General features: G+C 47.8%; 434 protein-coding genes, 5 tRNA genes, 1 other RNA gene and 3 pseudogenes (1 of these 443 only partly in view). 202 read left to right on the top strand and 241 right to left on the bottom strand.

Annotated features, from left to right (window positions below; genetic code table 11):
• Positions 1-540, bottom strand: partial view of a phosphoethanolamine transferase gene (locus tag INP79_RS06520; RefSeq protein ID WP_194753415.1) — the 5' end (the start) only. The gene continues 1149 nt to the left of window position 1, outside the view; only the first 540 of its 1689 coding nucleotides appear in the window; its start codon is at positions 538-540; its stop codon lies beyond the left edge, outside the window.
• 263 nt (positions 541-803) lie between these two features.
• Between INP79_RS06520 and INP79_RS06525 the strand changes: the two genes are divergently transcribed.
• From INP79_RS06525 to INP79_RS06590, 14 genes are all read left to right on the top strand, one after another.
• On the top strand, positions 804-1169 hold the full coding sequence (locus INP79_RS06525; protein ID WP_194753416.1) for a hypothetical protein: 366 nt from the start codon (positions 804-806) through the stop codon (positions 1167-1169).
• A 66-nt stretch (positions 1170-1235) separates the two neighbouring features.
• Positions 1236-2513, top strand: coding sequence for a TolC family protein (locus INP79_RS06530; RefSeq protein WP_368667977.1), 1278 nt, complete (start codon positions 1236-1238; stop codon positions 2511-2513).
• 9 nt (positions 2514-2522) lie between these two features.
• Positions 2523-3704 (top strand): efflux RND transporter periplasmic adaptor subunit, encoded by a 1182-nt coding sequence (locus INP79_RS06535; RefSeq protein WP_194741767.1) that lies wholly within the window; start codon positions 2523-2525, stop codon positions 3702-3704.
• 9 nt (positions 3705-3713) lie between these two features.
• Positions 3714-6803, top strand: a complete 3090-nt coding sequence (locus INP79_RS06540) for an efflux RND transporter permease subunit (protein ID WP_194753417.1) — start codon at positions 3714-3716, stop codon at positions 6801-6803.
• Positions 6804-6901: 98 nt separating this feature from the next.
• Complete coding sequence (locus INP79_RS06545) at positions 6902-9151, top strand: heavy metal translocating P-type ATPase (RefSeq protein WP_368667978.1); 2250 nt, start codon at positions 6902-6904, stop codon at positions 9149-9151.
• Between the two features lie 67 nt (positions 9152-9218).
• Positions 9219-9647: a flagellar basal body rod protein FlgB gene (flgB, locus tag INP79_RS06550; RefSeq protein WP_194741769.1), complete on the top strand. Its 429-nt coding sequence runs from the start codon at positions 9219-9221 to the stop codon at positions 9645-9647.
• Between the two features lie 36 nt (positions 9648-9683).
• On the top strand, positions 9684-10757 hold the full coding sequence (locus INP79_RS06555; protein ID WP_194741770.1) for a DMT family transporter: 1074 nt from the start codon (positions 9684-9686) through the stop codon (positions 10755-10757).
• Positions 10758-11191: 434 nt separating this feature from the next.
• Positions 11192-13684, top strand: a complete 2493-nt coding sequence (locus tag INP79_RS06560) for a heavy metal translocating P-type ATPase (protein WP_194753418.1) — start codon at positions 11192-11194, stop codon at positions 13682-13684.
• A gap of 86 nt (positions 13685-13770) precedes the next feature.
• Positions 13771-13965: a heavy-metal-associated domain-containing protein gene (locus INP79_RS06565; RefSeq protein WP_194753904.1), complete on the top strand. Its 195-nt coding sequence runs from the start codon at positions 13771-13773 to the stop codon at positions 13963-13965.
• Between the two features lie 61 nt (positions 13966-14026).
• Entirely contained in the window at positions 14027-14431 is a 405-nt protein-coding gene (gene cueR / locus INP79_RS06570; protein WP_194753419.1) for a Cu(I)-responsive transcriptional regulator, read from the top strand.
• Between the two features lie 71 nt (positions 14432-14502).
• Positions 14503-14916, top strand: coding sequence for a hypothetical protein (locus tag INP79_RS06575; protein ID WP_194753420.1), 414 nt, complete (start codon positions 14503-14505; stop codon positions 14914-14916).
• Between the two features lie 86 nt (positions 14917-15002).
• Positions 15003-16268 carry a DUF2231 domain-containing protein gene (locus INP79_RS06580; protein ID WP_194753421.1) on the top strand — a complete coding sequence of 422 codons (1266 nt, stop codon included), beginning with the start codon at positions 15003-15005 and terminating at the stop codon, positions 16266-16268.
• Positions 16258-17637 (top strand): TolC family protein, encoded by a 1380-nt coding sequence (locus tag INP79_RS06585; RefSeq protein ID WP_194753906.1) that lies wholly within the window; start codon positions 16258-16260, stop codon positions 17635-17637. Before INP79_RS06580 ends, INP79_RS06585 begins: the two co-directional genes overlap by 11 nt.
• A gap of 1 nt (position 17638) precedes the next feature.
• Positions 17639-19033, top strand: coding sequence for a multicopper oxidase family protein (locus tag INP79_RS06590; protein ID WP_194753422.1), 1395 nt, complete (start codon positions 17639-17641; stop codon positions 19031-19033).
• A gap of 65 nt (positions 19034-19098) precedes the next feature.
• On the opposite strand, the gene INP79_RS15455 is transcribed toward INP79_RS06590, so the two are convergent.
• From INP79_RS15455 to INP79_RS06605, 4 genes are all read right to left on the bottom strand, one after another.
• Complete coding sequence (locus INP79_RS15455; RefSeq protein WP_194741778.1) at positions 19099-19275, bottom strand: hypothetical protein; 177 nt, start codon at positions 19273-19275, stop codon at positions 19099-19101.
• 12 nt (positions 19276-19287) lie between these two features.
• Positions 19288-19410, bottom strand: a complete 123-nt coding sequence (locus INP79_RS15630) for a YHYH domain-containing protein (RefSeq protein WP_194741779.1) — start codon at positions 19408-19410, stop codon at positions 19288-19290.
• A gap of 208 nt (positions 19411-19618) precedes the next feature.
• A complete protein-coding gene (locus INP79_RS06600; protein WP_194741780.1) occupies positions 19619-20707 on the bottom strand; it encodes a DUF4238 domain-containing protein in 1089 nt (362 codons plus the stop codon).
• Between the two features lie 450 nt (positions 20708-21157).
• Positions 21158-22666 (bottom strand): LA2681 family HEPN domain-containing protein, encoded by a 1509-nt coding sequence (locus INP79_RS06605; RefSeq protein ID WP_194741781.1) that lies wholly within the window; start codon positions 22664-22666, stop codon positions 21158-21160.
• Positions 22667-23178: 512 nt separating this feature from the next.
• Here INP79_RS06605 and INP79_RS06610 point away from each other — a divergent pair.
• Both INP79_RS06610 and INP79_RS06615 read left to right on the top strand, forming a co-directional pair.
• Positions 23179-25140 (top strand): ATP-dependent endonuclease, encoded by a 1962-nt coding sequence (locus tag INP79_RS06610; RefSeq protein WP_194741782.1) that lies wholly within the window; start codon positions 23179-23181, stop codon positions 25138-25140.
• Positions 25141-25143: 3 nt separating this feature from the next.
• Entirely contained in the window at positions 25144-27057 is a 1914-nt protein-coding gene (locus INP79_RS06615; RefSeq protein ID WP_194741783.1) for a UvrD-helicase domain-containing protein, read from the top strand.
• 380 nt (positions 27058-27437) lie between these two features.
• On the opposite strand, the gene INP79_RS06620 is transcribed toward INP79_RS06615, so the two are convergent.
• Entirely contained in the window at positions 27438-28289 is an 852-nt protein-coding gene (locus INP79_RS06620) for a thymidylate synthase (protein WP_194741784.1), read from the bottom strand.
• 240 nt (positions 28290-28529) lie between these two features.
• Between INP79_RS06620 and thyA the strand changes: the two are divergent.
• Positions 28530-28814 (top strand): annotated as a pseudogene (thyA, locus tag INP79_RS06625) (thymidylate synthase); the annotation flags it as partial.
• Between the two features lie 177 nt (positions 28815-28991).
• Entirely contained in the window at positions 28992-29519 is a 528-nt protein-coding gene (locus INP79_RS06630; RefSeq protein ID WP_194753423.1) for a PepSY domain-containing protein, read from the top strand.
• Between the two features lie 323 nt (positions 29520-29842).
• On the opposite strand, the gene INP79_RS06635 is transcribed toward INP79_RS06630, so the two are convergent.
• The gene (locus INP79_RS06635) at positions 29843-30952 is read right to left on the bottom strand and encodes a GntR family transcriptional regulator (protein ID WP_370583234.1); all 1110 of its coding nucleotides are present in this window, start codon (positions 30950-30952) and stop codon (positions 29843-29845) included.
• A 363-nt stretch (positions 30953-31315) separates the two neighbouring features.
• Here INP79_RS06635 and INP79_RS06640 point away from each other — a divergent pair, with 363 nt between their 5' ends.
• The gene (locus INP79_RS06640; protein WP_194753424.1) at positions 31316-33187 is read left to right on the top strand and encodes a PQQ-binding-like beta-propeller repeat protein; all 1872 of its coding nucleotides are present in this window, start codon (positions 31316-31318) and stop codon (positions 33185-33187) included.
• A gap of 95 nt (positions 33188-33282) precedes the next feature.
• Here the strand turns inward: INP79_RS06640 and rsgA are convergent, their stop codons facing one another.
• From rsgA to INP79_RS06655, 3 genes are read right to left on the bottom strand one after another with little or no spacing between them, the layout of a single operon-like run.
• Complete coding sequence (gene rsgA / locus INP79_RS06645) at positions 33283-34158, bottom strand: ribosome small subunit-dependent GTPase A (protein ID WP_194753425.1); 876 nt, start codon at positions 34156-34158, stop codon at positions 33283-33285.
• Between the two features lies 1 nt (position 34159).
• Positions 34160-34459: a cytochrome c gene (locus tag INP79_RS06650; RefSeq protein WP_194753426.1), complete on the bottom strand. Its 300-nt coding sequence runs from the start codon at positions 34457-34459 to the stop codon at positions 34160-34162.
• Positions 34456-35703 (bottom strand): M48 family metallopeptidase, encoded by a 1248-nt coding sequence (locus INP79_RS06655; protein WP_194753427.1) that lies wholly within the window; start codon positions 35701-35703, stop codon positions 34456-34458. The genes INP79_RS06650 and INP79_RS06655 overlap by 4 nt, the downstream gene beginning before the upstream one ends.
• A 101-nt stretch (positions 35704-35804) precedes the next feature.
• Here INP79_RS06655 and orn point away from each other — a divergent pair, with 101 nt between their 5' ends.
• Entirely contained in the window at positions 35805-36389 is a 585-nt protein-coding gene (orn, locus tag INP79_RS06660) for an oligoribonuclease (protein WP_019882075.1), read from the top strand.
• A 147-nt stretch (positions 36390-36536) separates the two neighbouring features.
• On the opposite strand, the gene glgA is transcribed toward orn, so the two are convergent.
• Positions 36537-37988, bottom strand: coding sequence for a glycogen synthase GlgA (glgA, locus tag INP79_RS06665; protein WP_194753428.1), 1452 nt, complete (start codon positions 37986-37988; stop codon positions 36537-36539).
• Between the two features lie 89 nt (positions 37989-38077).
• On the opposite strand from glgA, the gene crcB reads away from it, so the two are divergent.
• On the top strand, positions 38078-38455 hold the full coding sequence (crcB, locus tag INP79_RS06670; protein WP_194741791.1) for a fluoride efflux transporter CrcB: 378 nt from the start codon (positions 38078-38080) through the stop codon (positions 38453-38455).
• 87 nt (positions 38456-38542) lie between these two features.
• On the opposite strand, the gene INP79_RS06675 is transcribed toward crcB, so the two are convergent.
• Positions 38543-41260 carry an Rne/Rng family ribonuclease gene (locus INP79_RS06675; protein WP_194753429.1) on the bottom strand — a complete coding sequence of 906 codons (2718 nt, stop codon included), beginning with the start codon at positions 41258-41260 and terminating at the stop codon, positions 38543-38545.
• 616 nt (positions 41261-41876) lie between these two features.
• Between INP79_RS06675 and INP79_RS06680 the strand changes: the two genes are divergently transcribed.
• From INP79_RS06680 to INP79_RS06700, 5 genes are all read left to right on the top strand, one after another.
• Positions 41877-42995: a pseudouridine synthase gene (locus INP79_RS06680; protein WP_194753430.1), complete on the top strand. Its 1119-nt coding sequence runs from the start codon at positions 41877-41879 to the stop codon at positions 42993-42995.
• A gap of 63 nt (positions 42996-43058) precedes the next feature.
• A complete protein-coding gene (locus INP79_RS06685; RefSeq protein WP_194753431.1) occupies positions 43059-43712 on the top strand; it encodes an HAD-IA family hydrolase in 654 nt (217 codons plus the stop codon).
• Positions 43709-44059, top strand: coding sequence for a Rieske 2Fe-2S domain-containing protein (locus tag INP79_RS06690; protein WP_194753432.1), 351 nt, complete (start codon positions 43709-43711; stop codon positions 44057-44059). The genes INP79_RS06685 and INP79_RS06690 overlap by 4 nt, the downstream gene beginning before the upstream one ends.
• Before the next feature lie 84 nt (positions 44060-44143).
• Positions 44144-45124, top strand: a complete 981-nt coding sequence (locus INP79_RS06695; RefSeq protein WP_194753433.1) for a S49 family peptidase — start codon at positions 44144-44146, stop codon at positions 45122-45124.
• Between the two features lie 79 nt (positions 45125-45203).
• A complete protein-coding gene (locus INP79_RS06700) occupies positions 45204-45674 on the top strand; it encodes a GNAT family N-acetyltransferase (RefSeq protein WP_194753434.1) in 471 nt (156 codons plus the stop codon).
• A gap of 42 nt (positions 45675-45716) precedes the next feature.
• On the opposite strand, the gene der is transcribed toward INP79_RS06700, so the two are convergent.
• From der to ndk, 12 genes are read right to left on the bottom strand one after another with little or no spacing between them, the layout of a single operon-like run.
• Positions 45717-47153, bottom strand: a complete 1437-nt coding sequence (gene der / locus INP79_RS06705; RefSeq protein WP_194753435.1) for a ribosome biogenesis GTPase Der — start codon at positions 47151-47153, stop codon at positions 45717-45719.
• A complete protein-coding gene (bamB, locus tag INP79_RS06710; protein ID WP_194753436.1) occupies positions 47153-48367 on the bottom strand; it encodes an outer membrane protein assembly factor BamB in 1215 nt (404 codons plus the stop codon). The genes der and bamB overlap by 1 nt, the downstream gene beginning before the upstream one ends.
• 6 nt (positions 48368-48373) lie before the next feature.
• On the bottom strand, positions 48374-49012 hold the full coding sequence (locus tag INP79_RS06715) for a tetratricopeptide repeat protein (protein WP_194753437.1): 639 nt from the start codon (positions 49010-49012) through the stop codon (positions 48374-48376).
• A 39-nt stretch (positions 49013-49051) separates the two neighbouring features.
• A complete protein-coding gene (locus tag INP79_RS06720; RefSeq protein ID WP_194753438.1) occupies positions 49052-49861 on the bottom strand; it encodes an ATP-binding cassette domain-containing protein in 810 nt (269 codons plus the stop codon).
• A gap of 10 nt (positions 49862-49871) precedes the next feature.
• Positions 49872-50696, bottom strand: coding sequence for an ABC transporter ATP-binding protein (locus tag INP79_RS06725; RefSeq protein ID WP_194753439.1), 825 nt, complete (start codon positions 50694-50696; stop codon positions 49872-49874).
• On the bottom strand, positions 50693-51448 hold the full coding sequence (locus tag INP79_RS06730; RefSeq protein ID WP_194753440.1) for an SIMPL domain-containing protein: 756 nt from the start codon (positions 51446-51448) through the stop codon (positions 50693-50695). Before INP79_RS06730 ends, INP79_RS06725 begins: the two co-directional genes overlap by 4 nt.
• A 24-nt stretch (positions 51449-51472) precedes the next feature.
• Entirely contained in the window at positions 51473-52732 is a 1260-nt protein-coding gene (gene hisS / locus INP79_RS06735; protein WP_194753441.1) for a histidine--tRNA ligase, read from the bottom strand.
• 3 nt (positions 52733-52735) lie between these two features.
• Positions 52736-54016 (bottom strand): flavodoxin-dependent (E)-4-hydroxy-3-methylbut-2-enyl-diphosphate synthase, encoded by a 1281-nt coding sequence (gene ispG, locus INP79_RS06740; protein ID WP_194753442.1) that lies wholly within the window; start codon positions 54014-54016, stop codon positions 52736-52738.
• A 2-nt stretch (positions 54017-54018) separates the two neighbouring features.
• Positions 54019-55287 (bottom strand): RodZ domain-containing protein, encoded by a 1269-nt coding sequence (locus tag INP79_RS06745; protein ID WP_194753443.1) that lies wholly within the window; start codon positions 55285-55287, stop codon positions 54019-54021.
• Positions 55288-56088: a type IV pilus biogenesis/stability protein PilW gene (pilW, locus tag INP79_RS06750; RefSeq protein WP_194753444.1), complete on the bottom strand. Its 801-nt coding sequence runs from the start codon at positions 56086-56088 to the stop codon at positions 55288-55290. It lies immediately after the preceding gene.
• 3 nt (positions 56089-56091) lie between these two features.
• On the bottom strand, positions 56092-57210 hold the full coding sequence (gene rlmN, locus INP79_RS06755) for a 23S rRNA (adenine(2503)-C(2))-methyltransferase RlmN (protein ID WP_194753445.1): 1119 nt from the start codon (positions 57208-57210) through the stop codon (positions 56092-56094).
• Between the two features lie 55 nt (positions 57211-57265).
• On the bottom strand, positions 57266-57670 hold the full coding sequence (gene ndk / locus INP79_RS06760) for a nucleoside-diphosphate kinase (protein WP_055825381.1): 405 nt from the start codon (positions 57668-57670) through the stop codon (positions 57266-57268).
• 248 nt (positions 57671-57918) lie between these two features.
• On the opposite strand from ndk, the gene INP79_RS06765 reads away from it, so the two are divergent.
• From INP79_RS06765 to INP79_RS06795, 7 genes are all read left to right on the top strand, one after another.
• Positions 57919-59127 (top strand): formylmethanofuran dehydrogenase, encoded by a 1209-nt coding sequence (locus INP79_RS06765; protein ID WP_194753446.1) that lies wholly within the window; start codon positions 57919-57921, stop codon positions 59125-59127.
• Complete coding sequence (locus INP79_RS06770) at positions 59124-60788, top strand: formylmethanofuran dehydrogenase subunit A (protein ID WP_194741810.1); 1665 nt, start codon at positions 59124-59126, stop codon at positions 60786-60788. Before INP79_RS06765 ends, INP79_RS06770 begins: the two co-directional genes overlap by 4 nt.
• Before the next feature lie 2 nt (positions 60789-60790).
• Complete coding sequence (gene fhcD / locus INP79_RS06775) at positions 60791-61717, top strand: formylmethanofuran--tetrahydromethanopterin N-formyltransferase (RefSeq protein ID WP_194753447.1); 927 nt, start codon at positions 60791-60793, stop codon at positions 61715-61717.
• Entirely contained in the window at positions 61714-62385 is a 672-nt protein-coding gene (locus tag INP79_RS06780) for a formylmethanofuran dehydrogenase subunit C (RefSeq protein ID WP_194753448.1), read from the top strand. Before fhcD ends, INP79_RS06780 begins: the two co-directional genes overlap by 4 nt.
• A gap of 108 nt (positions 62386-62493) precedes the next feature.
• A complete protein-coding gene (locus tag INP79_RS06785) occupies positions 62494-63420 on the top strand; it encodes a rhodanese-related sulfurtransferase (RefSeq protein ID WP_194753449.1) in 927 nt (308 codons plus the stop codon).
• 131 nt (positions 63421-63551) lie between these two features.
• The gene (locus tag INP79_RS06790) at positions 63552-65735 is read left to right on the top strand and encodes a bifunctional diguanylate cyclase/phosphodiesterase (protein WP_194753450.1); all 2184 of its coding nucleotides are present in this window, start codon (positions 63552-63554) and stop codon (positions 65733-65735) included.
• A gap of 77 nt (positions 65736-65812) precedes the next feature.
• Positions 65813-66334: an HPP family protein gene (locus INP79_RS06795; protein WP_194753451.1), complete on the top strand. Its 522-nt coding sequence runs from the start codon at positions 65813-65815 to the stop codon at positions 66332-66334.
• Here INP79_RS06795 and INP79_RS06800 read toward each other — a convergent pair.
• Positions 66331-67311: an integron integrase gene (locus tag INP79_RS06800; RefSeq protein ID WP_194753452.1), complete on the bottom strand. Its 981-nt coding sequence runs from the start codon at positions 67309-67311 to the stop codon at positions 66331-66333. The genes INP79_RS06795 and INP79_RS06800 overlap by 4 nt on opposite strands.
• Before the next feature lie 150 nt (positions 67312-67461).
• Between INP79_RS06800 and INP79_RS06805 the strand changes: the two genes are divergently transcribed.
• The 16 genes from INP79_RS06805 (at position 67462) to INP79_RS06880 (ending at position 76237) form a co-directional block, all read left to right on the top strand.
• A complete protein-coding gene (locus tag INP79_RS06805) occupies positions 67462-68082 on the top strand; it encodes a hypothetical protein (protein ID WP_194753453.1) in 621 nt (206 codons plus the stop codon).
• Positions 68083-68133: 51 nt separating this feature from the next.
• A complete protein-coding gene (locus INP79_RS06810) occupies positions 68134-68550 on the top strand; it encodes an SRPBCC family protein (protein ID WP_228519745.1) in 417 nt (138 codons plus the stop codon).
• 105 nt (positions 68551-68655) lie between these two features.
• Positions 68656-68976, top strand: a complete 321-nt coding sequence (gene sugE / locus INP79_RS06815) for a quaternary ammonium compound efflux SMR transporter SugE (RefSeq protein WP_194753455.1) — start codon at positions 68656-68658, stop codon at positions 68974-68976.
• An 85-nt stretch (positions 68977-69061) separates the two neighbouring features.
• A complete protein-coding gene (locus INP79_RS06820) occupies positions 69062-69583 on the top strand; it encodes a GNAT family N-acetyltransferase (RefSeq protein WP_194753456.1) in 522 nt (173 codons plus the stop codon).
• On the top strand, positions 69576-69932 hold the full coding sequence (locus INP79_RS06825; RefSeq protein ID WP_194753457.1) for a hypothetical protein: 357 nt from the start codon (positions 69576-69578) through the stop codon (positions 69930-69932). The genes INP79_RS06820 and INP79_RS06825 overlap by 8 nt, the downstream gene beginning before the upstream one ends.
• A gap of 9 nt (positions 69933-69941) precedes the next feature.
• On the top strand, positions 69942-70367 hold the full coding sequence (locus tag INP79_RS06830; RefSeq protein ID WP_194753458.1) for a VOC family protein: 426 nt from the start codon (positions 69942-69944) through the stop codon (positions 70365-70367).
• 63 nt (positions 70368-70430) lie between these two features.
• Positions 70431-70802, top strand: a complete 372-nt coding sequence (locus tag INP79_RS06835) for a VOC family protein (RefSeq protein ID WP_228519746.1) — start codon at positions 70431-70433, stop codon at positions 70800-70802.
• A gap of 225 nt (positions 70803-71027) precedes the next feature.
• On the top strand, positions 71028-71717 hold the full coding sequence (gene aqpZ / locus INP79_RS06840; RefSeq protein WP_194753459.1) for an aquaporin Z: 690 nt from the start codon (positions 71028-71030) through the stop codon (positions 71715-71717).
• 123 nt (positions 71718-71840) lie between these two features.
• Complete coding sequence (locus tag INP79_RS06845) at positions 71841-72269, top strand: EamA family transporter (protein ID WP_194753460.1); 429 nt, start codon at positions 71841-71843, stop codon at positions 72267-72269.
• Between the two features lie 168 nt (positions 72270-72437).
• A complete protein-coding gene (locus tag INP79_RS06850; protein ID WP_194753461.1) occupies positions 72438-73070 on the top strand; it encodes a hypothetical protein in 633 nt (210 codons plus the stop codon).
• 71 nt (positions 73071-73141) lie between these two features.
• Positions 73142-73360 (top strand): hypothetical protein, encoded by a 219-nt coding sequence (locus tag INP79_RS06855; RefSeq protein ID WP_228519747.1) that lies wholly within the window; start codon positions 73142-73144, stop codon positions 73358-73360.
• 193 nt (positions 73361-73553) lie between these two features.
• Positions 73554-74753 carry a PQQ-dependent sugar dehydrogenase gene (locus tag INP79_RS06860; protein WP_194753463.1) on the top strand — a complete coding sequence of 400 codons (1200 nt, stop codon included), beginning with the start codon at positions 73554-73556 and terminating at the stop codon, positions 74751-74753.
• 107 nt (positions 74754-74860) lie between these two features.
• Positions 74861-75166 (top strand): hypothetical protein, encoded by a 306-nt coding sequence (locus INP79_RS06865; protein WP_194753464.1) that lies wholly within the window; start codon positions 74861-74863, stop codon positions 75164-75166.
• A gap of 6 nt (positions 75167-75172) precedes the next feature.
• Positions 75173-75559 carry a hypothetical protein gene (locus INP79_RS06870; protein ID WP_194753465.1) on the top strand — a complete coding sequence of 129 codons (387 nt, stop codon included), beginning with the start codon at positions 75173-75175 and terminating at the stop codon, positions 75557-75559.
• Positions 75560-75593: 34 nt separating this feature from the next.
• On the top strand, positions 75594-75926 hold the full coding sequence (locus INP79_RS06875; RefSeq protein ID WP_370583244.1) for a YnfA family protein: 333 nt from the start codon (positions 75594-75596) through the stop codon (positions 75924-75926).
• Positions 75923-76237 (top strand): MliC family protein, encoded by a 315-nt coding sequence (locus INP79_RS06880; protein WP_228519748.1) that lies wholly within the window; start codon positions 75923-75925, stop codon positions 76235-76237. The genes INP79_RS06875 and INP79_RS06880 overlap by 4 nt, the downstream gene beginning before the upstream one ends.
• Positions 76238-76271: 34 nt before the next feature.
• Here the strand turns inward: INP79_RS06880 and INP79_RS06885 are convergent, their stop codons facing one another.
• The 3 genes from INP79_RS06885 to INP79_RS06895 all read right to left on the bottom strand — a co-directional run bounded on the left by INP79_RS06885 (position 76272) and on the right by INP79_RS06895 (position 80329).
• Positions 76272-78692, bottom strand: a complete 2421-nt coding sequence (locus INP79_RS06885) for a TonB-dependent receptor (protein ID WP_194753467.1) — start codon at positions 78690-78692, stop codon at positions 76272-76274.
• Between the two features lie 77 nt (positions 78693-78769).
• Positions 78770-79798 carry a FecR domain-containing protein gene (locus INP79_RS06890; protein WP_228519749.1) on the bottom strand — a complete coding sequence of 343 codons (1029 nt, stop codon included), beginning with the start codon at positions 79796-79798 and terminating at the stop codon, positions 78770-78772.
• 18 nt (positions 79799-79816) lie between these two features.
• Positions 79817-80329, bottom strand: a complete 513-nt coding sequence (locus INP79_RS06895) for a sigma-70 family RNA polymerase sigma factor (protein WP_194753468.1) — start codon at positions 80327-80329, stop codon at positions 79817-79819.
• Between the two features lie 115 nt (positions 80330-80444).
• Between INP79_RS06895 and INP79_RS06900 the strand changes: the two genes are divergently transcribed.
• Entirely contained in the window at positions 80445-80855 is a 411-nt protein-coding gene (locus INP79_RS06900) for a hypothetical protein (protein WP_228519750.1), read from the top strand.
• A gap of 41 nt (positions 80856-80896) precedes the next feature.
• Here INP79_RS06900 and INP79_RS06905 read toward each other — a convergent pair whose 3' ends face one another.
• The gene (locus INP79_RS06905; RefSeq protein ID WP_194741836.1) at positions 80897-81730 is read right to left on the bottom strand and encodes an outer membrane protein assembly factor BamD; all 834 of its coding nucleotides are present in this window, start codon (positions 81728-81730) and stop codon (positions 80897-80899) included.
• A gap of 47 nt (positions 81731-81777) precedes the next feature.
• Between INP79_RS06905 and rluD the strand changes: the two genes are divergently transcribed.
• From rluD to rimO, 6 genes are all read left to right on the top strand, one after another.
• Positions 81778-82887, top strand: coding sequence for a 23S rRNA pseudouridine(1911/1915/1917) synthase RluD (rluD, locus tag INP79_RS06910; protein ID WP_194753469.1), 1110 nt, complete (start codon positions 81778-81780; stop codon positions 82885-82887).
• Positions 82887-83615 (top strand): peptidoglycan editing factor PgeF, encoded by a 729-nt coding sequence (gene pgeF / locus INP79_RS06915; protein WP_194753470.1) that lies wholly within the window; start codon positions 82887-82889, stop codon positions 83613-83615. Before rluD ends, pgeF begins: the two co-directional genes overlap by 1 nt.
• Positions 83616-83667: 52 nt before the next feature.
• On the top strand, positions 83668-84315 hold the full coding sequence (locus tag INP79_RS06920) for an HAD family hydrolase (RefSeq protein ID WP_194753471.1): 648 nt from the start codon (positions 83668-83670) through the stop codon (positions 84313-84315).
• Between the two features lie 11 nt (positions 84316-84326).
• A complete protein-coding gene (locus INP79_RS06925; protein ID WP_194753472.1) occupies positions 84327-84752 on the top strand; it encodes a hypothetical protein in 426 nt (141 codons plus the stop codon).
• A 110-nt stretch (positions 84753-84862) separates the two neighbouring features.
• The gene (locus INP79_RS06930; RefSeq protein WP_194753473.1) at positions 84863-85780 is read left to right on the top strand and encodes a ZIP family metal transporter; all 918 of its coding nucleotides are present in this window, start codon (positions 84863-84865) and stop codon (positions 85778-85780) included.
• 12 nt (positions 85781-85792) lie between these two features.
• Positions 85793-87127, top strand: a complete 1335-nt coding sequence (rimO, locus tag INP79_RS06935) for a 30S ribosomal protein S12 methylthiotransferase RimO (RefSeq protein ID WP_194753474.1) — start codon at positions 85793-85795, stop codon at positions 87125-87127.
• A 77-nt stretch (positions 87128-87204) separates the two neighbouring features.
• On the opposite strand, the gene INP79_RS06940 is transcribed toward rimO, so the two are convergent.
• A complete protein-coding gene (locus tag INP79_RS06940; RefSeq protein ID WP_194753475.1) occupies positions 87205-87540 on the bottom strand; it encodes a hypothetical protein in 336 nt (111 codons plus the stop codon).
• 127 nt (positions 87541-87667) lie between these two features.
• Here INP79_RS06940 and gltX point away from each other — a divergent pair, with 127 nt between their 5' ends.
• The 16 genes from gltX (at position 87668) to INP79_RS07020 (ending at position 102954) form a co-directional block, all read left to right on the top strand.
• Positions 87668-89074 (top strand): glutamate--tRNA ligase, encoded by a 1407-nt coding sequence (gene gltX, locus INP79_RS06945; protein ID WP_194753476.1) that lies wholly within the window; start codon positions 87668-87670, stop codon positions 89072-89074.
• A gap of 111 nt (positions 89075-89185) precedes the next feature.
• Entirely contained in the window at positions 89186-89428 is a 243-nt protein-coding gene (gene hfq, locus INP79_RS06950) for an RNA chaperone Hfq (protein WP_019882148.1), read from the top strand.
• 3 nt (positions 89429-89431) lie between these two features.
• Positions 89432-90559, top strand: coding sequence for a GTPase HflX (hflX, locus tag INP79_RS06955; RefSeq protein WP_194753477.1), 1128 nt, complete (start codon positions 89432-89434; stop codon positions 90557-90559).
• Between the two features lie 26 nt (positions 90560-90585).
• Complete coding sequence (hflK, locus tag INP79_RS06960) at positions 90586-91776, top strand: FtsH protease activity modulator HflK (RefSeq protein WP_194753478.1); 1191 nt, start codon at positions 90586-90588, stop codon at positions 91774-91776.
• Positions 91777-91799: 23 nt separating this feature from the next.
• Positions 91800-92669, top strand: coding sequence for a protease modulator HflC (gene hflC, locus INP79_RS06965; RefSeq protein ID WP_194741846.1), 870 nt, complete (start codon positions 91800-91802; stop codon positions 92667-92669).
• A 16-nt stretch (positions 92670-92685) separates the two neighbouring features.
• Positions 92686-92865 carry a DUF2065 domain-containing protein gene (locus INP79_RS06970; protein ID WP_194753479.1) on the top strand — a complete coding sequence of 60 codons (180 nt, stop codon included), beginning with the start codon at positions 92686-92688 and terminating at the stop codon, positions 92863-92865.
• Positions 92866-92988: 123 nt separating this feature from the next.
• Positions 92989-94143, top strand: a complete 1155-nt coding sequence (locus INP79_RS06975) for an ATP phosphoribosyltransferase regulatory subunit (protein ID WP_194753480.1) — start codon at positions 92989-92991, stop codon at positions 94141-94143.
• A gap of 41 nt (positions 94144-94184) precedes the next feature.
• A complete protein-coding gene (locus tag INP79_RS06980; RefSeq protein ID WP_194741849.1) occupies positions 94185-95519 on the top strand; it encodes an adenylosuccinate synthase in 1335 nt (444 codons plus the stop codon).
• An 18-nt stretch (positions 95520-95537) separates the two neighbouring features.
• Entirely contained in the window at positions 95538-96125 is a 588-nt protein-coding gene (locus tag INP79_RS06985; RefSeq protein ID WP_194753481.1) for a flavoprotein, read from the top strand.
• A gap of 4 nt (positions 96126-96129) precedes the next feature.
• Positions 96130-97587, top strand: a complete 1458-nt coding sequence (locus tag INP79_RS06990; protein ID WP_194753482.1) for a DUF6513 domain-containing protein — start codon at positions 96130-96132, stop codon at positions 97585-97587.
• 5 nt (positions 97588-97592) lie between these two features.
• Positions 97593-98168, top strand: coding sequence for a DUF447 domain-containing protein (locus tag INP79_RS06995; protein ID WP_194753483.1), 576 nt, complete (start codon positions 97593-97595; stop codon positions 98166-98168).
• Between the two features lie 8 nt (positions 98169-98176).
• Positions 98177-98884: a (5-formylfuran-3-yl)methyl phosphate synthase gene (locus tag INP79_RS07000; protein ID WP_194753484.1), complete on the top strand. Its 708-nt coding sequence runs from the start codon at positions 98177-98179 to the stop codon at positions 98882-98884.
• 138 nt (positions 98885-99022) lie between these two features.
• Positions 99023-100120 carry an OmpA family protein gene (locus INP79_RS07005; RefSeq protein ID WP_194753485.1) on the top strand — a complete coding sequence of 366 codons (1098 nt, stop codon included), beginning with the start codon at positions 99023-99025 and terminating at the stop codon, positions 100118-100120.
• A 104-nt stretch (positions 100121-100224) separates the two neighbouring features.
• Positions 100225-101562 carry a TRZ/ATZ family hydrolase gene (locus INP79_RS07010; RefSeq protein WP_194753486.1) on the top strand — a complete coding sequence of 446 codons (1338 nt, stop codon included), beginning with the start codon at positions 100225-100227 and terminating at the stop codon, positions 101560-101562.
• A 37-nt stretch (positions 101563-101599) separates the two neighbouring features.
• Positions 101600-102298, top strand: coding sequence for a bifunctional 2-polyprenyl-6-hydroxyphenol methylase/3-demethylubiquinol 3-O-methyltransferase UbiG (gene ubiG / locus INP79_RS07015; protein ID WP_194753487.1), 699 nt, complete (start codon positions 101600-101602; stop codon positions 102296-102298).
• Between the two features lie 11 nt (positions 102299-102309).
• Positions 102310-102954, top strand: coding sequence for an HAD family hydrolase (locus INP79_RS07020; protein ID WP_194753488.1), 645 nt, complete (start codon positions 102310-102312; stop codon positions 102952-102954).
• A 14-nt stretch (positions 102955-102968) separates the two neighbouring features.
• On the opposite strand, the gene INP79_RS07025 is transcribed toward INP79_RS07020, so the two are convergent.
• The 5 genes from INP79_RS07025 to ffs form a co-directional block, all read right to left on the bottom strand.
• On the bottom strand, positions 102969-105350 hold the full coding sequence (locus INP79_RS07025) for an EAL domain-containing protein (RefSeq protein WP_194753489.1): 2382 nt from the start codon (positions 105348-105350) through the stop codon (positions 102969-102971).
• Between the two features lie 264 nt (positions 105351-105614).
• Positions 105615-106214 (bottom strand): recombination mediator RecR, encoded by a 600-nt coding sequence (gene recR / locus INP79_RS07030; protein WP_194753490.1) that lies wholly within the window; start codon positions 106212-106214, stop codon positions 105615-105617.
• Between the two features lie 14 nt (positions 106215-106228).
• Positions 106229-106537, bottom strand: a complete 309-nt coding sequence (locus INP79_RS07035) for a YbaB/EbfC family nucleoid-associated protein (RefSeq protein WP_194741860.1) — start codon at positions 106535-106537, stop codon at positions 106229-106231.
• A 23-nt stretch (positions 106538-106560) separates the two neighbouring features.
• Entirely contained in the window at positions 106561-108390 is a 1830-nt protein-coding gene (dnaX, locus tag INP79_RS07040) for a DNA polymerase III subunit gamma/tau (RefSeq protein ID WP_194753491.1), read from the bottom strand.
• A gap of 132 nt (positions 108391-108522) precedes the next feature.
• Positions 108523-108619, bottom strand: an RNA gene (gene ffs, locus INP79_RS07045) — signal recognition particle sRNA small type.
• 184 nt (positions 108620-108803) lie between these two features.
• Here ffs and INP79_RS07050 point away from each other — a divergent pair.
• From INP79_RS07050 to INP79_RS07060, 3 genes are all read left to right on the top strand, one after another.
• Entirely contained in the window at positions 108804-110612 is a 1809-nt protein-coding gene (locus INP79_RS07050) for a GGDEF domain-containing protein (protein WP_228519751.1), read from the top strand.
• 92 nt (positions 110613-110704) lie between these two features.
• The gene (locus INP79_RS15635; RefSeq protein ID WP_194753492.1) at positions 110705-111841 is read left to right on the top strand and encodes a sensor histidine kinase; all 1137 of its coding nucleotides are present in this window, start codon (positions 110705-110707) and stop codon (positions 111839-111841) included.
• Positions 111842-111915: 74 nt separating this feature from the next.
• A complete protein-coding gene (locus INP79_RS07060) occupies positions 111916-112554 on the top strand; it encodes a response regulator transcription factor (RefSeq protein ID WP_194753493.1) in 639 nt (212 codons plus the stop codon).
• A gap of 62 nt (positions 112555-112616) precedes the next feature.
• Here INP79_RS07060 and pgi read toward each other — a convergent pair whose 3' ends face one another.
• Both pgi and glgB read right to left on the bottom strand, forming a co-directional pair.
• The gene (gene pgi, locus INP79_RS07065) at positions 112617-114269 is read right to left on the bottom strand and encodes a glucose-6-phosphate isomerase (RefSeq protein ID WP_194753494.1); all 1653 of its coding nucleotides are present in this window, start codon (positions 114267-114269) and stop codon (positions 112617-112619) included.
• A 118-nt stretch (positions 114270-114387) separates the two neighbouring features.
• Complete coding sequence (glgB, locus tag INP79_RS07070) at positions 114388-116604, bottom strand: 1,4-alpha-glucan branching protein GlgB (RefSeq protein WP_194753495.1); 2217 nt, start codon at positions 116602-116604, stop codon at positions 114388-114390.
• 217 nt (positions 116605-116821) lie between these two features.
• Between glgB and glgC the strand changes: the two genes are divergently transcribed.
• The 4 genes from glgC to INP79_RS07090 are packed head-to-tail and all read left to right on the top strand — an operon-like array spanning position 116822 to position 122329.
• Positions 116822-118144: a glucose-1-phosphate adenylyltransferase gene (gene glgC / locus INP79_RS07075; RefSeq protein WP_194753496.1), complete on the top strand. Its 1323-nt coding sequence runs from the start codon at positions 116822-116824 to the stop codon at positions 118142-118144.
• Positions 118145-118185: 41 nt separating this feature from the next.
• The gene (locus INP79_RS07080; RefSeq protein WP_194753497.1) at positions 118186-119892 is read left to right on the top strand and encodes a glycoside hydrolase family 57 protein; all 1707 of its coding nucleotides are present in this window, start codon (positions 118186-118188) and stop codon (positions 119890-119892) included.
• Between the two features lie 30 nt (positions 119893-119922).
• A complete protein-coding gene (gene malQ / locus INP79_RS07085; RefSeq protein ID WP_194753498.1) occupies positions 119923-121392 on the top strand; it encodes a 4-alpha-glucanotransferase in 1470 nt (489 codons plus the stop codon).
• Positions 121385-122329: an ROK family protein gene (locus INP79_RS07090; RefSeq protein WP_194753499.1), complete on the top strand. Its 945-nt coding sequence runs from the start codon at positions 121385-121387 to the stop codon at positions 122327-122329. The genes malQ and INP79_RS07090 overlap by 8 nt, the downstream gene beginning before the upstream one ends.
• Here the strand turns inward: INP79_RS07090 and queG are convergent.
• Complete coding sequence (gene queG / locus INP79_RS07095) at positions 122326-123426, bottom strand: tRNA epoxyqueuosine(34) reductase QueG (protein WP_194753500.1); 1101 nt, start codon at positions 123424-123426, stop codon at positions 122326-122328. The two genes, INP79_RS07090 and queG, sit on opposite strands and share 4 nt — an antisense overlap.
• Here queG and tsaE point away from each other — a divergent pair.
• Both tsaE and INP79_RS07105 read left to right on the top strand, forming a co-directional pair.
• Positions 123425-123883 (top strand): tRNA (adenosine(37)-N6)-threonylcarbamoyltransferase complex ATPase subunit type 1 TsaE, encoded by a 459-nt coding sequence (tsaE, locus tag INP79_RS07100; RefSeq protein WP_194753501.1) that lies wholly within the window; start codon positions 123425-123427, stop codon positions 123881-123883. The genes queG and tsaE overlap by 2 nt on opposite strands.
• Positions 123883-125205, top strand: coding sequence for an N-acetylmuramoyl-L-alanine amidase (locus tag INP79_RS07105; RefSeq protein ID WP_194753502.1), 1323 nt, complete (start codon positions 123883-123885; stop codon positions 125203-125205). The genes tsaE and INP79_RS07105 overlap by 1 nt, the downstream gene beginning before the upstream one ends.
• 597 nt (positions 125206-125802) lie before the next feature.
• On the opposite strand, the gene INP79_RS07110 is transcribed toward INP79_RS07105, so the two are convergent.
• Positions 125803-127326, bottom strand: a complete 1524-nt coding sequence (locus tag INP79_RS07110) for a helicase-related protein (protein ID WP_194753503.1) — start codon at positions 127324-127326, stop codon at positions 125803-125805.
• 34 nt (positions 127327-127360) lie between these two features.
• Here INP79_RS07110 and mutL point away from each other — a divergent pair, with 34 nt between their 5' ends.
• Positions 127361-129241: a DNA mismatch repair endonuclease MutL gene (gene mutL, locus INP79_RS07115; RefSeq protein WP_194753504.1), complete on the top strand. Its 1881-nt coding sequence runs from the start codon at positions 127361-127363 to the stop codon at positions 129239-129241.
• Between the two features lie 60 nt (positions 129242-129301).
• Here the strand turns inward: mutL and INP79_RS07120 are convergent, their stop codons facing one another.
• A complete protein-coding gene (locus INP79_RS07120; RefSeq protein ID WP_228519752.1) occupies positions 129302-129958 on the bottom strand; it encodes a PEP-CTERM sorting domain-containing protein in 657 nt (218 codons plus the stop codon).
• A gap of 254 nt (positions 129959-130212) precedes the next feature.
• Here INP79_RS07120 and INP79_RS07125 point away from each other — a divergent pair, with 254 nt between their 5' ends.
• Positions 130213-130791 carry a PEP-CTERM sorting domain-containing protein gene (locus tag INP79_RS07125; RefSeq protein WP_194753505.1) on the top strand — a complete coding sequence of 193 codons (579 nt, stop codon included), beginning with the start codon at positions 130213-130215 and terminating at the stop codon, positions 130789-130791.
• Positions 130792-130840: 49 nt separating this feature from the next.
• On the opposite strand, the gene INP79_RS07130 is transcribed toward INP79_RS07125, so the two are convergent.
• The 5 genes from INP79_RS07130 to INP79_RS07150 all read right to left on the bottom strand — a co-directional run bounded on the left by INP79_RS07130 (position 130841) and on the right by INP79_RS07150 (position 137160).
• On the bottom strand, positions 130841-131557 hold the full coding sequence (locus tag INP79_RS07130) for an SAM-dependent methyltransferase (protein ID WP_194753506.1): 717 nt from the start codon (positions 131555-131557) through the stop codon (positions 130841-130843).
• Between the two features lie 104 nt (positions 131558-131661).
• Positions 131662-133101 (bottom strand): DUF4139 domain-containing protein, encoded by a 1440-nt coding sequence (locus INP79_RS07135; RefSeq protein WP_194753507.1) that lies wholly within the window; start codon positions 133099-133101, stop codon positions 131662-131664.
• A 91-nt stretch (positions 133102-133192) separates the two neighbouring features.
• Positions 133193-133789, bottom strand: coding sequence for a Maf family nucleotide pyrophosphatase (locus INP79_RS07140; protein ID WP_194753508.1), 597 nt, complete (start codon positions 133787-133789; stop codon positions 133193-133195).
• Between the two features lie 61 nt (positions 133790-133850).
• Positions 133851-135698 (bottom strand): sodium-extruding oxaloacetate decarboxylase subunit alpha, encoded by a 1848-nt coding sequence (gene oadA, locus INP79_RS07145; protein WP_194753509.1) that lies wholly within the window; start codon positions 135696-135698, stop codon positions 133851-133853.
• A 43-nt stretch (positions 135699-135741) separates the two neighbouring features.
• Positions 135742-137160, bottom strand: coding sequence for an acetyl-CoA carboxylase biotin carboxylase subunit (locus INP79_RS07150; RefSeq protein WP_194753510.1), 1419 nt, complete (start codon positions 137158-137160; stop codon positions 135742-135744).
• A 334-nt stretch (positions 137161-137494) separates the two neighbouring features.
• Between INP79_RS07150 and INP79_RS07155 the strand changes: the two genes are divergently transcribed.
• The 8 genes from INP79_RS07155 to fabF all read left to right on the top strand — a co-directional run bounded on the left by INP79_RS07155 (position 137495) and on the right by fabF (position 143915).
• Positions 137495-138001 (top strand): DUF177 domain-containing protein, encoded by a 507-nt coding sequence (locus INP79_RS07155; protein WP_194753511.1) that lies wholly within the window; start codon positions 137495-137497, stop codon positions 137999-138001.
• Between the two features lie 189 nt (positions 138002-138190).
• Positions 138191-138370 (top strand): 50S ribosomal protein L32, encoded by a 180-nt coding sequence (rpmF, locus tag INP79_RS07160; RefSeq protein WP_018985326.1) that lies wholly within the window; start codon positions 138191-138193, stop codon positions 138368-138370.
• Positions 138371-138516: 146 nt separating this feature from the next.
• Positions 138517-139569 (top strand): phosphate acyltransferase PlsX, encoded by a 1053-nt coding sequence (gene plsX / locus INP79_RS07165; protein ID WP_194741883.1) that lies wholly within the window; start codon positions 138517-138519, stop codon positions 139567-139569.
• Positions 139570-139617: 48 nt separating this feature from the next.
• Positions 139618-140559 carry a beta-ketoacyl-ACP synthase III gene (locus INP79_RS07170; RefSeq protein WP_228519753.1) on the top strand — a complete coding sequence of 314 codons (942 nt, stop codon included), beginning with the start codon at positions 139618-139620 and terminating at the stop codon, positions 140557-140559.
• A gap of 74 nt (positions 140560-140633) precedes the next feature.
• A complete protein-coding gene (gene fabD, locus INP79_RS07175) occupies positions 140634-141557 on the top strand; it encodes an ACP S-malonyltransferase (protein ID WP_194753512.1) in 924 nt (307 codons plus the stop codon).
• A 9-nt stretch (positions 141558-141566) separates the two neighbouring features.
• The gene (gene fabG / locus INP79_RS07180) at positions 141567-142307 is read left to right on the top strand and encodes a 3-oxoacyl-ACP reductase FabG (protein ID WP_194753513.1); all 741 of its coding nucleotides are present in this window, start codon (positions 141567-141569) and stop codon (positions 142305-142307) included.
• A gap of 86 nt (positions 142308-142393) precedes the next feature.
• Positions 142394-142630 carry an acyl carrier protein gene (gene acpP, locus INP79_RS07185; protein ID WP_019882196.1) on the top strand — a complete coding sequence of 79 codons (237 nt, stop codon included), beginning with the start codon at positions 142394-142396 and terminating at the stop codon, positions 142628-142630.
• Positions 142631-142682: 52 nt separating this feature from the next.
• On the top strand, positions 142683-143915 hold the full coding sequence (gene fabF / locus INP79_RS07190) for a beta-ketoacyl-ACP synthase II (RefSeq protein WP_194741886.1): 1233 nt from the start codon (positions 142683-142685) through the stop codon (positions 143913-143915).
• 62 nt (positions 143916-143977) lie between these two features.
• On the opposite strand, the gene tpx (INP79_RS07195) is transcribed toward fabF, so the two are convergent.
• Together tpx (INP79_RS07195) and tpx (INP79_RS07200) are read right to left on the bottom strand one after the other, a co-directional pair.
• Complete coding sequence (gene tpx, locus INP79_RS07195; RefSeq protein WP_194753514.1) at positions 143978-144481, bottom strand: thiol peroxidase; 504 nt, start codon at positions 144479-144481, stop codon at positions 143978-143980.
• 89 nt (positions 144482-144570) lie between these two features.
• Complete coding sequence (gene tpx, locus INP79_RS07200) at positions 144571-145077, bottom strand: thiol peroxidase (RefSeq protein WP_194753515.1); 507 nt, start codon at positions 145075-145077, stop codon at positions 144571-144573.
• A 181-nt stretch (positions 145078-145258) separates the two neighbouring features.
• Here tpx (INP79_RS07200) and dnaE point away from each other — a divergent pair, with 181 nt between their 5' ends.
• From dnaE to INP79_RS07240, 8 genes are all read left to right on the top strand, one after another.
• Entirely contained in the window at positions 145259-148738 is a 3480-nt protein-coding gene (gene dnaE, locus INP79_RS07205; protein WP_194753516.1) for a DNA polymerase III subunit alpha, read from the top strand.
• Between the two features lie 34 nt (positions 148739-148772).
• Complete coding sequence (locus INP79_RS07210; RefSeq protein WP_194753517.1) at positions 148773-149768, top strand: acetyl-CoA carboxylase carboxyltransferase subunit alpha; 996 nt, start codon at positions 148773-148775, stop codon at positions 149766-149768.
• Position 149769: 1 nt separating this feature from the next.
• A complete protein-coding gene (tilS, locus tag INP79_RS07215; RefSeq protein ID WP_194753518.1) occupies positions 149770-151218 on the top strand; it encodes a tRNA lysidine(34) synthetase TilS in 1449 nt (482 codons plus the stop codon).
• A 210-nt stretch (positions 151219-151428) separates the two neighbouring features.
• Entirely contained in the window at positions 151429-153831 is a 2403-nt protein-coding gene (locus INP79_RS07220; RefSeq protein WP_194753519.1) for a TonB-dependent receptor, read from the top strand.
• A gap of 23 nt (positions 153832-153854) precedes the next feature.
• Complete coding sequence (locus INP79_RS07225) at positions 153855-155273, top strand: sigma-54 dependent transcriptional regulator (protein ID WP_194753520.1); 1419 nt, start codon at positions 153855-153857, stop codon at positions 155271-155273.
• Between the two features lie 143 nt (positions 155274-155416).
• A complete protein-coding gene (locus tag INP79_RS07230; protein ID WP_228519755.1) occupies positions 155417-155986 on the top strand; it encodes a PEP-CTERM sorting domain-containing protein in 570 nt (189 codons plus the stop codon).
• A 152-nt stretch (positions 155987-156138) separates the two neighbouring features.
• A complete protein-coding gene (gene purT, locus INP79_RS07235) occupies positions 156139-157335 on the top strand; it encodes a formate-dependent phosphoribosylglycinamide formyltransferase (RefSeq protein ID WP_194753521.1) in 1197 nt (398 codons plus the stop codon).
• A gap of 5 nt (positions 157336-157340) precedes the next feature.
• Entirely contained in the window at positions 157341-157766 is a 426-nt protein-coding gene (locus INP79_RS07240; RefSeq protein ID WP_194753522.1) for a group II truncated hemoglobin, read from the top strand.
• A gap of 63 nt (positions 157767-157829) precedes the next feature.
• Here INP79_RS07240 and INP79_RS07245 read toward each other — a convergent pair whose 3' ends face one another.
• Positions 157830-159266 carry a DEAD/DEAH box helicase gene (locus INP79_RS07245; protein WP_194753523.1) on the bottom strand — a complete coding sequence of 479 codons (1437 nt, stop codon included), beginning with the start codon at positions 159264-159266 and terminating at the stop codon, positions 157830-157832.
• Positions 159267-159275: 9 nt separating this feature from the next.
• On the bottom strand, positions 159276-160844 hold the full coding sequence (locus INP79_RS07250) for a DEAD/DEAH box helicase (RefSeq protein WP_194753524.1): 1569 nt from the start codon (positions 160842-160844) through the stop codon (positions 159276-159278).
• A 387-nt stretch (positions 160845-161231) separates the two neighbouring features.
• On the opposite strand from INP79_RS07250, the gene typA reads away from it, so the two are divergent.
• The 5 genes from typA to INP79_RS07275 all read left to right on the top strand — a co-directional run bounded on the left by typA (position 161232) and on the right by INP79_RS07275 (position 166570).
• Positions 161232-163037, top strand: a complete 1806-nt coding sequence (gene typA, locus INP79_RS07255) for a translational GTPase TypA (protein WP_194753525.1) — start codon at positions 161232-161234, stop codon at positions 163035-163037.
• 236 nt (positions 163038-163273) lie between these two features.
• The gene (locus tag INP79_RS07260) at positions 163274-163531 is read left to right on the top strand and encodes a hypothetical protein (RefSeq protein WP_194753526.1); all 258 of its coding nucleotides are present in this window, start codon (positions 163274-163276) and stop codon (positions 163529-163531) included.
• A 153-nt stretch (positions 163532-163684) separates the two neighbouring features.
• The gene (locus INP79_RS07265) at positions 163685-164500 is read left to right on the top strand and encodes a polyphosphate kinase 2 family protein (protein ID WP_194753527.1); all 816 of its coding nucleotides are present in this window, start codon (positions 163685-163687) and stop codon (positions 164498-164500) included.
• Positions 164501-164617: 117 nt separating this feature from the next.
• Positions 164618-165919 carry an ATP-binding protein gene (locus INP79_RS07270; protein ID WP_194753919.1) on the top strand — a complete coding sequence of 434 codons (1302 nt, stop codon included), beginning with the start codon at positions 164618-164620 and terminating at the stop codon, positions 165917-165919.
• A 30-nt stretch (positions 165920-165949) separates the two neighbouring features.
• Positions 165950-166570: a response regulator transcription factor gene (locus INP79_RS07275; RefSeq protein WP_024930047.1), complete on the top strand. Its 621-nt coding sequence runs from the start codon at positions 165950-165952 to the stop codon at positions 166568-166570.
• A gap of 64 nt (positions 166571-166634) precedes the next feature.
• On the opposite strand, the gene INP79_RS07280 is transcribed toward INP79_RS07275, so the two are convergent.
• Positions 166635-167534 (bottom strand): DMT family transporter, encoded by a 900-nt coding sequence (locus INP79_RS07280; protein WP_228519757.1) that lies wholly within the window; start codon positions 167532-167534, stop codon positions 166635-166637.
• A gap of 11 nt (positions 167535-167545) precedes the next feature.
• Positions 167546-168697, bottom strand: a complete 1152-nt coding sequence (locus INP79_RS07285) for an aromatic ring-hydroxylating dioxygenase subunit alpha (RefSeq protein WP_194753528.1) — start codon at positions 168695-168697, stop codon at positions 167546-167548.
• Between the two features lie 274 nt (positions 168698-168971).
• Here INP79_RS07285 and tal point away from each other — a divergent pair, with 274 nt between their 5' ends.
• From tal to hxlB, 3 genes are all read left to right on the top strand, one after another.
• Positions 168972-169925 (top strand): transaldolase, encoded by a 954-nt coding sequence (tal, locus tag INP79_RS07290; protein ID WP_194753529.1) that lies wholly within the window; start codon positions 168972-168974, stop codon positions 169923-169925.
• A 175-nt stretch (positions 169926-170100) separates the two neighbouring features.
• Positions 170101-170733: a 3-hexulose-6-phosphate synthase gene (gene hxlA / locus INP79_RS07295; RefSeq protein WP_019882222.1), complete on the top strand. Its 633-nt coding sequence runs from the start codon at positions 170101-170103 to the stop codon at positions 170731-170733.
• Positions 170734-170835: 102 nt separating this feature from the next.
• Positions 170836-171372, top strand: a complete 537-nt coding sequence (gene hxlB / locus INP79_RS07300) for a 6-phospho-3-hexuloisomerase (RefSeq protein WP_019882223.1) — start codon at positions 170836-170838, stop codon at positions 171370-171372.
• Positions 171373-171436: 64 nt separating this feature from the next.
• On the opposite strand, the gene INP79_RS07305 is transcribed toward hxlB, so the two are convergent.
• Entirely contained in the window at positions 171437-172144 is a 708-nt protein-coding gene (locus tag INP79_RS07305) for a HisA/HisF-related TIM barrel protein (protein WP_194753530.1), read from the bottom strand.
• On the opposite strand from INP79_RS07305, the gene INP79_RS07310 reads away from it, so the two are divergent.
• The 4 genes from INP79_RS07310 to INP79_RS07325 are packed head-to-tail and all read left to right on the top strand — an operon-like array spanning position 172139 to position 176401.
• Positions 172139-173215, top strand: a complete 1077-nt coding sequence (locus tag INP79_RS07310; protein WP_194753531.1) for an ATP-grasp domain-containing protein — start codon at positions 172139-172141, stop codon at positions 173213-173215. The genes INP79_RS07305 and INP79_RS07310 overlap by 6 nt on opposite strands.
• Positions 173212-174282, top strand: coding sequence for a hydantoinase/oxoprolinase family protein (locus INP79_RS07315; protein ID WP_194753532.1), 1071 nt, complete (start codon positions 173212-173214; stop codon positions 174280-174282). Before INP79_RS07310 ends, INP79_RS07315 begins: the two co-directional genes overlap by 4 nt.
• Positions 174273-175709 carry an aminodeoxychorismate synthase component I gene (gene pabB / locus INP79_RS07320; protein WP_194753533.1) on the top strand — a complete coding sequence of 479 codons (1437 nt, stop codon included), beginning with the start codon at positions 174273-174275 and terminating at the stop codon, positions 175707-175709. Before INP79_RS07315 ends, pabB begins: the two co-directional genes overlap by 10 nt.
• A 17-nt stretch (positions 175710-175726) precedes the next feature.
• On the top strand, positions 175727-176401 hold the full coding sequence (locus INP79_RS07325) for a hypothetical protein (protein WP_194753534.1): 675 nt from the start codon (positions 175727-175729) through the stop codon (positions 176399-176401).
• A 31-nt stretch (positions 176402-176432) separates the two neighbouring features.
• Here the strand turns inward: INP79_RS07325 and INP79_RS07330 are convergent, their stop codons facing one another.
• The 4 genes from INP79_RS07330 to INP79_RS07345 all read right to left on the bottom strand — a co-directional run bounded on the left by INP79_RS07330 (position 176433) and on the right by INP79_RS07345 (position 182385).
• Positions 176433-179570, bottom strand: coding sequence for an efflux RND transporter permease subunit (locus INP79_RS07330; RefSeq protein ID WP_194753535.1), 3138 nt, complete (start codon positions 179568-179570; stop codon positions 176433-176435).
• A gap of 36 nt (positions 179571-179606) precedes the next feature.
• A complete protein-coding gene (locus INP79_RS07335) occupies positions 179607-180671 on the bottom strand; it encodes an efflux RND transporter periplasmic adaptor subunit (protein ID WP_194753536.1) in 1065 nt (354 codons plus the stop codon).
• Positions 180668-182086: a TolC family protein gene (locus INP79_RS07340; protein ID WP_194753537.1), complete on the bottom strand. Its 1419-nt coding sequence runs from the start codon at positions 182084-182086 to the stop codon at positions 180668-180670. The genes INP79_RS07335 and INP79_RS07340 overlap by 4 nt, the downstream gene beginning before the upstream one ends.
• Positions 182087-182148: 62 nt before the next feature.
• Positions 182149-182385, bottom strand: a complete 237-nt coding sequence (locus INP79_RS07345) for a hypothetical protein (protein WP_194741911.1) — start codon at positions 182383-182385, stop codon at positions 182149-182151.
• 147 nt (positions 182386-182532) lie between these two features.
• On the opposite strand from INP79_RS07345, the gene INP79_RS07350 reads away from it, so the two are divergent.
• Positions 182533-182617 (top strand) — tRNA-Leu (locus INP79_RS07350).
• Positions 182618-182717: 100 nt separating this feature from the next.
• Positions 182718-183092, top strand: coding sequence for a RidA family protein (locus INP79_RS07355; RefSeq protein ID WP_194753538.1), 375 nt, complete (start codon positions 182718-182720; stop codon positions 183090-183092).
• 6 nt (positions 183093-183098) lie between these two features.
• Here the strand turns inward: INP79_RS07355 and INP79_RS07360 are convergent, their stop codons facing one another.
• A complete protein-coding gene (locus INP79_RS07360) occupies positions 183099-183269 on the bottom strand; it encodes a hypothetical protein (RefSeq protein ID WP_194753539.1) in 171 nt (56 codons plus the stop codon).
• Positions 183270-183396: 127 nt separating this feature from the next.
• On the opposite strand from INP79_RS07360, the gene tig reads away from it, so the two are divergent.
• From tig to INP79_RS07400, 8 genes are all read left to right on the top strand, one after another.
• A complete protein-coding gene (gene tig, locus INP79_RS07365; RefSeq protein ID WP_194753540.1) occupies positions 183397-184707 on the top strand; it encodes a trigger factor in 1311 nt (436 codons plus the stop codon).
• A gap of 3 nt (positions 184708-184710) precedes the next feature.
• The gene (gene clpP, locus INP79_RS07370) at positions 184711-185358 is read left to right on the top strand and encodes an ATP-dependent Clp endopeptidase proteolytic subunit ClpP (protein WP_305076196.1); all 648 of its coding nucleotides are present in this window, start codon (positions 184711-184713) and stop codon (positions 185356-185358) included.
• Positions 185359-185385: 27 nt separating this feature from the next.
• Complete coding sequence (gene clpX / locus INP79_RS07375) at positions 185386-186675, top strand: ATP-dependent Clp protease ATP-binding subunit ClpX (RefSeq protein ID WP_194753541.1); 1290 nt, start codon at positions 185386-185388, stop codon at positions 186673-186675.
• A gap of 135 nt (positions 186676-186810) precedes the next feature.
• Positions 186811-189246: an endopeptidase La gene (lon, locus tag INP79_RS07380; RefSeq protein WP_194753542.1), complete on the top strand. Its 2436-nt coding sequence runs from the start codon at positions 186811-186813 to the stop codon at positions 189244-189246.
• A gap of 120 nt (positions 189247-189366) precedes the next feature.
• Positions 189367-189639, top strand: coding sequence for an HU family DNA-binding protein (locus tag INP79_RS07385; protein ID WP_019882242.1), 273 nt, complete (start codon positions 189367-189369; stop codon positions 189637-189639).
• Positions 189640-189701: 62 nt separating this feature from the next.
• Positions 189702-189777: transfer RNA gene (locus INP79_RS07390), tRNA-Val, on the top strand.
• Positions 189778-189940: 163 nt separating this feature from the next.
• Positions 189941-190017 (top strand) — tRNA-Asp (locus INP79_RS07395).
• A gap of 318 nt (positions 190018-190335) precedes the next feature.
• Entirely contained in the window at positions 190336-192234 is a 1899-nt protein-coding gene (locus INP79_RS07400; protein WP_194753543.1) for a SurA N-terminal domain-containing protein, read from the top strand.
• A gap of 63 nt (positions 192235-192297) precedes the next feature.
• Here the strand turns inward: INP79_RS07400 and INP79_RS07405 are convergent, their stop codons facing one another.
• The 9 genes from INP79_RS07405 to gloB form a co-directional block, all read right to left on the bottom strand.
• Positions 192298-192900: a cold shock and DUF1294 domain-containing protein gene (locus INP79_RS07405; protein ID WP_228519758.1), complete on the bottom strand. Its 603-nt coding sequence runs from the start codon at positions 192898-192900 to the stop codon at positions 192298-192300.
• Positions 192901-193071: 171 nt separating this feature from the next.
• The gene (locus tag INP79_RS07410) at positions 193072-193362 is read right to left on the bottom strand and encodes a hypothetical protein (protein WP_228519759.1); all 291 of its coding nucleotides are present in this window, start codon (positions 193360-193362) and stop codon (positions 193072-193074) included.
• Between the two features lie 244 nt (positions 193363-193606).
• Positions 193607-194641 carry a hypothetical protein gene (locus INP79_RS07415; RefSeq protein WP_194753546.1) on the bottom strand — a complete coding sequence of 345 codons (1035 nt, stop codon included), beginning with the start codon at positions 194639-194641 and terminating at the stop codon, positions 193607-193609.
• Positions 194642-194948: 307 nt separating this feature from the next.
• Positions 194949-195734, bottom strand: a complete 786-nt coding sequence (locus INP79_RS07420) for an enoyl-ACP reductase (protein WP_194753547.1) — start codon at positions 195732-195734, stop codon at positions 194949-194951.
• 38 nt (positions 195735-195772) lie between these two features.
• On the bottom strand, positions 195773-196594 hold the full coding sequence (locus INP79_RS07425; RefSeq protein ID WP_194753548.1) for an ABC transporter permease: 822 nt from the start codon (positions 196592-196594) through the stop codon (positions 195773-195775).
• A 29-nt stretch (positions 196595-196623) separates the two neighbouring features.
• Entirely contained in the window at positions 196624-197649 is a 1026-nt protein-coding gene (locus tag INP79_RS07430) for an ABC transporter permease (protein ID WP_194753549.1), read from the bottom strand.
• Between the two features lie 2 nt (positions 197650-197651).
• On the bottom strand, positions 197652-199271 hold the full coding sequence (locus INP79_RS07435; protein ID WP_370583245.1) for a peptide-binding protein: 1620 nt from the start codon (positions 199269-199271) through the stop codon (positions 197652-197654).
• A gap of 110 nt (positions 199272-199381) precedes the next feature.
• A complete protein-coding gene (locus tag INP79_RS07440; RefSeq protein ID WP_194753550.1) occupies positions 199382-200926 on the bottom strand; it encodes a transglycosylase SLT domain-containing protein in 1545 nt (514 codons plus the stop codon).
• A gap of 214 nt (positions 200927-201140) precedes the next feature.
• Entirely contained in the window at positions 201141-201920 is a 780-nt protein-coding gene (gene gloB / locus INP79_RS07445) for a hydroxyacylglutathione hydrolase (protein ID WP_194753551.1), read from the bottom strand.
• 101 nt (positions 201921-202021) lie between these two features.
• Here gloB and INP79_RS07450 point away from each other — a divergent pair, with 101 nt between their 5' ends.
• The 7 genes from INP79_RS07450 (at position 202022) to rfbD (ending at position 207501) form a co-directional block, all read left to right on the top strand.
• The gene (locus tag INP79_RS07450; RefSeq protein WP_194753552.1) at positions 202022-202816 is read left to right on the top strand and encodes a class I SAM-dependent methyltransferase; all 795 of its coding nucleotides are present in this window, start codon (positions 202022-202024) and stop codon (positions 202814-202816) included.
• Positions 202806-203231 carry a ribonuclease HI gene (rnhA, locus tag INP79_RS07455; RefSeq protein ID WP_370583246.1) on the top strand — a complete coding sequence of 142 codons (426 nt, stop codon included), beginning with the start codon at positions 202806-202808 and terminating at the stop codon, positions 203229-203231. Before INP79_RS07450 ends, rnhA begins: the two co-directional genes overlap by 11 nt.
• Before the next feature lie 12 nt (positions 203232-203243).
• Complete coding sequence (gene dnaQ / locus INP79_RS07460; RefSeq protein ID WP_194753554.1) at positions 203244-203924, top strand: DNA polymerase III subunit epsilon; 681 nt, start codon at positions 203244-203246, stop codon at positions 203922-203924.
• A 121-nt stretch (positions 203925-204045) separates the two neighbouring features.
• On the top strand, positions 204046-205131 hold the full coding sequence (gene rfbB / locus INP79_RS07465; RefSeq protein ID WP_194753555.1) for a dTDP-glucose 4,6-dehydratase: 1086 nt from the start codon (positions 204046-204048) through the stop codon (positions 205129-205131).
• A complete protein-coding gene (gene rfbA / locus INP79_RS07470) occupies positions 205131-206012 on the top strand; it encodes a glucose-1-phosphate thymidylyltransferase RfbA (RefSeq protein WP_194753556.1) in 882 nt (293 codons plus the stop codon). Before rfbB ends, rfbA begins: the two co-directional genes overlap by 1 nt.
• The gene (rfbC, locus tag INP79_RS07475) at positions 206012-206563 is read left to right on the top strand and encodes a dTDP-4-dehydrorhamnose 3,5-epimerase (protein WP_194753557.1); all 552 of its coding nucleotides are present in this window, start codon (positions 206012-206014) and stop codon (positions 206561-206563) included. Before rfbA ends, rfbC begins: the two co-directional genes overlap by 1 nt.
• Positions 206564-206580: 17 nt before the next feature.
• A complete protein-coding gene (rfbD, locus tag INP79_RS07480) occupies positions 206581-207501 on the top strand; it encodes a dTDP-4-dehydrorhamnose reductase (protein ID WP_194753558.1) in 921 nt (306 codons plus the stop codon).
• Between the two features lie 29 nt (positions 207502-207530).
• On the opposite strand, the gene queD is transcribed toward rfbD, so the two are convergent.
• Positions 207531-207977, bottom strand: coding sequence for a 6-carboxytetrahydropterin synthase QueD (gene queD, locus INP79_RS07485; RefSeq protein WP_194753559.1), 447 nt, complete (start codon positions 207975-207977; stop codon positions 207531-207533).
• Positions 207978-208093: 116 nt separating this feature from the next.
• A complete protein-coding gene (locus INP79_RS07490) occupies positions 208094-208267 on the bottom strand; it encodes a hypothetical protein (RefSeq protein ID WP_228519760.1) in 174 nt (57 codons plus the stop codon).
• 221 nt (positions 208268-208488) lie between these two features.
• Between INP79_RS07490 and INP79_RS07495 the strand changes: the two genes are divergently transcribed.
• The 4 genes from INP79_RS07495 (at position 208489) to INP79_RS07510 (ending at position 210854) form a co-directional block, all read left to right on the top strand.
• Complete coding sequence (locus tag INP79_RS07495; RefSeq protein WP_370583236.1) at positions 208489-209019, top strand: glutathione peroxidase; 531 nt, start codon at positions 208489-208491, stop codon at positions 209017-209019.
• A gap of 179 nt (positions 209020-209198) precedes the next feature.
• A tRNA-Ala gene (locus INP79_RS07500) sits at positions 209199-209274 on the top strand.
• Positions 209275-209361: 87 nt separating this feature from the next.
• Positions 209362-209437 (top strand) — tRNA-Glu (locus INP79_RS07505).
• A 238-nt stretch (positions 209438-209675) separates the two neighbouring features.
• Positions 209676-210854 carry a site-specific integrase gene (locus INP79_RS07510; protein ID WP_194753560.1) on the top strand — a complete coding sequence of 393 codons (1179 nt, stop codon included), beginning with the start codon at positions 209676-209678 and terminating at the stop codon, positions 210852-210854.
• A 65-nt stretch (positions 210855-210919) separates the two neighbouring features.
• Here INP79_RS07510 and INP79_RS07515 read toward each other — a convergent pair whose 3' ends face one another.
• From INP79_RS07515 to INP79_RS07530, 4 genes are all read right to left on the bottom strand, one after another.
• Entirely contained in the window at positions 210920-211456 is a 537-nt protein-coding gene (locus tag INP79_RS07515; RefSeq protein ID WP_194753561.1) for a hypothetical protein, read from the bottom strand.
• Positions 211457-211471: 15 nt separating this feature from the next.
• On the bottom strand, positions 211472-212545 hold the full coding sequence (locus tag INP79_RS07520) for a relaxase/mobilization nuclease domain-containing protein (protein WP_194753562.1): 1074 nt from the start codon (positions 212543-212545) through the stop codon (positions 211472-211474).
• Positions 212526-212885, bottom strand: a complete 360-nt coding sequence (gene mobC, locus INP79_RS07525; RefSeq protein WP_194753563.1) for a plasmid mobilization relaxosome protein MobC — start codon at positions 212883-212885, stop codon at positions 212526-212528. The genes INP79_RS07520 and mobC overlap by 20 nt, the downstream gene beginning before the upstream one ends.
• A gap of 362 nt (positions 212886-213247) precedes the next feature.
• On the bottom strand, positions 213248-213772 hold the full coding sequence (locus INP79_RS07530) for a ProQ/FinO family protein (RefSeq protein WP_228519761.1): 525 nt from the start codon (positions 213770-213772) through the stop codon (positions 213248-213250).
• A gap of 98 nt (positions 213773-213870) precedes the next feature.
• On the opposite strand from INP79_RS07530, the gene INP79_RS07535 reads away from it, so the two are divergent.
• Genes INP79_RS07535 through INP79_RS07550 form a run of 4 tightly spaced genes read left to right on the top strand, consistent with a single transcriptional unit; the run spans position 213871 to position 216499 of the window.
• A complete protein-coding gene (locus INP79_RS07535; protein ID WP_194753564.1) occupies positions 213871-214107 on the top strand; it encodes a hypothetical protein in 237 nt (78 codons plus the stop codon).
• Positions 214088-214534: a PleD family two-component system response regulator gene (locus tag INP79_RS07540; protein ID WP_194753565.1), complete on the top strand. Its 447-nt coding sequence runs from the start codon at positions 214088-214090 to the stop codon at positions 214532-214534. The genes INP79_RS07535 and INP79_RS07540 overlap by 20 nt, the downstream gene beginning before the upstream one ends.
• Entirely contained in the window at positions 214524-215318 is a 795-nt protein-coding gene (locus tag INP79_RS07545; RefSeq protein ID WP_194753566.1) for an HD-GYP domain-containing protein, read from the top strand. Before INP79_RS07540 ends, INP79_RS07545 begins: the two co-directional genes overlap by 11 nt.
• 35 nt (positions 215319-215353) lie before the next feature.
• The gene (locus INP79_RS07550; protein ID WP_194753567.1) at positions 215354-216499 is read left to right on the top strand and encodes a PAS domain-containing sensor histidine kinase; all 1146 of its coding nucleotides are present in this window, start codon (positions 215354-215356) and stop codon (positions 216497-216499) included.
• Here the strand turns inward: INP79_RS07550 and INP79_RS07555 are convergent.
• From INP79_RS07555 to INP79_RS07570, 4 genes are all read right to left on the bottom strand, one after another.
• The gene (locus INP79_RS07555) at positions 216492-217076 is read right to left on the bottom strand and encodes a response regulator (RefSeq protein ID WP_194753568.1); all 585 of its coding nucleotides are present in this window, start codon (positions 217074-217076) and stop codon (positions 216492-216494) included. The genes INP79_RS07550 and INP79_RS07555 overlap by 8 nt on opposite strands.
• Positions 217077-217244: 168 nt before the next feature.
• On the bottom strand, positions 217245-217991 hold the full coding sequence (gene istB, locus INP79_RS07560; protein WP_194753569.1) for an IS21-like element helper ATPase IstB: 747 nt from the start codon (positions 217989-217991) through the stop codon (positions 217245-217247).
• A 2-nt stretch (positions 217992-217993) separates the two neighbouring features.
• A complete protein-coding gene (gene istA / locus INP79_RS07565; protein WP_194753570.1) occupies positions 217994-219541 on the bottom strand; it encodes an IS21 family transposase in 1548 nt (515 codons plus the stop codon).
• Between the two features lie 214 nt (positions 219542-219755).
• Complete coding sequence (locus INP79_RS07570) at positions 219756-219995, bottom strand: hypothetical protein (RefSeq protein ID WP_194753571.1); 240 nt, start codon at positions 219993-219995, stop codon at positions 219756-219758.
• A 90-nt stretch (positions 219996-220085) separates the two neighbouring features.
• On the opposite strand from INP79_RS07570, the gene INP79_RS07575 reads away from it, so the two are divergent.
• Complete coding sequence (locus tag INP79_RS07575) at positions 220086-221066, top strand: hypothetical protein (protein ID WP_194753572.1); 981 nt, start codon at positions 220086-220088, stop codon at positions 221064-221066.
• Here the strand turns inward: INP79_RS07575 and INP79_RS15640 are convergent.
• The 7 genes and pseudogenes from INP79_RS15640 to merT (INP79_RS07610) form a co-directional block, all read right to left on the bottom strand.
• Complete coding sequence (locus tag INP79_RS15640; protein WP_370583238.1) at positions 221051-221233, bottom strand: XRE family transcriptional regulator; 183 nt, start codon at positions 221231-221233, stop codon at positions 221051-221053. The two genes, INP79_RS07575 and INP79_RS15640, sit on opposite strands and share 16 nt — an antisense overlap.
• 23 nt (positions 221234-221256) lie before the next feature.
• Positions 221257-221523 (bottom strand): annotated as a pseudogene (gene merD, locus INP79_RS07585) (mercuric resistance transcriptional repressor MerD); the annotation flags it as partial.
• A 109-nt stretch (positions 221524-221632) separates the two neighbouring features.
• On the bottom strand, positions 221633-222271 hold the full coding sequence (gene merB, locus INP79_RS07590) for an organomercurial lyase MerB (RefSeq protein ID WP_194753573.1): 639 nt from the start codon (positions 222269-222271) through the stop codon (positions 221633-221635).
• Between the two features lie 12 nt (positions 222272-222283).
• Entirely contained in the window at positions 222284-223969 is a 1686-nt protein-coding gene (gene merA, locus INP79_RS07595; protein WP_194753574.1) for a mercury(II) reductase, read from the bottom strand.
• 39 nt (positions 223970-224008) lie between these two features.
• A complete protein-coding gene (gene merC / locus INP79_RS07600; RefSeq protein WP_194753575.1) occupies positions 224009-224416 on the bottom strand; it encodes an organomercurial transporter MerC in 408 nt (135 codons plus the stop codon).
• A gap of 29 nt (positions 224417-224445) precedes the next feature.
• Positions 224446-224721, bottom strand: coding sequence for a mercury resistance system periplasmic binding protein MerP (merP, locus tag INP79_RS07605; RefSeq protein WP_194753576.1), 276 nt, complete (start codon positions 224719-224721; stop codon positions 224446-224448).
• Between the two features lie 13 nt (positions 224722-224734).
• Positions 224735-225085, bottom strand: coding sequence for a mercuric ion transporter MerT (gene merT / locus INP79_RS07610; RefSeq protein WP_194753577.1), 351 nt, complete (start codon positions 225083-225085; stop codon positions 224735-224737).
• A gap of 71 nt (positions 225086-225156) precedes the next feature.
• Here merT (INP79_RS07610) and merR (INP79_RS07615) point away from each other — a divergent pair, with 71 nt between their 5' ends.
• The 3 genes from merR (INP79_RS07615) to INP79_RS07625 all read left to right on the top strand — a co-directional run bounded on the left by merR (INP79_RS07615) (position 225157) and on the right by INP79_RS07625 (position 227065).
• The gene (merR, locus tag INP79_RS07615) at positions 225157-225582 is read left to right on the top strand and encodes an Hg(II)-responsive transcriptional regulator (protein ID WP_194753578.1); all 426 of its coding nucleotides are present in this window, start codon (positions 225157-225159) and stop codon (positions 225580-225582) included.
• Between the two features lie 166 nt (positions 225583-225748).
• On the top strand, positions 225749-226009 hold the full coding sequence (locus INP79_RS07620; RefSeq protein ID WP_194753579.1) for a hypothetical protein: 261 nt from the start codon (positions 225749-225751) through the stop codon (positions 226007-226009).
• Positions 226010-226714: 705 nt separating this feature from the next.
• On the top strand, positions 226715-227065 hold the full coding sequence (locus INP79_RS07625) for a hypothetical protein (RefSeq protein ID WP_194753580.1): 351 nt from the start codon (positions 226715-226717) through the stop codon (positions 227063-227065).
• Positions 227066-227105: 40 nt separating this feature from the next.
• Here the strand turns inward: INP79_RS07625 and INP79_RS15645 are convergent, their stop codons facing one another.
• The 21 genes from INP79_RS15645 to INP79_RS07725 all read right to left on the bottom strand — a co-directional run bounded on the left by INP79_RS15645 (position 227106) and on the right by INP79_RS07725 (position 247286).
• Complete coding sequence (locus INP79_RS15645) at positions 227106-227561, bottom strand: glycine-rich domain-containing protein (protein ID WP_370583239.1); 456 nt, start codon at positions 227559-227561, stop codon at positions 227106-227108.
• A gap of 104 nt (positions 227562-227665) precedes the next feature.
• Positions 227666-228109 (bottom strand): hypothetical protein, encoded by a 444-nt coding sequence (locus INP79_RS07630; RefSeq protein WP_194753581.1) that lies wholly within the window; start codon positions 228107-228109, stop codon positions 227666-227668.
• A 1582-nt stretch (positions 228110-229691) separates the two neighbouring features.
• Complete coding sequence (locus INP79_RS07635) at positions 229692-229829, bottom strand: hypothetical protein (RefSeq protein WP_194753582.1); 138 nt, start codon at positions 229827-229829, stop codon at positions 229692-229694.
• A gap of 154 nt (positions 229830-229983) precedes the next feature.
• A complete protein-coding gene (gene pilV, locus INP79_RS07640; protein WP_194753583.1) occupies positions 229984-231366 on the bottom strand; it encodes a shufflon system plasmid conjugative transfer pilus tip adhesin PilV in 1383 nt (460 codons plus the stop codon).
• Between the two features lie 10 nt (positions 231367-231376).
• A complete protein-coding gene (locus INP79_RS07645; RefSeq protein WP_194753584.1) occupies positions 231377-232486 on the bottom strand; it encodes a type IV pilus twitching motility protein PilT in 1110 nt (369 codons plus the stop codon).
• A gap of 3 nt (positions 232487-232489) precedes the next feature.
• Positions 232490-232948, bottom strand: a complete 459-nt coding sequence (gene pilM, locus INP79_RS07650; protein WP_194753585.1) for a type IV pilus biogenesis protein PilM — start codon at positions 232946-232948, stop codon at positions 232490-232492.
• Positions 232948-233889 (bottom strand): ATPase, T2SS/T4P/T4SS family, encoded by a 942-nt coding sequence (locus tag INP79_RS07655; RefSeq protein WP_194753586.1) that lies wholly within the window; start codon positions 233887-233889, stop codon positions 232948-232950. The genes pilM and INP79_RS07655 overlap by 1 nt, the downstream gene beginning before the upstream one ends.
• A gap of 85 nt (positions 233890-233974) precedes the next feature.
• A complete protein-coding gene (locus INP79_RS07660) occupies positions 233975-234502 on the bottom strand; it encodes a type 4 pilus major pilin (protein ID WP_194753587.1) in 528 nt (175 codons plus the stop codon).
• A 58-nt stretch (positions 234503-234560) separates the two neighbouring features.
• Positions 234561-235085 carry a type 4 pilus major pilin gene (locus INP79_RS07665; protein ID WP_194753588.1) on the bottom strand — a complete coding sequence of 175 codons (525 nt, stop codon included), beginning with the start codon at positions 235083-235085 and terminating at the stop codon, positions 234561-234563.
• A gap of 24 nt (positions 235086-235109) precedes the next feature.
• Entirely contained in the window at positions 235110-236189 is a 1080-nt protein-coding gene (locus INP79_RS07670) for a type II secretion system F family protein (protein ID WP_194753589.1), read from the bottom strand.
• Positions 236189-237715, bottom strand: a complete 1527-nt coding sequence (locus INP79_RS07675; RefSeq protein WP_194753590.1) for a GspE/PulE family protein — start codon at positions 237713-237715, stop codon at positions 236189-236191. The genes INP79_RS07670 and INP79_RS07675 overlap by 1 nt, the downstream gene beginning before the upstream one ends.
• A 26-nt stretch (positions 237716-237741) precedes the next feature.
• Positions 237742-238209, bottom strand: a complete 468-nt coding sequence (gene pilP, locus INP79_RS07680; protein ID WP_194753591.1) for a type IV pilus biogenesis protein PilP — start codon at positions 238207-238209, stop codon at positions 237742-237744.
• Complete coding sequence (pilO2, locus tag INP79_RS07685; protein WP_194753592.1) at positions 238196-239482, bottom strand: type 4b pilus protein PilO2; 1287 nt, start codon at positions 239480-239482, stop codon at positions 238196-238198. Before pilO2 ends, pilP begins: the two co-directional genes overlap by 14 nt.
• A complete protein-coding gene (locus tag INP79_RS07690; protein WP_194753593.1) occupies positions 239482-241179 on the bottom strand; it encodes a PilN family type IVB pilus formation outer membrane protein in 1698 nt (565 codons plus the stop codon). Before INP79_RS07690 ends, pilO2 begins: the two co-directional genes overlap by 1 nt.
• 1 nt (position 241180) lies before the next feature.
• Complete coding sequence (locus tag INP79_RS07695; RefSeq protein ID WP_194753594.1) at positions 241181-242365, bottom strand: TrbG/VirB9 family P-type conjugative transfer protein; 1185 nt, start codon at positions 242363-242365, stop codon at positions 241181-241183.
• Complete coding sequence (locus tag INP79_RS07700; RefSeq protein WP_194753595.1) at positions 242362-243123, bottom strand: hypothetical protein; 762 nt, start codon at positions 243121-243123, stop codon at positions 242362-242364. Before INP79_RS07700 ends, INP79_RS07695 begins: the two co-directional genes overlap by 4 nt.
• A 5-nt stretch (positions 243124-243128) precedes the next feature.
• On the bottom strand, positions 243129-243758 hold the full coding sequence (locus INP79_RS07705; RefSeq protein WP_194753596.1) for a hypothetical protein: 630 nt from the start codon (positions 243756-243758) through the stop codon (positions 243129-243131).
• A 96-nt stretch (positions 243759-243854) separates the two neighbouring features.
• Complete coding sequence (locus INP79_RS07710) at positions 243855-244490, bottom strand: lytic transglycosylase domain-containing protein (RefSeq protein ID WP_194753597.1); 636 nt, start codon at positions 244488-244490, stop codon at positions 243855-243857.
• On the bottom strand, positions 244487-245773 hold the full coding sequence (locus tag INP79_RS07715; protein WP_194753598.1) for a TrbI/VirB10 family protein: 1287 nt from the start codon (positions 245771-245773) through the stop codon (positions 244487-244489). The genes INP79_RS07710 and INP79_RS07715 overlap by 4 nt, the downstream gene beginning before the upstream one ends.
• Positions 245773-246615: a TrbG/VirB9 family P-type conjugative transfer protein gene (locus INP79_RS07720; protein WP_194753599.1), complete on the bottom strand. Its 843-nt coding sequence runs from the start codon at positions 246613-246615 to the stop codon at positions 245773-245775. Before INP79_RS07720 ends, INP79_RS07715 begins: the two co-directional genes overlap by 1 nt.
• Entirely contained in the window at positions 246615-247286 is a 672-nt protein-coding gene (locus INP79_RS07725) for a type IV secretion system protein (protein WP_194753600.1), read from the bottom strand. Before INP79_RS07725 ends, INP79_RS07720 begins: the two co-directional genes overlap by 1 nt.
• A 189-nt stretch (positions 247287-247475) precedes the next feature.
• Between INP79_RS07725 and INP79_RS07730 the strand changes: the two genes are divergently transcribed.
• Together INP79_RS07730 and INP79_RS07735 are read left to right on the top strand one after the other, a co-directional pair.
• Entirely contained in the window at positions 247476-247874 is a 399-nt protein-coding gene (locus INP79_RS07730; RefSeq protein ID WP_194753601.1) for a hypothetical protein, read from the top strand.
• A gap of 12 nt (positions 247875-247886) precedes the next feature.
• Complete coding sequence (locus INP79_RS07735) at positions 247887-249983, top strand: AAA family ATPase (RefSeq protein WP_194753602.1); 2097 nt, start codon at positions 247887-247889, stop codon at positions 249981-249983.
• A 37-nt stretch (positions 249984-250020) separates the two neighbouring features.
• On the opposite strand, the gene INP79_RS07740 is transcribed toward INP79_RS07735, so the two are convergent.
• The 23 genes from INP79_RS07740 to INP79_RS07855 all read right to left on the bottom strand — a co-directional run bounded on the left by INP79_RS07740 (position 250021) and on the right by INP79_RS07855 (position 271586).
• Positions 250021-250266, bottom strand: coding sequence for a hypothetical protein (locus tag INP79_RS07740; protein WP_194753603.1), 246 nt, complete (start codon positions 250264-250266; stop codon positions 250021-250023).
• A gap of 2 nt (positions 250267-250268) precedes the next feature.
• Positions 250269-251480 (bottom strand): type IV secretion system protein, encoded by a 1212-nt coding sequence (locus INP79_RS07745; protein WP_194753604.1) that lies wholly within the window; start codon positions 251478-251480, stop codon positions 250269-250271.
• A gap of 16 nt (positions 251481-251496) precedes the next feature.
• Positions 251497-252279 (bottom strand): hypothetical protein, encoded by a 783-nt coding sequence (locus INP79_RS07750; protein WP_194753605.1) that lies wholly within the window; start codon positions 252277-252279, stop codon positions 251497-251499.
• Positions 252272-254758: a VirB4 family type IV secretion system protein gene (locus tag INP79_RS07755; protein WP_194753606.1), complete on the bottom strand. Its 2487-nt coding sequence runs from the start codon at positions 254756-254758 to the stop codon at positions 252272-252274. Before INP79_RS07755 ends, INP79_RS07750 begins: the two co-directional genes overlap by 8 nt.
• Before the next feature lie 322 nt (positions 254759-255080).
• Positions 255081-255440, bottom strand: a complete 360-nt coding sequence (locus INP79_RS07765; protein WP_194753608.1) for a TrbC/VirB2 family protein — start codon at positions 255438-255440, stop codon at positions 255081-255083.
• Positions 255397-256380, bottom strand: a complete 984-nt coding sequence (locus INP79_RS07770) for a CpaF family protein (RefSeq protein ID WP_194753609.1) — start codon at positions 256378-256380, stop codon at positions 255397-255399. The genes INP79_RS07765 and INP79_RS07770 overlap by 44 nt, the downstream gene beginning before the upstream one ends.
• Before the next feature lie 77 nt (positions 256381-256457).
• The gene (locus INP79_RS07775) at positions 256458-257081 is read right to left on the bottom strand and encodes a DUF4400 domain-containing protein (RefSeq protein WP_194753610.1); all 624 of its coding nucleotides are present in this window, start codon (positions 257079-257081) and stop codon (positions 256458-256460) included.
• Positions 257059-257583: a hypothetical protein gene (locus INP79_RS07780; protein WP_194753611.1), complete on the bottom strand. Its 525-nt coding sequence runs from the start codon at positions 257581-257583 to the stop codon at positions 257059-257061. Before INP79_RS07780 ends, INP79_RS07775 begins: the two co-directional genes overlap by 23 nt.
• A gap of 92 nt (positions 257584-257675) precedes the next feature.
• Positions 257676-258218 carry a FlhC family transcriptional regulator gene (locus INP79_RS07785; RefSeq protein ID WP_194753612.1) on the bottom strand — a complete coding sequence of 181 codons (543 nt, stop codon included), beginning with the start codon at positions 258216-258218 and terminating at the stop codon, positions 257676-257678.
• Position 258219: 1 nt separating this feature from the next.
• Positions 258220-258516, bottom strand: coding sequence for a flagellar transcriptional regulator FlhD (locus INP79_RS07790; RefSeq protein ID WP_194753613.1), 297 nt, complete (start codon positions 258514-258516; stop codon positions 258220-258222).
• Positions 258517-258708: 192 nt separating this feature from the next.
• On the bottom strand, positions 258709-260517 hold the full coding sequence (locus tag INP79_RS07795; RefSeq protein WP_194753614.1) for a hypothetical protein: 1809 nt from the start codon (positions 260515-260517) through the stop codon (positions 258709-258711).
• Positions 260518-260570: 53 nt separating this feature from the next.
• The gene (locus tag INP79_RS07800) at positions 260571-261863 is read right to left on the bottom strand and encodes a DUF3150 domain-containing protein (protein ID WP_194753615.1); all 1293 of its coding nucleotides are present in this window, start codon (positions 261861-261863) and stop codon (positions 260571-260573) included.
• Positions 261864-262066: 203 nt separating this feature from the next.
• Entirely contained in the window at positions 262067-262234 is a 168-nt protein-coding gene (locus INP79_RS07805) for a hypothetical protein (RefSeq protein WP_194753616.1), read from the bottom strand.
• A gap of 9 nt (positions 262235-262243) precedes the next feature.
• The gene (locus tag INP79_RS07810) at positions 262244-265117 is read right to left on the bottom strand and encodes an adenosylcobalamin-dependent ribonucleoside-diphosphate reductase (RefSeq protein WP_194753617.1); all 2874 of its coding nucleotides are present in this window, start codon (positions 265115-265117) and stop codon (positions 262244-262246) included.
• A gap of 363 nt (positions 265118-265480) precedes the next feature.
• Complete coding sequence (locus tag INP79_RS07815; protein ID WP_194753618.1) at positions 265481-265966, bottom strand: glycine zipper 2TM domain-containing protein; 486 nt, start codon at positions 265964-265966, stop codon at positions 265481-265483.
• Positions 265967-266181: 215 nt separating this feature from the next.
• Positions 266182-266505, bottom strand: coding sequence for a KTSC domain-containing protein (locus INP79_RS07820; RefSeq protein WP_194753619.1), 324 nt, complete (start codon positions 266503-266505; stop codon positions 266182-266184).
• 30 nt (positions 266506-266535) lie between these two features.
• A complete protein-coding gene (ssb, locus tag INP79_RS07825) occupies positions 266536-267135 on the bottom strand; it encodes a single-stranded DNA-binding protein (RefSeq protein ID WP_194753620.1) in 600 nt (199 codons plus the stop codon).
• Positions 267136-267175: 40 nt separating this feature from the next.
• Positions 267176-268186, bottom strand: coding sequence for a hypothetical protein (locus INP79_RS07830; protein ID WP_194753621.1), 1011 nt, complete (start codon positions 268184-268186; stop codon positions 267176-267178).
• Between the two features lie 176 nt (positions 268187-268362).
• Positions 268363-268809 carry a hypothetical protein gene (locus INP79_RS07835; protein ID WP_194753622.1) on the bottom strand — a complete coding sequence of 149 codons (447 nt, stop codon included), beginning with the start codon at positions 268807-268809 and terminating at the stop codon, positions 268363-268365.
• Between the two features lie 15 nt (positions 268810-268824).
• Positions 268825-269910, bottom strand: a complete 1086-nt coding sequence (locus INP79_RS07840) for an AAA family ATPase (RefSeq protein ID WP_194753623.1) — start codon at positions 269908-269910, stop codon at positions 268825-268827.
• Positions 269911-269977: 67 nt separating this feature from the next.
• Entirely contained in the window at positions 269978-270391 is a 414-nt protein-coding gene (locus tag INP79_RS07845) for a hypothetical protein (RefSeq protein WP_194753624.1), read from the bottom strand.
• Between the two features lie 9 nt (positions 270392-270400).
• The gene (locus INP79_RS07850) at positions 270401-270772 is read right to left on the bottom strand and encodes a hypothetical protein (protein ID WP_194753625.1); all 372 of its coding nucleotides are present in this window, start codon (positions 270770-270772) and stop codon (positions 270401-270403) included.
• A gap of 457 nt (positions 270773-271229) precedes the next feature.
• Positions 271230-271586: a hypothetical protein gene (locus INP79_RS07855; RefSeq protein WP_194753626.1), complete on the bottom strand. Its 357-nt coding sequence runs from the start codon at positions 271584-271586 to the stop codon at positions 271230-271232.
• Between the two features lie 455 nt (positions 271587-272041).
• Here INP79_RS07855 and INP79_RS07860 point away from each other — a divergent pair, with 455 nt between their 5' ends.
• Both INP79_RS07860 and INP79_RS07865 read left to right on the top strand, forming a co-directional pair.
• Positions 272042-272827, top strand: coding sequence for a hypothetical protein (locus INP79_RS07860; protein ID WP_194753627.1), 786 nt, complete (start codon positions 272042-272044; stop codon positions 272825-272827).
• Entirely contained in the window at positions 272824-274602 is a 1779-nt protein-coding gene (locus INP79_RS07865) for an ATP-dependent helicase (RefSeq protein WP_194753628.1), read from the top strand. The genes INP79_RS07860 and INP79_RS07865 overlap by 4 nt, the downstream gene beginning before the upstream one ends.
• Here INP79_RS07865 and INP79_RS07870 read toward each other — a convergent pair.
• Both INP79_RS07870 and INP79_RS07875 read right to left on the bottom strand, forming a co-directional pair.
• Positions 274599-276524 (bottom strand): helicase-related protein, encoded by a 1926-nt coding sequence (locus INP79_RS07870; RefSeq protein WP_194753629.1) that lies wholly within the window; start codon positions 276522-276524, stop codon positions 274599-274601. The two genes, INP79_RS07865 and INP79_RS07870, sit on opposite strands and share 4 nt — an antisense overlap.
• Positions 276521-277501 carry a hypothetical protein gene (locus INP79_RS07875; protein WP_194753630.1) on the bottom strand — a complete coding sequence of 327 codons (981 nt, stop codon included), beginning with the start codon at positions 277499-277501 and terminating at the stop codon, positions 276521-276523. The genes INP79_RS07870 and INP79_RS07875 overlap by 4 nt, the downstream gene beginning before the upstream one ends.
• Positions 277502-277857: 356 nt before the next feature.
• Between INP79_RS07875 and INP79_RS07880 the strand changes: the two genes are divergently transcribed.
• From INP79_RS07880 to INP79_RS07895, 4 genes are all read left to right on the top strand, one after another.
• The gene (locus INP79_RS07880; RefSeq protein ID WP_194753631.1) at positions 277858-278559 is read left to right on the top strand and encodes a division plane positioning ATPase MipZ; all 702 of its coding nucleotides are present in this window, start codon (positions 277858-277860) and stop codon (positions 278557-278559) included.
• Positions 278556-279005 carry a hypothetical protein gene (locus tag INP79_RS07885; RefSeq protein ID WP_194753632.1) on the top strand — a complete coding sequence of 150 codons (450 nt, stop codon included), beginning with the start codon at positions 278556-278558 and terminating at the stop codon, positions 279003-279005. The genes INP79_RS07880 and INP79_RS07885 overlap by 4 nt, the downstream gene beginning before the upstream one ends.
• Before the next feature lie 1081 nt (positions 279006-280086).
• Positions 280087-281364, top strand: coding sequence for a replication initiation protein (locus INP79_RS07890; protein ID WP_194753633.1), 1278 nt, complete (start codon positions 280087-280089; stop codon positions 281362-281364).
• A gap of 143 nt (positions 281365-281507) precedes the next feature.
• Positions 281508-282020, top strand: coding sequence for a hypothetical protein (locus INP79_RS07895; RefSeq protein WP_194753634.1), 513 nt, complete (start codon positions 281508-281510; stop codon positions 282018-282020).
• Positions 282021-282036: 16 nt separating this feature from the next.
• On the opposite strand, the gene INP79_RS07900 is transcribed toward INP79_RS07895, so the two are convergent.
• The 6 genes from INP79_RS07900 to INP79_RS07925 all read right to left on the bottom strand — a co-directional run bounded on the left by INP79_RS07900 (position 282037) and on the right by INP79_RS07925 (position 285753).
• Positions 282037-283251 carry a site-specific integrase gene (locus INP79_RS07900; RefSeq protein ID WP_194753635.1) on the bottom strand — a complete coding sequence of 405 codons (1215 nt, stop codon included), beginning with the start codon at positions 283249-283251 and terminating at the stop codon, positions 282037-282039.
• A gap of 20 nt (positions 283252-283271) precedes the next feature.
• Positions 283272-283787: a DUF1643 domain-containing protein gene (locus INP79_RS07905; protein ID WP_228519762.1), complete on the bottom strand. Its 516-nt coding sequence runs from the start codon at positions 283785-283787 to the stop codon at positions 283272-283274.
• A gap of 489 nt (positions 283788-284276) precedes the next feature.
• Complete coding sequence (locus INP79_RS07910) at positions 284277-284564, bottom strand: DUF1294 domain-containing protein (RefSeq protein ID WP_194753636.1); 288 nt, start codon at positions 284562-284564, stop codon at positions 284277-284279.
• Positions 284565-284575: 11 nt separating this feature from the next.
• On the bottom strand, positions 284576-285169 hold the full coding sequence (locus INP79_RS07915; protein ID WP_194753637.1) for a serine protease: 594 nt from the start codon (positions 285167-285169) through the stop codon (positions 284576-284578).
• A gap of 5 nt (positions 285170-285174) precedes the next feature.
• Entirely contained in the window at positions 285175-285474 is a 300-nt protein-coding gene (locus INP79_RS07920) for a hypothetical protein (RefSeq protein WP_194753638.1), read from the bottom strand.
• Between the two features lie 3 nt (positions 285475-285477).
• On the bottom strand, positions 285478-285753 hold the full coding sequence (locus tag INP79_RS07925) for a hypothetical protein (RefSeq protein ID WP_194753639.1): 276 nt from the start codon (positions 285751-285753) through the stop codon (positions 285478-285480).
• Between the two features lie 46 nt (positions 285754-285799).
• Between INP79_RS07925 and INP79_RS07930 the strand changes: the two genes are divergently transcribed.
• Positions 285800-286225: an endonuclease domain-containing protein gene (locus tag INP79_RS07930; protein WP_194753640.1), complete on the top strand. Its 426-nt coding sequence runs from the start codon at positions 285800-285802 to the stop codon at positions 286223-286225.
• A gap of 15 nt (positions 286226-286240) precedes the next feature.
• On the opposite strand, the gene INP79_RS07935 is transcribed toward INP79_RS07930, so the two are convergent.
• The 24 genes from INP79_RS07935 to INP79_RS08050 all read right to left on the bottom strand — a co-directional run bounded on the left by INP79_RS07935 (position 286241) and on the right by INP79_RS08050 (position 303986).
• Complete coding sequence (locus INP79_RS07935) at positions 286241-287782, bottom strand: hypothetical protein (protein WP_194753641.1); 1542 nt, start codon at positions 287780-287782, stop codon at positions 286241-286243.
• A 24-nt stretch (positions 287783-287806) separates the two neighbouring features.
• Positions 287807-288589, bottom strand: coding sequence for a M23 family metallopeptidase (locus INP79_RS07940; RefSeq protein WP_194753642.1), 783 nt, complete (start codon positions 288587-288589; stop codon positions 287807-287809).
• A gap of 92 nt (positions 288590-288681) precedes the next feature.
• Positions 288682-289026, bottom strand: a complete 345-nt coding sequence (locus INP79_RS07945; RefSeq protein ID WP_194753643.1) for a hypothetical protein — start codon at positions 289024-289026, stop codon at positions 288682-288684.
• A gap of 8 nt (positions 289027-289034) precedes the next feature.
• Positions 289035-289721 carry a hypothetical protein gene (locus INP79_RS07950; RefSeq protein WP_194753644.1) on the bottom strand — a complete coding sequence of 229 codons (687 nt, stop codon included), beginning with the start codon at positions 289719-289721 and terminating at the stop codon, positions 289035-289037.
• A gap of 67 nt (positions 289722-289788) precedes the next feature.
• Positions 289789-290466, bottom strand: coding sequence for an EAL domain-containing protein (locus INP79_RS07955; RefSeq protein WP_194753645.1), 678 nt, complete (start codon positions 290464-290466; stop codon positions 289789-289791).
• Between the two features lie 12 nt (positions 290467-290478).
• A complete protein-coding gene (locus INP79_RS15650) occupies positions 290479-291438 on the bottom strand; it encodes a M23 family metallopeptidase (protein ID WP_370583240.1) in 960 nt (319 codons plus the stop codon).
• 269 nt (positions 291439-291707) lie between these two features.
• Positions 291708-292313, bottom strand: coding sequence for a hypothetical protein (locus INP79_RS07965; RefSeq protein WP_194753647.1), 606 nt, complete (start codon positions 292311-292313; stop codon positions 291708-291710).
• Positions 292314-292390: 77 nt separating this feature from the next.
• Positions 292391-293083, bottom strand: coding sequence for a hypothetical protein (locus INP79_RS07970; protein WP_194753648.1), 693 nt, complete (start codon positions 293081-293083; stop codon positions 292391-292393).
• A 60-nt stretch (positions 293084-293143) separates the two neighbouring features.
• A complete protein-coding gene (locus INP79_RS07975) occupies positions 293144-293614 on the bottom strand; it encodes a hypothetical protein (protein ID WP_194753649.1) in 471 nt (156 codons plus the stop codon).
• Positions 293615-293722: 108 nt separating this feature from the next.
• The gene (locus INP79_RS07980) at positions 293723-294052 is read right to left on the bottom strand and encodes a hypothetical protein (RefSeq protein ID WP_194753650.1); all 330 of its coding nucleotides are present in this window, start codon (positions 294050-294052) and stop codon (positions 293723-293725) included.
• Positions 294053-294270: 218 nt separating this feature from the next.
• On the bottom strand, positions 294271-295065 hold the full coding sequence (locus INP79_RS07985; RefSeq protein WP_194753651.1) for a PRTRC system ThiF family protein: 795 nt from the start codon (positions 295063-295065) through the stop codon (positions 294271-294273).
• Entirely contained in the window at positions 295062-295697 is a 636-nt protein-coding gene (locus INP79_RS07990) for a PRTRC system protein A (RefSeq protein ID WP_194753652.1), read from the bottom strand. Before INP79_RS07990 ends, INP79_RS07985 begins: the two co-directional genes overlap by 4 nt.
• The gene (locus tag INP79_RS07995; RefSeq protein WP_194753653.1) at positions 295697-296431 is read right to left on the bottom strand and encodes a PRTRC system protein B; all 735 of its coding nucleotides are present in this window, start codon (positions 296429-296431) and stop codon (positions 295697-295699) included. The genes INP79_RS07990 and INP79_RS07995 overlap by 1 nt, the downstream gene beginning before the upstream one ends.
• Before the next feature lie 13 nt (positions 296432-296444).
• The gene (locus INP79_RS08000) at positions 296445-297554 is read right to left on the bottom strand and encodes a PRTRC system protein F (RefSeq protein ID WP_194753654.1); all 1110 of its coding nucleotides are present in this window, start codon (positions 297552-297554) and stop codon (positions 296445-296447) included.
• A gap of 107 nt (positions 297555-297661) precedes the next feature.
• Positions 297662-297871, bottom strand: coding sequence for a PRTRC system protein C (locus tag INP79_RS08005; protein WP_194753655.1), 210 nt, complete (start codon positions 297869-297871; stop codon positions 297662-297664).
• A gap of 6 nt (positions 297872-297877) precedes the next feature.
• A complete protein-coding gene (locus INP79_RS08010) occupies positions 297878-298351 on the bottom strand; it encodes a PRTRC system protein E (RefSeq protein WP_194753656.1) in 474 nt (157 codons plus the stop codon).
• Positions 298352-298560: 209 nt separating this feature from the next.
• On the bottom strand, positions 298561-298776 hold the full coding sequence (locus INP79_RS08015; protein ID WP_194753657.1) for a hypothetical protein: 216 nt from the start codon (positions 298774-298776) through the stop codon (positions 298561-298563).
• A 72-nt stretch (positions 298777-298848) separates the two neighbouring features.
• On the bottom strand, positions 298849-300525 hold the full coding sequence (locus tag INP79_RS08020; RefSeq protein WP_194753658.1) for a PRTRC system ParB family protein: 1677 nt from the start codon (positions 300523-300525) through the stop codon (positions 298849-298851).
• Between the two features lie 216 nt (positions 300526-300741).
• On the bottom strand, positions 300742-300942 hold the full coding sequence (locus tag INP79_RS08025) for a hypothetical protein (protein ID WP_194753659.1): 201 nt from the start codon (positions 300940-300942) through the stop codon (positions 300742-300744).
• An 8-nt stretch (positions 300943-300950) separates the two neighbouring features.
• Positions 300951-301160, bottom strand: coding sequence for a hypothetical protein (locus INP79_RS08030; protein WP_194753660.1), 210 nt, complete (start codon positions 301158-301160; stop codon positions 300951-300953).
• A gap of 85 nt (positions 301161-301245) precedes the next feature.
• Positions 301246-302307: a toprim domain-containing protein gene (locus INP79_RS08035; RefSeq protein ID WP_194753661.1), complete on the bottom strand. Its 1062-nt coding sequence runs from the start codon at positions 302305-302307 to the stop codon at positions 301246-301248.
• Between the two features lie 274 nt (positions 302308-302581).
• Positions 302582-303040 (bottom strand): hypothetical protein, encoded by a 459-nt coding sequence (locus INP79_RS08040; protein ID WP_194753662.1) that lies wholly within the window; start codon positions 303038-303040, stop codon positions 302582-302584.
• Between the two features lie 6 nt (positions 303041-303046).
• The gene (locus INP79_RS08045) at positions 303047-303454 is read right to left on the bottom strand and encodes a hypothetical protein (protein WP_194753663.1); all 408 of its coding nucleotides are present in this window, start codon (positions 303452-303454) and stop codon (positions 303047-303049) included.
• Positions 303435-303986 carry a thermonuclease family protein gene (locus tag INP79_RS08050; protein WP_194753664.1) on the bottom strand — a complete coding sequence of 184 codons (552 nt, stop codon included), beginning with the start codon at positions 303984-303986 and terminating at the stop codon, positions 303435-303437. Before INP79_RS08050 ends, INP79_RS08045 begins: the two co-directional genes overlap by 20 nt.
• Before the next feature lie 121 nt (positions 303987-304107).
• On the opposite strand from INP79_RS08050, the gene INP79_RS08055 reads away from it, so the two are divergent.
• From INP79_RS08055 to INP79_RS08095, 9 genes are all read left to right on the top strand, one after another.
• On the top strand, positions 304108-305025 hold the full coding sequence (locus INP79_RS08055) for a PD-(D/E)XK nuclease-like domain-containing protein (protein ID WP_194753665.1): 918 nt from the start codon (positions 304108-304110) through the stop codon (positions 305023-305025).
• Positions 305025-307109, top strand: a complete 2085-nt coding sequence (locus INP79_RS08060) for an ATP-dependent helicase (RefSeq protein WP_194753666.1) — start codon at positions 305025-305027, stop codon at positions 307107-307109. Before INP79_RS08055 ends, INP79_RS08060 begins: the two co-directional genes overlap by 1 nt.
• Positions 307110-307311: 202 nt before the next feature.
• On the top strand, positions 307312-308418 hold the full coding sequence (locus INP79_RS08065) for a hypothetical protein (RefSeq protein ID WP_194753667.1): 1107 nt from the start codon (positions 307312-307314) through the stop codon (positions 308416-308418).
• 14 nt (positions 308419-308432) lie between these two features.
• Entirely contained in the window at positions 308433-309218 is a 786-nt protein-coding gene (locus INP79_RS08070; RefSeq protein ID WP_194753668.1) for a hypothetical protein, read from the top strand.
• Positions 309218-311317, top strand: a complete 2100-nt coding sequence (dinG, locus tag INP79_RS08075; RefSeq protein ID WP_194753669.1) for an ATP-dependent DNA helicase DinG — start codon at positions 309218-309220, stop codon at positions 311315-311317. Before INP79_RS08070 ends, dinG begins: the two co-directional genes overlap by 1 nt.
• Before the next feature lie 90 nt (positions 311318-311407).
• On the top strand, positions 311408-312361 hold the full coding sequence (locus tag INP79_RS08080) for a DUF1173 family protein (protein WP_194753670.1): 954 nt from the start codon (positions 311408-311410) through the stop codon (positions 312359-312361).
• Positions 312362-312475: 114 nt separating this feature from the next.
• The gene (locus tag INP79_RS08085; protein WP_194753671.1) at positions 312476-312748 is read left to right on the top strand and encodes an HU family DNA-binding protein; all 273 of its coding nucleotides are present in this window, start codon (positions 312476-312478) and stop codon (positions 312746-312748) included.
• A gap of 47 nt (positions 312749-312795) precedes the next feature.
• A complete protein-coding gene (locus tag INP79_RS08090) occupies positions 312796-313020 on the top strand; it encodes a hypothetical protein (protein ID WP_194753672.1) in 225 nt (74 codons plus the stop codon).
• Positions 313021-313341: 321 nt separating this feature from the next.
• Positions 313342-313596: a hypothetical protein gene (locus INP79_RS08095; protein WP_194753673.1), complete on the top strand. Its 255-nt coding sequence runs from the start codon at positions 313342-313344 to the stop codon at positions 313594-313596.
• Positions 313597-313815: 219 nt separating this feature from the next.
• Here the strand turns inward: INP79_RS08095 and INP79_RS08100 are convergent, their stop codons facing one another.
• From INP79_RS08100 to INP79_RS08135, 8 genes are all read right to left on the bottom strand, one after another.
• The gene (locus INP79_RS08100; RefSeq protein WP_194753674.1) at positions 313816-314055 is read right to left on the bottom strand and encodes a hypothetical protein; all 240 of its coding nucleotides are present in this window, start codon (positions 314053-314055) and stop codon (positions 313816-313818) included.
• An 87-nt stretch (positions 314056-314142) separates the two neighbouring features.
• A complete protein-coding gene (locus INP79_RS08105) occupies positions 314143-315861 on the bottom strand; it encodes an ATP-binding protein (RefSeq protein ID WP_194753675.1) in 1719 nt (572 codons plus the stop codon).
• Positions 315862-315941: 80 nt separating this feature from the next.
• Positions 315942-316322, bottom strand: coding sequence for a hypothetical protein (locus INP79_RS08110; protein WP_194753676.1), 381 nt, complete (start codon positions 316320-316322; stop codon positions 315942-315944).
• Positions 316323-316512: 190 nt separating this feature from the next.
• Positions 316513-316821: a hypothetical protein gene (locus INP79_RS08115; protein ID WP_194753677.1), complete on the bottom strand. Its 309-nt coding sequence runs from the start codon at positions 316819-316821 to the stop codon at positions 316513-316515.
• Between the two features lie 76 nt (positions 316822-316897).
• The gene (locus INP79_RS08120; protein ID WP_194753678.1) at positions 316898-317230 is read right to left on the bottom strand and encodes a hypothetical protein; all 333 of its coding nucleotides are present in this window, start codon (positions 317228-317230) and stop codon (positions 316898-316900) included.
• 128 nt (positions 317231-317358) lie between these two features.
• Entirely contained in the window at positions 317359-317709 is a 351-nt protein-coding gene (locus INP79_RS08125) for a hypothetical protein (RefSeq protein ID WP_194753679.1), read from the bottom strand.
• Positions 317702-317962 carry an NfeD family protein gene (locus INP79_RS08130; protein WP_194753680.1) on the bottom strand — a complete coding sequence of 87 codons (261 nt, stop codon included), beginning with the start codon at positions 317960-317962 and terminating at the stop codon, positions 317702-317704. Before INP79_RS08130 ends, INP79_RS08125 begins: the two co-directional genes overlap by 8 nt.
• Before the next feature lie 65 nt (positions 317963-318027).
• Positions 318028-318324, bottom strand: coding sequence for a hypothetical protein (locus INP79_RS08135; RefSeq protein ID WP_194753681.1), 297 nt, complete (start codon positions 318322-318324; stop codon positions 318028-318030).
• Between the two features lie 247 nt (positions 318325-318571).
• On the opposite strand from INP79_RS08135, the gene INP79_RS08140 reads away from it, so the two are divergent.
• Together INP79_RS08140 and INP79_RS08145 are read left to right on the top strand one after the other, a co-directional pair.
• Positions 318572-319123: a hypothetical protein gene (locus INP79_RS08140; protein ID WP_194753682.1), complete on the top strand. Its 552-nt coding sequence runs from the start codon at positions 318572-318574 to the stop codon at positions 319121-319123.
• Between the two features lie 69 nt (positions 319124-319192).
• A complete protein-coding gene (locus INP79_RS08145; RefSeq protein WP_194753683.1) occupies positions 319193-320284 on the top strand; it encodes a hypothetical protein in 1092 nt (363 codons plus the stop codon).
• 118 nt (positions 320285-320402) lie between these two features.
• On the opposite strand, the gene INP79_RS08150 is transcribed toward INP79_RS08145, so the two are convergent.
• From INP79_RS08150 to INP79_RS08180, 7 genes are all read right to left on the bottom strand, one after another.
• Positions 320403-321455 (bottom strand): exodeoxyribonuclease VII large subunit, encoded by a 1053-nt coding sequence (locus INP79_RS08150; protein ID WP_194753684.1) that lies wholly within the window; start codon positions 321453-321455, stop codon positions 320403-320405.
• Positions 321456-321495: 40 nt separating this feature from the next.
• Positions 321496-321981: a hypothetical protein gene (locus tag INP79_RS08155; RefSeq protein WP_194753685.1), complete on the bottom strand. Its 486-nt coding sequence runs from the start codon at positions 321979-321981 to the stop codon at positions 321496-321498.
• A 98-nt stretch (positions 321982-322079) separates the two neighbouring features.
• Positions 322080-322265, bottom strand: coding sequence for a hypothetical protein (locus INP79_RS08160; protein WP_194753686.1), 186 nt, complete (start codon positions 322263-322265; stop codon positions 322080-322082).
• 23 nt (positions 322266-322288) lie between these two features.
• Complete coding sequence (locus INP79_RS08165; RefSeq protein WP_194753687.1) at positions 322289-322438, bottom strand: hypothetical protein; 150 nt, start codon at positions 322436-322438, stop codon at positions 322289-322291.
• A gap of 1 nt (position 322439) precedes the next feature.
• On the bottom strand, positions 322440-322796 hold the full coding sequence (locus INP79_RS08170) for an ASCH domain-containing protein (protein WP_194753688.1): 357 nt from the start codon (positions 322794-322796) through the stop codon (positions 322440-322442).
• Positions 322796-324526: a DUF4942 domain-containing protein gene (locus tag INP79_RS08175; RefSeq protein WP_194753689.1), complete on the bottom strand. Its 1731-nt coding sequence runs from the start codon at positions 324524-324526 to the stop codon at positions 322796-322798. Before INP79_RS08175 ends, INP79_RS08170 begins: the two co-directional genes overlap by 1 nt.
• Positions 324527-325062: 536 nt before the next feature.
• Positions 325063-325338, bottom strand: coding sequence for a hypothetical protein (locus tag INP79_RS08180; RefSeq protein ID WP_194753690.1), 276 nt, complete (start codon positions 325336-325338; stop codon positions 325063-325065).
• A 174-nt stretch (positions 325339-325512) separates the two neighbouring features.
• Between INP79_RS08180 and INP79_RS08185 the strand changes: the two genes are divergently transcribed.
• Together INP79_RS08185 and INP79_RS08190 are read left to right on the top strand one after the other, a co-directional pair.
• A complete protein-coding gene (locus INP79_RS08185) occupies positions 325513-326643 on the top strand; it encodes a phosphoadenosine phosphosulfate reductase family protein (RefSeq protein WP_228519763.1) in 1131 nt (376 codons plus the stop codon).
• A 92-nt stretch (positions 326644-326735) separates the two neighbouring features.
• Positions 326736-327173, top strand: coding sequence for a hypothetical protein (locus INP79_RS08190; RefSeq protein ID WP_194753691.1), 438 nt, complete (start codon positions 326736-326738; stop codon positions 327171-327173).
• A 47-nt stretch (positions 327174-327220) separates the two neighbouring features.
• Here the strand turns inward: INP79_RS08190 and INP79_RS08195 are convergent, their stop codons facing one another.
• From INP79_RS08195 to INP79_RS08240, 10 genes are all read right to left on the bottom strand, one after another.
• Complete coding sequence (locus INP79_RS08195) at positions 327221-327463, bottom strand: hypothetical protein (RefSeq protein ID WP_194753692.1); 243 nt, start codon at positions 327461-327463, stop codon at positions 327221-327223.
• The gene (locus INP79_RS08200) at positions 327456-328496 is read right to left on the bottom strand and encodes a hypothetical protein (protein WP_194753693.1); all 1041 of its coding nucleotides are present in this window, start codon (positions 328494-328496) and stop codon (positions 327456-327458) included. The genes INP79_RS08195 and INP79_RS08200 overlap by 8 nt, the downstream gene beginning before the upstream one ends.
• Positions 328497-328996: 500 nt before the next feature.
• Positions 328997-329227, bottom strand: a complete 231-nt coding sequence (locus INP79_RS08205) for a hypothetical protein (protein ID WP_194753694.1) — start codon at positions 329225-329227, stop codon at positions 328997-328999.
• Positions 329228-329644: a hypothetical protein gene (locus tag INP79_RS08210; RefSeq protein ID WP_194753695.1), complete on the bottom strand. Its 417-nt coding sequence runs from the start codon at positions 329642-329644 to the stop codon at positions 329228-329230.
• Between the two features lie 6 nt (positions 329645-329650).
• Positions 329651-330874 (bottom strand): site-specific DNA-methyltransferase, encoded by a 1224-nt coding sequence (locus tag INP79_RS08215; RefSeq protein ID WP_194753696.1) that lies wholly within the window; start codon positions 330872-330874, stop codon positions 329651-329653.
• A 1-nt stretch (position 330875) separates the two neighbouring features.
• Positions 330876-331868 carry a thymidylate synthase gene (locus INP79_RS08220; RefSeq protein ID WP_194753697.1) on the bottom strand — a complete coding sequence of 331 codons (993 nt, stop codon included), beginning with the start codon at positions 331866-331868 and terminating at the stop codon, positions 330876-330878.
• A gap of 96 nt (positions 331869-331964) precedes the next feature.
• Positions 331965-332279 (bottom strand): hypothetical protein, encoded by a 315-nt coding sequence (locus INP79_RS08225; protein WP_194753698.1) that lies wholly within the window; start codon positions 332277-332279, stop codon positions 331965-331967.
• Between the two features lie 79 nt (positions 332280-332358).
• The gene (locus INP79_RS08230) at positions 332359-333411 is read right to left on the bottom strand and encodes a hypothetical protein (protein ID WP_228519764.1); all 1053 of its coding nucleotides are present in this window, start codon (positions 333409-333411) and stop codon (positions 332359-332361) included.
• Positions 333404-333766 (bottom strand): hypothetical protein, encoded by a 363-nt coding sequence (locus INP79_RS08235; RefSeq protein WP_194753699.1) that lies wholly within the window; start codon positions 333764-333766, stop codon positions 333404-333406. The genes INP79_RS08230 and INP79_RS08235 overlap by 8 nt, the downstream gene beginning before the upstream one ends.
• A gap of 342 nt (positions 333767-334108) precedes the next feature.
• Positions 334109-334462 (bottom strand): hypothetical protein, encoded by a 354-nt coding sequence (locus tag INP79_RS08240; RefSeq protein ID WP_194753700.1) that lies wholly within the window; start codon positions 334460-334462, stop codon positions 334109-334111.
• Between the two features lie 306 nt (positions 334463-334768).
• Here INP79_RS08240 and INP79_RS08245 point away from each other — a divergent pair, with 306 nt between their 5' ends.
• Positions 334769-336175 carry a hypothetical protein gene (locus INP79_RS08245; protein ID WP_194753701.1) on the top strand — a complete coding sequence of 469 codons (1407 nt, stop codon included), beginning with the start codon at positions 334769-334771 and terminating at the stop codon, positions 336173-336175.
• 56 nt (positions 336176-336231) lie between these two features.
• On the opposite strand, the gene INP79_RS08250 is transcribed toward INP79_RS08245, so the two are convergent.
• The gene (locus tag INP79_RS08250) at positions 336232-336681 is read right to left on the bottom strand and encodes a hypothetical protein (RefSeq protein ID WP_194753702.1); all 450 of its coding nucleotides are present in this window, start codon (positions 336679-336681) and stop codon (positions 336232-336234) included.
• 170 nt (positions 336682-336851) lie between these two features.
• Here INP79_RS08250 and INP79_RS08255 point away from each other — a divergent pair, with 170 nt between their 5' ends.
• Both INP79_RS08255 and INP79_RS08260 read left to right on the top strand, forming a co-directional pair.
• Positions 336852-337367: an antitoxin Xre/MbcA/ParS toxin-binding domain-containing protein gene (locus tag INP79_RS08255; protein WP_228519765.1), complete on the top strand. Its 516-nt coding sequence runs from the start codon at positions 336852-336854 to the stop codon at positions 337365-337367.
• Positions 337367-337825 carry an RES family NAD+ phosphorylase gene (locus tag INP79_RS08260; RefSeq protein WP_194753703.1) on the top strand — a complete coding sequence of 153 codons (459 nt, stop codon included), beginning with the start codon at positions 337367-337369 and terminating at the stop codon, positions 337823-337825. The genes INP79_RS08255 and INP79_RS08260 overlap by 1 nt, the downstream gene beginning before the upstream one ends.
• 86 nt (positions 337826-337911) lie before the next feature.
• On the opposite strand, the gene INP79_RS08265 is transcribed toward INP79_RS08260, so the two are convergent.
• The 3 genes from INP79_RS08265 to INP79_RS08275 form a co-directional block, all read right to left on the bottom strand.
• On the bottom strand, positions 337912-338220 hold the full coding sequence (locus INP79_RS08265; RefSeq protein WP_194753704.1) for a helix-turn-helix transcriptional regulator: 309 nt from the start codon (positions 338218-338220) through the stop codon (positions 337912-337914).
• A 108-nt stretch (positions 338221-338328) separates the two neighbouring features.
• On the bottom strand, positions 338329-339078 hold the full coding sequence (locus INP79_RS08270) for a hypothetical protein (RefSeq protein WP_194753705.1): 750 nt from the start codon (positions 339076-339078) through the stop codon (positions 338329-338331).
• A 52-nt stretch (positions 339079-339130) separates the two neighbouring features.
• Complete coding sequence (locus INP79_RS08275; protein WP_194753706.1) at positions 339131-339649, bottom strand: hypothetical protein; 519 nt, start codon at positions 339647-339649, stop codon at positions 339131-339133.
• Between the two features lie 158 nt (positions 339650-339807).
• Here INP79_RS08275 and INP79_RS08280 point away from each other — a divergent pair, with 158 nt between their 5' ends.
• On the top strand, positions 339808-340143 hold the full coding sequence (locus INP79_RS08280) for a hypothetical protein (protein ID WP_194753707.1): 336 nt from the start codon (positions 339808-339810) through the stop codon (positions 340141-340143).
• Here INP79_RS08280 and INP79_RS08285 read toward each other — a convergent pair.
• From INP79_RS08285 to INP79_RS08350, 14 genes are all read right to left on the bottom strand, one after another.
• Positions 340140-340394 carry a hypothetical protein gene (locus tag INP79_RS08285; RefSeq protein ID WP_194753708.1) on the bottom strand — a complete coding sequence of 85 codons (255 nt, stop codon included), beginning with the start codon at positions 340392-340394 and terminating at the stop codon, positions 340140-340142. The genes INP79_RS08280 and INP79_RS08285 overlap by 4 nt on opposite strands.
• A 190-nt stretch (positions 340395-340584) precedes the next feature.
• On the bottom strand, positions 340585-341103 hold the full coding sequence (locus tag INP79_RS08290) for an HD domain-containing protein (protein ID WP_194753709.1): 519 nt from the start codon (positions 341101-341103) through the stop codon (positions 340585-340587).
• The gene (locus INP79_RS08295) at positions 341096-341671 is read right to left on the bottom strand and encodes a hypothetical protein (RefSeq protein WP_194753710.1); all 576 of its coding nucleotides are present in this window, start codon (positions 341669-341671) and stop codon (positions 341096-341098) included. The genes INP79_RS08290 and INP79_RS08295 overlap by 8 nt, the downstream gene beginning before the upstream one ends.
• Positions 341672-341681: 10 nt before the next feature.
• Positions 341682-341972, bottom strand: a complete 291-nt coding sequence (locus tag INP79_RS08300) for a hypothetical protein (protein WP_194753711.1) — start codon at positions 341970-341972, stop codon at positions 341682-341684.
• Between the two features lie 14 nt (positions 341973-341986).
• Positions 341987-342658, bottom strand: a complete 672-nt coding sequence (locus INP79_RS08305) for a hypothetical protein (protein ID WP_194753712.1) — start codon at positions 342656-342658, stop codon at positions 341987-341989.
• Positions 342659-342675: 17 nt separating this feature from the next.
• Positions 342676-342900, bottom strand: a complete 225-nt coding sequence (locus INP79_RS08310) for a hypothetical protein (RefSeq protein WP_194753713.1) — start codon at positions 342898-342900, stop codon at positions 342676-342678.
• A gap of 538 nt (positions 342901-343438) precedes the next feature.
• Positions 343439-343726: a hypothetical protein gene (locus INP79_RS08315; RefSeq protein WP_194753714.1), complete on the bottom strand. Its 288-nt coding sequence runs from the start codon at positions 343724-343726 to the stop codon at positions 343439-343441.
• Positions 343727-343948: 222 nt separating this feature from the next.
• Positions 343949-345058 carry a phage Gp37/Gp68 family protein gene (locus INP79_RS08320; RefSeq protein ID WP_194753715.1) on the bottom strand — a complete coding sequence of 370 codons (1110 nt, stop codon included), beginning with the start codon at positions 345056-345058 and terminating at the stop codon, positions 343949-343951.
• Between the two features lie 167 nt (positions 345059-345225).
• The gene (locus tag INP79_RS08325; RefSeq protein ID WP_194753716.1) at positions 345226-345996 is read right to left on the bottom strand and encodes a hypothetical protein; all 771 of its coding nucleotides are present in this window, start codon (positions 345994-345996) and stop codon (positions 345226-345228) included.
• Positions 345997-346138: 142 nt separating this feature from the next.
• Positions 346139-347053, bottom strand: coding sequence for a DNA cytosine methyltransferase (locus INP79_RS08330; protein WP_194753717.1), 915 nt, complete (start codon positions 347051-347053; stop codon positions 346139-346141).
• Positions 347054-347067: 14 nt separating this feature from the next.
• Positions 347068-347556 (bottom strand): macro domain-containing protein, encoded by a 489-nt coding sequence (locus tag INP79_RS08335; RefSeq protein ID WP_194753718.1) that lies wholly within the window; start codon positions 347554-347556, stop codon positions 347068-347070.
• A gap of 123 nt (positions 347557-347679) precedes the next feature.
• Complete coding sequence (locus INP79_RS08340; RefSeq protein ID WP_194753719.1) at positions 347680-348015, bottom strand: hypothetical protein; 336 nt, start codon at positions 348013-348015, stop codon at positions 347680-347682.
• A 64-nt stretch (positions 348016-348079) separates the two neighbouring features.
• A complete protein-coding gene (locus INP79_RS08345; RefSeq protein WP_194753720.1) occupies positions 348080-348298 on the bottom strand; it encodes a hypothetical protein in 219 nt (72 codons plus the stop codon).
• Between the two features lie 18 nt (positions 348299-348316).
• A complete protein-coding gene (locus INP79_RS08350; protein ID WP_194753721.1) occupies positions 348317-348781 on the bottom strand; it encodes a hypothetical protein in 465 nt (154 codons plus the stop codon).
• A 57-nt stretch (positions 348782-348838) separates the two neighbouring features.
• On the opposite strand from INP79_RS08350, the gene INP79_RS08355 reads away from it, so the two are divergent.
• Both INP79_RS08355 and INP79_RS08360 read left to right on the top strand, forming a co-directional pair.
• Positions 348839-349336, top strand: coding sequence for a LexA family transcriptional regulator (locus INP79_RS08355; protein ID WP_194753722.1), 498 nt, complete (start codon positions 348839-348841; stop codon positions 349334-349336).
• Positions 349333-350601, top strand: coding sequence for a Y-family DNA polymerase (locus INP79_RS08360; protein ID WP_194753723.1), 1269 nt, complete (start codon positions 349333-349335; stop codon positions 350599-350601). The genes INP79_RS08355 and INP79_RS08360 overlap by 4 nt, the downstream gene beginning before the upstream one ends.
• A 48-nt stretch (positions 350602-350649) precedes the next feature.
• Here the strand turns inward: INP79_RS08360 and INP79_RS08365 are convergent, their stop codons facing one another.
• The 15 genes from INP79_RS08365 to INP79_RS08435 form a co-directional block, all read right to left on the bottom strand.
• A complete protein-coding gene (locus tag INP79_RS08365) occupies positions 350650-350901 on the bottom strand; it encodes a hypothetical protein (RefSeq protein ID WP_194753724.1) in 252 nt (83 codons plus the stop codon).
• Entirely contained in the window at positions 350894-351130 is a 237-nt protein-coding gene (locus INP79_RS08370) for a hypothetical protein (RefSeq protein WP_194753725.1), read from the bottom strand. The genes INP79_RS08365 and INP79_RS08370 overlap by 8 nt, the downstream gene beginning before the upstream one ends.
• 57 nt (positions 351131-351187) lie before the next feature.
• The gene (locus INP79_RS08375) at positions 351188-351535 is read right to left on the bottom strand and encodes a hypothetical protein (RefSeq protein WP_194753726.1); all 348 of its coding nucleotides are present in this window, start codon (positions 351533-351535) and stop codon (positions 351188-351190) included.
• 84 nt (positions 351536-351619) lie between these two features.
• Positions 351620-351967: a hypothetical protein gene (locus INP79_RS08380; RefSeq protein ID WP_194753727.1), complete on the bottom strand. Its 348-nt coding sequence runs from the start codon at positions 351965-351967 to the stop codon at positions 351620-351622.
• Positions 351968-351977: 10 nt separating this feature from the next.
• Positions 351978-352310: a hypothetical protein gene (locus INP79_RS08385; protein ID WP_194753728.1), complete on the bottom strand. Its 333-nt coding sequence runs from the start codon at positions 352308-352310 to the stop codon at positions 351978-351980.
• Between the two features lie 580 nt (positions 352311-352890).
• A complete protein-coding gene (locus tag INP79_RS08390; protein ID WP_194753729.1) occupies positions 352891-353160 on the bottom strand; it encodes a hypothetical protein in 270 nt (89 codons plus the stop codon).
• A 39-nt stretch (positions 353161-353199) separates the two neighbouring features.
• Positions 353200-353631: a hypothetical protein gene (locus INP79_RS08395; RefSeq protein WP_194753730.1), complete on the bottom strand. Its 432-nt coding sequence runs from the start codon at positions 353629-353631 to the stop codon at positions 353200-353202.
• Between the two features lie 163 nt (positions 353632-353794).
• Positions 353795-354700, bottom strand: coding sequence for a hypothetical protein (locus INP79_RS08400; RefSeq protein WP_194753731.1), 906 nt, complete (start codon positions 354698-354700; stop codon positions 353795-353797).
• A 209-nt stretch (positions 354701-354909) separates the two neighbouring features.
• On the bottom strand, positions 354910-355887 hold the full coding sequence (locus INP79_RS08405) for a DnaJ C-terminal domain-containing protein (protein ID WP_194753732.1): 978 nt from the start codon (positions 355885-355887) through the stop codon (positions 354910-354912).
• 188 nt (positions 355888-356075) lie between these two features.
• The gene (locus INP79_RS08410) at positions 356076-356822 is read right to left on the bottom strand and encodes a hypothetical protein (protein ID WP_194753733.1); all 747 of its coding nucleotides are present in this window, start codon (positions 356820-356822) and stop codon (positions 356076-356078) included.
• 55 nt (positions 356823-356877) lie between these two features.
• On the bottom strand, positions 356878-357180 hold the full coding sequence (locus INP79_RS08415; RefSeq protein ID WP_194753734.1) for a hypothetical protein: 303 nt from the start codon (positions 357178-357180) through the stop codon (positions 356878-356880).
• Between the two features lie 137 nt (positions 357181-357317).
• Positions 357318-357626, bottom strand: a complete 309-nt coding sequence (locus INP79_RS08420; RefSeq protein ID WP_194753735.1) for a hypothetical protein — start codon at positions 357624-357626, stop codon at positions 357318-357320.
• Positions 357627-357810: 184 nt separating this feature from the next.
• Positions 357811-358485, bottom strand: coding sequence for an adenylosuccinate synthase (locus tag INP79_RS08425; RefSeq protein WP_194753736.1), 675 nt, complete (start codon positions 358483-358485; stop codon positions 357811-357813).
• 15 nt (positions 358486-358500) lie between these two features.
• Positions 358501-359610, bottom strand: coding sequence for a SprT-like domain-containing protein (locus INP79_RS08430; RefSeq protein ID WP_194753737.1), 1110 nt, complete (start codon positions 359608-359610; stop codon positions 358501-358503).
• Positions 359611-359654: 44 nt separating this feature from the next.
• The gene (locus INP79_RS08435; RefSeq protein ID WP_194753738.1) at positions 359655-360707 is read right to left on the bottom strand and encodes an integrase domain-containing protein; all 1053 of its coding nucleotides are present in this window, start codon (positions 360705-360707) and stop codon (positions 359655-359657) included.
• Positions 360708-361358: 651 nt separating this feature from the next.
• On the opposite strand from INP79_RS08435, the gene INP79_RS08440 reads away from it, so the two are divergent.
• The 6 genes from INP79_RS08440 (at position 361359) to INP79_RS08465 (ending at position 365362) form a co-directional block, all read left to right on the top strand.
• Positions 361359-361652: a hypothetical protein gene (locus INP79_RS08440; protein WP_194753739.1), complete on the top strand. Its 294-nt coding sequence runs from the start codon at positions 361359-361361 to the stop codon at positions 361650-361652.
• Between the two features lie 236 nt (positions 361653-361888).
• Positions 361889-362962, top strand: coding sequence for a PRTRC system protein D (locus INP79_RS08445; protein WP_194753740.1), 1074 nt, complete (start codon positions 361889-361891; stop codon positions 362960-362962).
• Positions 362963-362965: 3 nt separating this feature from the next.
• Positions 362966-363286 (top strand): hypothetical protein, encoded by a 321-nt coding sequence (locus INP79_RS08450; RefSeq protein ID WP_194753741.1) that lies wholly within the window; start codon positions 362966-362968, stop codon positions 363284-363286.
• 67 nt (positions 363287-363353) lie between these two features.
• Positions 363354-363647 (top strand): hypothetical protein, encoded by a 294-nt coding sequence (locus INP79_RS08455; protein ID WP_194753742.1) that lies wholly within the window; start codon positions 363354-363356, stop codon positions 363645-363647.
• A gap of 106 nt (positions 363648-363753) precedes the next feature.
• Positions 363754-364698, top strand: coding sequence for a J domain-containing protein (locus INP79_RS08460; RefSeq protein ID WP_194753743.1), 945 nt, complete (start codon positions 363754-363756; stop codon positions 364696-364698).
• Positions 364699-364750: 52 nt separating this feature from the next.
• On the top strand, positions 364751-365362 hold the full coding sequence (locus INP79_RS08465) for a hypothetical protein (RefSeq protein ID WP_194753744.1): 612 nt from the start codon (positions 364751-364753) through the stop codon (positions 365360-365362).
• A gap of 71 nt (positions 365363-365433) precedes the next feature.
• Here the strand turns inward: INP79_RS08465 and INP79_RS08470 are convergent, their stop codons facing one another.
• From INP79_RS08470 to mobH, 3 genes are read right to left on the bottom strand one after another with little or no spacing between them, the layout of a single operon-like run.
• Positions 365434-366120 (bottom strand): hypothetical protein, encoded by a 687-nt coding sequence (locus INP79_RS08470; RefSeq protein ID WP_194753745.1) that lies wholly within the window; start codon positions 366118-366120, stop codon positions 365434-365436.
• Positions 366121-366133: 13 nt separating this feature from the next.
• The gene (gene traD / locus INP79_RS08475) at positions 366134-367999 is read right to left on the bottom strand and encodes a conjugative transfer system coupling protein TraD (RefSeq protein ID WP_194753746.1); all 1866 of its coding nucleotides are present in this window, start codon (positions 367997-367999) and stop codon (positions 366134-366136) included.
• Entirely contained in the window at positions 367996-369795 is a 1800-nt protein-coding gene (gene mobH, locus INP79_RS08480) for a MobH family relaxase (protein ID WP_194753747.1), read from the bottom strand. Before mobH ends, traD begins: the two co-directional genes overlap by 4 nt.
• 194 nt (positions 369796-369989) lie before the next feature.
• On the opposite strand from mobH, the gene INP79_RS08485 reads away from it, so the two are divergent.
• Positions 369990-370244 carry a helix-turn-helix domain-containing protein gene (locus INP79_RS08485; protein ID WP_194753748.1) on the top strand — a complete coding sequence of 85 codons (255 nt, stop codon included), beginning with the start codon at positions 369990-369992 and terminating at the stop codon, positions 370242-370244.
• The gene (locus INP79_RS08490) at positions 370225-371118 is read left to right on the top strand and encodes a site-specific integrase (protein ID WP_194753749.1); all 894 of its coding nucleotides are present in this window, start codon (positions 370225-370227) and stop codon (positions 371116-371118) included. The genes INP79_RS08485 and INP79_RS08490 overlap by 20 nt, the downstream gene beginning before the upstream one ends.
• Before the next feature lie 172 nt (positions 371119-371290).
• On the opposite strand, the gene istB (INP79_RS08495) is transcribed toward INP79_RS08490, so the two are convergent.
• From istB (INP79_RS08495) to INP79_RS08505, 3 genes are all read right to left on the bottom strand, one after another.
• Positions 371291-372037 carry an IS21-like element helper ATPase IstB gene (gene istB, locus INP79_RS08495; RefSeq protein ID WP_194753569.1) on the bottom strand — a complete coding sequence of 249 codons (747 nt, stop codon included), beginning with the start codon at positions 372035-372037 and terminating at the stop codon, positions 371291-371293.
• 2 nt (positions 372038-372039) lie between these two features.
• The gene (istA, locus tag INP79_RS08500; protein WP_194753570.1) at positions 372040-373587 is read right to left on the bottom strand and encodes an IS21 family transposase; all 1548 of its coding nucleotides are present in this window, start codon (positions 373585-373587) and stop codon (positions 372040-372042) included.
• A gap of 214 nt (positions 373588-373801) precedes the next feature.
• Positions 373802-374041, bottom strand: coding sequence for a hypothetical protein (locus INP79_RS08505; protein WP_194753571.1), 240 nt, complete (start codon positions 374039-374041; stop codon positions 373802-373804).
• A 90-nt stretch (positions 374042-374131) separates the two neighbouring features.
• Here INP79_RS08505 and INP79_RS08510 point away from each other — a divergent pair, with 90 nt between their 5' ends.
• A complete protein-coding gene (locus tag INP79_RS08510) occupies positions 374132-375112 on the top strand; it encodes a hypothetical protein (RefSeq protein ID WP_194753572.1) in 981 nt (326 codons plus the stop codon).
• Here INP79_RS08510 and INP79_RS15655 read toward each other — a convergent pair.
• From INP79_RS15655 to merT (INP79_RS08545), 7 genes and pseudogenes are all read right to left on the bottom strand, one after another.
• On the bottom strand, positions 375097-375279 hold the full coding sequence (locus INP79_RS15655) for an XRE family transcriptional regulator (protein ID WP_370583238.1): 183 nt from the start codon (positions 375277-375279) through the stop codon (positions 375097-375099). The two genes, INP79_RS08510 and INP79_RS15655, sit on opposite strands and share 16 nt — an antisense overlap.
• A gap of 23 nt (positions 375280-375302) precedes the next feature.
• A pseudogene (merD, locus tag INP79_RS08520) lies at positions 375303-375569 on the bottom strand (mercuric resistance transcriptional repressor MerD); the annotation flags it as partial.
• 109 nt (positions 375570-375678) lie between these two features.
• Positions 375679-376317 carry an organomercurial lyase MerB gene (gene merB / locus INP79_RS08525; protein ID WP_194753573.1) on the bottom strand — a complete coding sequence of 213 codons (639 nt, stop codon included), beginning with the start codon at positions 376315-376317 and terminating at the stop codon, positions 375679-375681.
• Between the two features lie 12 nt (positions 376318-376329).
• Entirely contained in the window at positions 376330-378015 is a 1686-nt protein-coding gene (merA, locus tag INP79_RS08530) for a mercury(II) reductase (protein WP_194753574.1), read from the bottom strand.
• A gap of 39 nt (positions 378016-378054) precedes the next feature.
• Positions 378055-378462: an organomercurial transporter MerC gene (merC, locus tag INP79_RS08535; protein ID WP_194753575.1), complete on the bottom strand. Its 408-nt coding sequence runs from the start codon at positions 378460-378462 to the stop codon at positions 378055-378057.
• 29 nt (positions 378463-378491) lie between these two features.
• Positions 378492-378767 carry a mercury resistance system periplasmic binding protein MerP gene (merP, locus tag INP79_RS08540; RefSeq protein ID WP_194753576.1) on the bottom strand — a complete coding sequence of 92 codons (276 nt, stop codon included), beginning with the start codon at positions 378765-378767 and terminating at the stop codon, positions 378492-378494.
• 13 nt (positions 378768-378780) lie between these two features.
• Positions 378781-379131, bottom strand: coding sequence for a mercuric ion transporter MerT (merT, locus tag INP79_RS08545; protein ID WP_194753750.1), 351 nt, complete (start codon positions 379129-379131; stop codon positions 378781-378783).
• A 71-nt stretch (positions 379132-379202) separates the two neighbouring features.
• Here merT (INP79_RS08545) and merR (INP79_RS08550) point away from each other — a divergent pair, with 71 nt between their 5' ends.
• Together merR (INP79_RS08550) and INP79_RS08555 are read left to right on the top strand one after the other, a co-directional pair.
• On the top strand, positions 379203-379628 hold the full coding sequence (gene merR, locus INP79_RS08550) for an Hg(II)-responsive transcriptional regulator (protein WP_194753578.1): 426 nt from the start codon (positions 379203-379205) through the stop codon (positions 379626-379628).
• Between the two features lie 700 nt (positions 379629-380328).
• Positions 380329-380931, top strand: a complete 603-nt coding sequence (locus tag INP79_RS08555) for a recombinase family protein (protein ID WP_194753751.1) — start codon at positions 380329-380331, stop codon at positions 380929-380931.
• 169 nt (positions 380932-381100) lie between these two features.
• Here INP79_RS08555 and INP79_RS08560 read toward each other — a convergent pair whose 3' ends face one another.
• Genes INP79_RS08560 through INP79_RS08570 form a run of 3 tightly spaced genes read right to left on the bottom strand, consistent with a single transcriptional unit; the run spans position 381101 to position 383701 of the window.
• Positions 381101-382213: a beta family protein gene (locus INP79_RS08560; protein ID WP_194753752.1), complete on the bottom strand. Its 1113-nt coding sequence runs from the start codon at positions 382211-382213 to the stop codon at positions 381101-381103.
• Between the two features lie 10 nt (positions 382214-382223).
• On the bottom strand, positions 382224-383441 hold the full coding sequence (locus INP79_RS08565; protein WP_194753753.1) for an ImmA/IrrE family metallo-endopeptidase: 1218 nt from the start codon (positions 383439-383441) through the stop codon (positions 382224-382226).
• Positions 383442-383455: 14 nt separating this feature from the next.
• A complete protein-coding gene (locus INP79_RS08570) occupies positions 383456-383701 on the bottom strand; it encodes a type II toxin-antitoxin system HigB family toxin (RefSeq protein WP_194753754.1) in 246 nt (81 codons plus the stop codon).
• 642 nt (positions 383702-384343) lie between these two features.
• Here INP79_RS08570 and INP79_RS08575 point away from each other — a divergent pair.
• Positions 384344-384496 carry a PEP-CTERM sorting domain-containing protein gene (locus INP79_RS08575; RefSeq protein WP_194753755.1) on the top strand — a complete coding sequence of 51 codons (153 nt, stop codon included), beginning with the start codon at positions 384344-384346 and terminating at the stop codon, positions 384494-384496.
• 168 nt (positions 384497-384664) lie between these two features.
• On the opposite strand, the gene queF is transcribed toward INP79_RS08575, so the two are convergent.
• Positions 384665-385111, bottom strand: coding sequence for a preQ(1) synthase (queF, locus tag INP79_RS08580; RefSeq protein WP_019882272.1), 447 nt, complete (start codon positions 385109-385111; stop codon positions 384665-384667).
• Between the two features lie 90 nt (positions 385112-385201).
• On the opposite strand from queF, the gene smc reads away from it, so the two are divergent.
• From smc to INP79_RS08625, 9 genes are all read left to right on the top strand, one after another.
• The gene (gene smc / locus INP79_RS08585; protein ID WP_194753756.1) at positions 385202-388711 is read left to right on the top strand and encodes a chromosome segregation protein SMC; all 3510 of its coding nucleotides are present in this window, start codon (positions 385202-385204) and stop codon (positions 388709-388711) included.
• A 52-nt stretch (positions 388712-388763) separates the two neighbouring features.
• Positions 388764-390230, top strand: coding sequence for a cell division protein ZipA C-terminal FtsZ-binding domain-containing protein (locus INP79_RS08590; protein ID WP_194753757.1), 1467 nt, complete (start codon positions 388764-388766; stop codon positions 390228-390230).
• Between the two features lies 1 nt (position 390231).
• Positions 390232-392310: an NAD-dependent DNA ligase LigA gene (gene ligA, locus INP79_RS08595; RefSeq protein WP_194753758.1), complete on the top strand. Its 2079-nt coding sequence runs from the start codon at positions 390232-390234 to the stop codon at positions 392308-392310.
• A 58-nt stretch (positions 392311-392368) separates the two neighbouring features.
• Positions 392369-393190: a hypothetical protein gene (locus tag INP79_RS08600; protein ID WP_194753759.1), complete on the top strand. Its 822-nt coding sequence runs from the start codon at positions 392369-392371 to the stop codon at positions 393188-393190.
• A 158-nt stretch (positions 393191-393348) separates the two neighbouring features.
• On the top strand, positions 393349-393927 hold the full coding sequence (locus INP79_RS08605) for a PEP-CTERM sorting domain-containing protein (RefSeq protein ID WP_194753760.1): 579 nt from the start codon (positions 393349-393351) through the stop codon (positions 393925-393927).
• Between the two features lie 178 nt (positions 393928-394105).
• Complete coding sequence (gene msrP / locus INP79_RS08610) at positions 394106-395053, top strand: protein-methionine-sulfoxide reductase catalytic subunit MsrP (protein WP_194753761.1); 948 nt, start codon at positions 394106-394108, stop codon at positions 395051-395053.
• 10 nt (positions 395054-395063) lie between these two features.
• The gene (locus tag INP79_RS08615) at positions 395064-395690 is read left to right on the top strand and encodes a protein-methionine-sulfoxide reductase heme-binding subunit MsrQ (protein ID WP_194753931.1); all 627 of its coding nucleotides are present in this window, start codon (positions 395064-395066) and stop codon (positions 395688-395690) included.
• A gap of 72 nt (positions 395691-395762) precedes the next feature.
• Positions 395763-396290 carry a DoxX family protein gene (locus INP79_RS08620; protein WP_194753762.1) on the top strand — a complete coding sequence of 176 codons (528 nt, stop codon included), beginning with the start codon at positions 395763-395765 and terminating at the stop codon, positions 396288-396290.
• 207 nt (positions 396291-396497) lie between these two features.
• Positions 396498-398807: a bifunctional diguanylate cyclase/phosphodiesterase gene (locus INP79_RS08625; RefSeq protein ID WP_194753763.1), complete on the top strand. Its 2310-nt coding sequence runs from the start codon at positions 396498-396500 to the stop codon at positions 398805-398807.
• Between the two features lie 4 nt (positions 398808-398811).
• Here the strand turns inward: INP79_RS08625 and INP79_RS08630 are convergent, their stop codons facing one another.
• The 7 genes from INP79_RS08630 to flhB are packed head-to-tail and all read right to left on the bottom strand — an operon-like array spanning position 398812 to position 406632.
• A complete protein-coding gene (locus INP79_RS08630) occupies positions 398812-399708 on the bottom strand; it encodes a flagellar motor protein MotB (protein ID WP_228519768.1) in 897 nt (298 codons plus the stop codon).
• On the bottom strand, positions 399708-400460 hold the full coding sequence (locus INP79_RS08635) for a flagellar motor protein (RefSeq protein WP_194753764.1): 753 nt from the start codon (positions 400458-400460) through the stop codon (positions 399708-399710). Before INP79_RS08635 ends, INP79_RS08630 begins: the two co-directional genes overlap by 1 nt.
• Positions 400460-401194: an RNA polymerase sigma factor FliA gene (locus INP79_RS08640; protein WP_194741940.1), complete on the bottom strand. Its 735-nt coding sequence runs from the start codon at positions 401192-401194 to the stop codon at positions 400460-400462. Before INP79_RS08640 ends, INP79_RS08635 begins: the two co-directional genes overlap by 1 nt.
• Before the next feature lie 18 nt (positions 401195-401212).
• On the bottom strand, positions 401213-402001 hold the full coding sequence (locus INP79_RS08645) for a hypothetical protein (protein ID WP_194753765.1): 789 nt from the start codon (positions 401999-402001) through the stop codon (positions 401213-401215).
• The gene (flhF, locus tag INP79_RS08650; protein ID WP_194753766.1) at positions 401994-403349 is read right to left on the bottom strand and encodes a flagellar biosynthesis protein FlhF; all 1356 of its coding nucleotides are present in this window, start codon (positions 403347-403349) and stop codon (positions 401994-401996) included. The genes INP79_RS08645 and flhF overlap by 8 nt, the downstream gene beginning before the upstream one ends.
• Position 403350: 1 nt before the next feature.
• Positions 403351-405438, bottom strand: a complete 2088-nt coding sequence (gene flhA, locus INP79_RS08655) for a flagellar biosynthesis protein FlhA (RefSeq protein WP_194753767.1) — start codon at positions 405436-405438, stop codon at positions 403351-403353.
• 21 nt (positions 405439-405459) lie between these two features.
• A complete protein-coding gene (gene flhB / locus INP79_RS08660) occupies positions 405460-406632 on the bottom strand; it encodes a flagellar biosynthesis protein FlhB (RefSeq protein ID WP_194753768.1) in 1173 nt (390 codons plus the stop codon).
• Between the two features lie 49 nt (positions 406633-406681).
• On the opposite strand from flhB, the gene INP79_RS08665 reads away from it, so the two are divergent.
• The 13 genes from INP79_RS08665 to INP79_RS15480 all read left to right on the top strand — a co-directional run.
• On the top strand, positions 406682-407056 hold the full coding sequence (locus INP79_RS08665) for a hypothetical protein (RefSeq protein ID WP_194753769.1): 375 nt from the start codon (positions 406682-406684) through the stop codon (positions 407054-407056).
• A gap of 188 nt (positions 407057-407244) precedes the next feature.
• The gene (gene flhD, locus INP79_RS08670) at positions 407245-407565 is read left to right on the top strand and encodes a flagellar transcriptional regulator FlhD (protein WP_019882294.1); all 321 of its coding nucleotides are present in this window, start codon (positions 407245-407247) and stop codon (positions 407563-407565) included.
• Between the two features lie 49 nt (positions 407566-407614).
• A complete protein-coding gene (gene flhC, locus INP79_RS08675) occupies positions 407615-408181 on the top strand; it encodes a flagellar transcriptional regulator FlhC (RefSeq protein WP_194741946.1) in 567 nt (188 codons plus the stop codon).
• Between the two features lie 48 nt (positions 408182-408229).
• A complete protein-coding gene (locus INP79_RS08680) occupies positions 408230-409105 on the top strand; it encodes a class I SAM-dependent methyltransferase (protein ID WP_228519769.1) in 876 nt (291 codons plus the stop codon).
• Positions 409106-409236: 131 nt separating this feature from the next.
• Positions 409237-411336, top strand: coding sequence for a bifunctional diguanylate cyclase/phosphodiesterase (locus tag INP79_RS08685; RefSeq protein WP_194753770.1), 2100 nt, complete (start codon positions 409237-409239; stop codon positions 411334-411336).
• Between the two features lie 158 nt (positions 411337-411494).
• Positions 411495-412355 carry a flagellar motor stator protein MotA gene (gene motA / locus INP79_RS08690; RefSeq protein ID WP_194753771.1) on the top strand — a complete coding sequence of 287 codons (861 nt, stop codon included), beginning with the start codon at positions 411495-411497 and terminating at the stop codon, positions 412353-412355.
• A gap of 25 nt (positions 412356-412380) precedes the next feature.
• A complete protein-coding gene (gene motB, locus INP79_RS08695) occupies positions 412381-413325 on the top strand; it encodes a flagellar motor protein MotB (protein WP_194753772.1) in 945 nt (314 codons plus the stop codon).
• Positions 413326-413433: 108 nt separating this feature from the next.
• Positions 413434-413976 carry a chemotaxis protein gene (locus INP79_RS08700; protein WP_194753773.1) on the top strand — a complete coding sequence of 181 codons (543 nt, stop codon included), beginning with the start codon at positions 413434-413436 and terminating at the stop codon, positions 413974-413976.
• 43 nt (positions 413977-414019) lie between these two features.
• The gene (locus INP79_RS08705; protein ID WP_018985223.1) at positions 414020-414388 is read left to right on the top strand and encodes a response regulator; all 369 of its coding nucleotides are present in this window, start codon (positions 414020-414022) and stop codon (positions 414386-414388) included.
• A 30-nt stretch (positions 414389-414418) separates the two neighbouring features.
• Positions 414419-416803 carry a chemotaxis protein CheW gene (locus INP79_RS08710; protein ID WP_194753774.1) on the top strand — a complete coding sequence of 795 codons (2385 nt, stop codon included), beginning with the start codon at positions 414419-414421 and terminating at the stop codon, positions 416801-416803.
• A gap of 12 nt (positions 416804-416815) precedes the next feature.
• Entirely contained in the window at positions 416816-417331 is a 516-nt protein-coding gene (locus INP79_RS08715) for a chemotaxis protein CheW (RefSeq protein WP_019882302.1), read from the top strand.
• Positions 417332-417417: 86 nt separating this feature from the next.
• Positions 417418-420030, top strand: coding sequence for a methyl-accepting chemotaxis protein (locus tag INP79_RS15580; protein ID WP_194753775.1), 2613 nt, complete (start codon positions 417418-417420; stop codon positions 420028-420030).
• Positions 420031-420664: 634 nt separating this feature from the next.
• Positions 420665-422826 (top strand): nitrate- and nitrite sensing domain-containing protein (locus INP79_RS15480; protein WP_228519770.1); only part of this gene is annotated, 2162 nt, incomplete at its 3' end.

A 422826-nucleotide genomic window follows, 5' to 3' on the forward strand; every position in this document is an offset into this window, starting at 1 on the left:
GAATGGTAAAACAACCATGATGGCTGTTAATCCAAGTGCGGAAATCGCTTTTAGTCTACCTTTAAGTTCTTGTTTGAGTGATGCACTCTTTGGAAAGAACTTTATGACCAAGTAGGCTGGAATCAAGCCAAGCGCAACGAATCTGAACAATAGCTCGAAGCTGAGCAATCCCTGCATTTCTTTGAGGTCAGTTTGCGCTACGTTATCCATCATTGTGTGATCAATAACCACACCAAAGCTATCCATAAAGTAAGCGTTAGTGGAAGCGACGATGATCAATGCGGCTAAAACCCATCTTGCTGGTCTGCCTATGCTTAGAATCTGAAAGACGATAGCGATTGTAGCAAAGAAGAAAATTACCAGAGAAACTAAGAATGGTAGGTTATGGAAACTTAACGGATAAGTTTTCAGCAGGTTTTGACAAAAGGAAAGGTTGCCAGTGACCATGATGAATAATGAAATCGCAAATATCCACCTGGTTTGTGTTTCTGGTACAGAAAAGTATTTTCCAATCCCTGTTTTGAAAGTACTTATGAGCATTGTATGTATCTTCTAATGATTATCGTTCCCAATAAGCAATTCGGATGCCATTTTTTAACCCATTGATTTTAAGTATTTATTCCATTTTTTATATTGCATATTATGCATTTTTTGCAGAAGGACGATCCTGAGACTGCAAACTCTGCAGATTTAACATCATTGAGGTAGAGACTCCACGCATTACCCCTCAATTGGATTCTCGTACATTTGGTTACACTGAAAAAATTGACTAATCAATAAGTTATTGTTAGATTTAAAAAAGCATGTATCAAATTTTCAGAAAGTTTATGGTTTTTCTTGCGCTGATCTCAGTGATGAGTTCATCAGTGTGGGCTTTTTCGCCAGAAGTTTTGTTTGATGATGCAACGACGTCTCAAGCCGTGATGCAAGATGTGCACTTGATTAATAAGTCGCATGTTAATTCCATTTCGGATAATGAGAATGTGCCAATGCCGGAGCAGTTCTGTAATCATGCTTGCCATATCTCTGCACATATGACGGCCATTGAAACCAGTGAAATTATTAATTCACTACCAGAATTAGATACAACGATTTTCAAAATCGAATCTAAAGATCAATTCACCAATCCTGTTCTGAAAAGTCTCTACCGACCTCCTGCGCTCGCTTAATCAATTTTTCTAAGATGCCGATTTATTCGGCGTCTTGATCATTGATCTAACGAGAGAGGTCTTACCGTGTTTGAATCATCTTTTAGAAGATGGCTATTGGTTTCAATAGCTTTCTTGTCAGCCCCATCTATACAGGCTGAACCATTAACACTGGACGCAGCTTGGAATATCGCTGCCCAGAACAACCCAGATCTGAAGCGCTTGATCGCCAACCAGAGTATTCCTGCCGGCGAATTCCAGGACGCATCCGGTCCACTTTATTACAACCCAACACTGAGTTTGGAAGCCAGAACGCGCCGAATTGCGCAAACAGGTGGTTCAGACCCATATCGCGGCGAGTATGGTATTGGTGTTTCACAAACCTTTGAGATTGCAGGCCAACAAGGCTTCCGTAGACAAGCGGCCGAAGAAAGCAAAACGGCCATTAGTCAGGATATCGCTGAAGAGTACCGGCTCTTGCATGCACAATTAGAAGAGCAGTTCATTAACGTGCTTGCCGTACAAAAGCGTATAGACGTTGAAAAGCGCATTCTCAAACTCATCGAGCAGAACACCTCACTCTCACGTAAGCGAGTTAGTGCCGGCGAGGATAGTTTGCTTGATGGCAATCTGGCCATCGTGGACGCAGAACGTGCAAGAAATCAGCTAATCTCCCTCAATGAGCAACTATTGCGTGCCAGAACTCAACTGGCTGCAACACTACAGCTTAATGCAAATGACTTTCCTGAAGTCATGGGCGAGTTAACGCCAAATCAAACGCAATATACGCTGCAAGATCTTTTCAATAAGCTAGATACACGGCCAGGCATCCAGGCACTTACCAGTAAAGAGGCTTCTGCACGTTCTCGTTTAGAACTGCAAAAGAGCATGCGTTACCCAGACTTAACAGTCAGTCTGATCAATACGACCGAGGCCAGCCTGGCAGGTAGCGACAATATCTCTTCCATTGGTGTATCTATGCCTTTGCCTATTTTCCGCCGAAATGCAGCAGGTATTGGTCGGGCGTCGGCTGAACTCACTCAATCTGAAATCAATCGTGCCTCTGGCACTCGTAATGCAAAAGCGACTGTAGAGGCGGCATGGCTGCGGCGTGAAAACATCAAAGACCGTGTCAGACGTTTGGATAGCGAGGTATATCCAAAGCTCGAAGAGAATCTGAATCTATCTAAATTAGCGTTTGAAAACGGTGAAATTGGTCTGCCTCAGTTGTTAATTGTTCAAAGACAAGTTGTTGATGCACAGCGGGACATTATTGACGCTCAGAGGGAGCTTCGTCTTGTGCAGATTGAACTGGAATATATCTCTGGCTGGTTATCCCCTATCGCTGCGGCCAATCAAAACTAGGAAATAAAAATGCTAAAGTTCTTCAAAAATTTATACGTCGTAGCGCTGGCATGCTCAGTCATCATTTTCTTTATACTTTTAAGCGGGTGCAGCTCGAAAAGCAACCAAGCTGAAGGAGCAAAAACAGAACCTTCAACAGTTGCCACAGAGGCCAAGACTGACGAAGACTTAATCAAACTGAGCAACTCAGAGATTCAGCAAAGCGGTGTCACTATTGCTAAAGTCACCAAACAACCCATACAGGATCAACTCAGTTTTACGGCTAATATTCTGGCCAATCAGAACAAGCTGGCGCACGTGACGCCCCGTATTGAAGGCAAGCTGTCTAAAGTCATTGCCAATCTTGGGGATCATGTCAAAACAGGCCAGACTCTGGCTGAAATTGACAGTATCCAGATGGGTGAAGCGCGTGCCCAATTCAGAAGCTCTAAAACTGATCTAGCGCTCGCCCAAGCAAACTTCGACCGTATATCCAAGCTGTATGAGGATAAGGTTGTTCCACAAAAGCAATTTATCGAATCACAGTCAGCATTGGAGCGAGCTAAATCGGCACTTTATGCAGATTCCGAAAGATTGAGAATGTATGGCGGGCTGGGGCAGCCGAGTGGTTCTACTTACGTCTTGAAAGCACCATTCAACGGCATTGTGATTGAGAAAAATGCGGTCATTGGTGAGTTGGCTAATCCAGCAGATACTATCTTCACGATTGCCGATATGTCCACTGTCTGGATTGATGCTGATGTCCCCGAGCGAGACTTGCAATATCTTGAGGTTGGCAAAACAGCGAGTGTAACCGTGACCGCTTATCCTGATGAGGTCTTTACCGGTAAAGTAAGTTATCTATCCAGTGTCGTAGACAAAACCACGCGTACGGTGAAGGCACGTATCGAGCTCCCAAATGCAGATCAAAAACTCCGCATTGATATGTTCGCCAAAGTTGTTCTGAATCATTCTGGTACCAAGGAAGTTCTGGTCGCGCCTAATACTTCCGTTGTGATGGTCCAGGGCATACCCAATGTTTACGTTAGCGTGGAAGGTGGTTTCAAAGCAAGGGCGGTCGAACTTGGTGCTCGATATAACGAGTACGTCGAAATTAAGACAGGGCTGACTGAGGATGAAAGTATCGTTCAGACCGGTGTATACGCACTTAAAGCTCGGCAACTCAAATCACAAATCAGTGATGAGCACTAGGAGAACAGCATGTTGAATTGGATATTAGATGCTGCTCTTAAATACAAGCTGCTGGTCATTCTGGCATTTGTGGTCGTGGTTTTTTTCGGTGCAAAGGCATGGCAGGAAGTCCCTTTAGATGCTTTCCCGGATGTGACCCCTGTACAGGTAAACGTATATACAGAATCTCCCGGTCTTGCTTCTGAAGATGTTGAAAAACTCATTACCTTCCCGGTAGAGAGTTCACTGGCAGGCCTCAAAGGCATTGAGGAAATTCGTTCAGTGTCATTGTTTGGATTGTCGTATGTCAGTGTGTATTTTTCTGACACCACAGATATCCAACAGGCACGTTTCTTGGTGGGTGAGAAACTTGCTGACGCCCGCTCCAGAATGCCGGCAGGATATGGCGAACCAACGCTAGGACCTAACACTTCTGGGCTAGGCCAGGTACTTTGGTACACCTTGAAGTCTGACAAGCAATCCACCATGGATCTGCGCACATTGCATGACTGGAATGTGCGTATGGTGATGCGGACCGTCCCTGGCGTAGATGACATCACTTCCTGGGGTGGTAATGAAAAGCAATTTCAGGTGCAAATTGATCCGCAAAAGCTATTCAAATATGGCCTGACATTTTCTGAAGTCATTGAGCGCTTAGTCGCTAATAACCATCAAGTCGGAGGACAGTATGTCAACATAGGCCAAGAGCAGTTCTTGGTTCGAGGTTTAGGGCTCGTGAAGAATAGCCGTGACATTCAGCGTATTGTTGTCTCTGAAAATCAAGGGACCCCAGTCTATGTAGAAAATATTGCCAAAGTCGTTGAAGGCGCAGGCCCTCGTTTCGGTGCTGTCACGCAAGATGGCAAAGAGGTCGTGATGGGAATGGTGCTTGCCAGGATTGGTGAGAATGCTCAACAAGTTGTTGACGCCGCTAAAGAGAAGCTGAATCTGGTTAAGGCCACCTTGCCTAAAGGCGTGACGCTGGAAACGGTTTATGATCGCACCGCGATTATCGACAAAGCCATTCGTATGGCAGACCGTGCCATGATTGAAGGCGCATTACTAGTGATTGCCGTGTTATTCATGCTGCTTGGCGAAGTCCGCTCCGCTCTGGTCGTGGTTGTCGCCATTCCTATGGGTCGTCTGATTGCTTTTATCTTTATGGAGAAATATGGCATCTCAGCAAATTTGATGTCATTAGGCGGCCTCATCATTGGCTTGGGTATGACCATTGATGGGCCGTTAGTACTTGTTGAGAATTGCTTCAGGCGCCTGGCGCACTTCGCTGGTCAGAAGGTGGATAGATCCAGAATCGTACTGGATGCTTCACGTGAGGTGATCAATCCCATCACTTTCGGTGTACTGATCATTACCGTTGTTTTCCTGCCTATATTTTCCTTGACTGGCTTGGAAGGGAAGCTGTTTAAGCCGCTCGCCATCAATATGACTTTCGCCATGATTGGCTCAATGATTCTGACGCTTACACTGATCCCGGTGTTGTGCTCTCTGGCATTGAAACCAAAAGAGGAGAGAGACCCTTGGCTGATACGCTTGATAAAGCCGAAGTATGTCTCACTGTTAAAGTGGTGTTTGTCACATAAAAAATTAGTCGTCGGCTCAACTGGTATTGCCTTCATAGCCGCGTTAGCGATGTTTCCATTCTTGGGTAAAGAGTTTATGCCTAACCTACAGGAGCAAGACATCCTTTTTAGAGTGACAGGTATTCCTTCCACATCGCTTGAGCAGTCTATTTCGGTCTCTGACCGTGTGGCCAAAAGCCTGAAGAAAATGCCTCAGGTGCAAAGCAGCCTGGCGATGATTGGGCGTGCCGAGAAAGGTGAAACCGCTGATGTGAACTACATGGAAATTCTGGTGCATTTAAAACCTGTAGACGCATGGCCAGAACAAATCACTTATGGCGATCTCGCACAGCAGCTCCAGGAGCAAGTTGAGAAAGATGTACCTGAAGCTGTCATTTCAGCATCACAACCTATCCAGTCGCGTGTAGAAGAGCTGATTTCAGGGGTAAGGGCGACATTATCAGCTAAAGTCTATGGCGAAGATCTTGCAACCATTGATCGCATCGCTAACCAAGTAAGAGCAGTGGTCTCCAAGGTTAACGGCGTCACTGATTTGGCTTTGGAGGCCAATATAGGCAAACCTCAACTCATTATTAATGTTGATCGTGAGGCCATTGCTCGTTATGGCATCAATGCTGATGACGTACTCCAGGTCGTGCAATCCGGGATTGGTGGCAAGCCAGTCTCTACCTTGATTGATGGTGTTAAACGATTTGCCATACAAGTATGGCTGCAGCCTGAGTATCGCAGCGATATCAGAGCGATTAACGATATTCCTATCTCTACAGCTCAAGGTGCATTGATTCCGCTGTCGCAAGTAGCAAGTGTCGATGTGGAGGAAGGCTACTCATTCGTCAGGCGTGAGCAATTGCAACGTTACGCCGTCATCCAAATGGATGTTCAAGGGCGTGATATTGATGGTTTCGTTAAAGAAGCCCAGGTCGCGATCGAACAGCAAGTAAAACTGCCAAGTGGATACTGGATTCAATGGGGCGGTGCATTTGAGAACCAGCAAAGAGCCATGACTAAGCTGGCAATTATTGTGCCGCTCACGATTGGCTTGATATTCGTGCTGCTATATACAGCCTTCCATTCACTCCGTTATGCCGGGCTGATTATTGCCAACGTACCTTTTGCAGCTATCGGCGGAATTTTCTCGCTGGCGATTGCCGGGCAGTACCTTTCAGTGCCTGCGGCGATTGGATTCATCGCCGTATTCGGGGTTGCCATGCTGAACGGTATTGTTTTGGTGGAGTTTATCAACGGGTTGCGTGAAGAAGGTAAAACCGTAGATGAAGCTGTACTGGAAGGTACAACCCTCCGACTAAGGCCGGTGATGATGACAGCGATGGTTGAGATTTTCGGTCTAATTCCATTCCTACTGGCAACCGGTGTGGGCTCAGAAATCCTCAGACCACTTGCTGTTGTAGTCATCGGAGGTCTGTTAACAGCCACTGCATTAACTCTGGTTTTCCTGCCAGTTGCATACGACTGGATGGAAACAAGAAGGGAGCTCAACGAAGCCAAAATCACCAATTGATTTGGAGTTTTGGTTAATCAATCGCTTGTGCCAGGTTGCCGTTTGGGCAGCCTGGTAATCTTAAACACATGTTTCATGATTCCATCTAGGAGAACATCGTGAATAGTTCTAAAAATCATAAAAATGAAAATGTGCCGTGCCCGGACTGCATGGATAAAGGATCAACAAAGGTAGCTGGAATCTCAGAGGACTCATCACTCCACTCAGTTTCTGCAGACGATAATGCCGCAAGATTTCGTATACCTTCCATGGACTGTGCCTCAGAGGAGTCTGAAATCAGGCGTGCACTCGCTAAGATTGATGGAATTAAAAGCTTAAGATTTAATCTGGGGGCGCGGGAGTTAATCATTAATGCCGACGCTGACAGCATCCAACTTGCCGTCGAGGCAATCAAAAAGGCAGGTTTCAATTCAGAGTTAATTTCTGATGCAGAGAGTTTTGAAAGCGGTTCAGAGCTATCAAAAGGATTCTGGAATACATGGGGCAGGCCAATCAGCGGTCTAATCTTGGCTGTGATTGCTGAAGTCCTTGAGTTTGCATATCCGGATATTCAAGAAATTAAATATCTTGGAATGGCTTTAGCCAGCATATCCATCATACTCGCTGGACTGGATGTCTACGTAAAAGGCCTAAAAGCCTTCGGTGATGGCCGCTTAAACATCAATGCATTAATGACAGTTGCTGTCACAGGCGCCTTCCTCATTGGTCAATGGCCAGAGGCCGCAATGGTCATGGCGCTATATGCCATTGCAGAAGCAATTGAAGCCAAGGCCGTGGATAGAGCCAGGAATGCGATTAAGAGTTTGATGGAATTAACGCCAGAGGATGCCGAAGTTTTGCAACCGGATGGGGCTTGGAAGCGTGAATTAGTCAAAGACATCCCTATCGATGCAAAGGTACGCATTCGACCGGGGGAGCGTATTCCACTGGATGGCATCGTTATCTCTGGTCAAAGTGCAATAGATCAGTCGCCTGTTACTGGTGAAAGCTTACCGGTTGATAAATCTCCCAATGACGAGGTATTTGCAGGGACAATCAACCAGGCCGCAGAACTAGAGATTCGAATCACTTCACTTGCTTCGAATAGCACAATCTCCAGAATCATCAATGCGGTCGAGGAAGCCCAAGGGGCCCGTGCACCTACACAAAGATTTGTAGATGCATTCGCGGCATTCTATACCCCGGCGGTCTTTGTGCTTGCACTCATCGTAGCCCTCTGGATGCCATTCTTGCTGGAATGGACATGGATGAAGTCAATCTACAAAGCCTTGGTCTTACTGGTGATCGCTTGCCCATGTGCATTAGTGATATCCACCCCAGTGACTGTAGTGAGTGGTCTTGCTGCGGCAGCGAGGAGAGGAATACTCATCAAAGGTGGCGTGTATCTTGAAGAGGCACGCAAGATCAAAGCAGTCGCACTGGACAAGACCGGCACAATTACCGAAGGGAAGCCTAAGTTATCTAATTTCGAAGTATTCGATTTGCAGGCTGACTCAGCCGAATTGAAGGGCATTGCAAAAAGCTTGGCAAGCAGGTCTGACCATCCGGTCTCCAAAGCGATTGCAGAAGGTTTATCTGCGCAGGCAAAGGAGGTAAAAAACTTCAAAGCTATTGCAGGACGCGGCGTCCAAGGCCGAATAGCAGATACTACTTACTTCCTGGGTAATCATCGATGGATTGAAGAGCTTGAACTCTGCACTCCAGAAATTGAAGCTCAATTATCAATATTGGAAAACACTGGTCGTACAGTCAGTTTGTTAGCTACTACCGAAAAGGTGCTGGCAGTTTGTGCGGTTGCCGATACGATCAAAGCCTCCTCCAAAGCAGCAGTTTCAGAACTAATATTACTTGGTGTCACGCCAATTATGTTGACCGGGGATAATGCGGCCACAGCAAAAACGGTCGGTGTCCAGGCGGGTATTACTGAGGTAAAAGGTAATCTTTTACCAGAAGATAAATTGAAGGAAATTGAATCTCTTCAGAAACAATTCGGTGTGACCGCCATGACCGGTGATGGAATCAATGACGCCCCATCTTTAGCAAGGGCAGACATCGGTTTTGCAATGGGCGCTGCTGGCACGCACACCGCGATGGAAGCAGCGGATATTTTAGTTATGAATGATGATTTACGTAGGCTACCTGAAACTATTCGACTCTCAAAACAAACGCACGCCATTCTTTGGCAGAACATCGTACTCGCCTTAGGCATCAAGTTTGTATTTTTGTTTTTAGCTTTATTTGAAAATGCATCCATGTGGATGGCCGTATTTGCGGATATGGGAGCAAGTTTGATAGTGGTGTTTAATGGCTTGCGACTGATTACTTTCAAACCTAAGTCAAAAAGCTGATTTCGGAAATAATTGCTAATGATATTCACAGCTAATCATTTGTCGAAGCATTTTAGGGAGAGAAAAGATGTTGCTCAAAAAGTTGGATGAAGAATTGAATTTGCAGCAGGCTGCTTTACGGATACGTAGTCAGCGCCAAGAGTTACTTGCTTCTAACATTGCAAATGCCGATACACCACAATATAAAGCGAAAGACATAGATTTTAAAGCGGCAATGCAATCTGCGATGCAGCAAATGTCAGGTAAAAATCCAACAGGCCAACATGCAGGCCTGTTGCAGCAGACTAATGAATCACATTTAAACGCGGTGAAAACCAATTCGGGAGATACCCTATACCGTTCTTTAGTACAAGGCTCTGTAGATGGTAATACGGTAGACATGGATGTTGAACGAAATGCCTATGTGGACAATGGAATTCGCTATGAAGCCGGGTTAACTTTTGTGACGGACAAACTTAAAGAAGTGATGGCTGCAATTAATGGCAATGGCTCGTAAGTTTGCCGCTAACCATAAGATAAAGGGATAACATAAATGGCTAATGTGCCCTCTCTCAAAATACATCCGGAAGCAATATTTGCCATACTAGCTGCCATTTTATTTGGTTTGGCGACGCCTGTCGCCAAGCTTCTAATTGGTGATGTTTCACCACAAATGTTGGCTGGATTATTGTATTCAGGGAGTGGGATTGGCCTATTACTCCTATATGCGCTAATTCGCTTGTTTAAACAAAATAATAGTGAACACCTCTCTATACAGGCATCAGATCTATCCTGGCTATCAGGGGGTATTTTATTTGGTGGCGTACTTGCACCTTTGTTGCTTATGCAGGGTTTGCGCGCTACACCCGCCTCTATGGCGTCACTATTACTTAATCTGGAAAGTGTTTTCACTGCGCTGATGGCCTGGCTCATATTCAAGGAGCACTTTGATCGGCGAATTTTGATTGGGATGACTTGCATTTTGGTGGGCAGCCTATTGTTATCATGGCCTAAACAGCTCAGTTCAGCTTTTCCATTTGACACCTTGGCCATCGTGGGTGCCTGCGCTTGCTGGGCGATTGATAATAACCTTACCAGGAAGATTGCAGCAAATGATGCCCTTCTAATTGCTTGTATCAAAGGGTTAGTGGCTGGTTTGATTAATCTGGGAATTGCATTAAGCCTTGGTAATGCTTTACCTGTCTTTACCGTAGGTATGAGTGCCGCCGCGATAGGCTTTCTCAGCTATGGGGTTAGTCTCGTATTATTTGTTATGTCTTTGCGGCTCATTGGCACTGCCAGAACAGGAGCATATTTTTCTGTTGCTCCATTTGTTGGTGTAGCTTGCTCTTTTCTATTGCTTCATGAGCAACCTGATACCTTGTTCTGGTTGGCTACCTGTTTAATGCTGATTGGAGTTTGGCTCCATTTAACCGAGCATCATGCTCATCTGCATCATCACGAAGAATTACTACATCAACATAGTCATTTTCACGATGAACACCATCATCACACTCATGAGTTCGATTGGGATGGAGGCGAACCACATGTGCACCCACATGAGCATAAGAACTTAAGTCATAGTCACCCGCATTTTCCAGATATGCATCATCAACATAAGCACTAATTTCTAGATCAAATAGTACGATAATGTGAAATGCTACCCTGAACTCAATCCAAATATTGGACTTCACCGCTTTAATAGGCGATTATGATATTCAATTTCAAGCCAACTTGACTGAACGAAGTAAACCCAATATTTTTCTGATAACAACTGACCCATAGTATATAGTGGCTTGACCACTCTGACCTTTGGGGGAAAGCCAGCGAACGCTAGTTTTTTCATTTTTAGCTGCCTGCCTTGGCTAAGATTATAATTTTTCAAATAGGAGATCTCATTCCATTGTGCACTTCTTGTCACCATGCGGCCCACAACGGAGGCGTTGTTTGATCTAGCTTAAAGCCTAAACTGACCTGATTCTTTAATTTAGAATAAAATCAGTTGACCTTCCAATTGTTGGAAGCTTTAGACTGATTTATATCTAATACAAGTTTCGGATTATGAGCATGCCTAAAAAGACTTTAAGTGATGCCATTCAAAATATCTCCCTACCCATCGAAGGGATGACATGTGCCAGTTGCGTGGGGCGTGTTGAAGCCGCCTTAACAAAAGTTCCTGGGGTAAAAAATGTCTCAGTTAACCTCACAACCGAGCGAGCGACGATTCAAGCTACCGAAGGTGTTGATCCCACTGCCTTGATCGAAGCTGTTCATAAAACTGGTTATGAAGTTCCAACATCCAAGATAGAACTCAATGTGATTGGCATGACCTGTGCGTCATGTGTTGGTCGTGTTGAGAAAGCCCTCAGATCTGTACCGGGAGTTTTTGAAGCAACAGTTAACTTGGCCACTGAGCGTGCATCAATTATTGGTTCTGTCGGCCCCGCAGAATTGATTTCCGCGATTGAGCGTATTGGTTACGAAGCTAAGATCATTGACTCTCTATCCTCCTTACAAGGTGTAGCCGAGAGTCAAAAAGAAGTTGAACTGCTCAAATTGAAGCGAGACCTCATACTGGCAGCAGCACTGTCGTTACCAGTATTTCTCATGGAAATGGGTGCGCATTTGATACCAGGTGTGCACGAGTTAATTATGGACACTATCGGCATGAAACCTAGTTGGTACATGCAGTTTGTGTTGACTGCTCTGGTACTGGCTTTCCCTGGTAGACGCTTTTACCAGAAAGGCTTTCCTGCGCTACTTAGGCTTGCCCCTGACATGAACTCACTCGTCGCGGTAGGTACTGCTGCGGCCTTTGGATATTCCATCGTCGCGACCTTCGCCTCCGGACTGTTACCGGAAGGAACTGTCAATGTCTATTATGAGGCGGCTGCAGTCATCGTCGTTTTGATATTACTTGGCCGTTTTTTGGAGGCACGTGCCAAGGGGCGTACTTCCGAAGCAATCAAGCGCCTAGCAAAAATGCAGGTCAAAGAAGCGCATGTCATGCGTAATCATCGCTTTTGGGATGTTCCGATCAATGAAGTGGTCCTTAATGATGTACTCGAAGTACGACCTGGTGAAAGAGTGCCGGTAGACGGGGTCGTCACCAATGGTAAAAGCTTCGTTGATGAATCGATGATCACTGGAGAACCCATCCCTGTTGAGAAAATTCTAGGTAGTTCCGTAGTAGGTGGTACGGTCAATCAGAACGGGATGTTGGAGATGCGTGCCACAGCAGTTGGCAATCAAACCATGCTGGCTCAAATCATACGTATGGTGGAACAGGCACAAGGGTCTAAACTACCAATACAGGCGCTCGTAGATAAAGTGACCATGTGGTTTGTACCTGCTGTCATGGGCGCAGCATTGCTCACATTTATCAGCTGGATGATCTTTGGTCCATCTCCTGCGTTGACCTTCGCACTAGTAAATGCAGTCTCCGTGTTGATCATTGCGTGTCCGTGTGCCATGGGGCTAGCCACACCAACTTCAATCATGGTTGGAACGGGGCGAGGTGCCGAGCTAGGCGTATTGTTTAGAAGAGGCGAAGCATTACAGTTACTCAAGGATGCCAAGGTCGTTGCAGTTGACAAGACCGGTACGCTAACAGAGGGACGGCCAGTGCTGACCGACCTTGACGTTGCGGAGGGCTTTGAGCGTGACAGCCTTTTAGCAAAAGTCGGGGCGGTTGAATCTAAATCTGAGCATCCGATTGCCCGCGCTATTGTGGCCGCTGCTACTGAAAATGGACAATCGCTACCGTCTTTAACAGACTTTGAGTCTGTGACCGGCATGGGCGTAAGGGCACTTGTGGAGGGGAGTCTCGTTGAAGTGGGCGCTGATCGATTCATGCGACAACTGGGGTTAGATTTGAAAGTCTTTGCGCAAACTGCTGAGCGATTAGGTCAAGAAGGTAAGTCACCCTTATACGCCGCTATTAATGGTCAGCTAGCTGGCATTATTGCAGTCGCCGACCCTATAAAAACTTCGACACCGGGAGCGATTGCCGCACTGCATCAGTTAGGTCTCAAAGTGGCTATGATTACTGGGGATAATGCCAAGACCGCGCACGCAATCGCCCGCCAGCTTGGCATTGATGAAGTGATTGCTGAGGTCATGCCAGAGGGAAAAGTTAACGCTGTACGCCGCTTGAAAGCGACTTACGGGCAGATCGCTTTTGTAGGGGATGGCATCAATGATGCCCCCGCTTTGGCAGAAGCAGATGTAGGCCTGGCAATCGGGACCGGTACAGATATCGCTGTAGAGTCAGCAGATGTCGTCTTGATGTCTGGCAATCTGCAAGGCGTGCCAGATGCGATTGCTTTATCCAAAGCTACAATAGGCAATATTCATCAAAACCTGTTCTGGGCATTTGCCTATAACACGGTTTTGATTCCGGTAGCTGCAGGTGCGCTTTATCCTGCCTGGGGTTTATTACTTTCACCAGTATTTGCTGCAGCAGCAATGGCCTTGTCGAGCGTGTTCGTTTTAGGTAACGCCTTGCGCTTACGCACATTCAAGCCATCATTCGTCGAATTAAACAGCCGTTAAAATTAATGGCTAAATAATGCTTGACCTTACCATTATTGGAACCTTTAAGCTTGTATCACTACCAATTACTCTTTAAGGAGTTGATGATGGAGTTTCATATTGAAAACATGACCTGCGGTGGATGTGCAAGAGGTGTCACAAGCGCAATCAAAGCAATCGATCCAGAAGCAAGCATTACAACGGATCCCCCAACCAGGACAGTCAAGGTTGAAACCAGCGTCGCAAAAGATGAGATCGTTGCAGCGCTTGTTGATGCAGGGTTTCCACCTGCGAGTGAATAACGCTCTTCTGCCTGCTGAGCTAGATCAGCAGGCTTTTTTGTTTATCATTTGGGTATGAACGATGAGTTTATTTAACATTGGACAAGCCGCTAAGGCGTCAGGCATATCGACCAAAATGATCCGACATTATGAAAGCGTTGGTTTATTGCCTGCTGCTTCAAGAACCTTTTCTGGATATCGTCAATATTCTGAAAAAGAGATCCATACGCTGAGTTTTATTCGACACTCCCGCGACTTAGGCTTTTCTATCAAGCAAATTGAGGAATTATTAAGCTTATGGCAAGACCCGCATCGGCCAAGCAGTAAAGTGAAAGAATTGGCAAATGCCCATGTTGAGGCCTTAGACCAAAAGATTCAAAGCCTGATGTCGATTAAGTCAGAGCTACAAAAGCTTGTACATTGCTGTCATGGAGATGATCGCCCAGAGTGCCCCATCTTGGAGCAACTTGCGCTTAATCAAACATAGGATATTTCATAACAGGAAAATTTCAGTTTGGCACTGAATCATTTTTAATTTAGGGGTATCATAAGCTCATCGTGAGAAAGCTCATTCAAATCTTCGCTATTTGGCTCATCGCAATCATTCTACCGGTGCAGGGAATTGCAGCGGTCAGCATGATGAATTGCGAGAAGCCACAAAGCCAGCACAGTCATGAAGGTGTAAGTGGTCATAGCCATGAACATCACGAAGGTGCTGTGGAGAGTCATGCTCACAAACATCAAGATGATACTAAACACGCTTGTAACCATTGCTCCAAATGTTCAGTCTGTTGCTCAGGTTTCGCCTTTGCAACTTCGAGTGATGGGCTGAAGCATCATTTGATTGTTGCAGGTACAGCCATCGGTTTTATCGTTCCAGATTTCACTAGCCACATATCCTCCGGTCCTGAGCGACCTCCGCGCTTTACCCTCATTAGTATGTTATTGGCTAAAGTCCTATCAGGTCTTTAGCCACTACACTTATGCTTTTGCCTGCTTGCGGCAAGCAAAAGAATGAGTTTCCAATAGATGTTGGGAATTCTAAATGAGAGGTTTATATGAAATTTCCTACCTTAAAGAGAGTCAGGCTTGCCTCCCTCTATCAATACTTATTGTGTCTTGCAATGACATTAGCATTGGGTATTAGCGCATCATTTGCGGAAGAAAGCTCCGCGCCTTACCAGTCCACGTTTGAAGATTACAAGGCGACAAATAGTGACAATCAAACAGATTGGACATCACTAGACTCTTCGATTGCAGACCAAGGACATCAAATGTCGGGGATGCAGCACTCCTCTGATCAACCAATGAATCATGAAGCGATGGGACATAGTATCTCTCATGGCGATACGCATGCTTCACATGACTCAAAGTCTCAGATCCCCCCCATGGATCACGGCAATATGAAAGGCATGGACCATCACAGCATGCCGGGAATGGACCATAGCAAAATGCATGACATGAATAGTCAGGCTGAGGATATGGGCGGCAGTATGGCGAGCATGGATCACAAATCATCTTCCCCTGAAATGTCGGGACACATACACGACCATGCAATGATGAACCATGCGGGTATGGATCATCACGCCATGCAAAATATGAATCATTCAGAAGGTGATAGTGAAGAGGTTGTATCAACGCCCCATGAGCATGGAAATGCGGTGGGTGAACTTGCGGAAGAAGATCACTCAAGCCATATCCATGAGCCTTCAGAAGCTGCTAAACCAGTAGCGCCCTCAGAACACACCGGCTTCCAAATTATTCCAAACCTGCATCCGGCAGTGGTGCATTTCCCAATTGCATTGACTATGGTGGCTTTCATTTTAGGCCTTGCTGCCCGCCTGTTCCGCCAATCTGCATCATCCACGGCATTGGCCGCCGCAGGATATTACGCATTGATGCTAGCCGGTGTAAGTGCTGTGGCTGCCGTTGGTTTTGGTTGGCTGGCATTCAACTCAACCATGAATCACGATGACGCTGGCCATGCTGCCATGTTGTTGCATCGAGCCTGGGCAATCCCTACTGCTGTTGGATTGGTGCTCCTTGCAATCTGGCACTCGTTGAAATCCCGTCAGGACAGCCCGATGTCTATTCCTGTATTAGTTTGCCTGGCGGGTTTATCCCTGTCTGTCGCGGCAACGGCATGGCTGGGTGGTGAAGTAGTTTATCGTCATGGCATTGGTGTTCTATCTTTACCTGCATCTGGTGGCCATCATCATGCGGGACACCATCATGGGGAAGCAATTGACTCAGCAATACCGTCTCAAGACAGTCATTCAGATCATCAACATGAATCATCTGAAGGGAGTGCACATGAGCACTAATATTGTAAATCTCAGAGCACGCAGTGTCATTCTTGTTGCCGTAAGCTTGTTATTAGGTGGGTGCGCGACCTTCTCAAAAGATGGCGGCATGGATGAAGTACAAAAACAAACTCAACCGCACCTGAAGCAAGCGTATGAATGGGCTAAGACAGAGGAGTCTAAAAAGTCCCTGCAGGACAAGACACAGGCATTGCTGGCACAACCTTTGGATGTAGAAGGTGCCGTACAGGTCGCTCTTTATAACAACAAGGGACTACAGGCTTCATTCTACGAGCTGGGAATCTCCGAAGCAGATCTTGTCCAGGCAGGCCGCTTGCCTAATCCGCGCTTCTCTATGCTTTATGCACGGAATGGTGGTGAGTATAAGATTGAGCAGGCATTCACGTTCAACGTCTTCTCATTGATCACGATGCCTAAAGCTGTAGAGGTTGAGAAAAGACGTTTTGCCCAGACACAAGCCTCTACTGCTATTGAGGTCCTGAAGCTTGCCTATCAGACACGTACAGCTTATTTCAATGCGGTTGCCGCGACTGAATTGGCGAGATATAGCGCACAAGTGAAAGAGTCTGCAGAGGCCAGTGCTGTGTTGGCTAAACGTCTGCATGAAACTGGCAACTGGAATCGTTTGGAGCAGTCACGTGAGCAAAGCTTCTATGCAGATGCCGCACTCGAATATGCTAATGCGAAGAATGCTGAGGTTAGGGCATATGAGGCTTTGGCCAGGCAATTAGGTGTGAAAGCTGCACAACTCAAAATCCAATCTCGATTACCTGACCTGCCTAAGTCTCTTTCAGAGTTACAGGCCTTTGAACAGAACGCCTACGAACAACGGTTGGACCTGCTGGTTAAGCGCTCTGAAATGGATGCTTTGGCTAAGCAGCTAGGACTGACCAAAACCACGCGGTTCATCAATGTGATCGAGTTAGGCCCGGCAAGAGTATTGGAAGGCAGAAGAAGCGAGCCATACAAGAAAGGTATCGATATCGCTTTCGAGATCCCGTTGTTTGACTGGGGTCAGGCCAAGGTGCCGCGAGCAGAGTCCATTTATATGCAATCCGTACAGGAAACTGCACAGTTGGTGACTAATGCGCAATCTGAGATACGCGAGCGGTATAACACCTATCGCACCAAACATGATGTCACACGCCACATTCGCGATGAGATTGTGCCATTACGCAAACGCATACTGTACGAAGATCAATTACGCTATAACGGCATGCTCACAAGCCCATTTGAATTATTTGGCGATGCCAGGGCGCAAGTGCAAAGCGTCAAAGGCTATATCGAATCATTACGTGACTTTTGGTTAGCTGATGCTGAATTGCAAGCTACTTTAGTCGCCAGTCCTCGTTTGATGGAAGGTCAATAAGATGACAACTATGGATAGAAGAAACTTTTTTAAATATGCTGGACTAGGCATGGCTGGCGTTGCCGTTAGTGCGGTCAGCAAGGTTGCATTAGCTGCTATTCCGGAAATCATTACCTCTGAGGTGGCTAATACACAAGAGCCACTTTACCCAGATACAGGACGCCCATATCAGCCGGTAGTCACTTTGAATGGCTGGAGCCTTCCCTGGAAGATGAACAATGGTGTCAAAGAATTTCACCTTGTTGCGGAGCCTGTCGTAAGAGAGATTGCACCGGGTATGAAAGCAAATCTCTGGGGCTACAATGGTCAAAGCCCGGGCCCAACCATTGAAGTCGTTGAAGGTGATCGCGTCCGTATCTTTGTGACAAACCGCTTGCCCGAGAAAACCAGTGTTCACTGGCATGGTCAGCGCTTGCCTAATGGTATGGATGGTGTCAGTGGATTAACGCAACCGGCTATTGAGCCTGGCAAAACCTTTGTTTATGAGTTCGAGGCCAAACGACCAGGCACGTTTATGTATCACCCTCACGCGGATGAAATGCTGCAAATGGCTATGGGCATGATGGGCAGTTGGATTACTCACCCCAAGAACCCGAAGTTTATGCCTGTGGATCGTGATTTTGTATTTCTGCTTAATGCCTATGACATCGAGCCTGGCAGCTTCACCCCTAAAGTGAACACCATGCTCGATTTCAACTTATGGACTTGGAACAGTCGCGCATTCCCAGGCATTGATCCTCTCGTTGTTCGTAAAAATGATCGTGTACGCATCCGCGTAGGGAACCTGACCATGACGAATCATCCCATCCATTTACATGGGCATGAGTTCGAAGTCACAGGGACAGATGGTGGTTGGGTGCCAAAAACCGCACGTTGGCCAGAAGTAACGACTGATGTTGCCGTTGGTCAAATGCGTGCCATTGAGTTTGTTGCAAACGAGCCTGGCGATTGGGCATTTCACTGTCACAAAAGCCATCACACCATGAATGCCATGGGGCACAGTTTCCCCACCATGATAGGTGTGAAACAGGGTGATCTGATGAAAAAGATCACCAACCTCGTCCCTGACTACATGCCTATGGGTGAAACGGGCATGTCTGAAATGACTGATATGTCTGAGATGATGGATATGCCATTACCTAAAAATACATTGCCAATGATGATGGGCAACGGACAATTTGGATCACTTGAGATGGGTGGAATGTTCACGACAGTGAAAGTGAGAGACGGACTTGCCCGAAATGACTATAAAAATCCTGGTGATTATAAACATCCAAGCGGCACGGTAGCACATATAGTTGAAGTGGATCTAACTAAGATTGAACGTCAAAAGCCTCACGTTGACGGTGAGTTGGAGGTCAATGTCAGGAAGCCGATTAACCATTCTGGTCATTAGTGAAGTGATCGGCCTCTGGCCTTAACTAAAACAAAAACGGCTTGCACATTTGCAAGTCGTTTTTGTTATTTACTCCAATGGCCTAGTACCCATTCCCATTGGTGCGTTCCATAATTCCAACGCCAATGTGCTTTAACCCATTTTGTTTTACCGAGCGGGCGTACCGTTTGTAAATTTTGTAATCGATCCGGTGGTTTTGGTGGCTTAGGAGGTTTGGGTGCCTTAATTTTAAAAGTAGCCATATACCCTCCAAATTAATGACAGTGATATGTACCCGTTTGGCGATCATGATGACAGCCATTTTTATCTGTACCGCCAGAGTGAGCATGGGCAAGGCTTGAGCAAACAATAATGAGTACAGCAATAATCCCCTTCATAGCAAAACTCCCTTTTTGAACATGTTTAATGTGTTTCAAGTTGAAGAAGCATGAACAGCTAGTTACTTAAGTAGGTTCTATAGAACCTTGCAGCATAATAAAGATTTGAGTCTTTAACTGCAATAAAACATATTTAGCAGGAGTTATATGGGCTGATCATTAGAACTGGAACGACTGCTCAAAATGAATGCAATACACAATGTGGAGTTTACTGGCCAGTTTTGACTTTCATATAAGGATACGAGTCTCTACTGACAACATGCGCTTTACGTACACATACCCTCCCAAACTTGTTTGAATAATAATATCCACCTGGTCTCCATCTTAGGAAACCTGGCCAATTTCGTGGTTTGATATGAACAGCTAGCAGATGTAGTAATGCATGCGTGTGAGCTGGGATGTTCTTTTTATCAACTACAGTGAAAACTTCGTGGTCATTTTCAGTCTTGGTTTTAATAGCATAATGAATTCGGTAACGTTCGACTGGCCTAATATTTCGATTTGTATTTCGTAAATTAGAGAAAATACCGGAATCATCTTTTTCTTTGAAATATAGATTTGCAAAACAATTTAAGTATTGGGTTGCATTAAGCGAGTCTACATCCATAGTTGATTTTATCGATGTCCAGTTGTTTTTACTTTTAATGCTATAAACAGAGTCATCGTAAAACATACAACAGACTTTAGGGGACAGTGGGAGTAAACAAATCAGTCCAGCTGCATTCAAGCCATAACTTCGCTCATCAAATCGCCTACTGTCAGCAAAACGGTTGACCATCACAGCTGGATCATCAGATGTGATAAATGGTGTATCAGTCTTGTTCTCTATTAGCACTATTTTTAGATCATCAAGCGAATACATATAATCTGCAAAGGTCTGCATTGAGATTTGTACTGCCTGCTTAATTTCTATAGCAACAGACATTCCTGGATCCCCAAGCAATCCATTTGCCTCATTAGTCATTTGAGCCATACGAATTGATGCAGCTTCCGTCCTATGATGTTGTAGCAGCCAGAATCTGAAAAGAATGCTGGATGCGTCCGTATTCAAAACGAAGCCAGGTTGAAGTAGGTGCGGCAGTAGACTGGCGTAAAGGCGTTCGACTTGCTGAATGGCTCTTTCTAGGTTGTCATCTTTTCCATAGAAATAATCTCTTGAACATTGGTTTTTCAAAGCGGAATCAAATATCGCTTTGTCTCGGTCAATGTTATATAAGCTTATTGTTTTACCCTCATTCTGGGAAAATGGCCGAAGGTAGCAACGAGGTACAAAATGTTGATTTTTATTGGACGCCATAAGAAAGTCACCTGCAACTAGAGTTTTCTGCTAATGGCAGCATTTGCCGTTTTTGTAGCCAACTCTAAAGTCAGTAATTGTTACTTTTAAACGTAAGCTAGCCCGATCCACTGGTTTTAGCTATAACTACAACTGTGCCAGCCAACTTATCCTGCTAGCCTTGTTTTGCGCCTATCAAATTCAATCCAAAACAACCCTAATCCTAGTGCAGCTCCAGACAAGTAATATGCAAGGTATCGGATGATTGCTTGCCAGATAGTCATTGTGTTGTCACTTTTGGCGTCAATTACTCTTGCTGATATTGCTATTCCGGTGTGGTTTTTTTCAGCCAAAACAGTATGCTGGCCACAGCAGGGCATAAATGAGATATAACTAAATCCATTGGCCCTTTTGGCAAGTCGACTTAATCCAATCAAATATTATAGTAAGGCTTGATTTAAACCTGTAAGGTCATAATCGACTATTGTCATTTACTGAGTGTATTGTCATTGGAAAAGTGTATTCTGAGTTTGAGTCCGCACTCTTTTTACTTTCTTCATAGGTAATCGCAGTGGTTAAGTAGATTAACGCGCTCCTAGCAAGCTTTAATAATCTAATACTTTCTTCAACCAACTCTATATCACTGACAGGGAAACTTAATTCCTTTCCTTTAGTTTTACGTTCTTGAGCGGGATTGTTTAAATAGTGATCATGGACCCGCAAGTACTTATGAGCAATATGATTGCGGATATCAGTTAGAGTCTTGGCTTCAGGGCTAATCAATTGCACATCTTTTGATCGGTAATATAAATCTTTGCTCAACCAAAATAAGCCCTGCAGAGGCTTATTTTCTGAAATCAAAAATTGCTCCCGGATTTTAGTTAAACCTCTGTCCTCAAACCATACTGACTGAAAGCTTAAGTTTCTAACGGGTATCTCAAGTTTCCAGTAATCATTCACCAAGTATGCAATTTTGTCGAAAATAGCAAAGATTGAAAGGAACGACATTTTTAGTCTTTCAACCCATAATCTGTAATACCTGTAATCAAGAGCGTCATACAGTTTTACACATCTATCTGAAAAATGTAGCGGTTTATCTTTTTCTTGTATTGCTTCGAAAATTAAAAACCTTGCAGAAACGTACTCTTGCTTGAGCTGATTGAAAATAGCATATGGGGCAGGTAAATAAACATCCTCTTCCAAGATGTCTTGAACCATATTGGGCAAGGTTAGAGTATCTTCTAATGAGGTCCAGTCTCTAGAAACGTCATTCAAGAAATCAAGATAGAGTTGATTCTCAACGCACCACTTTCTATATGTTTTTTCTTTCTTGGTACGCCCTTTACGATAGGCTGGCAGGGGAATTTCAACTTTGTTCCAATCCCAGTCTCCAAAGGTGTTTATGTGGTCAGCTAAAGCAGACATCTCATTTCTCGCCTGTTTCTCTACACCAATTTCCAAAGCTGATTTGAGCAATTTATAGCTTTCTTGGAGAAATATGGCTTGAACGTAACCTTTGCTGGCATATCTTGCATATTCGAACATTGTTGAAGCTTTATTTCCCATTGCCATTGGGAAATATGGATAGCTTATTAATGTTTGATCCCAAAGCTGAATGGCTTCTACGAATCTGCCAATATTGTTTAAAGCATTTGCAAGATTGGTGGTTATCCGAGATTTGAGGTCTGTTCGAATTTCTTCATCAGTAAGTTCGCCTAAGTCAGAAAGCGCTAATCTTAAATGTAGAATTTCCTTTTCTCGGTGGTGTTGATCGCCTAACCAGTTTTGTTTTTGTTTTACAGATCGTCTTATCCCGGAGTGGGCATTGGCGATAAAGTAGTTTAGGGTAGCGCATTCCACTGGAGAGAGAGGCTTTAGATTAATTTTGCCAATCTCATCAAGTGTTTCGTTGAGAGTCTCGTGATCATTTCTATCACAAGCTAAATCAATTTTAGATGCTAACTTTCTAATGTCACTCATATCACTCTCAACGTTAAATTAGGGCTGCCTATTTGAAATACTCCATAAGCAGTTTTATCAGATGAGAAAAAACTAAAAGAAGAAATCCAAATGCATAGATTGGTCCCTTCGATGCCTTAGCCAAACCATAGCAGAATGGGAATCGCAAGAATATATTGATGAGGCTGAGATGGTTTTTTAAGAGTCCCGAAAATTACCAAATAACTTTAGAACATGTTTATCTTAATCAGCACTTTTCTGTTCTGGTAGATAAGCATCAGAAATCAGAAACAGCGCTGAAAATAATTGAAGCAGAGTAATACAAGTATTGACTATTGGGAGTGACATCTTGATGTGATTTAGTAATGTTCGGATATTAGTTATGAAATGCCAAAATAATCCTAAGTCGAGTTTTTCCCTGAATGTTTAGACCGTTTGAAGATAATTTGCATTGACTATGATTTATTATTAAAAAATGGCTATTTTTTGTCCATAGCTTAAATAAAAAATTAATAACAAAATAAGAGAGATATATGTATCTAAAGCACATTCGAGCCAATAATTTTCGAGCATTTGGAGATGGTAAAAAGGCTCCTGCACTGGATTGGGCTTTAAGGCCTGGTCTTAATATTTTGGTGGGTGAAAACGATGCTGGCAAAACAACAATAGTCGATGCTATAAGGCAAATACTTCTTACTACCAGTTACGAAAACATCCGGCTCTATGAACATGATTTTCATATACATGGAACAGAACGTGCGACTAGCCTTTGGATTGAGGCTACTTTATGTGATCTATCGAGCGAACAACAAGCTAGTGTTCTTGAATGGTTAACTCATGAGAGCGATGGATCTTGTTCACTAATTATCCACCTCAGTGCAAGGTGGATTCCTCCACAGCCAAACAAACGCGCGCGAGTTGAGTTTTCTGTACGTGCAGGGAAAGAGGGAATTGGCCAAGAAATAGGCAGCACAGTTCGTGAGCTAATCCGTGCAACCTATCTGCGACCATTAAGGGATGCTGAAGCGGAGCTGCGCCCCGGCAGACAATCCCGCTTGTCGCAAATACTTGCAGCACACAAAAATATTGATGGACAGGAAGTCAACGACTTCCAAACAGCCAATCCTAATGACGTTCCAAAGAATATTGTAGGTTTAATGGCATTTTCTCAGCACCATATTGGTGAGCATACAGTGATCAAAAGCGTTGAACAGGACATCAACCAAAACTATTTAGAAGAGTTTTCATTTGAGAGTGAAAAGTTGCAGTCTCGGATTCGTATCACTCCAGATTTATCACTGACACCAATCTTGGAAAAATTTGAATTAGCTTTGTTGCCAGGAGGTGATGTGGATCCAAATGCCAGATGTGCTCGCGGGTTGGGATATAACAATGCGTTATTTATGGCAACTGAACTAGTTTTGCTGAGAGAAGGTGATGATCTTGCGCTGTTATTAATTGAAGAGCCTGAAGCTCATTTGCACCCGCAATTGCAATATAGAGTAATGGACTTGCTTGAAAATCACTCTAAAACCAAAGAAACTGATGAAAGACAAGTACAAGTAGTGATGACTACTCACAGCCCATCATTAGTTTCCCATACAGACATAGAGAACATGACCTTAGTGCATAAGGCTCAGACCTTCCCGTTATCCGCTGGCAATACTAAACTGAAAAAAACTGACTACTCATTCTTACGTAGATTTATAGAAGCGACGAAAGCCAATCTCTTCTTTGCAAGAGGGGTCATGATGGTGGAAGGTCCGGCTGAAGCTATCCTACTTCCAACCTTAGCAGAAGTCTGTGATCGCTCATTGTCCAAACATGGTGTTTCACTGGTAAATGTAGGTCATACGGGGCTTTTTCACTATGCTCGAATTTTGCAGGTTGAAGGTGCTGGACCAGAGCTAAAAATTCCTGTGGTCTGCTTAACTGATCGAGATATTGTTCCTGAATCGGCTAAAACATTTGTTTCTGCCCCCGGGGAAGGAAAGAAACGTTTCACTTCTGATTATAACGAAGAAGAGCTTGCAAAGTTTTTACTAGACAAGAGTAATCGGGCGCAGGGAGGCAGCACTATCGTGTGTATTTCCGACAAATGGACGCTTGAATATGATCTCGCTTATTTTGGGTGCGCAAAACTCATGTATTACGCCATCCAGCTCGGAAGGAAAGCTAAAACTAAAGGTGAAAGGTTAGAGGATGCTGATGAAACTAAAGCCAAGGAAGCAGCAAAAGAATCTTGGGAGGAATTAGAAACCAAAGGTTTGACTGAGGAGGAGTTGGCAAATCAAATCTTCAAGCCTCTGTACAATAAAGAAGCTTCGAAGGCAATCGTAGCCCAATATGCTGCAGAGCTTTTGTTGTCTGGTGAGTTTGGTTCTGGTGATGAACTTTTCAATCGCCTTCCGCCGTATCTAAAAAAGGCATTCATACATCTAACCGGGGATAAAAGTAAACCAGCAACAAAAACCGAGACAACGGCGGTGAATTAAATTATGTCAGTTATTGATTTAAACACTGCTGATCTTTTGTGGTTAAAGGAAGTCAGTCCAGATTTGGACTTTAGCGATACTGAGAGACAAGAAGCTATTCTAGAAACAACTTCACGGGACTTCAATGCCGTCCCAGGAAGTGGTAAAACATCACTGCTTGCAGCAAAACTTTTACTAATTGCAAGAAAATGGAATCAGCAGAAGAAGGGGCTCTGCGTACTCAGTCATACAAACGTTGCTCGAGAAGAAATCACTAGGCGTTTAAAATTAAATGCCGACGGCCAAAAACTTTTAACCTACCCACATTATATCGGGACGATTCACGGCTTTGTGAACCAATATATAGCTTTACCGGCACTCCGAAGTGCGGGCATCAAAGTTGAGATTATTGATGACGATGCATTTGCAAAAAAAGCGCAGAAACTTCTTCAGCAATACAAATTTAAGACACTACGGGGTTGGCTAAAATACCAGGAAAATGCAGACGAATTAATCAATACACTCTACTTTAAAGGTAGTGAATTGGAAATATCGACCGAAAGTGGAACTCTGACCAACGCTACCACTCCATCTGGGAAACAAGTACGAGAACTGAAATATTCACTTTTAGACGCAGGAATCTTTCGGCACCGAGATATGTTTGCCTTTGCTGAGAGCGCTTTAAAAAGTAACCCGAATCTTCTGGACGTAATTTTCCGACGTTTTCCACTAGTATTTATTGATGAGATGCAAGATACCTCCTGGGCACAGGAAAGTATTCTAAATAGCATCTTTGAAAACAAATCCACTGTTCAACGATTTGGAGATATTGATCAGAAAATCCTCACGGACGATGAAGGCATTGTTAATTGCACATTCCCCCGGGCAGGTCATAAAGTAATTAGTACTAGTAAACGATTTGGCAACAAAATTGCTGAAGCAGTAGCCAGTGTTCGCTTATCCCAGCTTCCTGTGATTGGAGAAGCAAATCAAGAAATGCCGCCAGTATTATTGCTATATAAGACTGCTGACGTTGAGAAAGTGCTAACCAAATTTGGTCAGTTAGTAATTGATCGTTTTACTGACCTAGAGTTGGAGAAAAAATCAGTCCGTGGCATGTGCACGCGTAAAGTCGGAAGTGGAGACGTGGTTCCTGGACGACACTTAGGTGATTACTGGCCCGCGTTTGCGCAAACTCAGACGGGGGCAACTAATTCAAATGATAATTTCTGGCAGGCTCTCTTGCCCCCACCTAACCACAATAATGAATCTATTCTTTTCGGAAGGGTAGCTCAAGTTCGACGAGCAATATTGCTAATCATGCGGGAAGCCGGCTCTCCAATCGTTGAGAGCATCAGAGATAGTAATGCTTTAATAAAGGCAGTCACTGAGCAAACTGGAACTGCATTACCCATACATCTATTAGTTCAAGATCTTATACTAAAACCTGATTTATATGCCACTCCTGCAGCGCGCGATGTTTTGATAGATTACATTTATACGCGTTTAAAATCTTATCTTCCAACGGGAACTCTGCTTCAATCCTTCAAAAATCTGTCCACATTTGATCAGGCCTTTTTCTTGTTAAACCCAGCACAACTTCCAAATCTTTGTGCAGTTTCTCATATGGGTCGAGATATAAATTACACAATAGGGACAGTGGCAAGCATGAAGGGTGAAACCCACATTGCCTCGTTAGTAATGGAATCTTATGGTGGTAATAGTAAGAAGTTTGATTTGGAAATGGCACTTCCATATGTTGCAGGGATTAAGAAAAATCCAGCTAGCCTTAGTAAATTGCAGCGAGGTCAACTCAGGAATTTGTATGTTGCAATGTCTCGCCCAACGCACTTTCTCTGTCTTGCAGTGAATGAGACACGTATAGCCCCACAAACCTTGAGTGCTTTAATTGAAAAAGGGTGGGTAGTAGAGCAATAAGCCGACAGGATGGTTTAACAAAATCACTATGGCTTCAACAACAACGTGAGGTAAGAAGCTTTATGCGATGCTCAATAACCTCACTATTGGCTATTTATGAATATCAAGTTCACGCTTAACTTTTTGCTAACGAGCAATGGGCAGAATGACCAAACTGAGGATAACCGGTAGCTGTTTTTGTGGGTATTCTGCAGAATCTACAAGCCGGTTAATTCGCTTCTGAATTCACCTTCAATGCCACGAGCGTGTAGGAGTTGTTGTTTTTAAAACCCTCATTGAGGGCTTTATTATTCTCTAAAATGTTATAACTCACAGAAAATCACGGGTTTATCGAGGGGGCTGATTTAACCTAGTTTCGACTTTGTGTTTAACCACAAGTCTTAGACAGAGAAAGGATACGAAATTGGGTCATGGTATTGGTATCCAATAACTTCGAAATCATCTACTGTTACCCATGTTTCCAGGTCTTCTAAAGTTTTTATATTTGGATTTATTTTTAGTGTTGGGGAGTCAAATGGTTCACGTTTTAATTGTACATTTTGCATTAGATCTAATTGATCTTCATATATGTGTGCATTAACGATTTTATGATAGGCCTTACCGGGCTTGTGGCCAGTGATTTGAGCCATAATTGCTAAGAAAAAATATACCTGAACCATGTTGAAATTCAGTCCTAATGGAACATCGCAGCTTCTTTGAGTGCTATTGAGGTACAGTGTGTCTCCAAGTAACGAGAAGTGATGACTATACATACATGGGCGCAAACAACCCATATGAAAAGCTCCTGGATGATAAAAAGTATAGATTTCACCGCGATCATCTAAACCAGCTCTTAAGTCGTTGTATATCTTTCTAAGGAGGTCTATGCTACCGCCGTCTGGTTTAGGGAAATTCCGTCCTATTTTTCCGTAAATAAATCCACAATCATCCTCTCCTTTTCTGAAAGGTGAGGAAAGCCAAGCACTATTCTCATTAGCGTTTGCATCCCATGTTTTCGTACCGATGGCTCTAAACTGCGCAGCATTGTCATAGCCGCGAATATAGCCGAGCATTTCAGCAATTGCGGATTTGTAATAGCTTTTTCGAGTGGTTATTAAAGGAAACTTTCCTTCATCAACGTCATAAGTTAAGTCCGCATTAATTAATGTAAGGCATCTTTTGCCTGTACGTTCATTTTGCACCCAAACCCCATTGTCAATAATATTTTTTGCCAAGTCTAAATATTGCTTCATTTGAAAACCTTAAGGGGAAGTTGCTGATTTAAATTAAGAGGCCTATCGCCAGGTTGATCATTATACCAACTCTGGAATTCTCAACATTTACGGCAGAAATTATAGAATCATTATTTCAAATTTGAATAGGAATTATAAGAGTCTATGTTTTGTACAATTTTTATATATTTTGTACAATGATAGTCTGATGAGTTGGTATTGATATGTGTATGTAATGAACACATTCATGGTGGTTAGAATTTTCTCGGCGTGCCATTCAATATCGCGTCTTACGCTTTATTGACCATGATGGTGGCGCAGGTTTGCGAGTTGCAATTGGGTGACTTTGTGCATACCTTGGGCGACGCGCATATTTACAGCAACCATATGGAGCAGGTCAAAGAGCAATTGTCGCGTACGCCGCGCGCCTTGCCAAACATGCGGATTAACCCTGAGGTGAAAGACCTGTTCGCTTTCAAGTTTGAAGACTTCACCTTGGAAAATTACGATCCGCATCCAGCCATCAAGGCGCCAGTGGCCGTGTAGTCCAGCAGTTTGACGGTTGATTAAATGGCTGACTGTAGCCATTTTGTTAATAAGGTGTAATATTTTCAAAAGCTTACGGCGTTTTTGTTATCCTTTTTGCGTTATGAATTCACGAAACATGCGTCCCTAGCGCGTGTTTCGCGTTTTTCATTCATGACTTTAAACAAGGAGATCATTATGCAAATGAAAGCGTCATTATTAGCGGCCGCGTTATGCGGTGTGTTGTCCGGTCCAGCATTCGCCGACCACGAAACCATCAAACCAAAGGCTTACGACAGCCTGGGCAAGTGCGTAAAAGCGGCATTATCCAAGCACGACGGCAAAATCGTTAAGCTGGAAGCCAAGTCTGAGCGCAAGCAATTGGTATACGAGTTTGACGTGCAATCTAACGACGGTAAAGCTTGGGATATCGAGTGCAATGCGAAAACTGGCAAAATCACTGAAGTAGAAGAAGAAGTGACTGCCGATGATGAAAGATTCAAGGCGTTAGCTAAAGTGTCTGAAGAAGAGGCCAAAGCGACAGCATTGGCTGCGCATCCAGGTAAAGTGGTTGAAGTGGAGTATGAGCTGGAGCCAGACGGCAAAGCTTCTTACGAATTTGACATCCTGGAAGCCGACAACGAAGAAGTGAAAATCGAAGTTGACGCAACGACCGGTAAAATCGTAGAAACCAGCTACGAAGTGTACCAAATCGGCCAAGAGTAATGACTGGCTCGCTCATTAAGTAGCGACCAAGCAAAAGGCACCGCATCTGCGGTGCCTTTTTTGCATGAGATCAATATGCAAGTGAGGGAGTGTCTACCCCGATACCAGCTGATATGCAGTCTGCTGGTATCGGTCCTAGTGATAGCTCACTCCCAATCCCTATTCAGCATTTAGCGTGCCACGCCGCGAACAAAATTTAACTGGATGATTGGAAAGCCTATTTTTTGTGTAAATAGGAATTTTTCCTGAATTTATGGTGGTTGATATCAGCCAAATTGGTTGTTGTTTGAATGCTGTGAACCGGCAATTTCTTTGTCGCTAGCTTAAGTCTGTTGCAAAAAACGATGAATGGTCGTTAGCAGTTTTTTGTATTCACCCCGCTTAATGAGCTCGCTTTGCGCCAGCATATTGAGTAAGGACGATTGCTGTTGTTGCACATTCAGTTCGTGAATAAAGTCGCTTGTAAAACCTAGGTTGCTTGCCAGGTAGCACAGATTAAACATATCACAACACTCGCCATACAGGCTGCCAAGCAGTATGCTTTTGGCATATCGGCTCGAGAGCGGCTGGTGCTGTTGCACAAATGGCAGGTGTGAGCGCTGATCATCAATCAGCAGCAAGCGATAGTCAGCCAGTTTTTGTGCGACCAGTGTCTGTGTGGCCTCTATGGTCTGTGCTTCGAACAATGTCGATGTGTCGCACCACAGCGCGGAGACCGGGTAGTTAATGCAATATTTTTCAACCTGCTCGATAAAGTCGTGCGCTTGGCCGTCTGGAATGGCAGGCAGGCGCAGTACCTGTATGCCCTGTCTTTTCAGACTTTTTTCCAGGGTTGCGCTGGCGCTATGCCCTAATAGCAGGCATCCATCAGCCAGACTCAGGTGATGCATCAAGGCTGTTTGCAGCACCGGCCAGGTGCCGCAGGTGATATGGTCAGGCGACACCAGATAGCGTCTTTCGTGTGCGAGCAGGTTGGCCAGCATATGCTTGAGGTTAAATAAGCCGGTCACGTCATAGTCATGAGGTCGTAGCTTGTGCATATGCAAAGCTACGCGGCGAATGTGGTGCGCCGTCGTTTTTTGGATTAACTGGTAAATACTGCTGGTGGCATTATCATGCTCTGGGCGTGCAGGCATCGATGCACGCGGACGTGGTGGGCCAGGCGTTTCAGAACGTGGCGTCTGCGAAACAAAGGTGCCGCGTTTGGGCTGGGTATAAATCAGCCCTTGTGCAGAAAGCTCTTCATATACCCGTGAAACCGTTTTGCGATTGATGCCCAAACGTTGCGCGATATCGCGCGAACTGGGCAGGGCGCTACCACCTAACCAGGCGCCGCCTTCTATCATGGCGCGAAAATGTTCTATGAGTTGCTGGTGAATGGAATGCGGGGAAGCTTTGTCCAATACCAGTGAGTAATGCCAGGGTCTCAGCACAGTCAGTGTCTACCTTCATAATCAAGTAAAAAGGCGCCGCCATTCACATTCGGCGACACCATTACCTGAAGGGCACACTAGGACATGGCCTTCGATAGCAAAATGATACAAAAAAAAAGCAATTCTATAAAGTTTTCGGAAAAATTCCTTATCTGGCCCATGAATAAAACCCAAAACTGGCTGGCTGTTTCGGGGGGCTATTTATATTACAGTTACAAGCGCTTAATCAAGTGACATCTATCCTTCACGGGATAAGTAACAGCTCTGGAAATCCTAGTGCCAGTGGCAATTTTAAGCACAGCGCAATTTTTAATTGCAATTTGTGATGGATCCTTTTGGGATTTTTCTTCCGGAGATATAACTATGATCAAAATGAAAACTGCTTTTGGTATTGCAGCCAGCGTCGCGCTTGCTTTGCCAGCAATGGCCTATGCTGCTGCTGACCAGGAAGCTGCAATGAAAGACTCAAACAACTGGGCACATCCACGTGGTCAGCACAATAACCAGGGTTATAGCGCACTGGCACAAATCAACAAAGGCAATATCAAAAACCTGAAAATGGCCTGGACATTCGCAACCGGTGTTAACCGTGGTCACGAAGGTTCTCCAATTGTGGTTGGCAACATGATGTACATCGTGACTGCTTTCCCTAACAACGTATACGCCCTGGATCTGAACGATAACCAGAAAATCGTTTGGTCCTATTTTCCTAAACAAGACCCAAGCGTGCAAGCCGTGCTGTGCTGTGACAACGTGACACGTGGTCTGGGTTTCGGCGATGGCAAGATCTACCTGCAACAAAACGATGGCTTGCTGGTAGCGCTGGATGCTAAAGACGGCAAAAAAGTCTGGGAAGTGAAAAACACTGATCCAAAAGTAGGTGCAACGAACACGAACGCGCCACACGTGATCAAAGACAAAGTATTGACCGGTTGCTCAGGTGCTGAGTTCGGCGTACGTTGCTTTATCGCTGCATACAATGCAAAAGATGGTTCTTTGGCATGGAAGGCCTACTCAACTGGCCCGGATGCTGAAACATTGCATGACGCAAACACCAACAAAGACAATCCTTTGTACAACGCACTGTCAGTTTACCAAGACGTGAACGGTGGTAACAAAGAGGGCGGTTCTTTCAAGCGCCTGTCTGCTGACCAGATCAAAGGTGGCGAAAAAGAATTGGGTACTCGTACCTGGTTGAAACCACAAGCGATCAAAGACGGCTGGCAACATGGTGGCGGTTCCGTATGGGGCTGGTGGCCATATGATGCACGTACAAACCTGGTTTACTACGGTGCTGGTAACCCATCTGTATGGAACCCGGATGTACGTCCAGGTGACAACAAATGGTCTATGACTGTGACTGCACGTGATCTGGACACCGGCGTAGCTAAATGGGCGATGCAAATGACACCACACGATGAGTGGGACTACGATGGCGTGAACGAAGTCATCCTGTTCGACAAAGGTGGCAAAACTTACGCATGGCACCATGATCGTAACGGCTTTGCTTACACCTGGAATGCAGGCACTGGTTCTTTGATTGCGGCTGAAAAAGTACATCCATTTGTGAACTGGGCCAACAACGTTGACCTGAAAACAGGCGTGCCTGACAAACTGGCTGCAGCTTCTACACACCAGGACTACAATGCTAAGGGTATTTGCCCGGCTGCTTTGGGGACTAAAGACCAACAACCTGCTGCTTACTCTCCAAAAACAGGCTTGATGTATTCTCCACTGAACCACGTATGTATGACATACGAGCCAGTTGAGTCTAAATACGTGGCTGGTCAACCATGGGTTGGTGCTACTTTGACGATGTTTGCTGGTCCAGACGGCGTGATGGGTGGTTTTGCTGCTTATGACCCAATGACCAACAAAAAAGTCTGGTACAACAAAGAGAAATTCTCTGCCTGGAGTGGCGCGCTGACGACTGCTTCGAATATCGTGTTCTACGGTACTTTGGATCGTTGGTTCAAAGCGGTTGATGCACAAACAGGTAAAGAACTGTGGAAGTTCCAGGTTGGTTCCGGCGCGATTGGTAACGCCTTCACTTATGGCAACAAAGGCAAACAATATGTTGGTATCTTGTCTGGTATCGGCGGTTGGGCTGGTGTTGCGATGAACTTGGGCATGACCACTGACACAGACGCACTGGGTGCTGCGGGTGGTTACAAAGAGTTGACTAAGTACAACGCTGCGCCTGGCGGCGGTGCACTGAACGTGTTCGCTCTGTAATTTTGCGACCTAAATCACACGTAGCAATACGTGTGTTGAAAATACCCTGCTTAGGCAGGGTATTTTTTTGCTTTTAGTTTTAAAGGCGTGCGGTTTTAACCGTAGATTTGCACGGTGTTTTCCGTGCGGATTTGCTGGAAAATCTGCAAGCGCTCTGGCGCAATCTGGCCGTTTTTAAAGGCGTCTAAGATGGCGCACTCGGGTTCGTGCGTATGTGTGCAATTGTTAAATTTGCAATGGCCAATCAAGGGCCTGAACTCAACAAATGCATATTCCAGGTCTGCCTCTTCGATGTGGTAAAGGCCAAACTCCTGCAAGCCGGGGGAGTCAATAATGGCGCTATCGCTATCCAGGTGATATAAATGCGTGGCTGTGGTGGTATGTTTGCCGCTATCCAGTGTGGCACTGATTTCCTGCGTTTTACTACGTGCCTCAGGTAACAGGCTGTTAATGATTGTCGACTTGCCCATGCCGGATTGGCCGACCAGCACACTGGTGTGGCCGCTCAGTAAAGGTTTTAGGCTGTCTACAGACTCTTTGGCATTGAGTTGCAAAGTGTGATAACCCAGCGCCGCATATTGCGCCAGCTTTTGCATGGCTTGCGGGTTAGGTAAATCACATTTGTTGAGGATAATCACCGCGCGTATGCCTGCGGCTTCAGCCGCGACCAGGCAACGATTCAGCAGGTCTTCATAAAAGCTGGGCTGGGTTGCCAGCACGATCAGAATTTGCGTGACGTTAGCCGCCAGGATTTTGCTTTTGAACGCATTGCTGCGGTAGAGCAGGGTGTTGCGTTCTGAAGTTTTTTCGATCACCCCTTCATTATCTGCCGTTAAGGTGACCGTCACCCTGTCACCCGCTGCATTATCAACTTTTTTGCCACGGGTGACGCAACTCAGAATGCGGCCATCTGGCAATTCAACATTATAGCGCTTGCCATAGGCAGCGACGATAAGACCTTCTTGGGACATGCTAGAAATGATAGTAGGAGTGATTTAAGTACTGTACCACTTGCTGCTCTTCATCATCAAACCATTTCAGGTTGAGCATGGTATTGCAGTTGGTGACTTGGGCTTTCAGGCCATTCAGCGAGCGTACTTTTCGGTAGTCGCGGGTATAAATGCCGCTGCCATCGCCGCCATAACTGCTGGCGTGACAATTGATGCAATGCGTGTCGACCAGTTTTTGTCCTGCTTGCAGCGTGTTATCCGCCGCGCTTGCGCTGAAGCTTGCAAGCGCCGGGATAAAGCTGATCAGCAGGAGGTATTTCATGCGTAGGTTTGCAGTTTGGCAATGCGCAGGCTGGCAGGTGGGTGCGAGTCGTAAAACGCTGAATGTAATGGATCAGGCGTCAGTGTTGAGGCATTGTCGCGATAGAGCTTGACCAGAGCGTCAATCAGGAACTGTGGCCTGGATTGCTGTGCCGCATAGTGGTCGGCTTCAAACTCGTTGGTGCGGGAATAGGCCGCCAGCAATGGGCGCAGAATAAACATGAATACCGGTGATACCAGCACAAACAACAGCAAAGCCATATGATTGCTGGCGTCTGCCACGCCCAGGCCGGTAAAAAACCACTCTTGTTTGATCAGGTAACCCAGCAGAGCCAGGCCCAGCAGGCTCAGGCCAAACATCATGACGATACGTTTGATGACATGCTGATGCTTGAAGTGGCCCAGCTCATGCGCCAATACGGCTTCAATTTCGTCGGCGCTGAGTTTCTCCAGCAAGGTGTCAAAAAACACCACGCGCTTGTTTTTGCCAAAACCGGTGAAGTAAGCATTACCATGGCCAGAACGTGTCGAGCCATCCATCACAAACAGGCCTTGGCTGGCAAAGCCGCATTTTTGCAACAATGCTTCAATACGTGCTTTCAGGGTCTGGTCTTGCATAGGCGTAAATTTGTTAAACAAAGGTGCAATCCAGATCGGGTAAACCGCCAGCATAAACAGGTTAAACGCGCTCCAGATCAGCCACAGGTAGAGCCACCACCAGTCGCCAGCGCCTTGCATCAGCCACAGGGCGATGAACAGGATAGGGCCACCAAGCAGCAGGCCAACAATCGTATGTTTTACCAGGTCACCAAAAAACATGCCACGCGACATTTTGTTAAAGCCGAATTTTTCATCCACGTTAAACGTCTGGATGTAATCAAATGGCAGGGTAGCAGCGCCAGAAATCAGCATGGCAGAGCAAATCACCAGTGCGCCGCGAATAATGTCGTGTGCGGGCAACCATTGTTGCCAGGCCTGGTCTAGCACCTGCAAGACCCCACCCAATGTCAAGGCCAGGAGAATCACCGCTTCGATCACGGTTTCGCTCAAACGCAGCTTGACCTTGGCCGTGGTGTAATCGGCGGCGCGTTGATGCGCTTCCAGGCTAATGGTCTGGTTAAACGCGGCAGGGACCTGCTGGCGGTGTTGCTGGATATGACGCACATGGCGCAAGCCCAGCCAGACACGGATAGCGAGGCTGACGATAATCACGGCGACAAAAATTTGAGTAAAGAGTGCGGACATAGCAAAGGGTGATTTGTAAGTGGTGACAGTTAGCTATTTTGATGGATTTAACTCCACCTTGTTCACTGAACTGAATATAATGTTTCATTTTAATGGAAATCATGACGAGAGGCACTCAATTGGCAAGTAATCAGGACAATTTAATCTGGCTGGATATGGAAATGAGTGGTTTGCTGCCTGACACTGACCGCATTCTCGAACTGGCCGCCGTCGTCACCGATGCGCAATTGAATGTGATTGCAGAATCCCCCGTGCTGGTGGTACATCAATCGGATGCCGTGCTGGACGGCATGGACGCCTGGAACAAAGGCACACACGGCCGCAGTGGTCTGATTGATAAGGTCAAGGCATCTACCTTGGATGAAGAAGCCGCGACGGATGCCATGCTGGCATTTTTAAAAGAGCATGTGCCAGCAGGCAAGTCACCCATGTGTGGTAACTCTATCTGTCAGGACAGGCGTTTTATGGCGCGTTATATGCCACGCCTGGAAGCGTTTTTTCATTACCGTAACCTAGATGTGAGTGTGTTTAAAGAGTTATCCCGCCGTTGGCGTCCAGATATCTATGCTGGCTTTAAAAAGGCGAGTCGTCATGAAGCACTGGCCGATATTTATGAGTCGATTGATGAACTCAAGTATTACCGCGAACACTTTTTGAATATGACGCCGCCTGCCAAAGCAGAATAAGGTTTCAAGAAATTCAAGCGAAAAAAAAGACGCCTATTCGGCGTCTTGAGGGAGGAGAAGTTAGCTTTGGAGAAGCTTGATTAGTAATAAGCACCTTCTGTGCCAACTTCTCTTCACTTTTTCGTGAAACTCTGTAAGTAATTGTTTTTAAATATCTAACAAGTCCTGGTATAAATCTAAGTAGTGTTTTGCACTGGTTTCCCAGCTCACATCCTGTTGCATGGCTTGTTTTTGCAGCTGTTTCCACTGACCATTATTGGCATAAATCTGTATCGCTTGCTTTAATGTGACCAAAAGTGTCGATGGATTATTTTCCGCTAGTACCAATCCTGTCATGGTGTCTGGTAGCGTGCCATCCGCGGCGAGCGCTCCCCCTTGCACCGAGTCTGCCAGCCCACCTGTATTGGCGACCACCGGGATAGTGCCATAACGCAGGCCATACATCTGATTCAAACCACATGGTTCAAAACGGGATGGCATGACAAAAATATCCGTCCCGGCCATGATGCGGTGGGACAAAGGTTCGTTATAGCCGATGGTGACGGCAACCTGTCCTGGGTATTGCTGCATCAGCGCCAGATATTGCTGCTCGAGCGCAGGTTCACCACTGCCTAAAACGGCCAACTGGCAGCCGCTGGCAAGCAGTTCGTGTGCAATTTCGACCAGTATATCCAGGCCTTTCTGGTGTGTTAACCGGCTGACCACCCCGAGTAATGGGGCATTGGGCAATGGCTGCAATCCCAATTCTGCTTGTAGCGCCTGTTTCACGGCACTTTTGGCTTGCAGTGTGCTGGCATCATAGTTGGCAGGCAGGTAAGGGTCGGTTGCCGGATCCCAGACTTGAGTATCTATGCCGTTCAAGATGCCAGTGAGATCGTCTATGCGATGCTGCAATAATCCCTGAAAGCCAAAACCAAATTGTTCGGTTTGAATTTCTTTGGCATAGGTCGGGCTGACAGTGGAGAGGGCTGTGGCGTAATACAGGCCTACTTTCATAAATGACAGGTGGCCATAAAACTCGTAACCTGCTGGTTGAAAGTCCTGATCGTCCAGGGTGAGGCGATGACGCCAGTCCGCATGAAAGTTGCCCTGAAATGCGAGGTTGTGAATACTGAACACAGACTTTGCCATGCTGCCCATTTGTTGCAGGTAGTAGGGCGTCAGGCCGGTTTGCCAATCATTGCAATGCACAATATCGGGTTGCCACGATTGCAGCATGTTAGGCACTGCCAGCATGGCTGCGACTTTGGACAGAAGGCCAAAACGCAGCGGGTTATCCTGCCAGTCGCCATATTGCGGATGATGATAAGGACCACCATAACGGTCATACAAGGCCGGATAATCAATCAGAAGCAGCGGGATACGGGTGCCGGGCAGGGTGGTCTGATAGATGTCACAACGTATGTCATGAAAGGCTTGCAGGCTGCCTAGCCGCTGGGGGGCATCACATTGTGCCAGAATGCCGCGGTACGCGGGCAGCAGAATCTGGACATCTACGCCTGTTGTCGCCAGGGCGGTGGGTAAAGCACCACTGACATCTGCCAAGCCTCCTGTTTTGATTAATGGGAAAATTTCTGAGGTAACAAATAGTAAACGCAAGGCAATCTCTTTAAATCAACAGGCGGTGGGAGCTGAATGGTTTAAAACTTATGATACATTGCCTGCTAACGTTTTAGAAGGACAATAAAATGAAATCTTGGTTGATGGTCGGATTAGGTTCGGCATTGGGCGCGTGGGCGCGCTGGGGGCTGTCTGCCTGGTTGAACTCGATAGGCATGATTCCATTAGGCACCCTGATGGCCAATGCGATTGGTGGTTTTTTAATGGGTATTGCGTTGGCTTTATTTCAAACCATGCCGCAACTGTCCCATGAGTGGCGCCTGTTTATTGCCATGGGTTTTTTAGGCGGGTTAACTACGTTTTCCACCTTTTCGGCACAAGCGTTTGTCTTGCTGCAAAAGCAAGCCTATATGTGGGTAGGGCTGCATATTTTCACCCATGTGGTCGTCTCAATACTGCTGACCATCATCGGTTATTGGTGCGTGATCCGCTGGCAAGGCGCATAAGCCACTAAGGGATGAAAAAAGAGGGGATGTAAAAAAAAGAGGGCCGTGAAGCCCTCTTTTTTATGGCAGTGATCTGCGAAGCACTGATTATTTCTGGGTTTCAACCATGACCAGGCTTGGCTCTTCTGCGGCTTTTTCATCTTTCTTCCACTTGGCAGCGTTACGCGGTTTTTTCGCTTTGGCTGCCGTTTCTGCTGGCGCAGCTACAGGCTCAGACTTGGTTTCTACCAATTGAATGCCTGCATCTGCGGCGCCTTCAGTTGTGGCGTTTGCTTTGGTGGTGGTTTTGCGTTTGCGTGCAGGTTTTTTCTGCGGTGCTTCTGTGGCAGCCTCGGTATTCGCAACGGTTGCTGCCGCTGTTTCCACTAACTCAATCGCTGGTGCATCGGCGCTGTCTGCCGCGCGTTTGCCACGTGCTTTGCTGGTTTTACCACCACGTGAACGACTACGCGGTGATTTCTCCGCAACTGCTTCTTCAGCCGCAGCCTCGCTAGTAGTCTCTACTACCTCGGTGTTTGCCGCTGCAGCTTCCGCTTTCACTGCTGGTGTTTTCACTTCAGGTGTTTTTGCTACAGGCTCAGTCGCTGCTGCTTCAGTTTTGGCAACAGGGGCTGCTGGCGTAACGGCTGGTGCCGCTTCAGCGACAACCACTGGTGCGGCTGCAACTGTTTCAGTCGCTACGGCGTTGATTGTTGCTTCAGCATTGGCCTGGTTTGGCGCATCATCACGTTGACGGCGATCACGGCGGCCATGACGGTTGCGACGATTGCCGCGTTCACCACGCTCCTGTTTGTTGTCACCGCTTTGTGAGGTCAATGCCGGTTGATTGGCATCTGCTTTCACTTCCTGTGACTGTTGCTGTTGACGATCCTGTCTTTCTTTCTGCGCTGGTCTGTCTTGTTGTTGACGGTCTTGGCGAGGCTTGTGCGCGTTTTCCTGTTGATCTTTCTGCTCTTTAGGCTGACGCTCACCCGCTGGACGGTCGTTACGATCCTGTTGGCGCTCGCGCTGACGATCACGCTGGCGGTTGCGATTCTTGTTACGGTCGCGGCCTTGTTCTTTGGATTCGCGTGCTGGTTTTGCAACTTCCTGCACGGCCTCTTTTTCTTCGAGGCCCAACCAGGATTTAATCACGCCAAAGAATGATTTTTTCTGTTCAGCCACGGGTGCCGCAGCAGGTTTTTCTTCCACAATTGGTGCAGCAGTCGCTGGCGTAATGCCTTTCACGACGGCTTCAGCCTTGGCTGGCGCAGCGGCTTGTTGCTGGCTGTGCTGGTAATCAGACTCGCTAGGCAGGTCTACCATTTTGTAGCTGGCCTGCATGGTGTCTTCATTCACATCATCAAGGCGAATGCGCAGGATATTGTAGTTAGGGGTTTCCAGGTGGATGTTTGGAATCAACACCACTTCAACACCAGTGCGTTGCTCGATTTTGTGGATGTCAGCACGTTTTTCATTCAGCAGGAAAGTCGCCGCTTCCACTGGCAACTGCACTTGAATAATGGCGCTGTTGTCTTTCATGGCTTCTTCTTGCGTGATACGCAGAATGTGCAATGCCGTCGATTCAATGCCGCGGATATGACCAGTGCCGTTACAACGTGGGCAGGTCATGTGGTTGGTTTCACCCAGGCTTGGGCGCAAACGCTGGCGAGACATTTCAAGCAAGCCAAAACGTGAAATCTTGCCCATTTGAACGCGAGCGCGGTCGTGGTGCAGGGCGTCACGCAATGCGTTTTCCACTTCACGCTGGTTGCGCTGGTTTTCCATATCGATAAAGTCGATCACCACCAGGCCACCCAGGTCGCGCAGGCGCATCTGGCGCGCAACTTCTTCAGCGGCTTCAAGGTTGGTATTGAACGCTGTTTGTTCAATGTCCGCACCTTTGATCGAGCGGCCGGAGTTGACGTCGATAGACACCAAGGCTTCGGTGTGGTCAATCACGATGGCGCCACCAGAAGGCAGGCGTACTTCACGCGCAAAGGCAGATTCGATCTGATGCTCGATCTGGAAGCGTGAGAACAGCGGGATTTCGTCCTGGTACAGTTTGACACGGGTGACGTTGCCCGGCATGACGTGGTTCATGAACTGCAAGGCTTGTTCGTGCACATCTGCAGTGTCGATCAGAATTTCGCCAATGTCTGCACTGAAGTAATCGCGGATTGCACGAATCACCAAGCTGCTTTCCTGGTAGATCAGGTAGGCGCCCGGCTGGAAATTAGAAGCATCTTCAATGGCTTGCCACAATTGCGACAGGTAGTTCAGGTCCCATTGCAGCTCTTCTGCGTTACGGCCAATACCGGCTGTACGCGCAATAATGCTCATGCCGTTAGGCACTTCCAGTTGGGCCATGGTGTCACGCAATTCGTTGCGCTCTTCACCTTCCACACGGCGGGAAACACCGCCTCCGCGTGGATTGTTTGGCATCAGCACCAGGTAACGGCCAGCCAGTGAGATAAAGGTGGTCAGTGCCGCACCTTTGCTACCGCGTTCGTCTTTGTCTACCTGGACAATGACTTCCTGGCCTTCCTTGATCACGTCCTGGATGCGGGCGCGGCCTTCAGGCTTGTCCTGAAAGTAGCTACGGGCGATTTCCTTAAAAGGCAAAAAGCCGTGTCTGTCAGTACCATAGTCGACAAACGCGGCTTCCAGTGAGGGTTCGATGCGTGTGATTACGCCTTTGTAGATATTGCTTTTGCGCTGTTCTTTGCCAGCGTGTTCAATATCAAGGTCGATGAGTTTTTGTCCATCAACAATCGCAACGCGCAATTCTTCTGATTGCGTTGCGTTAAACAACATTCTTTTCATGTAGAGCTCCTAATCGAAGCCACAGAATAGAGATGAGCGCAGGGCGGGCCGTGGTTGAGAAGTAACCACCAGAACTTAACGAGGGCGTGTGTGCAATGGCTTTTGCGATGCTAGCGACTGGATCCCAGTACAGCATGGCAGGCATCAATATGCACACGTTTGAGTGTCAAAGCGCAGTGTGTGACTGCCCGCTGGATACTCGATTTCTGCAAGGGTGCAGTGAGTGCGTGGCAGGTAGGTTGTCACCTGTATTTTCCATCGCGGTTGACTGCAAAAATAAAACCCTAAACAGAGGGTAATTTCGTTAAAATTCGGGTTTGGCAAACGCCGAGCTCATTTCTTTGTTTATTCTGCGTGAGCTTCGCGTTAAATCATTTCTAATTAATTATCGCTACTTGATGGCGAGCGGTATTCACCAAAATTTTTTTGATTCTGAATGCACTGACTAACCAGGCAAACCGGGCTTTTAAAATCTGGGCCCTGAAAAATCTGGGATTAGATGTCAGCGATGACGATAGCCTGTGTACATGTGACCGCTATCGACTGAAAGAGCGATGATTCAGAATCTCGACAGTATATCTATAAGTCCTGATAAAGCAAAGCACGACCTGCAACTATGAGCTCACAATTTCAATCCTCGTCATTACCACCTGCGGCAACGGCCTCCAGCCTTGCGCCTGAGGGGCGGCCAGCCAGTGATCGTGTCACTTATTTGCAGGTGGATGAGGCCTCGGAAACGCAGCGCGTCGATAACTTTTTAGCCAAGATGCTCAAAGGCGTCCCCAAGAGCCATATCTACCGTATTTTGCGTAGTGGTGAAGTACGCGTGAATAAAAAACGCGTCGACGCTGAATACCGTTTACAACTGGGGGATGAAGTCCGGGTACCGCCTATCCGCATTGCAGAAGCTGCTGCCAAGCCCGCAGTCACGGCGATGAAAGCCAGGCTGGCTGACCAGGTCATTTATGAAGATGATGCCATGCTGGCCCTGAATAAACCGGCAGGCATGGCGGTACATGGCGGTAGTGGTATCAGCCTGGGCGTGATTGAACAGTTACGCCTGGAGCGGCCACAAGCCAAGTTTCTGGAACTGGTACACAGGCTGGACCGTGAAACCTCAGGCGTATTGATGATTGCAAAAAAACGCTCGGCGTTGACGGCACTGCATGAAGCCATGCGTCATCATCACATGGATAAACGTTACCTGATCTTGGTGCAGGGGCAATGGCAAGAGGCAAAAAAGAAAGTCACGCTGGATTTGCAAAAATACGTGACGGAAAGCGGCGAGCGTCGCGTGCAGGTGGTCGATGAGCCTTTGCTGAATGCAGAACCCGGCGGCCGAAAATCACTCAAAGCAAGTGGCCTGGCCGCCAAGCGGCATGCCGCCAAAGGCAAGTTTGAGGTAGAGACGCAAGTGTCTGAAACCTGGTTTTACCTGCAGGAGGTGCTGGGGCAATGCAGCTTTTTGCAAGCCAAGTTAATCACTGGCCGCACCCATCAACTGCGCGTGCAGTTATCGCATTTGGGTTTCCCGATTCTGGGCGATGATAAATATGGTGATTTTGCCTTGAACAAACTGCTCAGCAAGCAAGGCTTAAAGAGGATGTTTTTGCATTCTAGTGAAACACGTATTGCACACCCGTTAACTGGCGAGCCTTTACATCTGGTGGCACCATTACCGGCAGAACTAGAACAGTTTTTGCAACAACAGCGTCAACTTAAGCCGGTAAAGTAAGCGCTGTCGATAGACGGCAAAGTGATTAGTGTTGCCCGTAAAGCATATTAGGAAAATAATTCAGTGAAACAGTTTGATTTAGTGGTCTGGGATTGGGACGGCACCATTGCTGACTCTACCGGCATGATTACGCAGGCTTTGATTAAAGCGGCTGAGCAGGCCGGACTGCCTGACTTGAGCGAAGAACGTGCCCGTAGCATCATTGGCCTCGGGTTGCGGGAGTCGATCGAGGTATTGTATGGCGATATCCCCGAGTTTCAGGCGCAGGCGTTAGCAAACAACTACCAGCGCCTTTATTACGCCAACGAAAACAACATCTTATTATTTGCCGGTATTGCTGACACTATTGCCACCTTAGACCGTAAAGGTTGCAAGCAAGCGGTGGCGACTGGCAAAGGGCGGCGTGGATTAAACACCGCGCTGCAGCAGTCAGGGTTGTCCAAATTTTTTAATGCGACCAAAACCGTGGATGAGTGTTTTTCCAAACCACATCCGCAAATGCTGGATGAGCTCATGGACGAATTGGTGGTCATGCCTGAACGTACACTGATGATAGGCGACTCGCAATATGATATGCAAATGGGTAAAAATGCCGGGGTCATCACAGCGGCAGTCAGTTATGGTTCGCAAACAGCCAGCCATTTACAGCAGTATTCGCCAGATTACCTGTTTCACGATGTGGCAACATTAAGTGCCTGGCTGCTGGAACAAGCATGAGTGAGACCGCGTTAACGTTTAACAGCGATGCCTTGCTGGAAAAAGGCGATGGCTTGCGTTTTGCCATGCCGGTACTGGGGCCGCATGCCACCGGTTTTCTGGTGCGTTTTGAAGGCAAGGCCTATGCCTATGTCAATCGCTGTGCTCATGTGCCGGTTGAGCTAGACTGGGAACATGGCAAGTTTTTCAATATGACCCAGGAGTGGATTATTTGTGCCACGCATGGGGCGATGTATGCGCCACAAACTGGGCACTGCGTGGTGGGCCCTTGCCAGGGCAAGCGTTTATCTGCCATCCCGGTGACAGAAGAAGCGGGTGTGATTACTGTGCACCTGAATCAATTCTAGGGTGTTTCCGGGATTAAAAATAGAATCCTGGTAAGCCGCTAAAAGTTGTTAGAATAGCTAAAATTTATTGACGAAAGTTGAGTTATGCAAGAAGAAAATCAGCAGTCATCCGACCCGAAACAAGCGAATCAGTCGCCGGACTGGGCCATTCGCACGGTGGAAAAAATTGCGCTGGCCGGGCTGCAAGAGCAAAAATCCGCCAGACGCTGGTCGATATTGTTCAAATCACTGACCTTTATCTACCTGTTTTTCCTGCTCATGACATTTTTGGGCTGGGTGGGCCAAAGCAAAAATGCGTCGACCGCACACACGGCCCTGATTGACCTCTCGGGTGTGATCGAAGCAGGCGGGGCGGTGAATGCCGATGCGGTGATTAGCAGCCTGAATGATGCCTATGATAACAAAGGTACCAAAGGCATTATTTTGCGTATCAATAGCCCGGGCGGCAGCCCAGTACAGGCGGGCATTATTAATGACGAAATTCACCGTCAGCGTAAATTACACCCGGAAATTCCGGTGTATGCAGTGGTGGAAGACATTTGTGCATCTGGTGGTTACTACATTGCCGTCGCCGCTGATAAAATTTTTGTCGATAAAGCCAGTATTGTGGGTTCTATCGGTGTGCTTATGGATGGTTATGGGTTTACCGAAGTGATGAAAAAAGTCGGCGTTGAGCGCCGCCTGATGACAGCCGGGTCTAATAAAGGCATGCTGGATCCATTCTCACCGGTGAATCCAAAGCAACAGGCACTGGCACAAAGCATGCTCGACCAGATTCACCAGCAGTTTATTACCGTGGTGCGTGAAGGCCGGGGCAGTCGCCTGAAAGAAAATGAAGAAACCTTTAGTGGTTTGTTCTGGAACGGCGAAGAAAGTATCAAATTGGGCCTGGCGGATGCGCAGGGCAGCGCTGAGTATGTCGCGCGTGAGGTGATCAAAGAGTCTGATATTGTCGATTTCACTTATCAGGAAACCGTGGTCGATCGTTTTGCCAAGAAACTGGGTGCCAGCATGGCGCAGGAACTGGGCGTGAGTGCCAAGAAACTGTTACCGACACTGCGATAACCTGAGCAATATATTTAAAAGGGACCTCGTGGTCCCTTTTTTATTGCCCGCATTTTTAACATGCTATTGAGCTTACTATATGCTTAAACAACCACTTGTGACGGTTAGACCCATCGCGTTAGAAGACTATGAAAACTGGTGCCTGTTATATGCCGCGTATGCCGAGTTTTATGCGGTCAGGCAAACATCCGCCATGCGTGACCAGGTCTGGCAATGGCTACAGCAATCTCCACCCGCGATCTATGCCTTGGTTGCAGAGAGTGCAGAGGGGCAGGTATTAGGTTTTTTGCATTATCGCGTATTTGCGCGGCCATTGGCGGCGTCAATGGGAGCTTATGTGGATGATTTGTTTGTCGTGCCGGAAGCCAGGGGGCAAGGGATTGCGCAGCAGTTGATTCAGGCTGTGGCCCAGATTGGACAGCAAAATAAATGGTCAGTGATTCGCTGGATGACCGCAGCAAATAACCTGCGTGCAAGAGCCTGTTATGACAAACTGGCTGAGCACACGCATTGGCAAACCTATGAAATTAAATTGCCGACATTAAACTGATGCCAGGGTGAGTGAGCAGGGCGGCTGCTCACCACATCAGTCTTATTTTTTAGTTTTATTTTGCTCGTTACGCTGTTTCAGCTTGGCGCGCATCTCGTTTTTGCGACGACGCATGGTAACTAGGCCTTCGCCTTTTTTGCGTTCATCTTCCTGTTTGTCGAACGGGTTTTCGCCTTGGTGATATTGCACACGTAAAGGGGTGCCTACCAGTTGGAAGGCTTTGCGGAAAATGCCTTCGAGGTAGCGGGTGTAGCTGGCTTTGACGCCATCAACATGGTTCCCGTGCACCACCACAATCGGCGGATTGCTGCCGCCCTGGTGGGCGTAACGCAGTTTAGGGCGGATGCCTTTGCTAATGGGTGGCTGGTGCTGCGTTGTGGCTTCGCCCAGCACGCGTGTTAGCTGAGGGGTTGCCAGTTTAGCCATGGCGGCCTTGAAGGCCACATCTACCGAGCCCAGTAACTCATTCAGGCCTTTTTTGCGCAGGGCTGAAATATAGTGGAACTTGGCAAAGTCGAGGAACTGTAATTTACGGTCGATTTCACGCTTGATCCACTCGCGTTCATCATCCTGCAGGCCATCCCATTTGTTAATGGCAACCACCAGTGCGCGACCGGCATCAACAATATACGCCGCGACGTGTGCATCTTGCTCGGTAATGCCATCCTTGGCATCGACGACCAGAATAGCCACATTGGCGTCTTCAATCGCCTGCATGGTTTTGATGACGGAGAATTTTTCGATGGCTTCGAATACTTTGCCGCGCTTACGCACACCAGCCGTATCAATAATGGTGTATTGCTTGCCGTTCTTTTCAAGCGCGATTTCGATGGAATCACGCGTCGTGCCAGGCTGGTCAAACGCAATCACCCGGTCTTCGCCGAGCAACGCGTTCACCAGTGTCGACTTGCCGACGTTAGGACGGCCGACAATGGCGATTCTTGGCGTGTCATGATTAACCGGTTCGGTGGCTTCAGGCTCTTTTTCGCTGATAGTTTCCAGTGCCAGCTCGATCAGGTCGCGTACGCCTTCACCGTGGGCAGATGAAATAGACAAAGGATCCCCCATGCCCAACTCATGGAAGTCTGCACTGACGATGGCTTTGCGCATGCCTTCGGTTTTGTTGACGGCGAGCAGGATAGGGCGCTGTGCCTTACGCAAGGTCTGCGCAATGGTAAATTCTTGTGGTGTCAGGCCTGCGCGTGCATCGACCAAAAAGATAATCACATCGGCTTCGTCGATCGCCAGCAGGGTTTGCTTGGCCATTTCTTTGAGAATGCCGGTGTCTGCTGTTGGCTCAAAGCCGCCGGTATCAATCACCAGGTAGGGCTGGCTGGCGCCCAGGCCGCGGCCATAGTGACGGTCTCTGGTTAATCCAGGCAGGTCAGCCACGAGCGCATCGCGTGACCGGGTCAAGCGATTGAATAAAGTAGATTTGCCGACATTGGGTCGGCCAACAAGTACGATGGTAGGTAGCATTATTTGTATGTGACTGCGTAAAGGTGGCCGTCACGCGATTGCGCAAAGAATTGATTGGCATTGCTGCCCGCAATCAGTGACATAATGGGTTTGGAACCCAACTGCAGGCGGCCAACAAAGCTGCCATCATCCTGGCTAAGTAAGTGGATATACCCTTCTAGATCGCCGACAGCGACCACATTGCTCAATGGCAGTGGGACGGTCAAGTTGCGGTAGCCGAGGTTACCCTGGCGCCAGAAGGTTTTGCCATTGGTGCTGTCCAGTGAGTAGACAGAGCCCATGGTATGGCTTAAATAAACTTTATTATTATCTTCGGTCAGGCCGACATAGCTGGAAATGTCGCGGTTCCATACTACCTGGCCGCGCTGGCGGTCAACGGCGGCCACTTTGCCCTGATAAGCGACAACATACACGACCGGCCCATCGACAAACGGCAGGCTGGTGATATCAGCAATACGTTCGATTTCTGTCACGCCTTTGGGCTGGGCGACGGTGGCTTCCCAAACCAGTTTGCCATTGTCAGCACGAATGGCGACCAGTTTGCCGCCTGGAAAACCGGCATAGACGGCGCCGCTATCGACCACAATGCCAGCTTGCGTTTTAAGTGACAGTGAAGGGGTTGCGCGCTCATAGGACCATTTGCGGCGGCCATCAGCGGCGTCAATGCCATAAATGTGGTGGTCGCTGGTGCGGACAATGACCGTGCCATCGTAATAACGTGGCTGACCTTGTACTTCGCTGCTGAGGACGGCACTCCACAGCTTTTTACCGTTAACATTTAACGCAAATAAATGACCTTTGCTGGTGCCGACCAATACCAGGCCGCCACCCAGGCCTGCGCCACTGCTAATGGGCTCACCGAGTTCGGTTTCCCAGATAGTTTTGCCGGTTTCAGCCGACAGTTGCATCACGCTGCCTTCAGCATTGACAGCATAAATCAGGTTGTCTGCCAGCACTGGCGCATAGGTAAAGCGGCCAGGGTTCCCTACATCCACAGACCATTGGATGCGGGTTTCATAAGAGGACTTGATCTCTTCCAGTTCGACAGGCGGATTGGCCGGTTCTGCGCCAAAAATACTTTCACTGATATTGGTTTTAACATCATTGAATGCCGTGCATGCAGACAGCCCGCTGCCAAGCAGGAACAAGGCGGCTAGCGTCGCATGTTTAAGGGATTGCGGCTGGTGGCGCAGAGCAGGAAAGAGAGACCTCATTGGCAATTATCCCAAGGCATCCAGCTTTTGCTGGGTCAGGTAAAACAGTTTGCCTTCAGGGTCCAGGCCTTGCAATGCTTTGTTATAAGCGTCTTTGGCTTCTTTCTCTTGCTTGTTGGCAATATAAATATCACCAAGCAATGCGTTTTTAATGCCATCAAAGCCTTTGTCATCAATCGCGGCCAGGGTCTTCTTGGCATCATCCAGTGCGTTACGTTCAATTTGCAAACCGGCAACTTCAACGGCAGCCATGTGTTTGATGGCAGGCTCTTTGGCTTCTGCCATGGCCCAGCGCAATTGCTTTTCGGCGGCTTCAGATTGGTTGGCTTCATGCAATGCACGCGCAGCAAACAGGGCAGCACGGCCAGCATACGGTGTCATGCTGTAATTTGCTTCAATGGCTTCAGCGTCTTTGCTGATCTGTTCGGCTTTTTTGCTATCTACGTCCAGCAATGGGGTGCTGACCAGCGTTTGGTAAGCGGTTGAGGCGGCCGTCGCCTTGCTGTTCATCCAGGATTGGTAACCTTGCCAGCCACCATAAGCCACAGCAGCGGCAATCACCAGGCGGGTGACCAGTTTTCCATTTTTGTTCCACCAGGCTCTAAACTCGTCCAGTTGTTCCTGTTCTTCCAAATCGTATGCCATTGCAATGTTCCTGCGTGTTCTTATTGAATGAGGGTGAGATTAAGCGGTTATAGCGCGTAGCCCATGGCCGGGAATCGCGCTAAGTAACTGTTGTGTATATTTTTGCTGGGGAGCATTATAAATGGTTTCTACGCTTCCTTGCTCAATTACTTTGCCTTTTTGCATCACCAGTACGTCGTCGGCAATGTGCCTGACCACGCGTAAATCGTGGGTGATAAATAAATAACTGAGTCCCATTTCCTGCTGTAGTTGCTTGAGCAAAAGCAATATCTGCGCTTGTACTGACACATCCAGTGCGGACACTGGTTCGTCACAAACCAGCAATTTTGGTTGCAAAATAAGCGCACGGGCTATACCAATACGCTGGCGCTGGCCGCCGGAAAACTGATGTGGATACTTGCGCGCATCATCCGCCTGCAGGCCAACCTTTTTCAGCATCTGTACGACGCTGTCATGTTGTTGTTGGGCATTTCCGATACGATGGATGACCAGGCCTTCCGCAATAATGTCGCCAATGCGCATTCTCGGGTTCAGCGAGGCAAACGGATCCTGAAATACCATTTGGATATGGCGCCGTGCAGTGCGCAGGGCGTTCTTATCCAGCGCTAGAAAGTCCTGGCCGTCAAAAATCACTTCGCCACTATCTAATGGCAGCAAGCGCAAAATGCCGCGTGCCAGCGTGGATTTGCCACTGCCGGATTCCCCAACCACGGCCAGCGTCGTGCCGCGTTTGAGTTGCAGGTTGACATCAGCCAAGGCATGTATGGTATGGCTATTGAGCCCCAGCGTGCCTGTGCGTTGGCTGTAGGTTTTATTGAGGTGGCGTGCTTGCAGCAATATATCAGTCATGGTGACTCCATCAGGCGGGCGCAAGCCAGTCGTAAGTCATGGGCTGTAGCACTTTTTTGCCTTCGGCATCGGGCACGCAGGCCAGCAGGGCGCGAGTGTAAGGATGTTGCGGCGATTGCAGTACTTGCGCCACGCTGCCGGATTCGACGATTTCACCGCGAAACATGACGATGACTTCGTCTGCAATGTCGGCGACTACGCCAAAATCATGGGTGATAAACAGCATGGCCATGTGCAGGCGATTTTTCAAATCGTCCAGCAGGCGTAACACCTGCGCCTGTACCGTGACATCCAGTGCCGTGGTGGGCTCGTCTGCGATGAGTAAGGCAGGTTCGCAGGCAATGCTCATGGCAATCATCACGCGCTGGCGCTGGCCGCCAGAGAGCTCGTCGGGATAGCTGTCCGCGCGCGCTGGGTCTATGCCGACTTGTTCCAGTAAGGCGGCGACTTTTTGTTTGAGCGCCTGGCCTTTGAGTCCCAGATGTGTTTGCAATGGCTCGCCGATTTGAAAGCCTATGGTCAGCACCGGGTTGAGTGATGTCATTGGCTCCTGGAAAATCATACCCATTTGTCTGCCGCGCAGGTGCTGCATGGTAGTTTCATTGAGTTGGCTGATGTCCTGGCCCTGAAAAAACACTTGCCCTTGCATACGCAATTGCGGTGAAAGTAATTTCATCACACTCAGTGCAGTCAGGCTTTTGCCGCTGCCGGATTCGCCGACGATGCAAGTGGTTTTGCCCCTTTGCAGCGCGAAAGACACCTGCTTGACCAGTGTGCGCTCAGGTGCATGGGCTGGCGAGATGCTGAGTTGGTCGATGCGTAAAATTTCAGTCATTCGATGTTATACACCACGGTGACTACCACACGGGCAATTTTATCCACGGTGGATTTATCGTAAATACCACCGTAGCTGTTGTCGCTGTCTTCACCGCCGGTGGCAGGCAAAATATAAAACGCGCCCTGGCTGGCAGACTTCATGACGCCTACCTTGACGCCATCCTGTTTAACAAACTCGGTCGCCCGCGTGCGTGCATTTTTGGTTGCATCTGCAATCAGTGACATTTTGACGGTTTCCAGATTGCTGACCAGGTATTCGGGTGGTTGTGAGGTGACCGGGTGATTATCTGCGCGTAAAGTCAAAATTGCCTGGTTGGCGGCCGCAATTTTCTTGAGATCTTTGCTGCTGATATGCACGCTTTGATAGCCCTCAAAGCCGCGTTGTACCTGGCGTGGGCTGTCGTGGACATATTCTTCTTCGTAATGCGGCCCCAGCGTTTGCACATCTACCGTGCGCATGCTGGAATCCAGGCCTTGCAGGTCCAAAAAATTTGCCAGGACGGCACGCTCACGGTCTATGGCTTGCAGGGTTTCGGCCTGTGTAGGTGCGACCACACCGATATTAATCGTCCATTGCGCGCGATCTGCCTTGACTGGTTTTTCTGCCAGGCCCTTCACGGTAATGGATTGCTGGCTGGAAACGGCATGTTTTGCCTGCACGCCCAGAATAAAGGCTGCCGATGCCATGCCCACTGCCAGAAGCAGGCCCAATGCCGTCATGGCATTAAAAAAGTGTTTTTGCTCTGACATCCGGCCTCCTATGGCGTGAAGCGATTAACTGGATTGTACGATGTTCAATACCTGATCAAGACTCACGCGTGCTTGTTCGCCTTGTCCCAGCATGGGTTTTAGGCTGAGCTCATTGGCTGCTGCTTCGTCATCGCCTAAAATGGCCGCAAATCTGGCACCGCTGCGATCCGCTTTCTTCATTTGCGATTTGAAGCTGCCACCACCGGCGTGCAGTACCACGTTCAAGCCCATGCTACGCAGACTTTCAGCGACGGTAAAGGCTTTCTGCTCGGCCAGGTCGCCAACATTGACCAGGTAAATATCCGCCTGGTTGGCGGCGGTCACGCCGTATTCTTGCATGAGCAGGAACACGCGCTCCAGGCCAATGCCAAAACCACAGGCAGGCGTTGCGCTACCGCCGATGCGTTCTACCAGAGTATCGTAGCGGCCACCGCCGGCAATCGTGCCCTGGGCGCCCAGTTTAGTGGTCACCCATTCAAACACGGTGCGGTTGTAGTAATCAAGCCCACGCACCAGTCGATGGTTAATGGTGTAAGCAATACCAGCCTGGTCGAGCAGGGCGCACAATTTGGCGAAGTGCAGTTTGGAGGACTCCCCCAGGCAGTCCATTAATTTAGGGGCCGCCTCACACATGGCTTGCATGCGTGGGTTTTTGGTATCCAGAATACGCAAAGGGTTGCTATGCAAACGACGTTTGGCGTCTTCATCCAGCAGGTCTGCATGCTGCTCAAAATAGGCAATCAGTGTTTGGCGATATTGTGCGCGTTCGTCCGCATCACCGATGCTGTTTAACTGTAATTCAACGTCGGCGATGCCCAGCGCTTGCCACAAGCGTGCTAATAGCACGATTTGTTCAGCATCGACATCCGGGCCATCAAAGCCAAAAGCCTCGACGCCAATCTGGTGAAACTGGCGCTGGCGGCCTTTTTGTACATTTTCATGGCGGAACATCGGGCCCATATACCACAGGCGCTGTGGGCCATTGTAGGTCAGGTTATGTTCAACTACCGCACGCACACAGCCAGCAGTTCCTTCCGGACGCAGGGTCAGTTTGTCGCCATTGAGCTTGTCTTCCCAGGCATACATTTCTTTTTCAACAATATCGGTATGTTCGCCGACACTGCGCACAAACAGTTCAGTAGGTTCCACCAGTGGCATGCGGATATTGTTGTAACCATACTGGCCCAAAATGCGGCGGGCGGTATCTTCGAGTTTAAACCAGAGAGGAGTGGCTTCCGGCAAAATGTCGTAGAAGCCTTTGATAGATTGAAATTTTTGCGTCATAAACTAAATAGCAACGATAGGGATCACGCTGGCTTTGGCAGCGCGTAGCTTGCCACCTTCTGCGTAGTGCGTGCGGACATATTCGTCCACAATGTCTTGAAATTCTTCGGCGATATAGTCACCTTTGAGGGTAACGGTTTTTTCGCCATCGACAAATACTGGTGCGACCGGGGTTTCGCCCGTGCCTGGTAAGCTGATGCCGATATTAGCCAGCTTGGACTCACCCGGCCCGTTGACCACGCAGCCCATGACGGCCACGTTGAGTGTTTCTACGCCAGGGTACTGTGCACGCCAAACCGGCATCTGGTTACGCAGCCAGGTCTGGATTTGCAATGCCAGTTCCTGGAAATAGGTGCTGGTGGTGCGTCCACAACCTGGGCAAGCGGTCACCAAGGGGGTAAACGAGCGTATGCCCATGGTTTGCAGGATTTCCTGCGCGACAACCACTTCCTTGGTACGGGATTCGCCAGGCTCAGGCGTGAGTGACACGCGTATGGTATCGCCTATGCCTTGTTGCAGCAAAATGGCCAGGGCAGCGGTGGAGGCGACCACGCCTTTTGAGCCCATACCTGCTTCGGTCAGGCCCAGATGCAAAGGGTAGTCGCAACGTTTGCCAAGCTCTTGATACACCAGAACCAGGTCTTGTACATTGCTCACTTTGCAAGAAATAATGATTTGATTCGGGTTTAACCCCAGGTCAACCGCTTGTTGCGCGCTTTCGAGTGCAGACTGGATCAAGGCTTCACGCATCAAGGCATCGGCAGATAAAGGATTGGCGGCTTTGCCGTTGTCATCCATCATTTGTGCCATTTTTGCCTGGTCCAGACTGCCCCAGTTCACGCCGATACGCACGGCCTTTTTGTAGTGGATGGCGGCTTCAATCATGGCGGCAAACTGTTCGTCACGCTTGCTGCCCTTGCCGACGTTACCAGGGTTGATACGGTATTTGGCCAGCGCTTCAGCGCAGTCAGGGTAGGCTTGCAGCAACTTGTGGCCGTTAAAGTGAAAGTCACCCACCAGCGGTACATTGCAACCCAAGGCATCCAGGCCTTTGCGAATCGTGGAGACCTGTGCAGCGGCTTCAGCGCTGTTGACGGTGATGCGTACCACCTCTGAGCCGGTTTGCCACAGCTCATAGACCTGGGCAATGGTGGCCTGTGCATCTGCAGTATCAGTATTGGTCATGCTCTGCACGACGACAGAGGAGACGGTCGTGCCATCCAGGCCGCCACCGACTGCCACATGGCCGACCATTACCTGACGGGTGTTTCTACGGGATATCATGGTTATTTCAATTGAATGCGTGCCACGCGGCCACGGGTAGCCTGTGTTAAATCATAAGGTTGGTTATCAATCGTCAATTGGGTGCCGCTGGCATGGCCTACAGTAATATTGACTGGTTTTTCGGTGGTGACCTGGCGCTCGGAACCTGCAGGCATGACTTCGCTAAAGACTTTTTTTCCTTGCAGGTCTTCAATACGCACCCAGGAGTCTTCATTGACTTTAAATACCAGGCTGGCTTTTTGCGGCTCGGTTGCCTGCAAGGTGGTGCCTTCTGCTGCCTGCGTGGTGGCTGGCGTTGGCGTGCTGACAATGGTGTTATTTGTCACCGCGTTATTCGCAGGGAATGTAGTTGTTGCATTTGCGGTTGCATCATTGCCAGTCGTCGCTGGAGCAACTGCAGAATTATCCACAGCTGCTGGGCTGGCATCTACATTTTGTGCCGCCGGAGCCACTGGGGCAATGTCGGTTGGCGCAGGCGCAGCTTCAGGCACCGGAATCGGAATTTCCTGCCCGGTGGTCTCAGCAATCTCATCCACATCCAAGGCCAAAGCCGCATCTTTTAAAGCTTGTGGCTTGATATGGTTAATATAAAAATAGGCTGCAATGCCTGCCAATACCAGAAAAATCAGGAATGTCAGCAATCGTTGCGGACGGAATCCTGGTGCTGGCTGATCTATCACTGACCGGCTGGCGTTGGAGCGCACGCTCAGTGGCAGGGGTGCTTTATTGGGCACAATGCGTTGATAGGCTTCAAGAATCGGGTTGACGTCAATGTTGAGCAGGCGGGCGTAATTGCGAATAAAGCCACGCACAATGCTTGGCTGTGGCAGCTTGTCAAAATCATCCTGTTCAATGGCCTGGATCTGTTTGAGGCCTAGTCTCAACTGGCTACACACTTCATGAATGCTCAGGCCTTGCGCCTCACGCGCTGCTTTCAGCACGTTGCCGCAACCTGAGCCATAGGCCAGCGTGGCACTGGCGGGTTGTGGCGCGCTTTCCAAGGCCATGGCTGCGCCATATTCTTCGGGGGCGTCCGGGTGCTCGGCAGTGGTGGCCTGCGTTACATCACTGCTGGTTTGCAGCTGCTGGCTTCCCATGTCGTGGCTTTTCATGACCTGATTCTCTATGCCCTGGCTTTCCATGGCGACCTGATAGGCCTGGTCGGAGGCGGGCTCGGCCACTGTTTTGCGTTTGCGACCACGTTTAGGTTTGTCTGCTGCCTCTGCCGCTACAGGGTTGACGTTGGTTTTGTCTTCTGACGTCACGCGCATTTACTCCATTTTCAGCAATTGTTTGGTTTCGTTGGCATTCGGGAACAATTTATGCAATTGAACGCTGTAGTAGCTGGCATCATCCGGCATGTGTAATGCCCGGCAAATGCGTACTGCCAAAAATAATGACTCTGGTGTGGGGGCAACGTTCACACTATTTTGTAAGGTATTCAGTGCCAGCGCCGGTTCGCCACGTGAAAATTGCAGGTTAGCCAGTTGATAAGCACTGGCGTGTGCTAACGGATCAACTTGCAAAGCCTGGAAGAAATAGTTTTCTGCCTGTGTTTTTTGCTGTGCCCGCAACGCACACACGCCAGCGTTGTACAGCGCCACTTGCGGAGTTTTGTAGAGCGGGTTTTTCACCGCCTGCATAAACTCTTTTTGTGAGGCGTCATATTTGCCCTGGTCGCACAAGAAGCGGCCATAATTATTATGTGATTCAGAGTTAGCCGGTTGCAACTGGATAGAGCGTTTAAACGCTTCTTCAGCTCGGCCTTGTTCGCCAATCGCCGCATACACTAGGCCCAGGCCATTGTAAGCCAGCGCATAGTTTGGGCTGCGCTCAATCGCGGTGTTAAATTCTTCCAGTGCCACGTCGTAACGTCTGAGGCGGAAATACTCAGCCCCTAACTCTGTATGCACGCGTGCAGACTCCACATCGCCAGTTTCGCGGCCTATGGGTTGCTGGTCATACGGAGAATTGTTGCTATTGGACGACGGGTTTTGTGCACAACCCGCCAGCCACAGCGCAGAGGCCAAGGTAAGCATGACCGCGGATGGCGTGAGGAAGGTTGTTTTCATGGCTTACTGTTCCGGATGAATCGCGATGGTTTTTTCTGTACGTTTGGTTTTGTCCAGCACTTTGCCTGCGAGCTGTCCGCAGGCAGCATCAATATCATCGCCACGCGTTTTACGTACGGTGACGACAAACCCAGCCTGCATTAACATATCACGAAACGCGCGTACCTGCATCGGTTTGGAGGTGCCGTAACCGCTGTTAGGGAACGGGTTAAAAGGAATTAGGTTAAATTTGCACGGCACATTGCGCACAATATTAATCAGTTGTTTGGCATGTTCCAGCGTGTCGTTCACACCGTCCAGCATCACATATTCAAACGTCACAAAGTCGCGCGGTGCCTTGACCAGGTAGCGCTCGCAGGCGGCCATCAGGTCTTTGATCGGGTATTTCTTGTTGATAGGCACGATTTCATCACGCAACGCGTCGTTAGGCGCATGCAAAGACACCGCCAGTGCCACCGGACAGTCTTCTTTCAGGCGATCCATGGCCGGCACCATGCCGCTGGTCGACAAGGTCACGCGACGGCGGCTGAGGCCGTAGGCGCTGTCATCGAGCATGATTTGCATGGCGGTGACCACGTTGTCGTAGTTGGCTAGCGGCTCGCCCATACCCATCATCACCACGTTGGAGATAATCCGTTCGCCGGGCGGCAGCAAATCGTAGCCTGGCGCCTGGCGCAAAGCGTGATTAGCGATCCACAACTGGCCGATAATTTCGGAGACGTTTAAGTTGCGGTTAAAGCCCTGGCGGCCGGTACTGCAAAATGTACATTCCAGAGCACAGCCGACCTGGCTGGAAATGCACAATGTGCCACGGTCATCCTCAGGGATAAAGACGGTTTCTACGCTATTGGCGGTGCCGTCTTTAAGATTGTTGGTGCCGACCAGCCATTTGCGAGTGCCATCATCAGACACTTGCTCCAGCTGAATGTCAGGCAATTTGAATTCGGTTTCCTGGCGCAGTTTTTCGCGCAGGGTTTTGGCAATATCGGTCATCTGATCGAGGTCTAGCACCCCGAAATGATGCATCCAGCGCATTAATTGCTTGGCGCGAAAAGGCTTCTCGCCGAGACTTGCAAAGTACTCGGCGAGTTGCGGTTGGTTAAGATTGAGTAAATTAACCAAGTGTATTTCCTAATTCGATATCACTGAAACGTCAATGCAGACGAAACTTGAATAATTAACCGAAGAAGTATTTGATTTCGATCGCTGCATTTTCCAGTGAGTCGGAACCGTGTACAGCGTTCGCATCAATGCTTTCAGCAAAGTCAGCACGGATAGTGCCTGGCGCTGCATCTTTAGGGTTGGTTGCACCCATCAGTTCGCGGTGTTTCAACACAGCGTTTTCGCCTTCCAGCGCTTGAATCATCACTGGACCGGAAATCATGAACTTCACCAGGTCGTTGAAGAAAGGACGCTCTTTGTGCACAGCGTAAAAGCCTTCAGCTTCAGCTTGTGTCAATTGCGTGAATTTAGCAGCCACGATTTTCAAACCGGCGTTTTCAAAACGGGTGTAGATTTGACCAATCACGTTTTTTGCAACTGCGTCTGGTTTGATAATGCTGAGTGTGCGCTCTAAAGCCATGAGAACTCCAATAAGTTAATTAACAAGAAAACAAACGAGCATTCTACTATTTTTAACGTGATTGATAAACCGCATTGATATATCTAAGTGATGACTTTTGTCAGTTTATTGCTTTAAATAGCAGGCATTCATTGCTTTATTTTTTTTATCTATCCAACATAGATGTTTTATGATGTGTTGGTTTCCAACGATCACGTGTATATTCGTTTTCAATAAATGGACGATCAAAACGAGAGACCTCATAAGCCATGACAAATCAACAAGACAGTATGCATGCATGCCCGGCCTGTGGCTTGCTATGTGACGATATTTCGGGGGATGCCATTGCCAGGCAGCAGTTTTCGTGTGGCAAGGCAGCAAAATTCTATGCGCGGGTAAGCACGGGCGCACAACCACAGATTGCCGGACGAGCTGCGTCGCTGACAGACGCGGTTGCTGCCGCGGTAGCCGTGCTCAAGCAGGCAAACACACCACTGGTGGCTGGCAGTAGTACCGATGTGCATGGCGCGCGCGCCTTGGTGCGCCTGGCCCAGCACACAGGTGCGGCGATGACGCACATGAACGCCAGCAGCACGCTGCGCAATATGAAAGTGTTGCAACACCGCGGCTGGCAGACGACGACGCTGACTGAAGTGCGTAACCGTGCAGATGTGATTCTGATGATAGGCACCGATGTGGTGACCCACAATACGCGTTTCTTTGATCGCGTCGTTTGGGTTGATGACGCCATGTTTACCGATCCTGCTGCGCGCAAGATTATTTACCTGGGTGGCGATAAGTTGAGCACCAAGCCGGGGATCTCACCGGATGGCCGTGCGCCAGAAGTCATCGCGTGTGCTGCTGAGCATTTGCCTGAAGTAGTAGCGACTTTGCGTGCATTGGTAATGGATAAGCCAGTCACGGTAGCCTCAGTTGCCGGTATTGCCGTCAGCACGTTAAAAACGCTGGCGGATACCTTGAAGGCAGCTAAATATGCCACGCTGGTCTGGGTATCTAAAGATTTGCATTACGATCATGCTGAACTCACCATTGAAAATATTACCGAAACCGTGGTCGCGCTCAACCAGAAGAGCCGCGCCATGGGTTTATCTATGGGCGGTAGCGATGGCGACACCAGCGTCAATTATGCGCACACCTGGCTCAACGGCGTCATTATTGACGCACCAGAGTGGGAAAGTCATGATGCAGTCGTCTGGGTGAATAGTTATAGCCCAGACGCCATGCCGCCGGCTGGCACGGGGCCGGTCATCGTGCTGGGCGCGCCTGACAGCCAGTTTGATGTCACGCCTGCTGTGTTTATTCCAGTGGCGACGCCTGGCCTGGATTGCAATGGCCAGCAGTTCCGTGTTGACGGTTCAGTGACCCTGCCGCTGACTGCCGCCAAACCTTCTGATTTACCGACTTTATCGCAAGTGGTGGCCCTGATAGAAGCCCAATTACAAGGAGATTTGGCATGATTACGCTACTCAAAAATGCCAAAGTGATAGACCCTGCCAACCATAAAGATGGGGTGGTGCAGGATATCTATATTCGCGATGGCCGTATTATTGCCAAACCGGCTGACAGTGAAAAAATCGGTCAGGTGCACGACCTGAATGGCAAGATTGTCATGGCTGGCGCCATTGATATGCACAGCCATATCGGCGGCGGTAAAGTGAATATTGCGCGTATGCTGCTGCCAGAATATCAGGCCATGCGCCGTCTGGAAGAGCCTGAGGCACATATTTGCGGCGCCAACTGTAGCCATCACGCCACGCCAAACACCACAGATACTGGCATGCGCTATATCGAAATGGGCTATACCGCCGCGTTTGAACCTGCCATTTTGGCCGTTAATGCGCGTCAGGCACATATGGAAATGGGTGATACGCCCATGATCGATAAAGGCGGCTACGCCATGTTGGGTAATGATGATTATTTTTTACGGTTACTCAGCCAGAATGCCGACCAGAAAACCATTAACGACTACGTGGCGTGGACCTTGCATGCGACACAAACCATCGGCATTAAAGTGGTTAACCCGGGCGGTATTTCTGCCTTTAAATTCAATGAGCGTCGCCAGGATTTAGATCAGCAGCACAGCCATTACCACATCACGCCGCGCCGTATTCTGCAGGCTTTGAGTCGTGCGGTGAACGAGATCGGTATTGCCAAGCCTTTGCATGTGCACTGTAATAACCTGGGCGTGGCGGGTAACTTCCAGACCACGTTAGACACCATGGGCGCTAGCGATGGCTTACCCATGCATCTCACGCATATCCAGTTTCACAGCTACGGCACAGAGGGCGATAAAAAGTTTTCTTCTGCGGCAGCCAATATTGCTGAAGCGATCAATAGCAATAAACATATTACTGCCGATGTGGGTCAGATTCTGTTCGGTCAAACCGTGACCGCCTCTGGCGATAATATGATGCAACATTTGAACGCCAAAGTCGCCAATCCGAAAAAATCGGTGATTATGGATATTGAGTGTGATGCCGGTTGCGGTGTGGTGCCGTTTAAATACCGTGACCAGAACTATGTGAATGCCTTGCAGTGGGCGATTGGGCTGGAAGTGTTTTTGAGTGTGGATGACCCTTGGCGCGTGTTCCTGACCACTGACCATCCGAACGGCGCGCCGTTTACCAGCTATCCGCACCTGATTCGTTTGCTGATGGATAAAACCTTCCGTAACGATGCGTTTGACAAGCTCAACCTGGATGCGCAGGCCATGAGTAACCTGAAATCACTGGACCGTGAATATAGCTTGTATGAAATCGCCACCATGACGCGCTCAGCGCCAGCCAAATTGATTGGCCTGCAAGACCGTGGCCATCTGGGCGTAGGCGCGGCAGCGGATATTACGGTGTATACCGACCAGGCCGACAAAGAAGCCATGTTTGCCAAGCCAGACTTGGTATTTAAAGACGGCGAGCTGGTGGTGAAAGAGGGTAAAGTGGTGAAAGTGGTATGGGGTGCAACGCATACTGCCAAGCCAGCATTTGATGTCGGTGTGGAAAAAGACATCAAACAGTATTTTGACCGCTACCACACCATGCAAATGAACAACTTCAAAATTTCGAATGACCATATTGCGGAAGATGGCCGCAACCATGTCATTAACCATGCGCAGGGGTAATTATGGTGATTAACGGAGTAGAGATAGACGATACCTTTGCCGAAGCATTCAATATGCGTGGCACGCGTATCCTGATTACCGCGCAAAACCTGCGCTGGGCTTATAACGCTGCCAATGCCATGACTGGCTTTGCCACCAGCGTGATTGGTTGTGGCGTAGAGGCGGGCATAGAGCGTGAGTTGACTGAGGACGAAACGCCAGATGGTCGTCCTGGCCTCAGCGTACTCATGTTCGCCATGGGCAGCAAAGTGCTGATGCAACAGCTGGAAACGCGTATGGGGCAATGTATCCTCACTTGCCCAACGGCGGCGGCATTTGCTGGCATTGAGTCTGAAGACATGATTAGCCTGGGCAAACATTTGCGCTTTTTTGGCGATGGTTACCAGGTGTCTAAACAAATCCCGGATGCGAATGGCAAGCTCAAACGCTACTGGCGTATTCCGGTCATGGATGGCGAATTTTTGACCGAAGAAACTACTGGCATGGTGCGCGCCATTGGTGGCGGCAACTTCCTGGTGTTGGGCGCCAGCCAGGCGCAAGTGCTCACGGCCTGTGAAGCGGCGATTGATGCCATGCGCAAGTTGCCTAATGTGATTATGCCGTTCCCTGGTGGTGTGGTGCGTTCCGGCTCCAAGGTTGGTAGCAAATATCCCAAAATGTTCGCCAGTACCAATGATGCCTTCTGCCCGACACTCAAAGGTGTGGTCAAGAGCGAGCTCGATCCACGTGTAGAAAGTGTGATGGAAATCGTGGTCAATGGCCTGACGTTTGAAGATATTGCGGTTTCCATGAAAGCCGGGATTGAAGCGGCTTGCAGCCTGGGCAAAGATAATGGCATTTTGCGTATTTCTGCCGGTAACTATGGCGGCAAGTTAGGCCAGCATCACTTTAAGTTACGCCCAATTTTAAGCGGGGAGGTCAGCGCATGAGCCATATCACTTTAACGGCGAAAGCCGTTTCACGTAGCGTTGATTGTCGCGCTTTGTTGCCAGAAGCTTTGCAAGGCAAAACAGTGGCTGAGATTGCAAGCATCAAACTGGCCGCTAACCTAAGTGTGGCGGATGTGTTTGAAGTCAGCGTAGACACTGCTTCAGAAGCGGCGGCGGTGACTTTTAAAAACACCACGTCTGCCCATCAATACATAGGCTTTGGTATGACTACCGGCCAAATCAGCGTGACAGGCGATGCCGGGGACTTTTTAGGCGCGCAACTGCAAAATGGCGTATTGATTTGCACAGGCAATGTAGGGGCGCGTGCGGGTGACCGTATGCGCCGCGGCATGTTGCTGATTGAAGGTAATACCGGTGATTATTGTGGCTCTGACATGATGGCGGGCACGTTGGGCGTGCTTGGCACCACGGGCGCTCACCTTGGCTATGGCATGAAGCGCGGTACTTTGTTATTGGCTCACAGGCCTGCCGAGCAAGCGACCTGGGTGGACTGCGGGTTCCATAAATTACCCTTCCTCAATATTCTATATAAGTCTTTCAAGCGGCTGGATAGCCGTTTTGCGCAGATCAGCAGCCAACGCGTGCAGCGCTGGATGGGCGATATGGGTGGCCTGGGCAAAGCAGAAATCCTGGTAATTCAGTCCTGATGGGCTGTTTTAACGATGTGAGATGAACGGGCCTGGTGCCCGTTTTTCTTTTTGCATCAGGGGGTTACAGTGGTAAAATCGCATTTTTGAAATAAATCCCATTGTCACATGAGCCAATTCCTCACTGCCGCCCTCTACAAATTTGTCACGCTGGATGACTACAAAGACCTGCAACAACCGATTTTAGAGGCTTGCCAGAAGCTGCATATCAAAGGCACCTTGTTGCTGGCAAATGAAGGCATTAACGGTACCATTGCCGGTGCGCCGGACGATATCCGCGCCATTCTGGCACATTTGCGCCAGGATCCACGCCTGGCTGACCTGGAACATAAAGAGTCCTGGGCTGACAGCCATCCGTTTTACCGCATGAAGGTCAAGCTGAAAAAAGAAATCGTCACCATGGGCGTGCCCGAGGTAGACCCGAATCTGGTGGTTGGCACTTATGTGAAACCAGAGGACTGGAATGCGATTATTTCTGATCCCGATGTGATTGTGCTCGACACGCGCAACGATTACGAAGTGCATATTGGTACGTTTAAAAATGCAGTAGACCCGAAAACGACCACCTTCCGTGAGTTTCCCAAATACGTGGCAGATAATCTGGATAAAACCAAGCACAAAAAAGTGGCCATGTTCTGCACCGGTGGCATCCGCTGTGAAAAAGCCTCTTCTTATATGAAGCAACAGGGCTTTGAAGAGGTCTACCACTTGCAAGGCGGTATCCTCAAATATCTGGAAACCATTCCTAAAGAACAAAGCCTGTGGGAGGGCGATTGCTTTGTGTTTGACCAGCGTGTGGCTGTTAAACACGGCCTGGAGGTCGGTGACCATGACCAGTGCTATGCCTGCCGTATGCCGCTGACACAGGCAGAAATGCAGAGCGAACAATACGAAGCAGGTATTTCTTGCCCTTACTGCTTTGATAAATTATCCGCAGACAAAAAAGAGTCGCTACGCGAACGCCAGAAACAGGTCAAACTGGCGAGGTTACGTGGCCAAAGCCATATTGGCGATGCACAAAAACATCACGACTAAGCTCACGCCGCGATATTCGCGGCGGCTTTTTTTGTAAGGTACTATTTAAAATAATTATATTTATGCTAAATTAAGGCGCTACATTAGACCATCAAGACATCAGTCAAAAGCTCTCAGATAAGGAGATTGTGATGAAGTGCCCTGCCATCCTGGCCAATGAACAATCAAGGTTGCAAGCCTTGTATGACCATGGTTTAAATAGTGAAGGGTTGGTGAAAAGCCTGGACCCCGTGGTCCAGATTGCTGCCCGTATGTTTGATATGCCGGTGGCTGCCGTCAATATGATAGGCAGTGACCATGTCTTTTTTGCCGCAGTCACCGGTGTCGGTGAAGTCGATATGCGGCGTGATGTCTCTTTTTGTGCCCATGCCATTAACCAGGTGGAAGTGATGGTGGTACCTGATGCCAGGCAGGATGAGCGCTTTCATGATAATCCGCTGGTCACTGGCGAGGCGCAATTGCGGTTTTATGCCGGCGTCCGTTTACTCTCGCCCGATGGCCTGGCGCTAGGGGCCTTATGTGTGGTGGATAGTCGGCCGCGTTTTGACTTTTCTCCTGATGATCAACGTCGCTTGCAGGAACTGGCACAGATGGTCTCAGACCGGCTGGAGCTCAAGCGCATTGAAACCCAGACCAATCGCTCCCGCCCTGATTTTGCCTCTTATGCCGGGCATTCTTCTACACCTGTGGTCTGGTTTAATGACCACGGCCAGATCACGGCCTGGAACACGGCTGCCGCACAATCTCATGGTTATAGCCTGGCTGAAGGTATTGGGCAGCCGGTTGAAATGCTGCTGGTCGAACGTGACCGCGCAGCGTTTCGCGACATGGTCTCGCGTGCAGTAACGGCCGGGTCCCTTGATGACTTGGATATGTCTTTTGAAGCACGCGGTTTACGTAAAGGCGGCGGTGAGTTTCAACTGGGCTTCTCGCTGTTTGGCTGGAAAGCCGATGGTGAAATGCGCTTTGAGGTCATCCTGAAAGATATTACTGCACAGCGATTGGCCGAGCCTGAAACGGATCAGCAGAACACGGTGGATCCATTGACTGGCCTGGCGAACCGCGCCAGGTATTATCGCGTCGTCGAAGACGCGATTGTTGCCAATATCCCGATTGCAGTACTCATGATTGACCTGGATAGCTTTAAAGATATCAATGACACCTTGGGTCATGCCTGCGGCGATAACCTTCTTAAGGAAATGGCTCGCCGCCTGAGCGAGATGGTGGGTGCAGCAGGCGTGGTGGCACGCATAGGTGGCGACGAATTTGCGATTGTGTTACTGGATGTCGCCAGCCCTGAGTACGCGCTAGCGCTTGCAGAGCAGGCCATTAACCTGATTGCACAGCCGATCGTGATGCATGAAGACGAAGTGCGTGTGATTGCCAGTTGCGGCGTGGCGCTGGCACCTGTGCATGCACACGAAACCCTGGAATTGGTCAGTGATGCTGACCTGGCCTTATTTAAAGCCAAAGCCATGGGGCGAGGGCGTGCCTGTGTGTTCAGCCCAGTATTGCGCCTGGAGGCCGTCGCCAGGCGATTGTATGCCATGGAACTGTATCGCGCAGTGAATGAAGGAGAATTCCTGCTCTATTACCAGCCCCAAGTGAACCTGACGACCGGCACGGTGACGGGCGCTGAGGCATTGATCCGCTGGCGTCACCCCAAGCGGGGCATCCTGGCCCCGATTTCGTTTTTACCCGCGCTTGAAAATGGCACGCTAGCTGCCACCGTTGGCGCCTGGGTGCTGGATGAGGCCTGTGCGCAAGTGGCTTATTGGCGCAGGCATACAGGCGCTGAGTTGCGTATCGGCGTCAACCTGTTTGGTGCGCAGTTCCAGGCGGGGGATTTATATGCCGAGGTGGTCTCCACGCTGGTGAGGCATGGTCTGCCGCCTTCTGCGCTAGAGCTAGAAGTGACAGAAAATATTGCCCTTGATGGCGATGAGGTGGTGCTGAATATTCTGCACCGGCTGAAAGCCTATGGCGTTGGCATTGCGTTTGATGATTTTGGTACCGGATACGCATCGCTCAGCCTGCTCAAAACCTATCCACTGACGCGTATTAAAATTGACCGCAGCTTTGTGCAAGGCATGCTGGAGCAAAAGAAAGACGATTCCGTGGTCAGCGCGACGCTGGACATTGCGCATGCATTCGACCTGCAAGCGATTGCTGAAGGCATAGAGACCCAGCCGCAATATGAATATTTGCGCGCCAAACGCTGTGAAGAAGGGCAGGGCGAGTTATTCGGTAAGCCTATGCCCGCAGATCAGTTTGCGCAGCTGATCGGGCTTAACCAATATTCATCGGCGGCTTAACCTATCCTTGCAGGGCAGGCTCTCTTTCTGGCAACATTGCGGACGAGTAGTCCACGACAACATCTCAGGGAGAGAACATGAAGCTGTTAGATAAACTTGCTGGTGAGCACGCGGCATTGCCGCCAAAGTTCACTGCCAAAGCCATCCTCATGGCTGGGTTGGGCGGCATGATTGCCATCAGTATTGCCGCGCTGATGAGTGCACGGCTAGATCAGTTGCTGGTGCTGGGGTCATTTGGCGCGTCATGCGTCATTTTGTTTGCTTACCCGGATGCACCGTTTGCCCAGCCACGCAATGTGATTGGCGGCCACTTTTTAAGTTCGTTGATCGGTCTGCTGGTCGTGTCTCAACTGGGCGTTGGTTGGTGGGCGCTAGGGATTGCGGTAGGCCTTGCGATTGCGGCCATGATGTTCACCCGGACCGTGCATCCTCCCGCAGGCTCCAATCCAGTCATTGTCTGGTTGATTGCCAGCCAGGGTGCCATTAGCTGGCAGTTTTTGTGGTTTCCCACCCTGTTTGGTGCCATTGTCATCACCGTTGTTGCGCTGATATATAACAACCTCACGCGTGAGGGGAGCTATCCAAAATACTGGTTTTAAGTCACATCTAGCGGGCTACTCACGGCCCGTCCGCCCTTGTTAAGCACATGCGTGTAAATCATGGTAGTTGAGACATCTGCATGTCCAAGTAGTGCTTGCACTGTACGAATATCATAGCCGCCCTCCAGTAAATGCGTCGCAAAACTATGGCGCAAGGTGTTGGGCGACACCTCCTTCTTAATGCCAGCCTGCGTAGCCACTTTTTTCACTGCACGCTGTATCGGCTTTTCATCGGCGTGATGGCGGTGCACAGCGCCGGACTGCTGCTCGACCGACAACCTGCTTGATGGAAACACATACTGCCACGCCCAATTCTTGCCTGCATCCGGATATTTTTTTGCCAGGCCTGCTGGCATCCACGCCTCACCAAAGCCTTTAGCTAAATCGGCTGCATGCAAAGCCGCGACTGATTGTAAATGCGCTTTTAAAGGATTCACCATACTGGCAGGCAGTATCGTGATGCGGTTTTTGTGACCTTGCGCATCGCGTACAAAAATTTCCAGCTTGGCAAAATCAATATCTGCCACCCGTAAACGCAAGCACTCCATCACCCGCAAACCGCTGCCATACAGCAAACTCACCAATAACCACATATTGCCATCCAGCCGCGAAAGTATCGCCTGTACTTCTTGTGTGCTTAGCACCACCGGCAATTGCTTTTTTGCCACCACTTTGGTGACATTTTCAAGCGTTGGCAATGTTTGCCCCAGCACCTCGTCATACAAAAACAGCAACGCACTTTTCGCCTGGCTTTGCGTGCTGGCCGCCACCTGCTTATCAATCGCCAAATGGCTTAAAAATGCGGCCACTTCAATCGCACCCATGTCACGTGGGTGCCGCTTGTCATGGAACAGGATATAGCGTTTAATCCACGCTATATAAGACGCCTCAGTGCGCAGGCTGTAATGCAGGCGGTGCAGCCGCTCGGTGATAGAGGGAAATAACTTTGGCGACGATTGAGAAGGTGAATTATCCATAAGCTCTCCTTATTTAAGGTGCTCTAAAAAAGACTTACTCTATGGATTAATAATAAAAAATATTTTCTATTGAATTATAGAGGTAAGGTTAAATAAAATCGAAATTTTTTGTTGGATACTTATTTCTAACCATTTTGGAATACACGGCGCATGAGCACATTCGAAAAAGATTTTTTAAGTAATTATTTAAGATTCGGCTTGGGCTCCATGCCCAAAGCGGATATAGATGCGCTGGTGATGCACTTGCTTGATACCTATGGTTTGGATGGCTCCCCCTTGGTAATTTATAGCAACCAAACGGTGAGTGAACGGCTTAAAACACCTGTGGCTAAAGTGAAAAAACTCCGATACGACGCGGCCTTGAAGTTTGGCGGGCGTATTGAAGACCAGGCCCAGGGCCGGTTGCTTGCGGCACTCAGTAAAGCTAGCCTGGAGCCGGAAGGGGAGAAAATATGCCTGATTATTGAAGACTCGCTGGCCAAGAACTGGCTACAAGGACAACTTAAAATACATCAGCATATTTTTGATTATTCATTTAACACTGAAATTGTGAAGGTCAGTGCGGCCGGCCTGTTTGAAGTGCTTTCAGCTGTGTTCGATCCAGCAGAGATCGAAGTCTTTAAAAAAGGCTACGATGAGGCCAAAAAGAAAAAAACTGATAAAGAAAGACTGGAAACATTCAAAGGGGTGGCTAAAAAGTTTGCCGAAGGTGCTGCCAAAACGGCAGGGGAAGGCGTCGTGAAGGTATTAAGAGCACATATCGGCTTATAAGAGGATCCTTTCAGGAAGGAGAGGGTACTGATGATTAGTGAAGATCGAATAATGCGTACGTCTAGGCTGTTGCCCTATTCACCAGCGGCGGTTTACCGTGCTTTTGCGATGCCAGAACTGCTTGCGAAATGGTGGGGCCCGGAAGGGTTTACGAATACCTTTGAAGTGTTCGAGTTTAAGCCGGGTGGTCAGTGGCGATTTGTGATGCATGGCCCGGATGGTAAGCGTTATCCGAATGAAAGTGTGTTTGCTGCGCTTGAGCCGAATAGCAAGATCGTGATTGAGCATGTTTGTGCGCCATTATTTACACTGACTGTGAAGCTGACTGCCGTCGTCAATGGCACGGAGGTGAGTTGGGCGCAAGTGTTTGCGGATGTGGAGACTGCCGAAGCTGTTAGGCATATTGTCGTGCCAGCCAATGAACAAAATCTGGATAGATTGACGCGCGTGCTCAGCAAGCTAGCCTAAGCGCACTTCGCCTATGCCGTTTGAGGTGATATGCTTCGCATGGCGTGGGGACGACCTCACTGCTTTCTTCAAGTGGGGACGGCCCTATGTCATTGTGAGGTGTTTATGAACTGGGTCATTCTCGTGGTTGCAGGATTGTTTGAAATTGGCTGGGCAGTGGGGCTGAAGTACACCGAAGGGTTTACGCGTGTATGGCCGACGGTGGGCACGGTGCTTTCTATGTTGATTAGCCTTGGTTTACTCGGGGTGGCGATGAAGTCGCTGCCTATGGGCACGGCTTATGCAATTTGGGTAGGCGTGGGCGCGGTTGGTACAGTGATCCTTGGCATTGTGCTGTTAGGTGAGTCGGCACATCCTTTACGGCTGATCAGCCTGGCGTTCATTGTGGCCGGCATTATCGGCTTGAAGTTTGCGACGCCTGCGTAAGCTTTATTGAAGGGGGACGTGATACGGCTCCCTGTGATTCAAAAATAACCAGCGCACATGCGCTGGTGTTGTTTGGGAGAGCCACTTGCAGTTTGTTGCTTGCAATCATGAGGCGCATGCGCAGCAAATCCTCGATATTTTCAATGATGCGATTCTGTATTCAACGGCGCTGTATGATTACAAACCTCGTGTGTTCGATGCCATGCTGCCGTGGTTTGAGGCCAAAGCCATCAACGGGTTTCCGGTGATTGGTGCAGTCAATGATGAGGGTGTGCTGCTGGGATTTGCCAGTTATGGGTCGTTTCGTGCCTGGCCTGCGTATAAATATACGGTAGAGCATTCAGTCTATGTGCATCAAGCGCACAGAGGGCAGGGCGTCGGGCTGGCACTGATGCAGCAGTTGATGGCAGCAGCTAGGGATAATCAGGTGCACGTGATGGTCGGCGGTATTGATGTAGAAAATGCGGGCAGTATTGCGCTACACGAACGGCTAGGCTTCACCCATGCTGGTACGATCAGGCAAGCCGGGTTCAAATTTGGCCGCTGGCTGGATTTGGGTTTTTACCAATATATCCTCGACACACCGGAGCATCCTGTTGATGGTTAACCGTTTAAGCATTTATTCACTTGTATTGCTGTGTTTTTGCAGCGCAGCGAGTGCAGGCAATGCCTTGCCCAAGGACGTGACGCTGTTTGTGGAACAGCGCGAGGCCTGTGACCATTGGCGTGGAGAATATGGCTACGATGAAGACAGGCAGGCCGATATTGATCAGGCTGTCTGCCAGTCTTGTGTAGGAACGGATGACAAGCTTGCCAAACTCAAGCGCAAATACCAGGGCAGAAAAGAGATTCTGAATAAGTTGGATGCGTTTGAAGCGGATATCGAGCCTGAGGATACTTCGCAAACGGCTGCATTTTGCCAAAAAGTGAGTCGTCAGCATGCGCCCAAGCAGTAGGGGCTGGCAATGAAGCCGTACATCAGTGTCATTACACTGGGCGTAGATGACTTAGAGCGGTCATTATGCTTTTATCGTGATGGGCTGGGTTTTGAAACCGAGGGCATTATCGGCCAGGAGTTTGAGTATGGCACTGTGGTGTTTATCCAGCTCGCTGCTGGTTTGAAGCTGGCGCTATGGCCGCGTAAGAGCATGAGCCATGATACCGGTTTGGCGTTGGGACCCGCCAGTGCAACCGAGTTTACGCTGGGGCATAATGTGTTGTCAGCGCAAGAGGTCGATCATGTGATGGCGCACGCGGTCTCGGCAGGCGCCAACATACTTAAACCCGCACACGAGACATTCTGGGGTGGATATGCGGGTTACTTCCAGGATCCGGATGGCCATGTGTGGGAGGTGGTCTGGAACCCGGCCTGGGGTGTTGAGGTGGCATAATTTGTTCAAAGTAGAATTCGTTTACACTAGCGAGCTAATCATCAAAAAGATTCGGGAAACCACATGATGTCTAATCTGACCGTCACAGAAATCAAAGCCTTTGTTCCTTCCAAAAATTTTGAGCTTTCCAAGCAGTTTTATAAAGATATGGGCTTTACCATGGCGTCAGAGGGCGGCGGTGTGGCTTATTTTCATTATGCGCATGTGAGCTTTTTGTTGCAGGATTTTTGTGCGGATAACCTGGCCGAGAATTTTATGATGCATTTGCTGGTGCAGGATGTCGACGCCTGGTGGGACAAAATCCAGGAAAGCGGCATTATTCAGACCTATGGCGTCAAAGTATGGCCAATTCAGTTGCAAAGCTGGGGTATGCGTGATTTTTGTATTGCCGACCCATCAGGGGTGTTGTGGCGCATTGGGCAAAATGTGGATTGATTATTAACCATATGATGGTTAATGGGATTTTTAAAGGCCGGCAATTGCCGGCCTTTTTAATTTTTAGCATGCGTGATGCATCTTTTGTTGTATTTAAATAGGGTGTTTAATATTTTTTAACATATTGCATTGCTAGCGGCGATAGTTTGCTATATTGAGCGTTCAGCGTGCTGTGCTTGGACGCGTTGAGCAAACCATCGGCTATTTAAAAAAGGAGAGGGCGCAATGAAAAAATATGTCGCAGAGTTTTTCGGCACATTCTGGTTGGTGATAGGGGGCTGTGGCAGTGCGGTGCTGGCCGCCGCTTTTCCGGATGTCGGTATTGGCTTGCTCGGGGTATCCCTCGCGTTTGGTTTAACTGTGTTGACCATGGCCTTTGCCATCGGCCACATTTCTGGTTGCCACCTCAACCCGGCCGTGTCTATCGGGCTATGGGCGGGTGGCCGTTTTCAGGCCAAAGAATTGCTGCCGTATATTGTTTCGCAGGTATTGGGCGCGATTGTGGCCGGTGGCGTATTGTATGTGATTGCTAGCGGTAAAGCGGGCTTCGATGTGAGCGCGGGTTTTGCCTCAAATGGCTATGATGCGCATTCACCAGGAGGCTACAGCCTGCAGGCAGCGTTTGTGAGCGAAGTGGTGATGACCATGATGTTCCTGATTGTGATTATGGGTGCCACTGATAAGCGTGCACCACAAGGCTTTGCGCCGATTGCGATTGGCTTGTGTTTAACCTTGATCCACCTGATTTCTATCCCGGTCACCAATACCTCGGTAAACCCTGCGCGCAGCACGGGTGTCGCGGTGTTTGTCGATGGCTGGGCAATTTCGCAGCTCTGGCTGTTCTGGCTGGCACCTATTGTGGGGGCAGTGTTAGGTGCGGTGATTTACCGCTTTATCGGTAGCGACGACAAATAATTGCCTTAAGTAAAAAAAGACTGGCTGCGGCCGGTCTTTTTTATTTCTACGTAAGCGTCATTTCTTTAACGCGATTGGGCGCGCTTGTTATACTGAGATCTCACACGATTGGGAGTTGCATTTATGGTGAGCCAATGGTTGTTCTGGGCACTGCTGTCAGCCTGTTTTGCCGCATTGACGGCCATTTTTGCCAAGATCGGCATTCAGGGCATAGATTCTGATTTTGCCACCTTGATTCGCACAGTGCTCATTACGCTGGTGCTGGCTCCGTTCGTCTGGCTGGCAGGCAAGTGGAGCAATCCCTTCGCACTGCCCAGCCGTTCACTCGTTTTTCTCGGCTTATCCGCCCTGGCGACCGGTGGTTCGTGGATTTGCTACTTTCGTGCCTTACAGCTCGGTGAGGCCTCCAAAGTGGCGCCGGTCGATAAGCTCAGCCTGGTGCTGGTTGCGGTGTTTGCCTGCCTGTTTTTAGGCGAGCGCTTAAATGCGCGTGAGTGGCTGGGCCTAACACTGGTGGCGGTGGGTGTGCTGGTGCTGGCGATCAAGCGTTAAGGATATCTGGCATAGCTCAAACTGGCTATTGCAAAGCTGGGTGATTCATTTATAAACAGGGATGGCTATTTCAAACCTTGTGGCCCCGACAGGGGCTTTTTTTATGACATCGCTGAGCTTACTCGCAGTAAGAAAGTGATATGTGTTCGCAGACCAGAAAGAGTAAGAATGACGAATCAGCGTCGATTATTAGGCTATCTGCTAGTTGTGCCAATGCTGGTAGCTGCTTGTTGCAGTACTGTTCCTAGCACGATTACCCAAGTGCCTGTTGTGAAGCCTCAATCAGCTTCGCGTGCTGCTTTGCACGTGATAGGGGTTTACCAGGGGCAATTGCCGGAAGCGGCTGATAAGCGACCATGGTGGGCACAATGCCAGGTGATAAGTGAGTCAGCAGATAAACCAGAGCCTTCAACCGTGAGTGCGTGTCGGACATTATTGAGCCCTGGCAGAGATCAGCGCACAGTGACCGTGAATATCAGTGATGAGACAACACCAGTTATTTTAGGCCTGATGTCTTATGAAGCCGTCACCTGGCAGATTAAAACCACGCCTGGCGTGGTGATAGAGAAAGTCATTCTTGCCGGCTATCATCAACAGCGCATCCAGGGGGTCGGCGATGCGCAGGTTGACGTGTATAGTTATGACAATAGCCCTTGTGATCGTTGCGTGCAAAAAGGGCGCTACTTTTATGCTTATGAGCGCGTGCCGTTCGAAATGGAAGTCGCTGCTGGCGTGAGGGCCACTTCATTTCAAGGTAATTACACCGGCGGTAGTTACCAGATATTTAAAGGCATGCAGTAATCCTTGCGGGCAGGGATTGAATCGTTCGGTTGCATTAAAGGTATTTTATTGTTGGATGTTTGGAGTCTGAGTTGTTACGTGGTTTGATTTATGGATTGAGCATTTTGCACCTGGGGCCAGGTTTTGCGTTTGCAGTGGTGGCTTTTGGCTGTGAGGATACATTTTCTTTCTTGCAAGCAGTTTGCCAGCAGGATGCCTTTGCAGCGTTTATCAAGTTGACATTAGCCGCCTGGGGCGTGATGATTTCTGCTTTGTTATTAAAAATTTTAGTGACAAATTACATTAATTAAAATAGATAAATTATTGATTTTAATTGTTTTAAATTCACTTTTTTAAGGCTGTATAAACTTTTTTGGGATGGGGGACTCGAAAAGAAGCTAGCTAACGGAGAGTCTTGTTTTGCATTATTCTAATCAGCGATGTTCAATCGCGACCTCTGCCCTTAGGGCATTCAGTGTTGTTGTCTTGTGTCTCAGTTGTGTCATGCCAGTTATCGCGCTGGCCGGTGACGATGTTGTCCCCAGGTTATTGCTATCTGGCAGCGAAGCGGCTGAGGCTGACAAAGAAGCTAATAAAGCACCTGAGCCACCCAGAATCAGCTCGGTGTTTGGTACGCAAACCCTCAAGGAATACAAATTACCCTTTGAAGATCAGTATCCGTCCGGCCCTTTTGAGAGGCTGGATAAGAAACTATTTCTGTTTATCAGTAAGTGTGGCGAGGTATTTTTTGTGCGCCAGAACGACACTATGGAGTTGGTGAAACCTGGCAAACCCTTGGCCAAGTTTATCCCTGGTGGCGAAACCTCGGCTGACGAAAGCAGCAGCAAGCAGTTGGTGTATTGCCGGGAGTTGTCTGGCGTGAAAGATTCTTTGCTGGTGGGCAAAACCCTGTATGTGGCTTATACCGCCTGGGATGAGGCAAGCAATGGCGTGCGGCTGGCTGTGAGTGAGTTTGAGGTTGATATCGAGAATAGTGAAGTCAGTTTTGACCGCGAGATTTATATCAGCCGTCCGGCCATTAAAGAGCCGATTTTAGGCCACCAGGTGGGTGGCAAATTGGCGCTAGGGGAGAATGAGCGTACGCTGTACCTCAGCCTGGGGGATTTCTCCAAGCCAGACCGTGTGCAGGACAAAACGACCTCCTTAGGCAAAGTGGTTCGCATTGATTTGCAGCGCCTGAATGCTGAAGTCTATGCTTCCGGTTTCCGCTCGCCTTCAGGCGGCTTGTATTTTGATCGTGAAAGCAATGAGCTATGGCTCACTGATCATGGCCCCCGTGGCGGTGATGAAATTAACCTAATCAAACGTGGTAAGAATTATGGCTGGCCGATTGTCAGTTATGGCACCATCTACGAGCGCGACGGCATGAGCGGCTATTACGGCAACAAATTCAATAGCCATGAAGGCTACGAAAAACCGGCGATGACCTTTGTGCCTTCGATCGGTATCGGCCCGCTGGTGAAATATCCCTCTACTGGCCGTAACGATTTCTGGGATAACGATCTGTTTGTTGCTGGCATGGGCAATACCACCTTGTACCGCGTGCGCAAAGAGGGAACATCGCTGGTCTATGCCGAGCCAGTCTTGAGTGGCTATCGCATACGTGCGATCCAGATCGACCAGAACGGTACTTTCTACCTCAAAACCGACCATAATCAACTGCTGATTTCAGAACAGGAGTAATCTGCAAGCGTTTGTTCTTGTTGGCCTTGCTTGCCCGCGAAGACAATCTGACATACATTGTCAGGCAGGTAATTTCCCACGTTTGTTGAATCAAAGGAGCGGCTGGCATGGCAAAGTTTACGACCGGGCAGGAAATCAGGACCAATACCTCGACCATTGAAGTCACTATTGATGCGTCGAACCCCTTACCGCCTGGCAGGCATCGTTTTCAGCTGATTGTAGAAGATGATGCTGGTAATCAGTCTGACCCGGCGACGGTGGATGTGATTGTGGTAGATCAATCCAAACCGACCGCGGTGATTGATGCGCCCACGTCGGTCGCAACCGGGACTTCATTTACCTTGTCTGGTGCGCGTTCATTTGATTTGCCGCCGGGTAAAATAAAAAACTATCGTTGGGTACAACTTTCTTGAGTCATTATGCGCATTAACCTGTCCATCACCCTGACCGCCCTGGCCGGGGCATTAGCCGCCATTGGTTTTGAGATCTATGCCGCCAGTGGCTTGCAGTTTCTCAGCTACCGTACTGGGTTGCTGATGACATTATGGACAGTGATGCCCTATGTGATTATGTTCGCAGGCCGCTATTTCTTTGATCGCAATGACATCCAGAAACGATGGCGCAATTTCAGTCTCTTCCAGGTATGTGTGGTGGCGTGGATTTATATGCAAACGCTGGTCATGTATCCTGATGCGCAGGGAAGCCTGATTTTTCTGTTTCTTCCCTTGTTGCAGTCCAGCCTGAATCTGGTGGTTGGGGTGGTGTTATACGTTCTGCAATATCGTCTAAAGCAGAAGCATTCATGAAACCTGTCTTGTTTGCCAGTTGTCTGGAAAAGGAATTCTTTTGCTGAAAACCCTGTTTTTATTTGCGTTGACCGCGGTGGCTGAAATTGTCGGCTGCTACCTGCCTTATCTATGGCTTAAAACTGGTAAAAGTGCCTGGCTATTAGTACCTGCCGCGCTCAGCCTGGCGTTGTTCGCCTGGCTGCTGACTTTGCACCCGACGGCGGCTGGCCGTGTCTATGCGGCTTATGGCGGTGTCTATATCGGCGTTGCCATCATCTGGTTATGGCTGGTAGATGGCATTAAACCGACCGGCTGGGATATGCTGGGAGTGGTAGTGGCCATGTTGGGCATGGCCATTATTATGTGTGCACCGAGGCCAGCATGAGTGGGACGATGGTCGTTGGTATCAATGCGTGTTTGGGCTTAATGCTTGCAGGTTGTGCCGCCAAGCCGCCACTGGTAAGCCCTGAGGCCGTGGTGTTTGATTGCCAGAATGGGGAAGTCTTGCGCGTACGCTTTGTGGCCGAACCTGCCAGCGCGGTGCTGATGCGTGCACAAAGTGAAGTTAGCTTGCCGCAGCAGCCTAGTGGCTCTGGATTTATCTACAGCAACGGGCCGAATACCATCCGTGGTAAGGGTAGTGCATTGACGGTGGAAATCGGCCGCATGCTGCCCATCCAGTGCCAGGCGAGATGATGTAAAGGCCTGCCAGGCAGGCCTTTGTGTGGCATTAAAAGTCTATCGTTGCTGAAAGTAGCGCGGTGCGTGGTGCGCCCATGGTGATAAAACTGCGTGATACCGAGTTCCAGTAGTTTTTATCAGCCAGGTTCATCACATTGGCGCGCAGGGTGACTTTGTTGCCAGAGATATGTGTGACATAACGTGCCCCGGCATCAAATGTGGTCCAGCCTGGGATGCTTTGTGTATTACCTGCATTTGCCTGTGCTTCGCTAAAGCCAGAAATGCGGCCAGTCAGCGAGAGACCAGGCACGGCAAAAATATCATATTCACCGTTAATCACCACATTGACTTTCGGCACGCCAATCGCATCTTTGCCGTTGTTGATACCGTCTTGTGTCTTTGTTTGTTCGGCATCAATGAAAGTGACGCCGCCAAGCAGGCGTAATCCACTCAAGGGCTGGCCAAACGTTGAAAGCTCCAGGCCGCGGTTGCGTTGCTCGCCGTCATCGACCAAACGGTTGGATGTGGTATATGTATTAGGCTGTGTAATTTGAAAAACGGCAGCGGTGACACCAAAGGTGCCTGCATTGTATTTGACGCCAATCTCATGTTGCTTGGCGACAAATGGCGGCAATTGTTCGTCATGATTGACCGCTGTGCTGGGTGCAATGGCGCCTTGAGATAAACCCTCGCTGTAATTGCCATACAAAGAGTAATTGCCGAGTTTAATCAGCAGCGCGCTCGTTGGTGTGACTTTGCTTTCATCATAAGCGTCTTTTTTTACACCGTTGTTAAAAATCCCGCTGTAAAGTGTTTGCTGACGCGCACCCAAGGTGAGCAACACATTGTCTTGCACAAAACCAAAGGTGTTGATGAGGCCAATGCTGTTTAGTTGCAAGTCGCCGTTTTGTGGAATCACGCCAAAGTTAACGGTAGGTTTGGGCAGGTTAGGGTTTTGATAGATGTTGCCGGTATATGGTGCCGTCGCATGTGCTACAGCACCGCCAGCGATACGGTTAAAGTCGTTGTAGACAAGCGCATAATTGTTGCTGACACTGCCCAGTTGCTTAAAGCCACGCAAACCGACCTCGTAGGTGTCAACCTCATACCAGCCCCGATAACCACCGGCACGTGCGGTGAAGTCGCCCGCACTGTTGATGATGCGGCGCCCTTGTGAGCCCGCATAAAAATATTCTTCATTGCCTTTGGCTTGTCCGTAGTTAATATAAGCGGTCAGGGCGGGCGTGAATTCGTATTCGAATTTTGTCATCCAATAATGTGAGTCGCCTTTAAAGAACTCCCAGTCGTTGACAAAGTTTTTATCATTTTGTGGGGCACGCGGTAACGCAAAACCCGTGTCATAAGTAATATTGGCTGAATAGCCCCGGGTTAAACGATCCTGGCTTGCCAGGTCGAAGCTGGCGGTGAGTTTTTCACCGCGATAATCCACTGCCAGCGAGCCAATATGCATGCGGTCTGACTGGCGGCTAATCGGGGTATCGCCATCACGTGCCAGCACATTCAGGCGTACGCCCCAGGCATTGTCTTCGCCAAACCGTCTTCCCAAATCTAAATGTCCGCCAAACTGGCTGTCTGAAATGTAACTGGCGGTGAAACGATTAAGCGGCGTGTCGCCAGCGCGTTTTGAGACCAGGTTGATATTGCCACCCGTGACGCCAAATGGGCTGCTGCCATTGAGCATGGAGGCTGGGCCTTTTAATACATCGACCCGTTCATAAAAATCAGGCGCAATACGGCGCAGGTCGGTCATGCCATATAAGCCATTGATGCCAACCTGGTTAGTAAATAAAGGGAACCCGCGAATATGGTAGGTTTCACTGTCACCATATTCCGCCATCGCGCTGCGGGTAGAAGGATCTGCAGCAATAATATCAGCCAGGCGTCTTGCTTGTTGGTCAAGCACGAATTCTTCAGTGTAGCTTTGTGTGCTAAACGGCGTTTCAAAAATATCCACATTACCCAGAATACCCATGCGGCTGGCTTTTGCAACCTGGCCGCCTGCAAATGGCTGGGGCAAGGCGTTCGTTGTACGTGAACGGCTTGCGCTGACACTGACTTCGGGTAAGGTGTCGGTATGTGCCGCGATTGGCCTTGGCACAATAATAATGGCGCCATTCGTGGGTTTGGCTTCTAAAGCGGTATCTTTCAGTAATAATTGTAACGCTTGCTCACGCGTTAACAGTTGTTTGATGGCAGGCACTGTTTTGCCTTTGACCTGGTTTGCATCAAAAGTCAGGGTGATTGCTGATTGTTTTGCCAACGCATTGAGAGCATCTTCCAGTTTGCCAGCCGGTAATTTGAAGTCAAAGACCTGATGTTCTTCGGCAGAGGCTGTGTTGGAATAGACGGTCGTGAAGCCACCGCTCACGCTGGCAATGAATGCCGCATAGAATGCAGTTGAAATATGCTTGCGCAGCGATGGTTTGTGTTGATGTGATTGCCTGGGCATTGCGTTAAACCTCTGTGTAAATGAGAGAAATAACCCTATGCCGAACAACTGGGCAAAAACCCGCAGATTTATTTCAATTATTTTTTCTTGATCAGTAATTGCTCGTGCTGCCGGGTAATGCGAATCGGCAAAGTGTGGCTGAGCGTTTGTAAGGCATGCTTGGCTGGATCATCACGATTGAGCTGGAATACGCCAGAAACGGTCAGGTTGCCGGTATCGTCTTCATAGCTGAGAGGCAGCGGCTGGTAGCGCGCGAGTTCGGACATCAAGCTCTCCAGACGCATTTGTTTGGCGATAACCACACCCTCTACCCAGGCTATCGGGTCAGAATGCTGTGTCCCGGTTTTGACCGGGGCAGCCGCAACTCCTTGCATGCGGTAGGTGTCGCTAGCATATGCGCGAACTTCTGGCTGCTGGGCAACACGAATCGCCACCACGCCCTCGGCCACATGTAATTGAGTGGTGTTTGCGTGCTGGTAAACCGAAAAGCGGGTGCCTATGGCTTCAAACTTCGCCTGTGCCGTATCGACCCAGAAACGACGACGTCCAAACCATGCGTCTGTATCGTGGCCAGTGATGAGATAGATTTCACCGTGATTGAGCACAATTTCACGTTTCAACAACGAATAGCGCACATCGACACTGGAGTTAGTATTCAGTACGAGTTGTGTACCATCTGCCAGTGTAAACTCCGCGCGCTGACCCATGTGCGTGGAGTAGTGTAGTGGCGTTTGCCATGGCGAAACTTGCTGGATCAGTAAGGCGCTGCCAAGCAGCGTGACCACACAGATCGCCAGTGCTTTGACTTTGGACTTGCGCTGCTTGTCTGTGCGGGTTTGTGCATCGGCAAGCGCAATGGTATTGGCTACTAACTGTTTGGAGTGCGCTGGAATAGCCATAAAATCCTGTTCCATGGCATGCAGTGCTTGCCAGGCGCGCTCATGCATAGGATCAAGGTCTCGCCATGCCTGAAAGCGCTGCTGGTCAGCATCGCTGGCGGTGCCTGAGTTTAACTTGACTGACCAGGTGATCAACTCATCCATGATGTCAGGGGGGATATGGCTAGGTTCAGTCATTGGGCGAACGTTGAGTGTGGACATGGACATGATTTAATTGCTGGTGTTTTAAACGCGTGGCACGGTCAATATATGGCGTAGTGCCTCCGCCATGTAAGTTTCCAAAGTACGCAAGGAGACTCCAAGTCGCACTGCAATTTCAGGATAAGTCAGTCCCTCTAGCCTCGATAGCAGGAAAGCGTTGCGCACATTCGGTTTTAATCCACGGAATAATTGGTCTATCTGTAGCAAAATTTCAAGAATAGCAAGATGCTCTTCGGGAGAGGGCGCCAGCGACGCTGGTAAATGCCTGATTGCATCCAGGTAGGCTTGCTCTAAGGCGCTTTTACGAAATTGATCCACCATCAGTCCATGTGCCATGGTTGTTAAAAAGGCACGTGGCTCCTGGATATGTGTCAGTGTGGCGGGCTTGGCAACGAGCTTCAGGAACGTATCATGGGCCAGGTCATTCGCATGATGGATGCAACCCAGGCGTCGTTTTAACCAGTTGACCAGCCAGGCGTGGTGCGTGTGATAAAACGTACGTAGTTCTTGTTGGGGAGGTGCATCCGCTGCGGACATGAGGGGTTGTTTTATGTAATGATAATTATTCTCATATGATATGCATGGTGAGTGCGGCTGTCAACCAAGTGTAGGTTGTAGTTAGCCTGTATGATGGCAACTTGTGATGATACGCATGCTCGTTTTTTTGTGGACACTGCCAACGACCTTGATCGGCTTGGCAGCCGCTTTGCTCTGGATAGCATTGGGGGCTAAGGCACGCATACGCCATGGGGTGGTCGAGGTGCATGGTGGCTGGCTGGCAAAGCGTATGTTACATAATGGCGGATTTGCCGCAATGGCCCTGGGGCATGTGATTATCGGTTGTTCGTCTGGTGTCCTGGACCAACTGCGTACGCACGAGCATGTGCATGTAAAACAGGCTGAACGCTGGGGAGTCCTGTTTATCCCCGCTTATTTGCTGGCAGGGTTGTGGCAGTTATTGTGTGGACGACATGCGTATTATGACAATCCGTTTGAGCGAGAGGCGTTTGCCGCTGAGGCGCAGCCAGTGAAGGCGTGTGAGGCTCACCAACAGAGGCAATAAAAAACGCCAGCGATGCTGGCGTTTTTGTTGGAATGCTAGGCTTAGTACAGGCTTTCCCAGAACTTCCACCAGACCTTTTCATCTTCATTGATCTTGCCGGTAATCATTGGGTTTTCAGGGTAGTTGGTTTTCAGGATGCGCAATGTATCGGCTTTCAGGTCAGCCATATCCATGGCGTCGTAGGCGCTGATCATCGTGACTAATGCATCCTCAACAGAACTGGAGTTCGGGTAAGTTTCCAACACGTATCTGGTGCGGTTAAGGGCTGCGACATAGGCTTTACGTTGCATGTAGTAACGCGCAACGTGCATTTCGTGCATGGCCAGCGTATTGACCAGGTACACCATGCGTTGGGTCGAGTCTTTGGCATAACGGCTGGTAGGAAAACGCTCAACTAACTCTTTGAATGCGTTAAATGACACGCGCAAAGTTTTCGGGTCGCGGTCGTTGATTTCCTGTTTGGTGTATTTCTCCATAATGCCACGCTCGTTAAATGTCGCCAGGCCTTTGAGGTAGTAGGCGTAATCGAGGTTAGGGTGGTTAGGATGCAGCTTGATAAAACGGTCAACGGCGGATAAACACAACACCGGTTCAGTTTTTTTATAGTAGGCATAAGCCACTTCCAACTGCGCCTGCGTGGCATAAGCACCATGCGGATAACGCGCTTCAAGCTTCTGGAAATACTCAATCGCCTTGTCGTAGTTCTTGTCGGCCATCTTTTCCTGACCAGCAGCGTAAAGGCGTTGTTCTGCCCAGCCTTTGGTCTCATCCGGTGGATTCGGGTTGCCGAAAATGGCACAAGCACTCAAAGCCAGCGCGGTGATTAAAATAAAAGCACGCGTGAACAGGGTGTTAAGCGGTAAAATGCGAAGCATGTTGTTTAATGTTGTTTTATCAAAGGAAACTCAGGGCATTATAACTGATGCCGTTTGAAAATATGAAAGAAAGCGCCTCCTTACATCTGGTCGTTCCTGGCAATCTCGGCGGGCAGCGTCTCGATCTGGCTTTGCAGCAAATGTTGCCGGATCATTCCCGTAGCCGATTACAGGCTTGGATCAAAGAAGGGCTGGTCTTGCTGGATGGCAAGGCGCCAACGGCTAAAACCAAAGTCTGGGGCGGTGAGCAATTGCTCGTCACGCCGCCTAAAAACGCACAGGAAAACGCATTTGAGCCTGAAGACATTGACTTGGATGTTGTCTATGAAGACGATGCCTTGATCATTATTAACAAGCCTGCCGGGTTGGTGGTGCATCCGGCCGCCGGTAACTGGAGTGGTACTTTGCTCAACGCTTTGCTGTTCCACTGGCCTGCTTTAAAAGAGGTGCCACGTGCAGGTATCGTACATCGGCTGGATAAAGATACTAGCGGCTTGCTGGTGGTGGCCAAAACGCTGGAGGCTCAAACCAGTCTGGTGCGCCAGTTGCAGGCGCGTACGGTTAAACGTGAGTACCGTGCAATTGTCTGGGGCCAGTTGTGGCGTAACGGCAAGGTCGATCAACCGGTTGGTCGCCATCCGCACCACCGCACCAAAATGGCGGTGATCCGTCGCGGCCGCCCGGCCATCACGCATTACGAAATTCTCGAGCGCTTTGGCACCAATACTTATCTGCGCTGTAACCTCGAAACTGGCCGTACACACCAAATCCGCGTGCATTTGCAGCATTTAAAAGCACCTATGGTGGGTGACCCAATGTATGGCATCGGCAATATTATCCCGCACAAAATGATGACGCCGGAACTGCGCGAGGTGATCGGCAACTTTAAACGCCAGGCGTTACACGCTATTAAATTGGGCTTGATCCACCCGGTGACCAATGAGCCGATGGAATGGCAGATTGAATTGGCCGACGATATGCGTGAGCTGCTGGAAGCCATGCGCGTAGTTAAACCGGTAGAGGAGTTGCCACCGCCTGATTTTAATGTCGATGAAAATGGCCTGTTTATCGGCGACGATGACGAAGATTGGGGCGACGACGACTTTGATGAGTCCGAGGACGATCTGGATGAAGACTGGGGCGATGAGGACGAGTGATGGCCGGCCTGACATTCATTACGCCTGACTGGCCTGCACCAGCCAATGTGAAAGCCCTACAAACCACGCGTGATGGTGGCGTGAGTACAGGCGTATATGCCAGCTTGAATTTAGGTGATCATGTCAAAGACCATCCACAGCACGTCGCTGCTAATCGGCAATTGCTGAGTACTTATCTACCCAGTGAGCCGGTATGGTTGAACCAGGTGCATGGTGTGCGTGTGATTGATGCCGCTTTGTCCTCTTGTCTGGAAAGTGCGGATGCTAGTTTTACTGCACGCAAGCAGGTTGTTTGCGTGACTATGACCGCAGACTGTTTGCCTGTGTTGTTATGTGACCAGAACGGTACGGTCGTGGCGGCCATACACGCTGGCTGGCGTAGCTTGTGCGATGGCGTGATTGAAGCGACCATCGCTGCCATGCCGGTGCCAGCTAATCAACTGATGGCTTGGCTGGGGCCTGCTATTGGCCCGGAGGCATTTGAAGTGGGCAGTGAGGTGAGGGCGCAATTTATGGCGCAGGATGCCCAGGCCGAGTCTGCGTTTGCAGCAAAAGGCGATAAGTGGCTGGGCGATTTATACACCATTGCCAGGCAGCGTTTGCAAACATTAGGCGTCACGCAGATATATGGCGGCGGGCGTTGCACATTCAGTGAGCCTGAGAACTTTTTCAGCTTCAGGCGCGATGGCGATACCGGCCGTATGGGGTGTTTTATCTGGCTGGCATAAATAAGGCGCGGCTGAGTTGAGCTCACAACAATATTAATAAAAACGATTGTTTATGAAACAGCATTTAATTTTTGATTTAGACGGCACATTGATTGATTCTGCGCCAAGTATCCTACATTGTTTTGGTCTGGCGTTCAGTACCACGAATACGCCTTTGGCAGCACCGTTGACGCATGATGTGATCGGACCGCCGCTGATGGAAACGCTGAAGCGGCTTTCAGGTAGCGAGGATACTACCTTATTAAACACACTGGCAGCGGCTTTCAAGCAGCATTACGACAGCTCGGGCTGTTTGCAGTCAGTGGTGTTTGACGGCGTGCCAGCCATGTTGCAGCAACTGCAAGCACAGGGCTACCAGTTATATATTGCGACCAATAAGCGCTTTTACCCGACTGAAAGAATCATGGCGCATTTGGGCTGGCAGAGATTTTTCACGGGCGTGTATGCGTTGGATTATTTTAATCCACCACTTAAATCCAAAGCCGAGATGATAGGGCGGGTGGTGGCTGAGAACGGCCTGGCGCTAGCAGAGTGTTTGTATATTGGTGATCGCCTGGAGGATGGGATGTCGGCCGATGCCAACCAGATGGATTTTACATTGGTGAGCTGGGGTTATGCGGGAGATGTCGCCATGCGCAAACCACATTGGCATAGCTGTGCCAAGGTGCAGGACCTTGCTGGTTTAATCTCAACTTTATAGACGCTTCTACTATGCTCAAACGATTACGTGTTCGACGCCATCCGGCAAGCTTTAGTACGGGTGTCGACCCTTTGTTGAGCGGTCAGCGCGTCTGGCCGAATATCTTGCTGGTAGTAGGCTTGACGGCATTAATCGCTGGCGGCATGTATCTGGATTGGGATGCCCGCGTATTAGCGGGTGTGGCCGTGCTGGTTGGTTTGGTGACAGGGCTATTTGTCTGGCTGGTAGGCATTATTGGCCTGGTGCCACTCATTGGCCCCATTATCGTTAAAGTGCTCAGTTTCGGTTTTATCTGGTTGCTTAATGCCATGGGCTACCTGGTGTCCTATATCGCCATTCGCCGCGGTTATTCCCGTGACGTGCTGACGTATCGTGGGCTGACCATGGCTTTGTTGATCGGCATTGTCATTGGCTATATTGTGGCGCAGTTTATTTAAGGCTTAATAGCCTGATAGTCCCTGGCGACTGATAAAGCATAACTGTTTGTTTATGCTTTGTTTTTTTGATAACTCACGTATAATGCGCGGCTTCCCGCAATAAACACGGCATGGCTCATTTGTCTTCATTATTTTCAACGATTTCACCGCTCACCGGCATGGTGCTGGCTTGCTTGCTGGGCGGAGTCTTAAGCGTCTGTGTCGCAGCTATATTTGCGCTCAATGCCAAGAAGCATTGGGTGCCTTTGTTGGTAAGTTATGCCATTGGTGCCTTGCTGGCTGCGGTGTTTCTCGAAATCTTGCCGCATGCGATTGAAACTAGCCCTAATATAGAAGCGATGACCGCCACCATGCTGTTCGGCGTGTTGTTGTTCTTTACCCTGGAAAAACTGGTGCTATGGCGCCATTGTCACGGTGAGCACTGTGAAATGCATGCCATGCATGATGAAGCACATTGCCCGGAGTTACATCCAGAGCAGCAGGCCAGCAAAAAGCCGCAAGGCGCAATCAAGTTTAAATTGCCGCAGGCTGTGCCAGCGCAGGTGGTTGGGCATCATCATGGTCATGTGCACGATGGTGGCCGTAGTGGCTTGATGATTATGGTTGGCGATACTTTCCATAATTTTGTCGACGGTATCCTGATTTGTGCAGCCTTTATGGTGGATATGCAAGTCGGGTTGGTGACGGCATTGGCGATTATTGCGCATGAGATTCCACAAGAGGTAGGCGACTTCCTGATTTTGCTGCACTCTGGCTACAGCAAGAAAAAAGCATTCCTGTTTAATATCGCTTCCAGCCTGGCCACGCTGGCAGGCGGGCTGATTGCCTATCTGGCACTGAATTTGGTTGAGCAGTGGGTACCGTATATTTTAAGCCTGGCAGCGGCGAGCATGCTTTACGTGGCTGTGGCTGATTTGATTCCGGGTTTGCATAAACGCACCGCGTTGCGCGACACCCTGAGTCAGTTATTGTTAATTGTGTTGGGTGTGGCGTCGGTCGCTGTCACCAAATGGTTGGTAGAAGGTTAAGAGAGAATCATTATGCAAAGTTCGCCTAAAGTCGGGTTTGTTTCCTTGGGTTGCCCAAAAGCCGGGTCTGATTCCGAGCGCATTTTGACCCAGCTGCGTGCTGAGGGCTATGAAATCAGTAATAGCTATGAGCAGTCTGACCTGGTCGTGGTCAACACTTGTGGCTTTATTGATTCTGCTGTGCAGGAATCACTGGATGCGATTGGTGAAGCGCTCAACAAGAACGGTAAAGTGATTGTGACTGGCTGTCTTGGGGCTAAAAAAGACGTGGTCACCGGTGCACACCCGAGTGTGTTGGCGGTGACTGGCCCGCATGCGCTGGAAGAAGTCATGGGTCACGTGCATACGCATTTACCGAAACCTCATGATCCTTATACAGACCTGGTGCCGCCGCAAGGTATCCGCCTGACGCCCAAGCATTATGCTTACCTCAAAATTTCAGAGGGCTGTAACCACCGTTGCAGCTTCTGTATTATCCCTAGCATGCGTGGTGACCTGGTCAGCCGCCCGATTGGCGATGTGCTCAATGAAGCTGAAAGCCTAGTGAATGCTGGTGTGTCCGAAATCTTGGTGATTTCACAAGATACGTCAGCGTATGGCGTGGATATGAAGTTCCGTAAAGGCTTCTGGAACGGCCGCCCGGTCAGAACCCATATGACTGAGCTCAGTAAGTCACTGGGTGAGTTGGGGGTGTGGGTGCGCCTGCATTACGTGTATCCATACCCGCATGTGGATGATGTGATTCCGCTGATGGCCGAAGGTGCCATTTTGCCTTATCTAGATGTGCCTTTGCAGCATGCCAGCCCACGTATCCTCAAGTCCATGAAACGCCCGGCCAGCAGCGAAAACAACCTGGCGCGTATCAAGGCATGGCGCGATATCTGTCCTGACATTGCGATCCGCAGTACCTTTATTGTCGGCTTCCCAGGGGAAACTGAAGATGACTTTAAAATGCTGCTCGACTTTATGGAAGAAGCACAACTCGACCGCGTAGGTTGTTTTGCCTACTCTGCCGTCGATGGTGCTGTCGCCAATGCTTTGCCAGACCAAGTCGCTGAAGAAATCAAGCAGGAGCGTTTAAGCCGCTTTATGGAAGTGCAGGAGCGTATCAGTGCAGCCAAGGTGGCCGCCAAGATTGGTAGCCTGCAAACCGTGCTGGTGGATGAGCTGACTGAAGACGACGAAGGCAATGTCATTGCTATCGCGCGCACGAAAAGCGATGCGCCAGAAATTGATGGTATTGTTTACTTGCAGGATGCCGATGGATTGAATCCGGGCGACTTTGTGGATGTGCAGATTGTGGACTCGCAAGGTCACGACTTGATTGGTGCGCCGCCAGAGGCTTAGCCAAGTCAGGATGTTGTCCGCTGGACTCAGTCGTAAAAAATGCCGCTATTGCGGCATTTTTTTATTGTTGATGTCGCTCAGGCAACCACTGCTGGTCGTTCGCAATCGGCGCGCTCGGCAAATACATCTAGCGTAAATGGGCAGCGCTTGAGCTTTTGTTGTGCGGATTTGCGTTTGCCAGCCTGTTGCAGGTTGACATAAGGGGTTTGGCTTAAGCGAACATAACCAGATTGCAGCAACTTGCTGGCGGTGGTCTCAAACTGGCTCAGCGGGTTATCCATATTTTGCAAGGTGATCCCTAGCTTGTGCACGGCAACCACGTGGTAAATCGCAGTGGTTTGGCCAGGTGCGGCAGGTTTGCCATAAAGCTCGCCGACATGAATATCGCTGCTGGAAGAGAGGAGTTGCGTCATGGCTGCATCATATCGCGTTTGCGCGTGGGCTTCAATCTGGCTGCCGCCATTTTGCAGCAAAGTCGCAGTCAGGCAGGAGAGCGGCTGCCATGTTAAAATGGCAAGCTTGAGCGTTTAGAGATTCATTATGTCACAAGCTGTTAAAACCCGTTTTGCACCCAGTCCTACCGGATACCTTCATATTGGCGGCGCACGTACTGCCTTGTTTTCATGGGCGTATGCCAAGCGCCATGGCGGACAGTTTATCCTGCGGATTGAAGATACCGATGTCGCGCGTTCAACGCCAGAAGCGGTGCAGGCGATTCTGGATGGCATGGCCTGGTTGCAACTGGACCATGACGAAGGCCCGTTTTACCAGATGCAGCGCATGGATACTTACAAAAAAATCATCCAGAAAATGCTGGATGACGGTCATGCCTACTATTGCTATTGCAGCAAAGAAGAACTGGATGCCTTGCGTGAAACGCAAATGCAGCAGGGCGTAAAGCCGCGCTATGATGGCCGCTGGCGCCCGGAAGCAGGCAAGACTTTGCCTGAAGCACCCAAAGATATACCACCAGTCGTGCGTTTTAAAAACCCGACCACCGGCGTGGTGGCCTGGGATGATATGGTGAAAGGCCACATTGAAATTGCCAATGCCGAGCTGGATGACCTGATTATTGCACGTGCTGACGGTACGCCCACTTATAACTTCTGTGTGGTCGTCGATGACTGGGAAATGGGCGTGACGCAGGTGATCCGCGGGGATGACCATGTTAATAACACGCCGCGTCAGATCAATATGTTGCAGGCTTTGGGCGCGCAAGTGCCTCAATATGCGCATTTGTCCATGATCCTCGGTGATGATGGCCAGAAATTATCTAAGCGCCATGGCGCCGTCAGTGTGATCCAGTATCACGAGGACGGTTACTTGCGTGAAGCGGTGCTCAATTATCTGGCGCGTCTGGGCTGGTCACATGGCGATGATGAAGTATTCAGCATGGAGCAGTTCTGTGCCTGGTTTGACCTCGACCATATCACGCCATCGGCTGCGCAGTTTAATACCGAAAAACTTAACTGGCTCAATGCGCACTACATTAAAAGCTTGCCACTAGAGCAAATTGCGGATGAGGTGAAGCCGCGCCTGGCTGCGCTGGGTATCACGGAAACGCAATCGCCAGACTTGCTGGCGGTGCTGAATTTATACCGTGAGCGCGCCAATAACCTGAATCAACTGGCGAAAGAAATTGCGTTCTTCTACCAGGTACCTGCCATCAATGAAGCAGATGCCGCCAAGCATATCCAGGAAGAAACGGCTGCGACTATCGAAAGTTTCTTGGAGAAGACTCAAGATTCCGACTGGACTGCCGATAACTTACACGATGCGCTAAATCAGGTCGTGGCTGAGCAGCAGATCAAGTTCCCCAAGCTGGCCATGCCATTGCGGGTCGCTTTAATCGGTATCGCACAATCACCCAGTATTGATCAGGTGATGTCTATTCTGGGTAAAGAGGCCTGTTTGCAGCGTATTCGCGCATTATTTCCAAAAAAATAAGGTGCGGGGATTGAAATTGGAACAAATTAGTACAATCATAGTCATTATGATGGATTGGTGTTCAAGATAATAAAAACTCCAATACGATTAAAACAAACAAGGAGCAATTCTATGAATAATAAAGGCCAAATGTTACAAGACCCTTTTCTGAACGCCTTAAGAAAAGAACACGTGCAAGTGTCTATTTATCTGGTTAATGGTATCAAGCTGCAAGGTCAAGTCGACTCTTTCGACCAGTATGTGATTTTGTTAAAAAATACAGTGACCCAGATGGTATACAAACACGCGATTTCAACCATTGTTCCAGCGCGTCCAGTGAGTTTGGCGCCACACGAAACAGCACAAGAATCTTAATGCATGTTTGATAGACCAAGCGGCGGAGATGCCGTCGTTCTGGTCAGCGTCAACTTTGGTGATGCTGACTACGAAGAAAGTTTGCAAGAACTCCGCCACCTCGCCGGCACTGCCGGATTGAATATCTCAGCGACGCTGGAAGGCAAGCGTCAGGCTCCCGATCCTAAATACTTCATCGGCTCTGGTAAAGCTGATGAGCTCAAGACCTTATTAGCAGCACATGATAGCAAGGTGGCTGCCTTTAATCATGACTTGAGCCCCTCACAGCAACGCAACCTGGAAAAACTGCTCGAAGCACGCGTGGTCGACCGCACCGGCCTGATTCTGGATATTTTTGCCCAGCGCGCGCAGTCGCACGAGGGTAAGTTACAGGTCGAACTGGCACAACTGGAGCACTTGTCGACACGGCTGGTGCGCGGCTGGACGCACCTTGAACGTCAAAAAGGCGGTATCGGTGTGCGTGGTGGTCCAGGTGAAACGCAGTTGGAGCTGGACAGGCGTATGCTGCGTGTACGCGTCAAGCAGTTGCGTGAAAAACTGGATAAGCTTAAACAGCAGCGAGGTATGCAGCGGCGTGCGCGCAAGCGTTCTAACCTGATGACAGTGTCGCTGGTTGGCTACACCAACGCCGGTAAATCCACCTTGTTTAACCGTTTGACGCATTCTGGTGTCTATGCGGCGGACCAACTCTTTGCCACATTGGATACTACCTCGCGCAAAATGCACCTGCCTGATGGCTATCCTGTGGTGTTGTCTGACACAGTTGGATTTATCAAGCATTTGCCTACCACCTTGATTGAAGCCTTTGGTGCTACGCTGGAAGAAGCGGCGCAGGCGGATTTGTTGCTGCATATTGTCGATGTGGCCAGCCCGAATCGCGACAATCAGATTGAGCAGGTTAATATTGTGCTGAACGAGATTGGCGCGGCTAATGTCCCACAGATTCTGGTATTGAACCAGATTGACCGCATGGGCATGGCGCCCGGAGTCGATCTGGACGAATATGGTAACATCCGTACGGTGCGTGTCTCGGCACGAGAGGGTACTGGTATTGAGGATTTGCGCCAGGCGCTGTTACAACATCAGCAATATTTGAAAAAACTGAGCACGGAAGAAAGTGCTTATGTTTAAAAAATCAAAAAACACGGAGTACTAGCATGAGAAAATTCCCCGGCTTTTGGAATAAGAATAACGAAGGCCCGCCTGACCTGGATGAGGTATTCAAGGATTTGAATCAAAAGCTGAATCGTTTGTTTGGCAATAAGGGCGGTCAAGGTGGCCCGCGCGGTACGGCGCCTGCACCACAACCATTGCCAGTGGCCCCAATTCTTGGTTTAGTCGCCTTGATCTGGCTAGGTTCAGGTTTCTATATTGTCGACCAGGGTTCACGTGGCGTGGTATTGCGCTTTGGCCAGCATGTGGAAACCACCATGCCTGGTCCGCGCTGGCATTTGCCGTTCCCGATTGAAACCATAGAAAACGTCAACCTGGAGCAGGTGCGTACCATAGAAATGGGCTATCGCTCATTTGATAGCGAATCTGGCCGCAGCAAAGAGCTACGGGAGTCACTGATGCTGACAGATGATGAAAACATCATCGACTTGCAGGTAGCGGTGCAATATAACCTGAAGTCGGTGGAGGATTACCAGTTTAGCAACCGTTCTACTGAAGAGAGTGTGCGTGGCGTGGCAGAAACCGCGATTCGTGAAATCGTTGGTAAGAGCAAAATGGACTTTGTGCTGTATGAAGGCCGTGATGACGTGGCTGCCAAAGCGAAAAAACTCATGCAGGAAATGCTGGACAGGTATAAATCCGGTATCAATATTGTCAACGTGACCATGCAGAATGCGCAGCCGCCAGAACAGGTACAAGCGGCGTTTGACGATGCGGTCAAAGCCAAACAGGATCTGGAACGCCAGAAAAATGAAGGCCAGGCTTACGCGAATGACGTGATTCCTAAGGCGCGCGGTACCGCCGCCCGCTTGTCTGAAGAGGCTGCAGGTTACAAGTTGCGTGTAGAAAATGAAGCCAAGGGTAACGCTGACCGTTTCGAGCAGATTCTGGCGCAATATAACAAGGCGCCAGAAGTAACCCGTCAACGCCTGTATCTGGATGCGCAAGAGCATGTGCTGGCCAATACCAGCAAAGTGCTGGTGGACCAAAAAGGCGGTAACAGCCTGCTCTATTTACCACTGGATAAACTCATGAGCATGAGCGGTGCAGGCGGTAATGCGGCATCTGCCCCTGTGGCAGCGGCTGACAAGCCTGTACAGGAGACGCAAGCCGATTCAAGCACCTCGGATCGCTCGCGTGATGCGATGCGTAACCGTGATCGCGAATACCGCTAGATTGCCCTGAAGGAAAATACATTATGAGAAATATTGGAAGTCTGCTAATCGGGGTGTTTGTTCTATTAGTGATCATTACCTCTTCGGCCTATACCGTAGACCAGCGTGAATACGCACTGGTGTTCCGTCTGGGTGAAATCGTGTCGGTTAAGAGCGAGCCTGGGCTCTATTTTAAGATGCCTATGGTGGAAAATATCCGCTATTACGACAAGCGTATCCTGACCCTGAACTGGGAAGAGCCAGACCGTTTTATTACCAGTGAAAAGAAAAACGTGCTGGTGGATTCATTTGTGAAATGGCGTATTGTTGACCCGTCCAAGTACTATGTGTCAGTCCGTGGCGACGAGGTGCAGGCTGAGCGTCGTTTGTCGCAAATGGTGAATGATGGTTTGCGTGCCGAGTTTGGTAAACGCACGATTCATGATGTGGTGTCAGGCGAGCGTTCCGAGATCATGGAAATCCTGCGTCAGCGTGCTGATAAGGAAAGTCGTCAGATGGGTATCCAGATTCTGGATGTGCGTCTGCGCCGTGTCGACTTGCCAAAAGAAGTGAGTGAGTCTGTTTATCAGCGTATGGAAGCCGAGCGTAAGTCTGTGGCGAACGAGCTGCGCTCACAAGGTGCGGCGGCGGCGGAAAAAATCCGCGCCGATGCGGATAAGCAACGCGAAGTGATTATTGCTGAAGCTTACCGTGATGCGCAAAAGGTAAAAGGTGAGGGCGATGCCAAAGCGGCCGAGGTTTCTGCACAGGCATTTGGTAAAAACCCGGAATTTTATGCGTTTTATCGTAGCCAGGAAGCTTATAAAAACAGCTTCAAAAGTAAATCTGACGTGATGGTGCTTGACCAAAGCTCGGAGTTCTTCAAATACATGCGTAGCAGTGGCAAGAAGTAATTTTGCCTGATGCCGTATGAACTGGTGGTGGCTAATCGGCGGTGTAATGTTGGTTGAAGGCTTGATGCCACTGCTGTTTACCCGGGCATGGCGTCAGACCTTTGAAAAACTGCTGCAATTGCGCGATGGGCAGATCCGTTTTGTGGGATTTGCTTCAGTGGTCGCCGGATTGCTGGTGTTGTGGCTGAACCGTTGAGCCACTTGTTGGAATTGAAAAAGCACGCAACCCTGCGTGCTTTTTTATTGTCTATCACCATGCCGTGCCATCACGACTGCTAAAGCCGTGCCTTAGGTAGGGGTTTGCGGGTATAATGGCGGGATGCATAATTGGTTACTTCCTGAATATATTGAAGATGTATTGCCCGCAGATGCGGCGCGTCTTGAATCTTACCGCCGACAACTGCTGGACTTGTTCCGCGTGCATGGCTATCAATATGTGATGCCACCCATGATGGAGTATGTGGAGTCATTGTTGACCGGCACCGGGCATGACTTGGATATTGCGACGTTTAAAGTAGTAGACCAGTTGACCGGGCGCCTGATGGGCTTGCGCGCAGATACGACGCCACAAGCAGCACGCATTGATGCACACATGTTGAACCACCAGGGTGTTTCACGCTTGTGTTATGCAGGCACGGTGTTGCGCACCAAGCCGGATGGATTAGCGCGTACGCGCGAGCCTTTGCAACTGGGCGCTGAATTGTATGGCCACGCGGGCATTGAGAGTGATATCGAAGTGCAGCGCCTGATGGTCAAAGCCTTGCAGTTGTTAGGTATGCGCACATTGTTCGTCGACCTGAGCCACGCCACTATTTTTGCCAGCTTGTCACATATGGCGCAGTTGGGCGTACAGCAGGAGCAGGCACTGCAAGCCGCCTTGCAGGCAAAAGACATTACGCTGGTAGAGCAGCTGGTGGCGAATCTGCCGGAAAAATCCCGCCAGGCCTTTGTCGCACTCACTCAGCTGAATGGCGGCGCAGAAGTGTTGGACCAAGCGCGTGATATTTTGCCGGAATCCGAAGAGATAGAACAGGCGTTACGAGAACTGGAAACCGTGGCAAATACACTGACTACGGATGATGTCACCGTGACTATTGATTTGAGCGAGCTGCGCGGTTATCACTATCACAGTGGCATGGTGTTTGCCGCTTATGCTAAAGGCTACGCAGGCCCGATTGCATTGGGCGGGCGTTACGATGAAGTCGGCGCAGCGTTTGGCCGTGCACGCCCGGCAACCGGCTTTAGCCTGGATTTGCGTGGCGCGTTGCAGGCATTGGGTCCGGCAACACTGAATAAAGGGATTCTGGCGCCGGTGGCGGCAGAACCCGAATTACTGTCTTTAATCGACACCTTGCGTTCACAAGGGCAGATTGTGGTGGAAGCATTGCCCGATATGCCTGTGAACTATTCTGAATTGGCTTGTGACCGCACTCTGCAAAAGATCGATGGTCGCTGGCAAGTGGTGGCTGTATAAGTCAGCCCGCTATTTTCGTTTTTACAAGATATTAATTGAACATGACACAATCTAAGCAAGCAAAAAACGTCGTTGTGATTGGCACCCAATGGGGCGACGAAGGTAAAGGTAAAATTGTAGACTGGCTGACAGATCACGCCCAGGGCGTGGTGCGCTTTCAGGGCGGTCATAACGCTGGTCATACCTTGGTGGTTGGTCAGGGCGCGGCACAAAAAGTGTACAAATTGAACCTGGTGCCTTCCGGCATCGTGCGTGATGGCGTTAACTGTTACATCGGTAACGGCGTTGTGCTGGATACCACGCATTTGCTGCATGAGATTTCTACCTTGGAACAAGGTGGCCTGGATGTTAAAAACCGCCTGAAAGTCAGCCCTGGCTGTCCATTGATTCTGTCCCATCACGTGGCTGTGGACTTGGCGCGAGAAGCCAAGCGTAGCGCCGAGAAAAAAATTGGCACCACCGGCAAGGGTATTGGCCCTGCTTATGAAGATAAAGTGGCCAGACGTGCTTTGCGTGTCTATGACTTGTTCCACCCTGAGCGCTTTGCTGAAAAACTGCGCGAAGTCATGGACTATCATAACTTTGTGCTGACCAACTACTTGGGCGCGGCTGCGGTGGATTTCCAGCAGCAATACGATGCCAGCATGCAGCACGCAGTGGCCTTGAAGCCTATGGTGGCCGATATTTCTGCTGCCCTCTATGAAGCGAATGCGCGTGGCGAACACCTGTTGTTTGAAGGTGCACAAGGCACTTTGCTGGATGTCGATCACGGTACTTATCCTTATGTAACCTCCAGCAACTGTATCGCAGGCCAGGCCTCCGCGGGCACCGGTGTCGGTGCCAATATGCTGCACTATGTATTGGGTATCACCAAGGCTTACACTACACGTGTGGGTGGTGGTCCGTTCCCGAGCGAACTGGATATCGACACCGAAGGCGCACCTGGTCACCAGATGTCTAACAAAGGCCAGGAAATCGGTACCGTAACACGCCGCAAGCGTCGTTGTGGCTGGTTTGATGCCGCTGCGTTGCGTCGCTCAGCCCGTATCAACGGTTTGACCGGCTTGTGCATCACCAAACTGGATGTGCTGGACGGCATTGAGTCTTTGGATATTTGTACCGGTTACAAACTGGATGGAAAAATTGTAGACATGCTGCCAGTCGGTGCGGATGATGTGGCGCGTTGCGAGCCTATTTACGAAACCGTGCCAGGCTGGACTGAAACAACTTTTGGTGTCAAAACCTGGGATGCGCTGCCTAAAAATGCACAGCACTATCTCAAGCGCCTGGAAGCAGTGTGCGGTGTGCCAATTGCGATTGTGTCTACCGGTCCTGAGCGTGACGAAACCATCGTCTTGCAACATCCTTTTGCTTAAGCACAAGGCTAGTTTGACATGCGTGCACAACGGCTAGCCTGGGCAATTACTGGTTCCGGGCATTATCTGCGTGAGTCTTTGGCTATCCTGCAAACCTTGCAGGATGTCGATATCTACCTGAGCCGCGCAGCGGCCGAAATTATCCAGCAATATGGTTTTCAGGCGGCCCTCGAAGCCACAGGTCACAAGGTGTATCAGGATAAGACCGCCAGTAGTGTGCCAGTTGAGCGTTTTTATGAAGGTGTTTACCATACGCTGGTCATTTCGCCTGCCACGTCTAATACGATTGCCAAAATGGCTTATGGTTTTTCTGATAGCCTGGTGACTAACCTGTTTGCACAAGCCGGTAAAACGCGCGTGCACAGCATTTTATTCGCTTGTGATACTGCACCAGAGTTAGAGTCGGAAGCGCCACGGGATAATGTTGTTAAAGTATTCCCGCGCCAGATTGACCTTGAAAACGTGGCTAGGCTGAAGCAGTTTACCGACACTAGCGTCGTAGAAGACATGGCTGCCTTGCAAGATGCCATCATGCAGCGTCTGGCTGCATTGCATGACCTGCATTTGCACGATGGCGTACAGGTGTTAGATCAAATCACCGACTAACGCGATGACTCGGCTGCTGTTTCTCACCGGAAAACTGGCAGAACACAGTCTGCGTCAGATATTGCAGTCTATCCAGGCTGACAGTAAACAGTCTCCGTTTGAATATGAGGTCAAGCAAATCGGCGTATCCGTGGCTGCCTTGATGACGCCGCCCCTGATTGCAAGACGTTTGCCCAGTGTTGACAATATAGATAAGGTCATTCTGCCTGGATTGTGCCAGGGTGACCTGGCGCCGCTTGAGGCGCAGTGGGGAGTGCCCGTGGAGCGTGGACCAAAGGACTTGAAAGACTTGCCGCAATATTTTGGCCAGCAGGGTAAAGCCCCTGACCTGACGCAGCATAGCGTCACTATTTTTGCCGAAATTGTTGATGCGCCTGATCTGACCATCCCACAAATTGTTGCCAGGGCTGAGCATTTCCGGCAGCAGGGCGCAGATGTGATCGACCTCGGCTGCCTGCCAGGCAAGGCCTTTGCGCATATGACAGACGCGGTGCAGGCGCTTAAAGCCGAAGGTTTCCAGGTCAGCGTAGACTCCATGCGCGAAGAGGATTTGCTGGCTGCGGGTAAGGCGGGGGCAGATTATTTGCTGAGCCTGCATGAAAAAAGCCTGTGGATTGCTGATGAGGTGGCGGCTACGCCAATCTTGATTCCTGCCGTGCCTGGCAGCTTTGCCAGTTTGCAACGCGCCATTGAGCATTGTTTAAAGCGGGGGCGTCGTTTTATCGCCGACCCGATTCTGGATCCTATCCATTTTGGCCTGACCGACTCCATTGTGCGCTATCACAAGTTGCGCAAAAAATATCCTGACATTGCCATCATGATGGGGGTAGGCAACCTGACCGAGTTGACCGATGCAGACACCACTGGTGTCAATGCCATGCTGTTTGGCATGATCAGTGAATTGAATATCAATGCGGTATTGGCAACCTCTGTCAGTCCGCACGCCAGTGAGGCAGTGGCCGAGGCCGATGTTGCACGACGTGTGATGTATCGCGCCAGCCAGGATAAACGCTTGCCACGCGGGTATTCCAATGGGTTGCTAGGCTTGCATGATCGTAAGCCTTTCCCTTATAGCGCCGAAGAAATCATGACCATGGCCAGTCAGATTAAAGACCCGAGTTTTAGGATCATGGTCAGCGAGCAAGGCGTGCATGTTTATAATCGGGATGGTATTCAGCATGACACTGACCCTTACCGGTTTTATCCAACGCTTAACGTGCAAGATGACGCATCGCATGCGTTTTATCTGGGCGTGGAGCTGGCACGTGCGCAAATTGCCTGGCAGCTTAAAAAACGTTATGTGCAGGATGAGTTACTGGACTGGGGCGTGGCCTCGGTACAGCAAAACAAGCAGGCTAAAGTCGCTCATCGCGAGGCTTCCATTCAGGAACGTTTGGAAAACGCACGCACCAAATCTAATGACAACACAACACCTGGTAACTCCTCACCAGGCACGGAATAATTTTCATGATTTACGAAACGATAGTGACGACCCGTTCGGCGGATGGAGATGTGCATGTCGCGCCATTTGGTATTCAATGGCACGAGGGCAGGGTGCTGATCATGCCTTTCAAACCATCGACGACCTTGCAGAATATTTTGCAAACCGGTTTTGCCGTATTAAACCTCACGGATGATGTGCGCGTATTTGCCGCGGCCATTGCCAGGAAAGCAGCGTTTGCCACTGAGTCTGTCGCCACCGGGCAAGGCGTCAGGCTGAAAGATTGTTTGGCGCATCATGTATTACGGTTGCAGCAGATCGAGGAAGATGAAATGCGTCCCAGGTTATGGATGCAGGTGGTCGAAAGTGCATCGCACGCGCCATTTATGGGCTTTAACCGTGCGCAGGCGGCAGTGATTGAGCTGGCGGTGCTGGTCAGTCGTTTGCATATGCTGCCAGTTGAAAAAATCACCCAGGAAATGCAATACCTGCAAATTGCCATCGATAAAACAGCCGGGCCTCGCGAGCTGGAAGCCTGGCAATGGCTGGTGGATTGCGTCAATAACCACTTGGCGCAACAGAGCGGCCTGCAGCAAGCGTGAGTCAGTCTATGCAAGTATTAGTCAGTGTTAATTCCGTTGCTGAAGCACAATTGGTGTTGTCTGCAGGTGTGCCCTTGGTTGACCTGAAGGAGACCAGCCATGGTGCGCTGGCAGCATTGGACCTGGATCGTTCAACCGCAATTGTTGATGAGATTCAACGATATAGGCAACATACAGCTGCTAAGGATATTATGATCAGTGCAACGGTAGGCGATCACTGTGACACGGTCGATGACCTCATGGAGATGATTACAAGCCGCCTGCAAATCGGGGTTGAGGTGATCAAGTTGCCGGAAGCTATCTGGGCCGAGCCGGTTTACCAGCCGACAATCGCTGCCTGGTTAGCACAAGGCCTCAAGTTGATCGCCGTAATGCATCCCGCCAGCTTGATGGCTGCTAATATGTCTGAGCGGTTACAGGCCCTGGCCCAACAGCATTATTGGGGGGTGATGGTCGATACGACGCAGAAATCGCACGCCTTGATAGATATCGTGTCTATCGCAGTACTCGCTGATTTTGTGCGTGTAGCAAAAGCCGTACAGTTATTCGTCGGCGTTGCAGGTGGGTTATTGCTAACACACATTGAGTCGCTGGCTAAATTGAACCCTGATTATTTAGGATTTCGCAGTGGTTTGTGCGAAGGCACACAAAGAGCGCAAGGCTTATTGGCAGAGCGCGTGCACGAGCTGATTGTAAGAGTGTCAGAAATTTGTTGAATAATTGGTCTCAAACCTAATAAATACGCCTATGAGATGGCACTTAGGGTTGCGTCTGTAGCGACGTTTGCGTATAGTTCAACTTGTAAGTTTTTTCAAAGATGTGGCAAAAAAGCCCAATAACGAAGGAGTCAATGAATGAAAAAAAGTTTTTTAGGCTTGGCAATTGCTTCTGCATTTGTGTTTGCATCGCAAGTTGCGCAAGCTGAAGACATGTATCGTGGCGCTTGGTATGTTGTTCCAGGTGCAACTTACATGAACACTGACAATGATCTCGAAGCTGACAATGGCCGTGGCGGTTTTCTGTCTATCGGTAAAGAGCTGAGCGAGCACTGGGACATTCAAGGCCGTTTGGGTTACAACCGTGCTGACGAAGACACTGGCATTGCTGGCGCAAGCGGTAAATACAAGCAAACGGCTTTGGGTCTGGATGCGTTGTACATGTTCAGCCGCGACAAGTTCCGTCCATTCCTGCTGGCAGGTGTGGGTGCTGCGCGTAACAACGTTGATTACAGCAACGTTGGTCTGTCAGACAAATCAAATACTTCTTGGATGGCTAACGTAGGTCTGGGTGCACAATACTTGTTTAGCGACAAGTTCGGTGTTCAGGCTGATTTGCGTCACCAATGGAGCCGTGCGGATGCACGTAACGCTGCTCGTACAGTAGATGCTGACGAAACAATCGGCAACACACTGTTCAACATCGGCGGTATCTTCCGCTTTGGCGCACCTGCTCCAGTGGTTGAAGAGCCAACACCAGAGCCAACACCAGCACCATTGGCGGCTGCTGAGCCAGCACCTGCTCCGGCACCAGCACCAGCACCAGCTCCAGTATGTAAGCCACAAAACGAAACAGTAACAGTGAGTGCTGAAAAACTGTTCGGTTTCGACAAGGCTAACCTGCGTGAAGAAGGCCGTAAAGTTCTGGAAGAAACAGCTGCCAAGATCAAAGCTAACCCAGAAATTACTGCTGTGATCGTCACAGGCCACACAGACCGTATTGGTTCTGATGCTTACAACCAGAAGTTGTCTGAGCGTCGTGCTAAACAAGTGGCTGACTACCTGATCGCTCAAGGTGTTGATAGCAATATCATCACTTCTGAAGGTAAAGGTAAAACTGAGCCAGTGGTTCAATGCGAAGGTAAAAAAGTAAGCAAAAAACTGATTTCTTGCTTGCAACCTAACCGCCGCGTTGACATCCGCGCTGAAGGCACTAAACAAGTTGGTTGCCAATAATCAGATTTAAGTCTGAATAAAAAAGCCACGCGTCAGCGTGGCTTTTTTTATACCTGTTGTGTTGAGTCAGCATTTTGTCTGCCTGCCTCAGTTATAATCCAGCTATGGTTGATACACAATTTATTATTAAAGCACGCTGGGTGATTCCGGTAGATGCGAACCATACCCTGTTAGAGCAACATGCAGTGTTGGTGGAAGCAGGTCAAATTAAAGCCATAGTGCCCAAAGCCGACATTCCGGCATGGGCGGCCGATTGGCCAGTGGTAGATTGTTCTCAACATGCCTTGATTCCAGGCATGATTAATCTGCATGCACATAGCAGCATGAACCTGTTAAAAGGCTATGCGGACGATTATGCATTGATGCCGTGGTTGAATGACCATATTTGGCCAGCAGAAAAGCGCTGGGTCTCCAGATCGTTTGTGCATGATGGTAGCTTGCTGGCCAGTGCAGAAATGTTGAGTGGCGGCGTGACCACTTTCAATGACATGTATTTTTTTCCGCAAGCCACGATTGAGGCGGTGAACCGTGCTGGTATGCGCGCGCATATCGGCCTGACGGTATTGGACTTCCCGACCAATTATGCAGCGACGGCCAATGATTACATTCGGCTCGGTACTGAGGTGCGGGACCAATATAAGTCCGACTCACATATCAGTTTTTCATTTGCGCCACATGCCCCTTATACCGTCAGTGACCAGACTTTTGAGCAAATCTCTACTTTATCCGAACAGTTGAATTTGGGCATTCATACCCATTTACACGAAACGCAGGCCGAAATATCACAAAGCCTGGAACAATACGGTGTTCGCCCCTTACAGCGTTTACTCGCGCTGGGTATCATTGGCCCCGCCACGGTATTGGCGCATGGCGTGCAGCTGGAAGTGCAGGAATTAGAAACGTTATCAACCCAGGGCGCGCATCTCGCGCATTGTCCGTCTTCAAATTTAAAACTGGCCAGTGGTATTGCGCCAGTGGCTGCTGCGTTAAGGGCAGGCATTAATGTTGGGCTGGGCACAGATGGTGCTGCCAGTAACAACCGTGTCGATATGTGGCAAGAGATGCGCACCGCGGCATTGCTGGCTAAAGTGGTCGACCAGAATGCGGAAGCATTGCCTGCCTATCAGGCACTGGAAATGGCGACGCTACATGGCGCACGTGCTTTGGGATTGCAAGACAAAGTGGGTAGCCTTGAAGTCGGAAAGCAGGCTGATATGGTGGCAGTAAAACTGGATGATTTAAACAGTTTGCCTTGCTTTGACCCTGTTTCGCATCTGGTTTACGTTGCCGGGCGCGAGCAGGTCACCCATACCTGGGTGGATGGTGAGTTACGTTATCAGCGCGCCGTTGATGGACAAAGCGAGTTTGCAGGCATGGAAACAGAAGAATTACGCTCTATTGCGTTGCAGTGGCAACTTAAACTGCAATCTGCCAATAGCTAATGCGTGAGCAATTAAAGATCAAGTAAAAGGAGCGATCATGGCGAATGTGGAAGTCGCAGAGGTGAACAAGTTTGCCGAGTTGGCGCACCAGTGGTGGGATCAACAAGGGGTGTTTAAACCTTTGCATCAGTTGAATCCTTTACGCCTGAATTATATTGACAGCCGAGCATCACTCGCGGGCACGCAGGTGTTGGATGTGGGCTGTGGCGGCGGGATTTTGAGTGAGTCCATGGCGCAACGTGGCGCGCAGGTGACGGGCATAGACTTGGCAGAAAAATCTTTGCAGGTCGCACAGTTACATGCGCTGGAAGCCAATGTACAAGTAGATTACCGTTGTGTGGCCGTTGAGGCATTGGCACAAGAAAAGCCGCAGGCTTTTGATGTGGTGACCTGCATGGAAATGCTGGAGCATGTGCCTGACCCGGCCAGTGTCGTGCGTGCTTGTGCCGCCTTGGTCAAACCTGGTGGCCATGTTTTCTTCTCTACGTTAAATCGTAATGCCAAGGCTTATCTGATGGCGGTGGTGGGCGCAGAGTATGTGCTGAATTTGCTGCCTAAAGGCACGCATGATTACAGCAAGTTTATCAAGCCCTCCGAGCTGGCAGCGTGGATGCGGCAATCGGGGCTAGAGCTGCAGCACCAAACTGGCTTGACTTATCATCCCTTCAGTAAACAGTATGCGCTGACGGTAGATACCAGCGTGAATTACATGCTGCACGCGATTAAAGAAGTCTAACAGGAAGTGAAATGCAAGCTGTATTGTTTGATTTAGACGGGACGCTGGTCGATACCGCCCCCGATTTAGGCTATGCCCTTAATTTGCAACGCGAGCGTCATGGCCTGGCATTTTTGCCAGAGACGACCATCCGCCCGTATGCATCACATGGTTCACGTGGGCTGCTGGAAATAGGGTTTGGCTTGTTGCCGACCGATGCCAGTTTTGAAGCAATGCGGACCGAATATCTGGACTTGTACACACAGGTGATGACGCGCCAACCCGTCTTGTTTGCCGGGATGGCAGAAGCCTTGCAGGCGATCGAACAGCGTGGTTTGCGTTGGGGCATCGTCACCAATAAACCGCGCCGGTTTACCATGCCGATGGTGGAGCATATGGGGCTGGATATACGTGCTGGTGCCGTGATCAGTGGCGATGATGCGCCTCAACCAAAACCATCTCCGCAAACCCTGCTATTGGCTTGTGAGCGTATGGCGATAGACCCGCAAACCGTGCTTTATATTGGGGATGCTGAGCGCGATATACAGGCAGGTAAAGCCGCTGGCATGAAAACGCTGGTCGCTTTGTTCGGTTATTTGTCTGCCACAGACAATCCTCAGGCATGGGGCGCTGATGGCTGCATACAGCAGCCTCAGGAGTTGCTCGCGTATTTATAATGCTGGTCAGCGCATTACTTGCGTGCACTACTGAGTACGGCCATGGCTGCAATATTAATGTCTGCAACCAGAATGCTCTCCAGCGCACCTTGTTCATTGAGAATCGGCAAGGATACGGTGAGGCAGAAATCCTCGGTCGCCGTAGACAGGTAGATGGTGGAAATATACGGAGCGTGTGATTCTGCCACCCGTTGGTAGTAGGCTTGCTGGCTGCGATCTATGCCAGCGCCACCTGCCTTGATTTTTCCATACATGTTCGGGTTGATCCAGTTGGCATAACGCTGTACGCCATTAGGTTCAAGCTCGAAGATGACTTCAAAATAAGGGAATTCTGCAAAGCAGCTATCCAGGTCATGCGACCCGGTTGAACGCTGGATTTTCAGCAATGATTGCAGGGCAGATAACGCCCTGTGTTGCCAGTCAGAGTAAAACTCTTTTTTAGGTAAGATGGTTTGTGGTGGCGTATCTTCTACCACCACGATACTGCCGATATTGGCTTTGCCAATTTTCTTCAGTACGGCTGCCCGTTCGGCAGCCATGACACTATTCTCCAGCAAGCCTTGTTTACCATTCACCACCGCGATAGAGACGCTGGCGACAGGATGATCTTTACCATCTTCGGTCGTGAAGAACCCGCGTTCAAGATCCGTTGCGTCGTACAAGTGAACTGCCAGCGCCTGGAACTGGCTAATAATGTGTAGCAATATCTCGGTGAGCGTTGGGGCATTGTGGTCATAGATCAACACAAAATCATCGCCACCAATATGGCCGACCATCACGCCGGTTTTGTCTTGAAACTCCTGGCGGATGATTTCAGACAATAGCCTGATCATGGCATCGCCACGGATAAAACCGTAGCGGTCGTTGTATGCCTTAAAGTGATCGAGGTCGATATACACCAATTGCGTATTGGGGTTGTTACGCAAGCTATTGTCCAACGTCTGCCTTAAGGTTGGCCCGGTGGTGAGGTGACTCAGCGGATGTAAATTGCCTGTGGAGGCTTTACGGCTGATCAACTGTGCCATGATTTCCATCGGTTGCAGAATGCCGACATAGGCGCCTTCTTCGTTGACAGTAATCCAGATATCGGTATTCGCGCGGTCCAGGTAAAACAAACGTGCCAGCACAGAGGAGGGCATTAGGTGATTGATGACCTTGGGCAATGGGTCGCAGCATGCGCCCAGGCCGGTGACTTTTTTCGAAAACACCTTGCCACGTCGTAACACGCCCAGCGGCGTTTTACCATCGAGAACAACGGCAATGGCGACATCAATATGTGTATTAAATAAGCTTCTGGCTTCCGCAATCGAATTGCTGACATCAATCGTCAGGCCGTGGCTGATAAACTCGCCGATATGAAAGTCATCTGGCACATGTGAGCGGTGGGACTCATCGCGCGCAGGTAGCGCGGTGACCTGGTCGCTGGGGCTGCTTTGCGGATGGGCAAAATAATGGCCTTGTGCATAATGCAAGCCTAAGTCCTGACAGTAGGTAATATCTTCCACCCGCTCCAGGCCTTCGGCAATAATGGTGCAGCCTAGGCGTTGCGCCATGGAGATAATCGCTTCCAGCAGCACGGTTCTGACGCGGCTACCTTGTGCTTCATGCACAATTGCGCGGTCAATTTTGATAAAGTCTGCACGCACCTCTGCCAGAATACGCAGCCCGTTAAAACCAGACCCCATATCATCGAGCGCGATGCGCAGACCGTGCATGCGGATTTCGTCGCAGTAGCGTGCTAGGACTTCCGGATTGGTTTTCTCGCTTTCCACGATTTCTATCACGACGTCGCGTTTATCGATGTTATGCTGGAGCAGGATTTTTAAAATAAAATCCAGCCAGCCCGGACTCATGATGGTTTGTGGCAAGACGTTGATAAAGATGGGTTTATCCGCAGAAATCGATTGTGATTTACCGATCAAGGCCAAATGCTGGCAGGCCAAATCCAGTTCGTGTGTACGCTTAACCTCGGCCGCTAGTGCAAAAGCCTCCATGCCGTTCAGCCACTTGCCTTCAGGCGTTTTTAAGCGGCACAACGCCTCAAAACCAAACACCTTGCCGCCTTGGCCAAAATCGACAATCGGCTGGTAATGCATTTGTACATGCGGTTCAAGCTCAGACAATAGCCAGGGATATTTGTGGCGTGCGTAGAAAGTATTAAAGGGCATGGTCGCCTGTAGTGCTGCCAGGGGATTCATGGGCTGCTGATCCTCAGAAACCAGTACCCAGGTATCCTTAAGGGTGTGCGCGGACTCTTCGGCAATCATCTGGTCTAATATCTGCAGTAGTTCAGCTTCAGTCTGGTAGCGTAATGATGTCTGATTCAGCCCTGAAAAGCGCGGGCTTTCCATGTTGGCATGGCTGTTGGCATCGAAAATATGCAGAAATAGTTCCATGAGAAATCACTTTGCTTGTGAGGTTGAGTGCAGGCTTGCTTATGGCGCTAGCTCACAGAACCCGGCAACTGCTGCGCTGGTTCTGTGACCGATCGCATGACTACTATAACGACTAAGAAAGGTGTTTGTTTATGCGAAGAGCGGGCATAAAAGCCATGAAACAATCTAATTGTCTGCATCAATTTGGTGCGGAAAGAGCACGTCCATCGAGCACGACGCTGAGAGGATGATATGTCGGGGATAAAAAAACAGCGGCCCGGATGCTTAAGTGACTGACTTACGTTCCAGCAATGCCGTGGATAAAGTGCCGCTGTCTACATACTCGATCTCACCCCCCATGGGCAAGCCACGGGCGATACGGCTGACGCGGATGCCACGCGACTTGAGCATCTGGCCAATGTAGTGGGCAGTGGCTTCGCCTTCTGAGGTGAAGTTGGTGGCGACGATTACTTCGTGAATCGCGCTGTCTTGTGCGCGTTTGAGCAAGGTGTCGAGGTGAATGTCTTTGGGGCCTATGCCATCCATGGGGGATAGTTTGCCCATTAATACAAAATACTGACCCTGGTAGCTGCGTGTGTTTTCCAGCATCATGAGGTCGGTCGGCATTTCTACCACGCACAAAATGGATTTGTCGCGGCTAGTATCCTGGCACAGGCCGCACACGCTGTGTTCGCTAAAGTTGTTGCAGTAATCGCAGTGGGCTAGTTTGTCCAGGGCTTGCTGCAAACTGGCGGCCAGTTTTTGTGCGCCTTCCCGATCGCGCTGTAACAGGTGATAGGCCATGCGCGTAGACGACTTGGGGCCAACGCCCGGCAAGCAGCGTAGGGCGCTAATCAACTGTTCGAGGACGGCGGGATTGCTCAAGCGATTTCCTGAAATTAGAACGGCAGTTTGAAGCCAGCAGGCATCACGTTGCCCATTTTGGCAGCGCTGGTTGCTTCGGCCTTGGCTCTGGCATCTTTAAGCGCAATCAACAGCAGGTCTTCCAGGGTTTCTTTGTCGTCCATGGCGGCATCGTCAATCTGCACGCGTTTGACATCATTGTTACAGGTCATGGTGATTTTAACCATGCCATTGCTGGCAACACCTTCGACTTCAGTGTTTGCGAGTTCGGCTTGTGCTTTCTGCATATTGGCCTGCATCATCTGGGCCTGTTTCATCATATTGCCCATGCCACCTTTCATCATTGTCTGCTCCTAAATTATTGTGGTTAATGTAAGGGTTTAATTGAGTTTGGCACAATGGTTGCGCCCATTTCCTGCATCAGGCCTTGCACAAAACGGTCATCCATAATCGCTTGTGTTGCCTGATCTTGTAATTCAGCACGTTCAACCGCTAATTGCCTGGCAGGCGTGTTGGCCTCTTGCCCGGTGACAATATTCAGTTTTAAGCGGCGGCCAAAATGGCTGCTCAAGGCGCTATTCAGTTTTTCCAAATAGTTTGCGCTGGCGAGATGTTTATGTGCCTCGCTGATACGCAAGGTCATGGTATCGTCGTCGTAGCTGACCAATTCGCAGTTCTGCGCCAGTGCGCGCACCAGTCCCAGCTTGCTCAGGTGATTTTCAACCAGTGCACGCCAGTTGCCATCCCAGGCCAGCGGGGCTGACTCACCGTTGCTCACCACCGGCTGTGAAAAGGCCTGTTGTGGAATGTGTTCAAGAGCAGGCATCGCTTGATCAGCCATCGCTGCATGGTTGGCGGGGTTAACGGTAGGCGCCATCATCGGTGCTGGCTCCGCTGAGGGTGTAAGTGCTGCTGCCGTCTTCAGTGACGCTGTTACATTCGGTGCGGCAGGCGTGGCTGGTGGCATAGGCGTTGCCGGGATAGGCTCGCTCGCTGCACTCATCTGACGGCTTTGTGCCAGCGCTGCACGGGCGTTGCCACCAGCATTGCCACGCGGTGTACCTTCTGTGGGGCTGCTACCACCAGTCGCTGGTGCGGCGGATGGTGTCATGGCATCTGCTTTAAATGCCAGCAGCCGCAACAGGGTCATTGTGAACCCGGCATAAGCATCGGGCGCCAGGCCAATGTCACGGTGGCCTAAAATACAAATTTGGTAATACAGTTGCAGCATTTCTGCCGTGAGTTGCGAGGCCAGGTCCAGCAGTGTCTGGCGCTCCGGGTGATCATCAGCAATCGCTTGCGGGCTATATTGCGCCACGGCCAGCAAATGCAGCAAGGCCGCCAGGTCATTCAATGCGCTCTCGAAGCCTATGCTGCGAGACTCCATTTGCTGCGCAATATTGAGCAGAGTGGCCGCATCATTAGCAATCAGGGCACGCAATAATTCGTATAGATAACTCTGGTCAATCGCCCCCAGCATGCTGCGTACATCGCTTTCGCGCACAGACTGGTTGCCATAGGCAATCGCTTGGTCTGTGAGCGACAAGGCATCGCGCATACTGCCGCTGGCGGCACGGGCAATCAATTGCAGGGCGGGCGGTTCGAATGCAATCTGTTCCTGCCCGAGGATATCCTGCAAATGCGCAGTGATAGTACTGCTGGCCATTTGGCGCAAGTTAAATTGCAGGCAGCGCGAGAGAATGGTGACTGGTACTTTTTGCGGGTCAGTCGTGGCCAGAATGAATTTGACGTGTGCAGGCGGTTCTTCCAGCGTTTTCAGCATGGCGTTAAACGCTTCCTTGGTCAGCATATGCACTTCGTCAATCATGTAGACCTTGAAACGGCCAGAAGATGGTGCATAAATCGCCTGTTCCAGCAGGCTGACCATATCGGCAATGCCGCGGTTAGAGGCCGCGTCCATTTCTACATAGTCGACATAACGGCCAATATCAATGGCACGGCATGCTTCGCATTCACCACAAGGAGTGGCGGTAATGCCGGTGGCACAGTTGAGCGATTTGGCCAGGATGCGTGACAGGGTGGTTTTGCCGACGCCGCGCGTACCCGTAAATAAATAGGCATGGTGCAGCCGTTGCTGGCTCAGCGCATTGCTTAATGCTTGAACCACATGGTCTTGTCCGACCAGGCTGCTAAAGGATTTTGGGCGCCATTTACGCGCCAATACTTGGTAAGACATCGCGCACTCTACTGATTAAATGCTATAAGGCAAACCCGTACTTTAGCTTAAATTACCTGCTCATGCTTGACTCAATGCCAACTTAATTGAGACGTGTGTGGCAGCTTGTCAACCGAGAGGGCAGGAATGGGAAGGGGCGAGCCCAACCCCCGGCACTTGCTTGATAGTTGTGGCTGCTTGCTTCCGCACCTGACCAGGTTGGCTACCTTACAATGCGGGGAGGCCCGCGGTCGATATTGTAACGCAAAAAGCATTTTCTATCGCTTTCTTTTTGCAATCTGGCTGGCGTAGCAAGCCGCTACTTTCAAGTGCCGGAAATGACCAATAATCTACCTTCTTATAGTGGCATCAGGCCTCAATTTTTCGCTGCATAATAAGCCATCATTTTTCAACTGTGAATGACTTGACTGACTATGGCAGCGAATAAACCTTCGATGACCGCTTCGGAAATTGCACGTGAAACCATTAAACAAATGGCTGTTCGCCGTGTAGAGCCGACGCCGGATAATTACACGCAAATTTATTTTGAGATTGCGGGTAAACCAGCCAAAGAAGATGCGGCCAGCGCATTACGCAAAGCGCTCAAGCAACTACCACATGACTCGCTGGAGCAGACCAACTGGATTAACCGCTGGGAAAAATTGCTCAAACAGGATAACTGGCAAGGGTTGGGCGAGCTGTTAACCGAGTCCATGCAGCAGCAGTTAAGTCATTCTACCAAGTGGCCGAAAGCAATCCGTACCTTGTTGCAGGCCTGGGATGACAAACGCAGTGGTGTCGATGTTGCCAGAAAGCGCGAAACGCTGGAACGCGTGCTGATTAATTTTGGCAATGATGAGTCTTTATCTGACAAGCTGATCGGCATGGCCAATCACTGGTTGCCGGGTGGCGGAGGCGGTGATGGGATTCAGTTAACAGATATTTCTGATGCCGCCACACCTGCCGCAGCCGTTGAATCGACAAATACAGAGACATTGCCGGCGGATGTACAGCAGTTTCATGGTGCGTTTACCATTTTACAAACCTTGCTCAAACAGACCTTGCAGTTGGGGTTGATTCCTCGTCTGGAGGGCTATCCTGACTTGCAAACAGAGGCCGTCGCTCTGCAGGAAAGTACTGAGCGTGCCAAAAAGCTGAAAGAGTGGGAGGCATTGGCCAAGGCACTCAAGGCTTTGTTGATGCGCGTGGAAGTGATTGGTGCCAAAGAAGACGATGTGCGCGGGGACATCATTGATCTGCTGCATTTGCTGCTATCGAATATTGGCGAGCTGGTGGCCGAAGACAGCTGGTTGAGTGGCCAAGTCTATGCCGTGCAATCGATTATCAGCGGCCCGCTTGATCGCGCCAAACTCAAACAGGCGGAAAAAAGCCTGAAAGAAGTGGTTTACAAGCAGGGCCTGGTCAAACATAGCCTGGTAGAGGCGAGAAACTCCTTTAAAACCTTGATCAGTACCTTTATTGATAAGCTGAAATACATGGGTGAGGCGAGTGAGCTTTACAGCGGCAAAATTGAGAGTTATGCCCAGGAGCTGTCGCAGACAGATGACCTGATTAAAATCAACGAACTGGTCAATCATTTGATGCGTGATACCTCGGTCATGCAGACCGATATCATGCGCTCACATGATGACTTGCTCAATCAGCAACGTGTGGCGGTTGATACCCAGCAACGCATGGAAAAGCTGCAGGAAGAGTTGCAGCAACTGAGTGAGGTCGTGCGTATCGACCAGTTGACGGGTGTACTCAATCGCCGAGGGATGGATGAGGCATTTAGCACCGAAATTGCCCGCTATCGCCGCAGTGGCGAATTACTGAGTGTTGCTTTGCTGGATATTGATAATTTTAAAATGCTGAATGACCAGCATGGGCATGCGGCTGGCGACTCTGCGCTCAAACATCTGGCCAGTGTCGTAAAACGTGCCGTCCGGCCAACTGATATTGTCACCAGGATGGGCGGGGAAGAGTTTGTGGTGATCTTGCCGAATACCAATCTGGAAGAAGCCGTGGTGACGATGAGCCGTTTGCAACGCGCGCTGACCAAAGAGTATTTTCTCGGCAATAACCAGAAGCTGCTGATTACCTTTAGTGCCGGGGTGGCCTTGTTTAAGACCGAAGACGATGTCAACTCGATTCTGTCACGCGCTGACCAGGCCATGTACCTGGCCAAAAAACGTGGTAAAAACCGTGTCATGACCGAGGTCGACCTGCAGGCCAACCCTTAGCTTAGGCAAGAGGTGTCAACCCGGGCGCTGGCAGGCATACCCAGTCGCGCCTGGTCATGATATGCTAAGCGGCATCTTGATCGAGGTGCCATGTGACCACTCCTGTTCTCCATACTCCTCCCACTGCGGGCTCGCCGGCTGATAGCGTCAAAGACGCGTTACACGAAAGCGAGCGCCGGTTTTCCGCCATTGTTTCAAGTATTCCCGGCCTGGTGTTCCAGATGCATATGACGGCAGATGCTCAAGTGGTCTTTACCTACTTGAGCGAGGGCTGTGAGGCGTTACTGGGCATTCCAGCCGCGGCCTTGCTCAAGGATGCGCAAACGCTGTTCAATGCGATGGAGGAGCACTCCGCCAGCCAGTTCAGGCACAATTTGCAAAAATCGGCCCGGCAGCACAAGCGGCTGGATTGGGAAGGTAAAATCTGGATTGCCGACTGGCAGGACATGAAGTGGGTCAATATCCGTGCCACTGTGCAAGATTTAGGGCAGGGCGCGGTGCAGTGGGATGGCATTATGCTCAACATCAGCCAGAGCAAGCACGAAAAGCAGGAAATTGAGCAGGCCAGGCGTGACTTGCAGGCGCTAACCGCCCATATTCACCAGGTCAAAGAGCAGGAGCGTGTCAGTATCGCGCGTGAGATTCATGATGACCTGGGCGGTAACCTCACCGCCATGAAGCTGGGTTTGTCGACCATTATTCAGCAAATCGAAGATAGCCAGCAGGTCAATATGGAACAGGCTACCATGCTGCAAGCCATCATCAATCAAACGTTTGATGCTGTACATCGTATCTCCGGCAATCTGCGCCCCAATATCCTAGACCTGGGATTAGTGGATGCGTTGGAATGGCAGGTGAGCCAGTTCAAAAAGCAATTAGGCATTACTGCCAGGTTTGTGACCAATTGCCACGATCTGGAGTGTGATCCAGACCAGTCTATGGCGCTGTTCCGTATCTGCCAGGAAGCATTATCCAATATTGCCAAATATGCGCAGGCGGACCAGGTATCTGTCGAGTTGTCACTGGTGGACCAGGCCTTGTTCATGACGATTTCTGATAATGGTATAGGCATCGCCCCTGCGGATAAGATCAAACCTAATTCGTTTGGTTTGCGTGGCATGCAGGAGCGCGCAGCTGCGTTGGGCGGTGAGTGTCATATAGAGGCCTCGTCAAGTGGGCCTGGTACTTGTATACATGTGCGTGCGCCATTCATGGCGATCGCGTCGTGACAGAAATGCAGATGCGTTTTACAATCGCAGTCATAAAATGACCAATGTCACATTGGCAACGTTGAGGGAATAGCTTGGATACAAAAATTAAAGTCATTATTGTCGATGACCACGCCATTTTACGCTCTGGCATAAAGCAGATATTGATCGCCAGTGGTGATATTGAAGTGGTAGGGGAGGCGGAAAATGTGGCGCAGGCCATTAAATGTGTGCGCGAGAAGCCTGCCGACGTCATGCTGCTGGATATTTCCTTGCCGGACAAAACTGGTATTGAAGCGCTTAAATTAATTAAACGTGAAAATGCGGCGTTGAACATCCTGATGTTATCCATGTATATGGAAGAGCAATATGCCGTACGTTCCATCCGTTCTGGTGCCTCAGGCTATCTGTGCAAGCATACTGCGTCTGAAGAGTTGCTCACGGCGATTCACACACTGGCCAAAGGCAAAAAGTACATTACGCCTAATGTGGCGGAAATTCTGGCCGAGCAGGTCGGTAACGACCATGCCGTGGCGCCACACGAAGCGTTGTCTGACCGCGAGTTCCAGGTCATGCGGTTGATTGCTTCAGGGAATTCGGTGAGTGAAATTGCCGATAAACTGGCCTTGTCGGTGAAGACTGTCAGCATGTATCGCGCGCGCTTGCTGGAAAAAATGCAACTGAAACACAATGCGGATATCACGCATTATGCGATTAAAAACCAGTTGGTATAATCGTTGAGAACACAATAAAAAAGGCCTCTTAAAGAGGCCTTTTTTATTTATTAATCAATCTGCTAGGATATTTTCTTCGCGTAATTGATTAAGCCGTTGGTTGAGCTGTCGAAGCTGGTGACGGCATCAGGGGTGGTCAGCTGTGGCAGAATCTGGCTGGCAATTTGTTTGCCGTATTCCACGCCCCACTGGTCGTAGCTGTTGATATCCCAGATGATGCCTTGTACGAAGATTTTGTGTTCATACAGTGCGATCAATTTACCCAAGGTGTAAGGCGTCAATTGCTTGAACACGATGGAGGTGGTTGGGCGGTTACCTTCAAATACTTTGTGTGGCAGCAGGTCTTCCAGTGCCGCACCGCTCATGCCTTGTTTTTCCAATTCCGCACGGGCTTCTTCACGCGTTTTACCTAGCATCAGCGCTTGTGTCTGGGCCAGGAAGTTAGCCAGCAGAATCTTGTGGTGCTGGTCATCCGGGCTGCCAACTTTATAGTGGCTGTTGGCTGGCATTAAGAAATCCGCTGGCACCATTTGCGTGCCCTGGTGAATCAATTGGTAAAACGCGTGCTGGCCATTGGTGCCTGCTTCGCCCCAGATCACCGGACCGGTTTTGTAGCTGACACGGCTGCCGTCACGGCAAATAAATTTGCCGTTGCTTTCCATATCCGCCTGTTGCAAGTAAGCCGCAAAGCGTGACATGCCCTGATCGTAAGGCAGGATGGCATGGGTGTCGACATGGAAGAAGTTGTTATACCAGACACCGAGCAAGGCCATGATGACTGGCATGTTTTGCTCCAGGGGTGCAGTCTGGAAGTGCTGGTCCATGGCGTGACCACCGGCCAGTAACTGCTCGAAGTTGTCCATGCCCACATAAAGGGCGATAGACAGACCAATCGCAGACCACAGCGAGTAGCGACCGCCAACCCAGTCCCAGAAGGCAAACATGTTATTGGTATCAATACCGAAGGCTTGTACGGCGGTGGCATTGGTAGACAGGGCCACAAAGTGCTTGGCGACGTGTTGGTCTTGTTTGGCCGCATTGAGGAACCAGCGACGCGCAGAGTGCGCATTGGTCATGGTTTCCTGGGTGGTGAATGTCTTGGATGCAACAATAAACAGCGTAGTCTCAGGATTGCAGCTCTCCAGCACGCGCATCAGGTGGGCGCCATCAATGTTGGAGACGAAATGTGCTTTCAAATCTGGGCTGGTATAAGGCTTTAATGCATCACAAGCCATCACTGGGCCAAGGTCGGAGCCGCCAATACCAATATTCACGATGTCAGTAATGCGTTTGCCGGTAAAGCCTGTCCATTGGCCACCACGCACCTGCTCGGTAAAGCTGCGCATTTGTGCCAGCACGGCATTGACGTCAGGCATCACATCTTTGCCATCCACCAGGACTGGCGTGTTGCTGCGGTTGCGCAGGGCAGTGTGCAAGACGGCACGGTTTTCAGTGATGTTGATTTTTTCGCCGCTAAACATGCGGCTGCGCCATTGTTCGATATTGGAGTCACGCGCCAATTGGAACAGCTGCGTCAAGGTCTCTTTGGTAATGCGGTGCTTGGAGTAGTCGAGCAGGATGTCTTCGACGGTTAAGCTAAACTCTTCAAAGCGTTTTGGATTTTGTTTGAACAGATCGCGCATTTGAACATCGCGCATTTCAATTTGATGCTGGTTCAGCGCGTGCCAGCTCGGGTGTGTGGTTAGTTTTGCCATGTTATGTTGTTGCTATCGTTTTCAAGTCAATTAATTTTATAGGGCGCGCAAACATTAAGTGTGCCATGCGCTGCCAAAATCTGTACTGCAAGGTTGTATTTACAACCAGTTTAACCAGCTATTGTAACTGAAGTATGACACCAGCCAGTGGCGGCAAGTTAAGGCTAATAGAGGCCGGATGTTCCATCCATGGGACGGGATCGCTTTGACAGCCATGACCATTACCGAAATTGCTACCACCATAACAAGCGGCATCACTGTTTAACACTTCCTGATAGTAACCCGATTGTGGTACGCCCAAACGATATTGATGGCGCGGTACTGGTGTGAAATTTAACACTATTATAACAAAACTATGGTCATTGCCGCGTCTGATGTAGCTCAATATTGATTGGGCTGCATCCTCGCAATCTATCCATTGAAAGCCTTGAGCGTCAAAATCATGGGCATGGAGCGCCGGATGCTGGCGATAAAGCTGGTTGAGGTCGCGACTTAATGCCTGTATGCCCCTGTGCAAGGCATGGTCAGGGGTAGACGCTTCAAGCAGGTGCCAGTCCAGGCTCTGGTTGACGCTCCATTCACGGCTTTGACCGAATTCGTTACCCATAAAGTTAAGTTTTTTGCCTGGCATGGTCATTTGCATGGTTTGCAGCAGACGCAGGTTAGAGAATTTTTGCCAGGTATCGCCGGGCATTTTCTCCAGCAGGGACTTTTTGCCATGCACCACTTCATCATGCGAGAACGGCAGTACAAAGTTTTCAGAGTAAGCGTACATCTGGCCAAAAGTCAGGCGGTTGTGATGATATTGGCGATAGACCGGATCCAGTTGCATATAGGTCAAGACATCGTTCATCCAGCCCATGTTCCATTTCATGCTAAAACCGAGGCCACCCGCATAGACAGGACGTGACACTGCCGGCCAGGCCGTTGACTCTTCAGCAATGGTTAGGACACCAGGAAAACGTTCGCCTACCATCATGTTGAGCTGTTTCAAGAACTCGATCACATCCAGGTTTTCGCGGCCGCCATAAGCATTAGGCAGCCATTCGCCGTCTTTGCGCGAGTAATCCAGGTAAAGCATGGAGGCCACGGCATCCACGCGCAAGCCGTCAATATGAAACTCTTGCAACCAGTAATAGGCGTTACTCAGCAAAAAGCTGCGCACTTCATTACGGCCGTAATTGAAGATATAAGTGCCCCAGTCCATGTGCTCGCCCAGTCTGGGGTCGGCATGTTCGTACAGGGCCGTGCCATCAAACCGCGCCAGCGCCCAGTCATCTTTAGGGAAGTGCCCGGGTACCCAGTCGAGAATGACGCCGATATTGGCCGCATGACAGCGATCAATAAAATACTTCAAATCATCTGGACTGCCGTAGCGCTGGGTGGGCGCAAAGTAACCAGTGACCTGGTAGCCCCAGGATTCATTGAGCGGGTGTTCGGCAATCGGCAGTAACTCAATATGGGTATAGCCCATGTCTGCCAGGTGAGGGATCAGTGCATCTGCCATGGCGCGGTAGCTCAGGAAGTGGCCATTGCGGTCACGCTGCCAGCTGCCCAGGTGTACTTCGTAACAGTTAAAAGGTGCATGCAGCCAGTCCCGCTGCTGGCGTTGTTGCTGCCACGAGTCATCTTGCCAGGTGTAATGGCTTTGACAAATGCGGTTGGCGGTGCCTGGCCTGGCTTCAAAGGCCTTGCCATAAGGGTCTGCTTTGACCATGACATAGCCATGCTCGCGATTGCGGATTTCAAACTTGTATAAATCGTGCTCGGTCAGGTGCGGAATAAACAGCTCCCACACACCGCTGCTGCCTAACACACGCATGGCATGCACGCGACCATCCCATTGGTTAAAACTGCCAACGACGCTGACACGCTCGGCATTGGGGGCCCAGACTGCAAACCTGACGCCAGGCACATCATTGATTGTCATGGGGATGGCCCCCAACGTGTTGTAGGCCTCAAATAATCTGCCTTCGGCAAACAGGTGTAGGTCATCTGCAGATAGCGTGCTGCCTAAGCTGTAGGTGTCGACAGTTTCATAACTGTCAGTGTGTTTGTGCGGCTGTATTTTGAGGCGGGCAGGCGTGTTGACAGCTGTGGTTGATGTGTAAAGAAACAGGCCTTGTGGATGCTTGAGTGTCATGGCTTGCCAGGCATCATTAATCCTGACCCACACCTTTTCGGCATTCGGTAGAAAAACGCGCACATGCCACGTACTTTGCTGGCTATCTGCGTGCACACCCAGGTATTCAAAAGGGTTGTGGTGGGTCGCGTCTAGAATACGCTGCAGGTGCAAGGTGTCTGGATGGTGGGTGGCTGAAGGTTTGACTGTCATGCTAGCAATGTCCATTTGACTAGCCTCAATCCTATCAAAAAAAGTTAAGATTTACGTCATTTATCACTGAAAATATCGTTGTCTTTACCCGAATTATCATGCAGACTGTGAGCGTCGGACCTGCGGTTACCAAGCGTTGTGTCGTCTCTACCGAAACTCACATCGCTGCGCATGACTTCGGGCTGATTTTCAGGATCAGAAAAACAGGAACAGCATCATGTCTCAAGCAGCAGAGTTTATCGAACGTCGTAAAAGCAACCGGCGGCAAGAACGTCCTTCTGACCGCTTTATCAGTAACCTGACCAAAAATACCGTCGCGATTATCCTGGCCGGTGGCCGCGGTAGCCGCTTGAAAAACCTGACTGATTGGCGAGCGAAGCCTGCAGTGCAGTTTGGCGGCAAGTTCCGTATTATCGATTTCCCGCTGTCTAATTGCATCAACTCCGGCATCCGCCGCATCAATGTTGCCACGCAATACAAGGCACAAAGCCTGATTCAGCACGTGCAGCGTGGCTGGGGCTTTTTGCGTGGTGAGTTTAATGAGTACGTCAATATCATTCCGGCCCAGCAGCGCTTAGGCGAAGAATGGTACAAAGGTACGGCAGATGCCGTATACCAAAACATTGATTTGTTGCGCGAAAATGGTGGCGAATACATTCTGGTGCTCGCAGGTGACCATATTTATAAAATGGACTACGGCAAAATGCTGGCCACGCATGCCCGCAGTAATGCGGATATGACCATTGCCTGCATTAACGTGCCGCTGGAAGACGCCAAAGGCTTTGGCGTGCTGGAGGTAGATAGTACTGATCGCGTGGTGGCGTTTGACGAAAAACCGGCCAATCCTAAGCCGACGCCGAATAACCCTGAAGTGGCCTTTGCCAGCATGGGTATTTATGTGTTTAACGCTAAATTCCTCTATGAGCAATTAATCAGGGATGCTTACGACCGTAAATCCAACCACGATTTTGGCCAGGATATCATCCCCTATATCATCAAAAAATATAAAGTGCAGGCGCATCGTTTTGTCGATAGTTGTGTAGGTGCGCAAAGCGATAATTATTACTGGCGCGACGTCGGAACGATTGATGCCTATTGGGAAGCCAATATGGAGCTGACCAAGGTGATCCCTGAGCTTAATTTGTATGACAGTGACTGGCCAATCTGGACTTACCAGGAGCAATTACCACCGGCGAAATTCGTGTTTAAAGACGAGGGGCGTACCGGCAAGGCAACAGACTCACTGGTATCTGGTGGTTGCCTGATCAGCGGTTCATGTGTCTCTAACTCAGTGTTGTTTTCAGGCGTGCATGTGGCGGATTACTCTGATCTGGATGGCGCCGTGGTGTTGCCCAAAGTGAAGATTAATGAAGGCGTGGTCATGCGTAATGCCGTGATTGACCGTGGTTGCGAGATCCCGGCTGGTATGCATATTGGTGTGGACCTAGAGCGCGACAGGAAACGCTTTTATGTGTCTGAAAAAGGCATTGTCCTGGTAACACCAGACATGCTGGGGCAGGATCTATATCGTGTGAAGTAGCGTCAATGTGAGTGAGGTAACGATGGAAAAGAGGTTGAGGGATGTCCGATAAAAAATTGCTGTTAAATCTGTATTGGCACATGCATCAACCTGACTATCGTGACCTGGTCACTGGCGAGTATGTGCTGCCGTGGACTTATTTGCATGCACTTAAAGACTACAGCGATATGGCTTACCACCTGGAGCAGAATCCAGCCGCCAGGGTGAGCTTCAATTTTGTGCCCATTTTGGTCGAGCAATTGCAGGATTATGCCGAGCAGTCGCGTACTGGTGAATGGCGCGACCCTTTGTTGCGTTTACTGGCCAATCCGGATCTGGACAATATTACCGATGCCGAATGCCAGCTCATTGTAGACAGTTGCTTCAAGGCGCATCATGAAAAGATGTTGAGTCCGTTTCCGCATTACCAGCGCCTGCTGAAGTTATACGAATTGGTGGCGCCTATTATGCAAAGCGGTCAGTTCCATTACCTATCTGCGCAATACAAAGCCGATTTGCTGGTCTGGTACCACCTGGCGTGGACGGGTGAGGGTTTGCGGCGCAAAAACAAAACCGTGCAGGCGCTGATGCAAAAAGGCTTGCTGTTTACACTACAGGAGCGCCAGGCATTGCTGGGCGTGATTAGCGAAACCCTGCAAGGGATTTTGCCGCGCTACCAGGCCTTGTTGGCAAAAGGCCAGATCGAGATGTCTACCACGCCTTATTACCATCCGATTTTGCCCTTGCTGATTGATTTGAAAAGTACGCGCGATGCCATGCCGGAGGCACCTTTGCCGCATTCGTCAAATTATCCGGATGGCTATACACGGGCGATTGCGCATGTGGAGGCCGCCCAGCGTTACCATGAAAAAATCTTTGGTCAAAAAGCGGCTGGCATGTGGCCTGCCGAAGGGGCTGTTTCACATGCATCGCTTTCGTTGCTAGCCGAGGAGGGTGTAGCTTGGGCCGCCACCGGGCAAGGCGTACTGGCCAATAGCCTGCGCAAATTAGGCTTGGCACATGAGCAGGCACAGGATTATCTCTATCAGCCCTATAAGGTGACCAATGGTCAACAAGACATTGTGTGCTTTTTCCGTGACGATCATCTGTCAGACAAAATAGGTTTTGAGTATTCCAAGCAATATGCCAGTGAAGCTGTGCATGATTTTGTGCAGTCGCTGGAACATATTCTTGCCCACAGCGAAGATGAGACGCCAGTGGTAAGTGTGATTCTGGATGGCGAAAATGCTTGGGAATACTACCCTTACAACGGTTTTTACTTTTTGCAGGAGCTTTACCAAGCTCTGGCGACGCATGATGATATCCAGATGACCACGTTTAGTGATGTGCTGGTCATGCAGCAAGCCAAGCAATTGCCAGAGCCCAGGTTGCTCAATGATATTTGTGCCGGAAGTTGGGTTTATGGCACGTTTAGTACTTGGATAGGTGAAGCGGCGAAAAACCGCGCCTGGGATTTGTTGTGCGAAGCTAAACGGCAATATGACCAGCATGTGCATGAGTTGTCTGCCACTGCCAAAGAGAAATGCCAGCAGCAATTGGCCTTGTGTGAAGGCTCTGACTGGTTCTGGTGGTTTGGCGACTATAACAACGCGCAGAGCGTACAAAGTTTTGACCAGCTATACCGCCGCAACTTAAGCAATCTCTATCAGTTGCTGGGCCTGACGCCGCCAGCGCATTTGTCTCAGCCCATTAGCATGGGTGGCGGTGACGCCGAGAATGCAGGCACTATGCGCCGCGGACAGTCCTGACCGATTTTATTTTTTCTGAATGCCAATCTCATGACACAAGCTAGACAAGCAGGTGTGTTGCTGCACATCACTTCATTACCTGAAGGCAATCTTGGTCCGGATGCCTATCGTTTTGTCGATAAACTGGTGGAAATGGGCGTCGCCATCTGGCAAACCCTGCCAGTGAACCAGCCACACGGAGACCAGTCGCCTTATCAAAGTGTCTCAGCGCATGCCGGACACACCGGCATGATTAGCCCCAGGCAATTGCTGCAAGAGGGCTGGTGCCAACCAGACGAAATTGATCTGCCATTGCCGTCGTTAATGGCCAAAATCATGTCACGTGTGCAGTCTGGGAGCGCGCCATCTAAAGCGGATGGCCGTGGCTTTACCTGGTCGGGTTTTGCCCGCTTTTGCCAGACACAGCATTACTGGCTGGAAGACTTTGCCTTGTTTTTGAGCTTGCGCGAGCAGCATAATCAGCAAAGTTGGCAGCAATGGCCGGAGGCGTATCGTTTACACGATGTACTGGCCTTGCAGGCCTTTACCGATGCGCACCAGGAACAACTGACACTGATTAAATTCACCCAATACGTGTTTTTTCAACAATGGGCGCAACTTAAAGCCTATGCCAACCAGCGCGGCATCAAGCTGTTTGGCGATATCCCGATTTTTGTTGCTTACGATAGCGTGGATGTGTGGGCGCATCCCGAGTGGTTCAAGCTGGATGCCGAGCTTAATATGACGGTCGTGGCCGGGGTGCCGCCTGATTATTTTTCTGAAACCGGCCAGCGCTGGGGTAATCCGCACTATGACTGGCAGGTGATGCAGGATGATGGCTTTGCCTGGTGGTTGGGGCGTATTGATACCCAGGCGCAATTGTTTGATGTATTGCGTATCGACCATTTCCGCGGTTTGCAGGCCGCATGGGAGATTCCTGCGCTGGAACCCACTGCCATCAACGGCACCTGGCAGGAAGCACCTGGGCATGCCTTGCTGCAAGCGATTACCGAGACATTTCCACACCTGAGCCTGGTGGCTGAAGATTTGGGCATCATCACGGATGAAGTCGATGCCTTGCGCCATGCATTTGATTTACCCGGCATGAAAATCCTGCAATTCGCGTTTGGCGGCGGTGAGGATAATCCTTATTTACCAGAAAATATTGAAGAAAATAGCGTCGCTTACACCGGCACCCACGATAACGACACCACGCTAGGCTGGTATCAGGCCGCGCCAGAGCATGTGCGTAACCACGTGCAACATTATTTAAACCAGCATTCCGATCATGCGTCGGCAGACATGCCTATGGCGCTGATGCAACTCACTTTTCATAGCGTTGCCAGCCTGACGATTGTGCCCATGCAGGATATCCTGGCACTAGACAGCCAATCACGCATGAACACACCCGGCACCATAGAAGGTAATTGGGCCTGGCGCATGCAATGGGCACAGTTAAGCGATGATAAACTTCAGTCTTTCAGACAATTAGTAGAAGAAAGTGACCGTGTGCATGCCTGAAGCAAGTGCTGTGTATCGATTGGGGTTAGATGTAGGCGGGACGAATTTACGCCTGGGCGTGTTTTCCGACCTGACGCTGGTTGAAGAAACCCGTTTTCAGGCCAATTACTCTGCCATTTGCAAACAATATTCGCCTGCACAGGCCTGGCAAACCATTTTGCAGGTAACGGCAGACGCCATTCGCCCGTTACTTAACAAATATCCAGCCATTCAATCCATCGGTATCGGTTTCCCTGGTTTTATTGATCCACAAACTGGCACGCTGGCGCAGTCGCCAAATTTGCCGGGGTTGCGGGATGTCAATCTCGGCCGTGACCTGACTGAGTTGCTGGGTATCAAGGTCCGCGTTGAAAACGATGCCAATGCAGCCGCTTATGGCGAGTATTGCCAATTAGGCCAGCCAGAAGGTGGTTTGCTTTATATCGGTCTGGGCACCGGTGTAGGTGCTGGGCTGGTGGTGAATGGCAAGGTGTGGGCCGGGCACCATGGTTACGCGTTGGAGGCAGGCCATATTATTGTCGTGCCTGAGGGGCGTTTATGTGGCTGCGGTAACCAGGGGTGTGTTGAAAAATATGCTTCTGCCACGGGGATCAGCCAGGCCTATGCCGACCTCACAGGCCACACATTGACAGCCCATGCGATAGCGGTGGCTGCTGATCAAGGCGATATTCATGCCCAGGCAGTATATGCCGATGCGGGTAGTAAACTGGCGCAAATGCTGGCCAGCGTGCTTAAGGTGGTAGATGTGGAAAATGTGCTGATTGGCGGCGGTGTAGTGGCGGCCTGGCCATTGATATCAGCTACATTTGAGCAACGGCTGACGCACGATTTGATTCCGGTGTTGCGCGGTAAGATCAAGGTGCATACGACGCGCTCGGGCGACGTTGCGGGCATGCTGGGTGCCGCATTACTGGCGACGACGCCATTGGCGGTTTAATTCGCTTTTTGCTGGTGTTGTGCCAATGCCCAGGCAACATGTTCCCTGACAAGGGCATTGCTATCGTCTTGCCGTGCCTCTAAGGCGGCAACGACGGCTGCAGAACTCGTCGCATTGCCCAGCCCGATAGCGACATTGCGCAGCCATTGGGTATAGCCGATGCGGTAAATGGCACTCCCCGCCATGCGCGCTTGAAACTCAGCCTCTGTCCAGGCAAAACAATCCACTAAATCACTACTATCCAGTCCGTTGCGCACGGCAAAATCAGTTTCCTGACTGTTGACGGCAAACTTGTTCCACGGGCAAATCAGCTGGCAGTCATCACATCCATAGACACGGTTACCTATCAATGGGCGTAACTCCAGAGGAATACTACCCTGGTATTCAATTGTCAGGTAGGAAATGCAGCGCCTGGCATCCAGCTCATAAGGCGCCACAATGGCGCGGGTAGGGCAGATATCAATGCAGGCTGAGCAACTGCCACAGTGCGCGCTTGTTGGCGGGTCTATGGGCAAGGGCAGGTTGGTATAAATTTCACCTAGGAAAAACCATGAACCCTGTTGCCGGTTGAGTAACAGAGTGTGCTTGCCGCGCCAGCCGACGCCAGCCTTGGTCGCCAGGGCGACCTCCAGCACAGGCGCGCTGTCCGCAAACACGCGGTATTCAAAACTACCATAGGTTTCGGTGATGCGGGTACACAGTTGCTGCAATTTCTGCCGCATGACCTTGTGGTAATCCCGGCCCATGGCATAGCGGGCGACATAGGCTTTGTCCGGGCTTTCCAGTATCTGCCAGCCATCGGCAGCTCCTTCAGGCAGATAATTCAGGTTGACCGAGATCACGCGCAGCGTGCCGGGCACCAATTCTGCCGGGCGGCTTCGCTTGGTGCCATGTTTTGCCATATAATCCATGTCGCCGTGGTATTGTTTGTCCAGCCAGTTTAAAAATTCTGGCTCAGCGGCTGAAAGGTCTGTATCGGTAATGCCTATACTGCCAAACCCCAGTTCTCGCGCCCAGCCTTTGATGGTCGCTGCCATCTGTGCGGCAGCTTGGTCATCAGGCAGTTGAATGGGGACAGGATGTGATTGATGTGACATGACAGAAACGTATTCTACACAGATTTTAAAAGACGAAGCAGCGACTGTGCATGCAGCCGGGGTGTTGGCGACCCAGTTGAAGCCAGGGCAGGTGATTTACCTGCATGGCGACCTCGGGGCGGGAAAGACGACGCTGGTGCGCGGCATTTTGCACGCGCTGGGTCATATCGGCAAGGTTAAGAGTCCGACTTATACCATCGTCGAACCCTATAATCTGGCCATTGCTTCATGTTACCATTTTGACCTGTATCGCTTTCAGGATCCCGAGGAGTGGGAAGCTGCTGGATTCCGGGATTATTTCAATGCCGACAGTATTTGCCTGGTTGAGTGGCCTGAGCGTGCCGAGCAGGTATTGCCACAAGCCGATATAGAGATTCTATTTGATATATTGCCGCACGGCCGCGTGCTGCATATCAGCAGTCAGCAACCGCTGGCGTTGGAAGGACTATGCCAGTAATGCGCAAGATTTTAACCTTATGGCTGCTCACAGCCGTGTGTTCTGTCATTGGCGTGGCGCACGCCGCTGAAGTGATTCTGGCTAACCTGCAACAGCATGGTAGCCAGGTGCAGGTGGAATTGTTGTTAGATCAGCAAGTCAAATACCGCGTATTCACACTGGATAATCCGTTCCGCGTGGTCATTGATATGGATGCCGTGGCGATCAGCCCCACACTCAAAGCCTTGCCATTTCAACTGGATGCGCAGCATCCTTATTTATCCAAAATCCGTATTGCACCATTTACTGAGCATACTACCCGCCTGGTATTCGATATCAAGTCCGACATCAAGCCATTGGTGACTGGTATGAATGCAGGCAGTTCGCAACAACGCCTGGCCATTAGTATTGCGCCAGCAACTGGTAATGCAGAGCCTGCGGTCGCGACACCTGTGTTGACGCCCTCAAAGCAGTTACAAGAAGTCCCGCCAGCCAATAGCGAAGAAAAAGCAGCTGAACCGGCAACCCCGCCATCGGCAGCCAAAGAGCCTGCGAGTGAAACGCCAGCCGCTACGGCGAATAGCGAAAAGCCAGCAGACAAGCCCGTTGCTGCTGATAAACCAAAACAAGCCAAGCCTGGCCAAAAACTGATTACCATTGCTGTTGATGCCGGCCATGGTGGCGAAGATCCTGGTGCCAGAGGCGCTAATGGCAGCCATGAAAAAAACATCACGTTGGCGATTGCGCGTAAGCTCAAGCAGCAGATAGACGCCGAAGACAATATGCAGGCCATCCTGATTCGTGATGGCGACTATTTCGTACCACTGGGCGATCGCGTCAAAAAAGCCCGCGCCGCCAAAGCTGACCTGTTTATTTCCATCCATGCCGACTCGTTTGTGAACAGCACCGCCAAAGGCTCATCGGTGTTTGCGCTCTCAGAACGTGGCGCCACCAGTGCTGGCGCGCGTTACCTGGCGAAAAAGGAAAACGCCGTGGACTTGATCGGTGGTGTCTCGCTGGATACACGCGACATGGACCTGGCGCGTACTCTGCTCGATTTATCACAAACCGCGACCATTCACGACAGTATTCGCATGGGTAAAGCCGTGCTGGGGCGTATTGCCAAAATCAATACCCTGCATTCCAAATACGTGGAACAGGCTGCGTTTGCGGTGCTGAAATCACCAGATATTCCGTCTATTCTGGTGGAGACTGCGTTTATCAGTAACCCGGATGAAGAGTCGAGATTGAATGATGATGGTTACCAGGATAAGTTGGTGAATGCCATTCTATCGGGTGTGAAATCGTACGTGGCGACGAATCCTTCGTTTGCTAAAAAGTAGTTCTTACATTGATCGGTGCTTTTTCGCCTCTAGGCGAGTCACTTTCTGATGCTTGCCCCTCAGAAAGTAACCAAAGAAGAGGGCACCCAGCCATCACGGCCTACGGCTCCCTTGCGTTGCTCAACAAAACAAGCGGTCACGAAACTCGCCCTAGCAGCTTGCACACGACGCAAGCTGCCGCGGAGCTCAAACAGTCGCTCCCTTATTCCTTGTTTTGTCTGCGCTACTCAGCGTGATGGAATGGGACTTATCTCGCCAAACTCACATTGTCGGAATCTGAACGGTTCAAAAAACAGATTGGTTTGTGAAAATCACGAACGGTGGCGCTCGAACGATGTTCGGGGTCCCCATCTGCCGCGCCGAGCAACGCAGGGTTGGCGGGAGTCTTCGGCCATCGGCTGTCCGAGTTCCGCAACAAGCCACGTTCCGTGTGGCTTGTCAGGGCGAGTTTCGATGGACGCCCGGCAAGCCGAGTAGCACAGGAAACAAGCGGAAGTTGGGGTGCATTTCTTTTGGTTACTTGTTCTTTGTGCAAGCAAAGAAAAGTAACTCGCTGAAAGAGCGAAAAGCAACCTGACAACATGCAGCGACCTTATTTTAACGATACTGCGCTAATTCCGCCTCCCGCTGCGTCTTCCCATATCCCGCCTGTACCCGCAACGCTCTGCTGATATACGCATTCAGCTTTTTCCTCGCATCATCAATCAACGTTCTATCCGGGAAAACCTGTGGATACTGATACGACAGCCAGCTATACAAGCTCAAATGCTGGCAAATCAACTCGGCCTGCTCCAGGTATTGTGCCTGTTGTCCATTCAGCCAATCCGGCATATTGGGTAACGACCGCGGTTGTTGCGTGGCGACAGCGGTGATACATTGCATAAAATAATCCCTTGCAATCGGCACTTGTATCGCCAGCGGTGCGCACATGAGGCGGTATTTATCGCGCATGCTGAGTGTAGGCGCAATTTCATCTATCAGTAATGCCTGTTGATACTGCAATGCGGTGACTTGCCATTGCAAGTGCTGTTGGTCGTGTTGCCTGGCATATTGGTTGTGCAAATACTCCACACACTCAGCCAGCCGCCAGGTCGGGATTTGCTGGCTTAAAGTTTCAATATCACCGCCGCCTAGCGCAATGGGTAGCGCAAACGGCGGCACAGTATCGTCGACTTGCAGCATTGCTTGCAAATGCCATTGTTCGTCATCTTCGAGTACCGTTACATAGCCGGTGTCATAAAGGCCGTGGCGGCCTGCTCGACCCGCAATCTGGCGCATTTCGGTGGCGTTAAGCGGGCGTGGGGCGACACCGTCAAATTTATGGATATTGGCAAAGATCACGCGACGGATAGGCAGGTTGAGGCCCATGCCAATGGCGTCTGTTGCCACCAGTATTTGTGCTTCTCCACTGGCAAAGCGGGCAGATTCACCACGACGGACTTCTGGCGATAGCGCGCCGTAAATGGTGGCAACGCTTAAGCCCCATTGGCGAATGCGTGCTGCGAGAGTCAGCACATCTTTGCGGCTAAAGGCGATAATTGCGTCGCCGGGTTGTAGGGCCTTGTGTAATTTGGCTGCATGGTAGCGTGCACCGCAAATACTGTGGTCTTCAATCAGCAGCGGTGTCATGCGTTGCAAGTGGGTGAGGGTATAAGACTCACCCAAGGCGTCCAGCACACGCGTGCAGCTTTCTGTCACGCTATTGGCGCCACAGATAAATACCTGTTTGGCTGGCACGCCCACCAGTGCGGCGGTCCAGGCGCTGCCACGATCTGGGTCCATCAGCATCTGGATTTCATCAATCACAGCGACCTCTACCGCCATATCCGGTCGCAACATTTCAATGGTCGAGGCCGTATGTTTGGCACCGGGCACCATCACGCGTTCTTCGCCAGTGACCAGGTTACACGGTATGCCAGCCTGCATCAGGCGGTCGCGCACTTCCATCGCCAGTAAGCGTAATGGCGCCAGGTAAACGCCAGACGCAGCCTGGCGCAGGGTTTCCAGTGCCTGGTAGGTTTTACCAGAATTGGTCGGGCCCACGTAAAAATGATGCTGGCGACCCATCTGGCGGGCGAGCGTAAAGTGGGATAAATATTGCTGAAATTCGTTGGCGAACATGCAGTCATTCTACCAAACGGTTTAAAATGGCAGGATGAAAATCCAACTCCTACCCGACCAACTCATTTCACAAATTGCTGCTGGAGAAGTGGTCGAGCGCCCAGCCTCGGCACTCAAGGAATTGCTGGAAAACAGCGTTGACGCAGGCAGTACGCAAGTGCAGGTGGCCTTACAGCAAGGCGGCATGAAGTTACTCAAAGTGACCGACAATGGCCATGGTATTGCCAAAGACGAGCTAGAACTTGCACTTACGCGGCATGCCACCAGCAAAATTCAAAGCCTGGAAGACCTGGAGCAAGTGGGTAGTTTGGGTTTTAGGGGGGAAGCGCTGGCAAGTATCGCCTCAATCTCACGTACCGTGTTGACTAGCCGCCAGCAATTTGCCAGCCATGCCTGGCAAATTGCTGCTGAAGGCACGCAAGGGCAGGCCGTGAGTCCCGCCGCACTGGATGCAGGCACGATCGTCGAAGTGCATGATTTGTACTTTAACACACCGGCCCGGCGCAAATTCCTTAAAACTGAAAACACCGAGTTTGGCCATTGCGAAGATGCGTTTACCCGTGTCGCTTTGTCACGGCCCAATGTCAGCTTCTTATTGCAGCATAATGGCAAGGCGATTACGCGCCTGGCGGCCAATACACCACAACAACGCATCACCGACGTGCTAGGCAGTGAGTTTGCGGCGCAAAGCGTCTGGCTGGAAGAAGAGAGCGGTGGTTTGCGCCTGTGGGGCATGACGGCGTCGCCGACTTACCAGCGTCACAGCCGCGATAGCCAATATGTGTTTGTGAATGGCCGTTTCGTACGCGACAAACTGATCGCCCACGCCATTAAACAAGCCTATCAGGACGTGCTGCATGGTGACAAGCATCCAGCGTTCGTGCTGTTTTTAGAGCTCGATCCATCACTGGTGGATGTCAACGTACACCCGGCCAAAACCGAAGTCCGCTTCCGCGAGTCGCAAGCCGTGCATCGCTTTATTTTCCATAGCCTGCACAAAGCCTTGGGTAAAACCTCGGCCGAAATTCAGGCTAGCCAGCCCGTGCAAGCGCCGTTTAACCCATTCCGACCTGGCAATGCGCCGGCTTTTAATATGCCACGTGAACAGGTTGAAATGCCTTTGCAAAGTCGCCCGGCGTTTGGTGGCAATTACCAACCAAGTGTGAGCAATGGTGCAGCGCTGGCGCAGCAGTTTTACGGCCAGCTCTATGGTGATTTAAAGCCTGCGACAACGGTTGAGAATATGGAAGAAAGTCATTCTTCTGTCGGTTTGCAGGAAATGCCTGACGCCGAGTTAATTCAAGCAACAAGCGAAGTGCCACAACAATACCCGTTGGGTTTTGCATTGGGCCAATTGCATGGCATTTATATCCTCGCTCAAAATGCACAGGGCATGGTCGTTGTTGATATGCATGCTGCGCATGAGCGCATTATGTATGAACGCCTGAAAAACGCCCTGAGCGAACAGGCGATTGCCACGCAACCTCTGCTGATTCCCATCAGTTTTTATGCGGAGAAGGTTGAAATCGCTACCCTGCAAAGCCTCAATGGCAGCGATACTTTGCAACAACTCGGTTTTGACCTCGCTACCTTGTCACCAACAACCATCGCCATCCGTGCCGTGCCGACCATGCTGCAAGACGCAGATACGGTGGCGTTGGCGCGCGCGGTATTACGTGATTTACACGAGTATGGTGCCAGCCGGGTATTAGTCGAGCGGCAAAATGAGGTACTGGGCACCATGGCCTGTCACTCAGCCGTGCGGGCCAATAGACAACTGACGATAACAGAAATGAACGCCTTGCTGCGGGATATGGAAGCGACTGAGCGCAGCGGGCAGTGTAACCACGGCAGACCGACCTGGTTCCAGGTGAGTCTGAATGATCTGGATAAGATGTTTATGCGGGGGCAGTAGCGACCAGGCTGCTGCAAAAGCAAAAGGCCAGGTGTCTGGCCTTTTGCGGGGTGTGAATGATTAGTGTTGTTTACGACGGCTGATCAAGGAGACCAAGGCCAGGCCAAACATCATTAATGCATAGGTGTCTGCTTCTGGTACTGTGCTGATGCCAGTTTGAGCAACATTGACGTTGGAAATGGCGAAGTCATTCAACGCGCCGAAAGGGGCTGATGTCAGTGTGTAACTGATTTTGAAAATATCAGCATTGTTACGCGCGACGCCTAAGTAAATAGCTGTGCCAGTATTGCTGTCTGAGACGCCATCTTCAGTGTATGACTCCAGAATGTTGCCGGAGAAGTCATAAGCCTGGATCAGGGCGGTAAAGCTGCCATAATAATTTGACTGGATATATGCGCCTGCGCCAAAAATACCGCTATCGAAGTTGAGGGTGATGTCTGGGCCTGCGCTGGACCCTGTCCACAGCAGAGACTCATTGGCAGGCATGTTGCCATTCCAGCCTGGGCCCTGTTGTGTGGCTTGCAGTGTGCCTGCAGTTGAATATACGCTACCAGTGCCGCCTGTGTAGGTAAATGCGGTGCCGCTGGTAACGCTACTGATACCGAATTGACTCCATTCAATATCCTGGCCTGTGATGGCTGAGTTTACTTCGACAGCTGATGCGTCATAACTCACCACCGCACCAATCAGTGCCATCCCCATCATTAACTTTTTCATTCTAGTCTCCCTATGTTTTTGTTTAATTGGCCTTTAAAAAGGTTGCTAAATTTAACATAGATTTAATGTGATGTTAAATAGTCCTTATGGGTAGAGGCCAGGCATTGGCCGTGTTGTTATTCAGCGGATAACGTGGGCGTTTGCCATCAAGCATGTCGTTTTTCTTTTCTCTGATCATTAAAATTAACCTGTTGCAATTAATGTTAATATAAGTTAATAATAATGGACTTTTATTGTTAATTTGGAGAGTGAAGATGAAATTGTTTAAACATTCATACAAGCGCATGGCAGCTGCGTTGCTGGGTTTAGCCATGGCGAGTGGTGTTGCCACCAGTGCACAGGCTGCGTCTGTTTCAGAGGGCGTGACGGTGATTCCGGGTACTTATTTATTCGATTTTGATGCCGGGTCATTAACAACTGGTCCTGGTGCAGATGTCTGGTGGGAGCAAATTACGGCGACGAGTCGTGTGTTGAGACCTTATTCAACGGCTCAACTCGCTTATGTAGGCGAAGTGGGGGTTGGTGGTTTGAGTTTTAATGCATTGACCGTGAGTGACCTTGAGACGCTGACTTACTCTGCCACTGGCATTAGCGGTGGCGATGTAGGGAATTTGCTAACAGCTAACTCAGTATTTGCGGTTAAAACGGATGCAGGTAACTATGGCAAGGTATTAGTGACTTTTCCGTTTTTTCAGGCTTACCAAAACAATGGTTTGGGTGTTTACTGGGTAACTATGACGCCAACGACGGCAGTGCCTGAGGCTGACACTTACAGCATGTTGCTGGCAGGGTTTGGCTTGATGGCCGCTATGGTTCGCCGCCGTACGGCCTGATCGAGCGTTTGCAGTGAGAAGCCCCGCCTGGTGCGGGGCTTTTGTGTGTTTATGCTGCGAGCAGCAGAAATACGGTAGGTTTTTTATGTACATCCGGCAACGCTGATTTTTTCCAGTCGGCGATGGTTTTGGTCACAATCAATTCATCTTGTGCCGTGATATTGCATGCCACGCATAGCAGCGTGAGCGGTTGCAGGTTGGCAACCAGGTCTTCCAGCACATGCTGGTTGCGGTAAGGCGTTTCGATAAACAGCTGTGTGGCCTGTTGTTTTCTGGAGTCAAACTCAATGCCTTTGATGGTTTTGATACGCTCGTTTTTATCGCTGGGCAAATAGCCTAAAAACGTAAACCGCTGGCCATTGAGGCCGCTAGCCATCAAGCTCAGTAACAAACTGCTCGGGCCGATTAAAGGCATTACACGTATGCCTTTGTGATGTGCAACTGCCGCTAGTGCGGCGCCAGGGTCAGCAATGCCTGGGCAGCCAGCTTCGCTCATTAATCCTACGTCAGTGCCTTGCTGTATGGGTTGCAATAATTTAGCCAGGTCTTTGCTCGGCGTATCTTTAGTGAGCACGGACAGGCTTAATTCACGGATAGGCAGCGGGTGACCACTTGCAGCCAGGAATTGGCGGGCTGTTTTTTCATTCTCAACAATAAAATGACGCAGGCTGTGCATGCGTTGCACGACTTCTGGCGGGAGCACTTGTTGCGGAGTGGTGCCTTCAGCGAGAGGGACGGGGATAAAGTATAAAGTGCCGGCAGCCATAATATGATCGATAGGTTTTTAAAAGCCGGATTATCCCATGCAGGGCATAAAAAAAGCATTCTTTTGCAAGAATGCTTTTTCTGAGATCGCTTGGATGTCGTGGCTTAGTACTTCATCTGCACACGATATTTAAGCGTTACATCACCTTCCGCAGGCACATTGACTTGCCAGCTGGCTTGGTGCGCGCTGGTTTTTTTATGTGGCTGTGATTCATTGAGGATTTTCCAGTCGCCATTGAGTGGCTCTTGTACCGTCACTGTCACCGCTTCTTTTTTGGCGTTATGCAGGGTGATGGCATAGGCGCTTTCATAGACTTGCGACTGATTTGGTTTGCTCAGGTTTTTAAAGTCAGTTTGCACGCGGTCGGCGGTGACATCAAATGCATTGCCGAGTTTAAGGCGCACAGTATCATTTTTCGGGGTATGGTCGATCTGGTCTTCACCAACAAATTGGGCGGTGCCATCGTTATCCTTTTTATACACGCGCATGGTGCCTTTGGGTAAAGGCAGGCCTAGTTTGCTGCTTTCCTTGTTTTCAAACTCGACAAACACTTGTACCTTTTGCTTTTTCTCCATGTCACGGTACTGGCCCTGGTAGTAGTAATCGGCGCCTGTTAATACCAGCTCTTTACGTGCCGGGATATGTTGCGCGGAGAGCAGGGCCACTTGCTTGGTCTGGTTCTCGGCAATGGTGGTCGCACGTGGCAGGGTGTACAAATGGTATTCAAGCAGGCCTTGTTCTGATGGCATGGCGGCGTCCGCGACCATGGCTTCAGAGCGCATCATCATGGTTTTAGGGCGGATGGCTTCGCGTACGCGGTTCACATCCCCAGCTACCAGTTGTACTTTGGCGTTAGGATAAGCGGTGCCGCTGGTATTGGTTAGCGTGACCCAGCCGGAGAGATCAATCGCATCTTCTTTGCTGCTGAGTTCGGCCACGTAGTCGGCCTTCCATTGCAGGCCGCCGGTGAGGTAGCTCAACTCGAGGCTGGATTGCTCGCCCCCTTTGTATTGCACTTGTGTGGTCAGGGTAGGCCGGTCTTTGAGTTTGCCGGGTACACTGGGATACGCGATGCGGCCAGGAATACCGGTTTCAATGCGGTTGCCAATCTTGAGCACCACACCATCCTGGGCTGACAGCACGGTCGCAGCTTCTTCAGTCTCAGCGCCGGTAGTGGGATTAGTGCGGATGATGGTGACTTGCTGGCCGACATATTTCTCCAGCAATTTTTGCGGCGTGAGCAAATCGAAGTCGAAGTTCTGCTCCAGCACTTGCAGGCTGGCGTTTGGTTGCAAGCTACGTAGCAAAGCGGTTTCGGGTTTGATCTGTGCACTCACGTCGCGGAATGACAGTGCAGACAAACCATTGCTTAGGTTAAGTTTGCGGCTGTCTTTGACAAGAGCCAGGTCTTCATTGTAGATGGTGACTGCGACACTGGTCTGGTCGGATTGCGGGCTGACGGTGTTAGATTCTGCTTGAGCGATAGTTGTACTGCACAGGGAAACACTGCCTAAAGAAAACAGCAGTAGGGAGCTGAGTCGCATGGTGATCCTCTCGTTGTTATTAAGCGCGTACGCTTGAGACTCACATAACGCAACAGCCGTTCAAAAAGTTAACACACGGCTTTATTTTGCGTTAAGTACGTGATGCAGATAATACATCTACTCCGGCTTGTTGCAGCATATTGACCAGTGCAATGACCGGCAGACCAATCAGGGCATTGGGATCGTCGCCGCGCATATAGTCTAGCAGCGCGATGCCCATGCCCTCAGATTTGGCGCTGCCTGCGCAATCGTAGGGTTGCTCCAGACGCAAGTAGGTTTCAATTTGCAGGGGCGTTAATGCTTTGAATTTCACAAAGTAGGGCACGATAGTCGCTTGCATGTGCTGGCTGTGACTATCGTACAAGCACAGGGCGCTATGAAAAATGACTTCTTTGTCGCTGAGCATGGTGAGCTGTTTGACGGCATTTTCGTGGTTGCCAGGTTTGCCTATTTGCAAACCATCGACAGTGGCCACCTGGTCGCAGCCGATAATCAAGGCATCAGGCTGGCTCTCGGCCACCTTGCGAGCCTTGCCCTCGGCCAGGCGCAACGAGGTGTGCTCAGGGCTCTCACCATCGAGTGGGGTTTCATCTATCTCAGGTGAAATACACGAAAATGGCAAATGTAGCTTTTGCAGTACTTCGCGGCGGTAACGAGAGGAAGAGGCAAGAATGAGCGGTTTGGTCATGATCACACTGGGCTAAAAGCAAAAATCCCTGAATTGCTTCAGGGATTTCTGTCTGTCCGGATTATTCAGGTTGAATTTCAATCAGTGTTTCGTCCGGGGTGACGCTGTCACCTTTGGTAACGTGAATCGCTACCACCGTGCCGGTTTTGCTGGCCTGGATTTCATTTTCCATTTTCATGGCTTCGATCACCAATACGCCATCACCAGCATTGACTTTGTCACCGACATTGACTTTCACTGTGACAATAGTACCTGGCATAGCGGTAGTGACGCAGCCTGGGTGGCTGGGGCGTGGACGGCCACTGGCAGCCACGGATACTGCTTTTTTCTTGCCGCCGTTAGAACCACCGCCGCTGACTTCCATCTCGCTCAGCGTTTCTACAAACACTTCTTCGGAGATGCCATCAACCTTGACGTAGTAAGGCTTGCGCTCTTCACCGGCGTGGCCACTACCTGTCAATTTGATATGGTAGGTTTCACCGTGCAGCGTGATGTTAAATTCGTTAGGCGCGTAGCGTGCCGCTGCCGTTTGCTGGGTCACGGCTTCTTTGCTTAACAATGGTTCTGGTTGCAGTGAGCCCGCATTGCGTTCCTGCAAGAAGGTCTGGCCAATATCCGGGAACATGGCGTAAGTCAGTACGTCTTGTTCGTTATTGGCAAAACGCTCGGCTTCAGATTGCAGTCTGACCATTTCTGGTTGTAGCAAGTCTGCCGGGCGGCAGGTGATCACTTCTGCGTCACCTACAGCCTGTTTGCGCACGTCAGCATTCACAGCAGCAGGTGCTTTACCATATTGGCCCAACAGGTAGTTTTTTACCTCGTTGGTGATGGACTTGTAACGGCCACCGGTCAATACGTTCAATACAGCTTGGGTACCGACGATTTGTGAGGTCGGTGTGACCAACGGAGGGTAGCCCAAATCCTGGCGTACACGAGGAATTTCAGCCAGCACTTCATCCATACGGTTGAGTGCGCCTTGTTCTTTTAACTGGTTAGACAGATTGGAAATCATGCCGCCCGGCACCTGGTTAACCAGGACGCGGGTATCTACGCCAGTGAATTCGCTTTCGAACTGCCAGTATTTCTTGCGTACTTCTTTAAAGTAAGCGGTGATTTCCTGCAGTTTGCCCAAATCGAGGCCGGTGTCGTACTCCGTGCCTTTCAGAGCAGCCACCAGGCTCTCAGTGGTCGGATGGCTTGCACCTTCAGAGAAGGATGAGTTACAGGTATCAATAATATCCACACCGTTTTCAACGCTCTTCAGCATCACCATGCTGGCCAAACCAGAGGTGGCGTGGCTATGCATATGAACTGGTACGCTGACGGCGGCTTTCAGTGCTTTCACCAGGTCGCCAGCCAAGGTTGGCGTCAGCAAACCTGCCATGTCCTTAACGCCAATACTGTCGCAACCCAGGCCTTCGAGCTCTTTAGCCATATTGACGAAGTAATTGATGTCATGCACCGGGCTGGTGGTGAAGGACAGGGTGCCAATCGCATGTTTTTTAACGTTCTTAACGGCTTCGATCGCTGTTTTCAGGTTGCGGATGTCATTCATCGCATCAAAAATACGGAATACATCGACACCGGTGTCAGCGGCCTGTTTGACGAAAGCATGCACAACATCGTCAGAGTAATGACGATAGCCCAGCAAGTTCTGGCCACGCAACAGCATGTTGATCGGCGTGTTTGGCAATGCTTTACGCAGGCTGCGCAGGCGCTCCCATGGGTCTTCTTTCAAAAAGCGCACGCAGGCGTCAAAGGTGGCACCGCCCCAGGCTTCGAGGGACCAGAAACCAATCTCATCCAGTTTGCTGGCAATCGGCAGCATATCTTCGGTACGCATGCGCGTTGCGATCAGGGATTGGTGTCCATCTCTTAAAACGAGTTCGGTGACATGTATTTTGCTCATAATCTTGTCGATCTAATTAATTTAATATCTGCGATACGGTTAATCAAATGCCTTCGTGGGCAGCAATCGCGGCAGCGATCGCTGCGGCCATCAACTCTTTTGGTAATCCAACATCATATTCTGTCAGCTCCGGATGTTGCTCCACAAAACTAGTGTTGAAATCGGCAGCCCGGAAATCCGGGTGCAGCATGATTTGCTGGTAGTAAGGAATCGTTGTTTTGACGCCATAAACCACCATGTCATTCAGTGCGCGGCGACCACGCTCAATCACACCTTCCCAGTCCAATGCCCAAACGGTCAGCTTGGCACACATGGAGTCGTAGTAGGGCGGAATCACATAGCCGCTGTAAATAGCCGCATCCATACGCACGCCAGGGCCGCCTGGGGCGTAGTAGCGCGTAATTTTACCAAAGCTGGGCAGAAAATCTTTTTGCGGGTCTTCAGCGTTGATACGGTATTCCATGGCAAAACCACGGAAAGCAATTTCGCTTTGCTTGTACTGCAGCGGCAATCCGGCAGCGACACGAATCTGTTGTTGTACGATATCCACGCCGGTAATGGTTTCGGTCACGGTATGTTCTACCTGCAAGCGGGTGTTCATTTCCATGAAATAAAAATTATTGTCAGAGTCGAGCAGGAACTCGACCGTACCAGCATTTTCATAGCCGACTGCTTTAGCGGCTTTCACACCCAGGCCACCAATATAGTCACGTTGTGCTTGTGACAGTTGCGGTGATGGTGCAATCTCGATCAGCTTCTGGTTACGGCGCTGGATAGAACAGTCACGCTCAAACAAGTGGATGACATTGCCATGTGCATCGGCCAAAATCTGTACTTCAATATGGCGGGGATGGACAACGCATTTTTCCAGAAAGACTTCAGGTTTACCAAAGGCTTTGCTGGCCTCTGAAATGACGCGGTCATAGTTACTTAATAATTCTTTTTCGCTGTCGCAACGACGAATGCCGCGGCCACCACCACCATTGGTGGCTTTTAACATCACCGGATAGCCAATCTTATTAGCCAGTTGCACAGCGGCATCTAGAGATTCCAGGTTGCCATCGCTACCTGGCACGCAAGGAATGCCGGCATTGATCATGGCGTTACGTGCCTGAATCTTGTCACCCATCTGGCGAATCACGTCGGCTTCTGGGCCGATAAACTTGATGCCGCGGCGTGCGCAGACTTCAGCCAACTCTGGATTTTCAGACAGGAAGCCATAGCCAGGGTGCAAGGCATCACAGCCCGCAGCCACGGCAATATTGACGATGTTGTGTGCGTTCAAGTAGCCTGCCACTGGATCGGAACCAATGTTATAGGCCTCGTCCGCTTTTTTGACGTGCAAGGCATGACGATCGGCATCCGCGTAAATCGCAACCGATTTAATGCCCATTTCTGAACAGGCGCGCACAATACGTACCGCAATTTCACCGCGATTCGCGACTAAAATTTTCTTAAACACACATTACCCTTAAAGCAAGAAAAAAGGACAGAGTCTTTTAGTAACTCAATCGTTTATTTAGTTAGCAACTGCTTGTATTTAAAGCGCTTTGAGTTGGTTTGGTTGTGGTTTTGCATGAACGAGGCCGCCTGAGCGGATGGCCGATTATGCAAACCGGCACCATGAGCGCGCCCATGAAAAGAGCGCCGCGTGATGCGACGTCATTATAACAACAAACCGAGGTCTTAAAAAGTGGAACGTCATTTTGGTGGCTGCCTGGCATGTGTCTGGTCGTCAAAATTAGCCGAGTTTGCTATAGTGTCATGCTTATTGATATTGAGAGTTTTGTTCGGTTATGACGCGATTTCAGGAGCTGGCCCGGCAGCAAAAAAGCAGTGAAGGTGAGCTGGTGTTGTCAGCCTTGCCGCGCTTGCAAGAAGCTTTGCAGGCATTGGGTGTGAATGATGCGGCTGCATTGAGTGCGTTGCGGGTGCGTTATCAATTGCAAGGTTTACCGCCACGTTTTTTTGGTGAGACTGCTTTGCCTATGTTGTTTTTAGAGGTGCAAGCCGAGTTGCCGTTAGTGTGTCAGCGTTGTTTTGCGCCGTTGCCGCAAGTGCTGGATTTGCAATTTGAGTTTGCCTTGTGTGATGAGCCGCCTGAGGCTCTGCTTGAAGATGAGCAGGTGGATTGGTTGGAAGAGGGTGACGAAACGACTGTTGAGTCATTGGTTGAGGATGAGTTGTTGATGGCCTTGCCAATTGCGGTGATGCATGAGGAAGCGTGCGTCAGTTTGCAGCAATCTGCCGGTGAAAAACCCAATCCGTTTGCGGCGCTCAAGCAGTTAAAGCTGGATAAATGATTGTTGATAGTTCTATCGACCACACCTAAAAGTGTAAAAAAGCAAATGAAAAGCGATATTTGCAGGATTTATTTGCAGTTGTCTCTGGAATATTTTATAATTGCGGATTAGGTAGCATTTTAAGTTTATTTATAACTGCCCTTTAACTTCAATCTCTGAGGTGTGGCGGTTTGATTTTGGAGTATATAAATGGCAGTTCAGCAAAACAAAAAGACACCGTCCAAGCGTGGCATGCACCGTTCCCACGACTTTTTGACAAACCCACCATTGGCGATTGAGCCAACGACTGGCGAAGTACATCTGCGTCATCACGTGAGCCCAAACGGTTTCTACCGTGGCCGTAAAGTGATGCCAGCTAAAGGCGAATAATCGCTGCATTAAAGCGTCAAGCTTTAAAACACGCCGCGCAGTAAAATGCGCGGCGTTTGTGTATCTGGCGTAAGCCTCTACTTTTCTGGTGCAAGCTGAGCTATTTGATAGTAATGCAGTGTCAAAAAGTAAATTTGGGAAATAACATGACAACTGGTCAACACGCGCATTCACAGGAAGTAGTGATTGCCATTGATGCCATGGGAGGAGATCACGGTCCACATGTGACTGTGCCTGCGGCAGTGCGTATTTTGAACGAAAATCCTAATCTCAATATCATTCTGGTGGGCCTGCAAGATGCTGTAGAGGCTGAATTAAAAGCTTTGCATGTGTCACCTGGCCCGCGTTTGCGCGTGCATCACGCCAGTGAAGTGGTGCTCATGGATGAATCACCGCAAAGCGCGATGAAGAATAAAAAAGATTCTTCCATGCGCGTGGCAATCAATATGGTGAAAACCGGCGAGGCGCAAGCTTGCGTGAGCGCTGGTAACACGGGTGCCTTGATGGCGACTGCTCGTTTTGTGCTTAAAACCTTGCCTGGTATTGACAGGCCGGCCATTGCGTCTACCTTGCCTTCTGAGAAGGGCAGCACGTTTATGCTCGACCTCGGCGCCAATGCTGACTGTACCCCAGAGCACCTATATCAGTTTGCCATTATGGGGGCGATGGTGGTGAGCTGTATCAGCAATAAACCTAATCCTACCGTTGGCTTGCTCAATATTGGTTCTGAAGATATCAAGGGTAATGAAGTGGCCAAGCAGGCGGCCGAATTGCTGCGTGGCAGTCATTTGAATTTTTACGGCAACGTGGAAGGCGATGACATTTTCAAGGGCACGACGGATGTGGTGGTCTGTGATGGTTTCGTCGGTAATGTGGCATTGAAAACCACTGAGGGCCTGGCGCACATGATGGGCAAGTTCCTGACGCAGGAATTCAAGCGTAACTGGTTGACCAAGTTGATGGCACTGGGGGCTTTCCCTGTATTGAAGGCATTTAAAAGACGGTTGGATCCGCGTCGTTACAATGGTGCCAGCTTTTTGGGCTTGCGCGGTATTGTCGTAAAAAGTCATGGCGGGGCGGACAGTGTCGGCTTTTACCATGCGATTCACGTGGCCATGGAAGAAGCGCAGAGCGGTATTTTAAAGCGTATTCAGGCGCAGCTTGAAATCGAACACCTGACGACTTCCGAGCAGTCTTGAACTGCATTCAGCTAGGTAATTTGACCCAATTAAGGCATAATCGTACGGATGATTAACGCACGCATCGCAGGCACTGGCAGCTATCTGCCAGCCAATATTTTAACCAACGCCGACCTGGAAAAGATGGTTGATACCACCGATGAGTGGATCTTTGCCAGAACGGGTATCAAGCAGCGTCACCGGGTCACCGATGAGCGCACCAGTGACCTGGCCACGCATGCCGCACGTAATGCCATTGAAGCCGCAGGCATTCAGGCGCAGGACATTGACCTGATCATTGTGGCAACCACCACGCCGGACAAGATTTTCCCCAGTGTTGCTACCATGGTGCAGCGCAAGCTAGGCATCAGCGGCTGTCCTGCCTTTGATGTGCAAGCGGTTTGTAGCGGTTTTGTCTATGCACTGACCACTGCCCATCAATTTATCAAATCTGGTCAATACCGCAATGTGCTGGTCATTGGCGCAGATACCTTTACCCGTATCACCGACTACACTGACCGCAGCAACTGTATTTTATGGGGTGATGGCGCCGGGGCGGTGATCTTGCAAGCCAGCGAGCAGCCTGGCGTACTTTCCACCCATATTCATGCCGATGGCAATTACGAAACCTATTTGCATGTGCCTCGCAATGACGAAGGCCCTGACACTGTGGTGATGGAGGGTAATGCCGTGTTTAAAATGGCGGTGAATACGCTGGACCAGATTGTCGATGAGACGCTGGAAGCGAACAATATGCAGAAATCTGATATTGACTGGCTGGTGCCGCATCAGGCCAATATCCGCATTTTGCAAGCCACCGCCAAGAAACTGGATTTGCCGATGGAGAAAGTCGTCATCACAGTGGATAGGCACGGTAATACTTCTGCTGCGTCTATCCCGTTGGCGCTAGACACGGCGGTGCGTGATGGCCGTATCCAGCGCGGGCAGATTTTGCTGATGGAAGCCTTTGGTGGCGGGTTTACCTGGGGTTCTGCGCTGGTTAAATATTAATCAGCCATATTATTTACCTGCAGGCCATGCATATCATGGCCTGCATTTTGTTTTAGTCTTTACGCGAAAAAATTATGTCTAAATTTGCTTTCTTCTTTCCAGGCCAGGGCTCTCAGTCTGTTGGCATGATGCAAGGCTTAGAAGCCCATGCCATCGTTAAACAAACTTTTGATGAGGCTTCTGCGGTATTGGGCGTCGATTTCTGGAAAATGGCGACAGAAGCCAATGACGAAATTAATCTGACCGAAAATACACAGCCTATCATGTTGACAGCTGGTGTCGCCACTTGGCGCGTCTACCAGGCGTTGGGCGGCAAGTTGCCAACCGCCATGGCTGGTCACAGTCTGGGCGAATATACCGCGCTGGTCGCGGCTGGTGCTATTTCATTCGCGGATGCGTTGCCACTGGTCAAGTTTCGTGCGCAGGTCATGCAGCAAGCCGTGCCAGAAGGTCAGGGCGCCATGGCGGCTATTTTGGGCCTGGATGATGACACGGTGCGTGCCGTGTGTACCGAAGCCGCGCAAGGTCAGGTAGTGCAGGCAGTGAACTTTAACTCGCCAGGCCAGGTGGTGATTGCCGGTGACAAGGCTGCCGTAGAGCGTGGCATGGAGTTGGCCAAAGCGAAAGGTGCCAAACGTGCCTTGCCGTTGCCTGTGAGCGTGCCGTCGCACTGCGACTTGATGAAGCCTGCAGCGGACAAGCTGTGTGAGTATCTGCAAAACGTGGCTGTGCAAGCGCCGGTGGTGCCGGTACTGCACAATGCCGACGTGGCTGCGTATAGCGATGCTGCCCAAATCAAAGACGCGCTGGTGCGCCAATTACATAGTCCGGTCCGCTGGGTAGAGACCGTGCAACAATTGGCCTCGCAAGAGGTGTTGAGTGCTGCTGAATGCGGCCCGGGCAAAGTGCTGGCTGGCTTGGCCAAGCGTATTGTGGCTGACATGACGTGTGTCGCGCTGGTCAATGATGAATCTGTGCAAGCATTTGTTGCGCAATAAGGAGTGGATATGTTGAATCAACAAGTAGCATTGGTGACTGGCGCAAGCCGTGGCATTGGCGCAGCGATTGCGCAGACCTTGGGTAAGCAGGGCGCAACAGTCATTGGTACGGCGACCTCGGCCAGTGGTGCGGAGGCGATTACCGCGCACCTGAAAGCTGCTGGTGTGAATGGCGTGGGCCTGGCGCTGGATGTGACCCAACCAGAGCAAATCGAAGCGGTTTTAAAGCAGATTTCTGAACAGTACGGTGAAGTTTCCATTCTGGTGAACAATGCAGGCATTACTAAAGATACCTTGTTAATGCGCATGAAGGATGAAGATTGGGATGCAGTATTAAATACCAATCTCAAGTCGGTTTTCCGCATGAGCCAGGCGGTGCTGCGCCCAATGATGAAGGCGCGTCAAGGCCGCATTATCAATATTTCCAGCGTGGTTGGCCATATGGGCAACGCAGGCCAGACCAATTATGCGGCGGCTAAAGCGGGCATGACCGGTTTTACCAAGTCCATGGCGCAAGAGGTTGGTAGCCGTGGTATTACGGTTAACTGTGTGGCGCCTGGCTTTATCGAAACAGACATGACTGCCGAACTGCCAGAAGAGATTAAAGCCAAAATGCTGGAGCGTATTGCGGTCGGCCGTTTAGGTCAGGTTGACGAAATTGCGGCCACGGTTGCCTTCCTGGCATCGCCAGCAGCGGCTTACATTACTGGCGAAACCATTCATGTCAATGGCGGCATGTACTGCGCTTAATACATAGTTTCTTTGGTATTCTGGGCAAGTTTTGCTAGAATACCGGTTTACTGAACACGACACTTATCAACAAAGGGGTATTTTAGATGTCCGACATCGAACAACGCGTAAAGAAAATCGTTTGTGAACAATTAGGTGCAAACGAAGCTGACGTTAAAAACACATCATCTTTCGTAGATGATCTGGGTGCAGATTCTCTGGACACCGTAGAATTGGTGATGGCTTTGGAAGAAGAATTCGATTGCGAAATTCCTGACGACGAAGCAGAAAAAATCACAACAGTGCAGCAAGCGATTGACTACGTCAACGCAAACCTCAAGTAATTCATTGACTTCATTCTTCAATCAGCCCTCGCAAGAGGGCTGATTTTCTATTATGACGAAACGCAGAGTAGTAGTAACTGGCTTGGGCGTGGTGTCTCCAGTAGGGATTGGTACCCAAACCGCTTGGGACAATCTGGTTGCTGGTCAATCAGGCATTACCCGCATCACCAAATTTGATCCCACACCATTCGCTTCGCAAATTGCAGGCGAGGTCAAAGGCTTTAACGCTGAAGATTTTATTCCAGCCAAAGATGCCCGCCGTATGGATACCTTTATCCAGTATGGCCTCGCAGCTGGTCTGGAAGCTTTCCGCGACTCCGGCCTGGAAGTGACTGATGCTAATGCTGAGCGCATCGGCGTCACCATCGGTTCCGGTATTGGTGGTTTGGGCCTGATCGAGTCCACAAACGACAGTTATGATGAAGGTGGCCCGCGCAAGATCTCGCCATTCTTTATTCCTGGCACCATTATCAATATGATTTCAGGCAACCTGTCGATCATGCTGGGCTTAAAAGGCCCGAATATCGCCGTGGTCACGGCCTGTACCACAGGCACACACAGCATTGGCGAAGCGGCGCGTATGATTGAATACGGCGATGCTGATGTCATGGTGGCTGGTGGTGCTGAAGCTGCAATCACCGAACTCAGTGTGGGGGGCTTTGCCTCTGCGAGAGCCTTGTCTAACCGCAATGACGACCCGGCAACAGCCAGCCGTCCCTGGGATAAAGACCGTGATGGCTTTGTCATCGGCGAAGGCGCAGGCGTGATGGTGCTCGAAGAATATGAGCACGCCAAAGCACGTGGTGCGAAAATCTACGCTGAAGTGGCTGGCTACGGTTTAAGCGCCGATGCCTATCACATGACCGCGCCAAATATGGATGGTCCACGTCGCTCGATGGTAAACGCTTTGAAAAATGCAGGCGTTAATCCTGACCAGGTGCAGTTTATGAACGCGCACGGCACGTCAACCCCGTTGGGTGACACCAACGAAACCAACGCGATTAAAGCGACGTTTGGTGATCATGCTTATAAACTGGTGGTGAACTCCACCAAGTCTATGACGGGTCACTTATTGGGCGGCGCCGGTGGTTTGGAGTCTGTATTCACGGTGTTATCTATCTACAACCAGATTTCACCGCCGACGATTAACTTGTTTAATCAGGATCCTGAATGCGATCTGGATTATTGTGCCAATACCGCACGTGATTTGCAGATTGAATATGCCCTGAAAAACAACTTCGGCTTTGGTGGTACTAACGGCAGCCTGTTGTTCAAGCGCGTTTAAGAACTATCTCAGCTAAATAAAAAAGCCAGCAGATGCTGGCTTTTTTATTGCGTGCTAATCGCTTATTTCAATACGGCCAGCGCAGCAGCGTAGTTCGGCTCATCAGCAATTTCGCCTACCAGTTCGCTATGCAATACTTTGTTGTTTTCATCCAGAACAACCACTGCACGTGCTGTTAAGCCAGCCAGGCTGCTGTCAGTGATGAATACACCGTAGTCAGTAGCAAACTTGGCAGTATCACGGAAAGTAGATAGGGTGACGACGTTTTCCAAGCCTTCTGCGCCGCAGAAACGGCTTTGTGCAAACGGCAGGTCCGCAGACACACACAATACAACAGTGTTGTTTACGCTGCTGGCTTCTTTGTTGAATGTGCGTACAGAAGTCGCGCAAGTCGGTGTGTCAATGCTAGGGAAAATGTTGAGGACTTTACGCTTGCCAGCATAAGCATCCAGACCAACCAGGTTGCGCTTGGCATCTGCCAGTTGAAAAGCCGGGGCAGCATCGCCTGCAGCCAAAAATTTACCGCCAACGGCGACCGGGTTACCTTTAAGCGTTACGCTTGCCATAATTGTCTCCAAAACATTGATGAATGAGTGTTAAACGAGCACTTTAACTTGTCAGTCGATGTCAATCAACCACATAAAAAGTAAGGGAATCACTTTTGCAGGACAGCCAGGGCGGCAGCGTAGTCAGGCTCGCTGGTTAACTCTTTGACCAGTTCCACATGTAGCACGCGGTCTTGTTCATCAGCAACAATGAGTGCGCGCGCTGGCAACCCTGCCAGTTTGCTGGTCATCATCAGTACGCCATAGTTTTTAAGCATGTCGCGGCCACGCATGGTTGAGAGGTGAATGGCGGTAGACAGGTTTTCTGCGGCGCAGAAACGCGTCATGGTGAAAGGCAGGTCAGGGGAGATATGCAGCATGACCGTGTTGGGTAAGTTTGCCACCAGGCTGTCCAGCGTACGGACGCTGTTGGCGCTGGTCGATGTGTCTATGCCAGGAAAAAAATGCAGGATTTTACGCTGACCGCTAAACGCCTCCAATGACACGTCTTCCAGGTCATGGTTAACCAGTTGAAAGAAGGGGAGTGTTTGCCCCAGACTCGGTAAATCGTCTTCAACCAGTATCGGGTCGTCCATTAAAGCAGTGGCATTCGGCATATCTGTTATCTATTCACTAAAACGTCAGACATCATAGAGCATAACGCCGATAGGTTAAGTTTTTTATCATATGTTAACCGGTATGGCTGGCGTGGATGGATCCGGGTTTTTAACGCTGTCAACCAGATTATTTGCACGCGTTATAGGTACAAAAAAGCAGGTTGGCGGTTAAAATAAAGCCATGGAAGCGTCTGAAATTCCCACCATTCAACCAGCATTTATTCATCTGCGCTGTCACAGTGAGTATTCCATTGTGGACGGCACAGTGCGTATTGACGACTATGTCAAAGCCGCTAAAAACGATGCAATGCCTGCCATTGCGCTCACCGACCTTGCCAATCTGTTTGGGGCGGTCAAATTCTATAAGGCTGCCCGTGGTAAGGGCCTGAAACCGCTGCTGGGTTGCGATGTCTGGATCGAAAATACGGTACAGCGTGATCAACCGCATCGCTTGCTGTTACTGGTGCAGAACCAGCAAGGCTATCGTCACCTGTGTGAGTTGTTATCCAGTGCTTATCTCGAAAACCAGTACCGTGAACGGGCAGAGATAAAAGCCGAGTGGCTGCTGGAAAAGAGTGCCGGACTGTTAGTGCTTTCAGGTTTCGCAGCAGGTGATGTTGGCCAGGCTTTGCAGGCTGGCAATCAGGCGCTCGCCTTGCAATATGCGCAGCAATGGGCGCAGGTATTTGCTGGCCGCTATTATCTCGAAGTGCAACGTGTGCATGAAGCTGGAACGCCAGAAGCTTATGCGCAGGAACAGCTGATACAGCAAACCGTATTAGTCGCGCAGCAGCTTGATTTACCCGTGGTCGCTACGCATCCGGTGCAGTTCCAGACGCCAGACGACTTTATGGCGCATGAGGCCCGCACCTGCATTGCAGAAGGCTATGTGCTGGCGGATAACCGCCGTCCCCGCAAGTTTGTCGCCACACAATATGTGAAAACTCAGGCGGAGATGCAGGCCCTATTTGCCGATATGCCGCTGGCCTTACAGAACTCGGTAGAGATCGCTAAACGCTGCAACCTGACGCTGACCTTAGGCAAGAACTACCTGCCCGACTTCCCAACGCCAAACGGTGAAAGCCTGGACCAATACCTTGTTGACCAGTCCAAACTTGGCTTGGAACAACGCCTGGCCTATTTATATCCAGACGAGCAACAGCGCGAAGCCAAACGTCAGGAATATGAAGATCGTTTGCAGTTCGAGTGCAACATCATTGTGCAAATGGGGTTCCCGGGCTACTTTCTGATCGTGGCGGACTTTATTAACTGGGCCAAAAATAACGGCGTGCCGGTCGGCCCGGGCCGGGGGTCTGGTGCGGGCTCGCTGGTGGCTTACAGCCTTGGAATTACCGACCTGGATCCGCTCAAATATAACTTGCTGTTTGAGCGGTTTCTCAACCCTGAGCGGGTTTCCATGCCCGACTTCGATATTGACTTCTGTATGGATGGGAGAGATCGCGTCATCGATTACGTCAAGCATAAATATGGCTTGGCATCGGTGTCACAGATCGCCACCTTCGGTACCATGGCCGCGAAGGCGGTGATCCGTGACGTAGGCCGTGTGCTGGATTTACCGTTTAACTTCGTGGATGGCATTGCCAAGCTCATCCCCATGGAGTTAGGCATCACCTTGGAAGGCGCGCTGGAAAAAGAGCCGCAACTCCAGGAGCGCCGTGAAAAAGAAGAAGAGGTCGCAGAATTACTTTCTTTAGCGCTACGTCTGGAAGGCTTGGTACGTAACATTGGTATGCACGCTGGTGGTGTATTGATTGCCCCAGGCAAGATTTCTGACTTTTCGCCAGTGTATTGCCAGCCTAATGGTGAAAGCCTGGTCAGCCAGTACGATAAAGACGACGTGGAAGCCGTTGGCTTGGTCAAGTTCGACTTCTTGGGCCTGCGTACACTGACTATCCTCAATATGGCGCTGGAAAATGCCAATGCCCAGCGCGCGCAGGAAGAATTGCCGCCGCTGAGTTTTGAAACCATTCCGCTGGATGATAAACGTAGTTACCACCTGCTGAAAACAGCTAATACCACGGCAGTGTTCCAGCTAGAATCGCGCGGCATGAAGGACATGCTCAAGCAGGCCAAGCCGGACTTGTTTGAAGATATTATTGCCCTGGTGGCCTTGTATCGCCCGGGCCCGATGGACCTGATTCCTGACTTCTGCCGTCGTAAGCACGGTACGCAGCGCGTGGAATATCCGCATGCCTCCACCGAGTCTATCCTGAAAGAAACCTACGGGATTGCCGTGTATCAGGAGCAGGTGATGCAGATCGCGCAGGTGGTAGCCGGATATAGCCTGGGCGGCGCTGACTTGTTGCGGCGTGCGATGGGTAAGAAGAAGCCTGAGGAAATGGTGCAGCAGCGCGAAATTTTCAACGAAGGCGCGCAGAAAAATGGCTTAACGTTGCAGCAGTCTAACGATTTGTTTGACTTGCTGGAGAAGTTTGCGGGTTATGGCTTTAACAAGTCACACGCGGCAGCGTATGCCCTGGTGGCCTATCACACGGCTTACCTGAAGGCGCATTATCCAGCGGCGTTCCTGGCGGCAACCATGTCCGCCGACATGAACAACACCGATAACGTGCATACGTTTTTCGATGATTGCGGCGCCAATCATGTCGAGGTATTGCCGCCGGATGTGAATGCCAGTATCTACCAGTTTAAGCCGCTAAGTGCGCAGCAGGTGCTATATGGGCTGGGGGCGATTAAAGGCACGGGGCTGGCCGCGATTGAGCTGATCATGGCGTCGCGCCAGGCGCAAGGGCCGTTTAAGGATATCTTTGATTTTTGCCAGCGGCTGGACCTGCGCAAGGTGAACCGCCGCGTGATTGAATCACTGATCCGTGCCGGGGCGTTTGATAAGCTCGAGCAAAACCGCGCGGCCTTGCTGGCCGGGCTGGATATGGCAATTAGTGTCGCCGAGCAGAGTGCCGCGCACGCCGGGCAGGACTGCCTGTTTGGCGGCGTGGTTGAAACCACCCATGCCTTGCCTGGTATTGCGCCGTGGAGCCCGGAACAAGCATTGGTCGAGGAGAAAGTGGCACTTGGTTTTTACCTGAGTGGCCACCCGTATTTGAGCTATAAGCCGCAGTTGGGACCGTTTATTAAAGGTAATCTCAGCGAGCTCGCTCCGCAAGAGCAGCCTAAATTGCTGGCCGGCGTGGTGATGGGGGTGCGCGTGCGTATGACCCAGCGCGGCAAGATGGCGATTGTGACACTGGATGATGCCGTTGGCCGCGTGGATGTTGTGGTCGGCGCTGAATTGCTGACACAGCATGCGCAGTGGATTAAAGACGACCAATTGCTGGTCGTGGAAGGCCGTATCAGTAATGACGAGTTCTCAGGTGGCATTCGTGTCAGTGCCAGAAAGCTCTATGACCTGGCGGCGGTGCGCAACCGCTTTGCGCAAATGCTCACGTTGAGCTGCAATGGCAGTTCTGATGTGCAACGGTTGATGAATGTGCTGACGCCTTACCGTTATGCGGGCGAGGAGCAAAAGCGTTGCCCAATTAAGGTGGACTATCATAATCAATCGGCTCAAGTGAGCCTGATGTTGGGCGATGACTGGCAAGTCGTCCTGCATGACGACCTGTTGCAGAATTTGCAGGGCTGGTTGTCAAAAGAAAACGTCAAAATCCTTTATAATGCCTAAACTTTTTTTCTAAGAATTCACACTGGAATTCATTATGAGTGCAAAACGTCTCACGCCTAGTAAACTGACTTATCTCGATTTTGAGCAGCCGATTGCGGCTCTCGAAAAGCGTATTGAAGCTTTGCAAGTTTCACACGATGAACATGACTCGCTGGATATTTCCAAAGAGCTGGACTTGCTGCAAAAGAAAAATACCAAACTGCTGCAAGATACTTATCAAAACCTGAGTGCCTGGCAAATTTCCCAGGTGGCGCGTCATCCGCAACGCCCTTACACCATTGATTACATTAGTGCCTTGTTTACCGACTTCCAAGAGTTGCACGGCGACCGTGCATTTGCGGATGACCCGGCGATTGTCGGCGGTATTGCGCGTTTCAAAGGCATCCCAGTGATGGTCATGGGCCATCAAAAAGGCCGCGATATCAAAGAGCGCCAGTACCGCAACTTTGGCATGCCGCGCCCTGAAGGTTACCGTAAAGCCTTGCGCTTATTCCGCCTGGCTGAAAAATTCCACCTGCCAATCATTACCTTTATCGATACGCCAGGGGCTTATCCTGGGATTGGTGCAGAAGAGCGTGGCCAATCGGAAGCGATTGCGCGTAACCTGTATGTGATGGCCGAGCTGAAAACCCCGATTATCGGTGTAGTGATCGGCGAGGGTGGTTCAGGCGGCGCGCTGGCATTGGGTGTGGTGGATCATTTGAACATGCTGCAATATTCGACTTACTCCGTCATTTCGCCTGAAGGTTGTGCTTCTATTTTGTGGAAGAGTGCAAGCCGGGCGCCTGATGCAGCAGAAACCTTGGGTATTACGGCAGACCGCCTCAAGTCACTGGGGCTGGTGGATAACATTATCAGCGAGCCATTGGGTGGCGCACACCGTAACTACGAAGAGGTGATGGAGCGTATTGGCCAGGCCATCGCCCAGCAACTCAAAACCTTGCAAGCTAAAAAAGTGCCGCAATTATTAGAGTCACGCTATCAGCGCCTGATGAGCTACGGTAAGTTCAAAGCTGGCAGTGAAAAATAGTATGTCTTTTCTCTCCCAGTTAGAAAATGTCATCAAGACCTTTCTGGCTGGAGAGGGCGTGCCGCATGCTCAGTCACCACATCTGCTGGTCGCACTCAGCGGTGGTGTTGATTCCGTTGTGTTGCTGCACACCTTGTCGCAGCTATCCTCCTCGCACTCATTTACCTTGTCTGCCATGCACGTGCACCATGGCCTAAGCCCGCATGCGGACGCCTGGTTGCAAATGTGTGAACAGCTTTGCGGTGAGCACAACATCGCTTTTTATAGTGAAAAAGTGCATGTTGATTTGCAAAGCGGCCTTGGCGTTGAAGCCACCGCACGCGATGCGCGTTACCAGGCATTAGAACGAGTGCGGCAGCAATTGGCCGCGGATGTCATCGTCACGGCACATCACATGCAGGATCAGGCCGAAACATTATTGCTGCAGCTAGTGCGTGGTGCAGGGGTAAAAGGCCTGAGTGCCATGGGTCATTGGGATGCGGAGCGCTACCTGCTCAGGCCATTATTGGCGGTGCCTAAGGCTGAGTTGCTGCAATATGCCACTACCCAGCAATTAAAGTGGGTAGAGGACGAGAGTAATACTGACATCAGTTATGACCGCAACTTCATGCGCCAGAAGGCCATGCCGGTGTTGCGCGAGCGTTATCCGCAACTGGATAGTGCTTTGCTACGTAGTGCCAGCCATCTTGCTGATGCCCAGCTTTTGCTGGACACACTAGCGCAGCAGGACTTGCTGCAATGCGATGTGCGGGAGGAGTGGTTAGGGCAGTCAATTGCTATCCCGCACCTGCACTCGCTGGGCGACGTGCGCGCAAAAAACCTGTTGCGCTTCTGGTTCCAGCAGCGTCAATTGCGCATGCCGAATACCGAACAATTACAGGATTACTGGAAACAGTTGTCCTCAGTGAAGCCGCACCGTTATTTGCATTTGCCTCTACAAGGCCAGGCTGCCGATCATCGCGCTTATCTGCATCATTATCAGCAGCGCCTTTACTGCGTTGCCAAACCAGCCGCATTGCCGCAAACGCCATTAGTCTGGCAAGGTCATCAAACGCAGACTTGGGGCGACTGGCAAGTGCAGTTCAAAGTCAGTAAGGGGCGTGGTGTCGCCCTGGCTAGGCTAGGCATTTCGCCTGCGGCCATTACCCTGAACAAACGTTATGGCCAACCGATTCCGTTGCCTGACGGCTTGTCATTGTTGATTACGCCCAGGATGGGCTGTGAGGTATTGCAGCCCGATGCCAAACGGCCCAGACGCGAATTAAAAGTCATTTTTCAAATGCTGGGGATTCCACCCTGGCAACGTGCTTTTTACCCCGTGGTTCAAGTCGCCACGACTCAACCTACCGCATCACAAACGCTGGTGGCTTTGGCTGCGCTCGCAGTCGATGAAGCCTGGCGCCCAGGCCGTAATGCATACGGCCTTGAAATCTTCCTGCATCCCCTCTAATTTAAATTTGGTTGTAATAAACCAGTTTAAACCATAAAATTGGCTGTAATGAGCCAATTTTATGGTTGATATCCACCATGAAAAATATATTCAATTGATTTTAATGATCTTTTTGTGAGTGGCATAAACGGAACGATTATTGCTCTTAAGAAGTGCTTTTAAATCAAAAGTTATTCAATAAAAGTATTTCGGGAAAGAGGATCATTCGTTATGAATAAAAATACTATCAAGCCACTGCTGCTCGCAATTGTGTCTGCCTATGCAGCGCAGGCGATGACAGTGCATGCTGAAGACGTGAAGTTGGAGAAGGTGGAAGTTGTGGGCACGACACCGCTGCCTGGCGTCGGCTTGCCACTGGAGAAGGTGCCTGCGAACGTACAGTCAGCCAAGGGCAAAGCAATCGTGAATCAGCACAGTAATACGATCGCTGATTTTATGAATAACAATATGGTGGGGGTGAGTGTGAATGAGTCGCAGAATAACCCGTTTCAACCTGATGTGTTATTCCGTGGCTTTACGGCATCGCCATTGTTGGGCACGCCACAAGGCTTGTCTGTTTTCGTTGATGGCGTACGCGTCAACGAGCCTTTCGGTGATGTGGTGAACTGGGATTTGATTCCAGTGAATGCGATTGCCAACATGAATTTGATCCCTGGCTCTAACCCGGTTTATGGCTTGAACACGTTGGGTGGTGCTTTATCTGTCACGACCAAAAATGGCCGTACACATAAGGGCGGTGCCATTGAGACTAGCTTTGGGTCATGGGGGCGTAAAAACACTTCTGCTGAATTTGGTGGCGTGTCAGATGACAACTCAGTAGATTACTTTATCTCTGGCAATTATTTTGATGAAGATGGCTGGCGTGATTACTCGCCAAGCACGGTGAAGCAATTGTTTGGCAAGGTGGGCTGGCAAAATGAGACCACGCGCCTAGAGTTAAGCTATACCGGCGCTGATAACAGCATGATTGGTAATGGATTGGTTCAAAAGGAACTGATCGAAGATTTTGGTCGCAAAAGCATCAATACGCGTCCTGACAAAACCAAAAACAGCATGAACTTCTTGAATTTGAACGGTAGTCACTGGTTTAATGATGACGTGCAATTAACGGGTAATGTTTATTTCCGTCAATCCAACCGTAAAACGTTAAACGGTGATGTCAACGATGATTTTAACGACTCTGGTGCATTGGACCTGAACGCTGATGGTGAAATCGATAGTGCAGAATTGGCGACAGCGCTTGCTGATTGCCAGGCGGGCAACAACTCTGAAGAAAACTGTTCTGGCGCTTTGAATCGTAGTAATACGCGTCAAAGAGGTCATGGTTTTAATACCCAGTTGACCTTCAATCAGCCACTGTTTGAAAAGAAAAACCAGTTTATTGTTGGTGCCGGCTATGACTTTTCCAAAATCAAATTCTCGCAGTCTACAGAGTTTGGCCTGATTAATGCCTCGCGTGGTGTGGATGCACTGGGAGAGTTGAGCGATGATGCAGCGGTGAAACTGAATGGCAGAACCACTAGCTGGGGCGCATTTGTGACGGATACTTTGTCATTGACTGATCAATGGCATTTAACCATGTCTGGCCGCTACAACCATATCAAGGTTGAAAACCGTGACCGTTTGATTCCAGATGTGACTGACCCGGAAACATTGTCCGGTAACCATAGTTTTAACCGACTCAATCCTTCCGTTGGCCTGAATTTTACGCCGACACAGGCACTGACCATGTACGGTAGCTATAACGAAGGTATGCGTGCACCGACCTCTATGGAGTTGGGCTGTGCGAACCCTGCGGTACCTTGCAAACTGCCGAATGCAATGGCAGGCGATCCGCCGCTGAAAAAAGTGGTGGCGAAAACCTTTGAAGTGGGCGCCCGTGGCCAGTTAAGCGATAACATCCGCTGGTCTACCGCGGTATATCGCACTGAAAACCATGATGATATTCAGTTTATTGCCACTAACGCCACTAACGGCATGGGTTATTTTGACAACGTTGGTAAAACCCGTCGTGTGGGCTTGGATGCTGGTTTGAATGGGGTGACTGGTGATTTGTCATGGAATGTCGGCTACAGCTTTGTGCGTGCTACCTACCAAACACCTTTTGAAATCACCAATGAAGTGAACTCATCTTCTGATGGCAATGCTATCCAGGTGGGCAAAGGTGATCGACTGCCTAACCTACCTGAGCATGCCTTGAAGTTGCGCCTGCAATATCAAGTCACACCGCAATGGACAGTGGGTAGCAACATCAATACCTACTCAGACGTGTATGTACGTGGTAACGAGAACAACAAACATCGTGCCAATGATGGGGATGATGAACATGTACAGGATTCCGGCAAAGTGGGGGGGTTCACCATCGTCAACATCGATACGCGTTATCGCTTTGGCAACAGTGGTTGGCAGTTCTTTGCTAAAGCCATCAACATTTTTGACAAAGAATATGCCACAGGTGGTTTGCTGGGTGAGAACTGGATTGAGGGCGGTCAGTTCTCAGGCAATGAAGAACCTTCTAAATTGCTGATGGTCGGTGCACCTCGCGCTGGCTGGCTGGGCTTCCGTTATGAATTTGGTGCCAAGCCATCATTAGCCAGTTACGACCGTGACTAAATAATAATAACTAAGGACGACGCGTGCTTTCACAAATTTCATCATCTACGGATAAATCGGTTTTTTTACCCTTCAAGAAAAAAATCTTGTTGGTAGAAGACGAAGTGTTATTTGCCAAGGCGGTGGTTAAGCGTCTGCAAAAGGCCGGATTTGAGTGTGAGCACGCAGAGTCTTTGCATGATGCCAGATTACTGGTGAAGCAGTTTGAACCGGATATGGCGCTGCTGGATATGCGCCTGCCCGATGGCAATGGTCTGGATTTGTTATCCGACTTTGTCGCCAAGAATATCAATACCATCGTCATGACCGCTTTTGGCGATGTGACCGATGCGGTCAATGCGATCAAAATGGGTGCGATAGACTACTTGAAAAAGCCTATTGACCTTGAAGAATTACTACTCATTATTCAAAAAAATGAGAAAACCACCGATCTGCAAACCAGCCTCGACTACTCTAGGCAGCGAGATACTATTGTCAATGAATCTGTGCAGTTGATCGGTGAAAGTGCCGCCATGCAAAGCGTGCGGCAGCAAATTACCCGTATCGCTCAGTTGAGCTCGCTCAGCGACGCTGTGCAACCTACGGTGCTGATCACCGGTGAAACAGGTACCGGGAAAGATGTAGTCGCGCGCTATTTGCACGCCAGTTGTGCCAATCATGACAAACCGTTTGTGCATGTGGATTGTGCCTCATTGCCTGCCGAGCTGATCGAAAGTGAATTGTTCGGCCATGAAAAAGGCGCCTTTACCAATGCTGTGGCGTCTCGTCCGGGCTTGATTGAGTCTGCCGAAGATGGCACTTTGTTTCTGGATGAGATTGGAGAACTGCCGCTAGGGTTGCAAGCCAAGTTGCTCAATGTGCTGGAGCGCAGAATGGTACGGCGCCTAGGCTCGACCAAAGAGCGCCCGGTGCAGGCCCGCATTATTGCGGCGACTAATCGTGACTTATACCAAATGTCCAGCGAAGGGCGTTTCCGCTCGGACCTGTATTACCGTTTAAATGTCATCACCATGCAGATGCCACCGCTGCGCGACCGTGGCCAAGATGTACTGTTATTGGCCAATTATTTCAGGCAGATGACGGAAAAGCGTTATGCGTTGCCACACCATGAGTTTAGCGTGGCGGCACTGATGGCCATACAAGGCTACCACTGGCCTGGCAATGTGCGTGAAATGCGTCACCAAATTAGCCGGGCAGTGTTGATGTGCACGCAGGCCATGATTTCAGAACACGACCTGGGCTTGCCGCAACTGGCTGTAGTCAACGCCAATACATCTTCTATGCAAGGTGAAGCGCAGGTTACATTAGATGGTGCTGAAAAAGCCATGCTGCTGAACGCGCTGGAGCAGTCCCGCAATAACGTTTCCAAAGCGGCACGTCTGCTGGGGATTACCCGCATGACCATGCGCTACCGCATGGACAAGCATGGTATCTCGGTATAAGCGTGCATTAACCTTCGTCATAGCATCCCTTTTATCTCAAAGACTTAGTCGTCATATCCCGGTTTTGATGGGCTATTGACAACGCTGAGGATTGAGCATAACGTCATCAGACATTTCTATAATATTTTGATGAGGAGCGGGGTATGTCAGTCAGTCGATTGTGTAGTGCAATGTTACTCGCATTAACAGTAAGTCATCAGGCATTTGCGGCGACCTACAATGTGGACGCTTACAATAACAGCATTGCCCAGGGCGCTGGCAATGGCCTGGATACGATTACCTTGAATGCAGGTGATGCGTTCAATATTTCCGTGAGTGTCGATGATTTGTGGAGTGCTGGCGCATTACCCAGATTTTCCACGGCAGATGGCTTGAATGGCGATTTGTATGCCACGGCGACGGATGACTCTGGTCAATCGGTAGGTACTTTGATCGGGATTAACTACGGACCGGTGACCATGGATGGTTTTACAGCCAACTTCGGCCAGTTGGTAGGTCGCATCGGTAATACGTATATCGCATTAGGCACCAGTTATAGTGGTGTTGCGGCCGAAAGTGGCGTGTTGAAACTGTATTATTGGGATTCAAATTTTGGCGATAACGCTGGCCAGATTGCAGTCAATGTGACGACTGTACCCGAGCCTGAAAATGCCGCCATGATGTTTGCCGGTTTGGCGGCCATCGGCCTGTTAGCAAGACGCAAGTCACGTTAACAGCGCTTGACCATTTAGAACCTCGCTCTGGCGAGGTTTTTTGTTATTGGCCGGGCTTTTGCCAGTGAGGTGTTTGCTGACATAAATCAACCGCAATCAGGCGCCAGCGAAAGGGCGCATGGTATCATTGCACTTTTACAGTGGAGCTGAAAATGATTGGTACCCCGTTGAGCGCAAATGCGACCAAAGTCATGTTGTTAGGCAGTGGTGAGCTTGGTAAAGAGGTGATTATTGCCTTGCAGCGTTTGGGGGTGGAAGTCATTGCGGTGGATCGCTACGAACATGCGCCTGGCCACCAGGTGGCGCATCATGCTTACGCGATTGATATGACAGATGCCACGGCGTTGAAAGCCTTGGTCAATCAGGTCAAGCCACATTACATCGTGCCGGAAATCGAGGCCTTGAATACCGAGGCGCTGGCTGAGATTGAAGCCACTGGTGTGACAGTCGTGCCTACCGTGCGCGCCGTGCAGCTGACGATGAACCGTGAAGGTATCCGTCGACTGGCGGCTGAAGAATTAGGTTTACCAACGTCGCCGTATGCTTTTGCACGTTCAGAAGCTGAGCTACAGGCCGCAATTGATGGTGGCATTGGCTATCCTTGCTTTATCAAACCTACCATGTCTTCGTCAGGTAAAGGCCAGTCACGTATTACGCAAGCGTCTGAAGTCAAAACGGCCTGGGAATATGCTGCCAGCGGCGGCCGCGTTAATCAGGGTGTGGTGATTGTCGAAGGCCAGATTGATTTTGATTATGAAATCACTTTGCTGACAGTGCGGGCTAAAAATGCTGCTGGTCAGATTGAAACACACTTCTGTGCGCCGATTGGTCATGTGCAGAAGCAGGGCGATTATGTAGAAAGCTGGCAGCCACAAGCCATGCATCCGCAGGCGTTAAAAAACGCACAAGACATTGCCAAAAAGGTGACAGATGCTTTGGGCGGCCAGGGCCTGTTTGGGGTTGAGTTGTTTGTGAAAGGCGAGCAAGTCTGGTTCTCCGAAGTGAGTCCGCGTCCACACGACACCGGCATGGTCACCATGTGTACACAGCGCCTGAACGAGTTTGAATTGCATGCACGTGCCATTCTTGGTTTGCCGGTGGATGTGGCGCAACGTGAAGCAGGCGCCAGTGCCGTGATTTATGGTGGTGCAGATGCGCCTGTACTTGAGTATCACGGATTGGAAGCCGCCATGTCTGTGCCTAATAGCGAGATCCGCTTGTTTGGCAAGCCAGAGTCGTTTGTGCGTCGTCGCATGGGCGTTGCATTGGCGACGGCAGAGAATACCGAAACTGCACGCGAACTTGCCAAGCAGGCGGCAGCCCTGGTGACGCCAAAAGCGGCGGGTTAAGCAGCATGGCAGTGGAGATTCAAGAGCCTAACGCGGCCAAGCAATCGCTATTTGAATGGCTGGGCGGAGCAGAAAAGGGCGCAGAGACCATACGCAATCTGGTCGAAACCTTTTACGACACCATGGATACTGATCCGAAAGCGGCGGCTTTACGTGCTATTCATCAGCCGGATTTAACTGAAGCCCGGGAAAAACTGTTTATGTTTTTAATGGGCTGGACTGGTGGGCCGCAGTTATATATTGAGCGCTACGGCCATCCGCGTTTGCGGGCACGTCATATGCCATTCCCGATTGACGAGTCGGCGCGAGACCAGTGGATGTACTGCATGATTAAAGCCATGCATACACTGCAGTTTGAAGAGTCGCTGATGAAGCATATTGCCAACCAGCTTTACGGCGTAGCAGATTTTATGCGAAATCGTGAAGGTTAGCCCTGGATGCAATAAAGAAAAAGCCCCGTGAAAACGGGGCTTTTTTATGGCTACTGCCTTGTCTTAAAGCGTGTTGATGGTTTCTACGACCTCAGCTTGGGCAAGTTCATTGCCCTGGGCTTTCTGGCGTGGCTTACCTGCACTGCGCTTGGCCTGGTTGCGCGTTTGCGGCGTGGCTTTAAAACCAAAACCACCTAACAAGGCCGCAACCACTTTGCGCTTGGCGCTAGAGGGCTTGGCTGGCACTTGTTTGGGGGCTGCTGCGGCTGTCGAAGGCTGGTAAGGTTGCTGGAACCAGCCATCTTCAGCGCTTGTGGCTTTTGACGGGCGAGGTCTGCTACTACTCGTGTTGATCGCAGCTTTTTCTTTTGGAATCTGTTTTTTAATCAACTTCTCGATGTCGTCGAAGTATTTGGTTTCATCTTCGTCGATGAGTGAGATCGCAATGCCTTTGGCGCCTGCGCGGCCAGTGCGGCCAATCCGGTGCACATAGTCTTCCGGTGCAGTCGAGATCTCATAGTTAATCACCAGGGGCAAGTCACTGATATCCAGTCCACGGGCCGCCACATCTGTGGCAACCAGGGCGTGAATGGTGCCTGCTTTAAACGCATCCAGTGCTTCAATACGTTCCTTCTGTGATTTGTCACCGTGAATGGCGCTACATGGAATCTGGTCACGTTCCAGCGCACGCGCCAGCTTGCTGGCAGAGAGCTTGGTTTTGGTGAACACAATGACTTGCTGGTTAGCGTATTGCTTGAGTAGCTGCACCAGGAAGCGCTGCTTCTGGTCGCTATTCACCAGATAGGCTTTTTGTTCCACATTGTCATTGGTGGCATTGCTACGCGCCACTTCGATCAAGGTCGGGTTGTTCAAAAAGGCATCGGCCAGTTTCTTGATTTCATCAGAAAAAGTCGCTGAAAACATCAGGTTCTGACGCTGTTTAGGCAACAGTGCCAGAATGCGTTTCAGGTCTGGCATAAAGCCCATGTCCAGCATACGATCGGCCTCGTCCAGCACCAGAAACTGCACCTGGCTCAGAGACAGGGTTTTTTGCTCGACATGATCCAGTAAACGGCCAGGCGTAGCGACCAAAATTTCTACGCCCGCTTTCAGATGCGGCGTTTGGGTTTTGATATCCACGCCACCATACACCACCAGGCTACGCAACGCGGTGTGCTTGGCGTAGGTTTTGATGTTGTCATAGACCTGTATCGCCAGTTCACGCGTAGGCGCCAATACCAAGGCCCGGATAGGGTGCTTGGCCGGTGAGGTGCTGGTGCTTGAGAGTGGCAACAAGGTGTGCAAAATAGGCAAGGAAAACGCTGCCGTTTTACCCGTCCCGGTTTGCGCACCCGCCATCAGGTCCATGCGCTGCAAGGCCAAAGGGATGGCCTGCGCCTGAATCGGGGTAGGTGTCGTGTAACCAGACTCATCAATCGCTTTTAACAGCGGCTCGGCCAGGCCGAGCGCACGAAAATCTACTGTGGTTTGCTCAGACATAGGCGAGTCTTAGGCAAATGAACGTGGGCGTTTGGCACCACCGTTGTCGCCAAATGACTTGCCTGCCGGACGTGGTTTGTTGTTGCCACGGTTGCCGTTAGGATTGCCAAAACGCTCCTGGTTGTTGCCTGCCGGACGTGGACGGCGTTGACCGAACTCGTCAGCCAATGCGCGTGCAAACTGGAAGTCGGTATCTTTGTTGTAATGCTTGCTGTTACCGTTAACTTCTTTGTCCTGTTTTTGCTCAGTCTGGCGTGGCGCACGTGGTTTGTTACCAAACGCTTCACGTTGACCGGCATCACGGCTTCCTTCACGGGCAGCGCGCTCGCCAAACGATTTGTTCTGGCCTGGTCTGTCGTCACGGCGGAAACCGCCTTTGCCTTGTGGCTTGCCATTGCGTCGGCCACCACGTTTGCCATCGCCACCATCATCCATGCGCGCAGCACGTTTTGGTTCAAAACCTGCAATCACTTCAGCTTGCAGCTTTTGGCCAGTGTATTGCTCAATTTTGCGCAACAGGTGACGATCCGCGTTAGAGGCAAATGAAATCGCTACGCCAGTGTTGTTGGCGCGGCCGGTACGGCCAATACGGTGTACATAGTCTTCTGCAAACTTTGGCAGGTCGTAGTTAATCACGTGTGAAATGCCTTGTACGTCGATACCACGTGCGGCAACATCGGTTGCCACCAATACTTTAACGTCGCCATGACGCAGTTTGGTTAAAGTGCGGTTACGTGCACCTTGCGTCATGTCACCATGCAGGGCTGCGGTGCTGTGACCAGCGGCATACAAGTCTTCAGCCAGCAGGTCGGCGTGACGCTTGGTGCTGGTGAAAATAATGGTTTGGTTGACATCTGGTGCAATCAGCAAATGTTCCAGCAGTTTGTTTTTGTGGTTCATGTCATCCACAAAGTGCAAGCGTTGCTCGATGTTGGCGTGTCTTTCTTTCTGGCCAGCCACCTGAATTGTCAGTGGGTCGCGCAAGAAACGTTTGCCGATATCCATAATGCCATCCAGTGTCGCTGAGAACAGCAAGGTTTGGCGCTCGGCAGGCAATGCTTCACAAATACGCTCAACATCTGGCATAAAGCCCATGTCCAGCATACGGTCAGCTTCGTCCAGTACCAGCATTTGCAAACGGCTCAAATCAATACGGCCGCGTTCCAGGTGGTCAATAAAACGGCCTGGCGTTGCAACCAGAATGTCCAGTGGTTGTGACAGCAGTTTGTTTTGCAATGGGTAAGGCATGCCACCGACGATGCTGATGCAACGTGCGCGCAAAAATTTACCGTATTTACGTGCAGCATCATTTACCTGGGCTGCCAGTTCGCGTGTCGGTGTCAGTACCAGAATACGTGGACCGCGGCTGCGAACAGGGTGTTGTGTCGCCAGCAGGTTTAATGCTGGTAAGGTAAAGGCGGCGGTTTTACCTGTGCCGGTTTGTGCAGAGGCCATGATGTCACGGCCTTGTAAAGCTTCAGGAATGGATTGCGCCTGAATAGGTGTTGGGTTTTCATAGCCTGCGTCGGTCAATGCGCGCAAAATGGAGGGGTCGAGATTTAAATCTGCAAAAGACAAGGAATGTCCCTTTCATCAACAATTAAAAAGGGCGCAAGTAAAGCAATAAAGCAAAGCTAATGAAGCAGCGTGACACTCAGGAATGCGAGTGGTGCAATATCAACTAAGCCAAAGCAACATTGAAGATTGGATGCTTTTACCGGCGCTTGGGCATGGCCACTAACCGATAAAAGAAGATGGTGTCATCAAGACTTCATCTAAAGATGATAACCTCAAAATTTCGCGAGTTATCGACAGGTCAGGGCAATGAATTTAAAACAAATGTGGCGGGTCTAGTACCAGCCGTGTTTTAAAGTTGCTCGCAGTATAGCCACTTTATTTTAAAAGTCAAATATTTAAGTTGATTTGTGATAAAATCGCGCCCTTTCCAAACAGATGGCAGTTCACATGGCACGCAACCTTAGAAATATCGCAATTATCGCCCACGTTGACCACGGTAAAACAACCATGGTTGACAAGCTCCTTCAACAGTCAGGTACTTTTGCCTCACACCAAGCGGTGACTGAGCGTGTGATGGATAGCAACGATCTGGAAAAAGAACGCGGCATTACGATTCTGGCTAAAAATACGGCCTTAACCTATGAAGGCACGCATATCAATATCGTCGACACACCGGGCCACGCCGACTTCGGTGGCGAGGTAGAGCGCGTATTAGGTATGGTGGATGGTGTGTTGTTGTTGGTTGATGCCGTGGATGGCCCAATGCCACAAACGCGTTTTGTGACCAAAAAAGCACTGGCCCTGGGCTTGAAGCCAATTGTGGTGATTAACAAAGTGGACCGTCCAAGTGCACGTCCTGATTGGGTGATTAACCATACCTTCGATCTGTTCGCCAACCTGGGTGCCACCGATGAACAACTGGATTTCCCGGTGGTTTATGCCTCCGCTTTAAATGGCTTTGCCACCTTGGACATGAGCAAACCTTCAGACAACATGCGTGCCTTGTTTGACACGATCTTAAGCCATGTTGAGCCACCTAAAGGTGACAGCGATGCACCATTGCAATTGCAAATCTCTGCTTTAGATTATTCTACTTATACTGGTCGTTTGGGCGTTGGCCGTATTACTAATGGCCGTATCAAGCCAGGCCAAGTGGTTGCCGTGATGCGCGAAGATGAACAAGTTGCACAAGGCCGTATTAACCAGGTGCTGGGTTTTAAAGGCCTGGAGCGCGTGCCAGTAGAAGAAGCTGAAGCAGGTGACATTGTGATTATTTCCGGTATCGAAGAAATCGGTATCGGTTTTACGATCTGTGATCGTGACAAACCAGTGGGTCTGCCGCATTTGGGCGTGGATGAGCCAACCCTGACCATGGACTTTATGGTCAACACTTCACCATTGGCGGGTACTGAAGGTAAGTTTATTACTTCACGTCAGATTCGTGACCGTTTAACGAAAGAATTATTGGTCAACGTGGCGTTGCGTGTTGAAGATACCGAAGACACCGATGTATTCCGCGTGTCAGGTCGTGGTGAATTGCACCTGACGATTCTGCTGGAAAACATGCGTCGTGAAGGCTTTGAAATCGCCGTGGGTAAACCGCGTGTGGTGTTCAGAGAAATCAATGGCGAAAAATGTGAACCATATGAAATCCTGACGGTGGACCTGGAAGACGAAAACCAGGGCGCAGTGATGGAGGAGTTGGGTCGCCGCCGTGGTGAAATGAGCAATATGGAGTCTGATGGTAATGGCCGTACGCGCTTGGAATACCGTATTCCAGCCCGTGGCCTGATTGGTTTCCAGGGTGAGTTCTTGACGTTGACCCGTGGTACAGGCCTGATGGCACATATTTTTGATGAATATGCGCCTGTGAAAGCCGATATGCCTGGCCGTCGTAACGGTGTGCTGATCTCCGCTGAGCAAGGCGAGGCGGTGGCTTATGCCTTATGGAAACTGCAAGACCGCGGCAAGATGTTCTCCAGCCCGGGTGACCGTTTATACGAAGGCATGATTATCGGTATCCATAGCCGTGACAATGACCTGGTGGTTAACCCGATTAAGGGTAAGCAGCTGACCAACGTGCGCGCTTCCGGTACAGACGAAGCGGTGCGTTTGATTCCACCTGTGTCCTTAAGCCTGGAATCTGCTGTTGAGTTTATTGATGACGACGAGTTGGTTGAAATCACGCCGAAGACAATTCGCCTGCGTAAGCGCTTCCTGTTGGAGCACGAGCGTAAACGTGCGGGTAAATAATCTTTGTTGATACGTAAAAAAGCCAGCTTCTGCTGGCTTTTTTATTGCCTGAAACATCCTTCAATAATTTGTTAATTTTTGTTGTTATTTTATTCTCACATATGTTAATAATTGATATAATTAACATATAAAATAACTAAAGTTAACTTTTAAATGGTTCGTTTAAATAGTCCATTGGCCTGTGTCAGTTAACGCCGTGAAAAAATTATTTTTAATATCAATGAAGGAGAAATGAAATGGCAATGCATGAGTTAAACGTCGTCGAAGTCGATGTTGTGTCTGGTGGTTTTGGTGCGGGCATCGGGTTTTTTGGTATGCCTGAAGAAACCGTGGCCGCTGGTAATGTGCTGATCGCAGCGGTGGGTGGTATCGGTGGTGTCGCAACAACTCTGGGGCAAGTGTTAAATGGTCCATCAGGCCCCGCAGTGGTTTCTGCGCTTTCTGGCGTATTGTCCGGTGGCGTGTTTGGCTTGCTGTTTGGCCGTAATCAATAATTAACCACGAAAATCTCCCCTAATAACAGCCTCGTTAGGGGCTGTTTTTTTACGCCCGCGTCCTTGGTGGTTATGATTCGCGTAGGTGATGCATCTTGGTATTTGCAAATTAACTGCGATACACTTGCAGCAAGCAACCAGTAGATATTACCTATGAGCGCTTTCATCGAGCAATACCGCGTTAACCCGAAAAAGTTTTCTTTAAAGCAATTCAAAGCAGACGATAAGTCCGCCCGCACTGGCGATAAAGAAAAAGATGCCAGTTTACTGGCTGAGTTAACCCATCAAATTAATCTCAGGCAGGATATTTTGCATGCCGAAGGCAAGCATAAGGTGTTGCTGATTTTGCAGGGCATGGATACCAGTGGTAAAGATGGCACGGTCAAGCATGTGTTTAGTGCCTGCGATCCTTTAGGTATTCGTCTGGCCAGTTTTAAGGCCCCTAGTGCTGATGAGTTGGCGCATGACTATTTATGGCGCGTGCATCACCAGGTGCCGACTAAAGGCGAATTGGTTATTTTTAACCGCAGCCATTATGAAGATGTGTTGATTGTAAAAGTGCATGACTGGATAGATGATGCAGAGTGCACGCGCCGTTACCAGCAAATCAATGACTTCGAGCGCATGTTGAGCGAAACCGGCACCACCATCATTAAATGCTTTCTGCATATCTCCAAAGATGAGCAAAAGGAGCGTTTGCAAGAGCGCCTGGATGATCCTACCAAGCATTGGAAATTTAATCCCAAGGATCTGGATGAGCGCGCCTTGTGGGATCGCTATATGGACGCTTATGAACTGGCGCTGAAAGAGACATCCACTAAATATGCGCCCTGGTATGTGATTCCGGCTGATTCTAAAACCAACCGTAATTTATTGGTTTCCCAACTCTTGCTGGAGGCATTGAACCAGTTGCCGTTAGCGTATCCCGCCAAGCCCAAAGAATGGGATAAGCTCACTATTCAGGATTAAAGTTGTAATTTAATGATTTTACGCTGTGTAAATACGGACTGATTACAGTTTAATAACGCTGAATTCAATCATGGTTAAAAAATGAGCTTACGCTTTCGACTCAACTTGTTGGTCACCATGCTGTCGCTGGTCTTTTTGATCGCTGCTGGTATTGTCCTGGTGAGAGATACCAAAGACAGTATCCGTGAACGCGTGGAGGCGGCGACACGCGTCACGGTGCAATTGCTGGATACAGTGATTGTCAGCTCGGCCATGAACCCCAGTCTGGGGCCAACGCATTATGTGCTGCAAGATTTTTTGCGCTCGCTGGGCTATGTGCGCAGTAGCCGCATCGAGTTGTACGATTACTCTAATAACCCCTTGTACCTGTCACCGACCTCCACCTTCAAGTCCGAGATCAATCCGCCGCAATGGTTTGTCAAACTGGTGGCACCACAAGTGGAAACAGTGACGCGGCGGGTGCGTTATGGCACGCTGATTATCAGCTCCAGCGCAGAAGGTTCTATCCGCGAGGCGTGGTCAGGGTTTCTGCAATTAATGACCATGGGCATCGGCTTTTTTGTGCTGCTTAATTTGCTGGTCTATGGCTTGCTGAGCCACGCTTTGCGCCCGGTCAGACATATCTTGCATGCGATCAACCGCATTGAACAAGGTGATTTAACCACGCGCCTGGAACGCTTTTCGCTGCCTGAGTTTGATAAGATCGGCAAGAGCTTGAACCAGATGGCCCTGTCGCTGGATGCCGAACGGCAACTGGAGCAAAACCGTCAGCTGACACAACTGATCCAGCAGCATATCGAAGATGAACGGCGCAGCCTGGCGCGCGAGCTGCATGATGAGCTAGGGCAATACGTGACAGCGATCAAAACCTTTGCCGTGGCAATTGTGAATAAAACCAAAGAAAGTACGCCGGATATTGCGGCCAATGCGCAAACCATTGTCGCTGCCGCCAATCATATTTACGACGGCATGCATAACATCATTCGCCAGTTGCGTCCGGCCGCCATGGATAATATGGGCCTGGTGGAAACGCTGCGTGACATGGTGTCTGGCTACCAGGCGCAGCATCCTGAACTACAAATCCAGCTGCATTTGGCGGGGCAGTTCCAGCCGATGGGTGAAAATGTGAACATCAATATTTACCGTATTGTGCAGGAAGCGGTGAATAACGCAATTAAACACGCGCATGCGCAATGCATCAATGTCCATCTGCTCACAGATGTCGACGGTTTGCGCCTGATGATTTGTGATGATGGCGTCGGCATGCGGCTGGATACCGTAGACCAGAGCCGTCATTTTGGCCTGCTGGGCATGCGCGAGCGTGTGCAGGCATTGCATGGACAATTTAAAGTGGTGTCGCAGCCTGAAGCAGGCCGTGGAACCACCTTGGATATTCGGTTGCCTATACAGGCAGCCTAAAAAGAGGGAGAAACAAGCGTGATAAGTGTGATGCTGGTAGATGACCATGCAGTGGTCAGGATGGGCTTTAAAATGCTGCTCGAGTCAGACCAGGAAATCAAGGTGATTGCTGAAGCAGAGAGTGGTGAGGCGGCCATCAAGGCCTATGTTGAGCATCACCCGCAAGTGGTGGTGATGGACATTACCATGCCTGGTATCGGTGGCATGGAGGCGATAGAGCGTATCTTGGCCAAAGACAATCATGCGCGCATTCTGGTGTTGTCTGCCCATGAGGATTCCGTGCATCCAAAACGCGTGCTCAACGCGGGTGCCATGGGCTATGTCACCAAGCGTAGCGCGGCTGAGGAGCTGATTAAAGCCATCCGCAGCGTGGCGCAAGGCAAAAAATACATTGAGGCCAGCGTGGCCCAGCAAATGGCCATCCAGCAATTGTCCGGTGAGCAAAATCCGGTGGATGTGCTCAGTGAGCGTGAGTTTGAGGTGTTCATGTCATTGGCACGCGGCAAATCTACCAACGAGATTGCCGAAACCTTGTTCCTGAGCCCGCGCACGGTAGGCACGCATTTGTACAATATTAAACAAAAACTCAATGCGCAAAATTCGGCAGAGATTGCCCTGATTGCCATGCGCTGTGGTTTGCTTGAACCTTAAGCTGCCAAGATCAAGTAAAAAAGCCATTCTTGCAAGGAATGGCTTTTTTATTGTAATCAGGCAGTTATCTTGAACTTCTGGAGCTGAGGATACCAAAGGCCACGATGAGTAGCATGCCAATGATTTCATGCGCACTTAAGGTTTCGTCCCACACAAGTACGCCTATTAGCGTGGCAAAGACGACAGTGCTGTAAGCCAGGCTGGCGACCGTCAGGGTGTTGCCAGTGCGGTAGGCGCGCGTTAACGCCAGTTGGCTTAAGGTGGCTGATACTCCTAGTCCACATAGCAGTGGTAGGTCTTGCCATTGCAATGTTGTCACATGGTCTATCAACATCCAGCCACCACTGGCGATGGTACATACCAGGGTGAAATAGAAGACGGTGCGCCAGTCTGGCTCGCCTGCGATGCCTAGCTGTTTGACGTGTACATAGGCAAAGGCCGCGCCTATACCCGACAACAAGCCAATGCCGCCAGCCAGCAGTTGGTTACTATGAAAGGCAGGTTGCAATAGCAGGCAGACGCCGACAAAGCCGCCAACCACACATAGATTGAGTGTTTGCTGTTGCTGGCGGCTGAGCGGATGTTCTCCGCGTAATAGCCAGGGCGAAAGCAGGGCTAAAAACATGGGTGAGGTGTAATTGAGGGTAATGGCGGTGGCTAAAGGCAAATGGGCAATGGCGTAGAAAAATAGCAGCAGGGCGGTGAAGCCTACGCCAGCGCGGCGCATTTGCATGGCCAATAACGGGGTTTTTAGCGGTTTGCCTTGCCAGCAGACCAGGGCGGCAATCATCAGGAAGCCAAAGGCTGAGCGGTAAAATACCAGCTCGCTGGTCGTGAAACGCGCTGCACCTGCCTTCACAAACGCGCCCATGATGGCAAATCCCAGGCCGGCCAGCAGCATCCAGTAGCTACCCAGCTGCCAGTGTTTGGGATGCCGTAAAACGGCGTTGCGGTATTTACGCAAAAGGAGCTGGCCTAGCGCTGCAGATGGTCAGGCAGATGTGGCTCCATCTGTTGGCGATACCAGCGGTGAAAATGCTCGAGGCCGGTTTCCATCGGGTGCTGGTAAGGGCCGCGCTCATCTTTACCCAGCATAAACAAGCCTTTGCGGCCGTCTTGCATGCGCTGGCAAATCTCTTTATCTTCAACGGCAGTTTCAAAGTAGGCCGCCTGTTGCGCTTGAATGTATGCCTGCTCAAACAAGGCGATATCTTCCGGGTAGTAAAATTCGACCACATTCTGGCAAGACTCAATGCCGGTCGGGATGATGTGCGAAACCACCAGTACGTTGGGATACCACTCAATCATGAGGAACGGGTAAAGCACGAACCAGATGGCGCCATACTTGGGTGGTGTGCCTTGCTGGTAATCGGTAACGGCTTGTTGCCACTGTTTATACACGGGTGACAGGCTGTAATCAGGTAGCGGTTTGTAACCAACCGTTTGCACGCTGTAATGCTCACCAAACTCCCAGTTCAATTCGCCACAGTCGACAAACTGGTTGAGACCAGGGTGGAACGGGCCGACATGGTAGTCTTCGAGGTAGACTTCGATAAAGGTCTTCCAGTTGAAATCGTAGTGGTCCACAATCGCTGACTCAAAGTGATAGCCGGTAAAGTCAAAATCCTGCTTGCAGCCCAGTTGCTTGAGCAGTTGGGCGATGTCCAGGCCTTTTTGTTTGGATGCCGTGTCACTGCCTTTAAACAGCAGGCCTTGCCATGCAGTCAGGGATTGTCTCTCCAAGTGCAGGCAAGGGTTTTGTTCAAAATGCGGGGCGCCCAGTAACTGGCCGTTTAAATCATAGGTCCAGCGGTGCAACGGGCAGACGATGTGTTGCGTGTTGCCCTGGCCATTGAGCATCACCGCTTGGCGGTGGCGGCAAATGTTGCTGATCAGTTGTGGCTGGCCATGTTGGTTTACCAATGCAGTAGCATTGTGCATCCAGTCCAGGGCGCGATAGTCGCCCGGGTTGGGAACCATGCGCTCATGCCCAAGATATTGCGGCAGCAGGGAGAACAGATGTGTTTGCTCCAGCGCATACACATCTGGATGCAGATACCAGTCAACAGGAAGTTGTGCGAAGCGAGTCTGGTTTTGTTCTTTATTTAAAGAGGTGACAGAACCCATATGCCTAACTGATTAATCACTTGCAAAAAAGGTGAATTGTGCCCGAAAAGGGGGGTATTGAAAAGTCAAAACAGGCAAAAGTAGCTGGTTGGTTGACAGCAATTGGTTGATTTTAATCAACAAAACCGCACCCGCTGACGGCTGGATGCCAGTAGTGGGCACGCTGTAATGTGCAAAGGACGCTTAACTAACTCGAATAAATTCAGTTATAATGTTGAAGGTTTCTATGTATAACTATACGTAAACGATTATTGCAATTTATAGGAGCAATCGCATGGCAAATTTATTAGATCAGTTGAAAGCAATCACAACCATCGTGGCTGACACTGGTGACGTTGAAGCAATCAAGAGTGTTAAACCTGTGGACGCAACCACAAACCCATCTCTGGTATTGAAGGCTAGCCAAATCCCAGAATACGCACCTTTGATTGACACTGCCATTGCTTACGCAAAAACACAGGGCGGTTCTAAAGAGCAACAAATTGAAAACGCAGCTGACAAGCTGGCTGTGTTGATTGGCGCTGAAATCACTAAAGTGGTTCCAGGCCGTATTTCTACAGAAGTAGATGCACGTCTGTCTTTCAATATCGACGCGATGGTGGCTAAAGGCCGTAAACTGATCAGCCTGTACCAAGAGTCTGGCATCAGCAAAGACCGCGTTCTGATCAAGCTGGCTTCTACCTGGGAAGGTATTAAAGCCGGTGAGATTCTGGAAAAAGAAGGCATCCAGTGTAACTTGACGCTTTTATTCGGTTTCGGCCAGGCACGTGCTTGTGCTGAAGCTGGCGTATTCCTGATTTCTCCATTCGTTGGCCGTATCCTGGACTGGTACAAAGCGAAAAACCCAGGTACTGAGTACACACAAGAAACAGACCCAGGTGTGGTTTCCGTACGCGCGATCTACCAATATTACAAAGAGCACGGTTACAAAACTGTTGTGATGGGTGCTTCTTTCCGTAACACTGGCGAGCTGATCGCCCTGGCTGGTTGCGACCGTTTGACCGTTTCACCAAACTTGCTGCAAGACCTGGCTGCGACTGAAGGTACCTTGGTTCAAGTGTTGAAAGATGGCGGCAAAACTAAAGAAGTGCCAGCTAAATTGACAGAAGAAGAGTTCCGTTTTGAACTGAACCAGGATCCAATGGCGACTGAGAAATTGGCTGAAGGTATCCGTGGTTTCGTGGCTGACCAGAACAAACTGGAAGCTGCTTTAGCCGCAAAACTGTAATATCTCTGTGAGATGATAGAAAGAACTGGCAGGACCTGCCAGTTCTTCACTTTTAGTCAGGCACAAATTGGCCTGCAACATTGACTTATTTTGGCTGCCAGCTTACTATGAGCGACCAGCTTGAATTGGTAGTACGCTAGCAATAGCATTTAAATTTTAATTTTTGGAGAAAAACATGGCATTAACTCAAATGGCATTAGACTCATTGGATTTCGACGCAACTATCGCTTTGGCAGAAAAAGTTGCTCCACACGTTGACATTCTGGAAATCGGTACACCATGCATCAAGCACAACGGTATCAAATTGCTGGAAACTTTGCGCGCTAAGTTCCCAAACAACAAGATCCTGGTTGACCTGAAAACTATGGATGCAGGCGAGTACGAGTCTGAGCCATTCTACAAAGCCGGTGCTGACATCTGCGTAGTTTTGGGCGTATCCGACATCGGTACAATCAAAGGCGTAATCAAAGCTGCTAACAAATACGGCAAAAAAGCTCAAGTTGACCTGATCAGCGTTGAAGACAAAGTTGCTAAAACTAAAGAAGTTGCTGCTGCTGGTGCTCACATCATCGGTATCCACACTGGTTTGGACCAACAAGCTGCTGGTCAAACTCCTTTTGCTGACCTGGCTGCTGTTGCTGGTTTGAACCTGGGCGTTGAGATCTCTGTTGCTGGTGGTGTTAAAGCCGCTACTGCAGGTCAAGTACGTGACGCTGGCGCGACTATCATCGTTGCTGGTGCTGCTATCTACGGCGCTGCTGACCCAGCTGCTGCTGCTGCAGAAATCACTGCTATCGCTCACGCTTAATTCAGTTAAGTATCAATAAGTAATTATTGATCAGCGAGACAAAAAACCCGACCCAGCAATGAGTCGGGTTTTTTATTAAACTTTTTGAATACAGGACAAAACATGGATCATCAACAATTTATTCTGGACAACTTAAAGCGTATTCTGGACGTGACTGACAAGTCAAAAGCGGCTGAATTGCTGAAACTGGTTGAAGAGGCTGGTTCAACATTTATCGGTGGCGCAGGTCGCTCACTGTTGGTATCACGCTTCTTTGCCATGCGTTTGGTACACTCTGGCTACAGCGTTTACATGATCGGCGAAGTGGTGACACCAGCGATCAAAAAAGGTGATCTGCTGATCCTGGTTTCAGGTTCTGGCGGTACAGCCACCTTGTTGCCATTCGTGAAAAAAGCCAAAGAAGTGGGCGCCAAACTGGTCGTTATTTCTATGAAGAAAACTTCAGCCATGGCTGATGTGGCTGATCTGGTTGTTCAAGTTGGTCAAGATGACAGCTTCCCATTGGTTAAAGGCATGCCTATGGGCGGTCAATTTGAATTGTCTACCCTGGTATTCCTGGAAGGCGCCATTTCTGAATTGATCCACGCTAAAGGCCTGACAGAAGAAGGCATGCGCGCATTGCACGCAAACCTGGAGTAAGTGTCAGTGGCATAAGCTTCTCACGAAGCTTTGCTGTCAAAAAACCGGCCTGATGGCCGGTTTTTTATTGCGCGAATATTGCTAGGTCGCTGGCGGTGAGCTGTTTCTGGTGCAGTGCGCTGGCAATCAATACGCCATCAGCCCCCGCGTGTGCCAAAGCCTGTATATCTGCGATGTGCCTGACACCGCCTGCGGCATAGATCGCCTGCTGTGGATGCTGTTGCTTCAAGGAGCTGATTTTCTCGACCTCCGGGCCTTGATTGGCGCCTACCTTGGGTAAGCTCATCAATATGGTCGGCTGACTCCACAGGCTGGTCTCAGCCAGTAGGCGAGCAGGGCCATGAAAGCCATCCTGAAAGAAGTCCAGCGATAAAATACTGTGCGCCGTTATTTCACGCATGGCTTGATAGGTTTGGATATCCGTTAAGGTTTCACTGGCAATGATCGGGCGGATACCAGCGTCCAGCCAGGGCTTGAGTGCTTCGGTGCTATTGAGTCCGGCATCCACCCACCATTGCAGGTTCGGGAAGGCAGTCATGACTTGTTTAATCAGCGGTAGGTGATTGGGCATGTCACGATGGCCCGTGATTGCATTTAAATCGGCAATATACACGCAGTCGAAGGCATAAACTTGTAAAATAGCAGTGATGACATCGAGCAGGGCATGGCTATCGGTTAACTGCGATTGGATCGCACGATAGTGCTGGCGTTGCCCTTGTATGGCTTGTACTACCTGGCCATGCATCAAATCGATGACGGGAATAATATGCACAATAAATCTCGCTTGAAAATCTGGGTCTGTGAATATGTCAGTGCTGGTGGCCTGGTCTCTGAGGCATTGCCGGCCAGCTTGTTGCAAGAAGGCCTGTTGATGCGCGATGCCTTGCTGGCAGACTTGTCAGCGCTGGGCGTTGATTGTATCACTAGCCACGATAGCCGCGTTGCAGCTCCCATTCATGCCCGTAGCCTGCCATTACATCCTGGTGAGGATGCTGATGCGCTTTGGCGCCAGCAATTAGCATCTGATGACATAGATGCTTGCTGGGTGATTGCACCTGAAACAGAAGGCATTTTGCAGCAGATGCAGCAATTGGTGCAAACCGCTGGCAAAGTCTGGATAGGCTGTCGTGCTGACGCGATCGCGCAGACCAGTGCCAAATCGATCATGGCTGAGATTTGCCAGCAGGCTGGGATTGCTGTATTGCCGCATGTGTTTTTAGCGCAGGCAGACGCCTTGGAAAGCCTGAACTGGTACCATGCGGCTGCTACGTCTGGTTGGGTGGTAAAGCCCGATGATGGCGCAGGTTGTGAATTCACTTATTACTTTAAAAATATCAATGAACTTATTGATTTTAAATTGAAAAGATCAATTGAAAATCCTTTGTTGTTCGCTAAGACTTTACTGCAGCCTTATGTGCCAGGCTTAGCGCTGAGCATGTCGGTGTTATCGACGCAAGAGTGTGTACAGGTGATTGCCGGGCATCGGCAAAGAATAGATATCCAGCAGGGATGTTTCCATTTTGATGGCGCTGGCGTGAACGAAGCTGTCGCCTATCTGCCCGCGATGCAAACGTTAGCCGAGCAGGTTCACCGTGCGATCCCCGGCCTGGTAGGCTACTGGGGGGCAGACATGATTTTGAGCCCAGACGATCAATTGATACTGGTTGAAGTGAATCCGCGCCTCACCACGCCTTATATCGCCTTATCGCCATTACTCACAGAAAATCCTGCTGCCATGATTCTGGATGCGATTTTAGAAAATAAATTGAGTGCTGCTCAAGCGCAGGCATCGTGCACTTTGTCCTTGGCCACAAACAGCCCAACAGAGGTATCACCCGCATGAAACGTGCTGTCATAGGATGGGATATTGGTGGTGCGCATGTGAAAGCGGTGATGCTGGATGAGCAAGGTGAGGTCGTGCGCGTATTGCAGCAAGCCTGTGCCTTATGGAAAGGCTTGCCGTTACTGGAGGATGCTATCCAGCATGTATTGCATCACTGGCAAATGGAGGCAGAGGCTTGTGACCATGCGGTGACCATGACCGGAGAGCTGGTTGATTTGTTTGATAACCGTTTGCAGGGCGTACGGGCGATTGCCGAGACGGTGCAGGACTATTTGCCACACGCCGAGTTCTACCTGGCTTCAGCGGCGCAAGGCGCAGGCTTTACGGCCAGCGTAGCAGGGCAGGAGGCGCACATTGCCTCCATGAACTGGCATGCCTCGGCCCAATGTCTGGCGACCAACATGACAGATAGCGCTATGTTGGTGGTGGATATTGGTAGCACGACTTGTGATATCACGCTGTGTGATCAGCAGCAGGTAGTGCCCGTGGGCTGGTCTGACGCGGAGCGTATGGCTAAGCTGGGTTTATTTTATACCGGCGTCGTGCGCACGCCCCTGATGGCACTGGGACCGTTGATCTCTTGGTTAGCGTCTGGGCAGGCCCAGCCTGAGCCGCGCCATATTGCAGCAGAATATTTTGCCACGACTGCGGATGTCTATCGTGTGCTGGGTGAGTTATCTCCTGATTATGACCTGGCCGAGACTGCGGACGGTCAAGGGCGTTCCATGGTCGACAGTATGCGTCGCCTGGCACGGATGGTGGGGCATGATGTTGAAGATAAAACGGACGATGTCTGGCAGTCGCTGGCCCTTGCGTTTAAAGCCGCGCAACTGAATCACCTGCAACAGGCCATACAATCAATCATGGCACGGGCGCCAAGGCCACCGCAGATCATGGTGGGGCTGGGGGCGGGCAGTTTTCTGGTGGCAGCGCTGGCGCAGCGTCTGGGCCTGGCTTATCAGCCGGCCACAGCATGGATGTCCGCAGGTAATTTACAATTAAAACAAGATGCAGAGGTCTGTTTTCCAGCCTATGCGGTGGCGAGGTTATGGCAAGCATGGCATTAATTCAATTGGATTTACCTTATGCAGAAGGCATGCATTGGCTGAGGCAAGTCAGGCATCTGCCATGGCCGATGCTGTTGGAAAGTGGTCGGGTGGAGGCCAGCCAGTCTCAATTGCAAGCGAGTGTGGATGAAGAAATCAGCCTGGGTGCACGTTTTGATATTGTGGTGGCTGCGCCAGTGGCCAAAATCATACATCGACAACCCGATACTGAAGTGCATACGCAGCAGGCCCTCATAGAGAGGTCGCAGCAAGATCCTTTCCAGGTCATCCAGCAGTGGTTGGCACCCCATACGGTTGAGCGCATGGCCGATATTCCGTTTGCAGGAGGGGCGCTGGGTTATTTTGCCTATGACCTGGGGCGCAGTATCGAAACCATGCCCACATTGGCTGCTGAGGATATGCCGCTGCCTGAATTACTGGTTGGCATTTATGATTGGGCGATTATCGTCGATCATCATTTGGGCATCAGCAAGCTGGTATCACATGCTCGCTTTAGCGATCTCCAAGCGCTACAGACGCTCCACCAGCAATTGTTAGAACTATCTACGGGGCAGCACGAAGCGGCGTTTAAGGTCACTGGCGAGATTCAGCCGAATATGGATCAAGCAGCTTATGCCAGTGCTTTCCAACAAGTGAAGGACTATATTCGCGCGGGCGATTGCTACCAGATCAATCTCGCACAGCGCTTTGCAGTGGATGTGGCAGGCGATGCTTGCGAGGCTTATGACCATTTTCGGCAATTGAGCCGCGCGCCATTTATGGCTTATTTGCAAGTAGACGATGGCGCAGGTAAGCCCCTGGCGGTGTTATCGATGTCGCCGGAGCGGTTCTTGCAGGTAATAGATCGCAAAGTTGAAACGCGGCCGATTAAAGGCACGCGTCCACGGCACCAGGACGCCACTGCCGATGCGCAAGCCGCCGAAGAATTAGCGCATAGCATCAAAGACCGCGCCGAGAACCTGATGATTGTGGATTTATTGCGCAATGATATTGGCAAGGTTTGCGAAGTCGGTTCAGTCAAAGTCGATGCCTTGTTTAAATTGCAGCGCTTTACCAATGTGCATCATCTGGTGAGTATCGTGCGCGGTTTACTGGCACCAAAGTATCATGCGCTGCATCTATTGCGCGGTTGCTTCCCTGGAGGTTCTATTACTGGCGCGCCCAAGTTGCGTGCCATGGAGATTATCGAAGAGCTGGAGCCGCACCGGCGTGGCATTTATTGTGGCAGTATTGGTTATATTGGTTTTGATGGTAGTATGGATACCAATATCGCGATAAGAACCGCCGTGATATGCAATGAAAAAATGACTTTTTTTGCCGGCGGCGGCGTGGTAGCTGACTCGGATTGTGCCAGGGAATATCAGGAAACATTTGATAAAGCCTCGCAGTTTTTCAAGTTGGCAGCACATTTTAAAATGGCAAAATAATACTCGGGAACATGCATATGTGGGTGATCAAGCTAGGGGGTAGCGTGACACACTACGACAGCCTGGTGCAATGGTTGCGCCTGGTTGTCCGTTGGGGCGATGGTAAGGTGATTATTGTGCCTGGCGGCGGTTTGTATGCCGATGCCGTTCGCGATTTTCAGCAGATGCGGGCAGCACACCCAGACGGCCATATTGATGACTCGCAGGCCCATGCACTGGCCATTTACGCCATGGATCAAATGGCGCGCAGCCTGGTGGCCATGGTGCCTGAACTTGCACTGGTGCGAAATCCACTCGAAATTGCAGAAAGCGGCTGGCAGCATCGCGGCCTGGTATGGTTGCCCAGCGAAATGGCCTTAAACACCACGTTTGCCAATGAACATGTTTTAGCCGAAAGTTGGGATGTGACCTCAGATAGCCTGTCCGCCTGGCTTGCATGGCAGCTAGAAGCGCAACATTTATTACTGGTCAAATCAGACGACAGATTGTTAGAGACGCAGGGCAGTCTTGGTTTGCCAGCGTTGCAGGCGATGGACATTGTGGACCAGGGATTATCAGGCTTGCTTGCTGGGGCTAAATTCCAGACGTATGTGGTGCATCAAAGCGAATATGCGCTGTTTGAGCAGGGCTTTGCGGGCAATGCATTAACGATGAACCTGTTAGCTGACTATTTGTTGCAACATCAGCCATAAACTTGGTTTGACTGGTTATTGATTCAGCCGGTCAGGACACGGGTGCATCGCTTTTCTCAAAACGGCCAAAGTGCAGCATGATGGTCGGCAAGATCAGCAGGTTAAGGATGGTAGAAGAGATCAGGCCGCCAACAATAATGGTCGCCATTGGCCCTTCAATTTCTCGCCCTGGCTCGCCGCTGCCAATCGCTAGCGGCAACAGTCCCAGCGCGGTCACCAGTGCCGTCATTAGCACGGACGGCAAGCGCTCAGAGGCGCCACGGATGCAAGTATCCAGATTCCATTCATAGCCTTCTACATCTACCAGATGCTGGAAATGCGACACCATCATAATGGAGTTGCGCAGTGTGATGCCGAACAGGGTGACAAAGCCCACCAATGTGCCGACCGAAATCCAGCCGCCGGTAAAGAAGGTCGCGACAACGCCGCCAATTAGCGCAAACGGTAGGTTGGCGAAGGTGAGCATCAAGTTACGCAGGCGGCCGAAGGCGATATATAGCATCAGGAAAATCGCCACACCAGCGACCAGCGAGTGAATAATCAAGTCTTGCCGCGATTGCGCATTGGCCTCCGCTTCGCCAGAAAATTCCAGATAGTTACCGCTGTTTAATTGCAACTTTTTATGCAAAGTGCTGCGGATGTCTTCGAGCAGCAAGGCCTGGTCGCGGCCGACAATATTGGCGGTGATGGTTTGAATGCGCTTGGCACCCGAGTGCAGAATTTTGGAACGGCCACCTTCTTGCGCCACATAGGCAACATCGGACAATTTGAGCATTTGGCCTTCGGGGTTAAAAATCGGGATATTACGCATGTCTGCAATATCATCGCGTGAGGCATCATTGAGCAGCACACTGACGCCGATGGAGCGGTTACCCATAAATACATGGTTGACCGGCACGCCTTCATAACAGGCTTTCACTGTATCTAGCACGTCCACTGGTTGCAGGCCCCATAAGGCCAGTTTTTCCTGTTTGAGGCGGATCACAATTTCTGGCGTTTCTGGTGGAGATTGCACCATGACATCACGGACGCCGCGTATGCTACCCAGTAGGTTGGCGACCTTTTGCGCATCGCGGTCCAGCGCATCCAGATCCTGGCCAAAAATATTAATCACCAATCCGGCGGCGTAGCCGGAAATGGTCTCTTCAATGCGCTCGGTTAAAAACGTATTAATGGCAAAGTTGGCACCGACAAAGCCCAGTTCGACTTTGCCATCGCCATCGTCGTCTTCTGTTTCACCGGCAAGCTCTTCGCGAATGTCATGGAAAATACGTTCCTGTTCTTTACCGGACACCGTGCCGATTTCGACTTCGAATTCACTGTAATGCGTGCCAAAGGTGTCTGCTGCATTGGGCGCGCGGCCTACCCATTGCGCCACGCTTTTCACGCCAGGAATCTCCAACAGCACTTTGGTGACCTGGTTGCCTAGCTTGAGTGATTGTATTTCTGAGGTACCGGGTACAGTCGTCATATGCAGGATGTAATGGCCTTCGCGCAGGGCAGGGATAAACTGGCTTCTGAAGAGCGGCAGAATCGCCAGGCCAAGCGCAATACAGACAAAGCTGGTCATGAGAATCATCTGGTAACGATGCTCAATTTGATATAACAGTTTGACGTAACGCTGTTTCAGCCAGCGCAAAACCGGAGAGTCTTCATTTTGCAACGGTGCGTTTGCCAGCAGGGCGTAGCAAAGTGCGGGTGTCAGGGTAAGGGCAACCACTAGCGATGCCAGGATGGCGGAAATATACGCGTATCCCAAGGGGGCAAATAATTTACCGGCCACGCCCGACAGGGTCAGAAGCGGCAAGAATACCAGGGCTACAATAATGGTGGCATAGACCACCGAGCTACGCACTTCCATCGAGGCGCGGAATACGACTTGCGCCGCGGGCAGCGGTTGCGCCAGTAAACGGTTTTCACGCAGGCGGCGGAAAATGTTTTCCGTATCAATAATGGCATCGTCGACCACTTCGCCCAGGGCAATGGCCAGGCCGCCCAATACCATAATGTTCAGCCCGACGCCATACTGGTAGAGCACCACAATCGCGGTCAGCAAAGACAATGGAATCGCTGTGGCTGAAATGACGGCAGTACGCACGTTAAACAGGAATGCAAACAGCACCAGCACCACCAGGAACGAGCCGATTAAAATATCCGTGCGCAAGCTGTGTATGGCGGTTTCAATAAAGTTGGCCGGACGGAACAAGCCTTCATGTAGCGTCACTTTTTGCGCGGTCAGGCTGGGTTTGATGTCCGCCAGTTTGCGCTCCAGCAATTGGGTCAGCGCATACACATTGGCACCCAGCTGGCCTTGTACTGATAAATAGACCGCAGGATGGCCATTGATGGCCGCGGCGCTGATAGAAGGTGCTGCCCCTTCTGCAACTTCTGCCACATCGCTGATGCGGATAGTGCGGCCCAGTTTGCGCAATAGGGTGATATTGGCTAATTGTTGCGGCGTCGTGGTCTGGCCCTGACTGTTGAGGATAATGCGCTGGTTGTCGTTTTGAATATAGCCTGCGCCACGTACGCCGGTGGCACGGCTAGCCGCATTGACCACATCTTGCACATTCAATTGGTACAGCATCAGTTTGCGCGGATCAATCTTGATCTGGAACTGGCGCACTTCGCCGCCATAAACGTTGATATCTGCCACACCCGGGATGGCCATCAGGTGCGGCGTGAGGTGCCAGTCGACCAATGTCCGTAATTGCATCAGCGACAGTTTGTCCGAGGTCACACCTATCCCCATGACCGTGCTGGCCGAGGAGGTGAGCGGGGTGATGTTGGGCACAACGCCTGGCGGCAACTGGCTGCCAAGCATGTTCAAATGTTCGGCAACGATTTGCCGGTTACGGTAAATGTCTGATTTATCCTGGAAAATCACCGTAATAATAGACAAGCCGGGAATCGACTGCGAGCGCAGGCTTTTAATGCCGATCGCCCCCGAAATGACATTCTCAATCGGCTGTGTGACCAGTTTCTCGACCAGGCTGGCCGAGAGGCCTGGCGATTCGGTTTGAATCACTACCTGGGTCGGGGCGAATTCAGGGAAGACGTTGAGGTCGCTCTGGGTCAGGCTGTAAGCACCATAGACTATGACCAGCAGGGCGAGCCCTATCATCACGCCGTAAAAGCGAATGGCAAACCTGACCAGTGCCGACATCATGCTGGCAGTCCTCTGTGATGATTCAGCATTTGCAGATTAATCTTCATTTTCATTCTTAATCTGAAACTTGAACTCTTCTGACAGCAATAGTTGCGCACCACGGGTCACCACTTCGGTGCCTGGCGCGATACTGTTATCAAACCAGCCATTATCCAGCTCAATGTCAGAAGCCACAGGCTTGCGCAAAAAGGTATCCGGCTTGGTTTTAACGTAAATCCAGGCCATGCCGCCATGCCAGGCAATCGCCTGGTTAGGCACAATGACACCTTTCATGGTGGCAGAAGAAGATTGTGCCGGTACCACATTCACACGCATACCGACGCGCAAATAGTCTGCTGGCGCACTATAGAAATAGGTTTTACCGATATTGCTGATATCGGTCTGGATGGATTGCGACACATAATCGGCCTTGATTGGCGAAATTTCATCCTGAATTGGTGAGATATACAGGCTGGAATTGCCTTCAGGGGCTTTGTAGTTAAGTGGAAAGCTTACTTGCACCAGCACTTTTTTCTGCATGAGCAGGTCATGCAATGGGCCAGGGGAGGGGTGCTGGGTGATCAAGGTAGCCAGCGGCTGTCCCCATTGCGCAACAATGGTATCCGTGAGTGCTTTGAGTTGTGATTGTGTGGTTTTGATCTGGGTCTGGTCGTTGATGACCAATGCCTGTGCTTCCTGCACAGCCTTATCAGAGACGTTCTTATCGTCTTCATTCAGGTGTTTATAGCGTTGGTATTGTAACTGGTGATTAGGCAACACACTTTCAGCCAGTGCCAGTTGTGATTTAAGGAGTTGGTATTGGCTGTTATAGTCGACCAGGGTTTGAATCGAAATGACCGAGCCCAGTACCTTGATATTGCCGTGGTAATCGTATGGCTGTAACGGTTGTACGCTGATACCGCTGTTTTGTTGGGTTGCCAGGTTGAGTTGCACCACTTGCAGGCCATTTTGCTCAGTAACACGCACCGGGCCTTCAATTTCTTCTTCGCTATCTTCCTGAATCGATTCGTATTCATCGCGGCCAACAAATACGATAGTCCAAATCAGAATCACAATTAAAATAATCTGGGCCCCGATAATCCAGAGTGCTTTTTTATTCATTTTGCTGGCGCCTCTTGCTGCTGGTTGGCAAACGTCGTTGCACGCTGTGATAGTGCAATCGGTTTTTGCATCACATTTTCAATGTCCTGCAATGCACGCATGACATTCGCCTGTTGTGTAATCAGGCGTTGTTGTGCGCTATAAAACTGGATTTCTGTCTGCAGGTATTCGGTTTTGTCGATCAGGCCTTGATGCCACTGGTTCTCCAGTTGTGCTTTGCGGCGCGATTGTTGTTCATATTCGCGCGTCAATGTCACTAGCAGGTTGGCTGAGTCGCGGTACTTGATAAAAGACTGCTCTGAAAGCTGGATGACCTGATGCTGCAAGGCATAAAAGCGAACCGCTTCATTCTGCCGCACCTGCTCGGCATGTGCCCACAGGTCAGAAGACTTGTTGAGCAGGTTGAGCATGGTGCCTATGCCCAAAGACCAGATTTTGTCGCCATACTCATAAATCATACCCGGGTTGAGTGACAGGTCTGGGTAGCGCTTGGCCATTTCCAATCGAAGCTGTGACTCCGCTTTGGCATATTGTGCGAGGCCGCGCTGGATATCCATGCGGTTGGTCAAAGCCGTGTTCTGGATCGTGGATGCATCCGCATACGCCTGCGATTGTGCAAATCTTGCCTTTAATATCTGTGATAACTGAATCGGCGCAATATTCAGTGGCAGGTTGTGCTGCTCGGTCAGGCCTGCATCATGCAGGATCTTTTGTTCGGTTTGCCTGATTTGCAAGGTCAGTTGCTGTAATTGCCAGGCGGATTGGTCATGTTGCAGGCGGATGGGCAGCACATCTGATTTACCCGCTACACCATAATCCAGCCGCTTCTGGTAGGCAGCAAGCAGCGTCTGCTGGGCTTTCTGCAATCTGCTCAGGCTGCCTTGCATGGCTTGTTGCTCAGCCAGCAGGATCAGGTCCAGGCTCAGTTGCTGCCGCAAAGTCCAGGCAGTTTCCGAAATCATTATTTTGGCAATGTCGGCCTGGTATTGCGCAATGTCGATATTGATCTGCCGCTTGTTGGCGGTAATCACCGGGAGATCAACCTGCAAACCGTAAGACCAAGGATTAATATCACCATTAGCGCGGTTGCTGTGCGATAACTGGCCATTCAGGCCGACTTGCGGACGCAAGCCAGCGCTGGTAATGCCTGCTAGTGCCACGGCGTAGTCAGACTTGGCCACTTTAAGGGCAGGGTGGAAGTAGAGCGCTGACAGCGTCAGTCTATCCAGGTCCCAGGCATTAATAGGCCAAGGTGTTTGCGGTGACTGTGTTGCAACAAAGGTTTTAAAGCCATCTGCAGCAGGCGTCGCTTGCTGGATGGTGTCAATATTCTGTTGCTGCGGAATAGGCTTGGCCTGAAAGGCGATGCCGCATGCCGTTAATAACAGCGGGGAAAGGTAAGCGAGCAGACGCATGGCGCTTGTAGGGCTGGCGTCTATACACCAGCGCCTGGCGAGAGTTTATTCGGCGCCTGCATTTACTCGACGATGGTCGCGTGAGCGGCATCCAGCGCGTCTTGCAATAACTCTTCTGGCAACTGATTGATGGTCGTTGCCAGCAAGTCGGCTGCTTCGACGGTGCGGATTGGTAAATCCGCAGTATTGAGCTCTGCGATTAAACCGGCAGCCACACCAGTAATTTTGAGCAAAATCTCACGCTCTCGCATTAAAAGCTCAAGTTCCGCTCTAAGCATATTTTCTTCGGCTGAATGCATATCCTGTCCCATCAACAACTTCTTTTATGATCTTTAATCCAGCATCTTGCAGTTGAACGTCAGGCTTGTCAATGTGAACGCCTCAAGTTTGTCGAATCGCTTAAAAATGGGCTATAATAGCGAATTGTCGGTGTTGGCTGGCAAGATGCGAAAGTGGCGGAATTGGTAGACGCACTGGATTTAGGTTCCAGCGCCGCGAGGCGTGAGAGTTCGAGTCTCTCCTTTCGCACCACCTTATTATAATCGGGTGGTGCATGAACGAAATAACAGGCTTCCGTTGCAGGAGGCCTTTATTGTTTTTAGCGTTAGATGATTAGCGAAAGAGATGGCATATGAATATCGTACAAACACCAAATGCACCCGCTGCGATTGGCCCCTATGCACAAGGGGTTGTCGTCGGTAATATCCTTTATACCTCTGGTCAGATTGCATTGCGCCCGGACGGCAGTTTGAATGATGGCGACATCGTGGTGCAAACCCGCCAGGTGTTGGCCAATCTGCAGGCAATTATTGAAGCCGCTGGGGGCAATTTGCAGCAAGTGGTTAAAACCACCGTTTTTCTTAAAAACCTGGATGATTTTGCGGCGATGAACCAGATTTACGCGGAAGCATTTGCAACGCACACGCCTGCGCGCTCCACCGTGCAAGTGGCTAAGTTGCCACGTGATGTATTAGTGGAAATTGAAGCCATTGTTGCTTTAAACTAATACGCATCAGGTGGCGCTTGAAGTCTGTGCTTCTGGCGCCATATTAGGGTTAAACACAGGCTTTTTAAAAGGCTTGGCGCTATTTGCATCAGCGAAGTGATGTGCTCGTGGCGTAGGCATGGGCTTGAAGTTTATTTCAATTGAGAGTTGTGTTATATTTTTAGGCTCTTTTTTCATGATTTGATCACTATTTAAACCCTTTAGAGTGTGGTCAGGTTGTGTTTAAACATTTATTAAGGCGCACAAGCATGCGTCTACTTACATAACCCATCGTTATTAAAACGATTTTTACAGGAAGTTCAGCATGGCAGCAGTATCTGTTGAAACAGTCAGCAACTTGGAACGTCGCATGACTATCAAAGTCCCTTTGGCTCCGCTGGAAGGGCAAATCAGACAACGTTTACAGCAAATTTCTCGTACAGCCAAATTTTCTGGTTTCCGTCCGGGCAAAGCGCCTATTGGCCTGGTGAATCAGCACTATGGTGATCAGGTGCGTGACGAGGTGTACTCCAAAGCGGTTGAGACCAGCTTCGGTGACGCTGTTGAGCAAAACAAGCTGCGCGTGGCTGGCTTCCCGAATATTGAACACCTGCCATTTAAAGATGCTGCAGAAGAGTTTGAATACATCGCGACTTTCGAGATTTTCCCGGAAGTGGCCGTGGGTGACCTGAGCAAAGTGAAGATCGAACGTCCGGCACTGGAGTTGTCCGATGCTGACGTGGAAAAAACACTGGATGTGTTGGTGAAGCAGCGCGTAAGTTACGAGCCTGTGAAGCGTGCCTCTAAAAAAGCGGATCGTATTAACATCACATTGACGGCGTCTATCGATGGTCAACAGGTTGAAAGCACGGGCGACCGTGGTATTGACCTTGTGATTGGCGAGCCAGGCCGTGTAAAAGAATTTGATGATGCCTTGATCGGTGGTAAAGCCGGTACTGAGAAATCATTCGACATTAATTATCCAGCAGATCACAATCCAGCCCAATTGGCTGGTAAAACAGTGACTTACGATGTGAAGTTCGTGTCTGTGTCACAACCGGTTTACCCTGAAATTGATGCCGAGTTTGCTAAAAACCTGGGCGTGGAAGATGGTAACCTCGACACCATGAAGTCTGAAATCAAACAAAGCCTGGAACAAGAAGTCGACAAGCGTATCAAAGCGCGTGTGAAAGAGTCTGTATTCCAAGCACTGGTGGATGAAACCAGCTTCGAATTGCCAAAAGCAATTGTGTCTGCTGAAACTAACCGCCTGATGCAAGTAGCGGCACAAAACCTGCGCCAACGTGGTGTAGATCCAGCGCAAGTGCCGATGGAGCCTTCTGTGTTTGAAACACAGGCGCAACGTAACGCCAAATTGCGTTTGGTATTGACTGAGTTGGTGAATAGCAATAACTTGCAAGCAACGGCTGATCAAGTGCGTGCCATGGTAGACAGTTTTGCGCAAAGCTTTGAGAAACCTGACGAGCTGGTCAGCTGGTATTATGCAGATGTAAAACGTCTGGATGAGCCAGCAGCATTGGCAACGGAAGAAAACGTAGTGGCTTGGGTGCTGGATAAAGCCAAAGTCACTAACAAAAAAATTAAATTTGATGAATTGATGATGGCAGGTGCTTAAACCATGAATTATATGAACGCGAACGAGGGCATGATGCAACAAAGAATGGAGCCGCAAGGGCTTGGCTATATCCCAATGGTCATCGAGCAAAGTGGCCGCGGTGAGCGTTCGTATGACATCTATTCACGACTACTCAAAGAGCGCGTCATTTTCCTGGTGGGTCCTGTCAATGATATGACGGCCAACCTGGTGGTGGCGCAGCTGTTGTTCCTTGAGGCAGAAAATCCGGACAAGGATATTTCCTTGTACATCAACTCTCCAGGCGGCTCTGTGACTGCCGGGATGTCGATTTACGACACTATGCAGTTTATCAAGCCGGACGTGAGCACGTTGTGTATTGGCCAGGCCGCCAGCATGGGCGCATTTCTGCTGACTGCGGGCGCCAAGGGCAAGCGTTTTTGCCTGCCTAACTCTCGTGTCATGATTCACCAGCCACTGGGCGGTTTCCAGGGCCAGGCTTCAGACATCGAGATTCATGCCAAGGAAATCCTGTACTTGAAAGACAAGTTGAATGGCATTATGGCGCATCATACTGGCCAGAATATTGACACCATTGCCAACGATACCGATCGTGACAATTTTATGAGCGCTGACGCTGCCAAGGCTTATGGCCTGGTAGACCAGGTGATTGCCGCACGTAGCGCTGTTTAATCAGCGAGCAACCAGCAGGGGAATAGCATGGCAAACAAATCTGATAGCGAAAAGCTTTTATATTGCTCGTTTTGTGGCAAAAGCCAGCACGAAGTCAAAAAACTGATTGCTGGTCCTTCTGTGTTCATTTGTGATGAGTGTGTTGACTTATGCAACGACATCATCCGCGAAGAGATCCAGAGCCTCAACGAAATCAAGTCCGCAGATAAAAAACTGCCGACACCACAGGAAATCTGCCAGATTCTTGATCAATACGTCATTGGCCAGGTACAGGCGAAAAAGAACCTGGCTGTGGCAGTTTACAACCACTACAAACGTCTTGGGTATAACCCTCTGTCTGATAGCAATCAGACAGGTAAAGATGATATCGAAGTGCAAAAAAGCAATATTTTGCTGATTGGGCCAACCGGTTCAGGTAAAACATTGCTGGCACAAACACTGGCACGTTTACTGGATGTGCCATTCGTGATGGCTGATGCCACCACCTTGACTGAAGCTGGTTATGTCGGTGAAGACGTTGAGAACATCATGCAGAAATTGCTGCAGAAGTGTGACTACGACGTTGAAAAAGCACAGCGTGGCATTGTCTACATTGATGAAGTGGACAAGATTTCCCGTAAATCTGACAATCCGTCTATCACCCGTGATGTGTCAGGCGAGGGCGTGCAACAAGCCTTGCTGAAACTGATCGAAGGCACGATTGCTTCTGTACCACCACAAGGTGGCCGCAAACATCCTAACCAGGAATTTGTGCAACTGGACACGACTAATATCCTCTTCATTTGCGGCGGTGCATTTGATGGCCTGGAAAAAGTCATTCGTCATCGCTCGGAAAAAGGCGGCATTGGTTTTGGCGCTGAGGTGAAGAGTAAGGAAGATGTACGTGCGGTTGGCGAAGTCCTGCGCGAAGTTGAGCCGGAAGATCTGATCAAGTTTGGTCTGATTCCTGAGTTTATTGGTCGTTTGCCAGTGGTGGCAACGCTGGAGTCTCTGGATGAAGCTGCCTTGATGACGATTTTGGTTGAGCCGAAAAACGCATTGACCAAGCAGTATATGAAGTTGTTCAAGATGGAAGGCGTGGAGCTGGAGTTTGAAGATTCCGCACTGCTTTTGATCGCTAAAAAAGCGCTTGAGCGTAAAACCGGTGCACGTGGTTTGCGTTCTATCATGGAACATTCATTACTTGACCTCATGTATGAATTGCCATCACTCAAGGGCCTGGCTAAGGTGATTGTAGATGCTGGCGTGATTGAACACACTTCCGAACCAATTCTGATTTATCAGGATGCACAAAAACGCGTTGAAAACGCAAGCTAAATCCCCCTTGCAATAGCCGTCCGGCTATTGCAAGATAGCATCTACAACATTAGATGCCTGCTCTCTTGAATTCTCAAAGAATGTTCCCATCTAAATGCAAAGGACTGGCTCCTTTGACACTTTTTGAAAGACGCTATGACAGAACACACTTTGCTTGACTCCGAGATACCCGAAGAAAACGCCTTGATCCCGTTATTGCCATTGCGCGATGTCGTTGTCTACCCGCATTTAGTGATCCCGCTGTTTGTTGGCCGTACCAAGTCGGTCAAAGCACTGGAGCGCGCCTCAGAAGGCGATAAAAAGATTTTGCTGGTCGCCCAAAAGTCTGCCAATAAAGACGATCCTGCGGCAGAAGACCTATACGAGATCGGTACACTGGCGACTGTGCTGCAAATGCTCAAGTTGCCTGATGGCACCGTCAAGGTGCTGGTTGAAGGCCTGCATCGTGTGCGTGTTTCCGATTTTGTGGAAACAGACGATTGCTTCATGGCATTGGGTGTAGAAGTAGAGCAAACTGACCAGGACGACAAAGAGGCAGAGGCCTTGATGCGTACCGTCATGACCCAGTTTGACCAGTACGTCAAACTGAACAAGAAAATTCCTCCAGAAATCCTCACTTCACTGGCCACGATTAACGAGCCAGGCCGCCTGGCGGACACGATTTCTGCACATCTGACGCTCAAGCTGGAAGAAAAACAAAAGGTGCTGGAAATGCTCAGTGTGATTGAGCGTTTGGAGCATCTGCTGTTCCTGATGGAGTCTGAAATCGACATCTTGCAGGTAGAAAAGCGCATCCGTGGCCGCGTGAAACGGCAAATGGAGAAAAGCCAGCGCGAGTACTACCTGAACGAGCAAGTAAAAGCCATTCAGAAAGAACTGGGCGAGCAGGATGAAAACGCCGAGATGGAAGAGCTGGAGCAGCGCATCAAGAATGCGGCCATGCCTAAAGAAGCACTGGCCAAAGTCACTGCCGAGTTCAAAAAACTCAAGTTGATGTCGCCGATGTCTGCCGAAGCTTCAGTGGTGCGTAATTACATTGATACTTTGCTCAATCTGCCTTGGAAAAAGAAAACCAAAATCAGCAAAGACCTGCAAGCCGCAGAAGCGATTCTGGATGCAGACCATTACGGCTTGGATAAAGTCAAAGAGCGTATTGTCGAATATCTGGCTGTACAGCAACGCGTGGGTAAACTTAAGGCGCCAATCTTGTGCCTGGTAGGCCCGCCAGGGGTTGGTAAAACCTCGCTGGGTCAAAGTATTGCTAAAGCTGTGAACCGCAAGTTTGTGCGTATGGCTTTGGGTGGTGTACGTGATGAAGCCGAAATTCGCGGTCATCGCCGTACCTATATTGGCTCTATGCCGGGTAAAGTGCTGCAAAGCATGACCAAAGTCGGCGTGAAAAATCCTTTATTCCTGCTCGATGAAGTCGACAAGATGGGGCAAGACATGCGTGGAGATCCATCTTCGGCCTTGCTGGAAGTGTTAGATCCTGAGCAGAACCATACTTTTGCCGACCACTATGTTGAAGTGGACTATGACTTGAGCGACGTGATGTTTGTGGCCACGGCCAACAGCATGAATATTCCTGAGCCATTGCTGGATCGTATGGAAATCATTCGCCTGTCTGGTTACACCGAAGATGAAAAGATCAACATCGCTCAGCGCTATCTGTTGCCTAAGCAACTGAAAGCACATGCGTTGAAGTCGACAGACATTGCCGTGGCTGAAAGCGTGTTACGCGATATCGTGCGTTATTACACGCGTGAAGCGGGTGTGCGTCGCCTGGAGCAAGAAGTTGCCAAGATTTGCCGCAAGGCCGTCAAAGAGCAGTTGCTGGCCAAAGGTAAAAGCAAAACCGTTAAAAAGATCAATATCACCAGCAAGAACATTGAGCAATATCTGGGCGTGAAGCGTTACGACTTTGGTGTTGCAGCCAAAGAAAACCAGGTAGGGCAGGTGACTGGCCTGGCTTGGACCTCTGTGGGTGGTGAGCTATTGACGATTGAAGCGGTGACGTTGCCAGGCAAAGGTAAAACCATTACCACTGGTAAGTTGGGTGATGTGATGCAAGAGTCTGTCACAGCCGCGATGAGCGTCGTACGTAGCCGTTCCGAAGGCTTGGGCATCCCGACTGATTTCTATGAGAAGAAAGACATTCATATTCACTTGCCAGAAGGGGCGACGCCTAAAGATGGTCCAAGTGCGGGTATCGGCCTGACGACGGCAATTGTTTCTGTACTGACTGGCATCCCAGCCCGTGCAGATGTAGCTATGACGGGTGAAATTACCCTGCGTGGTGAGGTCCTGCCGATTGGTGGTTTGAAAGAAAAACTGTTGGCAGCGCATAGAGGTGGCATTAAAACAGTGCTCATTCCTTCTGCCAATGAAAAAGATTTGGTCGAAATTCCGGCCAATATCAAAAAGGACTTGGACATTCATTGCGTAAAATGGATAGATCAGGTGCTGGATTTGGCGCTTGAAAGCGCACCGCAACCGTTAGCCGTCAATGCGCCAGCGGTTGAGATTGTGGCTTCTGGCGACGCGAATCCGGAGCAAGCTGTCACGCATTAGTAAAATTGATGCGAATTATTGTCAAAAGGCCGGATTAGCGCTTGACAGCTCGTTTTGCGGCTTGATATAAAGACGGTACAGGATGTACCTGTCTTTTTAACTAGTTATTAGGGGAAACACGTGAATAAATCAGAATTGATAGATCATATTGCAAGTGCTGCTGGTATTTCTAAAGCCGCTGCGGCTCGTGCTCTGGATGCAACAACTGAGGCTATTTCCGGCGCATTGAAAAAAGGTGATCTGGTAACCTTGATTGGTTTTGGTACATTCTATGTAGGTGAGCGTTCTGCCCGTTCTGGCCGTAATCCTCGTACCGGCGCAACAATTAATATCAAAGCTGCTAAATCTCCTAAATTTAGGGCTGGTAAAGGTCTTAAAGATGCTGTAAACTAGCATTCTTTGGTTGAGCAGCGTTTAGTTGCTCTGCCAGCAGTAGCAACACAAGTGGTTGTTACGGGTGCTTAGCTCAGTTGGTAGAGCGTCGCCCTTACAAGGCGAATGTCAGCGGTTCGACCCCGTTAGCACCCACCAAACAATTAAAATTAAGAGTGCGAGGTCTGCGCTCTTAATTTTTTGAGTGACGCTGTACTTAAGAAGTTACTTTAATAAGTGAAGCTAAGTGCAAGCAAATAATTAAAAAATAGTTGTTGATTTTATAAGAAACAGTGTTATAATTTCAGCTTAACGATTACCGGGAGCGGTAGTTCAGTTGGTTAGAATACCGGCCTGTCACGCCGGGGGTCGCGGGTTCGAGTCCCGTCCGCTCCGCCAAATAAAAAGCCCTGATTTATTCAGGGCTTTTTTCTTTTCTGCATTCCTTACCTGTCTTTTGATTCCAATAACATCTTGCAGGTTTAAAACCTGATTTAAATGAATTCTTTTTTGAATGGCAGCATGCTCTTGCGAGATGGGCATCTGCGTCTTAAATGCTGCGTTTAAATGTACAAGGATGCTTGATTGACACTCTGTCATTTCTGAGCCGTTAGAACGCCACTGGTAAAGTGCGAACGCCGGGCCTGAATCCGGCGATATTGGCGGGTTTATGGTATAGTTTGCTGTTGCAAAAAATCAGGTAATGGAAACTATAAAATGTTGGAAGCATTAAGAAAACACACACAAGGATGGATGGCAAAAATCATTCTGGCACTGATTGTGGTGCCGTTTGCGTTGTTTGGTATCGACTCCTATTTAAATCAGGCTGGCGGCCAAGTTGCAGTAGCTAAAGTTGATGGTCAAAAAATTTCACTGCAGGAGTTTTCCAACGCAGTCGAAAATGCCCGCAATTACATGCAGTCACAAGGGCAAAAAGTCGATCCAGCCATGCTGGAAAGCCCGGCATTCAAGCAGTCCGTACTGGAGGGCATTATTACCCGCCGTTTGGTAGACAGCGCGGTGCAGGATTACCGCTTTAGAATCAGTGATGAGCAATTGAGCCAGCACATTCTGGGCATGCCAGAGTTCCAAAGCAATGGTAAGTTTTCTGAAGAGACTTATAACCAGTTGCTGACCCAGAACAAGCTGACGCCAGCCAAGTTTGAGCAAAGTGTGCGTAAGGATCTGGCTGTACAACAGGTGCGTGATGGCTTGACTAACCTGGTGTTTATGCCAAAAAAAGTGGCTGAGCAGTCACTGATGTCAGAGTTTGAGCAACGTGAAGTGACCGTGGCAGACGTGAAAGTGTCTGACTTCATGAGTCAGGTGAACGTCACACCGGAACAGGTGCAGGCTTATTACAACCAGCATAAAACCAAGTTCATTGCACCAGCTAAAGTGAAGTTGCAGTTTGCTTTGCTGACTGCCGCTGGTTTGATGGGGCAGGTGAGTGCGTCAGATGAAGAAGTGAAGCAGTTCTATGACGAAAACGCAGCTAAATTGCAAGGCGATGAGCAGCGCCAGGCCAGTCATATCCTGATTGGTTTCAGCAGCACGGCAACGCCTGCTGAGAAAGCAGCCGCGAAAGAAAAGGCAGAGACGATTCTCAAGCAAGTTAAAGCCAACCCTAAGAGCTTTGAAAAACTGGCGATTGAAAACTCACAAGATACGGGCTCTGCTGGTAAAGGCGGCGATTTGGGCAGCTTTGGCCGTGGCGCGATGGTGAAGCCATTTGAAGATGCCGCGTTCTCAATGAAGGTGGGTGATATCAGCGACCTGGTTGAATCCGAGTTTGGTTACCACATCATCAAGCTGACTGGCGTTACCGGTGAGTCTTCAGATTTTGATTCTGTGAAACTCAAATTGAAAGCAGAGTTGCTGTTCCAGAAGGCGCAAGCCAAATATGCTGAACTGGCAGATGACTTTGGTAACACCGTGTACGAACAGTCTGGTAGCCTGGATCCAGTGGCCAAGAAGTTCAATGTACAAGTGCAAACGTCTCCAGCCATGAGCAAGGAAGAAGTGTCCAAGTTCTTTAAGAGTGATCGTTTCGCCACCTTGGTATTTTCTGACGAAGTTGTGAAAGAAAAGCGTAATACTGAAGCCGTTGAAGTCTCACCAAACAACCTGGTGGCTGGACGTGTGGTTGAGTACACGCCAGAGGCACCACGCAGTTTCGACGAAGTCAAAGGCGGTATTGAAGCACTGTTGAAAGCCGAAGCTGCAGGCAAACTGGCACAACAAAAAGGTGAAGCATTGCTGGCAGACCTTAAAGCAGGTAAAGCGACGGATACGGACTGGATCACTCCGGTGACGATCGATCGCAGAAATGCACAAGGTTTAAGCGATGGCGTGATGAGAAATGTGTTTAAGGTGAATACGCATACCTTGCCAGCCTATTATGGCTTTAATGAAGCGAATAAGGGCTACACCGTGATTAAAGTGATTGCGGTTAACCAGAAGCTCAAAGACCAGCCAGACGTCGCTGACAGAGCGTTTAAAGCCTATCAGGCGGCATTGGGCGATGAGATGTCCCACGCTTATGTCGGCTCACTCAAAGCGAAAAAGGATATTCAGTTCAACGCAAAGGTATTGTTATCAAAAGGTAACGAATAATTTAGCTGGCTGAAGTAAAGAAAGGAGGGCATTGCCCTCCTTTTTTATTTTGTATAGAGGTTTTTATTGCGAACTGGCAAGAAAACTCAAAGCGGTTGTACTACCAGATGAAAGCAACCAGGCAAGCGCGGCACAGTTAAGAGTAATCGTCATCCAGAATAAGAGTTGGAAAGAAAGCTTTTTCGATTTGTGGCGAAACCACCTTTGTGCCAGGATTGCGCCCGGCCAGCCACCAATCAATGCCAGTATATGTAATGTAATTTCTGGTGTGCGTCTCAGATTTCGCTTGGCTGCTGATTTATCTCGCTGATAGACGATCAGCGACAAAAGGCTTGCTGCGATATAAAGGTAAAAGATAAGTGGCTGTAGTTTGCTCAAAAAGACCGCGGTAGCCATGCAGGCAAGAAAAACAATGGCAAAAAATAACAGAAAGGTACCATCTTTGGATGGTACTGCATCATCAATGTATTTAACGTGTTCAGCCTGCAGTTTTCCATTTGCAGCCTTTTTGACTGTGTAAGTCACAATGTCATTATTCATAGGTCGGCGATAACAATTCGTAAAAGCCGTAATATGAACAAATATCTGGTTGCCACCGCCATGCGGCGTGATAAAGCCAAAACCTTGTTCGTCTTTCCAAGAGGTGACTCTGCCTTGATAGCGCATAACACGATTACCTAACATTTTTAAATGTATGACTCGCCTGGCAAATTAACTTTGGCTATTTTGACAGACGAGCGCTTGTGAATACTAGAGGGATCTTATGTTCGCATCTAATGGGTAAGGTTTGGTTACGAAGTGCGCTTTAGCGCGTCCCCTTGATGGATGAGTTATGCATTACCGAATGATTGCCATTATTAAGGAAAGCACAAAAAATCCCCACCCAAGATACTTAAAAACATTTGCGAATAGCTTGTAATTGGTTTCGTTGTTACGTTTGTCGTAATGGTCGACGACCACTGAGAGCATCACTAAACAGGCACAAATAAATGCTGCATACATTATCCAAGCAGGGACATCGTGAAGATGAATGCCTTTAGAGCGTTTCCCCGGGATATACAGATCGTTAACCCAGACACCATATGCGCCATAGGCAGCTAGCAAAATAGAGAAAGCAATATTTTGCATTCTTTCATTTGCAGGTATGTGATTAGGAGTGTAGTAGCTGTCTTTATACATAACGCCCTAGTTAACCGGCGCCGGAGCACAAAGTGCGTAGGGTACCGCTACAGGCCATGAGAATGCCGAAGGCATGGCCTGGAGTGGCGTCCGCGTTGAACGTACAGTTAGGCTGCGGCGCGTAGTGAAAGGGAGACGAGAACACATTGGCCTGTCTTTGAATTTGAATGAGTCTTCGTTCGTGGAAGAATTGCTAGAACGGTACCACTGATGAGTTTCCCCAGTCCGCAAGGTGGGGGGCAGCGAGCTCTGGTCGAGGCCTGTAGTGGTACTCGATGCTGGCTTCAAAAAGACCAGCGCGGCTCAACAAGTAGTCCTTGGTTGTTTCCGGCAGTGGCTCATACCATTCAGGCGAAAACGCAAAGTTTTCGCTGTTATCCAGAACCGTGTGAATCACGGCGGATGTTCGGTTGGTTGATGCCACTACAGACTCAAAAAACTGGCGTGGCGCACTGTTTGCGGTATCCAGCCATGAGAAGACGGCGGCGGCGCCTTGATCTGTGGGTATAACAGATACCGCCAAATGACTCATTTCCGCTTCGAGGTTTTCGTATTCTTGAAGTTGCTTGCCATTTAGGTCATGAAATGGCTGAAAGACAAAGCAGGAGGTTAAGCATGGAGGCTTCTCGAAGAGGATGGCGTGACTCACCATTCGGTCCCAGCTTGCAGATACGAGTATTCCATCTAACTTTGACTTGAGTTGTTCGAGCTCTTCTGCTCCTCGTAGAGATGCCGCCTGGTGAATTAAGACATCCTCGGTGTAGACGACTTCCTCTGATATGCCATGCATGGATTTGATTTGCTCAAGGGTTGGCAGCGACTCGCACATTTTCCGTTTGAGGTAGCACTCTCTCGCTGCTGCACGATATGCCAACATGAACAACTGCATACGACCAAACCGAAAAGGCTCGTTTTCGAGGCAGCTGAAAAGGCTAGCATCGTGTTTCGTACAAAAGCCGTTAAAAACAGAGACAGAGCGAAGACCTTGCCTAGCTATGGCAATTGGTGGCGAATCTTCTGAGAGCTTTGGGCCAAAGTCTTGTGCATATACGTGGCCATCCTTGCTGATCTTTCGTAGTACCGCTTCAAGAGACATTGTGTGCGCAGACACAATTCGCCCTTCGTGATCAGCATGAGGCGCCATACAGATTTTTGTGCTGAAGCGGCGCTTGAAGTCAGCAATCAATTCCGCTCCGGCTCTTGGATTATGAAGGTCGCTCAGTGTCATAGCTGAAGGCCTAACGTTAATTAGACACCAAAATCGAACTTAATATTTTATTGGGGACAGTGTATATAAACATAAAATTACTTATTGTTTTTAATAATCATATAGTTAATATTTTTTCGTGCACCACTTTTAATTCTATTTATATTTTATTGCACCTTGCCTTTGCTTACCGTTTTAGATAGCAACGAATAGGCTCTAAGTAATTTACTGCATTATTGTTAAATAATGCAAGTGCTCAGCATTGAGCTGTAAAAAAACGCCTGACTTTTGACAGTTCAGGCGTTTTTATTTTTGCGAGCAAGTCGACTTAGTCGATTTGACCTGCGGCAGTGATATTCATACCACCATCCACATAAGTGATTTCGCCAGTCACACCAGAGGCCAGGTCGCTGGATAAGAAGGCGGCAACGTTACCGACTTCTTCAATCGTGACGTTGCGGCGCAGGGCGGCGTGTTTCTCGTTAAAGCCGATCATTTTATCGAAGTCGGCAATGCCTGAGGCGGCCAAGGTTTTGATCGGGCCAGCAGAAACGGCGTTGACGCGAATGCCACGAGGGCCCAGGCTTTGCGCCAGGTAGCGAACGTTGGCTTCCAGGCTGGCTTTAGCCACGCCCATGACATTGTAGTTGGGCATGGTGCGTTCTGCACCCAGGTAGCTCAGTGTCAGCAGGCTGCCGTTGCGGCCTTGCATCATTGGGTAGGCTGCTTTAGCCATGGCAGAGAAGCTGTAGGAGCTGATATCGTGCGCGATATGGAAGTATTCGCGGCTGATATTGTCCAGGTAGTCACCATCCAGGGCGACTTTAGGCACGAAGGCGATAGAGTGTATCAAGCCATCGAGGCCATCCCAGACTTTAGCCAACTCTACGAACAGGTTGTCGATTTGCGCATCTTCAGCCACGTCACAGGGTAAGACGATGTTAGAGTCGAAGTCAGCAGCCAGGTCGCGCACACGCTTTTCGTGTTTGTCGACCTGATAGGTAAAGGCCAGCTCAGCGCCTTCACGCTTCATTGCGGCTGCAATGCCATAAGCGATTGAACGGTTGCTCAGCAAACCGGCAATCAGAATTTTTTTTCCAGCAAGAAATGCCATGCTTGTTCCTGTTTGGTAATTTGGTTCAGTTAATTGGGTTAGCGGGTGTGAGAACGCGGGTCAAACACATCACGCAAACCTTCGCCGAGCAGATTATACCCTAACACGGTAATTAATATGGCAAGTCCGGGGTAGAGCGAGAGCCACCAGGCAAACTGGATATACTCCTTGCCATCGGTGAGAATGTTGCCCCAGGAGGCTTGTGGCGGCTGCACACCGAGGCCCAGAAAGCTCAGGCCGGATTCAAGCAATACCGCACTGGCAATGCCTAACACCACGCTGACTAATACAGGCGTGAGGCTATTCGGCAGGCAGTGTTTAAAAATGACGCGCCAGTCTTGCGCGCCCAAGGCGGTTGAAGCGGTGACGAATTCGCGCTGGGTCAGACTCAGGAACTCGGCCCTGACCAGGCGTGTGACGCTCATCCATGAGGTGAGGCCAATCACGATCATGACGTTGGTAATCGAAGGACTTAAAAAGGCAATCACCGCCAGAATCAGGAAAAAGCTGGGGATAGACAGCATGATGTCGACCAGACGCATGATGACGGTATCTACCCAGCCGCGGTAGTAACCAGCCAGGGCGCCTAAAATCACGCCAATAACGGTAGAAATGCCGACAGCAACCAGGCCAACTAATAAAGAGACACGGCCGCCAAACAGCATGCGGCTCCAGACATCCCGGCCCAGGCCATCGGTGCCCATCCAGTGCTCTGCAGAAGGGCCAATCAGGATTTGTTTGACTTGCACGGCGTCTGGGTCATAGGGTGCAATCCACGGTGCGAGCAGCGCCAGCAGTAAAATGATGCCAATGAAGCAGAGCCCGGTGATGGCCATAGGATTTTGCAGGATTCTTTGCATAGTCTTTTTTGCCTTCGCGTATTGTTTGCCTAGCGTTGTGGCATCACGCCTCTGCGCAGGCGCGGGTCTGCCCAGGCGTAGGCTAAGTCTGCCAGCAGGTTGCCCATGAGTGTGAGTGCTGAGCCGATGGTGAGTATGCCCATGATCACCGGAAAATCGCGCATCATGACGGCGTCGTAAAACAGTTTGCCCATGCCGGGGATGGCAAAAATGGTTTCGGCGATCACTGAGCCGCCAATCAGGCCGGGGAGAGATAAGCCGACCAGCGTAATGAGTGGCAGTAGGGCGTTGCGCAAGGCATGGCGATAAGTGACGGTGCAGTCACTGAGGCCTTTGGCACGTGCTGTGGTTACAAAGTCCTGGCTGAGGACATCCAGCATGCCATTTTTGACAAACATGGTGATTCCGGCCAGGCCTGTGATTGCTGGAATCACCACTGGCAGGAACAAATGCATGAGCAGATCCTGGCATTTTTGCCAGGTATCCAGTTGCGCATAATTAAGGCTATGCAGGCCAGAAATCGGGAACCAGGGGTGAATGACGCCCAGCCAGTACATCAGCAATAACGATAGCCAGAAACCCGGGATAGAAAAGCCGATAAAGTTAAACAGGGTAATGCTGCGGTCTGGCCAGCGGCCATATTTTTTGGCCGCGATGACGCCTAAGGGCACAGCCAGCGTCAGGGTTAGAAACAAGCCGACCACATTCATCAGCAGCGTAATCGGTAGCGCCTCCTGGATCATGCCGGGGGTGGTATTGCCGTCTTTATCGGTTTCTGCCCAAAACACCGGTTTTTGGTGGCTGGCAAATGAGTGGCCAAAGTCCAGATGCACCATGCGCTCCAGCCAGAGGCCATATTGCACAATCACGGGTTTGTCTAAATGATAGAGCTCGCGCAGCTTTTGACGAGATTCTTCAGATGACTTGGGGTCAAATGCGGCCTCGGTGCTGGTGATATCCCCGGGCGCCAGGTGCATGATGAAGAAAGAAATCAGACTGATGCCGATCAACATCGGAATCATCCACACTATGCGTCTGATCAGGTAATTGAGCATGCTTATTCTGCCTGTATTTGCGTGCGTCTGAGGGGCTCAGGAAGATACCATTTATGTGAATCATACCCCACACCGGCAGGAGGCACCGGGTTCATAATGCCTTGAACACGCTTATGAATCGCCGTCAGGCCGTAGCCGGCAGACAGATACACCAGCGGACTATCCTCATATAACACCTTGGCAAAGTCGTGGTAGATCTGCATGCGCGTTTCCGGGTCAAACTCCATGCGGCCTTGTTCCAGCAATTTATCGACGGCCGGATTGTTGTAGCCAATAAAGTTAAACTGGCCCGGGCCTTGCTGGCTGGAGTGCCAGATGGAGTATTGGTCAGGGTCCAGGCTCAAGCCCCAGCCCATGACGACGGCATCAAAGTCGCCTGGTTTAATAAAGTTGGTGAGCAGGCTGGCCCATTCCAGGGTACGGATACGCGTTTCAATGCCCACTTCTTTCAATCGGCGCTGAATAATCACCGTCGTTTTTTCACGTTGTTTATTACCCAGGTTAGTCAGTACTTCAAACGATAGTTTTTTGCCGTCGCGCTCCACAATGCCATCGCCATTGCTGTCCACATAGCCTGCCTCAGCCAGCAATTGTTTGGCTTTGGTCGGGTCAAACGGGTAGGGCGTCAAGTTGGGATTGCTCCAGCGCGTCCCTGGTTTGTAGGGCGAGGCAATCGCAATGCCCAGGCCGAGGTATACGCCGTCGATAATCTCTTGTTTGTCTATGGCGTAATTAATTGCTTTACGTACACGCACATCGTCAAACGGTTTGCGCTTGAGGTTAAAGCCAAGGTAGGTGTAACTATTACCAAGCTCTTTGTACTGGTTAAGCTTGGCTTGTAGCGCCGGGCGCGACGGGATAATGCGCGCATAGGTAATCGGGTCCAGCGTCATGCTGTCAATGTTGTCGGCCATCAGCTCCAGAAACTGCGCGGCCGGGTCTGGGATAATCCGCTCAACCACGTTATCGATATTGGCTGGGCCCAAGACTGATTTTGGATTTCTTTCCAGTTTTAAATACTCACCATGCCGCCATTCTTTTAACTGGTAGTAGTGGCTGCCTAGCGGTTTTTGCGCAAAACTGGTGGTATGAATATCTTGCCCGGCCAGCTTGTGTTTTGGTAGCACTTGCAAGTGTGCCCAGCTTTCGAGGGCAGGCGCAAAGGGTTGGGCATAGTGCACGATAAATGTCTGGGCATCAGGCGCTTCGGCCTTGGTCACCAGTTGATAGTCTGATGCATACGGGCTATGCGTTTTTTCGTCAATGATCAGTTGCCAGGTAAATAACACATCGGCGCTGGTGAGTGGCTTGCCGTCTGCCCATTGCAAGCCTGGCTTGAGTTTAAACGTAATGGTTTTTTTATCATCTGCAACTTGCCATGATTCCGCCAGTTCACCAGCAAGATCAAGGTCCTGATTGAATGTAAGCAACGAGTTAAACAAATAAGCACCGATTGCCAATGAGGCCGACTCACCCGCCACCATGCCTATCATACCGCTGGGGTCTGAGGGCATGGCACTGATCAGAGTGCCGCCCGTTTGTGCGGGATATGGCTGGTTTAACGCTGCCGTATTCTGGTCTGGGCTATCTGCACTGCAAGCCAGTAACGTGCTGCATAGCATGCCGATAACGAGTTGTTGACCAATGGACGCATATTGCTTGGTGCAAGTGTGGTGCATCCCGGTCAATCGTCGATTCGTCATGCGTCGTTTCATCATGGTGGCTCGCCGTGTCAGTGTTTGGTTTTTTTACTATGCGTTGTCGTGGTTTTTTTGTGCGTAGGGGATTGCCCGCTGCTACGCGTTTTGCTGTTAGCCGTTGTTTTCTTATGGCCCACTCTCGCACTGGTTTTTGAGCCATGTGACTGGCTGGCACTGCTTGTGCTGCTTTCCTGTTTTTCCAACTGCAATACCTGGCCAACGGCCAGGTTTTTGGACTTCAGGTGGTTTTGCTGCATGATTTGTTTGCTGCTGACGCCATAACGCTTAGCCAGTTTTGCCAATGTATCACCTTGTTTCACCTTATGCGAGATAGAGACTGATTTGGCGGAGGATTCTTTTTCGACCGGCATTTCAATCGGCAGTTGCGCCATGGCGGCGACATCAATGGGGCGCGTCAGGCCAGATTGCACACTGGCAGGCACTAATAGAGGCCTGCGAACAATCAGGTTGCGGTTAGGCTTGAGGTTGTTGGTGGCGCTCAGCTCATAAATACTGATGCCAAACTGGCTGGCAATGGCGCCCAGGCGCTCGCCACGTTTGGGTTGGTAGCTATGCCAGTTAGATAATGGGCGGTTATAACCACTGAGGTTATTGGTGAAGTTACTGGCAGCCCAGGTAGGCAGCAACAGTTTTTGATAGCTATTTTCGGTAATCAGCACCGGGCGCGTAAAGCTGGGGTTCAGCGCGTTAAACTCTTCCAGGGAAATCCCTGCCAGCTCAGCCGCTAGCTTGGCGTCAATTTTATTGGGCGCTTGTACCGTGGTGAAATAGGGTTTGTTAGGAATCTCGTTGAGCGTTAACCCATAGTTTTCTGGGCGGAAAATGATGTTTTTAATCGCCTGCAATTTTGGTACGTAATTACGCGTTTCGTCAGGCAAAGACAAATGCTGGTAGTCGGTTGGCAAGCCTAACTGGCGGTTACGCTCAATCGCACGTGCCACGGTGCCTTCGCCAGCATTGTAAGCAGCCAGCGCCAGGTCCCAGGCGCCAAACATGGTGTAGAGCTTTTGCAGGTAGTTAAGCGCAGCCTGGGTGGCTGCGGTGACATCTTTACGCGAGTCTTTCCAGTAGTTTTGTTTGAGGCCAAAGTCTTTACCGGTAGAGGGGATAAATTGCCAGATGCCAGAGGCTTTGCTGGTTGAAAGCGCCTTCGGGTTAAACCCACTTTCAATCATGGGCAACAGCGCAATTTCGGTCGGCATGCCTCTTTTTTCAACTTCAACCACAATGTGGTAAAGGTACTTTTTGCTGCGCTCCAGCATGCGTGACACGTAGTCAGGGCGTGAGGCGTACCATTGTTCGTGCTTGTTGGTGTAGGTAGAGTCAATGTCCGGCATGTTAAAGCCGTCACGGACGCGATCCCACAGGCTGTCTTGCAGCGTTAACGAGTCTTCAAACTGGTAACTGGAGTTGTAATTTTCTGATTCCGGGCCGCCATAACTTTCATCATAACTGCCGTTGTCGTCCGACATGCTGGCTGGCTCTACATATTCAGCCGATACCAGTAATGGAAAGGCTGAAAGGGCGGCACATAGCAGTAATTTTTTAAAACGCATGACGGTAATACTTAATCCTGAGACTGTTGCACAAGGTAATACTGAGAAAAACTTGCACATGCATTGATAAACCCGGGTGGCCGTTAGGGCCATGCCAACCAGCACGTGATTGGCGTAACGCATACAAGCGCTTTAAGGAGGACATCATTCTACGTTAATTTTTCAGTGAGACAAGTTTTTATGTCTACACAAGCGATTGCTATCAGCGTTGGCATTAGAAGTGGTTGCGCCGTGCGCGCAGCTCGGTAAACACATCAATCGCTGACCAGTGCTGAAAGGCGGCTTGTTGTGACAAGGCCTCGCAGCGCAAAAACGGGTTAGTGGCTAACTCCAGCGCCAGTGTTGTGGGCAAGGTAGGCAGATTCTGTGCGCGCAAGTGTGCGGTATTGCGTGCGCGTTGCTGCAAGTCTGCATTGTCGGCATCTATTGTTTGCGCAAAAGCAATATTGTGCGCGGTGTATTCATGTGCTGGGTAGATCAGCGTGTCTGCAGGCAGCGCTGCGATGTGTTGCAAGGAGGCGTACATTTGCGATGGCGTCCCTTCAAACAAGCGGCCACAGCCTGCGCCAAACAATACATCGCCGCTAAACAGGTACTGGCGATTGAGGTAATAGGCAATATGGTCCAGTGTATGTCCGGGCAGGGCCAGTACGTCGCAACTGAGCGCACCAAAGTGTTTGAATGTCAGGCGATCGCCTTGTTTGACGCGTGTGGCCTGTAAAGCCTGGTAAGCTGGATGATCACTCTCGGGGGCGTAGACGGTACATTGCCAGTGCTGCTGTAGCGCTGCGGCTCCGCCGACATGGTCAGCATGGTGATGGGTGAGCAGGATGCCATCCAACTGTAACTGGCGCGCCTGCAACGCCTGCTCAACGACCTCGGCATCACCAGGGTCAACCACCAGTGCATATTGGCCGCGGTGAATCAGCCATAAATAATTATCGCTAAAAGCGGGCAGTGCGGTGATCTCTATGCTTGCAGAAGTGTCGTGCATCCCGCATCATTGAAAAAATGGTCATGATTGTCAAGGCACAATCGTGTTTAGCCGCCTGTTTTACACTTTGTGTTATTTCTGGCATTTTTGGGAGCTTCATCTTGCAATCCAGCCAGCCAGCCAGCTTAAATGAAACTGCTTTTGATGCCATGGCGTTGGGCCGCTATATTGCCCAGCGCGAGATCCCGCTGTATGCACAAACGGTGGCAGATGTGTTTGGTTTCCATGCCTTGCAGATAGGCTGGCCGACGCACGATTTACTTGAGCATTGCCGCATCCCTTATAAACACTCCTTACAGCTCTCGGCGACACCAAAGGCTGCGCTATTGTGTGAAAGCGAGTTTTTGCCGTTTGCCGAACAGTCGGTTGACCTGGTGTGCATGCCGCATGTGCTTGAGCAGTGTGCTGACCCGCAACAAACGCTGCGCGAGGTATTTCGCGTGCTGGTGCCTGAGGGCACGGTGGTGCTTACAGGCATCACGCCAGTCAGTTGCCTGGGGTTGCGCGCCCGCGTGGGCCAATTTAAGCAAGCCGGGCACTTTGAGCGTTTGTTTACCGCCTGGCGTATACGTGATTGGCTAAGTGTGCTTGGCTTTGAAGTCGTGCATAGTGGCAGTTTGATTCATGCCTTGCCAATCAATGACCCGGTATGGCTGGCAAGGCAATCTTGCCTTGAGCGTTGGGGGCGGCACACCTGTGGCATGACCGGTGGCGTGTATTTTCTGATTGCCAAAAAAAGGGTCTTGAATGTGCGTTTGCTCAAACCTGACTGGAAGAAATCACCGCTCAACCATGCTTTGCAGGTGCGAAAAGGCCAGTCCAGCATACAAAAACAGGCACAAAAACAGTTAGAATGCGCGGATGTCGACTCAACAATGGATAGAAATGTACGCTGATGGTGCCTGCAAAGGCAACCCTGGCGTCGGGGGCTGGGGCGTTTGGCTCAAGGCGGGTGAACACGAAAAATCACTGTTTGGCGGTGAAGCACTGACCACCAATAACCGCATGGAGATGATGGCGGTGATTCAAGGGCTGCAAGCATTGAAAAAGCCTTCACAGGTGAAGGTTTATACAGACTCCAGTTATGTGCAAAAAGGCATGACAGAGTGGCTGGCAGGCTGGAAAAAGAAACAGTGGCGTACGGCGGATAAAAAACCAGTTAAAAATGCCGACTTATGGCAATTACTGGATGCACTGGCGGTCACGCACCAGATCGAATGGATCTGGGTAAAAGGCCATGCCGGTAATGAAGGCAATGAGCGCGCGGATGCACTGGCTAATCAGGGCGTGCTGACGGTTGCTGCGAGTTAAGAGGGGCTATTGATGAGACAGATTTTTCTTGATACGGAAACCACCGGTTTATACCCGGACCAAGGGCATCGTATTATTGAAATTGCCGCAGTAGAAATATTTAACCGCCGGCCCACCCAGCGCCATTTCCACATTTACATTAACCCCGAGCGCGAGATCGACCCTGGCGCGCAAGAGGTGCATGGTATTTCGCTGGAGTTTTTGCAAGATAAACCTTTGTTTGCCAGCATTGCCGAAGAGTTTGTCGCGTTTATCCGTGGTGCCGAGTTAATTATCCATAATGCGCCGTTTGATATCGGCTTTTTGAATATGGAACTCGCCAAGCTGGGCCAGGACAAGCTGGAAACCTATGTCAGCGGCATTATCGATACCTTGAAAATGGCCAAGGAAATGCGGCCTGGTCAACGTAACAATCTGGATGCCTTGTGCCGACACTTTGGCATTGATAACTCGCAGCGTACCTTGCACGGCGCCTTGCTGGATGCGGAGTTGCTGGCTGAAGTGTATATCGCCATGACGCGCGGCCAGGAGAGCCTGCTGATGGAGTTATCGAGCCCGGTAGAGCAAGCGACACATGCGCATCTGGCTGTAGACTTTTCTGCATTAAAGCTGGTCACTGCAGATGCAGAAGAATTGGGTGCGCATCAGCAATATATTGCAAGCTTAGCCAAGGCGGGCGCAAGCACCTGGTAGCCACTTTAGTGACTGATTAGCGCGGTGTCATATGTGTTAATCATGTCTTTGAATGGCCTGTTAATGCGCTAGTATGAAATTGTGTATTAATCAGTAAAATCACTTTGAATGTAGGTCTTTTATGCTCACAGAAACCATTGTAGTCACCGGCGGTGCCGGTTTTATTGGCAGCAACTTTGTGAATGCCTGGGTGGGGCACAAGCTAGGCAAAGTGATTAACCTGGATAAATTGACGTATGCTGGCAATATGGAAAATCTGGCTGGCATTAGCCAAAATCCTCACCATATTTTTGTGCACGCGGATATCGGTGATAGGACGGCGGTGAAATCCTTGCTGGAAACCCACAGACCACGCGCGGTACTTAACTTCGCTGCCGAGAGCCACGTTGACCGTTCCATTCATGGGCCTGATGCCTTTATTCAAACCAATGTCGTGGGCACCTTTAATTTGCTGGAAGAAGTACGCGCATATTGGCAAGCCTTACCGGTAGACGAGCAAGCGCAGTTCCGCTTTCTGCATGTTTCTACCGACGAAGTATACGGCTCACTGGGGCCGAATGACCCGGCGTTTAAAGAGACCAATACTTATCAGCCAAATAGTCCGTATTCGGCCTCCAAGGCCGCGTCTGACCATCTGGTCCGCGCCTATCACCATACCTATGGCTTGCCGACATTGACCACCAACTGTTCCAACAATTACGGTCCATATCATTTTCCGGAAAAACTGATTCCGCTGGTCATCCACAATGCTTTGTCTGGCAAACCGCTGCCGATTTATGGCAATGGCAGCAATATCCGCGACTGGCTGTATGTAGAGGACCATTGCAGTGCCATTCGCGAAGTGCTGGCCAAAGGCACGCCAGGCGAAACTTACAATATCGGCGGCTGGAATGAAAAAACCAACCTGGACGTGGTGCATACTTTGTGTGACATCCTCGATCAGGAACGGCCAACAGCGCAAGGCAGTTACCGTGACCAGATGACGTTTGTCAAAGACCGCCCTGGCCATGATGCGCGCTATGCGATTGATGCCAGCAAAATTGAGCAGGAACTTGGCTGGAAGCCGCAAGAAACCTTTGAAACCGGCATCCGTAAAACCGTGCGCTGGTATCTGGAGCATCATGAGTGGGTGGCACGTGTCACTAGCGGGGAATATCAGCATTGGCTCAACAAGAATTACCACGAACGTGGAGAGGAGCTCGCATAATGGCAAGAAAAGGCATTGTATTGGCAGGTGGCTCTGGCACACGCTTGTATCCGGTAACCCAGGTGGTTTCCAAGCAATTGTTGCCGGTCTACGACAAACCCATGATTTACTATCCCTTGTCGGCACTCATGCTGGCGGGGATACGCGAAGTGCTGATTATTTCCACGCCCATGGATACGCCGCGTTTTAAAGAGTTATTGGGCGATGGCAGCCAGTGGGGCATGCGGATTGAATATCAGGTACAACCGTCGCCAGATGGTTTGGCACAGGCATTTATTCTCGGTGAGTCTTTTATTGGCAACGATACCAGCGCACTTGTGCTGGGCGACAATATTTTCTATGGCCATGAGCTCGGTGAAATGGCCATGGCAGCAGGACAGCGCGAGCAGGGGGCGACAGTATTTGCCTATCCGGTGAATGATCCTGAGCGCTATGGCGTGGTCGAGTTTGATGCGCAAGGCACCGCGATTAGCCTGGAAGAAAAACCGACACAGCCTAAATCGCGTTATGCCGTCACCGGCCTCTATTTTTACGACCAGCGTGTGGTCGATATTGCCAAAAACCTCAAGCCTTCACCGCGTGGCGAGCTGGAAATTACCGATGTGAATAAACAGTACCTGGCTTGGGGTGACCTCAATGTGGAGGTTATGGGGCGTGGTATGGCCTGGCTGGATACTGGCACGCATGAGTCTTTGCTGGAAGCCAGTGGCTTTATCCAGACCATCGAAAAACGCCAGGGTCTGAAAATTTCCTGTCTGGAAGAGATTGCTTACCGCCAGGGATTTATCACGGCTGAGCAACTAGACAAATTGGCCGATAAATACGCCAAAAACGGCTATGGGCAATATCTGAAACAAATTCTCAAAGAGCAGGTGTTTTAATGCAAGTGGTGGCAACAAAGATTCCAGAGGTATTGATTCTGGAGCCTAAAGTCTTTGGCGATGCGCGTGGTTTTTTCCTCGAAAGCTTTAACGCCAATACCTTTAAAGACTGCACCGGGCTGGATGTGCAGTTTGTGCAAGATAACCACTCACGCTCTGGCAAAGGCGTGTTGCGCGGTCTGCATTACCAGATACAGCAACCGCAGGGCAAACTGGTGCGCGTGGTGCAGGGCGAGGTATTTGATGTCGCGGTGGATATGCGCAGTGATTCGCCTACCTTTGGCCAATGGACGGGGGTCCATTTAAGTGCAGAAAATCACCGTCAGTTTTGGGTGCCTGCCGGGTTTGCGCATGGCTTTGTCGTGTTGTCTGAGACGGCGGACTTCTTGTATAAAACTACCGATTATTACGCACCACAGCATGAAGCCTGCCTGAAGTGGGATGATGCCACGGTCGGCGTGGACTGGCCATTGACGCAGGCGCCTAGCCTGTCAGCCAAGGATCAGCAAGGCTTATCCTGGGCAGATGCACCTAAATTTGATGCTATTTGACCAACATTGATGCAGCCATGAAAAAAATTCTGTTAACCGGCGTCAGTGGTCAAGTGGGTCACGCATTGCAGCAACAATTGGCTTTAGAGCTAGCCAGTGAGTGGCAAATAGTAGCCTGTGACCGCCAGCAACTGGATTTAACGCAGCCTGAGCATATCAGGCGAACAGTGCGTGAAATCGCCCCAGATTTGATCATTCACCCGGCGGCCTACACGGCGGTAGATAAAGCGGAGTCTGAGCGTGAACTGGCTTATGCCATTAATGCGATAGCGCCTGGCGTATTGGCTGAGGAAGCCGCAACACTCAATGCCGGCTTGATTCATTTTTCTACTGATTATGTTTATGACGGTGCAAAGGATGCCCTTTATACCGAAACCGATGCCGTGAATCCGCTCAGCGTCTATGGCGCCAGCAAACTGGCTGGGGAAGAGGCGATTCGGCGTGTTGGGTTGCCGCACCTGATTCTACGCACTAGCTGGGTGTATGGCAGCTACGGTAAAAACTTCCTCAAAACGATTATCCGCCTGTCTCAGGAGCGCGAATACTTGCGTATTGTGGCAGATCAGTACGGCGCACCGACTGCGGATACGGCGATCGCCAAAGCTGTGACAGAACTAGTCACGCGCTGGCATCAGGGAGATGTGACACAAAGTGGTGTGTATCATCTGGTGAATAGTGGTGAAACCTCATGGTTCGGTTTTGCCAGTGAAATCGTGGCGCAGTATCGCGCGTTAGAAAGTGTACGTGGTTGGCCACCATTGGCAGTGAACGAGGTGCAGCCTATTGTGGCAGCTGAATATCCAACGCCAGCCAAGCGTCCGCAAAACTCAAGGCTTTCTACAGCCAAACTTGAGCAAACGTTTGGCGTGACTCTGCCTGAGTGGTCAATCGCGTTAAATCAGGTGATGGCCGAGTTGGCGATGATTGCGGCTGGTTAATTGGTCCGGCTAATTAAGTCGCCGTCAAATTAAGCTAGGTCAAACGCATCCGTCCAGCTATTGGGCGTTTCGTAAAGCCTGACTTTCATCAGCTTGAGATGGTTGCCAAAAGTGTCCCTGTATTGCGCTTTGAGTAACCTGAAAGCTTCTGCAGCCATGTTTTCGGCCGTTGGAATGGTCGGGAAGATAATGGTTTTATGATTGGGCAGGCTGTTGAGGAAGTCCAGCACAGCGGCATCTCCCTGAAAGACGAGGAAAGCATGGTCCCAGCGGTCAACAATGGTTTCGCGGGCAATGCGCTTTACGTCGGCAAAATCCATCACCATCCCGTTTTCTGAAGCATGCTCAGCGTGAATGATGTCACCCGAGAGCGTAATCTCTATGGCGTAACGGTGGCCGTGCAGATTGCGGCATTGACTTTTATGATCAGGAATACGATGTCCGGCATCAAATTCCAAGCGTGTAGTAATTTCCATCACGGCATTATATCAGGCAACGATATATCAGTAACCTTGCAGCACAGCCAATTGATGCATGCTGTGCGTGATGACGTTGTCAGGCACTATGGCCTGCATGCATACTGTCGGGCAGATTAATACAGGTCGTCAATATTCATTAAAGCATCTTCGTCAGCAGAGTAGTGCTTGTGGCTCTTCTCATAGCTGCCGTAGCTAGATTCGAAATCATCGACTTCATCGCCGGCAAAATCTTCCAGCATTTGATCAATTTTTTTAAATTTGTCGGTAGGCGTTGCTTTTTGTAACATGGTGATCTCCCAGTACATCGTTAATTTACTCAAACATGTCAGTCCTTACTGTTCTTAATAATGCATTAGCATAGACTATGCCAATCATCAGTTTTGTTCCTTACAATTTTATTAACGGCAACTATTAAAAAAAGTAAAATATGCGCCATTCATACAGAACAATCAAGCTAACTGGCTGTCTGTAAAGGCATAACATACACAAAAATGACAGGAGAGATGCAATGCGAGGTGTGATATTCATGTTGTTGGGCTTGGGAGGCTATTCATTGGCGCAGGCTGAATGCCTGCCAATATATCAACACCAATTTAAAACCCTGCAGGGGCAAACTGTCGATTTTTGTCAATTTCAGGACAAACCCATCCTGATTGTGAATACCGCCAGCAAGTGTGGCTTCACGCCACAGTTTGAAGCGCTGGAGTCTTTATATGACCAATATAAGGACAAGGGCCTGGTGGTGATTGGTTTTCCGTCTAATGACTTCAGGCAAGAGCCAGGCAATAACAAGCAAATTGGTGACTTTTGCAAGCTGACATATTCCGTCAAATTTCCCATGGTAGAAAAGTCCAGCGTCACCGGCAGTAGCGCAAACTCTTTGTATCAACAGTTAATCAAACAAACAGGGCAGGCACCGCAATGGAATTTCTATAAATATGTCATTCTGCCTGGCGGGCAAAAAGTGTATTCGTTTAATAGCATGACGCGGCCAGAGAGCGAAGACATCATGAGCAAGATCAAGCCTTATCTTAAATAATGCTCGTCACCACCGGCTGATTTGCTGATTTTTTCAGCAGGTCAGCGCGCCAAACAAAGCGATATACAGTTTTTTTAAAGATTTATGTTGAAAGCCGTTGACAAGACTTCTAGCCATCATTAATATGGCGCCTTCTTTGAATTGCACTGCAAAACAAAGAGCTGCATTACCAGGGATTCGGGGGTATAGCTCAGCTGGGAGAGCGCTTGCATGGCATGCAAGAGGTCAGCGGTTCGATCCCGCTTATCTCCACCAAGTGATTGAAAATATTGAATTTTTTAAAAATAAATATTTCAATTATTTGAAAAACTGGTATAATGCACGGGTTGTTAAATTTCTTAGGTCCCCATCGTCTAGAGGCCTAGGACACCTCCCTTTCACGGAGGCGACCGGGGTTCGAATCCCCGTGGGGACGCCAGATAACTACTAAGTAGTTAATCTTAAAATATAATTCCATTCGATTCTGAATATTAAGTGACCCTGCAGGTGCACCTTATGCATCTATGCGCTTATATTCATATTTATACAAAAATCGATTTGGAATTTATTATCTTCGAGTACAAAAAAACGGAGTAGATCGCAGGATTTCGCTTAGAACCCGAGATCCAGAGCTTGCGCGTCAATATTCATATCAGTTCGGTGCTAGAATCGCGCCTATGAAAATTAATGACAGAATCTCCGTTTGGGGTCTTAGAGTCACCGCCGACACATTTGAAGTTACTGACGTCAAAACAGAAGAAGAGGCTGCTCAAGTCGCAGCTCTGGCTTCAAAATATTTCGCTCACCAACAACAACTTGTTGCATCCAAAGCTTTGTCCGCTCCAGAAGATGAAGCGTTTTTTCCGCCAGTATTTCTAGCCGATGCCATTTATGAATACATTCTCTCCATTAGAGTGAGGCAAGAGACTTCAGAGGATAAGACGCCAGAAAAATCACTTAGGATGATGCAAAGTACCCTAAATGACTTATCAAGTAGGGTAGGCAATATTTACGTACATCAATTAACAGATCAACTCGTTTTAACAAAATGGCGTGAGCCGCGCAGACTGGAAGTTGCAGATTCAACCGTAAAACGTGACTTAAGCTTCATAAGGGGATTTTCGGAGTGGTGTGCAGAGAAAGGTCGAAACTATCTCGCCAAACCAATAGAAGTTACTCTTACAGTAAAGAAGAATACTACAGTTCATTACAATTATTTTTTAAAGGGTGAGATGGAAAAGATGATTAATCATCTTTTCCAAGTTAGAAAGCCTTGGCATTTTTGGTGCATGTTGATTGCAATTTACACAGGAGCAAGAGCTGGTGAAATTGGAGGCATTCGGATCGAATTCTTTGAAACGTTACACGGCATTGAAACGGTTTATATCCCTGGAACCAAAACGGAACCAAGCAAGAGACGCATACCTATACACCCTGATTTATTGGAAATTGGTTTATTAGAGTATGTTGCGCGCAGGAAGGAGAAAAAAGCGGAAATGATTTTTCCAATTAAAAAGTCTCCTACAAATGGCTGGGGGGCAGCGCCAAGTAAATGGTTTAGCAACCTTAAAACTAACATTTTTAAATTTCCTGAGGATACGGTATTTCATTCATTCAGACCGACTATCGTTGATGTAATGAAGCAGGCACTAGTAAATGCCGAATTGCGTTGCCAATACGTCGGGCATGAGTTCGACGATAGTGAGCATATTGATACCTATTCAAGAAACAAGATAAGGTTGGAAACTGTTAAAAAGGTTTTAGAGCACATCGACTACTCAAAATACTACGAAGATTTTTCAATTGATATTCAAGCCCTAAAGGTTAAGGCTAAAGAACTATTAAAAGAGGTTTGATCCATTGGCTGAAAAAACAGGTCGGCGGAATCAAGAAGCTATTGATTAATTCCGCCATCTCTTCATTACAGTGGTTGTCCCTGTGGGGCAAATGTTAATCCACCATTCATCCTAAAAGAGTTCGGTCTTAGATTTTGCTGCCAAAATGCACTTTCTCTAATCAGAATGTGTTTGAATAACTCAATATTATGACTGCCATTAACGTGTTGAAAATCGTCTGATTTGCAATGCCATTCGAATGCCAAGCTTGATTCTGGATTATAAATCAAGATTTCTGCGGCTATTGCGTACAATACTTGATGGTAAGGTTGTTCTCGAATCTCATCATAAATTTTGAAAATGGTGTGGTAAATATCTCGCAATACCACTTTTTGAAGAGATTTTTCAAAGTACTTTCTAAAATATTCTTCGGTGGATAATATTGGTTTGTCTAGTTTCCATTTAATCATGGTGTTTAACCATTCTGGATAATCATATCCACTTGTTCTGAATCTCGACTCCGCAAGTACGATTGGTGCTATTTCTGCGGCAGAATAAGCTTCTTCAATTTGAATGCATGTTACAGTAAGGTCTTGGCAAACTTTTTTTGGATAGTCTTTCATTTTATTCACTCCAATTTAACGTTTAATCAATGCGTTGCGACGCCCAAAAAACACTCCAAACAGCTCTACTCTTGCGATAAATTTTCGAGCGTAATGCATAAATAATTCAACTGTGCCTGCAACTGATTGAGTTGTTGTTGCAAGTCCAGATTGAATTTCAGTTGAGTTTGCTCGATGCTCTTCAACGATCTCTGGACTAAGTCCTCTAATTCCTTCATTTACAACCTCCGGTACTGCCTTAGTTTCTTGTGTAGGCCGTTCAAAGCGGCCTTGAATGTAGCGAGCACGTTTTGCTAATTGAGTATTTAGCTCAATCAGTAGTGCGTCGAGATCAAATAAACTGCCAGGTGAGCTCATCTTTGCTGGTATCTGGAAAGACTCTTCAAAGTAACCACCGCGCAGGCGAAGTTTTTTGCCGGATTTATCCCTGATGGAAATATAGTCTTTGCCTGCTCTGCTGATTTCTAATCCAATCGTTTCTAAATCGTGAATCACATCTTTACGAGATTGAATTTGGCCTGCTTTAGCAAGTATATTGATACGACTGTTTATAAGCGCTAAAGCTTTTTGCTTGTTTTCTGGCAAATAAGGAGCAATCACCGTCTTACGTTTAAGCATTGGATCAGCGGGATTAGTGAAGCCATACAATGCATTTGTGTAACGTTCCCAGGCACGATATAACGGGCGATCTGAGCGGTCGTAGTAAGGGGCAAACCTTCTACCTGTGATCAAATCCACATTAGGGATGACAAAATGTAATTCCAGCCGCCCTTTATCCTGATGCTTTACCCATAGCCAATTTATGCGCTCGCTAGATAGCCCTGCGCAGACCATGTTTTGGAAACTCTCAATGACTTGGTTAATCTGCTCCGGCCGCATAGAGTCTGGATTTTCTGACCATGAGAGGACGCCGCTTGTGTATTTCTGCGCATACTTTGTTGCTGCAATAAGTTTCTTCGTGGTGGCTATATCTCCACGAATCAACTCTGCTTTTGGATTGCGCGGATTTCCGCCAGCATCATTGGCAGACATCAGATAATCAATGCCTGAGGCGCTACCTTTGCCACGTTTAAATATCTTGCAGATCATTTAAACGCTTCCAAACCAGTTGCAACATATGAGCAACCAGCAATGTATTAAAGTTTTGATCAGGATGGTTTTTTAGTTGGGTATTTAGGGATCTAGCAATTTGATTCAAATTATTTCCGATTAAGGCTACTTGTCGCACAAACGCTGAGTTTGGCTGCTGCAAGCCTGATAATCTTTTAGAGCGCTTCTTGCCAGGCGGCATCGGTTGATTCAACAGAGAACGCCTAGCAAAAGAAGCTAGAGGGCTGTCACCAGCAAGATTACTGAATTGATCCATCTCGGATCGATTTAGACGCACCTTAACAATGTGGGTACGCTTAAGGGGTGATGGTGTTGCCATTCGCTTCTCCAAAGGGGTCTAGGGGACTTTCCCCTAGCAAGCCACGAGGTCCCTCGTGTGTGCTTGCTTTCAGTCATCCACAATCTCTATAACGGCTCGATTTATTATAAATTTAATAAATCAATATTTAATCATTGATAATTAATATTTATAAATAAACTCTCTGATCTTTGGTTGTTATATATGTCTTCGGGAAGAATGGGGGATTTTCTCTACGTATGAGGGCCGCGATTATATCTGCCTCCGAATGCCACCACGAACTTGGCTTTATTATATTGCCTCTTGATCAAAACGAATTTTGTCCGCAACGTAACAATTAAGAGTGTTATAGCTTCATCTATCTTAGTGTTATCAGTCAGCTGCTATAATTTAATTGCATTTTTATTTTTGTTCAGCGTCATCATCAATTTTGCTCTAATCTCCTCTTCCGAAGTTACCTTACCCACCGAGTTACCAAGAAGGTCAATTCGGGAAGCTCCTTCGATAGTTACCGACCAATAACGTTTGCTTCTACACCAGGTGTTCAAGGCCAATTTGATATCAGCATGTGGTATCTGAGTCTCCTTACTTCGCTCAAGAAGATCATAGAGAATTCCAATCTTTAAAGGTACCTTAGGTATTGGTCGCTTAGGGAAAGCTTTAGGAAATAGGCTTTGCAACTTTCTAATTATGATGATGGCCGGATCTAACTCCCATCTCATAATATTCCGTTCAATCATTCTCGCATCCATCGCAACATACACCTTTTTGGAGTCAAAATACCTTATTACAAAACCTGTAATGAATTCCCAATTTAATTTAGAGATAACTCTGAATAATCGAATAATTACAACAATCAACGCCCTAAAAACATCAATTATAATAATTATTATTAATTTAATTGACAATTATCATTTTAAACATTGACTTTGCGATTTATTCAAGCTTTAATGAAAAATAATAAATTTTGAAATTATTAATTTATTAATTCACTGGGGTTATTACGATGCATCTTCCATACGAAGAGATAGAAAAATTGATTGATTTCAAAAAACAGTTATCCGTGGAAATTAACTCAAATTTCAACCAATCTAAATTCAATTTAATTGTTGCAGTTTCGGATGCGGCCTTAAATGCTTTATTAGATGAAATGCTTAAAACACTGACAGCCAATCGAAACAAACCAAAATTTACTCATCTTGCTGATTTTATAGAGATCGAAAATGTTCGAAAGCAAAAGTAATGGTAATGACTGGTGGAAACTTACCAAATATTTGAATTCCAGAGCCGGTCAAAAAAAACTGCTAATTGTTGAGGATCAGTTTCACACTAGACTGTTACTAAAAACATTGCTCACTGAGGAGAATTACTCTTTAGAGTTTGCCGAGGACTCCATTACAGCCCTGTACTTGGCTGAGAAGAGTATCCCCGATTTGATTCTTTTGGATTTGATACTAATGGACAATGTTGACGGATTATCACTCTGTAAACAATTGCGTTCTCGCCCAGCACTCAATCACACATTAATTTACGTGCTTAGCGGATACAACGATACTAAAACTAAATTTGATGTTTTGTTAGCAGGGGCTAATGACTTCATAGAAAAACCTTTTAGCCCTATTGAATTATTAGAAAAAATCTCGCGTGTGAGGCAAACAAATGGAAACTGAAATGAATTTACCGAGTACACATTTCACTGAGATCATTGAGAGCTCTAAATCCAATTTGATTGAACAATTAATAAAGCTGGCGAAAGACTTTTCTCTATTAAAGGAAGAAAGAGATTCGAATGAATTAGAGCTTATTAGAGTTCATCACAGAGCCATGCTTAAACTTGCCCTAGTAGCTTCCCATAAAGATGATGACACTGGCACCCATATCGTACGAGTAGGTTACTTGGCTGAGTATTTTTGTAAACTTCTTAATAAGTCTGATGAATTATGCTTAATGATTAGATTAGCTGCTCCAATGCATGACTTGGGTAAGGTAGGAATTCCGGACAGTATTCTTAAAAAAAATGGCACTCTAACGCCATCAGAAAGAGAAGTGATGAATACACACACTCTGATTGGTGAAAAAATACTTAAGGACGATATCCCAGTTTTCAATTTGGCCAGCATCATTTCCAGTTCCCACCATGAGAAGCATGATGGAACAGGTTACCCTAGAGGCTTACGAGGGGAACTAATTCCATTTGTTGGGAAAATAGTGGCTATTGTGGACTTTTTTGATGCTCTATGTATGGATCGGTGTTACAGGAAAGCTTTCACATACGAAAAAACCTTCAATGAAATAAAAGATCGAGCAGGTACACATTTTGACCCCAAGTTGACCGATCTATTTTTAGAAAATTACCAAAACTTTAAACTTCTTAGAGAAAGAATCGATAAAAAGAAAGTGACTTATGAGAACATCTTACAGTTCTCGGCACTTAGTTTCTTTGATGAAAATTAATTAATAACATTAGCCTCTAAAGTTCAGGAATTAAATTGAATAAGCTTTCAACTTTAACTGTATTCCATGAAACTCAAGCCTCCTTGTTAAACCATAGGTTGTACGAAGAGGATTATATTTCAGTTATTGAAAACTCTCCTGATGGGATTGTATTGACTCAGGAGGATGGCCTTGTAATTTATGCTAACAAAAACTTTCTGTCATTCACTTCTTTGCAAAAAGAGAAGGTCATAGATCAACCCTTCAGTTCTGTAAATCAAGAGCTCATTAACAAAAGCAATTCCATAATTCAACGTGGCGAATGGGGTGTTCTTTATAAACTCAATCAAGACAATAAGAATAATCCAAAAAAATTCTATAGAAGGAAAACTGATTTAAAAAATCAGTTTATAAATGATCAGGGTGAATTAGTTGTTTTGCAAAAGTACGAAGTTGATCTTAATAAGCATAATATTAGAAAGGTAATTTACTTTAAGAATATTACACAAGAGTACTTAGCCAATAATAACAAAACTGAATTCTTGCTCGCTGCAGCTCATGAGTTAAAAAACCCTATAACTAACATTATTGGGTTTTCTGAAATTTTGATGGATAAAAAAGGAGAGGACGAAGATTTTAATTTTATGATTGATGTGATTCATTCTCAATCATTGTTTTTAAATAAAATCTTGAAGGACCTACTGGATATTAATAACATCGAGCTAAATACAGGCTGTGACTTTGATTTACAGCAATTGGAAATCAATCATGAAGTAGAAAAAATTCAGAATCAGTATTTCGCCCCAACAAATAGAGGCAAAGTCGAGTTTATAAAGTATCCAGCCAATTTATATGCATTGATTGATCAAACAAAATTCAAGCAGGCATTATTTAACCTGCTAAATAATGCTTACAAATACTCTAAATCTACTGTTACGATTCGAGTAAATTATTTAAGCTCAAAAAAAGAAATAGCTATCAGTGTAATCGACTTTGGAATTGGACTAAGTTACGAACAACAATCCCAACTTTTTAAAAGATTCTGGAGAGCAGACACTCAAAACCAGATTGAAGGGGTTGGCCTCGGTTTAGTTCTTGTAAAAGAAATCATTGAATTAATGAATGGTCGTATAGAGATTTATAGCCGAAAAGACATTGGAACCTCAGCAATAATTTTTTTACCTCTTTCTGAACTCACTTAAAGAATGAAGCATCTTTTTTATGCTTGATCTTTGCCAAGATATACCCATGGAGAAACTCAAAACTAAACGGTTTCTCTAAAATAATTGTTTCCTTATCGGTTATTTGTTTTTCAAGTTCGGATCGTAATAATCCTGTAACTACTATTACATCTATATGAGAAAGAGATGCATCGTTTTTAATCAATGATAGAACTTTGAAGCCATCAATCCCTTCCATTTTCAAATCAAGAATTAGTAAATCTGGCTTATTTTTGACAATCTCCATGAAGCCTTCGATACCAGAGTTAACTATCTTCAAATCAAGTTCGACATTCCAGCTAGATATTTTATGTTCATAGAGTTTGGTTAATTGAACGTTATCCTCAATAATTAGTAACGAGAATTTTGGGAGATTATTTAACTCAATTTTCTTAACATTTGATGCATATTCAACTACTGATTTTTTCAGAATTCTTCGATGGCCGCCTTTTGTTTTCCATGCTTCCAACATATTGTTTTCAACCAATTTTTGAATAGTAGCAACTGACAAATTCAAAATATTTGCAACTTCTCGCGGAATCGCATGAGTTTTAATCACCCAATCTCATCTAATTTGCTCACCAGTGGTATTTAATTTAATCATTGATTGCATAAAATTGCTCAGTGATTGCATTGGAAAGTTCATCAGTGGCATATTTTTGCTCAATCTCACAAAAAAGTTCAGTCATTAGGGACTACTCTGGAAAACAGTCCCTAATGATAATAGCTATTTTTTAGGTGCCTTTTGTTTCCTTAAAGATTCGCCTTTAAGACTAATACTATGAGCGGTATGTACTAACCGATCCATCACAGCATCCGCTGTAGTTGGATCTCCCAGAAAAGCGTGCCATCTCTCTGGTGGATACTGACTGGTAATTACAAAGGAACCTGTCTCCAGTCTTTCTCTTTCATCAACGATATCCAGCAGCGCGCGAGCTATTTTTTGATCGAAAGGCATGATTCCTAAATCATCAATCATTACGATAGATGCCTTAATATACTTGGCTTTCAGTAAAGGGAGCGAGCCATTCTCAATTGCCAGGATAATTTCTTCTGCTAATTGACTGGATGTTCTATAGATAACGGAAAAACCATTTCTACACGCTTGCATTCCAAGCGCACAGGCCACCCAGCTTTTACCCGTTCCGGTAGCCCCATCAATGACTATGTGAGCCCCTTTGCGAACCCAGTCGCATGCGGCTAGTACGGAGAAAAGATTTTTATCCAACCCTCTAGTTGTTCGATAATCTAAATTCTCCAAACATGCATTTGGATACCTAAATTTTGCCAAGCTCAGTAATCTGCTCATTCTTTTCGTATCACGGGAAGATAACTCGCAATCGATCAATATTCCCATCTGTTCATCAAAACTTAAACCATGAAATGCTGGCTTGTCAAAATTTGAAGACAATGCCTCGGCCATTCCTGTTAATTTTAAATCTTTAAGTTTCCCCAACAATTGCTGTGTCATCATGCTTAATTTCTCCCTAATTTATAGTAGTCGCCGCCACGGATATTGATGTGGTGCCCATGTTTCTCTGTACCAATATCGTCCATATTTCTTTTATCCACCTTGCTTCTGAAAATGGATAAGATGCTGCTGTGGGTGATGGAATTAATTTTTAGAGCGTATTCACATACTTCTTCTAATCGCTCCGATGAATGTTGAATTCCCAATTTCTGTATGGCTTTTGCAGTGCGAATACCGTTTGGAAGATGGCGACTTTCAGTCAAATGCTGACCAAATACTTTTTCGGTTGACTCTCCAACCTTTCGCGCCCATTCAATAAGTTTATCCACACCGCCATCCGCATATTGCTGATGTGATGCTGGCATATGATGCTTTTCTGTTGTGTAGCCACCGGATACAGTACTAATGATATGAATAGCGACCTGTTTCCCGTTATGCATTAACTCTAGAGTTTTGCTGCCGGCACGAACGTCGACGAATGAATGTCGGAGCACATGTGGGACAGAGTAGTAATGCCCTTCATACAAAACATGATAGTTTTCACCTACACGAACATTTAGTCGCCACAGCCCATAGGCGTATCTGGTTTGAGGTAGCATTTTCAGCGCGGGTTTATCTAACAATTCGAATCTCTGGAGCCTAGACGCTTTATAAGCCTTCATTTCTTTATTGTTGAATATCTCAAGAAGTCTTTTAATTCCAGCGTTAGCCTCATCCAAAGAATAGAATTTGATATCACGCAATGCTGCAAGTATCCATCTCTGAATCAATTGCACAGATACCTCAACGGGGCCTTTATCGTTTGGCTTTCTAACCCTGGCCGGTAACACTACAGTTCCGTAGTGATCTGCGAATTCGGCGAATGTTGGGTTAATAATGATTGTTTGAGGAGTATTTTTTGTAACGGCTGACTTTAGATTGTCAGGAATTAAAAACCTTGGCGCTCCACCAAAATATTCTAATGCTTTCACATTGCATTCAATCCAGTCAGGAATGGATTGAGTCCAGACAGCCATGCAAAATGAATAGCTGGATGCTCCTAAAGTGGCGACAAATATTTCGGCATCTCGCCATGTATGACCATCTTTTTCGTATATACGGATTTTTCTACCCGCAAAATCCAGATAACTGTTCTCACCGGGAAGATTAATCTTCCTCATACTGATGCGCTGTTTTTTAACCCACTTTAAATAAAGACGCGCTGCATGAGAATATGAAATACCTTCAGGATTTTCCTCATGCCACTCTTCCCAGAGCAATTTAACGGTTACATCTTTATCACTTTGGATATCTGTATGCCAATCTAACCAATTCGGGTAATTATCATCACTTTTTTTATCTTGATCATTTCCACGAAAAGCGGCTAGAAACTCTGTATCGGTTAATTCTTTCAACTCACTCCAAGAGTAAGCAATATTAGGTAATTGCTTTGCAATCACATTGACGCTGTTAGGCGCAACATTTTCTCTAGCAGCTATTTCACGATTTGATAAATCGCTGGACTCACATAAGCGTTTTACAATATTTCTTATTTGATTTACTTTTAAAGCCATTCTATTCCCCATGATGATTCGCCTAAGGTGATGTAGGCAGAATATGATTCGAGATTGATTTACCTATTCAATAGATAAAAGAAGGGCCTCGACCTTGACAGTCGATAAAAGTGCGTAGACAATATCCGTAAACATCAAGGCGGCAATCTTGATTGGAAAGTCAGAGGCTTGGGTCTATACCCAAGCTTTTGCACTTCTAGGCCTCAAAACATCGTTATATCAGTCCATCTTGATTCCCCTTTATTAAGTTTTTTCCCATTACAATTGATGCCCCATCTTTTGGGGTGTTTGATTGGTCATGTATCCACTTATAAAAATCCAAAGTTATAAACAGGCGTTGTCGCCCAACTTTAAATGAAGGCGGCATAGGAAGTCCTAGACTAAGCCTGTTGCGCGCAGTTGCTTCCGATATTTTTAGAACCTGACTTACCTGCTTAAGATTCATAGTTTCCATAGTCTGCCTTCATATTCGTAGATATCACGATGTATCATGGTATGAATTTTCTTAACTCAAAGATGCAGGCCAATTTGGACACTTGCCCCCATGCCGCTATATATTGCTGACGAACAAATTGAAAATACGTTAGGTACAACTGTTGCTTGTGCTTTAAAAGCAATCAAAATGGATATACAAGACCATTCCGTGACACCTAGCCTAGCTTTAGGGCTCATCAAAAAGTATCTGCAGCCACTGATGCCTGAAGCAGATAAAGACATTTTGGGTAAGTTAAAACAAGTCACTTGGGATGAGCTGCATTGGGCCTATCCGGAGATTATTTTTCGTGGAGGACAACCAACCGGTTTGCTTGCAGATATTGGTGTAAGTATTGATTTGATTTGTAGATACACCACGAACCCTCCTAGAGAGTTCCTTAGTCAAGAAACAGTAGAGGTCGGTAATTTTTTACTACTATGTGAGCACTTGAACATAAGAATAAGTGATGAGGTTCGTTATTCAAATAATCGAAAATTCGATGTATTCAATACCTGTAAATACTGCTGGAGGCAACCTGTGCCTGGAAGATTGATATGTTCATCGCATACTGCCGGCGATAAACATTCTCCTGTTGTATTAAGTGCTAAAAATGAATTGTCAGAAAACTCACCCTCAGCAAATTACAAAGAGAGTAAGCGTCAGAAACCCTTTTTCGATGAGTTCATAAAGTCGACGTTAAGTAGAGAAATATGGGAGTTTCATGAAAGCGGTTTCAGCTCACCAACTTTAATCCCATCGCACAACATTTTTAAATGGTTACTGGATAGAAGGCCGCACGTAGCGAACTTACTTGCTCAGCAGAATATGGTAGTAAATGATGACGAAATCATTGATAGCTTACTTTTGTTACTACATAGTCCAGAAGGCTTCACCAACACACAACTCGAACCTTATCAAAAAACCAATCATTTGATTAAAACAAACCCTGTATTGATTTGGCCGATGTTATTGCGTGCTGAGGCATGGTTGCATGCACGAAAAACTTTGCGGAGTAATTGGGGCGGAAAAAGAACTCAGGAAAGAAATTGATTCAATTCAATTTGTATTTGATTTAAAACCTTAGTCGGATCTGTGTCATTACTTGCAATCAGGTAGGATAACGTTAATAACGTGAGGGGATGTATACCAATTACTTTTGCTATTGCATCCACTTTTTCGACTGTAGGCGAGTATAAGCCACGCTCTAATGTACTCACATACGTACGACTGGAAATTTCAGGCGCAGATCAGCAAGATGCGCCACCGCTTTATCGCTGTCTGCGGCATCCAGTGCCCGACACAGCCGTGTCAGCATGTCGAGGCTGATACCCGCTTCAAAGGCAGCCCACACGAAGCACAGCCGCTACAAAGCATCCGCATCGAACAAGCCGTAGCCGCCTGCGGCGCGTTCCACCAGCCGCAACAACCCACGCAGCATATAGTCGCGCACGACATGCACGCTCACGCCGGCATCATGGGCCAGACGGGACACCGTGTAGGCATTCATCGCACACCTCCTTTTGGTTGGTTCGCGGCAATGCACGTACCGTTTCGCCGAGTTCAATCCGCGCCGCGAGTCCGATGCCGGCGCCGTGGGACATTGGGTCGATATCCGATCACGGTGTTCTCGATGGAATGGTTTGCAACAGATGTCGATTAAGCTTCCGGCCCAAGCCGAAAGCCTCTTGGACGCTTACGATCTCTACTCCTTGATGCTCGGAGGCCCAATCTTCCGCCGTGAGGGCAGATGCAAAGAAATGCACATGACAACAAAAGGACTGACGGATGTCGGCCGCTGCCTGCGGAAGTACCAGTGACACTGCGGCGTGGGCCGGTTCGACATCCCGTATCTCGTCGGGCGTGACCGTGAGCGCAACGGGTGCTCCGGTTGCAGCGCAATGCGACGAGACGCGGGCCGTACGGCCGATTAGCGCCGGAAACATCAAGGTGTCCAACGCGCACCAGGCATACAGACGGCGGCTGTCAATTTCGACGACATGCGAAGTCTCGCGCAAGGTGAGGCCATACCCGATGATGTTCCCATCGTTGTCGTATTCAGTACTGGTGGCCTGTTCGAGCACGGCGGCCACTCGCTCAGCGGGCCAGTCGAGACTCACGGCAAGCGTCGTTCGCGAAACCGGACGCCCCTTGACCAGTTCACGCAGCAGCGCGACAAACAGATCCCCAAAACCTTCGGGCCGATTGGCCGGCGCGAGACTTTCGACAATCTCGGTGATGTAGCGGGTGGGTTTCATAGCCTTCTCCTTTCATCCTGCACAGCACGAAAGCTGCGTCACATCTTTTGAGAAGGTCTGCGCTGCAAGCTTCAGCCCCTCGACCATCGTCAGGTAGGGGAACAACTGGTCAGCCAGTTCATGCACGGTCATGCGGTTGCGGATGGCGAGAACGGCTGTCTGGATCAGTTCGCCCGCTTCCGGGGCGACTGCCTGCACGCCGATGAGCCGTCCGCTACCTTCCTCGATGACCAGCTTGATGAAGCCGCGCGTGTCGAAGTTAGCGAGCGCGCGTGGCACGTTGTCGAGCGTGAGCAGGCGGCTATCAGTCTCGATGCCATCGTGGTGCGCTTCCGCCTCGCTGTAGCCTACGGTGGCGATCTGCGGATCGGTGAACACGACCGCTGGCATGGTGGTCAGATCAAGGGCTGCATCACCACCCGTCATGTTGATGGCCGCACGGGTACCAGCCGCCGCCGCCACGTAGACGAATTGCGGCTGGTCGGTACAGTCGCCGGCGGCGTAGATGTTCGGGTTACTGGTGTGCATGCCTTTATCGATGACGATGGCCCCCTGCGCGTTGGCAGCGACCCCCGCCGCTTCCAGCGTTAGACTGGCCGTGTTCGGTGCGCGGCCGGTAGCGACCAGCAGCTTGTCGGCGCGTATTTCGCCGTGCGCCGTGGTCAGCACGAATTCGCCATCCGTGTGCGTAATCTGGCTGGCTTGTGTGTGTTCCAGTACCTTGATCCCTTCGGCGCGGAAGGCGGTCGTAATGGCCTCGCCGATGGCAGGGTCTTCGCGGAAGAACAACGTGCTGCGCGCCAGGATCGTGACCTGGCTGCCCAGCCGGGCGAAGGCTTGCGCCAGTTCCAGCGCCACTACAGAAGATCCGATCACGGCTAGGCGTTCGGGAATGGTGTCGCTGACCAGAGCCTCGGTCGAAGTCCAGTAGGGCGACTCTTTCAAGCCCGGAATCGGCGGCACGGCCGGGCTGGCACCCGTGGCGACCAGGCAGCGGTCGAACGCCACCACGCTCTCGCCGCCATCGTTCAAACGGACGGCAAGGCTCTGTGCGTCCCTGAAACGGGCTTCACCGTGCAGCACGGTGATGGCCTGGTTGCCGTCCAAGATGCCTTCGTATTTGGCATGGCGCAGCTCATCGACGCGCGCCTGCTGCTGGCCCAGCAGTTTGCTGCGGTCAATCGCCGGTTCAGTCGCCGCGATGCCGCCGTCGAATGGGCTTTCTCGGCGCAGATGGGCAATATGGGCAGCGCGGATCATGATCTTGGACGGTACGCAGCCGACATTGACGCAGGTGCCGCCGATGGTGCCGCGCTCGATCAACGTGACCTTTGCGCCTTGCTCGACGGCCTTCAGCGCCGCCGCCATCGCCGCGCCGCCGCTGCCGATCACGGCGATCTGCAACGGGTGCTCGCCGTCGCTGCCCTTGTTGGCGGCTCCCATCCAGCCGCGCACCTTGTCGAGCAGCCCGGTGCGGTTGTCCGTCGGCGGGGTATCAGCGAGCGTTGCCTTGTAACCGAGTCCGGCCACGGCGGTAGTCAGCGCCTCTGGCGAGGTGCCGGGGTCAAGGGCAAGCTGCGCTGCACCCTTGGCGTAGGACACAATGGCAGACTGCACGCCAGGCACTTTCTCCAGGGCTTCCTTGACGTGTGTAGCACACGAGTCACAGGTCATGCCGGTGATCTTTAGGGTGGTCATTCGATTTTCCTTTTCTGTTGTTGGCGACGGTCGTTGCCGTCAGCCGCGTTTAGGTGGCAGTTCGCAGCCGTCTGGCCCGCAACGGCGATGTGCCGGCGAAACGAAATCCAAAATCGACACGGCTAACATGGCGGCCAGACCGACATAGAGCAGTTTCTCCGCCATGGTGAACGTAGCGACGAGCACGATGACCGGCCCGACCATGCCAAGCAGACTGCGGTGCCACTGGCGATGGCTCAGCCAGCCAAGCGCGTTCGCGATGAAAGCGAGCACGGCAAACAGCGGCAGCAGTCGGCTGATGAACAGGCCCTCGTATTGGCTTAGAAAGCCCAGCCCGATGGCCGCACCGAAACTGGCGATGGCCGGAAAGCAGGCCGCGCAGCCCATCGCGGAAACAATACTGCCGAGTGCTCCGGTTTTATCTGCGATGCGTGTAATCAAACCCATGATGTCGCTCCCGGTTCTGGTTCAATGGCTCACTGCTTGACGCTGGACGGATAGCCCGCATCTTCGGTCGCCTTGGTCAGTTTCTGGACGCTGGTCTTGGCATCGTCGAAGGTGACGACGGCCTCACGCTTGTCGAAGTTCACGTCGGTCTTGCTCACGCCCTCGACTTTGGAGAGCGCTTTCTTGACAGTGATTGGGCATGAGGCGCAAGTCATGCCCGGCACCGCCAACTTGACGGTTTGGGTGGCAGCCCACACAGGGGCAATGACGGCGGCAAGGGCGAGGAAGACAAATAATTTTTTCATGGTGAACTCCTGATTAATAGAAAAATGGCATGACATAGGGAAAGCCGAGCGCGACCAATACCAGCGCAGCCACGATCCAGAAAATTAGCTTGTAGGTGGTGCGCACCTGTGGAATCGCGCAGACCTCGCCCGGCTTGCAGGCTTGCGCCGGGCGATAGATACGCCGCCAAGCGAAGAACAGCGCCGCCAGTGCTGCGCCGATGAAGAGCGGGCGGTACGGTTCCAGCACCGTCAGATTGCCGATCCAGGCACCGCTGAATCCCAAAGCGACCAGGACTAGCGGCCCAAGGCAACAGGTAGAGGCGAGGATGGCGGCAAGTCCGCCAGCGAATAGCGCGCCGAGCCCGTTTTGTGGTTCCGACATGCGTTTATCCTTTTGAATTCGTAATAGATAGCGTAACATTACTACCGTAGTCATGTACGGAGTCAAGCGATATGCAAACTATTTTGGAGAATCTAACCATTGGCGCTTTTGCCAAGGCCGCAGGGGTCAATGTAGAGACCATCCGGTTCTATCAACGTAAGGGATTGCTGCCCGAGCCGGACAAGCCCTATGGCAGCATTCGCCGCTATGGCGAGGCGGATGTAACGCGGGTTCGGTTCGTGAAATCGGCCCAGCGGCTGGGCTTCAGCCTGGACGAGATCGCAGAGCTGCTGCGGCTAGACGACGGCACCCACTGTGAGGAAGCCAGCAGCCTGGCGGAACACAAGCTCAAGGACGTGCGCGAGAAGATTGCCGACTTGGCACGTATGGAGTCGGTGCTGTCCGAACTTGTTTGCGCTTGCCACCTGCGGCAGGGAAATGTTTCTTGCCCGTTGATTGCGTCGCTACAAGGTGGCGCAAGCCCGGCTATGCCTTAGCGTGCTTTATTTTCCGTTTTCTGAGATGACCCCACATTGAATATACTTATTGGAGGCTTCGTTCACTCTTAATCACACTCAATGTAGATTGAGTTGGGCAATCTATTACAATCGACTGATTAAGAAATATAAAAATTACTGATTAAATTCATGAGATTTAGCGATTATGAATCATATGATTCCATACCCGGCAAAGCTAGATAATCTCGAAAGCGGATTCAGGCTGACCTTATTGGACTTTGACGATGTTTACGTTGAATCTGACCAACTTGAAAATGTCATACGGAGTGCTGAAGACACCCTACTTCGTTTGATTTTTAGCAGGATTAAGGAATCGAAATTGATACCGCCACCAGATCAATACTTAGAAATAGTTGATGAAAAACAAGTGGTTATGATTGATCCTATGGCTAGTTTTACTCTTTGATACTTTTTTTTCACGAAAGTATCAATTACATACCCTTCAAAACGGCATTTTTGCTGGATATTTACGGTTTAAATAGTTGAATTTTGTCTGTATTGGAAAGTGTTTTAAACAGCAAAAAATATTGAATAGTTGGAGGTGTGAGATTTTTTTGAAGTGATATTCTTGCCAATCCGGTAGCTGGAAGAAAGCTACTGGAACGACTTCAAATACAAGGAATGGTATTGAATACTCAGATATATCGATAAACTCTTGCTCTAGCAGCTTCTGTACAGCCAGAGCTGTATGCAGTAGTGGTAAGTCTTTAGCAACCTATTATTGTTTCTCAGGAGTCTCTTTTACCGGATCAAACTTTGTTGATTGCCAGGCTGCTAGCAATGCAATAGCAGTCGCATATTGCAAATAGTCTTGCCAATCCGGTTTCTGGCGAAAGGCACAGTCAAATATAAACAGTGGGGCCGTTGGAACATTTTGCCAACCAGGTGTGTATTGCAATAGAACATCAGGGCTCGGGGCATGCTCTAATGGTGCTAACGGGGCAGCATGGACAACTTCTATGCTTACTTGGGTTTCACCCTACTACAATAATTACGCCGGATATCCTTGTACTGGAGGTATTTTCTGGTTTAACTAACTTGCCAATCCGGTGTTTGGAAAAAATCGGCCGGAAAAGCAAGTTCAATATGGTCTGCATCTAATGCTGGGAACATGGTTGCTGATCAAACGTTAAGTGGAATTGCCCCTTGTAGAAACTCTGGAGGCGCATCTACTGGGAACACATTCATCAATATTTCAGTAGCTTCGGATTCTCAATCAATTAATGTTTCTGTCGGTGGAAATAGTTCAAGTTGTTACAATATGTACGCCTGCAATGGGTATGGATGCTCCAATCCAAATGGTGTTTATACATTTGTTGGATACTCTGCGTCGGGGCTTCAATATCAAAAATACATGGGACTTGGTGTGGGGGCCGTAAGTAATATATTCCTTACTAACTCAGGTTTCTCTGGTTCAATCGGCTGGCAGTCTGGCTCTAACGTCAGCGGTGTATACAATTAATTACGGAAAAAACCGCCATTAGTTTGGCGGTTTTTTTCTTTTAATACTCAATGATTACAGAGCCATCTTGCCCAGTAACACCCCCTCTCGGATTACCATCCGTTAAACATGCAGCACCGACGCCACCCACACCGCTATTCGGTGAATATAACTGTGCTGAGCCTATATATTGCCCAGAGTTAACCGTAATCCCTCCAGTAGCCCCATCTGCAGGCCTAGGATTCGATTGCCGATTACCCCCAGCCCCACCATATGCATATATTAGATTTGAGAAGGATGAAGTCCCTCCGGGTTGGCCAACGGAATTGGCGCTATATCCTGGCGCCCCACCTACACCGATATTAATCGTATATGTTCCGGAAATACCGCTTAAGTAAACTGTAGCGTTTCCACCTTGGCCTCCGTTGCCTCCGTAATTGGGATAATAACGACAACCAGCACCGCCGCCGCCAGCGCCAAATATTGTAATTTTGGCTTTTGAAATATGGGAAGGCACAGTCCACGTGCCACTAGAATAAAAGCTAACAACCGTTGGCCCGCCGTATCCACCAAATGCTGTTTTCCAAACACCGGATTGGCAATATTGCCAATGTTATTGCACTATCTTAGTTCCCACCACGAAATGATTCCGTTCCCAGCTAAAACACGATAGCTTGAATTATTTGGAACGGGAAATGTTACTGACCCTTGGAAACTGTTACTTGCGGCTCCGTCCTCAAATGTTATCTGTTGGTTATCAACATATACATTTATATCCCCCTGAGTACTTGAATAAAAGTATCTAACAATAACCGTAATTGTTTGGCCGGTATTATTAGAATAAGTACAGTTATTACAACGGGCTGAAGATACATTTTGATAAGATTGGCTTGTTGCACCAAGTAAAGTCCAACCGGCCCATGTTCCATTGACTTTAGTCCGAGAGTAATTTTTCCCTGGATTTGTCATTCCATAAGCAATTTGAGTTTGCCAATGGCTACCTCCAAGGTGAGTATAGTTTTCAACAAAATACCAGTTACCATCACCATTTGGTGCATTAATCATTGCTCCACCATTGAAGCAAGATCTTGTACCAGGACCATCTGTTAGAGCATTTAAGTCTTTATAGCTCCAGTCTGTGCAATTAAAGTTTCTAAGCCAAACACCGGATTGGCAAGACTATTAAGATAGCCAAATACCTGCAGATATGCAGTAATAACCGGAACCTAAATAACTCATACCCGTATTCGTTGGGAAATAACCGTTTCCAACATAGCGAGATCCATTCCAATTCGCGTTTGAGATGAATACGAAACTCGCACTTCCATTGCCACTACCCGCACCACCTCCAAGACAAATCATATCGCCTGAAGCTCTTTGGCAATAGGTTTGTGCCTTACATGTTGATCCAGGCAGGCCTTTATTAAAACCTGCACCATCACCGGCTATTTTCCAACTACCGGATTGGCAAGATCGTTCTAGCGGTAGACAATCAGTGAAATGCCCGCTCTATCAGCGAAGCCACCAATATTGGCGTTATAAACAGATACATTTAAGCCAGTTGCTGACTCCGCATAAATATTCCCGATGTAACCATATCCATTGCTTGTACCGTTTGTGTATGAGTAATTAGTAACATAGTTTGAGTCAGGTAAAGGATTCTGAAAATACACTGTGTAAACGCCAGCAGAACTTCTCCATATTGATGAAACGTTATAGCTTGACCTAATAGCACACCATCCTGACGGGCAAGACGTACCATTAAAGTTTACCCACGCGGACGCACCTCGCGTTGCTTTTTGCCAGCTACCGGATTGGCAAGCATGTCATCTGAATGCTACAAAATTTGCCCAAAAAGCATCGAAATAACCAGGTGTAGGATCATTAACACCTCTTGAATGTACTGTTGCATACGCGCTTGTTTGACTAGAAATCTCAGTCGCGAATGCACCGCCAGAACCACCACTGCCGACATTCCATGATATTGCATAATAATCAGGTAATAAATTCAAATAAAAAATCGTGTAGTTTCCAGGGGAATTCCTGACTACACCAGAAACATTAAAGCTTGATCTAATTGTGCACCATCCTCCAGGACAATAAGTACCATCAAAATTAACCCATGCCGATGAACCTCTTGATGCTTTTTGCCAGCTACCGGATTGGCAAGACTATGGACATGACGCTTTCTTATATATTCCCCCACCCAGTCCTATTGGAATCGAGCTAGGGCAATAAGCTGAATTACTTGCATGAATTAGTCCGCGGGTAGATATACCATAGCCACAATATAATGCGTTATCACCACCCGTTCCTGAATAATAAACATAACTTCCATCGAAGCCACCTATGAAGAATGGGCCACCATATGATGTTGCGCAAATTAACGCGTCAGGCCAACTTCCAAGGCCCTTAAGCTGAGCGACACCCATACCCGAGTAGGATTGCTTCCATACACCGGATTGGCAATGCAATTAATAGCAGAAGTAAAACGAGTTATACCCGCCGGCAGGGTCATTCCCATATCCAAATCCGTATATCTGCTGATTTGTAGCACAGCTGCAACTTCCGGTATTCCGATTAGGAATCCTACAACCGAGAACAGAGTTAATAGAATACCCACCTTGTACTGCACCCGCTGAACTCTTTAACCAGCTACCGGATTGGCAATGAGGTTATTCGCACGTATAAGTACTGGTTGTACTAACTTGAGCAGTAATGCCACATGTTGTAGAAACACCTGCAACTGAAACTGCACTTCTTCCAGATGGGCAAGAGCAACCACCAGTTACTCTGTTTACATTAACGCATCGGTTAGGTCCACAAATCCCAGCACTTGTTGTAGTGATGATGGTGTATCCACCATTACCTAACGAGAAAAAGCCCCCACTATTTGTTACGGTTCCTGAAGCCTTTTGCCAGCCACCGGATTGGCAAGACTATCGACAGGTGACAATGGCACTAACTGTTGAGGCTCCGGCTGCTCCAGAGTTCTGACAGTAAAAAGCTGTACTTCCTACCACGCCGCTAGCGCCATAATTTCCTACGCAAAAACCGGTGATTCTTGTACCTGTTGTACAAGTTGCCTGCGTCACACAATTAGCTGAGCCGCACGATGACATGACAGTTGATGAGGACTGGACACCGTTCACTAAACTTCCACCTGAACCGGAAGCCTTTTTCCAGCTACCGGATTGGCAAGAAAGTATCAAGCCGTTTGCATCGCTTGCAATTCGACCGTTTGGAGAGCACGCAGTGTTTTCTGTGGCGGTCGATGTAATCTGCAAATTACCTGACAATTTATCGATGCTCGCGGTGCCGGGAATAGTGATACTTCCATTGTCAGCGAGTGAAAGTGGTTGCCATGCTCCAGCTCCGTTGCATGTGTATGCGCGAGATCCAGAACCCGTAGTAGGTGTTCTAACTACTCTGGTCTGACCAGTGTTTGCGGCGTTGCAAACTGGCAGAGAAGCAAATGTCGCAACTGGGTCACCCCAATACGGGGATGAACCACTAGGAGCGGTCCAAACATTACTTACGCAAGATAGGAGAGCACCTGTTGAATCACGGCCTAATGCGCCATTTGTTGTACATGCTGATCCACTAGTTTGAATCGAGCCTGCTCCCATGAGGATCGGGGTATTCATCGTATTCAGCCCTGGATTACCAGGCACAGCATCACGATAGAGCGTTGATGAAAGGTTCCCACCCGAGGTAAACCAAAGGGCCATGAATGAATGGCCAACAGATAGGCTAACAGCACCAGTTGTTAAACCATCACATTTCAGCCCAAGGTTATTTGTGTTTGTGAAAGCACTGTAGGGTGCAGTGGTTAAGTCGACGGACCAGCCGCCCATTGACCCACGAATTTGGCCTGTGTTGGTCGAATAGATACCACCACCCTCACCTCCAACCGTAGCGGCAATCTGACCTAGAGTGAGGTCATTGATTGTTGAACCACCTTCTGTCGCAACAAGCGCCATCAATTTGTTAGCTGTTGGCTCAAGAACGAGAACGCAGGTGTCCTGTTGTTTCTCATTCTTGACGTTAAAGCCCGAATTCAGGTAGCCACCGGCAATCAAGTCACTCACCCGAATCAATGCCGGATTTGTTGCTGATGCAACGCCTGTGAGAGTCGCGTAATTGTCTTTAATGTATTCTTGAGCAGCTTGCCCTACCGCTTTGATGTGTAGTGCGTTAACAGATGCACGTGTATCTTCAGATACGTTATCCTGCAACCTCACGATACCCATAATCACTGTGCTCAGGATACCCAGGGAAACGATAATTTCCAGTAAGGTTAAACCTCTTTGCTTTTTCATTAAAAAATCCTTATGCATTTCGAATTAACTGATATGCGGCTGAATGGGTTGGTACAGCTTTCAAAGCGTCGGTTTTATCAACAATTCCTTTTTTCACTAACGCAACGGCAGATTTAGCAATGGTCATTGAAACGCCATCTTCAGTCCTATCCAACGCCGTTTGTAGCGCTTCTGGGTTGCCGAAATGTTGTGAAAACTCTCTTTTATGATTTGCCAATAGATCAACAGCCAGCGCGTATGAAGTTCCATCCTTCCGAGGGATTAACACTTGATTGATTACCCCTAACAGGCAACCGGAGAGTGATTGCAATTTAGACTCACGCTCCATACCGTTAAAGAAACCCATCATCTTTGTGATAGTCCCTACAGCACTATTAGCATGTAAAGTTCCAATTACAAGATGTCCGGACTCACCCGCAAGTAAAGCTTGCTCGGCAGTTTCACGGTCACGAATTTCACCAATAACGATCACATCAGGGCGTTGGCGCATGGAAGAGCGCACGCCGTCCGCAAAGGACTGGCAATCTGTTCCAATTTCACGCTGTGAAAAGAAAGCATGATCTGGCTTGAACTCATACTCAATAGGATCTTCTATCGTGATGATGTGGCAATTGCGAGACATGTTGATTTCATTCAGGATGGATGAAAGCGTTGTTGTCTTGCCAGAACCTGTAGCGCCAGAAATCAAAATAATGCCACCCTGCCCTTCAGTAAGAAGGTTGATACCAGCTGGTAACCCAATCTCGACTAATCGTGGCGGTGTTTTAGGAATTCTGCGAATTGCAATTCTTGTTTGATCACCACCCTTTGCCAAATAGACATTCACTCGCAAACGACCGCCACTGAAATTGAATGGGCGATTAATATCTTGTATGGTTAGATTTTGAGTATAGTTTTCATCAATTTTTGATACGAAATTGAGAATATCTTCTTGTGAAATTGGGTCATCAACGAGCGCTACTTTTTCCCCTTCAATTTCATATTTGATTTGATTAGCGTTAATCCAGCCCTTAGCTGTTCTAATCATTATTGGCTCATTAGTGCCTATTTGAATGTCTGAGAAATTGAGCTTGCTTGATGCCAATTTCAGAATCAGGTCGATTAAGTAGTTGTCTTCCATTTTTTATTTACCCATCATGACTAAGGCCGAGTTTGGAATACCTGCTGGCAATGCAATTCCGGTATCCAAACCATTAGCGGAAATCAACCTTCCTGTAGCAGGGCTTTTTGTGCCTATCAGTGCAGAGCTGTTTGATCTCTCAAAGATTTTGTTTAAAGTGCCACTGGTTAAAGTTGTAGTTGAGTACACATAAACCAGTGAACCGTTTACCCAATTTGTCCAGTTAGCGTTTCTGATATATCCAGGCTCCCAGTAAGGTGCCAAATCAGTATCTGCAATCGTTCCTGTAGCACTTGGGTTGGCGCTCAGATAATTTGAAACCGCGCTTCTATAGGCGATGAAATTCAAAGCCGATACGTCCGCGGCCACCATGTATGTTTCATTTTCCTTTTTGGGGATTTCTACTACTGAATACACGGTAGCGATCGAGATAAACGCAAGAACCAAAAATGTCGGAAACATTAATTTGCCTTACTAGGGTTAAACAACATTTTGTTTTTTTGAAATTGGACTGCGTTCTCAATTTGCTCCCATTTCCGCAAGCGGATATTGTTGCGAATACCGGAATCATCACTTTCGGAGTTAATCCATAAGAAATTGAGCTTTGGCGCCTTTGGCTCACCGATCAGTTCCTGGTGAATAACGCATGCCAAGCCATTAGCCAATAGACTTGAGTAATCCTCAGAGCCAGAATTTGAACCACTTGCCAAAGAGTAAATACGCTCAATAGCCGTAGCAACGGAGTCAGCATGTGTTGTACAAATGACTAGGCGACCATTGATAGAAGCTTTTAACGCCTCCAGAGCAGTTTCCTGATCACGCACTTCACCCAAAAATATGATGCTTGGAGCCCATCGTGCGGCTTTACGGCAAGCGTTCGCAAATCCACCTTGATCAACCCATGTCTGATAACAGAAACCCTCTCCATGTGGGCCTTCCAACGGCATTTCAGGAGGGTCTTCAATGGTGATAGCTACACCGCCTTGTTCATTCAATCTGGACTTAATGATTGCAGAAGCGGTTGTGGTTTTACCTTGACCGTAGGCACCTGCCACGATGATTAACCCGGTTAGACCTTTGGTCATGAGCAATTCAATGTAATTTGGATGAATATCGATTTGAGAGAGGTTCAAAGCGACATTCGGCATTCTTCTCAAAACAAATACAGTGTCCTCAAGGGACTGCAAAAGTGCTACGCGATAAGCGATTTCAGCATGACGAATTGAGAATTCATCTTTCGAGTCCTTGTTGAAAGCATTCATACACAATTCGCGAATTTCAGATAATTCCTTTTCGTAAACTGCAGGAGCGGGAATTGGATCATTTGTTCCAGGAACGCCAGTGAACAAAGCACCAGCTTTTCCGAGGTAAATATCTTTCAAGGCATAATCTTTGAGTAGCATTTTTTTATCTCACTTCTGTCGTTTCACAATCTTGAATAATCTGTAACCAAATCACTCAAGATTGGGGCCGAAGCCCCGACCTGTCTTAGTTTGTGAAAACCAATGTAGTGCCAGTATCGCAATCAGCAGCAGCCGTAGCTGTTGGGATTGGGAATGTTGTTCTGGCGGCCGCAGAGCCAGCCTGAACAGATGTCCAACCTTGAGCGCCAGTTACCAGTGGGATGCAAACGTCTACAGGGATGTTTGTGACGGTAACGTTGAAGCTTGTGCCAGTTGAAGCAACGACAATCGTGCCATTGAGTTGATGAGTCAGCACGTTAGGTGTAGCAGATGTATCTACGGTGATACTGGTTGGAATGCGTTTAGCAGTTACCAGAATAGTGTTCAGGTTAGTTCCAGATGTCCCGTATGATTGCTGGCCACTCCACATGTTTTTCACGGCAGCGCGGATCGATGCAATGTCTGTGGTCAATTGAGTTGAGTTGTTAGTGGATGAAGCAGAGTTGTTGAGCTTCAGAGCACCGACGATAATCACCGCCATGATGGTAAGGGAGATGATCAATTCCAGCAGGGTTACGCCAGCTTGATACTTTGATTTGATATTTTTAATCATATATTTCTCTTTTTAGATGTGATTTCAAGATCGGGGCCGAAGCCCCTACCCGATTACATTAGTTCGTGTACACCATCGTTGTGCCGGTTGCGCAATCAGCTGCAGCGGTTGCTGTTGGGATTGGCAATGCTGTACGCGCAGCTGCAGAACCTGCTTGAACTGATGTCCAACCTTGTGCTGTTGTCATTAATGGGATGCAGACATCAACTGGAATGTTGGTTAATGTCACTGTGAAGCTTGTGCCAGTTGAGGCAACAACCACAGTACCATTCAGTTGGTGTGTCAACACGTTAGGTGTAGCCGAAGTGTCGGCGGTAATGCTGGTTGGAATACGCTTCGCAGTTACCAGAATAGTGTTCAGGTTAGTTCCCGATGTACCGTAAGAACCTTGGCCGTTCCACATGTTTTTCACCGCAGCCCGGATGGATGCAATGTCAGTTGATAACTGCGTAGAGTTGTTGGTGGACGAAGCTGAGTTATTCAGCTTCAGAGCACCGACGATAATCACCGCCATAATGGTCAGCGAGATAATCAATTCCAGCAGTGTTACGCCAGCTTGTTTCTTGTTTAAATTAAACTTCATGTTTTCTCCTAAAAAAAATTAAAACTATCTGTAAGCACTTTGCATGATCGTTGACATTTGAAGCTCCATATCAATGAGCCCACCAACCATGAACGCGATAAAAAGACCCACGATGAAGATGCTTACTCCAAATACCACCTTCATCATTGAATCAATGCTTTCTACTGATTCAGCAATCCACTCACGGCCTAGAATTTCAAGGGCTTGATCGAAACCTGAAAGCCTTGCGTAAACCGTCAAATCGTCAATGATTTCTTCGTCAGGGAAACCATATCCAGATTTACTCAAAGCCTCACCAGGGTTCATGCCTGATTTCATTCCACGAAGGCACGCGTTAATTCGTACCTTCAACCATGGGTGTGCACCGTACGAAAGCTTGTCCAGTGCGTTTTCAACCCTTACGCCCGCTGCTACCAATGTTGCGAAACTAATTAACCAGGTACTCCCTTGCAGCATCCGATAGATGCTGTATGGAGGAAACTTGTCTAATTTGATACGCAGTCCACCAGTCCAGCGAGGTAATGAAATTAAGAAAGCTGTAATTAACCCTACAATGGCAATCGCGATAATCAAGACCCAATCGCGAGAAAAATTCGCGAAATCTACTAAATATCTTGCAGTCCCTTGCCACTTGTCAGGACTGACAACGCGAGAGAAGTTTGGAATGATCTGGAAACTAAACAGATACAAGACTGCAAAGCCCATACCAAGAGTCACTACTGGATATGCGATGCCGGAAAACACTGCTTTCTGAATGCGTTTTTTCGCAGCCATTACTTCGCTTGCGGAAGTCATCGATTCAAACAAATCGCCTGATTGCTCACCTGCAGCCAGAATCATCTGCTCATCTTTTTCTACCCAGCCTTCAATAGCTTCTGAAAAACGTTTACCGTTCTTTAATTGCAGCATCCAGCTGGCCAAGGCCATGCTCAAAGGAGACTTGCCACGACCAGACTGCACTTGACGCTGATGAATCGAATTCAAGGCTTCAATAATGGCAACACCGTTGCTCAACAGCTTGGATAACTTCATCCAAAGTCTGCGGCGACCTGACTTATCAATACGGAAAAGCCAGGTATTAATTTTTAGCTCTAGCTCTTCCATTAAGCAGCCGCCAATTCTTGTGAAGTAATGCGGTGATCGCTTTCGATGTTGCCTGCATTTAATGGGCCAACGACATCTTCTGCGAGGAATGGATCAACAAGACCTGCATCGATCTTTTCAATCGCGTGCTGAAGCATTGTCTTGTTACCGTTGTCTTTATAGACATAATTGATGGCGCCCATCCGGTCTGTATTACGAATATGCTTCATCAAAGTGTTGTCAGTCACGATAGTCTCAGCGACAACCGTACGCCCCTGTACACCAGTATTAGCGCACTTATCGCAGCCATCACCCTGAACATAAACGTTTTCCAAGGAAAGTTTCACTTCCATCAGACGCTCAAGATGCTTTTTCTCGTAGCGATCTTTTTGGTCGATCAACTTTTTCTTGCAGTGTGGGCACAATGTTTTAACCAAACGCTGGCAAATAACCCCTGCCACAACCGTAGGGTCTGTCATCAGATCCAATTCAACACCCAGGTCACGGAAACGGTCGAAAGTACCTAGGCCAGTGTTTGAGTGAACGGTAGTCCACACTTGGTGTCCTGTCATGGCTGCCTGAATAGTCAGCTTGGATGTTGGCAAGTCACGCACCTCTGACAACATGATGATGTCCGGGTCAAGACGCATCGCTGCTTTAATCGCTTTTTGGTATTCCTTAGAGCGTTCCTCTTCTGTCTCTGCATTGGTGACCGGAGTCTGAACAGCACCTGGAATTGGATATTCAGGAGGATCTTCAACGGTAATAATGTGCTTCTTACCTTTCGTTTCGGAAATGATTGAGCCGAGCACACGTTGTAGGGTTGTAGACTTACCAGAACCTGTAGGACCGGCGATGATAATCACCCCAGTTGGTCTGCGTTTCATGTATTCAATGGCATCGATGTGAGCGTTTGAGAAACCAAGTTTTCTCAAATCCAAATCCTCTGCTGAATCGTTGTAGAGCAAACGCAATACAAACAGGAAGCCGTCAACTTGAGGTGTAGTTGCGATACGAATACCATCCAACTCTTCTGGAATTTTCTCGCGCTCAGAAATCCTGGCATCCTGACGTGCGTTTTCTTCAAATGTAGCGTCAGATACGTCAGCCATGGCTTGATAAATCGTAGAACACAACTTATTGCCATAGTCATAGGAGTGCTCTTCAATAAACTCCAGATCATTGTGAACGCGGAAGTAAATACGAGTGTTTTGACGCTTGGAAACACGGATATGAATATCAGATGCTCTGCGCTTCACGGCACGTGAGAACAATTCGATGGATGCCTTTTGCATGTCGGTATGCGCAGCCTCATCGCTTGTGAAAACAGTCCGATACATTTGCTGAACGACATTTAAGTCAGTTTCAACAATGCGGAAGTTAAATCCTTGCTGAGTCAGGCGTGCTTGGAAACCGCGAACATGCGCATTAAACAAATACGCTCTTGCGATAAACAATTCACCATCTTCACGCAAAGCCAACATCCCACGAAGCTCATCACTTACGTTAAATTTGCCGTTCTGCTTGGTTAAAACATCTGTACCCATATAACTCTCGATTCGTAATTTGCTAGTTATTTCTGCTCTGTAAGAGAGGAACCGCCAAACCCGATTTGCACGACATCTTTGCCACTTTGCAATGTCACTGCATCCATTTTGATTTTTTTGATGGTCCAGCCACCAACCTTGTCGCCGACACGCACAGACTGTGTTTTGCCACCTTGTAAGTTAATCAGTGCGCGCATCTTTCCATCTACGCCATCGATCTCTTGCACAGTTGGAAGAAAGGAGGTGTCATTGAAGTCATTGCCGCCAAGCTTCAATTTGTCCAATTCGTCTTTCTTTTTTGCCAGATTCAGCTGGACTTCGATTTGAGCAAGTTGCGCTGACAACACCGCAATCTTTTCATTAATGCTGGCAATCTTTTCCGCAGCATTGCCAGGATCTTCAATTTCTGGCACCACTTTCGCTTTAGGTTCTGCGTAAACGCTTGGCATATAAGCAATACAAATAGCCAGTAAAACCGCTTTAACTCTTAACATATTGAATACCTTCCATAGTCCAAATTAGTGATCCGTTTTGCCAAACTGCGTCCATACTTGATAAACGCATTCCATTCCCCTCAAAGGCCTTAATCACAACCTCTGGAAACTTCACTTCATCAGCTTTCCAGGTGATTTCTCCCCATTTAGGAATGACAGCCGTTTCTTGTCCTGGGAGTGCGGCCGGAGGTGGCGGCGGTGGCTTTGCGGAAAATTTAACTCCGTACCGTTGCGCTGCTGAATACATATCCAGCAAACGTTGATTGCTATCTGTCAAAGCTTCATCTGAGAAGCTGACGCCTTCGCTCAAGGGCAGAGTTAAAGACGCAGATGCGCCGTCATAAGCGATAACAATTTTTGGTTCAATTTCCTGCAGGTGTTTAATCCATCCACCCGTTTTAGGCGCCCATGTAATCGTCAACAATGAGTCAGTACAATGAACATTCGTGAGGGACCAGTTCCCCGGGAACAGGCGAACCTGATTTAATGCAGCCTGGCATGAAGCCAGTAAATCAGACGGCAGCCGTTTTGATTTCCATGGATTTGGGATCGCAGGTTGCAATTGGTCGTTACTCTCTTGAGCAGCTAACATAGCTCGTTGAGCTTCCAACGCTTTCTCACGGTCCAATTCCAGCTTGTAGTTGTAGCCATACATACCGGCCATAACCAAACCAGAGAGACTTAATAGCAGGACTTTGTTGCCACCAATAAACCCGTTAGTGTTTATTCGGGTTAGCTTTGATTCTTTTGGTGTTTGAATCTTCCCATTCGATTTTCGAGTGATCGATTCTTCCAAAGTCTTTTCAATGGAATTCTTGATGCCCCAAATTGCAGGGCAGACAATTGTTTTCCAGTCAGCTAAACGCGAATCTTGGAGTGTCCTGGCTTTAGCGCCATCTTCATTTGGGAATACCAAATCACCATCCGGCAGGATGATCCCATCGCGCTGGCTTACGAAAAGCCATTTGCCGTCTTCCAAGGGTGCCGAGAAGATGAAGTCTTTGCTGCCTGTAACTGATTCAATGTGTTTGGAGATTACTGAAGCAATTGAGACAAAGCCGCTTTTTGCAACGCCATTGCTCTTGGCAAAACCCACAGTAAAGCTAGAATCAGCGCCGGACAGGATATGCAAATCGAATTGCATTTCATTGGCCAAAGACTTGATTTCGCTTTTACGCTTTGAAGCGTTGTTACCTGAAAGGGGCTGCCAGAAAAGTCCGGCAATGAATGTGACCCCTTCAATATTGAAGTTGTACAGATTCTTGTTGGACATTATTTTGACCCCGGAATAACTGGCTGAATCAGTACAATCAGCTGACTCTTGCTCTTCTTGGTATTCACGCCACCACCAAGAGACACGGCTTCTGCACTCACAGGACCTTGAGTTGTACCGTTCAGTGAGAACTGTTCAAAACCAGTGACCACTAGAGTTTCACCGCTATTGATAACTACGCGCTGCATGAAGTTACGAGTGTCAATTTCAGGCGTTTGAATACTTGAGCCACCAGAAGTAACAGTGTTCAAACGAATCAACGCAGAAATATCGCCGGAATACTGCAACATCATTTTGTCGTTATCCAAAATGTGCGGCAGGATGTTCATGCTAAAGCCTGTAGTCAGGATGCCTGGTGTCAGACTCACGGTGTTACCTGCACCAGCAGTACCGATTGTTGTAGTGCTGGATGCCAAGTAAGTGGTCTGCTTAGCTACTTGCAATGGGGCTGGTTGATTATTGATAGTAACCAGTGATGCAGAGGTAACTTGAGATACTTTGCCTTGTTGAGACAAAGCAGTAATCATGGCTTTTGTGCCATCCCAACGACCGCCACCCAAGACACTATATGTCAATGTTGGTGCGCCAGTTGTAGTAGCAAACTGGTTGCTCAAAGCCAAACCGAAGCTGCTGCTCACGTTTTGGTAAACTGCATCCCAATTTACGCCATATTCATTGGATTCAGTCAGGTCTACCGCCAGCACTTTGACGTTGATAGTTACCTGCTTAGCCAATGATTGATTTTGCAGGTCAACAAATTTAGATACGCGCTCAAGAATCAGAGGGGTATCTTCAACTGTGATCGTGCCTGTAGCTGGGGTTACGGCAACCTTACCGTCCGTAGTCAGCATCGTCTTTATGCTGTCCTCGATACCCTTCCATACAGACATACCGCTGAATTCAACTCCAGTATTAATCTGGCTGGATGAACTTGCACCACTAGAGTTAGCACCACCAGAGCTGGCGCCACCACCACTTGAAGACGTGCCGATTTTAGAGGTCAGGCTAGTATCGCCAGGCAAAGCCAAAACACGGAACGTTTTAGTTTTTGTTTTGAAGAAGCGAACGCCACCATTTGAATCCCACTCCCAGTTCACGTTGTAACGGGTTGCAATGACATCCAACAATCCAGAGATTGGTCCGCTGTAATTAACATGGTGAACCATAGCCAACATAGGGTTGTAACCGGCCAGGGAGTTAGTCATGTTATTCATTTGGTTTGAAACACCTGGCACGCCAGTGTTCATCGCCATATTCATGCCACCCATGGCACCCATATTGCCCATGCCACCCATTGCCCCTTGGCCGGTAGTGCCAGACTGACTTGAAGCGTTCATTTGCGCCTGTGTCATCTGCACTGCTGTAGGGATGCCTGTCAAGGATGTAACGTATGAAGCAGTCTCATTCAGTGTCATGAAACGACGATTAACAGCAACGTTACGTTTCAAAGCTTCAACTGCTTCACGTGGCATGGTTTCAACGACCTTGGTCACTGGGAACCAAACACTATTTGAACGCTTCAGTGTTTTTTCTGGGGTGGCCGCCAAAGGCTTACCATTTTTGATTGCGGAAGAAGCAACGTCTGCCTCTTTCTCTACTGATTTCACACCTTCAGCAATTGGCTTCATTGCCGCAGTAGAACAACCTGCAAGCGTAGAGGCGACTAATAACGCAATAATGTTCTTTTTCATTTCCATGTTATTTCACCTCTACGATGCGAACCAGCTTGTTATCAAAAAGGGTTGGGTCAAGATTCACACCACTTACTTTCATGGCGTTGACGACCTGCTGAACAGTTGTCTCGAATTGATCATCAATTTCAATGTCAGCACCGGCACGATAATCGGCCGCTTCCCAAACGATTGTGTAACCTTGTCTAGTAGCCCACTCAGTCAATTTGTCAGAAAGCGAGTCACCCTTTTTCAAGGTCAGTTTTGTATTGGCCTTTACAACCAGTGGTGCAGTTTTGACCAGCTGTGGCTGTGTGGAAGATGCTTCTTTATCTTTATCAGCGATCAGGATGATTTCTGAGATGTAGAAGCCAGGAGTTTTGCCTTTGATAGGTTCAGGAACAACATCACGCTTGATGTCATCCTCTGTCATACCTGCATTACGCAAAATACCCTCGATTGCGTAAGCGCGAGCATGTGCAATAGACATGTTGCTCTCGCTTGAAGGACGCGCCTTGATAATTGCTCTGTGGGTGTGGCGCAACTGCCGTACCTTTTCCTCAATGTCCTCGCGTGATTTCTTGGAAACGGTCAAACTATCCTCAAAGAACGGTACATTGATCTTCATGGCGGTTATCAATTCACCAGACTTCTTAGTCTTTTCTGTAGCAGGTGCCTCTGTAGATGCGACCGGAGCAGATGCAGGAGCTACAGTTTTTGTTACTGTCACACCAGATTCAGTGCCTTTAGCTTTTTCAGCTTGGGGTGAATTCTTTTTCTTACCTGCAACCTGGCTGTTAGCCACTGGAGCGGTTGCTGATGCTGGCGCTGGATCAGCTTTCGGTGCTAATTTCGCCAGCTGGCGCTTGCCGTTATACCGGACAAAAATAGTCTTTTTGTCCATTTGTAAAGCAAACTTGTTTGCCACGGTACGCACTACTAAGTAAGGCGTTTTGGATTCGAGTGGTACAGACTCTTTCGTACCGTCTTCACGAACAACTTGAACGCTAGGAAAGTTTTCTGCATCGGCGAACTGGAAATAAGTCATATCGCCATCGTCAAACACTTGCACCAGGTTGAAACCGCTATGTGTCTCACTGGTATAGTTAAAGTCGAACCCTTCAACAGTGACTGGATTTTCGCGGCTATATCCAGCCACACTAGTTACGGATAAGGCAGACAACACTGCCAAATGAATCAGAAATTTTCTCATGCTGCCGCCTTGTCATTGTCTGGAGAGGATTTGCGATCAACAATCGCAAAGATGTTGGATTGCAATTTCTCTTGCAAAACCACCTCGTTCGTTGCCAGCTTTTTCTCATCAGCATCGCGAATAACCATCTCAATGATTTCACTCAAAGGGGTGTCATATTCCAGAGCCACGATTCTCAGCAAATCGATGGACTCTGCCTTGAATGTGCCACGCAGAATGATGTCGAAATACTGCGGCTTGATGTTTTGATCCAGCAGTAGTTGGTAGTAGTAATCAGTGATGCTCTCAACGTTTTGTGAGCCTTCAAAACTGCCAGGGGTTAAACCCAGTTCTTGTGGCGTCACTTTGTGGAAGATTGGAGCCTTCACAAAAATTACGATGCGATGCCCTTGTGTGGACTTAATCAAGACTGGTGTGACACCGCCTTTTTTACCCAAAGTCATAGCACCGTGTTCACCGATTAAAGGCAGCAAGGTTTTTAATGGCATCAGCATGTTTTTAGCCTTAATGCGGCCAATTTTCATGCTCAAAAAATGCACCTTAGTGGTTGATAAGCCGTTTGAATCCATACCCAGGCTACGGAAGAGCATGTCAGCGCTATCAATACTGATCGCGTTTGTGTATCCGCGAAGGTAGGCTTCAACATTCGCTTGTTGAATATCATTGCGCTGTGCAATATCGGTCACGGATAATGATTTCAACATCATCAACGCCCTTGCAACCTGAATTGGATAGAGGTTTTCATTAACATCAGTCATGTCGTTTACTCGCTATAAATTAAGATTTGTTCTGAGGTAACCAGCTCTTCTGATGCCACTGGTTCAGGATTGCTTTCTTTTGCTTTTGGTGCTGCCTGCTTTACCTGTTTTTTGGCTACTGGCTTTTTCTTCTCAGGCTGAACAAAAGGTGCAGGAGCCTCATTTGGCAACAAGGCATCAAGTTGCTTCTCGATTGAAGGCTTAACTACCTCCGGCTCTTTTGCTTTCGGTGTTGTTTGTGTTGCAGGAACAGGTTCTACTGGCGCAACCGCCGGAGTTACTGAAGGCGTTGCAGTGCTTGGTTGTGTTTCGATAGGAGCTTGAATTGCAGGAACAACATCAGATGCGGTGTTAACTTCTGGAGTTGTATCCGTTGAAGCGGTAGAGATTGGTTGAGAAGGAGCCTGTTGTTCTGCCCCAGTCGACTCCAACCCCAATGATGGCTTTTCTTTAAGGCTTTGCTTATAAGTTGCAAAGCCCATGGCACCGGCTACTAAAATGACAATGGCGCCAATAATTATTGATTTGGCGCTTCTACGTCCCTTAATACCAATGCTTTCATCTGTGACTATTTCTTGAGGGCCTGCATTCAGAGTATTCTCTGGGCCCATTGATTTAAAAATACTGTCGTTCATGACTCAAAATCCGTAGTAGATGAGTCATATTCTTACAAACAATAATAAATAAAGCGTTGTTAAATAACACGGCCAAACCCAGTGTTTGTAACAATACTATTTGATCAAAATTCCGTATCCATCGTCATCTACAAGAAGCTTATAATTTTGGCTCTTGTACTGAGATTCCACGTACTTTTGGTAATACGCTGCGTTAGAAATTGAAGGCTTAGATTTGCTTTTTTTTGGAACAGGCACGTCCCCTGCTGAAGCGACACTTACACGTGGCATTTCATAGGCGCTCACGCCCGCAGCATTAACGATTAAGTCAACATAATTCTGCCCACGGTACAAACTACCCGTGTTATATCCGCTCAAAGCGTGTGCCAATGCCTTACGGCCATGCCCATACTTTGATTTTGCCTGAGTATAGAAACCCTTGAGAATATTTGAACTCGCTGTTAGGTTTGTGCACGGGTCGAACACATCATCAACGCTGAGACCGAGCTTAGCAAGGTTTGCGCTATTTATTTGAGCAAGGCCCAAATCTAATGAGTGACCGAGAGATAGGTAATATTTTGCCGTGGTTACTGCTTCATCTTTTGTCTTGGGGGAGGGTTTAACCTTCTTATGTAAAGTGTTATTACCTATCGCCCAAGGATCACCTCCACTCTCGACCTTGATAATCGCCCTCATTGTGCTCGGCGCGATATCTGGAGCGCATTGCTCAATCAATAGATCGAGTCCAATCATTTGGAAGCCTTGTATGGTGATACCTCAATATCCTTTTTGACCAGGATATTAAATTTCTCACCTTGATTAACCGTAATGGTCGGACGGATTGAGTTATTGCGCTGTAGGATATTTCGGCTTATATCTACAAGGACCCTTCCACTCGCAGATGTAACCTGCTGGCCATACCCAGGAGTTGTCTGCCCATCCTCACTGGCTACATTCATATTGTTACGACTGTAAGAATCCACTACAGCACCAACAGCAGCGACTAAGGCTGAGCCACCATACAAACGGAGGAAGTGGTTATCGACATCACCGGCGATACCCGACTGACCAATAGAATCCATGCCAGGCATACCTGGTAGAGAGATAGAGCGGCCGCCGGGCAGGACTATTCGTTGAAACGCCACCATAATTTTGCCCTGACCTGTGTTGATGTCATTGTTGTAGACACCATAGATTTTTGAGCCTTTCGGAATAATCAAATGGTTACCCTTCACTCCGTCATAAACGTCTTGAGTTGTCTGAGCGATGATGTCTCCGGGTAAGTCACTATTGATCTTGGACAAAATGACCGCTGGAATGATGGAACCTTGAAAAATGGTGTATTCAGCATTCCGTCCATCTTCCAAAACCTTTTCGACCTTAACCTGTTTTTGTTGCTGATCGGCCCATTGACGATCTAGCGCAACTGCCGTGGCAGGCATCAGGGGACTTGGTTGCATAGGAATAGGCTGGTCTGCAGCTAGAGCTCGCTCACTTTGCTGCATGATTGCTTTTTCCAAGTTGGCGTCATCCTCTCTAGACTTTTGAATGGCATCTTCCGCGAATTTCTGAGGTGAATTTGCTCGAACTTGAGCTTCAATATCGGATATGTTCGTATTGCTTGTTGCATCAATCGCTAGCAATTTGCTCTGTGAGAACTCAGCCTGCTCTTTTCTACGTTGTGCATCCTGTTCAGGGGTTAATGTTGGCTCAGCTGGGGCTTGTCCGGTTTTAACACCCTCTGTTGCTACGGATGGAATGGCATATCCCGCGGACTGGTCATTTTGAGCATCCGCAATTTTCTCGGCACCATTTTCTTGCTCTTTAAGCATTTCCTTTAATGGGCCTTGGTCTACCTTAACTTCCGTATCGATTTTTGGCGCCTCTTCCTTCACTTCTTTCTTTGGATCTTTTGAACCCTCAATGGTGAAGAATACGGCCGCGACCAGGGCGAACGTGCCAATGACCCAATATTGAAGGTTACGCTTAACCTTACCCTTGGTTTCATCGATAGTGATTTCTTTTAATTCAGCCATTATTGGAACCCAGGAATAGTTTGTTTGGCGTATTCGCGGGTCGATTTTGAAGCCACGGCATCAGCTTTCACATTCGTGATCACAATCTCTTTATTGGCCAACTTCAAAACACCCACCTTGAACAGACGCTGTACTTTTAAAAACTCACCATCTCTCACATAGTTAACCAGTTCATACTTGCCATCCTCATCTCGCAAGAAAAAGGCTGGGAGTTCTTGGTCTTTTGATAAGCCTAAGTACGTGAATTTGCCATCATCAAAAACTGTCTTTGGTTTGAATGGTGCATTGCCTTGAATTTGGTAATCAAAATTCATTGCCTCAACTGGCAAGGTAGTTTTCTGGCTTGAATCGTTGACCACAATAGATTCAAGTTTCTTGCGCTTCAGTTCAAGTAGCTGCTCTGTTTTTTGATCGAGATCCGCTTCTGTTTTGGCAACTTCTTGTTGATACACCATCACTTTAGGATAAGACCAACTTACCCGCTGATACCACTTACCACCAGGTGGTGATGAGCGTAGGGTTAGCTGGTAAGAGCGTTTGTCCGTGACGATTGTGGCAGAGGTAAAGATGTTTGGTTTAGCTGGCTTAACGAACACATGCTCTTCTGCCTTGGCGATAACCCATTGCAAGTTATCACCCACCGCCATAGCAGTGACTTTCTCGCCCTTGGTTAACTGAATATCAGTGACAGCATCCGGAATTGTCAGGACTGTATACGTGTTGTTTTCGTCATAGTTGAAGGTCACTAAACGGTTGTCACCTGGCATGGCAACGGCAGATTGTTCAGCATGTGCAGTCGAAATTGTTGCGCAAATCGCAAGCGCTAAAATCAGTTTTTTCATTAGTTCAGATCCTCACTCAGATCAAAGTGTGTGATGTACATACCAATTGGGTTATCAAAAATTTCCTGCTCTGTTTTCGGAGGCACCAATGTGTAATGCACAGTCAGGATCATGTTCTTACGTGAATAGGTTTGACCTTTGCCAGCTCGCGTTTCTGTTACCACGCGGACTAATGCAGCGCCATCCCCAATGAATGCAACGGAACGGATTTTCACTCCACGGGTTAGAAGGCTATCAAGTTTCAATGCCTCAATAGGTTTTTGTGTGGCCACATAGTCAGCAAACTCATTAGTCGCTTTTTCTCGGACTCGCTCATATGCGGAGAGTAGATTCTTTTGTGTGAGAAACCTGTCAAGCGTCAGCAGCTTTGACGCCCATTCGGAAAGGAAATACTTTTTCTCAGCTTCGCCAGGTTGATATGAGACCATTTCAACAGGCGTAGTAGTCACCATGCCGTCCCCGTTTACCTTAACAATGTAAGGGACAACAGTTTTAAGAGGCATCATGCTCATTATGGTGAGACACAATCCAACGCACGTTACAGATAGGGCCACAGAAACAAGAAACATTCTGTTTGACCCCACAACAGCTGAGCCATACAGTTCAAACCACTTTTTGCGTGACTGCTCGAATGCCGTCACAGGTGCGTTATTGAGAGAATCTTTACTCATGAACAATCCAATAAAAGTTTTGTTCATTAAAGCATTTTAGATTTTTGAATGCGTTGTTATATACACGGCACTTTTTGCCTATATACAATCACACTCAAGTCAAATTACCCTTTAATTAATGGCTGCAAGGGGTTGATTTCAGGGAAATGTGTTGTTTAATAGAATTAAGAGTAGATGAAAGGAAACATTATGAAAAAGTTAGCTTTATCCGCATTGTTGACGCTAGTGATTGGCTGCACAAGTCAATCAAATACATCTTCAATTGTGGGCACCTCAGATACTGTCGAGGGAACTTACTTCGACAAAAAACAAAGAATCACACTGACATTAAAGAAAAGCGACGCTTCAACTTATTTGATGGACACAAAATCTTTGACTGGCGAGACCAAAGGTCAGGTATGGAAGAAAATGTCTGATAAGGAAATTGCCGATTTTTTCAAAGGTCGTGAGGGCGATGTCAAAGCTGGTCAGTTTTTTGCCAGCACCGACAACCTCTGCACGTCTGTATTCATTAAATACGAAAACGACGATGATGGCTACATGGCTAACTGCATGATTCCTTCATTAACTCGTTACGTTAAACAATAAACGAGGTTTACTATGTTTGGTATGTCTGCATGGGATTTGACTAAAGAGGCCTTCCACTATGGCTGGATGGCTTTGCTGGTTCTCTTGTTCGTTGGTCTGGTATATGCGGTAGAGATTTTCGTATTCTCTAAACCAATCGCACGCTTGACCAAAGGGTTCGATTTCAACACTGAATGGTCACAACTCACACCCATGACAAAAGCAAAGCGTGTGTTTGGCCATGTATGGCTATTTGCCGTGACTACTGCATTGTTGATTATCCCTACAGCGTTTTTTGCTGGATTCATCAAGGCATACCAACCAGTTTGGCTCTATATCTCAGCCGGTTACGTTGCTTTACTGCTGGCCGCGATGGTCTACAACAAATTCACAGTTGAGTTTCATCCTCCATTCGTTGCCTTCTGCTACCTGCTGGCAAATTTGTACTTTGCATATACAACATCTTATTTTGGTGCTGCTTCATCTGCTCTGATCGCGGTAATTTCGATTGCTGCCATCAATGCTTACACATATCTGTTTGTTCTGACTGGTGCGAAAACTGAACTGTATATGCCTAAAGCTAAAACAGTTGGTGGCAACCATCAACAAGAAGGCGAGATTAAGTCAGCTGTGCAATACCATGCTGTTGCAGCTCGCTTCAATTTCAGCAACGTGGCTGGTATGGCTGATCTGAAAGCTAAATTGCTGAAGGCTGGTAAACAGATTCTGGATAAAAACAACGCTGACCCTAAGAATGGTGTTCTGTTTCATGGTGACCCAGGCAACGGTAAGACCTTCTTTGCAGAAGCTTTGGCTGGGGAACTGAAACTAAAATTTATCTCTGCAACTTTTGGCAACATTGTTAGCCAATGGGTAGGTGAAACCACTCAGCGTGCAATGAAAGTTTTCGATGATGCAGAAGCACAAGCCCCATGCCTGCTTTTCTTGGATGAAATCGACTCTGTGTTTGTTGACCGTGGCAGCATTAAAAACGCTGATTCTGAGGCTCCAAAAACATTAAATGCCATTTTGACTCGCCTGGTTGATATCCGCAAAAAGGGTGTTGTAGTCATTGCCGCCACCAACTTTTTGGATAAGCTGGATCCTGCAAGTATTCGTGAAGGTCGCTTTGATTACAAAATTGAGATCACTAACCCTGATTTTGAGGCTCGTAAATCATTGCTCACCAAAGCTCTGAAACATATCAAGATTGATAATGAAACTCTTGATAGCTTGGCAAGACGTTGGGAAGGCTATTCAGTCTCTCGTATCATGGCAATTGGCGATGCAGCCAGAGACATTGCAATGACTGAAGGTTTGAAAACTGTTGATTTCGAACTCATGATGGAAGCGCTTCGCTCAATTCAAGGTACGAAGGGCGACAAAATCCCGGAGAGTGTTCCAACTGTTGATGGGCTGTTTCTCACTGAACCAATGCGTGCCAGAATGAATAATCTGATCGAGCGTATGGTGAATATCGAAGAAGTAGAGAAGTTCGGAGGCAATGCGCCTAACGGAGTTTTGTTCCACGGCCCAGCTGGTACTGGTAAAACTTTAGGTGCGATGGTTATGGCAAAAAGTGCAAACTGGTCATTTATCCAAACCACTGGTAATGCATTATTAAGCAACCCTGACGAAATCGACAACATCATGAAGCGTGCAAAAGATATTCGCCCATGCTTGGTATTTATTGATGAAGGTGATGACGTTTTGGCTGACCGTAATAGCTCTATGAATAAATCCGTAACAAATCGTCTGCTATCTGTCATGGATGGTGCTGGCGGCAGACCTAAAGACGTTTTGTTTGTAGCTGCTACCAACTATCCAGAAATGATTGACAGTGCGATGTTACGCGGTGGCCGGTTCACAGAGAAAATTGAGTTCTCATTGCCTGACATTAAAACTATCAGCGATTATGTGCGCAATTGGATTGATTCGACCAAAGCGCCGTTGAGTGAAGACTTCACAGTTGAGAACGTGGCGAATATTGTCCGCGGTCAATCACTGGCCAACGTGAAAGTTATTCTACAAGGTAGTATCAATGAAAGTATCGGTAAATTGAGCAAGGATAAAAATGCGCGAGTTGATTTGAACGACTTGCGATCCGCGATGAACCTTGTGTTTAGCTAAATAAAAAACCCGCTTTGAAAGGCGGGTTCTTTATTTACTAAATCAGCATAAAGAGCAATTTCATTAAGCCATAAATCGGCATGAATATCAGGCCAAATAGTCCGGCCGCAAAGAATACTGGCCTGTCCTGCTTGTAAATATTGACCCAGTAGATAAAAGCATCCTTTTTGTTAGATAACATTGGATGCGGTATTTCGTTCCGCTCTTTCTTGTCCAGGGATTCTCGCAGAATCAGAAAGTGTGTAATGTCTGGATCGCTAGGTGTCATAAAGTCAGAAAACATAATTATCCTTTTGTTTTGCTGCCTGAAGATACATCCACACGTCCACCGTTGGATACACTGGTCATACCACGGCCGCCCATTTTTACCCCTGCGCCTGTAGCCTGAGTTACACCGCCAAGCCCTTTACCAGCCATAGCCATTGCTTGTTGGGCAATCCTATTCTTACCATCAATCGATGATGCCATAGATGCCGCCTTTGAATAGTTTCCGGAGGCTGCACTTAGACTTGCCCCTGCATTTTGTAACCCTTGGCCAGCCGCAGATGCACCCTGCCCTAATGCTTGACCACCACTGCCGGCCATTTTTTGCCCGGAGGAAATACCGCGCATCAAGTTTGCACCACTGCCACCAGATACCAGAGCTGAAGCGATTGAAGGAATCTGTGACATGAGATAGGCGATTAACAATGACATCAAGAATGCCAGCATCGCTGAAACCATAAGTACATCATAGTTCTGAGCAGCCTGGACATTAGAAATCACGTTTGAGAGAACACTGTGTGTAATCCCAATCAACATGGCACCAATGACCTTAGTTAGACCCGCGATGATCAGGAATCGTAACCATCCATCAAAGATGAATGATGTAGCGGGTAGCAACAGCCATGGAATCATGATTGGGCCCAGCGTGAGCGCTACCACGATCATAAATTGGGAATATACGCCAACAGCTAGGTAAATGATTGATGCAACAAGTAAGCCAATAACAGCGCAAAAAATAAATATAAAAGCTACCAGGTTAGCGGTAATGAATTCAATCACATCAAGGAATCCGTCCAGCTGCTTGAATGTTGAGGACCATGCGTTAACCAACAGCATTGATTTATTTAATACCATCAATGCATTTGAGGTAATCACTTTCGAGATGTTTTCACCATCTGGAACGAATTTACCTGCAATGACGTTCAAACTTCCTGTCAGCGCCGAGCTGGTATCCGCTACATTCCCAGTACCCCAAATTGCCAGATAACTTTGGGGTGTTACAAGCCAAAAGACTAGCCCTATCATAAGCAACGATTGGATTAGACTGCCCATGATGTTGGTAAGATTTCCACTTTCCATCATCAAACGTAAACCCATATACGAAATGGATATAACCGCCAGCAAACCGAATAGCTGCATGCCTTCGCTAGAAAGCGTCATAGGTCCAAAGTTCTGAATGTTCGTAAAGAACTGATTCATCGCTGTCGACAGAGCTGTTTCAAATTGACTCATAACTTACCCTTCGAGGTTAATATCCGAATGTTTCCCGGATTTTTGCTTCGGACTGCAAAGCTTGCTTCTTAATGTCCGCTTTTGTTTGTTCGGACTGCGCCTCTTTTTGCATGCCCCTGGTTGCTGATTGAGCAGTTGCAATATTTGCTTGCAGTAAGCCACTCAACTGGTCAGTAATCAGATGATTTTGTGCAGACAGCGTGCCCATGGCTTCCATCGTGCCTTGATTCAAAGGCACTCGATTAGCAAGCGTGTCGGCCCTTTGCTGAAAGTTACCCAACTGACCCATTAATTGCTGTAGGTTGAGATAGTTTTGTGCAGCGTTGACTTGGCCCTTTTTGGCAGCCTCGCGTTCTGTCGTTAAGATCTCTTCCCAAGACAGGCCACTGGTAACTGCCAACCGATCAATTTTCTCGGTCTGTGCGTTCAATCTGCCGTAAACACCAGTCATGTCAGTCATTGTTTGGGTTAACTGCCCATAATTAGAGTAGACACCCATGGCCTCATTTAAAGCGGCTTGAGGATTTGTGTTGGTAATGTAGCCGGTATCGACACCACGCTTTATCACTGTCGCGATTTGTGTAGGTGATAGGTTTCTAAGGTTTTGCAGCATAGTCAGGTACTGATTGTACTGGTGCATATTGGAGACAATCAGTTGTGCGGTTTGCTGTTGATTCTGTGCAGCTGAGATGGCACTTTTAGCCAATTGTGCACCGACCTCTACAACTGCTTTGGCAGCCACAGCTTCAGAGGAAAGTAGAGCAGATGTAATGAAAAGTGCTGCAATAATTTTACGCATTTACCAACTCCTTTATGTAGTTTTGTTTCCAATTAACATCATCCTCACGGTTGGAATGATGCTTCCTAAAAATTGACTGCGCTTTGGCATCCGAACGCAAACATGCCAGGATCTCGGGTTTAAATGAAACTTCAACCATGCGGGACATCCGCTGAGTCACAATGTAGTAATTGCGTTTCGCCTGTGCATTCTTGATGCGCATAACTTGTTCAGGATTCAAGCCAAATTTCTTAACGTAAAGGTCCCAATGAGCATCTGCAGAGAAGTTGGCTAAGAAAATCTTGTTTGGGATGTTGTCGATGATGCTGGCAAAAATATCCGCATTTGCAAGCTCATCTAAACTCTGGGTGGCCATAATCAAAAACGCATTCTTTTTACGAAGAGTTTTCAACCAGTCCATAATTTTCATCTCGAATTTTGGCTCTTTAAGCATGAACCAGGCTTCTTCGACGTAAATCAGGGTTGGGGTGCCGTCCAACATCTTTTGAATGCGATAGAAGGCATAATCCATAAAGGCATTGGCAACACGCTCATTGGCAAACAAGCCATTCATTTCAACTGTTGTGGATGAACTCAATGAGAAATCATCTTCCTCGTTATCGAAGAATTTGGATAAGATGCCGTCACCAATCCATTGCTGAAGCTGTTCAGACAGGTGGATAGGTAGCAATGGCGCCAATGACCGTAACCGCCAACGCTCTGGAGGGTATGAAACTAGGTTCTCGAAGGCATTTAAAATGCTCTGATCATCATTGGCGTTCATTTGGTAGCCACGTGAACTGATAAGCAGTTCCAGCCACTGCGCCAACCAAACCCACGCATTACGATCACCCAGCGCAAAGCCAATTGGATTAAGTCTTACTTTATTACCCTCGCCTGTCAGGTCAACATGCTTCCCGTCTTGTAACAGTGTAGGGATGTTGCATGAATAGTCTTTATCGAAAACAATGATTCGGCATGGTGAGTATTTTCTGAATTGAGACATTAGAAAATTATTGAATACAGATTTACCTGCACCCGATGGCCCAATCACCAAAGTGTGAGCAAGGTCACCATTGTGGTAATTGAAATAGAATGGCGTCGAATACTCTGTAGACAATGCAGTGAGGGCAGCACAATCACGGCCAGTCTGTTGGCTCAAGAATGGATTTGTTGTACTACCGGTAGCCAATGTACGAATAGGTGACATATCGGCCAAATTGCCGGTATTCAAAAAGAACCAGCGAACCAATTCAGCCCATTGTCCTGGAATCGAACCGGCCCATGCCGACAGCAAATGCATACGCTCACGTACAATTAAGAAGCCGCGTTGGCGCAAAATTTGCGATGTGAACTTCAAAGTACGCTCACACTCCTGCAATGTTTCGCCGTACGACAAAATGCTAAGGTTGTAATAGCCAAAGACACGGTTCTGTACCATGATACTTGCTAGAGCCTCTGAGGCATCCTGGGCTGCCAACACCTTACCATCATCGCGCTTGTCTGATTCTTTGTTAGTCAAAGCCTCAGAAACGTATGTCCACATACTCTTTTGGCTATTCAGATTGTGTTTTCTAATGCCATCTATGTATTTTTTTGCATTCTCCATTTCCACATATCTGAAACATTGGCTGATTGTGATTTCTCCCGGTACAGCCAATAATTCATCAATAAATCCAGGGACAGTTAAATCAGGCCAATCCTTAACAGAGATACCAGCCACATGGGTACGATCAACATGGTCGAATACCAAGTGGCTATGGCCAACAGTCAATGTGTTGTCGGGGAGATAGCTATCCAAATAACACGGAAAGTCTGGAATCTTTACTGGTTGGTTACAGGAGGCTGGATTTACTCGATCATGCAGATATTGAAGTAACTCTGCATTTTCAATGCGATATAGACCGATATCCTTAACGGTTTCGTCAAAGCCAGATAGCATTTCTTCAAAGGATCTAATCTCTGAATCTATCTTTGCTTGCTGATATGCGAAAGTGCTCCTATTGAAGTACGATGCTTTTAAAGTGTTCCAAAACGCCTGAAGCATGTTTTGACCCATATCGGTCGTGAAGTAACCAAGACGGTCCAGGAACCCTGAGTTAGCGCCTTCTGGACGGTAAAGAATAGCCAGATAGTGCTTGTTGGCATATTGGTTACCTGACTCAAATTCTTCTCTGCGAATATCATCAATCATCTTGGATATTTCGTCAGGAAATTCACCTTGTGGGTAATCTGTCGTTCTACGCCGATCAACAGTCCACCATAATGTTATGCGCTCATCAAAGACTCGGAAGGCATGCTCCATGATGTTTGCATACCGATCACTGTCGATTGTTTGCAGGTTTTCTACGTCGACACCCTCAAATGTATAACAGACCAGAAATCCACCATCCTTATTCAGAATCATGTCTGGCTTTGTCATAATCATAAAAGGCAGTAACTCTGTGTAGCTCCTACCTTTAGCTTTTGTTGCATTGCGCTTGTCTTTTAAATTCAGCATAAATTACCTTTGTCAAACCCATCAGGGCGTGAATTCACCTCTGTATCGGCATGAGGCCAAGGATCATAACGGTCTGTTTGTGAGTTGTATCGAATGTAAATTAATCGTGACATGGGATCTTTCTTGTACATCCAGACAAGAAAAATTTGAATAAAGAATGCGGCAGGGAGCCACCATAGGGTTTTCAATCCCATCACAGTGGCCCCAGCTATAGTCCAGTTCACAATGACTAAGCCACGCTCACCCCCGGCTACAGATTTGACCTCGTTGAGGCAACGATACACACGGGTTGAGCGAGGAACGTAGTTATAGGACATGGTTATTAGTTGCAGGCGATATCTGAAACAACACCCAACATGCCTAAGAAGGTTGGTGCCAAAACAGCAATGGACACACCGAGTAACACGATAAGCATGTGGTGAATCCAGCCTTTAACTTCACCAAAACCAATTGCGATACCCGCGCCAACAAAAGCGATGGTGCCGAAACCACGTGCGACCGGGCCACACAAAGAACCAGCAATCTGACGAATTGGATTTTCCCAAGGCAAAGCCGCATTGGCGATTTCTGGCATCAAGGTCAAAATTCCGCACGATGCCAAAATCAAAAGTGAAAATAACTTTTGAACCTTCTGCGATTTAATGAATTGCATTTTCATTCCTAAAAACTTGCTCAACTTCATAGTCGTTCCTTTCATAATTAAAACCCTTGATACGCAATACCTCTTTAATTCCACGACGCCCTTTGTTATCCCTGGCAAGGTGAATGACGTAGTGGAATGTGGAGCCGATAAACGACCGGATAGCCTCAAGCTTCCAGTCAACATCTGGTGTGGTTAACACCAGCATTTCTAATGTTCGGAGAGCCGCTTCAGCGGAATTGGAGTGCAAGGTTGCAAAGCCACCATCGTGGCCGGTGCTCATGGCACGCATCAGGTCAAAAGCCTCTGGACCGCGAACCTCGCCAACAATGATTCGGTCTGGTCTGTAACGAAGCGCATGTTTAACCAGTGAGCGAATATTGATTTCTGTTTTTTCGTTGCTTTCAAACGAGACGTAATTGGGAGTGAGGATTTGCAACTCTTTGGTATCCTCAATCGTCAGCACACGCTCTGTCTCAGGGATAAGCCTCGCTAAAGCATTGAGGAAAGTCGTTTTGCCGGAAGAGGTGCCCCCTGAAACAATCAGGTTCTTACGGCCAACAACAATCTCTTCAAGCAACTGCTTAACTTCAAAAGGGATTGAACCAGAGTCGACATAATCTTGAAGTGATAAAACTACTGAACCATGCTTACGAATGGCAATTGAGGAACCGCGAGTGGATATCGGCGATAGAGCTGCAGCAATACGAAAGCCATCAAAACGAGAATCAATGATTGCGTCTTTAGTGCTTTCTGAAGCTTCTTTACCGACTAGCCTGGCGACGATGGCAATAGCAGACCGAATCTGATTTTCGTTGATAAACACATCGCGCTTGGTGACAATACCCCTCTCTTCCACCCATACATCATCTGGGCCATTAATCATCACCTCCTGAACTTCTTTGCTGTCCAGGAATTGTGCAATTGGCACAAGTGCTTGCTTGAGAAGGTCTATTGCGTTTAGTTTGGTCGATCTATCCATGTCGACCAATTTATATGTTTTACGCCTTTCACCCGTTGTCAAATAACATGGGCAAAAGGCGTATATTTGACTATGGTTTAATCAGTACCCATACGTTGAAGATTCATGATGCCAAACATCAGGAAAAAGCCCAGCAAGATGCCAGCCAGAGGGAAGAACCAAACAGACATGACGATTGGAAGGTGCATTAAGAACATAAAGCTACCCGCGATAAATACCGCGCCATGCATAAATGTGTTGTAAAGAACTGGGTTGGTATATTTGAACGATGCAATTTTGACTTTACGCATCATGAAGCCATCGAAGATTGCAACACCCGCAAATAGAACAATAAACGGCAGCCACATCATCATGATATTGAAGCGAAGAATGATGTTGTACACCTCCAGCTTTGCTGATTTCAGCATCGTGTTGGACTCTTTTACCAAATCCCCTTCCCAACGAAAAACTCTAGGGCTCTCGTTCTCGACCCGCATTTCATCGTGAACAGTTTTTAGATTTCTCTCAAAGAAGAAATTGAAAATGGAATTGGTTCGGTCGACCAAGTTCTTTGTTGAGTCCTTGCCGAAAACCCTCTCCAATTTCTTTAAGTCATGCTGTACAGACTCGTAAACCGACTCTGGCTTAGCCGTGGCCATTACAAAGAAAATTGAAAAGATACTGACAATGATCCAGAGCTTAATGTGTGACCAAATCTGCATGGTTGATTATTCCTTTAATCTTGTTTGCAGGAATAGCCTTCAAATCTTTCATAGTGATAATTCTGGCCAGGATCATCATACGAATAGTCTCAGGCTTTGTTTTCACATATGGCTCTTCGACTAGCTTGATATTGCTGTGCTCATTGAGAAACTTCAACACGCTTTCGTTGAGTGGATCCCAAATATCCATGTTCTCGGTGGTCACATGGAAATCCAAAATTTTGTGGCTCTCAGATAAAAGACCATTGAGAAATAAGTAAACCTGTTCTGTACTGCCGACTTCATTAATTGGGCAGTTGTCGAATTCCTCACAAGCATTGTTCAAGCACTTGGAAAGCAGTGATTTACCGGTTTCATTGTCTACAATGTCCGGGTGGATGTAATCTAAGAATTTAAGGGTAGCTTCTTTGAGGTTAGGCCAAGCGTGGTAGATATTTTTGAGTCGCGCTTGTAGCTTATGGCTCGTTGATGCTTTCTTGAGAATTTCTGTTTTTGTCAGCATAAATCACTACACATAGTTGTTACTGGTAATGGAATTATGTTGGCTATAAAGAAATAAAGCATTGTTATTTAACAATGCTTTATTAGGGGTATTTAACTCGGCTCAAGTTCTGTTGCCGACTTAACTTTAAGCGACGACGTTCGCTTACAAATACAACATACAAAGTCACGTCTGAGCGTATAAGCAGGCTGCACAATCCCTATGCCACAACATGTACAAGGGATCATTTCCAACTCACCCATTTTATAAAGCTGAACAAGTGACCAGCAGCGATTGATATTTAACCGTGGCTCTTTGTTTTGAGTGATGCAATGCCGAATGTACTCATCATAGACTTGGACAAGCAGCTGGGCTTCGTTTGCGTCTTTAGAGCATTTCTTAATTGAGATGTACAGACCAATAAATAAACTTGATTCAATCAAGCGCATTGGGACTGATGTTTGGGTGAACCAGGTAGGGTCGCTTGGTAGCGGGCCTGTAGGGGATGTTTTTCCGGTCACTTCTTTATACAGTTTACCGATGGCCGTTCTATCGAGAGGTGACATGGATTTAACGATGGGCGCTCTTGCACCGCGTTCAATCAGTTCAATGGCTAGAAGACTGCTTTTTATTTGTTCTTTTTGAGTCAGCTTCATATCACGCCCCTTGGTTCTGCAAGAGTAAGTGCATGTGTGTAAGGCTTAAATCATCGCCCTCAATATATTTTTTGAGTACATCAAAGTTTGATGTGAAGCGGAAAGAGAATAGCAAAACGTCAGCCTTGGACAGTTTGACAAGTTGCGATGGAGTTAACGAGGTAAGGAAATTGGCTTCCTGCTCACTTATCCCAAGTAAATGGCGAGCAGCAAATGGCGAATCTGAAAGAAGCTTCTGAGCTAATATCAGGTTTTGATGGTTAGCAAAACTTATTTCTTGGTTAGTAGTCTGTTGCATAACAATTCCCTAAAAAATCTAACACCCAGGTTTATATATAATATTTACGTCTTTTTATATTTTTCATGGCTGCACAGACGTTTAGCAGCTAAATTAGCACTCACGGATTTTTATTTCAAATCCAAAAGGCGGGGTATTTCTACTCTAAAATAAAGTTGCATCCCCTCACCTGTTGTGGTAAGGGGTGCATATTTAAGCTGCGTTTAACAAGGTTTTTTGCATCATCGTGAACATCGCCGCCGCCAGGTCATTAACGTTTGTGATATTTCCATGCTTCTCAAACATATGCCCAACATTGTGATTAATTCCCAAACCTAACAACTCGACGCCATGAGCTTTGATCATCTCGATTGTTTTTACCGTTGCTGCCAGATTGTCTGGCTCGCCATCAGTAATCACCATCAGTAATTTTCTTGGCTCTTTTTGTCTTAGCAAGTCTGCAAATGATGCTTTCAAACACTGTGACATAGGGGTTGATCCATCGGCTTTCACTTTGCTGAAATTGCCGGAACGAGACCGCACCGCTTCATTAAAGCTATTCAATCTCTCAATTGATACCCAGTTTCCGTTTTTGACGGGGAAAATATCAACTGAAACATTTACGCCTTGGATTGAATCCAATGTCATTGCTAAAGCAAACGCTGATTCTTTGGCAATATCAACCAAGGCCGTTTTATCGGTTTGGCTAATCGTGTCAGTCATGCTTCCAGAAATATCAATCAAAACCTTTACTGCAGTGTTCACTTGCGTTTGCTTAACTTTCTTGGCAAACACATTCCCACCCAGTTTCGATTGATACAGCCTATCAGGTCGCAGTCTGGTACCAAAATTGGTTCCTATGACTTTGCTGCGGGCCTGAGACTGCAACATAATCTGCATTCGATGCTTGAGAGCATTTACTGCAGTCGTTGTTCTCTGGATGAAGAGTTGGTCAGTACCTTGTGATCTCGTAACGACTGTATTGGCCATTACGTTTTCAGTGCTTGTATCTGCGATGGCATTTAATCCACCACTTACCACATCACCTAAATCACCAGGCATCCCATCATCTTCGGTAGCATTAAGGACTTGCCTTAGAACGCTTTCCTTACCCTTACTACTATTACCCAAGTTATCATGAGAATCTGAATTATCAACGGCTGTTTGGCCGTCATCTTGAGTATTTTTACTATCTGAATCATCGCCTGAAGAATTAGGTGATTGCTGTGACTGGTCGTCACCTGCTTGATCCTGATCGTCTTTAGAGCTGTCTGGGTTGGATTGCTGGTTGTCTTGACTACTCTGATCGTCAGATTGACCGGAGTCTCCCTGATTTTCATTGTCGTCTTGGTCATCTTCATTTTCTGCCTCCTGCTCAATCATCCGATGTATCTTCTCGGCTAACAGCATGACATCTGCTGTTGATTGGCATTTAGCGACTTCAAAGATTAATGCTTCAAACTTAATTGCAGCGCCTTGTGGAATGGTATCGTTAAACACCATTTCAGCTTGCTCAAGTAAAGCTGCCATCGGTTTCTGTCCAAGGTAGTCATGACGTAATTTGTACATCATGTACCCAGTCATTACCGCGGCCGGATGATCATCCGAGTTAATGGGTTCAAAGAAACCATCAATGGATAACACTTCCGTGAGCTGACTAAGATCATCTGCGGTGCCAGGAAAATCTCTGGACATTTTCTTTTCGATACGAATATCTTCAAGGATGTTAATCAAGTGCTTCCCGAAGGGCGTTTTCATGAGTTCGCAATTCGCATTGAAATCTGTGTACCGCACATGAGATGATTCATGCACGACATAACCAATTCCAAGCTTCTTTGCTAATTCATAAGCCGAAAACATCCGGCCTTGATACACAGCGTCACTTTCGGACAGTGGCGGTATGAAAATCACCTTGCCGTCTGTTTGTGCTCGTTGTCCTTGCTTGACTTCTACACCGAACTTATCACCCAATGCACGGGCAATAATGGGCAATGCGCCCTTGATGTGGCTAATGTTTGACATGAATCTCTCCATTTAAAAATGGAGCACCCCCAACGGGGATGCCCCGTCAGGGATTAAAAGAATGATGCACTGCGGCTTGATCTTGGTTTCGGTTTAACCTGTACTTGCTCAATTTCCTGCAAGGACACGCGAGTGACTTCCTCAACAAAGGACTCATCTTGCGCTGCTTCCGTTTCCACGACTTCTACCACAACTTCTACAGCCAATGGCTCCGGCTCAACTTCAACCGGCTCGCGTTCAACCACAATTTGCTCTTGCTCAACTACTGCTTCTGCCTCAACAAGTGAAACGGACTCAGGTTCAACAATCACTACTTCTGGTTCAACTGGACTTGCTTCTGTTACATCGATAGGCTCTGCGGTTACCACTGCATCGGCGAACAAGTTTCCACTCAGTTCGTCCTGTGTCGTGACTTCTACAATTACCTCATCTTCAACAGTTGCTGTCGTTTCTGGACTGGTTGCTTCCACCACTACAACTTCTGGCACACTCTGGCTGGCTTGTTGAGCCATACCTTCGCGCATCATAGCTGCATGTTGAAGCATTTTTTCTGGGTGCTCCATTTTCTGGAGTAAGCCAGTGAGAAGGTCCAAGTTCTTTCCATCCACCCAGCCACTGGCCGGAAGGGATGAAAATGTTTGGTCCATGGAGTGAACAATGAAATCAATATTTTCAGGATCGAGAAAGCTGAGGCCAGCCATTTTGTCTCGCAGCGCCCTCACTTGATGCAAGGCCTTTTGCGTTACTCTTGGCTTACCAATAAAGCTGCTTTCGTAAATCTTATTCGCTGCCTGCGAGACCTCTTCCAATAAGGTGTTGGTCATGCCGGACACAAGTGATTTACTGCTTTCTTCCGTTTCGCCAGCTGGGACGATTTTGAATACTTGCCATTCGATACCGAATTTACTGACAGCTTCATCTTTTTTCAAAGCTGAACCTGAAATGATGCTTTTGACTACCGGGTCTTGAATGGACTTTAAGTAATCTTTCAAGCGAACATCATAGTTTGACTCGAAATCGACAATCGCCTGAGTGGTACGGGCTTTTACTTCATTCAAGTAATCCGTGATGGTATCAAGAGCGGCTTCAGGAACTGCTTGCGCTGTTCCTCCCAATGCACGAACACCGAACTTGCTCAACTTGCGGCTGATTTCTTTGCGGATGTTTGTGAATTCCTTCAAGAACTCGGTTGGGTAAATTTTCTTACCGCCCTTTGTTAATGGGGAATTTTTGGGAAGTTTGACGCCGATCTTGGCCAACTCTTCATCTGATGTGCGTTTGTAGCCCGACCAGGTGGACAGGTCTACATTCACTAATGCTACTTGTGCTAAAGCTGATACTGACATGCTAGTGCTCCTTTAAAAAAAGGGCACTAGTCCCCTCCGGGAAAAGTGCCCGGTTGGGGGGATGATGAAATGCGTATTAGATACGCTAATTTAACCTTGCGGCTAAAAAAGGGATAGGTACAAGTACCTTACCAAAACATTAATTTAACGCTTTGGTAAGGCACCCGCTTGCGCGGGTAACCTTGGTCGACTTTCTTACCTTCTTAGGCCGCAGGCGTTCCCTGTCTTAAAGGGATTACCTCAAATACTACACCTAAATCAGTCAGATTGTCTGTGAAGTTTTTCAACTTCATGTCTTTTTTCTTTGCAGCTTCCAGCTCTGCGTCAGTCATGGGTGGCAGGTTGCTAACTTCTTCAATTGTCATTGACATAGTTAACTCCTAACCGCACGAACCAACTTCGCCGCAACTTGTGCAATAGTCGCACCCGTCTTTTTTAATGACAGAGTACGTTTTACACGCATTGCATTGCTTACCAGCCATTACCTTATTGGTGCTTGCCACCGCTTCCACCTCTTCAGGTTTCGTCAGTATGCCTGCCTCAGTCACCGGATTACCGTCAGCTGTCAAAATGCCCAGCATGTTGTAACGATGAATCAGCAGTTGCGCCATATAAGCAATCGTACTTGGATAATTCTGTGATTTCTCACTACCAGGTACTTTCGCCATAAAGTCCCCACGCGCTTCTGAGTAATTGAGCAGCTTACGCAGCTTCATACCAATCCACGCTGGATCCATTACACGCATATCGAATGAGAGCAGTTTGCACAGCCCATCCAACACGCGAGGGTAATTGCCAGAGATCCATACACTGTATGGACGACGCTGGCCATCCGGCATCACCAATTCCTTAACCCACAGCACAAAATCATCATTGGTTGATGGATTGTAAATATCCACTGTCCAAGACAACGTACCATTTGGGCCAGACTTAGGCTCTTTCTTAGCAAACATCGCATCTACCACTGGTGATGGATCAGCTTCGTTGACAAAACTACCACCGGCTAAATCATTCAATCGCCAGTTAACCAACTTCGCAAACCCTGATACCAGGCTTGGCACACGCTCATATTCACCACTTGCCGGCATTGGCATGTCAAAAGCATCCTCACCTGACGTTTTCATCAGAGATTCAAGCTTCATCGACAACCAATGTTTATCTTGCGCACGCATATCCATGGACAGTGTTTTAGCAATGGCGCCTAACCCGCGTGGGGCTTCGGAACCATTGACCCATACCTCGTAAGGATGAGCCACACCATTCTGTACATGCGACACAAACACTGCAAAGTCACCCAAAATAGGATGCTCAATCATCGGTGATACCCAACCAGCACTGCCCGAAGGCAATTCTGGACGACCAGGCCAACGCAGACTTGCTAACGCAGGTGCTGGGGCTTTGTCCAACTTGATACGGCGATCAGGATCGTTCGCATCGGTTGTTAGGTCGTTTGGTGTTGTAGCTGGGGTTGCTGCCGGTGTTACAGACAGAACTGAACCAGTCACATTGTTAGGACGATAGGTAGTGATACCCTTCAACCCCAACTTATACGCCATCATGTACAAATCAGTGAATTGCTCGTATGGATAATCTTCCGGTACGTTCACTGTCTTGCTGATAGCGGTATCAACAAATGGTGCTACAGCTGCTGACATCAATACATGATCGATAGCTGACATTTCCATCGCCGTAACGAAGGATGGTGGTAGATTTTTTTCATCCCCACCTAAATGCTTGTACACGCGGTAAGCGTGATCTTCCACTTGATAAACCTTAGTGGTGCTATCTGGCATGCGTTTTTTGCGTTCGTATGACAAAGCGAAAGCAGGCTCAATGCCGCCACTTGCATTATCTGCAAATGCCAGCGAAATAGTGCCTGTTGGTGCAATCGACAACAAATGACTATTGCGAATACCGAATTTACGGATACTGCTCTTGATTGCATCTGGTAGTGTTGATGCGAATGTTCCCTTTTTCAGGTATTTATCCACGTCCAGTAGAGGGAATGAACCCTTTTCCTTTGCCAGCTCAATTGAGGTCAAATAGGCTGCATCTCGCATCGCTTTCGTGATGTTACTTGCTTCTGCCCTGCCCTCATCTGAGTTGTATGCCAGATTCAACATAGTCAAAGCGTTACCCAGGCCCAAGAAACCCAGACCAATGCGACGCTTATTCATTGCTTCATTCTTTTGCTCTTCCAACGGCCAGACAGTTGCGTCTAATACGTTGTCGAGCATGCGAATGCTTGTTGCTACCACTTTGCCAAATTGCACGTAATCAAACCGTGCATTTTCTTCAAATGGATTTTTAACAAACTTGGTCAGATTGATACTGCCCAGGTCACAACAACCGTAATCCGGCAAAGGCTGCTCACCGCAAGGGTTCGTCGCCTCTATCGTTTCACAATAGTTGAGGTTGTTTAATTGATTGATGCGATCCAGAAACAGGACACCAGGTTCAGCGTAATCGTATGTGGACTTCATAATCAAATCCCACAACTCTTTTGCTTTCACCACACGGTATACCCATAACCCATCGGCACGCTGATAAGTGTTTGGAACTTCACTGCTTGGTTTGGCCACATGGACCAGTTCCCAATCAGCGTCATTCTGCACAGCTGTCATAAAGCTATCGAACACCCCAACAGAAACGTTGAAGTTTGTCAGACGGCCTTTTTCACGCTTCGCTTTGATAAACTCTTCAATATCTGGGTGGTCACAATTCAACACACCCATCTGAGCACCACGGCGAGCGCCAGCACTTTCAACTGTAACGCAGGATTTGTCATAAATGTCCATGTAGGACACTGGACCGGAAGCCCGTGATTTTGTACCTTTGACAAAGGCGCCACGTGGACGAATTTTGGAGAAATTGTAACCTTCCCCGCCACCACGTCTCATTGTCTCAGCTGATTGTTCCAGTGCGCGGTAAATACCTACCTTACCGTCTACTACCGCCGAGATTGAATCCCCGACAGGTTGAACAAAACAATTGATGAGTGTTGCTTGAATGTCAGTACCGGCTGCACTATTAATACGGCCGCCAGGCACAAAACCATTTTCCATTGCATCGTAAAACTGTTTCTCAAGTTTAGCTTTCAGGCTTGGTTTCTCTACTGCAGCCAGGGCCTTAGCAACGCGAGCCCGTACGTCAGATTGAGTCTTTTCGTCGCCTTTTGCATATTTCTCAAGTAATACCTCGGTAGAAATTTCTTGACTCGGTAAAAGAGTAATAATTCTCGTAGGTGCGTTCATGGTGTATCTCCTTTCAGAAATTGGCCCCGACTGAGGCACGCCACAGCACCCTTGGAGGGGCGATATGGCGTGCCCCAACCGGGAGTAAACCCAAATTGAGAATAGAGATATCCCTTGTGGGCAAAATCTCTCTATGCCCAGTAGGGTTTGGTTTGGAAAAAAAATGTCCAGATGGACTGGTTGCTACGTGAGTAGCTTTTGGAATCTGTGAATCATCACAGTAATGAAGGTGCAAGCACCTGCAAATCAGTAGTATGTTGCATTCAGGATGAACACAAGATACTAGTGACTAACACGAACTCTAATACTTAGGGTGATAAATGTCAATCCTGCATACCCCTTTAGGGATATACAGGACCGAGATCAATAACTACCGAGCTTTACCACTCTGAGGCTGGCGCCCTGAACTAAACGCACAGTATCACCCACCCCAATACGAGCAGTGGTAGCATCTTCCGGTTGAGTGACTGCAAAGAACTTGCCGTCATCGCGCTTCAGAATAAACTCAATGCCATCTTTTTTCTGCAAGTATTCGTTAGCTGTATTACCCGCATAACCGCCTGCAGCCGTCAAAACAATCGTAGCCAATGAGCGGGTAGTATTATTGTTGCCAACGGCATTACCAATTACACCACCTACCACGCCACCAAGAACTGGTAACGCATACTGGCCAACCATATTTTGTTGCTGATTCACAATCTGAACCCGGCGCATCTCAACAACCTGCGCAACGTCGACAGACGACGCACGCATAGTTTCGTTTGATCCATATACCGAACCAGACAGGTTGTCAGCTTGAACATTGGCAGACATTACAACAGCAATAACGAACAGAATTTTTTTAAACATGATGTTTCTCCAAATATGAAATGAAAAAATTAAGAACTGACCTGATTAGCCGTAACGCTTTTCCAGGTAATCGGCAGCGATGCCGGCAATTGCTAAAACCGAACAAATCACTACGATGATTCCTAAAGATTGCAAAGTCATAACCATGGTTAACTCCTAAGTAAAAATGGAAGCCAACCCCGAGGGACTGGCCCCCGGTTGGGAAGAAAAATTAATTAAAAGAAAGCAGCTGCACCCTGAAATCCATTGAAAACTTCCGGCACCAAATATGGTGTCTTTCTCGGACTTCTTGGAGCATCCAGCCAATCGGAAATATCACCCTCATCAATCATACGGAACGTAAACTGCCCCTTAATGAATTGAGAGTGATACTGCCCTTTTGAACTTACTGACAGAAAATCATTGAATATTTTTTGAGAGACATCTTCATAAACGTAGATGCCCCCATTCAAGAATTTAACTATCAGTGCCTTCTTTTTTGTTCCATATCCAATACTGTCTATGGAAGAACTGCTTACAGGTATCAAACTATTCGACATACCGACCTCCCTTTCTAATTACCAAGGCAATTAGAATTTACGAGGCTTGAATCTGCGATCATTCCGAAGAATCACATCGGCTGCCATATCTGGCTTGGCAAAAGGAATGTCATCGTCAAAATTGTCAAAATTTCCCGGATCTCCATTGCCACCACCTGCATTTGCCATCGCCGGAGCTCGTTGAGCTGAAGGCTGAGGCGCACGCTGTTGTGATGCTGGTTGACTACCCTGATTACCACCTTGATACTCTGCTTGGTGATCATAACCATCATGATCTTGATTGCCACCATCTGAACCAGAACGACCTGTGCCCAACAACTGCATTTGATCTGCAACGATTTCGGTTGAATAACGAGTTACCCCGTCTTTCTCCCATTTACGTGTTTGCAGACGGCCTTCGATATACACAGGTCTACCTTTTTTGAGGTATTCCCCTGCAATCTCAGCCAGGCGGCGATAAAGCACAATGTTGTGCCATTCGGTTTTTTCTTGGCGGGTGCCAGATTTGTCTTTCCAGTTTTCCGTTGTCGCAATGCTCATATTGGCCACTGCTTCGCCATTCGGCATATAACGAACCTCTGGATCACGACCCAATGAACCCATCAAAATTACTTTGTTTACACTTGCCATTTGTTTCTCCTAAATTAAATTGGCTTTTAGAACGGTTGTCCTAGTGAGCCTGTTTCATTGATTTGCTATTCAGAACGACGATATGCCACTTGTTCATGAATCGCTTTTCACCATCTGTTTTCTCGCCTTCCACTGGTTTCCGGCCTAACTTGAATATTTCAATCAAGTCACCCTTCTTAGCCCCGCAGCTATTGAGAGCGCGTTTCAGATCTTCACCCCAAACTGTTTCCAAGAGACTGGTTTCACTATCAATGAAATCAACCTTGTAATGTTTGAAAGATTTGTCACCTTGTACGCGATCAGATAACCCATATGCCTGCAGCACGCCTTTCATGATTGCCTTTGCTTTACTCCTGGCTGTGTGGTCTACACTTTCAGGAACTGACTCAGGCACCATTTCTGGTTGTGCTACTTCTTGTTTCTCAACTGCATTTTGGGTTGTATTTACTACCTCAGAAGATTCAACTGGCGGTTGTGATCTAGCAATTTCTTGCTGTCCATTGGTATAAGCCTTGAACAGATTGTTGACGTCCTGACGGGTCGTCTTAATCACTTGATACTTTGCGTGCAGCCAATCATCATTGATTTTCAATGGTGGCAACTGCATACGCTTACCGAGTCTCTTTCTAATGCGTTCATCAAGAATATTCATGTGGCGAACAACAACCTGCGCCCCTTTGTAATACCTTGCTGTAACGATTGCTTTGTTACCGACCTTCACAGTTACTTTGTCATCGAAACCGTTAATGTCCAACATCACCTGTTCAGTTTCCTCGACCATCGATTTCTCGACATGGCCAACGTCACCGGCTGGTTCTGTTACCTTTTGTTGCTGTTTGACGAAAGGTTCATCTTCCATCTTTTTGAAAGCTTTGACTTGTTCTTTAATCTCACTGCGAGCCTCTGAAACGGCATCAGAAGGTGCAGGCACGCGAGATCCATAGGCATAGTTATGAATTGATTTGCAGACCTTCTCAATCAATGTCATAAAAGTACCCAAACAAGTTAAGCCGCCTAAAACAGCTAATACGAATAAAAAACCCTGATTCATATTTTTTCTCCAACATGAGTTAATCCAGTCCCCCAGGTTCAGGTTTCCGGCTGTCTCGAATGAGACTTCTGTAATGCACCCACACGGAGTGCTTTTTTATCCACGAGGGACAAAAAAGCGGTTTTCCGAGATACCAGTATTGGCATCCTGGAAAACCGCCTTGCGGCAGTTTCCCTTCAAATAAAAGCGGCAGCGCCTCTAATATTCTTCATCGGCGTCGACCTGATTACCTCAACCACCTTCAACTTTTCCTCAAATTCCGTGTAGGACATTGAGTTGAATTTCAGATGTTTTTCAGTAGGCTTCAACCGTTTGATAGAGATTTGTTCACCTTCGTCATTAACCAACGTGACGGGTGTTTGCATTGCTATAGTTAGCAAAGCGATTACCTGATTGGCATCATCATCCCCATACGAAATAACCCCACGTGAAACCTTTGTGGTGTCATATTCATACCGGAAACCGATACTTGGGATCAAAAGCAAATAAGGCCCATCGTTATTACTTTTTACAGTAACGTCCGAGAACAACTTGCTCAATTTCTCCATCGCATTACTGGCCCATAAATCTTTGGGATTAATGCCTTTCCAGTGAATCAAATCTTTTGTTTTGATGGCGCCCATAATGGAAACCTCCCATTACAGAACAGCATCTACGCCGAAATAGTCTTTCAGCAGCTGATGCAGTGCCACTTTTGAAGTTGCTGTACAACCGTTTGATAAAGCACGTTCCAGGGCGTAGTGCAAAGCACTTAAACCTTTGTCTGGCGCATTACTAAAGCGGACTGTATGTTTTGCCCAACGCAACAGAGTACGAGTGGACATGGTTCTTTCAAACGCATTACCCGCCGTATTGCCACTTTCAACGGATTGATCGCGAACAGTTTTGCGGAATTTCAGCATCGTATTGATGTAGTCATCACGGCTGATGTACTGACCGCGAACGGTCGTTCCATCATCGCGTGAGATTTCCATCCCCTCAGCATCAAACCAGTATTGGAGATCATCGTCAGTGATGTCTTGATACTCCAGCGCCAACAATGCACGCTCCTGGTCATCATCGAGATAGTCAGCTTTGATAATCATGCCAAACCGTTCTACTACCGATTTGTCATGGATATGCGCAGTTGAATAGTTACCATTGGTTTCATCACCAACAAAGTTAGTGTTGGCCGTGGCGATTACAGCAGAACCGGCGCGAGGTGTTACCACTTCGCCACCTTTGTTCGAGAGAGTGAAAGTACCACCCTCCATGTAACCGTTTAACCCGACTGTTACGCCGGGACGCATCCGGTCCATTTCGTTAATCAAATGCCAGCCACCAAACTTAGCCGCCTGTGTTGCAGGCCCATCCAAGAAAACGGTTGCCCCCTTTTCATTCAGAAGAAATTGCCCAAAAAATTCGAACAATTCCATTTCTTCATTTCCAGTTGACTCCCATACGGGGATTTGCAAACGAGCTGCCAATTGCTTGACGAATGATGTCTTACCAGTGCCGGTTGGACCATGAATCAATAAAGGTTCAGGGTTTTCATCGCGCAACCAGGCTAGTACATCTCTGACCATATCGCTACGGAACAGATAGGGCTCAGCTTTTGGAATGTGCGCCAGCACATATGAAACCCCATTGATGCTTTCGTCGTACTCGCGTACTGGCACGGTCAGTGAAGGATCAACTGCCATACCCAAAACTTCACTCAAGGGTTTATCTACAAGCTTGTACATAGTTCTCTCCAAATAAAATTTGGAGGCAACTTCCCCTGCGGGAAATGCCCCCACAGGGATTGTTTAACTAGGCCGCCTTTTTGTAGGCGGTGATTGCTTTCTTGAAATTGCTTTCAAGGGTGAAGAAGATTTGATTCCGCATTTCATCGGGATCTACTTCCATGATCTGACAACACAAGTGGAACGAAAAAGGTTTAGGCATTTTTTTATGCTCAGCCTTGCCGTTCACAACTTCAATTGCATCATTCATCTCATCAGGAGCGTAAATCCACTCCAGAACTTCAATCTTTCTGTCTATCTGGGCCTTAGTGGTTCCCGATTGTTTCAGGACACTCAGACTTTCATTAAACAGATTTTCATGCAGCTCCAGAATCTCTTCCAACGTCCAGTCTTTCGGGAATACAACCGAATCCCAGAACATTGGTAGAACAAATTGCGATTGCAGGAATTTTTCTCGACGTGTTAGTTTTTTCTCTGACATTTTGGCCTCCTATCGGGCACCATGCATCGCAGACAATTGAAGCTGCGTGTGCTTGGGCGCTACAGGTGACTTGAAATGCTTCAAGCAGAACCCTTGAGACGTTTTCGCTGAAACTACGTCATTTATGGGGTCTTGTGTGGACTGCCAACCACTCCAAGAAGATTTAACCGTTGCTGGTTCAATCTCAATTTGCGGTAAGCGTGGTTTTGGCCGCGGATTCTGGTCTAACACAAGTGTTTCGCCATCATCGAGTTCCCATACGAAAACTCGCAATCCTTGACTATTTTGCAGAACGGCAGAGCTGACTATTGAGCGATTGTGAATATGCTTCCCAATCTCCAATATCACTGCACCTTGTCCAACAGGTATTTGTAATGCCATGGTGCCTCCTAAAGAAAAAAAGGCACCAAGGGCCCGAATGGGCAATTGATGCCCTATCGGGGTTGATGAAATGCGTCATGTAGACGCTAGTTATTTTGCCAGCGGCAAAAAATCTTTCAGGTCGTTTATGGACTTGGAAGAATTCTTGAAGCCAGAACCATCCCCCAGGGGATTACCCCCCTGAGTTTTGGCCATTTCACGTTGGCTGAAGGTCGATTGCAATAACGCGAACGATACGCTTAACCTTCTCCATGCTACGAGTATTGCAATTCCCAGTCTTTAACGTGGTGTGAACCAAAATTGCATCCCGTACTGGAATGTTGTTTCTGGCCATGGACTGTAAAATCTGAGTTGCATTAATTGCAGATGACATAGTGATCTCCTTTGAAAGTTTGCTCCCGGTTGAAGGTGCTGAAATAACACCCTCAAGCGGGAGCAAAGCTCCCGAATTTGACTACTATGCGTACCAGCTTTGAAGATTGTTTCTTGTCAGTTGCATGGTTTTCAAGATCGCCATAAAGGTAACCAGGAATGACCATGACATCATTTCAATAAACAACCCATCACCAATTGAGCCTAAGCTGAATGAGTGAAAAGCGGCACAAATGACCAGAGCAGATAAACTGAACAGGATCACCACAGCTGGGACTGAAGCCAAAAATACATGCTTAACCAAACCCAACAACAGACTACCTAAAAAGTTAAAAATACTCATTGAAGAATCCTCCAGGACAGATTGGGAGTGCCACCCCCCACAGATAAAAAACACTGGTTGGCGACCAGTGGTTGAAATAAAAAAACCACGGGTCACCATGAGGTGGCCTCATGGCTGGAGATATTCGGGTTATCGTGCCCGGTAAGAATTAACTTACCGGGCGACAATAAGGGTTGTTCCTTTACGCAGGTTCACGACAAGACAATGCCAATACAGTAAAAAACTGCTGGTCTTAATTCTCTTGATTGAATGGCTTAAAGCCGAGGTACGAAACGGGTTCGTAAGGTGTTATAGCCAGATTGTGGCGGTGTGTGTCTGCAAGAGACATTGTGCATAAGCACTGTTTGAGATGCTAAGAACTTAGTCTCAGCTGCATGAGGACTCGCCTCAAAGATGGAATAATCGTATTTCTGCCCCATTTTTTTGTCAAGCGATTTCTTATCAAGACCTAGAGCATAGTTACAAACAAGCATTTCTGCCCTGTTATCTAACCACGCATGAAAACGATGGCTAGTCCAAAATCATGACACCCATCAATCTAACTGGAGATAATCATGGCAAAAGACCCACAAATCGATAAGCAGAGCAAACCAGTGACGCCCACAAAGACCAAGGGCGCTCAGTTGGCGAAAGCTAACGTAAAGGATTTGCTCACCCAACAACGCAATTTCTTTGACAACCACCGTGGTGCAGTCGTAACAACACCACACACCTTTTACCATCCGATCATTGAGCGTATTTACCGCCGCAACTTTGACCAGATGTCTGAGTACCTGCACTTCATTCCTGTTTTCGGCCGTGTGCTGATTGAGAAAGAGGAAGATGTACTCAAGATTGAAGTCCACGTTAAGAATTCGATCATCAAACACACTGAAGCGTTGCAGAAATTACTGCGCGAGTGTGACGTTACATACTCTACCCACGGCCTGGTTACTCCTACTTCCTTCATCAATGGTGTATCCGTTGATGTGAAGTTGACTTCACCTCTGGCCCGTATTTACTACGAATTGCACGATACCGCTGACCGCTTCCTGATGACAATGACCGACCTTTGGGTGCGTGGTTTACTGCATGAAGAAGATTTCGAGCTGAACGAGAAAAAACGTAGTGACTTTGAGCTCGACGTGAAGCGCATGCTCAATACTGTCATGGGTACAATCGTTCGCCAGCACCGCGCTATCTTGAACCGCATTCGTCGTGAACAACAAAGCGCAAACCAAAAAGGTGAAGTTGCAACTGAGGCAAAAGTAGAGCAGCCTGTTGAAGATGTAGCAGCTGTGCAAGCTCTTGACGATACGCCACATGAAGAAACCCCAGCTGAGGTGGTGAAAGCCGCATGAGTTTAAATGCCGACCAGTTAGCAGCAGTTGAATGCGACGATCCATTGTTGGTCGTCGCATGTCCGGGGTCTGGTAAGACTCACCTCGTTGTCCAGAAAATGTCGCGCATACTCAAGCGCAGTCAATACGCCAAAATTGTCGGTGTTACCTTCACACGCGATGGTGCCAAAGAACTGCAACACAGGGTTCAGAAAGAGTATGGCGATACTGGAGGCCGCTGCTACGTTTCGACATTTCACTCATTGGCATTAAATCATCTCAAGCGGAACAAAATTAAGACACATATTGCATCCAATGCAGAAGTGCTTAACTCCGTTTCCCGGGCCTTGGATAAACTTGGCATTACCGATATCAAACCATTTGATGCATTGGGCATGATCGAAGCTTGTAAGAGCAAATCTCACTACGAGCCAACGAATGATCAAACGGGGCAAATCTACACGGTCTATCAGGAAATTTGTAAACGTAACCACATCATAGACTTCTATGATGTCATGCGCATGTCACTCGACATGATCAAGGACGGATCACTGCCGATACTTGGTGCCACTCACATGTTGGTCGATGAATTCCAGGATGTTGATGAAGTGCAATTCCAGTATCTCATGGAGCATTATCGTTCCGGTAAGGTCACGACCACCGCCGTAGGCGACGACGACCAAACCATTTTCGGTTTCAGAAATGCGCTGGGCTATGAAGGCATGCTCAAATACGAGAAGGAAACCAACGCCACACGCGTAACTCTAGGCTTGAATTACCGGTGCCACAGAGAAATTCTGACTCCGGCTGACCGATTGATTCTGAATAACCAAAATCGCCTGTCCAAAAGACTTGTTGCTAACAAAGGTCGTGGCGGCACCATTACCAAGGAACGCTTCAACAAACGAGTTAATGAGGCGCATGCTGTAGCTGATCGCATTCAGTCTACACTTGAGGTCGAGGTCAGAGACAATCGAGAACATTTCGTGGTCAAACCCAGCCAATGGGCTGTGCTGGCCAGGAATAATGACATGTTGGATGAAATTGATGCTGTATTGCGTTCCCGGAGGATTCCAGCCTACAAATCTGGTACCAGTTTTTGGGAGAAGTCCATTCCAGCCATGATGCTGACCGTATTGCGTTCTATGTGCAAAAAGGAACGTGTTGGTATCGAGCACCTTTTGCATTGGAGTGGTGTGGCTGCCAACGACATCGATGATCTTCGCGAATTGATTGGTGACGATTGGATTGCAATTTACGACATCAAGGCAATGAATGCTTTGGATTTAAGCCAATTCGAGGTTTTAGCAAAGGATATTCTCCAAGAATTTACGATGCGGATACCTGGTTTGGCCAAACGCGCAATCAAAGCCTCACCCGATGATGTCATTCGTGTCTTGCGTGGCCTCGGTGACTGGATGATGACACGCACAAACAAGCAAAACGAACACAGACAAATTGAACTTGTCTGCGAGATCCTGTCCGGCCTGAATGGCTCTCTGTTGGAGCGTATTCAAATAGTCACGAAGAAGCCAGAAAACGAGAATAAAGATGCAGGGGTAGCCTTATCAACCATGCACAGTAGCAAAGGCCTGGAGTTCGATAACGTATGGATTATTGGCGTAGAGGAAAAGGTCATTCCCTCGACAAAGGATAATGACTATTCAGTTGAAAATATCGAGGAAGAGCGCAAGCTGATGTACGTCGCAATGACTCGCGCACGTAACAACCTCATCATTAGTTCAGCTCAGCCAAATGATGAGAGTTTCTTCATCAAAGAGATATTCCCCAGCTAAGGCGCCGACATAATTGCAGCAATGTCGGATGGTCTTAGCTGGACCCCTTGAAAAATACCGCTTCTTGAAGCTCCATGCTGGCTTTCGGCATCCTCAGACAAATCACCAAAACCACGCATTTCCATATCCATCTCAGCCAGTTTATGGCCCTGAGTGATATTCACCAGTAACATCAATCTTTCCCGGGCCACGGAATCGATCTGGTCTGGTACATACAGGAAGAAATATCCCAACCCGCCCTTACGCACTAACCGGCCTCTCAACTGATGTAACTGGGTGGCCCCGTAGCGTTCTGGATTGATAACCACCACAGCTCGTAAGCCAGGAATTGTGACGCCTCGCTCCAAAATGCTGGTAGTGACAATCAGCTTGTATTTGCCATCTTTGACGTCTTGGGTAATCGTTTGCTTTTCTTCAGCAGTCATTTTCCCGTGCAGGCATGCCACAAGCCCAGGATATTTCCTGTTCCATGCGTTGAATGCCTCGATAGCAGACTTGCGCTCATCCTCACCAGATACTTGCGGATAGACAATAGCGACCTGAGATCCTGATTCAATAACCCGGTGCACATGGCTAAACAGTTTTTCCCTGTCTTCACGCCCTACCAGGTGCGTTTGAATCTGCTTCTTGACCGGTGATTGAGTCAGGATAGAAATATCCATGCCGCCATGTGAAATCATGGCCGCTGTACGTGGGATGCAGGTAGCAGTAGATTCCAGCATATTGGTGTGGACTTGAGCAAGTTGCTCACGTTGCTTCACAGAGAATCGCTCTTGCTCATCAACAATCAGGTAATCGGGTGTCCATTTCTGTTTTTCCAAGCGGTTTAGCAAGGCCACAGTACCGATGATTACTGGGTTATCCATGATATCCACGACTTTAGTGCTACCCAAAGCCTTCACGAATCTCTTCTTTGGCCACCATGCTGAAAACTCTTCGTAAAGCTGGTCGACCAAAAGCAAGTTAGGGGTAAGAATTGCGACACGTGCGCCCTCTTCATTCGCTGCTACGGCCGTTACCCCAATCACATAGCTTTTGCCTACCCCTACGTCACCATTGAGAAGTCTGCTCATAGGATATGGCGAATTTAAGTCTGCTACGATTTCTTTGATTGAACGTAGCTGATCATCTGTAGCCTGATAAGGAATATTGCTGGCTGCAGACTGCCATGCCTTATCGCTGATCATGATGGCTGATTGTGCGACAGGCTTTTTCTGTTTTTTCTTAGCGCCTTCTTTTACTGCCTCATACGCCGCGAGCTTCCGGGCTGCCAACATGCCCTTTTCCGCATGTTCCAGCGTCTTAGGTGCGTGGACATCGATCAGGATGTCTTGAATAGTCCGATAATTCTTGATTGCAGCCTTTTGCAGGATGTATTCCTCATCCATGCCATCCAACATCCTTCGGATATACTCCGCACTTTGTGGAAGATATTTATCTAAAGCCTCTTGCGCGTATTCAGCAAAGGTTTCTTCAGACACAACCTTCTTCTTTCCGCGATATTGCGCAACGACACGACCAATTGCGATGGCGTTGATTAACTCGGGGGAATCAAACTGGATTTCTTCATTCCAGATCTTCACTTTTGCCCTTACAAAGATCTTCATGCCAGCCTTCAGGTTTTTCCACTCATACACCCCACCGAATACAGTGATACGGATGGGTTGATTTTCATCAGATGCAAAAAATGAAACACGAGGCTTATCGCCAAATTTATTAGCAAACCCTGCATCAGTGGTCACCGTAAGCGAATAAATGCGCTGTAGGCCGTCAAAATGCGTATCCTGTACCGTTTTTTCTACGGTTGTTAAGTCCAAATAACCCTTTGGTAAGTGTAAAAGGATTTGTTCAGGCACATATATGCCCAACGTTTGCAAACGTGCGAAGCGTTTACCACTTGTATCCGGGATGGCATGGGTCATTTCATTACCAGCCTCATAACAGTCAAGAATTCTGGTTTTTTATAACTTGGGAAACTTTCACCCAGGCGATCAATAACCATCACTGCCAGCTGTACTGCATCCTCAAGAGAGATAGGCACACCACGCGCACCACCTTCTTTTGAAAAGAGGTTCAAATAAAACTTACCTTCCTGCTTTTCAATTGAAAATCCCTTGTCATTCTTTTGGCCATGCGACTTGTATTCGACCTTATTTCGTATGTGAGTTAATACTGACAAAACACCGATTAACTCATTACGCGTGAATTGGAAATGAACAGCGTTTTTCCAATCAAAATTACGATTCCCTCCTGGTGCCACTTTGGCTGCATCAATGTTGATTGTTGGAATATTCCCAGACTTAGTACGCGAATCATTGAAGCATAGAGCCGTATCCTTTCCAAAAAAGTGAAGTGATCGATACTTTTCACCATTTTGCTGGATCTTTGGCTCTGTATTTTCATTACCAGTGTAGCTATCGTTGACATCATATTGTTCGTTTGATGGCATGTTATTGTTCGTCGGCGCCGAATTTGATTGCCGGTTTTGTTGTTGCGTTTGCTGAGGAAGCACCCCATCAAAGCGGTTGCGAATCTCATTTAGAAAGCTTACGTCACCAGTCGTATCAAACTGCTTCATCAGGTTTCGAATCTCATTACCCTGCTCTATTCCAAGCTTGACCAACAAATCATGATTGAACTGAATATTATGATTTGTCAGGAATTTGATTGCCTGATTTGTAGATAGGCATAAGCATGAAGCCAGGTAACGCAGATTTTCATCCCTACCCTGCTCTTTTGTAACAACATCTATCAACGCTTGCTTGAACCTATCGCCCGTCATTTTTCTGGCTGACACTACAGCAGGCTTCAAAATGTTTTTAAAGCCTACTTTTTCCAATAAAGCTAATGCTTCCCCCATTGTGTTCAGTGTTGGCGTACTCATCAGTTGCTGACTCATAAATCTTCCCTTGCGGTATAGACAGTATTGTCGGTATTAACCGTATTAACTACATTAATCATATATTGAATATATAACGACTATATTCTATAGTCAATATTAACTATATTATTAATATTGTTTGCATGGTTTGTATAATTAATATTTACAATATTGTCATTATTGTCTGTATTAATAACATTAATAGTATTTACTTTATTGTTCACATTATTTATATTGATAACGTTGCACACGTAATCAATGTTAACAATCCATATTAGGTTATGAAGGTTGATAACATTGGAAACCTTAACCACATAATCAGAACGGTATAGATGGTTAATATCGTCTATACTGTTAATACAAATGGAGTTGCTATGATCGTAGTTTTTGGGACACGTAAGGGTGGTGCTGGTAAAAGCACACTTTCTTTGAATATTGCTGCATTGCGTAAACTAAAAGGTCATGATGTCTGCATGGTAGATTGTGATGACCAGAAAACAGTGACACGCTGGAATGCAACGCGAAATGAACATGGAGTAGAGCCAGCAATCCCTTTGATTAATGCACTCGGTACTGATGTTGTATCGATTATCCGAGAGCAAGCAAAGCGTTATGACGACTTAGTGATTGATGTACCTGGTAGAGATGCTGCTGAATTACGGCATAGCCTTCTGGTTTGCGATGTAATGGTTATACCTGTCAAAGTAAGTCTGACTGATGTCTGGGCCTTGGAAAAAGATATTGCAATGGTTTATGAGCTTCAGCAGCAACGTAAGGCCATTGGTCTGGGTATGAGAGTGGTGATGCTATTCAATGAAGTGCCAACGCTGCCAAATGTACGCGACAAACAAATCAACGACCTTGCAGAAGTAATCCTCAAAATGCAGGATCAAATGCAAGCAGCAGGTATTGAAGTATGCAGCGTACAAATCACAGATCGTGATTCCTTCAAAAAAGTATTGGGTAAAGGTAAATCCATCTTTGAGATTCCCCCGGAAAACCAAACTAAATCAGACCAATCAGCACAAGAGGAAATGCAAGGCCTCTATGATTTCATATATGGAGTAGAAAAATGACAGCAAAAAAAGAAAGCCAGTTGGATAAGTTGATTGCATTAGGCCAACAGTCCGGCTTTGTAAATAAGGGTGAGGCTACGTCTGCCACAGAAAATTCAACGGTCACTGAACAAGAAGAAAAAAAGACAGAACCCAAAAGGGAAGGGGAGGGGACTGTTGCTAAAAAGGCGGTTAAGCAGAAAGAGGCCAAACCAACGCCAGCTATCAGCAATAAGCTCAATTCTTTGAACTTGAATCCATTTCCTTGGATGGAAGCATCACATGATGTGATCAAACCTTTGATTGTAGAAATGCCACAGGATCTGAAACTGCTATTAGAAGGGATTGCTCGTGCTGTACCAGGCCAAAGCATGAAATCTATAGTTGTTCATATCCTGAAGAGCGAGCTTCCAGGTATTGCAAAAGAATTAAATTTACCGCTACCTGATAGTCTTAAAGACCTTTAGGTGTTGATGTATTTATAAAAAACAAACAAACATAATGTTGTTGTGTATTTCAAATCATTTAACCTATTGATAATAAATTAAAAATACAAAGTTAGGTTACTGTTTACGGGATTAAAAGTAGGGATAAGTTACCGCTTACGGTATAACTAGGTTACCTTCTACAGGATATTGGACGATATTAGGTTACCGTTTGCGGGATGCAAATTGGGCATAAGTTACCATTTGCGGTACGTATAAGTTACCACTTACGGGATAGGTTACCATTTACGGTATATTCCTTAAGATCACATTTAAAATCATAAGCTTACGAACTTAGGTGACCATTTACGGGATGAAAAGGTTACCGTTTACGGGATGCTCAGATTATACGAGTGGTCAGCAACAGGCTGGAATCACTCTAAATAATTGAAAATAAAGAATTATTTCGTATATTAAACCAATATTGCTGAATAAATAGGTTACCGAATACGGGATGACCAGCACTTAGGTTACCTTTTACGGGATCAAAAACTTTTCCAATGCCGCACTTAAACCATAAGTGTATATAAGCAATATAAGCCCTTATTTAATAATGCTTTTATAAATCGTCTGTGCTAGGCGATTTTCTTAACATCTAGTCTCCAAGAGCCTCCTAACCCTATTTAGGTTACCATTTACGGGATATAACCAGGGCCAGTTTTGCCACTTAGGTTACCGTTTACGGGATGGTTTTAGTGGATAGCCTAAGTTAGGTTACCGTTTGCGGGATGAATAACTCTAATTTCATTCATTTTTTATTAATACATTGCCATTATTTGGTATTACTGACAGTGAATGCTTACTTTTTACTGCTTATTGTCCCGTTAAAGGTAACCTAAGTCCTCTTTTTGATCCCGTAAACGGTAACCTAAGTCCTAATTCAGCCTGGTTTATTGAGCGAATATATCCCTGCGTCCTGTAAACGGTAACCTAAGTGCTGGTCATCCCGTAAACGGTAACCTAACTTTCGATTTCAAAAAAAGGGTGTCGGCCACTTTACAAAGGATTTTTGTGTGGGCATACTTAGGTTACAAAATTAACCCTCAATAAGTAACCGAAGCAAATGAAGTCGACCGAATTAACAGTCATGAAAGGATCGGAGTTAGCTCAGCTGAGTGAATCCCTTCTTGTCAAAGGATCCGGGATAATTCAGATTCGTGTCACTAATGGTGAGAAGCGTTCTTTACTTGGTCGTAAATTGAGCAATGCCTTATTTAAGATAGCTCAGAAGCAAGGCATGAATGAAGATACTTATTCAACGACCAGAATTGAGCTCGGTGAGCTGATTCAATTCAATTCAAATGATGTTGATAAATTAAAGCAAGCTGCAAACGAACTTACCAGCCTCAAAGTAGAGATGGACGTGACCAATGCTAGCGGTGTCCGTACGGTAGGTGCGACACAACTTTTCTCTACCTTACTATTCCAGTCATCCGGAAAAATTCACTTCGAGATCCCGACGATAGCAAAACGCATGCTGTCTGATTCAGTGAAGTTTGCGTTGATCAATATGGATGTCCAAGGCAACATCGATTCAAACTATGCATACATCTTGTATGAACAATGCCTTCTCTATTTAGAGGACGGCCGCACACCAGAGCTAACAGTTCAAGAATGGCGTCAGGTTTTCGAGTGTGATGATGATAATATCTACAATGAGTTCAAATACTTCAATCTGAAAGTCATCAAAAACGCTATCGAGGAAGTTAACCGAGTAACAGACATTCTTGTCAGCGTTCAGTACACCAAGGTCAAGAGAGTAGTTAAATCGCTATTTTTTGAAATAACCAAAAAACCTCAGTATCTTTTGGATGTGAGTATCCAGGACGAACAGTTGCGTGCTGAAGAAAAGCTGATCGAGTGTGGTGTTAATGAAAACGTAGCCAAAAAACTTGCACGTGAATATGAGTTTGAACTTGTAATGGGCAATATCGAATACGCTGAGGGCCAGCTGGCTGAAGGCAAAATCAAGAATTTGGCTGGGTTTGTTGTCGAGGCTATCAAGAATGATTACCGCCCAAAAGTTTCACCGTTGGTGGTCAAATTTCAAGAGCAACAGGCTCAGTCTAAGAAAGATGCCGCAGAACGCCTAAAGGTTACTGAGCGAGAGCAATTCGAACAAAACAAAATCGCAGCAGAAAAGAACAGTAGGGCAGGGGAGTATTACGAAACTCTGGACGATGATAGTAAAGAAAAACTCTTCAAAGACTTTGAGTCATTTCTTGAGCAAAACAACAGGGTTACATTAAAGTCTTTCAAAAAAAATGGCATTGAATCTAAAACCGTCCGAATGGCATTACTGAGTTTCATAAGTAAAAATGTTTTGAATATTACGGAATAGTTTTTAAGACTAAACCAAAGCCAAATCAGATTTCATTCAAGGATAATCTCTTTTAATTCAATCTTTCAGACCCTAGCCATTTAATGCTACCCTCGCCAGTTGGCAAAAAAAATTATCTATAAAAATAAGGAATTAATACTGACATGGGCATCAATAGTAAGGCGGCTTTTAAGCAACATATTCACAGTGTCCGTTCAATAGCAGGACTAACAATCTTTGCTATTTATTCAACCACACTCTCGGCAGCTTCGATGCCTCCGGCAAAGATACTTTGCACCCCATCAAACCAGACCCGAGCTGGAATTGAGGATTTGCCTCCCAATGAAATTGAAGCTCAGCTTTTTGAATACGGTGGAAAGATAACAATCAAGCAAGAGGGTAATAAATTTAAATACATCCATGGAGTGGGTAAAGACTACTATAAAGTAAAATATAAAGCCTCATACTCCAAAGATTTCGCTGAGCCTTTTCTAGGGATTTTTTTCTCGGAAGACTATGGCTGGGCAGACCCTAGTGGATTTTTGGTCCTGGTAAACAAAGACTTTGAATCTAAATTCCACATAGACTTAAAAACACTCAAATACTATGGATATGACTCTGGTTTCGGAGTCATAAACAACTACTCAGGATCTTGCACAATACTCAATAATAAATGATAACTATGATTGGTAGTTACCAGGTCATTTTGTGTTTTTTGGCTTCTTCAACTCGTTCTTTTTCCTGGTCGTGAATATATCTTTGAGTTGTGCGCGGATCGGAATGTCGAGCATCCATTTGTACTGCGTGGTGGGCCATGCCAGAATTTGTTTTCTGAGTGATACTGGTGTGACGTAACCAGTGCGCAGACGCATTCTGTAAGAAAGTGATTTTTTCTTCAGCCTTGTGACCAGACTGTGTTTTCTGGATATGCTTGATAGTGGACTCAAAAATCTCGGATAGGATTTGATTGATTCGACGCGGTGTAATGCCGGCACGATTAAGTTGTGCTTGAGCATGTCTGTTAATCATTGGGATAACCGGCGTGATTTCAGTGCGAAGAGGGTAGGGGGATAGTTTCAAAACCTTGCGCCACCTAGACAGGGCAATAAGCATATCCTCCGGCACCACGACCTTGGCCGACTTGTTCCCCTTTCCTGTGACCTTCCAAAACCAACCAGCCGGTTCTTTTGAGAAATCGCGCATTTGCGAGTTGGCCAGCTCCGATATCCGGGAGCCGAGCATGATGAACATGGTGAATATGAATCGAGCTCGTTCGTAATTCAAAATCTCCAAGTCGGTTTCGCTTGGCATGGACATAATGACGTGCTTAACATCTTCAACTGTTTCATCATCCAGAAACCGTTCCACCTTGTCCTCATGGGAATCCATGCGAATGGCTTTTTTCATGTTCTTGCGGATAAGGCCCAGGGTGTTTCCAGTCAGGTAACCGCAGCTTACTAACCAGTCCATCATTGTGTTGATCGCTGAAATGGCGTTGAATAGGGCGTTCTCAGACAACTCAAAAATACGGCCGTGTTCATTCAGTTCACGAACAAAAGGGCGCCAATTCTCTGATGACTTCGGATATCGCTTATCGGCTACCCATCCTTTGGGAGGCGTCTTGATAAATTTTATGTATTCATCGAAGTGGGACATCTCCAGGTCGGCAATCGACTTTGCTTTCACCATCACCGCCCACATCTGCAGCCGCTCAATCTCTCTGGCATACATTCTTTTTGTACCGGGATTCTTTACGGTTTGCTCAAGAAAAATGTTGATGGCAGCTCGATCATCATCAATCTGTGTCAGCATCTTGGTCTTGTCGCCACGGAAGCGCCCGTTGGTTCCATCTGTGTTTGGATTCAGGCATGCTTCAAATCGGTCAATAAAGTGTGCGTTATGGTTCATGTCTTTTATGGAATCTAGCTTCACTCAAAGAATTTTATGGGCTGAGTAGCGGCGCTGACATAGAGAGGGTGTTTTGGTGACCCATCTTTATTTCTCGCTAGGCAATACAGTTTCTTTTCGAGACTTTCTGCACGAAGTAATTTAATGACATCCCATGAGCGCGATTTTGCTGCCTGATGATTTCCCCAAGCGCAGATAGTCATATCCGATAATTTCACAGCTTCAATAATGGACTTGTTGGCTTCGGTCAGGTCGCCAATGGGGTCAGTCTTTAAAAGACCAGCTGGGTCAGTGCTTCGTAGTGGAAACAAATTCACGATGTGCAGTTGGCCAAACCTCATTGCTATGGCTCGGCGCTGACAACGCTCAATAGTGGGGTCGTTTTCTGCCTCGGTTGCCGTGCTTGGGTTCAGCATCAAGAATGTGAGTGCCGGCCCCTTTGTCCAGGATCTCGACAAGGTGTACCGATAAACCATTTCATCGTCATAACTGGCGATGCTGTCTTGTACGAGCGTGCTGTCAGTTTTGATAATCATTTTTTCTTCTTGGCATTCATAATTGAGTTCAGATCAAAATATTGATTGACATATTATTAATTTTGGAGTAGCTTGAAATTTGAATTAACCTTTTTGGAGGTTTAATGCAAATCAAGTACATCCAGGCGCTTCAAGTTCTTTCCTTCGCCCAACATCACAATATTATTTAATTGTCCTTGAACGGGCTTCAAAGTCAACTACTGGAAATTACTATTTCCAGCAATTGACACAGATACTGCTATATTCAAATTTTTACCCCATCCATTTAAGTAAAGTTATGAATTAAATCTGGGGATGATCCGTTCGATCCGCTATATTCGCCCCACATTTACTTCCATCTACAACATCAACCAAAAATTAGTTCTTATTTTGTTTTGGCTGACAGCTTTTAAATTTATTCGACAGCCTCAGCTATCAACAGCCTCAAAATAATGGCTTAAAACGCGTTATATGAGGGCCGATTTTCGATCAACCTCTCAAGATTGATACTCAGGCATTAGATGCCTTGAGCATCATATAAATTACGACCAGGTTCGCTAAGATTGCGAACACCAATTTGGCTATGAATGTTTTTTTCCTGTTTTTGTGGCGCAGGAACTTCATGGCCATGATTGCCCCGATCCATCCAAAAGCCACACACGCTGCCATCAGCCACGTCTCTGGAATACGACTCAAATTATTTACCGCGGCACGCTTGTCGACGTAGAACATCCCGAATGTCAGCCCACCCATGGTCCCAAAGTACATGATCAAATCGCCAAAAAGTTTTATTGTCATTTTTGTCCTTATTAACTCGGCATCTTGCTAAGAATGTCCAACACGGGGATTGCCAGGCAATGATCTTTATAGGTTGTTTTGGTACCAAACACCAGTCCAATTAATTCGCCGCGAGCATTAACCAAAGGGCCGCCTGACGAGCCGGGGTGACAAAAGCTTGTGGTTTGCATCACAACCCCTACATCGGTGGTCAGCAATCCAACCATTACTCCCTGACTCATTGCGCTATGCCCTACTGGATAGCCGTATGCCCATACCGGATCACCATTGCGATATTCGGTTTGTATTGGTACTGGATTTCCTTCAAAGACACTGCCTTTCAAGAGACACGCATCCAGCCCACCCATCGTTGTATAGCTTTGGGTTGGGAACACATTACCTGTCTTTCGGTTTATCACCCTAAACAAGCCATCATGCTTGACCACATGGCAGTTGGTCAGAATCGTATTTCTTGAAATCAGCACACCGGTTCCATAATGGATTTTGTTGCCATCCACTATCTCGATTCGATAGATCGCATCTTCAATTGAATACGCACTGCCGGCACTGGCTCCGTGGGAGACTGCGGCCAGCGCGATAATCAAAGACTTTAGGATCGCCTTCATTGAGATCAAGCCTTACCTGGCCATGGACGTGGGAAAGGCCGCATTCCTTTTGGTTTGAACAAATGAGTTTTTTTCGCCGCAGTAGCGAGGTCCATGAGAAATCTATCGTTAGACTCAATCCACCCTTCGACCCAGAAATGCTCTTCCAAAAAGCCCGGACATTTCTCCTGCAGCAGCTCTAACAGCTCTCGACCCTCATCGATACGCTTCACTATTCCTCTGTTATTTGTGTGCAAAACTTCATCGATGGCTTTTAAGCGGTTCAAGCTTGGAATAATGTCAAAAATAAATTTTAAAAATTTCATAAATTATTGAGCTTTCAACACGTTCAAAGGGATGGTAGGTATCTTGCATTGTTCAGGTTTGCCGTCTTTGAAAGACACGGTTAACCCATGACTTCTAAGATCATTACCCATCAATAGATATGCTTGCCCATCAAGGCACATTTTTTTCACAGTGGCGACTACGATCCCTTTTGAAGTCAGGTCATACGTTTCAATGATGGTTGAATTGAGTGGGATTTCCTTTTCTGCAAAAGCTGAAATGGAGTATAAAAATAAGCTCAGAAAAAATGTTTTTTTCATAATCACTCTCTATTGAATTCTCAAAAACCGCGTGTAGTCTGGTTTTATGAGGGTTAAATCACTAAAAGCACTTGGCAATGGCGCTTGGAAACTCCATGCGACAACACCTGTAAAACCTTTGAATCCGACCTTGAATCGATCAAAGGTTGATAATAGTCTCATCCAGAAAATGCTTTGGAATGAGGTAAAGCTACGTTGGCCACAACTTGCTGAATCGGAATACAAAAACGCCGTACCAGGCAGGAAATTTCGCATTGATATTGCCATCCCCTCCGTAAAGCTGGCTATCGAGGTCGATGGGTGGCAGTATCACGGAAAATTCAAAGAGGACTTCACCAAAGACCGCGTTCGCCAAAACCTGATGGTTATAAATGGCTGGCGAATCCTCCGATTTACTGCCAATCAGATCCGAACTGAAATGCCCATGTGTATTGAGCAAATCGAGTCCGCGATCAATGCAAAATTATCCTGACCTTCCCTTCTATATCTAAGCTGGAATCAACTTCTTAATTGCTGCAGGCGTTGAAGGGTCACTTCTAACCTCAACCAGCGTCTGCTGCGCTCTTTGAGCCATCACTTCACTCATGATTTGGTCGGTGTAAATCGACTTTTGCATGTACTCAGTAGACTCGGCCGTAAAAATGCCACCAGCGACTTGGGTACCAAAGTTTGCCAATGCGTATTTTTCTAGAATCGGTATAGCTTTCGGCCCCACAATCTTCGCTACCGCGCCTGCTGACGGAACGAGGTTAAGCGCAGTCAGCATTTTTTCTGCGGTCGACATTTGCTTACCAGAGAAAAAATTACGGCCGGAGTAAAGCTCCCATGCAGCAATGGCTGTTCCTGCAACCGGTGCACTAATCAGGAGGTCTTTAACTACCGCGCTGCCAATTGGCTTAACAGTCCCATAAACTGCCAGAGATAACCCGCCAATTGTGGTAGCTGTCTGACCAAGAACTTCCTTTGCATCGATCACCAGAGCCTCTACGAGCTTTCTGTGTGCGGGGTCAAAGATAAGCTCACCATTCGCATACATGTCGTTAATGCCTGCCAGGCTCAATCTTTGTTTGGTATTGGTGTTGGGCAAAGCGGACAAGTCAGCGAGGTTTAATTTGACCGGGCTGTTCGTATTATTGTTAACTTTTACTGCAACGGCCTTCTCACCATCCAGAGATTTGGCTTTGAAATCTAGGCCTTTGACAGTGTTAGTTGGCTTCCATTTATCCACACTTTCTTCGAGCGTTTCTGTCTCACGCTTATTGCCCTTGTCTGCCTGCTGGATAGCCCACTTCACATAGTCATCGTATTCCTTGCCACCATTGGGCATCACTTTGTCGAAAAACTGCTTTTTCTCAGGTGAAGCAGAACCCAGCAAGAAACGCGGTGCCTTCTGAATATTCTTGATGTCATGAATCTGTTGTTGAATAAAGGCGCGTTCGTCTGGCCTATTCAGAGAGTATTGCAGTAATGCTTTGTATAGTTTTTTGGCTTTCTTTGGCACCACGGCATCATTTTCAACAATAGTCATGGTGTCGCCCGTACCAGGTGCAGAAATACCCGGATCAGCACAGAACGAACTTGCATTGATATTTACCGCAGCGCCCGGAGGCAGAGTAATATCGCCGCCTGCCTTCAATCGTTCAATATTCTCAAGATAACTGATATATGGGCGCAGTGCGTTCGAGAATTTAACCAGGTCTTCGAAATCAAGATTCTTTTTCTCCAATACCATTTTTCTAACTTGCTGGTATTGCTGGAACTGAGTTTCAGACTGAGCTTTGTTACCTGGATCATAAGTCAAAGGGTCGCCGTCGCTGAAGACCAACAGTTCCTTGTTACCTTTTTCCAGGAAGTCGGACAAAACATCGCCACCGTTGTTTGTATTGCCACCAACGGCCGTCCCATTTGGCAGGCTATTTAATACCTTGCCGAATACTTGGTTTAATAAATTGTCCAATCCTGCGTTGGCAACAACTGGGGTCGTCAGCTGGCAGAAAATCAAAATTGAAGCGGTGAGTTTTTTTAGCATGTTTATCCCTTGGGCTTTTCTTTATTATTTCTCATTAATTCCAGATATCAACCGGCCTTTTGAAATGAAACTGTAGGTCTCACCTGTTTTGGCCCTAAAAATTCTGTTACCGTCAGTGAGCTCTACTGGAAGCCGCCTGATTCTAAAATCGCTACCAGTCCATTCTGGCTTTCCTACTTCGAAGTGTAAATGTTCGCCACTGGCATAACCCGTACCACCCAAAAATCCAATCAGATCCCCTGCCTTAACAGACTGTAAGTGCGTTACTATCGGCTGGCTATGCTTTAAGTGAGCATATTGAGAGAGAGTGCCATCGGAATGCACTATCAGGACATAATTGCCTTTATTGACGCATTTAGCCTCGAAGCAACCAAAAGTCTCATCATATTTTGAACCAATCACCACACCAGCCCTTGCAGCCACAATTGCAGTTCCTGAAGGGGCTGCAAAATCGATAGCATATTCACTACTTGGATCATTAACCGTGTAATGGCTTGATTTTCTGTTGTCACCAAATGATTGCGTTACCAAAGCCTCGATCCCATCTTTGAAAGGCATGCGGTAAACATAACTATTACTGGATTGAACATTTCCCCAGGCGACATCATTTGTGAAACTTATGGTTCCTTTGGATTCAACACTTCTGAAGGAAAGCACTACCTTTCTCTCCATTGGCTTAAAGACTGCCAGTGTCTTTTTGTTCACGCCCTTTCCTTTGGCTGTAATGACCGCGGACACTGGTACAGGCAATTTGTTATGAGCGTACAAATCAACTGAGCCTGTTTCGGTTCTAAATACTTCCAACATTAAAAAATCGTTATTGGAAGATAAAGACTTTGGCCAAGCCGTTGTGCACATGAACAATAGCAATGGAAGTGTCAGCCACCTCATTCAGACAACTACCCTTTTTTCCCAATATCAGGCACTAGGTAGCTTGGATGCTCTGAACTATCGCCTAGATCTACTTGAGGGATGGTTATCGGTGAGGATGATTCAACGCGCTCTACTGTTGGCTTGATAATTTTGGTAGTTACAACGGCAGCGGGTGCCGCAACCTGCTTGCTCATCTTTGTCATGAAGTGATGGGCCAATAAACCACCAATAGCCATGCCTACTAACAAAGAAAGAACCGCGATAAGTAATACAACCTCGTAGGCTAAAAACTCTTTGCCCCAAATGCTGGTTTTCCACCACGGGTCGTTGCGAGAGAACTTAGCTAAATCAACTTTTTTAGACTTGAACATATTTTTTCCTAGGCGAATAAAGCGGTCTGGGCAGAGTTAACCCATGACTGATTTTTATTCATGATTTCGTATTGCTTGCTGATTTGGTTGAAGTGCAACTTGAGCATCAAATACTCATGATTTGCGCTTTCAAACGGCTTATGGATGATAGCCAGGCTGCCCGGGCCAACATTGTGGATAGCCACGTTGGTAAGAACCTGTATCGAGCAGATTTTGGTGCTGAGCAGATCGGCATCCGTGCCAGCCACTGACCAACCAATTAACTCGTTGTCACCAAAGTCTGATTTCAATGCGGACATCAAAGAGAGAATGTATGCGCCGCACCCACAATCTTTGTCTTGAATAGTTCTGAAGCCTTTGGTCAGATTCTTATTCCTTACCATCAGCTCCATCAGGAAGTCAGGGATATAGGGGCTGCCGGAGAAATCATCCGTCCTGTATGGGGAAAGTTCAATCAAAGCCGCGCCCAGAATGTTTGCGAAAGCTGGTTTGCTTCGCACTTCATTGATATACACAGAAGATATGTTCAGCACGTCATCTGAGACACTGCAATTATCCCCAGTGCTCAATAAGCTGCAATAAAGATGTTCAACAGAAGCAACGAATAACCCGAATGCCTTTTCCTTGCCATAATGAAAGCAAGCATCAGCAACCTTGTTGTTCAGCTTAGTTGGTTCGAGAATTTTCTTACGCATTTACTACCCCAAGTTTCACTATCAATTATCCATACGAAACGAATAAATCAAGTGCGACTGGGCTTTACTACATAACTAATTTTCTTTCTTCGATAATCGCTTCATTTACTTGATCTTGGATATAGTAACCCTGACCATAATTGCAACCGCACTCTACTGCGATTTCAAAATCACGCGCATTTTCAATCCACTCCATCACTATTGGTACACCTTCGTCACGGCACCATTTGGACATCCATTGAATAGCGCGATAGTGTTTTTCTGATTCGCGAGCTTCATGAAGCAGCAAACCGTCGAATTTTGCGAGGTCGGGCGTTACTGCAAGGAATCGCTCAATAGCGTCTTGACCTTTACCCATGTCGTCAATCGCGATCTTAATATCGAATTGCTCACGCCAACGCTCAAGCTTCCGGCCAACCTCTATGATTGTTTGGCTATCATCCTTGATTTCCACCCACTCAATAACCAGCTTAGGCCTGTTTCTGGCAGCTTGTTCAATCTGAGCGTCAGTGATAGTCATGATGCTCTCTGCCGTGAGATTGACTGAAATGATTTCGTCCTGGACGTGCGAAGGCGAGGCACGATTGATCATGCCAAGCATGGCAATTGTGCGTAAATCATGAGTAAGCCAGTTCTTTGGCTTGTTCATGGCCAGTAACTCAAATCCATAAACAGAGGAATCTGCTAGGTTGAGTATGGGTTCAAACTTGTACGACCCCTGGAGTTTTTGAAAGAGACTTTGCATTTTTTTCTTCCGCTAAAAATTGTTCTTTGTTTTCGCAATTTCGGAGCTGACAATGTTCCCTGTCTTGGCTCTAAAAACTGAAAGCCCGGAAGTAAAGTGAACCGGTAAGCTTTCACCTTCCAAAATACTCGACGCCGTATATATTGGTTTAAATATTTCAAAATGTAAATGAGGACTAGAAGAAAATCCTGTATTTCCTGAATACCCGATTTCCTCACCCGCAGATACCTTCATTCCCGTATATACTGGCGAGTTGCCTTTGGCCAGGTGCAGATATTTGGCAACGGTTCCATCGTCATGCTGTATGTAAACGTAGTTGCCCTTATTGGTAAAACTAATGTCATTGCCGCCTACACTTGAGTCATTCTTCACTGCCACCACTACGCCCTCCCTAGCGGCAACCACCGGTGTCCCGATTGGCATTGCAAAGTCTACAGCGTGAGGTGTTTTCATGGCTTTGTGTGACCCCATGTCTCCAAAGGACTGGGTGACTCTAGTCGTAATACCATCGGAAAATGGAAAACGGTATTTGGCTCTGGGATTATGTTCAGCATAGGCATCGCCGAACATCGTGGAAACGTAAACTTTAAATCTTGATGGCTTTGTGCGGTCTTGGGGTGACAGTACAAATGCCACTCGTTTCTCAGATGTTTTTATGACAAATCGCGTTGGAAGGCTGGTGTTTGAATATGTGTTTTCAGCGTCCACCCACATAACCGCACTAACCGACCCGAAGTTGCGATTCTCAACCACAATCTCGGTTCCCCCGGTAGGCAGGTCTACCTGATTTACGAATAAATCAGCTTCAGCCCTGGCATTTACACCATGAAAAGCGAGCATCAAAAATAATGGGTTGACTAACTTCATTAGGTCACTATAAAGGTTGTTAAGCAAATAAGCATGGTCAGATAACACGCCAAAACGGGGTGTTTCTAAGAAGGCTAAAAGAATGAACCGCGCTTTGGTAAGCACGGCTCATTGTTTTAGGTTCTCACTAACTTTCTGGTGATTGGAAACCACCTGAATATTCCGATAAGACTGGTAATTGTGAATCCAAGCTGAGAGACCAGAAGGCCATGAGTTCCGTTTACGACAGCAAAGGCAATCCAACAAAAATTAGATGCCAAAAAGCAAACAAAACCCCAACGAGAATACTCATTGTTCAATGCCAAAAGAAAAGCTCCGGCCAACCCAGTAAAGCAAGCAATCCACTCGATAATTTCCATAATGAACATACTCCCTTAACTTAATTGAATACTTGATGCCGGCACGGTTACCACTCTTTTTTTGGATGAACCACGATAACCACCTCTGAGTTTGACAATTCCCTCTTTCGAGATCGAGTCAATGATGGCACTGGAAAACTTCGCATATCCAGGCACCTGTACGTTTTTGAGCACTGATCCTTCATGCAGGTCGTGAGCCTTCACAATCTCGATATTAATCTTTGATTGAAAGTGCCGAACCAACACGGGCAAGCGTTTATAAACTTCGCCTGCCAACATGTCTTGCATGATCATCCAATGACTCGGACGCCGTTGATACAGCCCATAAAGCTCAGGCTGCAGCCGGTCCCCGCTTCCATCAGAAATAAGCCCTTTCCAGTGCGTTTTCCCCATACCGTCCTTGAAGGACAATATTCCGTAGTCACCAAATGGTGCCTGCGATAACTTGTCAGCCAATGAATCAACCGCGCTAGAGAAGTTCTCCAGCTCAATAAATTCATCCTGTACTCGTTTAGGTTTTCTTGCTGGAACCAGACTCACGTTCTGAGTGACATAGGACACGATTTCATTGATTGATTTCAGGCCTTTTCCAAGAGCCTCATTAATCAGATTTTCAACCATTTGTTTCTCCTGTTAGAGTCGGAGAAACCCCTGCCGGGATTTCCCCGACAGGGTTTGTGAAAATTATTGAAGTGACATTAAGCTGTCAGCCATTTTGGAATTAACACTCGGTCATTTCCAGAAAGGCTTCTAACCACACACTTCATGACGGCGATATCGCGTGTTTCACCGTACTGTTTGTAAAAATAGAAAGGATTATTCTTGTCAGGGGTAATCACCGCTTTGGGCATCACGGGATCGTCTTGGTAGACAACCACATCATGCTGGTAAGTAAGCAAGTGGGCTTGAACGCTATCTTTTATGGGGTCGAGGATTGTTACAATCCCGCGCTCATTGAGATAAATTGCTTTCTCGCCTTTTGATAGACCTAAATCTACTTTTTTTCCTGACAAGACTGCAAGCACCCAAGTTAGGGCAATTCCAGCCAAATCCTCAACATAAACGACCTGGTACTCCACCTCAGACAGAATGAGACTTCTTGCCGTATGAGCAGTCAATTTTGACCGCATCGTACAACACTCATCATGCGTGACCGGTGCATTGGTCATTACTGTTTCAACACCCGTTGCATCGCTTTTGGCAATCAGGTCATACAACCTTAGCATTGGCTGCAAGGTATTCTGATCTGTGGTGCCTACAATCGCTTTTAATTCATTTGCTTTAAGCGAGGCATCAACAAACGATAAAAAACGCTTTGCAGTGTGAGTGTAGTAGTGTGCGAAGGTCGAACCATTCCAGTATCTTCCTGCTAAATCATGAATAACAAACATAATGACTCCTAAGTTAAATCGGGAGCCATACCCGAGGGTATTAGCCCCCGGGGTTGGGATTTAAGCGGATTTCCTCGCTTTTACTTCTTGCCTGAGTTGAAAGTCACCTACATTCCAACTGTCAGCGAGGGTAGCGATCTTTTCAAACGCATCCTTAATTGTTGCATTTTCATCGTTTGTAAAATCGATACTTTCCTCACGGATATTTTCAAGGCTCTTGGAGTGCCGACCACGGCCATCCTTGAAGTGAACCAAGATGACGTGTGCTACAAAACCCTTATCCTTGATTTCGAATAGGATCCGTATGCCGTGTTTTGTACAAAAAACACGAGGCAGATATTGCATGTAATTGAAGGTCAGTAACGGACTTGAACCGTTCTCAAGACACGCTTTATCTTCATGTGGCTTATACTCAAGATATTTGTACTTATTGTGTGAATCCAGCTCTGCCCTGATTTGGCCGTAAAAAGATTGAATCTGATTGACGGTTTGTGCGAACAAGGCTTTTTTCAGAATTGATTGAATTTTCATAACACTCTCCAGATTAAATGCGGAGATGTGCTAATACCCGGCGAGGTATTAACAACATACCCCACGGGTTGAAAGACACCTTTCGGTGCTGTCCTGTATGGACTTTAATTAGCCATGAATATGGCAGAGTTGATGATCAAGACAATAAGGACAATTCTGAATTTCTTCACGTTCTCTCTTATCCTCTTCGATTTGTTTCTGATGCCACTTTCGCCCTTCACACCACGCGTGTTGCAGTGGTGCGATTTCTTTGAACATTGCTGGCATCTCAGTACAACCATTGCTTGCGTCTGAAATTCCAAACTCAAAGGCGCCTAATAAAGCATCGTCCATTTCAGATTGAAAATCAGGGGCTTTGATTTGAGATGCTAACAATGCGCTGGCGTATTCCAAACGAACATTCAGGCCTGGAATTGATTCTTGATGTATTGCTGACATAACACTCTCCAATTTGAAACGGAGATGTGTAAAACCCCTGTAGGGTATTTACATACCCCGTGGGTTAAAAAGACACCTTGCGGTGTTGTCCTGGTGGACTGATGAAATGCGTAGAGAAACTACGCTAACTATGGCTTGCGCCCTAGAAAGCTCTCTAATTGGTCATAATCCAATTAGAGAGCCCTCTAACCCCGAAGGGATAGAAGGCATCTTACTACTTATTGCTTCTTTGTTCTAGCCTTGCGAGCTTTCTTTGGTTTAAAACCCATGCGGGCCCAAACTTCCGGATCAATCGGCAATGGTGTCGAACGTTCGGTTTCAAGGTTCACAAACACACCATGTGATGTAATCTCCCCTTTGGTGAACATCTTGGCCAAAAGGTTTATGCCGTAGGTAGCAACTGTTTTGTTGATAAACAACGATTGCTTTTCCAAGGCCTCTGCCAGACTACAACTAGGCGTATCATCTTCCTGCTCTTTGCTTGGATCAATTGCATCCGGGAACAGATCACCGATGTGGGGTAGACGATTTTCATCATCTGACTTCCACGTTGGATTAATCATGCCCAGTACAATCTGCCCGTCATGCTTACGATTCCCGAAATCGAGGTAGTAAACATCGCTATAAGCTTCGACTATGCTTTTTCTTGCCAACCGGTTATCAACGCAACCGATCACAATATCAACACGGCCAGGATTTGAACTGCCTGTCACCTTTTCTGTTACGGCATCCCAATTGGTTTGCCACCCCAAATTTGCTCGGTTAATTAAAACCTCTGCTTTGTGGTGGCCAACGTCACTCGGGAAGAAGCATTGACGCCCGACATTCGTTTCAGAAACGGTGTCATAGTCAATTAATGTTACATGAAGTCCAGCTGGGTGACCCAGGCCAAGTAATGCGTGATGCAGTGCTGCAAGATTCTGCATTACATGGCTGCCAGTACCACCGGCACCGATTACATGGACTTGTACCTGCTTTGATAACAGTGCTGGTTTAATCACATGATTGTTCATGATGGCTCCCATTCTGCACGTCCTTGAAGGACTGGTGCATCCAGGTCGTAAAACATGCCATACATGCACAACCGCGAGACTACAGACACATCAGGCTTGTCCAGATTACCGATAACCACAGCAATTCTGAACGCCCCTTTGTCATCTTTGTCATCTTCCGGTGAGAAAAATGCCGGACCAGTTGCGTGACTATGAATATCCATTAAAACTGATTCATCATCAGACAAACTTGGACAAACATAATCAATTTTTTGATCACTGGCAAAGCTGAATTTCAGCATTTCCAGGCGCATGGTTTGGAATCTACTATCGTAAATTACCCATGCAGCTACTTCTGTATCAGGAGTTTCCTTCGCCTTTTCCACGAACAGTCGGATTAGGTCTACTGGAATTTTCCCATTTGGAGTATTGATTTCCATTATGGGTTTTGTGCTGCCATACGGAAATGAAACTTCCGGGATGATTCTCACGGGGAATACAACATGTCCCCAGGGCGCTTTGCTTTCCATCCACACACCATTTGAAGCCATCAAAAATCGATGGCCGTAATCAGAAAGGTATTGCAGAGGCTCATGCTTTGGCACCATCACCGTTGGCGTGAGATTTTGAATCATTGTGTCTAAATTATTCATTACAAACCTTTCTGAATAAAATCATCAAATGCTCGGCTAAGTGTCACCCCGGAATTTACCAACAAACCTTCTGGAAATTTCTTCCATTTGTTTGCCAGCATGTCACTCCAGAACTTGTACGCCCCTGCTTTGTACTTAATGATGCTTGTGTGATTTTGGTTGGTGTGTGTGAAGCGACTACGGAAGAACACATCCTCCCACTCACTAATTTTGGAAGCTGCTAACTGCTTGGGTCGTTTAGAACTACCCTCACAAACATGCCCGCCTGCCCATACATTCAGGAAAGGGGCATTAAACAGCTCTGTAGACTGATTTGGCCTGTCTTTACCTTTGCAGGCAAACACGTACCATTGATTCGACGTTTTAGAAACCATGAATACAAGGCCCGGTAACGGAACAACACCAGAAACCTCGCCACCCATATCTTTGCATTTAAACCATAGTGATTTATTTTGCGGCGGCATGTACCACGCCAAAAAGTTTTCACCGTTGCCCAGGATATTCTCTGGTAATAGCTCTGGTTTAACTTTCAGTTGTGGTGTCAGCGTTTCAAACATCTCCTTCAGTGCAATTTTTGATAACAACTTACCCGCTTTGATCATCGGCTTCTTGTCATGGACCTCTACATCGTGAATTGTTGCCAATGTAGTACGACTGCCAGACTTGTAAACCAGAATTGCGTGTGACAATTCGGATCGGTTGTTTTTATCAGAGCACAATACTTCTAGTGACATGATTTTTCCTTTGTTAGAGTCGAACGCCTATCAAACTGACTAGTTGCTCGATATTTTTGAGTTGCTTGAATATCTTTCCTAGGTTGGAAAGCATTTCTTTCATGGCTTTAGGGTCATCCACCGGACAAAGGACAAGTGCTAAATCCTCTGTGTACATATCCGATGATTGATTCGCCATTTCAAAGAAATCATCCATAAGCCGATTGAGGTGATCGTGATCTTCCCATAACAAGTAGAGCGCCGAATGAACGGACTCAAACTCTGTTCCGTAAACATCGATAGACTTGAATTTATCGTGTTCAACAAGACTTATGGTTATCTTCGCAATCTGCTTAATGGTGTCATCAAGGTGTGAAGTCGAGATCTCTTTCAATTTTTCAATATCGAGAGGTTTCTTTATATCGGTAACGTATTCTGGAAAAGCTGCTTTCCATGCATTTGGAGAGTAATCGCATGAGCTTACGCTACCTGCTTCATCATCCCCGTCGTGATACGCTTCCCATTCTTCTTCAAAGTCCTGCTGGTCCTCACAACCATACCACCATGTATGCGGTGCAAGGTCGTGCCCTGCTGCCCATGGTGTCATGATGTTGAAAACACGTGTACCTTCTGTAGCCAACCAGTAATACACCGTCTGGCCAAGACCCGGTACAGCGGTCTCAATCTCAGTCAGTTTTTTACCAATTGAATACCATGGGCACATGGTAGGAGCGATAGTCATATACAAATCGGTGTTCGATTCGTCTATGCGCTTCTCTGAAGTTTCCGTGCAAATGGTTTCATAGGCATCTGATATGTTTGGCGTTACATTGAGCGACAACCCACATACAGAAATACTGCCTATTTCCTTTTCCAGGAAGTTGTTTATACCCTGCTGAACCAGCTTGAAGGGGGTCAGTTCCGTTTCTATGTCTGCGATATAACCTTCATCCATGAGAAATAAAGCGAACTTGGCCCAATTTGCAATAGCTTCACCGGTGATGATTTCTGCTTTGATGTCTGCCGATAGAGCTGGCAATGTCGTTACAGAATGATGATAAGGTCTTGCGGTGCTGGAGCTATTAATGCTTTCGCATTTCGCTGATTCGATTGAATCAGCTTGTCTATTGCTCGAATCGAACATTGTGAATCCTCCGATAGAGAAGGAGAAGGGTGTAACCCCTCCCCTTCATTTAAAGGGACTCGACCTTGAGCGACTGTTTCCAGATGCGTTCTAAGTGAGCCCATGATTTAGCCTTTCGTGCCAACTGATTTCACAAATTTGTACTGCAGCTTATTGCCCGATGTTACTGGGCCTTCAATTTCTGCTGTAGCCAACTCTGGATAGTTCGCGGAATAAATATCCCGGACTGCCTCTGGTGACAAATTCACGCCAGGATCTGGCAGCGTCACTGAGTTGTATTTGAAAACGCGAACAACTTTCTCAACTTTGATAGCCATGATTCATTACCCCCACAAATTCTTAGGAGTATCGGCACCTGTTGAACTGCTGTCGCTTTCAGTTGCCCCTGAAGCTTCATCGCTTGAAGTTGCTTCACCACCTGGTTGAACGTCATCGTCATCATCGTCACCGTTATCGGCAGCTTTGATTTCTTTCGCTTTCCCAACTGGTTTTGCAAGTACCTTCGTTGCTTTCTTCTCGGATTCTTTTTTGGCAGACTCCAGAATGGTCTTTGTTGCCTCTACCTGTTCAACCAATGAACCACGGGTGTCAGTGTAGGAGGTCAAAACATTCACGAAACCCTCATCCAACTCTTGAGGTGTTGCTGTGAGTTGAAGCGGGGTTGCCAATGCGGCTTCGTCATTGTCTTTATCGGACTTTGGAATTACCGTGATGGTCATTTCCGTAGGCGACGCAGACGTAATCAGAAGTGTCAGGCTTGAGCATGACTGTGCTAATTGATGTAATTGTTGAAACATGGTTTTCTCCAGATAAATCCGGTCCATATCTCGCCCATCCGGGCGAAATACTTACCCGGTGGGTTGAATTACAAGTGAGTGGTGATAGACTGAAAGTATGAAAAAACCTTTACAGTCCATCAATGGCACACGTGCCTTAAAAGAACTTGATGCAGTTCAAACGCTTTTCACACCGGAAGCACATGGCCTCGATATGAAAATCAGTGAACTTAAGCGGCGAACTGAACTACGACTTGTCCCTCCAGGCAATACCGAGCTACCAACTCCTGCTCAATTAAGTGCAGAGAATATTTCACCCCAGTAATTGCCTCTTCGGTACGAAGTGTTTCAAGTAAGGCCAAAGCTTGCGCCTGACGTTCCTTGATTTGTTCAACGCTGGCCTCTTCAAGCCAATTGATAAATGATCTAACTAATGCTTTGTCCATGATGGATGCTCCTAAATAAAAGAGGCACCCATCCCGTGAGGAATAGATACCTCACGGTTATAAAAACAACAGTTATGAGAGATTCATGTTCTTAGGCACTTTGCCCTCGAATTCAAAACCCTCCGTGCTCAACAACGATTTGATCAGATCAGCTTTTTTGCCTGCCATCAGTGATGAAAACTTATCACCTATGGCCGCCTTCAAACCAATCTCATCCGCAACCAACTCAATTTCGCTTTTCGTCAGCAAATCCAGATATTCAGCATCGATACGCCAGTGTTTCTCAAGCTTAGCCCCCAGGAATTGCAGGACTTCACCCATTTGACGAACTTCGATATCGCTTTCAATAGACGCTGCCAGAGCTGTATTCAACAGTTCGACAGCCTCTTCCGGCGCCGCCTCCAGCTTAGTAGCCACTTCAAAGAGGTTCGTGGTCGTTAAACCCTCGCCTCCCAGCAGTTTCTTGTAAGCCTGGCTCATCTTATTACCACTGATCCAACGGCCGTAGCCACTGATACCAAGTGCAATCAGAATGAATTGGTTTTTATCTTTTTGCGCCATCAATTCCGCTTTCAACACGGTACGCCATGTCTTAACGCGATACTCTTTGACGCGAGTGGAGTCTTGAACCTCTGTATTTGGCTTTGCTGCGGCTTTGGGCTTATCGGTAGACTGATTCGCTTGTGGCTTGGCTTTATCCTGTACAGGGGCTTGTTGACTCTTGATATGTGCAGCAACCTTTCTAGTGTTGCATGCTGTGTCGAAGCAATGGTCACGGTAAACGTTACCAATACTTCCGGGGATGCTTGATATTGCGGCACCAAAGTTTGCACAACCTCGACATGCTTTAGCTTGTTCCTCACCCACCGCATTCTTGCCTTCGGCAACAATACGAATGACTGTGTGGTTCTCGCCTGGCTTCACAATTCTGACAACAGGATATTCTTCCTTCAACTTAACCACGCGAGCATCAAGCTCGGCCGTAGTCTTGTCGTCGTAACAAACACCATTTGTGCAGTGACCAGAGTGAATCGACTCGCCAAATAATGAACCTTGATTTGATGAGTTGTACTGGCAACCGGCACAATCTGCTTTGTCGAAAATTGCTGCCTCGAGTGATTTTGAGATTTGCTCCAGCTGGGCTTTAAATTCCTGAACCGTCGGTAACTTAGGCAAGGTCATGATTTTTGCTAAAACCTGATCTTGTTTTTCCTTTGTCGCCGTGGCCAGTAACTCTGCGTGCCCAAGCAAGATTTTTCTCTCAACCAATGCTGTTCTAACATTTTCCGAGCAATTCATTAATGCTAATCGCTTTTCTAATGTCGGTAGTTTCCAGCCAAGACGTAGTGCTGCTTCTTCTTTATCGCCGTTGCAATCACCTAAGACTTTTGCAGCCGCCTCAGCTTCTTCAGCTGGGCTCATGTCCTCACGTATTACGTTCTCATTCGTTGAAGCAGCAAGTGCTTCTTCGTCTGACATATTCCGAATTAATACTGGAATTTCATACGCTTCAGAGATTAATTGGACTGCACGCCACCGGCGCTGCCCTGCAATAATTTCATACCCACCTTCAACTGGACGAACCAGAATAGGCGTCAATATGCCCTGGACTTTGATCGACTCCGCTAATTCTTGGAGTTTAACTGGATCTAGCCAACGACGAGGGTTATAAGACCCTAGTTTAAGCATATTTGCAGCAATGACTGAAGGTACATCCTGTTGAACTGGTTGTTCTAAAACTGCTTCCATAACACTCTCCAAATGAAATCGGGAGACGTGTTATTCCCTGGAGGAAATAACAACATCCCCCGGGGGTTAATAATCACCTTTCGGTGCTGTCCTGTTCGGACTACTAAAAATGCAGAAGTCACCCTCCGCTAATTTTGGTTCGCACCAAAAATCTTTCCATATGACTCACTGGAGCCAAATGGAAAGACTGCTGTTGCAATCTTTCCGTCATCGACTTTAATTACCGGTAGCCGCCGCCCAAATCTCTTGCGCCGTGTCTTCACTGGACAATCCCCGTGACCAACACTGCGCCAATTTAAATGACTGGCTATCAATAATACCTTGTGCATCTGAACGGGTCGTTTCAAAGGTTTCCTCGATATGAGTAATGACCTCTTCTTCCCATTCTGAACGTGTTTGCTTTGTACGATCTGCCATGGCATCACCTACGCAGCAATTGGAAACACGTTACTAGGCTCATCCTGTTTTTCAACTTCGTTCACTTCGTAGTAATAGTCGCCAGTGTAGTTACTGTCAAACCCTTGAATGTGACCGTTTTGAATGTCCTTGATGATGGCTTCCAAAGCATCAACAATATCAGTCGCGTTGCGACCATTAACTGTAGCTGTCAATGACAATCCTGTTTTATTCGACATAGTAAAACTCCAAATTAAATGGCGAGATTCCCACCCCGGCTGGAGTGGTTACCCGCCTGGGTTGAAAATCCTCATTTAAGAGGTGTCATGCTACTGAACGTGCCTTCAAAATCTCGTTGATATCTGAGTTTTCCGGCAATACTTTACGAGAGTGTTTGAGATTGGCCATATTCATTGCTTCGACCAGTCTCTCCTGCCCTTTTTGTCCGGGATTTGTTTCAGAACTTGAATCGTTATCCAGCGCCAGGACATATTCTTCAATATGAAGCTTGTCCTTGATCTTGATAAACCACTCAATGTCCCAGTTATTACATCCAGGAAGTCCCACGATGTGACTCTTAGTACCTAACGCAACCATAGACAAAGTGTCGATGGCGCCTTCAACTACAGCTACCTTAGTCGATGGTGTTTTGGACCGCCATACGAAAGGGTATGGAATGTTGGTACCAAAACGAATCGACTTCAGCATGCCAGGTTTAGGTTCACCAATAATACGAAACTCTGCAGAGGTCTCACCGGGCAAAATGAACACAATCGGCCGATAGCAAATTGATGGTCGTTTTGCGCCTTCTTTCCACATGCCTGCATCCTTCAGCAATTGTTCACCGCATGCTTTGATGATGCGAGATTCCGCATTTTTGACATTGCTTGGCATGAAAGCCAGCATCCCACGTTTTTGCGCTTCCCTTACCACTTCAAGTGGCAATTTCCGCACTTTCGTCAGGTACTGGATACACTTAAAATCATCCGCTGAATCAGCGAAAATTGGTTTCAGTCTTTTCAGGACTTCCGCAATTTTTTGATTTCTGAGAGTATCTTCTTTCTTTACCTTTTCCATATCAACAGGCTTTGCTTTCACATCGCCTGAATGGTTACCAGCTAAACGATCAACGGCTTCACCGAAATCCATGCCCCATAACTTCATGGCTGCATCGATGACAGTGCCTTTGTCGCGGCAACGATGACAGAAATAGTGCTTGTCATCGATTTGGATTTGTAACTTGTTGGGTTGGTGACCCTCATTTCCACAATCCGGGCAGTAATTAAAACGCGCGTGTCTGCCCATACGCTTAGCCTGAACCCCTAGCTCGCGCTCAAGGAAGGCTGTTAGCGATAAGTCACGCGCAATGTCTACATTTTTAGCCATAACAGCCTCCTAGTAGGGGTATTGCGTGAAAACCGTCAGAAACAAATGACGGAGCTAGAGCATTCCTGAGCTAAAAGCACAGGAAATTGGCATAGAGCCAAATTCGATACGGGATATTTTTTGTGAAGATATCGTGCTTAGAACACGATGTGATCAAGGATCACTTTTGAAATGCACATAGGATGTGCTGTGTGGACTTTCGCCCAAAAAACTGCTGCGTGATTACGCTTGAAAATAACTGTATATCAATACCTGAATATTTTCAAGCGTTTTATTACTCTGGAATCGGATCTAACTGTTCTTTGTAATTGGCTCGGTAATCTTGAAGGTAATGTATTTCAAGATAGGTCAATCCCCTGCCCTGGGCCATCACAGCATCAACATAGTCACGCACTTCTTGCATTTGAAGTGCCTGTTTAATTTTCTTGTAATACTTTTGAGGTGCAGGTGAAAAAAGTCTCTTGTAACGAATTTCCTCAAACACACGGCCAGTCTGCAGCATCTGGAAGAAAAGCCCGACCAATAATAAACAGATACTAGGCATGAATCTATTTTCTGCTGGAATGTTTACCAGGAATATTTCAATAATTTCATGCCTGTAGGAATCATTAAAAACTAGGACGGCCAAGAATATCCACCCACCTAGCATGAGGTAGTAATCCCAACCACGGTAATATTTTAGCTGGTCAATGTCATCTTGCGACATTGGAGGTTTCTTCAAATCAATTTCCATGTATGGCTACACCTTCCTCGTCACAAAACTGATTTCTTTTGGGTCTGGCTTATTTTCTCCATTAACTGCCACTGATTCTTTTTTCAACCATTCCAAGACAACTGATATTTGTAATTGACCGGCTTTCTTAGTTTCATCTTGTAGCCATTTAAAACTGACTTTATCTTTTGGTTCGTAGGTTGAAAGCAAGGAATTGATATGTTCCTCATGTGTTTTAGCTGCATTACTTTTCAATGCTAAAACTAACGCAACTATTGCTGCAGATAAAAACCCTACTAATACATGACTCATCACCAAGCTTGTAATGATTATGGCTGTAGCAGAACAAGCAATTAGCACATGTTTTGGTGCCATAGCTCCCTTCTGCCACATCATAGCCGCCCGACTTATTTTTTTAAGGCTTTTTTGACTCATATCTATACTCCCATGGTGGTAGTGGATTGCTGTATCGCCATAGCCCGATGCTCTTTTCACGCGCATGGGCTTCGGCCTCTTGGTATATCTTCAAAACGGTAGGATTCATTTTAGTAGCATACCTGGTGAAAACCCAAGCGAAACCCTCTTTTACTTGTTGAAGGTTTATATCTTGTTTACCCAGATATACAGTGCCAACCAGCCGTTTATATTTGTCAGTGTCTGAGACTAAGACATAGACCTCTTTGCCGTAAATCATCCGCACCAAATTATTCTTGGACTCTTTTCCTGCTTGTTGTGCGGTTTCTACACAGGCAAGGTCTTTGGATGTTGGTTTCGATAAATGACAACTGGTCTCTGGAGCATCAACAGCGAACAACCTGATTTTATGCACCTGGTACTCTTTGTCTCGAATAGTAATGGTATCACCGTCAGTAACGCCCTCGACAATACCTGAAATGGTTTCAGCTTCAACAACCTGCGTGGACAGGCACAATAATAGCAACGCTTTAAATACAGACTTTGAATTCATAAATAGAACCTCCTGAATACATCTTCTCAAAGAAACTTGTCAAATCAAGAGGTAAATGACGTGTAATTTTTGAGTGCATACATGCTTGAAGCCTATTGATTTCTGTGATTCGTGAGTTAAATTGAATTTGAAAGAAATCAAAACAGAGGTTTATATGTCAGCCGTTTTAGAACAAACACCCATGATTATCCAGCCACTCAAAGCAGTGCAGCCTGTCATTGTCGCTGCCTCTAACACTGCTCCGGTCGCCAAACGGGTGAACATGAGTAATGAGGACTATCACGCTGATAAGTCTGCAATATCCAGCACTTCCTTGAAGGAACTGCTACGTTCACCAATGCACTTCTGGCATTCTCAGACGGCACCAAGGGTAGAAAAGGAACATTTCCGATTTGGGACAGCTATCCACGCTTATCTGTTGGAGCAAGACCGCTTCTTGCAAGAGTATGTGGTGACCCCTGAAAAAGGTAAAACAAAAGCTTCAAAAGAAGCCTATGAAGAGTTTCTGAAGGCTCATCCAGACTGCCAGCACTTTGTGAGCGAGTCTGAAATGACCATGATTCTCGGTATTGCTGACCAGGTTGGCAATCACGCATCCGCAAGTGAACTCATTAAGCTTGGTCAGGCTGAGCAGAGTTTCTTTTGGACGGATGAAGAAACAGGAATTCTTTGCAAAGTCCGTACAGACTTGCTTTGCGTTCCATTCGCCATTCTCGACGTTAAATCCACAACTAACGCTTCACCTGAAGCCTTTCAACGGGACGTGGCCAAATTTAACTACGATTTGAGTGCAGCAATGTACCAAGAAGGCGTTTATCGGGTTACTGGCGAAAAGCTGGACTTTGCCTGGTTGGCTGTTGAAAAAGAAGCGCCACATGGGGTTGCGCTCTATAACGCCGAAGACTTCCTGGAAACCGGTTACAAGAAATTCCGCAGAGCTTTGCGTTTGCTTAAGTCTTGTCGTGAGTCACTGCAATATCCGGGTTATCAGCCTGATGGCATCGCCGCAACACTGCCTCGCCCGGGTTGGTACAAATAATGGCAGCAACTGCAGAACAATCCGCGGTAATCAACCATCGCGGTAGCCCACTTTTGATCCCCGCAGTACCTGGGAGTGGAAAAACTTTTTCTATGTGTCAGCGTTGCGTGTCCTTGCTACGTGAGGGGGTCAATCCTGAACGGATACTGGTCATGATGTTTAATGTATCTGCACGTGAGGACTTTACGCGCCGGTTAAGCGTTGAGACAAAGAAGCATAATGTGAGCATGCCAGAGGTGCAGACCTTTCACGCCTTTGGCATGAAGCTATGCAAGGCCATGGAGCGCAAGGGAATGTTGCCAACCTACAGATTGGAAGATAAAAGCTGGGTCTTTACCAAGATGGCTAAGGCAGCTCTGGTGATGGCCAATGAGAGTTTGAACGACGATGATAAGATTGAGCTGGAGCATTCCAACGTTGAAGCATTGCTTGCCCACATAGAATTTGTGAAAAACGAATTCAAAGAGATCAGCAAACAGGCGCTGCCAGAGATTGAAGAAGGCTACGTCTACGCGATCAAGCACTTCGAGGATATGCGCCATGAAGCGCGGTTGAGGTCTTTCACGGACTTGATATATGACCCTGCGGTTAAGATTGCTTCAGATGAGGCAATTCAGCAATGGGTTGGTAACAGGTACGACCATATGATTGGCGATGAAGCCCAAGACATGAATCAGCTGCAAATTATGCTGATGACCTGGATTGCTGGCAGTCGGGCCGAGGTTTGCATTGTGGGTGACGAAGATCAATCGGTCTATGCATGGCGCGGTGGCCGCCCGGAATACATGGTGCATCTCTTTGAAAAGCAGTTTCCAAACTGTAAGCGTCTACCACTGACTGCTACCTTCCGTTACGGACATCAAGTAGCACTGATGGCTAACCACGTTATTTCAAAGAATCAGCTTAGAACTGAGAAGTTGTGTCTACCTCAGTCTAACCGTGATACCAAAGTCGAGTTTTATCGAACGGGGCAAGTCAAAGATGGACAGCATGTAGCCGATGCCATTCAAAAGTGGACGGCTTCAGGTCGGCGTCACAGTGAGACTGTTGTGCTGGTCCGCGAATATTCCCACACGGTCAGTATCGAAGCAGAATTGCTTAATCGGAATATTCCGTACAAGATTGTCGGCGCCTCCCCTTTCTTTGAGCGAAAAGAGGCATTATCCATTCGCGGCCTTCTCTCTCTGGTTAAAGGTGGCTTTGCACAGATATTGGACATTGAGTCCCGCAAAGCGATGATCAAAGCTTTGCTCAGTGTGCCAACGTCATATCTTAAATCTGAGTTAATTGACCAGCTCGCAGATCAGCACTACCCCACGGCGGCCAGTTTTCTTAATGCGCTCAAATCTCTGTTGTCTTCTAAGCAAATTGGACAGTCAGCCAAGCAGCTGCTGAATAAAAAAATCAACGCTATCGAATTTGCGCTTCGTGTTGGCTCCAATGGTAAGGCATCACTATTTCTTCGGTCCTATATTGATGAAATCGACTTGAAGGCCGCATTGCTTAAAGAATCAGCCAAATATGAAAGCGCGATTGCCAAGTATTACACCATCAGTCAAATCGTAGAGCTGGCCGATTCCAGCAAAGTACCCACTCAGGAAATGCTTTTCTTCTTGGATGGACTGAAGGTTCGGTATGACGAAATGTCAAATACTGACCCAGTGTTGATAACTTCAGCGCACCGTTCCAAAGGGCTTGAGTGGCCCCACGTCATCCTCCCATTTCTGTCCGAGGGAACATTCCCAGCCTATGACCTGGATGAAGGAATCTCAGCTGATGAAATGGAATCAGAGCGTAGATTGTTTTTTGTGGCGATCACACGATGCACCGATTTATTGAGCCTCATTCACCCTACTGATCCCGTGTTAGAGACGCGAGCCAAAGGTGGCACCCACATATTGCCTGAGTTCAGCCAATACAACGCTAGTCGCTTCCTGTATGAATCCAATATGGCGTTTTCAATGTTCATTGCTGACCATATACAGAGAGGAACCGACCAAGCAACTATCAGTCAGTTGGTTTCCAAAATGGACCCAAATCAGGCGCAATTACTAAAAACATATTTACAGCGATATTTCGCATAGGGCTGCGAATTGATGTGTTTTCAACAACACCTAATTTCCAAAATCTCTTTATAGTTGATCCTGCTTAACAAGCACCCTAATCTTACCCCACCCCGCTTTTGCGGGGTTTTTTTTGGCTTGTGCCTCTTGATTTCACGGACTTGTGCATTAGTCTGAATTTGTAACCGCACTATTTCTTGTGCGGATTTAATCAGGAGACATCATGACAACACCAAAGAATTTCTTTATCAAAGGCCTCGCAATTACCACCCCAATTCTTGGCCGAATTTCAATCGGTCATCGTGAAGAAAAGAATGGGAAGGTTCTGCCAGTGCGCGATGATGAAATCAGCATTACTAGCCAGGTGCGCCGTGGGATGGAGTACACACCACATCCAATCGAGGCTGAATTGCTGAATGCTGTTGAAGCAAAAGCAAATGCTGAAAAAAAACTGCGATCTATTCCAGTTAAGCTGATGTACAACAATCCAGAATTGAACATTCAGGCCGGATACTCAGCTTTTGAATCCAGCACCGGTCGTCAATTGTGCGTTGGGGACGGTGTTAAAGCACGTCGATACTCCAAGCAGGATAACAAAACGAATGAAGTCGAGTGCAATGGTCCACAGTATTGCGAATTTGCTCAAACCTATCGTTGCAAACTCCATGCTCGATTGAATGTTCAGATTGACGGGCAGGACGATCCTATGGGTGCCTTTGTGTTCCGCACATCAGGCTATAACTCAGTCCGTACGCTGATCTACAAACTGCAAGGCTTCTACTCCCTGTTCAATGGCAAGTTGCGCGGCATCCCTTTGAGTTTGGTAATGCGTGCCAAAAGTACCGCTCAATCCATGGGGCAACCTGTTTACTATCTTGACCTGGTATTGCGTGGTAAAAGCCCTCAGGAAGCAATGCAGATTGCAAACGAGACGGCAAAGGCCGAGGCCGATGCTGGCATGTCACAGGCTGAGTTTGAAGACACAATGATGGCTGGTTTGAAAAACAGCGCGTTCCTGGAGACCGAGGAAGACGGTATCGATATTGTTGAAGAGTTCTTTAATGAAAACGATGACTATACGACACCTGCGGCGCCAGCTGCATCCTCAAAATCTGGTGGACTCAACTCACTGCAAAAAGTATTGCCGAACAAAAACAATGAAGCCAAGCAGTCAGCAGGTCAAACACAGGCACAATCGGGTACACTCGAACCCCAGCAAAGTCCGGTTGAAATCACGATGGTGAGCGATGTCAGCGAAATGTCACTGACTGGCTTCCAGTTACCGCCGGAAATTGCCGAACAATTCTCTACGAATACTCAGGCATCATAGGCACAGGTGAAATTATGGAAGATGGTATCAAAGGTAGCAAAGCGTTTATGTCGGTCGTTTGTGTGGCTACTGAGTCACCAAATACCCGACTAGTACGCTGGCGCATCGGTATCAAGACACCAACCGGTGCATTGGAAACCCATAAACAAGGAATGATCACTGTTGCCCTTCCCTCTTTGGAGGGGTCACAGGGTGACCAGGTGGCCGAGTTGGCCGCATTACATGAGTTATTGGTGCTGAAGGAAATCTTAGGTCAGGCGCGACGTGGCAATGGTTTGATCATTCACACCTCGCACGGTGCGATTCGCAAAATGACCTTGTGGCACAAGCAAGGACGTAGCAAGCCATTTAGTAGCGGCTACCTTGTCCCTTACGGTCGCTATCTTTTTGGTCGCTTTGCAGATGCAGAGATTGCAGTCTCTAAGGATGTTTCATGGGTGCAGGATGTTATTACCTCTCCCAAGCTGGTCACAGAAATCACAGTGAAAGACCGTCTGCCTGATTTTGTGCATGCCGGCAATGGGTTGGGCTTGGTAGAAATCACTACCCACGCTATCGAACGCGTATGCCAACGGAATAACGGTTGGGATTATCCCGAAGCATGGCGGTTTATTGTGAATCAGCTTCGTGGAACCAGCATGTACCTGATCACGCCTGAACTCGCCAAGATCCAACGCATTAAATCCAGCTATGCGAACGGTGAGCGCTGGTTTAATCCGGCTGAAGGTTGGGTGTTTGCCTTTTCTAAAGAAGGCGATCACCAGGTGTTGAGCACCATGATGGTTGCTGAGAGGGACTGATGACTACTGCAAAAGAAGAAATCCACAAAGTCCTGTCAACCCTTCAAGCAATCGTACCTGGGTATAAAAAACGGCAGTCGCAGTACACAATGATTGCAAGAGCAGCTACCCGTTTTGGGTTGGCCCGGACTGAATGCGCCGAGGGCGTACATGGACACATTATTGAAATAGACGCTCCAACTGGTACTGGGAAAAGCCAAGGCTACTTAATTCCAGGCATTGTCATGAGTCGTCGCCTGAATAAAAAACTGGTTGTCTCCAGCTCGACCGTAGGTTTGCAGGAACAGCTGGTTACCAATGATTTGCCATTACTTAAGCAGTGCTTTGATAACGCATTGTCTTTTGTGATTGCCAAAGGTCGGACTCGCTATGTCTGTCCATACCGGTTGCAACAAAGCGCAGCGGATGCAGGCCAGTATTCCTTGCTAGACCAGTCGAATTTGGATGAGGCTGATGCAAGGAAACGCGACGAAGTAGTTATAACCCTGCATGGCCGCTTTTCAAGCAAGAAATGGGATGGCAGCAAAGACAGTCTCGGTGATATTGTCGTTGATGAACCAACCTGGCGCACAATTTCAACTGACCGGCACGGATGCAGTGGCGCGTCATGCCCGAATATTTCAGAATGTCCTTTCTATAAAGCGCGTAGTGAGATGGAAACTGCGGACGTGATCGTGACGAATCATGATTTGTTACTTGCCGATATCTCCCTTGGTGGCGGCATAATTCTTCCCCCCCCTGAAGAAACGATTTATTGCATAGATGAGGCGCATCACTTCCCCGAGAAGGCCGTTCAGAAGTTCTCAGCGTTCCACTCATTGAAAAACAGCATCTCAATTGCCGAGCGCATGATTGAGTTCTTTGGCGGCACATTCCCGATCCACGTGGACGATAATGAACGCCGGATGATTGTAGATTACGCACGGCTACTGATAACCAGCATGAATGAACTGAATGTTGTGTTGAATCAGGTGACCTGGACTGAAGAGCGTGACGTGTTGCGCTTTCCATTTGGCGACGTGCCAGAGGCGTTTTACACCCTTGGTGCAAATATCACGTCATCAGCCAGCTTCATGTTTGGGGCTATGGTTAAGGTGAATGAAGCCTTGATGGAGGCCAAAGAGGAAGGACGATTTGCACCGGAAATGCTCGACCGCTATGTGAATGATATTTCACAACTCACGGTACGGTTGGAAAGCATCAATGACGTTTGGACGCTGATGTTGTCCGACACACCAGAAAAGGCGCCACCTATCGCAAAATGGGTGAAGCATTCAGGCAATGGCGATTACTTCGTTTGCGCGTCGCCAGTATCGTCTGCATCCATGCTCAAGAACCAGTTTTTCGATAAAGCTCACGCAGTGTTACTGACTTCTGCCACTTTGACTACACTGGGCAAATTCAACTTATTCAATCATAAATCTGGTTTAGGCTTCATTCAGGACAAGGTTGAATCGTTGCAACTGGAGTCGCCGTTTGATTTCAAGAAACAAGGGAAATTGATCGTGCCATCCATGCGCTCAGATCCAAAGAACGTGCGAGAACATACGCGTGAAGTCCTGGAGTTATTGCCAGCGTACATTCCAGAAAACTTTACCGATGGCTGCCTTGTGTTATTTGCTTCACGCAAGCAGATGGATGATGTGTATGCCAGCATTGCGCCGCGCTTAAGAAAGCACATCCTTTTACAAGGGCAAATGACAAAAGATGAGTTGATTCGCCAGCATAAGCAACGTGTGGACGCGGGCCGCCTGTCCATTTTGTTTGGTCTGGCCGGGCTTTCTGAGGGCGTGGATTTGCCAGGCAGGTATTGCTCCAAGGTGATCATTGCCAAATTGCCATTTAGCGTGCCCACAAACCCGATTGAAGCTGCTGAGGCAGAATGGCTTGAGTCTATCGGCAGAAATGCCTTTGCAGAGGTTACTGTACCTTCTGCAGGGATTAAACTTTCTCAATCAGTTGGCCGCTTGATCCGGACAGAATCTGATTATGGCGAAGTGATTGTATTTGATACCCGTCTGACCAACACCAATTATGGGAAAATGCTGATTAAAGGCCTCCCGCCTTTTGATTTGGATATTCAACGCCGGGCAGCATAGTTAGATATAGCCAATAACCCCAAGTTATTTACAAATGGCTTGGGGTATTTTTTTGTCTATGATTCAATCATTTAATGATTGGATGCCATTATGGACAGCAAAATCCGCATTGGAACGCATCAACACCTTCGTAGCCATCTTGTCGACCGTGACAATCCGACCGGGCAACGCATCCTTGCTTTGGCCCGAGATAGCAAGGCAGAGGTGTTCTGCTTGTGCACTGGAACGCCCCAACGGATGTTCGTGCGCAAGATCGATACTGGCTTTACGCTGACCAAGCAAAAAGGCACCGGCCCCCTACATCACCCTGACTGCCCTTCTGTCCGAGAATACGATGGCTATGGCCTACCACCGAACGCCACCAATAAAATTGTTCGCACTATAGATGGCGTCAGATCAAGACTGCAACTTGAAGCAAGTGACAATGAAGACTTGCAGTTTCTATTGCATCACCTTTGGTTAGAAGCAGGTTTTGGCCAGTGGGCCCCTCATTACCATGCTGACTACTATCTGACTAAGCACAAACTGAATTTAACGCTGGCTGCAGCCAAGATCCGATGGACAGAGCAAAACCTTGCAGACTTGATTGTGATACCGGACATCTCTAGCGCCAAGACCAGAGAATCTAACCTGGCTGACAGAATAAAGGCCATGGTCCAGAAATACCAACGCAACCCTATTCTAATTGCTCGGATTGAATCAGTGACGGCCTCCCGCTACTCACGCAAGATTTCTCTGCGCGACATCAAGGAATCGCTGTGGATGCGCGACGATGAGTTTAATGCGTTCAGCAATGTGTCTGGCTTCCAACTCGTTGAATCGGTCAAGCCTGGTGCGAACGTGTTTGGCATATTTGAGGTGTGGGTATCTGAAAAGGGAAACATCCAGTGCGCCACGGCAGGCTTGATGGCTTGTACAAGCAATGGAATCCCATATTTGTGCGAGGTTAATCTAAAAATGATTACAGCTCACATGATCGAGCGCAAATCTTTCTCAACCAGAATGGTAGGCTTCAAAGACATGGAGGTTTCCGTGAAAAAATAAGCAGGAATGGCTTTAATATTGGGTTTACACCCCTTTATTTATTGGAAGTCAGTGTTATATTGGTTTTAGCTACTGATAAATTTCAGTTTGCGACACACTTAATTAGGAGAAAATATGAACAAAACAGAATTGGTTTCAGCATTGGCAGAGAAATCCGGCGTTACTAAGGCTGACGCCGAACGTGTATTAAGCGCCTTCACTGAGACCGTGACAGAGCAAATGAAAAAAGGCGAAAAAGTTCAGTTGATTGGCTTCGGCACATTTGAAGCACCGATGAGCGCAGCGCGTACTTCACGTAACCCACGTAGCGGCGAAACTATTGATGTTCCGGCCAAGCGCAAGCCGAAGTTTTCAGCTGGTAAACCTCTGAAAGAGGCTGTTCTGTAATTAATGACCGAATGGGGCCAAGCGCCCCATTTTGACATGGAGCATATATGATTAAACGCATTTTATTCGCAGCTCGGTTTCATCCGGTACAGTTCATCGGTGGCATTGTTTTGGTGTTGTACTCGACTTATGCATTAAAGCAACCGGCAATCGAAACTGAACACTTTTCCAGTGCTGTGTCTATTTTTGGTACACCCATGTACTGGGCAGGGTTGATTGCTGGATTTGGCATGCTGCTCTACAGTTTGTTCAATTCAGAAACGCATTCGTAATGTATAATCAAACCAACACGGCCTCTCTCGGTGATTTGCTTGCGAATACACTGCTGAGAGGTTTTTTTATGGTCGTCACAATATCAATGATATGAAGATTAAGACTAAAGAGGTCTTCCCAAGGTGGAAGGATGTTGGTGCATTCGCATTAAGTGCGGTCACTATCATTTTACTGCTCCTGCTGTCTGGGAGAACTGAACAGTGCCTTTGGATGGGGGTGTGGCTTGGAGCTATATTATTGGTTCTCTTAGCTATTACTGTTTTCAGACAAAGACAATAAGAATCTATCCCTTGAATACTTAGCGTTATAAGGACTTAAGTATGAAAAATCTGCCATTTGTTTTATGGATGTTGTTATTTCCCTTAGTTATTTCCATTGGAAGTTATTTTGACTTCCTCAGCAACGGAAGCGTCATTAGCCACGCCTCAGAAAAAGCTGAATTGACTAACGGATTATTTATTTTTGTTGTTTGGATTTTTGTTGGCTACCTAACATATGAAGGCAGGGCTGCCCACAACAAGCCGGAAAAGAGCCAACATGCGGCATCAGGGACAACAGATTCAGCAATTTCATAAACTCTAGACATATAAAACAAAAAAGGGACCGTTTTTACACGGTCCCTTTTGTTTTTCCTACCAGTTAATTGTAATGCGGTTTGTTTTGATGCGATACGTACACAAAGATACCTAGTGCTATTGCAGCTATGGTACCAATCGTGGCTAAGTAAATTGCAACATTCAACATAACAAAACTCCTTTATCTAAAAATAATAGTAGTCCAAAGAATTAACTTTTTCAACCACTATCAGACTCAGAGTCTGCAACCGCATCACTTTGGTCGATTAAAAAGTAGGTGGTCAACCAGTACACGATGATAGCGACGAACAACAAATACACAGATAATCCGATGTAAGTGTAGTCAATCTTCGAGTCTCTATAAAGCAATGCAGCAGATGCAGAGAAGCAGCCGGCAGCGATTGTATTCATAAACAACTCCAACCTTCGCATAAAGATTTTTTTCTTTTTCAGGTTCATAAAATTCTCCTTATTAATTAAAAAAGGGGAATGCATGAACCCCCACCGGGAGGTTCAAACACCCCCCGTGGGATTACTGGTTAACGATTAGTTACCCAGTTCTTGAGCTATCAAGCTGATTTCGCCAGTCTCCGAAATGCTGATGACAAATGTTTTGCCATGCAACGTAGGATATTTTGAAATGCAACCATCAAGCACAACTTGTCGCAAAGTATCTTCCGGCTTGCCACCGCGCAAGGCAGTAACAAGCGTGTTCAGATGACTTTCCTCTTCATCGCGGTCTGATTCATAAAAATCATGCTCACCTTGAAAATCAGCAATTTGCTCAATGATGTAGCCAGGGTAAACATCACCCTTTGGCACCACCAAGCAAAGTTCATCATTGACATAGCCACTAGTGGCAGAGTCGCTGATTTCTGCTGAATACAGGCCATCGGTCGTTTTCACAATATAGTGATCACACACGACGATTTTTGAGACATTATGAACCCAACCGGATTTCATTTCTTCAATAGCAATAATTGCCCCTGCTGGCTCAATTATCACCTTCAACTCACTGGCATCTGAATCTGGATCGTGATGATGATTAAAGAGGCTGATGTATTTGTTTGCCCAGTGGCCAGAATGCAGGGCCTCAGACACGTTTAACCAACCTAGTGCATTCCCTAACACCCAAGGGGCGCCGGTATGCTCATCACAATCGAAATTTTCATAGCCAACCAACTTTACCTCACCTGACTCAATCTCAGCCCGGGTGATATTCCGTGAACACTCTTCCAAGTTTCTTTCATTGCCATGAAAGTCCTGCAACTGAATCGGTGTCGCAAATGGAATAGATAAAACTTGTGCTGGTAACATTGGTATATCGTTGAAAATGTCATTGCACTTATATGTTTTGGCCAAGTACCAATACTTCATCATTTCTTCAGGTGAAACACTGGCCTTTAACTTCAACAACTCATTTCGAACAACACCGTTGATGATTTTCTTAAACGTCTTTTCGTGCAGAGCTTCATCAAACAGTTTGTCCCGATCCGGCATCCGCGGTATGAACTCATCGCTCAGCAAATGGAGAACTACATCATTTGTTGACGGGATTTTCTTACCAAAATCGTTACTGCAGTAAATTGGCAAGCCTTGGAGGTATGCAAATATTGTGTGCGCCGAATACGACTTGAAGTGCAGATTCGAAAAGAAATCTGCCCCGAGTGACACAAGCACGCCATCAACTTCATGGAGGTTTTCCAATACGTTTACGGCGAATTGGCGTTTAATTTCCAACTCATTCCAGTACACACCAATCGGGAATCCAGCAGCCAAGATACTCAGATGTTTACCCAGCAACTTTTCAATGCCTTCCGGCGACTTGAAGTTTTTGAGCGTAATCTTTGTACCAGGTGTTGTATTGCCAGTGCTTTCAACCAATACGGCTTCTTGGTTGATTGCTTTTTGAGTATCAATGATAGTCCTTTGCCCGTTGCTTTCGACAATGACGATCTCGGCCGCAAACAGGCATGATAAAAAACCCATACCGAAAGGCTTATCTTCTTTCTTGGTTGCTTCATCCCATCCAGAATCAGCCACATGTAGCAGCTTACTGAAGTCTTTCACACCTTCACCATTGTCGATGACCACAAGATCTTCGGACTCAGCTTCGGTATAAAAGCGCACCTCGGTAGCTTTTGCTCTTCGTGCATTTTGCATTAACTCGGAGATGACGGTTGATGAACCACTGAATGTTTGACCAATGTTCTTGATCAGATTTTTTTCGTTAACTTGAATTGAAATCATATTGTTATTTTCCATATTGTTCTCCTATGGGAAAAATATGGAGGTCTCCATTACCCATGACGGGGAATAGATCCCCCATGGGTTGGTTGAATGTTTTAGATTAAGGCTAATGCGTTAACTTCATCAGGCACAAACACTGTCTGGTCTGAGTCGTTAAGGCGATAATGGTTCATGATACTTACTCGCAAGACCGCTTCAATGGGAGTCTTTCCTATAACAGAAATAGACATTTTTTTAGCAATCCATGAGCCATCACTTGAACCTCGTATTGGCTCTACACCGATTTTTTTCTCAGAGATGAGCTCTACGAATGTTTCTGCACAATCAGTTAAATCACGGCCAACATGCCCGTTCTTATGATCGTTCAGAACCCAGTCTTTTACATGTTTGCCATCAATTTTCATTTCGGCAAATCTGACTTCATTGACCGCCCAGGAAAGGTTTCTACCTGTAAGGTCTTTGATTTTTACTTGCATATCGTTCTCCAGACTAAAGTGAAGATATGCGTCCCGGAGGGATCGCAAAATCCCCACGGGTTTAAAATCACCTTTCGGTGTTGTCCAACGGACTACTTCGATGCGTACAAGTACGCTAATTTGCCAGCGGCAAAAAGCTTTCCGGTTCCATTCCGAACTGGAAAGCCCACTCGCTAGAGTGAGCCTTGGCTTAAGGAAACAACAAATCATCAAAATCTATATTGCCAGCATAGAGATTGTGTTCAAGCAAAATCTCCTTAGCCATTTTGTACAGATCTATTCTGACTATCCCCTCTTTCCATAAGGACCAGAAAATTGCACCTTTAATGCGAATTAACGTGTCTCCAGGAGAATAAGGGGCTGCACAAGGCAGTTTTCTAATGCCATGCTCCATCTCAAACCTCTCAAAGCTGTGCAAGGACATTACTTGACTATTATTCAGCCGCGACCGAGGGATGACTTTGGATATTTTGTAACGAACAACGTCTTTGACTCTCATGATTCCTCCAATTGATTAGATGGAGAACCACCCCGGAGGGTTTATCTCCGGGTGACTGACAGGGTGGCCGCCAGTTTTAGTCGTCTTGATTTTGCATAAGCCAAGCCTCTTCGGTTTCATCAATGCTTGGATCCCATTGATATGAGACTCCATCCGCACGATGTTGCGATGTTGAGGTGACTTTTTTTACCGTAAACAGCCGCTCAGTGATGTCGACAATGTACCCGTAGGCACACAGAAGCTTGGATGCCAGGCTCAGAAACATCTGATCAGGCATGTTCGCAGTTAAAAGCGTTGTGAAGGTGTTGTCGTTTGTCAGTTCTACCAGCTTTTGTACCAGATTAGCCTTGCGGTCATTTGCGAGGTTGTCTGATTGCCAATCGGTAGAAATTGCTAAGATTGTTTCCATAGTTCCTCCAATGAATTGCAAGAACCAGGATCCGCAGTGCGGGATCTAGTCCCGCATGGGTGTGTTGAAATGCTTAAATATAAGCTATGCAAAGTGCATAAGAACTATAATCTGCTTTTTACATAGCGTCAACTATTGAGATCCCGTACGACTTGAGCAATTGGTTTTACCTGCTCCCACCATGGTCCTTGTGGTAACAATTGCACTTCGTAAGCCTCATCTCTGAATAGAACATTCATCGCGCAATCGAGAACAAATGCGTCATCATCAATACGACGCTCTGACTCCCCTATCGCCTCCAACATCAACAATGGGACTTCATCTCCAGCATCACTTTTTGTTGTGACCAGGTAGACCTTACGAATATTTTGTAGCATGGCCGCCAGTGAGCCCAGTTCATCAATGACTCTATCTGGATACTGATTTGCTCCATCCACTATTTTTATGCTGAGAAGCGCTCTTGCCTGACTATTAACCATTAAATCTTTCCACAACTAGTGTGCTACCGCGCACTTCAATTACTTTAACCAATCGGCCCATACGAGATTGCTGCTGAGACTCAATCACCCACCGGTCCTTTCCGGCGATTGCTTTCGTCAACCGCATCTCTCCAATAACGCCAGGCTGTACTCTCTGGGTGACAACACCCACCTGTCCGATTAGTTTTTTGCTCAGGTGTCTTTTCAGGACTTCATGAGCAACTGCTTTAATTTTGTTTGTAATTGATTTCATGGGCCGATAATGCATCAGTGCTCTTGATTTGGCATGGTTAAATAAACGAGGTATTGGCTTCAAATTCAACTATGGACTCGTTGGAGCACATCCTTAAACTCATCTACCAGGTTACCATCGTAATTGTCATCAAGCCAATCACGGGCAGATAATGCGCCATTCATTGTCATGTCCGGGGCATGCAACTCCCGTTTAAGATATCGCTCCGGGATTTCATCCTCACTGATATTCCCGGTCAGAACCTCAACCATTGCGTCGACGACCCCTGCATAGGGTTCTCCCATGAGGGTGAATTCTGGCAAGTCTGGTTTGATCGCATTCAAGCTCTCTACCTGTTTTTCAATTTCCATTTGTGAACGCATAAAATTTCCTTTCATTTACTGTTCATATATCGAATTTACAGCAGAGTTTCGCGATGTAAAGCCCAGGCATGCCATATTTGACACACTTTCTGAATAGAAATATGATAGCCATACAGTGCATTCGTGCATTATCGTGATTATTCACGAATCCAGAAGCTTTCAAGCATCCACCTTCGTGGAATCTTTTTAAACCCGTGCGGGGCATTCCCCAGCCGGGATTGCTCCGTTTTTTACATTAGGAGCAATCATGCCTTTACCAATTATTCAGCAAGACCCAAATCAAAACAGTCATTCTGCATGGACCCGTTTGGTTTCAGATGCAGCAAAGGCTTACGATTATTTTACTGATGACGAACTGGAGGTTGCAGCTGCAGAGTATCGCGGTGAGAAACCAATCACTGAATTATCACTTCCTATGTCATTTCAACATTGGGTTGTGAAATTCATGCCTGTGAAAAATCATTTTGACTTACATGCGGATCACGATGGAATCTTATTCGAGGCCAAAGGTAAGCAAGGCGATTACGTCAGAACGTTGTTCGGAAAATATGTTTGGAGCTACATCGTTCGTGATGACGGATCCGCGGTAATAATAAATGGGTTTCCTGAAGAGGAACCCTACGGTTATATCGTGACTGAACTGGCATTCGAAACGAAAGAGCGCTATGAAATCGTTATTTATACCAGTGGCAGTTACGCTGAATCATACGTCGACCAAGAAATTATTTGCGAGAATCGTAACATTGAGATCGCAGAAGAAATGGGGATCGCTGCATTTGAGCAATCATTGAAGCAATAACCACTATTTTTAAATCCACCCGGCGGGTTCCCATGTCGGGGACTCGCCTTTTTATTTAGGAGAGTCCAAATGTCAACTACATACACTTCAGGCAAACAAGCAGGCGTTTTCTTTTTACCCAATGGAGAGCCCATCTACGCGCTGTTTGAAAAAACTCGCGAAAGTAATCTCTCCCCTTCAATTGCGAAATGGTCTTGTTTCGCAATCGGCAACTACTCTGATGCAATGAAAGCTATCATTTATTCAGCTAGCGCATGCGTTGGTGGTAGTCTGCAGGGTGAGGGACGGCGTTCTATTAAACCTGAAAATTATATTGCTGCCTGGCAAAAGGAATTGGCCAATCCGGTCAGGATCCTAACCGAGGGCAGAACAATCTCGGTCAACTTCAAGCGCGATAACAAGTGCTGGAGAAGTGAAGACGAGCCAAAGGTGATTGAAGAAACGAAAAAACTGTGTGAGCAGTTGAATCGAGCTGATTTGATTAAGCCGCTACTTGAAGACAACAGTAATGTCACTCTCTCGTTTGATACAGAGGCCGAGGTCATTAGTGCTTTATTCAAAGTACGTGAAGGCGTTTTTTCAGCTTATAGACTCTTTAATCACTACGATTTAGGTTCTATGCATGTGCCTTTGGAGTTGCCAATCTCAGACAAGACCTTTATTCCCCCAACAGTGCAGGCATATCGCTTGCCATGTGAAGGGATGCTGGTTAAGTTCGGTGATGGTCCCTTCAAGGCATACGGTCGTTATGGTACATACCGCATTGATCAAACATTCATTCATGAGGTGGTTTTAACTGCCGAGCTTCACCGCCCGGGGGCTGCCAAATCTTTGATGAAAATTCTAAAAGATGCCATTTGTAACGCCACAGAACTTGATGAAAATACAGCGGTTGTAGTTCACCTACCCGAACAGATTAAGGGTTGTCTTCAATCTTATCTGAGTGAGGTAAATAAGGATGGTGGACTCATTGCTGACGATGAAAAAACACTGACTATCAAGCTTTCCGAGTTTGAAAACTTCAGGACCGATGCTTATTACGTTTATGCCTTGCTAGACTTAGACGATTTGAGCGTGGAATGGCAATTTGCTAATACGGAAGCTGCTCCTGTGCAAAAAGTACAAGGCGCGACTGACTTGAATCAAATGTCATTCTTCTAAAAACAAAAAGGTGCCTTCGGGCACCTTTTTTTGTTTCCACAAATTCTGTGGATAAAGCAGTGGATTGACGTTGATAGTCTATTTAAGACACTGAATTTTAATAACTTTAAATCATTGCCTAAAAAATGCTCTTGTATGCGATGTGTGCAAGAACTGCTAGCGCTGACACCAGTATGAAAAAGATTATGCGCTGCTTAACCTTATCGTCATTGATTTTTTGGGTTTCTTCCCTGACTGGCGCCGTAATTGGTTCAGTAGCTTTAAGTCGTTCGTTTTCCTCAATTTCTTTTGTAAGGCGCTTGATCTCAGCATCTTGAGTTTTGATCTCAGCATCTTGAGCCTTGATCTTGGCCAACATTCTCAAGTAATCAATATATTTTTCCTTGATTTCTACGCCTAAATTGGCGGGTGTTGGTGCCGAAAAATCAGCAATGATATCCGCTAATGCATTGTCTGTAGTGTGTCCAATACCTATCATCCTATAACCTTGGAATTTCACCAGGGCTTCTAACACCTCTGGTTCATTGAATATTTTAAATTCGCTTTCACCGCCCCCACCGCGGATAACTGCCAGGATGTCTGATTTTGCCTGAGTGATTTCTTTGGCCAGCTCGAATTTATCAAGGATGTTGACGTATTTTGTGCTGATCTGAAAATAATCACGAATAGGTTTTAAGCCGCCAACCAAGTCATCTTCTGTCTTTGCATTCTTAGCCGTGATGATCGTGATCGTTACATTATCTTTCAGTGGAAATGGGCGAGCGCCTGTTTTCAACCGAAGGATAGTTTGTACTCTGTCTAGGTTTTCTTTATATTTATTGCTCTGCGATAATGATTCGGCTGCCTCTAAGTCAGAAACTTGTATTTTTAAAACCAACTTGTTCCTGGTGTTGGTATTAATTTCAGATTTCACGACGCCGGTGACCTTAACGAATTGACCTGACGATATTTCTCGCTCTTTAATCAGGCTTTTAGGAATATCCATCAGGATCTGTTCCTTACCCTCATTGAGAGTCACACTGTAGAGTATCGGGTATTTGATGGTTTCGTCTATTGTCCCTATTTCACCTTGGACTTGTATCACCATTGATTGCTCATTTTTAATGAGATTAACGGCCTTGTCAGTGATTGACTGAAACAATTGTTGAATGGAGGTTACGGTATAAATCATTACATGCCTTATTTTTGTGTTTAGGCAATGATACCCAAAATCAAGCTGCCATCATTTCCGGGGTGTAGAAATTTTTTTCCTGAATATTTTTGTTGATGATATCGATGGCATTGGCCAGATCATTACCGGTGATATTGTCTAGCACATCGCTGAATATGGATATTGTGTCTTTCAATGCCTTCAGGCCCAGGCCATCCAAGCCAAATGCGCCACACTTTTCATAACGCTGTTTCGACCTGTATAGTCCGTTTTTGGCTTCAATTATAAATGGCTCATAGCTTTTCTCATGGAACACCCCTTTTACCATGATGGCGCATATTTCTACCATGGTGGCGAGCTTATGAAAGTGGTCAATGTTCGTAACGCCCCTGGACATAGCAAGTATTGAGACGTCCACATCGCTCAGAAATTTTGCTTTTACAGTTTCACTCAACGGTCGTGCCATAACCAAGGCTTTAAAATGCGCGTTTGAACTCAGCTGCTTGGGCTTGTATGCCTTGCTACGCTTTCTAAGATTTTTACTCATGATTTGAATTTCACTCGACTCGCAAAATAGTAACAAATTGCGACTGATTATGCAGTTTCTACGGGCACGTAATGGGCGCGTAGCGCGTTAAAATGACTTTATTGACCACTTGTGCCGTCAGAACTCTTTTCGTCGCCCACAAGGTAAAAATCCTCAAGGTTCTCACTACGCACGCTCCCTTCCGAGTTATCGCCTACGTAGTCTATGAATTCGTTGTCCATATTGGTCACAATCACTTCGTGGCCAAACTCCCTGCAAATTAATTTGGTACCTAATGCAATCATTACAGCTTACCTCTTTTTTTTACTTATTTCTGACTGGCTGACAGTCTTGATATGATGCCCATGATGTCTACCACTGCAGACCGATAACCATGATCAAACTCATCTGCGGCATATGTTGATTCGAGCTTATTAATCTCTTCGATCAGGGCATCTGGTTGAATTGCGAGCTGCACATTACTGATTTCCTCTTGCGACACTGTGATGCTTGGTGATTCCATTTGCATTACCCTTTCCATAATCAACATTTAAGACTTCGCCGAGGTTCAAATTAAACACATCTTTGTCAGGTGGAGCACCCCACTCTACTCTTCCCCGGCCCACACCAAGGCCTTGATACTCTAAAAGCGCATTGGGATTACTACGGCCATATCCATTTCGGAAATGAACAGCGTCAAAATGCTTTGGAGTTCCATCTTTGTTGAGTAGCCGCTTGGCCCAATAAGGCTTAATTTCACGGTATTCAACGGTTTTGACTCCGGAAACAATCAAGTCAAACCACTCTTTCGTTAATGTCAGGTATAGAATTTTCATTATGCGGTCAGCTGGAGTGGTTTGTTTTCAGTCAGCATGTTGTGGATGTTGTAGCCACGACGCTCTAGCACGACGCTTACGGCACCGGTGATGTAGTCATTGGCACGCTTACGGTCATGTTCATCCTTGGAGTCCAGGTAGTACGTGACATTCCCAAAGCGCCACTGGTCTTTTCTGTTTTTCAGTTCTGTCTGAATTTCTTTGTCGAATTTTTCAGCATCTTCGTAGTGGGCCATGAACTCATCATTGCCCGAGCCAAACTCAGGCAACCAGGCTTTCAATCGTCCAACGCGGATATTAAATCTCTCAATTAGTTTTTTATCGGTCGGGAACAGGTGCATGGTTGCGCGTCCCGGGTAATAACGCACGTCGAAATATTTAGAAGAAACGCGTTCACCACTTCTTAACGCGTCAATTTGATTTTGAAACACATCTTCTAGGCCGCCCTCAACAAGAGGCTTGCCTTGTTCTACAGGCCCAACCACTTGTCCGTTTAAGAGTTCAAAAGTCTTGTCGTAGTCCCGGAGTTTCTGCATGGCTTCCCACTCCAGTTGGCCTGAGAAGCCTATCCTGAAATAAGGCAAAACAATTCGACTCATTTTGATCCGCATGCCTGCAGTACGGTGCTTGTTGTTAGATAGCCAGCCAAGGTAGTAGACCGTATTTTGCGAGTGGTAGCGGGTGATCGATTCAAAGCAATTCAAGATCATTTCATTCTGGATATCGCCCTGTTTTTCCAAAATGCCCAACAAGAAACCATAGATATTGGCCTTACTAAATTCGAGTTTCTTGATGTTCTCAAATTCTTTTTCTACTGTTTTTTGAGCGGATGATGAAAGTTTTGACAGAACGTCTGATGAGCGCAATACATTTGCCCAGGCCCTGTTCTTGAGATCGAGGTACATTTCATTGATGGTCTGGGTAACCCATTTAATCGTAGTTTCTTCGGTGCTGAAGTTAGAGTGCATGCGCTCCATCGTGCTGCCCAGAATGTTGCGATAGTATGCAGCTCTGGCCATGGCAAAGACCTGCTGTCTGTTTGCAATCGTGGCGGCCTTAAAAGCGATCACCAAATTTTCAATGGTGGAATTTTTCAAAGCCAGCTGGTTTTCTTGTTCATATCCAAGCCCATGATCCTGCTCTTGCTCACTACGCAAGCCCTCCAGAATGTCTCCGGCCAGGTCTTCCATGAAAAGACTTTGCTTGCGCAGATAGACCATTGCGATTTCTACATTGGTTTTACGCAATGTGTCTTCGGACATGAATGCTTCTGTCATGAATTCAACCTCACCATGTCTTTCAATGAGGTCTACCAGCATGCGACGTTCTTTGGTGTGAGGGTTGGTGATGGTTTCCTTGTTAAGGATAGCAACAATCTCGCCATCAAAGAGGATTTCCCATGCACGCAGCACGTGTTGGGCACCCTGGGCGAACGGTGGATTCATGATGATATGTGAGTAATAAGAGCCACCTTCAAACTTCATAAAATCCAGACCAATCACATTAAATCCCTTTTCACGCAACAAGGGGTGCTTGGACATATCGATTTCAACGACATCTACATTATCCATTCTGTAGCGAAGCCCTCTGTACTCGCTTTCAAGTAAAGCCCCATTGCCTGCCGATGGCTCAAGCACTTTAGTAATTGTGTTGTTTTTAAACTTTTTCCAAGCTTTCGTGGCAAGGCTTAAAGGGGTTGGATAAAATTGCCAGTTGTCTTCTGAATGCATGATGTTTCCTTGTGTCTTGAATTAAATCTAAAACACAAAATCTGGAAATCAAGAGCTGGCGGCGGCTATATCTCACTATCTTTATTGCACTCGCTTGGTGTCTTTAAGTGACTTAGAGTGTATGCAAGTTTGATATGGAATGCGTCGTCATAAACACGCATTTTCGTGGGGATATTCAGAATAGAAAAAGCCGGGGCTTTCCCCGGCTGTACCATCATCAAACTACATTATTCGATGAATTCTCGTATGTCCTATTTCTTTTAGGATTCGGCCTTTTGCAATACGCCGTTCTACGACCTGTACTGCCTGATGCGCTAGGTTACCTGGTAACGGAGTATCAACAGCGTATGGCCCAGCTGCTTCATTCATGGTTTTGCAGATCCAAGACAGAATGCGTTTGCATTTGGTTGGACTCAGCCCCTCGCATTCGGCAATCCTTATCCGTAATGGACCGCAAATAATTTCATTTGCTTCGTAGCGCCATTTTCCCTTAATGACTGGCTCGGTATTGGACTCATGCCCATTGATCTCATTTTCTAGCATGTCACGCCCCCTTCCACCACACTTGGAATGACTGCTTCCTGCGCGAGTCTTTCTTGCTCGATTGTCAGTTTGTATTCCACACTCTTACCGTCATTCAATTCAAAGCTTTTGCGAACGGAAATCAAATAATCAGCGGCTGCCGCACTTTCAGCATCTTTTTTGGACATGCCAGACTGCATGAGTTTTTCAACATCATTCAGAAATTGCATTGATTTGGCATAACAATGTGCCAACTGGTCAAACACTGAAATCGTGGGTATCAAAAGCATTGAATTCTCCGTATCTTCAAATTCAATCTATCACCCGATTTTCGGATTTCAATACCCCAACTTAATCATATTCGACCCGCATTACCTCATCATTACTCTGCCAGAGCATGCCAGCTGGCGCTCTTGAATAACTGACATTCGCTGATACGATGAATTTATTTAAGGGATACTTTCATGAATCACCCCATTGTGTTTATGCCACGGCACGCCAATGCTGATTTATTCAATACGGATAACTATGAGGTCTCAACAAATGCCGAAGTGGATGCCATGCTGCAAGAAAACGCAGTAGTGGCAATCGGGGTGTCTGGCGGCAAGGACTCTCAAGCTGCTGCTATTCGATTAATTCAGTATCTTGATGAAATTGGACATACCGGCCCGCGTGTTGCTATCCACGCCGATTTAGGGTCGGTGGAATGGGTTGAGAGTTTGCCAGTTTGTGAGCGGCTATGTGAAAGGCTGGGGATCGAGCTGATTGTTGTGAAACGTGCTGCAGGAGGTTTGATGGAGCGTTGGGAGACGCGGTGGAAGAATAATCTGGCACGTTATGAGAGCTTAGAGTGTGTCAAATTAATCCTGCCGTGGAGTACGCCAGCGCTACGTTTCTGCACTAGTGAGACCAAGACAGCTACGATCTGTGCCGAATTAACCAAGCGTTACCCCGGCCATAAAATTCTTTCTGTCACTGGTGTACGCCATGCTGAAAGTTCTGCACGTGCACGTATGCCAATTTCTTCGCCACAACCCAAGCTATCGGCCAGGAAGTGTTACGGCATCAACTGGAATCCGATTATTACCTGGTCGACGCCAGCAGTATATCGGTATCTCGAATTGGAGAACGAGCCGCTTCATGAGGCTTATACGACCTACGGCACCAGTAGAGTTTCCTGTACTTTCTGCATCATGGGCTCAATCGGAGATCTGATTGCATCAGCCACTTGTCCTGATAATGCTGCTATTTATCGCAGAATGGTCGATTTGGAAATTCAATCAACCTTTGCATTCCAGGGCAACCGGTGGCTTGGAGATGTAGCGCCACATTTACTTTCCCTCGAACAGGTGCATGGTCTTCAAGAAGCTAAGCGGCGTGCTGCTATCCGGCAGGAAGCTGAAGCTTTGTTGCCAGCGCATTTGATGTATAAAAAAGGATGGCCAGAAGCTATTCCGACAAACAGTGAGGCCATGTTGATTGCTTCTGTGAGGCACACAGTTTCTGAGACCGTAGGGATCAAAGCTGATTATCTGGAGCCAACAGCAATCATTCAACGCTATATCCAACTTATGAATGCAAAAAAAGCTGCTTAAATTGCATAGGTGCCTGTTTATTAAGGCATTCAACAACACTTTCATTTTGTTGATTTGCTAACATGACATTCATACAGTCTTTAATTGGCATCATGGAAGAAAAGCAAGAAGTCTCAAAACCTGCTGTGAGTCACTTTGATCGATTGAGGATCAAGGCGGGGATATACTTTTTCTTGTTTGTAGGGCTTCCTGTTTTCACGTACGAGCTGATTGATAACGATGTCTCATTCAGTCTCGGTAAAGGTGTCTCATGGCACCTTCATTCACTGGCGGCAATATTTGGCTACCTGGCCTACGTGTTTCTGATAATGATGATCGTCGTAATTGGAAATGCGGTGAGTAAGGAAACAACCAGGAGCGAGGATCAGGCAAACGAATCCAAAATAGTATTCTGCATCATTATGATTTTGATGTTTCTGAGCTTTGCCTACATCAATCAGGGTGATCCCGACATCAGAGATAGGCGAATTGGGAAAAATATCAAAGTGACCGAGACGGTCCAAAATGGTGTTTCAATTAAGAACACCTGAAAATATATGCGGTATATACAGTATTAACCATATATACTCTGCAAGCCTTATTCTTCCTCAATCGGCGTTACCGTTACAGACCTCCAGCCGTCGATTAAGCCAAGATTAGTCATTTCACTTATGATCGGTATCAACTCCGGCGCCAGCTGGTGCACTAAACGTTTTTGCTCCCTTGCACGCTCCATTTCACTCTTAGTCAGAGGCCGAGGAATTTTTTTAACGTATTCACCCTCCGGCTCAGTTGGCTGGCCGGGAACGGGGGGCGGCAAGTAGATGTTTTCGTCACCCATTCGCTGAATTCCGGGAATTGTAACCCTTAGTGTCAACGTGCCAGGCTTTGAAATCAAGGTTCTTGAGTAGGCTACCGCTTTTGGTCGCAGGTAGTTTTCTGGCCGTTACTAACAAAAAATCCTGAATCTGTTCATTTTCCAGACAATATTTCATGTAGAAGTTCTGAAATTTGTCGAAGAGATTTTGGTTGAACCAAATATCAAGCATATTGGGAGATCTCGTTCTGTCAAACACCTTCTGCGCTGTTTTCATAATCTGCAGCAAATCTGCCCTGCCCTTTGCATCGAAATACTGCATCAAGTCTTGCTGGACAAGTTTTGCCTCACGCAGGCCCGCAGAGCGGTATGCAATCAGTATTTGCATAACGTCCGATAACAAGGTGAAAATGCCATTAGGTGGAAAAATTACGCATGGTGCGAATGTGAAGACGAAGCCTGTTTCCGAAAACTCAGCATCCTCAACGCTATTCTTACGGTATTTAGCATTATTCTTGACGGCAGCAAACGGTATCACCTTAGCGCAAATTGACTGCCAGCGGATCCACTCAAAGAGGTTTAGTCCGTAATCATTCTCTGGAGATACGCGCAGCGTATCAATAATGGACAGTATCTGGTCATAAGTCATTGAACCCTTGGCCTTATTAGCTTTGGATGAAACTATGACCAAGTTGCCAACTGTATAACCTGAGTCGTTATGAATCCGGTCGACCGACCAGTCAGTTTCGGCGCCACTTCCATGAGTGAGCGTTACTTTGGTAATTGGGCAAGTTGGCGTATCTATCTGTTTAAGGTAATCCGGCGTGATGTTCTCATCAAAGGCTTTGCCCCGGGTATATGCATTTAAACGCAGCTGAAGGCATTTTCTTTCGTACCGGTCACTCTTGCGTTGATGAGCCCGAGAAGCAGCCTCCTGATAGCCTTTTACGATGTCCTGATACTCACTTGCATGTGGGGGCAATGTGGTCGAGTACACGTAATAGTCCCACCCGATGTGGAAGCCTATTTTTTGTATTGTTCCCTGATTCTCAATCATCTTTTTTTCTCAATCTTCAATACCAATTTATCACCAGGTGGCCCTCAATCAAGAGGATTCATAGTGATAATTGTATTGGCTTAATCAAGCCACATTCTTGTTGAATGCACCACAAATCATCAGCGTATCCAGAAGTGGATCACGGTGGTCAATGCAATGATATTGATTTTTAAGGCTTCCCTGATATTCTGATTTTGAGAATTAGGGCATTAGTATGACAGAGCGTTCAGCAGGACCTTCACCAGTATGGACAAAGAGTTGTCTGGAGAAGGCGCAGCAACGATTTCCAGGTAGGGACATTGAGTCGCTTTATTACATCGCCAAACTGGTCCCACACAAAGGAAAAACCAGAAAGGCAATCAAGGCTAGATGCGCTAAAAAGGAATTATTCTGGATGAACCATGGGTATGCTGGGCGCTACTATAAGATTACACCTGACCGAATTGTATTCGTGCTTGCAGCTCCAGAAACAGTTTTGACTGTTTTCCAGCTTTAGTCCATCAAGGAAATAGTTTCTTCGCAATGGCACTGCCGTCTTGAGTCAATGACCAGCCACCTTCGGTTTGCGCCAGTACGCCTTTTTTAATTAGCGATGTAATGGTGTCTATATTGCATATTTTTCGATTATCCACCACGACCGCCGAGCCCTTCCCTCGGTTCGCTTCAAATCCGCCGGCAATCAATCGCAAAATCTTCATTTGGGCTTGGGTGAGTTTTACTTCTTCAGTCATTTAAATTCCACACACTACAGTTCTAACCAGGACGTCATTCTCATAGTAATTGACGGTGACATTCCCCACGCAGCCTTTTTTCGCAAGGCGATTGACCACGGTGCCGCGATCTACTGTCCAGCCTTTCCTTAAAACCGTTACCGATTTCCCTGATCTATCTTCGGCAAAGAATCCGACCTCCTGACGCACATGCTTGGCCTTATATTCCATGGCTTTGTCACGGCCGTACCACCAATCAATCAGGCGCTGGTTGTTTTTTGCTTCGGTGAAAAGATGTTCAGATGGCTGCCGCCGAGATAGTTTTTTGCCGACCCTGACCATTCCCAGCAGTCCAGCTGACCATCCGGCGTGAATGTCGGTGTTATACCGCCCACAATGTTCCTTCACGACCTCAACCGAGTTATGGATACTTTTCATTTTTATTTAGTGAAAAATTTGCTCATTAAGAACCAGATCAGAATTGCCAGCAAATCGCACTGCTGAGCCTTGCACATATTCAAGCATACATTCTGTCGACAGCCATCGCCTACCAGAATCTTCAGCCTGTTTTGGGATCACGGAAGATCCTGAAAACAAATCAACCACTAGATCGTCCTTATCAGTTAGGAACTTGATTATTTTGAGTACCAAAGCTCCAGGCATCATAGCGCCATGAGTCGGCCAATTCCGATGTCTCAAAATCTTCAGCAGCTCCCTATTTTCTTTATCCGTGTGAGAGTATTCCAATACATTACGCGGTATTCTACCTTCAGTGATGTTTGAATAACTCCCAGGCTTCAGGATATAGGCGCCATCGTTATTTGATGCGAATTTCTTTGACCCGCCGTTCTCAATGTATTTTCTATGAGTTTCTGTGTGTGGTTCAAGAACGCGGCGATTATTGGATTTACAAGCCAATGGATCTACAGCAAACCAATAAATTGGTTCATAGGCAACATTGAGTTGCTGCCTTGTTTTCGAAGCCCATTGCAGCGGCCCTGGTGGCTTGGATTTATTGTGCCACACCCATCGATCCATCAAGGCCAAGTTAAATCTTTCGTTAATGGCGATAACCAATTTTTCCAGATACAGATTGCGGGATGGCAGGCCCTCATTGAACACATCATTTGTCACATTGATTACCAAACTGCCTTCACGATGAAGGTTTTTTACAATAGGCTCCAAAGATTTGCAAATGAAATCGGTATATTCCTGCGCTGTAGGATTTCCATACGCCCTTGGCTTCCGTAATGGATATGGTGGTGATGTGAGGCAAAGCATGATTGGCTCATCCAGGTTTTTCAACGCTGTTTGGTTGTTGCCCCAAATAGCGATTCCCAGCTTTGTAGAATAGGCCACCATGGCCACATTATTCCTAATCTTGGTCAGCTTACCCTTGCCTTCTTCGGTTAACTGCCAGATACCACGCTCTCCTTCAACCCGCTCAATCAGCCCGAGTTTCTTCATCGTTTGCTGATGCCACCGCACCTGGCGCTTAATCAGGTTTTGTTCTTGCCCACTCTGTCCAATTTTGACTTTTACATCAAGATCGGCATGGCTGATACCTGCTCTTTTGGCGACTTGCTCATATAAATCATGAGTGGCCAAAGGGAATTCCGGACGTTGCGCAAAGGCTTCGGCAACGTGGTCAAATAGATGCATTTGCATGCTATTTAACCATTTCAGTTTTTATGGCCGCATGGCTCTGGTAATTCTCAAGCCAGATATCATCTGGTTCAATCCGGTCGAAAGCGCCCTTGTACGTTTCCAGGGTGACTCTCTGGATATTTTCAGACAAAACGAGCGTTGGCGCCTCGAAGTCATCACGGGTCAGAACTTCATCTACAGCTGCCAGTGATGACCCGTAAAGATGAGCATTTGTGGCGTTGATACAAACCTTCCCGGGCGTCATCCCTACCAACCGGCACACAACACACAAGAACAAGTGTGTCAGTTGCAGGTTAAATGCGAGATGGCAATCCCAGGATCGCATCGAACACTCGATATCCAATGAGTTATCAGCATTCCAAGTGAATGAATAAGTGTGGTGGCAAGGTGGCAGTGAGCACTTGTCAAATGTGCCCACATGCAGTGCCGTTACGATCATCCGGCGGTCAGTTGGGTTTGTAAGTAAGGTTTTAAGCAGATTGTCCAGCTGTCGAATAGGACGTGCCATACAGTATCTGCCGTCCTGGCCCTGTAGCTCAACTTCATACCCTTGCTGGATGTAAAAGTCTCGTTCAGCTTCTCCAGTGACCACACAACGGTCGATGACTTCCTTGAATTGATAAATCAATCCATTATCGTTTTCCCCTTTGCGCCATGGGTTTTTGAGCCACGCTTCAGTACCATTGGCATTCGCATACCAGACTTTAGTGCCTACTTTCTCAAAGTCGGCCGCATTGGTGTAACCACGGAAAAAACCGAGTAATTCCCCGACCGGGCCACGAAGTCTGAATTTTGAAGGATCGTCCTTATCTTCAATCCCGATTTTTCTGCGAGTATTGGCAAGAAAGCCCTTTGAGCCATCAAACTCTAAATGGGCAGTGGATTTGTAATAACAAATTTCCCCGGTTCTCTGATTCTTGAGCTGCTTTCCGTTTGTCCGGAGTTCTGCCAATAAATCAAAATATGGCTTCATCAAGTTATTTGTGTTCGACATTTAGCTTTCCTTGGTTATATCTTTAAGCTTAGCCTAACATTTCGCTAAATCAAGGGTGCGAACATAAAAAGCAAGATGGCATTTAAATTCAATAACCTACGCTTCTTTGTTAGGTATGAGTTCGTAACACTCTTCGAAGGCATCCTCCGGCATCCAAGTCTCATACTGACGACTGGTGCCTAATTTTCGAACAACCAACCATCCCATGAATTTATGTCTGCCTGCGCCAGGCGGCCTTTTCATGTTGTTCTTTCTGCCTAACCTGGCATACCTAGAGTTATATTCTGAGTTGCTAAGTTGCGTGGCAATCACGGTCTGCCCATATTTGGCAGCAACATCCTGATCAATAGCATTGAATTTTTGAAAGCTATCGTGGCTCACATAAGGCCGATCGTAGTCATATCCTGTCATTTACTATCCTTACTCACATTCTTTGACGAATTGATTATTGATGATTTTAGGATAAGCAATCAATGGGCCAGAATACGGGCTACGCCCAGACATTCTCTTGCTTGGCTATTGGTATTACTTTTTTCCGGCGACTGTCATACGCATTATCATCCGAGCGTAATTCGTTGGCTCTGGTCATGAAATGCAGTGTCATGTCAGGACTGCGAATAACGTTGAAGTCTGCATCTACCACGCCATTTTGCACAGCCCACTGATTCCAGCTAAATGATCGGCCAAGGCCTACGGTCGTGGTGGTGCTCGGAAAGCGGTCGCCAGACCGTACCATTTCTTCCCATTGCTTTCCGGTTGCCAGCTCATCAAATCGAGAATGCTTCCCTGTCAGGGCAACTCTTTCCATAATCAAAGCACGTTCAAGTAGGTCAGGCTCGTTGGCCGCCAGCCAGTACAGTTCCCATTCTTTGGATGCCGGACAGAAAAAGCACGCGGATTTCACTGGAACATAATCTTCACCCAGGACAGTGAAAATTGCTTCTACACACTCAGAGCGAGTCCATCCCAATGTCTGGAGCGGGTAGTAAAAATCGAAGTGAGGGTCATCTTGGATGATTTTGCTAGAACGCTTGAGGTCGGCTTTTCCGCAGTCATACCCGATCAATTTGACGATTCGTTGTCGTGTTTCCTGGGCCTCAATCCATACCGGATGCGCGGGCTGTTTATTCGGGCCACGGTTAACCCCTTTTATGAAGTTGTCCTGAACGCCTGATTTCCATTTCTGACTACAACTTTTAAGGCCAAACGCCAATGATGGTAGCGTTTCGTTTTTAATGCATTCTCCATATAGTTCATTGTAGCCTGTTGAATCCAAGGTCTTTTTCGTCACAACGCTGATTTCCGGCCATCCCCATCTTTTCATGACCTCCTGCATGCGATCAAGATGGTGATATGTTTGGGCCTTCTCAGCTTTAGTGTCCGCAAAAGAAATCAATTGTGGTGTTATTCCGGCCACTTTAAGCGCAACCATCATTGCGGTCGAATCGACTCCGGCGCCGAAGCAAAGATTAATGAGCCGCCCTTCAAGTTGGCTACGCATAGCGATCATGGCTGACGGATTAAATAGCGCCTGATTATCCATTTAACACCTCATCAGGATTTAAAATCCATGACCTTAATGGACGTAGACTTTCTGCTAGTCTGGTTTTGAAGGTTGAAAGCTCTGACTCCGAGTTTGAATAGATCATCAGCATGAGGTCTACCTGGTGGCAGACATCAACCTCCATGGCCAGCTGGCTGGCAATGCTATCAACATGTTTTTTTACATGATCTGAAAGAGCACCGTGACCGCAGCCAATCTCACCAAATGGCGCTGGGTAGGTGGCCGGGTAGCGTTGAGTTAGATTCGCGTGCTGCTCAGCCTTATCAAACTCTAAAGATGAATCTTTGGCATAAGTTTCTTGTGCCAGCTTAATGATCAATATGGTTCTGTGCATTTCCGATATTCCGTATTAGTTATTTCAAACTAACATGGAGAAACACGAAGTAAATAGCGAGCACAAAAAAGGCCAGTGTCTAAAAAGACCTGGCCTGGGTTCAATCATCTGTTACAAGTATATCCGTTAGTTGCTTGGCCCTTGGTTTCCAATAATGACCGCAATGATTACAACTACAATGCAGACTTATCACACCTCCAGGAATATGATCGTCTGCCCGGTCTGGCATAACCCCGTTGGTTACCGTTATGTGTACTACTTCTTCAAAAACTTCTTGTGTAGTGAAGTTTTGTTGTTTGCACTTCGGACATTTAATTTTCACTTTCCTTCCAGAAAAGTTCATTAAAGCACTCTTCCCAATTCCGAGCGAAATTGTTCCGTCGACATAGACGTGATTGGTTTATTTTCACTCTCATGAGCTACGGGTGATTGCTGACTACCACAGATGCATGAATAGTATTCACACCCACATTTCTCGTGCCGTGGAGTGATTATTTCCCTAGAGCCAATAGTAAGGCCTGCCCCATAGAGAAATAACGCTGCCAATGAAGCACAGGTGATTGAAATTTCATCCTGTAAAAGGAAGGCCTTTGGTAATAATCCGTTGTCGAGAAAAAACAAAGAAATAGCAAGCCAGGCCAATGTTAGCCAGCCTATCAATCGTAATGTCTTGCCAACCAGATACTGAATAGTCATGTGCATCTCCCAATGAAGTCCATGAATTCACCCTAGCATCCGAACTTCTGAATTCAAGTGGAGAGGCAGTTTTTTTAATCGACTAAAAAGACGTGGAAAAATATTTCGAGCCTATTGATTTCACAAAAACATCTGGTAATCTGTAATTAAGTGGTTACCCGAACCAGCTGTGCGCACCTGAAATCAGGCGTAGCGAATCAGGGTCAGTAATACTGAGTTCCTTTTTTTAGTAGAAGGCCTACTCGGAAACGCGCACACCCGAATTGTTTTGGCCGTATTTATTTTCTACTTTTAAAAGGAGTATCTATGTTTCATCCAAACTACACTGGCGCTGTTGCGCTTCTCAGTAAATCCCTCGCATCACGCGACATTCTGATTCCACCAGGCAAGCCGTTATATGACGCTTTCCTAAACTATTTTGAAGATAATGACATGTTCTTGGCCGCATCCATCATGGGTACGGTTGATACCAAGCGTGATTGGCATTACATCGAAATTGGTGCGAGCCGCGAGAATAAGGGGTCTTTAGAATTTATCAATCTCACTGACTCATTTGCTTCTGCAATTGCGACAGTTGTAGATGAAATTGACTCGACACATATTTATCCTGACGCTATTCGTGTCGTTGGCAATTCGTTGCAGTTCCATAAAAATGACGAATTAATGTACAAGGTTGGCAAGGTCGAGTTTGCATCCTTTGATCAGTCTCTTTCAGAGCGGTGCCGCGCACACTTTAAAGGTATCCGCAGCTATGGCGACAAGTCCAGACTGGTTAATCGACTACAATCCATTCCGAACTTAGAGAAACTTTCCTGTGAAGAAGAGCGCCCCCGTGAGGATCGGGGACACTCAATGGTGGCTATGGTTGAAAATTTCCCTATTTTTATGCGCTCTATGCTTGCCACTAGATTTAATATCGAAATCAAGCAATCGGTAGCATTGGAAATTGTCGCTGAAACCTTTGGTGCAAAATCATGGAATGTTTTTAAGGCAGCAGCAGATAAATTGTCATTTGATTCAAAACCTGTATTTATCTACATGCCAAACACTCAGCCCAGCGCACAGTTGTTTTACAAAAATATTTTTGATGGATTAGCTGGACTGTCTAAAATCGTTGCTGGCTACCCAGGAAGAGACAATTTAGTTATCGAGCTCTCCGGGGCAGCAACGGCAGATACAGTCTATGTGAATGCCTACAACCCAGCATTTGATAAGAAATTTGATTTCTACACCCAGCATCAATCTGAACTTGAATTATTCGCTCCTGTAGAAGTGTCGTCTGATGAAGAAAGTACAGAATACTTCGCGTGGGTTAATGATGTAGCCTACGGAGAAGTCGCCTCGAAGCTTAACGATATTCTTTTGGTTTCATCGCCATTAAACTCTCGATTGGCCGCTACTAGTGTGCGCAAGAACCATCGTGTTCTCTCGATTGGTAAATACCTATTCACGGTTTTCGATGCAGGACAGGGCCGTGACTACCTTAAGGTTGAGTTGTTGGTGGCCGGTGGTGGTGAAGTAAATGCGATGGTTAAACCAGCTGTTACGGCCATATACAAAGCTGAAATTGTTGTTCAAAGCGATGGCGTAATGATTCTGGGTGATTATGGTCATGACAAGATTGCGGCGTTAAATGACTTTACGGACCTTGATATTAAACGCCTGACTGATTTCACAGGAATCAAAGCTGCTCGCGGAACCGTGTTTCAATAAAGTTCATAGTTTAATGAGACGTACAGGGGATATGCACCAAGGTGCTATCCCCTTTTTTATTTCAACCTTTTCTCAAGGTTATTGAGAATTACAACAGAGTGTGTGGCCTGGTGGTGTGTTTGACCTGAAGTTATTCTTACCGTGGTATATCTAGTCAAATAATCAACCAGATTGTCTTTTGTGCACTTTACGTCGCAAGCAATTAAAGCAAAATCCAAAAGTTCTGCTGCGCCGATCGCAGCTCCATGCTGCTTTGCAACCTCATGAGCATTCACCACAAAGTCTGCAACTTGTTGTTTTGGTGTTGCATACACTTCTTCTGCTGCATTCAATAGGCCATTCACTCGCGCAATTGATAAGTCAGACTCCGGAAGAAATTTTCCTGCATCGATTGAGGCAACCTTGTATTCCAGGCTATTTGAAATTTCAGTTTTTTTATCTTCAGGCTTTTTGCAGGCCGATAGAACGACAACAATCAAAACAGCGACAAGGTATTTTTTTCTCATAATAGGTTTCATTTGTTGTGTTTGGATCTTTGATTATACATTTAATGAATTTTGGCATTAAACTGCGTTTTGATTGATAGAAAAATTTAATAAAACTATTCGGGGCTTTGAATATCATTTGATATATAATTAGTTATCATTTGATTAAATTTTTTAGACCGGAGTTTTTTATGGTAGCAAAAGCCCAAAAACTAACTTCTCCTAAACTGGCTATGCCAAACGCAACTGTTAGAAAGGCTGGGAGTGTTCGTGTTAAGCGAACCTCAGTGCCGGCAATGATTGCCTATCAGAATTGGAATGAGGCTTTTGTTAAGGCCAATCCTGGAGAGCGTATTGCTATCATCCGCGGCGGTGCCAAAGCCGAAATGCTTGCTGGCGGCAGTGAGTTCTTTAATATTTCAGCCAATAATTTTCAACGAATCATTGGTATACCCCCTGCAACCGCAAGCAGAAAAATCCGTACGAAAAGCTTGCTTGGACCAGCTGAGTCGGAGCGTCTGGCACGCGTTGCATTGATTGAGGCCGAGGCTGAAGAAGTGTTTGGATCTCAGGAGGTGGCCAAAGATTGGCTTCTTACCAAGAATAATGCCCTGGGTGATGTTCCACTTGAATTGTTGGATACGGAAATTGGGGCAATGGAAGTGAAGAAGGTTCTTTCTGCTATCGCTTACGGCGGCGCAGTATAATGCAGGCGTGGCGAATAGCAAAAGAGCGTTATGCGCTTGATCGGGCCGGTACTGGTTCTCAGCGCACTGGCGGTCGGTGGAACTCCCAAGGGGTAGCAGTCATCTATGCGGGGCTTACCCCTGGAGTGTGTGCGCTGGAAAAGCTAGTTCATACCAGTGACCATCTCATCGCTGATCTTGTTTTGGTATCCATTCAGCTGCCTGACGAAGAATCCTTATACAAAAAGTATTTACCGTCAGATTTACCTAAAGGCTGGAGCGCTGTACCGAGTTCAACCGCCTCGATTGAGTTTGGAGATAAGTTTGTCGCTGAACAAAAATATCTTGGGATCATATTACCTTCAGCAGTAATGCCGGAAGAATTTAATTTGCTCATTAATCCTGGTCACCCGGCCTACCATCTGGTTTCATACAAGATTGAGCGACCTTTCACTTTTGATGAACGATTAAGAGGTTAATAGTTAATCACAGATAGGAAGCATATTGTGTCATCAAGCCACAATATGCGGCGGGTTATGCTGTTAAATCCTTTAATTGTAGTTCTCTACTTTTTCAAACGGAGTACAGTTTCCGCAACGGCTCGGAAATGTTCAAAGAATTGCTCTGGCAATAAAGGTGAATTGTTAGGACTTGAATATGTACTCTGCACAAGCAAAAATGCTTGTTTCATGAGTTCCCAATCAATATCGGGTGTTAACCTTAATCCTGTAACAATAAAGCTTACATCTACCCCGTTCTTTCTTAAGCACTCTATGTATCCCATTGTTGGTGAGCACTTTCCTGTCTCATAGAACGACTGAGATGTTACTGATACGCCCCCAAGTTTGGCAAACTCACTTTGTTTTAACTTCATATGCTTTCTAATCAGTTTTATACGCTCTGATACACTATCTGAACTATAGTTGTGATTAAGCATTGCAAGTCTTTCGAATGTATAGGGCTAGATAAATTTTATCTTGCTCTAATGAAATCCTTTTTTCAGTTCAGACATCACTTTATTCAGATCTCCAAGTATATCTAATGACTGAATAACTTCAGGTTGGCACATAATAAAGCTCCACTCCCCTTGATTCATTACTACATGTTTCTGAGGCTTATTAGCATCCAGATCGGCGCATAACTTGGCAAATCCTAATGCTAATGTTGCGTCTTCGTCTTCCCACTCAATTGAGGGGGTTGAAAAAGTAAAACCTGATTCTAATTGCTCAAAAATCTCATCAACGGATCGCATTCGGTGATTGATTGTAAATGGACTTATTTTTCCTTCCTTGCAAACATAGCCGCCAAAATTAAAATATGAGCCATTAACTTCTTTGAAGCAGATACTTCTAAAAAGCAAAATGCTTATTGGCTCATTTAGATTGAGCATGGCAGATTTAGCTTCATTTGCAAGATCATCTTCATTATCAAAAGGTTGGAAGTTATAGTTCTCCACCAAAACTGGAATCAATTTGTGGTGCTTTCTTGAGATTAAGCTGAAACATGGTTTAAGCCGAATATTAATGTCTTGGTAATTTTGTAACTCCCATTTCATAGATGTTAAAACGTCATGCCAAATTGCATGGGCTTGAGGTCCAGGTGGCCCTTCAATACGCATTTGTTTTTGAAATTCTTCAGGATCCTCAATTCCCAATTCATCTCTAATAAAATTGTTGATGTCTTCTGCGGAAACATCGTTGAATAATTTTGTTTTTCCTGAGTCTTGTGCCATTTGGCTCACCTATAAATGAATTTACTTTAAATAAATATACCGTGAAATATCTCTAAGCGTTAGATGTTTTGAATGGAATTTTGCGTATGGCCTTGGCGTTACACCAATCCAGCTTGTGCTGGGTTGTAACTGCACCATTGCCGAAGTTTTTTACTAACACATAATTTTCGTTGTTTTCACACTCATCACACGTAGTGTAAAAATCGGCTGTGAATTCTTCACGGCAGTTTTTGAAGCATAATTCCAGCTCGACCATGTTTGGTATCAGCCCACCCTTGTTAATTGCCCAATCCAAACGCTGGTCAAAGAGCCGGTGGACGTCACCAGGTAGCAGGACAATGTAATTCCCCTCCCCTTGAGCATTAATCAGGCCGCCCACGAATACTTCACCTTCCTGCAATTCAACCTCGGCCGGCAGCTTTACCACGTTGATGCTGGCTAGCAAGCGTGATACCAATCTCTGATTCACTGCTATCTGTACCTTATGATCAAACGGATCGAGGGCCTGCGTTGATTGTCTCAGCGCACTAATCACATCCATCATGCTGACTGGTTCATATAGATTTTCCATGCTCTTAACCGCTTAAATTGATTGCTTTAAGGTTAGCATCCGGTCACACAAAATCAATGGCGTAAAGAGCGCCAAACAAAGCCTATTCAACCATGCATTTAATGATTAATGTCTTAAATGGAATTTAAGCGGCTGGTATCATAGATGCCTACTTTACTTTGATGACCGCAGCAATGAGCCTTGATGAGCTGATAAATAGCCTTTTACAAGATTCCGGCTATCCACACCGGGTTACGAGGGAAAGCTTTGAAAATACCTACGTGCTGGCGTACTCTGAACCTGTAGAGGTCAAAGAGATCATTAAAAATAGGGTTTTCTCAGACCAGGTGAAGATGCTGGCCATACGTTCGAAGACTGAAATATCAGCCGCCAGATACGGCCGATATCTCAAAATTGTGAAAAACAAAATCGGTTACCAGGTAGTACGTAGTATCAACGTTCTGGTTACGGACAATCTGTCCAATGTGGACCAGATTTTTTACGAAAACTTCTAATACGGGCCGCCGCACAGGTAGCCGCTGGTCGTGGCCTCGCTCAACAACTTGCGAATTGTTATTGTCTGTCCAGTTGGTTGCTCATTTTCATCAATATCTTGATACTCTTTGTCGAGTTCAGGATCCGTTAACAGTCGCGGGAAGCCATCTTCTGGCGTTTCACCTACGGTTTCAGTATAGATGGCAACGGCCTCTTCGGTTGAATGTGCAGCATAGACTTCATATTCTTCACTAACCCAAAATGCTTGCATTGCTTTTCCTTTCGATTATTCCAGCTTCTTGAGCACATTGTCGACAATAAGGTTTGGCCCATTTATTCAAACTGCAAACTACAGCCACGCGGCCGCATTTAATCCATGACTGGCCACCGATGTACCGCCCGAGGTAATTTTTGGCTACAGGTCGCCGAATAGTGCATTTTTCCTGGCTAGACATCGGTCGTTATCCCTTTGCTGCCCTCAAGATATCGTTCGCCTGATTCCAAAGCGTTTGATCACCTTCCACGAGCACTTGCAAGAGCATTTCCTTTTCAGCCAGGTAGACGCGTGCAAATGTAGGGTCATGCGCGATAATGTTCTTAGAGTTGTCTATCAGGTCTGCCAGTTTGATTGTTTTGGCTTCAGGAGACGCGATTGCGGTGTGTTCCCTATCAATCCCCTTCCTGACCTTGCGATTGCCGTCCGTAGGCTTGCTAACATCGGTTAGTTGTTCAACCAATGCTGCCACTTCCGGGCCAAACTCAGATTCCACTTCAGACAGAGTGACTGGCGTATCCTCAACGACATCATGTAACCATGCAGCGCACAGCATCGTTTCTGTATGAGGAACACTTCTTACTAGCTGCACTACCGCCGCCGGGTGAATGATGTACGGTTCCTCAGTGTATTTTCTGCGATGGTTGATGTTTCCGTGCGCCTCAGCTGCAAACTTTCTGGCTTTATCTTCTAATGAATTAATCATCTTGTGCCCCCGCCTCTGGAGACTCAATTCCTGGCCGCATTTCTAAGAATGCCCCAACTCTCGCTGCGTGCCAGTTCAAAAGAACTGCTGCCGTAGTGATGATATGGTGCAATTGCTTTTCTGGGCCTGCCTCCGGCCTGATTGCTTTACCAGCCAAATAACCTATAAGCCAGAACCAATCCGCATCACTCTTGCCTTCGTCGTGCTTACTACCCCAGCGATCACGCTGATGCAGTGCCTCATTTTTGACGGCCTGCAAGAAATCCTCAATTTCAGGTGTATTGATGGCATCAAATGCCGCAGCCTTACGCTTGAGTTCTTCTAGCTCAGCGTTTGCCACCGGTGCCGGATAACAGCTGAAGGCAAATTTTTGCGAAAACTCAGCGCTCTCTCGGACTAATAATTCTCCATCGCGAGTGTAAACAACCATTTTCTGCCCGTCATGTGCGTTTGTGCAATCCAATGCCCCACCGATCACTTGATACAGGTTGCCGGTTTTCAGATTTTTAGCCGTAATTTCTACACCATTGTGGCGTGCGGCTTCAGCAGCTTCAAAGTTTAATTCCATACTCAGTACCTTACCTTCGTTCCATGACGGTTACCGGAAACGCGCCCCGCGAGTGCGGTTCAGCAAGGACATAAACAACATTGTATTCACCTGATCTATCAGGCACAGTGCGCCACCATTGGTGGCTTGGTGCAGACCAGTCTCCCAGTTCATCAAAGCCATACTCGCGCATAGAGTCCATGAAAGACTTGAAATCCTGATGCCCCTTGCTCATGTAGCATTCAGTGTCACCAGAGCAATTCACAATGGTTAAGGGGTAAATTGGAATCTGTTTATCTTCGATTACGACAGCTTCAGTCATAGCACACCCCTTCCCTAGTTATCGAAAACAAGCTCACAGATCTCGCGGCACATATCGATGCTGAAATTGCCCTGCGCATCACGCACCCCGCTTTCCATGTCCAACCAGTAATTAGTCGACATCAAACCGACCTGATTAACCACTGCAAGGATGTTTTCCTTGCGTAGACCGCCCGCGTAACCGCAGATGTCATGTTCTAATGGTTCTGGCCATGAATCAGGGGTAATTCCTTCGCCGCCGGACACATCGTATAACCAGAGAACGTCTTTCACGTCCGGGAATGGGCCTCGGCATTGAAGAATCGGGAAAACGAAGTTTGAAACGGCCCAATCGTTCACCATACGGTAATCAATGTCTTGGGCAGTTGTATTGAGTTGAACACGGTCAAAGTACCAGCTCAGAATAAAGTCATGCTTGGATTTACCAGTTTCCAGCACCTCTTTACTGTCTCCCCCACACAAGTGGGCTGCCAGTGCCAAATTATCAGCGTTCGGGAAAACCTCACGTTCCAGCCATTCCAAAGATGGGTATCTGGCTGTGCCGGTGCGTTTTGGGGAGAACAGGATGCCAAACTCGACCATCGGGTAATCTTTGACCAGGGCCAGCATGTCTTGAATGCTAGTTTGATCGTCAGCACCGGTGAAGGTGATCCTGAACGGTTTTGTAGGCTTAGGTTCGATTGCCAAGAGTGGGTGCCCCATTATCATTCCCCCACCTTACTAGACTTAAGAAATAGGCTACGCATCAGTCGGCATTCAACGTCCAGAATGTCAGCACCATCTTTCAATTGTTGAGCTGCATGCCGGACCTCTGCGATCACTGCGCTCAACTGTTTTAAATCATCGGTGGTTTGCTTGTCTGCAATCGGGTTAATTGCTGTGGCCAGACGGTTAAAAGTCTGTTCCAGCTTGACGTAATCTTGACTCATTTATTGTCCTTTTCATTAGGATTTACTTGAGTTCAGATTAGCACCGGGATACCCAAAATCAAGGCCACAAAGAGCCTAAAACGGGGCGATATTGAAAATGATTTTTGGCGTCGGTTGTGGACTTTATAGGCGCTGGGCTTGCGCTATTATTGTTTGGCTATGCCGCTTGTTTTTCCTTGATAGAACCAAGCCTGCGTTTGCATGAGTCGCAAAAGACTGACATCTCATTAGCATTGTTTACGGGTAGATGCTGCCGGTTGATCACGGGTGCCTGGTTGTAGACATCCCGGCTTGTGAACGTGATCTTCTGAAAGAACACCTCCCCACCACAATGAGGGCAACAATGCGGGGTGCCATCCGTTTTGAAATTCCACTTGATTCGAGAAAAAATATCGACTGCTACTTCTTGAGGGTTGCCCAGAGCTATCATTTAAAGCTGTATGCCAGAAAAATTAAGTTGGAGCAAAGATAAGCATCTGGCATCTCAAAATCAAGGTTGATTACAAAGCAAAAACAGGTTTTATTAAGAACACTGCCCTTATTTGATGACACTGCGGCCGCCATTATTGGCACTTGGATGGTCAATTAAACGTCCCAAAGCGGCGCCAAGATTTGATAATGCCAATACCTGCCCACCCTCGACCGCGTTGCCTGCGGCAATGGCCCTATCAGATAACTGGTTTGCCAATGCCCAGGCTGTTTCTTGATCCAAATTTAGAGTGACGGAGCCGACTGCAATCGATGTGCCATTAGTGGCTTCGATATGCCCGTTGATATTCCCACGCCAGCCACTTTTAATTGGTGACTTTATAGCTTCTTGTTCCATAAATATCCTTAATTTACTCAAATTGTACAACCATACTTGCTCTATTAATTAGGCTATATGCCCGATAGCGAAACAACTGGCCTTCCTAACCCTAAAACAGGCTCCAGTTCCTCGACTTCGCGGGCCTCATGCACAATGCTGTTAAATTCTGAATAGGAATGATCGTGATCACGCCACACAACCTCTGCGTCCTGGGGAAGTTTCTTCAGTTTTTTGATTAAATCACTGACCTTCAAGATGGGCCTCCCTTGGGAATTGGTTGTAAATCTTCCCGTCAAGCACTCGACCAGCCTCTTTTTTTCCGTAACGGACAAGAAATACTCCCTTGCCGCCATGGTCACTGGCACGCCCGTGTGCAATTGTTCCATCTGGCCAGGCAACCTCTGGGGCATCATCAACCTCACAGGATTCAACATTAGGTAGTATTTTTTCCGTTACCAGGTCATAAGCCAGCTTTGATGGCGCATATTCACCCCATTGCTTGAAAAGAAACGGTACGCCAGCTGCTTCGCATTGATCCCGTAAGTCTTGTGCCCATTTAGGATGCATTGGACGCGCATGAGGTCCACTTTCACCTCCCACGATGACCCAATCCAGTCTACGCAGACCGTCTAATTGATTAGTGACGCCATTACCATAAGGATTCTCGGCAGTTGCTGGAGCATTTTCTGGCCAAGCTGCAAGCCACCGTAAAGAAACTGGCCCTAACAGTGGCTCAACGCTCAAAAATCTTACTTTTGCATTGATAGCTAATAGTTTGGGAATATCTCGATCAGCTTCTAACTGGTTGCAAATTGAAATTCCAAGCCAAACATTTTCAGGCCACTCTCCATGCCCCCACATTGAGTTCCTGCCGAGGTCGGTTGCATCCTCAATCATCGATACGACATTCCCGATGCGCTTTGTTAGCAATAGCCAATCAAGATTAGGCGTTGCCTCTATTAGCTTGATTAAGTCGGCACGCCATTCGTGGTCGACCTCTTTGTCAAACACATCTGCCAGACTGGCGCAAAACACACGTCTACGTGTTTTCTCCATGAGCCTAAAGCAATCGCAAATACTCTCATCCGTCTCGTATAGTTCAGCTTCAGTACCGCGTCTACCACATCCCGTGCACTGATAGAACGGCTCTGCATTCCATTGCAGAGGAAGCTTCCAGTTTTTTGCACTGGTCCGCTTGCGTGGCTGACCTTTACCCCATTGGACTGTGTGCATACGATTGTCCATTAGATTCTCGGCGTAACAGTGATCACAAGCCGGGGAAACCTTGGTACAACCCATCCAAGGATTAAAAGTTGAATCCGTCCATTCAATTTTGCTATTTTCACTCATCTCAATATGCCTAAAGTTGTAGGTATTGAATTCAGCCTAGCATTCAGATTGCTAAAATCAAGCTAACGGACTGGCCACTTAATACTTCCGGCTCAATGCCAGGTTATGCGTCCGGCTTACTGCCAGCTTATTCTTCTGCAAGCAAGGCCCAGGTATTCAAAGCCTTATTATCTGAGGTAACTTGGAGCATTTGCGGCCAGATCGTCTAGCCTTATGGCTTCAGCGACAATGCTAGAAATTTCGTGAGACTCATACCTGTCCAAGGATGACATGACTGAACGAAGCTTTAAGAGGCGTTTATTTAATTGGTCCGCTTCATAGAATTTATTACGAGCTTGGCTGGACCACTCCAAAGGATTGTCAATGCCATGCATTGCATTTACTGAATCAACAATCCTGGAAGCGTCGTCTAAAGTCTGAGTGACCTGTTCTGAACCAGTTATGAACGATCCTTCTTGACCATCAACAGTGTTGGCTATGCAATACCTTCCGTCTGGTGCCTGAATAACAAACCAGGGTGTCTCAGACCATGGGGAGCGCGTTAATTGGATATTAGGCATGGCACCATCATCATCTGGCACATTTTCACTTCCATCTGCGCATTGACGCCCCTTTGCCAATGCTTCTGCATGAACGCGGAACTTGGTAGCAGTGCTCTCGTAGTGGTTTTGTAAACCGCGTAGAGCCTTCGCGAGCGTTGTACTATCATGCTCTGACAACCAAGCTGAATGAGTACCAAAGCCTGAGCTTTTGGCCGTATAGATCACGTCACCTTCGTATTCACGTCTTTCGACGTACAGGGTAGACATGCGATTCATTCCACTGGACTGAATACCGGTTGCAGAAACAAACTCTTCTGGATCGCGAGACTTATGTACTGTCCAGTTATATCCTGGCATCAGTTTTTTTAACTCTTCTCGGAAGGATGATATTTTCATTTTTTAATCCCATAATTTGTTGATAGCACCAAACTATCATTGGAATTCTGTAAATCAATATCTCCAGCGAATCTCGCCACTCGAACCGGCCACTTAATACTTCCGTCTCAATGCCGGGTTATGCTTCCGGCTTACGGTCAGGTTATGCTGCTGCCCGCAAGGCGACTAGGATATCTCTCGCTTGTGGTGGACAAACAGCGTTGCCAAGCATGAACATTGCATCTTTATGAGTTCTCGGCAGCTTATACTCTGGCGAGAACCCCATAGCTAACTTGGCTTCAGGTATTTGTAGCATTCTCATGCGATCACCATCTACAACAGCCCATCTGTCGCGGGTGGTTATTGTCCCTATCGGACGGTGAATACTTCGACCAGTCAAACCGCTACCTTTTGAATAATATGGAGCTACAAATCTATCGCCAAATTTAGCTCGGCCAGCCGCGATACGCGACAAGGTGTTTTTACTTCTGCCTGGCTTTTCAATTGGCTTCCATTTTTCTGAATCCCATTGAATTACCTCACCTATTGGGCGATGCTCACGTCTCTCCAGATTAAGTTCTAGCGGGTGTTTTGACTGTGTGCAAATTAAGAATAGGCGCTCTCGGTGTTGTGGCACGCCGTGATCTGCTGAATCCAGGATGTGTGGTGCAACTGCGTATCCAAGACTGTGCATTGCATGCAGCCACGCTGGGTACAACTGCCACTCTGTAAATTGAGGCACATTCTCTACAACAATTGCCGGTGTTCGGTGGTATTCAGCGCAGGAAACGACTGCCCAAGCCGTTGATCGTAATGCGTCATGGTGTGGGCGCTCTTTTCCCCTGGCAGGACTGTGCCCTTGACATGCAGGGGATGCCAGAATGACATCATGTTTCGGCACTAACCTCCAGTCCGCTTGCTGAAGATCCTGGCAAGCATGCTCCGTCTCTGGATGGTTCTCACTATGAATGTCTACAGCTTGGCGCCAATGATTGGCAGCCCATTTAACAGTGACATTCGCTTGTCTAGCACCTTCGCTGAATCCTCCAGCTCCGGCAAATAAATCAATCGCAATCATGTTGATGCGGGGCCTTAAAAATCATAGACACACACATTGATACCCTGTTCTATCAGGGTTTCAATGATGATTGGTTCTATTACTTCCCAGCGCCCACCAGCCAGTCCACACCCAATGCGTGGCATGTGCACGGAAGCATTTTCCTGTTTGGCGAATTCTGCAACCTCCTGAAGTCCCTTTCTGACGGCAGCATACCGAATCGGCGCCGGTGATTTTGTATCGCTAGGGGTACGAATCCCCGACTGGCCAATAATATTCGCCACAACTAAATTCACGTCGACAGTAATAAATTGGACTTCACCCAAGCCAGGATTTTGGCGTGAAGAAAATGCTGCTCGATATACAGCCTCCGGTGACTTCCAGCGCTTGCTAATAGCCAGCACAAAGCCTTTTCCCCATTTGCCGATATCGTTGCATATGTGAACGATTATCCGTGGGTCATTACCCTTTGGGTTTGTTGCATCTCCCTTTAAGTAAGTGATGCAGTTTTGATTGCCTGTCATATCTACTCCAAATTAGCTATGAATTAAGAGTAGCATCCGTATTTGCAAAAGCAATGTCACAAAGCAAATGAAAAAAGGCTTAACTAGTAAGCCTTTAGTCAAACAAACTTTGTATTTTTTGACTTAGTGTTTAGTCAACTCTTCCAGCCCGGTCTGGTCCATGAAACACTTAATTCCAAACGTAGTATCTTCAAACCCTACGTTTATGTTTTGAACAAACCGGACATTATCTGCCTTGCTTCTTAACTGCATGGTGACCTGATATTCACCAGTGACAGCGCAAATTCTTTCCACATTACCATTGCGCTGGGGTAGAGCGACAAATAAATTGGACGGCTCCATTTTTTTAGTATCTATGCCGCAACAATTTGCAATTAGAGTTTGGCCATTGGTATTTGCTTTGGGCCAGGCAATTTTTTGTGAATGCTTTACTTGAATACTCGGGTGGAATACTGACATTTACTTTCTCCTGATAAAAATGAATTTACCTTATCAGTAAAATTCTCATCTTCAAGATACTGCCTTAACTAATTCCATTTACAACGGTGTAGCCTTTATTCAAATATGGGGTGTCCCCACTGGATAAATGGTCAATTTCAATATCTGTTAAATCATCGACATGAATTATTTGTATTTCCCCATACAAGCCATCGGTTATGCTGCCTCCAATAAGAGCTACATTATGTTTTTTGCAAATAGCCTCAATTTCGTCAACCACTTCCTGAGCTTTGAATTTATCCATCATCTTCTCCGTCAAAATTTACAGCCGCACAACCTTTGGCCAACGCTCATGCTCTATCAGCTCAAAATATTCAGCCGGCGTGGGCACTGTTACGACATAAACTCTTTCTTCACCCTGTGGCGTGCGCACAAGCAAGGCTTCGATAGCTTCACCGTCTTTCAAATCAAACCAATATGACTTTCTGCTTGGTTTCCTTTTTGGATGTTCTGGATCAATCGTTTCATGGGCAGCCTTTTCCATGAACTTATCAACTTCCAGATAAGCAATCGTTGGGTTAAAACGGTCCCATTTGTGATGATCTATTGAATCTTGACGTGCCCAGCCGGTGACTGGCAAAGGACTACCATCAATTTCACCCTGGCGACGCCCCCATACCACAGGCTGATCTCTACCTTGGATTGGCAGTCGTGCCAAAGGAACTGGAAAGTAGGTCCGGACTGGTTCTACTTTACCGGGAACCCTGAATTCAACGCCACCGCACATAGGCACATCCTTTCTCTCTTACAGACAGACAATTTCAACTGCGGTAAAATCCTCACCATGGATTCCAAGCTGAACAATATAGTCGATTTTGAAGCTGCAAGGGCTGAGAAACTTGCCGATGTGTCATTGAACAATGTCAGCGCGATATACAACCTTGTAGCAGGCAAACCTGTCAAACTTCCTTTGTACGCGTCCGCTGTGCGGGCCGGAGGCTTTGAAAACCCAGCCAGCGACTATATTGAAAGTGACATCGACCCCACCGAATACCTAATTGATAATCCAAATGCGGCCATGCTGTTGCGCGTCAAGGGCGACAGTATGATTGAAGCGGAAATCTTCGATGGAGACATCATCGTTGCCGATACCAAAATCGAAGCTCATGTTGGGGATATCGTTGTCGCTGAAACCGACGAAGGTTATACCGTAAAGTACCTTGGAAAGCATTGTCTTATTCCTGGCAACCCAAACTACCCCACCATGTACTTTAAGGACATGCAGGAGTTGCGATTGGTTGGGGTTGTCATAAGCAAGATGAAACGCTTGAAAAGACGATGAAGAAAAGCTATTACTTAATTGATGGCAACTCGTTTTATGTATCAGCGCACACTGCTTTTGATCCTACACTGAGGGGGAAACCTGTAGTCGTTCTTTCCAATAATGACGGATGTGTGGTGGCTTTAAATGCAGAAGCAAAACACAAGATAAAACGTGGAACGCCTTTTTTCCAAATCAAAAACGATCCTGAACTCAGAGATGTGGTGGCACTGAGTAGCAACTATGCGCTCTATGCTTCAGTAAGCACCAAGTTCATGAATCTCATAGGTGAATATTCACCAAACCAATTTTTATACAGCATTGACGAAAGTTTCCTCGATTGCACAGGCATACCAGGCCGCCATGTAACGCGTGCAATGGAGATCAAGCACAGATGTAAGAAAGAATTGCGATTGCCCGTTTGCGTTGGAATAGGAGAAACCCTTACCCTGGCCAAGTTAGCAAATCACATCGCCAAAAAAGATGCCAATTTTGAAGGCGTAGTTGATTTAAACGAGTGGGAACCTCATCGATTAATCGAAAAGTTCAGCTTAACTGATGTTTCAGAAATTTGGGGCGTCGGAAAGCGTTACGCTTTACGCCTCAATAAGCTGGGAATACTGTCTGTTCAAGACCTCAAAAATGCCGATCCTGAGTTTATCAGGCAACAGTTCTCAGTCGTTCTGGAGAAAACAGTACGCGAGCTAAATGGCGTCGCATGTATAGAGTTTGAAGAAGACCGAGCGGAAAAAAAGCAAATCATGAGCTCCCGATCCTTTGGTCACGCAGTAAGAAGCCTGTCCAGTTTGCAGGAAGCCGTGTCTACCTTTTTAAGCCGAGCTGCAGAGAAATTGAGAGCGCAAGGATCTCATGCGCGTGTATTGACTGTTCACATATCTACCAGTCAATTTGGCGACGGTCCTAAATATGGCGAAAGTATTACCGTCCGGCTGCCTTCGCCTACCAACGACATCCTACAGCTGAATGTTGTGGCCATGAGGCTGCTCAAAAAGATTTATCGAAGCGGATATGAATATCGACGCGCTGGAGTCATGCTGGACGACATTACACCGCCAGGATACATTCAATCCGACCTACTTGGTATTGTCCCTTCAGACGGCAAACGCCAGGCATTGATGTCTACCCTCGACAAGATAAACGCAAAGCTGGGTAAGAACGTAGTGCATGTGGGGACGCTTGGAAATAGTCCCGACTGGAAAATGCGCCAAGATTATCCCAGCCCTCGCTTTACGACTCAAATATCAGACATCCCAATAGCGCGCTAGGAGCCGTTTAAATTAACTGGCCCAACCGTTACCATTGGCTTACTTTTTTTATTCAGTCTGATTTAAGAAATCGTAGCCAACTCTGTCGAAATAATCATTTGCCAACCGTGATTCATCAGATCCATGCCGAGATAAATTATCTGGACGCGGGTCGGCCACCGTATTTTGCAAATAGCAAAGGTCAGCAATAAATCCATGCAGGACTTCAACCGGCGTTGTGTTAATTTCCTTGCACATATCGAGAAATTCCTGCGGCAGGCCTAATTCAATGTACTGTGGAAAAATACTACTCTCACTCATAACTCTTAACCCTATCTATTGTCATGATGACTAATCTCCATAAAAGAATAGCAATCATTAATATAAAACCGCTCATAATCATGCTCACGGCCAGTGACAATGGGTAGGCCAGCATCTCCCCGCCAAAGGTGCCCTTGCCCAGGAGGACTTCCGCCGGCTGAAGCAGCTGAGTCGATATAACGATGCTCAGCAACAGTACAATTAAAGTCAGGTTGTTCTTGTTGATCATAATTATCCTGTCAAGACATTGGCCATGTGTAACCAGATCATTTAATTCTGGGCAAGCTTAATTATTATCCTGTTGTTCTGCACTAAACAACGGAGCTACCAACATCATAATAAACAATAACCACATACTTCCGGCCATCCACCACCATCCAAATTTGTCGAATTGGAGGATTATGTGTGCCGCGGGTGCGCCTAAACAAGTTCCACAGTCTCCCATTTCATTGGCGATCGCTACCAACGTTGGAGAAAACAACGCGTATAGTGTTGCCAGGCATGCAACAAGACCCGCAAGAACGTGAATGCCATATCGATACCCAATATAAAATGGCAACAGAATAAATCCAGCCAATCCAATACCAGCGATCATACCGCTGATTAAACCACCACCGCTGTTTTCGTCACTCATACTATCCCCATCTATTGAAGCAAGTTTTTATCAATCGTGATTGAGTAATGCCTGGTACTGGCTTAGAGCTTAATATCGGTTTGTTCAAACAGGGCATTTAACTTCTTTGCGATTCGAACTAATATTAGGTAAATCAGTTGCTTTTTCACCAGTACGCATTTTATTAAAATCAACCAGTCTCATTTCGTCTCGGTAACAAGTATCACCGACCTTAACAAGCTTCCAGCCAGTCTGAAATGATCCTTTTTTAATTTCGCAGTCACCCTTTTTAGGAGTTCCTAAATTCACTGGCATCTTGCAATTAGGTGAGCCAATAATAGTGGCCGTATATTCGGTGTCCTTAATTTCTGAATCTAAGACTACTTCTGTAGCTTCTCCAGCATGGGCTATTGTTGAAGCAGCAATCAATATTGATAAGAATCGTTTTTTCATGGTTTCCCCTTTATTGTTTCAACCTTTTCATAACCGGCATTACTTCATATCGAGATTGATCGTAGCCCAAAACAAGCATAACGCTGGTACCCAACGAACTAACATCCTCGATATCAACAGTGCCACCTTCATATTTGTAGAATTTATCCTCAAGCCAGCTTTTAAAGTCAGGCTGGATATCAATACACAGCTTGATGATGCCCAAGCCTCTCACATCATTTTTTGCAGTTCCATAAAGGCCATCCAGTACGTTGCACACCTTTTCATAAAAGGCTTTGTCCGAAGCCTCAAAGTTTGCTTTTAAAGCTTGATTGGCGCTGTACGCCTCAATTAAGTCAGTCATTTTCGTACCTTGTTTGGCTAGACGCAAATCGCGTTCTAGTTTTTGTATTAGTCATTGTATGCAATGTTCTCACATACACCAGACTCGTTCTTGCACTGGTCACATGATTTGCAATCGAAGCAATAAGGGCACCCGCAATCCGCTCCACCACAGTGACAGCAATCGAATAAATAGGCACAGTCTTTCTTTTGTTCTTTAAATGTCATTGCCTTAGTCCCTTCAGCCCGTGCGGCCGATTGTTCAACTCTGGATTTCATCATTCCAGCTTGTAACGGCTTTAACTTTGACAACCTTATTCAATGGCTCACCACAATCACTGCACTTGGGTTTACTTTCACTGGTGATTCTGAAATTATCTGTATCGATCTCATTCCCGTTCCATTGATAAGACCGATTACAGGAGCTGATCATGTTTGTGTAGAATCCGCTTCGTCCACCACAGTGTGGGCATTTGTCTGCCAGTATCTTCATCATTAACCGCTTACATATTGATTGATAACTTCAATCTAACATGGCGCATTTAGAAAGCAACACGCATCCTCAGCATGAATAAAACTTAATAATCACTTTTTCTACCTTCTCATTTACGTGCATTCCAAGCAATTTCTGCCTTTGGCCCAATAACAATCTTTACACGACTATTAGCCTTTTTCATAATGGTATCAGCTTGCTCACGAGACCTTGCCAATGCCAATTCAATTGGGTCGGACTCATTGAGAATTGAAACTGAAACATCAAACTTTCTGCCTTGGTCTCTATAGAAGTTCAATATAGCTTGCTCTTCCTCAGTCAACATGGCAAAGATTCGGCCATCGAGTGCTTTGATTGCATCAAGAGTTGGGATTGTCATTTAAAGGCTCCTAGCAACAAATTGTTAAGCGTTAAATTTTCATGACTTTTCATGAAAACAACGGACGTTCTTTATTCCACTGCAGTCCACGTCCGGCGGCACTTTAGTATAGACAACGGTAATTTTTCCGGCTTGGCTCATTATTCTAACCAACCCGCCATAACTATTTCTAATAACATTTTCAGCATAATCTGGAGAAATGAGATGTATTGCATCATTATTTCTAATAGTTTCGAAAGATTGCTCTTTTAAGGAATCATCATCAGTTCTATAGACCATGCGAGCCAACACAATATTTTTTGTTAGCTCACCATCTGGGATAGAAGGCTCATCCATATAAAGTATACGGGCCGATTTGATAAGCTGGTCAGCCTGGTACGCAATAGCTTCTTCTGGACTCATTTTGTTGAAATTGCAGCTTGCTAAAAGTGTGCCGCATATCACCACTGCAGCGACAGTTAATTTATACATTCGGATGGTCCTTTTTTATACACACGGCATCCCAGTTTTTAGGGATTGGCCCAAGTAGTCCAAATCTACCCGGGCCGGTACAACGTTTATCTAGAAGAGAGAGGAATCTAGATAATTTAATCCTATAACAAGATTTAGGGTAATCAAGAAGGATGGTCTAAATTTATTTATCTTCTTGCTCTGTTAGTAAGCTAAATGCCTTAGATCCAGCCTCCATAAAGCCTTGATGATTTTCTATATATAGTTCTTTTATTTCCTCAATTGGATAGACTTCAAAATAATTAATCGCTAAATTAAGTTGCGCTTCTATCCAGGGAGATATTAATTTCTTGAAATCATCTTCAGAACAATTTTCCAATTTTTCTGATAAAAATTGCTGGAAATCATCCCTTTCGTAGAGCTCAAGCATGGCAAATCGTTGGCCTAAAATATAAGCAATGCCAAAGGTAAGCACCATCGGTATCACTTGAGCATACGCTTTACAGAGAGCGCCCCAATACTGACCTAATCTCAAGATACTGGTTTTACGATCAACGTTTAATTTAAATCCCTCCAGGGTGTCTGCCACAATTGTTTGATCTTCCACATTTAGCCTCCACCACTTTGCCAGTCGCTGAGGCAGCGTTGACATCCATTTACTATTTGGACTAACTAAAAAAATTTCTTCACCAATTTTTCTAGTGACGGCTTTCCTGGCAGTAGGGGAAACTTCATATATGGCTTCTACCGCTAGTTTAATGCTCCACTTGAAACCGGTGCTATCTGTATCAGGGTTGTGCCGATCATTAAAAGGAAGTGGCTTATGCATCTGAAGGAAAAGAATTTCGGACTGTTCTCTTACTCTTTCTTTAAGTTCACCTTCTGAGATATCTTCATCAAAAGGTCCAGGGATTAGGTCGGATTTTACTGCATTGGTTAGTGCATGCCAGTCATCCCAAAACATAAGTTTGGCTGTGACTTCCTGTAATTTTGATAATTGAAAATGTGGATAGATTTCGTGTAGCTGCTTGGCAACTTTTTTTGCACGATCAATAGATGGTGGGACTACTGGAGATATTGGAAATGCCATGGTTTTTCCTTGTTAAAGGCAACTATCCCGCTTCATTGCATTCTTCAAGAAAAAAATTGGACACAATTCAATTCACAACTCGATGTTAGTTAACTTCGCCAGTGCGGGAGGCGCGGTGTCGGTCACCACGCAACAATTTTACCAGATTTACTCTGGTCTGACAGGTATCTTAGTTTCGATAGTTATATAGATTGTACGCATCCATTCTTTTAGGCTTCCAAATCCAGGATGGTCTTTATTTGTTCATCTGTTAGCCGTCTTTTTGACTTAGGCAATACAATCAATACGCTCAGTATCAGATCACCAGATTCACCCAGGTTATTCACCAATCCCATTCCTGATAATCTTATTTTTTTACCTGAATTTGTCCTTGGCTGAATATTAACAAGTGCCTTTTTACCAGTCGGTAGATCTATTTCCGTAGACCCACCTAGTAAAGCTAAACTGTATGGCACTTTTAAGCTGCCAGTTACATCCATACCGGTAAACTTAAATCCATCCTTTGATTTAATAGTTATTTTTATTTCAAGGTCACCATTTACGCCACCAGATTCAAAGTATTTACTTTGTTTACCCAGTTTCTTAACCACTAGAACACTGCCATCAACTACACCTTTTGGTATGTTAATTTGATTGGTGATCGTTTCGTAAACGAGGCCATCGCCATCACATTTTTTACAATATTGATGAGTCTGACCAAACCCATTGCAAAACCTACAATATGATCTACCACTCCGGCTTGTCGATCCGCAATGTTTACATCCAACCAGATAAGTACCTACACCATCACAATCAGGACAAATTCTCACTTCTTTTCTTGTGTAGCTTATTTTTCCGCCATTCAATGCAACATCTAAGGTGATGGTTGTTTTCCATTTTACATTGCCACCTCTTGGATAATATCGCTCACGCCATGAATCAAATTCTTCATCCTCTCGTTCTTGCTCTCTTGGACTTTGATGTGTTCCGTGATTGCATTGCAATCTATCATATCTATCTCGCAATATCTGATTACTGAGCGTGTTGTATGCCTGCTGAATTTCCTTGAATTTAATCTCAGCCTCATTTTTATCAATAGATTCCCTGTGGCGGTCCGGATGCCATTGCATCGCGGCTCTTTTGTAGGCAATCCGAATCTCTTCATCTGTTGCATCAACAGAAACGCTCAACACATTGTAATAATCCAAACACAACCCCCTATCTGTAACCAGTTGATATGCACGTATTGCATTTGCACATCTGGCTGGCACGAACATTATCCATGGCGTCTTGGATTGTAACAAATCCCCTGACGTGTTCACCATCCTCGGGAAAACGGCACCCTTTCTTCAGGGTAACAATCAGGGAATGGCGCTTTTGGAAATCAACACTCGTCCTAAACATGAATGAAAATCGGTCGCTCTACCTCGGACTTTCTTAGGTTTCCTATAAGGAAGGGTTGGCCTTCCTGGATTTCGTAAAGTTTAATAATGAAATCATGCATGGCGTTTTCGTCAATCTGCAGATCATTAATCTCTAGGAAGCGATGCACATCCATATTATTCATTGGCCGTGAATGGCGATGAACTTCCAAAATGTCCAGGGCATAGAAAATATCGTGATCGATATTGAATTTTCGTTGGCTTTTTGGCTTCTGTACGTCCCACCGCTTAAATATCAACAGGCTTAACAAATCCTGAACGAATTGCCTGAACATGTCTTTATGCATACCCTCTTTAAATTCGAAAGAGAAATAAAGCAGCTGACGTGACCAAGCGGTTACATGACCACTCATATTTGCCATACTTTTTGGCGCCGCCAGTATCTCTATAGGGCCTTTACTAACAAGTTTTTCAATTTCCATTTCGGAAATTGAACTGACTGATTTTGCAAGGTAAAGAGTATTTGGGCGCCCTTGAAATAGGCAGTAATCCTTTTTTGCCCAGGCCCGCTCTAAAAATGACGCCAGAGTGTCGGTTTCGTCCAGTATTGGTTCGACGTACATGACATTTGTGAGCACTTCAATAATCAAACGCCAGCGAACACGCTCTTTCTGTCCTGGGTACGATTCATTGACAATCAATCCTTCAGGCGTAATGAAGTTGAAGTCATTTCCAGTGCTTTCAATTACGAAGTGCTGCATGCTTCCCCCGGTTAAATTAGCTTGCAGTATAAATTATCCTGAAGGATAACTCTGGTCAGACTACCTGGCCCAGCTGCTTACTGTACTCTTTGTACTTTTCAACTTTCGCCACCTTCATGGTGATCGCCGCGATGTCCGGCTTCAACTCAATGCCTCGGCTGGCCAGCACTTGCAGTGAGCCGAGTAAGTCATTCCATTCAGCGGAAATCCGGTCACGGTTGCTTGTCGGCAAGTCGCGCTGTTCATCAATGCCAAAGCGTATGGCCTTCGACACATGGTTTTGCAGTGCCAATAACTCCAAGGCGAGTTCGCCCAGCTCTTCGGAAAACACAAGTAATGCATTTTGGTCTTCAGTCATATTATGCCTTTCAGTCAATATCAAAAGATTGGCCCGAGCAGTGCAAATCTACCCGGGCCGTTACAACGCTTATCTAGGAGACTAATCTAGATAATTTCATCATATGGCGTAATAACTGATAGTCAATAGCTGGCATCTTACAAAGTGCTGTATGCCTTCTCTTTCCTGAATTTATCCATTTCGGTGGTTAAATGTTTCCTGGCTTCATTAGCGTTTTCCAACTGGACAGTGAATAACATGTTCCCCCATAACGGGCCTTGCCAGTCGTTATAGTCCCTAAACTCGTACTCAAGCCGTTTTGCTTCAATCTTTGCATCTTCATATGGCAGATTATCAATAAACGCGCCATATTTAACCCATTTGTACTGCATCTGTATGCTGTACCTTGCGACCTCATTGAAGGTGCTTGTGTATTTTTCTAATAAATCATCTTCTTTGCTGGCCATACCTATCCTTTGTATTCGCCACAAACACCATGCCGGTTGCCTGTTTTCACGTCAGTGAATACGCCAAGTCGACCTGACAGCCAGGCTCGATGGAATTCTGTCCCTGCAAAAATGCGTCGTAGGCGTCGAGGAAAGTCTTTATGTGAATAGCCATGTGCGAAACACAACCAAAGTAGTTTTTTGATCATGAGGCTTTTTCTTCACGCTCATGTCTTTTAAGGACACCACGTTCGTTAAACATAGTAGGGTCTTTCTGGCTCAGCTTCAGTTGCATCAACTCCAGGTTTCTGTTTTTTAAATCTTCTTTAAGCTTGATGTTCTCGGTCAGGTAGCGGGTGGCCTGGCGCTTGGACTCTTTAATCCACTCGTTCATTTGCTCGACATCGCCCACTCTGGACAGCAACCGTACAAGCAACCATTGCTCACGGTCGCAGTCTGGCTCGAACATATCCGCACGCAGCGCCTCATTGTATTTGACGTAGCCATCCTTGATCTTACTGGCTGGCCCGGCAACAACTTTCAGGTGGCCACGCTCATTGGCATAGATTAAGCCCCACTTCTCAGGCAACTCTTCCGGCTTGATCAAATCAGTCGGGCAGATGTAATAGCGATATCGCCCCATGCCAGCCGTCCGGTGCTTTTTATGCTTGTCGGCCAGAAAGTCTGCCCGGGTGGCCTTGGCCTCCAGGACAATACTGATGACCGCATTGGCATTAATTCTGAAGCCGATGGCATCCGGTATCTCGCCATCCCACCCACTGCGCAACTCACGCGCCGCCACGATACAGCCATGGCCGCCTTGAGAGTTTGGCCGCTTGAGCCACTTCACGCCCAATTCAGTTAACGTTTTGTGATCCATACCTAAATAAGTCCTTTATGATTTATCCAGACTATCATCGGCATCCGCTAAATCAACGTCATCCTCAGTGTCCATTTCGGAATCGCTCAATTCCTTCGCATCGACAAACTTGGCGTGACCGCAACCATCGCGTCCGCAGATAAGTACCATTTCGGACTTTCCCCATGCGCTGTCGTGACAGGATGGGCAGGTATACTTCACGCGCTTACCGGACTTGGCCCGGGCGACTTGCCTCTTTACCAGTCTTGCCGCGACTTTGGTGTGCATGTCGGGGTTGCTCAACACTTCGACTGGATCCACGTGCACGATGTCGGCGCCAATCGCAGCAGACAGTTGTTTCTCTACGATGATGGCAGGGGTACTCACGGCGGCTGGCTGAATGTTCAATACGGGCGTTTTTTTTCGCCCTCTGGTACTCTTACCCTTACCCGACTCGTTTTTTAGCCTCTCAACCTCTGCCTCAACTTCTTTTCTCTGATCTTCAGCATGCTTAATGTCATCAATGGACGGCGCACGCATTAAAGTCAGGTTTGGATACCTGTCATACCAGAGCAATCCAAAATCGCTCTCTAGCAGCTCGCGGGTGGCCATGATAAACTTGCCGTTCTCAGCGATGTAGTGCGACATGCGCTCACCTACCCTATCGCCGCCCGGGAAACCAGTGCTACTGGTAATCAGGCCGATCTCATACATCATCTCCGAAAACTCTTTATCGTGGTAACCAGAGCGAACGTCACGGCCAAAATGGTACTGAAGGCTATGTACCATTTCGTGACTTAGTGTGCTGAGCACTTCTTCCACCGACCGAACGGCAAAGAACTCAGGGTTCAGTGAAATCTCATCCGCTGGCACCCCATCTTTGTTGGTATATCTTCCAGGAGAGTAATGACCACGACTGGTTTTCTTTCTGGACATGACAATCAGAGCGCCCGGGAGCTTACCGTCAAACAGGCGTTCGTTGTAAAAGTCATAGGCACGCTGCAAGGCATCGTAGATTTCCTTTGTGGCATTCACCTTTTCTGGTACTTTATGGACTTGCTCTGTTTTACCTTCAACGCCCGCATCCTCCGTGGGCGTTTTTTCTGGAATGTACACTCCAGATAATTCAGAGGCGACCTGTGTCACCGTTCCATCTTCCGCAAACAGGCTTGGGGTGATTTGATCCATGCTTAGTTACCTCCGAATAAACCAAGTAAGCCCTGACGACCATCCTCAATTGTTTTCTTCACTCTTGAGGTCTTTTTCGGACTTGGTGTATTTGTTGCCGCCTTAACCGCCGCCGCCCTCACCTTCTCTTGTTGCTTGAGGTGCCGGTCATTGCCAATATAGGCAGCCGTGATGGTTGTCCTGCTATGACCCAGTTCCTCACTCACCCGCGCCTTGGCATATTGAACGTCAGCTTCAGCCGCCGGACTCGTAGGCACAGGCAGTTCTTGAGCACGCACTGGCGACTCTCTACCCGATAACTCTTCAAACCTGTTATTGGCGTATTGGTGACGCAGCCCATGTCCTGTTACGCCCAGGTCTTTCTTGGTCAGCCCAAACTTGCGCAACACATAGTTGTAGTGCTGGCAGGACTGCTCCAGTGTCATATACGGATAGCCAATGGTCGCAGTCGGTTTCGCCCCGGCCACGGCCTTTGCATACTGGAGTGCATTGATCTGCGCTTGGGTACGGACAACGATAATCCGCTCACGCCCACCCTTCGTACCATCCCGCACGCGGATAGCGCCATGCTCAGTGCCCTCGACGGACTCCCAGTTACGGTTAGGCTTGAAGCTCAATGCTTCCATACGGCGTAACCCGAAAGCCTGAATCATGAGCAGCTGCGCGGCGGCATGCTTGGAGTACGCCTCGATCTCTTGCAGCTTCTGCACGACATCAAAGCCAGCGGCCGTCCATGACATATCCCGTTGCGCAACCTGGCTACGCTTTACCTTGGCCGGGTCACTGACGTATAACTCGCTTGGCTTAATCATGCCCTTTTTGCCAATCCACTCGGCAAACGTGCGGAACACGGAGATACGGTTCTGAATCGTAGACGCGCTCAAGCCCTTGCCTTCCCAATGGGACGCCAAAGCTCGCATATGCTTCTCAGTGAAGTTGCGCGGGTTCTGCACCTTGTACCCCAGCTCGATCAACTCACTAAAGCCTTGATAGAGTTTTTCTATCCTTGCCTGCTTGGTCAACCGCCCTACACGTCTATCTCCATTCACGGACATGTGGTTACTGCTATCTATGATTTCTTGCAGTTCTGTCTTCCACCCATAGCGGTGACTGCCCTTCCCTTTTACAGGGCTAGGCGCAGATTTGGTTTTCGTCTGATGTAGGTCTTGCATGTACATCACCTCTTAATAGTATTCGTTGGCATTGATGTCGCAACTGGACACCGATGATTTAGCCTTCATCAAGGCCGGGCAATTAAGCGTTTACCGTAAGGATCTGGCTCGCAATCATATCTGCCGTTTCTGGCTCAATACGAATCCGGATGTACCAATTACAATTCATCCAGGCACCCAACACATCGTTGAGTGAGCATCGCTAGTTTTTATCGTCAAAACTAGGAAAACAACCAAATTAAGTGACCACCACACAGCTAATCGCCCTCCCGCTCTGCTAACAAGCAGGGACTAGCCTTACATCTTCGTACGCATGCTTAAACGATCTATCATCGTTGCCCAATTTTTTATAGGGCAGCCCTGCGTAAGCCAGCCATACGCGCAATGGTATGCACCGGTTCGTGAGTGTGGTTAAGAAGTGTTCTGTGCCATTAGATCAATGGCGAGTTCAGCAAAGCCCTATAGCGTTCAGTGCTGATTGATTTTGGACAGTGAATGTCCTGAATGGTAATCGTGGGATTACGGGGTATTACTTTGGATGGCAACTCAAGCGATATATCCCCTGAGTCGCTGGCTGTCCATATCGGAATCAGCGCATTTTGGAATGCTGGTATTTTTAAGCGCATCAGCTATGCACTAGTTCATATCGGGAGAACTACGCCACTGAGAGCAAGAATACACAAAAAAACCGCAGAGTGTCAAATATTTAAAACAGGTCTTATCTGGACATTCACTATTGAAAAGTCTTTTGGAGACCGCATGGGTATTGGATTTGGTGGTCACTCTCTGTTGAACTCTAATAGAGAAAATATTGCTAAACGCTTGTAAGCGTCAAAGAATTTGAAGTGCAACAATTTAAGGTGGTTTTCATACAGTTAACGCTTACATGACGCTTATACGCGTCAACTAAAATGGAGACCCAATTCAAGGCACCCTTTAACGCTTATATGACGTTTATAAGCGTTAACTGTGTTGGATAGGCGCTCAATTGCTCGGTTATCTAACAACACATCAAAAAATGCTCTCCATTACCATCTGAGTACCATTTTTATGAGGGAAATGTCATGGATAGTATTGTTAGAGCACTCGATGTTGGTTACGGGAATGTGAAGTTCGTTAAAAAACATAGCAGCATGGCAGTGCGGCCGATCTGCGATAAATTTGCATCACGCGCAGTGATTTCAAACGAAGTGGATATTTCGGGTGGCTTTATGTCTCGCCGTCGTACAGTGCACGTTGAAGTAGACGGAACCTCTTATGAGGTTGGTTACGATGTAGCTCTTGCTCAAGGCACCTATGATGAAACAACAAACTTGGATAAGGACTTCTGCAAAACGCCTCCATATATGGCCAGAGTATTAGGCGCCTTGAACTATATGTATGACGACCTGGGCGACCGCAAAGAAATTGATTTGTTGGTTTGTGGTCTGCCGGTTAGCACCTATATGCTCTACCGTGAAGATATGCAGGCTTTGCTGACCAAGACGTTTAACCTACCAGGTGGAAAAACTATCAAGGTAAACCGCGTTAGCGTTATTCCACAGCCATTGGGTGCCTACTTTAACTACGTTTATCCAGATACGATTACAAGCGCCTCAACCGCAGCCAGCGACCAATTCAAAAAACAGAACAACTTGGTAATAGATCCAGGCTTCTTTACTTTTGACTGGTTGGTTTCCAAAGGGATGATGCCAAACACTAACCGGTCAGGATCAGCATTCCGAGGCATGTCTGCAGTAATTCGCGCCATGGCTGAATCAATTTCTGCCAAGGAAAAGGTTGATATTAATGGTGTATTTAAGATTCTGGACGATGCTCTCCGTGAAGGCACAGCACCGCGGATATTCGGAAAAGAAATTGATTTGTCCTTGTATAAGGATCGCGCAAACGGTGTTGTAAACGAAGCTGTTGGCAATTTGCTCAATAGCGTTGGCGACGGCGCCGACATTGATAACATCATGGTGGCAGGAGGTGGGACACCATTTTTCATTGATATTATCCGCGACAGGTTTCCCCGTCATAACGTACTAACATCAGATGAACCTGTTTTCGCAAATGTTATGGGTTTCCAGAAAGCTGGTATCAGGCAAATGATGAAAGCAGCTAAGCCTCAAAATCAAAATCGAAGCCTGGTGTAAATTATGGCCGAGTCATTACGTATCAACATTCTTATAGACCCGGATTTATTTCCGGACATCTATGAAGATTACATGAGGATGAAAAAGACCAAAAAGCGTGTGGATGGCTCAAGGATACTGCATCTAGCAACAATTGGCTTAATGATGACTCGCCAAAACGGTATCGATGCAGCGCCGGCATTTGCGAAAAGTCCAGATATTGAGCCTCCTGTTACAAAGGTCGATGTAGTTAAATCTCTTGCTGTCGACGTGGGTGAAGTTCAGGTCATAGATGATGATGAAGCCGATGCTTTGAACAATGTTTTTTCTGGCAACTTTTCTTAATTTGCCTCTTGATTTCACGAAAACTCATGTTTAACTGTAATTAAGAACACGAGAAAGGTGGATCAAGATGAGCAAACAGAATTTAATTATGGTTGATTTCGCAAGACATGATATCCGTAGCGTTGCCGCAATGTTGCGTGGTCAAGGTGATGGTCGTGAAGTAAAGCTGAACGAGTTTATTACTCGTGAATCTCTGAAGGATCCATTAGTGAGCGAAGAGAAATTGAGCGAAGATTTTAAGATTCAAGCTCGGGCTGAGTTTCATCGTGACATTCATGAGATTCGCCGCAATGTAGGCGATACATGGATTGATGATAAACCAAAACGCTCACTGTTAGGTTTTTTGAAATTTAGCAGCTAATCATAGCTGGTATTAAGGGCCATAGATGCGAAAGCTCTATGGCTTTTTTATTTGTAAATGTAATATTTGATGCGTACAACCAAACATACATTCTGCACAATAAAAAATGAAAAAGGTACACACCCATTACGACAACCTCAAAGTGGCCAGGAACGCGCCCATAGAGGTCATCAGAGCTGCCTATAAGACACTTTCACAAAAGTATCACCCAGACCGAAATCCAGATAATCCAGAAGCCTCAAAGATTATGGCCATCATCAATGGCTCGTACGAGGTTTTATCCGATCCGGTACAACGTAAAGAACATGACGAATGGATTGCTGAGAAGGAATCAGCCAAGTCTACACGCAATGGAAGTCAGGATTCACCGTCACCATCTAACACAGAGGAAGATGTGCAACCTCAAGCAACAAAACCTGCTGAGAGTTCCCAAGGTTCGTACACACAAGGTGTGACATTTTCTAGTGTCATTTATTTTGCTATCAAATATTGGTATGTATTTTTACTCATTGGATTAATTTTCTTTTCTGAAACTAAGCCAAAAAGCATTCAATCGGACACACCTCCCTATTCATCTGAACCGCCAGCACCTATAAATTATGAGAGGGTAACAATCAATGATGAATTTGTAGGGCCCTATGAGCGACCGTCAAAAGCTCCGAATGGTAAACCATGGCCAAAGACCGCAGGTTATGTTCAGGGCTATCCCAAAGTTCATACCCACGGCCATTCTACTGTCACAGTGGACAACACTAAAAATGACTCTGATGTGTTCGTGAAGTTAGTAGCTCTGGAGAATGACAAATCGTTTCCTGTTCGCCAGTTTTTTATCCCTGCGTTTTCAAAATTCACATTAAATAATGTTACACAGGGAAAATACGATATTCGTTATCGAGATTTAGACAACGGGCAGCTGTCTAGGGCAGAATCATTTGAATTGATAGAAACAGAAATGGAAACTGGAACTCAGTTTAGCAAATACACGCTAACTTTATACACTGTTGACGATGGAAATATACAAACATACGACTTAGCTGAGAGTGAGTTTTAATTTTCTTGCCTGCAACTTCAGGACGGGGTGAACCTTCACTTAGGCATTCATAATGAATCCAAACATTGTTAATCATGATGCACTTAGAGTTGCAACATTGGCGCAAGATATGACAAGCGAATACTTTGCACATGTTGCTGCCATGTATGTTGCAAGGCATCCCCGAGCCATTGATCTCTCTCCTGGCATTGAAGTTGGTCAGAACGTTCCAATTCTTCGTATTCCGCGGCGTGACGGCACTGATATGACCATATGGTTCAACCACTTCCTGGAAATAAATCAAAGACCAACAACTGCTCAGGCCTTTGATAAAGTCTGGTTGACCGGGGCGCTACTCGCTGTGGGTGATGCTTTGGGTGAGCATAATTACTTTGACCCATGCCCAGAGGCCCAAATGATTCGTCATCTTCGCAATGGCATCGCTCATGGCAATCGCTTCGACTTTCACCCTAAAGTTATTGATCAAAAGACGGGCAAGTTGAAACGCCCCGCAAACACATTTCGCTATTCCCCTTTACAAAGAATGCCCATTTATCAAATTGATACGCACCTGCAAGGTCAAGAGGTACTTTGGGGATGGGGCGGTCCTGATGCAGTTGTTGACTGTTTAATAATGCTCGGCGTGCATCTATTTAATGTCGCTCACGGGACTCAACATCAATAGCTTCTATAGGCAAAAAAAATCCTATGCTAGGCATAGGATTCATGTTCTTCTGTTTTGCATAATCTAATAAATTACCTAAAAACTTGTTGTTTGATAATCTTTTCCCAATCAAATTTGATTGTCTTAAGAAAGTGGTAGCTGAATATTTGATGCACCAGGTGAACTCTACTTAAAAGAGCTTCTTCTTTGGAAATAATGGTATTAGGTACGATGAGAAGTTGTTGAAAATCCGATGATCTTAGCCATTTACTGACTGGTGAGCTCAGCGTTCTCCAACACTCCCATCCCTTGTCCTCTACCAGTCCGAAAATATTGTGTCCAAGAATCTCATGGATGTTATTCGATAATCCAGTTACATATGCTTGAACCAAAACCACATGGTCTTCACCGTCTGGTTCAGAAAAGGATTTCTCTTTTGCAGTGGTATACATTTCCACTGCAGATTTTAGACAGACATCAAAAAGTGGCACCCCTGATTCTGATGGAAAGAATAACGTAAAGTAGGCCGCCAAATTTTGCGTAGGCTCAACTAAAAAAGGCCACTCGAAAAAGATTTGCTCTAGGTCATCCTTGATGCCTAATTTAGTTGCTGATCTTTCAACTGTTTTTTCTGGTGATTCGGCTATTACTTCTTTAAAGTTTGATAATTTGAAGGCATAGGAAAGGTCGTCGGGATCGATATACCAGGTATTTGTCGTGGCAGTATCCATAATCGACTTTAGGTCGTAGGTTTTAGTGGTTCCAGGCAGCTTATTCATATAGTTATGCATTTTATTTGAGTAAAGGAAATTCACCCTTAACCACCCTACCCCCTACTGATGCGATGTAATGGAAGTTTGGCAGTTTCCCCAGAAGGTCTAGCGGAATTGCTTTCTCTAGTTTTGAAGTCTTTGTTTCGCTTATCTTACCTGCATAGGCTGCCAGGTTTTCATCACTTGATGAGCCTGCGCCCTGCGAGAGAGTCTTGCTTGTTACGTAATGCTCTTCAAATGTTTCGCGAATATACTCTTGTGTGTCCCCATCTCTCAGGCGTAATGTTATCAGATTGTTAAAGTTGCCAAGCATTTGTCTAGACGCAGAGACACTTCCTAACTTCGCTTCGAAGTCTGATTTGGTCTGAGTAAACACATAGCACATGAAACCAGCCCCTCTACCTTTGTTCAGAATTGTCACAAATGGCGGGTTTACTACTTCTGAAGCTTCGTCGACAAACAACGAAATTTTTTTCTGGGCACCATCAGCAAAGTTGTACAAAGCACCTGCAACGGATGCTGCATCAGACAGCAGCAGAGAACCTACAGCGCTTGATACAGTTGAATCTGAAAGAGAGTCTAAACCAAAATAAGCACAGCAATCAGACTGGATTATCTTCTCGAAATCCCATATATCCCGTGTGTCATTCTCATCATCATAGTCTGGCGAAAGCATTTTTCCCAGTTCGCCAGATGTAAGCATTGACAATATTGGGTTAAGGTTTGCAACCATCTTGCCGAAGTGAGCAGCATCATGTTCAAAAATGGTGACTAAGCCATCAATAACGTCAAACGTAATACCATTCTGTACCAATTCACTGTTGTAATAGGCAAGATATCCTTTAACTCGTTCAGTGCTTGTTGCAGGGCGAGAAATATCTTTTTGTTGATTTGTCACATACCGCCTGGCCATAACTTCCCAATTAGGGTTCCCTTTTGAGAAACAAGAGATCATTACCTGTTCAAGCAAAGGCTCTACCCCGCCTTCTACGTACCGACGAATCTTAGTAAGACTTGGCTTTTCCTGAATTTCCAATAGGCCGAGGTTGATTGAGTTCAACACGTTCCAGGCGAAAGCAGTAAATGCATCGCCACCGGTTTCAGATGGAATTAGAGAAGAAATGCGGCTTGCAAATTCTGTTGGCCTGTTGAAGTTTTTCAAAGTGTCGAAGCGTACACTGTCACGTGGAAAGGCTAAATGAAACTTGATAAATCGACGCCCTGCACGCTCACATTCAATCCGCATTCTATTTTCTAGTGCTTTGTCACCTTTTGGATCGATTTGAATGACCACGTTGCCACGATGAATATCTTGCGTCACCAGAAGTTCGTTCAGGCGTGTCTTGCCGGCACCAGTAGTGCCAAAGATAAGTGTGTGGCCATAGAAAACCTCATATGGGGCAAATACACCCTTGATGTTAGGCTCAATGCCCTGAATCCAAGGTACACCTATACTCACAGGCACTGATTGAATTGGAGTACCTTCGAGCTTTTGAACAACAAGCCTAAATGTTTTGGGTGCGTAAAACATCTTCGGGTCGATTTTCTTTAAATCATATATGCGTTGCGTATGCTCCGGCAGCCAGTCGAATCCCATGCCAAGCCAACGCGAATCCATATTATCCTTGGAGTGTTTGGCCAGAACTGCGGGATTAATTGAGCGAGGTGGTGTTCCCTCCAGAGACAATCGAATTTCCCAGATTTTCCATGCCTGTAAAAAGCGTACTGATGCCATGGCCAAGACAATGCAGGCGCCGATGACAATCGCTGAAAACGGGAGATTGTATGAGAAGCAAATAAAAATGTAGATCGGACAGAGAATAAACCACGCTACAGCAGCGTAGGTTTCATAAACTGGTCGCCAAGGCATTATATTGTTTGTCACTTTTTACCTCTCTCTATAAAACCCAAACCTTTGGCAATTGAAGCGCTTAGTACAAAACACTCGATTTCTTGGCCACGATGTTTGATAGTTATTGTTTGTTTGGAAGATCCAGGTTTGGTAACTAGCCATCTCTTACCATTGGCACGATTTCCGATTTCTTTCAAAACCGGAATCTCGGACTGACCTTTGCTCCTGAATTCATCCACGCTAATTGCGAAGCCATCATCACAATAAAATATTGGAAAATCGGAGGACCCTTCCAAATAGTCATCCAATAAAGCACCAATTAGAAGTTTTGAATCTTCTGACAAAGTTTCGAATAATTCAGAGCGGCCTGTGTTTGGAACCAATTGCGTGCCACTGTCCTGCGCAGGTTCTTTTGGTGTCTGTTGAGGCTGTTTAGTGTTGCTAATTTGCTTTTCGGTCGTCGGGGTTTCCCGTTTATCCTCGGTTACCGGCGCTTTGGAATCTATTATCGGTTCTGTTGCTGCTTCAGCTGATGCTACAGGCGCCTCTTTATTTTCAGATGTTACGGTTACAGGAGTTGGCTGTGATTGCTCGGGCTCTGTAGATCGACCATCAATAAAGGAATACTTGATGGGTTTGTCAGTTTCGGCCAACATCAATATTGAAACATCAGCAAATCTCACCGACGCCATTAATTTTCCTGTACCAGGTAGCACAATCTCCCATAATGGGCCACCGGACCGATTTGGAAAGATAATCCCTGCATTCATGAGAATTTCTGCAAGCGTTTCCTGGCTTTCTGGTATGCCTGTAAGCTTTCTTTCTTTCATGAACTTTCTAATGTCTTTGGCAGCAGGCTCCCATATGCAGAACAATCCATCTTCGGAATACCAAAGTCTCGAACCTTTCTGATTCACCTTCCAATCACCTTGAGCATACAACGACCGCATAGCGTCAATGATGTGCGGTTCCATATGTGCGCCAAGCGTGAATTTACCGTACAACTCTGGATTCGACTTGATGTCATTGGTTACGCACTTTTCATACGACCGCATGACAATGTCGTAGAGGTGATTACCCGTGTTTGGGCGCGCAGCTCCAGTAATCGTTGCAGTCATAGCTGTAATGACATGCCCACCCTCAGCATTCATATACTGTAGGCAGTGTTGTGGAATGATTTGATTTAAGAGGTAAGCCGCGTTTGATTGTCTTTGTACGGCGTCAATGCCATTTATGGACTCATTCCAGCGAACGTAATATCGATTTATTTGATTTGCATGAAGCCATTTAACCAATGGCGTCAACAATTGCGGCCACTCGTTACCTTCATCATCCACTACTACGAGCGATGTAATTGGCCTATAAAGCTCGACACATAAACCTGCAACGAATGTGGCATAACACCATTTTGGTTGTAACACGCGTCTTTTATCGCTGTTCTCTCTACCAGAAAAAATAATTCCTGAAGCAGATTGAAGAGATAGAAAAGCCACTTCTAACCCGAGCCTAAACAACCCGCCAGCCCCTTTAAAGTGCTCCTTGCTTGTCGCCGGAAGCAAATGAACGTACTCAGCGTAGTTCTGAATTACTGGCAATACAAGCTTATCAAAGTCACTATCGGAGAACCCCATGGCAACTTTTATCTTGTCGATCAGGTAAGACTGAGACTGGATGATTTTGTCTACAGGATCAATAGGAAACCCTCTATCGAATGGAGGATATCTATTTACCTCAATCTCTTTCTCGATAGTGCGCACGTTTTTAGGCTGATAGTCATCGACATCAGGCTGAGTTTTTCTAACAAAGAATCTAAGTAGGCTCATAGACATATAGTCTCTTTAATAAAGTTTATGAAGCAAGATTAAATAGACTCATAAATTCGTTGTTATGTAACTTTGCTTTTGTAACTCCATGAATATATAGGAGATTATGGAATAAGCAAATTTTGATTGTCATAATTCCGAGTATACTCGGAGGAAGTAATCGAAGTACCTATGTATATTGCAGCGAATGAGGGGCTGCAATGTCACAGGAAAGACAAGCTGTCGGGAATGTTTTCCGCGCTTTAAGGAAAAAAACAGGTTTAACGCAGGAGGCCGTTGCATTTCGCAGTGGTTTAGACCGTACCTATGTCTCTATGATTGAGTTAGGCAAGAACTCCCCGACAATCGATACCGCATGTATTCTCTGTAAGACAATGCACACATCTTTTTCTGAATTTGCAGCCATGTTAGAAGTTGAGTTGGCGCAAATTAAAGATGAAGACAGTTCTGTTTAAGGTAGCACTCCAGAAATACAAAAATACAGTTTCGATTCTCAAAAAAGGCTTTGAGCAGGAGCGTTACCGAATCGAGCAGTTATGTAGATCCGAACTAAGTAACAAACCCACCCACAAAATCACAAGTGTCGATATTGCAGAGTATCGTGACTTGAGATTGTCAGAAATCAATCCCAGGACAAAGAAGGCACTCTCCCCTGCCTCGGTTCGACTTGAATTATCGCTATTGAGCTCTGTATTCGATATCTGCCGAATTGAATGGGGATACTGTGAAGGCAACCCAGTCACAAATGTACGAAAACCAAAACCCTCACCGGGTAGAGAGCGTCGCCTAACTGCCAGAGAAGAAAAGTTAATCCTCCGTTATGCATACAGTCATAAAAATAAGGATTTGTACGCAATTGTTGTTTTTGCATTAGAAACGGCTATGCGTCAGGGCGAAATCCTCAATTTGAAATGGGAGCATCTAAATCTCAAATCACGGATTGCTCACCTCCCAGAAACCAAGAATGGTTCTAAGCGTGATGTACCACTATCAATTGCTGCGCGTGATGTAGTGATTAGCATGGGTGTTAAAAGTAAAGGTCGTGTGTTTGGCTATACAAAGTTCGGTATTAAATCTACTTGGAGGTTCATGCTGCAGAAGCTGGGCATCGAAGATTTGCACTTTCATGATTTGAGACATGAGGCTATTTCTCGACTATTCGAAAAGGGGACTTTAGAGATGATGGAAATAGCCGCAATAAGTGGCCACAAATCTTTATCGATGCTAAAGCGGTACACCCATTTAAAAGCTCAAAAGTTAGTAAGCAAACTAGAAGGTAACAAAAATAAAGGTCGACAAGTGATTATCGCGGAATCGCATGAGTTTTAATCACCCAATCTCATCTAATTTGCTCACCAGTGGTATTTAATTTAATCATTGATTGCATAAAATTGCTCAGTGATTGCATTGGAAAGTTCATCAGTGGCATATTTTTGCTCAATCTCACAAAAAAGTTCAGTCATTAGGGACTACTCTGGAAAACAGTCCCTAATGATAATAGCTATTTTTTAGGTGCCTTTTGTTTCCTTAAAGATTCGCCTTTAAGACTAATACTATGAGCGGTATGTACTAACCGATCCATCACAGCATCCGCTGTAGTTGGATCTCCCAGAAAAGCGTGCCATCTCTCTGGTGGATACTGACTGGTAATTACAAAGGAACCTGTCTCCAGTCTTTCTCTTTCATCAACGATATCCAGCAGCGCGCGAGCTATTTTTTGATCGAAAGGCATGATTCCTAAATCATCAATCATTACGATAGATGCCTTAATATACTTGGCTTTCAGTAAAGGGAGCGAGCCATTCTCAATTGCCAGGATAATTTCTTCTGCTAATTGACTGGATGTTCTATAGATAACGGAAAAACCATTTCTACACGCTTGCATTCCAAGCGCACAGGCCACCCAGCTTTTACCCGTTCCGGTAGCCCCATCAATGACTATGTGAGCCCCTTTGCGAACCCAGTCGCATGCGGCTAGTACGGAGAAAAGATTTTTATCCAACCCTCTAGTTGTTCGATAATCTAAATTCTCCAAACATGCATTTGGATACCTAAATTTTGCCAAGCTCAGTAATCTGCTCATTCTTTTCGTATCACGGGAAGATAACTCGCAATCGATCAATATTCCCATCTGTTCATCAAAACTTAAACCATGAAATGCTGGCTTGTCAAAATTTGAAGACAATGCCTCGGCCATTCCTGTTAATTTTAAATCTTTAAGTTTCCCCAACAATTGCTGTGTCATCATGCTTAATTTCTCCCTAATTTATAGTAGTCGCCGCCACGGATATTGATGTGGTGCCCATGTTTCTCTGTACCAATATCGTCCATATTTCTTTTATCCACCTTGCTTCTGAAAATGGATAAGATGCTGCTGTGGGTGATGGAATTAATTTTTAGAGCGTATTCACATACTTCTTCTAATCGCTCCGATGAATGTTGAATTCCCAATTTCTGTATGGCTTTTGCAGTGCGAATACCGTTTGGAAGATGGCGACTTTCAGTCAAATGCTGACCAAATACTTTTTCGGTTGACTCTCCAACCTTTCGCGCCCATTCAATAAGTTTATCCACACCGCCATCCGCATATTGCTGATGTGATGCTGGCATATGATGCTTTTCTGTTGTGTAGCCACCGGATACAGTACTAATGATATGAATAGCGACCTGTTTCCCGTTATGCATTAACTCTAGAGTTTTGCTGCCGGCACGAACGTCGACGAATGAATGTCGGAGCACATGTGGGACAGAGTAGTAATGCCCTTCATACAAAACATGATAGTTTTCACCTACACGAACATTTAGTCGCCACAGCCCATAGGCGTATCTGGTTTGAGGTAGCATTTTCAGCGCGGGTTTATCTAACAATTCGAATCTCTGGAGCCTAGACGCTTTATAAGCCTTCATTTCTTTATTGTTGAATATCTCAAGAAGTCTTTTAATTCCAGCGTTAGCCTCATCCAAAGAATAGAATTTGATATCACGCAATGCTGCAAGTATCCATCTCTGAATCAATTGCACAGATACCTCAACGGGGCCTTTATCGTTTGGCTTTCTAACCCTGGCCGGTAACACTACAGTTCCGTAGTGATCTGCGAATTCGGCGAATGTTGGGTTAATAATGATTGTTTGAGGAGTATTTTTTGTAACGGCTGACTTTAGATTGTCAGGAATTAAAAACCTTGGCGCTCCACCAAAATATTCTAATGCTTTCACATTGCATTCAATCCAGTCAGGAATGGATTGAGTCCAGACAGCCATGCAAAATGAATAGCTGGATGCTCCTAAAGTGGCGACAAATATTTCGGCATCTCGCCATGTATGACCATCTTTTTCGTATATACGGATTTTTCTACCCGCAAAATCCAGATAACTGTTCTCACCGGGAAGATTAATCTTCCTCATACTGATGCGCTGTTTTTTAACCCACTTTAAATAAAGACGCGCTGCATGAGAATATGAAATACCTTCAGGATTTTCCTCATGCCACTCTTCCCAGAGCAATTTAACGGTTACATCTTTATCACTTTGGATATCTGTATGCCAATCTAACCAATTCGGGTAATTATCATCACTTTTTTTATCTTGATCATTTCCACGAAAAGCGGCTAGAAACTCTGTATCGGTTAATTCTTTCAACTCACTCCAAGAGTAAGCAATATTAGGTAATTGCTTTGCAATCACATTGACGCTGTTAGGCGCAACATTTTCTCTAGCAGCTATTTCACGATTTGATAAATCGCTGGACTCACATAAGCGTTTTACAATATTTCTTATTTGATTTACTTTTAAAGCCATTCTATTCCCCATGATGATTCGCCTAAGGTGATGTAGGCAGAATATGATTCGAGATTGATTTACCTATTCAATAGATAAAAGAAGGGCCTCGACCTTGACAGTCGATAAAAGTGCGTAGACAATATCCGTAAACATCAAGGCGGCAATCTTGATTGGAAAGTCAGAGGCTTGGGTCTATACCCAAGCTTTTGCACTTCTAGGCCTCAAAACATCGTTATATCAGTCCATCTTGATTCCCCTTTATTAAGTTTTTTCCCATTACAATTGATGCCCCATCTTTTGGGGTGTTTGATTGGTCATGTATCCACTTATAAAAATCCAAAGTTATAAACAGGCGTTGTCGCCCAACTTTAAATGAAGGCGGCATAGGAAGTCCTAGACTAAGCCTGTTGCGCGCAGTTGCTTCCGATATTTTTAGAACCTGACTTACCTGCTTAAGATTCATAGTTTCCATAGTCTGCCTTCATATTCGTAGATATCACGATGTATCATGGTATGAATTTTCTTAACTCAAAGATGCAGGCCAATTTGGACACTTGCCCCCATGCCGCTATATATTGCTGACGAACAAATTGAAAATACGTTAGGTACAACTGTTGCTTGTGCTTTAAAAGCAATCAAAATGGATATACAAGACCATTCCGTGACACCTAGCCTAGCTTTAGGGCTCATCAAAAAGTATCTGCAGCCACTGATGCCTGAAGCAGATAAAGACATTTTGGGTAAGTTAAAACAAGTCACTTGGGATGAGCTGCATTGGGCCTATCCGGAGATTATTTTTCGTGGAGGACAACCAACCGGTTTGCTTGCAGATATTGGTGTAAGTATTGATTTGATTTGTAGATACACCACGAACCCTCCTAGAGAGTTCCTTAGTCAAGAAACAGTAGAGGTCGGTAATTTTTTACTACTATGTGAGCACTTGAACATAAGAATAAGTGATGAGGTTCGTTATTCAAATAATCGAAAATTCGATGTATTCAATACCTGTAAATACTGCTGGAGGCAACCTGTGCCTGGAAGATTGATATGTTCATCGCATACTGCCGGCGATAAACATTCTCCTGTTGTATTAAGTGCTAAAAATGAATTGTCAGAAAACTCACCCTCAGCAAATTACAAAGAGAGTAAGCGTCAGAAACCCTTTTTCGATGAGTTCATAAAGTCGACGTTAAGTAGAGAAATATGGGAGTTTCATGAAAGCGGTTTCAGCTCACCAACTTTAATCCCATCGCACAACATTTTTAAATGGTTACTGGATAGAAGGCCGCACGTAGCGAACTTACTTGCTCAGCAGAATATGGTAGTAAATGATGACGAAATCATTGATAGCTTACTTTTGTTACTACATAGTCCAGAAGGCTTCACCAACACACAACTCGAACCTTATCAAAAAACCAATCATTTGATTAAAACAAACCCTGTATTGATTTGGCCGATGTTATTGCGTGCTGAGGCATGGTTGCATGCACGAAAAACTTTGCGGAGTAATTGGGGCGGAAAAAGAACTCAGGAAAGAAATTGATTCAATTCAATTTGTATTTGATTTAAAACCTTAGTCGGATCTGTGTCATTACTTGCAATCAGGTAGGATAACGTTAATAACGTGAGGGGATGTATACCAATTACTTTTGCTATTGCATCCACTTTTTCGACTGTAGGCGAGTATAAGCCACGCTCTAATGTACTCACATACGTACGACTGGAAATTTCAGGCGCAGATCAGCAAGATGCGCCACCGCTTTATCGCTGTCTGCGGCATCCAGTGCCCGACACAGCCGTGTCAGCATGTCGAGGCTGATACCCGCTTCAAAGGCAGCCCACACGAAGCACAGCCGCTACAAAGCATCCGCATCGAACAAGCCGTAGCCGCCTGCGGCGCGTTCCACCAGCCGCAACAACCCACGCAGCATATAGTCGCGCACGACATGCACGCTCACGCCGGCATCATGGGCCAGACGGGACACCGTGTAGGCATTCATCGCACACCTCCTTTTGGTTGGTTCGCGGCAATGCACGTACCGTTTCGCCGAGTTCAATCCGCGCCGCGAGTCCGATGCCGGCGCCGTGGGACATTGGGTCGATATCCGATCACGGTGTTCTCGATGGAATGGTTTGCAACAGATGTCGATTAAGCTTCCGGCCCAAGCCGAAAGCCTCTTGGACGCTTACGATCTCTACTCCTTGATGCTCGGAGGCCCAATCTTCCGCCGTGAGGGCAGATGCAAAGAAATGCACATGACAACAAAAGGACTGACGGATGTCGGCCGCTGCCTGCGGAAGTACCAGTGACACTGCGGCGTGGGCCGGTTCGACATCCCGTATCTCGTCGGGCGTGACCGTGAGCGCAACGGGTGCTCCGGTTGCAGCGCAATGCGACGAGACGCGGGCCGTACGGCCGATTAGCGCCGGAAACATCAAGGTGTCCAACGCGCACCAGGCATACAGACGGCGGCTGTCAATTTCGACGACATGCGAAGTCTCGCGCAAGGTGAGGCCATACCCGATGATGTTCCCATCGTTGTCGTATTCAGTACTGGTGGCCTGTTCGAGCACGGCGGCCACTCGCTCAGCGGGCCAGTCGAGACTCACGGCAAGCGTCGTTCGCGAAACCGGACGCCCCTTGACCAGTTCACGCAGCAGCGCGACAAACAGATCCCCAAAACCTTCGGGCCGATTGGCCGGCGCGAGACTTTCGACAATCTCGGTGATGTAGCGGGTGGGTTTCATAGCCTTCTCCTTTCATCCTGCACAGCACGAAAGCTGCGTCACATCTTTTGAGAAGGTCTGCGCTGCAAGCTTCAGCCCCTCGACCATCGTCAGGTAGGGGAACAACTGGTCAGCCAGTTCATGCACGGTCATGCGGTTGCGGATGGCGAGAACGGCTGTCTGGATCAGTTCGCCCGCTTCCGGGGCGACTGCCTGCACGCCGATGAGCCGTCCGCTACCTTCCTCGATGACCAGCTTGATGAAGCCGCGCGTGTCGAAGTTAGCGAGCGCGCGTGGCACGTTGTCGAGCGTGAGCAGGCGGCTATCAGTCTCGATGCCATCGTGGTGCGCTTCCGCCTCGCTGTAGCCTACGGTGGCGATCTGCGGATCGGTGAACACGACCGCTGGCATGGTGGTCAGATCAAGGGCTGCATCACCACCCGTCATGTTGATGGCCGCACGGGTACCAGCCGCCGCCGCCACGTAGACGAATTGCGGCTGGTCGGTACAGTCGCCGGCGGCGTAGATGTTCGGGTTACTGGTGTGCATGCCTTTATCGATGACGATGGCCCCCTGCGCGTTGGCAGCGACCCCCGCCGCTTCCAGCGTTAGACTGGCCGTGTTCGGTGCGCGGCCGGTAGCGACCAGCAGCTTGTCGGCGCGTATTTCGCCGTGCGCCGTGGTCAGCACGAATTCGCCATCCGTGTGCGTAATCTGGCTGGCTTGTGTGTGTTCCAGTACCTTGATCCCTTCGGCGCGGAAGGCGGTCGTAATGGCCTCGCCGATGGCAGGGTCTTCGCGGAAGAACAACGTGCTGCGCGCCAGGATCGTGACCTGGCTGCCCAGCCGGGCGAAGGCTTGCGCCAGTTCCAGCGCCACTACAGAAGATCCGATCACGGCTAGGCGTTCGGGAATGGTGTCGCTGACCAGAGCCTCGGTCGAAGTCCAGTAGGGCGACTCTTTCAAGCCCGGAATCGGCGGCACGGCCGGGCTGGCACCCGTGGCGACCAGGCAGCGGTCGAACGCCACCACGCTCTCGCCGCCATCGTTCAAACGGACGGCAAGGCTCTGTGCGTCCCTGAAACGGGCTTCACCGTGCAGCACGGTGATGGCCTGGTTGCCGTCCAAGATGCCTTCGTATTTGGCATGGCGCAGCTCATCGACGCGCGCCTGCTGCTGGCCCAGCAGTTTGCTGCGGTCAATCGCCGGTTCAGTCGCCGCGATGCCGCCGTCGAATGGGCTTTCTCGGCGCAGATGGGCAATATGGGCAGCGCGGATCATGATCTTGGACGGTACGCAGCCGACATTGACGCAGGTGCCGCCGATGGTGCCGCGCTCGATCAACGTGACCTTTGCGCCTTGCTCGACGGCCTTCAGCGCCGCCGCCATCGCCGCGCCGCCGCTGCCGATCACGGCGATCTGCAACGGGTGCTCGCCGTCGCTGCCCTTGTTGGCGGCTCCCATCCAGCCGCGCACCTTGTCGAGCAGCCCGGTGCGGTTGTCCGTCGGCGGGGTATCAGCGAGCGTTGCCTTGTAACCGAGTCCGGCCACGGCGGTAGTCAGCGCCTCTGGCGAGGTGCCGGGGTCAAGGGCAAGCTGCGCTGCACCCTTGGCGTAGGACACAATGGCAGACTGCACGCCAGGCACTTTCTCCAGGGCTTCCTTGACGTGTGTAGCACACGAGTCACAGGTCATGCCGGTGATCTTTAGGGTGGTCATTCGATTTTCCTTTTCTGTTGTTGGCGACGGTCGTTGCCGTCAGCCGCGTTTAGGTGGCAGTTCGCAGCCGTCTGGCCCGCAACGGCGATGTGCCGGCGAAACGAAATCCAAAATCGACACGGCTAACATGGCGGCCAGACCGACATAGAGCAGTTTCTCCGCCATGGTGAACGTAGCGACGAGCACGATGACCGGCCCGACCATGCCAAGCAGACTGCGGTGCCACTGGCGATGGCTCAGCCAGCCAAGCGCGTTCGCGATGAAAGCGAGCACGGCAAACAGCGGCAGCAGTCGGCTGATGAACAGGCCCTCGTATTGGCTTAGAAAGCCCAGCCCGATGGCCGCACCGAAACTGGCGATGGCCGGAAAGCAGGCCGCGCAGCCCATCGCGGAAACAATACTGCCGAGTGCTCCGGTTTTATCTGCGATGCGTGTAATCAAACCCATGATGTCGCTCCCGGTTCTGGTTCAATGGCTCACTGCTTGACGCTGGACGGATAGCCCGCATCTTCGGTCGCCTTGGTCAGTTTCTGGACGCTGGTCTTGGCATCGTCGAAGGTGACGACGGCCTCACGCTTGTCGAAGTTCACGTCGGTCTTGCTCACGCCCTCGACTTTGGAGAGCGCTTTCTTGACAGTGATTGGGCATGAGGCGCAAGTCATGCCCGGCACCGCCAACTTGACGGTTTGGGTGGCAGCCCACACAGGGGCAATGACGGCGGCAAGGGCGAGGAAGACAAATAATTTTTTCATGGTGAACTCCTGATTAATAGAAAAATGGCATGACATAGGGAAAGCCGAGCGCGACCAATACCAGCGCAGCCACGATCCAGAAAATTAGCTTGTAGGTGGTGCGCACCTGTGGAATCGCGCAGACCTCGCCCGGCTTGCAGGCTTGCGCCGGGCGATAGATACGCCGCCAAGCGAAGAACAGCGCCGCCAGTGCTGCGCCGATGAAGAGCGGGCGGTACGGTTCCAGCACCGTCAGATTGCCGATCCAGGCACCGCTGAATCCCAAAGCGACCAGGACTAGCGGCCCAAGGCAACAGGTAGAGGCGAGGATGGCGGCAAGTCCGCCAGCGAAGAGCGCGCCGCGCCCGTTTTGTGGTTCCGACATGCGTTTATCCTTTTGAATTCGTAATAGATAGCGTAACATTACTACCGTAGTCATGTACGGAGTCAAGCGATATGCAAACTATTTTGGAGAATCTAACCATTGGCGCTTTTGCCAAGGCCGCAGGGGTCAATGTAGAGACCATCCGGTTCTATCAACGTAAGGGATTGCTGCCCGAGCCGGACAAGCCCTATGGCAGCATTCGCCGCTATGGCGAGGCGGATGTAACGCGGGTTCGGTTCGTGAAATCGGCCCAGCGGCTGGGCTTCAGCCTGGACGAGATCGCAGAGCTGCTGCGGCTAGACGACGGCACCCACTGTGAGGAAGCCAGCAGCCTGGCGGAACACAAGCTCAAGGACGTGCGCGAGAAGATTGCCGACTTGGCACGTATGGAGTCGGTGCTGTCCGAACTTGTTTGCGCTTGCCACCTGCGGCAGGGAAATGTTTCTTGCCCGTTGATTGCGTCGCTACAAGGTGGCGCAAGCCCGGCTATGCCTTAGCGTGCTTTATTTTCCGTTTTCTGAGATGACCCCACATTGAATATACTTATTGGAGGCTTCGTTCACTCTTAATCACACTCAATGTAGATTGAGTTGGGCAATCTATTACAATCGACTGATTAAGAAATATAAAAATTACTGATTAAATTCATGAGATTTAGCGACTTCTTTAGTGCTTAATACCTCACCTGGCAATTGAGATAAATTTGTAATCTCTAAGTTGTTCATAAAATCCCTTTCACTGGGTAACTTCACCCTCAATTCACGCTAAAAACTAACACGTGCAGATAAAAATGATATTCACAATTATCCATGCTAACTGATAGTTTAATGATTATTTTCATTTAATTAAATAATATTAAAAATAACTTTCATTAAATACAACAAAGCATAAGTTGATCTGCTACTAGATAGCAGTCTAGCTTATAAAGGAGAGAGATTTGAGGTAGTCTTTTTTCTTTAACGAGCTCAGGAATTATTGTAGCTTTTAGGTATTGCCATTCCTTCGCACCAGATAAGAAACAAACTGATGAAACTTTGTGCTTAATATACATCTACTGTCAATTTAAGGTATATCCTAAACTGACGATTTGTGTTGCTGAATAATGTGTCAGCTTGGAGTGGTTTTGACTATTATTTGACACTTTGAAAATGATGCCTTAGAATCTATCCTGACACTTTTTGTTTAAGGAGAGTCGCAATGACAACAAACTACAAAGGCCAAGTGGTTGGCTATATTCGCGTTTCCACACTTGATCAAAACACAAGTCGACAAGAAGAACAGCTTAAAGGCTTCCATTTGGATGAAACATTTATAGACAAAGCAAGCGGCAAAGATACTTTTAGGCCGCAGCTACAGGCAGCATTAAAGCACATCCGTAAGGGTGATACTTTTATTGTTCATTCAATGGATCGGCTTGCACGTAACTTAGACGACCTTAGAGGGATTGTTAAAGGACTCACTGATAAAGGGGTGACTGTCCAGTTTGTAAAGGAGAGCATGATATTCACTGGTGAAGACTCACCTATGTCAAAACTTATGTTGTCTGTTATGGGGGCTTTCGCTGAGTTTGAACGGTCTCTGATTAAAGAGAGGCAGCGCGAAGGAATAGCCATAGCGAAGGCAAATGGTGTTTACGTAGGACGAAAAAAGTCTCTAAGCTCTGCCCAAGCTTTGCAGATGGTAGAGAAGGATAAAGCAAACCAAGGAAAGAATAGAGCCGCTCTAGCCAGGGAATATGGCTTGTCTAGGGAGACCCTTTATCAATATCTAAGGTTGGCTCAAACACCAATCACGATATGATCAAAAAACAAAAAAGCTTTAGAGGAAATTAAACAATTTCTGTTCAAGAAATAATTTATATCCTCATACAAAGATTAAATTTGAATACTTAGCAGTTATATAAGAAATGTGAAATAAAAAGCCCCTTTCGGGGCTCAATGCTAATTGCTAAGCAACATGTTTAAATCGCCTATGCTGCAACTGGTAAAGTCTTCGCTAACTCTTCTGTAATTTCAGAAACTACAAACGCCATGTGATGGTTAGTATCAACGGCAATCCATAAACCTGCCCCACCTGGGTGAGCTTCGCCTATGCTGCAGTCATATAAATATTTATCTCCCCAACTAAAGCTTGGGCCAATAAAATATCCTGACTTAACAACTCTATCGCATACCTGAACCATTTGCCTCCATTTGTCCGGTGCCGTTTGTGGGTGACCACGGGATACAAAAAGCTCATTCTGGATTGTATAACGTAATTTTCCATTCATATCCTTAGCTTTCGTACCTGGAGGTGCAGAGTTTGGCCCCCTTACACCGTAGTCGCCAAATATGACATTCAATTTAGGGAAGTTTCCCCTCATTGCCTTCCAGGCAATTGCTTCTTTTCTGAGAAGTGTTGATGCCGAATCAGGATTTTTTACTGCTCCATTAATGTAAGAGGGCATCGAGCAACCTGCAATTATATAAAACTTGAACTCATAGTGGCTTGTTAACTCAAGAATGTTTGAAGCAATCTCTGTAATATCTAAAATACTGGAATTACTTAAATCCCCGAAATCCAAATACAAAGCGCAGTTATTAGCAGACACTTTGAGCTCGAATAAAATATCATTTATGTGGGTTAGAAAATAGTCGGGATCAGAAGCATCTTCAAATGCATAACTATCAAGCCGGATTAAACATGCGCCCCTGTTATTAACGCTTTTGACAGCCTGTTTATAGTCGGGCAGCTCCCACCGATCATACCCCACTACTGGGATTGGTCTTGATCCAGCTTCAGCAAGTTTTCTATACATGTAAGTATAAACATGCTCATTTGTTTCCGTGTATGTATTATCAAACCAGCCATGACCATCAAATAAAACGGGAAGATTCTGTCTATATTTAGCAATTTTTTTGACTATTTTATTGATGTAATCACATTTAGGTGTCTCTGATTTTATATAACCTTTTAGGTTTGTATTAGGGTCAGAAATATCAAACAAAGGGACAATTCTATTACTAACATTTTCCCTAGTGAACTCCAAAGCTTTAAACTCGCTGTCTTTTGCCTTCAGAATTGGCATGTAAATTTTGTCCATCTTTGCACCTCTAATTGCTAATCAGATTGTTAAAAAAGATTGGACGCAATACGCCGTGTCCAAGAAGATCATTAAATATTTGGTAGTTGCCGATTTCCTTACGAAGCCTCCCAGCCACTATTGCTGGATGTATTTTTAATTCTTTTGATAACCTTAAAACTGATTCTCTTGATGATGTTGCTACGACATCACTTCTTTTCCATATTAGTCTAGGAATAAATGCTTCTTTAGCTAATCTGTTTGCCTCAATTTCACGCCTATCTTCTGACGAACTTTCATTGTCATCTAAAAACGCGGTATCAACATCCAGATGCTTCCATACATGTGCCAATTCGTGCAGTAAAGTGAACCAGAAGTTGTCTAGTCGATCATATCTAAGCGTAATTCCTATAATGGGGGTGCCATCCAAATCTTTCAAGGCAGCACCGTCCAATAACGTGCCCTTTAAATGAGGTTCAAATATCACCGCAATTCCATGTTTTTCAAGAAACTCCACGGCCATCATCGGCCCATTATCAGACCAGCTAAATTGAGCAACATCTCTCAAAAACGAACTAGATAAATTTTCAGGATCAAATTTACCTAGAGATTCTTTTTTACTCCGCGCTTTTAAAATTACTCTAGCCAACCAAGCGTATAATGCATAAGTTGTCGTTGGAGATTTTGCCTCACCTGCGAGTGTTCTTCTGAATGAAGCAGAACCAAACTGTAATCCAGCATCTGATATGAAGTTTTTGACTAAATCTTCAACTGAATTTTTCGTTCCAGTTTTGATCTTTTCAATCCAACCACGCTTTGCCATTTCTGTAATAGGAAATTTATCCCAATTTATTGATTCGTTTCTTGCCTCTAAATTGTCATTAAAATTTAGCCCAAGTAGGGTATCTGATGAAATTCCTAACCCAACTGATAGAGCCTTGATCATAGGCACAGTGAGTTCTCTTTTTTTATTCAAAACTTCGGAAACTCTGCCGCTTGTACCAAAGTATGGAATTAAATCTGCTTGCTTTAATCCTTTTTCAGCCATGCGAAATTGAATAGCCTCAATAGGGTCTTGCACCTCAATTGGATATTTATTATTTTCGTAAACCTCTAGCAGTACAGTTAATATTTCTAATCTGTCCGATTCTTCGGAGGTAAGGCTTTGGCCTTTGGACATTAACTCCTGAATGTCATCTAGATAGCAGTGATACTGCTCTTCTGTTTTGATTACCTTAGCTTCTTGCATTTTTCCCCCGAACCTTAATTTATTATTATGTTTGTTATTAATACGATCCCATGTGGGAAATGTATTAGAAATTCAACTGCCATTTTTTTATCTGCCACTGGGTAAATAAATTTGTTTGGATCAATATGTGTAACAGAAGGAAAATGATTTTTCACCTCTGAGGGGATTTTCCAATGTGCATGACTAATCTCTGCAAGCCAATTATTTAAGCGTGCACTCAATCCTTCCTGATGAACCTTACAACGACCGATTATTTTCATTCATAAACTCCCGTTTTGGGAGCATTATATGCGCACCACAAAAAAAGTAAATACTCCCAATATGGGAATTTTTATTTTTTTGGGAATTTATTTTTGCTTTAACTCGCGGTCAATTAACTGACTCACACTTAGTGACTGGTAACAATCGAGATGAATATCAATTTGAGAAGAAACAACGAGGTGGTATTATGTCGCTTTAACTATTAAAGGGTGTGCCTTCTGGTGTACCTTAATATTTAGAAATTGGCGTATTTTTCCATTTTACTTTTTCTTTTAAAAACAGTGAGATGGAGGCGACCTGGGGTTCGAATCCCCGTGGGGACGCCAAAAATCACTCAGTGATTTCTAGCAGTAAATTCAATAATGTAGAAAACCCATATGTGCTTATGTATCGCACATATGCGAAAAATCTATTTTATTTCTTAATACCATCTCACTAGCAAGGTCATACGAAAAGTCCTCGTGATTTCTACGTGCGGGATAAATTATTCGTATTGCTGCTCTGTCAGAGGGGATATCTCAAGCTGACATCCAGCAAATCGTTGAAATCGGCGCTAAAGATTTAAGGCTCATCGAACGTTAATGCAATTAACGTGTACCCATGATGGGATTCGGCATTCATAAAAATAGAAGGAAATAAATATGCTATCGAAAATAACCTTACTTGCAGGTCTGCTGACTTCAATGGCGGCTTATGCAGCCTCTGAGCCACTCTCTGTACCAGAACCCGAAAGCATGAGCTTAATTGCCATGGGTTTAGGGCTGATTGGCATCATTGTCGCTAGAAAAAAGTAGTCCTGAATTGTCAGTTGAAATAAAAAGCCTCACTTAATGTGAGGCTTTTTATGCGTATTCATATTGCGAGATGCCCCTGAGCGCATCAAAGACATGTGAGATTCTTGCGTGATATCACATGGCAATAAAAACCCCGGCAGGGCCGGGCTGGTGACTCTTAAGTCTTTTTTATCCGCGGATATTACTTTGTGCGGAAAATTGCGATAACTCTACATAGGGCTGTGGCTGCCAACCAGCGGCGCGATGTTCTGCTACGACATTGGTAAAGATGCCGCCCCGCACATAAAACTTGGCAGTGACACGCATGAATTTCGGATCAATGGCGCTGACCAGGTCATCCAGGATCTGGTTGGTCACGGCTTCATGGAAACAGCCCTCGTCACGGAATGACCACATATACAGTTTCAGGCTTTTTAATTCCACGCACAATTTGTTAGGAATGTAGTCCAGGTAAATCACCGCGAAGTCAGGTTGGCCAGTTTTCGGGCACAGGCAGGTGAATTCCGGTACTTCCATGTGAATATGAAAATCGCGGTTGGGATTTGGGTTGTCAAAAGTCTCCAGCGTCTTTGCTGCTTGGGCCGTTGGCTTGCCACCGAGTAAATGTTCGTTCATTGCACTCATGTTTGTTGGTTGTTTCTTGATAAAAATGGGTATTATACCGCTTAAGCAACCATTCAAATTCTTATAAGCGGTTTTCTTACTTTGCGTCTGACTCATTTAAAACTGGCGGGGTTCAAGTCTTTTGTCGATCCGACCACCATACATTTGCATGGGCAACGTGTGGGCGTGGTGGGGCCGAACGGCTGTGGCAAATCAAATGTCATGGAGTCTGTACGCTGGGTGTTGGGGGAGTCTTCGGCCAAAGAAATGCGTGCCGACGCCATGGATGCCGTTATTTTTAACGGATCCGCTAACCGTAAACCGATCTCCCGCGCCAGTGTCGAGCTGATTTTTGATAACAGCCTGGGCGGTGCCAATGGTGAGTGGAGTCAATACGCCGAAATCTCCGTCAAGCGGGTGATTGAGCGCGACAAGGGCTCTACCTATTACATCAATAATATCGCCGTGCGGCGACGCGATGTTGCCGATTTATTTTTGGGCACCGGCCTCGGTGGCCGTGCCTATGCCATCATCGGCCAAAACACCATTTCACGGATCGTTGAAGCCAGGCCAGAAGAGTTGCGCGTGTTTCTGGAAGAGGCCGCCGGCATCAGCAAATATAAAGAGCGTCGGCGTGAGACCGAGCTGCGTTTGCGGGATACGCGTGAAAATCTTGAACGCGTAGAAGATATTTCGCGTGAAATGAACAAGCAAATTATCAAGCTGGAAGCACAGGCGCTGGTGACGCAAAAATTTCAGGCTTTGCAGCAGGCACACCAATTGGCCGAAGCGCAATGGTGGTGGTTACGCAAACGCGATGCCGTGCTGGCACATGAAACCGCTTCACAGGCGGTTGAGCAGGCCGTGAATGCGCTGGAGGGGCAAATGGCCAGCTTGCGCAACCACGAACTGCAACTTGAGCAGTTGCGCCAGCAGCATCAGGAAACGGCTAACCAGTTACACGCGGCGCAGGCAGCCTTCTACGAGGCGAATTCGCAGGTGTCCAATCTTGGGCTGCAGGTGAAGCAATCTGAAGAGGCACGGGATCGCTTGTTGCAAGAGCAGCAGCAATTATTGCGGCAGATGGAGCATAGGGCGCAGCAACAGAAGCAGCTTCAATTGCAGTTGGCAGAAAAAAATACGGCATTGATCACGACGCAAGGTGCTGTAGAGCAGCATGCGCTGGATTTGCAGGCCATGCAGCAAGGCTTGCCTGAGCAGGCTAGTCAATTGCAGGTGGTGCAGCAGGCGGCGAACCAGGCACAGCAAGCGGTACAGCAAAGCCGCCAGCATATGCAACTGGAACAGAATAATGTGAATTTTATCCAGCGTAACCTGGCTGAAGTCGCACAACGTTTGCAGCAATTGCAGAATGAGCTGGGGCAGTGGGCCTTGCCGGATATGCAGGCGTTGGGCGCGCATCAGCAACAGCTGGCGGAACAGCAAGCTGCCTTGCAACACGAAGAGCAGCAATTGACCCAATGGCGCACAGAAGAAAATACACAGCAACAAGCATTGCAGCAGGCGCGCAGCCACTGGCAACAGGCACAACGCGCGCTGCATCAGTTGGATGCTGAGATACAGTCGCTGCAAAAATTACAGCAAAGTATCAAGCAGGATCAGCAATTGGGCCCGTGGCTGCAGAAAACAGGCATGCAATCAGCGCCACGCCTGTGGCAGGCGATACAGCTTGATAGCCAGTGGCAGCCCGCCCTGGAAGTGTTTCTTGGCCACAAATTAAATGCGCTATTGCCAGAAACCCACGCAGATTGGTCGCAATTGCCGCATCCACAAGCGGCGTTGGCGGTTGCACAGGCAGCGGTAGCGACTGAGGCCTTGCCAGCGCAATGGCAGGGCTTGCCCAGTTTGTATAGCTTGTTGACGATTAAGCAGGCTGAAGTCTCTGCAGCCTTGCAGCACTGGCTGGCAGGGGTTTATATACTGGATAACGTGCAACAGCTGGCGGAATATCAACCAAAACTGCCAGCAGGCATCAGCTTGTTGACCAAAAATGGCGATGTTTACCAGCGATATAGTGCCGTTTTTCATGGACGCCAAAATCAAATGCAAGGCGTGCTAGAGCGTCAGCAGCAGCTGGATACGCTGCAAGCAGGTTTGAGCCAGTCGCAAGGGGATGTCACAGCTGCGCAGCAGCAAGTGCAATCGCTGGAGGCCAGCTTGCAGGGCACTCGCCAGCAACAGCAACAAAGCCACCAGCGTATTAAACAACTCACGGCCAGCATGCACGAAGCGCAACTGCAAGTCTCTCGCCTGCAACAGGCGCATGATAATGCCTTGCGTCGGCAGACTGCCTTGCAGCAAGACATGACGCAGGCCGAGGGGCGCCAGCTTGATCTCAGTCAAGAGGTCGCGCAGGCGCAAGCCAATATTACCCAGCATCAATTGCAAATCGCTGACCTGGAACAAAGTGCGCGTGAAACTCAGGCACAAAAACAGCAAGCCGAACAAAGCTATTTTAATTTGCGCGACACGGTGCAACAGGCCGAAAAAGCGCATCAATCACAAGTGTTTGAGCAAACCTTACTGAAAAATGCAGTGGCTGATTTACAGCAGCGATTGACGCAAAATGAACAGGAAAGCCACAACTTGCAGCATCGCCTGGTTGAAACTGAGCAGGCCCTGGCAATTAGCAATATGGAGGCGCTCAAGGCCAATCTCGCACACGCCTTGACGCAGCAGCACACGTGTGAACAGGCACTTGCGCAAGCGCGAAACCAGTCTGCCGAGCAAGAAACAGCATTACAGGTACAAGAGCGGCATCGCTTGCAAATCGAGCAGCAATTGCATCCACTGCGGGATGCCGTAGAGCAACGCCGCCTTAAACAGCAGGAGTGTCGCCTGCAAGTGGAGCAATGTCAGTCCGCTTTGGCTGAAACTGGTCTGGACGAAACGCTGATTCAGCAAGGCCTGGACTTGGATAGCCAGGCACAGGCACTGGCGCAAAATACCCAAAAGCTACAGCAGCAGATACAGCAATTGGGGGCGGTTAATATGGCCGCCATTGAGGAGTTGGCGGTTGAAAAAGAGCGCAAGGGTTATCTGGATAGCCAGTTAAAAGATTTGCTGACCGCCAGTGAAACGCTGGAAGAGGCGATCCAGAAAATCGACAGGGAAACGCGCGGCAAGTTGCGTGCGACCTATGATGAGGCCAACCGCAATTTTGGTGAATTGTTCCAGACTTTGTTCAATGGCGGCAATGCCAAACTGGAGCTGCTTGGTGACGAGATCCTCGATACCGGCGTACAGGTGTTTGCGCAGCCGCCAGGTAAAAAGAACACCACGATACAATTGTTATCTGGCGGTGAAAAAGCACTGACAGCTATGGCGCTGGTGTTTGCCTTGTTTAGATTAAATCCTGCACCATTCTGCCTCATGGATGAAGTGGATGCGCCTTTGGATGACAGTAACACTGAGCGTTTCTGCCAGTTGGTACGCGTGATGTCGGAAAAAACCCAATTCCTGTTTGTGTCGCACAACAAAATCACGATGGAGATGTCACAACAGTTAATAGGGGTCACCATGCAGGAGTCTGGCGTATCGCGGATTGTCGATGTGGATATCGACGAGGCGATACGCATGCATGCGGCTTAATGCCAGTTTTGTTGTATTATTATGCAAGCGTTATTAAGGATTGTAAGGTCACATGTCTGATTTGTGGATGATATTGGTGTTGCTTGGGGTCAGCATCGTTCTGGCAGTGGTAGTTTTTAACTGGTGGCAGGAAAAAAAATATCGCAGAGACGTTGAATATCGTTTTAGCCATACCCGTGGTGATGTGCTGGATAGCGACGCTGCTGCTGCGAAAACCAGTGATGCTGCTAAAGCGGATAGCCTGAAAAAAGAGCCGCTTAAAAAAGCCAATACCGATAAACATGTCGTTTCAGAGGACGTCGAAGGCTGGATGTCTGAGCCACGCGTGCGCCAGTCTGCCAAGGTCGAGCCAGACTTCACGGTGGGTGAGTCTGCCAAAGCAAAAATCAATGCGGCGACTACCGCCAAGTTCGATAAAAACGGTTTGAATTTAAACAAGCAGCCTGCTGAACCGGCAGCCGCTGTCTCTGCAAAAACGTCTTCCGCCAAGGCTGAGCCTGCCAATTTCCAGGCGGCTAAAGTTGAGCCTGTGATTTCAGCCAAGCCTGAGGCAAGTGCGCCGGTCGCGCAATCTTTCGATGACATTCCGGCATCAGCCTTTGAACAACCTGCGTTAGATTTTCCTGACGATGCAGCAGAAGGGGGGTCCGCCATGCCTGCACACATAGACGATTCTGTGCTGCCAGACGCCGTGCATACGGCGATGGATTGGGTAGGGCTGATTGATGCACCGCTGGGCGTGATGTTGGTCGAGCTGGAGGATATGCAAGCTGAGGTCAGAACCTTTCCGCAGCATGCCACCTTGTGGGCACAAAACTCCATCAGTGGTGATTGGCAAGATGTCTTGGCGTTAGATGCCAAAGCACTGCAAGACCATACCCCGGCTAGCCAGGTTGCCTGTAGTTTGCAACTGGCCGACCGTGGTGGCCCCGTAGATGAAGAAACCCTTAAACGTTTCCAGAAGTCGATGGAAACCCTGGCGCGTGCGCTGGGGTTGACCGTGCACTGGCAGGGCGGTTACGAGCCATCAGTGCAATCGCAGTCGATTGATGCGTTTTGTATTGAGGTGGATAAAGCCGTCGAATTTCATGTGCTGGCTAATCAAGGCATGTTTCATGCGACCAAGTTACGTGGCCTGGCCGAGGCATGTGGCATGCAACTCAGCGTAGATGGTCGCTTTGAGCTCTTCAACACTGAGGGCCAGCTTGAGTTTTCTGTGCGTAACTACGAAGGTAAACCGTTCTCGGCTGATATGCTGAAATCGGCTGTGATGACGGGCGTTACCTTCCAGCTGGATATTCCTACCACACCTAATAGCTTGCATGTGTTTGACCATATGGTGGAGATTGCTGCCAGCATGGCGAGCAGTTTAAGTGCCAGCATGATTGATGTGAACCGCAAGGCCATTGGTGATGCGCAACTGGATAAGATTCGCCAGCAACTGAAAAACATCTCCAATGCCATGGCTGCACAAGGAATCACTCCTGGCAGCAGCCACGCCAAACGCCTGTTCTCTTAATATGCCAGCTCAAGAAGCTGCGCTGCTTTTACAACAGCTTAAGCAGCGCATTGCCGAATACGATTATCACTACTATGTGCTGGATGCGCCGCTGGTCAGTGATAATGAATACGATGGCATTTACCGACAATTGCTGGCTATCGAGCAGCAATATCCCGAACTGATTACAGCAGACTCACCCAGCCAGCGTGTCGGCGGCCTGGCGCTGTCTGCTTTTGACAGCGTACAGCACCGGCAGGCCATGCTGTCGCTCAATAATGCCTTTAGTGATGACGAGCTCGAGGCGTTTGACCGTCGTGTGCGAGAAGGCACAGACCAGTCGCAAGTGGACTATGCGGTAGAGCCGAAGTTTGATGGCCTGGCGATCACACTGACATATGAACACGGTGTATTTGTGCAAGGCGCAACACGTGGTGATGGCTATACCGGTGAAAATGTGACGCATAACCTGAAAACCATACGGGCTATCCCCGGTCGCTTGAATATTGCGCAGCCGCCTGCCTTGCTTGAAGTGCGTGGTGAGGTGCTGATGCTGAAAAAAGACTTTGAAAAGCTCAACCAGCAACAAGCCGCCGCTGGCGCCAAGCTATTTGCCAACCCGCGCAATGCTGCGGCAGGCAGCTTGCGTCAACTAGACTCGAATATCACCGCCAAGCGGCCTCTGCATTTTTTCGCCTATGGCCTTGGTGCTAGCGAAGGTGTACCTGAACTGCATTCTCATGCTGAGGCCATGCAGTACCTGGCCGATTTACGTTTTCCTGTCTCTGAGTTGCGTGGTGTTAAAACCGGCGCACAAGGCTTGCGTGATTATTATGCCGAGATTGGTGCCAAACGTAGCAGCTTGCCATTTGATATTGATGGCGTGGTCTACAAGGTGAATGCGTTTAGCTTGCAAGATGCACTGGGATTTGTCTCGCGTGCGCCACGCTGGGCAATTGCACATAAGTTCCCCGCAGAAGAGGCAATTACCGTGGTGGAGGATATTACCGTGCAAGTGGGGCGCACGGGCGCGATTACCCCTGTGGCACGTCTAAAGCCCGTCTTTGTTGGCGGCGTCACCGTCACGAATGCCACCTTGCACAATGAAGACGAGTTGCGCCGTAAGGATATTCATATCGGCGACACCGTGATTGTACGGCGGGCAGGGGATGTGATTCCTGAAGTCGTGTCCGCCAAGCCTGAATTGCGACCAGCAGATGCGCGCGTGTTTGTCATGCCCTCTGTATGCCCGGAATGTGGCTCACACGTCGTCCGGCCGCAAGATGAAGCTGTGGCGCGCTGTACCGGCGGCCTGATTTGCCCGGCGCAGCGTAAACAAGCCATTACCCACTTTGCCTCACGCCGCGCCATGGATATTGAGGGTTTGGGCGAGAAACTGGTGGATCAACTGGTTGAACGCGATCTGGTGCATCACCTGGACGATGTTTACCGCCTGAGCCTGCCCGTATTGAGCGAATTGGAGCGCATGGCCGAGAAGTCTGCGCAGAATGTGCTGGCCGCCATTGAAAAAAGCAAACAAGCCACCTTGCCACGTTTTATTTACGCGCTAGGCATACGCAATGTCGGCGAGGCGACAGCAAAAGATTTGGCGCAGCATTTTGGCAACCTGGATGCCTTGATGGCTGCCGATGTCGAAGCACTGATGCAAGTCAACGACGTTGGCCCGATTGTGGCCGAAGCCGCTTACCAGTTTTTCCAGGAGCCTCATAACCGCGAAGTCATTGCTGCGATGCGTGCGCTTGGCGTGCATTGGGCCGATATCGCCAAAACCACCACATCAGCCACGTTTGCCGGCAAAACCTTTGTGCTCACCGGCACCTTGCCGACGCTCAAACGCGATCAGGCGCAGGCCATGATTGAAGCCGTGGGTGGTAAAGTCAGCGGTAGCGTGTCGGCCAAAACCAGCTATGTTGTCGCCGGGGCAGAGGCTGGTAGCAAGCTCGAAAAAGCGCAGCAGTTGAATATCCCTGTGCTGGATGAATCGGCCTTACTCGCTATGCTGCAATCATCTGCAGAAGCGCCAGAGGCAGTGCCCCAGTTAACGTCGGAAACCTTACCAACACAATCGGACTTGTTTTAATATGAATCCCAAATTAACTTTAACATTAATTCTTAATTTATTGATTATTAATGAGTCTGTGGCTAAGGATGCTGCCCTGGAAGCATGCGATAGCGCGGTTAAAAACCGGCAGTATGCACAAGCCATACAAGTCGCAGAGCAGCATGCCAGGCAGGCGGAGTTCTGGCTGTGTAAAGGCCGTGCACAGTCAGCCCTGGCGCAAAATGCCGCTGCGCAACAAAGCTTTAAACAAGCCATCAGCCTGAAACCGACAGGCCTGGACCTGATTTCTGCCCATATGTTGTTGGGCAACGCTCAGCTTGAAGCTAAAGTGCATGAGGCCGCCATTGAAAGCTACCAGCAAGCCCTCAAATTCAGCGAGCAGCAAAATATGCGCCGCTACGCCCGTATTGCCCACAACCTGATCGGCGAGGCTTATTTCGAGATTGGCCAATATGCTGAATCGCTGAACTCATTTGAAACCGGCGAAAAACTGGCCATGAACGATGACGAGCGCGCTGATAGCCATATCCACGAAGCCATGGCCTATCAACAATTGCAGCAAAGTGATAAAGCCATTGAACACCAACTCAAGGGCGTGATGATGTTGCGTAAGTCAGGTACGCCTGACCAGTATGCAGAAGCGAGCCTGACGTTGGGTAAGTTGTTTTCAGCAAAAAAAGATTACGCTAGTGCCGACAAAACCTATCAACGCCTGATGGAGTATGCCCATGAGAATGGTGGTGAGTTCTATGAAGCTAAAACTGCCATTTACTGGGCAGAAAGCAAACGTGCACAAGGCGATGCCGCGGGCGCTGCGTCATTGGTTAAACAAGCTGAAACCATTGCAGCCAAGTTGAAAGATGCTGAACTGGACGAATTGCTGGCGAAAACCAAATAGGTCACGCGCAACAATGAACGCCGTGATGTCTCCATCTTGATGCATGAATAATGACTAAAGATGACCTAGTCTGAGTGTCACTCGACATTGCCATTAAAATGCACTAGCATTGCGCCGGCATCAATTTAATTAATGTATATATATAGGGGAGATTTTCAATGAAAACGATCGCTATAAAAAGCATCGTAGGTGCGGCATTGTCTGCATTTATGCTGGCAGGCACAAGCATGGTACATGCCGCCACATACAACTTTAATTTTCCAAGCTACACTTCCAATGTGGTGAGTTCTGTCGGGTCACTTTCTGCAACAGATATCGGCTATTTTTGGTCTGTTTCACGTGGTGATCAAGTGAGTGAAACGTTTAGCGGGTCAGGCCTGTTTGGCGCCACTAGCCTGGAACTGGAGTTGAATGTCACTCAGAATGTGCTGTCACAAGGCGCGTCAGTAGATTGGGATGTACTGGTCAATGGTGTGGATGTAGGCGATTGGTCATGGACAAGCGCCAGTGGTACCGGCCTGACATATTTGAGCTATACCTTTGCGGCGATCTCTGGCGAATTCAATTCGCTGGCACTGGTTGTGAAAAATGAAGTGCCGGGCGGTCTGGGTTCTATTGCATTAGGTGTGAATACAGAGGCGAGTGTGAGCAACAGTGTCGTGCCTGAGCCAGATACCTTAGGCTTTTTGCTGGCAGGCTTGGCAGTTGTTTCTTTAGTGCAACGCAAGCGCGCTTAATTCGCTTAGCTACGCAGTGAAAAAGGCGCTTTAGGCGCCTTTTTTGTTTTTGAAAGCCCGTTCTATCGTCCTAGCGCCTCACTTGCAAAAGATTTACCTTTTTGCTGGAATCCCCTGTAAGGTTTTCCTGTCATATGCGACAAATACGCATCAGTAATCATTTAAGACTGGAAACGCTATGCTACTCGATAACAATCGCCGCAATCCTAGCGGTATTTTGCCATCTGAGATCACACCACAAGCCTTGTTTGAGCAACGCCGCACGGTATTGAAGGTCGCGGGTGTGGCGGCGGCGGGTCTTTTGTTGCCGACGCAGTTGCAAGCGGCACAAACGCTAGACTTTCAGAAAACAGCTTTTGGCAAAGAAGAAAAACTGACTAGTTTTGAGGATGTGACCAGCTATAACAATTATTACGAGTTTGGCACCGGCAAGGAAGACCCCGCGCGTGAGGCCGTGTTATTTAAACCGACGCCGTGGACGATCAAGATTGAAGGCGCTGTGAAGCAAAGCAAAACCATTGGTATTGAGCAACTGATGAAGCTGGCTCCGCTGGAGGAGCGTATTTACCGCATGCGCTGTGTGGAAGGCTGGTCTATGGTGATTCCGTGGGTGGGACTGCCATTGAAGGCGCTGATTGATTGGGCGCAGCCCACGGGCAATGCCAAGTATATTGAATTTATTTCTTATAACGACCCACGCCATATGCCTGGCGCGCGCATTCCTGTATTGGATTGGCCCTATATTGAAGGCCTGCGTATGGACGAAGCCATGCAGCCACTAACCATTCTGGCCGTGGGCTTGTATGGCAAGGTGTTGCCTAACCAGAACGGCGCGCCTGTGCGGCTGGTGGTGCCTTGGAAATATGGTTTTAAAGGCGCTAAGGCGATTAGTACGATTCGTTTTGTAGAACAAATGCCACATACCAGCTGGATGAAAGCCAGCGCGCGTGAATATGGCTTTTATGCCAATGTGAATCCGGCGGTAGATCATCCGCGCTGGACACAATCCTCAGAAAAACGTATCGGGGCTGGTTTATTTGCCGGGCGCATTAAAACCAGGCTGTTTAATGGTTATGACGAAGTAGGGCAGTTATATGCAGGCATGGATTTACAAAAAAACTTCTAACATGCGAATGATGCAATATCTGGTGCAGTGGTTAGCTGTGCTATCTGCAAAAAACCGGATTTTATGGCTAAAAGCCTTGATCTGGTTGGGGGCATTTATCCCTGTCTTACGCTTGATTTACCTGGGGTTCACCGATGGGCTGGGCGCAAACCCGGTTGAGTTTATTGAACGTTCTACCGGCACCTGGGCGCTGGTCTTTTTATTACTCTCACTTGGCATCACGCCACTGCGCTATCTGACGCAGCAGGCCTGGCTGATTGCCGTGCGTCGCTTGCTGGGGTTATGGATGTTTGCTTATGCCTGCCTGCATGTGACGACTTATCTCTGGCTCGATTACCAGTTTGACTGGGCGGATATTGCCAAGGATATCGTCAAGCATCCATATGTCTTAGTAGGGGCTGCCGCTTTGTTGCTGACCTTGCCGCTGGCCGCCACCTCTAACCAGCGTGCGATCAAAGCACTCAGGCAACGCTGGAAAAGCCTGCATAAACTGGTGTACGTGATTGGCGTGCTGGTGTTGCTGCATTTCTGGTGGCTGGTAAAAAAAGATGTGACTGAGCCAGTGATTTATAGCCTGGTATTTGCGCTATTGATTACACTTCGCCTACCTGTTTTTATAAAAAATAGAAAAAGTTAGCGCTGATATGTAAGGTATTTTCTAGATTGAAGACTAAGTGATACAACTTCAATTTTAGAAAGGCAGCTAATCATGTTTCAACGCTTCACACCCCCTTTTTTAGTACGCAAATATCAAGCGCTGATTTTAACGCTCCATACCGTCAATGACTGGCTACCCGGTTTGCTCTTACGCCTGATCCTGGCCTGGGAGTTTGGTGAGGCTGGTTGGGCCAAGCTGCATGGCCAAAACTGGTTTGCAGATTTGCAATTCCCTTTCCCGTTTAGTTTATTGCCAGCAGAGGTGAACTGGAACATGGCCATGACCTTTGAACTGGTTGGTGCGGTGGCTTTGCTGCTAGGGCTGTTTACGCGTTTTTTCAGTCTCAGCCTGATGGTGGTGACCGTGGTAGCGATTGCCAGTGTGCATTGGCCGGAACATTGGCGCAGTATGGCTGATTTGTTTATGGGATATCGTTTTGAGGATGTGGAAGGCGATGGGTTTGGTAACTATAAACTGCCGCTGATTTACCTGCTAATGCTGCTGCCCCTGGTCACGCAGGGGGCCGGAAAATGGAGTTTTGACCGCCTGTTGTCACATCTATGTGACGGTCGCCGATGACAGTTGTTAATGTCGCTGTATAGGCGTGAAATTGTCTTGACACTGATTTGCTTTTTGTCACATCATCGTAAATACAAAAGGGAGCAGCCAATGCTGGATTGACTCCCAACTAAAATTCTTCGGGGGTGTGTCATCTTAACAACCGACGGGCAGAGGGTGCCCAGTTGTCGGCAGTTAGATTTTGCACTGCGGTTGTGAAAGTATGCGATGTCTATAGTAAATCTCGAGCCCAATGCAATTGCATTGGCAGGTCAGGCCTTGAACGCTGCGTGCAGTGCTGAGGCTTCGGCGAGTTTGAGCACTTCGATTGGCCTGGGTGCTTCTTTTGACTTAACTCACGCCTTTGACCAATGGCGTTCTCTGGTCGATTACTCCGGTTTTTACATTGCCGCAGAAGCCGATCAGCTCGGCAATGGCGGTTCTGTGCTGGTCTGTCATACACTTGAGTCAGGCTGTGATTTGTGGGCTTGCCTGCCATTGATCACACATGATCCAATTAAAGCCATTCTAGCCCAGCCTACACCTGAAATCACCCAGCGCACCATACAAATTGCCTGCCATGATAGCCACAACCGCTGGCTGGAATGTAATGTCTATTACTTTAGCTTGCCGACAGGTGAGCCGCGTAGACTGCTGCTGGTACGCGAAACGACTAATGAACAACAGGCCGCGCTGGCGTTTCAACAAGAGAAGCTACGTGCGATTGCCTATGAACGCTTCCAGTTTTCTATCCTGGAGCTGATCTTAAAAGAACAGGATGCGTTCAGGATTTTAGAAAAAATGGTGCGCGATATTGAGGCCATGCACAGGGATGTGTATTGCGCGCTGGTGCTGACCAAAAATCTGGGCAAGTTAGTACAAACAGTGATTGCCCCGTCGTTACCACAAGCATTGCTACAAACATTGCGCCAGTTGCAGCTGGAGGCGGGTAATGGTTCCCTGGCCACGTCTATCGCCCTCAAGCAACGGGTGATGGTCGAGAATGTGATGACGCATCCCTATTGGGTGAATCACCGTGAGGCTGCATCGGCCTCTGGCGTGCAAGCAGGCTGGTCTGAGCCGATCTTAACTGCGGATGGGGACGTGCTGGGTGCGTTCGCTATCTATTATCGCCAGCCACAAACCCCAAGCGCGCTTGAACAATCCATGATTGAGCAAGCGACCAAATTAATGAGCCTGGTAATTGATAGGCATTTGTCACAAGAGTCGATTCAAAGCCTGGCTTACCTGGAGCCTGTGACCGGCTTGCCCAACCGCAAAAGAGCTTATGAGGTGTTGCAGCAAATACGCATGCAGCCTGCAACGGGTGAACATTGGGGCGTGGTATATATCGACCTCGATCACTTTAAATGGATTAATGAAGCGCATGGCCATGCAGCAGGTAATAGCTTGTTGCAGCAAGTCGCAGAACGCTTGCAAAAGGTGGCCGAGCAGCACTTTATTGCCTGTATGGGCGGCGATGAGTTCCTGGTCTTGTTATCGGGCCTCGCGGCATCCGAGGATAAAGCCTTGCAGCAGCTATTGTCTGCGCAGCGTAAACTGCAAAAGGTCTTTGAACGCCCGTTTAAAATCGGTAGCCAAAAGTTGCCGATTACGGCCAGCATGGGCTTATGCAACTTTAACGATATCAGCGCCAGCGACACTGACTATGTAAAAGCGGCTGATATTGCCATGCACAAAGCCAAGCAGGGTGGGCGTAATCATGCCTGCGTCTATCAGCCTGGCATGCAAACCGAAATTGCGACGCAGGTGATGCTTGAAACGGAGCTGCGTGAAGCCATCGTGCAGCAACAGCTGCGCTTGCATTACCAGGTGCAGGTTGACCACACCGGCCGCCCATTTGGTGCAGAGGTTTTGTTAAGATGGCTGCATCCGCAGCGCGGCTTGATTTCACCGCTGCAATTTATCGCTGTGGCAGAAACCAGCGGCTTGATTATCGAAATCGGCATGTGGGTGCTAGACCAGGCTTGTGCACAAATTGCACTGTGGCAACGTTCATTAAACACGCGGGAACTCAGTTTGTCGGTCAATATTAGTGCGCGTCAATTTTGCCAGGCCAATTTTGTGGCCATGGTCAAAGCATGTATTCAACGCCACCAGATTAATCCTAATGCATTGCGCCTAGAGCTGACAGAAAGCGTCTTGCTTGAGAACGTGGATGATGCCGTGCGTATCATGGCCGAACTGAGCCAGTTGGGCATCCAGTTTTCACTGGATGATTTTGGCACAGGCTACTCCTCACTGCAGTATTTGAAAAAGCTGCCGTTGTACCAACTGAAAATCGACCGCTCGTTTGTGAACGATATTGTTACCGATAGCCATGATCGCACCATTGTCAGGACGATTATTGCCATGGCGCAAAGCATGTACCTGAGTGTGATTGCCGAAGGCGTGGAAACACAAGAGCAGATGGAGTTGCTGTTGAATAACGGTTGTCGCCGCTACCAGGGCTTTTTGTTTGGACAGCCGATGCCGATTGAACAGTTTAACGACTGGTTGCAGGGCGCGCTGGTTTAAGCGCTTATGAGTTTGTTGCGCCAGATGCCCCTGGCACTTGTTGTGAGGCGGGCGCGGGGACGTCCGAAATTTCAGGCGTTGGTGTCGCATCTACAGATCCCGCCTGTATCTCTTGCCTGTTAGCCACATTGCTGGTTTGTTGGGCGCTGCTTTCGGCCGTTAAGATGCGTATGGTCATGCGCGTATTCATGGCTTGTGCCAAGGCATTATCGCTGCTGGAAACTGGTTTGGTTTCTGCCATGCCGATAGCCGTCAGTTGTTTGCTGGCAATGCCTTGTGCAACCAGGCTGGCAGCCATATGAGCGGCTTGTGCCGCCGTCAGCTCCCAGCGTTTGGTTTCCGCCTCTGGCTGACCACTAAACAGTTGTTTATCGCTATGGCCTTCAATCTGTATGGTGCGGTATTCGTTTTTCAGCTGCGCGCCCAGCGCGTTCAAGACAGCAGGGGCTTGCGCGGTATAGCTTGTCTGGTTGTTGTTAAACAGCAGGCTGCTTTGAATATCGACCTCAATACCGAGTTCGGACTGGTACACAGTGACCAGTTTCTCGTCTATCCAGGACGTAAGTGCATGGGCTAGCTGTTGACCAATGGCGCGTACCTTTTCCTGATCGCGCTGCTTTTTCTCTTGATACAAATAGCTCAAGGGCAGGGGTTTGAGCACTGAGCTCTGGTTTTGCAAAGTGGCTTGTGTTTGAGACTCAGGCGCATCCATTTGGCCTGGTTTACCTTGAAAGGCCGTGACCACGGCACTGGAGAGTGCACGGTACTTGTTCAGGTTGATGGTCGAGGTGGCATACATCACCACAAAAAAGGCAAACAACAGGGTGATAAAGTCGGCGTAAGAAATCAGCCAACGGTCATGGCTCTCATCATCGTCGTCCAGTTTTTGGCGCCTGTACATCAGGATTCCCGCAAGTGTAGATAGGATTCCAGGCGCTCGGTGACCAGTTTCGGATTGTCACCACGCGCAATCGACACCCAGGCATTGAGCAGCATTTCGCGCCTGGACATTTCGTGCTGGACATGGCCTTTTAATTTGTTTGAAATCGGCAGGAAGACCAGGTTGGCCAGGGCGACGCCATAAATGGTGGCCACAAAAGCAACGGCAATGCCGCTACCAATTTTGGCCGGGTCAGACAGGTTTTCCATGACGTGAATCAGGCCCAGTACGGCACCCAGAATACCCACGGTGGGCGCATAACCGCCCGCAGCTGACCAGATTTTGGTGGCTTCGCGTTCCTGTAATTCATAGTAATACATATCAATCGCGCAGACTTCGCGAATGCGGTCGGCGGGCGTGCCGTCAACCAGCAACTGCAAGCCTTTGCGTACAAAAGGATCCTGTTCGCGCTTGATATAGCTTTCCAGTGACAACACGCTTTCCTTGCGCGCCTGCAGGCTCCACTGGTTGATTTTAATAGCGAGCTTTTTTCTGTCGTCCTGTGGGTGTACAAACACCAGGCGCAGCATGCGTATGCCTTTGATAAACAGCTTGAACTCGGTTTGCAGCAGTACCGCCCCGGTGGTGCCGAGAATGACGACCGCAAAGGCCGCTGGCTGCATTAATGAGTTGAGGTGGCCGCCATCGATGACCTGGCCAAACACCAGTCCGGCAAGGGCAATGACCAGCCCGGCAATACTGCCCCAGTCCATCAGGCCACTCCGGTCCAGGACTTATCGCGCATGGAGGCACGTAAACGGGCCACGGCCTGGCTATGCAACTGACAGACGCGTGATTCGGACACGCTCATGATGGCGCCGATTTCTTTTAAATTGAGCTCTTGCTCGTAATACAAGCCCATGAGCAATTTTTCACGCTCAGGCAAATGGTCGATAGAGTCAATCAATGCTTCGCGGAAATCACTTTCCAGCAAGGATTTGACCGGATCACTGGTGTCGTCATCCACATAACGGTCCAGAAAGTGCTCGCCGCCATCGTCGTCCTGAAAGTCTTCGTAGTAAATCAACTGGTGACCCTGGCAGTCGCTCAGTACATCATAGTAATCATCCAGCGTGAAGTTCATGTGCTTGGCAATCTCTGACTCGGTAGGTGGACGGCCAAACTTTTGTTCCAGTTGCTGTACGGCGACCTCGATATCGCGCATGTTTTTGCGGATACCGCGTGGCAACCAGTCGGCACCGCGCAACTCATCCAGCATGGCACCACGCACCCGCTGGGAGGCGTAGGTTTCAAATTGTGCGCCGTGATTATCTTCATAACGCTGAATCGCATCCATTAGGCCTATCATGCCTGCTTGCACCAGGTCATCGAGCTCGACGCAGGAGGGCAGCTTGGCTTTTAATTGATAAGCCATTTTTTTAACCAGACCGCTATGCTGTTTCAGCATCTGGTCGGTATTGTTAGTCGTGCCTTTAGCGGTATACATGTTTTTCCTCTTTTTACTTTAGGCAACAGCCAGTGATGGCGTGGTGATCCGTTGCTTTTCGAGACGATGTGCCACTGATTTAAAAGCCAATGCGGTCTGGCCTGCTTCGGCAACCGCAGCCTTGGCATTGCCCGCTTTCTTCTGTTCAGCCGCGACTTCTGCCGGCATGGCGCCGATAAAGTCCAGCGTGACGCCCAGAAACTGCTTGCATACCTGGTTCAAGCGCATAAAGTATTGTTGACCCTGATCATGATTGGCCCCTGTCACCACCACGCCCAACGGGATCTGTCCATGCTGCTGGCTGATGTGCTTGATCGTCACATAGGCAGCTTTAATGGCGGTGTCAGATCTGTCCATTTGAATCACCAGCTCATGCTCTGCAATGAGTGGCATCATCAGGCTGTGGTCTTGCGTATCCAGCTGTGCTTCAATCATGACGGTATCGTAATCGTACGAAAGTTGTTTCACTATACCGTCCAACTGCAGTTTTAAATCCTGAGATAAAGGCGAGGTTAACAGGTCATTTTCGGCCAAACAGGTCAGGTCATAGCCTTGCGGATGTTTGAGGATGGCGCGCTTGAGTGCACTGTTGTTGGTCACGATGGACTGTAATGAATGCGCTAGCCCTGGCTGACGGTTGGCGTGTATCAACAGCAAGCGTTGTTCAGGGGCAAGCATGCCCAGTGCCAGATTGCGCATCCATGGCGTGGCTGGCTGGCCATTGGCGCCAATCACGCTGATAATCCGTGCCGATGTCTTGGCCATGATACGGCGCAAGCCATCCGCCTGGTCGCGGTAGTTAAACATGTTGCTGCTCCTGGCCAGCGGTTTGCATCATGCTGGAAATCACCAGCGGTAACTCTTCATCCAGGTATTGGTAAGGCAAGCTGGCCTGATGCGGTGTCAACACGCGTTCGATCAGGGCTGGCTTGTCGGCCACTTCAATATCTTCAGGCACGCGTTGACCACTGGTGGTGTAGAACAGGCGCATACGTTCGCGGATCAATACATCCAGCACGTTGCCAATCGCGGCGGCTTCGTCCAGTTTGGTGACGATACAACCGGCGATATCATGTTTTTTGTAGCTGCGCATGACGTCGGTCAGCGTATCACCGGTAGAGGTGGCATTCAGGCACAGCAACTTCTGAATCGGGCTATCTGCACGGCTCAGCATAGAGAGCTGCTCAGTGACCGCCTGGTCGCGCTGGCTGACGCCAACGGTATCCACCAGGATCATGTGCTTGTTTTTCAGCTCATTCAGTGCAATTTTCAGGTCTTCTTCGTCTTTGACAGCATGCACCATCACGCCCAGGATCTTGCCGTAGATACGCAGTTGTTCGTAACCGCCGATACGGTAGCTGTCGGTGGTGATCAGGCCCAGGTTCTGTGTACCATGTTTCATCACATAACGTGCCGCCAGTTTGGCTGTGGTGGTGGTTTTACCCACCCCTGTCGGGCCAACCAGGGCGTAGATACCGCCACGGTCCAGCAATGCATCTTCGTCGTCCAGCGTATGCAGGTTACGGCTGATGACTTCTTTGGCCCACATCGGCGCTTTGTTGACATCAATGTGGTTTGGCATTTTTTCAGCAATCTGGCGTGACAGTGAGGCGCTGAAGTTGGCTGAGAGCAGGGTGCTCAGCACTTTGGATTTAGCCGGGCTGTGTTGCAAATGATGCTGCCAGGTCATGGCACTCATCTGGGTTTCAAAATGGCTGCGCATCTGACGCATTTCCTGCATCATGCCCATCATTTTGTCTTCCAGTGTTTGCGTCGCTACCTGGTAAGCCTGTTCCTGTTGTTCGCTATGCTGTTTCAGCATATCCATGATCGCGCCTTCGTTGGCGGCAGCTTCTTCAGCCACAGGCGCGTTGTGTTGTACGCTAGGGGCAGGCATCACCGCTTGTGGTGCTGCCTGGCGCGTTGGCTGGCCTTGTGCATTGACAAAGTCCAGCAAGCTGCGCGATTGCTCCATACCTGTCTCGGTCGGCGCTGAACTGGCGTTGGATGCAATATCCGTTTCCAGCATGGCCATGATTTCGGTGCCACCATTGACACTGCGGTTCGCAACAATAATGGCATCGTCGCCTAATGCCTGTTTGACTTGCGCCAATGCTTCACGTGCATTTTTGCCAAAGAATCTTCTGATATTCATATTATTGCGCTCCGATTAAACTGGTGACACGAATGGATTTGTTATCTGGCAGCTCGTCATGCGACAGCACTCTGAGATGCGGGACGGTTCTTCTTAAGAATCTGGATAAAGCCTGGCGTAGCGGGGCAGCCACCAGTAATACCGGGGTCAGGCCCATTTGCTCTTGTTGTCTGGCGGCGACTTCAGTCTGTTGAGACAGTCTTTCGGCGATGCCAGGCTCAATCACGCTCTGGTTGGACTGGTTGTTTTGCAAAGCCTGCAGCAGCAGTCTTTCCAGTTGGCCATCCAGCGTCATGGCGGTAATTTCATTGCTGTAAGGGAACAGGTCCTGCACGATGGCACGGCCAAGCTTGATGCGCACCATAGAGGTCAGGTCATTGGTGTCCTGAGTATATTGCGCATGATCAGCCAGCGTTTCGAGGATGGAGCGCATATCACGGATATGCACGCCTTCGTTGAGCAGGTTTTGCAATACTTTTTGCAGGCTGGACAGCGTAATCATTTTTGGCACGATTTCTTCAATCAGCTTGCTGGATTCTTTGCCCAGGTGATCCAGTAATTGCTGTACTTCCTGACGGCCCAGCAATTCGCCAGCATTCAGCGAAATAATATGATTGAGGTGGGTGGCAATCACCGTGCCCGCATCCACCACGGTATAGCCCAGGCTTTGGGCATATTCTTTGCGGTCTGGCTCAATCCACACCGCTGGCAGGCCAAAGGCCGGGTCAGTGGTTCTGGCACCATCCAGCTCGCCGGTCACTGCGCCCGGGTCAATCGCCAGCATCTGGTGGTAGTTGGATTCACCACTGGCCATTTCAACACCTTTCATGGTGATGCGATAAGCGTTTGGTTTCAGGGTCAGGTTGTCGCGGATATGCACGGTAGGCGCCAAGAAGCCGATTTCCTGGGCAAACTTCTTGCGGATGCCTTTGATACGTTTGAGCAGCTCGCCGCCCTGGCCTTTATCCACCAGAGGAATCAGTCTGTAACCGACTTCCAGGCCAATGGTATCGACTGGCAACACATCATTCCAGGTGGCTTCTTCAGCTTCGCTGGCGGGCGCCAGTTTATCTTCCGGTTGTGGTTCCAGCACGGCTTGTTGTTTGGCTTTTTCCTGCTTTTGTTTCACGCTGTAAGCCATGCCGCCCAGCAAGCCGCCCAGGCCGAGGAAGGCCAGGTGAGGCATGCCTGGAATCAGGCCGATACCACCGATAATACCGGCAGTCACGGTCAGCACGCGTGGGTTTTCAAACAGTTGGCTAATCAGCTGGCCGCCAATGTCTTCATTGTTAGCCACGCGGGAAACCACCACACCGGCAGCAATTGAAATCACCAGTGAAGGAATCTGTGCCACCAGGCCATCACCAATCGCCAGCATGGTGTAGTTTTTAACCGCTTCATCAAAGGCGAGGTCATGTTGCACCATGCCGACAATCAGGCCGCCAACAATGTTGATAATGATGATCAAAATACCGGCAATGGCATCACCACGGACATATTTACTGGCACCGTCCATTGCGCCGTAGAATTCAGATTCCTGACCGACTTCTTTACGGCGGCGGCGAGCTTCGTCTTCGCCAATCAGGCCTGCGTTCAGGTCAGCGTCAATCGCCATTTGTTTACCTGGCATCGCATCCAAGGTGAAACGGGCGCCGACTTCAGCAATACGGCCAGCACCTTTGGTGATCACGGTAAAGTTAATAATGGTCAGGATTACAAACACGACAATACCGACGGCGTAGTTACCGCCAATCAAAAAGTGGCCAAAGGCTTCAATCACTTTACCTGCCGCATCCGGACCAGCATGGCCTTCCGTCAGCACGACGCGGGTAGACGCCACGTTAAGCGCCAGGCGCAACATGGTGGTCATCAACAGCACGGTAGGGAAAGCGATAAAGTCCAGCGGTTTGGTGGTTTGCAGGCCTATCATCAAGACCAGGATAGACAGTGCAATATTAAAGGTGAAGAACACATCGAGCATGATGGCCGGTAACGGCAGGATCATCATTGCCAGCAGCAATACAATAATGAGTGGCGCGGCGATTGCTCGTCCGTCCATTTTTCCCATCCATTGTTGCCAATTGTTCATCGTAAACTCCTAAGCCTGCAATTATTCAATTTCTGCCGCACTTGCTGGCGCGGCATTCAGCGCATGTGGATCCAGCGCATCTGGTACTGGCACGTTGGCTGGCATCGCAGGGCGCACGCCACCATGCTGTTTAAACACACGCAGTTGGAACACATAAGCCAGAATCTCGGCCACTGCGGCATAAAGCGTTTGTGGAATCTCGCGCTCCAGTTCGGCATGTGCATATAAGGCACGTGCCAGTTTTGGTGATTCCAGCGTCATGACTTCATGTTCCGCGGCGATTTCCTTGATCTTCTGTGCAATCACATCTGCACCTTTAGCGACCACAATCGGTGCGCCGTTTTCACCTTCTTTATAGCGAATCGCCACCGCATAGTGGGTTGGGTTGGTAATCACCACATCTGCCTGCGGCACATTGCTCATCATTCTTCTGCGGGCCATCTCGCGTTGTTGCTGGCGGATACGGCCTTTAATCTCAGGGCTGCCTTCTGACTCTTTGGATTCATCCTTCAGCTCTTGCTTGGTCATTTTGTGTTTCTGCGCATATTGATAGAGCTGGTAGGGCACATCAATCACCGCAATCAACACCAGCGCAGAAGCAATGGTCAGGAAGCCGGTCACCATATAATCACTGACTGTGCTGATCCCGGTTGCCAAAGGCATCTGCGACAAACTCAGCATAGGCTGCAAATCTTTTTTAACGATGGTGTAGCCCACAGACGCCACCAGAATTGTTTTAGCAATCGACTTCAATAACTCGACCAGCGAGTTTTTGGAAAACAGATTAGCCAGGCCTTTGATCGGGTTGAGCTTGCCGAAGTTAGGCACCAGGGATTTTTGTGACATCACCCAGCCACCGACCAGAATCGGTGCAGCCACGGCCACTGAGACAATAATCACGGCCAGTGGCAAAAATGCCCACAAGGCTTGCTCAAGCACTTTCATCATGTGCACGATCAACAGTTGCGGCTCAAAGGCCATGGCATGGTCAATGCTCAAGCCTTGTCTCAACACGTTTTTCAATGCATCACCCATTGGGCGGCTCAGCATCATGATCGCCATGCCGCTGGTGAACAGCACCGCACACGCAGCCAGTTCGCGAGAGCGGGGAACGTCGCCGTCTTCGCGTGCCTTCTCCAATCGCTTGGGGGACGCGTCTTCGGTTTTTTCCATATCGCTGTCTTCAGCTGCCATGTCCTAAACTCTTTCGTTTCACGGATACAACGCACAAGTTGTATTTCTTATGAGTGATTATTGGCCAGAAAAACGCTTTTTTATGTCTGGAATAAAAGGGCTTATTGGCCGCTTTCTATCAGTTACGGCTTTCTGGATGTTAATAAGTGCAAATAATAAAATTATTACTCTTTTAAAAACAATTGCTTATGAGATTTGTTGGTTTTTTTTGAGGCGCAGCCCTAAAGTTTTAGTTTGTGCTGTCGTTAACCGGGATAGCACAAATAGTTTTTATGAAAGCCTTAAACCCAGACGAAACAGACAAAAAACAGTTGTTTACGGAATACAACAGGAAAACTTTAATTATTTTTTGAATTGGATTGATCACAATGCTGCGAACATAGACGTAAAGTTGTTGCGGTGTAACATTAAAATTACTCCATAACTTATTGATATTTATAGTTGTGGTGATTGCCATGTAGGGGTTTGTCAGACAAACACCTACATGGCTGTTTTCGTCTGTCTTACAAAAGAAACCGACAAACCCTGATTGTTGCTCTTCATGATTGCGCGCAAAGTACGCCTAACGCTCAGGCGGACTTAAATTAACGCTAAAAAAACGGAGACAAGATCATGAACATGCAAAACGATTTACTCGCTGAAATCAAAGATGCCAACCTGAACTATCTGATGTTGGCCCAACAACTGATCCGCGCTGACAAAGCCACTGCGATTTTCCGCCTCGGTATTAATAAGGAAATTGCAGACCTGCTGGAAAACCTGACTAACCTGCAATTGCTCAAACTCTGTAATACCAATATGTTGCTGACTCGCTTCCGTTTTGATGACAGCGAAATCCTGGGCATGTTGACCAGCTACTCCAAAGACCCAGCGCAAGCACATCTGCATACTGCAGTACTGATGTCTGCCCAGGCTGCCGACTCCACTGTATAACAGTGTAGACGTTTCCATCTGTCGATAAGAAATAGAAAAGAGGGTTATCATGCAAAAGAAGAGTGTAGTAAACGAAGCAGAACAAATTCAACTGGCAATGCAAATGATCTCGCTGGGCGCACGCCTGCAATTGCTGGAATCTCAAACGACATTGTCCCGTGAGCGTTTGATCAAGCTGTACAAAGAGATGAAAGGCGTTTCTCCTCCAAAAGGCATGTTGCCATTCTCAACCGACTGGTTCTTGACCTGGCAGCCAAACATCCATTCTTCCATTTTCTACAATATCTATCGCTTTATGGTGGATTACGCTGGCGTAGACGGTATCCAGGCCATTATCAAAGCCTACACCCTGTATATGCAGCAAGTACAAAATCCTGATGCAGCGCAACAAGAAGAGCCTGTACTGTCACTGACCCGTGCCTGGACCCTGGTGCGCTTTATCGAAAGCAAAATGCTGACAACCAAAGTCTGTCATTGCTGCGGCGGTAACTATATCGTCAACAGCTACGACCTGAACCAGAACTATGTATGCAACCTGTGCCACGTGCCTTCACGTGCTGGTAAAACCAAAAAAGCCAAAGAACTCAGCTACAAACTGGTTTCAATGACTGCTTAACAGGTGATGCGCAGGCGATGATATATCCTGCGAAATGAAGGATACAGCATGCACTCGGTAGAACTTCCGGTAGAGGCGTTGCCATCCCAGCCATGGGCGCAGCGTCTCTTGCCAAAAAGATTATGGTCCCAGGCCTTGCTGATCCAATGTGTGAGTATGCTGTTGATGACGGGCCTGGCGCCTGGCGTGATCAACAGCGTATTTGCGTTTGAACTACGTAGTTTGGGCATCCGGCTGGATTCGGTCTGGTTCTGGTTATTACCTCATATCTGCGTTGTCAGTGTGCTCGCGAAAGCTGCGCGCATGCCGGTCTGGTGGCGCTGGATCCATGTGATTTTTCCGGTGGCTGTGATTTTTATGCAGCAGGTGGCGTTGCCTGCCACGGTGTATTTTGCCGGTTTTGTCATCACCCTGGCTTTATACTGGTCTGTACATAACACACGCGTCCCGTTTTACCCGTCTTTTCCGTCTACCTGGCGTGCCATGCACCATATTCTGGAACAGCATGCAGACGACCACTCCCTGAAAGTACTCGACATCGGCAGCGGCATTGGTGATATCGCCATGTTTTTGGCCAAACAACGCATACACGATGAAGTTTCAGGCATCGAAATTGCCCCGTTGCCCTGGGCTATCAGTGCCGTGCGTGCCATCTTCTCCGGCACCAGCGTTAAATTTACCCTAGGCGATTACCGCGACCTCGATTTTGCAACGCTGGATGTGGTTTTTGCCTATCTATCGCCAGCCGTGATGAGTGATGTCTGGCAAAAAGTGCAACAGGAAATGCGTCCAGGCAGCTTGTTTGTGAGTTCGGAGTTTCCAGTCACGGCGGTCGATGCCAGCCGCATTATCTATCCTGCAGTCAATGCGCCAGCCTTGTATGTGTACTGCATCGACGCAACACCATCCCCATCACACCCCTAAGCTTTGATAACGCGCTTTCGCGGGTCTAAAGGTAGGCAAAGTATTTTAACTATCCTGTGTGCCTGCCGGTTAATTTTCAGCCAATCCTGTCGATATGACTGATGCAGCTTAACCAATCAGGAGTCAGTGTGATGCAGTCTGAGCCCCACCTGCGCGAAGCGCTATCTAGCCGTCATTACCAGTCTTTGCTGGCCTCACTCAACCAGGTCATTATCAGTGAAACGCTGGATGGGCTGGTGAGTAGCTGGAATGCAGCCGCTGAGCGCATGTTTGGGTATTCGGCAGAGGAAATGCTTGGTCGTCATATCACGCGTATTTTTCCAGACGACAAATTAAACGAGCAAAAAAGCATTATTGAGAAGATCAGCAGCGGCGAGCGCTTGTTGCAACTGCGCACGGTGCGCCTGGACAAGGATCAACGGCCATTGCATGTGATGGTAACTATTTCGCCCATTCTGGATGTGCAGGGCGGGATTGAAGGCATTGCCAGCATTGTTGAGAGCCTGACTGACCTGATCTTTAAAGAAAAAGCCCTCAATGAACTGACCAAGTATAAAAACAACCTGGCCTCTATCGTTGAGTCTTCTGATGATGCCATTATCAGTAAAACGCTGGAAGGGGTAGTCACCAGCTGGAACAGGGCGGCAGAGCATATTTTTGGCTATACGGCAGAAGAAATGATAGGCAAGCCCATGCTGACGATCTTTCCGCCAGACCGCATTGACGAAGAAACCCAGATACTGAACAAGCTCAAAGCCGGTGAGAAGGTCGATCATTTCCAGACCATACGTTTGCACAAGTCTGGCAAACAGGTGCATCTCTCGGTCACGGTATCGCCAATTTACGATTCCGAAGGCAATATTGTCGGTGCTTCCAAAATTGCGCGCGACATCACGGAAAAGCTGTATGTGGAAAAACTGATCTGGCGGCAGGCCAATTACGATACGCTGACCAATTTGCCCAATCGCAGATTATTCATGGATAGGCTGAACCTGGAAATGAACAAGGCGAAACGGGAGATGCATGGTTTAACCGTCATGTTCATCGACCTCGATCATTTCAAGGAGATCAATGATTCGCTGGGCCACGATATTGGCGACGAATTGCTGCTTAAAGTCAGCACCAGAATACGCGATTGTTTCCGCCAGTCGGATATGGTTTCGCGTTTTGGCGGCGACGAGTTTGTGGCACTGATGCCGTCGTTGAATCAGCGTGCCGACATCGATCACGTCAGTGCCAAACTACTCAAAAAACTCAACGCGCCTTTTACCCTTGAAGATGGCAATATGGTGTATGTGGCGGCCAGTATCGGTATTACGGTGTATCCCATGGATGGGCATACCGATCAGGAGCTCATCAAGCATGCAGACCAGGCCATGTATGAAGCCAAGCGCAAAGGCCGCAACCAGGCCAGGTACTTTATTCCGGCCATGCAAACCTCGCTGGACAAGCACCATCAGCTAGGGGTGGATTTACGCTTTGCCATTCAAAACAATGAGTTTGTACTGCACTATCAGCCGATTTTCAATCTGACAACCAACCGGATTGAGAAGGCTGAGGCGTTGATCCGCTGGAATCATCCGCTACTAGGGCAACTGGCACCGATGGAGTTTATCCCGATTGCCGAGGAAACAGACATTATCCATCCGCTGGGCGACTGGGTATTCAAGACTGCCAGCCGTCAGCTCAAGCAGTGGATAGATCGCTATCAACTGCCATTGCAGCTCAGTATCAACAAGTCTCCCGTGCAATTTAACATGGGCAACGATGTGCCTGCCTGGCAAGCCTTTTTGCAGGAAATCGGCCTGTCCGGCGAGCACCTCATTGTCGAAATCACCGAGTCAACCATGATGGCGCAATCCGAAGTCACACAAAAGAAACTGCTGGGCTTTGCAGATGCTGGGATACAGGTGGCCATTGATGATTTTGGCACCGGCTACTCGTCACTGGCTTACCTGAACAAGTTTCATATTGACTACATCAAGATTGACAAAGCCTTTGTGCAAGACATCAAACATGATTGCAGCGACTTGCACCTGTGTGAGGCGATTATTGTCATGGCGCATAAACTGGGCCTGAAAGTGGTGGCGGAGGGCGTAGAAACAGAAGAACAGCACCGTTTGCTGCAATCTATACACTGTGATTACGGCCAGGGCTTTTACTACTCGAGGCCGCTCACCCATGAAGCACTGGAAGCTTTGCTGGCAAACAGCGCGCTGGTTGCGGTCTAACATCCTCATGCAGTTGGCTATGTGATGCTAGCTGTTCTCCCTCTAAATTGACTCAAGCCAGCGAATTTGGCTGGCTAAATCCCTTTTATTTGAAAAAATGAATATGGCTCCTGGTTGCTATGCTACGTGTAGTTAACTGCTAAAAGTGGAGCAAAAGCATGTTTGTCATCATTGGGTATGTCGTAGTTTGTGGCATGGTGTTTGGGGGGTACGCGCTGGCTGGCGGCCATTTGGGTGCGCTATGGCAGCCGCTGGAGGTCATGATGATTTTCGGTGGTGCGTTTGGGGCTTTTATTGTCGGTAACGACACCAAAGCCATTAAAGCCACCTTGAAAGCCATTCCCACCTTGTTTAAAGGCTCTAAATATAACAAGCAGTTGTATATGGATTTGCTGGCCTTGTTGTTCGAAATCCTGACCAAAATCCGCAAGGATGGCCTGATGTCGATTGAGAAAGACATCGAAGACCCTGAATCCAGTGCTTTGTTTACTAAATATCCTTCCATTGTGCACGATCATCATCTGGTCGAGTTTATCTGCGATTACCTGCGTCTCATGGTGTCCGGCAATATGGATGCGTTCCAGGTAGAAAACCTGATGGATAACGAACTGGAAACCCACCATATGGAAGGCCATGTACCTGCCCATTGTATTGCCAAACTGGGCGACGGCTTACCGGCGTTTGGTATTGTGGCGGCGGTGATGGGCGTGGTGCACACCATGGAAAACGTGGCATTGCCACCTGCTGAGCTGGGTATCCTCATTGCCCACGCGCTGGTGGGTACTTTCCTCGGTATTTTGCTGGCTTATGGATTTATTGGCCCGTTGTCCGGCCTGCTGGAACAAAAGCTGGAAGAGTCCAGCAAGAGTTTCCAGACTGTTAAAGTCGTGTTGCTGGCCAGCCTGAATGGTTATGCACCACCGATTGCCGTCGAGTTTGGCCGCAAAGTCCTGTACTCCACTGAGCGTCCTGGCTTTACCGAGCTCGAAGAGCACGTTAAACAGGCAAAATCCAAGTAACTATTAAGGCCGCCGGGAGAGCGTCATGGCAGAAGAGCATATTGCCCCGATTATTGTCAAAAAGATCAAAAAGGGTGGCGGTGGCCATCACGGTGGCGCCTGGAAGATTGCCTATGCTGACTTTGTGACAGCGATGATGGCGTTTTTCCTGTTGATGTGGTTGCTGGGGTCTACCTCCAAGGCGCAAAAAGAGGGCATTGCCGAATATTTTCAGACGCCTTTGCATATGGTGCTCATGGGGCCTTCACTCGGCCAGAGTGACTCGGCCCTGAAGAATACCGGTGGTAAAGATGTCACCAAAAAACAAGGTCAGGTCAAGCCGGTAGAAGGCGATCCGGGCAAGCTCAAAACCGTCAAACTGGAAGACGTTAAAGAAGTCTTGAAACAGGCCGAAAAAGTCAAACTGGAGGCCTTGAAAGCCAAGATTGAGCAGGCCATCGAAGACAACCCGACCTTGCAGCAATTCAAGTCACAGCTCAAGCTGGATATCACTAGTGAAGGCTTGCGCGTGCAGATTATTGACGAGCAAAACCGGCCCATGTTTGAGAACGCCAAAGCCGAATTGCAGCCTTATGCCAAAACGATTTTGCGTGAAATCGGCAAAACGCTGAATGGGGTAGATAACAAAATCAGTTTGTCCGGCCATACCGATGCAGCGGGTTATGCCAATGGCGACCATGGCTACAGTAACTGGGAGTTGTCTGCTGACCGCGCCAACGCTTCACGGCGTGAGTTGATTGCGGGCGGCATGGATGAAACCAAGCTCATGCGGGTTGTTGGCCTGGGCTCGGCCATCATGATGGACAAGGAAAATCCGTTTAATCCGATTAACCGCCGCATCAGTTTAATAGTGATGAACAAGGAAACGGAAGAGGAGTTACTCAAGGATAACGAACAGATTTCTGTCAGTGAGCATGACAAAACGCAAGTAGAGGCATTGCAGAATAAAACGGAAAAGCCTTCACCATAGCAAGGAATAGAGAAAAGGCTGGCCGTTAAAGCGTACAAGAAATAAGTCATTTTTACATTGTTTATTTCTTGATTGAAAAACCGGGGAATCAGGCAAGATAGGACCACTATGAAAACATTGCCCATAGAAGAGTTAAGAGAATTACTGGCCGCAGTCTCGCGTCACGGTGACTGGCACCTGCTCGAAATCGAAACCGATTTGCAGCAAACTGCCTTTTTACTGAATGAAGCGATTGAAAAGCTGAGCGCCAGTTTTATGACGGTGTATGCCCAGCTCACAGACCAACAGGCTGCACTGCAGTTGTTGGCAGACGCTGGCAAATTGCAACCGGAAGAAATGCAGCAACTGCAGGTGTTTCAGGACAGCATCGGTCTGGAAGTGAATAAAGTGGTGACCGGCATGCAGTTCCAGGACATGACCAACCAGTTGTTGCAGCGCACCATCAACCGTGTGCATGGCTTAAAAGATTTGTTACATGAGCTGTCCAGTCATCAGTTTCCGATGGCTGCGGATGACGAGCATGAAGAAATCAGACGCTTCATCATGCAGCTTAACCAGAATTTTGATCAGGGTAGCCAGCACCTGACCGGCAATTTACGCAAGTCGGTCAACCAGCAAGACTTGGCTACCGGTGACATAGACTTATTTTAATACAGCAGCGTTTAACGAAATTAGTGAAAAAGGCGAATCAAACATGGCGAAAACAATTTTAACAGTAGACGACTCCGGATCCCTGCGTCAGATGGTGGCTTTTAGTCTGAAAGCTGCTGGCTATGATGTCGTGCAGGCCGTCGATGGTCAGGATGGCCTCAATAAAGCCAAGGAAAAAACTGTGGATCTGGTACTGACAGATCAAAACATGCCGGTGATGGATGGCCTGACCCTGATTACCAATTTGCGCACACTCGCTTCCTACCAGAAAGTGCCTATCCTGATGTTGACCACAGAGTCTTCTGACGAGATGAAGGCAAAAGGGAAAGCGGCAGGTGCCAATGGCTGGTTGGTGAAGCCTTTTGATCCTAAACGCCTGATTGAAGTTGTTCAAAAAGTAATCGGTGCCTAAGCGCCGCTGGTAAAGGAACTGGAGTAAACAATGACAGTGGATATGAGCCAGTTTTATGAGGTGTTCTTTGACGAAGCCGAGGAGTTGTTGGCTGAAGCAGAGCACCTGTTGCTTGGTATCGATGTGGAATCGCCAGATGTCGAGCAATTAAACGCTATTTTCAGAGCGGCACACTCTATTAAAGGGGGCGCCGCTACGTTTGGTTTTATGGACATGACAGAAATTACGCATGTGCTGGAAAACCTGCTCGACAAAATCCGTAAAAACGAGATGGCGTTGACCACCGAACACGTGGATGCGTTTTTGGCTGCCAAAGATGTGATCAAGATGCAAGTCGATGGTCATCGTCATGGCTCAGACGTGAATGCTGAGCAAGTGAGCGATGTCGCGATGATGCTGAAGTCACTTTCTGAAGGCAAGGCCGCGGTGGTAGCTGCACCGGTTGAGGCCGCTGCCAGTGTTGAAGCTGCGCCTGCTGCAGCGCCAGCCGCTGAAGTGGCAAAACCTGCATTGACGATTACGGACGAGGAAAAAGCCAAAGGCATGACCTTGTACGACGTTGGTTTGCCTACCGTGACTGAAAAAGACCTGGCTAACCTCAAAGACGAGTTGGCCTTGTTAGGTGAAGTCGCCGTGTATCAACGCAGCGAGAATGTACATGCCGTGCTGGTGAAAACTGATTCCAGTGCTGACGACATTGTCTCTATCTGTTCCTTTATTGTTGACGCCGATGCCTTGGTGATCCAGGTTGCGGGCGATACAACCAGTGCGCCTGCACCAGCCGCCGTGGAAACGGCACCAGTTGCCGCTCCGGTGGAAGCCGCACCAGCGCCTGCAGCAGATGCCGGTTATGGTTTCTTTGATAATGATCCGATTATCAAAACTGACGCCAAAGCGGATGATGGCAAAGTGCAAGTGGCTGAAGAAATGGGCTACGGTCTGTTTGCCAGCAATGGCCAGGACCAGCAGGAAGAGGGCTACGGTTTCTTTGCACCGTTCAAACCACATCCTGATGCGCCTAAGGCACAAATGATTGGTGATGATAATGCAGCCGCTGCGATGGCAAAAGCCAAGGCAGAAGCAGCCGCAACACCGGTGGCCGCAGCACCGCAAGAAGAACGCCGTCAGCAACAAGGCCGTCGTGAAACTGACAAGCCTGCTGCAGCCGCACAGAGTGCAGAAAGCACTTCGATTCGTGTGGGCATCGAGAAAGTGGACCAGTTGATTAACCTGGTCGGCGAACTGGTGATTACACAAGCGATGATTGAGCAACGTGTGAATGCCCTCGACCCGGTCGATAACGAAGCATTGATTAATAGTGTTGGCCAGTTGACCCGTAACACCCGTGACCTGCAAGAGTCTGTGATGTCTATCCGCATGATGCCGATGGACTTTGTGTTCTCACGCTTCCCACGTATGGTGCGTGACCTGGCGGGTAAATTGGGCAAAAAAGTTGAATTTGTTACCAGCGGTGCAACTACTGAGCTGGATAAGAGTTTGATTGAGCGTATTGTGGATCCATTGACCCACCTGGTACGTAACAGCGTTGACCACGGTATTGAAAAACCGGAAGTGCGCCGTGAAATGGGCAAGCCGGAAAGCGGTACGTTAACCCTGTCTGCAGCACATAAAGGCGGCAGCATCGTGATTGAAGTGACCGATGACGGCGGTGGTTTGAACCGCGACAAGATTCTGGCCAAAGCAGCCTCCAATGGTTTGCCTGTCAATGAAAGCATGACTGACAACGAAGTATTCAGCCTGATTTTTGCACCAGGTTTCTCCACGGCTGAGGTGGTCACCGATGTGTCTGGCCGTGGTGTAGGCATGGACGTGGTGAAACGGAATATTACCTCCATGGGCGGTCATATTGAGATTCGCTCAGCGCTTGGCTATGGCACAACCATTTCGATTTCATTGCCACTCACACTGGCGATTCTGGACGGTATGTCTGTGTCGCTGGGCAAGAGCATCTATGTGGTGCCTCTGAACCTGATTGTAGAAACACTGCAACCACGTGCCGAGGACTTGAAAACAGTGACTGGCGAAGGTTTGATGGTGCATGTGCGTGGCGAATACTTACCGATTATCGCCTTGCATGCCTTGTTTAATCATCCAACCGAGATCACGACCCCGACTGACGGTGTGTTATTGATCCTGGAGGCCGACGGTAAGAAATCCGCCTTGTTTGTCGACCGTTTGGTTGGCCAGCAGCAAGTGGTGATCAAGAGTCTGGAAACCAACTTCAAGCGTATTCCGGGCGTCTCGGGCGCCACCATCATGGGCGATGGCTCAGTGGCACTGATTCTGGATGTGCCAGCCATTATCCAGATGGGGCAAACCACAAACTATGTGACGGGTGGCATGGCATTTTCCAACCAGAACTATTTAACTTCACAAAATACCATCAATGCATAAGGAGCATATGCAATGAGTACAAGCACAGAAATGAGCAATTCCTTGAGCGGCAACGCAGGTAATGGCTTGAAAACCGCAGCGGGTGAATACCTGACCTTTGTCCTGGGCAGCGAGCAATACGGCATCGAGATTCTCAAGGTGCAAGAGATTCGCGGCTACGACGCGGTGACCCAAATCGCCAACATGCCGTCTTTCATTAAAGGCGTGATTAACCTGCGCGGCAAGATCGTGCCTATTGTCGATTTGCGTATTAAATTCAACCTGGGCAAGGTCGAGTATAACGAATTCACCGTGGTGATTATTCTCAACCTCAACGGGCGTATTGTCGGCATCGTCGTCGATGGCGTGTCGGATGTGCGTGAGTTGCGTGAAGAGCATCTGCGTGAAGTGCCATCACTGGTGACCCGTATTGATACCAAGTACATCGTCGGCCTGGCGACCATCGAGCAGGAAATGCTGATCCTGGTGGACATCGATAAGCTGATGACCAGCGATGAAATGCAACTGATGGAAGCCGCAGTACATTAATTAACAGAAAACTATAAAAACGTGCACAACAGCAAAAACATAAGCGCGACTACTCTTAACGGAGATCTTTTTTAAGGATAAAAATTATGTTTTCTACCATCGTTAACAAGTTGGCAGCAGGCACTCGGGATTATCAAGGGGTTTTAGATGAGGTCGCGGAATTTAGCGCCCTTAAAACTGAGATCAATAAAGCAAGGGCGATTGTGGAGTTGAATGGCAAGGGAGATATTAGCCATGTCAACGACAATCTGTGTCAGTCGCTGGGTTACAGCGCAAAAGAGCTGGTTGGCCAGCACCACCGTGTGCTACTGAATCGTGAAGACTCAGGCAAGCCGGACTATGATCAGTTCTGGCAGGCATTACAGTCTGGCAAGTCCCAGGGCGGGGCATTTAAGCTGACGAACAAGGCAGGCCAGGATGTCTGGTTCCAGGGGTATTATGCGCCTGTCATGCAAGGGTCGCAGCTACGTAAAGTGGTGGCCTACCTGACAGATGTGACCGCGGATAAAAAACGCAACCTGGCTTTACAAGAAGAAGAAAAGGCCTTGAATCAATCCTTCGGCGTGATGGAATGTGACCTGCAAGGACATATCCTGGAGTGTAACGAGGTGTTTCTGAAGCCTTTAGGCTACCAACATGATGAGGTGGTTGGTAAGCATATTTCTATCCTTTTAAAAGCAAATACGGCCCAAAGTGCTGAATATAAGCAACTTTGGGAGAAGTTGAATAAAGGCGAAAACGCCAAGCTGGAAATCTGCCGCGTTGCTAAAAATGGTAGCGAATACTGGTTTAGTACCAGCTATGTGCCTATCGTCGATGCCGCAGGCAAAGTGCTTAAAGTCAAAGTCTATTCCTATTGCATCACCCAGGAAAAACAGCGCCAGCTGGACTTTGAAGGCCAGATTTTTGCTGTGAATCACTCACAAGGGGTGATTCAGTTTGACATGGCGGGCAATATTCTGACCGCCAATGATAATGTGTTGAATCTGACCGGCTACAAACTGGATGAGATTATCGGCAAACATCACAGCATGTTTGTCAGTGAGCGTTTTAAAAACAGCCAGGAATACAAAGACTTCTGGGCGAAACTGAACCGTGGCGAGGCCGATGTTGGTGTGTATCACCGCTATGGCAAACAAGGCCAGGACATTTACATGCAGGCGTCTTATAACCCGATTATCGGGCTGGATGGCAAACCGGTGAAAGTGGTTAAATTCGCAACTGATATCACCAAGGCGGTATTGGCTGATCAGGCGCAGAAGGTGAAAACCCGTGAAGCGACCATGATCAAAAATGCTTTGGAGGCTTCATCGAATAGTTTGATGATGGCTGACAAAGACGGCGTTATTACCTATATGAACCCGGCTGCGCTGGAGCTCATGCGCGAATCCAGCAAAACATTCAAACAGTTATTTCCGCACTTCGATGCAGAGAAACTGATTGGTCAAAGCTATGATGTATTCCATAAAAATCCAGCACACCAACGTAATTTGCTCGGCGGCCTGACTGGCAAGCATCAAACAGAAATTGGCGTCGGTGATATGTTCTTCCGCCTGACTGCTAACCCGATTTTTGACAACGATGGCGAACGTCTGGGCACTGTGATTGAATGGGTAGACCAAACCCAGGACAAACGCGTGGAAAACCAGATCAAAGAAGCGCTGAAATTGGCCGTTGACGGTGATGTGACCTATAGACTGGACAGCTCGATTGCCAAAGGGGCTGCAGTTGAAACCATGAACTCCATCAACCAGTTGCTGGATATCATGAACGATATCCTGATCAACGTGCGTGATGCCGGTGAAACCATTAATACAGCCGCGCATGAAATCTCTAGCGGTAACAACGATTTGTCCAGCCGCACCGAGCAGCAGGCTTCTAACCTGGAAGAAACAGCGTCCAGCATGGAGCAACTGGCTTCTACCGTGAAACAGAACGCTGAAAACGCACGTCAGGCCAACCAAATGGCCGAAGCCGCGTCACAAGTGGCGATTCGTGGCGGTGACGTGGTGGGTAACGTCGTCACGACGATGAGTGCGATTAACGAGAGCGCCCGCAAAATTGAAGATATTATTTCTGTGATTGACGGTATTGCTTTCCAAACCAATATTCTGGCACTGAACGCGGCGGTAGAAGCGGCGCGTGCAGGCGAGCAGGGTAGAGGTTTTGCGGTGGTAGCGGGAGAGGTGCGCAATCTGGCCCAGCGCTCAGCCAGTGCAGCCAAAGAGATTAAAGAGCTGATCACGGACTCTGTGAATAAAACAGCTGATGGCACCAAACTGGTGGAAACGGCCGGTGAGACCATGCACGAAGTGGTGACTTCTGTACAACGTGTGACCGATATCATGAGTGAAATTACAGCGGCTTCTGCTGAACAAAGCTCAGGCATTAACCAGGTTAACGATGCAGTGAACCATATGGATGAAGTCACCCAGCAAAACGCTGCCCTGGTTGAAGAAGCTGCAGCTGCAGCTGAGTCACTGGTTGAGCAAGCGTCTAACCTGATGGATACGGTGAACAGATTCAAGGTGCGCGGTGGTACCACACAAGCCACACGCGCTTCTGCACCACGGGCTGTGGTTGCCAGCCGTCCGGCTGCACCCGTGAGCAAGCCTAAACCGGCAGCGCACACGCCTAGTTATCAGCCAACCAAAGCCGCAAAAACCGGCACGGATGATACAGAGTGGGAAGAGTTTTAATGGAGTGATTTAACCCATGTGATTGCTTGTTTCTGTGAGAGGAAAAGCCCATGACAAATGTCTTTCTGAAAGTGGTGAGTGCCCTGGTTGAAGGTTTTTTGTTGTGGGCATCTGCAGTAATTGGTTATCCCTTATGAAGGGCGTGTCTTAATAAAAGGGCATGTTTCACGATAAATCATGATGCCCATGCAATCCCTTTTACAAACCGACGAAAGTCGGTTTTTTTATGCCTGTTGCATGTGGCGATACGGGTAGTTAAACGGGTGCTTATAGGCCATAAAGTAGTAGTTCATAGATTGAAATACAAACGGCCGCTTTTTTCTGCAATTGAAAATACCCCTGTGCTTTTATCATGATAAAACCATCTATCTCATGTGGTTGATTGCAACGAGGCAGTCTCCATTGATAAGCAATGTGTAGGCAGCAGTCTAGGCTGACCTGTGACTACATGGCGCAAAACGGCGAGAACAATATGCAGACGTTTCATGATTGAGATGTATACAACGACGTATGCATGACGCCCGTGCCACACGGCCATCATCCCCTCACGCTTGAGCGCTTATATTTTACGTTTTCTCGATGTTTAATCGATTGATGGCTATTCGATTAAATTTTTTCACACAGAGGATGCGTCATGCTTAACCGACTCTCAATTACCAAAAAACTGACTTTGATGGCATGTATTATCTTGCTGCCGTTAACTTACCTGGCTTCAGTCAATATCCTTAAAAACAAGGCCGATATCCGGACAACCGATGCTGAAGTTCAGGGCATCGCTTTAATCAGTCCGCTCATGGTCATGATTGAGGATGTGCAGAAACATCGCGGCTTGATGGCGAACTACCTTGGTGGCAAGCGCGAGCTGCAACCGAAAATTGCTGAGTTGGAGTCCAAGCTGGACAAAGACATTGAAGCGATACGCCTCATGCACGAGACTTCCCAGGTCGTGAGCCACGACGATCCTTACTGGATTGAGTTTTCAGAGAAATGGCAAACCGCCATTACCAACTATAAAACCCTGACATTATCCAGCCTGGCAGCCAGCCGCGAGGAAAGCTTTGTCAAACACACCGCGATTATTAATTTCCTGATTGAAGCGACCGTGATCAAGGCAGATATCAGTGGCTTGACGCTGGATCCGCTGGAGGAATCCTATTACATGATGGACACTGCGGTGCTGAAAGTCCCGCCGTTGATTGAAGTCATGGCGCAAGTGCGTGGCTTGGGGGCCGGAGTGCTGGCCAAGCAAACGATGTCGGAAAATGAGCGTTTGAAACTGGAAGGGCTGGTGAATGCGATTGAGCAGACCGATGGCCGTTTTATGCACAATATGCATGTACTCGCACGCTACGACCAGAAAAACACGCAAGAAATACAACCCTTGATTGACGCTACGCAGCATATCAAACAGTTGTTGATGACCGCGATTTTAAAAAATGAGTCATTGTCTTATGATTCACAGCAATATTTCAATCAGGCGAGTGCGCACATTGATACCGCTTATAAAAGCTATTACGCCCTGATGGATCAACTGCAGCACACCCTGCAAAAAAGAGTCACACAGCAAGAATACCAACTCTATACCACACTGGCGATGACCGCATTGGGACTGTGCCTGGTGCTTTGGATTGTGTATGTAGTGTCACGGGATATTATTGCCAAGTCCAGACTGGCCAAACAAATGATGGAAGACCTGGTGCAAGGGCATATCCAGGCGCAGCAGCTGGAAATTGTGCCACATGATGAGCTGGACGAGGTCATCATTTCAGCAGGCAAGCTGAATCATACGATACATACCTTGGTCAACGAGTCCAAACAACTGGCCACTTCTGCCAGTGCTGGCAATTTGAGTGCGCGTGGTGATAGCCACAAGTTTGATGGCGAATACCGGGTGCTGGTGGATAGTATTAACCAGACACTGGATGGCGTGATTCTGCCGCTGAATGTGGCGGCGCAGTATGTGGATGATATTTCCAAAGGCAGGATTCCCGCCAAGATTACCGATGCCTACAAAGGGGATTTCAATACCATTAAAAATAACCTGAACCAGTGTATTGATGCGGTGCAGGCCCTGGTTGCCGACGCCAATATGCTGTCGCAGGCTGCTGTGGCAGGCCGTTTGTCGACGCGAGCCGATGCCAGCAGGCATCAGGGCGACTTCCGCAAGATCGTGCAAGGGGTCAATGAGACACTGGATGCCGTGATTGGCCCGTTGAGTGTGGCTGCCAAATATGTGGAAGATATTTCACATGGCCATATTCCGGCCAAAATCAGTGATCATTACAATGGCGATTTCAATACCATTAAAAACAATCTCAACCAGTGTATCGATGCCGTCAACGCACTGGTGACCGATGCCAACATGTTGTCAAAAGCAGCCGTGGATGGCCAGCTCTCTACACGTGCCGATGCCGCCAAGCATCATGGGGATTTCCGCAAGATTGTTGAAGGCGTAAATAACACCCTGGACTCCGTGATTAGCCCGCTGAATGTCGCCGCAAACTACGTGGACCGTATCTCTAAAGGCGATATCCCCGCGCGTATCAATGAGCATTACCATGGTGACTTCAATGCGCTCAAGAATAACCTCAATACTTGCGTGGATGCCGTGAATCAGCTGGTGGCTGATGCTGACCTGCTGGCCAATGCGGCCAAAGAAGGCCGCATCACCGTGCGTGCCGACGTGGACAAACACAATGGCGATTTCCGCAAGATTATCGAAGGGGTGAACAACACGCTGGATTTGATTGTAGAGCCGATTATTGCTGTCACCGAAGCCGTAGAAACGATCACGAC

Source organism: Methylophilus sp. QUAN, assembly GCF_015354445.1.
GTDB lineage: Bacteria > Pseudomonadota > Gammaproteobacteria > Burkholderiales > Methylophilaceae > Methylophilus.

Bases quoted from the DNA above. Each gene is read 5' to 3' on its own strand.
- INP79_RS06525 (WP_194753416.1), top strand. From the start codon at position 804: ATGTATCAAATTTTCAGAAAGTTTATGGTTTTTCTTGCGCTGATCTCA.
- INP79_RS06535 (WP_194741767.1), top strand. From the start codon at position 2,523: ATGCTAAAGTTCTTCAAAAATTTATACGTCGTAGCGCTGGCATGCTCA.
- INP79_RS06540 (WP_194753417.1), top strand. From the start codon at position 3,714: ATGTTGAATTGGATATTAGATGCTGCTCTTAAATACAAGCTGCTGGTC.
- flgB (WP_194741769.1), top strand. From the start codon at position 9,219: ATGTTGCTCAAAAAGTTGGATGAAGAATTGAATTTGCAGCAGGCTGCT.
- INP79_RS06555 (WP_194741770.1), top strand. From the start codon at position 9,684: ATGGCTAATGTGCCCTCTCTCAAAATACATCCGGAAGCAATATTTGCC.
- INP79_RS06560 (WP_194753418.1), top strand. From the start codon at position 11,192: ATGAGCATGCCTAAAAAGACTTTAAGTGATGCCATTCAAAATATCTCC.
- INP79_RS06565 (WP_194753904.1), top strand. From the start codon at position 13,771: ATGGAGTTTCATATTGAAAACATGACCTGCGGTGGATGTGCAAGAGGT.
- cueR (WP_194753419.1), top strand. From the start codon at position 14,027: ATGAGTTTATTTAACATTGGACAAGCCGCTAAGGCGTCAGGCATATCG.
- INP79_RS06580 (WP_194753421.1), top strand. From the start codon at position 15,003: ATGAAATTTCCTACCTTAAAGAGAGTCAGGCTTGCCTCCCTCTATCAA.
- INP79_RS06585 (WP_194753906.1), top strand. From the start codon at position 16,258: ATGAGCACTAATATTGTAAATCTCAGAGCACGCAGTGTCATTCTTGTT.
- INP79_RS06590 (WP_194753422.1), top strand. From the start codon at position 17,639: ATGACAACTATGGATAGAAGAAACTTTTTTAAATATGCTGGACTAGGC.
- INP79_RS15455 (WP_194741778.1), bottom strand. From the start codon at position 19,275: ATGGCTACTTTTAAAATTAAGGCACCCAAACCTCCTAAGCCACCAAAA.
- INP79_RS15630 (WP_194741779.1), bottom strand. From the start codon at position 19,410: ATGAAGGGGATTATTGCTGTACTCATTATTGTTTGCTCAAGCCTTGCC.
- INP79_RS06600 (WP_194741780.1), bottom strand. From the start codon at position 20,707: ATGGCGTCCAATAAAAATCAACATTTTGTACCTCGTTGCTACCTTCGG.
- INP79_RS06605 (WP_194741781.1), bottom strand. From the start codon at position 22,666: ATGAGTGACATTAGAAAGTTAGCATCTAAAATTGATTTAGCTTGTGAT.
- INP79_RS06610 (WP_194741782.1), top strand. From the start codon at position 23,179: ATGTATCTAAAGCACATTCGAGCCAATAATTTTCGAGCATTTGGAGAT.
- INP79_RS06615 (WP_194741783.1), top strand. From the start codon at position 25,144: ATGTCAGTTATTGATTTAAACACTGCTGATCTTTTGTGGTTAAAGGAA.
- INP79_RS06620 (WP_194741784.1), bottom strand. From the start codon at position 28,289: ATGAAGCAATATTTAGACTTGGCAAAAAATATTATTGACAATGGGGTT.
- INP79_RS06630 (WP_194753423.1), top strand. From the start codon at position 28,992: ATGCAAATGAAAGCGTCATTATTAGCGGCCGCGTTATGCGGTGTGTTG.
- INP79_RS06640 (WP_194753424.1), top strand. From the start codon at position 31,316: ATGATCAAAATGAAAACTGCTTTTGGTATTGCAGCCAGCGTCGCGCTT.
- rsgA (WP_194753425.1), bottom strand. From the start codon at position 34,158: ATGTCCCAAGAAGGTCTTATCGTCGCTGCCTATGGCAAGCGCTATAAT.
- INP79_RS06650 (WP_194753426.1), bottom strand. From the start codon at position 34,459: ATGAAATACCTCCTGCTGATCAGCTTTATCCCGGCGCTTGCAAGCTTC.
- INP79_RS06655 (WP_194753427.1), bottom strand. From the start codon at position 35,703: ATGTCCGCACTCTTTACTCAAATTTTTGTCGCCGTGATTATCGTCAGC.
- orn (WP_019882075.1), top strand. From the start codon at position 35,805: ATGACGAGAGGCACTCAATTGGCAAGTAATCAGGACAATTTAATCTGG.
- crcB (WP_194741791.1), top strand. From the start codon at position 38,078: ATGAAATCTTGGTTGATGGTCGGATTAGGTTCGGCATTGGGCGCGTGG.
- INP79_RS06675 (WP_194753429.1), bottom strand. From the start codon at position 41,260: ATGAAAAGAATGTTGTTTAACGCAACGCAATCAGAAGAATTGCGCGTT.
- INP79_RS06680 (WP_194753430.1), top strand. From the start codon at position 41,877: ATGAGCTCACAATTTCAATCCTCGTCATTACCACCTGCGGCAACGGCC.
- INP79_RS06690 (WP_194753432.1), top strand. From the start codon at position 43,709: ATGAGTGAGACCGCGTTAACGTTTAACAGCGATGCCTTGCTGGAAAAA.
- INP79_RS06695 (WP_194753433.1), top strand. From the start codon at position 44,144: ATGCAAGAAGAAAATCAGCAGTCATCCGACCCGAAACAAGCGAATCAG.
- INP79_RS06700 (WP_194753434.1), top strand. From the start codon at position 45,204: ATGCTTAAACAACCACTTGTGACGGTTAGACCCATCGCGTTAGAAGAC.
- der (WP_194753435.1), bottom strand. From the start codon at position 47,153: ATGCTACCTACCATCGTACTTGTTGGCCGACCCAATGTCGGCAAATCT.
- bamB (WP_194753436.1), bottom strand. From the start codon at position 48,367: ATGAGGTCTCTCTTTCCTGCTCTGCGCCACCAGCCGCAATCCCTTAAA.
- INP79_RS06715 (WP_194753437.1), bottom strand. From the start codon at position 49,012: ATGGCATACGATTTGGAAGAACAGGAACAACTGGACGAGTTTAGAGCC.
- INP79_RS06720 (WP_194753438.1), bottom strand. From the start codon at position 49,861: ATGACTGATATATTGCTGCAAGCACGCCACCTCAATAAAACCTACAGC.
- INP79_RS06725 (WP_194753439.1), bottom strand. From the start codon at position 50,696: ATGACTGAAATTTTACGCATCGACCAACTCAGCATCTCGCCAGCCCAT.
- INP79_RS06730 (WP_194753440.1), bottom strand. From the start codon at position 51,448: ATGTCAGAGCAAAAACACTTTTTTAATGCCATGACGGCATTGGGCCTG.
- hisS (WP_194753441.1), bottom strand. From the start codon at position 52,732: ATGACGCAAAAATTTCAATCTATCAAAGGCTTCTACGACATTTTGCCG.
- ispG (WP_194753442.1), bottom strand. From the start codon at position 54,016: ATGATATCCCGTAGAAACACCCGTCAGGTAATGGTCGGCCATGTGGCA.
- INP79_RS06745 (WP_194753443.1), bottom strand. From the start codon at position 55,287: ATGCGCGTGACGTCAGAAGACAAAACCAACGTCAACCCTGTAGCGGCA.
- pilW (WP_194753444.1), bottom strand. From the start codon at position 56,088: ATGAAAACAACCTTCCTCACGCCATCCGCGGTCATGCTTACCTTGGCC.
- ndk (WP_055825381.1), bottom strand. From the start codon at position 57,670: ATGGCTTTAGAGCGCACACTCAGCATTATCAAACCAGACGCAGTTGCA.
- INP79_RS06765 (WP_194753446.1), top strand. From the start codon at position 57,919: ATGACAAATCAACAAGACAGTATGCATGCATGCCCGGCCTGTGGCTTG.
- INP79_RS06770 (WP_194741810.1), top strand. From the start codon at position 59,124: ATGATTACGCTACTCAAAAATGCCAAAGTGATAGACCCTGCCAACCAT.
- fhcD (WP_194753447.1), top strand. From the start codon at position 60,791: ATGGTGATTAACGGAGTAGAGATAGACGATACCTTTGCCGAAGCATTC.
- INP79_RS06780 (WP_194753448.1), top strand. From the start codon at position 61,714: ATGAGCCATATCACTTTAACGGCGAAAGCCGTTTCACGTAGCGTTGAT.
- INP79_RS06785 (WP_194753449.1), top strand. From the start codon at position 62,494: ATGAGCCAATTCCTCACTGCCGCCCTCTACAAATTTGTCACGCTGGAT.
- INP79_RS06790 (WP_194753450.1), top strand. From the start codon at position 63,552: ATGAAGTGCCCTGCCATCCTGGCCAATGAACAATCAAGGTTGCAAGCC.
- INP79_RS06795 (WP_194753451.1), top strand. From the start codon at position 65,813: ATGAAGCTGTTAGATAAACTTGCTGGTGAGCACGCGGCATTGCCGCCA.
- INP79_RS06800 (WP_194753452.1), bottom strand. From the start codon at position 67,311: ATGGATAATTCACCTTCTCAATCGTCGCCAAAGTTATTTCCCTCTATC.
- INP79_RS06805 (WP_194753453.1), top strand. From the start codon at position 67,462: ATGAGCACATTCGAAAAAGATTTTTTAAGTAATTATTTAAGATTCGGC.
- INP79_RS06810 (WP_228519745.1), top strand. From the start codon at position 68,134: ATGCGTACGTCTAGGCTGTTGCCCTATTCACCAGCGGCGGTTTACCGT.
- sugE (WP_194753455.1), top strand. From the start codon at position 68,656: ATGAACTGGGTCATTCTCGTGGTTGCAGGATTGTTTGAAATTGGCTGG.
- INP79_RS06825 (WP_194753457.1), top strand. From the start codon at position 69,576: ATGGTTAACCGTTTAAGCATTTATTCACTTGTATTGCTGTGTTTTTGC.
- INP79_RS06830 (WP_194753458.1), top strand. From the start codon at position 69,942: ATGAAGCCGTACATCAGTGTCATTACACTGGGCGTAGATGACTTAGAG.
- INP79_RS06835 (WP_228519746.1), top strand. From the start codon at position 70,431: ATGATGTCTAATCTGACCGTCACAGAAATCAAAGCCTTTGTTCCTTCC.
- aqpZ (WP_194753459.1), top strand. From the start codon at position 71,028: ATGAAAAAATATGTCGCAGAGTTTTTCGGCACATTCTGGTTGGTGATA.
- INP79_RS06845 (WP_194753460.1), top strand. From the start codon at position 71,841: ATGGTGAGCCAATGGTTGTTCTGGGCACTGCTGTCAGCCTGTTTTGCC.
- INP79_RS06850 (WP_194753461.1), top strand. From the start codon at position 72,438: ATGACGAATCAGCGTCGATTATTAGGCTATCTGCTAGTTGTGCCAATG.
- INP79_RS06860 (WP_194753463.1), top strand. From the start codon at position 73,554: ATGCCAGTTATCGCGCTGGCCGGTGACGATGTTGTCCCCAGGTTATTG.
- INP79_RS06865 (WP_194753464.1), top strand. From the start codon at position 74,861: ATGGCAAAGTTTACGACCGGGCAGGAAATCAGGACCAATACCTCGACC.
- INP79_RS06870 (WP_194753465.1), top strand. From the start codon at position 75,173: ATGCGCATTAACCTGTCCATCACCCTGACCGCCCTGGCCGGGGCATTA.
- INP79_RS06880 (WP_228519748.1), top strand. From the start codon at position 75,923: ATGAGTGGGACGATGGTCGTTGGTATCAATGCGTGTTTGGGCTTAATG.
- INP79_RS06885 (WP_194753467.1), bottom strand. From the start codon at position 78,692: ATGCCCAGGCAATCACATCAACACAAACCATCGCTGCGCAAGCATATT.
- INP79_RS06890 (WP_228519749.1), bottom strand. From the start codon at position 79,798: ATGTCCATGTCCACACTCAACGTTCGCCCAATGACTGAACCTAGCCAT.
- INP79_RS06895 (WP_194753468.1), bottom strand. From the start codon at position 80,329: ATGTCCGCAGCGGATGCACCTCCCCAACAAGAACTACGTACGTTTTAT.
- INP79_RS06900 (WP_228519750.1), top strand. From the start codon at position 80,445: ATGCTCGTTTTTTTGTGGACACTGCCAACGACCTTGATCGGCTTGGCA.
- INP79_RS06905 (WP_194741836.1), bottom strand. From the start codon at position 81,730: ATGCTTCGCATTTTACCGCTTAACACCCTGTTCACGCGTGCTTTTATT.
- rluD (WP_194753469.1), top strand. From the start codon at position 81,778: ATGCCGTTTGAAAATATGAAAGAAAGCGCCTCCTTACATCTGGTCGTT.
- pgeF (WP_194753470.1), top strand. From the start codon at position 82,887: ATGGCCGGCCTGACATTCATTACGCCTGACTGGCCTGCACCAGCCAAT.
- INP79_RS06920 (WP_194753471.1), top strand. From the start codon at position 83,668: ATGAAACAGCATTTAATTTTTGATTTAGACGGCACATTGATTGATTCT.
- INP79_RS06925 (WP_194753472.1), top strand. From the start codon at position 84,327: ATGCTCAAACGATTACGTGTTCGACGCCATCCGGCAAGCTTTAGTACG.
- INP79_RS06930 (WP_194753473.1), top strand. From the start codon at position 84,863: ATGGCTCATTTGTCTTCATTATTTTCAACGATTTCACCGCTCACCGGC.
- rimO (WP_194753474.1), top strand. From the start codon at position 85,793: ATGCAAAGTTCGCCTAAAGTCGGGTTTGTTTCCTTGGGTTGCCCAAAA.
- INP79_RS06940 (WP_194753475.1), bottom strand. From the start codon at position 87,540: ATGACGCAACTCCTCTCTTCCAGCAGCGATATTCATGTCGGCGAGCTT.
- gltX (WP_194753476.1), top strand. From the start codon at position 87,668: ATGTCACAAGCTGTTAAAACCCGTTTTGCACCCAGTCCTACCGGATAC.
- hfq (WP_019882148.1), top strand. From the start codon at position 89,186: ATGAATAATAAAGGCCAAATGTTACAAGACCCTTTTCTGAACGCCTTA.
- hflX (WP_194753477.1), top strand. From the start codon at position 89,432: ATGTTTGATAGACCAAGCGGCGGAGATGCCGTCGTTCTGGTCAGCGTC.
- hflK (WP_194753478.1), top strand. From the start codon at position 90,586: ATGAGAAAATTCCCCGGCTTTTGGAATAAGAATAACGAAGGCCCGCCT.
- hflC (WP_194741846.1), top strand. From the start codon at position 91,800: ATGAGAAATATTGGAAGTCTGCTAATCGGGGTGTTTGTTCTATTAGTG.
- INP79_RS06970 (WP_194753479.1), top strand. From the start codon at position 92,686: ATGAACTGGTGGTGGCTAATCGGCGGTGTAATGTTGGTTGAAGGCTTG.
- INP79_RS06975 (WP_194753480.1), top strand. From the start codon at position 92,989: ATGCATAATTGGTTACTTCCTGAATATATTGAAGATGTATTGCCCGCA.
- INP79_RS06980 (WP_194741849.1), top strand. From the start codon at position 94,185: ATGACACAATCTAAGCAAGCAAAAAACGTCGTTGTGATTGGCACCCAA.
- INP79_RS06985 (WP_194753481.1), top strand. From the start codon at position 95,538: ATGCGTGCACAACGGCTAGCCTGGGCAATTACTGGTTCCGGGCATTAT.
- INP79_RS06990 (WP_194753482.1), top strand. From the start codon at position 96,130: ATGACTCGGCTGCTGTTTCTCACCGGAAAACTGGCAGAACACAGTCTG.
- INP79_RS06995 (WP_194753483.1), top strand. From the start codon at position 97,593: ATGATTTACGAAACGATAGTGACGACCCGTTCGGCGGATGGAGATGTG.
- INP79_RS07000 (WP_194753484.1), top strand. From the start codon at position 98,177: ATGCAAGTATTAGTCAGTGTTAATTCCGTTGCTGAAGCACAATTGGTG.
- INP79_RS07005 (WP_194753485.1), top strand. From the start codon at position 99,023: ATGAAAAAAAGTTTTTTAGGCTTGGCAATTGCTTCTGCATTTGTGTTT.
- INP79_RS07010 (WP_194753486.1), top strand. From the start codon at position 100,225: ATGGTTGATACACAATTTATTATTAAAGCACGCTGGGTGATTCCGGTA.
- ubiG (WP_194753487.1), top strand. From the start codon at position 101,600: ATGGCGAATGTGGAAGTCGCAGAGGTGAACAAGTTTGCCGAGTTGGCG.
- INP79_RS07020 (WP_194753488.1), top strand. From the start codon at position 102,310: ATGCAAGCTGTATTGTTTGATTTAGACGGGACGCTGGTCGATACCGCC.
- INP79_RS07025 (WP_194753489.1), bottom strand. From the start codon at position 105,350: ATGGAACTATTTCTGCATATTTTCGATGCCAACAGCCATGCCAACATG.
- INP79_RS07035 (WP_194741860.1), bottom strand. From the start codon at position 106,537: ATGATGAAAGGTGGCATGGGCAATATGATGAAACAGGCCCAGATGATG.
- dnaX (WP_194753491.1), bottom strand. From the start codon at position 108,390: ATGTCTTACCAAGTATTGGCGCGTAAATGGCGCCCAAAATCCTTTAGC.
- INP79_RS07050 (WP_228519751.1), top strand. From the start codon at position 108,804: ATGGCAGCGAATAAACCTTCGATGACCGCTTCGGAAATTGCACGTGAA.
- pgi (WP_194753494.1), bottom strand. From the start codon at position 114,269: ATGGCAAAACTAACCACACACCCGAGCTGGCACGCGCTGAACCAGCAT.
- glgB (WP_194753495.1), bottom strand. From the start codon at position 116,604: ATGACAGTCAAACCTTCAGCCACCCACCATCCAGACACCTTGCACCTG.
- glgC (WP_194753496.1), top strand. From the start codon at position 116,822: ATGTCTCAAGCAGCAGAGTTTATCGAACGTCGTAAAAGCAACCGGCGG.
- INP79_RS07080 (WP_194753497.1), top strand. From the start codon at position 118,186: ATGTCCGATAAAAAATTGCTGTTAAATCTGTATTGGCACATGCATCAA.
- malQ (WP_194753498.1), top strand. From the start codon at position 119,923: ATGACACAAGCTAGACAAGCAGGTGTGTTGCTGCACATCACTTCATTA.
- INP79_RS07090 (WP_194753499.1), top strand. From the start codon at position 121,385: ATGCCTGAAGCAAGTGCTGTGTATCGATTGGGGTTAGATGTAGGCGGG.
- tsaE (WP_194753501.1), top strand. From the start codon at position 123,425: ATGACAGAAACGTATTCTACACAGATTTTAAAAGACGAAGCAGCGACT.
- queG (WP_194753500.1), bottom strand. From the start codon at position 123,426: ATGTCACATCAATCACATCCTGTCCCCATTCAACTGCCTGATGACCAA.
- INP79_RS07105 (WP_194753502.1), top strand. From the start codon at position 123,883: ATGCGCAAGATTTTAACCTTATGGCTGCTCACAGCCGTGTGTTCTGTC.
- INP79_RS07110 (WP_194753503.1), bottom strand. From the start codon at position 127,326: ATGTTCGCCAACGAATTTCAGCAATATTTATCCCACTTTACGCTCGCC.
- mutL (WP_194753504.1), top strand. From the start codon at position 127,361: ATGAAAATCCAACTCCTACCCGACCAACTCATTTCACAAATTGCTGCT.
- INP79_RS07120 (WP_228519752.1), bottom strand. From the start codon at position 129,958: ATGAAAAAGTTAATGATGGGGATGGCACTGATTGGTGCGGTGGTGAGT.
- INP79_RS07125 (WP_194753505.1), top strand. From the start codon at position 130,213: ATGAAATTGTTTAAACATTCATACAAGCGCATGGCAGCTGCGTTGCTG.
- INP79_RS07130 (WP_194753506.1), bottom strand. From the start codon at position 131,557: ATGGCTGCCGGCACTTTATACTTTATCCCCGTCCCTCTCGCTGAAGGC.
- INP79_RS07135 (WP_194753507.1), bottom strand. From the start codon at position 133,101: ATGCGACTCAGCTCCCTACTGCTGTTTTCTTTAGGCAGTGTTTCCCTG.
- INP79_RS07140 (WP_194753508.1), bottom strand. From the start codon at position 133,789: ATGACCAAACCGCTCATTCTTGCCTCTTCCTCTCGTTACCGCCGCGAA.
- oadA (WP_194753509.1), bottom strand. From the start codon at position 135,698: ATGAGCAAAATACATGTCACCGAACTCGTTTTAAGAGATGGACACCAA.
- INP79_RS07155 (WP_194753511.1), top strand. From the start codon at position 137,495: ATGACGCGATTTCAGGAGCTGGCCCGGCAGCAAAAAAGCAGTGAAGGT.
- rpmF (WP_018985326.1), top strand. From the start codon at position 138,191: ATGGCAGTTCAGCAAAACAAAAAGACACCGTCCAAGCGTGGCATGCAC.
- plsX (WP_194741883.1), top strand. From the start codon at position 138,517: ATGACAACTGGTCAACACGCGCATTCACAGGAAGTAGTGATTGCCATT.
- INP79_RS07170 (WP_228519753.1), top strand. From the start codon at position 139,618: ATGATTAACGCACGCATCGCAGGCACTGGCAGCTATCTGCCAGCCAAT.
- fabD (WP_194753512.1), top strand. From the start codon at position 140,634: ATGTCTAAATTTGCTTTCTTCTTTCCAGGCCAGGGCTCTCAGTCTGTT.
- fabG (WP_194753513.1), top strand. From the start codon at position 141,567: ATGTTGAATCAACAAGTAGCATTGGTGACTGGCGCAAGCCGTGGCATT.
- acpP (WP_019882196.1), top strand. From the start codon at position 142,394: ATGTCCGACATCGAACAACGCGTAAAGAAAATCGTTTGTGAACAATTA.
- fabF (WP_194741886.1), top strand. From the start codon at position 142,683: ATGACGAAACGCAGAGTAGTAGTAACTGGCTTGGGCGTGGTGTCTCCA.
- tpx (WP_194753514.1), bottom strand. From the start codon at position 144,481: ATGGCAAGCGTAACGCTTAAAGGTAACCCGGTCGCCGTTGGCGGTAAA.
- tpx (WP_194753515.1), bottom strand. From the start codon at position 145,077: ATGCCGAATGCCACTGCTTTAATGGACGACCCGATACTGGTTGAAGAC.
- dnaE (WP_194753516.1), top strand. From the start codon at position 145,259: ATGGAAGCGTCTGAAATTCCCACCATTCAACCAGCATTTATTCATCTG.
- INP79_RS07210 (WP_194753517.1), top strand. From the start codon at position 148,773: ATGAGTGCAAAACGTCTCACGCCTAGTAAACTGACTTATCTCGATTTT.
- tilS (WP_194753518.1), top strand. From the start codon at position 149,770: ATGTCTTTTCTCTCCCAGTTAGAAAATGTCATCAAGACCTTTCTGGCT.
- INP79_RS07220 (WP_194753519.1), top strand. From the start codon at position 151,429: ATGAATAAAAATACTATCAAGCCACTGCTGCTCGCAATTGTGTCTGCC.
- INP79_RS07230 (WP_228519755.1), top strand. From the start codon at position 155,417: ATGTCAGTCAGTCGATTGTGTAGTGCAATGTTACTCGCATTAACAGTA.
- purT (WP_194753521.1), top strand. From the start codon at position 156,139: ATGATTGGTACCCCGTTGAGCGCAAATGCGACCAAAGTCATGTTGTTA.
- INP79_RS07240 (WP_194753522.1), top strand. From the start codon at position 157,341: ATGGCAGTGGAGATTCAAGAGCCTAACGCGGCCAAGCAATCGCTATTT.
- INP79_RS07245 (WP_194753523.1), bottom strand. From the start codon at position 159,266: ATGTCTGAGCAAACCACAGTAGATTTTCGTGCGCTCGGCCTGGCCGAG.
- typA (WP_194753525.1), top strand. From the start codon at position 161,232: ATGGCACGCAACCTTAGAAATATCGCAATTATCGCCCACGTTGACCAC.
- INP79_RS07260 (WP_194753526.1), top strand. From the start codon at position 163,274: ATGGCAATGCATGAGTTAAACGTCGTCGAAGTCGATGTTGTGTCTGGT.
- INP79_RS07265 (WP_194753527.1), top strand. From the start codon at position 163,685: ATGAGCGCTTTCATCGAGCAATACCGCGTTAACCCGAAAAAGTTTTCT.
- INP79_RS07270 (WP_194753919.1), top strand. From the start codon at position 164,618: ATGCTGTCGCTGGTCTTTTTGATCGCTGCTGGTATTGTCCTGGTGAGA.
- INP79_RS07275 (WP_024930047.1), top strand. From the start codon at position 165,950: ATGCTGGTAGATGACCATGCAGTGGTCAGGATGGGCTTTAAAATGCTG.
- INP79_RS07285 (WP_194753528.1), bottom strand. From the start codon at position 168,697: ATGGGTTCTGTCACCTCTTTAAATAAAGAACAAAACCAGACTCGCTTC.
- tal (WP_194753529.1), top strand. From the start codon at position 168,972: ATGGCAAATTTATTAGATCAGTTGAAAGCAATCACAACCATCGTGGCT.
- hxlA (WP_019882222.1), top strand. From the start codon at position 170,101: ATGGCATTAACTCAAATGGCATTAGACTCATTGGATTTCGACGCAACT.
- hxlB (WP_019882223.1), top strand. From the start codon at position 170,836: ATGGATCATCAACAATTTATTCTGGACAACTTAAAGCGTATTCTGGAC.
- INP79_RS07310 (WP_194753531.1), top strand. From the start codon at position 172,139: ATGCACAATAAATCTCGCTTGAAAATCTGGGTCTGTGAATATGTCAGT.
- INP79_RS07315 (WP_194753532.1), top strand. From the start codon at position 173,212: ATGAAACGTGCTGTCATAGGATGGGATATTGGTGGTGCGCATGTGAAA.
- pabB (WP_194753533.1), top strand. From the start codon at position 174,273: ATGGCATTAATTCAATTGGATTTACCTTATGCAGAAGGCATGCATTGG.
- INP79_RS07325 (WP_194753534.1), top strand. From the start codon at position 175,727: ATGTGGGTGATCAAGCTAGGGGGTAGCGTGACACACTACGACAGCCTG.
- INP79_RS07330 (WP_194753535.1), bottom strand. From the start codon at position 179,570: ATGATGTCGGCACTGGTCAGGTTTGCCATTCGCTTTTACGGCGTGATG.
- INP79_RS07335 (WP_194753536.1), bottom strand. From the start codon at position 180,671: ATGAATAAAAAAGCACTCTGGATTATCGGGGCCCAGATTATTTTAATT.
- INP79_RS07340 (WP_194753537.1), bottom strand. From the start codon at position 182,086: ATGCGTCTGCTCGCTTACCTTTCCCCGCTGTTATTAACGGCATGCGGC.
- INP79_RS07345 (WP_194741911.1), bottom strand. From the start codon at position 182,385: ATGCATTCAGCCGAAGAAAATATGCTTAGAGCGGAACTTGAGCTTTTA.
- INP79_RS07355 (WP_194753538.1), top strand. From the start codon at position 182,718: ATGAATATCGTACAAACACCAAATGCACCCGCTGCGATTGGCCCCTAT.
- INP79_RS07360 (WP_194753539.1), bottom strand. From the start codon at position 183,269: ATGAAAAAAGAGCCTAAAAATATAACACAACTCTCAATTGAAATAAAC.
- tig (WP_194753540.1), top strand. From the start codon at position 183,397: ATGGCAGCAGTATCTGTTGAAACAGTCAGCAACTTGGAACGTCGCATG.
- clpP (WP_305076196.1), top strand. From the start codon at position 184,711: ATGAATTATATGAACGCGAACGAGGGCATGATGCAACAAAGAATGGAG.
- clpX (WP_194753541.1), top strand. From the start codon at position 185,386: ATGGCAAACAAATCTGATAGCGAAAAGCTTTTATATTGCTCGTTTTGT.
- lon (WP_194753542.1), top strand. From the start codon at position 186,811: ATGACAGAACACACTTTGCTTGACTCCGAGATACCCGAAGAAAACGCC.
- INP79_RS07400 (WP_194753543.1), top strand. From the start codon at position 190,336: ATGTTGGAAGCATTAAGAAAACACACACAAGGATGGATGGCAAAAATC.
- INP79_RS07405 (WP_228519758.1), bottom strand. From the start codon at position 192,900: ATGCGCTATCAAGGCAGAGTCACCTCTTGGAAAGACGAACAAGGTTTT.
- INP79_RS07410 (WP_228519759.1), bottom strand. From the start codon at position 193,362: ATGCAAAATATTGCTTTCTCTATTTTGCTAGCTGCCTATGGCGCATAT.
- INP79_RS07415 (WP_194753546.1), bottom strand. From the start codon at position 194,641: ATGACACTGAGCGACCTTCATAATCCAAGAGCCGGAGCGGAATTGATT.
- INP79_RS07420 (WP_194753547.1), bottom strand. From the start codon at position 195,734: ATGGCATTTCTTGCTGGAAAAAAAATTCTGATTGCCGGTTTGCTGAGC.
- INP79_RS07425 (WP_194753548.1), bottom strand. From the start codon at position 196,594: ATGCAAAGAATCCTGCAAAATCCTATGGCCATCACCGGGCTCTGCTTC.
- INP79_RS07430 (WP_194753549.1), bottom strand. From the start codon at position 197,649: ATGCTCAATTACCTGATCAGACGCATAGTGTGGATGATTCCGATGTTG.
- INP79_RS07435 (WP_370583245.1), bottom strand. From the start codon at position 199,271: ATGCTATGCAGCACGTTACTGGCTTGCAGTGCAGATAGCCCAGACCAG.
- INP79_RS07440 (WP_194753550.1), bottom strand. From the start codon at position 200,926: ATGCGTTTTAAAAAATTACTGCTATGTGCCGCCCTTTCAGCCTTTCCA.
- gloB (WP_194753551.1), bottom strand. From the start codon at position 201,920: ATGCACGACACTTCTGCAAGCATAGAGATCACCGCACTGCCCGCTTTT.
- rnhA (WP_370583246.1), top strand. From the start codon at position 202,806: ATGTACGCTGATGGTGCCTGCAAAGGCAACCCTGGCGTCGGGGGCTGG.
- dnaQ (WP_194753554.1), top strand. From the start codon at position 203,244: ATGAGACAGATTTTTCTTGATACGGAAACCACCGGTTTATACCCGGAC.
- rfbB (WP_194753555.1), top strand. From the start codon at position 204,046: ATGCTCACAGAAACCATTGTAGTCACCGGCGGTGCCGGTTTTATTGGC.
- rfbA (WP_194753556.1), top strand. From the start codon at position 205,131: ATGGCAAGAAAAGGCATTGTATTGGCAGGTGGCTCTGGCACACGCTTG.
- rfbC (WP_194753557.1), top strand. From the start codon at position 206,012: ATGCAAGTGGTGGCAACAAAGATTCCAGAGGTATTGATTCTGGAGCCT.
- rfbD (WP_194753558.1), top strand. From the start codon at position 206,581: ATGAAAAAAATTCTGTTAACCGGCGTCAGTGGTCAAGTGGGTCACGCA.
- queD (WP_194753559.1), bottom strand. From the start codon at position 207,977: ATGGAAATTACTACACGCTTGGAATTTGATGCCGGACATCGTATTCCT.
- INP79_RS07490 (WP_228519760.1), bottom strand. From the start codon at position 208,267: ATGTTACAAAAAGCAACGCCTACCGACAAATTTAAAAAAATTGATCAA.
- INP79_RS07495 (WP_370583236.1), top strand. From the start codon at position 208,489: ATGCGAGGTGTGATATTCATGTTGTTGGGCTTGGGAGGCTATTCATTG.
- INP79_RS07510 (WP_194753560.1), top strand. From the start codon at position 209,676: ATGAAAATTAATGACAGAATCTCCGTTTGGGGTCTTAGAGTCACCGCC.
- INP79_RS07515 (WP_194753561.1), bottom strand. From the start codon at position 211,456: ATGAAAGACTATCCAAAAAAAGTTTGCCAAGACCTTACTGTAACATGC.
- INP79_RS07520 (WP_194753562.1), bottom strand. From the start codon at position 212,545: ATGATCTGCAAGATATTTAAACGTGGCAAAGGTAGCGCCTCAGGCATT.
- mobC (WP_194753563.1), bottom strand. From the start codon at position 212,885: ATGGCAACACCATCACCCCTTAAGCGTACCCACATTGTTAAGGTGCGT.
- INP79_RS07535 (WP_194753564.1), top strand. From the start codon at position 213,871: ATGCATCTTCCATACGAAGAGATAGAAAAATTGATTGATTTCAAAAAA.
- INP79_RS07540 (WP_194753565.1), top strand. From the start codon at position 214,088: ATGTTCGAAAGCAAAAGTAATGGTAATGACTGGTGGAAACTTACCAAA.
- INP79_RS07545 (WP_194753566.1), top strand. From the start codon at position 214,524: ATGGAAACTGAAATGAATTTACCGAGTACACATTTCACTGAGATCATT.
- istB (WP_194753569.1), bottom strand. From the start codon at position 217,991: ATGATGACACAGCAATTGTTGGGGAAACTTAAAGATTTAAAATTAACA.
- istA (WP_194753570.1), bottom strand. From the start codon at position 219,541: ATGGCTTTAAAAGTAAATCAAATAAGAAATATTGTAAAACGCTTATGT.
- INP79_RS07570 (WP_194753571.1), bottom strand. From the start codon at position 219,995: ATGGAAACTATGAATCTTAAGCAGGTAAGTCAGGTTCTAAAAATATCG.
- INP79_RS07575 (WP_194753572.1), top strand. From the start codon at position 220,086: ATGCCGCTATATATTGCTGACGAACAAATTGAAAATACGTTAGGTACA.
- merB (WP_194753573.1), bottom strand. From the start codon at position 222,271: ATGAAACCCACCCGCTACATCACCGAGATTGTCGAAAGTCTCGCGCCG.
- merA (WP_194753574.1), bottom strand. From the start codon at position 223,969: ATGACCACCCTAAAGATCACCGGCATGACCTGTGACTCGTGTGCTACA.
- merC (WP_194753575.1), bottom strand. From the start codon at position 224,416: ATGGGTTTGATTACACGCATCGCAGATAAAACCGGAGCACTCGGCAGT.
- merP (WP_194753576.1), bottom strand. From the start codon at position 224,721: ATGAAAAAATTATTTGTCTTCCTCGCCCTTGCCGCCGTCATTGCCCCT.
- merT (WP_194753577.1), bottom strand. From the start codon at position 225,085: ATGTCGGAACCACAAAACGGGCTCGGCGCGCTATTCGCTGGCGGACTT.
- merR (WP_194753578.1), top strand. From the start codon at position 225,157: ATGCAAACTATTTTGGAGAATCTAACCATTGGCGCTTTTGCCAAGGCC.
- INP79_RS07620 (WP_194753579.1), top strand. From the start codon at position 225,749: ATGAATCATATGATTCCATACCCGGCAAAGCTAGATAATCTCGAAAGC.
- INP79_RS07625 (WP_194753580.1), top strand. From the start codon at position 226,715: ATGGTTGCTGATCAAACGTTAAGTGGAATTGCCCCTTGTAGAAACTCT.
- INP79_RS07630 (WP_194753581.1), bottom strand. From the start codon at position 228,109: ATGATTAATGCACCAAATGGTGATGGTAACTGGTATTTTGTTGAAAAC.
- pilV (WP_194753583.1), bottom strand. From the start codon at position 231,366: ATGAAAAAGCAAAGAGGTTTAACCTTACTGGAAATTATCGTTTCCCTG.
- INP79_RS07645 (WP_194753584.1), bottom strand. From the start codon at position 232,486: ATGGAAGACAACTACTTAATCGACCTGATTCTGAAATTGGCATCAAGC.
- pilM (WP_194753585.1), bottom strand. From the start codon at position 232,948: ATGTTTCCGACATTTTTGGTTCTTGCGTTTATCTCGATCGCTACCGTG.
- INP79_RS07655 (WP_194753586.1), bottom strand. From the start codon at position 233,889: ATGCTACTCAAAGATTATGCCTTGAAAGATATTTACCTCGGAAAAGCT.
- INP79_RS07660 (WP_194753587.1), bottom strand. From the start codon at position 234,502: ATGATTAAAAATATCAAATCAAAGTATCAAGCTGGCGTAACCCTGCTG.
- INP79_RS07665 (WP_194753588.1), bottom strand. From the start codon at position 235,085: ATGAAGTTTAATTTAAACAAGAAACAAGCTGGCGTAACACTGCTGGAA.
- INP79_RS07670 (WP_194753589.1), bottom strand. From the start codon at position 236,189: ATGGAAGAGCTAGAGCTAAAAATTAATACCTGGCTTTTCCGTATTGAT.
- INP79_RS07675 (WP_194753590.1), bottom strand. From the start codon at position 237,715: ATGGGTACAGATGTTTTAACCAAGCAGAACGGCAAATTTAACGTAAGT.
- pilP (WP_194753591.1), bottom strand. From the start codon at position 238,209: ATGTTAAGAGTTAAAGCGGTTTTACTGGCTATTTGTATTGCTTATATG.
- pilO2 (WP_194753592.1), bottom strand. From the start codon at position 239,482: ATGTCCAACAAGAATCTGTACAACTTCAATATTGAAGGGGTCACATTC.
- INP79_RS07690 (WP_194753593.1), bottom strand. From the start codon at position 241,179: ATGGAAATGAAAAAGAACATTATTGCGTTATTAGTCGCCTCTACGCTT.
- INP79_RS07695 (WP_194753594.1), bottom strand. From the start codon at position 242,365: ATGAGAAAATTTCTGATTCATTTGGCAGTGTTGTCTGCCTTATCCGTA.
- INP79_RS07700 (WP_194753595.1), bottom strand. From the start codon at position 243,123: ATGACTGATGTTAATGAAAACCTCTATCCAATTCAGGTTGCAAGGGCG.
- INP79_RS07705 (WP_194753596.1), bottom strand. From the start codon at position 243,758: ATGAACGACAGTATTTTTAAATCAATGGGCCCAGAGAATACTCTGAAT.
- INP79_RS07710 (WP_194753597.1), bottom strand. From the start codon at position 244,490: ATGATTGGACTCGATCTATTGATTGAGCAATGCGCTCCAGATATCGCG.
- INP79_RS07715 (WP_194753598.1), bottom strand. From the start codon at position 245,773: ATGGCTGAATTAAAAGAAATCACTATCGATGAAACCAAGGGTAAGGTT.
- INP79_RS07720 (WP_194753599.1), bottom strand. From the start codon at position 246,615: ATGAAAAAACTGATTTTAGCGCTTGCGATTTGCGCAACAATTTCGACT.
- INP79_RS07725 (WP_194753600.1), bottom strand. From the start codon at position 247,286: ATGAGTAAAGATTCTCTCAATAACGCACCTGTGACGGCATTCGAGCAG.
- INP79_RS07730 (WP_194753601.1), top strand. From the start codon at position 247,476: ATGAAAAAGTTAGCTTTATCCGCATTGTTGACGCTAGTGATTGGCTGC.
- INP79_RS07735 (WP_194753602.1), top strand. From the start codon at position 247,887: ATGTTTGGTATGTCTGCATGGGATTTGACTAAAGAGGCCTTCCACTAT.
- INP79_RS07740 (WP_194753603.1), bottom strand. From the start codon at position 250,266: ATGTTTTCTGACTTTATGACACCTAGCGATCCAGACATTACACACTTT.
- INP79_RS07745 (WP_194753604.1), bottom strand. From the start codon at position 251,480: ATGAGTCAATTTGAAACAGCTCTGTCGACAGCGATGAATCAGTTCTTT.
- INP79_RS07750 (WP_194753605.1), bottom strand. From the start codon at position 252,279: ATGCGTAAAATTATTGCAGCACTTTTCATTACATCTGCTCTACTTTCC.
- INP79_RS07755 (WP_194753606.1), bottom strand. From the start codon at position 254,758: ATGCTGAATTTAAAAGACAAGCGCAATGCAACAAAAGCTAAAGGTAGG.
- INP79_RS07765 (WP_194753608.1), bottom strand. From the start codon at position 255,440: ATGAAGTTGAGCAAGTTTTTAGGAATGAAAATGCAATTCATTAAATCG.
- INP79_RS07770 (WP_194753609.1), bottom strand. From the start codon at position 256,380: ATGGATAGATCGACCAAACTAAACGCAATAGACCTTCTCAAGCAAGCA.
- INP79_RS07775 (WP_194753610.1), bottom strand. From the start codon at position 257,081: ATGCAGATTTGGTCACACATTAAGCTCTGGATCATTGTCAGTATCTTT.
- INP79_RS07780 (WP_194753611.1), bottom strand. From the start codon at position 257,583: ATGCTGACAAAAACAGAAATTCTCAAGAAAGCATCAACGAGCCATAAG.
- INP79_RS07785 (WP_194753612.1), bottom strand. From the start codon at position 258,218: ATGAAGCTGACTCAAAAAGAACAAATAAAAAGCAGTCTTCTAGCCATT.
- INP79_RS07790 (WP_194753613.1), bottom strand. From the start codon at position 258,516: ATGCAACAGACTACTAACCAAGAAATAAGTTTTGCTAACCATCAAAAC.
- INP79_RS07795 (WP_194753614.1), bottom strand. From the start codon at position 260,517: ATGTCAAACATTAGCCACATCAAGGGCGCATTGCCCATTATTGCCCGT.
- INP79_RS07800 (WP_194753615.1), bottom strand. From the start codon at position 261,863: ATGTCAGTATCAGCTTTAGCACAAGTAGCATTAGTGAATGTAGACCTG.
- INP79_RS07805 (WP_194753616.1), bottom strand. From the start codon at position 262,234: ATGTCAATGACAATTGAAGAAGTTAGCAACCTGCCACCCATGACTGAC.
- INP79_RS07810 (WP_194753617.1), bottom strand. From the start codon at position 265,117: ATGAACGCACCTACGAGAATTATTACTCTTTTACCGAGTCAAGAAATT.
- INP79_RS07815 (WP_194753618.1), bottom strand. From the start codon at position 265,966: ATGTTTAAAAAAATTCTGTTCGTTATTGCTGTTGTAATGTCTGCCAAT.
- INP79_RS07820 (WP_194753619.1), bottom strand. From the start codon at position 266,505: ATGTCGAATAGTTTGATACCTGTAAGCAGTTCTTCCATAGACAGTATT.
- ssb (WP_194753620.1), bottom strand. From the start codon at position 267,135: ATGGCAAGTGTAAACAAAGTAATTTTGATGGGTTCATTGGGTCGTGAT.
- INP79_RS07830 (WP_194753621.1), bottom strand. From the start codon at position 268,186: ATGAATCAGGGTTTTTTATTCGTATTAGCTGTTTTAGGCGGCTTAACT.
- INP79_RS07835 (WP_194753622.1), bottom strand. From the start codon at position 268,809: ATGGGCGCCATCAAAACAAAAGATTTGATTCACTGGAAAGGCATTAAT.
- INP79_RS07840 (WP_194753623.1), bottom strand. From the start codon at position 269,910: ATGTACAAGCTTGTAGATAAACCCTTGAGTGAAGTTTTGGGTATGGCA.
- INP79_RS07845 (WP_194753624.1), bottom strand. From the start codon at position 270,391: ATGTCAGAGAAAAAACTAACACGTCGAGAAAAATTCCTGCAATCGCAA.
- INP79_RS07850 (WP_194753625.1), bottom strand. From the start codon at position 270,772: ATGGCATTACAAATACCTGTTGGACAAGGTGCAGTGATATTGGAGATT.
- INP79_RS07855 (WP_194753626.1), bottom strand. From the start codon at position 271,586: ATGGTGACCCGTGGTTTTTTTATTTCAACCACTGGTCGCCAACCAGTG.
- INP79_RS07860 (WP_194753627.1), top strand. From the start codon at position 272,042: ATGGCAAAAGACCCACAAATCGATAAGCAGAGCAAACCAGTGACGCCC.
- INP79_RS07865 (WP_194753628.1), top strand. From the start codon at position 272,824: ATGAGTTTAAATGCCGACCAGTTAGCAGCAGTTGAATGCGACGATCCA.
- INP79_RS07870 (WP_194753629.1), bottom strand. From the start codon at position 276,524: ATGACCCATGCCATCCCGGATACAAGTGGTAAACGCTTCGCACGTTTG.
- INP79_RS07875 (WP_194753630.1), bottom strand. From the start codon at position 277,501: ATGAGTCAGCAACTGATGAGTACGCCAACACTGAACACAATGGGGGAA.
- INP79_RS07880 (WP_194753631.1), top strand. From the start codon at position 277,858: ATGATCGTAGTTTTTGGGACACGTAAGGGTGGTGCTGGTAAAAGCACA.
- INP79_RS07885 (WP_194753632.1), top strand. From the start codon at position 278,556: ATGACAGCAAAAAAAGAAAGCCAGTTGGATAAGTTGATTGCATTAGGC.
- INP79_RS07890 (WP_194753633.1), top strand. From the start codon at position 280,087: ATGAAGTCGACCGAATTAACAGTCATGAAAGGATCGGAGTTAGCTCAG.
- INP79_RS07895 (WP_194753634.1), top strand. From the start codon at position 281,508: ATGGGCATCAATAGTAAGGCGGCTTTTAAGCAACATATTCACAGTGTC.
- INP79_RS07900 (WP_194753635.1), bottom strand. From the start codon at position 283,251: ATGAACCATAACGCACACTTTATTGACCGATTTGAAGCATGCCTGAAT.
- INP79_RS07905 (WP_228519762.1), bottom strand. From the start codon at position 283,787: ATGATTATCAAAACTGACAGCACGCTCGTACAAGACAGCATCGCCAGT.
- INP79_RS07910 (WP_194753636.1), bottom strand. From the start codon at position 284,564: ATGACAATAAAACTTTTTGGCGATTTGATCATGTACTTTGGGACCATG.
- INP79_RS07915 (WP_194753637.1), bottom strand. From the start codon at position 285,169: ATGAAGGCGATCCTAAAGTCTTTGATTATCGCGCTGGCCGCAGTCTCC.
- INP79_RS07920 (WP_194753638.1), bottom strand. From the start codon at position 285,474: ATGAAATTTTTAAAATTTATTTTTGACATTATTCCAAGCTTGAACCGC.
- INP79_RS07925 (WP_194753639.1), bottom strand. From the start codon at position 285,753: ATGAAAAAAACATTTTTTCTGAGCTTATTTTTATACTCCATTTCAGCT.
- INP79_RS07930 (WP_194753640.1), top strand. From the start codon at position 285,800: ATGAGGGTTAAATCACTAAAAGCACTTGGCAATGGCGCTTGGAAACTC.
- INP79_RS07935 (WP_194753641.1), bottom strand. From the start codon at position 287,782: ATGCTAAAAAAACTCACCGCTTCAATTTTGATTTTCTGCCAGCTGACG.
- INP79_RS07940 (WP_194753642.1), bottom strand. From the start codon at position 288,589: ATGTTGGAAGTATTTAGAACCGAAACAGGCTCAGTTGATTTGTACGCT.
- INP79_RS07945 (WP_194753643.1), bottom strand. From the start codon at position 289,026: ATGTTCAAGTCTAAAAAAGTTGATTTAGCTAAGTTCTCTCGCAACGAC.
- INP79_RS07950 (WP_194753644.1), bottom strand. From the start codon at position 289,721: ATGCGTAAGAAAATTCTCGAACCAACTAAGCTGAACAACAAGGTTGCT.
- INP79_RS07955 (WP_194753645.1), bottom strand. From the start codon at position 290,466: ATGCAAAGTCTCTTTCAAAAACTCCAGGGGTCGTACAAGTTTGAACCC.
- INP79_RS07965 (WP_194753647.1), bottom strand. From the start codon at position 292,313: ATGGTTGAAAATCTGATTAATGAGGCTCTTGGAAAAGGCCTGAAATCA.
- INP79_RS07970 (WP_194753648.1), bottom strand. From the start codon at position 293,083: ATGTTTGTTATTCATGATTTAGCAGGAAGATACTGGAATGGTTCGACC.
- INP79_RS07975 (WP_194753649.1), bottom strand. From the start codon at position 293,614: ATGAAAATTCAATCAATTCTGAAAAAAGCCTTGTTCGCACAAACCGTC.
- INP79_RS07980 (WP_194753650.1), bottom strand. From the start codon at position 294,052: ATGTCAGCAATACATCAAGAATCAATTCCAGGCCTGAATGTTCGTTTG.
- INP79_RS07985 (WP_194753651.1), bottom strand. From the start codon at position 295,065: ATGAACAATCATGTGATTAAACCAGCACTGTTATCAAAGCAGGTACAA.
- INP79_RS07990 (WP_194753652.1), bottom strand. From the start codon at position 295,697: ATGAATAATTTAGACACAATGATTCAAAATCTCACGCCAACGGTGATG.
- INP79_RS07995 (WP_194753653.1), bottom strand. From the start codon at position 296,431: ATGTCACTAGAAGTATTGTGCTCTGATAAAAACAACCGATCCGAATTG.
- INP79_RS08000 (WP_194753654.1), bottom strand. From the start codon at position 297,554: ATGTTCGATTCGAGCAATAGACAAGCTGATTCAATCGAATCAGCGAAA.
- INP79_RS08005 (WP_194753655.1), bottom strand. From the start codon at position 297,871: ATGGCTATCAAAGTTGAGAAAGTTGTTCGCGTTTTCAAATACAACTCA.
- INP79_RS08010 (WP_194753656.1), bottom strand. From the start codon at position 298,351: ATGTTTCAACAATTACATCAATTAGCACAGTCATGCTCAAGCCTGACA.
- INP79_RS08015 (WP_194753657.1), bottom strand. From the start codon at position 298,776: ATGGACAAAGCATTAGTTAGATCATTTATCAATTGGCTTGAAGAGGCC.
- INP79_RS08020 (WP_194753658.1), bottom strand. From the start codon at position 300,525: ATGGAAGCAGTTTTAGAACAACCAGTTCAACAGGATGTACCTTCAGTC.
- INP79_RS08025 (WP_194753659.1), bottom strand. From the start codon at position 300,942: ATGGCAGATCGTACAAAGCAAACACGTTCAGAATGGGAAGAAGAGGTC.
- INP79_RS08030 (WP_194753660.1), bottom strand. From the start codon at position 301,160: ATGTCGAATAAAACAGGATTGTCATTGACAGCTACAGTTAATGGTCGC.
- INP79_RS08035 (WP_194753661.1), bottom strand. From the start codon at position 302,307: ATGGCTAAAAATGTAGACATTGCGCGTGACTTATCGCTAACAGCCTTC.
- INP79_RS08040 (WP_194753662.1), bottom strand. From the start codon at position 303,040: ATGGAAATTGATTTGAAGAAACCTCCAATGTCGCAAGATGACATTGAC.
- INP79_RS08045 (WP_194753663.1), bottom strand. From the start codon at position 303,454: ATGAGTCAAAAAAGCCTTAAAAAAATAAGTCGGGCGGCTATGATGTGG.
- INP79_RS08050 (WP_194753664.1), bottom strand. From the start codon at position 303,986: ATGAATTCAAAGTCTGTATTTAAAGCGTTGCTATTATTGTGCCTGTCC.
- INP79_RS08060 (WP_194753666.1), top strand. From the start codon at position 305,025: ATGGCAGCAACTGCAGAACAATCCGCGGTAATCAACCATCGCGGTAGC.
- INP79_RS08065 (WP_194753667.1), top strand. From the start codon at position 307,312: ATGACAACACCAAAGAATTTCTTTATCAAAGGCCTCGCAATTACCACC.
- INP79_RS08070 (WP_194753668.1), top strand. From the start codon at position 308,433: ATGGAAGATGGTATCAAAGGTAGCAAAGCGTTTATGTCGGTCGTTTGT.
- dinG (WP_194753669.1), top strand. From the start codon at position 309,218: ATGACTACTGCAAAAGAAGAAATCCACAAAGTCCTGTCAACCCTTCAA.
- INP79_RS08080 (WP_194753670.1), top strand. From the start codon at position 311,408: ATGGACAGCAAAATCCGCATTGGAACGCATCAACACCTTCGTAGCCAT.
- INP79_RS08085 (WP_194753671.1), top strand. From the start codon at position 312,476: ATGAACAAAACAGAATTGGTTTCAGCATTGGCAGAGAAATCCGGCGTT.
- INP79_RS08090 (WP_194753672.1), top strand. From the start codon at position 312,796: ATGATTAAACGCATTTTATTCGCAGCTCGGTTTCATCCGGTACAGTTC.
- INP79_RS08095 (WP_194753673.1), top strand. From the start codon at position 313,342: ATGAAAAATCTGCCATTTGTTTTATGGATGTTGTTATTTCCCTTAGTT.
- INP79_RS08100 (WP_194753674.1), bottom strand. From the start codon at position 314,055: ATGAACCTGAAAAAGAAAAAAATCTTTATGCGAAGGTTGGAGTTGTTT.
- INP79_RS08105 (WP_194753675.1), bottom strand. From the start codon at position 315,861: ATGGAAAATAACAATATGATTTCAATTCAAGTTAACGAAAAAAATCTG.
- INP79_RS08110 (WP_194753676.1), bottom strand. From the start codon at position 316,322: ATGCAAGTAAAAATCAAAGACCTTACAGGTAGAAACCTTTCCTGGGCG.
- INP79_RS08115 (WP_194753677.1), bottom strand. From the start codon at position 316,821: ATGAGAGTCAAAGACGTTGTTCGTTACAAAATATCCAAAGTCATCCCT.
- INP79_RS08120 (WP_194753678.1), bottom strand. From the start codon at position 317,230: ATGGAAACAATCTTAGCAATTTCTACCGATTGGCAATCAGACAACCTC.
- INP79_RS08125 (WP_194753679.1), bottom strand. From the start codon at position 317,709: ATGGTTAATAGTCAGGCAAGAGCGCTTCTCAGCATAAAAATAGTGGAT.
- INP79_RS08130 (WP_194753680.1), bottom strand. From the start codon at position 317,962: ATGAAATCAATTACAAACAAAATTAAAGCAGTTGCTCATGAAGTCCTG.
- INP79_RS08135 (WP_194753681.1), bottom strand. From the start codon at position 318,324: ATGCGTTCACAAATGGAAATTGAAAAACAGGTAGAGAGCTTGAATGCG.
- INP79_RS08140 (WP_194753682.1), top strand. From the start codon at position 318,572: ATGCCTTTACCAATTATTCAGCAAGACCCAAATCAAAACAGTCATTCT.
- INP79_RS08145 (WP_194753683.1), top strand. From the start codon at position 319,193: ATGTCAACTACATACACTTCAGGCAAACAAGCAGGCGTTTTCTTTTTA.
- INP79_RS08150 (WP_194753684.1), bottom strand. From the start codon at position 321,455: ATGATTTATACCGTAACCTCCATTCAACAATTGTTTCAGTCAATCACT.
- INP79_RS08155 (WP_194753685.1), bottom strand. From the start codon at position 321,981: ATGAGTAAAAATCTTAGAAAGCGTAGCAAGGCATACAAGCCCAAGCAG.
- INP79_RS08160 (WP_194753686.1), bottom strand. From the start codon at position 322,265: ATGATTGCATTAGGTACCAAATTAATTTGCAGGGAGTTTGGCCACGAA.
- INP79_RS08170 (WP_194753688.1), bottom strand. From the start codon at position 322,796: ATGAAAATTCTATACCTGACATTAACGAAAGAGTGGTTTGACTTGATT.
- INP79_RS08175 (WP_194753689.1), bottom strand. From the start codon at position 324,526: ATGCATTCAGAAGACAACTGGCAATTTTATCCAACCCCTTTAAGCCTT.
- INP79_RS08180 (WP_194753690.1), bottom strand. From the start codon at position 325,338: ATGCTTTTGATACCCACGATTTCAGTGTTTGACCAGTTGGCACATTGT.
- INP79_RS08185 (WP_228519763.1), top strand. From the start codon at position 325,513: ATGAATCACCCCATTGTGTTTATGCCACGGCACGCCAATGCTGATTTA.
- INP79_RS08190 (WP_194753691.1), top strand. From the start codon at position 326,736: ATGGAAGAAAAGCAAGAAGTCTCAAAACCTGCTGTGAGTCACTTTGAT.
- INP79_RS08195 (WP_194753692.1), bottom strand. From the start codon at position 327,463: ATGGGTGACGAAAACATCTACTTGCCGCCCCCCGTTCCCGGCCAGCCA.
- INP79_RS08200 (WP_194753693.1), bottom strand. From the start codon at position 328,496: ATGATTGAGAATCAGGGAACAATACAAAAAATAGGCTTCCACATCGGG.
- INP79_RS08205 (WP_194753694.1), bottom strand. From the start codon at position 329,227: ATGACTGAAGAAGTAAAACTCACCCAAGCCCAAATGAAGATTTTGCGA.
- INP79_RS08210 (WP_194753695.1), bottom strand. From the start codon at position 329,644: ATGAAAAGTATCCATAACTCGGTTGAGGTCGTGAAGGAACATTGTGGG.
- INP79_RS08215 (WP_194753696.1), bottom strand. From the start codon at position 330,874: ATGCAAATGCATCTATTTGACCACGTTGCCGAAGCCTTTGCGCAACGT.
- INP79_RS08220 (WP_194753697.1), bottom strand. From the start codon at position 331,868: ATGTCGAACACAAATAACTTGATGAAGCCATATTTTGATTTATTGGCA.
- INP79_RS08225 (WP_194753698.1), bottom strand. From the start codon at position 332,279: ATGACAGGATATGACTACGATCGGCCTTATGTGAGCCACGATAGCTTT.
- INP79_RS08230 (WP_228519764.1), bottom strand. From the start codon at position 333,411: ATGGATAATCAGGCGCTATTTAATCCGTCAGCCATGATCGCTATGCGT.
- INP79_RS08235 (WP_194753699.1), bottom strand. From the start codon at position 333,766: ATGCACAGAACCATATTGATCATTAAGCTGGCACAAGAAACTTATGCC.
- INP79_RS08240 (WP_194753700.1), bottom strand. From the start codon at position 334,462: ATGACTATTCAGTATCTGGTTGGCAAGACATTACGATTGATAGGCTGG.
- INP79_RS08245 (WP_194753701.1), top strand. From the start codon at position 334,769: ATGTTTCATCCAAACTACACTGGCGCTGTTGCGCTTCTCAGTAAATCC.
- INP79_RS08250 (WP_194753702.1), bottom strand. From the start codon at position 336,681: ATGAGAAAAAAATACCTTGTCGCTGTTTTGATTGTTGTCGTTCTATCG.
- INP79_RS08255 (WP_228519765.1), top strand. From the start codon at position 336,852: ATGGTAGCAAAAGCCCAAAAACTAACTTCTCCTAAACTGGCTATGCCA.
- INP79_RS08260 (WP_194753703.1), top strand. From the start codon at position 337,367: ATGCAGGCGTGGCGAATAGCAAAAGAGCGTTATGCGCTTGATCGGGCC.
- INP79_RS08265 (WP_194753704.1), bottom strand. From the start codon at position 338,220: ATGAAGTTAAAACAAAGTGAGTTTGCCAAACTTGGGGGCGTATCAGTA.
- INP79_RS08270 (WP_194753705.1), bottom strand. From the start codon at position 339,078: ATGGCACAAGACTCAGGAAAAACAAAATTATTCAACGATGTTTCCGCA.
- INP79_RS08275 (WP_194753706.1), bottom strand. From the start codon at position 339,649: ATGGAAAATCTATATGAACCAGTCAGCATGATGGATGTGATTAGTGCG.
- INP79_RS08285 (WP_194753708.1), bottom strand. From the start codon at position 340,394: ATGCAAGCATTTTGGGTTAGTGAAGAATATGAAGTCTATGCTGCACAT.
- INP79_RS08290 (WP_194753709.1), bottom strand. From the start codon at position 341,103: ATGATTAATTCATTAGAAGATAAAGCCAGAAAGTTTGCAGCTGAGGCG.
- INP79_RS08295 (WP_194753710.1), bottom strand. From the start codon at position 341,671: ATGGAATTAAACTTTGAAGCTGCTGAAGCCGCACGCCACAATGGTGTA.
- INP79_RS08300 (WP_194753711.1), bottom strand. From the start codon at position 341,972: ATGACTGAAGCTGTCGTAATCGAAGATAAACAGATTCCAATTTACCCC.
- INP79_RS08310 (WP_194753713.1), bottom strand. From the start codon at position 342,900: ATGAGTCAAGATTACGTCAAGCTGGAACAGACTTTTAACCGTCTGGCC.
- INP79_RS08315 (WP_194753714.1), bottom strand. From the start codon at position 343,726: ATGGAACAAGAAGCTATAAAGTCACCAATTAAAAGTGGCTGGCGTGGG.
- INP79_RS08320 (WP_194753715.1), bottom strand. From the start codon at position 345,058: ATGAGTGAAAATAGCAAAATTGAATGGACGGATTCAACTTTTAATCCT.
- INP79_RS08325 (WP_194753716.1), bottom strand. From the start codon at position 345,996: ATGAAAATATCATCCTTCCGAGAAGAGTTAAAAAAACTGATGCCAGGA.
- INP79_RS08330 (WP_194753717.1), bottom strand. From the start codon at position 347,053: ATGATTGCGATTGATTTATTTGCCGGAGCTGGAGGATTCAGCGAAGGT.
- INP79_RS08335 (WP_194753718.1), bottom strand. From the start codon at position 347,556: ATGACAGGCAATCAAAACTGCATCACTTACTTAAAGGGAGATGCAACA.
- INP79_RS08340 (WP_194753719.1), bottom strand. From the start codon at position 348,015: ATGTCAGTATTCCACCCGAGTATTCAAGTAAAGCATTCACAAAAAATT.
- INP79_RS08345 (WP_194753720.1), bottom strand. From the start codon at position 348,298: ATGGATAAATTCAAAGCTCAGGAAGTGGTTGACGAAATTGAGGCTATT.
- INP79_RS08350 (WP_194753721.1), bottom strand. From the start codon at position 348,781: ATGTGCGGTGGCGTTGAATTCAGGGTTCCCGGTAAAGTAGAACCAGTC.
- INP79_RS08355 (WP_194753722.1), top strand. From the start codon at position 348,839: ATGGATTCCAAGCTGAACAATATAGTCGATTTTGAAGCTGCAAGGGCT.
- INP79_RS08360 (WP_194753723.1), top strand. From the start codon at position 349,333: ATGAAGAAAAGCTATTACTTAATTGATGGCAACTCGTTTTATGTATCA.
- INP79_RS08365 (WP_194753724.1), bottom strand. From the start codon at position 350,901: ATGAGTGAGAGTAGTATTTTTCCACAGTACATTGAATTAGGCCTGCCG.
- INP79_RS08370 (WP_194753725.1), bottom strand. From the start codon at position 351,130: ATGATCAACAAGAACAACCTGACTTTAATTGTACTGTTGCTGAGCATC.
- INP79_RS08375 (WP_194753726.1), bottom strand. From the start codon at position 351,535: ATGAGTGACGAAAACAGCGGTGGTGGTTTAATCAGCGGTATGATCGCT.
- INP79_RS08380 (WP_194753727.1), bottom strand. From the start codon at position 351,967: ATGAAAAAACGATTCTTATCAATATTGATTGCTGCTTCAACAATAGCC.
- INP79_RS08385 (WP_194753728.1), bottom strand. From the start codon at position 352,310: ATGACTGACTTAATTGAGGCGTACAGCGCCAATCAAGCTTTAAAAGCA.
- INP79_RS08390 (WP_194753729.1), bottom strand. From the start codon at position 353,160: ATGACAATCCCAACTCTTGATGCAATCAAAGCACTCGATGGCCGAATC.
- INP79_RS08395 (WP_194753730.1), bottom strand. From the start codon at position 353,631: ATGTATAAATTAACTGTCGCTGCAGTGGTGATATGCGGCACACTTTTA.
- INP79_RS08400 (WP_194753731.1), bottom strand. From the start codon at position 354,700: ATGGCATTTCCAATATCTCCAGTAGTCCCACCATCTATTGATCGTGCA.
- INP79_RS08410 (WP_194753733.1), bottom strand. From the start codon at position 356,822: ATGCAGCACTTCGTAATTGAAAGCACTGGAAATGACTTCAACTTCATT.
- INP79_RS08415 (WP_194753734.1), bottom strand. From the start codon at position 357,180: ATGACTGAAGACCAAAATGCATTACTTGTGTTTTCCGAAGAGCTGGGC.
- INP79_RS08420 (WP_194753735.1), bottom strand. From the start codon at position 357,626: ATGGCCAGCAAAGAAGATGATTTATTAGAAAAATACACAAGCACCTTC.
- INP79_RS08425 (WP_194753736.1), bottom strand. From the start codon at position 358,485: ATGGATCACAAAACGTTAACTGAATTGGGCGTGAAGTGGCTCAAGCGG.
- INP79_RS08435 (WP_194753738.1), bottom strand. From the start codon at position 360,707: ATGTCCGTGAATGGAGATAGACGTGTAGGGCGGTTGACCAAGCAGGCA.
- INP79_RS08445 (WP_194753740.1), top strand. From the start codon at position 361,889: ATGGATAGTATTGTTAGAGCACTCGATGTTGGTTACGGGAATGTGAAG.
- INP79_RS08450 (WP_194753741.1), top strand. From the start codon at position 362,966: ATGGCCGAGTCATTACGTATCAACATTCTTATAGACCCGGATTTATTT.
- INP79_RS08455 (WP_194753742.1), top strand. From the start codon at position 363,354: ATGAGCAAACAGAATTTAATTATGGTTGATTTCGCAAGACATGATATC.
- INP79_RS08460 (WP_194753743.1), top strand. From the start codon at position 363,754: ATGAAAAAGGTACACACCCATTACGACAACCTCAAAGTGGCCAGGAAC.
- INP79_RS08465 (WP_194753744.1), top strand. From the start codon at position 364,751: ATGAATCCAAACATTGTTAATCATGATGCACTTAGAGTTGCAACATTG.
- INP79_RS08470 (WP_194753745.1), bottom strand. From the start codon at position 366,120: ATGAATAAGCTGCCTGGAACCACTAAAACCTACGACCTAAAGTCGATT.
- mobH (WP_194753747.1), bottom strand. From the start codon at position 369,795: ATGTCTATGAGCCTACTTAGATTCTTTGTTAGAAAAACTCAGCCTGAT.
- INP79_RS08485 (WP_194753748.1), top strand. From the start codon at position 369,990: ATGTCACAGGAAAGACAAGCTGTCGGGAATGTTTTCCGCGCTTTAAGG.
- INP79_RS08490 (WP_194753749.1), top strand. From the start codon at position 370,225: ATGAAGACAGTTCTGTTTAAGGTAGCACTCCAGAAATACAAAAATACA.
- istB (WP_194753569.1), bottom strand. From the start codon at position 372,037: ATGATGACACAGCAATTGTTGGGGAAACTTAAAGATTTAAAATTAACA.
- istA (WP_194753570.1), bottom strand. From the start codon at position 373,587: ATGGCTTTAAAAGTAAATCAAATAAGAAATATTGTAAAACGCTTATGT.
- INP79_RS08505 (WP_194753571.1), bottom strand. From the start codon at position 374,041: ATGGAAACTATGAATCTTAAGCAGGTAAGTCAGGTTCTAAAAATATCG.
- INP79_RS08510 (WP_194753572.1), top strand. From the start codon at position 374,132: ATGCCGCTATATATTGCTGACGAACAAATTGAAAATACGTTAGGTACA.
- merB (WP_194753573.1), bottom strand. From the start codon at position 376,317: ATGAAACCCACCCGCTACATCACCGAGATTGTCGAAAGTCTCGCGCCG.
- merA (WP_194753574.1), bottom strand. From the start codon at position 378,015: ATGACCACCCTAAAGATCACCGGCATGACCTGTGACTCGTGTGCTACA.
- merC (WP_194753575.1), bottom strand. From the start codon at position 378,462: ATGGGTTTGATTACACGCATCGCAGATAAAACCGGAGCACTCGGCAGT.
- merP (WP_194753576.1), bottom strand. From the start codon at position 378,767: ATGAAAAAATTATTTGTCTTCCTCGCCCTTGCCGCCGTCATTGCCCCT.
- merT (WP_194753750.1), bottom strand. From the start codon at position 379,131: ATGTCGGAACCACAAAACGGGCGCGGCGCGCTCTTCGCTGGCGGACTT.
- merR (WP_194753578.1), top strand. From the start codon at position 379,203: ATGCAAACTATTTTGGAGAATCTAACCATTGGCGCTTTTGCCAAGGCC.
- INP79_RS08555 (WP_194753751.1), top strand. From the start codon at position 380,329: ATGACAACAAACTACAAAGGCCAAGTGGTTGGCTATATTCGCGTTTCC.
- INP79_RS08560 (WP_194753752.1), bottom strand. From the start codon at position 382,213: ATGGACAAAATTTACATGCCAATTCTGAAGGCAAAAGACAGCGAGTTT.
- INP79_RS08565 (WP_194753753.1), bottom strand. From the start codon at position 383,441: ATGCAAGAAGCTAAGGTAATCAAAACAGAAGAGCAGTATCACTGCTAT.
- INP79_RS08570 (WP_194753754.1), bottom strand. From the start codon at position 383,701: ATGAAAATAATCGGTCGTTGTAAGGTTCATCAGGAAGGATTGAGTGCA.
- INP79_RS08575 (WP_194753755.1), top strand. From the start codon at position 384,344: ATGCTATCGAAAATAACCTTACTTGCAGGTCTGCTGACTTCAATGGCG.
- queF (WP_019882272.1), bottom strand. From the start codon at position 385,111: ATGAACGAACATTTACTCGGTGGCAAGCCAACGGCCCAAGCAGCAAAG.
- INP79_RS08590 (WP_194753757.1), top strand. From the start codon at position 388,764: ATGTCTGATTTGTGGATGATATTGGTGTTGCTTGGGGTCAGCATCGTT.
- ligA (WP_194753758.1), top strand. From the start codon at position 390,232: ATGCCAGCTCAAGAAGCTGCGCTGCTTTTACAACAGCTTAAGCAGCGC.
- INP79_RS08605 (WP_194753760.1), top strand. From the start codon at position 393,349: ATGAAAACGATCGCTATAAAAAGCATCGTAGGTGCGGCATTGTCTGCA.
- msrP (WP_194753761.1), top strand. From the start codon at position 394,106: ATGCTACTCGATAACAATCGCCGCAATCCTAGCGGTATTTTGCCATCT.
- INP79_RS08615 (WP_194753931.1), top strand. From the start codon at position 395,064: ATGCAATATCTGGTGCAGTGGTTAGCTGTGCTATCTGCAAAAAACCGG.
- INP79_RS08620 (WP_194753762.1), top strand. From the start codon at position 395,763: ATGTTTCAACGCTTCACACCCCCTTTTTTAGTACGCAAATATCAAGCG.
- INP79_RS08625 (WP_194753763.1), top strand. From the start codon at position 396,498: ATGTCTATAGTAAATCTCGAGCCCAATGCAATTGCATTGGCAGGTCAG.
- INP79_RS08630 (WP_228519768.1), bottom strand. From the start codon at position 399,708: ATGTACAGGCGCCAAAAACTGGACGACGATGATGAGAGCCATGACCGT.
- INP79_RS08635 (WP_194753764.1), bottom strand. From the start codon at position 400,460: ATGGACTGGGGCAGTATTGCCGGGCTGGTCATTGCCCTTGCCGGACTG.
- INP79_RS08640 (WP_194741940.1), bottom strand. From the start codon at position 401,194: ATGTATACCGCTAAAGGCACGACTAACAATACCGACCAGATGCTGAAA.
- INP79_RS08645 (WP_194753765.1), bottom strand. From the start codon at position 402,001: ATGTTTAACTACCGCGACCAGGCGGATGGCTTGCGCCGTATCATGGCC.
- flhF (WP_194753766.1), bottom strand. From the start codon at position 403,349: ATGAATATCAGAAGATTCTTTGGCAAAAATGCACGTGAAGCATTGGCG.
- flhA (WP_194753767.1), bottom strand. From the start codon at position 405,438: ATGAACAATTGGCAACAATGGATGGGAAAAATGGACGGACGAGCAATC.
- flhB (WP_194753768.1), bottom strand. From the start codon at position 406,632: ATGGCAGCTGAAGACAGCGATATGGAAAAAACCGAAGACGCGTCCCCC.
- INP79_RS08665 (WP_194753769.1), top strand. From the start codon at position 406,682: ATGAGTGATTATTGGCCAGAAAAACGCTTTTTTATGTCTGGAATAAAA.
- flhD (WP_019882294.1), top strand. From the start codon at position 407,245: ATGAACATGCAAAACGATTTACTCGCTGAAATCAAAGATGCCAACCTG.
- flhC (WP_194741946.1), top strand. From the start codon at position 407,615: ATGCAAAAGAAGAGTGTAGTAAACGAAGCAGAACAAATTCAACTGGCA.
- INP79_RS08680 (WP_228519769.1), top strand. From the start codon at position 408,230: ATGCACTCGGTAGAACTTCCGGTAGAGGCGTTGCCATCCCAGCCATGG.
- INP79_RS08685 (WP_194753770.1), top strand. From the start codon at position 409,237: ATGCAGTCTGAGCCCCACCTGCGCGAAGCGCTATCTAGCCGTCATTAC.
- motA (WP_194753771.1), top strand. From the start codon at position 411,495: ATGTTTGTCATCATTGGGTATGTCGTAGTTTGTGGCATGGTGTTTGGG.
- motB (WP_194753772.1), top strand. From the start codon at position 412,381: ATGGCAGAAGAGCATATTGCCCCGATTATTGTCAAAAAGATCAAAAAG.
- INP79_RS08700 (WP_194753773.1), top strand. From the start codon at position 413,434: ATGAAAACATTGCCCATAGAAGAGTTAAGAGAATTACTGGCCGCAGTC.
- INP79_RS08705 (WP_018985223.1), top strand. From the start codon at position 414,020: ATGGCGAAAACAATTTTAACAGTAGACGACTCCGGATCCCTGCGTCAG.
- INP79_RS08710 (WP_194753774.1), top strand. From the start codon at position 414,419: ATGACAGTGGATATGAGCCAGTTTTATGAGGTGTTCTTTGACGAAGCC.
- INP79_RS08715 (WP_019882302.1), top strand. From the start codon at position 416,816: ATGAGTACAAGCACAGAAATGAGCAATTCCTTGAGCGGCAACGCAGGT.
- INP79_RS15580 (WP_194753775.1), top strand. From the start codon at position 417,418: ATGTTTTCTACCATCGTTAACAAGTTGGCAGCAGGCACTCGGGATTAT.